This is a genomic window from Nocardia sp. NBC_01388, from assembly GCF_045040085.1.
In the GTDB taxonomy this organism is placed as follows: Bacteria; Actinomycetota; Actinomycetes; order Mycobacteriales; family Mycobacteriaceae; genus Nocardia.
In genome coordinates this window covers 5066131-5527503 of sequence record NZ_CP109553.1, presented here as the reverse complement: position 1 = coordinate 5527503, position 461373 = coordinate 5066131, and the positions used below count along the sequence as shown (strand labels likewise).

Sequence of the window (461373 nt, the reverse complement as noted above, 5' to 3'; positions counted from 1 at the left end):
GGACGCCGTCCGCGGCCAGATACACCGACTCGCCGTCGCGATAGCGGGAGAAGGTCTTCAGACCGAGCTCCGCCACCAATTCCAGTGCGGCGGTGTGATGCGGGGACAGCCACTGGCCGCCGATCTCGATCATCGCGCCGTCGATATCGCCGGTCCGGGTGCGGCCGCCGACACGCTCGCGCGCCTCGAGCACGGCCACCGACAGCCCGGCCCGGTGCAGTTCCACGGCGGCGGTCAGACCGGACGGTCCGGCGCCGATGACAACAACGTCACGGGTGATGACAGACACGAAAGCTCCTCAGCTATTCCAAGTTGCGGGACTGATCAGCGAACCGGCAGCGGCTCGTTCTGGGTAATGCAGTGGATACCGCCGCCACGGGCGAAGATGGGCCGGGCGTCCACGGTGACGATGGTGCGGCCGGGATAGACCTCGGCCAGTACCGCGGCCGCCTCGGCATCGTTCGGATCGTCGAACCCGCACAGGATCACCGCGTTATCGCACACGTAGTGATTGATATAGCTGTAGTCGACAAATCCCTCCTCGTCTCGCAGGACGCGCGGTGCGGGCAACGGAACGACCTCGAAAGGCCTTCCGGTGGAGGCGGTCTCGGTGGCGAAGAGCTTCATGATCTCGTCGCTGAGCGCGTGATCGGGATGGGCTGGATCGCGCTGATCGTGCACCAGGACCACACCCGGTGACGGCAGCGCGGCGACGATATCGGAGTGCCCGCGGGTGCCGAAGCGCTGCGAATCGCGCCACAGGCCACGCGGCAGCCAGATCGCGGTATCGATGCCGAGGGTGCGCCGGAGTTCGGCCTCCACCTGCTCCCTGGCCAGCCCCGGATTGCGGCAGGGGTCCAACTGCACCGTCTCGGTGACGATGACCGTCCCCGCACCGTCCACCTGGATGCCGCCACCCTCGTTCACGAGCGGTGAATCGATGACCGGCACTTCGGCCGCCGCGGCGACGACCCTGCCGATCTGCCGGTCATTGTCCCAGCGGGCCCAATCCTGTTGGCCCCAGCCATTGAAGACCCAGTCGACGGCCGCGACGGATCCGTCGGCGGCGTGCACGAAGGTCGGGCCGATATCGCGCATCCAGGCATCGTCCAGCGGGGCTTCGACGATATCGATTGCGCCGGAGAGCATTCGGCGGGCAGCCGCGGTATCGGTGGGGTCCACCACCATCGAGACCGGTTCGAACCGGGCGACGGCGTGCGCTACGGCGGTCCATGCCGTGCGGGCCTCATCGACGGCCTCGGGGGTCGCGGTGATTTCCGAACCCACCGGCGGAAAGGCCATCCAGGTGCGGCGGTGCGGCGCGTGCTCGGCGGGCATGCGCCACTGCGTGATCCCGTCCGAGGTCATCACGCCCGCCCGAACGGGTTCGCGTGATCCACCGGCGCGGTCAGGCGGTCGTAGGTGTCGGGGCGGCGGGTATCCAGGAACGGGAACAGGGCCAGCCAGTCCTTGCGCTGATCGAGGTCCAGATCGGCCACCAGCACCGCGGCTTCGTCGCGCGGCGCCTGCACCAGGATGCGGCCGTACGGATCGGAGATGAAAGACGAACCGTAGAAGGTGATTTCGCCCTCGTCGCCGAATCGGTTGGGCACCACCATGAAGGTGCCGGCGGTAATGCCATTGCCCACGATCACGTGCTGCCACAGCGGCTGGGTGTCGAAGGCGGGGAAGCTGGGCTCGGAGCCGATGGCGGTCGGGTAGACGATGAGGTCCGCCCCGGCCAGCGAGTACATGCGCGCGACCTCCGGGAACCACTCGTCCCAGCAGGTCGGCATGCCGATGCGGGCGTCGCCGAGATCCGGATGGCTGTGCGGGCGGTAGGCCTCGTCGGTGGCGGGACCGGCGCGGAAGTAGGTGTCCTCGTAGTACCCGTCGCTGATCGGAATGTGCAGCTTGCGGGTGCGGCCGACCAGTTCTCCGGTGGGGGACACCAGGATCGCGGTGTTGTATCCCAGGCCGTCGCCCTGCTCGGCGCGCTCGTAGAGCGAGGCGTGCACGAAGATGCCGTGTTCGATCGCCGCCTTGGCCGCGAAGGTGAAGGTGGGGCCGCCGGTCAGCTCCTCGGCGTCCGCGCCCGGATTCTCGCCGCCGCGCACGAACGCCGGGTACTTGCTCAAGGTGATCTCGGGCAGGAAGACCACCTTGGCCCCCGCCTCGGCCGCCCGGGCGATGCCCTCGAACAGTTCGGCCTGCAGGGCGGCGGCATCGTCCTGCCAACGGTGCTGGATGAGGGCAACCCGCAGCGGCGAGCGCACCGGCTCGGCGACTCGGGCATACGAGACCGGCGGTTCGAAACAGGTGATGACGTTCACGGCTACTCCGGATCTGATCGTCGAAGTGGTTGGGCGGAAGCGGGTTTCGCTACAGCGTGCTCAGATGCGGTTCAGTGGGCGCGGGCATGGGGTCGCCGGAAATCGCCCGGGGGAGGGTCTGCCCGCGGAAGTACTCCGGCTGCCGCCAGCGCATGATCAGCATCAGCACCGCGCCCAGCGCGAGAATCCCGAAGCCGAGGTAGAACACCAGTCCGATACCGAAAATCGAAGCGCCACTGCCGACTTCTGGCTTGAGGCTCTCGCGCACGGAGATGGTGAAGACCACCAGCAGCATGGTGCCGCCGAGCAGCGGGAACAGCAGCTTGAACATGAAGTCACGCGCCGAGGCGAACCACTGCTTGCGGAAGTACCAGACGCAGGCGAAGGCGGTGATGCCGTAGTACCAGCAGATCATGATGCCCAGGGCGGCAATGGTATCCAGCAGCACATGCTGTGACAGCAGTGCGGTCACCGCGTAGAAACCGCCCGCGACCACCGCGGCGACCGCAGTCCCGAAGCGCGGCACCTGATACGTCGGATGGACGGTGGCGAAGCGGCTCGGCAGTGCCTTGAAGGTGCCCATGGCGAGCATGGCGCGCGCCGCGGGCAGGAAGGTGGCCTGCAGGCTGGCAATGGTGGAGACCAGTACGGCGAGGAACAGCAGCAGCTCGCCCGCACCACCCATCACCGGCTGGGCCAATGCGCCGAAGACATTGCTCGCGGTGCCCGGATTGCTCAGTCCGACACCGGTATCGCCGACACCGGCGTACCACATGAGCGCGACCGCCAGCAGCAGATAGGTGCCCAGCACGGTCAGAATGGACAGCAGCCCGGCCCGGCCCGGCGTGCGTTGGGGATCCTTGCACTCCTCGCCCAGCGTGAGCGCGGTGTCCCAGCCCCAGTACATGAACACCGAGCCGATCAGGCCGATCGCGAAGGCGCCCAGCGTGAGTCCGGTGAGCGGGTTGAACCAGTCCGGGCTGAAGCTCAGCCCGGACGGCGCGTCCCCGGTCACGGCCTTGGCCAGTGCGACACCGGCGAACAGCAGCAGCACCGCGAGCTGGAAACCGACCAGCACGTACTGTGCGCGCTCACTGGAACTGATCCCGCGACTGGCCGCCCAGCCGGCCGCCGCCAGAAATGCCAGCGTGGTCAGGATATTGATCAGCTTGTTGTCACCCAGCGTGGCGATGTACTCCGAATGCGCCACCCGCCCGATGAACAGGTACAGGAACTCCGCACCCACCGCGGCGATATTGGCCAGCACGATCACCACCGCGATCACCGAACCCCACCCGGCCATCCAGCCGATATAGGGACCCAGGGACCGTGCCGACCACGTGAACGAGGCGCCGCAGTCAGGGGTTTCGGCGCTGAACTCGCGATAGGCGTAGGCCGCCAGGAACATCGGAATGAATCCGGCGATCAGCAGCGCGGGCATCTTCAGGCCGACCGCCGCCACGATCAGGCCCATGCTGGCCGTCGTGGTGTAGGCGGGCGCGATGGACGCGATGCTCAGGACGGCGCCGGCGAGAGTGCCGATCTTGTTGGTTGCCAATCCCTTATCGCTGTGCGGCGGGGCCTCGGGGGCGTTCTGCACGAGCATGCAGGCTCCTGGTACTGGGTGGAGAGAACCGATCACCGGACGATCGGGTGGGCACGTTGTCCGGCGCAGGGGCCGGTGTGCCGGACGTCAGTGCGTGAGCGCGACGTACTTGGTGTCGAGGTATTCGCTGATCCCCTCGGACCCGCCCTCGCTGCCCAGACCGGACTGCTTGATGCCGCCGAACGGAGCCGCCGGATCGGAGATGACGCCGCGATTGACGCCGACCATGCCGGCTTCGAGAGCGCCGGACACGCGCAGCACCCGATCCAGATTCCGCGTGTAAAAGTAAGCGGCCAAACCGAATTCGGTGTCATTGGCGGCCGCCACCACCTCGTCCTCGGTATCGAAGCCGTAGACGGCGGCGACCGGGCCGAAGATCTCCTCGCGGTGCATGCGTGCGGTGCGCGGCACCTCGTCGAGGACGGTGGGCTGGAAAAACCAGCCGGGCCCGTCGATCGGCTTACCGCCGGTGCGGACCACGGCTCCGGCCGCGACCGCATCGTCCACGAGTGCGGTGACGGTGGTGCGCTGCCGCTCGTTGATCAGCGGCCCCAGCTCCACACCCGGCTCGTGGCCGGGACCGACGCGCAGTGCGCCGATCTTCTCGGCCAACCGGGCGGCGAATTCGGCGCGGATCGAATTGTGCACGTAGATACGGTTTGCCGCGGTGCACGCCTCACCGCTATTGCGCATCTTCGCCGCCATCGCCCCGGCCAGCGCCTGGTCCAGATCGGCATCCTCGAACACGATGAACGGGGCATTGCCGCCCAGTTCCATCGAGGTGCGGAGCACAGTGTCGGCGGCCTGGCGCAGCAGCAGTTTGCCGACCCGGGTGGAACCGGTGAAGGTCACCTTGCGCAGGCGCGGGTCTTCCAGCAGGGGTGCGGTGACGCCCGCGGCGTCGCTGCTCGGCAGCACCGACAGCACACCGGCCGGAAGTCCGGCCGCGGCGAAGATATCGGCGAGGGCCAGCATGGTGAGCGGAGTGTCCTCGGCGGGCTTCACGATCACCGTGCAACCGGCGGCCAGCGCCGGAGCGATCTTGCGAGAACCCATGGCCAGCGGGAAGTTCCACGGCGTGATCGCCAGACACGGGCCGACCGGCTGCTGAGTCACCAGGATGCGGCCATTGCCCGCGGGCGCCTCGGTGTACCGGCCGCCGATGCGGACGGCCTCCTCGCTGAACCAGCGCAGGAACTCGCCGCCGTAGGCGACCTCGCCGCGTGCCTCCGGGAGGGTCTTGCCCATCTCCGAGGTCATCAGCAGCGCCAGATCCTCGGTGCGATCCATCAGGATCTCCCAGGCGCGGCGCAGGATCATCGAGCGCTCGCGCGGAGCCGTTGCAGCCCAATCGGATTGGACCCGGCAGGCGGAGTCGAGGGCGCGCAGGGCGTCCGCGCGCCCGGCATCGGCGACCTCGGTGAGCAGATGGCCGGTGGCGGGATCGGTGACCGCGAAGGTCGCGCCGCCGGCGGCGGGAACGGCTGCGCCGTCGATCCACAGGCCGGTGGGGATCTTCGCGCGAATACGGTCGAACTCGGACATCGTCTTCCCTCGATCAGGCGGCGAGATCGCTGATGGCGGTACACAACACCGTCAGCGCCTCGTCGAGTAGGTCGTCGCTGATCACCAGCGGCGGCAGCAGGCGGATCACATTGCCGAACGTGCCGCAGGTGAGGGTGATGACACCCTGCTCCAGGCAGCGGGCCGCGACAGCGGCGGTGAAGGCGGCATCGGGTTCGGTGGTGCCGGGGCGGACGAACTCCAGGGCCAGCATGGCGCCCCGGCCGCGCACGTCACCGATGGCCGGAACCCGCTGTGCCAGTTCATCGAAACGCGCCAGCGCCACCTCGCCGATATGGCGGGCGCGGGCGGGCAGATCATGGTCGCGAATGGCCTCGATGGCGGCCAGTGCGGCGGCGCAGGCCACCGGATTGCCGCCGTAGGTGCCGCCCAGACCGCCCGCGTGCACCGCGTCAAGCAGGTCCGCGCGGCCGGTGATGGCCGAGAGCGGCATACCGCCCGCAATGCCCTTGGCCATGGTGATGATGTCGGGGACCACGCCCTCGTGGTCGCAGGCGAACCAGTCGCCGGTGCGGGCGAAGCCGGTCTGCACCTCATCGGCGATGAACACCACGCCATTGGCCCGCGCCCATTCGGCCAGGGCCGGCAGGAATCCCGGTGCGGGAACGATGAATCCGCCCTCGCCCTGGATCGGTTCGATGATCACGGCGGCGACCGAATCCGCGCCGATCTGCTTCTCGATCCGCGAGATCGCCTCGCGGGCCGCCGCTACGCCGTCGAGTGCGCCGTCGCGGAACGGGTAGGACATCGGCATCCGGTAGACCTCGGGGGCGAACGGGCCGAAATGCGCCTTGTACGGCATGGATTTCGCGGTCAGCGCCATGGTCAGGTTGGTGCGGCCGTGGTACGCGTGATCGAAGGCGACAACGGCGGTGCGGCCGGTGGCCAGGCGCGCCACCTTGATCGCGTTCTCCACCGCTTCGGCGCCGGAGTTGAACAGCACGCTGCGCTTCTCGTGATCGCCCGGGGTCAGCTCCGCCAGCTGTTCGGCGACCTGGATGTAGGCCTCGTACGGGGTCACCATAAAGCAGGTGTGTGCGAACTTCTCCACCTGGTCACGCACCGCCGCAACGACTTTCGGATGCGAGGCGCCGACATTGGTGACCGCGATGCCGGCGGCCAGATCGATGAGCGAATTGCCGTCCACATCCACGATGACGCCGCCGTCCGCGTCCGCCGCGTACACGGGCACGGTCGAGCCGACACCGGCGGCGACGGCGGCCTTGCGCCGCAGCGCCAGTTCCTGCGAGCGGGGGCCCGGCAGGGCGGTGTGCAGGTCCCGCCGCTGCGGGAGCCGGTAGCTGATCTCGGTCATGAAAGTCTTTCTGCGGAAGAGGGATTGGGGACGACTCGGAAATCAGTCGTGCGCGCTCATGACATGCTTGATGCGGGTGTAGTCCTCGACGCCGTACGCGGACAGGTCCTTGCCGTAGCCGGAGCGCTTGAATCCGCCGTGCGGCATCTCCGCCACCAGCGGGATATGGCAGTTGACCCACACCGCGCCGAAGTCCAGGGCGGCCGAAAGGCGCTGCACCACACCGTGATCGCGGGTCCATATGCTGGAGGCGAGGCCGTAGACGACATCATTGGCCAGCCGGATCGCCTCGGCCTCGTCGGTGAAGGTCTGCACGGTGATGACCGGGCCGAAGATTTCCTCCTGCACGATCGGATCGTCCTGGCGCACACCGGTGACCACGGTCGGGGCCAGGTAGAAACCGGTATCGCCGATCCGGTTGCCGCCGGTGCGCACGGTGGCGTGCGGGGGGAGCGCGGCGAGTTTTCCGGTGACGGACTCGAAGTGGCGAATATTGTTCAGCGGGCCGTAGGCGGCGCCCGCATCGTCGGGCAGGCCCGGTCGCACCGATTGCGCCTTCTCGGTCAGGGCGTCGACAAAATCGTCGTGCACCGACTCGTGCACCAGCACCCGGGTCGCGGCGGTGCAGTCCTGGCCGCCGTTGAAGAACGCGGCGTCACCGATGCGGTCGGCGGCCAGCGCCAGATCGGCGTCCCCGAACACCACGACCGGGGCATTGCCGCCGAGTTCGAGATGTGCGCGCTTGACCTGCTCGGCTGCCGCGGTCGCCACCGAGATGCCCGCCCGCACCGAACCGGTGATGGCCACCATGTCCAGGTCCGGATGGCTCACCAGCGCAGCGCCACTGGCGGCATTACCGAGCACGACATTGAGTACGCCGTCGGGCAGGATGCCCTTCGACAGCTCGGCCAGCAGCAGCGTGCTGCCCGGTGTGGTGTCACTCGGCTTGAGCACCACGGTGTTTCCGGTGGCCAGCGCCGGGCCGATCTTCCAGATCGCCATCATCAGCGGGTAGTTCCACGGGGTCACCTGACCGATCACACCGACCGGTTCGCGGCGCACGTATGAGGTGAATCCGGTCATGTACTCGCCGGCGGACTTGCCCTCGAGCAGGCGTGCGGCCCCCGCGAAGAAGCGCAGGTGATCGGCCCCGGTGGCCACCTCCTCGGAGGCGACCAGATGTTTGGGCTGGCCGGTATCGCGGCACTGCGCCTCGACCAGAGCGTCGGAATGGGACTCCAGGGCGTCCGCCAGTTTCAGCAGTGCGGCCTGTCGCTGTCCGGGCGTGGCGGAGCGCCAGGCCGGAAAGGCGCGGCGGGCGGCGGTCACGGCGGCATCGATATCGGCGGCATCGGAGATCGGGCTGCGGCCGGTCACCGTCTCGTCGACCGGGCTGATCAATTCGAACGACTCCGACGCGGTGGCGGCGACCGACCGGCCGTCGATGTAGTTGCGAAGCAGCTGCGTCGTCATAGTGTGCGAGTTCTCCCTGGGGTTCCGGTATTGCTCGATCGCAAGCCAGTGTGCTGTGCGACACACCCCCGCGTCACCTGCCGGATCGGAGTGGCGGCAGAATCTAGTTTCGACGTTTTGTCCAGTTTGCTGTAGGAGCGCTGTGAGTACGGGAATTCCGGTCCGGTGGGTGCTGTCCCAGCCCGAGCTGAATCTGGCGCTCAAGGGCGGCAGTGCCGGGCTCGGGCGCAATATCACGATGGCCCTCACCTCCGAGCTCACCGAACCGCAGCAGTGGCTCTCCGGCGGGGAGTTGGTGCTGACCACCGGTATGGGTTTGCCGCTCAGTGGCGCGGACCGGCTGCGCTATCTGACGGAACTCGATGCGGCGGGGGTCGCGGGCGTCGGATTCGGCGTCGGGCTCTCACACGAAACTGTGCCCGCGGATCTGGTCGAGGCGGCTGATGCGCTCGGGCTGCCGCTGTTCGAAGTGCCGCTGCCGACACCGTTCGGGGCGATCACCAAGAAGGTCATGCAGCGGCTGGCCGAGCAGGAGTACGAGAAGGTGTTGCGGGCCTCTCGTGCTCAGCCGCGCATGACCCGGGCGGCCATCCAGGGCATCGGTGCGGTGATCAGAGAGTTGTCCGCAGCTCTGTCGGCCACGGTGGTCGTCACCGGTGCGGATGGTGAGATCTCGGATTCCCACCCCGGTCGGTCCGGGATCGAAGTCGCCGTGCGGATCGGCGAATTCCTCAGTACTCGGGGCGACGGTGCGGGCAGCGGCGTCATCCACACCTCTTCAGGGCAAATCATTGCACTGCAAGCTATTACGGCAGGGCAGACGGTGCACGGGCATCTGGCGGTGGTGACCACAACGCCGCTCAGCTCGGTCGATCAGGTACTGCTCGGACATGCCAGTTCACTGCTCGCCCTGGACTTCGAAAAGCCGGCCCGGCTGCGAATCGCGCAGAACCACTTGAACTCTCAGGCCATCGCCATGCTGCTGGACGAGGCGGGCGATCTCGAAACGCTGTGGCGGCATCTCGCTCCGGCCGCGGATCGCTCCGGGCGGGTCCGTGCCCTGGTGCTGTGGTGCGATTCGCCGGAGGCGGCAGTGCGGGTGACCGAAGCCGTTGACGAGCAGCTGCATCCGCACAACCGGCAACTGTTCGCGCGCATTTCGGGTGATCGGGTCGCGGTGCTGCTGCCCGGTTCCGATACCGAGGAGGCGGCCGAGCAGCTGCTGGCGGCCATGCCCGACGAGGTGCGCGCGGCCATCCGGGCCGGCCTCAGCGCGCCACATCTGTTGCGGCGCTTCGCCACAGCCATCGAACATGCCGAATTGGCGTCCTCCGCCGCCCTGCCCGGTGGCCGCCCGCTGGAACTCGCCTCGCTCGCCGGGCAGACGCTGCTGACTCTTCCGGAGGCCCAGCGCATGCTGGGCGCGATATCGGAGGCCATGCTGGCGCCGCTCGCCGATTACGACGAGCGGCACGGCACCGATCTCATCGCCTCATTGCGCGCCTATCTGGAGGCGCACGGTCAGTGGGAGACCGCGGCCACCGCGCTGGGCGTGCACCGGCACACCCTGCGCAGCCGGGTCGCGAAGATCGAATCGGTGCTCGGGTGTCAGCTGGATGTGGCGCGGGTGCGGGCCGAACTGCTGCTGGCGATCATCGCCCACCGCTGATCCCGGCCGCCGCGGCCAATTCCGCGTTCACCACGCACAATCGGGCGATATCGGCGTTCGCGGAGCGGCGCAGCTGACCCACCAGATCCAGCAGTCGCGCCGCGGCCGCTGTGGCCCGCCAGGCTGTCACGAGATCGTGCGCGGAGTCGCTCGGTGCGGCGTTCGCCAGCACCGTGGCCGCCAAAGCGTGCCAGCGGGACTGCAATTCGTCGGCCAGGGCGGCGGCGGCCAGCGTCTCCCAGTGGTCGCCGGTCGGCGTCGTCGCGAAAGTTGTCGCCAGCCAATCGAGTCCGATGGACCCGCCGAGTTCCCGATACGTCTGTGCGATCAGGGCGACCGGCAGGCCGGTGCGCCGGGCGGTATCGCTCAGCGGCAGTGCCTGTGCCAGCAGTTGCAGGTTCGCGAGATCACGGCCGGGATGGCCGCCGGGGCGGGGGAGCACCGCGATCAGCTCGGCGACCACCGGGGCGTGCAGTTCTATCTCCGCAGACCAGGACACGGCCGTGCGCTTTGCCAGCAGCCAGGCGGTGGACTGCTCGACGGCGTCCTGAATACCGTTGAGCACACTCATCCGCAGCTGCGGGCTCACGCCCGGCAGCGCGAGCGCATCGCGCCACCAGCGGTCGACATCCAGCACGGTATCGACGACCGTGCAGGCCAGCACGATCTGCGGGGTGCCCGCGCCGAACCGCTCGTCCAGGCGGTGGATCATGCCGGGGCCGACCCGATTGATCACCTGATTGGCCGCGGAAACGGCCACGATCTCGCGGGCCACAGGATGCTCGCGCAGCCGCTCACCCAGCAGGGTGCGGAAATCCTCGGGGAAATAGCCCGCCAGCGTTCCAGCGACCACCGGATCCGTGAGCGCATCGGAGGCGAGCAGTTCCTCGCGGACCAGATTCTTGGCCATGGCGAGCAGCACCGCGATCTCCGGGCGGACCAGACCGGCTCCGGCGCGACGGCGGGCGCTGAGTTCGGCCGGGGCGGGCAGGAACTCGGCGGAACGATCCAGATCCGTTGCCTGCTCCAGGTTTTCGATCAAACGGCCGTGCCGGTCGATCAGGAACGGGGCATGGGCCTCGGCCAGGCTGATGGCCAGGGCCTGGCGGTCGCAGTCGGCCAGGACCGCGCGGGCCACCTCGTCCGCATTGGCGGCGAGCAGGCGATCGCGCTCCGGCTCGGTCACCAGGCCATCGGTCACCGCGGACGCCAGTGCGATCTTGAGATTGACCTCGCGATCGGAGGTGGCCACACCTGCGGCATTGTCGATGAAATCGGCGTTCACCTTACCGCCCGCCCGGGCGAATTCGATTCGTGCGCGCTGGGTGAGACCGAGATTGCCGCCCTCGCCGATCACCTTGCAGCGCAGTCGATCCGCGGTCACCCGCACATCGTCATTGGTCGGATCCGCTACCTCGGAGTCGAGTTCGCCGCTCGACCGCACATAGGTGCCGATGCCGCCGTTGAACAGCAGGTCCACCTGCACGCTCAGAATGGCCTGAATGACCTCGTGCGCAGGGAGTTTCGTGGCCTCGACGCCGAGCAGCCGCCGTGTCCGCGGGGACAGTGGAATCGATTTCGCGGAGCGTGGCCAGACGCCGCCGCCCTCGGAGATGACGGCCCGGTCGTAGTCGGCCCAGCTGCTGCGGTCGAGTCCGGCCAGGCGGCCCCGCTCCCGGTGTGAGAGTTCGGGATCGGGATCGGGGTCGAGGAAGATGTGGCGGTGGTCGAAGGCCGCCACCAGCCGGATCCGGTCGGTCTCGAGCATGCCGTTGCCGAAGACATCACCGGACATATCGCCGATACCGGCCACGGTGAACGGCTGGGTGTCCGGGTCCACGCCGAGTTCGGCGAAGTGCTGGCGGATCGAGCACCAGGCGCCGCGGGCGGTAATGCCCAGGGCCTTGTGGTCGTATCCGGTGGAACCGCCGGAGGCGAAGGCGTCGCCGAGCCAGAAGGCGCGGGCCATCGCAATGCTGTTGGCCAGGTCCGAGAAGCGGGCGGTGCCCTTGTCCGCGGCGACCACCAGGTACGGGTCCGGATCGTCGTAGACGACGGTGTGCGCGGGCGGGACGATCGTGCCGTCCACAATATTGTCGGTGACATCGAGCAGGCCGCCGATGAAGGCCGCGTAGGCGTTCGAGACGGCTGCCGGATCGGCGATCGGGCCGCGAACCACGAAGGCGCCCTTGGCTCCCATCGGCACGATCACCGAATTCTTCACCGTCTGGGTCTTCATCAGGCCCAGTACCTCGGTGCGGAAATCGTCGGCGCGATCGGACCAGCGCAGGCCGCCGCGCGCGATGACGCCGCCGCGCACATGGCTGCCCTCCACCTGCCTGGCGTGCACGAAGATCTCGCGATACGGCGTGATCGGGCCCGAGACCGACAGGCGAGACGGGTCGATCTTGAAGGCGGCGACCAGGCGGCTCGGCTGGAACCAATTGGTGCGCAACACGGCTGCGCAGAAGGTGTGCAGGCCGCGCAGCAGCTGATCCTCGGGCAGCGTGGTCGCGGCCTCGAGCCGCCGGCGCGCCTCCGCATCCGCCGCGTCGATATCGCCGCCGCCGGACGGATCGAAGCGGGCGCGGAACAGTTCCACGAACGCGCGTGCGAATTGTGCATGGACGGTGAGGATCTCGGTCATCGTCGGTCCGCCGAGTCGGAGTCCGGCCTGGCGCAGGTACCGGCAGGCCGCCCGGATCAGCAGGGCGTCGCGCCAGGTCAGCCCGGCCGCGCCGATCAAACCGATGAAGCCGTCGATCTCCAGCACCCCGGTGGCCGCGGCGACGAAGGCCTCGGACAGCAGTTCGGCGGTCGGCTCGGTCAGTTCGAAAGCCGTGGGGCGGAAGGTGAATCGGTGCACGGTGTCCGCGCCGTCGCTGTGCACATCGTGTGCGGTGACGTGCAGGCCCAGGGCGGAGAAGATATCGATCAGCTCGGTCAGCGAGGCGGGCGCACCGCGCCACACCAGCCGCGCTCCGGGCCGCCGCGCGTCGATCGAATCGAATTCGAGCCGCGGGGCGGCGTCGATTCGATCCTCGTCCAGCGTGCCGATCGCTGCTCCGCGAAACATCTGCTCAACTCCCTGCGCGTCACCGGATGGGTCGGCAGCCAATCTGCCCTATGGAGACGCAGGACACAGTCGACAGATAGGCGCGCGGGGTCGGGTCCGGCACGCCGACTCGTCCATTGCCGGGTGTCCGGCGCAGGTGGAGTCGGCGAACCTTCCGCTATCAGTCGCGATAGCGGCGATGGTCGACGGCGAATTCGTCGGCGACCGTGGCGGCCAGTTCGACGTACGCCCGCTTGGTTTCCTTCTGCAGGCGGGTCAGGTCGATCTCGGCGCCTTCGCCCAGGTGGGAGTCGTACGGAATGATATGCACTGCGCGGCAACGCGACAGGAAGTAGTCGCGCAGCTGGTTGATGCCGACATTCGGGGCGCCCGGGCGCGGCAGGTTGATCACCACGACGGCATTGCGAACCAGATGGTCGTGGCCGTGCAGTGACAGCCAGTCCAGGGTGGCGGCGGCGCTGCGCGCGCCGTCGATGGCCGAGGACGAGATCAGCACCAGGGAGTGCGCCAGATCCAGCACGCCCGCCATGGCCGAATGCATCAGGCCCGTACCGCAATCGGTGAGGATGATGTTGTAGAAGCGCTGCAGGATGCGCGCCACATTGCGGTACTCGTCCTCGCTGAACGCTTCCGAGGCTGCCGGATCACGTTCGCTCGCAAGCACTTCCAGTCGGCTCGAGGCCTGCGAGGTGTGCCGCCGCACATCCGAGTAGCGCTCGATACTCGGATCCAGCAGCAGATCCCGCACCGTCGACCGCGTCTGCAACGGCACCCGCTGCGACAGCGTGCCGAAGTCCGGATTGGCATCCACCGCAATGACCCGGTCGCCGCGAATGGAGGAGAAGATCGACCCCAGCCCCATGGTCGTCGTCGTCTTCCCGACACCGCCCTTCAGCGACAGCACCGCAATTCGGTAATCCCCGCGCACCGGCTGCCGAATCCGGGCCACCAACTCCTGCAGTCGCCGCTCCTCAGCCGACAACCCCGGATTGATAGCCCCACCCGACACATGATGCACAGCCCGCCGCCATCCCGACCCGGGGGACTTCTTCGCCCGCCGCATCGGCACATCATCGAGCGAGGGCCCCTGCACACCCAGCCCGTACTGCACAGGCCCTGACGGCGGCGTATACGCCGCCGGCTGCCCGGGCGCGTGCGAACCGGGCTGCCCGGAGCCATAGCCACCCGGCTGCCCATACGTCCCCGGTTGCCCGGACCCGTAGGCCCCGGGCTGTCCCTGGCCGTACGGCCCCGGTTGCTCGGGCGCGCCCCAACCAGCCTGCGCCGCTTGGCCTTTGTCTGATTGACCCAGCCCAGCGTCGGCGGGATCAGCCTGTTGCCCATCCTGGCCCGGCCCGCCGAACTCCGGCCGACCCGGCTTGCCCGGTCGACCGTCCGCCGGCGCGTTGTCACCGCCGGGCCGCACCTCGCCGCTCAGCGCGGGAATACCGCCGCCGATGGTCGGTGCACTGTGAATATTGTCGCCCGGCTCCGGCTGCAGCCACGAATTCGGCTGTGGGACAGCCTGCCCCGGAGCATTGGGCGCCCCGTTCGCTTCCGGCGCCGGAGACCCGATGGGCGCCGCGTCGGACTGCGGCCGCATCGAGGCGGCGCCCGGCGAATCAGGTGAAGTGGCCGGAGCCTGCTGTGCCGCCGCACCATTCAGGTTCGAGCCGCCCGGCGCACCGGTGCCCGGTGCGTACCGGCCCTGCGGCGCTTGGCTGGGCGAGACCTGACCGGGAGCCGCCTGCCACGGGTTCTGCTGTGGCGCAACAGGAGCCGCAGACTCCGGCGGGGTCTGGTTCCAAGCGTGCGCCGGAGAGTCGGCGGGTGATTGGGCGGCTGGGCCGTTCGGAGTGGACCCGATCGGCGCACCGGTGACTGGCGCGTACTGATCCTGTGGTGCTCGGCCGGGGTGGACCTGGCCGGGAGCCGCCTGCCATGGGGTCTGTTGTGGCGCAACAGGAGCCGCAGACTCCGGCGGGGTCTGGTTCCAAGCGTGCGCCGGAGAGTCGGCGGGTGATTGGGCGGCTGGGCCGTTCGGAGTGGACCCGATCGGCGCACCGGTGACTGGCGCGTACTGACCCTGCGGTGCTTGGCCGGGGTGGACCTGGCCGGGAGCCGCCTGCCATGGGTTCTGTTGTGGCGCACCGGGGGCCGGCTGCTGCGGCAGGACTTGGTTCCAGACAGGTGCGGACGGGCCGGAGGGCGGTTGCGCGCCGACGGGGTTGCCGTGCTGGCCGGGGCCGTGCGGGGTTGCCGGGCCGTGTGCGGCGGGGGCCTGGGAGGGTGGTGACATCCATTGCCAGCGGTCGCCGGAGCCCTGTGGAGCAGGCTGTGGCGGAACGGAATTGGGGCCGGTGGAGCCGTGTGACTGCGCGCCCCGCGGGCCGTACGGGCCGGGTTGCGCGGGATCTGACGCTGCGAACTGTCCCGGACCGGTTGCGGGGGGCTGCACGGGGTTGGGGGTAGCGGGCTGTCCTGGACCGGAGGCCGGTGCCTCGGCCGTACCGGACACGGGGCGTTGCGCCGTGCCGGGCAGGAAGGACTGTCCTGGTGCGGATGCCGGTGGTTGTGCCGGACCGGAGATAGGTGACTGTCCGGTGGCCGCTGCGGGCTGTTCCGGACGGGGGGTTTTGGCGTGGTGATGGGGAGGGAGCGGTGCGTCCAGTGCCCGGTGGCGTCCGCTGTTGGGCGGCTGTCCCGGGACCGCAGGCGAATCTGCGGGTGCCGGTGAATTCGGCTGGGCGGGTTTGTGATCCGTGGCGGGTGCGCCGGTGTGGGCCTTGTCGGAGGACTTGGCGTCGGCTGTGCCGGGGGCGCTGTCGCTGCGGGGTGTGGGGGGCTTGCCCGGTGTGCGCGAACCGTTTGTTGCTGGGGCGGCGGGGGCGTCGGTGATGGAGCCGACGCTCGGGTCGTGGAGGGAGTTGTGGGTGGCGCCGTGGGGTGGGGTGGAGGCGTGATTGGGTGCGGGTTCGGCGCCGTGTGTGGATTCCGCTGTGCCCGAGTGGGTTCTGCGGTCGGGGGTGGAGCCGGGGGCGGGTGTCAGTGGGACTCGGACGGTCAGGTTCGCGGGGTCGGCGGCGGCGCTCGGGACGTGCGGAACGGGGCCGGTCGGCGGCGCGAGAATGTCGTCAAGGGGGGTACCGGGGAGCGGGAATGCCGGGGGCACACCGGTTCCGGGGAATTGCTGCGTCGGGGGTGCGGCTGAGCCGGGTCCGGCCTGGTCAAGTGCCTGGGGCGGATCGGCCGGGCCGTGCTGCGGTGGCGGCGGGAGGGTGGGGACACCCGGTGGGGGTGTCAGCGGAGCCGACTGCGGTCCCTGGGCGTGCGCGGGCGGCCCGGGGCGGGCGCCCTGTGGCGGCGCATCAGGGATGCGTGGCTTCGGCGGTGCGGACTCGCGCGGTCCGGGTGCGGTCGGCGGTGCCGGCGCATCGATGCGGACGGTGGCGCCCGCTGGCTGCTGACCGGCCAGCGGAATCCGTTGCGGTGCATCGGGGATGGGTGGTCGCGAGGCGTCCGGCCCGGGGCCGGGGGGTGCCGGTGGCAGAGGCGTCGAGGGTCGCGGCGGCACGAATGGCGACGGCTGCTGCGCACTCTGCGGTGCGTCGGTGGCAGGCGGGTTGGCGAAGCGCGACCCGGAAGACGGCTGTGCGCCTTCGGCTCCCGGCGGCGGTGGCAGATCCGGGCGCTGAGTGGGCGGCGGCGGCAGATCGGGGTGCGGGCCCGGCGACGGCTGCTTGGGCGCAGATCCGGTGGTGGGGGCGAGGTTCGGCGCGGGGGCGGCGGCGGGCGCGGCGGACTGCGGTCCCGCCGGTGGGGTCGCGGGCGCGGGGGGAGTGCTGAAGCGTGACCCGGAATCCGTTGCGGGAGAGGGTGGCAGCAGATCCTGGCGGGTCGTGGGCTGGGCGGGCAGCGGTGCAGTCCCCGGCAGCGGTGTGTGGGGTGCGGCGGTGCCGGACAAAGGAGCACCGGACAAAGGTGTGCCGGACTGCGGACTCTGGCCGGGCTGGGGGCTCTGCTGAGGTGCGCCGGACTGCGGGCCCGGGCCGGGCTGGGGGCTCTGCGGACGTGTGCCGGACTGCGAGTCCTGATGGCCGTTGGCCGGCGCGCTGAACTGCGGGGCGGGGGGCTGCGGTGAGCGGCTCGGGAGGGGGGTTCGGGGGGACGCGTCCGGGGTGGGGGGTTCGTCGGGGGTGGCGTCCTTGCGGGCCTTGCGGTTGCCGAAGAGGCGGCGGGACGACTTCTTCTCGGGGATGAGGTCGTCGTGGGGCAGGTTCTCGACGGGCGCTTCGTAACCGGTTTGGGAGACGTCGCTTTCGGACAGCCATGGTGGAAGCATGGGGAGGCCGTCGTTGTTGCGGCTCACATCAACCCCCGTGTCTGGAGCAGTCTTGCGGGACAGGCCGTAGTTTAGCGATCTCCCCCGGTGGCGCGCTCGGGCCTCGTCTGCCTCGCACCCCTGATGCCCCGCGGGAGTGTCCTGTGATTCCCCGCGGGGGTGTTCTGGCCCACGCGGAGCAGGCCCTATTTGGCCGCTCCTGCGTGAACGGGTAGGCTAGGTCGGCGGTGCACCTACCTGCTGGCTGTGGCATGTCTCTACTCAGAAACATCCGTTGCTGCCAGCGAGTATGTCACCAGGTCGGCTGCAGTGCACTACCAACACGGTGCACGAAAAATTACACAGGCCGAAAAGACGTTAAAGACGTGATGAGCTCGAACCAACCAGGTTCAGCCTAAAACGGGATCGCGGAGGATATGGCGAAGAAGGAAGGGGCCATCGAGGTCGAGGGCCGGGTTATCGAACCGCTGCCCAATGCGATGTTCCGGATTGAGCTGGAGAACGGTCACAAGGTTCTCGCGCACATCAGTGGCAAGATGCGGCAGCACTACATCCGCATTCTGCCCGAGGATCGCGTCGTCGTGGAGCTGTCGCCCTACGACTTGACCCGCGGTCGGATCGTCTACCGCTACAAGTGATTTCCCTCGGGGGACGCTAGATTTCCGGGGCCATGTGCTCCGGGTCTTCCCCGGCCATTTCCGGCCGGGGAAAAACTGTGTTCACGGCCAGTGAGCACACGGAACCAGATTGGATCTGACGTGAAGGTCAACCCCAGCGTCAAGCCGATCTGCGAGAAGTGCAAGGTGATCCGCCGTCACGGTCGGGTCATGGTGATCTGCGAGAACCTGCGCCACAAGCAGCGTCAGGGCTGATTCCGGTCTAGGCCGGGTCACCGGACCTCCGCGAGGAGGGCCGGTCGCTCACCGCCAAGCACCGAACGCAGTTCGGATTTGGCAGTCATAAAGAAGTAACTCCCAGCGCCAGTCGCCGTTGTCGAGCCTTTCGGGGCGGACGGCGGCCTTCCCCCGGTACGGAGGCCGGGGCCCCACTACGAGGGGACGGCCAGGGAGCAGACCTCCGCCACCATTAAGGAAACTGCCACATGGCACGTCTGATGGGCGTTGATCTTCCGCGCGAAAAGCGCATGGAGATCGCGCTGACTTACATCTTCGGCATTGGCCGTACCCGTTCCAAGGAGATCTTGGAAGCGACCGGCGTCAGCGTCGATCTGCGCTCGAAGGATCTCACCGATGAGCAGCTCACGGTTCTCCGTGACTACATCGAACGCTCCGCTCTGAAGGTGGAAGGCGACCTGCGCCGCGAGGTTCAGGCCGACATCCGTCGCAAGATCGAGATCGGCTGCTACCAGGGCCTGCGTCACCGTCGTGGCCTGCCCGTTCGTGGCCAGCGGACCAAGACCAATGCCCGCACGCGCAAGGGTCCGAAGAAGACCGTCGCCGGCAAGAAGAAGTAGGGATAGCGCATGCCTCCGAAGACCCGGACTTCAGGTCCGAAGAAGACTCAGAAGTCGCGTCGCCGGGACAAGAAGAACGTCCCGCACGGCCACGCGCACATCAAGAGCACGTTCAACAACACCATCGTGTCGATCACCGACCCGGCCGGCAACGTCATCTCCTGGGCGTCCTCGGGCCACGTCGGTTTCAAGGGCTCGCGTAAGTCGACCCCGTTCGCCGCGCAGCTTGCCGCCGAGAACGCTGCCCGCAAGGCGCAGGAGCACGGCGTCAAGAAGGTCGATGTCTTCGTGAAGGGCCCGGGTTCGGGCCGCGAGACCGCGATCCGTTCCCTCCAGGCCGCCGGCCTCGAGGTCGGCACGATCTCCGATGTCACCCCGCAGCCGCACAACGGCTGCCGTCCGCCCAAGCGGCGTCGCGTCTAAGCGGGAAGGAAAAGGTACAGAACAATGGCTCGTTATACAGGCCCCATCACCCGCAAGTCGCGTCGCCTTCGTGTTGACCTCGTTGGAGGCGACCAGGCGTTCGAGCGTCGTCCTTACCCGCCCGGCCAGCACGGCCGCGCGCGGATCAAGGAATCCGAATACCTCATGCAGCTGCAGGAGAAGCAGAAGGCTCGCTTCTCGTACGGCGTCATGGAGAAGCAGTTCCGCAAGTACTACGAAGAGGCGAACCGCCAGAAGGGCAAGACCGGCGACAACCTGCTGCGTCTGCTCGAGACCCGTCTGGACAACGTCGTGTACCGCGCCGGTCTGGCCCGTACCCGTCGTGCGGCTCGTCAGCTGGTCAGCCACGGCCACTTCATCGTGAACGGCCAGAAGGTCGACGTCCCCAGCTTCCAGGTTTCTCAGTACGACATCATCGATGTCAAGGAGAAGTCGCTGTCGACGCTGCCCTTCCAGGTTGCTCGCGAAACCGTCGGCGATCGCAAGGCTCCGGGTTGGCTGCAGGTCGTTCCCGGCCGTCTTCGCATTCTGGTGCACCAGCTCCCCGAGCGTGCGCAGATCGATGTTCCGCTCCAGGAACAGCTGATCGTCGAGTTCTACTCGAAGTAATGAGGTGCGCGTAAGCGCATCGCTGGTTGCGCCCTGAATTATTCAGGGCGGCAACAGTTTCCAGTCGTGAGCGTCAAATAGCGGACGCTCGAAGGAGGAGAAATCCATGCTGATTTCACAGCGACCGACACTGACCGAAGAGGTTGTGTCCGAGAACCGGTCGCGGTTCACCATCGAACCGCTGGAGCCGGGCTTCGGTTACACCCTCGGCAACTCGCTGCGCCGCACGCTGCTTTCCTCGATCCCGGGTGCTGCTGTCACGAGCATTCGCATCGACGGCGTGCTGCACGAGTTCACCACGGTTCCCGGCGTGAAGGAAGATGTCACCGACATCATCCTGAACCTCAAGGGCCTGGTTGTGTCGTCCGAAGAGGACGAGCCGGTCACCATGTACGTCCGTAAGCAGGGCCCGGGCACCGTCACCGGTGGGGACATCGTTCCTCCGGCCGGCGTGACCGTGCACAACCCGGACATGCAGATCGCGACCCTGAACGATAAGGGCAAGCTGGAGATCGAGCTCGTTGTCGAGCGCGGTCGCGGCTATGTTCCTGCCGTCCAGAACAAGGCGTCGGGTGCGGAAATCGGCCGGATTCCGGTGGATTCGATCTACTCGCCGGTTCTGAAGGTGACCTACAAGGTCGAGGCGACTCGTGTCGAGCAGCGCACCGACTTCGACCGGCTCATCCTGGATGTCGAGACCAAGAACTCGATCTCCGCACGGGATGCGCTGGCGTCGGCGGGTAAGACTCTGGTCGAACTGTTCGGTCTCGCTCGCGAGCTGAACATCGAGGCCGAGGGCATCGAGATCGGCCCGAGCCCGGCCGAGGCGGACCACATCGCCTCGTTCGGCCTGCCGATCGAGGACCTGGACCTGACCGTGCGGTCCTACAACTGCCTCAAGCGCGAGGGTGTTCACACCGTCGGCGAGCTGGTTGCCCGCACCGAGTCCGATCTGCTGGATATCCGTAACTTCGGCCAGAAGTCCATCGACGAGGTCAAGGTCAAGCTGCACTCGCTTGGTCTGTCCCTCAAGGACTCCCCGGCCTCCTTCGATCCGTCCTCCGTCGTCGGTTACGACGCGGCGAGCGGCACCTGGAGCGACAGCGGTTCGTTCAGCGACACCGACAGCGGCGAGCAGGACTACGCCGAGACCGAACAGCTTTAGGCCGTATGGGGCGGGCGCCCCGAACGGTCTTAGACACAGGAGATTCCAATGCCCAAGCCCAAGAAGGGTGCTCGCTTCGGCGGGTCGGCGTCGCACCAGAAGGCGATCTTCGCCAATCTGGCGACGGCGCTCTTCGAGCACGGTCGCATCACGACCACCGAGTCCAAGGCCAAGGCGCTGCGCCCCTACGCCGAGAAGCTTGTCACCAAGGCGAAGGCCGGCACTCTTGCCGACCGTCGCGAGGTGATGAAGGTGATCCGCTCCAAGGACGTCGTGCACGAGCTTTTCGCGAACATCGGACCTGCGTTCGAGGGTCGCGAGGGTGGCTACACCCGGATCATCAAGACCATCCCGCGCAAGGGTGACAATGCTCCGATGGCGATCATCGAGCTGGTCCGCGAGAAGACCGTGACCAACGAGGCCGATCGGGCCCGTCGTGTCGCCGCTTCGCAGCAGGCCGTCGCCGCCGAGGCTCCGGCCGAGGTTGTCGAAGACGCTCCGGCCGAGGTCGTTGCCGACGCTCCGGCCGAGGCTGCTGCCGAGGAGAAGAAGGAAGACTAAGTCTTCCATCGGATTCCATGAGGAAGCCCGCCGTCCCCTCCGGGTCGGCGGGCTTCCCTCATGTTAACCAGGAGATCGCTGTGACCGTGGAGGATCAGACGCCGGAACCGGTTTCGGTTCGGGTACGGCTGGACATCAGCTACGACGGCACCGACTTCACCGGCTGGGCTCGCCAGCCCGGCCTGCGCACCGTACAGGGCGTGCTGGAGGAGGCGCTGAGCAAGGTGCGGCGCGAGCCCGTTCGACTGACCGTGGCCGGGCGCACCGATGCGGGTGTGCACGCGCAGGGCCAGGTCGCGCATTTCGATACACATGGCGAGCTGGACTGTCCGCGGCTGCTGCACCGGCTGGCGCGTTTCTTGCCGAAGGATGTGCGGGTCACCGGGATTCGCCCGGTGCCGCTGGAATTCGACGCGCGGTTCTCGGCCATTCGCCGGCACTACGCCTATCGCCTCACCACCGCCCCGTACGGCGCGGAACCACTGCAGACCCGTCACGTGGTGCCCGCACGCTCCGGCGTCGATCTGGAGGCCATGCGGGCGGCTTCTCGAAAGCTCTTGGGGCTGCACGATTTCGCGGCCTTCTGCCGCCGCCGCGAAGGCGCCACCACCATTCGCGAACTTCAGCGTTTCGACTGGGAGCGGGAGGGTGATCTGCTCACCGCGTATGTCAGCGCGGACGCCTTCTGCTGGTCCATGGTGCGCAGTCTGGTCGGCGCGGTGCTGGCGGTCGGGGAGGGCCGGCGCACGCCGGAGTGGGTCGGCGGGCTGCTGAACGAGCGCGAGCGTGCCAGCGCCGTCGCGGTCGCGCCCGCGCACGGGCTGAGTCTCATCGCCGTGGACTATCCGGCGGATTCGGAACTTGCCGCTCGCAATATGGCGACCCGCGAAATGCGTACGGTGCCCGATCCCACCGGATGCTGCGGCGACTGACGCGAATTCGCTTATCGTGGAGGGTGATTCGTTGACTCGGACACCTTTCCGGTCGCAGTCGTTCTGCGGTCGCAGAAACCGCTCGTCGTGAATCCTCAAGTCCGCCGTGAGGATTCGTGTTGCAGGTTGCGATCACCGAAAGTTGGACGATGTGAAGGGATTTCGACTTCACACACCGCGGATAGTGCGACAATCGGCCAATGACCGGCGGCTCTGAGCCCGCAGTGGTGGAGGTGCAGTCCACACCCGAAGTCTCCGAGCAGGAGACCTTCGAGCAGTGGGAGGCTGCGGTGGCACAGGCCTATGTGCCGCTCGTGGTCACCCCGGTGCGGACGGGGGAGTTCAAGGCCCGCATTGTGCAGTCCCGCTTCGACGATATGGACGTTTCCACCCTGACCGCGAGCGGGCAGCACATCACGCGTATTCCGCGGCTGATCCACGAACCGGACGAACCGATTCTGTTCGCCACCGTGACCACACACGGGCACGGCTGGCTGGAGCAGGACGGCCGGGTCGGGGTGATGGCGGACCTCGGGCTCATGCTCTATGTGAGTTCGCGTCCGTTCACCGCCCATTTCGAGCAGGCCTGGGGTGTGGTCGCGGTGCAGGTGCCGCTGGCGCAGGTGGTGGGCGCCTCCGGGGTGGCCTCGGATCAATTGCCGACGGCGGTGCGCTTTCCGCCGGAGGGCGCGGCCGGCATTGTCGGCCGATTCTTCTGCGGGCTGGCGCAATTGCAGCAGACCTCGCCGGATCAGGCGGCGGTGCTGGCCCGGCACGGCACCGGACTGCTCGCCTCCGTGGTGCAGTTGGCGGCGGGGGACACGCCGCACGATGAGCCGGGGCAGGCGCTGACCAAACAGGCTGCGCTGGCATACATCCAGCGACACTTCGCCGACCCGGGGCTCACGGTGGACCATGTGGCGAATGCCTGTGCGGTATCGCGGCGCACGCTGTACCGGCTGTTCGAGAACGGGGAGGACGGGGTGGCCGCCATGCTGCGGCGCACGCGGATCGAGCGCGCACTCGCGCTGATCCGGACAGATCCGACACGACCGCTGCTCTCGATCTCGCGTGCCGCGGGATTCGTCTCGGAGCGGCAGTTCTATCGCGCCTTCAAGCGTGAGATGGGTATGACACCAGGGGAATTCCGTACCGTGCACGTGTGATGCGCACGCCGCGAAGCACATTGTGCGCGATGGAGTGTCAAACCCACCTGACGTGAATAGTCAGTGATCTGGCACGAGTGGGCAGTCACGTCGTGGCTAACGATGTGAATACTTGGAGGAGCGCACGTCAGCGCTCCACATCTCCGCGCGTGCCTGTCGTCGATGATGCCGACCGGCCGGGTCATGTGATGCGGAGACGCCGCCCGGTCGTCAGTCGAGCCGCCGACGACCGGGTAGGCGGACTGTCCGGAATACCGCCAACTAGTCCGTTTCGCCTGTTTCAAACGGATGCAAATTCGTTTGCTGGGGCCTTCGGGGTGGGATGATGCTGAAGTGGGTAACGCGGCAACCGCCAGCGCCGCCGAAGTCTGCTCCAGTTCGGACACTTCGGCTCGTCAGGCGTTCGAGCAGTGGGAGGCGATCGTCGGCGATGCCGTGCTGCCCTCGACGATCGAGCCGCTGGCCCAGGGACATTGGCACGGCAAGGTCAGTACCACACAGTTCGATCGCTCCAGCTTCACGCTCATGTCCGCCAGCGCGCAGCGCCTCTTCCGCACCAGACGTCAGATCGAGCAGGCCAGCGCTGAATTCCTGCTGGTGAACATTGTGGTGAAGGGCGAGAACCGAACCGAGCAGAACGGCCGGATCGCCGACAGTCCCGCCGGCTCCATCGCATTCTTCGACAGCGCCCGCCCGATCGAGAGCCTGACCACCGAGAATTCGGTGTCCGCCATCGTGCGCGCGCCCATGCACCTGGTGCTCGAGCATGCGGGTCTGGTGCGCGACGAACTCCCGATAGCCACGCCGATGCCGACCACGGGTGCGCTCGGTGTGGTGGCCGGCTTCTTCCGCGGCCTGGCCGAGCTGCCGCCCGATGAGACGAATCAGGCCGCGACGGTACTGGATTCGGAGATCGCGGGCATGCTCTCCTCCGCGGTGCTGCTGGCGACCGGGCGCACCTCGCCCGCCCCCTCGGATTCGCTGTACACGCGTCAGCAGGTGCTGGCGTACCTGCGCCGCCGGTTCACCGATCCGGAGCTCACCGTGGACGAGGTGGCGCATGCCTGCCTGGTCTCGCGCCGCACCCTGTATCGCCTCTGCGAAGGTTTCGGCGGCCCCGCCGCACTGGTTCGCCGCATGCGGGTCGAGCATGCGCGCAGGCTGCTGCGCGCCGATCTCAACCGGCCGCTCGCGGCCGTCGCCGCGGCTTCCGGATTCGCCACGGACCGGCACTTCTATCGTGCGTTCCGGGAGGAAACCGGGCAGACGCCAGGGCAATTCCGCGCCCAATTGGACCCAGGCACACCAGGTCGGTAGCTCGGCACGGGATGTCGCTGCACGCGGCAGTCGTTCGGCGAAGGGTGATGGCACAGATCATCCCCAGCGTGTCGAAGGGAGCCGAGGTGCCGACAAAGGTGCGCGTAGCTGCCGTGCAGGCCGAACCGCGCTGGCTGGACCTGCGCGCGGGGGTTCAGCAGGCCATCGAACTCATCGAGACGGCGGCGGCGGGCGGTGCGCAGCTGGTGGCCTTCCCGGAGACCTTCCTACCCGGCTACCCGTGGTGGTTGTGGCTGGATTCGGTCAGCTGGGGTCAGGGATTCTTCGCCCGATACCGGACCAATTCGATGACGGTGGGGCGCACCGAATTCCGGCGCATCGCCGATGCCGCCCGCCGGAATCGGATACACGTGCTGCTGGGCTTCAGTGAGCGCTGTGGCAGCGCGCTGTACATGTCGCAGTGCCTCATCGACGATCGCGGGGTGCTGGCGGGGGTGCGCCGCAAGCCCGAGCTGACGCCGTTGGAGCACCACATCTTTCGCTCCGGCGAGGTGACCGAGCCGTACGTGTTCCGCACCGATATCGGCCGCATCGGCGTGCAGGGCGGTTCGGAGCAACTGCATCTGCCCGCGCGCCAGGAACTGGAACGCACGGGCGCGCAGGTGCATATCGTCTCGTGGCCGGGTTTCATCATCGCGCGGGATGTGGACTGGGGCGTGCGGGTGAACAATGCGGCCACCCTCTGGTACGCGGTGGTGGGCAATCTCAATGTGATCGCAGCCTGCTCGGTGATGGATGTGGCGGGCAGTGAAAGTCGCCGTGGCGGTGCGGAACCCGCCAAACAGCTGGTGCGGGGCCCCGGTGGGCACTCGCGCATTTACGCGCCCGGGGGAGAGGAGCTGGCGGCTCCGCTGAGTGGGCACGAGGAGGGCATCCTGTACGCGGATCTCGAACTCGAGCTCAGTTGCGAGTCCGCCGCATAGCGGTGTGCCGATGTGGCGCCGTGGGGGTTCGGCAATCCGGGCGATAGTGATTCGCGGCTATTGGCCCGGTGTTCCGGAATCTGACACACTGCCCGGTATTCGGCCGGTCAGCGGCCGCAGATGGTTGTCGAGGGATGGGGAGTGGATAGGTCTGCGGAGGTCAATCGGATCGAGGTGCGATCCGGAGTGGAAGCGTCGGCGGTGGAGGCTTTCGAGCGCTGGGAAGCGCATGTGAGTGCGGCCTATGTGCCACTTGCGGTTTCGCCGACTCCGACCGAACTCTTTCGTGGCCATATCGAGCATGCGCGATATGGCGATCTCGATCTGACGGTGGTCGGATCGACCCCGCAGGTGATACATCGGACGGGTTCGCTGATAGCGCGGACCGAGGACGAGTTCTTGCTCGCGAGTATTCCGCTCGCCGGCACCGCGCGGTTGCATCAGGATGAACGGGTCGCCGAAGTCGGTCCCGGCGGGATCGTGTTCTACGACACTTCCCGGCCCTATCACTGGGAATTCGACCAGGAGTGGGAACAGGTCGTGCTACAGGTTCCGCTGAGCAAGCTCCGCGAGCGATACGGAGTGATCGGTACCGAAGTGCCGACGGCCACCAGCTTTTCCGGCGAAAGTTCGGCCGGAATCGTGGCGCAATTCTTCCGCGGTGTCGCGCGATTGCAGCACACCGATCCGGGCGGCGCGGCGCTGCTCGCCGAGCCCGGTGTGGACCTGCTGGCCGCGGCCGTGGTCGCGGCCTCCGGCGGCGTGGCCAGGGACCAGTCGGCCGATGCCCTGAATCGTCAGCGGGTGCTCGCGTTCATGCGCGACAACTGCGCCGATCCGGATCTCGGAGTTGATCGAATCGCCGAGGGTTGCCGAATGTCGAGGCGTACCTTGTATCGCGTGTTCGGTGAGTTCGAAGGTGGTCCGGGAGCGGTGCTGCGCCGCATGCGAATCGAACGTGCCTGCGAGTTGTTACGCACCGCACCGCAGTTGCCGCTGTCGGCGGTGGCACGGGATTCGGGTTTCCTCACCGAGCGTAGTTTCTACCGATCCTTCCGCACGGAAATGGGGACAACGCCCGGCGCATTCCGTACATTGGTTTGAACTGTTTATTGGAATGAACATCGCAGTGGCATGGAAGGTCGGTAATCCGGCACATGTTGCCATGGTGCCGTTGTTGGCCATTCGAAAGCATGACCTTCCATGAGGGAAGTCGGATGAGGAATACGGTGCGAGTCGCTGCGGTCCAAGCCGAGCCGAAATGGCTGCGGTTGTCCGAAGGTGTCGAGCATGTCGTTGAACTGATCGGCGCAGCCGCTGCGGGTGGAGCACGTTTGGTGGCATTCCCGGAGACCTTCCTCCCGGGCTATCCGTGGTGGCGCTGGGTGGAATCCAATCAGTGGAACGTCGAGTACTCGACTCGCTGCCGCGAAAATTCGATGATTCGCGATGGCGCGGAAATGCGCCGAATCACCGCCGCCGCACGGGACTACGGCATCCAGGTGGTGCTCGGATTCGGGGAACGACAGGATCGCCGAATCTATATGTCACAGGCCGTCATAGATGAAATGGGTCAGCTGATTTCGGTTCGGCGAAAAGCCGGACTCAACAGTGTCGAGCGCAAGGTATTCGCTTCCGGCACACCGAATCTCCCGACCGTGCATCACAGCGTCATCGGCAAGGTGGGTGCGCTGACCGGGCAGGAGAATCAGCGCCCGCTACTCACCCGCGCGCTGCGCGCCGACGAGGAGCAGATCCACGTGGCGGCCTGGCCGGGCGGCCTGAACGGTGAAGCGCCGGGACCGGATTCGAGTGTCACCGTGAGCCGTATGTACGCGCTGGAGGCGGGTGCGTATGTGGTCGCGCCCTGCGTGGTGGTCGCGGATGCGGCCTGGGCGGGTCGGGGCGGGGCCCCGGTCGTCACGCGCAGTGGCCGGGCGCGGATCTACGGGGCCGACGGCACCGATGTCGTCACGCCGCTCGACGAGGGCGCGGAGGGCATTCTGTTCGCCGATCTGGAACTGGACACGAGCCGCGCCGGGGATTCGGATCTCACACTGCAGCACCGGGTTCGGAAGGGCGGCCAGCAGGCTCCCCGGGCCGCGCGCCCCGGTTCGGCGCGGCGCCTGGGTGCTGAACGCTGGGCCGTGCCGCTCATGCTCGGGCAGTATCCGGGCGATACCGCTGCCTGCTGAGGTCAGGAGCGCACGAGACGCGCGATGGCGTCGGTGGCTTCCTTGATCTTGGCCTCGGCCTCGGGGCCGCCCGCGATGGCCGCGTCGACCACGCAGTGGCTGATGTGATCCTCCAGCAGGCCCATGGCGACGGCCTGCAGGGCCTTGGTCATGGCGGAGACCTGGGTCAGGATGTCGATGCAGTACTTTTCCTCTTCGACCATGCGCTGCAGGCCGCGGGACTGGCCCTCGATCCGGCGCAACCGCTTGAGGTAATCGTCCTTGGCGGTGATGTAGCCGTGCGTCGCGTGGTCATGTGCCGACGGCTCGGTGTGGTCGTGTGCCGACGGCTCGGCGGTGGTGGTCTCTTCGTTGGTCACCGACGATTTCCTCACTCCCGGCATCAATACCCCCCTAGGGTACAGGTCCGGGCCTGGTAGCACCACTCATGCGCGCATGCGCAACAATTGCGGCATGAGTTCGGATCCTCGGGCCACGCTGGCCATTATCGGCGGCAGCGGGTTCTACGACTTCTTCGGTGACGATGCGACCACGGTGGAGGTCGACACCCCCTTCGGCGCGCCGAGCGCGCCCATCACCATCGGCGAGGTGGAGGGGCGTTCGGTGGCCTTCCTGCCGCGACACGGGCGCAAGCACGAGTTCTCGCCGCATACGGTGCCCTACCGGGCCAACATGTGGGCGCTGCGCTCGCTCGGCGTGCGCCGCGTCTTCGGGCCCTGTGCGGTCGGCAGCCTGCGCGCCGACTGGGGGCCGGGCACCGTGGCCGTGCCGGATCAGCTGGTCGATCGCACCTCCGGCCGGGATCAGACCTTCTTCGACGCGGGCGGCGTGCACGTCTCCTTCGCCGACCCGTACTGCGCGGAACTGCGCACCGCCGCCATCTCGGCCGCCGGCACCGAACTGCCGCTGAAGGATCACGGGACCATGGTCGTGGTGCAGGGCCCGCGCTTCTCCACGCGCGCCGAGAGCCAGTGGTTCGCCGGGCTGGGCTGGGAGCTGGTCAATATGACCGGGCACCCCGAGGCCGTGCTCGCCCGTGAGCTCGAAATGTGCTACTCCGCAATCGCTCTCGTCACCGATCTGGATGCCGGTGTGGAATCCGGGCACGGGGTCAGCGCCATCGATGTCTTCGCCGAATTCGAGCGAAACCTGGTGCCGTTCAAGGCGCTGGTGCGCCGGGCCGTCGCCGCCGTCGAGGGTGATGACACCTGCGCGGACTGCGGCGTGCACTCCGGCACCGGGGTTCAGCTGCCCTTCGAACTGCCGTAGTTCCGGCCCCTCTGACGTAGGCCCGGTCCGATCTTCCCAGGTCGGACCGGGCCTGCGTATATCTCCCGGTCGCGTATCCGTGCCGGTCGCCTACGCTGGAAGTCATGAGCGAAGGCGGACCGCAGGCCGACCGGATGCGAGTACTGCTGACCGGTGCGGCCGGCTACATCGGCTCCCATGTGCATCGCGCGCTGCTCGCCGCGGGCCATGAGGTCATTGCCGTGGATGCCATGCTCGAAGCCGTGCATGGCCCGAATGTCACTGCGCCCGAGCACGTTTCCCTCGTAGATATTCGCAATCCGGATGCCTTGGAACCGCTGCTGCGCGGTGTGGACGTGGTCTGCCATCTGGCCGCCGCGGTCCCGGTTCCCGAGCTGCCGGCGCTACGGCCCGGCAGCGGCTCGCTCGACCTATCGCCGCGGCTCGACCGCGGCTTCGCTGTGCCCCCGGCCGCGCCGGACGCTGTCGAGAGCGGCGGTCTCCAGCCGGTTCGCCCGCCCGGCGGTGATGGTCTCGGCCCGGACCCGGATCGGCCGGGCGGTGACGATGGTGGGCGTCCAGGATCGGCGGGGCGGCCCGAACCGGATACCGCACACGAGTTCGGCCGCTCGGGCGGTCGCAGCCGTACGGGGGCCGGGCGGCGAGAGGATGTGGGGCACGGGGCCGGACCGTGCGTGCGGGCACCGGTCGGCGAGGCCGGGCACGGTGCGGTGCGGCCCGGACCTTTGGAGATGCAGCAGGCTGCCCTATACGCCACACACAATGACGCGGGCACGGCGATACTGCTGGCGGCCATGGAGCGCGCAGGGGTGCGGCGGCTGGTGCTGGGATCATCGGTGGCCGTGTACGGGGAGGGCCGCTATCGAGCGGGCCGGGCCGGGCCGTTCTTTCCAGGTTTGCGACGACGAGCGGATCTGGATCGCGGGCTGTTCGATCACCGTGCACCGCGCACGGGCGATCTGCTGACCTGGGAGCCGTTGGGTGAGGATGCTCCGCTGCGGCCCCGGAGCGCTTATGCGGCAAGCAAAGTGGCGCAGGAGCACTATGCGCTCGCGTGGGTCGCGAGTACCGGATCGGCGGCGACGGTACTGCGGTACCACCACGTGTACGGGGAGTCGGTAGCGGGGCGGAGTCTGCGATCCGCGGAAACGGCTGTGGCGGCGCGGTTTCGGGCGGATCTGCGGGCCGGGCGGGCGCCGCAGGTGTTCGAGGACGGCGGGCAGGTAAGGGATTTCGTACATGTGCGCGATGTCGCCGCCGCCACCGTGGCCGCTGTCGACCGGCGGCTGGCCGGGTTCGTGCCGCTGAATATCGCGTCGGGGCGGCCGCTCACGCTGTGGGAGGTGGCCGCCACCATGTCGAAGGCGCTGAACGGTCCGTCGCCCATCGTGACCGGGCACTATCGGATCACCGATATCCGGCATCTGGTCGCCGACCCCGAACGCGCCCGCCACGCACTGGATTTCACTGCCAGGACCACCCCTGCCGCCGGCCTTGCCGCCTACGCCGCCAACTCCGCCGACAGCCACTGAAGCCAACACCCCACAGCCGAACCGCGCCTCGCGGTCACCGCTGACGGCGCGACCGCTCCAGCCGAGGCCGGAGACTGCTGCGGGCGCATCGCGCATCCCGGCCCGGTATCGCGCAGCCTGCTTTCGCGTCGCGTAGTGGTTATCTTTCGCGTCGCGTAGTGGTTATACGGACTGTTCGGCGGGGACGCGCGTTGTTTGGTGTGGTGTGGAAGCGCGCTGTGGAGGGAGCGGGGGAGGATGGTGCGGTGAGTACTCCCTTGCGGCTGGAAGTGATCGTGGCGAGTGTGCGGCCGGGGCGGTTCGCGCCGGTGGTCGCGGACTGGTTCGTGCGGGTGGCGCGGGCGGATGAGCGATTCGAGGTGGGGGTCATCGATCTCATCGATACGCCGTTGCCGGTGGATTTGAGCGTGACGGACGAGGTGCGGGCTTATCTCGAAAGGATCGATGCGGCAGACGCATTCGTGGTGGTCACCTCGGAGTACAACCACGGGTATCCGGCGGCGTTGAAGACCGCTCTCGATACGGGCAAGCGTGAATGGCGGGGTAAGCCCATCGGTTTTGTCAGCTACGGCGGTTTGTCGGGCGGGCTGCGCGCGGTGGAGCAATTGCGGCAGGTGGTGGCCGAGGTGCATATGGTGTCGATCCGCGAGACCGTCAGCTTCCATGAGGCCAAGCGGAAATTCGATGCGGAGGGGGAGACGCGGGACGGTGCGGCCATCGATGCGGCGCAGCGCCTGCTGGGTCAACTCGATTGGTGGGGAAGGACTCTGCGCGCGGCCGCCGAACCTTATCCGGGCTGACCCGCCAGGGCGTGCGCCGCGCGGGGCCGGCCGATGTAGGTGGATTCGCGGGGGATGGAGACCAGGTTCAGTTCCACCCGTGTGGTGCCGGTGCGCAGGGTGATGCGATTCCCCATCGCCTCCGGTTGCACGATGGACAGATCGGGCCGCGCGCCCGGCCAGCCCAGCGGATCGCCCGCCAGGTAGAGGGTGGTGACGCCCGCATGCGGCGCGGGCGCGAGCACGCCGTCCACCAGCACGGCGGTGAATCCCGCATCGGATTCATGGGTTTCGGCGGCGAGGGTCAGGCGTTCGGGATTGCCGATGGTGGTGATCAACTGCTCCCAGGCGTCCGGTCGCTGTGTGCGAATCAGGACGCGTTCGCCCACGGCCAGCGCGCGGAACACCAGCTGTTGCGCGAGATACAGTTCGCCGGAGACATACACGCTCGAAATGCCCTGGCCCACAAGACGTACCGCGACGCCACTACCCTCGTCATCGGAGCCGAGCAGTTGTCCGCAACCGGCGGAGGCCAGCTGTACCGCACCGATTGCGGCGACGTCGCGCACCTCGGTGGGGACGGTGTCGCCCAGGCCGGGCACCGCCAGCGGCAGGTGGGCGAGCAGGCTCTCGCGGTGGCGGCCGTTCATGGAGATCATGTGCGGCTGCAATTGCTCCTGCGGCAGTTCCCGTGCGGTGAGCCGCCAGGCCGCGCCGATGCGCACGGTGTCGGCGGTACGGCCGGGCCGCAGTCGCAGCGCCACCGTGGTGCCCCGGGAGGCGGGCACCCACAGCCGGGCCAGCTGTTCGGAGTCCAATCGCGCCGGGTCCACGGCCGCACCGATATTCACACTGTTGCCGAATTCGGTGTAGCGCCAGTGCTGGGTGAGCTCGCGCGGGTCCAGGCCCGCGGTGATCTGCCGGGCGGCCTTCGTGATCTCGGGCGCGGTCAGCGTGCGGGCCGGGCAGTCGGCATCCTCCAGGGTCCGCAGGATGCGCTGGGTGGCGATGGTGACGGCTCGGCAGGCGCCGTCCAGTCCGCCGCCGCGGCGATCGGCGGCATCGGGGCACAGCAGCGGGTCGAAGGCGATGGCCAGCCATACGGTCCGGTGCGCGGTCGCGGGCAGCGGGCCGAGCAGGGATTCGTAGATGGCGCCCGCGGGCGTGCCGGAGCGACTGCGGTGACCGTGCGAGACGATATCGATGCCGGCGAGCTGAATATCGTGCTGGGTAAGGCTTTTCGCGAGCTCGGGCAGCGGCAGCAGATGTGAGGTCTGCACGGTGGTGCGGTCGAGCCGGGTCAGTCCGCCCTTGGGCGGCAGGACCTCGACCACCGCGACGACCCGGCTGCCGTCCCGGAACAGCCCGAGCGAGCGGCCGTCACCGCCGTGGAAGTCGATGAGGTCGGTGCCCGAGTGCGGACGGCGGGCGCGGAAGCGGATTCGGGTGCCCAGCCAATCGCAAACTGTTCGTTTGCCCAGGGGTAACAACAAGACCAGTCCGCACGCTATGGCGACCCCGAAGGCCACCCGGAACGGCACTCCGCACACCGCCGCGACCACCAGCACGACCGCTGCGGTCAACTGGGCGACCAGCAGGTTCGCCAGGGTGATCCGGCCCGGCAGCGGGCGCGAAATGGTGCCGGATGCGGCCATCGTCGTCTCCCGATAATGCGGTTCGGCCCCGCGGCTTCGTGGCCGAGTGCGAATGAAGATCCCGCCGAACTGTACTGTGTGCGGCGAACGCAATGACTGGTCGGGGGAGTTTCAATGCCTTCAAAACCGACGACCCGATGGCAGGTGAGCGGTTATCGCTTCCTGGTTCGTCGCATGGAGCACGCCCTGGTGCGCAGGGACGTGCGGATGCTGCACGACCCCATGCGGTCGCAATCGCGGGCCTTCAGTGTCGGATTGATCCTCGCGTGCGTCGCCCTGGCCGGTTGCGGAGTACTTGCTCTGCTGCGGCCGCAGGACAAGATCGGCTCCAACAAGATCCTCATAGGCAAGGACACAGGGGCCGTCTATGTGGTCCTCGACAATGTGGTGCACCCGGCGCTGAACCTCACCTCGGCGCGCCTGGCGGCGGGGGAGGCCGCCAAACCCGCCACGGTGAAGGAGACCGAACTCGCGAAGAAGCCGCGTGGGCAGCTGATCGGCATTCCCGGCGCGCCCGCCTCACTCGCCTTCGATTCCACGCCGGGCGGTCGCACCTGGACGATCTGCGATGTGCTCGCCAATGACGGCAGTCGCACCCTGACCACGTCGGTGCTGGCCGGTGATCCGGTGCGGGGCAAGGTATCCGGGCTGGACGCGGGTAGTGGCCTGCTCGTGCAGGGGCATGATCACACCTATCTGGTCTACGGCAATCAGCGTGCCCAGGTGGATATGAACGATCGGGCCGTGGTGGACGCCCTCGATATTCGCGGCCTGACGCCGCGGCCGATCAGTCCGGGACTGCTCGACGCCATTCCCGAGGTGCTGCCGATCGTGCCGCCGGTGATCGCGGATGCCGGTGCGGCGCCGAACTATTCGATCGGCGACCACCGCATCGGCGATGTGGTGCAGGTGCGCACCGACAACAAGAACTACGTGGTGCTCGCGGACGGGCTGCAGCCGGTGTCGGCGCTGACCGCCGATATCGTGCGCAATGCCTACCGGTCCACGGCCGCCGACGATCACATCGGCCAGGCCGACCGCACCGGGGCGCCGGTGTCCGCGGCGCTGCCGGTCGCGAACTATCCGGACCAGGCCCCGGCCATTGTGGACGGTAAGGATCAGCCGGTCGACTGCCTGTCCTGGCGGCCGGTCGAATCCGCCGATCAGGCCGATGGCAGCAGGCACGCTGATCTGACGGTGCTCACCGGTCATGCGGTGCCCATACCGGACCGGGCCCGATTGGTGCCGCTGGCCCAGGCCGACGGCAATGGCCCGGCGGTCGACAGCTTCTATATGAAGCCCGGCGCGGGCGCGTATGTGCAGACCACCGGTATCGAACCGGATAGTCAGCGGCGTGACAGCCTGTTCTTCATCTCCGATTACGGCGTGCGGTACGGGATCAAGAATCTGGAATCGGCCAAAGCTCTCGGTATGGACCCGGAATCGGTGCGGCCGGAACCCGCGCCGTGGTCGATCGCCGGTTTGATCGCGTCCGGGCCGACCCTGGGCCGCGAGGCGGCGATGGTGGCGCACGATGGTGTCGACCCCGACCCCAATCCGGCGAAAGAGCCTGTCAAAGCACAGAACTGAGTGGCTCAGGCGTCATCGGAATGCATGCCGAACCTGCGGCGCAGGGGGAATGACGCCAGGAAGCCCAGCACCAGCAGGACACCGACAATGCCCGTGCCGATGAGCGCCACATTGCGAGCGGTGTTGTCCGGTGCGGGTTTCGGGGCGGGAATGGCCAACTGCTGATCCTTGGCAACGCCGGGTTGCTTGGGCGGCAGTTCGGTCGGTATCTCCGCGGTGAGTGCGGCCACGGGATCGACTGCGCCGTAACCGACATAGGGATTCCAGCCTTCGCCGGGGGCGTGTGCCGTGGCTTCGATGCGCTCGATGACCTCGTGGGCGGGCAGATTCGGGAAGCGCGAACGCAGCAGGGCCGCAATACCGGAGACGTAGGGCGCGGCGAAACTTGTTCCGCTGTAGCGATTCACCTGGCCCTGATTGGTGACCTTGGCGGTGGTGAGGCCGGTATTGCGGGGGTCCAGGGAGATGACGTCCTCACCGGGCGCGGCCACACCCACCCAGGGGCCGGGGACCGTGAACTTCGAGGGCTGGCCGAAGGCATCGATGGAGCCGACGGAGAGCACGTAATCGTCCCACCAGGCCGGGGCCACATACGAATTCACGTGCTCCCAGAGATCCTCGTTCGGGTGCAGCGGGTCGAAGCCGGGATTGCTCGCCTTGCAACTGTCGGTATTGCCCGCGGAGGTCACGATGACAACGTCCTTCTCCACGGCCGCGTAGCGCACCGCCGCGCCGAGGGCGCCCATCTCGGTGCTCTCGGGCCTGCTGGTGGGGCAGGCCACCAGGGAGATATTGATGACGCGGGCCCCGGCATCGGCGGCCCGGCGCACGGCCGAGGCCAGTGCGGAGATCTTGCCGTAGCCGTCGGGCATATCGTCGGGGCCTTTGTCGCGGCCCGCACCCTCGGCCTGGTACATGGCGCTGGTCTGGCGAATGGTCATGATCCGGGCGTCCGGGGCCACACCGGAGAAGCCTTGGCCGCCCACCTGACTCGCGGCAATGAGCCCGGCGACAATCGTGCCGTGCGCATCGCAGTCCTCGGTGCCGTCACCGGAATCAGCGACGTAATCGCCGCCGGGAATGAGGCCGGGCAGGCGCGGATGCGGGGAAACCCCGGTATCGATGACCGCGACCAATTGGCCTGTGCCACGGGAGAACTGCCAGGCGTGCTCCAGATCCAGGGCGCGCTGGGTGGGCGGGATGGTCGGCCCGTCGCCGCCGGCCTGGGTGCTGATGCAGGGGGAGTTGGCAGGGTGCTCTGTTTTACCGGGCGGGGCGGCGGGACCACCGGGTGGCAGTAGGCCCGGATCGATGGCTGGGGGCCGATCGGTGTGGGCCGCAACGGGATTCGCCTGCGCCACTTCGGGGTCGATGCCGATGCCGAACGAGAGCGCCGATGCCAGTGCCGCCGTGGCGGCGACCGTTCGCAGTCCGGGGCTGCGCCATGACAGGGCGGAGTCCGTCACCGTTGCGCGGAAGTAGTCGGTACTCATCGCAATATCCGCGCGCTCAGAGTCCGCGCACGAGCGAGTACAGGCCCGTCACCCAGAACACCAGTGGCACAACGGCGGCGACGAACGCGTACTCCAGCAGCTCCACCGCCCGCCGCAGCGGCGGGGTGGCCTGCTGTCGCGGCACGATGATGCCGAGTACCAGCGCTGCCACCAGCAGGATCAGTGCCGCGCCGAAGACGGCGAGGGGCTGGTCCACCAGAAAAGCCGCGCCGCCCAACATGATCAGCAGTATGGCCGCACCGCCGGCGATGAGGATGACGGCCTGTTCCGCGCCCGCGTAGGTGCGGCTGCGGAACATGAGAACCACGGCGCAGACCACGGCGAGCGCCAGGCCCGGCCAGTAGGTGCTGTCCGCATGCGGGTCTGTGGCGGTCAGTGCGCCCGCCCCGGCCACGAGGGTGGTGGCGGCGACCAGTCCGGCCAGATACCTGCGGGCCCGTTCGGATTTGGTGCGCAGGGCGTCCAGGCTGGGCAGGGCGCGGTGATCGTCCGGATCGTCCTCGGTGGGGTCGATCGGCGTTCCGGGCGCGGGCACCGGCGGCAGCGGCAGCCTGGCCAGCAGCATGGAAAGCCTTGGTGCGAGCGATAATCCGGCCAGTCCCAGCGCTGCGGCGCCGGCGCCGATGGCCTTCGACGGGAGATGGGTGAGCAGGCCGACGAGCGCGGCGGGAACCAGATAGACCGCGAGGGTGGTCGCGCCGATGAACAGGCCCAGTCCGACGCCGCTCACCCGCCACGCGAGAATCGCTGTGGCACCGGCCAATACCGCGCCGAGTAGCAGATTCGCCCAGCCGTAGTGATCGGGGACGAAGAGCATGCCCGCGCTGAAGGCCGCCGGCAGGGCGCAGCCGCCCAGCACGAGTGCGCTCGCGGTATCGCGGTACATGCGGCTGAGCACCATGCTCGAGACCACCAGCAGGACGGCTACGAACAGTGCGACCGCGCCGCTCACCCAGCCGGAGACGGCATCGGGTGCGGCCAGCAGGCCGAGGCAGCCGACCAGCATGGTCAGCACCGCCAGTAGTGAGCCGGTCAGCCGGGCGGTGCGGGGTGACCAGCCGCGGAAGTGGTCGGCATCGGCAATGGCGACGTTGTACATGATGTCGTCGAACAGTGGTGTGGGCGCGGTGTGTTCGGCGCTCTCCAGCATGAGCAGTTCACCGTCGCGCACGCCCTGTTCGGCCAGGCTGAGGGAATTGGACAGCGGCGGCTGCCCGATGCGGGCGAGCACCCACTCGTGCGGTTCGAAGTGTTCGCCGTCATTGTCGAAGTCATTGGTGCGGCTGTGCTGGGCGACCATATCGACCACGCTGGGGATGACCAGGGCGACCGGTACATCGATCGGAATGGCCATGTCGACCTGGGTGTGCTTGGCCAGCAGGGTGACGCGCGCGAGATCCGGCGCGCGGACGGTGCCGCGTGCGTCGTCGATATGGTCCATTCGCGCGTTGGTCACGCTGCCCCACCTCGGTGTGCGTCTTTTGTGCCCTCTGAGTGCGCGCGAAACCACCGTCGCAGCGCCGGGATATGCAGAAATGCTGCCCGCACTGTACGCCATAACGATCGCTGGACGTACACTGAGCCCCGCATTCCAGACGTCCGATGGGGGATTCTGCACGCGATGAGCACCGTCCGATTCCAGCGCCGTCCACGCCGGGAGATTCCGCGCTCACCGGGTGGCGAGGTGACGCTACAACCGCCGCCGGAGATTCCGCGCAATATTCCAGCGAACTTGTTTTCCAAGCTCATGCCCTTGGTCATGGGTGTAGGCATGCTGGGCATGGTCGTGCTCATGTTCACCTCGGGCAGCGGTATCGCCACCAATCCCATGAGTCTGATGTTCCCGATGATGATGGTCTTCTCCATGATCGGTATGTACGCAGGTCAGGGAGGAAAGGGACAAAAGGCCGCGGAGGCCAACGAGGACCGCAAGGACTATCTGCGCTATCTCGACCAGGTCCGGCGGGATGTCGAGGAGACGGCGGGGCAGCAGCGCGCGGCGGTCGAGTGGAGTCATCCCGAACCCGGGGTGGTGTGGATGCTCGCGGGCACCACGCGCATGTGGGAGCGACGTCCTGGCGACAGGGATTTCTGCCATGCCCGCATCGGGCTCGGCCCTCAGCGTCTGGCCACCCGGCTGGTGGCCCCGGAGACCGGTCCGGTGGAGGAGCTGGAGCCGATAGCTGCGGTGTCGCTGCGGCGCTTTGTCCGGACCCATTCGACGGTGCCGGATCTGCCGACGGCGCTCGCGGTGAAGGGTTTCGCGAGCGTTCAGCTGACCGGAGACCGGGCGCAGGCCCGCGAGATGACGCGGGCCATGCTACTGCAGCTCGCCATGTTCCAGGGCCCGGATCAGGTACTCGTCGCGGTGGTCTGCGGACCAGATACCGCGCGTGAGTGGGAATGGGCGAAATGGCTGCCGCACACCCAGCATCCGGAGTCGCAGGACGGCGTCGGCAGTGAGCGCATGGTGTACGGATCCATTCGGGAGGCGCATGCGAGCCTGCATTCGCTGCTGCACAGCAGGGTTCGCTATTCGCGCAATCAGCCGCCGAATCCCAGCCTGACGCAGATCGTGCTGGTGGTGGACGGCGGACTGCTCGAGGCCGAGGAAGATCCCCTGCGGGAGAACGGTTTCGAAGGCGTCACCGTGATCGACCTGTGCGGATACGCGCCGCGGCTGGCCGCCTCGCGCGGCATTCAGATGCTGGTGGAGAACGGTGAGTGCGCGGGACGCGGGGCCACCGGCGGCATGGAACGCTTCGCGGTCATCGACCGTATTACCGCTCGCGAGGCCGAGCAGGCGGCGCGCCGACTCGCACCGTATCGGGCCGCCCTGCCGCGCGCGGGTGTCGACGCAGGTGCCGAGGGAGAGGTCATTTCGAGCTGGTCGCAGCTGCTGGGCCTCGGTGATCTCGGCGCGTTCAATCCCGAGAGCGCCTGGCAGCCGCGCTACGGGCGGGAACGGCTGCGGGTGCCGTTCGGTGTCGGTGCGGACGGGCTGCCGGTGGTGCTGGATATCAAGGAAGCCGCCGAGGGCGGCATGGGGCCGCATGGTCTGTGCATCGGCGCGACGGGGTCGGGTAAGTCGGAATTCCTTCGGACGCTGGTGCTTTCGCTCATCGCCACGCACTCACCCGATCAGCTCAATTTTGTGCTCGTCGACTTCAAGGGCGGTGCGACCTTCCTCGGGCTGGAGGGGGTGGCGCATGTCGCGGCCATCATCACCAACCTGGAGGAGGAGGCCGACCTTGTCGACCGTATGCGCGACGCGCTCGCCGGTGAGATGAACCGCCGGCAGGAAGTGCTGCGTGCGGCAGGCAATTTCGCCAATGTCTCCGAATACGAGAAGGCGCGCGCGGCCGGTGCGGATCTCGATCCGATGCCCGCGCTGTTCGTAGTGCTGGACGAATTCTCCGAATTGCTGTCGCAGCACCCGGATTTCGCCGAGTTGTTCACCATGATCGGGCGGCTGGGGCGCTCGCTGCATGTGCATCTGCTGCTGGCTTCGCAGCGGCTGGAGGAGGGGCGGCTCAAGGGGCTGGAGAGTCATCTGTCCTATCGGATCGGCCTGAAGACCTTCTCCGCCAATGAATCCCGTCAGGTCTTGGGTGTGCCCGATGCCTACAATCTGCCGGGCAATCCGGGCGGCGGCTATTTGAAGTCCGACTCCGGCGAGATCGTGCGATTCCAGTCCGCGTATGTTTCCGGGCCCTATGTGGGTGTCGGTTCGCAGCGTGATGTCGCAGTGGACGCGGGGGGCGGCGATATCGATATCACCGCACGCCCGTTCACCGCCATCCACGTGGATTTCCGTCCCGAGGACCATATTCCGCTGCCCGCGCTGGTCGACCTGGTGGAAGCGCACCCGGATGCCGAACAGGTCGCCAACCTGCAGATGCTGGTGTCGCGGGTGCGTGAGCACGGGCGCCCGGCACACGAAATCTGGCTGCCGCCACTGGATGCGGCGCCCACGCTGGATCAACTCGTGCCGCGCTCGGTGCTCACCGGTGATTGGAATCCGGTCGCAGCCCTGCGCGCGCCCATCGGGATTGTCGACCGGCCCTACGATCAGCGTCGTGATCCGCTGGTGGTGGACCTGTCCGGTTCGCGCGGCAATGTGGCGGTGGTCGGCGGCCCGCAGTCGGGTAAGTCGACGGCGCTGCGGTCGCTGGTCATGGGAATGTCCCTGACGCACACCGCCGAACAGGTGCAGTTCTATCTGCTCGACTTCGGTGGCGGCACGTTGGTCGGGTTGGAGGGACTGCCGCATGTCGGCACGGTCGCGAGCCGCATAGAGAGCGATAAGGTGCGGCGCACGGTCGCCGAGATGGTGACCATCGTGCGGCAGCGTGAGGCGCGGTTCCGGCAGCTCGGCATCGAATCCATGGCGGAGTTCCGGCGGCTGCGAGCGCTCGATCCGGCGGCGAGTTCGGCCGCCGCGGGGGCGCACGAGGATCCGTTCGGGGACGCCTTCCTGGTGATCGACGGGTACGGCAGCTTCCGGCAGGAGTTCGAGGCGCTGGAGCAGACCGTGATGAACCTTGCGGTGCAGGGGCTTTCGTACGGGGTGCACGTGGTGATCTCACTGGCGCGCTGGCCGGAGGCGCGGCCCGCGCTCAAGGATCAGATCGGCACGCGCATCGAGCTGCGGCTCGGTGATCCCATGGATTCGGATCTGGGGCGCAAGTTCGCGGCTCTGGTTCCGATGGGCAGGCCCGGTCGCGGTATGACCGCCGATCTGCTGCATATGCTCACGGCGTTGCCGCGTATCGACGGTGATCCGAACCCGCAGACGCTGGGAATCGGTGTGGCGCAGGCTGTTTCGGCTATTTCCGAACGGACGCCCGGCCGTCCCGCGCCGCGTGTGCGCATGCTTCCGGAGCGGCTGCCCAGGGAAGAGTTGCTCGCTTCGGCTGGAAACTGGCCTGCTGCAGTGGATTCTGCGCAGCCGACACTGCGTTTCCCGATCGGGATCACTGAATCCGAGCTGGCCCCTGCGCAATTGGACTTCTCCGTCAGCCCGCACTTCGTGATCATCGGTGATTCGGAGAGTGGTAAGTCCACGCTGCTGCGTTCGATCGTCCAGTCGATCTGCGCGTCCAATACACCGGATCAGGCGCGCATCATCATGGGTGACTATCGGCGCACCATGCTCGGCACCGTGCCGCAGGGCTATCTCGCCGGATATGGCTCCACCGCACCACAATTCACCCAGCAGATGACCGATCTGGCCGCGTACGTCACCCAGCGCATGCCCGGCCCCGATGTGACGCCGCAGCAGCTCAAGGATCGCTCCTGGTGGAAGGGGCCCGAGCTGTACGTGATCGTGGACGACTACGACCTGGTAGCGACCGCCACCGGCAATCCGCTGCACGCCCTGGTGGATCATCTCGCGCACGCCCGGGATCTGGGCTTCCACCTGATCATCGCCCGCCGCTCCGGTGGCGCCGGCCGCGCCCTCTACGAGGCCACCCTCAACCGCATGAAGGAACTCAACTCGGCCGCCCTCATCATGAGCTGCAGCCGCGATGAGGGCATTCTGTTCGGCAACGCCCGCCCCGCCCTCATGCCCCCCGGCCGCGGCACCTACGTCACCCGCGCCGGCGAAGACCTCATCCAACTCGGCTGGCTCCCACCGGCATAACCGGCTGAGGTGCTCGTCAGTCGCATCCCCCGGCGCGCTTTTGGCCGCGATCCCCCGTCATCCCGGCCAAAAATAGGCCGGGATGACGGGGGGCTGCCTGTAAGCGTTGATGGTGCGGGCGACGACGACTCCGCGAACCGGCGCGCCCTGTCCTGTGAAGCCGGCGTGCTCCGGTACATAAGCCAGCGTGCCCCGGCTCGTATTTGCCAGGGCGCGCTATTGGTTGTGCTGCTGGTCAGAACAGGCCCGCGAGGGCGATGTCCTTGGCCTGGAGTTCGGCATTGCCGGTGCGGACCAGGGTGCCTGCGCCACTGAGGGTGGCGTTGAGCTGGGCCACGTGGGTGTTCCAGGTGCGCTGCATATCGGCGAACGCTTCGTTGGCGTCGCCCTTCCAATTGTTGGTGACGAACTCCTCCACGCTGCGGTGGAAGGCTTCGAGCTGATCGCGAATGTGCTCTGCCCGGCGGATGACCGAGTTGGCGCCGTCCGCCACGCCTTCGAAGTGCGCGGAGATGACCTGACCGTTCGCTGCTGCCATGGTGCTGTCCTTTACTGAAGTGTGTGCGTCCGGTTCGGGTTACACGGGCGGCAGGTCGAGGCTGGAGACCTGCGCATTGATCTGGGCCTTGTAGTCCTGGTCGTGCTCTTCGTAGTTGGAGCCGACCCGGATGAGGTTCTCGGTCGTCTGCACCAGCTTGTCGTTGAGCTTGTCGGCCTGGAAGTAGTAGCGCTCCATGAAGGCGTTGAACGCATCGCGTGCGCCGCCCTGCCAGTTCGAGCCGACGGTCATGTTGTCTTCATCGCGCTTCAGATCCGCAATGGCGTGCATGAGCATGTCGTGCGTCTTCTTGAACTCCTGGGCCTTGGCCTGGATGAGCTCATTACTGGCTTCGAATGCACCGGCCACGGTGCCTCCTTTCAATCAGTTCGAACAACGCGGTGTCGAGCACAGCGCGGGCTGACGACCTTTACACAGTGATTAGACGAGGGTCCTGGCCCGGCGGTTCCACCCCTGTGACAGCAATTGGCCAGCACACTACCCAAGGATCGGTCTCGCTGACCAGTGCGTACGGTCACACCGGGGTCACCAGGTGCTGTTTGCCAGCAATCCGTACTGTGCCGCGGCCCGCTGATGGGCGTCGTCCAACTGATCGCTCTCCACCGTCGCAACGTATTGGCGATACGTCACCACACAGCGGAACCGCTTGATCTCGAAGTTGTCCTGAATGGGGTTTTCGCCGCATTTCGAATTCGGCAGCACCGCCGGTGCATCGGCCGCGCCCGGATAGGACTTGTCCAGAATCACCCCTGCCAGCTCTGTCGCGGCGGCGGTATCACGAGTCCGGTACAGCATGCTGCTGCTCGCCATTTCCGAACTCTTCGAGAAACGGTCCACACCGGCGCTTTTCATCAGGCGCGACCAATAGTCTTGATCGCCGACCTGATTCAGGAAACCGCGCAATTCGTAGCGGGCCTGCGTCTGCGGGTCCGGAATGCCGAAAGCGCTGGGCGACAGCGTCTGCCGCAACATATCGTCGGGGTCGTCGGGCAGGCGTAATGCATCCTCTTTGCTGAGGGGCTTCAATCCGTCCAGCAGCGGCAGTTCGGTGTCGTACACCTTCTCGGCGAGGGCGGTCAGTGGATCTGCCTCCGGCGTCTTCTCGCCCACCATGAGGTCGATGACATAATTGCCGTGCGCCAGCGTCGATCCCATCGAAGCCACGCCGGGACGCCAATGTGCGTGCGCGGCAGGATATTTGGCCAATGTGAGCGGCTGATTCACCTCAGCCGCGACTCCGAAGTCGGCGGCGTCCAGTTCGGCGGCCGCCTTGGCCGCGGCGGCCTCGTCCGAAAACTGCACGACGGTGACCACGGTGAACCCCAGATCGCCCGGTATCGGCTCATTCCTGTCGAGTTGCCGGTCCGCATTGCTGGCGCTGACGCCGAACAGCATGCCATTGCTCGCGAGCACCGGCCGGGAAACCGCCGCGAGCATGGTCGCACTGTCGGCGTTGGTGAAGGCCGCCATCCCGGTGCCGTATTTGAGCGTCGGATCGATCTCCGGACCGTTGACCACCTGATCGGCCAGCCGCATGGACGCCAGATTCAGACCGGAGGACATGGAGGGGTAGTAGATGTACCGCTGCTCCAGCGGCGCGGTGGAGTACGGCCCCACATCCAGTGTGCGCACATCGATTTCGTCCGGATGCGCCGTGCCGCCGACGTGTGCTCCGCACCCGGTCAGCGCGAGTGCGGCAAGACCCAGGGCCCCGCCGCGAATTCGTCGTGACAGCATCACAGTCCCCCCGGCTCAGTGTGCATTGACCAGAATGGCGTACTGCGCGGAAATGCGCTGCTGTGCGTCCAGCAGCTGACCCGCCGACACCTCGGCGGCGTATCGGCCGTAGGAGACGAAGCAGTAGTGCGCGTTCGCCGCGAATTCCGGGCCGATGTACTTGCGGCATTTGGCATTCGGCAGATTCTTCGGTGATTCGGCGGGCCGGAACAATCGTGAGGTCTCGCTGTGCGCCGCGACGATCTTGGCCGCGCCCGCGGCGTCGCGGGCGCGGTAGACGTAGTTGCCCTTCCACGCCACCCGGTCCACGCCCGCGTCGTCGAAAAGCTTGACCTCGTCGGGCCCCTGCACGACCTGCAGCCCGCCCTGGCGGTCGTACACACCCGGCATGCCGGCCTGATCGGGATCATCGGCGAAGGTGGGCAGCGCCCGCGCCATGATGCCGTCCGGATCCACCGGCACCTCCATGAGCTGGTCCACCGGCGTGGCCGGGAATGTGGCGAGCGCGGGCGGTATGACATCCAGGCTGCGTTGCACCCGGCCGATCTGCTTGGGCAGATCCCGGGAGCCGATCGCACTCAGGACACTGTCGAAGATATTGGTCAGAATGACGAATCTGCCGGTGGCATACCAGGATCGGACCGGGCCGCCGTCGCTGTTCTCGGCCAGGGCGTAGGCGGCCGGATACTTGTCGATCTGGATCCGCTCGGCGCCTGGGGTGGCGTCGAAATCGGCCTGTCCGAGCGCCTGCGCCGCATCGGCCGCGGATTTGTCGTCGGTGAAGAGCAGGACGATGTTCTCCAGCTCGTACGACAGGCTGACCTTCTCGTCGGATTTGCCACTGCTGACAAATCCGGACAGGAATCCTTTTGCGGCGGCGTTCAATACGGCCGGGTCGGCGGCGACGCGGCTGTGGATCGCCTGCGAACCGAAGTCGACGAAGGTGCGCACGGTGACGCCCATGGCCTGCGCCGGATACTTGACCTCCGGATCGACCTGCACGGGCAGCGGTATGTAGCCGCCCATCCGCATGGCCTCCACCTGCCTGGCCATATCGAACACGGTCGGCTTGCCGTAGTACTTCGGCTGGGTGGTGAGGTTTCCGACGTCCAGGCTCGCCAGGTTCACGACCGGTACGGGGAGGCCGGCCGGTTTGTGCGATCCGGATCCACAGGCCGCCGTCAGTGCGAGCGCCAGCGCTACTGTGGCGCTGAGCGCCGCCCGCCCCAGTTTCCGCATGGTTCCCCTCCGTCGGCCCGCGATCGGGCCACCCTACTTCACCCGGTTGTGCAGCACCGGCACCAGTTTGCTCAGCAGAACCTGTTCCGAGTCCGGGGTCCAATTGCGCATGGCGGCGACGGCGGCGGGGTCGTCGAGCGGCACCACGATGGCCCGTGAGCTGGTAATCTCGCTGGGGAGGCCGAGTAGTCCACCGCCACCGGCCTTTTCGTCACTGCGGACGGCGACGACATAGGAGTTGTCGGTCACCTGCAGCGAACCCCAGCCGTCCGAGGCGCGCGGCGAGGTCTCATCGCCATTGGGCGAGTACGCGACGTTGTAGACGAAGCCGAGGCTCTCCATGAACTTCGCCTGCTGGCTGCCGGTCAGGTAGATCGAATAGTGGCCCAGGGTCGAGTTCTGCTGGTTGACGTCTACCAGCGTGATGACCTTGCCCTGGAAGGCGGGATTGTTACTGCGCGCCTGGGCCAGTGGGGTCAGACCGCTGTTCGCCGAGGTGGGGGCGGCGTTCACCGAATTGACGGCCGGGGGGTTGCCGGTGTGATCACCGCCGCTCAGAGTGACGATGCCGACACCGGCGGCCACCGCCACCACCACCGCTCCGGCGGCCGCGCCGAGGTAGCGGCGTTTGCGGTTCTTCTTGCCCACGGCCACCGCGGTCTTGGAAGTGACTGCGGCGCTGGCATTCTCACCCGGGCGCTGCAGCATGCCGGGCGACGCCACCTGAATGGGATAGGTGGGGGAGGTATGGGTGGAGACCGGGTTGTAGCCGGGCGTCAGCGCATTGGCCGCCGCATCGGTGAATTCCCGGGAGCTGTTGAAACGATCGGCCGGATTCTTGGCCAGGGCGCGCGCGAAGAGATAGTCCAGCGCGACCGGCAGATGCGGGTTGACCGCGGTGGGACGGGGCGGCGGCTCATGTAGGTGACCCATCATGACCATGGCCGGTTGTGTTGCCGGATAAGGGTTCTGGCCGACGAGCAGTTTGTAGAACGAGCAGGCCAGGCTGTAGATATCGGCGCGGTGGTCGAGGGTGTCGCCGGAGAGCTGTTCCGGCGGGGCATAGGCGATGGTCGCCACGAAACTGCCGGTCTGGGTGAGTTCGGTGGTGTCCTCGGTGGATTTGGCCACACCGAAATCGGCCAGCAGGGCGCGCTCGTCCTCGCCGTCCACACTGGAGAGCAGGAAGTTGGCGGGTTTGATATCGCGGTGCAGCAGGCCCTTGCGGTGCGCGTAGTCCAGGCCCTTGCCGACCTGGGTGGTAATGCTCAGAGCGCGCAGCGGAGTCATGGCGGCCGGATCGCGTTTGGCCTCGGCCGAGGCGTCGGTGCCCTCCACATACTGCATGGCGATCCACAGCTGGCCGTTCTCCTCGCCCCGATTGTGCACCGAGACGATATTCGGATGGTCCAGGCCCGCAACCAGATTGGCCTCGCGTTCGAAGCGCGCCCGGAACTCCTGATCGCGGGACAGGTCCGCGGACAGCACCTTCAGCGCATCCATGCGCGGCAGGCTCGGATGCTTGCCGAGATAGACGGTGCCCATACCGCCGGAGCCGAGCACCCGGACGATCCGGTAGCCGCCGACGATGGTGCCGGGACTCATCGCCATGCTGGGACTCCTGATCGACTCGGTGGTATGGGGCGCTGCCAGCCGGAGCTTACCGACTGCACCCGCTCCGGGATGACCCAGCGGAAGCCGGTGCACGTAACCTGGTCTCTGTGTTGAACGTCCCGTGCCGCGTGTATTCCAGGGGCCGGTTCCGTTGATGGATCGGCAGGTCGAGGTTGTCGCGGGCAACCATGTGCTCATGCGGGTCGCGGGGTCGGTACTGCTGGTCGCGCACCGGGAGCGGGAGCGATTGACAGCGGGTTCGCGGGCCGTGGCCGCGGCGAATGCCCTGGCCGATCTGGTGACCGAGGCGACCCGGCAGTCGCCCGGCGGGCCCGGTGGGCTGGTGGCGCGGCAGGCGACGCGCTGGCTCATGAAGGAGGCCGAGCGGATCTCACCTGGACAGCCGGTCGAGTTCGGCATTCTGACCGCGGCCCAGAATGGTGGCCTCGCCATCTTCCTGCACGGTTCGGTGACCGCGGTGCTGGCCGGGCGCGCGGTCGAGTACTACCGCGGCGGTGACGCGGCATTCACCGTGGACCGGATCGCCGAGCAGCCCGGGCGGGCCGCGGCGCTGTTCGTCGAGGATGGCAAGCGGCGGGTGCCGGAGCTACCCGAGCGCGGAATCGGTTCGCTGGTGGCGGGTGTCGCGCAGGCCGTGGGCGCGGTGGTGTGGTTCGAAGGAGAACCGGCGGTGCCGCAGCTGCCGGATCCGCCGCCGACCGCCGCCTACGAGTCGGACTCACAGCCGATTCCGCTGGATCCCAACCTGACTCCGACCCGCACCTCGACCAGCGTTCCCGCTGGGCTGTATCTTCCGCCTGTTCCGAGCGATGAGCGAGAGCTCGAATCACCCCCTGCCACAGCCGGTTACGATCCGCTCGGGCGGGCTGCGGACGACTGCGACCCGCATCGCGCACCCACCGAGATGGGCGGCGTCCGACGGGCTGACCCGAGCGGCGGCCCGGCCGAAACAGGCGGCACCAATCCGGCGCCGAAACCCGATCCGGATCTTCAGCGCCGGCTCGAGGCGACGGCCAAGGCCACCGCGCTCACCGTCAAGGTGCTCGGATTCAAGTGTGCGCGAGCGCATCCCAGCGATCCCCGGTCGGCGTTCTGCAGTGTGTGCGGAATGCCGGTGGATCAGACCCAGCCGGTGGCCGAGGTGATCCGGCCGCCGCTGGGCATGCTGGTGCTCGACGACGGTATGACCTACATGCTGGCCGCCGATGCCGTGGTGGGCCGCGATCCGGAGCAGTCCGAGGCGGCGCGAGCGGGGCTGGCGCCCTTGAAGATCGACGACAATTCCGGTGGCATGTCCCGGGCGCACGCCGAAATCCGGCTGGTGAACTGGGATGTCACGCTGGTCGATCGGGGATCGACCAACGGCACCCGGGCGCGGCTGCCCGGATATCGGGATTGGGTTCGGCTGCAAGCGAATCAGCCGATGACGCTGGTTCCGGGGACCGAGATGATGCTGGGAAATCGGGTGCTGCGGCTGGAGCCGGTCGCGCCGCCGCCGTTCGGGTGAGCTACGAATACCGTGAGGTGCAGGTGTTCTGGTTGCCCAGGACGCCGGCGCGGAAGGCGTCCACTCGGGAGAAGCCGCTCGGCACCGTATTGCCGTCGGTGTCGCTGGCGGCCAGGCCGTCGGTGAGCAGGCCCGATACCGCCTCGTCCAGATCGCCCGAGGACAGCCCGATATCACCGTCGGACTTGGATCGGCCGGGGTCGGCCATCTTTCCGGTGATCACGCCGGAGAGGCAGGCCGCGCGCAGACCGGTCTTCGCACCCTTGAGCGTCTGCCCGGTGCTCTGCTGCACCGCCAGCGCATAGCGGGAGATGAAGACCACGTAGGCGGTGAAGGCGCCGGTCACCTTGACCGGAAGGCCGTCCTGCTCATCGGTATTGACCACGCCCCGATCGTGCAGCGCGGGCAGATCGGTGCCGATGGTGTTGGTGGCGGGGCAGTAGGTGACCGGTTCGGTGTCTTTTCCATTGCGGCAGCTCATCTTCGCGCTGTCGTAGCTGTACTTCGGCTCCTTGGAGATCGGCATGATGGCGGCCATCTCCTTGGTCAGCTGGTCGAGATGGGCCTGGTCCACATCCGTCTCATTGTCCGCGGTGTCACTGCCCAGCGACTGCGGCAGATTGCCGCGCCGGCGCTCGATCTCCTTGGTATCGATGCTTTTACAGCCCTTGGGCCCATCGGTGAAACCGACCTGCACGGCGGTGACACGCTCGAACGCGGAACCGTGCACGCTGCCCGGATCATTCGGATTCTCGTCGCGAATGGCGACGGTGGTGGCCAGGATCGCGTTCAGGCCATCGGAGGTATTGATGGTGAAATGCTTCGCTTTGCCCTCTGCCACATAGCGAATGAACGCGCCGGAGAAACAGTCGGCCTGCTGCTCCTTGACCAGGGTCGGGGTCTTGCGATTGACGATATTGGCCATGGTCTGGATGGCGTGGCCGTACTCGTGCGCCAGCACCGTCACCACCGACATCTTCCCGAAGGTGTCCTGCACGGTCGGCAGCAGCACCGTGCGGTCCCAGCCGATGGAGCCGTCGAGACTGCAGAACGCGGCATTGACGAGCCGGTAGGTGCTCTCCTGACAGAACTGCACGGACTGCGCTCGCGGGGCCTTCGCGCTCCAGGAGATGAACTTGTCGACGGGTGCGAAGGCGCCGTCGAACTCCTTCGGATACTCACCCTGCCAATAGGTCTGAATATCATCGAGGGCGTTGAGGACCAGCTTGTCGATCGGCCCGCCGTCGGAATTCGACGCTGTCAGCGTCGAATCCGGGACGCCCGTGCGCGGTCCGTTCGGACCACTGGTGGTGGGTAGTCCGGCCACTTTGAACGGATCGTCGTAGATCGAGACCGCCCGGCCGCCGATGTTTCGTGTGCACCCGGTCAACAGCACAGCGATCAAGATGAGAACGGCGAATGTCACTGTCGCCCGGCGCCCGCGCATCCCCACATCCACTCCCTCACGGCCGACCGCAAATCCACCCCGGATCGGATATCGCGGCATACCGCGCAGCCCGAGCCTCACGCATATTATCCGCCGGGCCGCCACCGCGCCGTGCGGGTTACCTGCGGTTCCGGGCGGTTGCGGCCGGATCGATGCCTGCCGCCGGGCTCTCGGCGGACGGCCGGATACTCCCCGGGTCCGCGGCGGTGCAGCCGGTAGTATCCGGGCCATGTCTTTACCGGGGGCGCAGCAGATCACCGTGCGTCATGAAGGAACCGATCGGGTCTTCGACGCGAGCCAGCAGATCACCATGGGGCGGGCCCCGGAAGTCATAGTCTTTGTCGACAGCCCGCTGGTTTCCCGTGTGCACGCGACCCTGGCCTGGCGCGGGAACAGCTGGGTGCTCGCTGACAACGGCAGCACCAACGGCGTTTTCGTGGACGCTCGCCGGTTGAGCCAGCCGATCCCGATCGACCGGCCCACCCAGGTTCGGCTCGGCGATGCCATCACCGGTCCACTGCTGCACCTGATTCCGCGGGTGGGGACCCCGCAGGGACCGCCGTCGCAGCCGCCGTCGCAGCCGCAGCCGCAGCAGCGCTGGGTGCCGCCGGTGCAGAATCGGCCGCAGCCGCAGTGGCCGCCTACGCCGCCGCAGCAGCGCCCGCCGGTCTCCGGGCAGCAGCCGCACGTACAGGGTGGGCGTCCGCCTGTCAGCGGGGCCCAGCCGCCGGTGCACGTACCGCCGCGCCCTGCGCAGTCGGGGCCGCAGCATCCGGTGCAGCCGCAGTCGGGGCCGCAGCATCCGGTGCAGCCGCAGTCGGGGCCGCAGCATCCGGTGCAGCCGCAGTCGCGGCAGCAGCCGGTGCAACCATCGGTGCCGCTGCACCCCGAAGCTCCGGACAATCTGAATATGACTGCCAAGGCCAGCATTTCGGCGGCGCCGCCGGTGCGGGCACGCGCGGCCACCGGTCCGGCCGCGCGGGCGGATCGAATTCCGCCGGGCGGCTTGAACATCGGCCGTACCAGTGACAATCAGATCGTCGTCAATGATCCGCTGGCCTCGCGCCGGCATGCCCGGCTGCTGTCCGATCGCGGCAATCTGGCCATCGAGGATCTCGGATCGGCCAATGGCACCTTCGTCAACGGCCGCCGTGAGCAGCGCGCGGTGCTGCGCGACCGCGACATCATCACCGTCGGTAATGTCGACTTCGAGGTTCAGCAGGGCACTCTCGTGCGCCGGGAGCGCCCGCCCGCCGAGCAGGGTCTGCACGTGCACGGGGTCAGTTTCACCGTCGAGGGCAATAAGCAGCTGCTCGTCGATGTGAATATGCAGGCCGGGCGGGGCACGCTGACCGCGCTCATCGGCCCGTCCGGTGCGGGCAAGTCGACCTTGTCCAAACTCATTGCGGGAACGACACAACCGTCCTCGGGTGTGGTCACCTTCGAGGGTCGCGGGCTGCACGCCGAATACGAAGCGCTGCGCTCGCGCATCGGCATGGTGCCGCAGGACGATGTGCTGCACCGGCAGCTCACCGTCAAACAGGCGCTCGGTTTCGCCGCACAGCTGCGACTGCCGCCCGATACCAGCCGGGCCGACCGGCAGCGCGTCATCGACGGTGTGCTGGACGAGCTTTCGCTCACCCAGCATGCCGATACCCGGGTGGACCGGCTCTCCGGTGGTCAGCGCAAGCGCGCCTCGGTGGCCATGGAACTGCTCACCGGTCCCTCGCTGCTGATTCTCGACGAGCCCACCTCCGGTCTGGATCCGGCGCTGGACCGTCAGGTCATGACCATGCTGCGCGAGCTCGCCGACGCCGGCCGCACCGTTATCGTGGTCACGCATTCCGTTGCGTGCCTGGATATGTGCGATCAGGTGCTGCTGCTCGCGCCCGGCGGCAAGACCGCGTTCTGCGGGCATCCGGGCAGTGTGCGCGATTTCCTCGGCACCAGTGACTGGGCGGAGATCTTCTCCCGCGTCGCCAGTGATCCCGATCGCGCCTTCGCGAATTTCCGCTCCAGGCAGGCATTTGCGCCACCACCACCGGCCGTGCAGCAGGGCGGGAAGGCGAAGCCACCGAAATCCAGTGCACTCAAGCAGTTCTCGACACTGTCGCGCCGGCAGTTCCGGCTGGTGCTCGCCGATCGCGGGTATCTCGCCTTCCTGCTGATACTTCCGTTCGTGCTGGGCGGGCTGTCGCTGGTGGTGCCGGGCAAGAACGGCTTCCAGAAGGGCGGGTTCACCCAGATGCCCGACGGCTCCTTCGTCGCCACCGGCGGCAGTGAGGCGCAATCGCTGCTGGTGGTGCTGATTCTCGGCGCCTGCTTCATGGGATCGACACTGACGGTGCGTGATCTGGTGGGCGAGCGTGCCATCTACTACCGCGAGCGCGCGGTCGGATTGCGCTCCGGCTCCTACCTGATGTCCAAGGTCGTGGTGTTCAGCTTCGCCGCGCTGCTGCAGTCCGGCGTGATGATGGGCATCGTGCTCCTGGCCAAAAAGCGGCCGGGACCGGGCGCGGTCCTCTCCGCTGGTAGCGCCGAGTTGTACATCGATATCGCGATGACCGCGGTGACCTGTGTAGTGGTCGGGCTGCTGCTGTCCACACTCGCCAAGTCCAATGAGCAGGTGATGCCGCTGCTGGTGGTCACCATCATGGCGCAGCTGGTCATGGCGGGCGGCATGATCCCGGTGACCAGCCGTGTTGTGCTGGAACAGGTTTCGTGGCTGTTCCCGGCGCGCTGGGGCTATGCGTCGGGCGCGTCCACGGTCAATATTCGCGAGCTCTTCGCCACCGCGCAGCCCGATCGGCTGTGGAAGCACGCGGCGAATATCTGGTATCTGGATATCGGCATGCTGCTGGTGCTCACCGTCATTCTGACGCTGTTCACCTGGTCGCGGCTGCGGCTGAAGAAGTCCGCGGTATGACCCCGGGGGCCCGGTTGGGCAGGGAGTCGCGCGCTTCCCTCGGCGAGCAGGCACACTGATGGCTGTGACAGCTCGAGTTGGGGCAGTGCATCTGGGCTGGGACGTGGTATCGGTGGCCGCCGGTGGCGGTGGCGCGTCGATACGTCCGGTCCAGGTCGAGGGCACATATACACCGCCCGCCTATCTGCTGGCGGATTCATCCGGCCGACTGCATACCGCAGGTGTGGACCGGCGTCCCGACGTCGGCATCGCCATCTCCGATGTGCGCGACATCCTGGGGCATCCGCAGATCGTGGTGGCCGGGGCGACCTGGCCCGCGGACCTGGTGTTCAAGGCACGCATGTTCAATCCGCTGGCGGCGGTGATCACACATCTGGGCGCGCAGCCCGATGTGCTGGCGCTGCCGTTCCCCGATGAGTGGCCCGACCCCAAGGTCGACGAATTCGTGCGCCTGGTCGAGAACCTCGGCGTTGTGGCCGAGGCGCTGCCCGAATCGGTGGCGCTCTCCGGATACATTCGCGCGCTCGGACTGGTGCGCGGCACCGGTCGCGGGCCGGGGGCCGGCGCCACCGGCGTCTACTCCGACGGACGTGAAGTGCTGGTGGTGGCCGTGCACGGCGACGACGATCAGCCCACCGAATCGGTGAGCGTGCCCATCACCGCCGACGCTCTGCATCAGGCGCGGGCCGCCGACAATGTGGTCATCGAGGTGATGGCCGCCGCGCGCGGCGTCGGCGCCGATACCTCCACCGTGCTGCTGGCCGGCAATGTGTGCTTCAACGACGCGCTGCGACTGGCCTTCCAGAACCATCTCGGGCACCGGTTCCACGTGGCGGAGCATCCGATGCACGCGCTGGTGCTCGGCGCCACGCATCTGCTGGTCAATGACAGTGAGCTCACCGCGGAGGCGATGGCGGCTCGCCCGGAAACGCAGGTCCCGCAACAGGGTTCGACCCCGAGCGCGCCGCGGCATGCGGACCACGGTGGCCGGTCCGGGCCCTCGACCGGGGAGTTCCCGCGGCACGGACAGGTCGCGCCGCAGGGCCCGGCGGTGCCGGAGCCGGCAGGCGCGGAGGCCCGGCCGGTGGATCAGGGTCCGCGAAATGTGGCGCCGCCGAGTGAATCCGGTGCACCGCGCACCGAATCTCCGCATGCGGCAGGTCCTGTCACCGGAACACAGCCGGTGGTCGATCCAGCGGGGGAGACCCGGCGGGTGAGTGCCGAGGACCTCGCGCAGGTTCCGACCGCTTCGCGCGGTGGGCTGCCGCCGGGGCTGGCGGGGGTGGGTGGACGTTTCACCCGGCCGCCGGGGACTCCGGCCGATGATCAGATGACGGCTGTCATGGGGCATACGGCGCAGCCCGGCCAGGAGAGCCAGGGTTACGGCCAGGAGTGGCAGGGTTACGGCCAGCCCGGTGCGCAACAGCGTCCGGCCGGTGAGGGCTATGGGCCCGGGCAGACTAATCCCGTTGCGGGACAGCAGAACCCGGGTTCGGATCAGCCCAATTCTCCTGCGGTGCAATATGGTCCGGGTTACGGTCCGACCGGCGCTCCGCAGGGGCAACCCGGTTACGGCCAGCAGGGGCAACCGAACTACGGACAGCAGGGGCAACCCGGCTACGGCCCGCAGGACGGGTCCGCGCAGGGCCGGTTCGGCCAGCCCGGACAGGGTGATTACGGCGCTCCGGGCACGGGATACGGCCCGGGCAACTACGGCGGACCGGGTGCGAACTTTGCGGGTCCTTCCGGAAACGCTCCTGGTCAGGCCGGTGCGATGTACGGTGGGTCGATGCCGCAGAGTGGGTCGCGTCAGCCGAATCCGCAGCCGCCGGAAGAAGGTGCCGGACAGTCTGATTCGAGTTCCGGTGGTGACGGCAAGCGTAAGGGTAAGCTGTGGAACAAGATGAAGGGCAACCTGTTCGGTGCGCCCATCATCATCGGCGCCGCCGCGCTGGGCACCATGGGCATGATGCATTCCGATACCGAATCGGTGCAGCTCGCGGCCGGGCAGTCCGGCATATCCGACATGTTGGATACGCACCTGATCGATCAGGTCTGCGCGCTGACCCCGTGGGCCTCGGGCACCCCGCTGCCGGGCATCTCCAGCATCGACGATCCGCAGCACCTAGGTTGCCTCACGCTCGGCATCGATACGCTGCGCTACACCATTCCGGGACCGGTCCGAGGTGTGGACCCGGGCCCGCCGATGCAGATCTGACCTGGTCGTAGTCCGGTTCCGGCCGGTGGGGCAGCGGCCGGTTTCAGGTCGATAGGGCAGCGCTGGTACTGTGGCTCGTTGGCGTGCGGTACGGCCGGGGTTCATTCCTGGCTGTCGCGCGAGCCCCGGGTCTCCACCAGCCGCCGGGATCACTCGACCACATGCCTGGCTGGCACCACATACGACAGACAGGGAACGACTGTGCCTACGTACAGCCCGAAGGCGGGTGACGTGACCCGCCAGTGGTACGTCATCGACGCCACTGACGTAGTCCTCGGACGTCTCGCCGTTCAGGCAGCGAACCTGCTGCGCGGCAAGACCAAGCCGACCTACGCTCCGCACGTCGATGGTGGCGACTTCGTCATCATCATCAACGCTGACAAGGTTGCCGTTTCCGGCAACAAGCGTGAGAACAAGTTCATCCACACCCACTCCGGGCACCCGGGCGGACTCAAGTCCCGCTCCGTCGGCGAAATCCTGGACACCCGCCCCGACCGTCTGGTCGAGCGCGCGGTCAAGGGCATGATCCCGAAGAACAAGCTCGGTAACAGCATCGGCGGCAAGCTGAAGGTCTACGCAGGCCCGAACCACCCGCATGCTGCCCAGCAGCCCATTCCGTTCGAGATCAAGCAGGTGGCACAGTGACCGCTCCTGAGGAATTCAACGACGACGAGTTCGTCGTGGAAGACACCACCGTCGAGGTCGTCGAGGAGGGTGACGGCTACGAGGCCGAGTTCACCGCCGAGGAAGAGACCTTCGCTCCGGTCCTCATCGACCGCCCGGTGCAGACCGTCGGCCGTCGTAAGGAAGCCGTTGTTCGCGTGCGCCTGGTGCCGGGTTCCGGCAACTTCGTGCTGAACGGCCGCACCATCGAGAACTACTTCCCGAACAAGGTGCACCAGCAGCTGGTGAAGTCCCCGCTGGTGCTCGTCGAGCGCAGCGAGTCCTTCGACATCTTCGCTCGTCTCGTCGGCGGCGGCCCGTCCGGTCAGGCCGGCGCCCTGCGTCTGGCGATCGCGCGTGCGCTGATCATCGTCACCCCGGATGACCGTCCCGCCCTCAAGCGTGCCGGCTTCCTGACCCGTGACGACCGCGCCGTCGAGCGTAAGAAGTACGGTCTGAAGAAGGCCCGCAAGGCGCCGCAGTACTCGAAGCGCTGATTTTCCGCCGTCGGGCTGCACCGTGTTCGAACCTGCTTCGGGCCGAACGCGGTACGGTCTACACGGCAACCTGTACGAGAGCAGGCTCCCTGCAACGGTTTTCGCGAACCGTTCGGGTGCCTGCTCTCGTGCTGTATATCGACCGGTCAGGGGTGAGGTATGGGACGTTTGTTCGGCACCGACGGAGTCCGCGGGCTCGCCAACGACTCGCTGAGTCCGGAACTGGCGCTGCAGGTTTCGGCCGCCGCGGCGCAGGTGCTCAGTCGCGGGAAGAAGCGCGCACTGGCCGTGGTGGGGCGTGACCCGCGTGCCAGTGGTGAAATGCTGGAGGCCGCAGTCACCGCGGGGCTGACTTCCGTTGGCGTGGACGTACTTTCGGTAGGTGTTCTGCCGACACCGGCCGTCGCCTACCTCACCGGCGTGTACGACGCGTGCCTGGGCGTGATGATCTCCGCCTCGCACAATCCCATGCCGGACAACGGCATCAAGATCTTCGCCGCGGGCGGGCACAAGCTCGACGACGCCATCGAGGACCGCATCGAGACGCTCATGGCCGAGGGCAGGTTCAATCGGCCTGTGGGCGCGGGCGTCGGGCGGGTGCTCGGCAAGCCGGGGCAGCTGTTCGGCACCCACGATCAGTACAGCCTCGAAGGCACCCATGAGCGCTATGTGGAGCACCTGGTGGAAGCCACCGGGCGTGACCTGAGCGGGCTCACCGTGGTGGTGGACTGCGCGCACGGCGCGGCCTCCGAGGTCGGCCCGGCCGCCCTCCGTGAGGCGGGCGCGACGGTGGTCGCCATCAATGCCGATCCCGACGGCCTGAACATCAACGAGGGTTGCGGATCGACGCATCTGGGGCCGATCCAGCGCGCGGTGGTCGAACACGGCGGCGATCTGGGCCTGGCGCTGGACGGTGACGCCGACCGCTGCCTGGCCGTGGACGCCACCGGCGCCATCGTCGACGGCGACGCCATCATGGCCGTCATCGCGCTGGCCATGCGGGACTCCGGCGAACTGGCCGAGGACACCCTCGTCGCCACCGTCATGAGCAATCTGGGTCTGCACATCGCCATGCGCGAGGCCGGAATCGCCATGCGCACCACCGCCGTCGGCGATCGCTACGTGCTGGAGGAGCTGCGCCGCAGCGGCCTCACCCTCGGCGGCGAACAATCCGGCCATGTGGTGCTGCCCAAATTCGGCACCACCGGCGACGGCGTCCTCACCGGCCTCAAGCTGATGGCCCGAATGGCCGAAACCGGCCGCACCCTGGCCGATCTCGCGGCCATCGTGCAGACCGTCCCGCAGGTCCTGGTGAACGTCCACGTCTCCGACAAGGCCGCCGTCGCGACCGCCACCGAGGTCGTCGCCGCGGTCACCGAAGCCGAACGCCTCCTCGGCGACACCGGCCGAGTCCTGCTGCGCCCCAGCGGAACCGAACAACTCGTCCGCGTCATGGTGGAAGCCACCGACCCCGGCCTCGCCCAGCGCCTGGCCGACGACCTCGCCAAGCTGGTCGCCGCCGTCTGACCCCGGCTGGCCGCACAGCCTGTCTGCTCGATCGCAACGCCTGCCTGCTCGACCGGCACAGCCCGTCTCGGCTGAGCGAACAGCCCGTGTCTGGATCGCACAGCCCGTCTGGTGGGTCGAACAGCGTATCTCTGGATCGAACAGACCTTGTCGGGGCTGTTCGGTAGAGAGGGAGGCTGTTCCGTCGAACGGCGTGCGGAAAAGAAGCCGTGCTGGGCACGTCGCCTGCCGTACCCGGCTTGGGCTCCCGGCTCAGGGGGAACCTCACGTTCCTGACAGGGGGACTGGCCCTGGTTACCTTGCGAGACAAAACTCGAAAAGACAGAAGGCGCAAGAACAAAGGCTCAGGGGTGCCCTTGAGGGAGGCTTACTCATCGAGAGGGCTCTCACGGTGGCGGTTTGCGGGTCGCCACCGTGAGAGCCCTCTCGATGAAATGGCCTGCGGGTTGGTAGGGCACGACTGGGTGGTCACGCCGAAATTGTCCGGCTCTCTCGGTTGGGTGGCTAGTCCTCTGTGAGTTTGCCGCTCTCCAGGTGCCAGCGGCGGGTGGCACGGACGTTGTCGAGCATGCGGCGGTCATGGGTGACGAGGAGGACTGTGCCGGTGAAGGATTCGACTGCCTCCTCGAGTTGTTCGATGGCGGCCAGGTCCAGGTGGTTGGTGGGCTCGTCGAGGACCAGGAGGTTGACGCCGCGGGCTTGCAGGAGGGCCAGGGCGGCTCGGGTGCGTTCGCCGGGGGAGAGGGTGTCGTTGGGGCGCAGGACGTGTGGGCCGCGGAGGCCGAATTTGGCCAGGAGGGTGCGGACTTCGGCTTCGGGCCAGTCGGGGATTTCGGCGCTGAAAGTATCGGAGAGGGTGGAGGTTCCGCGGAAGAGGCCGCGGGCCTGGTCGACTTCGCCGATCGCCACCGCGGAGCCGAGGGAGGCGGATCCGTTGTCCGGCTTCGTTTTTCCGAGCAGGACCGACAGCAGGGTGGATTTGCCCGCGCCGTTGGCTCCGGTCAGGACGATGCGGTCGCCGTAGTCCACCTGGACGGTGACGGGGCCGAGGGTGAAATCACCGCGTGTGACAGTCGCATTCGAGAGGGTGGCGACGACCGAGCCGCTGCGGGGGGCGGCGGCGATGACCATGCGCAGTTCCCACTCCTTGCGCGGCTCCTCGACCGCGTCCAGGCGCTCGATGCGGCGCATGGTCTGTTTGACCTTCGACGCCTGCTTCTCGGTGGCTTCCGCGCGCGCTTTGCGGCCGAGTTTGTCGGAGTCCTGCTTGCTCTTGCGGCGGGCATTGCGCACACCGTGTTCCATCCAATTGCGCTGCATGCCGGCGCGGGCTTCGAGGCCGGCCTTGGTGTCGGCGTAGTCCTCGAAGGCCTCGCGGACGTGGCGGCGGGCGATCTCGCGTTCCTCGAGATACGACTCGTAGCCACCGTCGTAGATGCCGACCTGCTGCTGTGCCAGATCCAGTTCCACAATGCTGTTCACGGTGCGCGCCAGGAACTCTCGGTCGTGGCTGATCACCATGAGCGGCTCGCGGATGCCGGTGACGAACTGCTCCAGGCGGGCCAGGCCGTCCAGGTCGAGGTCGTTGGTGGGCTCGTCCAGCAGCAGAATGTCGAAGCGGGACAACAGGACCGAGGCCAGACCGGCGCGGGCCGCCTGGCCGCCGGACAGAACAGTCATGGGGGTTTCCAGGCCGTGCGGCAGGCTGGCGGTCAGGCCGAGGTCGGCGGCGGTCTCGTCGGCGCGCTGCTCCAGATCCGCGCCGCCGAGGGCGAGCCAGCGTTCCAGGGCGGGGGAGAACTCGTCGTCGCCGCCTTCGGCCAGTCGTTCGGCGGCCTCGTCCATGATGCGCTGGGCCTCGCCGACGCCGGTGCGGCGGCGCAGGAATTCGAGCACCGTCTCGCCCTCGATGCGCTCCGGTTCCTGGGCCAGGTAGCCGACCGTGGCATCGGGCGGGCTGAGGGTGATCTCGCCCTCGGGGGCGTGCCCGTCGGCGAGCATGCGCAGCAGAGTGGACTTTCCGGCGCCGTTCACCCCCACCAGGCCGATCACATCGCCGGGGGCCAGGATGAGATCGAGGTCTTCGAAGAGGGTGCGTTCGCCGTGTCCGGCAGCGAGTCCGCGCGCATGCAGAGTGGTGCTCACCTGCGCGATTCTGCCCTGTTCAGGGTTGCACCCTGACTCCGCCCTACCGAAGTTCAGGGTGCGAATGGGTCAGGGGACCGATGTGCGGCGGGCCCGCGGTGCGGAGAGTGGAGGTATGACAACACAGACCACCAAGCGCCTGACCCGTTCGAACCATGACAAGTGGATTGCCGGAGTCTGCGGGGGCATTGCCGAATACTTCGGCTGGAACGCCAATATCGTCCGGCTGCTGTTCGTGCTCTCCTGCCTGCTGCCCGGACCGCAGTTCATCCTCTACATCATTCTGTGGATCATCATTCCGAAGCACTGAGTTATCCACAGCTGAGAGTTATCCACATTCGGTATGAAGGGGCTGCGTGCCGTCGGCGCGAGTGACAGGATGGTTATCACGTCACTGCGGAGGAGCGCACATGGTCACATCGGGTGATCTGCCGGGCCTGGATCTGCCGAATCTCGACTCACATTCCGAGCTCGGTGCGCTCGGCGCGATAGAGCTAGCGCACCCGACCCAGGATATCGATGGTGACGGTCTGCCCGACACCGTGACCACCAATACCGACCACGCCATGCACGTGTGGACCGATATGGATCACGACGGGTACGCCGATCATGTGACCGTCGTGGATACCGGCGGTGACTACTCGGCCTGGGAGTTCCATCATCATCCGGACGGCTCCTCCGAGTGGGTGCGCACAGACGAAGGGCGCCTGGGCAGGTAGCCGAACCGGGGGGATTCGAGCGAGGGGGGGATCGATGGGTGGATTCGACGTGCTCGGCGTAGATCTGGACGGGCTGCGCGACACGATCACCACACTGCGGGGGTGCGCCGATACGCTCGAGCAGCAGTCCCGCCGGGTGGGTGCGCATGTGTTCGGCATCGGCAATGACGAAGCCGGGCGCAACTATTCAGCGTCGGGCGCGGCAGTGCAGCACGGATTCGAGCACATTGCGGCGTGCCTGCACCGCTGGTCTACGGTCACGGCCGCGACTGCCGACGTATTCGACGGCGCAGCCGCGGATTACGCGCGCATCGATCATGAGCGCGCGGCCGCGGTATCGGGGGTACATCCATGACCTTCGATATGAGCGGCAAATCGATCGACGACATCCTGGATTACGGCGCGCCCGGGCTGGAGTACTGGGAGCGGTTCCTGCCGCTCTACGACAAGGCGTTCACGGCGCCACATGATGTCGACCTCAGCGCCCTGCAAGCCGCATACGACGAGCAGCGCAGCGCCGATCTCGCGAAACTCGACGGCGCGCGAACGGAATTGGTGCAGGCGCTCGACCAATCCGAAGCGCAGTGGGCTGCCCAGTACGGTGTGGCGCAAAGCCTCCCGTCCTGCTGGAGCAGCGGTGCCGGCGGTGCGGCGCTCGCGATGGTGGTCACCCAATTGCGCCGGGCCCGTGAGGATATCGATGCCGCCCGCACCGCCGCCGCGGTCATCGGTGCTGCCGTCGAGCCGTTGCGGCAGGCCGTGCTCGGCAAAGCCGAGAGCGTGCTGGGGTTGCTCGAGGAAACCACCGACGGCGCAAGGAAACTCGCGATCGCAGGCAAGTCGCCGGACGATATCGAAGCCATGCTCGGCGATCACCCCGACCCCTGGCTCACCACCACATTCAAACCCGATGTGGAACGCAAACTCGCCGCATTCCAGGCTGCCTGTACCGCCACCGACCGCTGCTTCGAAACCCACTACGACACCATTGTCGCGGCCATGAACCAGATCCTGGACCTGCCCTACCCGCAGCCCGCCGCGATCCCCGTCGTCGCGCCCGCTTCGGAACAGTCTCCGGACGCCGCTCGGGGACCGCAGCCGAAACCGGCTCCGGCTGAACGGGGGCAACAGCCGGAAACGGCCCCGGGTGAACAGAGGAGGCAACCTCAGGCAGTGCCGGACGTCGGAGGGGCGCAGCGACCGGAACCGGCTCAACCACATCAGAGCTATCCATCGGTCACCTCAGGCGGCCCCCAGGCCGCCGGCTCCGCCTCGACCGCACCGGCTGCGGTGGAATCGCAATCCGCCCAACCACACTGCCCGCCGGACTCGTCGTCAGCCTCCGTGCCGGACCCATCCCCGGACTCCCGCGCTGCCGGATGTGTACAGCCCCAATCGATGCCGTACACCCCGCCTGAGGAGGCGCAGTCAGTTCCCAACGCTCGGCCGAATGGTTCAGCCCAGCCCGTGCCCTCTGCACCGCCAGACGGTGCCAACCGAGCTGCACCCGGCGCGCACTCTGAGGGTTCCAGTCATCTGCAGTCCCAGCCCAATTCGGATTCCCACGGCCTCACCAGCCTGGCCGACCTCATCCGATCCCTGCTGTCAGTCCTGGACCCCAGCAAGCTCTCCTCCCTGACAGATCTCCTGCACTCCTCCGACCCTTCCGCCCACCCGGATCCCGCTGCTGATCCCGCCCCGGACCCACAGCATCCAGCCGACCATCCGTCCCCAGCCGGTAAAGACGGCGAAGCCCCTGCCGATCGCTGCCCACACCCCGAAGCGAATCACCCTGGGCAGCAACAACATCCGGACCCCAGTCCGGCCACAACCTCCGAAAGCCCAGGCACCGAGCAGAAATCATCACCTGACAGCTGCCTTGCCCCTCCTGCGCAATCGGCTCCGGCCCCCACCTGCGATATCCCGCCGCAATCAGCGGAATGCCCAGCCCCGCAACAAGAAAGCCGAACCACCCCCAAGCCCGACGCACAATCCCCGGACCAGGGCCCACCATCTTGCATCGTCAAAGGCCCGCCCACGACAGAAGGAACCCCGCCATCGCCAGACGACGCGGCGCTCCCCGGCGCCGGTCGAGTTGCACCTGATCAGGTGCAATTAGCCCCTGACCGTGATCCCGCATCAGTCATACCCCCCCACCGGGCATCGCCACCGGACCCCTCCCCATCCTTCGCCGAAATCACTCCCCCCGGCGGAAATTCGCCCCCGTCCCACGCCAACGCCGATCCGACGGTAGAAATCCCAGAAGGCGGCGTCGAAATCCCCGAACTCTCGGATGCCACGCCGTGAAATCGGACGCGCCGCAAGGACGACAAACCGCACAGGTCGACGGCCGCGCAGAATTCCGCGTAGGACGCCGGTTCTTCCGCGTCGGGGCGGCGGCCGTCGAAGGCCCTCGTCATCCCGGCTTGCTTGGCCGGGATCCATACCTGCTGTACTCCAGCGGGTTTCGGCGGATTCCGGCTACGGGGGTGGTGGGTGTAATTACTTGCGGAGGGCTTGGACGAGTTGCAGGAGGGGGAGTTTTTGGGGGTGTTCGGGCTCTTCTTCCACTGCCTCGGGGTCGACTACTTCGGTGTGGGGCAGGAGGGCTTCGGGGTCGGCGAAGAGTTTGTATTTCTTGTCGCCGAGGAGTTCGAAGTTGAGGAAGCCGACGAGGAGGGCGCGGGTGAGGCGTTCGGTTTTGGGTTCGTGCTTGCCGGCGCCGAGGGCCGACAGGGCGCGGCGGCCCTCGACCATGCCGTTGTGCGTGGCCTTTTCGACCGAACGCAGAATCGTCTTGCCGCCCCAGGCGGTGGCGAGCGGGATGGCATTGGAGCTGACCGAGCCGATATCGGAGGCGCCGGCCAGGATCAGTGCGGCGGTGTCGATTCCGGGGGCGAGGGCCTCGGCGGACGGGGCGGTGGGGGACGGGAAGAGCGCGGCGACGGCCGCGACCTCACGCTGCGAGGCGGCGATGACCGCCGCGCCCGCACCCATGCCGTGCCCGGCCAGCGCCAGCCGGTCGGGATGCACGCTGATATCGCCGCCGCCCAGCCGCACCCCGGCACAGATGTCCAGGGTGGTGAGCAGATCGGTCGCGAGGTTCAGATGCGAAGGGATCGGGCCGCGTTCGGTATCGGGCGCGGCGGCAACGTAACCCCAGGAGGCCAGATGCTCGAGCAGTCGCCGATAGTTCGCAGCGCCCGTCAGCCAGCCGTGCCCGAAGGCCACCGCCGGCAGGTTGAGCCCTTTCTCGGGTGTGTACACCACCCCTGGCTGTCCGGCAATGCCGAGGTTGCCGCGCAGCACCGAATGCGGGCCGCGGGCGGTCAAAGTGCTCAGGAGCGATTTCACAGACGCCGACACGACAGTGAACTTATCCGATCGCCGGGCCATTGGGGTGTTTCGGCCGGTCCCGTCCGCACTGGGATTCAGAAGCCGGTACTACCCCAGTAGGCTGGTGGCCCATGTGCGGAATCGTGGGGTACGTGGGGTACCGGGACGCCCTCGGTGTGGTGGTGGACGCGTTGCGCCGCATGGAGTATCGCGGCTACGACTCCGCCGGAGTCGCCATTCTCGACGGCGCGGGCGGGCTCGCCGTCGAACGCAAGGCAGGCCGGCTGGCCAATCTGGAGGCCGAACTCGCCGAAACGGGAGCAGGTCGTTTCGCGGGCACCACCGGCATGGGCCACACCCGCTGGGCCACCCACGGCGCACCCACCGACCGCAATGCGCATCCGCATCGTGACGGCGGCGACCGGGTCGCGGTGGTGCACAACGGCATCATCGAGAACTTCGCGCCGCTGCGCCGCGAACTCGAAGACGCCGGAGTCGAACTCGGCAGCGATACCGATACCGAGGTCACCGTGCACCTGGTGGCTCGCGCCTATGCCACCGGCGCGACGGCTGGGGATTTTGTGGCCTCCGCGCTCTCGGTGGTGCGCCGCCTGGAGGGCGCGTTCACCCTGGTCTTCACACACGCCGACCATCCCGGCACCATCATCGCCGCGCGCCGCTCCACCCCGCTGGTGGTGGGTGTCGGCAAGGGCGAGATGTTCCTCGCCTCCGATGTCACCGCCTTCATCGAGCACACCCGGGAAGCCGTGGAGCTCGGCCAGGATCAGGCCGTTGTCATCACCGCGAACTCGTACGAGGTCACCGATTTCGACGGAAAGCCCGATGCGGTCCGCACCCGCCCGTTCACCATCGATTGGGATCTGGCCGCTGCCGAGAAGGGCGGCCACGACTACTTCATGCTCAAGGAGATCGAGGAGCAGCCCGCCGGTGTCGCCGACACGCTGATCGGTCACTTCCAGGACGGCCGGATCGTGCTGGACGAGCAGCGGCTCACCGATCAGGAACTGCGCGAGTTCGACAAGGTCTTCGTGGTCGCCTGCGGCAGTTCGTATCACGCGGGGCTGCTGGCCAAATATGCCATCGAGCACTGGACCCGGCTGCCCGTCGAGGTGGAGCTGGCCAGCGAATTCCGTTATCGCGACCCGGTTCTGGACCGCTCCACGCTGGTGGTCGCCATCTCGCAGTCCGGCGAGACGGCGGACACGCTGGAGGCGGTCCGGCACGCCAAGAGTCAGAAGGCGCGAGTCCTGGCCATCTGCAATACCAATGGCGCGCAGATTCCTCGCGAATCCGATGCCGTGCTCTACACCCGCACCGGGCCGGAGATCGGCGTGGCGTCCACCAAGGCGTTTCTGGCGCAGATCACCGCGAACTATCTTGTCGGTCTCGCGCTCGCGCAGGCGCGCGGCACCAAGTACCCCGATGAGGTGGCTCGCGAATTCGCCGAGCTGGAGGCCATGCCCAAACTGGTCGCCCGCGTACTGGAGTCGGGTGATCAGGTGCGCGCCCTCGCCCGGGAGTTCGCGCACGTCTCCACGGTGCTGTTCCTCGGCCGGCATGTCGGCTACCCGGTAGCGCTCGAAGGTGCGCTGAAGCTCAAGGAACTGGCCTATATCCACGCTGAGGGCTTCGCCGCCGGTGAGCTCAAGCACGGCCCGATCGCGCTGATCGAGGAGGGCCTGCCGGTCTTCGTGGTGATGCCCTCGCTGAAGAGCCGCCCCATGCTGCACTCCAAGATGCTCAGCAATATTCGCGAGATCCAGGCGCGCGGCGCCCGCACCATCGTCATTGCCGAGGAAGGCGACGACACCGTCCGCCCCTTCGCCGATCACCTGATCGAAATCCCCGCCGCCCCAACCCTTTTCCAGCCGCTCCTGGCCACCGTCCCACTGCAGATCTTCGCCGCCGAGGTCGCACAGGCCCGCGGCTACGATGTGGACAAGCCCCGCAACCTGGCCAAATCCGTCACGGTCGAATAGACACTCGCCCTGAACGCCTGACCGAGTCGGTCGGGAGCTGTCCGCCGCTGTCCTTACGATCGAACGGGCTGTCGCGCCCGAACGGCCGTGCGCCGGCCGAGCAGCTCTCCTGCCCGAACAGCCGCGTGATGGCCGAGCGACTTTCCCAACCGAACAGCTGTGACGAGGGAACAGCGCGTGTCGAGTTCGAACAGCTCTGGGAAGGCTGGTCGATCCTGATACGCGCTGTTCGGTGGTCTTCGGGATGCGGGCGGGGCTATTCGACCGTGACCGAGCCCTTCATGTCTGGGTGCAGGGGGCAGAGGTAGCGGTAGGTGCCGGGGGTGGTGAAGGTGTAGCTCCACTCGCCCTTGTGGATGATCGGGCTGTTGATGCCCAGTGCGACATCGCCGATGCCCTGCACCGCGTGCGGGGCCTTGTCGGAGAACTTCCAGGTCACCATGTCGCCGACCTTGACGGTAATAGTGGCCGGGGAGAACTTCATATCGTTCACGTCGACGGTCACCGCCGCGGGCTGCCTCGGACCCGAGGTGGCGGCGGCCGAGGTGGCGGCGGACGCGGCGGTCGTCGTGGGTGCGGCCGACTTCGACGAATCCGAGCCGCAGCCGCTCACGGCCAGCACCCCCGCCACCACGGTCACGAGGAGCAGGGCGCGGGCGGGCGAGTAGCGGCGGATCGACATGTCCGTCAGCGTAACCGTCACCAGTAGCGGGCCATTCGCAGGCGTCGCCTCTCAGGAAGACGCTGCTCCGACATGCCGGAAGCGCCGGTTTCGAGCCTGCCAGCACACCGGCCCGGATGCGCATCGTCTCCGTACAAGGAGAACGATCGGTCGCGTGTGCGATGCGAGTCCAAAAGTGCGACCCCGCGGTGAACCGGTTGATAAGCGAACAGGTTCCGGAGATCACAAAGGCGCGTCGGCCAGGGTTCCTCGGGGATCGCGCCCTCCACGTACGCACGTCGCGAGTCGCGGCTCATGTCTTTCGTGTGCACCCGTCGAGGGGGCTCGTGCCTCCGCGTACGCACATCGAGGGTTGGGGCTCACGCCTTCCGCGTGCATACGTCGCGGTCCGGCCGGGGGCGTAGTCTGCAGACGTCGTAGGCAGGCGGGGTTCGCCCCGCGGAACCCGCTCTCGCAGGAGGCGAACGATGACGGCAGCTGAGCTTCGCGGATACTTCACGGCCGATGAGGTTCGTGCGGCGGAGGCGGAGCTGTTCACCCGTGTTCCCGCCGGAATGCCTATGCGGCGCGCGGCTTTCGGGCTGGCCGAGGTGGTGCTGCGGGAGCTGCGGGAGCGGACCGGTGCAGTGGCCGGCCGGTCGGTGACGCTGCTGGTCGGCTCCGGCGACAATGGTGGCGACGCGCTGTGGGCGGGATCGTTCCTGCGGCGGCGGGGTGTGGCCGTGCGGGCGGTGCTGCTGTCGCCGGAGCGGGTGCACGCGGAGGGGTTGGCGGCATTGCGCCGGGCCGGTGGCCGGGTGGGCGCCGAGGTGGGTGCGCCGGATCTGGTCATCGATGGCATCGTCGGTATCTCGGGTCGTGGGCCGCTGCGCCCGAAGGCGGCGGAAATTGTTGCCGGGGTGCGTGTTCCGGTGATTTCTGTCGACCTGCCCAGCGGTGTCGATCCGGATACCGGAGTGGTGAGCGGACCGGCGGTTCGAGCGGCCGTGACCGTCGCCTTCGGCGCGTACAAGCCGGTGCATGCCCTGGCCGCGCCGTACTGCGGCCGAATTGAACTGGTGCCCATAGGATTACGCCTACCCGCGCCGAATCTTGCTGCCCTGGAACCGCAATCGATCGGGGCGGGCTGGCCGGTGCCGACATCGACCGATGACAAGTACACCCAGGGCGTCACCGGCGTCTGTGCGGGCAGCTCGACCTATCCGGGTGCGGCGATCCTGTGCACCGGCGGCGCGGTGGCCGCCACCTCCGGCATGGTCCGCTATGCCGGAACCGGCGCCGCTCAGGTTCTCGCGCACTTTCCGGAAGTTGTTGCTGCCCCCTCGATTTCGGAGACCGGACGAGTCCAGTCATGGGTCTTCGGCCCCGGCGCGGGCAACGACTCCGCCGCGCGGGACCGTCTCGCCGAAATCCTCGCCACCGACCTACCCGTGGTGGTCGATGCCGACGGCCTGACCCTGCTCGCGGCCGACCCCGGTTTGCTGAACGGCCGCGCCGCCCCCACCGTCCTCACTCCGCACGCCGGAGAGTTCGCCCGCCTCACCGGCGCGGACCCGGCCCCCGACCGTGTGGCCGCCGTCCGCAAACTAGCCGACTCCTGGCAGGTGACGGTCCTTTTGAAGGGCCGCGCCACCCTGGTGGCCGCCCCCGGTCACCCCGTCTTCGTCAACGAGGCAGGTGGCTCCTGGGCTGCCACCGCCGGCTCCGGCGACATCCTCTCCGGCGTCATCGCCGCCCTCCTCGCCGCCGGTCGCGACGCCACCTGGTCCGCCGCGGCCGCCGCCCGCGTCCACGCCCTCTCCGCCAACCTCGCCGCCCACATCACCACCGCCGAGGGCGCCCCCATCTCCGCCTCCCCCCTTCTCGCCAACCTCCGCAACGCCATCGGTACCCTCCGCGACCTCGCCGCCGCCTGACCACCTCGGTCCCCGATCGCTGCGAGCACGCCCGCTCCGGCCTGCGACAGCCGCCCGCTGCGCATGTGTCTTCCGTCGAGGAGCCCAGCTGTCGCGGGTCCACGCACAGCCGCGCTCGCCGCGGGAGGTTCCCGGCCTGCTCGCATCGACGTGCGGCCGTGCAAATCAGCGCGTCCGCTGCTGATCACCGGTTGTCCTGATAGATCACCGAGGGTGCCGCACGCGATGGCGAACAACCTGCGGCACAGCGTCACTCGCTGATGTTCGTGTTCTGCCGTGTTCCGGCCGCGTGCGCGTCGCAGACCGGTGGCGGGATCGGCGAGGTCAGGCCGGAGGGGTTATGGCTGCGTGGAGGGCGGCGCGGGCGGCGGCGACTATGGGGTGGTGGGCGGCGCCGCGGCGGTAGGCGAGATGGGTGCGGCGGCGGGTGGGGAGTGGTGTGAGGGTTACGCCGGGTGGGACCGATTGGGCGCCCAGGTCGGGGACCAGGGCTACGCCCTGAGCCGCGGCTACCAGGGCCAGGACGGCGCCGAAGTCGTCGGCGTGGTGGCGGATGCGGGGGGTGAATCCGGCTGCGCGGCAGGCTCGGACGGTCATGGCGTGGCAGAGGGTGCCCGGGGTGCCTGCGATCCAGGAGGAATCGCGTTGTGCGGCAAGGGGTTCGGCGACGAGTGCGGCGAGGTGGATGGTTTCCTCGAGGAGGGGTTCGGTGTCGAGGCCCGGTTCCGGGTCCACGGGGACGTAGTCGTACTCCTGGACCAGCGCTATATCGAGGAGATCGGCACGCAGGGCGGCGGGGGCGGCGGCCGGATCCAGTTCGGTGACAAGCAGTTCCAGATGCGGATGCTCGCGGCTGAGGGTGACCAGTGCGGGGGACAGGACGGTGCGGACCGCGGTCGGGAAGGCGCCGATGCGGAGGGTTCCGGTGAGTTCGGTTCGGGCGGTGGCGAGTTCGGCGGTGGCCTGCGCCAGGGTCGCGAGGATGGTTTCGGTGTGCTCGACCAGGCGCAGGGCGGCGGGTGTGAGGGTGACGCTGCGGCCGGTGCGCTCCAGCAGCGGCACCCCGGCCTCGCGTTCGAGCGCGGTCAGCTGCTGGGAGACCGCCGAGGGGGTGTAGGTCAGCGCCTCGGCGACGGCGGTAATGGTGCCGCGGTGGGCGAGTTCCCGGAGCAGGCGCAATCGGCGCAGATCGAGCATAAGGAGATCTTATGCTCGGAGACGGAAACGTGAAATAGACGTGAAGGCGCGTGGCGGCCACGCTGAGGTCATGACATTCACAGGGCTGTTCGTGCCGCTGATCACGCCTTTCACCGCCACCGGCGAGATCGCCGCGGCGGCGCTCGAAGCACTCGCGCACGAGGTGCTCGCCGCCGGTGCGACCGGAATCGTCGCGCTCGGCACCACCGCCGAACCGGCGACCCTCACCCCGGACGAGCGGTTGCGGGTGCTCGATATCTGCGCCGGGGTGTGCGCCGAACACGGCGCGCCCCTGATCGCCGCGGCCGGCTCCAATGCGACCGCCGCCTCGGTGCAGGAGCTCGCAGCCCTCGATCCCCGGGCCGTGGCCGCCCTCACCGTGGTCCCGTACTACACCCGCCCGTCCGAAGACGGTGTTGTCGAACACTTCCGGCACCTGGCCGCCGCCAGCCCCGTTCCCCTGGTGATCTACCACATTCCGTACCGCACGGGCCTCGCGCTCAGTGCCGAAACCCTGTGTCGCCTGGCCGAATTGCCGAATGTCGCAGGATTCAAATACACCACCGGCGGCATAGACGAAGCCACCGTCGGTTTCCTCAGCGCAGCCGCCGGCGACACCGCCGTACTCGCGGGCGACGACCTCTTCGCCGCACCCCTGCTCGCCCTCGGTGCCTCCGGAGCCATCCTGGCCTGCGCGAACGTCGCACCCGCCGAATACGTCGAACTGATCGCAGCCTGGCGGCACGGCCCGATCGACCGGGCCCGCCGCATCGGCAACCGCCTCGCAGCCCTCGCCACCACCCTCTTCACCGAACCCAATCCGACTGTGCTGAAGGGTGTTCTGGCCGCCCAGGGCCGCATCCCCACCGCCGCGGTCCGCCTTCCCCTGCTCCCCGCGAGCGAAGCTTCCGTCGCTGCCGCACTCGCTGCACTGCGGGGCGTTCATGCCGCCAGCTCCTGAAGCGGCCGCGACGCGCGCATCGACGCTCTGTTCGCGACTCAGGCACCGAATGCGTCTCCGCGGGCCGTTCCCGACCGGCTTCCCGTGCGTTGCCGCGTTCAGGGCAACGCGCTGACTCGGGAAGTGCCGGGCGAGAGCCGAATCGGTGGGCTGATCAGGTGACGTAGCCCGGTTCGTCTCTGTGGCGCTCTGCGCGGACATGCGTCGCGGGCAGGTGCAGATAGTGCGATTGCGGCGTGTCGCTGGGCGGGTCGAGGGGTTGCCGCGGCCGGGTGTGACGGGTGCCGCGCGGGCGGAGATGGCAGGATCGGTGCTGTGAACAAGCCCGATCCGCAGGTGGAGACCCTCGTCGATCTGAATGCCATTGCCCACAATGTGCGGATTCTGGCCGCGCATGCCGGTGATGCCGCGGTCATGGTGGTGGTCAAGGCGGACGGGTACAACCACGGGGCCGTCGAGGTCGGGCGGGCCGCTATTGCCGCGGGGGCGCGTGAGCTCGGGGTGACCACGCTCGAAGAGGCGGTGGCATTGCGGGCGGCGGGCATTACCGCGCCGATTCTGTGCTGGCTCAACACCTCCGATGCCGACTTCGCGAGCGGCATCACCGCGGATATCGAGATCGCGGTGTCCTCGGTCGCGCATCTGGAAGCGGTCGCGGCGGCCGCGCGCGGCTTGGGGCGTACCGCGACGGTATCGCTGAAAGTGGATACCGGGCTCAACCGCAATGGCGTATCCGCGACCGAATACCCGCAGGTGCTGGCGCTTTTGCGACAGCTGGTGGACGAGCGGGTGGTGCGTTTCCGGGCCCTCTTCTCCCATCTCGCCCACGCGGATTCACCGCATCACCCGACCATCGACCTCCAGCGCGACCGGTTCCTGGAATGCATCGCCACCGCGAAAGAGCAGGGCCTGCAACCGGAATTGGTGCATCTGGCCAATTCGGCGGCCACCCTGACCCGCCCCGATCTGGCGTTCGACATGGTGCGCCCGGGCATCGCCGTGTACGGGCTCTCCCCGATTCCTGAGATCTCCGACTTCGGCCTGCGGCCGGCCATGACCTTCCGCGCCCGCGTCGCCCTGGTGAAACGCGTCGCCGCAGGTGAAGGCGTGTCCTACGGCCACGAGTGGATTGCCGAGCACGACACCACCGTCGCGCTCATCCCCGCCGGATACGCCGACGGTGTGCCGCGCACCCTCGGCGGCCGCTTCGATGTGTGGCTGGGCGGTGAGCGCCGGCCCAATATCGGCAGGGTCTGCATGGACCAGCTGGTGGTGAACCTCGGCGAGAACACCTCCGGTGTCCGCGAGGGCGATACCGCCATCCTGTTCGGCGGCGAGGGTCTGCCGCACGCCCAGGAGTGGGCGGACACGCTCGGCACCATCCACTACGAAATCGTCTGCGCCCCGCGCGGTCGCGTCATCCGCACCCACATCGGCGGCGAGTGATGAACACCCGCGGCAGTCGCACCCTGCCGACGGTCGAGGACACCGAGGCCCTCGGCCGCGAACTGGCCGAGGAACTGCAACCCGGCGATCTGGTCATCCTCGACGGTCCGCTGGGCGCCGGGAAAACCGCGCTCACCCGTGGCATCGCCGCCGGGCTCGGCGTCATAGGCCGGGTCAGCTCACCGACTTTCATCATTGCCCGCCAGCACCGCGCGAGCGCCGACCCGGGCTCGATCGCCCTGGTGCACGTGGACGCCTACCGCCTCGGCGGCGATCTGGACGAACTCGACGCCCTCGACCTGGACACCGATCTGCACGATGCGGTGGTCGTCGTCGAATGGGGTCTGGGCGTGGCCGAGCACCTCGCCGACCGCCACCTCCGCGTCCAACTCCGCCGCGAACCCGACTCCGATATCCGCACGGCGGAATGGGAATGGCTCTCGGCCACCTGAGCACCCTCGAATGCGAGAAGCATCACGCTGACTCGGCCTGCCGACCGGGGGCCCGCGCCATGCCGTCAGCTGCTCATATCACCGAAAGGTCGCGGCCGTCCCGGTTCTGGACCGAGTGGAGCGGGGGAGCGAAGCGGAGGAGCGGAGGGAGGGAAGAACCGGGACCAAGGGCCGCGACCCCGCCGGAGCGAAGCGGAGGCAGATAGGCACAGTATTGTTGGGGCAATCATGCTTGTACTGGCTGTCGACACCTCGACCCCTGCCGTGACGGCGGGACTGGTGGAACTGGAACCGGCGGACGAGGGATCAACCGCACCTCGCATCACCACGATCACCTCCAAGGTGACCGTGGATTCTCGTGCGCACAATGAGGTGCTGACGCCGCAGATTCTGGCGTGCCTCGCCGAATCCGGTCGCACCCGCGCGGAGATCGACGCGGTGGTCGCGGGGATCGGGCCGGGTCCCTTCACCGGACTGCGGGTCGGGATGGCCACCGCGGCCGCCTTCGCCGATGCGCTGGGCGTGCCTGTGCACGGGGTGTGCAGTCTCGACGCGATTGCCGCCGATACCGAGAGTTACCTGCGCAATCCGGCCGAGCCGGTCGAGCTGCTCGTGGTCACCGATGCGCGACGCCGCGAGGTGTATTGGGCTCGCTACCGCGCCGAAGGCCGTATCGAAGGTCCGGAGGTGAGCAAGCCCGCCGATCTGGAGTCGGGCACCGCCACCGTGATCGCCGGATCTGCCTCGCATGTCGACTACTTCGATCTGCCCGTGCTGCCGGTGGAGACCCCGTCCCCGTACGGGCTGGTGCGCTGCGCCGCGCGCGATCTGCTGGCGGGCGTGACTCCCGAACCCCTGGTCCCGTTGTATCTGCGCCGTCCCGATGCGGTCGAGCGGAGCTATGCGCAGGTGGGCCGATGACCATCCGCATCCAACCGATGCGGCCGGCCGATGCCGTGCGCTGCGCCGAGTTCGAACAGGTCCTGTTCCCGGAGGACGATCCGTGGCACGAGGTTTCGTTCCTGTCGGAACTGGCCGCCTCGCACAATCGCTACATCATCGCCCGCGATCAGGACGATCGCATGATCGGATACGCCGGTATCGCCCTGCTGGGTGACGCCGAACATCCGGAGGCCGAAATCCACACCATCGGTGTGGATCCGGAGCTGCATCGCGGCGGCGTCGGCACCCTGCTGCTGCAGGCGCTGCTGGCCGAGGCCGGGCTGCGCGGCGGACCGGTGTTCCTCGAGGTGCGCACCGACAATGCCGCCGCCATCGCACTGTACGAGAAGCACGGCTTCCACATCATCGGTCTGCGGAAGAACTACTACCAGCCGAGCGGCGCCGACGCGTACACCATGCGCAAGCCCGCCATGGCCGGGTTCGCGCCGGCGGAGTTCCCACAGGGCGCCGGGTTCGCCGAAGACACAGAGGTCTCGTCATGATCGTCATGGGTATCGAAAGCTCCTGCGACGAAACGGGAGTCGGGATCGTCCGATACCTGCCGGACGGCACCTGCGAGCTGCTGGCCGATGAGGTCGCCTCCAGTGTCGATCAGCATGCCCGCTTCGGTGGCGTGGTACCGGAAATCGCTTCGCGCGCACATCTCGAGGCCATCGTCCCGGCCATGCGCCGCGCCCTGGCCGCCGCCGATATCGAGAAGCCGGATGCCCTCGCCGTCACCATCGGACCAGGTCTGGCCGGTGCGCTGCTGGTCGGGGTCGCTGCCGCGAAAGCCTATGCGGCAGCGTGGGATATCCCCTTCTACGCGATCAATCATCTCGGCGGGCACGTTGCCGTCGACACCCTCGAGCACGGCCCGCTGCCACCCGCGGTGGCGCTGCTCGTCTCCGGCGGGCATACGCATCTGCTGCACATCACCGATCTGGCGAAACCGATCATCGAACTCGGCAGCACCGTCGATGATGCGGCGGGTGAGGCCTTCGACAAGGTGGCGCGCCTGCTCGGCCTCGGCTACCCGGGCGGACCGGTACTGGATGCCATTGCCGCGGAAGGCGATCCGCACGCCATCGCCTTCCCACGCGGTATGACCGGCCCGCGCGACGCTCGCTACGACTTCTCCTTCTCGGGGCTGAAGACGTCGGTGGCGCGGTATGTCGAGGCAGCCGAGCGGGACGGTCGTGAACTGCCGATTCCGGATATCGCGGCCTCGTTCCAGGAGGCGGTCGCGGACGTCCTCACCATGAAGGCCGTGCGCGCCGCCCAGGATGTCGGCGTCGACACCATCGTGCTCGGCGGCGGCGCGACCGCGAATTCCCGTATTCGCTCCATGGCCGAAGAGCGCTGCGCCGCAGCGGGTCTCACCCTGCGCGTCCCCAAGCCCCGGCTCTGCACCGATAACGGCGTCATGATCGCCACCTTTGGCGCACACGTAATCGCCGGTGGCGCAAAGCCGTCCGCGCTCACCGTGGCCACGGACCCCGGCCTGGCCGTCTCCACCAGCCAGCTGTAGTCCCGCATCGGGCAGCAGAACGGCGCCGCGTGAGTTCGCGCAGCGCAAGTTCGCGCGTACCTCGCACAGTATCGGCAGTGGATTCGTGCGCGGCATGTGAACCCGTGGGCGGCATGTGAACCCGTGGGCGGCATGTGAACCCGTGGGCGGCATGTGAACCCGTGGGCGGCATGTGAACCCGTGCGCGGCATACGAACCCGTTGCGCAGTATGCGAAGCCGTATGGAACCGGAATGCGCTCGTGCGCGGACAGTGCGTATCCGGGCCAGGAGCATGCCGGGATGACGGGTGTCCGTGCTCGACAATCGGGCCGCTGGTAATGCAGTCCGCGACCGAGGAATCCTCGGTCGCGGTGGTGTCTTCGGTGCTCGGCCGGACTAATCGGTCGGGCTGGCCATGGTGGTGGTGCCGCTTGCGGAGCCGGAATTGCGGCGGGGGAGGCCGGAGGTGGTCGGGCCCACAGTGCGGGGTTCGCTGGTCTCGCTGTGGGGTTCGGTGGTCACCGGGGGCGGGAGGGTGGTGCCGAGTAGCGGGCCCAGGATGCGGGGGAGGTCTGCGGGGAACGGGATCTGGGGTAGGCCCGGATCGGGTCGCAGTGGCGGCTGGGCGATCGTGGTCAGCGGGGTGGTGAGAGTGCCGCTGGGGGCTGACTGTGGGGCCGTGGTCGGGGTGACCGGGGGTGCGGTGGGATGCGACGGATCGTGATTCGGGCTGCTGGTCGTGGTGCCGGCGCCGGACGCGCCGCCGGGCGGCGTGGCGGGGACGACCACCGGCTGCTGCGTACCGGAGATGGGCGGGGAGTAATTGGCGCCGTGCGGTTCCGGCACGAGCTCCTTCACGCCGTAGCCGATGATCAGGCCGACCACCACGATGGCGCCGGCCAGCGTGCCCGCCAGCTTGGTGAAGGTGCCGATCGGCGCATCGGAACCGCGGCTGATCACCGGGAAGGTCGTCGGCGTCGCGGAATCGGCCACCAGGGCAGCGCCTTTGGCGATCACGGCCTCGGGCTCGCGGACCGTCAGCACCGGCACGTCGAGCTGGCGTTCCAGACTCGACACCACGGCGAGGGTATTGGCGCCCCCGCCGATGACCGCGACCGCCTCCGGGAACTTCGGCGCCCGCGCGAAGACGCCACGGGCGAAGAGGGCCAGCTCGCGTAGCAGGTCGGAAACCAGCTCGTCGAAATCGACGCGGGTGAGCTTGAGCGGCTGCCCGGCCACATGATCGATGGTGACCGCCGGCGCGATGGACAGATGCTCCTTGGCCGCGCGGCTGCGATTGAGCAGCATGCCCCGATTCGGGCGGGTGCCGCGGCGGGCCAGGTGGCAGTCCAGCAGATGCTGCAGTATCAGTTCATCGACGGCATTGCCGCTGATGGTGGCGGTGCGCTCGGAGCGCAGCACGGTGTCGTCGGCGTGATCGGCCACGGTGACGGTGGTGCCGGTGGCGCCGATATCGAGGATGGCGACCGTTTGGTAGCGGTCCAGCAGGCCGGTGTGGCGCAGGAAGGCAAGGGCCGCTGTGCTTTCCGGAATGAGCCGCACATCGCGACGTTGCCGACCGATAGCTGAACGGATGATCTGGGCCTGTTCCCGGTCCCGGTAGGCGACTGCGATATCGCCGGGCGGGCCGGGCGCGTGATCATTGTGCGCGGCCGCGAGCGCGGCGGGATGGGTGCCGAAGGCGTGCACGTTCTCGCGTGGAATCTGAGTGGTCATCAACTCGATGGAGGAGGCCACGAGATCGCCGAGGTCGGAGTGGGCCGTATCCGCGGTGACGACCCGGTAGTCGAAGTACTGGGCGCCATTGGGTGCCGTGGCAACCGTCGCCGAGCACACCACCTCACTCCCGGCGGAGATGCCGAGGGATGTTCGCATGTTCACCTCCCTTCGAGCGGATGGTCCCGCGTGTAGACGACCATCTCGAACGGACCTGGGTGCAGCAACAACTATGGAAATGAAGCAACTGGGTGACACTCGGCGAAGCAGTGACGGGCTTGATGCGGCCTTGCCGCGCGGCCGTCGTCAATGTTGTCACAATCCGTTATCCGAACGTTACAGATTTTCGTATTTCTATGGAAGCCCTCAGATTCCCTGGCCGTTCCCGTCGGCGAGTCGTGCTGCTCAAAGGGTTGCGGCCGTCCCGGTTCCGGACTGAGTGGAGCGGGGGAGCGAAGCGGAGGAGCGGAGGGAGGGAAGAACCGGGACCAAGGGCCGCGACCCCGCCGGAGCGAAGCGGAGACAGATGATAGAGCCCGACCTTGAGTGCTGGCACTCCCGTGTATAGAGTGCTAGGTGGCACTGGTTGGTTGCTTCAGATGCCATCTCTGACTACTGGGCAGTGGTCCCGGCTCCCGCGACGACGGGGCTTGTGCGCAGGGTCAGACCATGACCGAACACCGTGAGCCCGGGGAACCGCCCCGGGCGCGAAGACCCCTGAAAAGTGGAGGGCTCAACGTGGCGAGCGTGAACATCAAGCCGCTCGAGGACAAGATCCTCGTCCAGGCCAACGAGGCCGAGACGACGACCGCCTCCGGCCTGGTCATCCCTGACACGGCGAAGGAGAAGCCCCAGGAGGGCACCGTCATCGCCGTCGGCCCCGGCCGCTGGGATGAGAACGGCGCCAAGCGGATTCCGCTGGACGTCAACGAGGGCGATGTCGTCATCTACAGCAAGTACGGCGGCACCGAGATCAAGTACAACGGTGGCGAGTACCTGATTCTGTCGGCGCGCGATCTGCTGGCCGTCGTCACCAAGTAGGGACGCACCAACTCTCCGGGGCCTTGAAGGGGCTTCGCTCCCGAAACCCCGGACTCTCCGCCTCGGCGTCGCCGCTTAACAGCCTCGACCCGGGGCGGAGTGCGTTCGCCCTCCCCAAACTCACTTCAGGAGTAGGTAATACATGCCAAAGCAGATCGAGTTCGACGAGAAGGCTCGTCGCGCACTGGAGCGTGGCGTCGACAAGCTCGCCGACGCCGTCAAGGTCACCCTGGGCCCGCGCGGCCGGCACGTGGTGCTGGCCAAGTCGTTCGGCGGCCCGACCGTCACCAATGACGGTGTGACCATCGCCCGCGAGATCGATCTCGAGGACCCGTTCGAGAACCTCGGCGCACAGCTCGTCAAGAGCGTCGCCACCAAGACCAACGATGTCGCGGGCGACGGCACCACCACCGCCACCGTGCTCGCCCAGGCCCTCATCAAGGGCGGCCTGAAGAACATCGCGGCCGGCGCGAACCCGATGACCCTCGGCAAGGGCATGAACAAGGCCGCCGACGCGATCACGGTCGCGCTGAAGGCCGCTGCCACCCCGGTCGACGGCGAGAAGGCCATCGCTCAGGTCGCCACCGTTTCCTCGCGCGACGAGGAGATCGGCGCGCTGGTCGGCAAGGCGCTCACCACCGTCGGCAAGGACGGCGTGGTGACCATCGAAGAGTCCTCCAGCACCCAGACCGAACTGGTCATCACCGAGGGCGTGCAGTTCGACAAGGGCTACCAGTCCCCGTACTTCGTCACCGATCCGGAGACGCAGCAGGCCGTCCTCGAGGATGCCTGGATCCTGCTGAACCGCGAGAAGGTCAGCTCGCTGCCCGATCTGCTGCCGCTGCTGGAGAAGATCGCGGAGTCCGGCAAGCCGGTCCTGATCATCGCCGAGGACGTCGAGGGCGAGGCGCTGTCCACCCTGGTCGTCAACGCGATTCGCAAGACGCTCAAGGCCGTTGCGGTCAAGGCGCCGTTCTTCGGTGACCGTCGCAAGGCGTTCCTGGACGATCTGGCCATCGTCACCGGCGGCACCGTGGTGAACCCGGACCTGGGCATCACCCTGCGCGAGGCCGGCCTCGAGGTGCTGGGCAAGGCCCGCCGCGTCGTGGTCACCAAGGACGAGACCACCATCGTCGAGGGCGCCGGCACCGCCGATGCCATCCAGGCGCGGGTTTCGCAGCTGCGCAAGGAGATCGAGAACACCGACTCCGACTGGGACCGCGAGAAGCTGGAAGAGCGCCTGGCCAAGCTGGCCGGCGGCGTCGCCGTCATCAAGGTCGGCGCGGCCACCGAGACCGAGCTCAAGGAGCGCAAGTACCGCGTCGAGGATGCGGTCTCCTCCGCCAAGGCCGCGGTCGCCGAGGGCATCGTCCCCGGCGGCGGCACCGCCCTGGTGCAGGCCGCTTCCACCCTTGTCGCCCTGCGCGATTCGCTTACGGGCGATGAGGCGGCCGGCGTCGAGGTCGTGCGGCTCGCGCTGCTGGCTCCGCTGTTCTGGATCGCCGCCAACGCGGGCGTCGACGGCGCGGTTGTCGTCTCCAAGGTCACCGATGGCAAGGATGGCTTCAACGCGGCCACCCTGACCTACGGCGACCTGGTTGCCGACGGCGTCATCGACCCGGTGAAGGTGACCCGCTCCGCGGTCGAGAACGCGATCTCGGTGGCGCGCATGGTGCTCACCACCGAGAGTGCCATCGTGGAGAAGCCGGCCGAGGAGCCGGCTGGTGCCCACCACGGCCACTCGCACTGAAAGTAGCCACCGCGCACAGCGGTTGAGCCACTGAGCAACACGGCCCCCGGACACGAAATGTGTCCGGGGGCCGTGTCGTAGGGGAGACAGCGTGGATAGCGGGGGAATGCGCGGCCACGGCCCGCCGAGGGGACCGGCCGGGAGAAGGTCCAGTGTCGGACCGGGTGGACCGCAACCGACCGGATCGCCCGGGGCGCAGCCGATATCGAGACGGTCAGGTCAGGCCGCAGCGCGCGAGGAGGGCATCTGTTTCATCCTGGCGGAGCTCGCGGACCAGGTCGCAGGAGGCGCGGAGGGCTTCGTGCACAACGGGATACATGTTGGACGGATTCCAGCCGAACTGGATGCCGCGCGGTTCCACGAGCAAGAACGGGGTGCCGTCGAGGGTGGGGAGTTCGCCGACCGCGGCGGATCCGGGCATGAACAGGCCGCCGGGGTAGGTGAAGTTGAAGCGCGCGTGCTCGCTGAGGTGCTGCGCATTGCGCTCTTCGTGGTCGAGTCCGTAATTGCGCGCGTAGCGGACATTGAACTCATCGAGCGGTTCGGCATCGAGATAGCCGGGGCCGCAATGCCGGAGCAAGGCGTCCTGCAGCAGCGCGTAGCAGTGGTAGAGGCGGTCGCGCAGGCCGATCAGGCGGAACCGGTAGGCGCGGTGATTGCGCGGATCGAGGACCAGCAGCTCCAGATCGTCGTGGAGGGTGAAGACCTCGCGCAGGAAGAACGGCACCAGGCCCGCTTCCTCGAGCTCGTCCAGGCGGGCCATCATCTCCGGGCGCAGTCGCCAGCGCTTACGGGTTTCCTTGGACCGGCACAGCATGGTCATGGCCGCGGGGAAGGTCAGGTGGGTGGCGGCCCGGGTCGCCTCGTCGGGATGCTCGGCGAGGGCGTCCAGCTGCCGCACCAGCAATTCCAGCGTCGTATCGATGGGCAGCCCCGGGATCGGCGCCGTTCTCGACCAGCGTGCCGCACAGCAGGCCGAGCACCGCCGTGTGGAACAGATCCCCGCCCGGCATGAGGTTGCGCAGCTCCACGACGGCCGAATTCAGATCGGCAGGTGCCAGCGCGGACAGCAGTTGCGAGACCTCACCGCCCGCCTCCGGTGGCAGGAACAACCCGCGCCCGGAGGTGACGGATTCGATCTCTTCAATGCTGGTAGGTCCCTTGACGAACTCGCCCAATATCTGCAGCGCCATGAATCCCCTTCCGTTCAGGAAACGTATACAACCGCGTCCTGATCCGCTGAGTTACCCCAACGGAGTTGGCCGGCATGCCGAAGCATGCGGGTCTTCCCGTGGCAATACCTCCGCCCGTTCACGTACGGGTCTCACAAGGTTTCCATCGGGCATTTTTACCGTCCCGACGCAACTCGCCGTGGACGCCGACCGATCCACGGTCGAAATCTGTTGACCTGTAAAACAGTTTTCGCTGTCTCCGACGTCGGCTTGGTTTTCACCGCTGCCTGAGACCGAGTCAAAGATACTCGATGAAAGCTGGTGTGGCACTGGATTTCCCGCCCGTCGAACGGACTGGGCGGGTGCCCAAGATTGCGGAGCTGGGTTTGCCTGCTCAGTCGTTGGCTGCGCGGCTGTGCCCATTGCTGGGGTAGAGCACGGTGCGGTTGTGCTGTATCGCGGTTGCTGGCGCCTGGTCTGCTGCTACGGCGGCGAGTACGCGGTCGCGGAGCGCGAGCGGCGGCGGGGTGGCCGCCGCGGTCGCGAACTGGGCGAGAGCATCTCGGGTGTGCTGCACTTCCTGGGTGAAGTCCGCGCGCAGCACCGGGTCGCCGGTATCCAGTAGATCCTGCACTGCGCGCTGATCCTCGTCGCCGATCGATCCCAGCGCGACAGTGTGCGCGAGATCGATCTGGCTTTCGTTCATCTCACGTCACTCCCAAACTTTTCTTGAGTCGTGTCAGTCCATCCCGAATACGGGACTTAACGGTAGGTAACCCTACGCCGAGATAGGTTGCGACCTCGGCATATGTCCGTCCGCCGAAGTAGGCGAGCGATATGGCTTCCCGCTGCGTCTCCGTGAGGGTCGCGAGACCCTGGCGGACCGCCTGCTGCTCCAGCCGTCGTCCCACTTCTTCGGTGACTTCATCGAATTCGTTACCGAGTGTGCTCGTGCCGTAAGCGACTTCGCGCTGTGCGTGGGCTTGCTCGGCGCGCACGCGATCGACCGCGCGGCGATGGGCAAGTGTCATGAGCCAGGTAACGGCGGAGCCCTTGGCCGGATCGAAATTGGCTGCGGTGCGCCAGATCTGGAGGTAGACCTCCTGAGTGGTCTCCTCCGCGTACCCCGGATCGTGTAGCACCCGTAGCACCAGCCCGAACACCCGTGCGCAGGTGCGGTCGTACAGCTCGGCGAATGCCCGCTCGTCCGACTCCCCGCAACGAGAGAGAAGTGCGGCTAGCTCGAGGCTTTCGGCTGCGCGCGCCGTCATCGCAGAGGAGTTGCCCTCTGCGGCCGGCGGCCGCGCTGTCACAACGCTCCGTTCTGTGTCATCGGCCACGAGGGTAGCCTGCCGCTATAACCTCCTCTCGGGTGGGGGTATCGGCAAAACGACTGTCGCGCAGCGGTTTTCCGTTTTGTACCGACTTGCCCAAGCTGTCCTGAAGAGGGACACGCCGTGACACGCCGGAGCTTTCGGGAAACGCCGAAGCCTCGCCAGTTCTGGAACCGATTCCCGCCTGAGCAGTGGCCGGTTGTTTGCTAGGCATTCGGCGCGCCGCGCCGCGCGGATGGGAAATTTCCTGAACTCGCACCACCCGTGGTCAGCGGCAACGTCCTGGTGGCTCGAGCGAAAGGCACCGTGCGCCTCGCCCGTACCGCTGGTCAACAGCAGTCACAGGGGTACGGGAGAAAAACGACTATGCGACCGCCCGGCGGCGGTTACGGCGGGCGTGCATCTCACGCTCGGTCTCGGACATTCCACCCCAGATTCCGTACGGCTCACTCACCTTCAGGGCGTGTGAACGGCACTGCAGCAGGACGGGGCAGGCCCGGCAGACTTCCTTGGCGCGCATCTCGCGCTGGGCCCGAGCCCGGCCGCGTTCGCCGTCCGGATGGAAGAACACCGAAGAGTCCTGTCCCCGGCAGGACCCGCGCATCTGCCAGTCCCAGACATCGGCATTCGGACCAGGGAGGTGGGTCGGCATAGGCATGGTGAACTCCTCTTGGTGCGAGCTCGTCGGCATTGTCGAGCGTGTGCTTGTGGCAACGGTTGGGCGGCATCACCGGTGCCCCGGCGATCGCTCTCCATCGGCGGCCGTAATTTCACACGGCGCCGATGGCGGCGATGTCGTACGTTAGGTCCGACAATGAATTCGAGTCAATAGTGCGTTCCGCTGAGATTCAAATACTGGCGCATTAGAGAATTAACATCGTTGCTGTTTACAAAGTGGGTCCACTGTGGTGATACTGATCGGTTGCCTAGGAGCGTACCCGGCGGGCGATAGCACAGACCTGTGGGCTAATTACCTGGTGAAGGCCACTTTTCGAGTTCGAATGCCAGCAACTCGGGCTATGCGGGAGTGGCGATCAGCGTGATCTCAACCATTGCGCCCGATCGGATGGTGACGGTCGAGATGGCCGATTCGAGGCCGCCAGGTTAATAGCGCGAAACGCCATACGAATTCCTTACGGGCGTGCTGGCCGATAGCGAGCACAGATTTACGGAGTGGAAACATAATCGCAGTAGAGAATGCTGCAATGTTGCTGCGCTTCTGTGATATGGCGGCCGCGGCCGGCCCCGGTGGCACTGGTTACAGTGCGGCAGTGTCTGTGCTCGAAGTGAACTCGCTACTCGCCGCTACCGCTTTCGGCGCCGAACCCGGTCGCGCTGCTGCCGGATTGCCCACACCCGATAATTCTGCGGAGAGCTGGCTGCGCGCGGTCGCTCTCGGCGGTGTCGGGCACTATGCCGCCGCCCGGACCGAACTCCGCCGCGCCCGTGCCGGGACCACCGATCCGGTGCTGCGCTCACTAACCCACAGCCTCGAAGGTTCCCTGCTGCGCCAGCTCGGCTGGCACGCGCACGCCGCCGTGGCCGACGGCCGCGCCGCCCTCGTCCTGTCCGCGAACCCCGCGTCCGGGCTCGGCGTGAGTGGTTCCGACGGTTCCGGGGTCATCCTCAGGTCGGATATTGCTCGCGCCGAAGCGGTTTGCGATGCATTGACGGGCCTGGCCGCGGACGCCCTCGGTACCGCTCGCCCGGCGCTTGCTGCCCGGCTGCTACAGCGTTGCCATGCGGAGTTGGATGCGGTCTCGGACAAGCCTTCGGCCCTGTGGCGTCAGCGCATCCGCCTGCACTGGGTGTCTGCTGAGACGGCGCTGTCCGCTCCCGGCGCCGGCTTGATCGCCGCGCCGGAACCCGATGGCCGGATTCCGCTCGCCGCGGGGGCCGGTGGCGGGACCTCCGATCCGGCCCTCGCGCATGCCGAAACGGCGCTCGAACTGGCCGAGCACTCACCCTCGCAGCGCCATCGCGTGAAGTCCCGGCTACTGGTCGCCGCCGCGGCCGCGGCCTCCGGGGACCTCGGGCGGTCCCGTCACCTCGCCGCCGAAACCGTCAGGGAATGCCGGGAATTCGAACTGCTGCCGCTGCGCTGGGCATGCGCCATGCTGCGCTCGGGGGTGGACCCGGAGGCCGGCGGTGCCGCCGAGGCAGTCGAATGTGCACGTTTGCTGGAGGCTCGCGGGGGGCGATTGCGTTCGGCCACCGACCTTCTCGGCTGTCCCTGAGCACTCCCCGAGATGTCCCTGAGTGGTCCCCGAGACTGACCCCCGTAACGACTGGCCCGAATGCGCCAGCCGCTATTGTTGGGTCCGTTCCGCCCCTCCGCGGAAGCACCGGCCCGCCAGCCGTGGTGCCACTCGTAACGCCAGGAACAGCTCTGACGATGAACAACGCGGGTGAGGAGTTGGACCCAGCTGTCGTCGCTGCCGCCGCGCAGGGCGATCGGTCCGCTCTAGCCCAGGTACTGGAGAGCATCCGCCCACTGGTGGTGCGATATTGCCGCGCGCGCATCGGGTCGGCCGAAAGAGGTCAGCTCTCCGCCGACGACGTCGCGCAGGAGGTTTGTCTGGCCGTCATGACAGCCCTGCCTCGTTATCAGGATCAGGGCCGACCGTTCATGGCTTTCGTGTATGGCATCGCCTCCCACAAAGTCGCCGACGCTCATCGCAATGCCGCCCGTAACAAAGCGGATGCCATGGCCGAAGTACCGGATGTCATATCCACCGACCAGGGGCCGGAACAGCGAGCTCTCGATTCGGAGACCAGTCGGCAGATGAACAGTCTGCTGGCCACGCTTCCGGAGAAACACCGCGAGATCCTGATCCTCCGCCTGGTTATGGGTTTGTCAGCCGAAGAAACCGCAGTTGCCGTGGGCAGTACGGCAGGTGCTATACGAGTCGCCCAGCATCGGGCACTCGCGAAACTCAAGACTCAAGTGGCGAGGGCAGGTGAAATGTATGGCTAGGGATGGCGAGCGCGGTCGGGGCGACTGGAAGCGGCTTGGATCGCAGAACAGCGGTCCCTACGCCGAGGCGTCCGGTGACACCGGACCGGTGGACATTGCGGCAGTGCGCCGTGACGACGCGCTGATCGATGCCATCTCCGGCGACGGGCCCGTGCAAACGGGAACGGGTGAGGAGTATCAGCTCGCGGCGCTACTCGCGAACTGGCGTGCGGAGATTCTGGAAGAGCCGATGCCGGCCGGACCGGATCTGGACACCATTGTCGCGGCGGTCAATCAGGAGATCGGCGCCCGGGACGCGCGGATCGGAGCCCAGTCGGGCGGGCGACTACGGCTCGTACGCCCGCTGCTCGGTGCGGCGGCGGCGCTCGCTCTGATCATCGGCGGCCTGTCCGCCTTCTCCTACAACGCAAATCCCGGTGATCCGCTGTGGCGGGTCAAGGAGGTTGTGTTCAGCGAGCAGGCGCAGTCCACGGTGGTCGCGCGGGCCGATGATGCGCTGACGCAGGCGCAGCAGCTCATCAGCGACGGACATCCGGAGCAGGCGCAGGCCGCGATGGAGAGTGCCTCGGCAAACGCGAGTCAGGTCAACGACGACACCAAGAAGACCGATCTGCAGAATCGCTGGCAGGTATTGCTGACGCAGCTGAAGTCGGCGGCGCCGAGCGTGTACAACTCGCTGGTTCCGACGACGTCGCCGAGTTCTGCGATCACTACGCTCCCGCCGGTGACAGTCGTGCCGAACCCCGCCAACCCGAGCGTCACGGTCAATCCGACGCTGCCGCCCGAGACCCATGGTGGCGGCACGACGGTCGATCCCCGCGCTGCCTCACCCGTCGAACCGGAGCCGTCCACGGCTCCGCACGGCGGCGGCATCACCCCACCGGTCACCGTGCCCACGGTGCCGCCTTCGGTGGACGTGACGGAGCCGCCGGTGACCGTTCCGCCACAGACCTCCCCGGCCAGTGAGCCGGGTGGGCCTGCGGGCGGCGGTACCGCGCCGGCGGGTGGTCAGCAGCCGGTGACACAGCCGCCGGTGGAAAAGCCGTCACCGGCTCCTCCGGTGACTCTCGTCCCGACCGTGCCGTCGGTACCGCTGGGTGGGTTGCCCAAGTGATCAGCGCACAGGCATAGAAAAACAGCCGGCCGAGATGGTCGGCTTCTTCATACCGAAAGCCGGGCCCGCGTTCCGAATGGATGCGGGCCCGGTTTCCGTTGTCTAGACGTCGAACCCGTCGAACCCGTCGCCGTGCAACGCCTCGTTCATCGAGGCGTCAGCATAACCACGGCAGTAATCCCAGGTGACGTACGCCTCGGGGGTCGGGTCGTAGGCAGGTTCATGGGGGCGTACCGTACCGTCCACCAATAGCTGGAGGAGGTTGGCGCGCAACATATCCCAGTCGTGGTAGTGGTCCTGTCGGCAGTCCTCGCAGCTGACCACGAGACCGCGGATTCCGCGGTGGGCCAGCAATGCCTCATATACCGCGAGGTCGGCGAGATCCTCTTCGACCGCTAGGCGCTCGTGAGGATCCAACGGTTCCCCCGGCTCGATGGCATCGAGCGCGGCCGACGGGTCGGAGGGATCTCCGGCGAATGGATCCGGCGGCAAGCCAGGTGGTAGATGGTCACGCACAGTCCCACGGTACGCAGAAAGAGGGTGTCTGCGCCAGCGCTGTTAGGTATTTGCCCTCTGTTATCTGCTGTGCTCAATTGCCCTCCGCTTCGCTCCGAGCGGTTCGCGGCCCTGCTACCCGGTTCTTCCCTCCCTGCGCTCGCCGCTGCGCGGCATTGCTCCGCTCGGTCCAGAACCGGGCGGGCCACGAACTCGGGGCCGATGGCCTTTGCTGTGGATGTTCTGGTGGTGCAGCGCACACGGCTCAGGCGTGGCTGCTGTTCGGAATTGCGGGACAGATACCATGGTTGACCAAAGGCCGGGTAGCAAACGCCGGCTTTGTCATTCATCCAGTCGCTCGCCCGAATTCGGGCCGGGGGACTGTGCCGAGCTCCAGGAGGGGTCGATCCGATGAGCAGTCCCGTTACGGGCGAACGAAACGCCGGCCGCCCTCATACGGGTGGCGATGATCCGAACAAGGTCGCGATGCTCGGCCTCACCTTCGATGATGTGCTGCTGCTTCCGGCCGCGTCCGATCTGATCCCCAGCGCCGTCGATACCTCGAGCCTGCTGACGCGCGAGATCACGCTGCGCACGCCGCTGGTGAGCTCCGCCATGGATACCGTCACCGAGGCTCGGATGGCCATCGCGATGGCGCGGGCGGGCGGTATGGGCGTGCTGCACCGCAATCTGTCGGTGGCCGCGCAGGCCGCCCAGGCGGAGACGGTCAAGCGTTCCGAGGCGGGCATGGTGACCGATCCGGTCACCTGTCGCCCGACCGATACCCTCGCCGAGGTCGACGCCATGTGCGCCCGGTACCGCATCTCCGGTCTGCCGGTCGTGGACGAGCAGGGCCAGCTGGTCGGCATCATCACCAATCGCGATATGCGCTTCGAGGTCGATCAGAACCGCCCGGTCGCCGAGATCATGACGCACGCGCCGCTGATCACCGCGCAGGAGGGCGTCACCGCCCCCGCCGCACTGGGTCTGCTGCGCCGCCACAAGATCGAGAAGCTGCCGATCGTGGACGGCAACGGCAAACTGCGCGGCCTCATCACGGTCAAGGACTTCGTCAAGACCGAGCAGTACCCGAACGCCACCAAGGACCGCGACGGCCGCCTGCTGGTCGGCGCCGCGGTCGGTGTCGGCGAGGATGCGTGGTCGCGGGCCATGACCCTGGCCGATGTCGGCGTCGATGTGCTGATCGTGGATACCGCGCACGGACATCAGGCGGGTGTGCTGCAGATGGTCGCCAAGGTCAAGGCCGAGGTCGGCGACCGGGTGCAGATCATCGGCGGCAATGTCGCGACTCGCGCCGGTGCGCTGGCGCTGGTCGAGGCGGGTGTGGACGCTGTCAAGGTCGGTGTCGGTCCCGGTTCCATCTGCACCACCCGCGTGGTCGCCGGCGTGGGCGCGCCGCAGATCACCGCCATTCTCGAGGCCACCGCGGCCTGCCGGCCGCACGGGGTTCCGGTCATCGCCGACGGCGGTGTGCAGTACTCCGGTGATATCGCCAAGGCCATTGCCGCCGGCGCGTCGACCGTCATGCTGGGTTCGCTGCTGGCGGGTACCGCCGAATCGCCGGGTGAGCTGATTCTGGTGGGCGGCAAGCAGTTCAAGAGCTACCGCGGTATGGGTTCGCTGGGCGCCATGCAGAGTCGGGGCGAGGCCAAGTCGTACTCCAAGGACCGCTACTTCCAGGACGATGTGCTGTCGGAGAAGAAGCTGGTGCCCGAGGGCATCGAGGGCCGGGTGCCGTTCCGCGGTCCGCTGGACCAGGTGATCCACCAGCTGGTGGGTGGTGTGCGTGCCGCGATGGGTTACACCGGCGCGCAGACCATTCCGGATCTGCAGGCGGCGCAGTTCGTTCAGATCACGGCGGCGGGTCTGAAGGAGTCGCACCCGCACGACATCACCATGACCGTCGAGGCCCCCAACTACACCACCCGAGCCTGATTGCCCTTCCCTCCTCCGAATTCTGTTCCCTTACCCTCTGATTCGCGGCCCGTCTCGGTCTGGACTGACGGAGCGGGGGAGCGAAGCGGAGGAGCGGAGGAGGGAAGACCGAGACTCCCAGGGCCGCGAATCCGCCGTAGCGGAGCGGAGGCAATCAAACACAGAGAGGACTGACTCGCATGCGCGATATGGTCGAGATCGGCATGGGCCGGACTGCCCGGCGCACCTACGAACTGGACGATATCGACATCGTGCCGTCCCGGCGGACTCGTTCGTCGAAGCAGGTGTCCGTGGGCTGGCAGCTCGATGCCTACCGGTTCGAGATTCCGTTCCTGGCGCATCCGACCGATGCGCTGGTGTCGCCGCGGTTCGCCATCGAACTGGGCAAGGCCGGCGGGCTGGGTGTCATCAACGGTGAGGGCCTGTGGGCTCGGCATGCCGACGTCGAGGCCAAGATCCAGCAGCTGACCGAGGTCGCCGAGAAGGAGGGCACCGAGGCCGCTGTGGCACTGCTACAGGAGCTGCATGCGGCGCCCATGCGGCCCGAGCTGCTCGCGGCCGCTGTCGCCGAGGTGCGTGCCGCCGGTGTGACCACCGCGGTGCGGGTCAGCCCGCAGAACGCGCGTGCGCTCACCCCGAGCCTGGTGCAGGCCGGGATCGACCTGCTGGTCGTGCACGGCACTATCATCTCCGCCGAGCACGTCGGAGACGGCGAGCCGCTGAACCTCAAGACCTTCATCGCCGAACTGGATGTGCCCGTGGTGGCCGGCGGCGTGAGCGATCACCGCACCGCGCTGCACCTCATGCGCACCGGTGCGGCCGGCGTGATCGTCGGCTACGGCTCGATGCAGGGCGCCACGACCACCAATGAGGTGCTCGGCATCCGCCTGCCCATGGCCACCGCCATCGCCGATGCCGCGGCCGCCCGCCGCGACTACCTGGACGAGACCGGTGGTCGCTACGTGCATGTGATCGCCGACGGCGAGACGCTGTCCTCCGGCCATATCGCCAAGGCCATCGCCTGCGGCGCCGACGCGGTCATGCTGGGCGTGCCGCTGTCGCTGGCACAGGAGGCGCCCGGCGCCGGCTGGTACTGGCCGTCCGCCGCCGCGCACCCGTCGGTCCCGCGCGGCGCGCTGCTGCCGTACGCCATCGACGAGGAGCGCGTCCCGCTCGCGCAGGTGCTGGAGGGCCCGTCCAACGACCCGTTCGGTTCGCTGAATCTGGTCGGCGGCCTGCGTCGCGCAATGGCCAAGACCGGCTACTCGGACCTCAAGGAGTTCCAGAAGGTCGGCCTGAACATCAGGGTCTAAGTGTTGTCTCTACGAGACGAACAACGTGGTTGACAGCGGCCCAAGATCTTCGCCCCCTGTTCATCCGCCTTCGGGCGTGATGGGCAGGGGGCGAAATCTGTAGGGCCGATACCGCTCGTGATGTTCTAAGGGCGACAACTGATCTCGTGAGGTCGGGGTAACTCCCCGGGTACCCCCGAAATAGTTTCCGCTCCCAACCGCACTACGCGTCGGTACCGTCGACGGCACCCAGGTTGTGCGCTGAAGGTTCGGAGAGGCGGGTCAGCATGCGGGGGTTGGTGGTGGAGCTGCGGGGGACGATGTGGTCGTGCAGGAATTCGCGGATGGCGGTGTTGACGGCTGCGGGGTGGGTCATGCTGACGGTTTGGCGGCCGCCTTCGATTTCCAGGTAGCGGGCGTCGGGCAGGCGGTCGGCGAGTTCGCGGGCGTGGGCGCGGGGGACGCCGCTGTGGGTGGGGTGGATAACCAGTGCGGGGCAGGTGATCTGGTGTAGTCGATCCAGGATCGAATCGCGGGTGAGGAGGGCGCCTGCGGCCACCTCGATGGCATCCGGATCGCGGGCCAGCCAGCGTTCCACCCACATGGTGCGGGACCATTCGTCATCGCCGATGAGCCAGTGCGCCAGATGGTCCGCCAGGGCTGGGCGCGGGCCCTCCTCATTCCATTTGTCGAGGAAATTGCGGGCATTGGCGAGTTCGGCGCGGGAGGGTTCGTGCGCCTCGGTGCTCATGAGCACGAGTGCCGCAACACGTTCGGGCGCGAGCAGGGCCGTGCGCAGCGCGATGAACCCGCCCTGCGAGATCCCGCCCAGTACCGCCTGCTGCGCGCCGAGTTGATCCAGCACGGTCAGCGCGTCGCGGGCGCAGGTCCAGTAGGTGAACGGCAGCCCCTCGTCCCGAGTGCGACCGTGCCCGCGGGCATCCCAGGACACCAGCCGGAACTCCGGGGTCAATGCGGCCGTTTGCGAGGCGAACATTGTTCTGTCCATGAGGAATTCGTGCCCCAGCAGCAGTACCGGACCCTCGCCCCCGCTGTCTTCGTAGTGGATCTCTGCATCGATCGCACGGGCGAATGGCACGAGGTAGAGGATAGCCAGCACCGGTGACAATCAGCGCCGCTTTGCGGTCCCGCCTCTCCGCACCTTCAGCGCACAGCTCGGGTGCCGTGGACAAATGGGCACGCGTAGTGGCGATTGGGAGCCGAAACTATTTTGGCGGTACCCGGGGAGTTACCCCGACCGGAACGAAATCAGTTGTCGCCTTCGGCGACGCGAGGACGCCTTGACTGCGGTACCCCTTGCGGGACTGTGAGGCGGGTGTGGTGTGGTGGGGATCGCTCCTTAGACTGATTCGGTGGCAGATACCCAGCGACCAGTCCTTGTTGTCGACTTCGGCGCGCAGTACGCGCAGCTGATCGCGCGCCGGGTGCGCGAGGCCAGTGTGTACTCCGAGGTGGTTCCGCATACGGCCACCGTCGAGGAGATCGCGGAGAAGAACCCTCTCGCCGTGATTCTTTCGGGTGGTCCGTCCAGTGTGTATGCCGAGGGGGCGCCGCAGCTGGATCCGCGGCTGTTCGATCTCGATGTGCCGGTTTTCGGTATCTGCTACGGCTTCCAGGCCATGGCGCAGGCGCTCGGCGGCACCGTTTCGCATACCGGAACCCGTGAATACGGGCGTACCGAGTTGAGTGTGGACGGCGGCGTTCTGCACGGCGGCCTGCCGACCCGGCAGCCGGTGTGGATGAGCCACGGTGACGCGGTCACCGATGCGCCCGCCGGTTTCGAGGTCACCGGTACCTCCGCCGGTGCGCCGGTCGCGGCGTTCGAGAATCTGGAGCGGCGGCTCGCGGGTGTGCAGTACCACCCCGAGGTGCTGCATTCGCCGCACGGCCAGCAGGTGCTGAGCCGGTTCCTGCACGAGATCGCCGGGATTCCGGCGGCGTGGACGGCGTCGAATATCGCCGAGGCGCTGGTTGCTCAGGTGCGCGAGCAGGTCGGTGACGGTCACGCCATCTGCGGTCTGTCCGGCGGTGTGGATTCCGCGGTGGCGGCGGCGCTGGTGCAGCGGGCCATCGGCGACAACCTGACCTGCGTGTTCGTCGATCACGGGCTGCTGCGGGCGGGCGAGCGGGAGCAGGTGCAGCGCGATTTTGTCGCCGCGACCGGCGCCCGGCTGGTGACCGTGGACGCTGTGGACAAGTTCCAGAGTGAGCTGAAGGGCGTCACCGACCCGGAGGAGAAGCGCAAGATCATCGGCCGGGAGTTCATCCGGGCCTTCGAGGACGCGGTCGCCGAGGTTGTCGGCGAGCAGGGTGAGACCAAGGTCGAATACCTGGTCCAGGGCACGCTGTACCCGGACGTCGTCGAATCCGGTGGCGGTACCGGCACCGCGAATATCAAGAGCCACCACAATGTCGGTGGCCTGCCCGACGATCTCGAATTCGATCTGGTCGAACCGCTGCGGTTGCTCTTCAAGGACGAGGTGCGTGCCGTCGGCCGCGAGCTCGGCCTGCCCGAGGAAATCGTTGCGCGCCAGCCGTTCCCGGGTCCAGGCTTGGCCATCCGCATTATCGGTGAGGTCACCTTCGAGCGGCTCGAACTGCTGCGGCAGGCCGACGCCATCGCCCGCGAGGAGCTCACCGCCGCCGGTCTGGACAAGTCGATCTGGCAGTGCCCAGTGGTGCTGCTGGCCGATGTGCGCAGTGTCGGTGTACAGGGCGACGGCCGCACCTACGGTCATCCGATCGTGCTGCGCCCGGTGTCCAGCGAGGACGCCATGACGGCCGACTGGACCCGCCTGCCGTACGAGGTGCTGGAACGCATTTCGACCCGCATCACCAACGAGGTACCGGATGTCAACCGCGTGGTGCTCGATGTGACCAGCAAGCCGCCGGGCACCATCGAATGGGAGTGAGCGGTGCCGCCTCCCCGAACCTTTAACGCATGGCCCGGGTGCCGTTGACGGCCGCGCACGCGTGCCGCCGGTTGGGTGCCGAACCTGTTTCGGGGGTCCCGGGGAGTTACCCGGGCCTCACGAAATCAGTTGTCACCTGGGATGAGCGAAGGCCCCGCCGAATTAGGCGGGGCCTTCGGCCTTCTCGGAGGGCAGTCCGCGAAGGCGTCCGCGCTGCCCCGGCGAGGGTGGGGCAGCGCGGCGCGCTAGTCGCTGTTCTTACGGGGCGACAGAACCAATACGATACCGACAACGATTGCGGCGATCACCACGATCCACCCCAGTGACAGTCCACCTGATACCGGCCAGGAGTGCGGGCCGATGAAGGCCCACACGCTCACACCGAGTCCCAGCAGTCCTGCCAGTAGCAGCGAGAACGACGGACGACGATTCTTCTGCTCAGCCACGATTCACCTCCGCGTTTCCCATCTGCACATCGACGGTCAGATTCAGCACCGGACCCGTTGCGGGCCCTGACATTCCACTTACGCAGTTCGAATCACCCATGCGCACAGTGCAAGTGGTGTCGACACGCAGGTTCTGGGGCAGTACCACCCGGGCGTCACCCATGCGCACCGAGACCTTGACGGCCCGATCCTCGGTGAGCTGCAGTTTGCTCAGGTCGAGCGTCGCCGAGCCCATCGAGACGTGATACGCCGGCAGCAGTTCGGTCTGCGCCACCGCGGCCCATCGGTGATCGCCCACCGAGCCCTTGTCGAATTCGATGGGGCCGATCAGCGAGGACAGAATGACGAAACCGGCAAGGGGCGCAAGCAGGACCATGAGTCCGTAGCCGCGCCGCAGGAAGGCGCCGACGATCAAACCGAGTGCGATCACGGCCAGTGCGGCGGCGCCGATGCGGCTGGGCGTCATCCACTCCACACCCGAGGCGGCCGCTGCTCCGGCGGCGGCCGCGGCCAGGATGGCCAGGCCGATCACCATGAGGGTCAGGCGGGAGCGGGGTTTGCGCGGTGCGGCCTGTGCCGGGAGGGTCTGCTGGACCGAGCCGGGGCCGGGTTCGGGCAGATCCCAGGCCAGTGGGGCGACGCCGAGCGGATCCCAGCCGGGTGGGGTGGGGCCGAAGTCGGGGGAGATGGGGGCGGGGCCGTAGGCGGTGTAGGGGCGCTCGGAGGCGGACGGAATCCGGTGCAGGACAGGCGGTGTGCCGTCGGGCAGCTGATCCTGTGGCGCTTCCGAGGTGTTGCCCGCTCCGGATTCGGTGTCGCCCGCCTCGGATTCGGTCGAGGAGTCGTTCAGGTTCGCGGAATCCTTGTGGAGCACGACCGTCGCCTGGTCGTCGGCCGGTGTCGGAACATCCTGATTCGCAGGGGTGCTCGCCTCGGGCTTGCGCAGCACCACGATCTCCGATTCCGCTGCAGGAGTCGAGACATCCTGCGGCACATCCTGATCGGACTTCAGCACTGCGGTGTCCTGAGTCGGCGACCCGGTCTCCGGTGAAAAGCCGTGCTGGGCAAAGGCTTCCGTGGGAGCGTCCGAAGCCGGTGGCTGGTTCGGATCGGGCTGGTAGCTGTCCGGCAGCTTCGTGTACGGCCCGTAGGTGTCGAATGGTGCTGTGGTGCCCGGGTATCCGGTCCAGAACGGTGAGTTCGCCATGGGGAACTCACCGAGCGTCGCATCGGCGGCAGCCTGCTCCAGATAGTCCTGCGGCGGTGCCGGCTGCCGCTGGTGCAGCAGCCACCAGCCGGCCAGCATGAGCGCGAAGCTGATCACGCCCGACCCGCCCAGTCCGACGCCGACGGGACCGACGGTGGTGACGGCGATACCCAGCGCCACCAGCAGCACAATGGTCTTGGACGAGGTCTGCGAGCTCTGCCCCCGGCCGAAAAGCGATTCGGCCGCGGAGGATTGGTCGCCCGACTGGCTCAGTAGCAGCCAGGCCATCAGATAGAGCACGATCCCCGCCCCGCCGAACAGTGCCGACGTGACGAACGCGACCCGCACCAGCACCGGATCCACGTTGTACCGCCGCCCGAACCCGGCCGCCACCCCCGCGATCGGCCCATTGTTCGGCAGCCGAACCGGCCGGGTCTGCCACATATCGTGAAGTTGATCAGCGAACCCGGCACGCCCGGTGCCCCTGGACCAGTCGCTCGTTCTCGTCATGGGTTCCATAGTCGTTGCGGGGCAGCTCCGGGCGCATCGGGGAACACCCTGAAACACCACCTGAACTTGCCCGCAGGCGCGCTATCGACATGGTCAGCACACGGATCGATGCACCGATCGACCGCACGGTGGCCGGTAGACCGGTCGCGGTAGACAGCGCTGCCGCAGCCGAGGAGTCCGCAGCGTGCCGGTGACGCTTCAGATGCGGGGTGGTCAGCGTGAGATCTCCGCTGTGCCGGTCAATTACATGGTGGCTTGTAGGGCAGCTGAGGTAGATAGCGCCGCCACAGCTCGGGAGTCCACATCGAGCCGGTGACGGTGCAGATGCGATCGATGGCATGCTGCTCGTCCAGATCCCACAGGTGCACCGTGCCGTCTCTGGAGCTCGAGGCCGCGTGCCGGCCGTCGGGTGCGAGTGTGGCATTCCAGGCGTACGCGTCTGATTGCACCAGGGTGCCGATATTCGCGGGGTGGGCCCGGTCGGTGAGATCCCACTCTTGCAGTGTGCCGTCCACTCCGACGGTGACCAGGGTGCGGGAATCCGCGGTGAACCCGACCGGCTGGATGGGCAGAGTGTTCGCGGTGAACGGCGCACCGAGCCGGACCGGTTTCGCCGGATTGCCGATATCCCAGGCCTGGATCAGTTCGTTGCTGGTCGTGATCATGGTCCTGCGGTCGGGCGTGAGGGCACCGGTGTCGACCTCCGAGGCGGGTTGCCGCACCAACTCCGAGATCCGTTGCGGCTGTGCCGGATCGGCGATGTTCCACAACGTCAGTGAGAATTCCTGATGTGCGGCCGTCTCGGTGGTCGAAAGGAAGATCAATGTCCTGCCGTCGGAACCGAACAGGGGCATGCTGTGGCCCTCCGGCATCGGAAATCGATTGCCGATGGCCTTCGGCTGGACCGTATCCGAGAAATCCCAGAGCTGCACCATGTTCCCGCTGGTGGTGGCCATGAGCCGAAGATCAGCGCTGAAGGTCATGCCGGCGGGTGCAGTGGAGGTGAGTGCGGTGGAGGTGGGAATACGCCATTCACCACGTCTGCGGATATGTGCGGCGTCGGACGCGTCGAGCGTCTGCACGGCGCCGTGCAGATAGTCCAGCACCAGGAGCGTATTGCCGTCCGCGGACAGCTTTCCCCATCCGTAGGCGGTGTCGGTGCGATACTCGCCGATTCGCTTGGGCATCTGAGGATTTCGGATATCCCACAGCGCAATGCGGCCGTCGCCGGAGTTGGTGGCCATGCGGGCGCCGTTCGCGGCGAATACGGGCGGCGCGGCCCACCCGGTGCGCCCGGTGAGTACAGCGGGCGGCAGTGACCAGATCTGAATGCTGCCACTGAGACCACCGGCGGCCACCGTACGCCCGTCGGGGGCGAAGTCGAACGTTGTGGGGCCGCCGGAGCAGGGCGTCGTCAGGCTGTCCAGGTGGCACAGGGTGGGATTCATTGTCATGTTGTCGATCGAGCGGATCGGATCGGCCGGATCGGTGACGTTCCAGAGTGTCGGCCCGCGACTGCCGCTTGTCGCCAGCAGTTCGCCGTTCGGCGAGAACTCCATCATGGACAGGCCGAGTCGGTCGGTGGACAGCGTCGACAGCAATCGCGCGTGTTGTGGATCCGCGATATTCCACAGCTGCACATTGGAATTGGTCCCGTTCGTCGCGGTGCCGTCGTAGTCGGCGCCGACCGCCAGCACGGTGCCGTCGGGGCTGAAGGCGAAGGCGATCAGCGGGCCTGTGGTGCTGCCGCTGACGGAAGGGTTCACCGGCGTGGGGTTGGTCGGATCGGCGACATCCCACAGCTCTGCGGTGTTGGACATGGTGCCGTTGTTGATGCGGCCCAGCAATCTGCCGTTCGGGCTGAAGCCGATCGGACCGATCAATCCGGAGGCATGCTCGTCGCGCACCTGCTTGGACGAGGTCAGGATCGGGCCGGCGGGATTGCTCACGTTCCAGAGCGTGAGGTGGGTGAGGGTCAGTGCGGCGAGCGTGTGGCCGTCGGGTGCGAACGCCACCCGGGCATCCTGCGCATCGGACAGGCCGGGCAGGGTGGCCAGACGGCGAGGTGCCGCCGGCACCGAGATATCCCAGAGTGTGACACCGTGATCGGGTGCATCGTGCACATTCGTGGTGGCCATGAGGGCACTCTGTGAGCTCATGGCGACCTCACTGATCCCGTTGATCTGCTGGCTCAATGCTCGGGGATGCCTCATGTCGGTGGTGTCCCACAGTCGCAGACTGCCGTCGTTCTCGGACAGTGACGCGAGCACCTGGCCGCCAGGCTGGTACTCGATCCTCTTGACGGCCTGCGAATGGGCGGCGGTGATCGTGACCAGCGGACTGGCCTCGGTCTGCCACAGTCGGGACCGCACGGCCGAATCACCGGGATGCATGCGCCAGGCGATCAGATTCATTTGGGCTGCCAGCGACGGATCCGTTTGCTGCGCTTGGTCGGCGGCGGTGAGTACGGCGGCGAAGTCCTTGTCGTCGCGCCGCTGGTCGGCGAGGCGGTTCTGGTAGTAGAGGCCGGAGGCGGTGATAAGCAGGACTACCGTGAGGAGCAGCATGTTGATTCGACGGAACCGGGAGCGGCGGCTGATCTTCTTGCGTGCGCTTGTCGCGGCGGTGAGGAATTCGTGGGCCAGGGGACCGACCGGGGGTGGGTCTACGTTGTCGAGGGCGTTGTGCAGGCGGGTGCCTCGGTAGAGGAGGGAGGAATCGCGCTCTTGGGCAGCCCATTCGGCGGCGTCGGTTTCCAGGCGCTGGCGGGTGAGATAGCCGACTCGGTCTTCGTCGATCCAGGCGCGGAGGCGGGGCCAGGCGGTGAGGATGATTTCGTGGGTCAGGGTGACCGCGTCGGAATCCAGGGTGATGAGGCGGGTGCGGGAGAGCAATTCCAGTGCGGCGGTGGCGTCTTCGGGGTCGGAGACGCGGCTTAGGAGGTCCGGGCGCTGGGCGGGGCGGCGGGTGTCGCGGGAGCCCTGGGTCACCGTGACCAGTCCGAGCAGGATCGCCTTGGCGGCCTCGCGCTGGGTGGAAGAGAGTTCGTTCCAGGCGTATTCGGCGGTTTCGGCGACCGAGCCGACCACGCCGCCGGCATTGCGGTAGCCGGTGACGGTGAGGCGGCGGCCTTCCCGGTGCTGCCAGGTCGCGGCCATGACGTGCGAGAGCAGGGGGAGGGCGCCCGGATCGTAGGTGCGGCGGCCGTAATGGTCACCGGCGCCGCACAATTCGGTGATCACCAGTTCTTCGAGGCCGGGTTCCAGCTCCAGGCCGACAGCCCGCGCCGGGCCCGAAATCGCCTGCGCCAGTTCGTCGGGGCGCATCGGGCCGAGCAGATAGCTGCGGTGTTCGAGGGCATCCTGCAGGACCAGGTAGTTCAGGCAGTGTGCGTAGAAGTCGGCCCGCAGCGCGACCACCACGGCGATCGGATCATCGGCGCGCTCGGCGCAGCTGTTCAGCACGGCCAGGAACTCCTCGCGTTCCTGCTCGCTGTCACACGCGGTGAACAGTTCCTCGAATTGGTCGATGACCAGCAGCCGCCGCGGACCGCCGCTGCGCGGAGCCAGCGCCGCGCGGATCACGGCGACCTGGATTGCGGTGGAAGCGGTGCCGGGATCTGCTGGGGCAGAATCTGATTCCGATCCGACCCCGTACCCCGATCCGGTACCGGTCGGCGATTCCGGCGCATCCTGTGGGTTCGAGGCGGCTGCTGATTTCGGTGTGGGTCCGGTACCCGCGCCGGGCGCAGTGTGCGGGTCTGCGGTGGCTTGTGAGACCGGCACCGCGGCGGTGCGGCTGCCGTCCGGTGTGAGCGCGAGGTTCGGATATGTCTCGGAGGACACGTTGCCCGTGACGGTCTCGAAGAGGGTGGCGAGCGGGTGTGCGCCGGGGGTGAGAGCTGTTGTCTCCCAGTCGGCGAGGGTGGGTAGCAGACCTGCGCCGAGCAGGGAGGATTTGCCCGCGCCGGAGGCGCCGATCACGGCGACCATGCCGGTGGAATCGCGGACCAGGGCGGTGAGTTCTGTGGTGGCGCGGGTGCGGCCGAAGAACAGGGTGCGGTTTTCCGGGCGGTAGGAGGTCAGGCCGGGGTAGGGGCAGGCGGCGTGGTTGTCCTCTTCGGGGTTCCATGTGGTGGCGGCGTGCCAGAGGCGTTGCCATTCGCGGGTTTCCGCGAGTTCGCGGGGGAGTGAGTGCCCGGCTTTGCGGGCGAGTTCGACGAGGGTGAGCACCACCGGGAGCAGGGATTCGAAGCGGGCCGGGACATTTCGGCCGGCCTTCCAATCGCTGATGCGCTGGGCGGACGCGCCGCCCGGACGATTGCCCTGGGCGGCGCGCATCCGGGCTTCCGCCGCGGTGGCGACCCGGCGGAGAGTCGGATTGCCCGCCGCTTCATAGAGTTCGGTGAATCGCTGCGCGAAAAGAGCTCGTGGCGAACAGATCTGCTCCTCGGCCTCCCCGGTCACCATGGTGCTTCCCCTATGCGCTTGTCCCCCGCGAGCATCAGGCCAATCTAGCTGCTGCGCGTCACGATTGCCGATGCGGCGGCGCACCGTGGAGTTACGCCGCCGCAGGGCATCGAGCCGGTGGATGCGCCGGATCACAGCACGATCGGGTCGCCGATGACCCAGTCGCCCGCATCCGCCTCGGGTGAGGTGGCCTCGATGATCGTGTATGCCTGCACCGTCAGCGGTCCGCCGCAGCCATTCACGGTGAGCCGGTAGTCGTGGTCGACGATGTAACCGGTGCCGCCCGCGGGCAGCTCCTTCTCGCCGAGCTTGATGTCATTGATCTTGCCGGGCGTGATGGACAGATCCACGCCGATGCTGCCCCCGATGGTGGGGGCGATGCTCACATTCGCGGACGGTGTCACCAGGTCCGTCCCGGCGCTCACCCCCACCGAGGCGTCGGCGGTGATGCCCACATTCGCCGCGATATCGAACTTCACATCCAGATCGACGGCGCAGGCGACGAAGTAGCCGGTGCGGATCTTGCCGGTGCCGCCCTGCACCCGTCCGTAGGAAGTGTTGTCCAGGTACACCTCCCGACTGGTCGGCATCCCGTTCAAGGGCGGCACCACCCGGGCGGCATTGTCGGTGTGCCCGACGGTGATCGACATGCCGTTGGGTGCGGTGGTGGTCTTCTCGTGCGGTGCCAGTGCGTCGGCGTGGCCTGCTCCGGCGCCGAGGGTGAGTCCGGCTGCGGTGACTACAGCGGCGAACGCGGTCTTGATGATCATGATGGTTCCTCCCCGAACCTGTTGCGCCGCTGCGGTAGCGGTCGCGGTGTGGGACTCGCTGGTCCCGAGGAGAAAGTTAGGGAGGACACCCGGTGCGGGCCGAGCGCCTTATGCTCCGGAATGAGGAATAGCTGCTGATGAGAGTGGTCGCGACCGGTTCTCCGGTCCGGTCGGCCCGTTTCGTCCGGCCGCCGCGCCCGGTGTCCGGTCCGGCGCGTCCGGGAGCACCGCCGAAATACTGCCGCCGCGATTTCCGTGCAGCTCAGAACCGGTTTTCTGTCCGGTCCGGACAAACTCTCGGTCTCAGGGCCGGAATGGGGGTGTTTCCCGATGTTGCCTGTCACCGTGGCATGCCAGTATCGGAGGTATGTATCCGTCCGCGCCCCTGTTCGACCCTGCCCGTGGGGCGCTCGATCCCGCGCGCACGGTGGCGGCGCAGCCGCAGCCGCAGCGGCTGATGCGGCGTTCCGGCGGCCGGGTGGTCGGCGGGGTGGCGGGCGGTCTGGCCGACCATCTCGGCATCGATGTCTTCAAGGTGCGCATTGCGTTCGTGCTGCTGTCCGGGCTGCTCGGGGCCGGGGTGGTGGCGTACGGGATGCTGTGGATCTTCACGCCGGGAGGCGGGGACGCGGTGAAGCCGTCGGCGTCGGAGCGGCGGCAGGCCATCGGGCTGGTGCTGCTCGGGCTGGCGCTGTCGGTCGGCATGTCGTGGTTGTTCAACGGGACGGCCGCGCAGGTGGTGGGGCCGATCATCGTGGTCGCCATCGGTGCGGCGCTGGTGTGGCGCGAATTCGATGCGGACGGGCCGAGATCCGCCATCGGCCTGCCGTCGCGGCCGTCGGTGGTCACCTGGGCGCGCATTGTCGCGGGCGCGACGCTGATCGTGGTCGGGCTGGGTGTGGTGGTGCTGGCGCGCATCAATCTGAGTTCGCTGGGTTCGGCCCTGCTGGCGGTGGCGGTCACCCTGGTCGGGGCCGGGCTGCTCACGGTGCCGCTGTGGCTGCGCATGGTGCGGGCGCTGAATGATGAACGCGCGGCGCGTATTCGCAATGACGAGCGTGAGGAGATCGCCTCACATCTGCACGATTCGGTGCTGCAGACGCTCGCCCTGATCCAGCGGCAGGCCGGGGATCAGCACGAGGTGGTGCGGCTGGCGCGCAGTCAGGAGCGTGAGCTACGCAAGTGGCTGTTCGATGACACCGGGCCGGCGCAGTCGAGTCTGGTTGCGGCGCTGCGCACCATCGCCGGTGAGGTGGAGGATCAGCACGGGGTGAAGGTCACGCCGGTGACGGTGGGCGATGTGACCATGGATGTCGACGACAGCGGAATCGGCCTGCCCAAGGAGCATTTCACCGCACTGCTCGGCGCCAGCCGCGAAGCCCTGGTGAATGCCGCCAAACATGCCGAGGTGCCCTCGATCGACCTGTTCGCGGAGGCCGAACCGCATCAGGTGAGCGTCTTCGTGCGGGACCGGGGCAAGGGTTTCGACGTGAACGCGGTCGAATCCGACCGGCAGGGCCTGACCAGATCCATTCGCGCCCGTATCGAACGGCGCGGCGGGCATGTGGAGATCACCTCGACGCCCGGGCGTGGCACCGAGGTGCGAATCACCATGCCCCGCAAGGATGGTGCCGACGAACGTATTGTGGTGCAGCACGACTCTGCCGAATGAGGAGCTTGTGGTGAGTGTCCGGGTGTTTCTGGTCGACGATCATGCCGTGTTCCGGTCCGGGGTGCGGGCCGAGCTGAGTCGTGAATCCGATATGGAGGTGGTCGGTGAGGCCGGCGGGGTGGCCGAGGCCATTGCCGGAATCAAGGCGACCACACCGGATGTGGTGCTGCTCGATGTGCACATGCCCGATGGCGGCGGAGTAGCCGTACTCCAGGGCGTCGAGGCGGGGCCGGTGTGCCTGGCGCTCAGCGTTTCCGATGCGGCCGAGGATGTGATCGCGGTGATTCGCGCGGGGGCGCGCGGCTATGTCACCAAGACGATCTCGGGTCCCGAACTGGCGGACGGCATTCGGCGGGTGGCGGGTGGCGATGCCGTATTCAGCCCGCGCCTGGCCGGTTTCGTGCTGGATTCGTTCACCGGCCGGTCCCAGGTGCCCGAGCCGCCGCTCGATCCCGAACTGGATTCGCTCACCCCGCGTGAGCTGGAGGTGCTGCGCCTGCTGGCGCGCGGCTACACCTACCGGGAGATCGCCGAGAACCTGTTCATCTCGGTGAAAACGGTCGAGACCCACGCCTCCAACGTGCTGCGAAAGACCCAGCAGTCCAACCGCAATGCCCTGACCCGCTGGGCCCATCGCCGCCGCATCGATTGACCCGCCTCCCCGGAACTTGGCGCACGGCTGGGTGCCGTTGACGGTCGTGCACGCGTGCCGGCGGTTCGGTGCCGAATCTATTTTGGACGTACCCGACGAGTTACCCGGGCCTCACGAAATCAGTTGTCGCCTTTGCGAACTACAACACGACCAAGATGACGATGATGATCAGCAGGCCGATGAGCAGGCCGATCGCTACCGCCAGGGGTCCGGCGTTGGGGCCGAGCTTGGAGAGGTCGAAGCCCTTCGACTTCTGCTGCGGGGCAGCGGGTGCGGCGGCGGAGTTGGCGCGCTGCGGGCGGGGGAGCGGGCTGGAGTGCGGGCTGCGCAGTCCGGCAGCGGAATTGCGCGCCGCCCAGGCCGGAATGGTGCCGTCGTCGGTGCGCACCGGCGCGCCGAGAATGTAGGGCGCGGTACCGGGACCGAAAGCCGCGGTGAGGATTTCATTGCGCGCCTCGGCCATGGTGGGGCGCCGCTGCGGCGCCGGTTCCATCATGTGCAGCAGCACCGAGGTGAGCGGTCCGCTGCGCTGCGGCGGAATCACCTGCGCCATGGCGGCGCGTTCCACGATCACCCCGCTGTCGTCGTGGAAGCCGTACGGCGGCTGGCCCTCCATGGCGGTGTACAGCGTTGCGCCGAGCGAGAATACGTCGCTGGCGGTGGTCGGCTGGGCGCCGCGCGCGACCTCCGGCGGCAGGTAGGCGGGGGTGCCGGTGATGACATCGCCGACATCGTCGGCATCGCCCGCGGCGCTGGAGATGCCGAAGTCGCTGAGTTTGACCATGCCGACCTCGTCGCCGCGATCGGCTACCAGAATATTGCCGGGCTTGATGTCACGGTGCACGATGCCCGCGGCGTGCGCGGTGGCCAGTGCGTCGGCGACCTGCGCGCCGATCTGCGCGACCTCGATGGGGGAGAGCGCGTTGGTCAGCGAGATGGCCTTGGCGACGCTGCGCGAGGGCAGGTACTCCATCACCAGCCAGGGCTCGCCGTTCTCGAGCTCCACGTCGTACACGGCGATGGCGTGCTCGTGCGAGAGCTTCGCGGCCACCCGGCCCTCGTGCATGATGCGTCGCCGCACCTCCTGGGCCTCGTGCTCATTGAGCCCGGCGGTGGTGAGCACCTGCTTGATGGCGACATCGCGGTTGAGTAGGCGGTCCTTCGCCAGCCACACCGCACCCATGCCGCCGCCACCGAGCTTCGATTGCAGACGGTAGCGGCCGGCCACCAGGTAATCGGGGCCGACGATGGGACGGGCGCGTTCGGTCACGGGTGCAGGGTAGCGGAAAACCATCCTGACTGGCCTGGTTCGAAACTCGAGGTTTGCGCCACTGCCTCTTGACGCGTGCCGAGGCTCGAGTTCTACTGTGCTTGAATCGAACATATATTCGACTATCGTAAGTAGCTGAGTTGGTGCTGGCTGATCCGTCCCGGACCTGTAGGGGGTTCGGGATGTGGCTTCGGCGCAGTGCGGTGGAGCCCTGCGCTCCTGGGAATTGGGTCCCCATCGATTGGGAGAGGTGGTCGAGAGATGGGTTCGGCGGAGGAGGCCAAGCAGCTGCAGCTGGCCGAATTGCGGCGGCGCATGGCGGCGATTCCGGCGCGCGGCGCCGAGGTGCCGGTACGCCTGCCGGGTGTGCAATCGGGCGCGGTGGCGCGGCAGGTGCAGCCGGTGGCGGCGGGTTCGCGACCGGAGACGGATGTGCCGGCGACGACCGCGGGCACCCGGGTGGTGGGCGCGGAGTTGCGGCGGGAATCGCTGCCGGTGCCGCCCGCGCTCGAAAACCTTTTGCCCGAAGGCGGTTTGGCGAAGGGGTCGGTGGTCTTGTACTCCGGTGCCAATTCCCTGCTCTCCGGTTTGCTGGCCGCGGTCACCGGTTCCGGCGGTCATGCCGCGGTGGTCGGCGTGCCGCGTTTCGGCTTGCTGGCAGCAGCGGAAATGGGTGCGCGACTGGACCGTTTGGCGGTTGTCGTCAATCCCGGTCCGGATCCGCTCGAAGTCGCCTCGGTGTTGCTGGACGGCCTGGATCTGGTGATTTTGGGCTTGAACGGTGCTTCGGTGCCCATGTCCCGCACCCGAGTGCTCACCGCGCGCGCCCGGAGCAAGGGCTCCACGCTGGTGGTCACCGGTGGTTTCTGGGCCGGTCCGGTGCTGCGCATCGACAGTCAGGTGACCGGGTACAGCGGCCTGGGCCGTGGTTGCGGCCGATTGCGCACCGTCCGGCTGAATGTCTCCGTACACGGCCGCTCCGCCCAGCCCCGCCTCGGTCATCTCGCCCTGAGCCCGAGCAATGGCCGGGTCGAATGGGTGGATGCGAATCACGCTGTCTCCGAACCGCTGAGCCCCGCCCGCCATGCCGTCTCCTGACCGCCGGGCCGGGGCGGGAGCTGTCCGCCGGCCGGCGATACCGGGGTCGCCGATTGCAGTCGGCGACGCTGTGCCGAGCAATCGTGACGTGTGGGCGCCCCCGCGCACGATTTCGCATGCTGCGCACGGGATCCGGCGCTATTTCGTGCGCGACGCACCAGGTGGCGCACGGCGTGCCGCCGATCTGTGCGCGGCGGAGACCGGGGTCGTGGTGTGGTGGGCGTGAAGGCGCGGCGGGTGCTGGCGGTGTGGTGCCTGGATTGGCCTGCGGTGGCAGCGGCCGCCGAGGCGGGGGCGCCGGCCACCCGGGCGGTGGCGGTGCTTTCGGCCAATCGGGTGACGGCGTGTTCGGCGGCGGCGCGGGCGGAGGGGATTCGGCGCGGGCTGCGGAAGCGGGAGGCGCAGGGGCGGTGCCCGGATCTGCTGGTGGTACAGGAGGATCCGGATCGGGATGCGCGGCTGTTCGAGCCGGTGGTGGCGGCCGTGGATGCGACCGTACCGGGGGTGGAGGTGCTGCGGCCCGGGCTGCTGGTGCTGTCGGCGCGCGGCGCCGCCCGGTTCTTCGGGTCGGAAGAGGCTGCGGCGGAACAGCTTGTGGACGCGGTGGCGGCGGCCGGGGCGGAATGTCAGATCGGCATTGCCGACGAGCTGTCCACGGCGGTGCTCGCCGCGCGCCGCAACACCATTGTGCCGACCGGTAAGGGTGCGGAATTCCTTGCGCCGCTGCCGGTCTCCGAGTTGTCGGTGGAACCGGCCCTGGCCGCACCGGAACGCGCCGATCTGGTGGATCTGCTGCGCCGCTTGGGATTACGCCGCATCGGTGATTTCGCCGCGCTCACCCCCGCCGAGGTGGCCTCCCGCTTCGGCACGGATGCCATTGCCGCGCATCGCTGCGCCCGTGCCGAACCGGAGCGCCCGCCCTCCGCGCAGACGCCCGCCCCCGACCTCACGGTGGAATACCGCTGCGATCCCCCGATCGAGCGTATCGACGCCGCCGCCTTCGCCGGCCGTCTGCTCGCCACCCGCCTGCACGAGGGCCTCGCCGCCGCCTCGGTGGCCTGCACCCGCCTGATCATCCACGCGGAAACCGAAGCAGGAGAAGAGTTCTCCCGCACCTGGCGCTGCGCCGAACCCCTCACCCCCGACAGCACCGCCGACCGCATCCGCTGGCAACTCGACGGCTGGCTCACCCGCCGCTCCCTCGACCGCGCCCGCGCCGCCCGATATGGAACGACAGGTCGCGGCGCAGTGCCGCGGCCGGAGGGAAACGGCACGACGGCGTACCCGCCCGGCCGCCGCCCTGATTCGGTCGGATTCGAAGCGGACTCGACCGGGCGCGTTGCTGATTCGAGTGAGCGTGGCACGAGTTCTCCCGGGCGAGGTATGGGTTCGAGTGGGCGCGACGCCAGTTCGGGCGGACGTGGCATCGGTTCGAGTGGGCGCGGCGTGGTTTCGCGTGGGCGTGGCTCGGAATCCGCTGGAGTGGAAGAGAACTCGGATGGGTGGGCGGAGGAGGAGGTACCGGGCTCTCCTATTACTCTGCTGCGGCTGGAACCGGTGGAGGTGGTTTCGGCGGGGGCATTGCAGCTCGGGTTGTGGGGTGGGGTCGGGGAGGGGGAGGAGCGGGCGCGGCGGGCGCTGGTTCGGGTGCAGGGGCTGCTGGGCGGGGACGCGGTGCGGTTGGGGGTGCTCAGCGGCGGGCGCGGGCCCGCGGAGCGGATCACCATGGTGACGCTGGGGGAGGAGCCGGTGCCGGCGGCGGATCCGGCGCAGCCGTGGCCGGGGCGCTTGCCGGAGCCCGCGCCCACCGTGGTGTGGGTGAGCCGGCCACAGGTGCGGCTGGAGGCGGCGGACGGATCCCCGGTGTGGGTGACCGACCGCGGTCTGTTCACCGCCGATCCGGCGCAGCTGCACTGGGGCCGCAGGTCCTGGCTGCTGATCGGCTGGGCTGGTCCGTGGCCGCTGGACGACCGCTGGTGGACGCACCGGTTCGAGCACGGCTTCGCGGCCCGCGCCCAGGTTCTGCTCGACAAGGACAAGCGCGCCCTGCTGCTGCTCGGCTACAACCACACCTGGCATGTGGAAGGCCTCTACGAGTGAGATCGGACCGTGCTTCCGCACCGAACAGCCCCTGCCTGAATCGCACAGCCTTTACCGGGCGTGTGCGGCTCGGGCACGGGCTGTGTCGTCGATGGGGACGGCCGGGCGAACGGTAGCGGCGGGCTGGTCACCGGTTATGGCGGTGCGCACAAGCTGCGGCGAGGTGGAAGGCCGGTCCGTAGGCTGGTTGATCGTGGAGACGGTCAGCAAGGTCGCGTTCGATGACGTGTCGATCGCCTATCGGGATTCCGATGCGGCGGGGCACGGGTCGAACGATGCGCCGGTGATGCTGGTGCACGGGATGGGCGGGGACGGGCACACCTGGGATCGGTTCGCGGCGGAGCTGGTGCGGCAGGGGCGGCGGGTGATCATTCCGGATCTGCGGGGGCACGGCCGGAGCGGGCATGCCGATTCGTATCGTTTCCCGGAGTTCGGCGTGGATGTGCTGCGGCTGTGCGATCGGCTGGGCCTGGCGCGGGTCGATCTGGTCGGGCATTCGCTGGGTGGTTACGCGGTGTCGTGGGTCGCCATGGAGCGTCCGGAATTGGTGCGGCGGTTGGTTATTGAAGAGCAACCGTTGCCGCTGCGTTCCGGGGACGAGCAGATGACCCTGACCCGCAGATTGCCGTCGCTGCCGGAGCTGTGGCACGCCACCAGCAGTCTGGTCCGGCATCCGCGCGCGGTGCTGGCTTTCGATCGCGCCATGACCGGCACCGCACTGGAGCAGTTCCGCAAGCCGCTGCCGGAATGGTGGGAGGGCCTGCCTGGGATCACGGCGCCGATGCTTTTCCTGCGCGGCGGCCCGGGCGGCATGGTCGACCCGGCGAAATTGGAATTGCTGCGCGCCGCCGTGCCCGAGTGCACGGTGCGGGTCTTCAGTTCCGGGCACAGCATTCACCGCGATCGCTATCCGGAATTCGCGAGCACCGTCCTGCCCTTCCTGGGGCACTGAGCTGGTGCGTTCCCGAAGCGCCGGACAATTGCGTTTTACGGGGACCGAACACCGAAGGCCCCGGCGGAATCTACAGTTAGACGGTGTCCGCACTCGAGCGTCCCACCTTGTTCTTCGCCGATGAGCAGTCGTTTCGGGAATGGCTGGCGGCCAATCACGCTGCCGTCGACGGTATTTGGATGAAATTCGCCAAAAAGGGGACCGGCTGGGTCTCGCTGGACCATGCTCGCGCGCTCCGGCAGGCCCTGTGTTTCGGCTGGATCGACGGGCAGGCGCGGCCCCTGGACGAGGAGTTCTATCTTGTCGGATTCACCCCGCGCCGCCGCCGCAGTCCGTGGTCACAGCGCAATGTGGGGCTGGTCGCGGAATTGATCGAGCAGGGTCTCATGCATCCGGCGGGGCAGGCGGAGATCGACCGCGCCAAGGAGGACGGCCGCTGGGACAATGCCGCCGGTCGCGATCTGCCGGAGGATTTTCTCGCCGCCCTCGCGCGCAATCCGGAGGCGGCGGCCTTCTTCGAAACGCTGCCCGCGCAATCGCGGATCGTCGTCGGCTATCACCTGGGCAGTGCGGTGCGGCCGGAGACGCGGGCGCGCCGGCTCGAGCAGTTGATTCGCAAACTGGCCGATGGGCAGCCGCTGTGACGGCGTTCGAGGGGCTGGCCTGTTCGGCTGCCGCGCGGGAGATTCCACTACCCGGCAGCGCCACCCGCATCACCGGCTGGCTGTGTATCGAACAGCCCGGCGCGTGGGGTCGCGATGTGATCGGCGATGAGGTGCTCGGCCCCGAGATCACCGCCGTACTGGCGGCGCGCACCAAGGCAGCCCAGGTGCGTCCCATGGTGATCCGCCGCCCTGGCCGCTATGAATTCGACGGTGTGCGTACGGTTCTCATCGCCAGTTCCCGGTCCGAGGGCTCCTGGTGTGAACGCTTGGAGATCACCGACCTCAAAGAATTGCTGGATCTGGACCTGCATCTGCTCAATGGCCCCCCGCCGGGAATCGGTGCGCTGGTGGAGGAACCGCTGATCCTGGTCTGCGCGCACGGTAAGCGCGATCAGTGCTGCGCCCTGCTCGGCCGTCCGATCGCGGCGGGTCTGTCCGATCTGTATCCGGACCGGGTCTGGGAGTGCTCGCATACCGGTGGTCACCGCTTCGCTCCGGCCGTGGTGCTACTGCCGACCGGTCTGACCTACGGTCGTATGGACGGGGATTCGGCCATCGCCATGGTCGAAGCGGCCGACCGCGGCGAGGTATCGCTGACCGGTTTCCGTGGCCGGAGCTGCTACACACCGGCCGAGCAGATCGCGGAAGTGACTGTGCGCCAAGAGATCGGCGACGAAACCTATACCCGCCGCGCCACGGACGGCAATGCGCAGCCCATCGCCGGAGACGCCGACCCGGGTGCGGGCATCGACGACCTCACCGTGGAACTCACCGAAATCGGCAGTGCCACAGTCGAAGATCACGCCACCTTCGCGGGCGCGGCCACAGTGACCCACCGCGACGGCCGCCGCTGGCTGGTCACCACCCGCTCCGTCGCCTACGCCCCGCGCCAAGCCAGCTGTGGCGCCTCGCCGAAACCCGCCACCGCGGTGGTTGCCGACCAGATCCACCCACTGCACTGAGATCCCCGCTATCCCGCGAGCGCCTCCGTAATCTCGCGTGCGGTCATCCCGGCATGAATCTCGCCGCCGTCATCCCGGCATGCTTTTGGCCGGGATCCATTGGAACCGCGTAGATTCCGGCCAAAAGCGCGCCGGAATGGCGAGGGGAGATTCGCGCCGGAATGGCGAGGGGAGGTTCGCGCCGGAATGGTGGGGGAGGTTCGCGCCGGAATGGCGGGGGAGGTTCGCGCCGGAATGGCGGGGGAGGTTCGCGCCGGAATGGCGAGGGAGGTTCGCGCCGGAATTACGGCGGAAGGCTCGCGCCGGAATGGCGAGGGAAGGCTTCGGTAGAGGTTGATGCAGACTGCTCAGTGTGGTCTGGGCTCTGGAACTTCGAAGAGCGCCAGGGTGATTCGGTAGAGCAGGGGAGTGAGGTCCGGGAGGTCGGCGGCCCGGGAGAAGAGCAGGCAGTCGCGGACGCGGTCGTCGATGGCGCCGATGAGCACGTCGAAGACCTCGGTCTCGATGTCCGCCGGGATATCGCCTGCGGCGCGGCCGATGTCGAATGCGGCGCGCATGCGGGCGGCGAAGATCTTCTTCAGGTCGACGCGCTGGCGAGCTACCCGCGGTCCGGCGGCGAAGGCCTCGGTGTGCAGGGCGTGCGCGAATTCGCTGTGCTCGGCGAGGAATCGCAGGTATTCGCCGAGTGTGGTGCGGACCAGACTGCGCCAGTCGGTGCGCGGTGCGGCGGCGATGGCCGCGTCCATGGCGGCGACCACCTGTGCGACCGCCTCGGAGTAGGCCGCCGCGAAGCAGTCTTCGCGGTCTGTGAAGAACTGGTAGAAGGTGCGCCGGGAAATATTGGCGCCGCCCACGATATCGGCCACGGTGGTGGCGGCGTACCCGCGCTCGGACACCGATTCGAGCACGCTCCACATCATGCGGAAGCGCTGTGAATTCTTCACCGTCAGACGGTCGAGGCCGTGGCTGCCACGGGGCAGCCGGGCGCGGCCGACAGCGGGATCGAGACTCATCGGTCCAGGATAACGAGTTGTTTCCGCCGCGCGGGTTATCGCGTGTGACAGGCGCCGAAGCAATGTGGCGGGCAGCATCATTGCACTCGTACGTGTCGCCCGTTACAGTCACGACCCGTTGGGTACGCGAATGTTTCTTTGTCGAGGGGTCGGATGAAACTCGGGAATTCTTGGGGGCGTGCCGTCGGTGCACTAGCCCTGATCACGGCGGCGGTGACGGTCGGCGCGCTGGCGACGCCGGTCGCGGCAAGCACGCCGGACGCCGGCTCGCTCGGTGCGCAGTGGACCGCGGCTCAGGATGATCCGCCACAGTATCCGGGCGTGCACATCGACTGGGACGTGCCGATCACCATGAGTGACGGAACGGTGTTGAAGGCCAATGTCTATCGGCCGATGAACGCCCAGGGCCAGATCGTGGACACCCCGCTTCCGACCATCGTGAATATGACCCCGTACACCAAACTTGTGTCGATGATCGCCGATTCGGCGCTGTCGGTACCGGTGCTGCCGGACATTCTGAGCAATTTCCTGCAGGGCTTCGACCTGTCCGGTGTCGGCCTGGGCGGGCTCACCGACCTCACCAAGGCGCTGCCGGGCGGTGCGGCCCGGCTGTTCACCGCCGACCGCAAACTGATTCAGAGCGGGTACACGCAGGTGGTCGCCGATGTGCGCGGCACCGGTTTCTCCCAGGGCGTGTGGCAGGTCTTCCAGCAGCGCGAACAGCTCGACAGCGCCGAGGTGATCGACTGGGCGAGTAGGCAGTCCTGGTCGGACGGCAAGGTCGGCATGAGCGGCATCTCGTACTCGGCCATCAATCAGCTGCATGCCGCCGAACAGCAGCCGCCCGCGCTGAAGGCCATCTTCCCGGTGGAACCGGGCAGCGATCTGGTGCGTGATGTGCTCGCCACCGGTGGCGCGCTCGGATTCGGCTTCATCCCACCGTGGTTGCTCGGTGTCGACAGCCTCAAGCTCATTCCGGATCTGTCCGCGCTGTTCTCCGGCAACTTCGACTGGAAGTGGCTGGCGGACCGGCTGCAGAGCCCGATGACGTTCTTCGACTACATCATTCAGGCGCTCACCATCCAGAGCGTGCCGGAGATTCCGGACAATCTGAAGAGCCTGCTGGAGACGGACAGTCCGCTGCGCCAAGGCTGGCTCGGTCATCCGGACAAGGTGCGGGTGCCGACCATGGTCTACGGCGGCTGGCATGACATCTTCACCTATTCCGAACCGCGCATCTACAACGCGATTCCGTTGCCGCCCGGGCAGAAACAGCTGATCATGGGCGATACCTACCATGCGGATCCGGGCAGCGGTTTCGGTGCGCCGGGTGCGCCGCCGCGCATGGATGTGCTGCAGCGCGCGTGGTTCGACCACTGGCTCAAGGGAATTGACAACGGTATCGACGGGTACGGCCCGGTGACGCTGTTCCAGCAGGGCGGATCGTGGACCACCGCGGGCGAATTCCCGCGCAGCGAAGCCGATTACCGTCGCATGTACCTGTCCGGAGCGCCCAGCGGCACCGCGGGCGGCAGTCTGTACGACGGCAGTCTGAGCACCGAACCCGGTGGGCCGCAGCGGCTTACCGTCGGCGCCGGGGTCATGAGCCTGTGCTCACGCGATGCCGCGCAGATCACCGCCGGTATCACCGCCGTCCTCGACGCCTGCGCCAAGGATGCCCGGCCGATGGAACTCAACGGCCTGACCTTCACCAGCCCGCCCGTCGCGCAGGCGACCACCCTCTCCGGTCCGGTGAACCTGCATCTCAATACGGTGCTGGACGCGACCGACGGTTACTGGTCGGCAACCATCAATGATGTTGCCCCCGACGGCCGTTCCACGGTTCTCACCTCGGGCCAGCTGACCGCCTCGCTGCGAAAGGTCGACGACGCCAAGGCATCTCGCTCGGCAAACGGCGATTACACCGATCCCTACCCGTACCTGACCCTGGACACCCGTGAGCCGCTGGTTCCCGGTCAGCCCACCCAGCTCGATCTGGGCCTGACCGCCACCGACGCCGTCCTGCAACCGGGCCACCGCCTCCGCGTGGACGTCTTCGCCTTCAATTTCCCCCGCGGCCTTCCGCTCCGGCCGCTGCTCAACGAAAGCCAACTCCTCCCGCAGCACATCGATATCGACCCCAGTGCTCCCAGTTGGATCAACGTACCCATCGGCGGCAACCCGGGCTGGTAGGAAAACTCCGTACGAAAACCCCTCCGCCTCGGGACAGTCGCTGGGTCGGAGGGGTTTTCTTTACAGTTCTCAGCACGAGTAGCAAACTGTTGGTAACTGATGTTCGTATCAGCCCGATACTCCGAGCAACATCTATTCGGGAGGTTCGGAATGCGATCTGTGATGCGACTTGCCGCCGGGGCCGTGATTACCACCGCGGTAGCGGCTGCCACGCTGGTCGGTGGCGGGGTGGCCCAGGCTGACGTCCCGGTCGGGGACGCCAACTGTCATCTGTACAACATCTTCAATACCGGTGGAATGTCGAATTGTGAACTGCCGACCTGGCATCAGGTGAAGCTCACCTGCGTGGCGTGGCCGGTGCCGTTCACCTACTGGAAGTACGGCCCGGTGCAGTACGGGCAGAACCAATCGTGGGCCAGTTGTGATTCGCTGAACGCGCTGGTGGGTCTCGAAGTAATCCAGGCGTGAGCAGCGCTCGGCGTGAGACTGTACACGGCGGGAAACAGCTCGACGGCAACGCTTTCCGGTGCTGATGAGCGTAAAGCGCTGCCGTCGAGGTGATTCGGATCGGTGAGTCGCTACGCGCTCACCAGTGCGTGCCGGGCACCAGCCGCGCGGCCCGGCGCAGTGCGGTGCCGGTGACGCGGATCGCGGGCGGCACCGTTCGCCGGTGACGTTGCGGCACAACAACTTCTACATCGACGGTCTCCGGCTCGGGCACCGTCTCGCCCTTGGCGGCGGGGGAATCGCCGATGGCGCGGTAGTAGCGGTGCAGCACCCGCTCCTTGATGGCCGGTGCGACCAGACTGCCGTACTCCGCGAGCGTGCCCAGCGGCACATCGATGCGGCGCGGCCGCTCGCTGAGGGCCCGCACGATGGTCGCAGCCGCCCATTCCGGAGACTGGGTGGAGGTGCCCTGATCGCCACTGGGCGTGATCATCGGAGTGCGCACCAGCGGCATGTGGATGGTGGTGAAAGTGACGTTGTCGGAGAACATTTCGGCCGCGGTCACCTCGGCGAACTTGTCCAGGGCCGCCTTGCTGGCCAGATAGGCGGCGAAGCGGGGGGTGGCCACCTGCACGCCGGCGCTCGAAATATTCACGATGTGACCGAATTTGCGCTCCCGCATCTGCGGCAGCAGCGCGAGGGTCATGCGGACGGCGCCGAAATAGTTGACCGCCATGGTGCGCTCGAAGTCGTGCATGCGATCGGTGGAGCGGTGCACGGCCCGGCGGATGGACCGCCCGGCATTGTTGACCAGCATGTCGACATGCCCGTGCTCCGCGAGGATGAGCGTGATGGCGGCGTCCACGGAGTCGGCGTCGGTGACATCGCACTGATAGCCGTGCGCCTCGCCCCCGGCGGCCTTGATCTCGTCGACCACGACGGCCAGTTCCTCACCGCGGCGGGCCATCAAAAATACGACCGCGCCCTTTTCGGCGACGGCCAGCGCGGCGGAGCGCCCGATGCCGGAGGAAGCTCCGGTAATGACAACGTGCTTGCCGGTCAGGTCGCGCCGGGCGCGCCGACGGGCCAGGTAACCGTTGTCGTCGGCGGCTGAGCTATCGGTCATCACTGCTCCCTTGCAGATCGAATTGCCTTGAACTTACTCCAAAGTAAGTTCTGGTGCCAGGAGTGGCGCGCGCAGGGGTGGTCATGATGTCCGGCCGGTCGCTGAACCGGTGGGTGAGTTTTACAGACCGTTCGGTTGGGTCTGGCGTAATGTCTCGAATCATCGAATGTATGTTCGATGCTCGGAAGGGTTCGATCGAGGCGGAGGAGGCGGGCGTGGGCTGGCACAATGGTCCGCCGACCTGGTCGGAGCTGGAACGCGTGCTCTCCGGCCGGCCCGGTCCCACTCGGGAGATCGAGGGCGACGGCGGCGACAGCCCGGCCTGGTCCCGCAAGCGCGAAAAATACGAGGCCGGACCGCTGGAACGCGTCGAGCGCTCGGGGACGCCGTACGCGGAACTGCACACCCACTCCGCCTACAGCTTTCTCGACGGCGCCAGCCCGCCCGAGGAACTCGTGGAGGAGGCGGTGCGGCTCGGTCTGGAAGCGCTCGCGCTCACCGATCACGACGGGTTCTACGGGGTGGTGCGCTTCGCCGAGGCCGCCCGCGAATGGGGGATGCCGACCGTCTTCGGGGCCGAACTGTCCCTCGGCACCGCCGCCCGTGCCGGAGCGCATCTGGCGCCGCGCGGCACCCGCGGGCGGGGCGGGCGCTCGGACTCCGAGGGCCGGGCCGACGCCGCTCGCGACGGGCGGCGCGGCCGGGGGCGCGGTGAGAGCGGAGCGGGACAGGGTGAGATCGGCGGGGCGGATTCCGCGCCGCGCACCGGTGCGCCGGATCCGGTCGGGCCGCATTTGCTGATACTGGCGCGCGGGCAGGAGGGGTACCGCCGGTTGTCGCGGGAGATGGCGGCCGCGCATATGGCGGCGGGGGAGAAGGGGGTGCTGCGCTACGACCTGGATCGGCTCACCGAGGCGGCGGGCGGGCACTGGCATGTGCTCACCGGATGTCGCAAAGGGACTGTGCGGCAAGCACTTCAGCAGAGTGATGCTGCCGGGGAAGCCGCGCTGCGTGATCTCGTGGAGCGGTTCGGCCGCGAACACGTGAGTGTGGAGCTCACCCACCACGGTGTTCCCGAGGACGATGAGCGCAATGCCCGGCTCATCGCCCTGGCCGATCGGCTGGGATTGCCTGTATTGGCCACCACCGGAGCACATTTCGCCGCACCGCCGCAGCGACGCCGGGCCATGGCGCTGGCCGCCATTCGGGCGCGGTCGAGTCTGGACGAGATGGCCGGCTGGCTGGCCCCGACCGGCGGCGCGCACCTGCGCTCCGGTGCGGAGATGGCGCGGCTGTTCGCGGACTGTCCGCGCGCCGTCGCGAATGCCGCTGCGCTGGCCCGGGAATGCGCCTTCGATCTGCGCTTGATCGCACCGCAACTGCCGCCCTTCGACGTTCCGGCGGGACATGACGAGAACTCCTGGCTGCGGGAGCTCACCATGGCGGGCGCGGATCGGCGCTACGGTCCGCGCGCGGACAATCCGAAGGCGTACCGGCAGCTCGAACACGAACTGGCGGTGATCGCCGAGCTGAAGTTCCCGGGCTACTTCCTGGTGGTGCACGACATCGTGAGCTTCTGCCACAACAGCGACATTCTTTGCCAGGGCCGGGGTTCGGCGGCGAACTCGGCCGTCTGCTACGCCATCGGCATCACCAATGTGGATCCGGTCGCGAACAAACTGCTGTTCGAGCGGTTCCTGTCACCCGAGCGCGACGGGCCGCCCGATATCGACGTCGATATCGAATCGGATCGGCGTGAGGAGGCGATTCAGCACGTCTACGCCAAGTACGGGCGTGAGTACGCCGCGCAGGTGGCCAATGTGATCACCTATCGCGGCCGCTCGGCGGTGCGTGATGCCGCACGGGCGCTGGGGTTTTCGCCCGGACAGCAGGATGCGTGGAGCAAACAGGTGAGCCGGTGGACGGGCGTCGCCAAGGAGGAGCAGACCGATATTCCGGCGGACGTGCTCGGATTGGCCGGTGAATTGGAAGGATTGCCGAGACATTTGGGCATCCACTCCGGTGGCATGGTGATCTGTGATCGGCCCATCGCCGATGTCTGCCCGACCGAATGGGCGCGCATGGCGGGCCGCAGCGTGCTGCAGTGGGACAAAGATGACTGTGCCGCAGCAGGTTTGGTGAAATTCGATCTACTGGGGCTCGGTATGCTCTCGGCGCTGCACTACATGATCGATCTGGTCGCCGAGCACCGGGGCGAGACCGTCGAACTGCACCGGCTGGATCTCACCGAGGCCGCCGTGTACGACATGCTGTGCCGCGCGGACTCGGTGGGCGTATTCCAGGTGGAATCGCGGGCGCAGATGGCGACACTGCCGCGACTGAAACCGCGTAATTTCTACGATCTGGTGGTGGAGGTGGCGCTCATCCGGCCGGGGCCCATTCAGGGCGGATCGGTGCATCCCTATATCCGCCGCCGCAACGGTCGCGAAGAGGTCACCTATGACCATGCGGCGCTGGAGAATTCGCTGGAGCGCACGCTCGGCATTCCGCTGTTCCAGGAGCAGCTCATGCAGATGGCCGTGGATATCGCCGGATTCACCGCCACCGAAGCCGATCAGCTGCGCCGGGCCATGGGTTCCAAACGCTCGCCGGAGAAGATGGAGCGACTGCGCGAACGCTTCTATCAGGGCATGCGCGAACTGCACGGCATTACCGGCGAGATCGCCGACCGCATCTACGAGAAGGTGTACGCCTTCGCGAATTTCGGTTTCCCGGAGAGTCATTCGCAGAGTTTCGCCTCCCTGGTCTTCTATTCGTCGTGGTTCAAGCTGCACCATCCGGCGGCCTTCTGCGCGGGTCTGCTGCGGGCGCAGCCGATGGGGTTCTACTCCCCGCAATCGCTGGTCGCCGACGCGCGGCGGCACGGGGTGGCGGTGCACGGGCCGGATATCAATCACAGTCTGGCCGAGGCCACGCTGGAGGCGAAGGGTACGCAGATCCGGCTCGGCTTGGCGGCGGTCCGCAGTATCGGCACGGAGTTGGCCGAACAGATTGTTGAGGCCCGCGCGTCCGGGCCCTACACCTCGTTCCTGGATCTCACCGGGCGGGTGGAATTGACTGTGCCGCAGGCGGAATCGCTGGCCACCGCGGGTGCGCTGGGCAGTCTCGGCAGTACCCGGCGGCAGGCGCTGTGGGCGGCCGGGGCCGCGGCGGGTGAACGTCCCGATCGGCTGCCCGGTATCGGCGCGGCCACCGAGGCGCCCGCGCTACCCGGAATGAGCGCGCTGGAATTGGCCGCTGCCGATGTGTGGGCCACCGGTGTTTCGCCCGGCAGTTATCCGACCGAATTCCTGCGGCCTCGCCTCGATGCGCTGGGTGTGGTGCCCGCCGACCAGTTGCTCGGAATCCGGGATGGCACACGAGTTCTGGTCGGCGGCGCGGTCACCCACCGGCAGCGTCCCGCCACCGCGGGCGGTGTCACCTTCCTCAATCTCGAGGACGAGACCGGCATGGTGAATGTGGTCTGCTCGGTCGGTCTCTGGGCGCGTTACCGCAGACTCGTGCAAACCGCGCCTGCCCTGCTCATTCGCGGGCAGGTGCAGAATGCCGAGGGTGCGGTCACCGTGGTCGCCGACCATGTGCAGCGCATGGATCTGCGCATAGAGGGCCGTTCTCGCGACTTCCGCTGACCCTACGACTTCCGCCGCGGGTCAGGGCTACGGCTCGGTCAGAAGTCGCCGCCCCCGCCGGAATCGCCGCCGCCACCGAAGTCGCCGCCGCCGCCCGAGTCGCCGCCACCGAAGTCGCCGCCGCCGCCCGAGTCGCCGCCACCGAAGTCGCCGCCGCCGCCGCCGAAGTCGGAATCGCCTCCGCCGCCGCCCCAATCCTGCTGGGGCTGATTGTCGTAGCCGCCGCCCTGGTCGTAACCGCCCTGGTTGGAGTCGCGGTCGCGCTGCTCGTTCTCGCCGGACTCCTTGCCGAGCTCGTAGCCGAGGAGTCCGCCGCCGACCGCACCGGCCGCCGCACCGAGGCCGCCGGCCATGCCGGGGCTCATACCGGAGCGCTGCGGGCCGTAGCCGCCGCCCGGATAGCCGCCACCCTGCGGATACCCGCCGCCCTGGTAGCCGCCACCGGGGAAACCGCCGCCGCCGCCGCCGAATTGGTTGCCGCCACCGCCGCCGCGGCGCTTACGGATCAGCATGACGACCGCGCCCACCACGAGGGCGATGATCAGCACCGGGCACAGCAGTCCCAGCCAGCCGAAGCCATTGCTCTTCTTGGTGGCCACGGGCACGGGCGCCTGATTGTGCGCGGTGGTCGCCGGTCCGGCCTGTTCGGTGTCCGACTTCAGCACGCTCAGCGCCGCGATGGTCGCACCCGTGTAGTCGCCGGATCCGAAGGCATTCGTGAATGCCGACGTGGCGGAAGAGGTATCGCGAATATGCGAGTCGGTCCCGGTCCGGATGGCCAGATGCTTGGATTTGGTATTGATGGCGATGACCACATCGGCCGGGTTCACCACCTTGGTCTGCGCCTCTTTGTCGAACGCCGTCTTGTCGTCGGAGAACTTCTCGGTGGTGAAGATCTGCACCGGATTCGACAGCGTGTTCGCCGCGGCGGTCACCTTGGTGACGTCGAGCACATGGGAGTCGTCCTTCACCGTGACGGGCCCGGCCGTAGCCGTCCCCATCACCAGCAGCGTCGCCCCCAGGAGCGCTGCCAGCAGAAACATCAACCGTTTGATCATCTCCGACTTTCCTTTCGGACGATCCGTACCGTCACGACATACGCGACACTACTGTCACCCCGAAAGGAGCAGCCAGTGCCGACAGTGGTCCGGGCAACCATCAAACCCAACAGCAGGAAGGGCCCACTCGTCGAAATCCTCGACGACGGCGCCGTCCAGCTGTACGTCCGCGCCCCCGCAACGGAGGGCAAGGCCAATAAAGCAGCCTGCGAACTCCTGGCCGACCACTACGACGTACCCAAATCCGCCGTCCGTATCACCGCCGGCGCCACCTCTCGCTTCAAACGCTTCGAGATCGACGACTGAGCCCCACTCGACTCCGGTCGTCGAGCCACGCCAGAATCCCGGCCACGGCCTCGGGATCCAGGATGGTGTCCGGGCTGCTGTAACTGACGGCCACAGCCTCCGGAGTCAGCTCCGCGCGCGGCCGAAGTTCTTGTTTGAGAACGTGATTCATATTCTCCGGGAAGAGAAAGCTCACATTCGGGTGGCCCTCGGCAGCCCGCTGCAACGGCCCGCCATCGGCGACCCGATCCACCTGAACGTCCTTGTCTCCTATGACGATCAGCACCGGAGCATCCACCTGGCCGAGCAGTTCGGACTCGTCGGCGACCCAGAGTTCGCGGGTGAACGGCAGATTGAACGGTGTCTCCAGACTCGCCACCAATTGCCGGATACCTTCGGGCAGTGCGGGATCCGGCACGGCCGGTGCACCCGCCTGGAATCGGGCGACGGCCGCATCGTAGAGCGCCATCATGGCATCGCCCCCCGGCACGGTCGCGGCCTGCGCGGCCAGTTGCCAGCGCGCCACCGCCCCGACCGCCCGGCCGGGCGGGCTGACGAGCACCAGGCCCCGCAGCGGGATCGCGGGCTTGCCCAGCTGATAGTTGAGTGCGTGCAGGGTGCCTTCACTATTGCCGAGCGCGAAGATCCGATCATCACGGATGAACTCCTGATCGGCGGCGACCCGCACCGCACCCGCGAACTCCTCGGCGAACCCCGCCATGCTCACCTTGCCGAGCAGCGCCGGAAGCTGCTCCTTCCCGTGCACCCCGATCCCGCGCTTGTCGTACCGCACCGAAGCGATTCCGGCCCGCGCCAACCGCTCCGCAATGAGCCGCCCACTCCCATTGCTCCCCGGCAACATCGGTGAATTCCAATCCCGATCGGTAGGTCCACTCCCCGCCGCCAGCACCACCGCCGGAAACGGCCTCTCCCCAACCGGCCGAACGAGCGTCCCGTACACAGTGACCGAATCCACCGCCCACGTGACGTCCGAACTCTCCCCAACCGAACCCGATTCGCTCATCAGCTCGTTCTACACGCCCCCGGAAAACCCCTGCTGACACCGAGCTGTGAACCCGGTGACATCAGAATTCGAGTTCGGTCCAGGGGATGTGGATCGGGAACGGGAAGTCGAACTCGATGCCGTCGGTGTCGGCGGGCGTCCACTCGCCGGTCAGAAGGTAGTTGGCCGTTCGGAGTGGATGGACACCGTCTGGGAGTTGGCCGGGCTCGGCTTGCAGGCCGTAAGCGCGAACGGTCGCGATGGCGCTGACCTCGCTGGCCAGGGAAACCTCCCAGTACCAGGGGATTCCAGCGCTTGCGTAGCGGCCACGCTTCGCTTCCATGTCGGACTGGGTATTGGAGGGCGAGAGGACTTCGCCGACCACGAACGCGTCGGCCGCGCGAACGTCCTGGTAAGGGGACTCGAGGCAACGGTGCACCAGAAAGCCCGGGGTCATGAAGTCGGATTTTCCGTTCGTGCCGAAAAATACGTTGGTCTCGAAATTGGCCCGCCAACAGTGCTTCGGGTCGGTCGACATGTCTTTACGCGCGCAGCGTTCGAGGGCTGCCCACAGGCGTCCGGTGAAGATCTGATGCTCGCCGGGTCCGCGGCGTAGCCGGACAACGCGCCCGTCCCACAGTTCGATCTGCGATGCGATCTCTTCGGGGAGTCGCTCGAGCTCCTCCCACGTCATGTATTCGGGGAGCTCGGGTTGTGTATACGGAAGCGCCACGTCGTCAGGGTAGTTCGGCATATCCGCAGCCTCCCGGGGTTTACGAGGACAAGACGGGTTCGTCCATATTGTCGTGGGCCTCGGTTGTCAGTAGACCGCTGTGGGCGCGGTCTGTCACTACACCGCGCCCGGGAAGCCCTGTTGACGCCAGGCTTCGTAGACGGCTACGGCGGCGGCGTTGGAGAGGTTCATGGAGCGGCGGCCGGGGAGCATGGGGATGCGGAGGTGGTCGGTGATGCGGGGGTGGGTGAGGACCTCTTCGGGGAGGCCGGTGGGTTCGGGGCCGAGGAGCAGGACGTCGCCGTCTCGGTAGGTGATGTCGGTGTAGCGGGTGGTGGCGGCCGCGGTGAAGGCGAATACGCGCTCGGGGTTGATGGAATCCCATGCGGCGGTGAGGTTTTCGTGGACCGTGACGGAGGCCAGGTCGTGGTAGTCCAGGCCGGCGCGGCGCAGCTTCGGTTCGGAGAGGTCGAATCCGAGCGGCTCGATCAGGTGCAGCGCGCAGCCGGTGCCGGCGGCGAGCCGGATGGCATTGCCGGTGTTAGGCGGGATGCGCGGTTCGAAGAAGACCAGATGGAACACGGGGTCCAGCATCGCAGAACATGTGGACCGCACTGCTCGGGACCCGGCTGGATCGGTGCTGCGGCATCGCTGACGATGCGTCCATGCGTGGCCCGGTAGGCGCTACGGCATCGACGGCTTTCTCGGCGGACCTGTGCAGGCGGGTGGGTATGTGGTCGCATGGCTCGGGACGCCCACACGGCAGGGCGGTGGCCGAACCTGTGGGTGCGACCGCAGGTCGGGTTCAACTGGGCACGAAGGCATCGCCGGCGAACCCCGAGAAAGGCGATCCGGACAATTTCGATTGTATGAAATCCTTTATTTCACAATGCATTTCGACCTCAGTATGATGATCGGCGCGTATATAATTCGCATATGCGTTCGAACATTTTCCGCACCTGCGCACTCGGTATCGGCTACCTGGCTGACACCGTCAGTGTGTTGTTGGACGCCTATCCGACTCCCGTGGCAGATGGCGTCGTGATCGGGGGTTGTGCGGATGGCCCCAGGCATGGAACTGGACGACATGACTGAACCTGTTGTGGCGCAACAGTTCTCGTTCACCACCCGCGTGTATACGGCAGTCGATGAGGTGACCGGGGAATCGGTCGGGCTCGACGAGCTCGACACCCGGGTCGGGTGGCTGCTGGACATGGTGGCGTGCGCCGGTGCCGAACTGATGGCCCGGCTGTGGGAGCCGGGCACCTTCGATGTGCTTGTCGCCGGTCGTGACCGCAATGATCGCAAGCTGCCCGCGCAAGTGATGGCCACCCTGCGGACCCTGACTTTCCGCGACACCGCCATCGCCACGCTGTCGGCCCGATTCGACCCGGCCACAGGCCGTGTGACCGCACCCGCCGACTCTGCGGATCATGTGCCGTCAGGCTTCGTGCGCGGAGTGCTGCGTCAACTCACCGCACGCTCCGGCGACAGCGATGATGTGCGGGCAACGCGGTTGCGGATCACCGACGTGCAGGGTCCGCCGCGGGTCGCGGCGATGGCCCGACTGTCCGCAGCCGATCAACAACTCGCCCAACTCACAGTGACCGGTCATGAGTTGGTGTTGGCAGTGAAGCTGCCCACCTGCCCCGCGCCGGCGGGGCGGGCACAATGGCGGCGGGGCAGGCTGACAGCGGCCCTGCCGAGCATTTGCACGGCAGGGCGGTCACCGACTGGCATCTGCCGACCCTGGTCCTCGACCGCAAGGGCTTGCTGTGGCGGTGTGCGGCAACGGAGATGGTGCCCGCCGGTGACCTGGCGACAAGCACCGTCGCGGTCGGGGTCGACTGGTCGCCTTCCACGCTGGGTGCCGCCGCCCTCGTCGCGCGGGACCCGGACGGGTTGTCCTCGGACTTTCGTGGTTGGACCTACGACGACCACGGGCTCAGCCCGACGCCAAGTAAGCCGCGGCATCGCCGGGTCCGCCACAGCGTGGCCACCGTGACTGAATGGATGGGGGTGAATTCAAGACAGCATGTTCCTGCATCACAAGCGTCGGTGTGGGGCACGGTCAAACCCTCAGCGACTCAAGGCGTTGTCGGTAGCCGTGACACACATACATCTTCATCGTCCGCCTTTTCGGAGGCGGACGATGAAGATGTATGTAGACGCTAAGCTCTGCGTCGTGAGTCCAGCCCATGCCGCCCCCGAGCAGCGCAGCAACCGGTTCGCCGCGGCGGTGCGCGACAACCTGCCCATCCTGCTGGTCGCCGCGGTGATGGTGGTGGCCGTGGTGTTCCTGGCCTGGGATCGCTGGCGGCGCGGGACGTTCTTCTTCGGCGGTGCGACGCTGCTGGCGGCGGCGCTGCGACTGCTGCTGCCGACCGAGCGGGTGGGCCTGCTGGCGGTGCGGAGCAAGCCGTTCGACGTGGGCTGGACGGCGGTGCTCGGCAGCGTGATCATCGTGCTCGCCGCGACCATCAACAGCCTGGGCGTCACGTAAGCCTGGGCGTCACCCAGCCGCGCGAAACCGTCAGCCGTGCGAAACCGGCAGCCGTGCGAAACCGGCACCGCGCCGCGCGGATCTACGGCAAATTCCCCGGAAGCCGGGCCTCCGGGGAATTCTCTAGTGGGTGTTGTCGACTGTGCTCAGACGTTGGTGAGGCGGCGACCCAGCTCACGGCGCAGGATTTCCTGATCCGGTAGCCGGTGGAGCACACGCAGCACGGCGGGGCGAAGCTCGTGCTGCTCCTCATCGGAGAGCAACGCGACGAGATCGCGAAGATCCATGTCATCGAAGGCTGCTGTCATGTCACCACCATACGACCACCGCCGAGTTTCGGCACGGATTCCGGTCTCCGGTTACCTGGTGTCACGCGAACGAAACCGACAGTGCGTCAAGATAATTCGTACGAAACAGGCGCGACTCATGGCATTGTCTGCGGTCATTGCACCGCAGGCATTACATACCGGTCGGTCGCACGCGATAGTACCGATCACGCACGCGCGGCGCGGGCCAGCTCCATCGTCTCGAGCATCAGCTTGCTGACCGCCTCGGTCTCGGTGAGGAAGCCGTCGTGGCCGTCGCGGGAGTGCACGATCTCCAGCCCCTTACAGCCCGGCAGCAGATCGGCCAGCTCCTGCTGATTGCGCAGCGGATACAGGCGATCGGAATCCACACCACCGACCACACACGGTACTGGCGTGCCCGACAGCGCCGCCTCGATGCCACCACGCCCACGGCCCACGTCGTACCGATTCAGCGCCTCGGTGAGCAGCACGTAGGTGGCCGGATCGAAACGCGAGATGAGCTTGTCGGCCTGGTACTCCAGATAGCTCTGCACCGCGTAACGCCCACCCTCCCAGGGGTTCTCGTCGCCCTGGGCGAAATTCTCGAAGCGGTGATCGAGCTCGGCCTCGGCGCGATAGGTGAGATGCGCCATGCGCCGGGCCAGGCCCATACCGGTCATCGGGGCGCGCCCGGTACCGTAGTAGTTACCGCCCTGCCAGTCCGGATCGGCCTTGATGACGGCGATCTGGGTGGTCTGCTGGCCGAGCTGATCGGCGGTGGCCCGCGCACTGGCCGCGAGCACCAGCGCCGCGCCGACCCGTTCGGGATATCCGATCATCCACTCCAGCACCCGCATGCCGCCCATGGAACCGCCCACGACGGCGGCCAGGCGCTCGACCCCGAGCACATCGAAGAACTGGGCCTCCGCGGTCACCTGATCGCGCACGGTGATCTCGGGAAACCTTCCACCCCAAGGCTTTCCGTCCGGCGCCGGCGACGCCGGACCGGTGCTGCCCTTACAGCCGCCGAGCACATTGGTGGCGATGACACACCACTCGCGGGTGTCGATGGCCTTACCGGGACCGATGGTCCCGTCCCACCAGCCGGCCTGATCGTGATGCACATCGGCCGGCCCGATCACATGCGAATCACCGGTCAGCGCATGTTCGATCAGCACCAGATTGTCGGCATTCGCCGATAGTTCGCCCCAGCGTTGCACGGCCAGCGTCACGTCGGGAAGGACGGCGCCGCTCTCCAGCGCCACCTCCCCGATCGTAATGCTGCCGAGCGTGCCGTCCGGCGGCGGAAGCAGGACTTCCGCCGTCGAACGGGCAGTGCTCGATTCGATATTCGCGGTCAACTTGCGGCCGCCGTCAATCCGGCGCGCAGGTCCGCCAGGATGTCGTCGATGCCCTCGATACCCACGGCCAAACGGACCAGACCAGGGGTGACGCCGGAGGCGAGCTGCTCCTCGGGTGTCAGCTGGGAGTGGGTGGTGGACGCCGGGTGGATGACGAGGGAACGCACATCCCCGATGTTAGCGACATGGCTGTGCAGCACCAGGGTGTCCACGAACTTCTTGCCCGCATCCACGCCGCCGGCCAGTTCGAACGAGACGATGGCGCCGGCACCCTTGGGAGCCAGTTGTTTGCCCCGCTCGAACCACGGCGAGCTGGGCAGCCCCGCGTAGTAGACCTTCTCGACGCCCGGCTGCTGTGTCAGGAACTCCGCCACGGCCTCCGCGTTGGACACGTGCCGCTCCAGCCGCAGACTCAGTGTTTCGATGCCCTGGCTGATCAGGAAGGCGTTGAACGGCGAAGCCGCGGCGCCCAGATCGCGCAGCAGCTGCACCCGTGCCTTGAGTGCGTACGCCGGTGCGCCGAGATCGGCGAAGACGGCGCCGTGGTAGCTGGGATCGGGGGTGGTGAAGCCCGGGAAGCGCGGCTCACCGTCGGCATCGCGCACGGTCCAGTCGAAGGTGCCGCCGTCGACGATCACGCCCGCGACCGCGGCGCCGTGCCCGCCCAGGTACTTGGTGGCCGAGTGCACCACGATGTCCGCGCCGTGCTTCAGCGGCTGGAGCAGGTACGGCGTGGCGACGGTGTTGTCCACGATCAGCGGGATGCCCGCCGCGTGCGCGACACCGGCGATGCCCGGGATATCGAAGATCGAGCTGCTCGGATTGGCGATGGTCTCGCCGTAGAACGCCTTGGTGTTCGGCCGTACGGCCGCTTCCCACTGCGCCAGATCATCGGGATCCTCGACGAAGCCGACCTCGATGCCCAGCTTGGGCAGCGAGTAGTGGAAGAGGTTGTAGGTACCGCCGTACAGGTGCGGGCTGGACACGATGTGATCGCCCGCCGAGGCGAGGTTCAGGATCGCGTAGGTCTCCGCGGCCTGTCCGGAGGCCAGCAGCAGTGCGGCCACACCGCCCTCGAGCGCGGCGATGCGCTGCTCCACCACGTCCTGGGTGGGATTCATGATGCGGGTGTAGATATTGCCCGGCTCGGCGAGACCGAACAGCGCGGCGGCGTGATCGGTATCGCGGAAGGCGTACGAGGTGGTCTGGTAGATCGGCAGGGCGCGCGCGCCGGTGGTGGCGTCGGGGGCCTGTCCGGCGTGGATCTGCTTGGTCTCGAAGGACCAGTTGGCCGGGCCGATGTCGCTGGTTGCCGAAGAGGCAGCGGGCGCGGTCGAGTCACTCATGTCGTGCTCCAGAGAAAAGGTCGCCGAATGGCGGAGGTGGACGTTATCGGAAGGCGAATAAGCTTCGACAACAACACATCTCGGGTCCTCCTACAGTGCGCTTGCGCTCGGCCTTCGAGCGCCTGGTCCTCACCCGGAGCACCCCGCCGCTGCTGGAGGGTTGCCGATCAGCGAGCCGGGGCTTAACGCTGATGCTCTTGACCTGATGCGAAATTCTAACGGGGACCGGTGGCGGCCGTCGCGACGGGGAGGGCGCAACTGCGCGTGTACTCCTCATAGGCGGCGACCACATTGTCGATGAGCTCGCGTGCCGTGCTCGCACTGGAGCAATCGGGGAACTCGGAGGAGGCGTCGAATTCGCACTCCATGCCGATGCGCACGATGGCGTGCCAGGTGGCCGAGATCATCCGCACCGGCATGGCATTCGGATCGGTCCGCAGGCGTTCGGCGAGCACCGTCGTCATGGACAGGGTCTTGGTATCGGCCGCGGACAGGCTTTCGGCGCGGACTGTCGCATTGCTCTGCGTGATGCGCTGCATCTGCTGAAACCAGTGGAACGGCAGCGGATTGTCGCCCTCGATGACCTGCTCGACCACGGCCATGAACGCGTCGAGCAGGGCCTGCAGTTCATTGCCGGTGATGGGCTGCGCGCGCAGCTGGTCGGCGAGCGCCCGGCCCATGTCCTCGATCGGGGCGATGACGATCGCCTCTTTGCTGTCGAAGTACCGGTTGATGGTGCGCGGTGAGACATCGGCCGCATCGGCGATCTGCTCGACGGTGGTGGCGTCGAAACCCTGCGCGTCGCACAGCTGCAGCGCCACATCGATGATGCGCGTCCGGGTCTGCTGCTTCTTGCGCTCGCGCAGACCCGGCCGGTGACGCTCCAGACTCGCCCGCTCGGGGCTGTGGAGTGTCAGTGAACCGGCATGCGTCGACGACTCGGACATGTCGTCATTGTATAGCCGTCCGGCGATATTGTGACGAGAACCGCCAACTGTCTGATTGCGACACTTTTCTCTTGACGCCAATTGTCTGGAGGTGCCACGATGGACCAGGCTGTTCGAACCACTCCTGAGGAGACGGCATGACCACTGGGATGGCGACTCTCGCGCCCGATGAAAAATCAAGTCAGACAAGCGCTTCCAAGCGCTGGCTGGCGCTGGGCGTGATTGCCATGGCCCAGCTGATGGTGGTGCTCGACGCCACCATCGTCACTATTTCCCTGCCCTTCGCCCAGCAGGACCTGGGCATCAGCGACGGCAACCGGCAGTGGATCCTCACCGCCTACACGCTGATCTTCGGTGGCCTGCTGCTGCTCGGCGGCCGGCTCGCCGACTACCTCGGCCGTCGCCGCATCTTCCTGATCGGCCTGATCGGTTTCGCCGGCGCCTCGGCGCTGGCCGGACTGGCGCAGAACACCGCGGAACTGTTCGCCGGTCGCGGCCTGCAGGGCGCGTTCGGCGCACTGCTGGCGCCGGCGGCGCTGTCGCTGGTGTCGATCACCTTCACCGAGCCCAAGGAGCGGGCCCGCGCGTTCGGCGTCTTCGCCGGCGTCTCGGCGGGCGGCGCGGCCATCGGCCTGATCGTCGGCGGTCTGCTCACCGAGTACGCCAGCTGGCGCTGGTGCCTGCTGGTGAACACGCCCATCGCACTGCTGGCCTTCGCCGGCGCCATGGCCTTCGTCATCAAGGACATTCCCGCGCCGCGCACCGGCGGGTACGACCTGCCCGGCGCGGTCACCGCGACGCTCGGTTTGATCTCGGTCGTCTACGGCTTCAGCCGCGCGGCATCGGACGGCTGGACCGCGAGCACCACCCTCGGCTTCCTCGTCGCGGGTGTGGCACTGCTCGTCGCCTTCGTGGTTATCGAACGTCGAACAGCGAATCCGCTGCTGCCACTGCGTATTCCGGGTGAGATCAACCGAGGCGGCTCATTCCTGGTCGCGCTCATCACCCCGATCGCCATGTTCGCCATGTTCCTGAACCTGAGCTTCTACCTGCAGCTCACCCTCGGGTACTCGGCGCTCAAGGCGGGTGTGTCGTTCCTGCCGTTCCCGGTGGGCATCGTCATCTCGGCCGGTATCGCCAGCGCGCTGCTGCCGAAGATCGGGCCGCGCCCGGTCATGCTGACCGGTGCGGTGCTCGGTACGGGCGGTCTGCTGTACCTGGCGCAGCTGTCCTTCGGTGACAGCTACGCCACCAGCGTGCTGCCGGCCATCCTGCTCATCGCGCTCGGTATGGGCGGATTGTTCGTGGCCATGCAGACCACCGCGCTGCATCAGGTGGACGAGAAGGATTCCGGTGTGGCCAGTGCGCTGCTGAACGCGGCGCAGCAGGTCGGCGGTTCCATCGGCACCGCGCTGCTGATGACGCTCTCGGTGCAGGCGGCCGAGCGGTATGCCAAGAATCACCCGACCATCGACAATGTGGTGGCCCGGGCGGCGATCCACAGTTATGACGTGGCGTTCTACGCGGGCGCCGGTTTCTTCCTGCTGACCATTCCGATCATCGCGTTCATGATCCGGGACAAGCCGGAAACGCTGCTGGAGGGCTCCGAGCACGTGCACGTCGGAGTCTGAGCTACTACCGCTTTCGCGGGCCGCGTCCTCTCCGGAGGCGCGGCCCGCGTCGCGTCGGGGGCAACCCGTGTCGCGCCGGGAAAGCCCCGTGGTGACGGTGCACACTACTCACCGGTAACCGAGGGCGGGGTCCCGCACAGCGGGGGCTGCCCGTGCGGTGCGGTTCATAGCAGCAGTACGCTCGTCTTGTTTGGCGCCACAAACTGTACGGACCTGGTACCAGAGGTCCCGCAGAAAACGCCGGGCATATACGTTGTTTGTTGAACAGCCGGGGTCCCCGCTCACAAGCGTGCTCACCCGGCCGTGCAATGGGAGCACCACCTTCCTAGGAGGACACGAAGTCCATGTCCAAGATCAAGGTTGAAGGGACTGTCGTCGAACTCGATGGCGACGAGATGACCCGGATCATCTGGCAGTTCATCAAGGACAAGCTGATAATTCCGTACCTCGATGTGAACCTCGAGTACTACGACCTCGGCATCGAGTACCGCGACAAGACCGATGATCAGGTCACCGTCGACGCCGCCAACGCCATCAAGAAGCACGGCGTAGGCGTGAAATGCGCGACGATCACCCCGGATGAAGCCCGCGTCGAGGAATTCGACCTCAAGAAGATGTGGCGGTCGCCGAACGGCACCATCCGCAATATTCTGGGCGGCACCATCTTCCGTGCGCCGATCATCATCTCGAATGTTCCGCGTCTGGTTCCGGGTTGGACCAAGCCGATCATCATCGGCCGTCACGCCTTCGGTGACCAGTACCGCGCCACCGATTTCAAGGTGCATCAGGCCGGCACCGTCACCCTGACCTTCACGCCGGAGGACGGCTCCGAGCCGATCCAGCACGAGGTCGTCCGCATGCCGGAAGACGGCGGCGTGATCATGGGTATGTACAACTTCCAGGACTCGATCCGGGACTTCGCGCGTGCCTCGCTGAATTACGGTCTGCAGCAGAACTACCCGGTGTACCTCTCCACGAAGAACACCATTCTGAAGGCCTACGACGGCATGTTCAAGGACACCTTCGAAGAGGTCTACCAGACCGAGTTCAAGAAGGAATTCGACGCCGCCGGCCTGACCTACGAGCACCGGCTCATCGACGATATGGTCGCCTCCGCGCTCAAGTGGGAGGGCGGTTACGTCTGGGCCTGCAAGAACTACGACGGCGATGTGCAGTCCGACACCGTGGCGCAGGGCTTCGGCTCGCTGGGCCTGATGACCTCGGTGCTGCTCACCCCGGACGGCCGCACCTGTGAGGCGGAGGCCGCGCACGGCACCGTCACCCGGCACTTCCGCCAGCACCAGCAGGGCAAGCCCACCTCCACGAACCCGATCGCCTCGATCTTCGCGTGGACCCGTGGCCTGGCGCATCGCGGCAAGCTGGACAACACCCCCGAGGTCATCGCCTTCGCGCAGACCCTCGAGGATGTCGTCATCAAGACCGTCGAAGACGGCCAGATGACCAAGGATCTGGCGCTGCTCGTCGGCGGCGACCAGGGTTACCTGACCACCGAGGAGTTCCTCGGTGTGCTCGATGCCAACCTGGCGCGCACCCTGCGCTGAGTATCCGGCTCTCGGGGCGCTCAGGGGTCTCACCCCTGAAACCCCAGGGGCACAGGGCGTTTCCGACGCCCGAAGCGGCGTGCTGAAGGTCTGCGCCCAGCGCGCCGCGGCGACCGATGGCGGCCGGGACCGAACGTCCCGGCCGGGACCATCCCTCGTCATGAACATTCCGGGCACCTGTCCCGCCACTTCGGCGGAGCGGGTGCCCGAACTGTTTTTCGCGCCCGGGCCGCTTTCGGCACTCGGGCTGTTTTCGTACTCGGGCTGCTTTCGTACTCGGGAAAAGTGCCGCGGGTTCCCATCCGTCCTGTTCGTGAGTGAGATCACCGGTGCGGAGGGTATCGGGCGGGTTCGCTCGGATGTTGCGATTGGTCGTGGCCAATTCTGTCTCCGAATCTGTTGATTCCGTGTCCGAGAGCACGGCCACGTCCGGGTACGTCGAACCGGCGGCCGGGCGCGGGTGGCATGTGCCCGCCATGCTCGCGCTGGCGATGGGTGGATTCGGTATCGGCACAACCGAATTCGTGACCATGGGATTGCTGCCGGAGATCGCGCGCGGCATGAATGTTTCCGAACCTGTTGCGGGGCATGCTGTTTCGGCGTACGCACTGGGCGTAGTCGTCGGCGCTCCGGTGATCGCGGCGCTCTGCGCGCGGATGTCGCGCAAGAAGCTGCTGATCGCATTGATGATGGCCTTCACGCTCGGCAATGCGGCGTCGGTGTTCGCGCCCTCGTACACGACGCTGGTGATCGCGCGATTCGTGACGGGTCTGCCGCACGGCGCCTATTTCGGCGTGGCCTCGCTGGCCGCCGCGTCGCTGGCTCCGGTGGGGCAGCGTGCCAAGGCGGTTGCCGCGGTTATGCTGGGATTGAGCGCCGCCAATGTTGTCGGCGTTCCCGCCGCCACCTGGCTGGGTCAGCATCTCGGCTGGCGGGACGCCTATGTGGTGGTCGCCGTGATCGGCGCGGCCACGGTCGCCGCGCTCTTCCGCTTCGTGCCGGAGCTCACCGGCATTCGCCTCACCGATCCCCGTACCGAACTGGGCGCGCTGCGTCGTTCCCAGGTGCTGCTGACGCTGCTGGTCGGCGCGGTCGGCTTCGGCGGCATGTTCGCGGTCTACACCTACATCACCACGACCCTCACCGATGTGGCGGGCATGTCGGTCGGCCTGGTGCCGATTGTGCTGATGCTGTTCGGATTCGGAATGGTGGCGGGCAATATCATCGGCGGCGTACTGGCCGATCGCGGTGTGGATCGCGCGATATTCGCGGCATTGATTTCGATGGTGGTGATCCTGGCCGTCTTTATCGCGGCGGCGCACAATCCGTATACCGCGGCGGCGGGCGCATTCTTCGTCGGAGCGTCCGGTGCGGCATTGGCACCCGGCCTGCAAACTCGGCTGATGGATGTGGCGCATGACGCGCAAACTCTGGCGGCCGCACTGAATCACGCGGCGCTCAATATCGCGAATGCCGCGGGCGCCTGGCTGGGTGGTCTGGTGATCGCCGCGGGGCTCGGTTATACGGCTCCGGCCGTGGTGGGCACGGGTTTGGCGGTGCTGGGCACGTTGCTGTTCGCGGGTACGGTGCTCATCGCCCGCGCATCGCGTCAGGCGTAGCGGAAACGGCGTACGGCGCGAGACTCGCAGGTCCGGCTCCGAGCGGTCACCCCCCGGCTGGATCGCTGGTCCGGCCCGCAATCGGGCCACATTACATACACAAGTGTATGTAAGTGTACGATGCGTGGATGACCCGTACCACGACGTCTAAGCCGCCTCGGCGCACCCAGGAGCAGCGTAGCAGCGAGATGCGGGTGCGACTGCTGGACGCGACCATCGAATGCCTGGTGGAGTACGGGTACGCGGGCACGACCACGCCCCGGGTGGCCGAGCGCGCGGGAGTGACCCGGGGTGCGCAGGTACACCATTTCGGCTCCAAGACCGATCTGGTGGTCGCGGCCATCAGCCATCTCGCGCAGCGCCGCACCGAGGCCGCCATGCAGGAGATCGGCCGTATCAAGGCCGGTCCGGATCCCATCGAGACGGTGCTGGAATTCCTGTGGGAGCTGCATCAGGGGCCGCTGTTCATCGCGGCGATCGAACTGTGGGTCGCGGGCCGCACCGATCCCGTGCTGGCCGCCGAAATGGGCAAGGTCGAGCCGTTTGTCAACAATGCGGTGCTGATGGCGCTGAGCCGCTACGTCCCGGATGAGGTGCACCGCAAGGATGCCCGCGATTTCGTCTTCACCGCCATGGACGCGCTGCGCGGGATTCTCGTCTCGAGCTTCATCGATCCGGATCCCGAACGTGCACACCGGCGTTGGCTGCGCGCCTCGGTGCAGCTGCGTGCGGCAGCGCAGGTTTCGCTGCCGCGCATGCGGCTCGCCGACTGAGCGTAACCTCGTCATCCCGGCGCGTTGTCGGCCGGGATGACGAGGATGTTCGGTCCGGGGTGGGCGGCTCAGTTCTGTTGGGGCAGTAGGTGAACGCCGGTCTTGTCGGTCGAGAGCGCCAGTGAGCTGATGTACTGGATCTCGCCCTCCGGACCCGGCACCGCCGAGGCGATCATGTCCGGCCGCTCGAATTCCATGCCGGTGACCGCGCAGGCCAGCAGTTCGCCGGACGGGTTGCCGTGCTCGTCGAACAGCGGCAGCTCGATGCCGTCATCTGTGCGGCGCAGGTAGTACTTGCCCTTGGTGACGATGGCGGTAAGCGGCGTCGCGATGAAGGCCACGACGATCGCGACGATGGGGGAGTACGGCTTCAGCAGCTCACCGAACAGGCCGAAGAAGGTCATGATCGACAGCAGCGTCGCCGAGCCGAAGCCGACCAGGCCGACCGGATTGAAATCGTAGAGCATGCCGCGGCGGAACTCCGGCACCTTCGGCGAGAGCTTCAGCACGTACTTGTTGATCGCGATATCGGTTGCGACGGTGACGATCCAGGCGATGCCGCAGTTGGCGTAGAAGCCGAGAATATTGTTCAGGAAGTCGAACATATTGGCTTCCATCAGGATCAGCGCGATCACCAGGTTCACCACCAGGAAGACCAGCCGGCCCGGATAGGTCTTGGTGACCCGGGTGTAGGAGTTGGTCCAGGCCAGCGAGCCGGAGTAAGCATTGGTGACATTGATCTTGATCTGGCTGATGACCACCAGCACCACCGCGAGGGTCATGGCCAGCCAGCCCGGGACCATGTTCTTGTAGATCTCCAGGAACTGGTGCACCGGCTGGTTCGCAATGCCCTGTGCGGCAGGCAGAGTCGCGATCAGGTAGACCGCCAGGAACAGTCCGACAACCTGCTTCAGTGCGCCGAAGAGCACCCAGCCCGGACCCGCGAGCAGCATCCAGCCCCACCATTTGCGCGCGTTCTCGGGCGTGCGCGGCGGCATGAAGCGCAGGTAATCGATCTGTTCGGCGATCTGCGCGATGAGCGAGAGGCAGACGCCCGCGGCCAGCAGCGTGCCGGAAAGGCTGACGCCGGAACCGTTCTCGCCGCCGTAGGCGAAGAACGCGGAGACCGAGTCGGGGTGGCGCACCAGCAGGAAGCCGAAAGGCAGCACCATCAGCAGCAGCCACAGCGGAGTGGTCCAGACCTGCAGTTTGGCCAGGGTGTTCATGCCGTAGATGACCAGCGGGAAGATGATCAGCGTGGAGGTCAGGTAGCCGATCCACACCGGGATGCCCAGGCCCAGCTCCAGGCCCTGGGCCATGATCGACCCCTCCAGCGCGAAGAAGATGAAGGTGAACGAGGCGAACACGATATTGGTGACGATCGACCCGTAGTAGCCGAAGCCGCTGCCGCGGGTGATGAGGTCGAGGTCGATGTTGTAGCGGGCCGCGTAGTAGGCGAGCGGGAAGCCGGTCAGCATCACCACGAGGGCGAAGATGCCGATGCCCAGCAGCGCGTTTCCGGTGCCGTTGGCAATGCCGATATTCGCGCCGATGGCGAAGTCGGCGAGGTAGGCGATGCCGCCGAGGGCCGAGATGCCGACCACCGCCGGGCTCCACTTTCGGTAACTGCGCGGGGCGAATCGCAGCGTGTAGTCCTCCAGCGTTTCCTTGGCGGCGGCTATTCCGTCTGCGTTCGCCGATCGGGCATCGACATCGACCACGAGGTTCTCCTGTCCCAGCGCACCGCGTTCACGGCGACGGTTCGAAACTCCCGCAGGGATGTGCCCGGGCAATTGCCGATCGATTACGTCGCCGTTACGGCACCCTCACCTGTGGCGTATGTCACCTGATTGAGCTATCGATCGGCATCCGGTGGTGCGGATCCCGGCCGCGGGCGTGCCGGGATGGCGGGCGGGCAGGTGCGGGCTGCGCCGGAGATCGCATACAACTTTGGCTGTATGTACCAATGCAAGCGGCTGCTTCTGGAAGTTTGACGGACTTTGCGCTGGTAGAAGCCCGGCCTCTTGTCGTCTTACATACATCTCTGTATGTTTGTGCACAGTTCGGCCCGTCGGGTCGACACCAGCCGCGCGTCCTGGCATGGAGCGCGGCCTGATGTGAGGGAGTTCGATGACGAACAAGGTCTACGTCGTCGGCGTCGGCATGACGAAGTTCGAGAAGCCGGGCCGCCGCAAGAACGAGGACGGCAGCGGCTGGGACTACCCGGATATGGCGCGCGAATCGGGCACCAAGGCCCTCGCCGACGCGGGGATCGACTACCGCGAGGTCGAGCAGGCCTACGTCGGCTACGTCTACGGTGAATCCACCTCCGGCCAGCGCGCGGTGTACGAGCTGGGCATGACCGGCATCCCGGTCGTCAATGTCAACAACAACTGCTCCACCGGCTCCACCGCGCTCTACCTTGCGGCACAGGCGATTCGGGGCGGACTGGCGGAATGCACGCTGGCGCTGGGCTTCGAGAAGATGCAGCCGGGCTCGCTGGGCTCCAGCTACGACGACCGCGAACAGCCGATGGCCAAGCATGTGATGGCGCTCGCGGAGATCTCCGAGGTGCTGTTCCCGGTGGCGCCCTGGATGTTCGGCGCGGCGGGCCGCGAGCACATGGTGAAGTACGGCACCACCATCGAGCACTTCGCCAAGATCGGCTACAAGAATCACAAGCATTCGGTGAACAACCCGTATGCGCAGTTCCAGGAGGAGTATTCGCTCGAGGACATCCTGGCCTCGCGAATGATCTACGACCCGCTCACCAAGCTGCAGTGCTCGCCGACCTCCGACGGTTCGGGCGCGGCCATTCTGGCCGGCGAGGCGTTCGTGGACCGGCACAATCTGGCGGCGCAGGCGGTGGAGATCGTCGGGCAGGCCATGACCACCGACTTCCAGTCCAGCTTCGACGGCACCGCCAAGAACCTCATCGGCTACGACATGAATGTGCAAGCGGCCGAGAAGGTTTACGCGCAGGCCGGACTCGGCCCGGAGGACTTCCAGGTCATCGAGCTGCACGACTGCTTCTCCGCCAATGAGCTGCTGACCTACGAGGCGCTCGGCCTGTGCAAGGAGGGCGAGGCCGGCCGGCTCATCGATGACGGCCTGACCACCTACGGCGGCAAGTGGGTGGTGAACCCCTCCGGCGGCCTCATCTCCAAGGGACATCCCCTGGGCGCAACGGGTTTGGCGCAGTGCAGTGAGCTCACCTGGCAGCTGCGCGGCACCGCAGACAAGCGGCAGGTCGACAACGTCACCGCCGCGCTGCAGCACAATATCGGGCTCGGCGGCGCGGCCGTCGTGACCGCCTACCAGCGCGCTGACCGCTGAAAACCAGCGCTGAAATCTCTTACACCACACTCACACTCGACGAGGAGCAGTAGTCATGGGACATATCGAAGCCAGTAAGGACCTCAGCGCCACCCCCGAGGCCCTGTGGGCTGTCGTCTCCGATCCGCAGACCTGGGACAAGTGGTTCTCCATCCACGAGCGCTGGCTGGAGGAGCCGCCGGCCGCGCTGGCGCCGGGTTCCAAGCTGGTCGCCAAGATCCTCATGCTGGGCATGGCCAACAAGATCGAGTGGGTCGTCGAGAGTGTCGACACCCCGAATCGCCTGGTGCTCAGCGGTACCGGCATGGCGGGCGTGAAGGTGCAGTTCGCCTTCGATATCCAGCCCGAGGGCGCCGGCAGCAAGTTCTCCGTCTCCGGTGACTTCGAGGGCGCGCTCATCAAGGGCGCGCTCGGCAAGGCCGTGGAGAAGGACGGCCTGAACCAGCTCGACAAGACGCTCACGGCTCTCGACGCGCTGGCGACGGCGGCCTGAGATGGCCGGTACCACAGTTGAATTCGATCCCAGCGGGCTGAACGTCTGGTCCGATGAGGAGCCCTTCGAGGTCACCGGCGAGCGCATCGCGGAATACGCCGCCGCCACCAATGATCCCATCGAGTCGCACCTGAAAGGTGTTGTCGCCCCGCCGATCTTCGGCATCGTCCCGGTCTTCGAGGCCATGATGATGCCGGTGCTCGAAGTGGTGCCGATGGATATCTTCGGCCGGGTGGTGCACGGGGAGCAGGACTTCCACTTCCATCGCCCGATCCGCCCCGGTGACAAGCTGTCCTCCCGCGCCAAGGCCATCGGTTACGAAGGCAAGGACAACGGCTCCACCATCACCATCCTCATCGAATGCCGGGCGCAGGACGGGGAACTCGTCAACGAGCAGTACCTGACGGCGTTCTTCCGGGGCGTGAACGCGGGCCCGAAGGTCGGTGACGGTGCGCCGTCGCACCGCTTCGATCCGGCGCTGGCCGGGCAGTCGCCGCTTGCGGTGGTGCCCGCGCACGTGGATCTCGACCAGACCTTCCGCTATGCGCCCGCCTCCGGCGATCCGGTGCCGCTGCATCTGGACGAGCAGGTCGCCAAGGATGCCGGTCTGCCCGGCATCATCGCGCACGGGCTGTGCACCATGGCCATGTCCTCGTGGGCGGTGCTCGGCGAGGTGGCCGATTCGGATGTGGCGCGGCTGCGGCGTTTTGCCGTGCGCTTCTCCAAGATGGTCTTCCCCGGTGACGATCTGCGGACCCGCATCTGGCGGACCTCGAGTGAGCGCGGCGAGGCCACGTACGCCTTCGAGACCGCTCGCGGCACGGATCTGGTGCTGACCGACGGCCTGGCCGTCATCGCCGACTGAATTCTTTTCCGACTCTGTAGAGGGAGCAAATTATGGGTGCACTGGAGGGACGGGTCGCCGTCATCACCGGCGCGGGCCGCGGCATCGGGCGCGAGCACGCGCTGCTGTTCGCGCGGGAGGGCGCGGCGGTGGTCGTGAACGACCTGGGCGGCAGCAATGCCGGTGAGGGCGCCGACGCCGGCCCCGCGCACGAGGTGGTGAACGAGATCATCGCCGCAGGGGGGCGGGCGATCGCGAACACCGACAGCGTGTCGGACTGGCAGGGCGCGAAAAACCTTGTCGATCAGGCGGTCTCGGAATTCGGCCGGCTCGACGTGGTGGTCAACAACGCCGGCATCCTGCGCGATGCCTTCGTGGCCGGTATGGACGAGTCGCAGTGGGATTCGGTGATCGCCGTGCACCTCAAGGGGCATGCGGCGGTGCTGCACCATGCCGCCGCCTATTGGAAGGATCAGTCCAAGGCCGGCAATCAGCCCACCGCCGCGGTGATCAATACCGCGTCGGCCTCGGGGACCACGGTGCCCAATGCCGGGCAGGCCAATTACGGTGCGGCCAAGGCCGGTATCGCGGCGCTCACGCTGGTCGCGGCCGATGAGCTGGCCCGCTACGGGGTGCGCGTCAATGCCATCGCGCCGATCGCCCGCACGCGGCTGACCCTGGCCACGCCAGGCATGGGCGCCATGATGGCTGCCGAGGCGGAGGCGGTGGAGGAGGGCGGTTTCGACGCCTTCAGCCCGGCCAATATCTCCCCGCTGGTGGCGTATCTGGCCACCGAGAAGTGCCCGATCAACGGCAAGGTCTTCGCGGTGCAGGGCGGTGCCATCTCCGAGCTCGCGGGCTGGCACGACGTGAAAACCATTGAGACCGAAGGCCCCTGGCTGATCGACGATATCGCCGGCCAGCTGCCCTGATCCACGGCGTCTTCGTCACTACATATCTGGAGAACAACGATGTTCGAGTGGTCCGAGACCGATGAGATGATTCGCGACGCGGTGCGCAGCTTCATCGACAAGGAGATCCGTCCGAATCTGGACGCGCTGGACAGCGGCGAGATGCTGCCGTATCCAATTGTCCGGAACCTGTTCGCCCAGTTCGGAATCGACGCCCTGGGTGGTGAGGCCATCGGCAAGATGCTGGCCCGGCAGCGCAAGAGGGAAGCGGCGCTGGCGGCCGGGGAACCGTTGCCGGAGAAGAAGGAACGCACCTCCGGCGACGGCGGCCCGTTCTCCGGGCAGGAATCGATGATGGCGGTGCTCATCAGCGAACTGTCCGGGGTGTGCATGGGCCTGGTCACCGCCATGGGCGTGAGCATCGGTCTCGGGGCCACCACGATCATGGCGCGCGGCACGCTCGCGCAGAAGGAACGCTGGCTGCCCGATATCGTGACCATGAAAAAGGTTGCGGCCTGGGCGATTACGGAACCGGACTCGGGCTCGGACGCGTTCGGCGGGATGAAGACGTATGTGCGCCGCGACGGTGACGACTACCTGCTCAACGGGCAGAAGACGTTCATCACCAACGGCCCCTACGCCGATACCGTGGTCGTCTACGCCAAGCTGGACGAGGGCGACGGCGTCGACAAGCGGGACCGCAAGGTGCTGACCTTCGTGCTGGACAAGGGCATGGAGGGCTTCACCCAGGGCAAGCCGTTCAAGAAGATGGGCCTGCACGCCTCGCCCACCGGGGAACTGTTCTTCGACAATGTGCGGCTGTCTCGGGACCGGCTGCTCGGCGAGACCGAACAGCACGAGGGTGGTGACGGAAGGGAAAGCGCCCGTTCGAGTTTCACCGCCGAACGCATCGGTGTCGCGTTCATGGCGCTGGGCATCGTGAACGAATGTCATCGGGTCTGTCTGGACTACGCCAAGAATCGCAAGCTGTGGGGTCAGGAGATCGGCCGGTTCCAGCTGGTGCAGTTGAAGCTGGCCAAGATGGAGATCGCCCGGATGAATATCGAGAACATGGTGTTCAACGTGCTCGAGCGTGGTCGCGCGGGTAAGTCGCCGTCGCTGGCCGAGGCGTCCGCCATGAAGCTCTACTGCTCGGAGACCGCCACCGATGTCGCCATGGAGGCGGTGCAGCTGTTCGGCGGCAACGGGTACATGTCCGAGTACCACGTCGAACAGCTGGCCCGGGACGCCAAGTCGCTGATGATCTATGCCGGCAGCAATGAGATTCAGGTGACGCACGTCGCCAAGGGCCTGCTCGCGCAGTAGGACCGCCGCCGTCCGGAGCTGCTCGCCGTGGCTCCGGACGGCCGGAATATGTTGTCATACAACTACATGGGGAGTCAGGCCATGATGCCCTCCGATCACAGCGTGGTGACGGAATCGACCCGGGTCTATGCCGGAGTGCGGACCAGGGAGCTGTCCGTCGACGGCGCGGGGCCGACAGTCCTACTGCTGCACGGCTATTGCGACAGCGCCGACACCTGGCGGGGAGTGCTGACGCGGCTGGCGGCGGCCGGACGGCGCGCGATCGCCGTGGATCTACCCGGCTTCGGCCTGGCCGATTCGCGGAGTACCGGACCGCTCACCCCGCAGTTCGACGCCTTCGCCGAGGCGCTCGTCGACGCGCAGGGTCCCGTTGTCCTGGTGGGTAATTCGCTCGGCGCGGCGACCGCACTGCATGCGGCCTCGCGTGACCGCACCGGCCGGATCCGCGCCCTGGTCACCCTGGACGAGCCGCTGCTGGCACACCATCTGGTGGCAAGGCTGGTGCGCCGCAGCGAGTTCCGGCGGTTCTTCGACGTCGCCGGTGCGCTGCCGGTGCCCGATCGGATGGTGCGGCGAGCGGTCGCCCTCGGGGTGTCCCGATTCGTGTACGGCCGCGGCCACCGCGCCGATCCCGCATTCATCGCGACGGCCCTGCGGTCGGTCCCGAATATGGCGGCCGCCGCCGCGCGAGGGCGCGATGCCGTTCGCTATGCGCGCGAACATGTTTCCGGGCACGGTAACCTCACCGTCTCGTGCCCGGTGCTCGTGGTGCATGGCGGAAAGGACCGCATCATCCCGGTGGCGGCGGGCCGGGATCTGCACGCCCAGCTTCCAGGCAGCGCCTTCGTGGTGCTGCCGACCGCCGGACACTGCCCGCAACTCGACGAGCCCGACAATGTGACTCAGTTGCTGCTCGGGGTTCTCGAGCGTGCGGGCAATCATGAGCAGGCGGGATAAGTCCGGTGTGCCAGTAGTTTTCGCGCCCGCCGAGTAGCTGCTACGGCTTGCGTGCCATGGCGCAGGCGATCAGCTGTTCCCACACCGACAGTTCCTGGGCGGGTCCGCCGATGCGCCGTACCCCTGCTGCCTCGGAGGAAGTCTCGTCGGGGGCGGGATGCCACAGCGCACACGGCACCAGCCGGGGCTCGAGTACTTCGAGATCGCCGAAGAGATCCAGGATTTCGTCCTCGCTGCGCCAGCGGCCACGCCCGAAGGTGGTCTGCAGTTTCTGCTCCGCGGCCTGCGTCTCCTCATTGTGCCCGGACCGGAAATGCGAGATGTAGACCAGACTTCCGGGCTGTATGCGCTCGGACCAGTAGCGCACCACCTCGCCCGGCTTCTCGTCGTCATTGAGGTGGTGCAGGGTCGCGCTGAAGATGATGCCCACCGGCTGGTCGAAGTCGAGGAGCCGGACGACCTCCGGATCGTTCCGAATGTCTTCCGCGTCACGCAGATCCGCCTGGATCACCGTGGTGGTCTCGTGATCGGCCAGCAGTGCCCGCCCGTGCGCCAGCACGATCGGATCATTGTCGACGTACACCACCCGGGCGTCGGGAATCAGCTGCTGCGCGATCTGGTGCACATTGTCGGCAGTCGGCAGGCCGCTGCCCATGTCCAGAAACTGCTTGATGCCGAGCCGCGTCATCTCGCCCACCGCACGCACCAGCGCCTGACGATTGGCGAAGGCGATCGCCACCGAACCGGGCAGGTCGTTCTTGAAGTAGTCGCCGACCTCCCGATCGACGGCATAGTTGTCCTTCCCGCCGAGCAGATAGTCGTAGACCCGCGCGATGCTCGGTTTGGATTGGTCCACCGGCGTGTGGTCGGTCATCTGTGGACATTCCCCCCAATGCTTCAGACAGCGCGCAGACGGGTGCGGCTGGCGTAGACGTGCTCCGCGATGAGCGTGGCGATGCGGTCGGGCGCCTCCAGCATGGGGACGTGACCCACATCGTGTACCAGAATACGGTCTGCGGAATCCGGGAGCTCCTGAAGGAAGCGCTTGGCATACGCGCGGTAGGGAATCACCCGGTCGTTTTCGCACATGAGCAGGCGCACAGGTGTTTTCAGATCCGACAGATCCTCCAGATCGGGGGCGCGCAGCACGCCGGCGATGAGCGGCAGCATGGCCCGGCAGTGCAGCGACGAGGTGATGGCGGCCTCGATGGCGCGGCGCGGGGCGGCCGCGGTGTTCTTGCTCAGGATCATGGCCACCGCCTGCCGCACCGGCGCGCTGAAGGCCAGCAGATCGGGCAGATATTTGCCGACCTCCACCAGCGGCACCAGCGACAGGAACTTCAATCCCACCCGAACCTGCAGGGCGGAAGGGGTTTGCCAGCCGCCTGCCGGGGCGATCGCGGTGAGCGTGCGGGCCCGGCCGCGCCGCGCCAGCTCGAAGCCCACCCAGCCGCCGAGCGAATTTCCCGCGATATGACAGGTACGCCAGCCCAATTCGTCCAACTGGTCTTCGACCCGGTCGGCAAGGGCACTGACATCCAGGTACCAGCCGTCGAGTTCGGGGCCGCCCCAGTGCCCGGTGAAGGCGGGAGCGAACACCTCGCAATGGGACGACATCCGTTGCGCCACCTGCTCCCAGCAGTGTGGCGACATCATGAACCCGTGCAACAGGAGCAGGGGATCACCGGAGCCGGTGTGAAGGGCACGCACGGGCGCGAGCGGGACGGTGGGCTTGTCGGTGCCTGACGTCATCGTCATCACCCCTTCCCGGACCTCGATGTCCGTGGAGAGTAGGTATAGCGGCATTGTACGGTCGTGGGGTGCCCAAAATCCTCAGCACGGTAAACGTCAATGGAGTGCGCGCCGCGGCCCCCAAGGGACTGCTCGCCTGGCTAGCGGTCACCGAGGCCGACATCATCTGCCTGCAGGAGACGCGGGCGACCGATGAGCAAACGCGTAGCGCACTGGCGCCCGCGCTCGAAGCCGGATGGTTCCTGACCCACGCCGAACCCGGCATCAAGGGCCGCGCCGGGGTGGCGATCCTGTCCCGCCGAGCACCCGATGCCGTGCGCGTCGGAGTCGGTCTCGACCAGGACGGAACCTGGTGTGCCGTCGAAGAATTCGCCGAGCTGGGGCGCTATGTGGAAGCCGACTTCGACGAGCTCACCGTGGCCAGTGTGTACGTGCACACCGGTGAGGCGGACACCCCGATGCAGGACGAGAAGTACCGCTTCCTCGATGCCATCGGCGCGCGCATGACCAGCATCGGCCGCGACTTCGTCATCAGCGGCGACTGGAATGTCGCGCACACCGAACTCGACATCAAGAACTGGAAGGGCAACGTCAAGAACTCCGGCTTCCTGCCGCAGGAGCGCGCCTGGGTGTCGTCCATGCTGGCCGCCGGATACGTGGACGTGGTGCGCCTGCTGCACCCGGACGTGCCCGGCCCCTACAGCTGGCACTCCTACCGCGGCCGCGCCTTCGACAATGATGCCGGCTGGCGCATCGACTACCAGCTGGCCTCCGGCGATATCGCCACCCGGGCCAAGCAGGCCGTGGTGGAGAAGGCCGCCACCTACGCCGAACGCTGGTCCGACCACGCTCCGGTCACGGTGCAGTACCGGTGAAGATCTCCTCGCGGGCGCGCGCCTGGCTGCTGCTGGGCGGCGCGCTGATCATGGTGCTGGTCGCGGTGCTCGTCTCGCGCGGCGGCGATCACGCCGCCACGACGAGCGGCGCCAAGGTGACCACCACGGTCTCCGGAAAGACCACGACCGCAGCCAAACCCGGGCCGCGCGCCACCGCGCCCGGCGCCGTGGATGAGCCGACGCACGCGGCCGGTGTGCCCGATCGCGCCTACCAGACGCTGATCGAGATCGACGCGGGCCGCTGGCCCGGCTCCGCCAATTCCCCCGGGACACATGGCGGGGACACCTGGATGAACCGGGGCGGCAGTCTGCCCGCACAGGATTCGAGCGGTAAGAAGATCTCCTATCAGGAGTGGGACGTCAATCCGAAGAAGCCGGGCCAGGGCCGCGACGCCCAGCGCATCATCACCGGCAGCGACGGTTCCGCCTATTACACCGGTGACCACTACAACACCTTTGTGAGGATGCGCTGATGTCCGAGCTGACGCTCTCGCAGTTCCTCTCCGCCCCAGGGAAATCCGTTGCTTCCGGTACCCCTGGTGACTCGGGCCGAGCGGCGCAACCCGCCACCCTCGGCGTGCTTCCGGTCGGGGCGGCCGAATTCTCCGGTGTGCGTGCGCAAATGCCCGAGGACTATTTGTCGCGGGAGCTGCGGGGGCGCAAGATGCGCACGGTGGCAGAGGTTTTCGACGAGTTCGCGGCGGCGTTTCAGTTTCCGTACTACTTCGGGCAGAACAAGGATGCCTTCGACGAATGTCTGCGGGATCTGGACGAATTCATCGGCCCGGCCCGGGGGTACGTGGTGGTGGTGCGTAATGCCGCGCTGCTGCTCACCGAGCAGCCCGGGGAACGGCACTGGTTCGCCGCGGCGATGACCGACAGTGCGGGGCACTGGGCCGAGCGGGAGGTGGCATTCCGGGTGGTGCTGCAGGACGCCGCACCCGCCGGTATCGAGGCGGCGGCGCTGCGGCTGGGATAGCCGATCGGCAGGGGCGGGACAGCCGGACAGCCGAGCCGGATTCATCGGACTTTCCCGCTCCGTTCACCTTCCCGCGTATCTGCGTGTGGCAGGCGCTGCAATGGTCACGCTATTGCGATCGCGGCCTGACGCGATCGAATGATCCGGGAGGTCCCATGCAAGCCCCGTCTCGCCGTCGCCTGGGCAGGCGAAGTCGCACCGCTGCCGCGTTCACCGCGCTGGTAGCGCTGAGCGCGACCGCGTGCTCCGGTTCCCCGGGGCAGTCGGCAGCCGATACCGCGACGCCGATCAAGCACGTCGTGGTGATCTTCCAGGAGAACGTCTCCTTCGATCACTACTTCGGCACCTACCCGAAGGCCGCGAACACCGACGGCACCCCGTTCACCGCGCTGCCGAATACGCCCTCGGTGGACGGGTTCACCCCCGACCTGCTGACCAAGAACCCCAACAAGTTCCAGCCGCAGCGACTCGGCGGCCCGAACCAGCAGGTCACCTGCGATCAGGACCACGAGTACAAGGACGAGCAGTCCGCCTTCGACGACGGCAAGATGGACAAGTTCGTCGAGCACACCGAAATGGCCACCTGCAAGCCGCCGACCTTCGGCGCGCCGGGCATGGTGATGGACTACTACGACGGCAATTCCGTGACGGCGCTGTGGAATTACGCGCAGCACTACGCCATGAGCGACAACTCCTACGGCACCACCTTCGGGCCGTCGGCGATCGGCGCGCTGAACCTGGTGTCCGGCCAGACCCACGGCGTGACAAAGGAATTCATGCCCGGCGGCAAGCCGTTCCCGGCCATCGACGTGCTGGAGCAGGCGGGCAACGGCCAGGGCACCATCACCGACGACGCGCAGCCCTTCGGCGACGACTGCTCCAGTCGCGACCAGGTGCAGATGACCGGCACCAATATCGGTGACCTGCTGAACAAGAAGAACATCAGCTGGGGCTTCTTCGAGGGCGGCTTCAAGCCCACCGCGACCACCGGCGGTAAGGCCGTCTGCGGCGCGAACCACACGGTCGGCCCGATGCTCGGCGGCACCGGCAAGACCGGTGACCGGGCGTTCGACACCAAGGACGACTACATCCCGCACCACGAGCCGTTCCAGTACTACCCCTCGACCGCGAACCCGCACCACCTGCCGCCCACCTCGGTGGACAAGATCGGCCAGACCGATCAGGCCAACCACCAGTACGACCTGTCCGACTTCTGGTCGGCCGCGGACGCCGGGCACCTGCCCGCCGTCAGCTACCTGAAGGCCGCCGGCTACCAGGACGGCCACGCCGCCTACTCCGATCCGCTGGACGAGCAGCAGTTCCTGGTCGAGTCCATCAACCACCTGCAGAAGCTGCCGGACTGGAAGGACACCGCGGTCGTCATCGCCTACGACGACTCCGACGGCTGGTACGACCACAAGTCCGCTCCCGCGGGCCTGTCCTCCAGCTCGCCGTACGACGCCCTGAACGGCCCGAGCACCTGCGGCGACGTGAACGGTAAGCACGCCACGTACCAGGGTCGCTGCGGTTACGGCCCACGCCTGCCGCTGCTGGTGATCTCGCCCTACGCCAAGTCCAATTTCGTCGACCACTCGGTCACCGACCAGAGCTCGATCCTGCGATTCATCGAGGACAACTGGAAGACCGGTCGCATCGGCGACGACTCCTACGACGACCGCGCCGGCGTCCTCGACCCGATGTTCGACTTCAACTCTCCCGCCCAGCCCGCCCTGGTCCTCGACCCGAAGACCGGTGCCAGGAACTAGCCGAATCCTGTTGAGCGCCCGGCCTTTTGATCCGAAGAGGCCGGGCGTTTTCGGTGTTCTACGGGTTGGTCAGGGCCGCAATCGGGTGGCCATGTCTTCACCGAGAAGCACGAAGATGTCGGTGGTGTGGTCAATGAGGTCGTCCCGGGTCATGGGGAGATCGCCTTGGAGCCACGCGGTGAGGGTTTGGACGAGGCCGCCGACCAGATATGTTGCGCGGAAGCTGATTACGGGGTCGGGTTCGGCGTCGGTCAGGCCGTAGAAGTCGATGCCTTCTGCGGCAACGATATTGGCGAAGGCGCGGATGGTGTGCACGGTGCGGGTGCGCAGTTCGGGGGTCGCGGAGCTGACGGCGAGGGCTACGCGGGCCTTGCGGGGGTCGTCGGTGAGCACGTGGATGCCCGCGGCTATCGCGGCGTGCGCTTTGCCCCGAGTGCTGTCGGGCGCGGTGTGCAGAGCGTGCAGCAGGGCGGCGGCCAACTCCTCGGCGATGGTGTCGAACAACGCGGACAGCACGGCGTCGCGGCTGTCGAAGTTCTCGTAGTAGTAGCGCTCGTTGAGGCCCGCGCCGGAGCAGAGCGCGGCGACGGTCAGTTTGTCCACGCCCTGGGCGCCGAGGATATCGAGGGCCGCGTCGAGCAGGGCGGTGCGGCGTTGTGTGCGGCGTTCGGCCGCCGAGATACCGCCGTAGGTCCGTTGCCCGGTCACGGGTCGATTCTGGCACGGCGACGATTCTGGTAGTAGGTCTTGCCAGAAATGACTATCTGGGGGACCCTGTTTCCAGATGCGGTGTGCCGCGTCACACCCTTGCTTCAGGAGGCAACGATGCCTGCACAGACCGGTTACTTCTCCGACGATTCGATGATCCGGCGCGTCATGCGCAAGCGGGCGGTGGGACTCACCTACGGGCAGCGCGCCCTGGTGATCGGGGCCGTGCACCCGCTGCTCTATGTCGGGACCGCCGAGAACACCCAGCATCGGACCACGCCGTATACGCGACTCGCGCTCACCGGCAAGCTCTTCGAAGCGGTCTCCCTGGGCACCCGCGAAGAAGCCGATCGGGCACGCTCTTTCACCCGCAAACGCCACAGCACGGTGGAGGGCGCGCTGCCCGAGCATGCGGGACAGCACAATCCGGCGGGCACCCGCTACTCCGCGCACGATCCGCACCTCATGTTCATGACCATGGCCTTCACCCTCGATTCCGCCGAGGTCATGCACGATCTGCTGGTCCGCAAGCTCACCCCGGGCGAGCGCGAAGGTCTCTTCCAGGACTACTGCCGCTGGGGCGAACTGTTCGGCATGCCGCGCGAGGCCGCGCCGGCCACCTATGCGCAGTTCCGCCGCGACTACGACGGCTACCTGGCCTCCGACGAGGTGTTCCTCACCGACGAGGCCAAAATCGTCGGCGCATACCTCATGGGCCAGCGCGTCGCCTATCCGATGCCGATGCCGATTCAGCAGGCGCTGGGCGGCTTCTCACTTCTGGTCCAGGGCAGCCTCCCGCCGCGCATTCGCGAAATGTACGGCGTGAGCTGGGGAATGCGTGAGGAGATCGCCTGCCGCGGCCTGGCCCGGGCGGTCCGCACCGCGCACATTTCCCCGCCGCTCGCCCCCAAGCTGCTGCGCGGCTCGCTGACCGGCCCGAGCTATCCGCTCTACCGCCTCGCGACACGCCGCGAGCAGCGCCTGATCAGCGCCGGTCGGCCCAGCATGCCGGGGGTCGATCCGCGCAACTGGGTGGCCAGACATTCGGCCTGAGCCGCATGCGAAGATCAGGGCATGTCGAGTCCTGAGCCCTCCGCCGAACGCAAGCAGCGGGTCCTGTCCGGTATCCAGCCGACCAGCGATTCGTTCCACTTCGGGAACTACCTTGGCGCCGTGCAGTATTGGGTGCGGCTGCAGGACGAATTCGACGCCTTCTACTTCATCCCGGACCTGCACGCCATCACCGTGCCGCAGGATCCCAAGGAACTACGCAAGCGCACCAAGGTCTCCGCGGCGCAGCTGCTGGCGCTGGGCGTCGACCCCGAGAAGTCGACGCTGTTCGTGCAGAGCCAGGTGCCCGAGCACGCCGAACTGACCTGGGTGCTGAACTGTCTCACCGGCTTCGGCGAGGCCAGCCGCATGACCCAGTTCAAGGACAAGTCGGTCAAGCAGGGTGCGGAGAACGCGACCGTCGGCCTGTTCACCTATCCGGTGCTCATGGCCGCCGACATCCTGCTCTACCGCCCGCAGCTGGTGCCGGTCGGCGAGGATCAGCGCCAGCACCTGGAGCTGACCCGAAATCTGGCGCAGCGCTTCAACACTCGGTACAAGAAGACCTTCGTGGTGCCGGAGGCGCATATCGTCACCGGCACCGCCAAGATCTACGACCTGCAGGATCCCACCTCCAAGATGAGCAAATCGGCCTCCTCGGACGCCGGTCTGCTCAATCTGCTCGACGATCCCAAGGTCTCGGCCAAGAAGATCCGCTCCGCGGTCACCGATACCGGGCGCGAGATCCGTTACGACCCGGAGACCAAGGCGGGCGTGAGCAATCTGCTGGTCATTCTGAGCTCGCTCACCGACACCCCGATCGTCACGCTGGAACAGGACTTCGAGGGCAAGGGCTACGGCGATCTCAAATCCGCCGCCGCCGACGCCCTGGTCGAATTCGTCACCCCGCTGCGCGCGAAGGTCGACGAGTACATGTCCGACCAGACCGAACTCGACCGCATCCTGCGCTCCGGCGCGGATCAGGCCCGCGAGGTCGCGAGCAAGACCCTGGCCCAGGTGTACGACCGCGTCGGGTTCCTCGCCCGCTGACAGCCCGCGAACCCGGCTGTGGCGAAGGTCGCGATTCGGCCGACGCGCACCGAATTTACGGTGCGCGCATCGATCCGGATGCGAGAGTAGAGGTCTGATCAGGGCGTACCGAGCGTTGCGGAGGTAAGCGGTGTTCGGCAAGGTCAAGGCTCGGATCGAGCGGGAGATCGAGAAGCGGCACTGGCTCGATCATGTGGTGCGCGCCGCGGGACGGTATCAGCGCCAGCGCGGCGACTACTACGCCGCGGGCATTACGTATTTCACTGTGCTGTCACTGTTTCCGCTGCTGATGGTGGGATTCGCGGTCGCCGGATTCGTGCTGTCCCGAAATCCGCACCTGCTCACCGAGATTCAGAACAAGATTGTCGAGAACATTCCGGGCTCGGCCGGGCAGCAGCTCAATGACCTGATCAAAGAGGCGGTCCGCTCGCGCGCCGGGGTCGGCGTCATCGGTCTGGCCACCGGCGCCTACGCGGGGCTCGGCTGGATCGCGAACCTGCGCGCGGCGCTCACCGAACAGTGGGAACAGCCGAGCAAACCCGGAAACTGGGCGCGGACCAAGCTCTCGGACCTGGGGGCGATGATCGGATTGTTCCTGGCCATCGGGATATCCGTCGGCCTGTCGGTACTCGCCTCCAGCGGCCTCATCTCGGCGCTGCTGCGGCGCTGGCACATTCACGAATCCACCGCCATCACACTGCTGCTCACGCTGCTGTCGCTGCTGCTGGCCGTGCTCGCGAACTGGGCCGTCTTCGTCTGGATCATCGCCCGCATGCCCCGGCATCCGGTGACGCTGCGCAGTGCGGCCCGGGCGGCGCTGATCGCGGCGGTGATCTTCGAGGCCTTCAAACAGCTCGCCTCGATCATTCTGAAATCGGTCGTGAACGGCCCGGCCGGGGTGGCGTTCGGGCCGATCCTCGGACTGATGGTCTTCAGCTACTTCACCGCCCGCATCATTCTCTTCGCCACCGCCTGGGCGGCCACGGCCACCGAAAACGATGTGCCGGCGGATATTCCACCGCCCGCCCCGGCCGTCATCGAACCCCGTGGTGTGGGTCCGGGACTTCCGGCCGGAGCGGGTGCGGCGCTGTTCGGTGCGGGAGCGGTTGCCGGAGCACTGCTTTCGGCGCGCCGCCGGCGCTGAACCGCGGTCAGCGCCGGCGGCGGCTCATCCGGCGCGCGCCCGCCAGCAGTACCAGCACCAGAATCACGCCACCCACGATGAGCGTGGTGCGCAGATTGTTGTTGCTCGAACCGGAATCGCCGGAATCCGCGGCGGGTTCCGCCACCGGCGGACGTGCCACCACCACAGTCGAATCCGGCGCCTTCGCGCCCGCGTCGGGCAGGCTGCCGACATTCGATCCGGCGGGCAGCGCGAACGCGTAGTCGAGCAGCTTGGCCGCCTGCTCGTACGGCCGGAACGGCAGCACATCGGCCTTCATCAGCGTGACCTCGAGCCGATGGCCGTTGCGCTGCGCGCCCGCGACGAAGGTCTGCCGCGCATCGTCGGTGTACCCCGTCTTACCGCCCAGCGCGCCGTCGTATTCGTAGAGCAGGTGGTTGTCGTTCGCGATCGGAAAACCCGGATGATCCTTGTCCTCAGGGTTTTTCGGATCCGCCGGGAACCCCGGGAAGTCGAACTGCTCGGTGTGGATGAGCTCGGCGAACAGCGGAATCGTCATGGCATCGCGGAAGATCGTCGCCAGATCGTAGGCGGAGGTGCTCATCCCCGGACCGTCCAGGCCGGACGGGGTCGCGGCGCGAGTATCCAGGGCGTGCAGGCGTTTCGCCATATCGTCCATCTTGCCCACGGTGGCCTCGTCCCCGCCGAGCTGAGCCGAGATGGCATGCGCCGCATCATTGCCCGACGCCATGATGAGCGCGTGGAACAGCTGTGCGTTGGTGTACTGCCCACCCGGCCCGATACCCACCCGGGTGCCGTCCGCATTGGCATCGTCCTGGGTGCCGATCACCGTCTTGTTCATATCCAGCACCCGCAGCGCCACATCCGCCAGCAGCACCTTGATGGTGGACGCGGGCCGATAGCGACCGTGCGGATCCTTGGCCGCGAGCACCTTCCCGGTATCGAGATCCGACACCACCCACCCCGTCGCGGAGATTCCCTCCGGCAATTGCGGTGCGCCCGAGGGCAGGATCACACCGCATCCGCCGAGCTGATCGCCGCCGACCGGCGGGCTCGGAATCGGCAACGGCTGCGGTGCGGAATCACCCGGCTCGGGCACCTCGGAGGCGTCGATCGGCGGCGGGGGAGCGGTCTTGTTCGGACAGCCGTCGGTATTCGGGGTGGTGAACGGCGTCGTGGTCGTACTGCTCGGCGGTGCTGCCGTCGCTGCGCCGGGTAGTGGCGCATACGCCACCCCGGCCACCGCGGTGAGTCCGGCCGCGAGGGCGGCGGCGGTGATCAGCGAGAGGCGATGCCGGCGGCCGGGGGGACTGGGGTCTTGGCGCGAAAGCCTGCGAATGCTCATCGCTCACGAGCTTAAAGGCGCAACCTGTGGGTGGCCGGGGAGGTCGAGGCGCGTCCCCGCAATGCGACTGCGGGGACGCTGAAAAGTACTGGCCGCCGGTTATTCCGCGGTCTTGGCGACCGGGCAGCCGTGGGCGAGCGGGCCGAGCAGCTTGTTGTTGTCGTAGAAGTGCTCCAGCTCGAGGATGCGCAGATCCTCGCTGACCTTGGCAATGGTGATGCCGGTCATCTCGATGAGCTCACCGGTCGGCTGGTGACCCTGGTACTCACCGGTGTAGCGACCCCAGTGCCGCCACTTGAAGGTGACGGTCGGCGGGCCGGCCAGCACCTCCAGCACCTCCCAGAAGAAGCCGCCGGGGAACGCGGTGTGGAAGATGTGGTGCGAGGACTCGAAGGTCTCGCCGCCCGGGTAGTAGGGGTTGTCGCCGATCAGGATGTTGTAGGAGCCGATCCGCGCGAACTCCTCGGAGTCCTGCCATTCGCCGCCGTTGACCCGGCCGCGGTAGTGCTCGGCCACCAGCGAGACCCAGGTGGCCGGATCCTTCTTGTGCGAGACCTCCATCTCGAAGACCTTCACCAGCTCTTCGACAATGAATTCCAGCGAATCCGGCGCATGGTCGGTGGTGCGCTCGACCGGCATGACGGTGTGGCTGAGGTGGTAGTCGGGGGCTTCCTCGCGCCAGTCTTCCGGTGCGGCAGCGGCGATTACGGCTTCACGTCCTTGCAGGTGCAAAGGCGTTACGGATTCTGTTGCTTGATCGGTCATTTGGTGCCTTACATCTCCAGAGCCATTGCGGGATCTGTTAATTCGTAACTGACCGGATGAAGTTAGCAGCGTTCCGGGTGGCTGTCGCGACGAGGGCTGGACACTAGTCCAGCTGTGTGCGGCGGATACATGACACAACAAGTTTTGACACCGTCTAGCAAATGAGAGACTCTGTCATTATCAAGTTTGAATCAACTGATTGGAACTGTCATGAATGAGCCAGGAGTGCGCCGCTGGCTGGCCCTGGGTGCCTTGGCACTCGCCATGCTGACCATCGGGCTCGACGTCACCGTGCTGACCGTCGCGCTGCCGACCCTCGCCGTCGACCTGCACGCCGACACCAGCGCGCTGCAGTGGTTCAGCAGCGCCTACACGCTCGCCCTCGCCGCGGTCATGCTCCCCGCGGGCGCCCTCGGTGACCGATACGGCCGGAAGAAGATCCTGCTCGGGGCCCTGCTGCTGTTCGGCGCGGCCTCCCTCGCCTGCGCCTTCGCGGTCTCCTCCGGGCAGCTCATCGCCGCCCGCGTGGTCCTCGGCGTCGCCGCCGCGGCCATGATGCCGCTGTCCATGTCGGTGCTGCCGGGCCTGTTCCCCGATCCCGCGGAACGGCAACGCGCACTGACCATCTGGATCACCTCCACCGCCATCGGCCTGCCACTGGGACCGATCGTGGGCGGCTGGCTGCTGCAGAACTTCTGGTGGGGCTCGGTATTCCTGCTGAACGTGCCGCTGGTCGTCATCGGCGCGACCGCGGTGGCGCTGCTGGTCCCGGAATCGCGCAGCGGCAGCGTCTTCCGCATCGACCTGCCGGGCATCGCGCTCTCCGCGACCGGAATGCTCGGCCTCACCTACGGTTTCATCCGGCTCGGGCAGGAAGGCTGGGGCAACGGCCTCGGCTGGGCGGTCGTCGCGGCCGGGGTGGCGCTGCTCGCCGGCTTCATCCTGTGGCAGCGGCGCGCCGAGCATCCGCTGGTGGATCTCGGACTCTTCACCGCACCCGGATTCCGCTGGGGCACCGTCTATATGGTCATTATCAACTTCGCCATGTTCGGCCTGTTCTTCACCATGCCGCAGTACTTCCAATCGGTGCTCGGCACCGACACCCTGGGCAGCGGACTGCGCCTGCTACCGCTCATCGGCGGACTGTTGGTGGGTACCCGGGTGGTGGACAAGCTGCTGCCCAGGGCCGGGATGCGGGTGGTGCTCACCGCCGGATTCGCCTTCCTCACCGCCGGACTCGGCATGGCCGCGCTCATCACCGTGGATCGGCCCTACGGCTTCGCGGCCGCGGCCCTGGTGCTGGTCGGCATCGGCATGGGCTTCGTCATGCCCGCCTCCATGGGCCTGGCCATGAGCGATCTCAGCCCCGACCGCGCGGGCTCCGGTTCGGCGCTGCTGCAGGCGCTGCGGCAGGCGGCCGGCACCATCGGCGTCGCGGTACTGGGCACCGTGCTGGCCACCCAATACCGTTCCAGCCTCGGCGATCTCGATCACGAACCGCTCTCCGACGGTGTCAATGCCGGGGTGGGTGCGGCCCGCGCACTCGGTGATCCGGCCGTGCTCGCGCACGTGCGATCCGCGTTCGTCGACGGTATGAGCGTCATGATGTGGGTCTGCGCGGGGGTGGCGCTGGCGGCCACCGCACTGGCCCTGCTGCTCACCCGGAATCGGCCGGCCGCGCCGGAGCTCGCGCCCGATGCTGCACAATCGGTTCATGTCGGCTGAGCCCAAGCACACCACGATCCCGGCCGGGGCCAAGAGCGCCCCGGCCGGGATCGGCCTGCGGGAACGCAAGAAGGAACGCACCCGGCGCACCATTCGCACCGAGGCGTTCCGGCTCTTCCGCGAGCACGGCTACAACGAGACCACCGTCGAGCAGATCGCCGAGGCGGCCGATATCTCGCCGAGCACCTTCTTCCGGTACTTCCCATCCAAGGAACAGGTGGTGCTCGCCGACGACGTGGACCCGATCATGATTCGGGCCATCGAACGGCAGCCGTTGGATATGCCGATCCTGGCCGCCCTCCGCCAGGCCGTCATCGACTCCTTCGACGAAATGGATCCGGAGCTGTTCGCCTTCGAACAGGAGCGCGTCGATATGGTCTATTCGATTCCCGAGCTGCGCGGTGCCATGGCCCGGGAATTCGAGCGCAATATCGTCCTCATGGCCGGTGTGATCGCGCCTCGGTTGGGCCGCAGCACCGACGATTTCGAGATCCGCGCGCTGGTCGGTGCGATGACCGGTGCCATGTTCGGGATTGTCGGTTCGTCCGGACGGGTGCCCTTCGACAGGGATCTGATCGTGCGGGTCATCGACTTCCTCGCCGCCGGAATGCCGCTCTAGACAGGCTGTTCCAGCAGTCCCGCGACGACCTCGTCGTCCACCGTGGCGAAGAAACCGCCGACCACATCCTCGATTTCGGCAATGGAGTCGGCGCAGTACAGCACCGGCTGATAGTGCGTGATGTCGTAGACGGCGGTGCCCATCTCCTGAATGTGCAACGGCCGCAACCGCGCATCGCGGAACTCCTCGATCTCGCCGAACGAGGAGAGCAAACCGGCTCCGTAGCAACGGACTTCGCCGTGCTCGCGCACCACGCCGAACTCCAGTGAGAACCAGAAGACATCGGCCAGGAACTTCAAGGCCCGCTCGGAGGTGAGCCGGGCCACGGCCGCACCCACCGTCTCGTACAGCGCGGCGAAGCGCGGACTCGCCAATTGATTGGCGTGGCCGAGGATTTCGTGGACGGTATCCGGCTCCGGTGTATACAGCGGGGCCGAATGATGGCGAATGTACTGGGTGGAGTGGAAGATCCGATCCGCGAAAGAGCCGAAGAACTCGCGCAGCGGTACCAGGCCGGCGGCGGGGGCGTAGCGGAAACCGGTGAGCGGTAACAGATGCGCCGTCACCTCGTCCAGCTGCGGAATGTGATCGGTGGGCAGTGCGAGCCGCCGCGCCGCCTCGATCACCTCGGTGCAGGCGTAGCGCTCACGCTTACGCGCCAATTCGGCGGAGACGATCCGCCAGACTTCCTGTTCCTCGGCGGTGTACTCGATCTGCGGCACCGGCGCGCCCGGCCGGTAGTCCAGGGCCAGCGCGGCGATCGCATTGCGGCGGATGCGGTACAGCGGATCGTGCACGCCGGGATGCTCATCGCTCAAATGCACCGTCACATCGCCGTCGGCCCCCTTGGTGACCGGCGAATACAGCTGCGCCTCGGTGAACATGCCTTGATGCAATCACCGCCGTGTGATTCAGACAACAAACACCCGCTCAGCTGAGCAGATTGCGTAGCTGAACAGGTGACATATGACGAGCGACGGCCCTTTTTGCCAGTCCCACTGCGCATTCGATGCAGTAGAGCGGGGCGTACTCGAGAGGTCCGGTGCTGCGCGGACTCGGCGCTGCGCGGGGCCGGGCGATAGCTACGGCGAAGGCCGCCCGCATTGCAGTGCGGGCGGCCTTCCGGGAGCGCTACCGGATTGCAGTCCGGGTCCCGATCAACGCGGGGCGTTGGCCGGATCGAGCAGTGTAGGAGTGCGGCCCTCGCGGTGCGCCTGGCGGGCGTCCTCGAGGAACTCGCGTGTGAACAGTGCCGACAGTACGGCGATACCGCCGCGGTGGATGCGGAATTCGCTACGGTCGGCGGCGCCGACGAGGCGGATGACCCGGCCTGCGGCGTCCTTCGGGCAGGCGAAATCCTTGACCCGGCCGCGACCGGTCCACTCCAGATCGGACTGGACGATGACCGCGTCCTCGGGGACCAGCAGTTTGACCATGGCGTGGTCGAGGCCGGCGTGCACCACGATCTCGTCGTCGCCCTCGATCAGCGGCGAGCGCAGGTCGATGACGACGCTGCCGTAACGGGCCTTGACCTCGAAGTGATTGGCGGCGGTCCAGTGACGCCGGCCGCGCCGCCTTCACCACCTGGCTGACCGAGATGATCGCGCAACCGCGCAATGAATTCCCCGAATTCCCCGCGGCGCTGTCGTTCCTGATGCTTCTCGGCCCGGACCAGGCAAAGGCGGAACTCGAGCGCCGCATTGTCGCGACGCGCGCCCGCATCGCCGAAATAGACTCCGACGCCGCGCAGTCCGCGCCACTCGGCCTACCCCGGATCGTCACCCTGGAAGACGAATACCAGCGCGCCGTCGCCGAAGCCGAGCTCCGCTGGCTCGAGGCCGTCGTCGCGGACCTCGCAGCGGGCACCCTGACCTGGTCGTGGGAATCGCTTGTCTCGCACGCGGATCAGTCGATCCGCAGCTGAATCATCCTGTAGCACAACAAAAAAGGCCGCCCGCATCGAAAGATGCGGGCGGCCTCGGCTTACGGGGTGAGCGCCGCTCCCGGGGTTTCAGGGGGGGTACCCCTGAGAGTCCCGAGAGTTGTTCTGCGCCTGCCGAGTGCTGCGTCTAGCGGGTGAAGAGCAGTGCGCGCTTCACTTCCTGGATCGCCTTGGTGACCTCGATGCCACGGGGGCACGCGTCGGTGCAGTTGAAGGTGGTGCGGCAGCGCCACACACCCTCGACATCGTTGAGGATGTCCAGGCGCTCGCGGGCGCCCTCGTCACGGCTGTCGAAGATGAAGCGGTGCGCGTTCACGATCGCGGCCGGGCCGAAGTAGCTGCCGTCGCTCCAGTACACGGGGCAGGAGGTGGTGCAGCAGGCGCACAGGATGCACTTGGTGGTGTCATCGAAGCGGGCCCGGTCGTGCTGGGACTGGATGCGCTCCATGGTCGGCTGGTTACCCGTGGTGATCAGGTACGGCTTCACCGCCTTGAAGGCGTCGAAGAACGGTTCCATATCGACCACGAGGTCCTTCTCCACGGGCAGGCCGCGGATCGGCTCGACGGTCATGGTGAGGTCCTTGCCGTTCTTCGGCAGCAGGTCCTTCATGAGCACCTTGCACGCCAGCCGGTTCACACCGTTGATGCGCATGGCGTCCGAACCGCAGACACCGTGGGCACACGAGCGCCGGAAGGTGAGCGTGCCGTCCAGGTAGGACTTGATGTAGAGCAGCACATTCAGGAACCGGTCGGTCGGGAGCACGGGGACCTTGAACTCGTCCCAGTGGTTGCCCAGGTCGTTCTCGGGATTGAAGCGCGCGATCTTGACCGTGATCAGGACCGAGCCGGGCGGCACCGGCGCAGGCTTCTGCGGGGCCGCCTTGTCGAGTGTCGCAGTCATCAGTACTTACGCTCCATCGGCTCGTAGCGGGTCTGCACCACCGGCTTGTAATCCAGGCGGATATCGGAGATCAACTCCGGACCCGTCTTGTAGGCCATGGTGTGGCGCATGTAGTTGGTGTCGTCGCGGTTCGGGTAGTCCTCGCGAGCGTGTCCTCCGCGCGATTCCTTGCGATTGAGCGCACCCACCACGGTGACCTCGGCCAGCTCCAGCAGGAAGCCCAGCTCGAGAGCCTCGAGCAGATCGCTGTTGTAGCGCTTGCCCTTGTCCTGCACGGTGATCCGGGTGTACCGGTCCTTGAACTCGTGGATGTCGTTGAGGACCTGCTTGAGGGTGTCCTCGGTGCGGAACACGCCAGCATTGGCATCCATGGTGGCCTGCAGCTCGCCGCGGATATCGGCCACGCGTTCGTTGCCGTGGTCGGACAGGATCAGCGCCAGCCAGTCCTGCACCATCTGCGCCGGGTTCTCCGGCAGCTCGGTGAACTCGCTGCGCTGGGCGTACTCGGCGGCGGCAATGCCGGCGCGGCGGCCGAACACATTGATGTCCAGCAGCGAGTTGGTGCCCAGGCGGTTGGAACCGTGCACCGAAACGCACGCGCACTCGCCGGCGGCGTACAGGCCGGGGACCACATCGGTGTTGTTGGCCAGCACCTCACCGCGAATGCGGGTCGGGATGCCGCCCATGACGTAGTGGCAGGTCGGCATGACCGGCACCAGCTCGGTCACCGGGTCCACGCCCAGGTAGGTGCGGGCGAACTCGGTGATGTCGGGGAGCTTCTCCTCGAGCACATCCGCGCCGAGGTGGGTCACGTCGATGTAGACGTAATCCTTGTTCGGACCGGCGCCGCGGCCCTCGGCCACCTCGAGCACCATCGAGCGGGCGACGATGTCACGCGGCGCGAGGTCCTTGATGGTGGGGGCGTAGCGCTCCATGAATCGTTCACCCGACGCATTGCGCAGAATGCCGCCCTCGCCGCGGACCGCCTCGGAGATGAGGATGCCCAGACCCGCGAGGCCGGTCGGATGGAACTGGTGGAACTCCATGTCCTCCAGCGGAAGTCCCTTGCGGAACACGATCGCCATGCCGTCACCGGTGAGGGTGTGCGCATTGGAGGTGGTCTTGTACATCCGGCCCGAGCCGCCGGTCGCGAAGATGATCGACTTCGCGTGGAAGATGTGCAGATCGCCGGTGGCCAGCTCGTAGGCGACCACACCGGTCGCGACGGTGCCGGTCATCACCAGGTCGAGCACGTAGAACTCGTTGTAGAACTCCACGTCGTGCTTGACGCAGTTCTGGTACAGCGTCTGCAGGATCATGTGGCCGGTGCGGTCGGCGGCGTAGCACGCGCGACGCACCGGAGCCTTGCCGTGGTCACGGGTGTGACCGCCGAAGCGCCGCTGATCGATCTTGCCCTCGGGCGTGCGGTTGAACGGCAGGCCCATCTTCTCCAGATCGAGCACCGCGTCGATGGCCTCCTTGGCCATGATCTCCGCGGCGTCCTGGTCGACCAGGTAGTCACCACCCTTGACGGTGTCGAAGGTGTGCCACTCCCAGTTGTCCTCTTCCACGTTCGCGAGCGCGGCGCACATGCCGCCCTGCGCCGCACCGGTGTGGCTGCGGGTCGGGTAGAGCTTGGTCAGGACAGCGGTGCGGACGCGGGGTCCGGACTCGATCGCCGCGCGCATGCCTGCGCCACCGGCGCCGACGATGACGACGTCGTACCGGTGCTCCTGAATCGGTCGGGATTCACTCATCGGAGTTGGCCTGTTCCTAACTGATGTTGGGGTCGAAGGTGAAGATCACGTAGGTGCCGGTGACCATGACGAGAATCATGGACACGACCAGCGCGGCCTTCAGCCAGAAGCGGGTGGAGTCCTTGCGCGCGTAATCGTCGATCACGGTGCGCAGGCCGTTGCCGCCGTGCAACTGTGCGAGCCACAGCATGGTCAGATCCCAGATCTGCCAGAACGGCGAGGCCCAGCGGCCGGCGACGAACGCGAAGTTCAGCCGGTGCACGCCGCCGTCGAGCATCAGCATGATCGTCATATGGCCGATGACCAGGACGACGAGCAGCAGGCCGGAGGCACGCATGAACAGCCACGCGTACTTCTCGAAGTTGTTGCCACCCTGGCGCCGCGGGGCGCGGGGCGCGTCCAGGCTGGCGGGGCGGTCGTAGGACTTACCGAGAACAGGTGCGGTCATCTCGAGGCTCAATTCGTCAGCAGGTAGAAGAGCTGGCGGCCGATCCCGGCGCCCGCGACAAGGATCCAGATCGTGAGCACGATCCAGAGCATCTGGCGCTGGTAGCGGGGCCCCTTCGACCAGAAGTCGACCAGGATGACGCGGATGCCGTTGAACGCGTGGAACAGCACGCAGACAACGAGACCCATCTCCATGAGGGCGACAATCGGATTCTTGTACGTCTCGATCGCCTTGTCGTACGTGTCCGGGCTGACGCGCACGAGCGCGGTGTCCAGGACATGGACGAACAGGAAGAAGAAGATCGTCACACCGGTGATGCGGTGGAGCGCCCAGGACCACATACCGGGGTCGCCTCGGTACAGGGTCCGCTTCGGCTTGGCCGGAGCTTCTAGCGTGGTCATAGAGTGCGGTGCCTCCAACGTCGTTGATGGACCCGGTCAGATCCGGCGCGGAGCCATTGGACTGTCGATAACACCAGCTCACAGCCGGAATCGTCGTCCGGTGGCAGTGCTGCAGGCCCGCAGTCGGGAACCTGAACCGATCTGTCGTGAACTCTAATCCCAGCCCCGTATCGGAACTAATTCGGCGTGCCGCTCGTTGGCCGGAAATATCCTGAGTTAGGTTTGCCTTTCCTGATCTCCGGGGTGGTGTCCGAGGGCTTCCGCGTGGCTATTTGCATGGGCATGGAAGGATGGTCCGATATGTCTGATATTGACTGGAATCTCTTGCGAGGCAGCGCATTTGAAGTCATGCGAAATGCCTATGCGCCCTACTCCCGTTTCCCCGTCGGTGCCGCTGCTCTCACCGCGGACGGGCGAATTGTGAGCGGCTGCAATGTGGAAAATATCTCATACGGTTTGGGCCTCTGCGCCGAATGTGTACTGGTCGGTAACTTGATTTCGTCCGGTGGCGGGCGGCTGCGCGCGGTCTCCGTCTGCGATTCCCGGGGCGAAATCCTGATGCCGTGCGGTCGCTGCAGGCAACTGCTCTTCGAACACGGGGGAGCGGACGCGCTCATCGACCACCGCGGCGCACCGGTCCCGCTGATCACCCTGCTCCCGGACGCCTTCGGTCCCGACGATCTGGAAGCCGGACAGCAGTAGCCCGCGGGAAATGTGGATCCCGGCCGAACGCGCGCCGGGATGACGAGGCCGAGTCAGCGTGCCAGGGTTGCGGGCATGAGTGTGCACTCGGCTGTTGACGTAATCCGGGCGAAGCGCGACGGCGGAGAGCTCAGCGACGCGCAGATCGATTGGGTGGTGGACGCGTTCACCCGGGGTGAAGTCGCGGACGAGCAGATGTCGGCCCTGGCCATGGCGATTGTCTGGCGCGGTATGACACGCCGCGAGACCGCCCGCTGGACCGCCGCCATGATCGACTCCGGCAAGCGCCTGGACTTCGGCGATCTGGCGCGGCCCACCGTGGACAAGCACTCCACCGGCGGCGTCGGCGACAAGATCACCTTGCCGCTGTCACCGCTGGTCGCGGCGTGCGGTGCGGCCGTCCCGCAGCTGTCCGGGCGCGGATTGGGCCATACCGGCGGCACATTGGACAAGCTCGAGGCGATTCCCGGCTGGCAGGCCGATCTTTCGGTGGACCGGATGCGGGAGCTGCTCGCGGATCCGGCCGTCGGCGCGGTGGTCTGCGCCGCCGGAGCCGATCTCGCCCCGGCCGACAAACGGCTCTACGCGCTGCGTGATGTGACCGGGACCGTCGAATCCATCCCCCTGATCGCAAGTTCCATCATGAGCAAGAAGATCGCCGAGGGCACCGGTGCGCTGGTCCTGGACGTGAAGGTCGGCCGGGGGGCATTCCTGAAGGAACTCGGCCAGGCCCGCGAATTGGCCACGGCGATGGTCGAACTCGGCACCGACGCGGGCGTGCGGACCGTGGCGCTGCTCACCGCCATGGACACCCCGCTCGGCCGGACCGCGGGCAATGCCCTCGAGGTCGCCGAATCGCTGGAGGTGCTCGCCGGTGGGGGACCGGCCGACGTCGTCGAGCTCACCCTCACCCTGGCCCGGGAAATGCTGGCCCAGGCCGGAATCGACGTCGACCCCGCCGCGGCCCTGGCCGACGGCCGCGCCATGGACCACTGGCGCGCGATGATCAGCGCCCAGGGCGGCGACCCCGGCGCACAGCTGCCCAGGGCGCGGCACACCGAAGTGGTTGCGGCCCCGGCCTCCGGGACGCTCGCCCGCCTCGACGCACTCGATATCGGCATTGCCGCGTGGCGCCTGGGCGCGGGCCGCGCGCGGCAGGGCGACAGCGTCCAATTCGGCGCGGGCATCGAAATGCATGCCAAGCCCGGCGATACCGTCACGGCGGGCAGGCCGCTGCTCACCCTGCACACCGATACGCCGGAGGCCTTCCCCGCGGCATTGGATGCGCTGCGCGACGCCTTCACCATCGGTGCGCCGCCCGCGCCGACTCCATTGATCCTGGGCCGCATCACGGCCTGACTGATCCTGGGTCCGGATCACGGCCTTGACCCTGCGTGCGGGCTGAGAATCGAGGAGGGTGGGGGCGCGGGGATCGGCCTAGCCTGGAAATCGTGAAGCACAGAAACTCATTGCGATTACGCGCATCGGCCGCGGCCTGTCTGAGCGCCCTCGCCCTCGGTGGATTTCTCCCGGCCGTCGCCTCCGCGCACTACGACACCTCCCCGCCGCCGCCGACCTCCAAGGGCGCGCCGCACCCGTATTACGCGAATTGCGATCAGGTGCGGGCGGAGGGCAAGGCGCCGCTGCTGGCCGGACAGCCGGGATACACCGGACTGCTGGACCCGAAGGGCACCGGTGTGGCTTGCGGCTACTAGCTCACCGTGCCCGATAGCTGCTGTGTCCATCGGGCGCTGTACCCAGTGGGTGAAGATCGGGCGAAGTCCAGCAACGTGAGGGCAACGACACGCCTACCAGTAGGTGACACAGGTCAACTGTCATGCCGCAGAACGGGAATGCGGCTACCGTTTCTACATGACTGGACCGACGCCCCTCACTCTCGCTTCGATCCGCCAGGCGCCGAAGGCGGTCCTGCACGATCATCTGGACGGCGGGCTGCGACCGGCCACCGTGCTGGAGCTGGCTCGCGACTGCGGATACGACCAGTTACCGGCTGGTGACGCGGAATCCCTGGGAAATTGGTTCCGGGACGCGGCGGACAGCGGATCGCTGGAACGTTATCTGGAAACCTTCGCGCACACGGTCGCCGTCATGCAGACGCCCGAGGGCCTGCTGCGAGTGGCGCGCGAATGCGCCGAAGACCTGGCCGCGGACGGAGTCGTCTACGCGGAGGTGCGCTTCGCCCCGGAGCAGCATCTGGAAAACGGGCTCACCCTGGACGAGGTTGTCGAATACACCCTCGCGGGATTCCGTGAGGGCGAGGCCATCGCCGCCGCGGCCGGTACGCCGATTCGGGTGGTCTGCCTGCTCACCGCCATGCGGCATGCGGCGCGCTCCCGCGAAATCGCCGAACTGACAATCAGATTCCGGGATCTGGGCGTCGGCGGCTTCGATATCGCGGGCGCGGAGGCCGGCTACCCTCCCACCCGGCACCTGGACGCGTTCGAGTACATGCGAGCCAATAACGCGCACTTCACGATTCACGCGGGCGAGGCGTTCGGGCTGCCGTCCATCCATGAGGCCCTTGCCTTCTGCGGCTGCGATCGGCTCGGTCACGGCGTGCGCATCACCGATGACATCACCGAGGGGCCGGACGGCCCCGTGCTCGGCCGGGTCGCGAATTACGTGCGGGACTTGCGAATTCCGCTGGAGCTGTGCCCGTCCTCGAATGTGCAGACCGGCGCGGTGCCCTCGCTGGACAAGCATCCCTTCGACGTGCTGGCGCGACTGCGCTTCCGAGTCACCGTCAATACCGACAACCGATTGATGAGCGATACCAGCATGAGCAATGAAATGCTCAAGCTCGCAGACACTTTCGGCTACGGCTGGAGCGACCTGGAGCGCTTCACCATCAATGCCATGAAGTCGGCGTTCATCCCGTTCCCCGAACGCCTGCGCATCATCGACGAAGTCATCAAACCGGGATACGCGGTCATGCTCGGCTGATTCCGGCTCAGAAGATGCTTACGCAACAACTGATTTCGTGAGCTTCGGGGTAACTCCGGGGGTACGTCCAAAACCGAGCCCCCTGCTCGACCGCCGGTCCGCAACGGCGGTCGAGTGGCTCTCATCCATAGCTTCGGGGTAACTCCGGGGGTACGTCCAAAACCGAGCCCCCTGCTCGACCGCCGGTCCGCAACGGCGGTCGAGTGGCTCTCATCCATCGGCGGAAGGTGCGGGGAGGCGGATGAGCGCCCTACTCCTTGCTGAGGCGAGCCTCGAACGCATCCTCCAGAACTCGCCAGGACGCCGCCTCCGCCGCGAACGGCGGGTTCGGGGCCATCCGGCCCGGGTCCGGGTTGAGCAGGTAGGAAACGTACCAGCCGAGCGGCGAGGAGACGGCGAGCGCCTTCTCGACGCTGTCCTCCTCGGCGTAATCGGCAGCGTCGGTGAACAATTCGACCGCGAGGTCGAGCTGATCGGTATCGACGGACTTCGGGCCCTGTGCCAGATCGTCGGCCAGGCCGGGCAGCACGTAGATGTTCTCCTCGTCCACCTCGACCTCCAGCGCACCGTCCACCGCGGAGGTCTGGATCTCGCTGTAGGTGCTCACCCGCACCAGATCGTGCTCGTGATCGTCGGCGAGGTAGCGGGCCAGGGCGCGCTCGGACGGGAACACCGAGATGGCGCCGTCCTTGCCGAGGAAGATCGGCTCGTCATCGACGTAGCAGCGCAGCGTGAACCAGGTGCCCTCACTGGTGATGATCTTGACCGGGTCGATGCCGACCTCGTGCCAGAACGAGAGCTCCTCGTCCTCTTCGTCCTCGTCCTCCGCGTCGAGGTCGACGGTCTCGATATCCTCGTCGGTGTCCACCACATCCTCGGCGTCCACGATGTTCTCTTCCGCCGCAAGCAGTTCCGCCTCGGCGACGGCGACCGCATCGGCATCCACGTCCGGGATCTCCACCACCGAGTCGATGGCGTCCAGCACACCGTCCCAGTCCTTGTTGATGGCCGCGCCGATCTGCTCCCACAGCTCCTGGCCCTCGCTACCGGCGAAGGCGCTGACGCCGCCCGGCAGTGCGCCCAGCACCGGATGCGATCCGAAGAACTTGGTCACGGCGTCGAGCTCGCACACATCGCCGATATTGCGGACCATCTCGAGAGTCTCCTCGAGTTCGGAGATGATCTCCGGATCCGGTTCGTCGGCCGCGAGCTCCGGCACGCCGACGAGATCGAAGACGAACTGCTCCTCCGGCTCCAGTTCGGCCGCCGACAAACCGGCGATGATCTTCCACGCGGGATGATCCACCAGATCGTTTTCGGCATCGGTCCGGATGAACGCGGCCAGCTCCGCTACGGAGTCGAAACCGTAGAGGTCTTCCTCGTGGCCGAGGAATGCCTGCCACTCATCGTCGCCATCTCGCCAGCGGGGCGCCCACAGGGTGACGAGATCGCCTTTGGTCAGTCCGAGCGCGATCGGGACGATGTCTCCAGAAGCCATGACCGGAAGCCTATCTAGTGGTCGCGTCAGGCACTATCCGGGCCGCCCCCAACATTTCCCGGCGCGATGGACTCGTGCAATCGGGCGAGTGCTTCGGCCCGTTGCGCACTGGCCTGTGCGGCCGCTTGCTGGCATGCCCACAGCACCAATTGCGATACCTCCGCCGGTGGCCGGGCGGTCACCGATTCGGCCAGCCAGAGCCCTGTCAGAGCGCCGTCGCCGTCCACTTCCGCGGTCACCGAACGGTCGTCGCTGGTGAATTGCCCGCGCACCCGGCCGAGCTCGTAGAGCGTGGCCTCCAGCGCTTCGAGCCGGTCGGCGACTGCGCTCACCAGTGCGTTCATCTGCTCGCTCATGCCTTCCCCAGCCAGCTCGCCGGACCGGTGTCGGCATCGTCGAGCCGGTCGAGTTCATCGACGGCGGCCTGCCGGGTGGGGAGGCCGAGCCGGTCGAGCAGTTCCGCGGGCATGCCGGTCGCGGCCAGCAGTTCGCGGCGGCGGGATTTGGCGACCAGGGCCGAGCGCTTGCTCAGCCGCAGGATTTCGTCGGCGAGAGCCTGTGCGCCGTAACGGTATTCACCGCGCTCGAAACGGATCTGCACCGGTATGCCCTGATCGGTGGCATGCACGGTGAGGGTGCCGGCGCGATTGCTGCTCGCCGCCACGGTGACCGGGGGGATCTCCGTGGCATCAGGACTCTGCGGCTGGGTCATACCTGCCTCCTCCGGGGCGGTTGCGGCTCAGGCCGTGGGCCTGTAGAAGCCGAGGAACCGTTCTCCCATGTTCTCCGTCCGAATCGGACCCGTCTGGACGGGATCGCCCGCCTCCACCAATTGACCGTTGCCGATCACCATTGCCACATGCCCGTCCCATACCGCGAGATCGCCAGGCATCAAGTCCCCTGGACCGACCTGCGGATGCCCGTACCCCTGCTCCTGCGCCAAACGCGGCAGCGAAACCCCCGCCTGCGCGTACGCCCACTGCGTCAAACCACTGCAATCGAGACCGACACCCGGTGTGGTGCCGCCCCAGACGTACGGCGTGCCGACAGCGCTGAGGGCATTGCGCACCGCATCGGCGGCCTGCTGGTTCGGGGCTTCCACGGTACTGCCGTCGGGCAGCGTGAGCTTCACCCCGGTCCCGGCGGGCCGGGTACCCGGCGTGGTCCGGTGGGTTCTGGCGGTGCTGTGCGGCGATGAATCACCGACCGACGCCGCGACCGTGGACAGTCCGCTGCCGGCCAGCGCGGCCCCGGACTCCAGCACGTTCCCGCCCGAGGCGGCATAGCCCGAACCGGTCTGCTGCGCTCCGCCGGATCCGGGATCGACAGCCGTCGCGATCGTCGCGGGAGGCTCGCCGCGCGTGGCCGCCGCGGGTCCGGCGGGCGGTGTCGCCGCGGCCGCGGCAGGCGGCGGAACCGGTGGCGGCGCGACCAATTCGCGCATGGCCGCGGTCTCGGATTCGAGCTCCGCCCGCACCCGCTCGACCACGTGCAGCGCTCGCCCCAGATGATCCAGAGCAGACCTGACAACGAGTGCCGCGGACGGCCCAGCCCCCGCCGCCCCCAGGCCCTCGGCCGAATCCAGAAACGACCGCAGCACCTTCGCCAGTTCCCGCTGCCCGGCCGCTATCGCCCCGCCCGCCCGATCCAGCACCTCCGCCATCGACTCCCCGTGATCGGAGACCGTGGCCGCACTCGTCTGCACCCGCAGCGCCTTGTCCATGGCCGCATCCCCACCCCGCCCGCGCCAGGAGTCGTACATCCCATCGACCCCCGAACGCCCGGCGGAGCGCACCCCGTCCACAACCCCCGAAGTCTCCCGAAGCGCCTCGACCGCACCCCCGGCCTCCCCACTGCCAAAACTGGCCAGCAGCTCCACAATCGGCCGCGCCAGCTCCGCCACATCCACCTCGCCGCTCATGCGTCCACCACCGGAAGCGCGGCACGGATCTGCCATGACGGTTTCCCGCCTGAGGTGCGCCGGCGACGGGCCCGCGCATCGAATGCCACGCGGTCGCGACTCACTTCCGCCCGGATCGGCCCGCGCCGGGTGCGGCCTGCCGGCAAGCCATGGTGGTGCGGGATACCGCGCGCCACTTCGAATGCCGCCGTCATGCGCTGAGCTCCGGGGCGTTGGCGTACCGGGTATCGGTGCCGACGTAGGTAGTTGCGGCGGCGGTGGTTGCGGTGCCGAGGGTGGTCAGGACGGCGGCGAGGGAGCCCAGGGTGGTGAGGTGGCCGGTGTGGGCGGCACGGTAGGCGGTGAGGAAATCGCTGCCGATGAGACCGAAGGCGGGGGTGAGTAGGAGGGGGTCGGCGGCGGTGGCACGCACCGTGGCCGCGGTGAGGGCGGCGGCCATGGTGGCGGCCGTGCTCGCGTAGGTGGTGAGGTCTTCGGGATCGATCGAGATCCGGTGCATGGATGCCCCCGTCGTGCCGGTCGCTGGCTGATTACGTCCTGCATGAGATTGGACGCACGCGGCGCGGCGGCAGTTCCGGGCCGAGGGGAATCTGCCGGGCTCGAACCGCGAATCAGCCCTACTGACCTATCGTTTTCCTATGCGCACTGACATCGTGGACCACCCGCTCGCCGCGGCATTGCTCACCACCATGCGCGATGCGCGCACCACCAACCCCACCTTCCGGGCCGCGCTGCGCGATCTGACCGGACTGCTCGTCTACGAGGCCATGCGCGAGGCACCCGTCACCAGGTTCCCCATCGCCACCCCGGTCGCGGCCGCCGAGGGCACCTGCCTCGCCGCCCCGCCGCTGCTGGTCCCGGTCCTGCGCGCCGGCCTGGGCATGGTGGAGACCGCGGAGAACCTGATCCCCGACGCCCGCATCGGATTTGTCGGTGTGGCCCGCGACGAGACCACGCACCAGCCGACCCCGTACATGGAGTCGCTGCCCGAGGATCTCGCGGACACCCCCGTCATCGTCCTGGACCCCATGCTCGCCACCGGCGGCTCGATGGTTTTCACCCTGGATCTGCTGGCCACCCGCAATGCCCGCGACATCACCGTCATCTGCGTGGTCGCCGCCCCCGAAGGCATTGCCGCCCTGGAGAAGTCGGGGCATCCGGTGCGCCTGGTCACCGCATCGATCGACCGGGGACTCAATTCCGACGCGTATATCGTCCCGGGTCTGGGCGATGCGGGAGACCGCCAATTCGGTCCCCGCTGAACGCGATCGGCCTAGAAGCCGAATGAACCCGTGCCGGTCTGCGGACCGCCCCGGCCGCCGTCGATGGCCCAGGTGCCGCAGTGCAGGGTTGCGAAAGTGGTGTCCTGGCTGGTGATTCGCACCGTCTTGGTGCCATTGCCGCCGTCACCGCGCTCGATGATGTCGGCGTCGGCGCCCAATCGCACCCACTGGCAGTCCGGTGCGGGGTTGTGCGTCGTGTAGTAGCCCGCCGAGATATCGGTGTTCACTGTGTAGGGGCCGTCGTGATCCATGACGGACCCCGCCGCTGAAGCGGTGCCGGCGGTGAGCGTCACTGCCGCCGCGGCGATGCCGAATCCGGTGAGCCACAGGGAATTACGCATATGCGGTCAATCCTTTCGTTCAGAGCTTTTCGCAGAAGGCCCGGATCTCGGAGAGCTGTTGCACCGCGGCGGCTTTCACGGCGCCCAGATCGGCAGCGGTGGCGACCGGCCGGACGACCTCCACGTAGCACTTGAGTTTCGGCTCGGTGCCGGACGGCCGGATGACTACCCGTAGCGAGTCGCCCTCGAAAACCAGTGCGTCGGTGCGCATCTGCCCGCGCAGCTGCGACATATCGGTGCAGGTCACCGCTTCTCCGGCAATCTCGGCCGGCGGGTTCGCGCGCAGCCGGTCCACCACGGCGGCCGCCTCCGCCGCATCGGCGAGCCGCAGCGACACCTGATCGCCCGCGTGCACGCCGAATTCGACCGCGTAACCGTCGAGTACCTCATCGACGGTGCGACCGGCCGCCTTCAGCTGGGCGATGAGATCGGCGGCCAGCACGGCCGCCGAGATCCCGTCCTTGTCCCGCACGGTGACCGGATCCACGCAGTGCCCGATGGCCTCCTCGTACGCGTACACGAGCCCGTCACCAGCGCGCGCCAGCCATTTGAAACCGGTGAGGGTCTCCGCGTATCGCGCGCCCCGGGCCGCCGCCACCTTGCTCAACAACCGGGACGACACGATCGTGGTGGCCACCAGCGACTCCGGCGCGGCAGTCCGCAGCACGAAATCGCCCAGCAGCACCCCGGTTTCATCACCGCGCAGCATGCGCCACCCGCTCGCCCCGCGCACCCCCACCGCACACCGATCCGCATCCGGATCCAGCGCAATGGCGATATCGGCATCGAGCCGCTGGGCCAGCGACAGCAGCAGATCCGAAGCCCCCGGCTCCTCCGGATTCGGGAACGCCACCGTCGGAAAATCCGGATTCGGCGTGAACTGCTCCGCCACCACCAGCACCTCGCCGAACCCGGCCGCCCGCAACGCCGCAACAGCCGGCTCGCCACCCACCCCGTGCATGGCGGTCAGCACCACCCGAATATCAGCCCGCTGCACCGGAACTCGCCCACCCGCCGCGGCTTCGCCGGGTTGCGCCGCATCGCTCAGCGCAGTGGACGAGACCGGCGCTTCGCTCGGCTGGGAGCTCGGCTCGGCGGCAGCGGACAGATGTGGTGCGTTGTCTGGCCGGGAGCTCGGCCCGCCGATGAGGTTCGGCAGGGTGGCGACTCGGGCCAGGTAGCGGCGGAGGATTTCCTCGCCCATGTCCTGGACGGTGGCGTCGGCGGGGAGGTCGAGGATGGCTGGATCCGGTGCGGTGGCGGTGGGATCGGAGCCGGGGATGCGGCCCTGGACCGCGTCGATGTACTTCTCGATTTCGGCGTCGGCGGGCGGCAGCAGTTGGGAGCCGCCGTCGAGGTAGAGCTTGTAGCCGTTATCGGTGGCGGGGTTGTGTGAGGCGGTGATCTGCACACCCGCGACCGCGCCCAGTGCGCGCACCGCGTGGGCGACGACGGGCGTGGGCAGCGGCCGGTGCAGTTCCAGCACCGAGAAGCCCGCTGCGGCAAACACTTCCGCGGTGGCTCGGGCGAATTCGGCGGAGCCGTGCCGGGCGTCGCGCCCGACGATGACCAATCCGCCACCGAGACAGCGATTCCGGAGCCAGTCGGCAATGCCCGCACTGGCCCTCGTGACGGTGTCCACGTTCATGCCGTCCGGACCGTCCTGCAGCGGCCCGCGTAATCCGGCCGTCCCGAAGCGCAGCATGCCATCTCCTCAAAGCGTGTCGGCCACGGCGATCCGGCCTCGTACTATGGGCCTCTCGTCGTCACCGCAGCGTAGGCCGTGCGGCGGATCGTGCAGAGGCGTTCGAGAACTCCGTGCAGAAGCGTTCGAGAACTCCGTTCAGAAGCGTTCGGGGAACTCCGTTCAGAGGCGTTCGAGAACTCCGCGCAGGAGTTTGCCCAATCGCGGTGCGGCGGCGTGCCCTTCGGCCAGCACCTCGGCGTGCGAGAGGTGTGCGCCGGTGACGCCGGCGGCCAGGTTGGTGACCAGCGAGATGCCCAGCACCCGCGCTCCGGCGGCGCGGCAGGCAATGGCCTCCAGCACCGTGGACATGCCCACCAGATCCGCGCCGATGGTGCGCAGCATGCGGATCTCGGCGGGTGTCTCGTACTGCGGTCCGGTCAGGCCCGCGTACACGCCCTCGGTCAGGCTGGGGTCGATATCGCGTGCCAGCGCCCGCAATTCGGGATCCCAGGCGTCGACCAGATCGACGAAGTCGGCGCCCGTGATGGGCGTCTGCCCGGTGAGATTGAGGTGATCGCTGATCAGCACGGGCTCGCCGACGGAGAGCCCGTCCCGAATCCCGCCCGCGGCATTGGTGAGCAGCACGGTCTGCGCGCCCGCGGCAATCGCGGTGCGCACATTGTGCACAACCTGCGAGGGCGCGTAACCCTCGTACAGGTGCTGGCGTCCCATGAGCAGCAGCACCGGCGCGTCATTGACGAGCACGGAGTGGATGGTGCCCTGATGTCCCTGGGCGGTGGGCGATCCGAAGCCCGGCACCTCGCCCATGGGGACGGAGGTGGCGGGCTCACCGATTTCGGCGGCGGCTTCCTGCCATCCGGATCCGAGCACCACCGCGACCCGGTGACTCTGCACTCCCGTACGTTCGGCTATCGCCTCCGCGGCGGCCTGTTCGGCTAGCATGTCGCCCACCCTAGTCGCAGGCGATCATCGGTGCGATGGCACAGCCTGGACCTGCCGGTTTCGCACCTTTTCCAGCTTTCGCAAAACTCGCGAAACAATGGCTACCCGCGAGTAGGTGTGCGTTCGCGCCCCCGCTAATCTGCACTCATGCCGTATTTGAAGCGTGATGGGGATGTGTTCGTCCTGTACCTCGGTGCCGAGGGCCAGAACATCGACAGCGAGAACCGCTTCCATCCCGATCTGATCACCGAGCTCCACGCGCTGCTCGACGAGGTCGAGGCCTCCGAGGGCCCGGCCGCGCTGGTCGTCACGGCCAACGGCAAGTTCTTCAGCAACGGTCTCGACACCGATTGGCTGTTCGGCAATTTCGACAAGAACTGCTGGTACCTCGACCGCGTGCACTCGCTGTACACCCGCCTGCTCGGCTTCCCGCTGCCGACGGTCGCCGCGGTGAACGGGCACGCCTTCGGTGCGGGCGCCATGCTGGCCACCTCCTGCGATTTCCGCATCATGCGCGCCGACCGCGGCTACTGGTGCCTGCCCGAGGTGCACCTGGGCATGCCGTTCACGGTCGCCATGAATGCGCTGGTCACCGGTCGCCTCACCAATCAGGTGGCGGTCGAGGCCATGACCACCGGTCGCCGCTACGGCGCCGACGACGCCCTCGCCGCCCGCATCGTGGACGGTAAGGCCGACGCGGAGTCGCTACTCGCCACCGCGGTCGCGCAGGCCGACGCGCTCAAGGGCAACCGCAAGCCGAACCTCCCGGTCATCAAGCGCGCCCTGCACCAGCACATCCTGGCGGGCCTCGCGGTCGAGACCACCCCGGAGAACCTGGCTTTCAACCCAGCCTGAGAACTGGCCAACAAAGCCTGGGGCCTGAGAACCGGCAAACGAAGCCGGCGGCCTGAGAACCGGCAAACGAAGCCGGCGGGTTGTCCTCGAACGTGACAACTGATCTCGTTCGGTCGGGGTAACTCGTCGGGTACGTCCAAAATCGGTGTCGCCCCTGACCGCCGGCGCGCGTGCCCAACGGTGAACGGCTCCCAAGCCGTGCGCTGAAGTTTCGGGGAGGCGGGACAGTTTCGGGGAGGCGGGACAGTTTCGGGGAGGCGGGACAGTTTCGGGGAGGCGGAACAGTGCGTCAAAGTTACCGGGAGGCGGGACAGTGTAAGACTGTGCCTTATGCCACCATCGCGCAGCGGCGATGACCGGAAATCTTGCACACCCAGTGAACGGCACTCAGCGTCTGTGTCGTCGCTGAATGCCGCCTCGTCCAATCTTGCTGTCGCGCCTGTGAATACGGCTGCGGCCAGCGCCTCCGATGCTGCTGTCGCTGACGCCCGCGAGCAGTTGATCGCACTCTCGCACTCGATCCATGCCGAGCCGGAACTCGCCTTCGAGGAATTCCGCAGCGTAGCCAAGACCATCGAGCCCCTGCGCGAACGCGGTTTCCGCATCGAAACCGGCGTGGCCGATCTGAAGACCGCCTTCTCCGCCGAATTCGGCACCGGCGACCTGGTGGTCGCGATCTGCGCCGAATACGACGCACTGCCAGAAATCGGACATGCCTGCGGGCACAACATCATTGCCGCCTCCGCGGTCGGCGCGGCGCTCGGCCTGGCCGCGGTCGCCGATGCCTGCGGTATCACCGTGAAGCTGCTCGGCACGCCCGCCGAGGAGAGCGGCGGCGGCAAGGTGCTCATGCTCGAGCGCGGCGTTTTCGACGATGTGGCCATGGCGCTCATGGTGCATCCGGGTCCGGAGGATATCGCCGGTGCGCATTCGCTCGCGCTGGCCGATCTGTCGGTGACCTATCGCGGCCGCGAATCGCATGCCAGCGCCGCACCGCAGCACGGCCGAAATGCCGGGGACGCGGTCACTATCGCGCAGGTTGCCCTCGGTTTGCTCCGTCAACATCTCAACCCCGGACAGCAGCTGCACGGTATAGTCGCCTCCGGTGGCGTAGCCCCCAATATCGTGCCCGGCCATGCGGAACTGCTGTATTACCTACGGGCAGTCGACTCCGCGAGCCTCGATGATCTGATGCAACGCGCATCGGCCTGTTTCGAGGCAGGCGCCCTCGCGACCGGATGTACCCATGACATCCGCAAGCTCGCGCCGACATATACCGAGCTCACGCCCGACAGCGCACTACTGTGTGCCTATCGCGAGCAGATCCGCGATCTCGGACGCGAGCCCATTGCCCCGGAACTCGAGGCCGCGCGGCCGCTTGGTAGTACGGATATGGGCAATGTCACCAATGTGATTCCCGGCATTCACCCGGTCATCGGCATCGACGCCGGGGGAGCGGTCACCCACCAGCCGGCGTTCGCGGCAGCCGCGGTGAACGCCTCCGCTGATCGAGCTGTCATCGACGGGGCAACGGCTCTGGCCCGCACCGCGATACAGATCGCAGGGGACGAATTTCATAGGGACAGGTTGTCGGAACGAGTCATGCAACGGCAGTTTCTTCGACAGGAGGACATTCGGTGAGCACAACCGGCCGGTCCACGGTGCGAGCATCGGGCCCCGAGGCGGCAGCTTGCGTAACCACGCAGGTCCACGCGAGTACCGTGGTGGATTCGGCGCGAGCCACGCTGGACACCGCCAGGGCTACGGGACCGTTAGCGGCCTGTAAGCCGCAAGGGGTTGCGAGCGTCGTGACGGGCAGCGCGGTGGGGGTCGATATGGGCTTTGAAATGGGCACGGTGAGTGTTGATATGGCTGGAATTCCTGATAGTGCGGTCAGTGGCCGAGATGTCGTGGACGCGTGGCTCGCCGAGCACGCGGACGACCTGATTTCCTGGCGGCGGCACATCCACGCCAATCCGGAGCTGTCGCGCGCCGAGTACGGGACCACCGAATTCATTGAGTCCTGGCTGGTCAAGGCCGGTCTGGAGCCGCGCAAGCTACCCAACGGCACCGGCCTGATCTGCGATATCGGCCCGGACACCCCACGGATCGGCCTGCGCGCCGATATGGACGCGCTGCCGCTGCAGGAGTACACCGGTCTGCCGTTCGCCTCGAATGTGCCGGGCGTCTCGCATGCCTGCGGGCACGATGCGCACACCACGATCCTGCTGGGTACCGCCTTGGCGCTGGCCGAGGTTCCGAACCTTCCGGTCGGTGTGCGGCTGGTGTTCCAGCCCGCCGAGGAGGTCATGCCCGGCGGCGCGATCGATATGGTCGCCGCGGGCGCCATGGAAGACGTCTCGCGCATGTTCGCGGTGCACTGCGACCCGCGGCTCGAGGTCGGCCGGGTCGGTATCCGGGTCGGGGCCATCACCTCGGCCGCGGACACCATCGAACTTGTGCTGGATTCGCCGGGCGGCCACACCTCGCGCCCGCATCTCACCAGTGATCTGGTCTACGCCATCGGCACCGTCATCACCGGTCTGCCGGGTCTGCTGAGCCGTCGCATCGATCCGCGCACCAGCACCGTCATGGTGTGGGGTGCGGTGTCGGCGGGCAAGGCGCCCAACGCGATTCCACAGACCGGCATGCTCACCGGCACCGTCCGCACCGGCGATCACGCCACCTGGTCGTTGCTCGAGCCCATGGTGCGCGAGATCGTCGAGGGCCTGCTTTCCCCCACCGGCGTGCGCTGGCAGCTCAACTACAAGCGCGGCGTGCCACCGGTCGTGAACGACGAACTGGCCGTGCGCATGTTCGAGGCGGCCATCCGCGAGGTCGGCCCCGATGCCCTCGCCGATACCCAGCAGTCCGGCGGCGGCGAGGACTTCTCCTGGTACCTGGAGGAGGTGCCGGGGGCCATGGCCCGCCTGGGTGTGTGGTCCGGTCAGGGCGAGCAGCTCGACCTGCACCAGCCCACCTTCGATATCGATGAGCGCGCGCTCGCCGTGGGCGTCCGCGTCATGACGAATATCGTGCTGAACGGGTACTGAGTTCGCGCAAAGCGAAGAGGCGAAAAAACTTCGGGCCGCACCTGTCAGGTGCGGCCCGAAGTAGTTCGAAGAGGAGAAAGAGGAATTAGGGCCCGAAGGTGCCCGGGCCGACGTTCTTGCTGTTACGGGTGCGCAGGGCGTGCACGTATTCGCCGGGGGCACCGGCTTTTTCGGCGCCTTCGGCGATCACTCCCAGATAGCGGGCCGAGGGTAGGCCGCCCTCGTAGGCGTCCAGGACGTACAACCAGGCGAGCACCGGCTGCGTGGCGTTGCCCTGACTGGGCGTGACGCGGAGCCGGATCTTCTTGTGGATGCCGAAGTCCGAGCCCTCCCAGCGGTCCAGGCTCGCCTCGTCCTCACCCGGGACGTCGTACAGGACGACGAAAACCCGTGATCCGGGCTCCTCGACCACGGTCGCGAGCGGTCCCTCCCAGCCGATGTCGTCCCCGGCGAAGGTCAGGCGCCAACCCTCCAGCCAGCCGGTTCCGGACACAGGGGAGTGCGGACAGCGCTTGAGCATCTGCTCGGGATCCATGTTGGACCCGTAGGCGGCGTAAATCGGCACTGTGAGAGCGTATCGAACAATCCCCGGCTACCTCCCCCGATCCCGATCCTCAGCGGTTCGCGAGTGGCCCGGCCGGTCGCTCCGGACCAGCTCCGACCACATTCCGGACGGTCGCCAAGTGTGACGAAACTGTCTCCAGATGCGGTTCCAGCTGCACGGACCTGAGCCGATAACGTTGTGGTGCGGCATCGGAGATCCCGATTGCCCAGCCAGAAGCGAGGGAACAATGACCCGCATTGCGATCATCGGCGGCGGCCCCGCCGGTTACGAAGCGGCATTGGTCGCCGCGCAGCACGGGGCGCCGGTCACGCTGATCGACAGTGACGGCATCGGCGGAGCCTGTGTGCTCTGGGACTGTGTGCCTTCGAAGACCTTCATCGCCTCCACCGGCGTGCGCACCGATCTGCGCCGCGCCCGCGACCTCGGCATCACCGTGCATCCCTCGCAGGCGCAGGTGCGTCTGGCAGAGGTGAATTCGCGGGTGAAGGCACTCGCGCAGGCGCAGTCCTCCGATATCAAGGTGAAGCTGCAGACCGCCGGCGTGACCGTGCTGGCCGGGCACGGCGAGCTCATGGACCAGGCGCCCGGGCTGGCGACCCACCTGGTGAAGGCGACCCTCGACGATGGCCGCCAGCACCTGCTCGAGGCCGAGGTGGTGCTGATTGCCACCGGCGCCAGTCCGCGCGTCCTGGCGGGCGCTGAGCCGGACGGCGAGCGCATCCTGAACTGGCGCCAGCTCTACGACCTCAAGGAACTGCCCGAAACGCTCGTGGTGGTCGGTTCCGGTGTCACCGGCGCCGAATTCGTGTCCGCCTATACCGAAATGGGCGTGAAGGTGAAGCTGGTCTCCAGCCGCGACCGCGTGCTGCCCGGTGAGGACGCCGATGCCGCGCTGGTGCTGGAGGACGCGCTCGCCGAACGCGGTGTGGAACTGGTCAAGCACGCGCGCGCCGATGCGGTCGAGCGCACCGCCGACGGCATTGTGGTGAAACTGTCCGACGGCCGCACGGTGACCGGCTCGCATGCGCTCATGACGGTCGGCTCGGTGCCCAATACCCAGAATCTCGGCCTGGCTCGCCTGGGCATCGAACTGGACAAGGGCGGATACCTGCGCGTGGACCGGGTTTCGCGCACCACCGCCACCGGTGTGTATGCCGCCGGCGACTGCACCGGACTGCTGCCGCTGGCCTCTGTGGCCGCCATGCAGGGCCGAATCGCCATGTACCACGCACTCGGTGAGGGTGTGCAGCCGATTCGCCTGAAAACCGTTGCCTCCGCGGTGTTCACGCGTCCGGAGATCGCCACGGTCGGTGTGAGCCAGACCGCCATCGACAATGGCGAGGTCCCGGCGCGCACGGTCATGTTGCCGCTCAACACCAATCCGCGCGCCAAGATGTCGGGGCTGCGCCGCGGTTTCGTGAAGATCTTCTGCCGTCCCGCCACCGGTGTGGTGATCGGCGGAGTCGTGGTGGCGCCCATCGCTTCCGAGCTCATCCTGCCAATCGCCCTTGCGGTGCAGAACAATCTGACCGTCAACGATCTCGCGCAGACCTTCTCGGTCTATCCTTCGCTGACCGGTTCCGTCACCGAGGCCGCGCGTCAGCTCATGCGGCACGACGATCTCGACTGACGGATGAACTTCCGGTGCTGGGAGGGCTTCGTCTTGCCCCGCTTACGCCGGTGTGATTCACTTCGCGACGGGAAGCGATCGGCAGGGCGATCGCGAGAATGTCGGTGGGTCAACCCTTTCCGGGTCAGCCGGTGTACAGCTCGTACTCGCCCGCACGTCCGTTCGTGGTGATGAGGGACGAAGGAATAGGGCGAAAATTGAAGCACCGCAAGCCGAATCGGATCAAGGCCAGCACCTCCCTGTCACTGGTCGGCGCGGCCGCCGTGGTCAGTCTGCTGGGTACTCCCGCGAATGCGGCCCCCGCGGACCCGGGCGCGGTCCCGGCGGCCCCCGGACAGCAGCCGGGCGGCACGGACGGTCAGCCGGGCGCCACCGATGGTGGTCAGTCGCCGACGACCGACGCGCCGATCCCGCCCGACCCCAAGATCGGTTCGGTGCCGGCGCCCAAGCCGGATACCACAAAACCGGATGTCACCCAGCCGCAGCAGAGCCAGCCGGGTGTCACCACCCCCGGTTCGCCCAAGCCGGACACCACCGCGCCCGCGGGCAATGCCCCCTCGGACGGCAACGCCCCCAGGCCCGATACCCAGCCGGCCGGTGTCGCGCCGCAGCAGGGGCCGAAGGTGACGCAGCCGGGTGTGACCGTGCCGCGCGTCGCTCCGCTGCCGGTGCCGGGCCAGACGGTGCCCGCCATTCCGGTGCAGGTGCCGGATAAGCCGAACCAGCAGACGATTCCGGCGCAGGTGAACCCGAACCAGCCTGCCAAGCCGGGTAACACCCAGCCGGATACCGTCGCCCCGGATCAGTCGGACACCACCTCGGTGGACACGCTGACCGGTCAGCCGACCGTGCAGAAGCCGCAGTGGCAGTCCCCGGCCGTCGACACCGCACCGGCCGCGCCTGTGGTCGCGATGACCGGACCGCACACCGAGATCGGCGCCAATGTCGACGGTGGCGTCGCGCTGCCCGGCTGGGCCGCCAATACCCACCACTTCAGCAATCTGGACGGTTACGTCGGCACCATCGGCTACACCACGCCGGGCGGTACCGGTGAGGCCGGTGTGTCGATGGACTACACCACGGTCAACCAGATCAAGGTGACGGCCTTCGCCAGCGCGGGCGCCGGTGATGACCGCAAGCTCGAATTCGTGCTCGACAGCACCGGCGCCAATGCCGCCAAGGCGGACGCCGAGAACTTCGTGCGCCTGCTCCCCGGCGGCGGCACCATCCTGGACGCGCTCGGCCAGATTGGTAAGCTCCCGGAGGGTGATATCCCCGGCCAGACCACCGACGTCGGCGGTGTGACCACGCAGTTGGGCGGTTCGGTCCAGTACTGAGAAATACCGGCCGAATTTATTGCCGGCGAAGAGTTGAAATTCGGTGCCGGCAGGAGTTGAGTCGTCGCGTGGGGCGGTCGTAAACGACCGCCCCACGCGTGTGTGGCGAAAGGACGGGTGATGGATTCCGGCAAGGACGAGTCGGCGGACCGCCCGGAGGCCACTCCCGGCGCGGAACCGGCGCAACCGGGAGCGCACGAGCAGCACGCGGGAGCGCACGAGCAGCACGGCGGTGCTCCGCAGTCGCCGGGCGCGAGCGATCCGCACGTCGATGCCGCGGGATCGAATACCGCGCCGCAGGAGGGGTTCTCGGGTCAGCCGGACGCGGCGGAATCGCCGTTCGGGCCGGGACCCGGGAGTATCGGGTCCGACTTCGGGCCGCCGCTCTCGGAATTCGGTCCGTCGCTCAATGATTTCGGCCCGCCGGTCTCGGTATTCGGCCCGACGACCGATACCTACGGGGTGCTGGGCAACGACTTCGGTTCGCCGCTCAATGATTTCGGGGCGGCCGCACCGGGTTTCGGTCCGGCGCCGGGCGAGTTCGGTCCCGCCGCGGATGCCGGTGCGACCGGCTGGGCGCCGCCGGTGGTGCCGCCCAGCCCCGAGTTGGCGTGGCGGCCGGTCGACGGCGAGTATCCGGCGCCGGATTCCTCGGTGCCGCGGTCGCAGTACGCGACCGGCGATGATGCGTTGTACGACAATGGATTCGGTGATCAGGGCGATGTCGAGGAGACCGTCCGTCACAGTGTCGAACCGGCCCCGCCCGCCAAGAAACCGTCGGCGGGCTGGGCGCGGGGCGGCGGCATCAGCACCGCCGCATTCGCCGGGCGGGAATCGGCGTGGCTGCGTTCGGCCGACGCCGGCATGCCGGCGGCGGAACCGGAATCGGCTGCGCCGCAGCAGGAATCGCTGTCGTGGGCGGACGATCCCATCGGCCGGATGCTGATGCCCAAGAAGACCGAGCCGAAATCGGAGTCGCTGTCCTGGTCCGACGATGAGATCGCGCGGCGGTTGGCTCCGAAATCCGCTGCACCGCAGGATAAGCCGAAGGCCTCACGGAAGCCGATCCTGATCGGCGCGGGTGTCGTGGTGGTACTGGCCGCGGTCGCCGGGGTGGTGGTCGCGCTCACCGGCGGCAGTGACAAATCCGATTCGGCGTCCGCCGCCTCCAGCTCCGACGGCCTGGTGACGACCGCCGCTCCCACCACGGTGGCCGCGCTGAGCTGCCCGACCAAGCGGGACGGACCGCTGACCATCGGCAATGGCGCGGGCGGCACCGAGACCGGCGCGGATGCCATCCTCGGGTTCCAGCACGCCTTCTACGCCGACCGCAATGGCGTGAAGGCCCGCTCCTTCGTCGCCCCCGATGCGGCGAATGTGTCCCAGGCCGACACCATCCAGCAGGCGATCAACGATGTGATCCCGATCGGCACCAGCTACTGCCTGCGCATCACCGACGCGGGCCCCGACGCCTACGACGCCGACCTCACCGAACACCGCCCCGACGGCACCACCACCGTCTACCGCCAGCACATCCTCACCGTGAACAAGGACGGCAAACACCTGATCTTCGCCATCGACGAGCGCTGACAACCGCCCCGGACGGTGTTGTCGGTCTCATTGGGGCGAATTCGTCCCATGATCTGAGACCCGGTTTCACCTCGTGGTTTGGCTGTGACACAGTGGAATTTCGCATACCCCGGCGTTCCCTCGGAGGTTTCCCATGTCCGCGATAACTCCACCGCTGTCTCGCCGGCTCGACAGCCTGCAGAGTTCGGCGATTCGCGACCTGCTCAAACTCACCGCGCGCGCCGACATCATCAGCCTGGCCGGTGGTCTGCCGGACGCCGAGCTCATGCCACGGGATCGCATTGCCGCGGCGGCAGAGGCGGCGCTGGCCGATCGGCCGGTGCTGCAGTACACCGAATCGCCGGGCTGGGGACCGCTGCGCGAGGTGCTCGCCGCGCGGGAGTCGGCGCGGCTGGGCCGCCCGGTGCCGGTGGAGGAGGTCTTCGTCACGCACGGCTCGCAGCAGGCGCTGTCGCTGCTGGCCGAGGTGCTGCTCGATCCGGGCGCGCTGGTCGTGGTGGAGGATCCGGCGTATGTCGGTGCGCTGCAGGTGTTCCGGGCCGCCGGAGCCCGTATCGTCGCGGTTCCGCTGGACGGCGAGGGCATGCGCGTGGATGTGCTGCGGGAGCTGCTGGCCGCGGGGGAGCGCCCGGCCTTCGTGCACACCGTCAGCAATTTCCACAATCCGGGCGGCGTCACCATGAGTGCGCAGCGCCGCATGGAACTGGCGGAACTCGCTACGGCACAGGGCTTCTGGGTCATCGAGGACGATCCGTACGGCGAACTCTGGTTCGACAAACCCGCGCCCGCGCCGGTGGCGACCTACTCGCCCAATGTGATTCGCCTGTCCAGCGCCTCCAAGATCCTCGCCCCCAGCCTGCGGGTGGGCTGGATGGTCGCCTCGACCCAGGTGTGCCGCGCGGTGGAATTGCTCAAGCAGGGCGCCGACCTCTGCGGCTCCGCCCTCACCCAGCAGATCGCCGCCGACCTGCTGTCGGACACCGATTGGCTTGCCGCCCACGTCGATTCGGTCCGCACGACCTACGGCGAACGCGCCCGCGCCCTGGTCGGCGCCGTCCGCACCCGCTTCGGCGACCGCATCGCCACCACCGACGCCACCGGCGGCATGTTCGTCTGGGCCGACTTCACCGACGGCACCGACACCCAAGCCCTGCTCCCGCACGCCCTGGAAGCCGGCGTCGCCTACGTCCCCGGCTCCGCCTTCGCCGTCACCACCGACTACGCCCACTCCATGCGCCTGTGCTTCACCACCTCGGACACCACCGTTCTGGAGGAAGCCGTATCCCGCCTGGCCAAGGCCCACGCAGCCGCCCCAGCCCGGGTCTAGTCGCTCATCTGCCGCTGCTGCCAGGCCGCATCGGCACCGTCATGTGGTCAATCCTGGTTCGCGCATGTGGCCGAGCGTGATCGCCGGCATCCCGCCCACCCCGTCATCCCGGCATGCTTTTGGCCGGGATCCACACTCGCAATGGTGTGGCAGTCGCGGTGGATCCCGGCCAAAAACGCGCCGGGATGACGAGGGAGGGATCCGTTCCGCTGGGCATCCGTTCTGGGCATCACCCGGGTCCTGTCCCGGGCATCAAGATCATCAGGAACTGGTGGCGGCATTGTGCGAGTGGCCGCCGCCCTCAGTTCCTGGTCGGTGGCTCAGGCCCAGTTGTAGGTGCGCTCGACGGCTTTGTTCCACTCGTGGAGCAGGTGGTCGCGGTCTTCGCCGGACATCGTCGAGTTCCAGCGCTTGTCCTCGGCCCAGTTGTCGCGGATATCGTCGGGGGAGGCCCAGTAGCCGACGGCCAGGCCGGCCGCGTAGGCCGCGCCGAGGGCGGTGGTTTCGGTGACGACCGGGCGCACCACGGGGGCATCGAGAATGTCGGACTGGAACTGCATGAGCAGTTCGTTGATCACCATGCCGCCGTCGACCTTGAGCGTCACCTTTTCGACGTCGAGGTGCTGTGCGGCCGCATCCGCGCGCATCGCGTCGATGACCTCGCGGGTCTGGAATGCGGTGGCCTCCAACACCGCTCGCGCGATATGCCCGCGATTCACGAAGCGGGTCAGGCCCGCGAATACGCCGCGGGCGTCGGGCCGCCAGCGCGGGGCGAACAGGCCCGAGAAGGCCGGGACGATGTAGCAGCCGCCATTGTCCTCGACGGTGCGGGCGAGCGGCTCGATCTCCTCGGCGGAGCCGATCATTCCCAGGTTGTCGCGCAGCCACTGCACCAGTGATCCGGTGACCGCGATGGACCCTTCGAGCGCGTACACGGCCGGTTGCTCGCCGAGGCGATAACACACGGTGGTCAGCAGCCCGTGCTCGCTGAATACCGGTGTGGTGCCGGTGTTCATGAGCATGAAATTGCCGGTGCCGTAGGTGTTTTTGGTATCACCGGGGGACAGGCAGGCCTGCCCGAAGGTGGCCGCCTGCTGATCGCCGAGAATGCCCGCGATCGGCACGCCCGCCAGTGCGGTGGTGGTGATATCGCCGTACACCTCGGACGAGCTGCGGATCGTCGGCAGCATGGCCACGGGCACGCCGAAATCGGCGCAGATCTGCGGATCCCATTGCAGTGAGCGCAGATCCATCAGCATGGTGCGCGAGGCATTGGTGACATCGGTGAGGTGCTGACCGGTGAGATTCCACAGCACCCAGCTGTCGATGGTGCCGAAGCACAGCTCCCCGTCCTCGGCGCGCTGCCGTGCCCCCGGTACGCGATCGAGGATCCAGCGCAGTTTGGGCCCGGCGAAATAGGTGGACAGCGGCAGCCCGGTGCGGTCGGCGTAGCGGTTCGGGCCGTCGGATCCGGCCAGCTCGACGGTGAGATCGGCGGTGCGGGTGTCCTGCCAGACGATGGCATGGTGAATCGGCTTGCCGCTGGCGCGTTCCCACACCACGGTGGTCTCGCGCTGGTTGGTGACGCCGACCGCGGCGATATCGCCCGCCCCGATGCCGAGCTTGTCCAGCACCTCGGCGATCACGAGTTCGGTATTGCGCCAGATGGTTTCGGCATCGTGCTCGACCCACCCCGGCTGCGGGAAGATCTGCTCGTGCTCACGTTGCGCGACCCCGGCGATGAGGCCGTGGTGATCGAAGACGATGCACCGGCTGGAGGTCGTACCGGAATCGATGGCAGCCACATATCGACGCATTCGAGCAGGCTACTCGCCGCGAATGCGCCCATGCCGCCATGACGCGCGCTGCCACGGACGGGGTCGCACGGTGAGCCATTAGTGTGGACTACGGTTGCTCCCGAGTAGCTGAGCTTCGACCAGAGCGTCATCGATACGAGCGCCGCATCGTCGATACCGCGGCGGGCCGGAGGAGTCGAGCATGACGAAGAACCCGCGATCGCAGTTTCTGGGCCCCGAGCAGCGCGAGGAGGCCTGGGCCCGGCTGGGCAAGGACACCTTCGACGTGGTGGTGATCGGCGGTGGTGTGGTCGGCGCCGGCATTGCGCTCGATGCCGCCACCCGCGGCCTGGAGGTCGCGCTGGTCGAGGCCCGCGATCTGGCCGCCGGCACTTCCAGCCGCTCGTCGAAGATGTTCCACGGCGGCCTGCGCTATTTGGAGATGATGGAGTTCGGGCTGGTGCGCGAGGCGCTGCACGAGCGCGAACTGTCGCTGTCCAAGCTGGCGCCGCACCTGGTGAAGCCGCTCAAGTTCCTGTACCCGCTCACCCATTACGGCTGGGAGCGGCCGTACGTGGCCGCCGGCCTGACCCTGTACGACACCATGGGCGGCTCGAAATCCGTTCCGGGACAGCATCATCTGACCAAGGCCGGAGCGCTGCGCCTGGCTCCCGGACTCAAGGGCACGGCGCTGACCGGCGGACTCACCTACTACGACACGGTGGTCGACGATGCCCGGCACACCATGACGCTGGCCCGCACCGCCGCCCACTACGGTGCGGTCATTCGCACGTCCACGCAGGTGGTCGGCTTCCTGCGGGAGGCGGATCGGGTGGTGGGTGTGAAGGTGCACGACAGTGAGGACGGCCGCCGCACCGAGGTCCGCGCCAGCGTTGTCATCAATGCGACCGGTGTGTGGACCGATGAACTCCAGTCGCTGGCACATCAGCGCGGTCGATTCCATGTGCGTGCGTCCAAGGGCGTGCACATTGTGGTCCCGCGTGACCGCATCGCCAGCGACACCTCGATCATTCTGCGCACCCCGACCTCGGTGCTGTTCGTCATTATGTGGGGCACCGATCACTGGCTGATCGGCACCACCGACACCGACTGGAATCTGGATCTCGCGCATCCGGCCGCCACCAAGAACGACATCGACTACCTGCTCGAACACGTCAATTCGGTACTGGTCACGCCGCTGACGCACGCCGATATCACCGGCGTCTACGCGGGCCTGCGGCCGCTGCTGGCGGGGGAGAGCGATCAGACCTCCAAGCTCTCGCGTGAGCATGCCGTCGCCCGTATCGCACCGGGCCTGGTCGCCATCGCGGGCGGTAAGTACACCACCTACCGCGTCATGGCCTACGACGCCGTTGATGAAGCGGCACAGGACATTCCGCGCCAGGTGCCGCCCACCATCACCGACAAGGTGCCGCTGCTGGGCGCGGACGGCTATCACGCACTGCTGAATCAGACCCCGCACCTGGCCGAGAAGTACGGCGTCCACCCGTACCGAATCCAGCACCTGCTCAATAGGTACGGCTCGCTCATCGACGAGGTGCTCGGCCTCGCCGACGGCAAACCCGATCTGCTGCAACCGATCGAAGCGTCCCCCGGCTACCTGCAGGTCGAGGTGGTCTACGCGGCCGCCGCGGAAGCCGCACTGCACCTGGAGGACATCCTCGCCCGCCGCACCCGCATCTCCATCGAATACGCGCACCGCGGCGTCGACTGCGCCGACCAGGTAGCCCGCCTGGTGGCCCCGGTCCTCGGCTGGGACGAGGCCGAAACCGCCCGCGAGATAGCCACGTACGTGGCCCGCGTCACCGCCGAAATCGAATCCCAGACCCAGCCCGACGACGCCTCGGCCGACGCCCTCCGCATCGCCGCCCCCGAACCGCGCCCCCAGATCCTGGAGCCGGTCCCGGTCGAAAACTAGCGCTCACCAATACAACTGCGCGCCCTGCGATGAACTCGCCGGGCGCGCAGTTGTATTCAAGCCGAGTCCTACCGCACGCAGCGGCGCTGGCTGCGGTTCCGCTAGCGGACCACCCTGTAGTTGTAGGCCATGGTGCCGAGCGGGGCCATCAGGCGAACCCACAGGGGGAGCAGCATTTCCGTGGCGCGGGCGTTGGTGATATCGCCGAGGTCGATGATGTCCCGCCAGCCGAATTCGCGGAGTAGTTGCAGGACAGCGGATTTGGCCTCATCGCTATTCCCGGAGACGAACATGGTGTGCTCGCCGTCCGCCAGCTTGCCCGGATAGGCCATGACGTCGGCATTGACGGTATTGAGGGTCTTCACCACGTGGGTGTCCGGGAAGGCGCGCTGGATCTGCTCACCGAGCGAATCGGTATTGCAGACCGCCAGGGTGGGCGGAAAGCCGTTGGAGAAGTCGAGAGGATTGGCGATATCGATGAGCACCTTGCCCGCCAGATTCTCCGCGCCCGCCCCCTGCAGCGCACTCACGCTGACCTGACCGCCGGTCGCATTGATGACCAGCTCCGCATGCGCGGCGGCTTCGGCCGAGGTGCGCAGCGGCGCGGGGAACGGCTCCTCCGCCTTCGCCTCGGTGGCGGCCACATCGCGGGTGCCGATGACCACATCGTGTCCCAACTCCACCAGCCGCGCCGCGAGGGTGCGTCCCACCGATCCAGTGCCGACGATTCCGATTTTCATGCGGACAGGATAGGGCCGAATTCCGCCGCCCAGTAACCGGTTCCGCTACCGACGAACGGTGGAATACCGGGGTGATGGGTCGCCGCAATGGTCGGGGTGGTCGTCGCGCTGCATGTGATCGGCTGGGTCACCCCGGTGGCCATTGTCGCGCCGCAGCATTTCCGCCTCGGCGACAAAACCCTCGGCATCGGTGTCGGGCTGACCGCGTACACCCTCGGCATGCCTTCGACGCCGATCACATCTCCGCGATCGACAACACCACCCGCAAACTCATGTACCCCGTCGGCATCCTTTCGGCCTCGGCCTCGGCTTCGACACCGCCACCGAGGTGGCCCTGCTCGTCCTGGCCGGCACCAGCGCCGCCGCCGGACTGCCCTGGTACGCGATCCTCTGTCTGCCGGTCCTTTTCGCCGCCGGCATGAGCCTGCTCGACACCATCGACGGGTCCTTCATGAACTTCGCCTACGGCTGGGCCTTCTCCAAACCGGTCCGCAAGGTCTACTACAACATCACCATCACCGGTCTGTCCGTCGCCGTGGCCCTCATCATCGGCACCGTCGAACTACTCGGCCTCCTCGCCGGCCAACTCGGCTGGACCGGCGGCATCTGGGACTGGATCGGCGGCCTGAACCTCAATATCCTCGGCTTCGTCATAGTCGGCCTGTTCGTGCTCACCTGGATTGCCGCACTGCTCATCTGGCGTTTCGGCCGCATCGAGGAGAAATGGACCGTCGCCCTGGCGGATCGGCCGAACGGCACCTGAACTCGGGCGGTTGGTGACGGTTGCCGCGCGGACAGGCCCCGGCGCTCTGTCGCGCCGGGGCCTGTGGGTTCTCACCTTGCTTCTTCGCCCCCTCCGGCGGCGGTCCGGCCCGGGGGGAGTGCCGGATTCTCGTCTGCGCCGGAGGGGACGGTCGAACCTCATGTTCCAGGCAGTTCCCCTGCCCAGCCACTATCTCTCACTTTCAACGACAGTGAATCTATGCCATTCCCGGGGGTATGTCTACATCCACCACGATAGTTTTTTTCTGCTGACAAAACGGCTCAGTCCTGTGGTTGTCGGTGTCGGCCGACCTGCGCATGGCCGCTGACCGAAGCCGGTCAGCGAAAAAACTGTTCCGGGTGGCAAAAAATCTGCACTCATGGGTGTAGACAACCGGCACGAGCTGTTATACAGTCTCTCTTGTTCGACAAACAGCAAGTCAAGGGCCCGGGAAAGATGAATCGCCCGGAGAAGTTGGTTTGTGCCGTCCCCTGCCGGTGGGTGAAGTATTCGATCTTGGATGGGCCGCAGGAGGGGACGAAGAACGCCGCGAAGAGCGCCGGGAGTCCCGTGTGGACTTTCGAAGCGGGACCGTGCCGGATATTTGGGCGCGGGGGTGCGCAATCTGCGAACCGGGAGGTGGTCCACGAGCACATACGTACGCAATACGCGTCCCTGTCAACACGTTCGGACGCGGTGTCAATCACCGGCCTCACCGGTCGGTAACCGAAATTGAGTTCAACCCCTTCGTAACGCCTGAAGTCATGAAATCCCGGGCGCGCCAAGGGGACAGGGCCGCGATCGTGGTCTAGGCGCCGCTCGGTGCGGGCTGGCAGCGCGGGCAGAAGTAGATGCCGCGGTCGGCACGGGGCAGGGCGGGGTCGTCGGCCAGCAGGTGGACGACCATATTCGTGCCGCAGCGGCGGCACGGGCGGCGCTGCCGGCCGTAAGCGAGTGCGCGCCACGGTGGTTGGTGTGCGGCCTGGGTGAGGACTCGATGCGCTTCGTCGATCAGACCGGGAAGGTCCGCGATATCGCCGACCGGTGTCGCCGGGTGGATGCGGCGCAGGAAGCAGATTTCGCTGCGGTAGATATTGCCGATCCCCGCGAGATTTCGCTGATCCAGCAGGGCCAGGCCGATGGGCTGCTCCGGTTTCCCGGACAGTCGGCGCGCCGCTTCGGCCGCATCCCAGTTCGGGCCCAGCAGGTCCGGGCCGAGATGGTCGACGGCGGTGTGTTCGTCGGCGCGGCGCAGCACCTCCACCAGGCCGAGTGCGAAACCCACGGCCTCCGAGTCCGCGGTAGCGAGGATCAGGCGGGCGGTGAAACCCGGTTTGGTCCAGCGCTGTCCGGCTGTGTAGACCCGCCATACGCCCTCCATCTTCAGATGGGTGTGAATGCTCAGGTCGGGAGTGCGCACGAACAGGTGCTTGCCGTAGGTACCCACACTCTCCACCTGCTCGCCGCGCAGGTCGAGGGTGGCGTACTTCGGCACACGGAAGTCGCTGTGGGTCAGTGTCTTTCCCTCCAGGGCACGTCGTAGCCGCGCTGCCGCCAGGAAGACGGTGTCGCCCTCAGGCATGGCGGAGCCGCCGGTTCACGGGCGGCTCCGTAGCCGGAAACCCTTGGGGGTGGCGGCGAAACCGGCCTGAGTGAGGAAGCCGGCGAAGGTATTGCCGTGCACGGACTCGCCGTTCACCCGGTCGATGACCAGCGAATCGACGCGCCGATCGTGCACGAGCCCGGCCAGAGCCGTGGCCGCTGCCGTCCGGGCCGCCGGATCCTCGGTGAAGGTGAGCAGCGTTTTGCCGCCGCGCTCCAGGTACAGCGCGAGCTCACCGTCCACCAGCACCACCAGCGCCCCCGCCTTGCGCCCCGGTCGATGCCCCGCACCCTCGACGGCCGACTTCGGCCAAGGTAGCGCCGCCCCATACGAATTCGCCGGATCGCAGGCCGCCAGCACCAGTGACTTTCCGGCGCTGTCGGCGGAGTAGCTCCCGCTCCGGCCCGAGTAGCCCCCGCCCGCATCGGCGCCGCGCGGCCGATCGTTCTCGAAGGACCGCAGCCGATCCACCACATCGGTAGTCGAAAACTGTGCCCCACCCAGCGAATCCACGAAATACCCGCGCCGGCACCGCCCCCGGTCCTCGAACTCGGTGAGCACCCGATACATCAGCGCGAACCCGCCCCGCACCCCCTCACTCTGCACCGACCCCTTGGTCAGCACCCCGTACCGCTCCAGCAGCACATCCGCCGTGGCATGCGCCCGCACCGTATTGTCGGCCACCCGCTCCGGCAGCAGCGCCCACCGCCCCGCCACACTGGGCGGACTCGTCCGCACCGGAATCCCCGTGCGCGGCAAGTACATCCGCCCCCGCGGCGACCGCCTGGGCGTCCGATGAGCCGTCGTAGTCCGCGCCGTCCCCGCCAAAAGCGCCCGCACCGGCGCGAACGTGTCCCCGCCGACATACCCCGCCCACGCCAACTCCCACAGCGCGGTGACCACCGCCCCCTCGTCCTCCACCCCACTGGCATCAACCAGCTGCCGGAAGAAATACGCTCCGCCGGAACTCGGAATCACCTGACCCTCGGTGGTCACAGTGGAGCCCAGGGCCATCAGGAGGCTGATATGGGTTTCGGTGAGGTCGAGGTCGTCGGGCGGGGTGAGGGTGACGGCGGCCTGGTCGGCGGGGTGCAAGGCGATCCAGCCGTCTTTGGCGGTGATGGAGCCGTGGCCGGACCAGAGCACCTCGCCGGTGGCCATGAGTTCGTCGAGCATGGCGGGGGAGTAGTCGTGCACGCGGGCGGGGAGGATGAGCGATTCCCAGGCGGAGGCCGGGATCGGCACGCCCGCAAGCTGTTCCACCACGGCGGCGACGCCGTCCACCCCGCGCAGTTCGCCGGTGCCGATGTGCTGCCAGGCCGGGAGGAAACGGGCCAGGGCGGCGGTGGCGACCGGTTCCACCTCTTTGCGGGCCGCGGCCAGGGAACGGCGGCGCAGGCGGCGCAGCACTTCGCTGTCGCACCATTCGGCGCCCGCGGAACCGGGTGTGAATTCGCCTTCCACCACACGTTTTTCGAGGGCCAATCGATGCAGACCGGTGGCGACCACCGCCGTGCCCAGTCCGAACCGGTGCGCGGCCGCTGTCAGCGTGAACGGTCCGTGCGTACGGGCAAACCGGCCGATCAGATCGCCGAGCGGATCGGCGACCGGCTCGATGAAGGCGGCCGGAACACCGATGGGGAGAGGTACACCCAGCGCATCCCGCAGCCGGGCCGCATCCTCGACCGCCACCCACCATCGCGACCCGGCGAAGGAAACCTCCAGGGCCCGATGGGCTTTCACCAGTTCCGCGAACCACGGTCGCGGATCATCGGTGCAACGCTCGGTGGCCTCCTCGGCAGTGAGCGGCCCCAACAGCCGCAACAGATCGGCCAGCCCCTCCATATCCCGCGCATGCCGCTCCGGTGTCAGCCGCTGCAATTCCCGCTCGGTCTGCTCCAGGACCGCGCCGTCCAGCAGTTCGCGCAGCTCGACGCGCCCGAGCAGCTCCGCCAGCAGACTGGAGTCCAGCGACAGCGCCGCCGCCCGCCGCTCCGCGAGCGGACTGTCGCCCTCGTACATGAACTGCCCGATGTAATCGAACAGCAGCGAATTCGCGAACGGCGACGGCGTGGCCGTCTCGACCTCCACCAGTCGCACCTGCCGCCGTGCCACCCGGCTCAGCAGATCGCGCAGCGAGGGCAGGTCGTACACATCCTGCAGGCACTCCCGCACCGTCTCCAGCAGGATCGGGAACTCCGGGAATTTCCTTGCCACATCCAGCAATTGCGCGGCCCGCTGCCGCTGCTGCCACAGCGGCGCGCGCTTGCCCGGATCGCGGCGCGGCAGCAGCAGCGCCCGCGCCGCACACTCCCGGAACCGCGAGGCGAACAGCGCCGACCCACCCACCTGCTCGGTCACCACATCATCGATCTCATCCGGCTCGAATACGAACAACTCCGCCCCCGGCGGATCGTCCGTGGTGTCCGGCAATCGCACCACAATCCCGTCATCCGAAGCCGTAGGCGCCGCATCCACCCCGAACCGCTCCCGCAGCCGCGCCCCCACCGCCAGCGCCCACGGCGCATGCACCGGCAACCCGTACGGCGAATGCAACACCACCCGCCAATCCCCGAGCTCATCCCGAAACCGCTCCACCAGCAGCGTCCGATCCGTAGGCAATTGCCCCGTGGCCGCCCGCTGCTCCTGCAGCAGCGCAACCAGATTCGCCGTCGCATTGGAATCCAGCCCCGCCGCGGCAGTGACCCGCTTCAACTCGGTCTCCGGCCGAGCCTCCTTCGCGCGACCTGCGGACTTGCTGCTGCCCTGCCCATTTCGCTTGCTTCGGGAGCCCTTGGTTTCAGCGTCGCGCGAGAGTTCCCGCAGTGCCGTGCCGAATTGAACAGGATCGGCGGTACCGACCGGCCCGGTGGTCGAGCGCACTGCTTCCGTGCCGTGCTGCTCCACCGCCTTACCCGCCGTGCGGACGAATTCGCCCAGGGCCGCGCCCAATTCGGCGGGGCGGCCGAGGGAGTCGCCGTGCCAGAAGGGGAGACGGCCGGGGAGGCCGAAGGCGGGGGTGACCAGGACTCGGTCGAAGGTGATCTCCTCTATGCGCCAGCTGGTGGCGCCGAGGGCGAAGACGTCGCCGACGCGGGATTCGTAGACCATCTCCTCGTCGAGTTCGCCTACCCGGGAGGCTTTTTCGCCGACCATGAAGACGGGGAAGAGGCCGCGGTCGGGGATGGCGCCGCCGGAGGTCACGGCCAGGCGCTGGGCGCCGGGGCGGCCGGTGAGCGTGCCCGCGTCGCGGTCCCAGACGATGCGGGGGCGCAGTTCCGCGAATTCGTCGGAGGGGTAGCGGCCGGACAGTAGATCCAGCACGGAGTCGTAGGCCGAACGGGGGAGCGCGCCATAGCTTCCCGTGCTGCGCACGGTGTCGAACCAGATCTCGGCGTCGATGGCCTCCAGCGCGCACGCCGCGACAGTTTGCTGGGCGAGGATATCGAGCGGATGCAGCGGAATCTGCAATTCCTCGATCTGCCCGGCGGTCATCCGCTGTGAAGCCACCGCGCAGTGGATGACATCGGTGCGATGCTTCGGGAAGATCACCCCGCGCGAGATCTCACCGACCTGATGCCCGGCTCGGCCCACCCGCTGCAGGCCGCTGGCAACCGAGGGCGGCGCCTCCACCTGGACCACCAATTCGACCGCGCCCATATCGATTCCGAGCTCCAGGCTGCTGGTCGCGACCACACAGCGCAGCCGCCCGCTCTTGAGATCATCCTCGATGAGCGCCCGCTGCTCCTTGCTCACCGAACCGTGATGCGCGCGCGCCAGCAGCGGCGCCGCGCCGTGAATCACCTCGGTGGACGCACCCAATTGCGCGGGCGGCGCGTGCTCGGTGTCCACGTCCGCGCCGATGCGTCCCGCGTACTCCTCGTTCAAGCGCGCGGTCAGCCGCTCCGCCAGCCGTCGCGAATTCGCGAAGACGATGGAGGACCGATACTCGAGCACCAGATCGACGATGGCCTCGTCCACATGCGGCCAGATGGACCCCGGCTGATCCGAATCCGCACCGCCCGCATCGGGTTCGGTCATATCCGCGACCGGCACCCGCACCGACAGATCGAAGGTCTTGGGCGCGGGCGGATTCACGATGGTGATGGGTGCGCTACCGACCAGGAACCGCCCCACCTCCGCCGGCGGCCGCACCGTCGCCGACAGCCCGATCCGCTGCGCGGGACGTTCGAAACCAGGCGAGGCGGAGCGCAGCGCGTCCAGCCGGGCCAGCGAAAGCGCCAGGTGCGCACCGCGTTTGGACCCGGCAATGGCGTGCACCTCGTCCACGATCACGGTGTGCACCTCGCTCAGCGTCTCCCGCGCCGCCGAGGTGAGCATGAGGAACAGCGATTCCGGCGTGGTGATCAGAATGTCCGGCGGCGTGCGCAGCAACCCGCGCCGAGCGGCCGGACTGGTATCACCGGACCGCACCCCCACACTGATCTCCGGCGCCGGCAATCCCAGCCGCTTGGCCGTCTGCGTGATCCCCACCAGCGGCGCCCGCAGATTCCGCTCCACATCCACGGCCAGCGCCTTCAGCGGCGAGATGTACAGCACCGAGGTCTTGCGCTTCTCGCCCTTCGCCTTCGCCGGCGCGGGCTCGCGGGTGGCCAGCCGGTCGATGGCCCACAGGAATGCCGACAGCGTCTTGCCGGACCCGGTGGGCGCGACGACCAGGGTGTGCTCGCCCGCCGCAATGGCCTGCCAGGCCCCCAGCTGGGCGGCCGTCGGCGCCGGGAAGGCGCCGTCGAACCACTGCCGGGTGGCGGGAGAGAACCGATCCATCGCCCCAGTCTGCACCCGCCCACCGACAGTCTGAGTGGCACCTTCAGAGATCGAAGGGCTCGGTCTGTATCCACCCCAGGTTCGCGGCCCGTCTCGTTCTGGACTGACGGAGCGGAGGAGCGAAGCGGAGGAGCGGAGGAGGGAAGAACGAGATATCCGGGGCCGCGAACAGCCGTAGCGAAGCGGAGGCAAATTAAACACAGTACGGGTGCTTTCGCCGCGCGTAAGGTTCGAACGGTGCAGAAGGTGCTCCGACTCGATCTGGTCAGTCACGGGATGACCGAGGCGATGCGCAAAGCACGATTTCCGGTCGACGAACCGCTCACCGAAGCCGGTCGCCGCGCGGTCGCCGCCTGTGGCCGCATGCAAGCCGCGCGGGTGCTCACCGCCCCCGAGCGCCGGGCCATCGAGACGGCCACCGTCATGGGTCTGACGGGCGACGAAGATTCGCGACTACGCGATCTGGATGCCGGCGCCTGGCGCGGCGGCGAACTCATGTCGGTCCCCAAGGAGGACCTCTACCTCTGGCTCACCGATCCGGGCTATCGCGGCCACGGCGGCGAATCGGTGGCGGATGTGGTCGAGCGGACCGGTGAGTGGATGGCCGATATCGCCGTCGAGGGTGAGCCCACCATTGCCATCACCCACCCCGCGATCATTCGCGCCGCCCTGCTGGTCACCCTCGACGCGCCCGCGAAATCGTTCTGGCGCATAGACGTTCCCCCGGTCAGCGTGACCCGGCTGCACTATCGCGGCGAATGGACCCTGCACTTCCGGCCGTGATCAGGCGGTGAGCGAGCTGCGCACCATGGCCCGCACCGCATCGGTGATCAGTCGCGCGGACAGAGTCGGATCGATGGCCCGCTGAATGCCCAGACCCAGACCGAGGCTCAGGACGATGGTGGCCGCGTCGTCGGCGGGCATCGGCAGCGGCAGCCCCGTGGAATCCGCCAGCACCTGCAGTTGCGCCGCGACGGTGCCGCGCACCAACCCCAGGCTGGAGACGAGAGCGGCCTGCAGCGCCGGATCATCGCGCGCCACGATGGCGAATTCGAATTCGAGCATGGTCCACCCGACATCGCCGAGGGTGCGCTCGGCCCAGCCCTGAAAGCGTTCCAGCCGCGCTTCGAGGCTGTCCTCGCCCTCGATGAGTTCGGTGACCTCACCGAACTTGGTCTCGTGGATGAGTTCCAGTACTTCCAGGCACAGCGCCGATTTGGTCTTGAAGTTCGAGTACACCGCGCCCTTGGAGTACCCGGCCTCCTCGGCGACCCGTTCCAGGCTGGTCTTGGCGTACCCCTCGGTGAGGAACAGATCGCGTGCTGTCACCAGCAGGTCCGTGCGGGTGCGGGCCTGGCTTTCGGACCGGGTCAGTCGTGCCATGGCAGTGATTCTATGTTCCGGCAGATTCGGGATACCACCGGTATTTGAAATCTGTTAGTGTTCGAAACCATGAGTAACAGGAACGGGTCACATCGACGTGGCCTGGCCATCGGTTGCGGCGGCACCCTGGGGGCGGCGTGGATCGTGGCGGCGCTGGCCGCCGCCCGCGATGTGCTGAACTGGGATCCGCGCGACGCCGACGTCATGATCGGCACCTCCGCTGGCGCCGAAATGCTGACCATGCTCGGCAGCGGCATCAGCGTCGACGACCTGGTCGCCATGCAGGACGGCACCTCTGCCAACCCGATCCTGACCGCGCATATGCGCTGCGAGCCCGGGCGATTCCCGCCGCTGCCGCATGCGCGCCTCGGTGCGCCCGCCCGCGCGTTGCGCGAACTGCTCGCCCGGCCCAGCGGCCACGCGCTGCTGACCGCGGGCAGCGGCCTGCTCCCGCAGGGCAGCGGTGACGCCGCCTGGTTGCAGCGCCTCGCGGACCGGCTCAATCCGGACCGCCGCTGGGTGCCGCATCCCGCCACCTGGCTGGTGTCCGTGGATGCCGCCACCGGCGAGCGCGTGGCCTTCGGCTCACCCTCCGCGCCGGACGCGAGTCTCGGTGCGGCACTGCGGGCTTCGTGGGGCGTGCCCGGCTGGTTCCCCGCGGTGCCCATCGACGGCCGCGAATTCATCGACGGCGGCGCGGCCTCCACCGCCTCGGTGGACCTGCTCCTGCCGGCCCAGCTCGACGAGGTGGTGGTGCTCGCGCCCATGGCCTCCACCGGACGACTGCCCGCCACCAGCGCGGGTCATTTCCTGGAACGCCAGATGCGAAATCGCATGAGCGAGAAGCTCGATGCCGAGATCGCCCTGCTGCGCGCCGGTGGCACCAAGGTGCTGCGCCTGGACGCCACCGCCGAGGACCTCGCGGTCATGGGCCCCAATTTCATGGACGGCCGCCGCCGCCTCGCCACGTTCGAGCACAGCCTGGTCAGCACCCGCAAGGCCATGGAACAAGGAGTCTTCGCGTGAGTGGTCAAGCCCGGAAGCGGCAGCGAAGCGTCACCATGCAGGGCTCCACTCACGCGAAAAAGGACACAGTATGAGCATCCTCGGAAAGAACTACCCCGCAATCGATCTCAACGGTGCACGGGTGCTGATCACCGGCGCGGGCCGCGGCATCGGCCAGTGCACCGCCGAGCTGTTCATCAGCAAGGGCGCCGAGGTGGCCATCGCGGATGTGGACACCACCGCCGCCCAGGCCACCGCGGCCGCCCTGGGCGCGAAGGCGTTCGCGCTGGATGTGCGCAATCGTGAGCAGTGGGACAAGGTGGTCGCCGACTTCGGCCGCATCGACATCCTGGTCAACAATGCCGGTGTGATGCCCGCCGGCGCCTTCCTCGACGAGCCGGATGCCGTGGGCCACACCACCATCGACGTCAATGTGTGGGGCCTCATTCACGGTATGCGCGCGGTCGCGCCCGCCATGGTCGAGCGTGGTCGGGGTCATATCGTGAATGTCGCCTCGCTCGCGGGCAAGATCCCGATCCCGGGCCTGGCCGTCTACAACGCCAGCAAGTTCGCGGCCGTAGGTCTCTCCGCCGCAACCCGTTTGGAGTTCGCGCCGTACGGCGTCAGCGTCAGCACCATCATGCCGTCGGCCGTGCGCACCCGCCTGTCCTCCGGCCTGGCCCTCGGCGCGGGCATGCCCACCGTCGAGCCCGAGGATGTGGCCGCCGCCGTCGTCCAGACCGTCCGCACCCGCAAGGCCGAGGTCGCCGTGCCGAACTACCTCGGCCCCATCGACGCGCTCTTCGCCGCGACACCGGAGCCCGCCATCCGACTGGTCCGCCGCCTCATCAATGGCGACCGCGCCCTGCACCCCTCCGACGAGAGCACCCGCGCGAAGTACGAGGCCCAGATCCGCGCCATCGCCACCGACGACCGCGACTGACCCGAAACGCCAACGGCCCGAACCGCATGGGGGGTTCGGGCCGTTGCCCGTGCCAGGCCGCCGTAGTCGAACGGAATGCTCAGACGGTTCACACGTCGCTCAGACGGTTCACACGTCTCCGGTCGGGTCGCCGCATTCGAACCGAATGTACGGACGGGTCTGCCGTCTCCCGCCGGGTCGAACCTCTGCGCCAGGGGTGCGCAACCCGGGCTGGTACGCCGCCTACTCGAACCGAATGCCCTGTGCCAGCGGAAGTTCGGTGGAGTAGTTGACAGTATTGGTGGCGCGCCGCATATAGGACTTCCAGGAGTCCGAGCCGGACTCCCGGCCGCCGCCGGTCTGCTTCTCACCGCCGAAAGCGCCGCCGATCTCCGCGCCCGAGGTGCCGATATTGACATTGGCGATGCCGCAGTCGGACCCGTCCGGGGCCAGGAAACGCTCGGCCTCCCGCTGGTTCTGCGTGAAGATCGCCGACGAAAGCCCCTGCGGGACACCATTGTGCAGGTCGATGGCGGCATCCAGATCGCGGTAGGTGAGGACGTAGAGGATCGGCGCGAAGGTCTCCTCGCGAACCACCTCGGTCTGCGCGGGCATGCGAACGAGGGCCGGGCGGACGTAGTACGCGTCGTCCCCGAAACCCTCGACTCGTTCACCGCCGCAGATCAATTCGCCGCCGTCCTCCTGTGCGCGCCGCAGCGCCTCCTGCATGCCCGCATACGCCCGGCTATCGATCAGCGGCCCGACCAGCACGCCGTCCTCGAGCGGATTGCCCACGTGCAGTTGGCGATACGCGGAGGCGATGCGATCCAGCAGCGGCCCGGCCACATCCACGTGCACGATCAGCCGCCGCAGTGTCGTGCACCGCTGCCCCGCGGTACCCGCAGCCGAGAACACGATGCCCCGCGCGGCCAGATCCAGATCCGCCGAAGGCGTCACCACCGCACCGTTATTGCCGCCCAGCTCCAGCAGACAGCGGCCGAAGCGGGCGGCCACGCGCGGGGCCACGGTCCGGCCCATCCGCACCGATCCGGTCGCACTGACCAGCGCCACGCGCGGATCGTCGACCAGCTGCTCGCCGACCTCGGCCGCACCCTGAACGAGCTGGTGCACTTCGGGATTCGCGCGCACATCCGCCGCCGCCCGCCGCAGCAGCGTATGGCACGCCAGCGCCGTCAGCGGTGTGGTCTCCGACGGTTTCCACACCACGGTGTCCCCGCACACCAGCGCCAGCGCGGTATTCCACGCCCACACCGCGACCGGGAAATTGAAGGCCGAGATCACGCCCACCACACCCAGCGGATGCCAGGTCTCCATGAGCCGGTGCCCGGGCCGCTCCGACGGCATGGTGTTCCCGTACAGCTGCCGCGACAAGCCGATGGCGAACTCGCAGATATCGATCATTTCCTGGACTTCGCCGCGGGCCTCCGCGCCGATCTTCCCGGCTTCGAGCGTGACCAGTTCGCCCAGCTCAGCCTGGTGGTCGGTGAGCAATTGCGCCAGCCGCCGGACCACGGCCGCGCGCTGCGGCGCGGGTACGGTGCGCCAGCCCTCGAAGGCGGCGGCGGCCCGGCTGATGGCGCCGTCCACCTCGTCTGCGGTACTCGGCCGCAGGCTGGTCAGCTCGCCGCCGGTGATCGGCGTACGAGCCGAGAGCGCGCCCGGTTCGGGTGATTCCACGCCGAGGCCGCGTAGTAGCGCCTCCGTGCGGGTGCGCAGTTCACGTGTGCTGTCTGCGGTCAGTGCGGGGGTCATCGACTACTCCCTGGTCGATAGCGGCATGCGCCGGGTGATGGGTTCCGGCCACGAGTTCGGTTCGCTGCGTTAGCCTTCGCTGATGGCGGATACACCGGCGAAACCACAACTCGACGACATAGATCGTCTGCTGATTCGCGAGCTGATTGCCGATGGCCGCGCCACATTGTCGAATCTGGCCGAGAAGGCCAATCTGTCGGTGTCCGCGGTGCAGTCGCGGGTCCGGCGGCTGGAGGCGCGAGGCGTGATCCGTGGCTACACAGCCAATGTCGATCCGGAAGCCCTGGGGCAGATGCTCTCGGCATTCGTAGCCATCACTCCTCTCGACCCGTCGCAGCCCGATGACGCGCCCGCGCTGCTGCAGCACATCCCAGGCATCGAAGCCTGCCACTCGGTGGCCGGTGACGAGAGCTACATGCTGCTGGTGCGTGTCGCCTCCCCCCGGCATCTGGAGCAGCTGCTGCAGGAGATTCGCGCGACGGCCAACGTTCGGACTCGAAGCACCATCATTCTGCAGACATTCTATGACAAGTAGGCGCCTCTCGTAATTACATCGAAATTTACGGACAAAACCGTAAAGATTCCCTTACCCTGGGGGAGTGACCCTCGAATTCGATCGGCTCGGGGCGGTTGCCGAAACGCTGAAAACTCGACGTGAGTTGGTCACCCCCGCCCGGGTGCATGAAATCCTGTCCGCGAGCATCCTCGCCGACGGCTTCGATCTAGTCCTCGACCTGCAAAAATCCTGCGGCCGAAGACTTGTCGACGCCCGCGACGGCACGGCATACCTGGATATGTTCGGCTTCTTCGCCTCCTCGGCGCTGGGCATGAACCATCCGGTGCTGGCCAATGACCGCCACTTCCTCGCGAACCTCACCGCCGCGGCCCTCAACAAGCCCAGCAACTCCGACGTCTACACCGTCGAAATGGCGCGCTTCGTGGACGCTTTCGCGCGTGTCCTCGGCGATCCGCGGCTACCGCACCTGTTCTTCATCGACGGCGGCGCCCCGGCGGTCGAGAACGCCCTCAAGGCCGCCTTCGACTGGAAGTCCCGGCACAATGAAATGCACGGGCGCGCACCGGAACTCGGCACCAAGGTGCTGCATCTGACCGGAGCGTTCCACGGCCGCACCGGGTACACGCTGTCGCTGACCAATACCGATCCGGTCAAGACCGACAGGTTCCCGAAGTTCGGCTGGCCGCGCATCGACACCCCGTACGTGGGCGACGATCATCCGGATATCGAGGCCGCCGAGCGGCACGCGCTCGACCAGGCCACCCTAGCCTTCGCTGAAAACCCTTACGACATAGCGTGTTTCATTGCCGAGCCCATTCAGGGTGAGGGCGGCGACCGGCATCTGCGCCCGCAGTTCCTGCGGGCGATGCAGCAGCTCTGCCACGACAACGACGCCCTGTTCATTCTCGACGAGGTGCAGACCGGCGTCGGCATGACCGGCAGCGTGTGGGCCTATCAGCAGCTGGGCCTGGAGCCCGACATCGTGGCCTTCGGCAAGAAGACCCAGGTGTGCGGGATCATGGCCGGCGGGCGCATCGACGAGGTACCCGACAATGTCTTCCGCGTCAGCTCGCGGCTCAACTCCACCTGGGGCGGCAATCTCACCGATATGGTGCGCTCCCGCCGCATTCTCGAGGTGATCGAGCACGAGGGCCTCGTGGCGCGCGCCGCGCAGCTCGGGACGCACCTGCTGGGGCGGCTCACCGAATTGGCGGATGCCCGCATCGAAGTCACCGAGCCACGCGGACGCGGTCTCATGTGCGCCATCACACTCGAAACGGCGCAATTGCGCGACTCGGTGGTGACCGCACTGCGCGAGGAGGAGCACGTACTGATCCTCGGCACGGGCGAGCGGGGTATTCGTTTCCGGCCACCGCTCACCGTCACGGTTCCGGAGCTGGACGAGGCCGTCGACGCACTGGACCGCGTATTGCCTTGAGCCGCACGGTATTGCCGCGAGCCACACGGCAACCTACTCGAACCGCCCGGAACATTCCGGGCGGTTCGAGTCCGTCCGGCACCGGTGTGAACGGCGAAATTTTTCGCGGCCGCCAAACCGCTGCGGCCCTCGTAATCGGGTATCTACCTGCGGATATTAACTGGCGAGTAGTCAATAACCGTACTCGCGAGTAGCCCTGCCGGGATTACCAGAGGGCACTGGCACTGGTTACACTCCGGGCATGACGAGTGTCCAGCAGCAGCCTTCGCCGGGGTCGGCGGGCGCCCCCGATATCCACACCACCGCCGGGAAGCTCGCTGACCTGCGTAACAGGCTGGAAGAGGCCAAGCACCCGATGGGTGAGGCCGCGGTCGACAAGGTCCACGCCAAGGGCAAGATGACCGCGCGCGAGCGCATCCTCGCCCTGCTGGACGAGGGCTCGTTCGTGGAACTCGATGCGCTCGCCCGGCACCGCAGCGTGAATTTCGGCCTGGAGAACCAGCGTCCGCTCGGCGACGGCGTGGTGACCGGTTACGGCACCATCGACGGCCGCGACATCTGCATCTTCTCCCAGGACGTCACCGTCTTCGGCGGCTCGCTCGGCGAGGTCTACGGCGAGAAGATCGTCAAGGTCATGGATCTGGCGCTGAAGACCGGCCGCCCGCTGGTCGGCATCAACGAGGGCGCCGGCGCACGCATCCAGGAAGGCGTTGTCTCCCTGGGCCTTTACGGCGAGATCTTCCACCGCAATATCCAGGCCTCCGGCGTGATCCCGCAGATCTCGCTCATCATGGGCCCGGCCGCGGGTGGGCACGTGTACTCCCCGGCGCTGACCGACTTCGTCGTCATGGTCGACCAGACCAGCCAGATGTTCGTCACCGGTCCCGACGTGATCAAGACCGTCACCGGTGAGGAAGTCACCATGGAGGAGCTGGGCGGCGCCCACACCCACATGGTGAAGTCCGGTGTCGCGCACTACGTCGCCTCCGGCGAGCAGGACGCCCTGGATTACGTCAAGGATCTGCTCAACTACCTGCCGAGCAACAACCGCGCCGAGGCCCCGCGCTTCCCGGCCACCGATCCGATCGTCGGCGCCATCGAGGACTCGCTCACCGCCGAGGACCTCGAGCTCGACAGCATCGTCCCGGATTCGCCGAACCAGCCGTACGACATGCACGAGGTCATCAAGCGCCTGGTGGATGACGACGAGTTCCTGGAGGTGCAGGCCGAGCGCGCGATGAACATCATCATCGGCTTCGCCCGCATCGACGGCCGCAGCGTCGGCTTCGTGGCCAACCAGCCCTCGCAGTTCGCGGGCTGCCTGGACATCGACGCCTCGGAGAAGGCCGCGCGCTTCGTGCGCACCTGCGACGCGTTCAATATCCCGATCATCACGCTGGTCGACGTCCCGGGCTTCCTGCCCGGGACCGGCCAGGAGTTCAACGGCATCATCCGCCGTGGCGCCAAGCTGCTCTATGCCTACGGTGAGGCCACTGTGGGTAAGATCACAATCATCACCCGCAAGGCATACGGCGGCGCCTACGACGTCATGGGTTCCAAGCACATGGGCGCCGATGTGAACCTGGCGTGGCCGACCGCTCAGATCGCCGTCATGGGCGCCTCGGGCGCGGTCGGATTCGTCTACCGCAAGCAGCTCAAGGACGCGGCAGCCGAAGGCGCCGATGTCGACGCGCTGCGCCTCGAGCTGCAGAACGAGTACGAGGACACGCTGGTCAACCCGTACGTGGCCGCTGAGCGCGGTTATGTCGACGCGGTCATCCCGCCCTCGCACACCCGCGGCCAGATCGTTTCGGCGCTGCGTCTGCTGGAACGCAAGATGGTGACCATGCCGCCGAAGAAGCACGGCAACATTCCGCTCTGATTCGACGATAAGCGCGGTGTGAGGCGCACACTGAGGCTAGGGTCCGGCATGCTTCGTGCCGGTTTCCCGTACCGCGCAGGAACGCCTCATCCGAGTAAAGATGGTAGAGACCGGCCCTCGACGTAGAGGGTCGAAACTATTACCGTTTGCGGACTTGAACCACTTTCCGTGAACAGCCGCCCTACCCGGGCGGCAATTGGACAGGAGGACTGGCGCTGTGACGACCATGGCTGACGAAGAAGTACTGAGCGCCGCCGAACTGGATCTGGCCGTCGATGGATTGACGGAAGCGGTCGAAACGGCTGTAGCCGAGACTGAACCGTCGAACATCGGCCCGGTCATCCAGGTTCTGAAGGGCAATCCGAGCGATGTCGAACTGGCCGCCCTGGTGGCTGTCTTCGCCGCCGCCTCGAGCGTCTCCGGTGGATCCGCCGACAACGGTCCCGCCGATATGTGGGGTAACCCCACACTGCTGCACCGCGGCTCGTCGCCGTTCTCGCCGTACGCATTTCCCGCGCTGTCGCACCGCGACTGACTTCGCGGGACAGTCAGGGCCAGGGGGCGCCCGCGCCGCCTCCCCGCCGCTGACGTGCGTTCCCTGTAGTACCTTCGCGCAGTGCCCGTGCCTCCGATACGTCGAAATGAGACAGCGCCTGTGACGACTTTCGTATTGGCGTCCCAATCTCCGGCCCGGCTCGGGGTACTCCGCAATGCGGGTGTCGAACCGGTGGTCCGGGTGTCGAATGTGGACGAGGACGCCGTTGCCGCGGCTCTGCCCGCGGGCACCGCCCCCGATCGAGTGGTGATCGAGCTGGCTCGCGCCAAGGCGCGCGATGTCGCTCCCACGCTGGCCGGTGAATTCCCCGATTCCGTTGTGGTGGGCTGTGACTCGATGCTGCTCGTCGATGGTGTGCTGCAGGGCAAACCACTCACCGCCGAGGTCGCGCGGGCGCGCTGGTCCGAAATGGCCGGGCGCAGCGCCGATCTGCTGACCGGGCACTGCGTACTGCGGCTGCGCGACGGTGAGATCGTCGCCGAGGCCGCCGATTGCAGTTCCACCACAGTGCATTTCGCCAAACCCGATGCCGATGAGCTGGATGCCTACATCGCCACGGGTGAACCGCTGCAGGTGGCCGGGGCCTTCACGCTGGACGGCCGCGGCGCCTGGTTCGTCGATCGCATCGAGGGTGATCCCTCCAGCGTGATCGGTATCGGTCTACCGCTGGTTCGTCGACTGCTTGCCGAGGTGGGCGTCGGGGCTACGCAATTGTGGAGCGACGCGGCTCGTTGAGGTCGCGAGCCGTGGTTCCTCGGCATCGCCGTTCACGCCGGGCACGCCCTCGGCCGTCCGGGCCGTCAGCAGTTCCAGTCGCGCCACGCACAATTCGGGCTCCACGAACGGATGCAGGCGGACGGAAACGGTATCCCGGGCGCCGTTGTGGTCCAGCACTTCTCGCATGAGTCCCAGATGGACGCCGCACACCACTTCGGAATGGGTGCGCGCGAGTTCGCGCAGCGGGCACGCGGTGAGCCGGATCAGCGACTGTTCATCGGTTTCGCCGGCGTGATCGCGTTCGGGCGCGAATCCGAGTTCGGACGCGACCGTAATGGTGAGATCGCGGGCATCGTCGAGCGTTTCGACCGGCTGGTCCACCGCTTCGAGTTTCGAACCCCAGACGCGTCCGGCCGAAATGGCGGCGTCGGACCGGCGGCGCGGATCGCTGCCGAGCTGGTCAGCGAGCACCTGTGCCAATTCCTGATAACCGACGGATCGCTGCACGGCGGTATAGCCGATGCGCGGCCGGCCGCGACCCCGCGGGGGCTGCTGAAATTGCCGGACCAGCGATTCGCGGGTGAGCACATCCAAATGGAAACGCACCGTAGTCACATGCTGACCGGTGACACGGGCCAGTTCCTGCGCATCGAGAGGCTCGCTTGCGCCACGTAGGATCGCGAGCAGTCGTCGTCGCGGCCAAGAATCGGACATAGCTCACCCCTCCTCTCGGGAGACTTTATCGGATGAAGCTGCGCTTAATTCGCTCAATCACCCGATTCGTGATCTGAAACGAGTTTCGTTGCCGCTACTTGCCTACGATCGGTGCTGAGATTCGAATCGCCGACACCCAACCCACCACGCGTGAAGGACCACACTGTGCCCGTTGCCCCGGATCCGCATCCCTCGTTCGGTTCCTTCGCACATCCTCACCGACTAGTAACCACAGAATGGCTGTCGGCAAACATCGGCGCGCCGGGACTCAAGATCATCGAGTCCAACGAAGACATATTGCTATACGACATCGGGCATGTCCCGGGCGCCATCAAGATCGATTGGCGAACCGAGCTGATGGATCCGAGCAAACGCGATGTCGTCGACGGTGAAACCTTCGCCGCGCTGATGCGTGCCAAAGGTATCGGACGCGACGACACCGTGGTGATCTACGGCGATCGGGCCAATGGCACCGCGGCCGCCGCCCTGTGGGTGTTCGACCTCTTCGGGCACGAAGACGTGCGCCTGCTGGACGGTGGCCGGGATGCCTGGATCTCCGAGGCCCGCGACACCACCTTCGAGGTGCCGTATCCGGTTCCGGGCGAATACCCGGTCGTCGAGCGCGACGACAAGACCGCGCGTGCGTTCCGCGTGGATGTGGTGGCGCAGCTGGGCGGCCCGCTGATCGACGCCCGCGAATTCGGCGAGTACACCGGCGAACTGGTGGTGCTGGACCGTCCGGAGGAGCAGGCCCTGCGCGCCGGCCACATTCCGACGGCCGTCAGCATTCCGTGGAGCGCCTCGGTCGGTGCGGATTCTCGATTCCGCCCCCGCGCGGAGCTGGATGTCATCTACGGTGGGGTGTCCGACGGGGTGCCGCCGCTGGTGTACTCCCGTATCGGTCGCTGGGCCGCACTCACCTGGTTCGTCCTGACCTACCTCGTCGGTGTGCAGGGCGTCCGCAACTACGACGGCTCTTGGACCGAATGGGCAAATGCCGTTGGCGCACCCATAGTGGTCGGAGCCGACCCCGGCGAGTAATTTCGGGCCTACCGATCGGTAGCCCTATCCCGGTTCGGGAGTTGTTGGCACACTGCCTACACTGCCCAAGACGAAGTTATCTCCAGCACAGGAGGCTCAGTGCCCAACCATGCCAACGCGCAGATCACGAAGGTCCTCGTAGCCAACCGAGGCGAGATCGCCGTGCGCGTGATCCGGGCTGCCAAGGACGCCGGTATCACCAGCGTCGCGGTGTATGCGGAACCGGACGCCGATGCGCCGTTCGTGAAACTCGCCGACGAGGCTTTCGCGCTCGGTGGCCAGACTTCCGCCGAGTCGTACCTGGTGTTCGCCAAGATTCTCGACGCTGCCGCCAAGGCCGGCGCCGATGCCATCCACCCCGGTTACGGGTTCCTTTCGGAGAACGCCGAATTCGCGCAGGCCGTGATCGATGCCGGTCTGATCTGGATCGGCCCCTCGCCGCAGTCCATTCGCGATCTGGGTGACAAGGTCACCGCGCGCCACATCGCGCAGCGCGCCAACGCTCCGATGGCCGCGGGCACCAAGGATCCGGTGAAGAACGCCGACGAGGTCGTCGCGTTCGCCAAGGAGTACGGCGTTCCGGTGGCCATCAAGGCCGCCTTCGGTGGTGGTGGTCGCGGCATGAAGGTCGCGCAGACCATCGAGGAGATCCCGGAGCTGTTCGAGTCCGCCACCCGTGAGGCCATTGCCGCCTTCGGCCGCGGTGAATGCTTCGTGGAGCAGTACCTGGACAAGGCCCGCCACGTCGAGGCGCAGGTGCTCGCCGACAAGCACGGCAACGTGATCGTCGTCGGTACCCGTGACTGCTCGCTGCAGCGTCGTTTCCAGAAGCTGGTCGAGGAGGCCCCCGCGCCGTTCCTCTCCGACGAGGTGCGCGGCAAGATCCACGCTTCGGCCAAGGCCATCTGCAAGGAGGCCGAGTACTACGGCGCCGGCACGGTGGAGTACCTGGTGCAGGGTGAGACGGTGTCCTTCCTCGAGGTGAACACCCGCCTGCAGGTCGAGCACCCGGTGACGGAGGAAACGGCTGGCATCGATCTTGTGCGCCAGCAGTTCCGCATCGCCGAGGGCCATGAGCTTTCGATCAAGGAAGACCCGACGCCGCGCGGCCACTCGTTCGAGTTCCGCATCAACGGTGAGGACGCGGGCCGCGGTTTCATGCCCGCCCCCGGCCCGGTCGTCGTCTACAAGGAGCCCGCGGGCCCCGGTGTGCGCGTCGATTCCGGTGTGGTCGAGGGCAGTGTCATCGGCGGCCAGTTCGACTCCATGCTGGCCAAGCTGATCGTCACCGGTGAGAACCGGGAGCAGGCGCTGCAGCGTGCCGCTCGCGCCCTGGCCGAGTACCAGATCGAGGGCCTGGCAACGGTTCTGCCGTTCCACCGCCACATTGTCGAGAACCCCGCGTTCATCGGCGACGGCACCAAGTTCGACGTCTACACCAAGTGGATCGAGAACGACTGGGAGAACCCCATCGAGCCGTACACCGGTGGTGTGCCGATCGATGAGGACGAAGAGGGCCCCCGGCAGAAGGTGGTCGTCGAGGTCGGCGGCCGCCGCCTCGAGGTCTCCCTGCCCGGCCAGTTCTCGGTCGGTGCTGCCGCCGCCCCCGCCGGCAACGGTGCGGGCGTCATCCGCAAGAAGCCGAAGCCGCGCAAGCGTGGTGGCGCGGCCGGCGCCGGTGCGTCCGGTGACTCGGTGACCGCGCCCATGCAGGGCACCGTCGTCAAGGTCGCCGTCGAAGAGGGCCAGAGTGTCGAGATCGGCGACCTGGTCGTCGTGCTCGAGGCCATGAAGATGGAAAATCCCGTCACCGCGCACAAGGCCGGTGTCATCACCGGTCTGGCGGTGGAGGCGGGCGCCGCCATCACCCAGGGCACCGTCCTGGCCGAGATCAAGTGATCTCCCGCCGGATCTGACCGCCCGGCAACAGCTTTCCCGTTTGGGCCGCTCACAATGTGAGCGGCCCAAACGCTTTCAAGGGTCTGGGCCTGAGTAACTCCGGTGACTCGAGGGCGTGGCCCGAGCTCCCGTGTCCGGGGCCCGAGGGTGTGGTCCTAGCGGCTATCGCTCGAGGGTGCGCTGAATCCGGTTCTCCGAGGGGGTTCGGGGGCTTGCCCCAAGTTCTCTCTCCCGGGGTTCGGGGGCGGAGCCCCCGAGAACCCTGCTGCCCCACGCTGCGTGGGGCGCGAACCCCTTGCGGCGGGCGCGGGGCTCGACCGTGCGCGATAAGGTCGGTATATGGCTGAACCACCGGACATTCGCATCGGCACCGCGGAGCGGGAAGAGGCCATGAAGCGGCTATCGGACAATTTCGCGGCGGGGCGGCTCAGCGTGGCCGAATTCGATGAGCGCAGTGGGGTTGTGGCGGCGGCGATGACGCGCGGCGATCTCGAGACGGTGTTCACGGATCTGCCCGCGGTGGAAAGCGATAGTGCCTCGCCCGCGAAGCGTGAGCCCCGCTTCGGGTCGAACTGGCCGGAGCGGATCATGCCGATCGTTCCGATCATCGCGGTGATTCTTTTCTTCGTCACCAGCCAGTGGTGGGTGTTCCTGCTGATTCCGGTCGCCGGTGCGCTGCTGTTCGGTGAGGGCAATCGGGAGCGGAAGAACCGGCAGCGGGAATCGCGACGGGACCACCGGGATCGGCGGCGTGGGCGCTGATGGAACCCATGGAGATCAATGCGGGCAATTGGTACCTGCGCGCCATGCGCGCGGACGAGCGGATCGACGATCGGCCCGCCCTGGCGGACGGCGGCATCACCGATCCGGACTATGTGGCGCGCCGGACCGCGGAATGGGCCGACGAGACCCACTTCTCGTGGGCGGTATGCGTTCCGACCACCGCCGAGATGGTCGCCGAGATCGGCGTGACTCCCGGCACCGACGGCACCGCCGAGGTGACCGGCTGGGTCCGCGACGGCTATCAGACGGCACTCGACGACGGCTTGGAAGCGGTACACCGCTTCACTTCCGGATTCCTCGGATTGCAGCCCCGCGCGACCGCCTGAGCGAAAATCATTGGTGCCGAACCGCATTGCCGAGGACTCTGGAGTCGCATCCGAAACGGGCGACAGGGGAGGCGGCTATGTGGAGTTGGAGCAGTCATCAGGCGGATCGAGCGGCGGTATCTGCGATCACGAGTTGGAGGATCGCCGAGCCGCGGCCGACGATCACCGACCCGGACCATGTCACGGGTACCGGCAGCGGCCGGGGTGTGCATCCGAGTGGCGGCGGCGCGTTCGGTGGTGACGGCGGGCGCGCCGGGGCGGACTTCGGTGGCGATATGTCCGGTGCCGCGCGTGGAGTAGCCTGCGGGCATGGACAGGCCAGCCTTGGATATCGCCCGGTTGCGCAGCGCTCTCGCCGAGTCGCCCGAGCGGGCGTTCTTCACCGAGATCGATCTGGTGGAGTCGACCGGTTCGACGAATGCGGATCTGGTTGCCCGTGCGGCCGATTCGCATACCGATCACCTGGTATTGCTCGCCGAGGCGCAGGAGCGGGGGCGCGGGCGGCACGAGCGGACCTGGGTGAGCCCGCCGCGCGCGCAGATCGCCATGTCGCTGCTGGTGCGGGCGCGCGGTATCGATCCGGCGGTGCTGGGGTGGCTGCCGCTGCTGACCGGGGTGGCGGTGGTCGACGCGGTGTGCGCGGCGACCGGGGTGAAGGCAATCCTGAAGTGGCCCAATGACATTCTGGTCGACGGGCGCAAGCTGGCGGGCATTCTCGCCGAGATCGCGGCCGCGGGCAGTGATCCCGCGGTGGTGGTCGGCATCGGCCTGAACGTGAGTCTCACCGAGGCGGAACTGCCTGTCCCGCATGCCACTTCGCTGGTGCTGTCGGGAAATCCGGACCCGGATCGCACCGCGCTGGCGGCCGCCATTCTGCGCGAGTTCGCCCGCCGCTTCACCGCCTGGGAAGCCACCGGCTGGGATATCGCCGATCTGTCGGCGGACTACCGCGACCGCTGCTCCACCATCGGCGCACAGGTCCGCGCCGAACTTCCCGGCGGTGAGGTGCTCACCGGAATCGCCACGGGCGTAGACGAACACGGCCGCCTGCTGATCGGCGACCGCGCCGTCGCCGCCGGCGATGTCACCCACCTGCGCGCCGAATACTGACAACCCGGCCTCCCTGTCGTCCCGGCATGCCTTTGGCCGGGATCCACTGCAACCCAATGGGCTCCGTGTGGATCCCGGCCAAAGGCGCGCCGGGATGACGAGCGGCGCGCCGGAATGATGTGCGGGACTCTTCGAATCGGTCTCAGACGCTCAGCAACTCCGCGCGTGCGGCCTCGCGGGCGAGTAGCCGGTCGCGCTGCTCCTCGAACTTCAGCACATCGCCTTCGAGCTTCTCGACATAGGCGGCGAGGATGTCGCGATTCGCTTCGCCCTGTGCGGTGAAGTCGTTGCGCTCGAAGATGTTCCAGTTCTTGAGCACCGGCTTGATCACCTCTTCGAGGTGCTGGCGCAGATCGTAGATGCCGTGCTTGGCCATCATGGCGCCGTTGCGCCGGAAGTTCGGCATGCCGTAGCCGGGCATGACGAAGTTGGTGAGCACCTTGGTGATCGCCGCCATGGCCTGATCGGGGACCAGGTCCAGCCCCGCGCCGCAGAGGGTGCGGTAGAAGATCATGTGCAGGTTCTCGTCGGTGGCGATGCGCTGCAGCATGCGGTCGGCCAGCGGGTCGTCGCAGACCCGGCCGGTATTGCGGTGCGAGACGCGGGTGGCGAGCTCCTGGAAGGTCACGTACGCCACGTTCTCCAGGAAGCCGCCCCAATCGTCGGGGGACTGCGCGCCATTGGTCATGTGGATCATGCGCGCCTCTTCGAGCGCGACCGGATCGACGCCGCGGGTCACCACGAGGTAATCCCGAATGACGATGCCGTGCCGGTTCTCCTCGGCGGTCCAGCGGCCGACCCAGGTGCCCCAGGCGCCGTCCTGGGAGAAGTTCTCGGCGATCTCCCGGTGGTAGGACGGAAGATTGTCCTCGGTGAGCAGATTGGTCACCATGGCGATCTTGGCGACCTCGGTCAGCGTGGACTGGGACGGATCCCAGTCCTCACCGCCCATGGCGGCGAAATTGCGGCCCTGGTCCCACGGCACGTAGTCGTGCGGGTTCCAGTCCTTCGCAATGGCCAGGTGGCGGTTCAGATTCTGTTCGGCCACGGGTTCGAGTTCTCGCAAGATCTGATATTGGGTCAACTCTCGGGTCACACACGCCTCCTGTGTCATGCGCCGGGGATCGAGAAGATACGGCGGGGCCGGAATGGTGTTGCGCGGGACAGCTCGACGAAAGGCAGATCTGTGGTCGCCGATGCTACGCGGATGCCGCGCACGATTGTGCGCCAGAGAGCTGCTCGGCGTGAGGCATTCTGACATCTCCGCGCGGTACGGTGCTCATATGGGTTACCCGGAGGAGGCTCTTGCGCCGGAGGAGCAGCTGGTGCTGCATCGCCATCCGCATTGGAAGATGTTGTTCTGGCCCGCTGTAACTTTCATCCTTATCACCGCATTGGCCGGGTTCGGTGCGGGCGTCGCCTCGCGCAATGCCGAGGGCACACTGCGGTCGAGTCTGCTGATCGCCATTCTCGTGGTGTGGCTGGCGATCGTGTTGTGGCGCAGCGTCACCCCGCTGCTGCGATGGAAGTCGACGCATTTCATCATTACCGACCGGCGGGTTCTGATTCGGCAGGGCGTACTCACGCACACCGGTATCGACATTCCGATGAATCGCATCTCGAATGTGCAGTTCCGGCATCGGTTGTTCGATCGAATGCTGGGGACGGGCACGCTGATCATCGGGTCGGCGTCCGAGGATCCGCTGGAGTACGACGACATTCCGCATGTGCAGCAGGTGCACGCGCTGCTCTATCACCAGGTCTTCGATGTGGTGCAAAACGAGCAGCGCGGTGGTGGCTATCACGGTTCGCCGCCCGCCTACCCGTAGGCTTGCCCCGTGACCGCTGTTCTTCTGGCCGAAGACGACGAGGCCATTGCCGCGCCGCTCTCGCGTGCGCTGGGGCGTGAAGGCTATTCGGTGACCGTCGAGAGTTACGGTCCCGCCGTACTGGAGCGAGCCCTGGAGGGCGGCCATGACCTGCTGATTCTCGATCTCGGCCTACCCGGTATGGACGGTCTCGAGGTGTGCCGTCAGGTGCGGGCGCGCGGGGCCGATCTGGCCGTGCTGATGCTCACCGCGCGCACCGACGAGGTGGATTTCGTGGTGGGCCTGGACGCCGGCGCCGACGACTATGTCGGCAAGCCGTTCCGCCTCGCCGAGCTGCTGGCCCGGGTGCGAGCGCTGTTGCGGCGCAGCGGAATCGGCGACGAGACGGTGGAGGTCGGCGGTATCCGGCTGGAGCCTGCCGCGCGCCGGGTGCTGGTGAACGGCCTCGAGGTGAATCTGGCCAACAAGGAGTACGAGCTGCTCAAGGTGCTCATCGACCGTGCGGGTCAGGTGGTTTCGCGCGAGACCATACTGCGCGAGGTGTGGGGTGACGCCGATCTGCGCGGTTCGAAGACCCTGGATATGCATATGTCCTGGTTGCGCCGCAAGATCGGTGACGAGGGGCCGGTGGCGGAACGCCGGATCGTGACGGTGCGCGGCGTAGGCTTCCGCTTCAACACCGACTAGCGGCCTGTGCTCTCTGAGAACGACCCCGCGCCGTGGCGCGCCCGTATCGCAAGCCGAGCGAAGCGAGGCATATCTACGATGAGACGCCGGATCCTGCTGTCGATGGTGGCCGCGCTCACCCTCACCACGCTGATCCTCGGTGTGCCGCTGTCCTTCACGGCATGGCAGTGGGTCGAGGACATCACCCGCAACGAGTTGCGCAATCGGCTCGATCGGATCGCGGTGGAGGTGGTGGCGCAGGAGAAGGACGACGGTCTGGTGCACGGCGAACTCGACCTGCGCTCGGTGCGTCCGCTGATTCCGGAGGACGGGCAGCTGACCATCGTCTATCCGACGCCGCAGGACAATGCCTCCCGCGTCGATGTCGGCGCCACCGAGGTATCGGATCCGCTCGCCGAATCCCTCGCCATGGGCACCTCCGGTTCGCTGCGGCTGGAAACGCCTGCCGCGCCGATGCATTCGATGCAGCGGCAGGCGCTGGGCGCGGTGGCGGCGCTGGTGCTCATCTCGCTGGGCGCGGGTATCGCGGTCGCGGTGGTGACCGCGCGCCGGGTGGCCGATCCGCTGCGTGATGTGGCGGCGCGGGCGGCCCGGCTGGCCATGGGTGATTTCCGCGCCGATTCGCGCAGGCACGGGATCACCGAACTGGATCGCGTATCGGATGTACTGGATTCGGCGACAGTCGAAATCGCGGGCCGCCTGCAGCGTGAGCACGCACTGGTCGCGGATGTCTCGCATCAGCTGCGCAGCCGGCTGACCGCGGTGCGCCTGCGCCTGGACGAACTGTCCACGCACAGTGATCCGGCGGTGGTGCACGAGGCGGAAGAGGCCATGGCACAGGTGGATCGGCTCACCGGCGCCATCGACGAACTCGTGCGGGCTTCTCGCGACGAGGGTGCGGCCGATCGTGATCCGGTGCCGGTGGTGGCGGAACTGCGTGGCGTGGTGGCGGAATGGCGCCACCCCTTCGCCGAGGCGGGCCGCAAACTGGTGCTGCTGGGCGATCCGACCCTGCGCGCTCCCGTGACCGGCTCCCGATTGCGCGAGGCGCTCGCGGTGCTGGTCGACAATGCCCTCATGCACGGCGGCGGCACCTGCACGGTATCGGTGCGCACTGTCACCGGCGGCATCGCCGATCGCGAACCGCTCGTCTGCGTGGAGGTCGCCGACGAAGGTGACGGCGTCCGTGACGAACTCGCCCCCCACATCTTCGACCGCGGTTTCTCCGCCGCCGGATCCACCGGTGTGGGCCTGGCCCTGGCCCGCGCCCTCATCGAAGCCGACGGCGGCCGCATGGAACTCCAACGCCGCCGCCCAGCCCTGTTCGCCGTCTTCCTCGGCTCCACCGGCGGCTCCGCGGCCAGCGCCGCCCGCGCCGCCACCGGCCCCATCACCGAACCCCGCTGATCTCCGGGATAGTTTTTCTATCGGTTCTCTAACCATTCGTTGGCGAGAGCTGAGAAGTCGCTGCATACCTTCGGATTCGTCCCGACAACGAAGGAGAAACTATGCAGAAGTCCACAGTGCGGCGCGGAGGAGCGATTGCCGGTGGGTTCGCGGGAGTCGCTTTGATTGCCGCGTTGATAGTGCCCGCGGCGGCGAATGCGGCTGAGCCGGACGCGAATTCAGGTGTCGCGCAGGTGACTCAGCCGGGTGCGCCCATTCAGCTGGCGCCCGGGCAGGGTCAGTACCTGCCTGCTGATCCATCGCAGACCATTACCGTGACCACGGACCGGGACGGTCAGGTCACGGTGCTGCCGGGCCAGCTGCCGCCCGGCGCGGTCCTCGCCACCCCGATGCCCGGTGACCAGCCCCACGTGACCGTGGTTCCGCGCGACGGCATTCCGGCGCTGCCGACCGCGCCGGCGCTGACCGCACCGTCCACCGGCAGCGCGGGCTGAGTCATCTCACCGGGTCATCCCACCGGTCGGGCTGAGCTATCGCGCGGCGAGCTGAATCCCGGAGATCGCGAGCTGAGTTACCGGCAGCGCCGGATGTATCATCCGCGCGGGCGGGTTGGTCGGTCATGCGGGCGGAATCACCGGCCGCACGGGCCGATCGGTTCGCTGACAGTTCGCTCACGGGTCGCGTCCGTATCGTCGGTGCCGTGAACAGTCCGCTGATCCTGGTTGTGGATGATGATGCGCGTGTGCTGGCGTCGGTGGCGCGGGGGCTGCGACTGTCCGGGTTCGAGGTCGAGACCGCGACGGACGGAGCCACCGCGCTGCAGCGCATTACCGCGAGCGCGCCGCAGGCCATGGTGCTGGATCTGAATATGCCGCAATTGGACGGGGTGCAGGTGGTGACGGCCCTGCGCTCGTTCGGCAATGACATTCCGATCTGTGTGCTGAGCGCCCGCGCGGAGGTGACCGATCGGATCGGCGCGCTCGAGGCCGGAGCCGACGACTATCTGACCAAGCCTTTCGATCTGGGTGAGTTGGTGGCGCGTCTGCGGGCCATGCTGCGCCGGGCGCCCGCGCCCACCCACACCTCCGATCGAATTGTGGTGGGCCCGCTCACCATTCACCCCAGTGCCCGCCGCGCCTATGCCAACGACGTCCTGCTCGATCTCACCAAACGCGAATTCGACCTGCTGGCTGCGCTTTCCGCCGCGCCCGGCCAGGTCTTCAGCCGCCCCCAGCTCCTGGATCGGGTGTGGGGCTACGACTTCGAAACCCAGACGAAAGTGGTCGACGTGTTCGTCTCCTACCTGCGCCGCAAGATCGAGGCCACCGGCTGCCCCCGATTGGTCCACACCGTGCGCGGCGTCGGTTTCGTGCTGCGGACGGACGCATGAATCCCGGGTGCGCACGGCTTGCTCACCACGAGGAGTCCATATCGGGAGCACCGGAATGAGGCGGCAGCTGTCGTTGCGCACGCGCGTCGCGCTGGCGAGCGCGGCTACCGCGGCGGTTGTGGTGGCCGTGATGAGCATTGTGCTGTTCGCGGTCGCGAGCAGTGATGCGCGGTCACAGGTCGGCTCGGTGGTGGATGCCATTGCCATCAACCCGGCGCAGACCATTGTCACCACCGGAGGGCAGGATGGTCCTGGTGCCGGAACGGCAGCCTCGGCCTTGCCGACCGCGCCTGGACAGTGGCAGGAGAGCCGACAGCGTCCGTTGCGGTCCGCGCCGGGTCCGGTAACGACTGCGCCGGGTCCGGTAACGACTGCGCCGGGTCCGGTAACGACTGCGCCGGGTCCGGTAACGACTGCGCCGGGACCGGCAGCGTCGGCACCGAGCCCGGAGGTGACCGCGCCGGGACCGGTGGTACTCGCACCGGGTTCGGAGTACGCGCGCACGCTGCCTGTGGACGGGCAGACCGTGGTGCTGGCTGTACCCCGCACGGTGGCAACGGATTCGGCGGCCAAACAGCGCACCCGGATCATCGGCATCGGCCTGGCCGGGACCGCACTGGCTGCCCTGCTCGGCTGGTTCTTCGCCTCCCGCGCCGTAGCCCCGCTGCGCCGCCTGACCGCCGAGACGGCCGGGCTCGGCGACCGGCTCACGCTGGATTCGCCGCAGCATCCGGTCGCAAGCGAGACAACGGAATTGGCCGAAGCCATGAATGTCATGCTCGGCCGGATCTCCGCCGAACGCCGCCACACCAGCGAAGCCCTGGTCACCGCAAGGGATTTCGCCGCCACCGCCGCACACGAATTGCGCACACCGCTGACAGCCATGCGCACCGATCTGCAGGTGCTGCGGTCCATGCCGCTGTCGGAGGCCGAGCGCACGGAGATCCTGGACGAGGTGCTGGCCGGGCAGCAAGCGGTCGAGTCAGCGCTGTATGCCCTGGAGCGCCTGGCCGTAGGCGATCTGACCACCGAATCCGATTGGGAGGATGTCGATCTGGGCCAGCTCGTCGACCAGGTCGTGGAGGACGCCCGCCGCTCGAACCCCGGGGTGACCATCACCGCCGACGGCGTAGAGCCCATCCGCCTGCGCGGACTGGCCGCCGGCCTGCGCTCGGTGATCGAGAACGCCGTCACCAACGCCATTCGCCACGGCAACGCCACCCGAATCGAAATCGCCGCCCGCCCAAGCGATGACACCATCTACCTCACCATCGACGACAACGGCTCCGGCATCCCCGAACCCGACCGCACCCGAGTCTTCGACCGCTTCCACCGCGCCAGCCCCACCCCCGGCAGCGGCTTGGGCCTAGCCCTCGTCGCCCAACAGGCCCGCCTCCACGGCGGCACAGCCACAATCACCGACAGCCCGCTCGGCGGCGCGAGCCTCACTGTCACGCTGGCACTCCAGCCCCCGAATCCCAATACGCCGGGTGCCCGGGGAGCAGGGCGAGAAATGACAAAGACAAAAGATGCCCGGACGAGAAAAACGAAAACGAGAAACGACATAACGGGAAGCGGCGAAAGGTAAAAGTCAGATATTCTGAATAGCCTTATATCACAACGGAATTCGTCTTTCCGGGTCTGTTTTCCGGGAGTAGAATAGAGGCATGGAATCAGGGGGAGAATCCGCAATCGCGACCGGTGCAGCCGCACTGGCCGCTGCGGTCGAATCCCTCACTGCTCTGCCTTTGATTCCGTTGCCGGACACCGAGATCGTGGCGTTGATGCAGCAGATCGAGACCTGCACTCGCCGGTTGGCGTCGGTGCAACGGGATCTGATCGTGCAAGCCTGCGCGCGGTCGTTGCCCGCTCTCAACGGTTCGGGTAGTCCGGCTCTGTATTTGCAATCGGTGCTGCATATTTCGCACGGGGATGCGATCAACCGGTGGCGTGCCGCTGAGGATCTCGCGGTGTGGCACCGGGTCGGTGACGAGCCCGACCCGGCCCCGGTGCTGCCGAACGCCGCCCAAGCCCTCGACGAGGGGGCGATCTCCCTCGATCACGTGCGGGTGATCCGGCAGGTGATGAATCGGTTGCCGGGCAAGGTCGCGCCCGAGGCCCGCGCGTATGCCGAGAAGCAACTCGCCTTCCAGGCGCGTGCTCTGGATCCGACGCATCTGCCGAGGATCGGGGACATGATCCTGGGCTACCTCGACCCGGACGGCAAGCTCACCGAGGACGCGGACCGGCAGAACCAGCGCAGTGCGGTTCTGAGCCCGCAACGCTACGACCTCATGTCCACCCTCACCGTCGAACTCACCCCCGACGCCCGCTCGGCATTCGATGCGGTCATGGCCAAGCTGGCCCGTCCGGGGATGTGCAACCCGGCGGACAAGGAAAGCCCGTGGGCCGAGGATGAGGACCACCCGGTGCCCCGGGATGTGCTGGAGGCGTGCGCGGCCCGGGACGAGCGCAGCAAGGCCCAACGCCAGCATGATGCGTTGCTGGCGGTGTTGCACCCGGACTTCAACCCCGCCGAACTCGGCTCCCATCGTGGGCTGCCCGTCTCCACGATCATGACGATGAGCATCGAGGATGTCGAACGCGCTGCGGGGGTGGCCACCACCGCCACCGGTGGGCAGGTCCCGGTCGAGAACGCCCTCCGGTTGATGGCCCGCCACTGCAAGACGTTCGTGCTCGTGAAGGACAAGAACGGGATGCCGTTGCATATCGGGGAAATCCGGTTGGCGAATCCGGCGCAACGGTTGGCGTTGATCGCGACCGAGCGTGGGTGCACTCGCCCGGGGTGCTCGGCTCCGGCGAGTATGGCCGCAGCCCATCATGTGACCGAGTTCAGCAAGGGCGGCCCCACCGATATCGAGAACCTGACCTTGGCGTGTGATCACTGCCACGCCCTGGTCAAGGACGGGCCACGCGGCTGGAAAACGATCAAACTCGGTGCGGATTCGGACTTTCCGGGCCGGACGGCGTGGATCGCCCCGGCCCATGTGGACCCGACCCGGACGCCACGGGTCAATCACCTGCACCATCCCGAGGAGTTCTTGACCGAGCCTCCGCCGTCGATGGGCCCTCGCAACTACTGCAATCCGGTGCGCCCGCAACCGGTTCGGGACCGCTCGGTCCGCCGGACGTCAACGCCTCCGACGCGACAATAGGTTCCCCCGCCCCTGGTGTCACCGGCAGGTTGTTCCTGTCGGTGCTAGCGGTCGTTGCCGGACAGGGGTTTTCGGGTTCGTGTTCTTCGATCCCTATATTCCAGGCGTTCTTGGTATTTCGCTCTTTGTCTTTCGGCTCTTGTCTTTTCGTGTTGTGTCTGTGAAACCGGACCACAGCCGGTCGACCCCGCTGGTACCGCAGGTATCTCCTCGGCCCGGAAGGTCAACCGGGTACCCCACCCCGGCGTCACCAGCACGGCCATCTCGGGCCCTGCCCGCACCCGGAAACCCACCACCGCTCCTGGATGCAAGCAACCCAGGTGCACCGACGGCTTCTATACCGAAACCGCCGGTGCACCTGGGTTGCCTGCCTCCCGGACAGGGTTGGTCTGCAAGAGGGTGCGGGCAAAGCCCGAGATGGCCGTGCTGGGCACGTGGGGAGCGGTACCCGGTTGACCTTCCGCAGTTGGGACGAGTACCTGCGGTACCAGCCGGGTCGACCGGCTGTGGTCCCGTTCTCGAGAACAAGAACAAGAACAAGAACAAGAACGACCAGGGGCTAGCTGTGGCCGAGTTGTTCTTCGTTGATGAGGTCTTCGAACTCTTCGGTGAGTTCCTTCATTTCATCCGGGAAGACCCAGCGGCGCATGGCGTAGAAGCGGAATGCCATCTGCAGGAGGTTGCCGATGATGAAGGCGCTGAAGAAGTCTGCGACGTTCTCTACGGTGAAACTCACATTCGGCTGGCGCAGGTCGAAGACGTAGCTGGAGATATAGAGCGGGAGGCTGGCCAGTAGTACGCCGATACCGCTCACTGCGAAGAAGAGCAGTGCCTCGTGATGCTTCTCGCGGCCGCCGCGCTTGTCGAAGGTCCATTCGCGATTGAGGATGTAGGACACGATGACGGCGATGGTGCCGGAAAGGATGCGGGCGATCGTCGGCTTGGTGTCCAGTACGGTCCACTTCAGCAGGTAGAAAATGCCGATGTCGATTACGAAGGTCGTCGCACCGACAATGGCGAACTTGAGCAGTTCGGAATGCCGGTCTGCGAGGTCCCGCAACGGTGTGGGCAGGACGTTTATGACCTTGTCGACAAATGACACCAGACGAGTCTACGTCGCTCATCGATGCTGAGACCAACCCGCGGGGGGTGGGGGGTGGGTGCCATGACAACATTTACGAACGTGAGCGCACGTTCCTTCGATACCTCCGCGATGCCCACCGTCACCATGATCGGTGGTGGTCAGCTCGCGCGCATGACCCATCAGGCGGCCATTGCGCTGGGCCAGCGGTTGCGGGTGCTGGCCGAGCGGCCCGACGATCCGGCCGCGCAGGTGACGCCGGACGTGGTCTTCGGCAGTCATAACGATCTGGCGGCACTGCGCAAGGCGGCCGTCGGCTCGTATGCGCTGACCTTCGATCACGAGGGTGTGCCGACCGAGCACCTCGAGGCGCTCGTCGCGGAGGGCGTGAATGTGCAACCGCCGCCGAGCGCGCTCATCTTCGCTCAGGACAAGCTGATCATGCGCCGCAAGCTGGCCGAGCTGGGTGTGCCGAGTCCGGCGTTCGCCGAGGTCTCCTCGGTCGCCGATGCGGTGGCTTTCGCCGACGAGCACGGCTGGCCGTTCGTGCTGAAGGCCGTGCGCGGCGGGTATGACGGCCGCGGCGTGTGGATGCCCGCGGATGCCGCCGAGACCGAGCGCATTGTCACCGATCAGCTGGCGCACGGTGTTTCGCTGCTCGCGGAGACCAAGGTGGATTTGAAGCGCGAGCTGTCGGCCATGGTGGCCCGGTCCCCGTTCGGTCAGGCCGCCGCCTGGCCGGTGGTGGAGACCGTGCAGCGCAATGGTCAGTGCGCGGTGGTCATCGCCCCCGCCCCCGGCCTGTCCGAGCGCAAGGCGACCGAGGCCGAGGCCCTGGCGCTGCGCCTGGCGGCCGAACTCGGCGTCACCGGAGCCATGGCCGTCGAACTCTTCGAAACCCACTCCGGTGAGCTGCTGGTGAACGAATTGGCCATGCGCCCGCACAATTCCGGCCACTGGGGAATGGACGGCGCCTGCACCGGCCAGTTCGAGCAGCATCTGCGCGCGGTTCTGGACTATCCGCTCGGTTCGACCGCCGCACTGGCCCCGGTCACCGTGATGTCGAACATTCTCGGTGCGGCCGAGGCTCCCGAGATGTCCATGGACGAGCGCCTGCACCACCTGGCGGCCCGCCTCCCGGAGGCGAAGGTCCATCTGTACGGCAAGGGCGAGCGCCCCGATCGCAAGATCGGCCACATCAATATTCTCGGCGACGACCTCGACAGCACTCGCGAGAAGGCGGAGCGCGCGGCGTACTGGATGTCGCACGCGATTTGGACCGACGGATGGGATCCGCATCATGACTGACACCGCGCAGGTAGGCCTGATCATGGGCAGCGACTCCGACTGGCCCACCATGGTGGCAGCGGCAGAAGCCTTGGCCGAGTTCGGAATTCGCTTCGAGGTCGGTGTCGTCTCGGCGCACCGCACCCCCCAGCGCATGCTCGACTACGCCAAAGAGGCCGCGGGCCGCGGCATTCAGGTCATCATCGCCGGCGCGGGCGGCGCGGCCCACCTCCCCGGCATGGTCGCCTCCGCCACCCCGCTCCCGGTCATCGGCGTCCCTGTCCCGCTCAAGCACCTCGACGGCATGGACTCCCTGCTGTCCATCGTCCAGATGCCCGGCGGCGTCCCGGTGGCCACCGTCTCCATCGGCGGCGCCCGCAACGCGGGCCTGCTCGCCGTCCGCATCCTCGGCGCCACCGATCCCGAATTGCGTTCCCGCATGGCGCAATTCCAGGCCGACCTGGAGAAGATGGTCATCGAGAAGGACGCCGCCCTCCGCGCCCAGCTACTGGGTTAGCCCGCGAAGCCGGGCCGGCGCGCCCCGCGCCCGTACGGTGAGGCCGGCATGGCCTCGAGCTGTGCGGGCCTGACCGCGCTCCGGGTGTCACTGTTCTCGGCCGTATAGGTCATGGTCGAGAGCAGAGCGTTCGCGTCTTGATTCCAGGCTCCCGGCCGCAGGGCTTAGGGGTGGTCGCTCTTCTTGGAGTAGGGGCGTGCCGACATCCTGCGACCGGGGGCGACGGCGTGCCGGGTGGCGCTGGTGCCGGGCGGCGCGCCGGGCTCGCTACCGTTGACCGATGCCCACCGACCCGCCCGCCCGCGCCCGCATCGACGCGGATTCGACTGCCCGTCGTCTGACCGTGGTGGATCAGGCCCTGCGGTTGTTCGCCGAGAAGGGTTATGAGGCAACAACTGTCGATGAGATCGCCGAGGCGGCGGGGATTTCGCGGCGGACGTTCTTCCGGCAGTTCCGGTCCAAGGAGGATGTGGTCTTCGCCGATCACGAGTCGCAGTTGGCGCAGGCGCGGGCGTTTCTCGAGGCCGCGCAGGGTGATCCGTGGGACGCGGTGATCGAGGCCGTCATTGCGGTGTTCGAGCGGTTCACGCAGTGGCGGGAGCTGGCGGCGCGGCGGTACGGCGTGGTGCGGCAGGTGCCGACGCTGCGCGAGCGGGAGATCGTCACGGTGTTCCGCTACGAGCGGCTGTTCACCGACTATCTGCGCACCCGGCTGGGGGGCGAATCAGATCTGCTGCTGGTGCAATTCACGGCGGCGGTCACGGCAACCCACAACTATCTGCTGCGCCGCATGGTGCGCGGTGAGTCGCAGGCGAGTCCCGCGGATCTGCGCGCGGCACTGGCGACGATTCCGCACGGCGGTTCCGCACCCGGCCCGGCGACATCCGAGATGGTGGTGGCCGTTTTCCCGAGGGATATGCCGTCGCGGCAGGTCGCTGATCTTCTGGCGCGTCGTCTCGATACGCTGTGAGTTGTCCGCAGTGGCGTAAATGACACTGCGTGCCACACATTGGTAGGGCAGTACGCGCACGTGGTCGCGATATTGCGGCGTATACTCGGCTTTGATTGGCACTGAGTGCCGAGATGCTGGAGAGACTGGGCAACCAGCGGCGATCCGACCCCGAACGACCAGGAGACGAACCCCATGGCGGGCAACCCCGATTTCGATCTGTTCAAGCTCGAGGATTTCCATGATGAGCTGCGCGAGGCCATTCGCGGACTGTCCGAGAAGGAGATCGCCCCGTACGCGAAGGACGTCGACGGCAACTCCCGCTTCCCGCAGGAGGCGCTGACCGCCCTCAATGCCGCCGGCTTCAATGCCGTGCACGTGCCGGAGGCCTACGGCGGCCAGGGCGCCGACTCGGTCGCCACCTGCATCGTGATCGAAGAGGTCGCCCGCGTCTGCGGTTCCTCCTCGCTCATCCCCGCGGTCAACAAGCTCGGCACCATGGGCCTGATCCTGCAGGGCTCCGAGGAGCTCAAGCAGAAGGTGCTGGCGGATATCGTCGCCGGCGGTATGGCCTCCTACGCGCTGTCCGAGCGGGAAGCCGGTTCCGATGCCGCGAGCATGCGTACCCGGGCCCGCCAGGACGGCGACGACTGGATCATCAACGGCTCCAAGTGCTGGATCACCAATGGCGGCAAGTCCGATTGGTACACGGTCATGGCCGTGACCGACGCCGACAAGGGCGCCAACGGCATCTCCGCGTTCATGGTCCACAAGGACGATGAGGGCTTCGTGGTCGGCCCGCTGGAGCACAAGCTGGGCATCAAGGGTTCCCCGACCGCCGAGCTGTACTTCGAGAACTGCAAGGTTCCGGGCGACCGCATCATCGGCGAGCCGGGCACCGGTTTCAAGACCGCCCTGCAGACCCTGGACCACACCCGCCCGACCATCGGCGCGCAGGCCGTCGGCCTGGCGCAGGGCGCCCTGGACGCGGCCATCGCGTACACCAAGGACCGCAAGCAGTTCGGCAAGGCCATCGCCGACTTCCAGAACACCCAGTTCATGCTGGCCGATATGGCCATGAAGGTCGAAGCGGCCCGCCTGATGGTCTACACCTCCGCGGCCCGCGCCGAGCGTGGCGAGAAGAACCTCGGTTTCATCTCCGCCGCCGCCAAGTGCTTCGCCTCGGATGTGGCCATGGAGGTCACCACCAATGCCGTCCAGCTCTTCGGTGGCGCGGGCTACACCACCGACTTCCCGGTGGAGCGCATGATGCGCGACGCCAAGATCACCCAGATCTACGAGGGCACCAACCAGATCCAGCGCCTCGTCATGTCGCGGCAGATCCTGCGTTGATTCGCTCTGGTCACGGATCGGCGTAGCTGATCTCGTAAATCCCCGGAGGCGGTTCCGAGTTCATCTCGGGACCGCCTTCGGCGTGTTATGAATCGGTGCAGTTCAGGCGGGTTCGAGGGGGAGGGTTGCGGCTCGGTTGCGATAGCTCATTGTTCGCTTAAGTAACGCTCACGGATCCCACAGCGACATCCCCTGTGACACATGGCCCGTCGGGGGGCCTGTACTTCCGCTTGTTCTTGTTCGAATGGGGATATGGGCCATGGATTTTCGTGAATTCTTCGTGCGGCAACGCGCGTTCTTCGGTAAGCACAAGATCGCCTCGGCCGCGGCCGTGCCGGCTGTCCTGGGTATAGCGACTGTGGTCGCCGTCTCATTCGCATTGCCGTCCACCAACACTCGCAATGCCGATCCGCGGCTCACCTCATCGGTCACGGAATGCCATGACATGGTGACGATTTCGGTCGCGGGCCGCAACGATTCGCCCAATGAGGCGACCACCAAGATGCTGGTGGACGCGAACGGCAATGCTCTGCCCGCCGCACTGTCCGGCGACTACAGCAGCGAGTGGCTCGATCCGGTGGTCAACGCGCCCAATGCCGATCCCAACTCGAACAATGCCGCGGTCTACATCGCGTATCCGGCCAACCTGAACAACGAGGCGGATGCGGTCAACACCGGCGTCGCCAATACCGAACAGGTCATGCGGGAGATCTCGGCCGCGTGCCCGAACACCAAGTTCTCGATCGTCGGGTACAGCGAGGGATCCGTCGTGGTCCGTCAGGTCGCCCAGCAGGTCGGGCATCAGACCGCCGATCAGAACGGCAAGTACGGCATCGTCGATCCGAACAATGTGCTGGGCGTCGTCATTCTCGCCGATGCGGGCCGCTCGGCGGGCGAGGGCCCGTTCATCGGCGCGACGGACCCGAACCACCCGGACGGCTACGACGCGAACTTCGGCGGCAAGACCGCGGGCGGTCAGGGCGCACTGCCGGACACCGCCGGTGACTTCGGATCGCTGAACGGCAAGATCGCCTCCTTCTGCTCCGACGGCGACGACACTTGCTCTGCGCCACAGAACATTTCGCTGCTGCAGCTGGCCATCAACGTCGGCAGGCACATCAATGTGGATGATCTGCAGAACAACGGCCTGACCCCGGCGACCGGGCAGGATGTCGCGGTCAATCTCGCCGGAATCGCCCTCGCCGCATTCCAGGACATCGCGTCCACGCCGCACTGGCTGCAGAGCAACGAGACCTTCCTGCAGGTGCTGTTGAAGGTGTCGGCTCCGGGCTACAAGCCGGGCACCCAGACGGCGGCTCCGGTCGCGGCCGGCTCGATCGCGACCAATCAGATGTCGGACCTGGCGTACCTGCCGCAGAAGGTGTTCAACGAGATCGTCGGCCTGATCGTGACGAATACGAACACCATCCCGGTCATCCTGAGCGATCCGTACAACCAGACGCTCGGCCCGGACCGCACCGGCCACCACTTCGACTACTGGCACGACGCGGACCCGGCCAACGGTAAGCCGCTGACCTCCGCCGAATACGCGGCCGCCTGGCTCACCCATCTGGCGCAGCAGGCGCAGAACGGTCAGAAGGTCGATACCACCGCCAAGCCGGAACCGGCCGATCTCGCCGCCGCGTACAAGGCCGCGCAGCCGTCGACCACCACCACCGCACCGACCACCACGACCGATCCGTCGAAGTCCACGACCTCGAAGGTGAGCACAACGGTCACGACCACACCGAGCGGTGAGACGAAGGCCGTGGCGTCGACGTCCGTCGCGCCGACGACAACGGCGCCGACCACAACGGTCGCGCCGACCACCACCGCGCCGACCACCACCGCGCCGACCACCACGACCGATGCCATGGTTCCGGCGGCGGTGCAGCCGACCACCACGGCGCCGACCACCACCGCACCCACCACTACGACAACGGATTCCGCCGCGCCGACCACCACGCCACACGCGAACTGAGGCACCGCGGGACCCGGCGCGCGGTGCTCCCACGCCGAATCCTGTTCAGTAGCTAGCTAATTGCTCCGGCAGCCGTACGTCGCCCTTGGTGCGACGGTACGGTTCGCCGGAGCTCTGTTTTTCGTGTTCCTCAGGTAAAGGCCGAGTTTCGGGATTGTTGGGTCGGCTGCGGTAGGAGCACTATGGAGCAATGGCCGGAGTCGAAATCAACGACACCTTCGTCCGGCGCACGCTGGCCAATGGGCGAGTCGAAGAGGTCGCGTGGACGGAACTGGCGGAGGTGCGCCTCATTACGACGGCGGACGGACCGTTCGCCGAAGACGTCTTCTTCGTGCTGATCGGCGCCACCGGAAAGGGCTGTGTGGTGCCGCATTCGGCGGCCGACACCGCGTTCCTGGCTCGCCTGCAAGCGCTACCGGGCTTCGACAACGACAAGGTGGTCGAGGCGATGCTTAGCACCGCCGACCGGCAGTTCCTGGTGTGGCGGCGGGCGCAGTCGCCCGACGGCCGGCGCGGCTACCGCGCCAATTAGCAGGGGTTGATCAGCCGACGAGGTCGGCGTACTCCGGGTGCTCGCCGATGTACTTCTCGACGTACCAGCAGGTGGGGATGATCGAGAAGCCTTCCGCGCGTGCATTGTTCAGCGCGTACTCGACCACCTGCGCGGCCACGCCGCGGCCCCGGAACTCGGGAAAGGTGAGGGTGTGCTGGATATCGCGGACCTTCTTCTCGCCTTCGGTGCGCTCCGCGTAGTCGGCGTAGCCCGCGAGCGTCTCGTCGAGATAGATCTCGTAGCGGGTGGCGTCGACATTGTGCTCCAGCCTGGTACTCATGGTCTGTGTGAACTCCCTTGTGCGGTGGATTGTTCCGATGCGGCCCGTCAGAGGACCGCGCCGGGATTCAGTATTCCGTGCGGATCCAGGGCATCTTTGATCCGGCGGGTGAGCGCCATCACATCGGGCCCGACCTGATCGGGCAGCCAGGCCTTCTTCAACCGGCCGACGCCGTGCTCACCGGTGATGGTGCCGCCCAGGCCGATCGCGAGCTGCATGATCTCGCCGAAGGCCAGGTGGGCGCGCTCGGACTCGTCCGGGTCGTTCGGATCGTGCACGATCAGCGGGTGGGTATTGCCGTCGCCCGCATGCGCGATGACCGAGATGACCACAGTGCGCTGCCGCGCGATCTCGGCGATGCCGTCGATCAGATCACCGAGCCGGGGCAGCGGTACGCCGACATCCTCGAGCAGTAGCGGCCCTTTGCGTTCCATGGCCGGAATGGCGAATCGGCGTGCGGCACAGAAGGCTTCACCCTCCTCGGGATCGTCGGTACGGAAAGCCTCTGTGGCCCCGGCCTTTTCGCAAGCCGCCAGCATGATGTCGGCCTCGTATCCGGCATGCTCGCCGGGTGCGTCGGAGCGCGCCACCAGCAGTCCGGCCGCCGCCCGATCCAGCCCCATGCGCAGCTCGTCCTCGACGGCATTGATGGCGATCGAGTCCATGAACTCCAGCATGGACGGCCGCAGCGTGCCGGTGATGGCGAGAATCGCCGCGGTGGCCGCGCTCAGCGTGGGGAAGGTGGCGACCACGGTGGACTGCGGCGGCTGCGCCGGCAGCAGCCGCAGCGTGAGTTCGGTGATGATGCCGAGCGTGCCCTCGCTGCCCACAAAGAGCTTGGTGAGCGAGAGCCCCGCCGAATCCTTGAGCCGCGGCCCGCCGAGGCGCACCACGGTCCCGTCGGCGAGCACCACCTCCATGCCGAGCACGTAATCGGTGGTGACGCCGTATTTCACGCAGCACAGCCCGCCCGCATTGGTGGCCGCATTGCCGCCGATGGAGCAGATCTCGAAGGACGACGGATCCGGCGGATACCACAGGCCGTATTCGGCGACGGTCCGCTTGACCTCGGCATTCAGCAGTCCCGGCTGCACCACGGCGGTCCGGGTGACCTGGTCCACGGTGATGTCCCGCATGCGCTCGGTGCTCAGCAGCAGCGCACCGTTCTGCGCGGTGGCCCCGCCGGACAGTCCGGTTCCGGCGCCGCGCGGCACCACCGGAATCCGGTGTTCGGCGGCCCATTTCAGCACTGCCGCCACCTGATCGGTGCGGGTCGGCCGGATGAGTGCCAGGGCGGTGCCGGCGTCCGGATCGAAGGCCCGGTCCTGCCGGTAGCCATCGAGTATGTCCGGATCGATCACCAGCATGCCGTCGGGCAGCAGGGCGCGGAGTGAGCCGAGATCGGGAGAACTGTGCGGGTCCACAGTTGTGAAACTACGGGATTTACGCGTGCTGGTGTGTACCCGATTCGTTGCAACCCTTCGCATTGTTAACCGATTGTTCTCCGTGTCGCCGGCCCCGGGTGATTGCCGCATCCTCATATGTGGGACAGCATCCGAACCCATGCTGTCCGAACGCCTGAATCCCGCCGGTGACGTTCCCGATACCGGCATTCCCGAGCGGCTCGCCGCCACCATGACCATGACCGAGCAGTACGAGTGGCACCGCTCGTACCTGCGCCGCCATCCGGTCTCGCGCCGGAATTTCTTTCGAGGCTCGGCGGCCGTGGCGGCGGTGGCGGCGGTCGGCGTCTCGCCGTTCGGCGCGCGCGCCTACGCGGATGAGGCCGCACTGGGCGTGGGCGGGCAGCATGTCGGCTTCGGCACGGATGCGTCCGGGCAACTGCGCTTTTCGGCGCAGCTGTCCCGGAATCCCGGTGGCGCCAAGGTCTTTCTCGAGCACGGGCCGACACCGGTGCTCGGTGGCAGCGTCGAGGCCGAGGTCCGCAATCTGGTGACCCAGATCCCCAGCTCCGACGGGGGAGTGCTGGCCGCGGAACAGTTCTACGTGCACGCGCCGGTCGACGGACTGCCGGGCCGGATGCCGCACTTCTACCGCTGGCGCACCTCCGACGGCTTCGTGAGTGATGTCCGCTCGGTGGCCACCGCCATGCCGACGGCGCGCGCGGCCGTGGTGCCGTTCCGGTTCACCATGATGGGTGATCAGGGCACCGACGATGTCCCGGCCCAGCCCGGTGGCCTGAAGCCCGGCGACTACGACGATCTGTACTACGCCGCCGACAATGATCCGGCGGTGCCGCATACGAAGAACGTGCTGAACCAGATCGTCGCAGCGCGCCCGGATTTCCATGTGCTGGCCGGTGATATCGCCTATGCCGATCCGTCGGGCGCGGGCAAGAAGCCGCAGTACGTCGGCTCGGGCGGCAAGGTCTCGGACGGTTTCGACAAGTTCAACCCGTACGTGTGGGACGTCTACTTCGGCGCCATCGAGGCCAGCGCCTCGACCACCCCGTGGATGTTCGCCACCGGCAACCACGATATGGAGGCCGCCTACGGCACCCATGGTTACGGCGGACACCTTGCGCGCCTTGATTTTCCGGGCAACGGCCCCGCCGGCTGCCCCTCGGTGTACTCCTTCGCCTACGGCAATGTCGCGGTGCTGTCCCTGGACGCCAATGACATCTCCTACGAGATCGGCGCGAACACCGGCTACTCCGGCGGCGCCCAGAACAGCTGGGTGGAAACAACTCTCGCCGCCTACCGCGCGAACCCGGACATCGATTTCATCGTCTGCTTCTTCCACCACTGCGCCTACTCCACCACCGACTCGCACGCCAGCGACGGCGGCGTGCGCGACGCCTGGTGCGCACTCTTCGACCGCTACCAGGTGGATCTGGTCCTGCAGGGCCACAATCACGTCTTCGAGCGCACCGATCCGATTCGCGGTGGCGCACAGTCGAAACCGGCCGGCGACAATTCGATCGTCTACCCCGAGACCGACGGCACCGTCTACTACACCGTCGGCGGCGGCGGCCGCCCCCGCTACCGCTTCCAGCCCGGCTCGCAGGAAAGCTACCGCGGCCACGAAGTCGCCGATACCGACGTCCCGAACAGCTACGTCTGGACACCGGGCGGAACCAAGAACCCGGAGGACGCCCCCTGGTCCCGCGTCCGATTCCGCAACTACTCCTTCATCCGGGTCGACGTACGCCCCGGCTTCTTCTCCAGCGAAATGGATGTGACCGCCGTCGACGAGTACGGCCGCGAATTCGACAAGGTCACCTACCGCCGCCAGGTCCGCGGCTGATTCTCGGCACCGAAAAGCGCGGCATCCCAGTAGATGCCGCGCTACCGCTCGAAGACCGAGGCGATGTGACGAGGCGCGGCATCCGAAATTGGATGGCGCGCCCCATCTGTTCCGAGGGTCAGCGAGTGGTGGCCCGGGGGAGGGTGAGGGCTGCGGCGAAGACGACCGCCACGATTCCCAGGGCGGCCAGGCCCGCGATTTCCATGGCGTGTACGAAATCGCCTACACCGTGGGCACTTCGGAGTGCGGTGAAGAAGATCGTACCCAGAACTGTTGCACCGACGGCGTTTCCGAACTGCTGGGCGGTGGTGAGGACGCCCGCTGCCATACCGGCCTGGTGTGCGGGGATGCCAGAGGAGAGCACCGCGCCGATGGCCGAGGGGATGGTCATACCGTTGCCGGTGCCGACCAGGATCATGCCGGGGATGAGGACCGCGGCGCTGATGGACGAGCCGTACCAGGTCAGTACGCCGACGGTGATGAGCAGTCCGGTGAGGCTGATGCTGGTGCCCAGCACCATGACTCGATTGCCGATACGCTCGGCGACCTTGCGGGAGAGCAGTGAGCTGGTGGCGAAGGCTACGCCCAGCGGTGCGAAGGTGAGTCCGGCTGCCAGCGGGGACATGCCGAGCCCGTTCTGTAGCAGGAGGGTCAGGCAGAGCATGAATCCGGCGAAGAAGGCCAGGTAGCCGCCGGAGATCACCATGCCTGCGGCGAACACCCGCTCGCGCACCAGTTCCGTGTCGAGCACGGGCTGTCCGCCGCGGTGTGCCAGCCGATCCTCGTAGCGCAGCGTGAGCAGCAGTACCGGCAGCGCGGCGGCCATGGACACCCAGGTCCACACCGGCCAGCCCTCGGGACGGCCCAGGGTCACCGGAATCAGCACCAGTGCCAATGCGGCAGAGATGCCCAGCGCGCCAACCGGATCCAGGCGCGGCCGGTGGGTCTGCTCATGCTGCGGCAACCAGCGCGCGGCCAGGAAGGCGGCGATCAGTCCGATCGGCACATTGATGAAGAAGATTGTCCGCCAACCCCATCCGAACAGATCGAGGTCGAGCAGCACGCCGCCGAGCACCTGCCCGGAGACCGCGCCGAGTCCGATGGTGGCGCCGAAGGCGGACATGGCCTTGGCCCGTTCGGCCGGCGGGAACATGGTGTTGATGAGTGCCAGCATCTGCGGCACCATGGCCGCCGCGGTGGCGCCCTGCAGCACCCGGAACCCGACCAGGGCCCAGGCGTTCCAGGCCAGTCCGCACAGCAGTGAGGCCAGGGTGAAGGCGATCATGCCGATGACGAACATGCGCCGGTGCCCGAACAGATCGCCGAGGCGTCCGCCGGTGATCAGGCCGCTGGCGTAGGCGAATCCGTAACCGCCGATGACCAGTTCGAGGGCGGCCTCACCGGCATGCAGGTCGTGCTGCAGTGAGGAGGCCGCGACATTGATGACGAAGTAGTCGAACATCGCCATGAACATGGCGGTGAGGACGACGGGCAGCACCCGCCAGCGGGCAGCGAATACGCCCGGTGCGGTCACTACTGGTGCGGAACCCGCTGTAGCGGAGCGGTTCTCGAGAATGGTCACGTCGGTTCTCCCGAACGGTGGAGCAGGGACTGTGGGGACGTGCGGCGCGCCATTGCGCCTGAGCGGGTCCGAGGGCGGGGCCCTCGAAACTTCCCGTGTTCTCAGGGGTTCGGGGGCGGTGGCCCCCGAAGGACTTCACCCTCGCGAGGGGCATAACCAACTGGTTAGTTGAAAGTATTCCACCGTCTTCGGCCTGTCAACTACCTAGTTGGTTATGCTGGCTGGCATGGCAGTCAGGGATCCTGAGGCGACCAAGGCGCGGATCTTCGCCGCCGCCACCGCCGAATTCGCCGCGCACGGCATCGCCGGCGCCCGGGTGGACCGCATCGCGCGCAATGCCCAGGCCAACAAACAGCTCATCTACGCCTACTTCGGCGATAAGGAGGCGCTGTTCCGGCAGGTCCTGGACAAGACCATGCTCACCGTCGCCGAATCGGTCACCACCGATATCGAAGACCTGGAGACCTGGATCGATCAGCACATCGACTACCACCGCGACCACCCCGAGCTGCTACGCCTGCTCATGTGGGAGGCGCTGGAACTCGGCGCCGAGAACGCGCAGGCGGGTGAGCTGCGCTGCGGCCGCTACCTGGAGAAGCGCACCAAGGTGCAGGTCGCGCAGGACAAGGGTCTGATGCGCTCCGATATGCCGTCCGGCAATATCCTCATGTTGCTGATGAGCATGATCAACTACCCGCTCGCGGTCCCGCAGGTCGCCGAGTTCACCCTCGGCCCCGACTCCGATCCGGACAGCGCCCGCGCCTGGACCAAAGACGCCATCCGCCGCATCGTAGCGCCGCCGGAACCGACCACCTGAAGCCACAGCTCCGAAAAGCCACGGCCCGTGCACCTTTCGATGCACGGGCCGTAGCCGTTCGGAGGATCTCGCTCCGCGATCTCGGCATGCTCTCGGCCGGGACCACCCGACTCGGATGGTCTTGACTGTTCCGCCGTCGATGACGAAGTCCGCGCCGACGATATTGCCGGCGAGCTCGGAGGCCAGGAACGTCACCGGTGCGGCCACTTCCTCGGACTCGGTGATGCGGCCCGAGGCCATGCCGAACTGGGCCGGTATGGCCTCCAGGAATTCCTCGTGCGCCATGCCGTTGGCTGCCGCGAGCTTGGCCCCGAGGCTGTCCGGGCCCCGCCAGATGCCGGTGCCGACTGGGCCCGTCAATAACTCACCGAAGAGTAACGGCCCGTGCCGTTTCGGGCACGGGCCGCTACATTGCCGGTGCGGCGAAGCCGCGCGGAACTAGAGCGCCTTCAACTCCTCGGTGACCGCACTGACGGACTTCTTGGCATCGCCGAACAGCATGGAGGTGGTGTCGGCGTAGAACAGCGGGTTGTCGATACCGGCGAAGCCGGAGTTCATCGAGCGCTTGAGCACGATGACCGACTTGGCCTGATCCACGTTCAGCACCGGCATGCCGTAGATCGGCGAGGAGGCGTCCTCGCGCGCGGCCGGGTTGGTGACGTCATTGGCGCCGATGACGAGGGCGACATCGGTGCGGCTGAATTCACCGTTGATATCGTCCATTTCCTTCATGGCGTCATAGGAGACCTCGGCCTCGGCCAGCAGCACGTTCATATGGCCCGGCATACGACCGGCAACCGGGTGAATGGCGTACTTGACCTCGACGCCCTTGGCCTCGAGCAGCGCCGCCATTTCCTTGACCGCGTGCTGCGCCTGAGCGACGGCCATGCCGTAGCCGGGCACCACGATGACCTGGTTGGCATACGCCATCTGAATGGCCGCATCCGCCGCCGAGGTGGCCTTGGCCTGCTTCTGCTCGCCGTCGCCGGAAGCGCTGGGAGCCGTTCCGCCACCACCGAATCCGCCGGCCACAATGGCCGGGATGGACCGGTTCATGGCCTTGGCCATGAGGTTGGTGAGAATGGTGCCGGACGCGCCGACGATCATGCCCGCCACGATCATGGCGGTGTTGTTCAGCGCGAGACCCGCTGCGGCAGCTGACAATCCGGTGAGGGCGTTGAGCAGCGAGATGACGACGGGCATATCCGCGCCGCCGATGGGCAGCACCGTCATCAGGCCCAGAATGCCCGCGAGCACCAGCAGCCCGATCATCCACCACTGCGACACACCGGTTTTGGTGGCGCCGAGGCCGATGACCACCGCGGCCGCGATGGCGCCCGCGAACAGCAGCAGGTTCAGCGGCTGCTGCAGCTTGCCGACGCTGATCGGCTTGCCCGAGAGCAGTTCCTGCAGCTTGGCGAACGCGATGCACGAGCCCCAGAAGGAGATCGAGCCGATGATGGCCGCGAACAGCGAGGCGATCGCGATGTGCGCGGTCGGCTGCTCCCCGGACGGGAAGTTCGAGAAGCCCTTGGTATCAAGGAATTCCGCCCAGGCGATGAGTGCCACGGTGCCACCGCCGACGCCGTTGAACGCAGCGACGAGCTGCGGCATGGCGGTCATCTTGGTGAAGCGGGCCGGGGGCACGCCCAGGCCGATGCCGACGACCAGACCGGCGACGATGATGATCCAGCTATTGGTGTGGCGGATGGAGATCAGGGTCGCGACGACCGCGATGAACATGCCGACCGCGGCGATCTGATTGCCGCGCACCGCGGTCTTCGGCCCCGTCAGGCCCATCAGGCCGTAGATGAAGAGCGCGAAGGCGACGATGTAGAGAATATTGACCAGATTGTCCATGGCTCAGCGGTCCGCCTTTTCGGTGTTACCAGGGCGCTCCGCGCCCGAAGCAGCGGGCTTCTTGGCCTTGAACATCCCGAGCATCCGGTCGGTGACCACAAAACCGCCGATGACGTTCAGCGTGCCGAAGACGACCGCGACGAACAGGATGATCTGCATGAGCACCGACGGGTGCTCGATCTTGCCGAACACCACCAGCGCACCGAGCACGACGATGCCGTGAATGGCGTTGGTGCCGGACATGAGTGGGGTGTGCAAGGTGTTGGGCACCTTGGAGATGACCGCGAAGCCGACGAACCCGGACAGCACCAGGATCGCGATATTCGCGAGAAGTTCGGTGTACATCAGGCCTCCACGCTGGGTTTAATTTGGTCGCTGCGCTCGCGTGTCACGCAGGAATCGGCGAGCACCTGATCGCTGAAATCGGGTGCCAGCGCACCGTCTTTCAACATCAGTTCCAGCAGCGCCGAGATGTTCTTGGAGTACAGCTCGGAGGCGTGCTCGGGCATGGTGGCCGGGAGATTGAGCGGCGAGGCGATCGTGACCCCGTGCCGCACAACGGTTTTACCCGGCTCGGTCAACTCGCAGTTACCACCGGTCTCGCCGGCCATGTCCACGATCACGCTGCCGGGCTTCATGCCCGCTACCGCCTCGGCATTCACCAGGCGCGGCGCGGGGCGACCCGGCACGAGCGCGGTAGTGATGACCACGTCGAAACCCTTGATGGCATCTTCCAAAGCCTGCTGCTGCTTGGCCTTCTCGTCATCGGTGAGTTCACGGGCGTACCCGCCCTCACCGGCGGCGTCGATGCCGAGGTCGAGCCACTGCGCACCGACGGAGCGCACCTGGTCGGCAACCTCCGGGCGCACGTCGTAACCGGTGGTCCGGCCGCCGAGGCGCTTGGCCGTGGCCAGTGCCTGCAGGCCCGCGACACCGACGCCTAGCACCAGGACGGTCGCGGGCTTCACGGTGCCGGCGGCGGTGGTGAGCATGGGGAAGAATCTGGTGGATTCGGAGGCCGCGAGCAGCACGGCCTTGTAGCCGGCGACATTGGCCTGTGAGGAGAGGGCATCCAAGACCTGCGCCCGCGAGATGCGCGGAATCGCTTCCACCGCAAAGGCTTGGACGCCGGCCTCCTTCAGCGCGCCGATCTTGGTATCGGCATTGCGCGGTGCGAGGAAGCCGATCAGGGTCTGCCCGCTCGAAAGCTTGGCGATCTCGGCGTCATTGGGCGGCGCCACCTTGACGACGACGTCCGTGTCCCAGGGGTCACCGATGGTCGCGCCGGCTGCGGTGTAGGCCTCGTCGGGAATGAGTGCGCCCAGCCCGGCTCCGGCCTCGACGATCACCTCCACACCCTGCTTGAGCAGGGACGGAATGATCTTCGGCACCAATGCGACACGTCGTTCGTCGGGGTTCGTCTCCCGAACCACGCCGACACGTGCACCGCGGGGCGCAGCCGTCTGTGCGCTCTGCGTTGTGTCCACTTGTCAAACTTCCTTCTCGTGGTGAGCCCAGGCCACCTGAGTACTTCATGATGGGCCGTGTCACCGGTCCAACGGTGGGCCGAACTTACTTTTGGGTAAGTTCGTGAGAATTCTCGCAACTGTACCCGGTCGCCGGTGAGCGTAGCGGAGATGGGCGTCACACGGGGTGGCGACAAAATCGGACAACTCAATGTTGAGAGGGGTGTCGCGGGTCACCTTTACGCCGTAATGTCTGCAAGGTGAGCGGCTGCATCTTCTGCCGGATCGTTGGGGGCGACGCACCCGCGACCAAGATCTTCGAGGACGACATCCTGATGGCGTTCCTCGATATAAGGCCCATCACCCGTGGGCACACGCTGGTGATTCCGAAATCGCACGCGACCGATCTGGACGAGCTGGACCATGCGCTCGGCGCACAGCTCTTCACCTTCGGCCACCGCCTGGCAAAGGCCATGCGCCGCAGCGATCTCGGTGCGGACGGCGCCAACCTGCTGCTCAATGACGGCAAGGCCGCATTTCAGACCGTGCATCACGTTCACCTGCATGTGGTCCCGCGTTGGAAGGGCGACACCCTAACTTTCGCGAAAGGTTTCGTCCTGCGGCGGCCGCACCACCCGGAACGCACCGCCGCTGCCATCCGGGCCGGCCTGGCCCGGCTCGCCGACGAGGAAAAGGAAACCACCGCATGACCGACACGGTGCCGGATCGGACCGTCATCACGGCGACCCTGTCCGACCAGTGGGACGCCCTCACCCGTCTAGTGGACGGACTGGACGAGGAGGGCTGGCGCACCCCGTCGGCACTGCCGGGCTGGACCGTCTTCGATGTGCTCGCGCACGTGATCGGCACCGAATCACTGCTGGCCGGGGAGCCGGTGCCGGATGTCGAGGTGGCGGGGGAGCATATTCACAATGAGATCGGGGCGCTCAACGAGAAGTGGATCGTGTCGCTGCGGCCGCTGCCCGGCGCGCAGTTGCTCGCGCACTTCCACGAGGTGACCACGCGGCGGCTGAAGCAGCTCGCCGAACTCACTCCCGAGCAGTGGGCCGAGAATGTGCCGTCCCCGGTCGGCATGACGCCCTACGGCCGGTTCATGCGGATTCGCCTGTTCGACTGCTGGATGCACGGGCTCGATATCGCCGACGGTCTCGGCGTGCGGATCGACGAGGGTGGTCTGCGGGCCGAAACCGCCTTCGCCGAACTGGTTTTCGGCATCGGCCGAGCGGTGGTCAAGGGCGGTGGGGCGCAGGACGGCGCGCGCATCACCTTCGAGATCACCGGACCGGTGGTGCGGACCCTGCACATCGCCGTAATCGGCAGCCGAGCCAATCCGGTCGAAAACCTGGACGGCCCTGCCGATGTCGTGCTCACCCTGAGTTCCGGCCTGTTCGCGCGACTGCGCGGCGGCCGCACCACAGCCGATGCGCACCTCGGGGAATTCACCCTCGCCGGTGATATCGAACTGGGCAATCGCCTGGTTCGCGGCCTCGCCTTCACCATCTGAGACCCCGTGCGACTGTTCCTGTCCAGCTATCGATTCGGCGCGCACACCGACCGGCTGCTCGGCCTGGTGGGCGAGCCGGGGCGGGTCGCGGTCATCGCCAATGCCTGCGATGCCTGGCCGTCGGCCTGGCAGAGCGCGGTCACCAGCGATCTTTTCCCGCTGCGCCGCTTGGGTTTCCAGCCGGAGGTGGTCGATCTGCGGGATTACATCGGCCGGACCGCCGAACTGGAGCAGACCCTGGCGGAGTATCCGATGGTGTGGGTGCGCGGCGGCAATACCTTCGTACTGCGCGCCCAATTCGCGCGCAGCGGAGCGGATGTCGTACTGACCCGGCTGCTCGCGGCAGACGCGCTGGTCTATGCCGGATACAGCGCGGGCGCCTGTGTCATGACCCCTGACCTGCACGGTTTGGAATCGACCGATGATCCGGCCGAGGTGCGCACCGCCTGCGGCGTCGAACCGCGCTGGGACGGACTGGGTTTGGTGAATCGCCGCATCGTCCCGCATCTGGATTCGCCCACCGATCCGGAGGGGCATTCCCGGAAGCTGGTGCGCGACTACCTCGCCGTGGGTGTTCCGCACTGGGCGCTGACCGATGATCACGTGGTGGTCGTCGACGGTGACCGCACCGAGGTGCTGACCTAGAAAGAGCCGGTCGATGGGTATCGACCGGCTCTTTTCGAATTCGATTGTGCGCGAATTCGATGGTGCTGCGCGGTTACTCGCCCCCGTGCCGCAGACCGTGCAGCACCGCGACGATCGCGGCCAGCAGGGCGGCGATGCCGAGGAGGGTGAAGCTGAGCACGTAGGCGTGCAGGGTCGGCACATGCGTGTGCGCGATGACCTGCGAGGTGAGGATCGACCCGGTGACCGCACCGGCGATACTGCCGCCGGCGGTGCGCACCAGCGAGTTGATCCCGGACGCGATACCGCTCTCGCTCATCGGCACATGCATGACGGCCAGGGTGCCCAGCGCGGCGTAGCCGATACCGAATCCGGTGCCCTGCAGCACATTCGTGACCACCATCTGCCAGCCGTGCTCGTGGAACCCGGCGGTCCACAGCATGGAGGCGGCGGCGAAGGCCGAGCCGATGGCGAGGGTGTAGGCCGCGCCGATGCGGGCGGCGATCTTGCCGGTGCGGAAGGAGAACACCGTCATCAGCAGTGCGCTGGGAATGCCGTAGAGGCCGACGGCCATCACCGAACCGGACAGGCCGTAGCCGACCTTGTCGGCCGGGGTCTGCACGAAATTGGAGACCAGCGTGAAGGATCCGAACAGCGCGGCGCCCAGCAGCAGCGAAATCAGGTTGGCGGTCAGCGATTTCGGGCCGACCAGCAGCGGCAGTCGCACCAGCGGCTGCTTCACCTTCAGCTCCACGAACACCCACACCACGGTGAGCGCGATCGCCGCACCGAACAGGCCGAGCACGCTGCCGGAGTTCCAGCCCCAGGCCGGGCCCTCGCTGATGGCCAGCAGCAGGGTGATCAGCAGCCCGCCCAGCAGTGCGGCGCCCACGTAGTCGGGGGAGCCGCCGTGCCGGACGCCGGTGTCCTTGGCGGTGAACTGGATCAGGACGGCGGCGAGCACACCGAGTCCCGCGGTGACCCAGAAGACCGGGTGCGGGTTGGTGGTGTGGTCGGCGATGACACCGGTCATGAGCATGCCGACGGTGCCACCGACGCCCATGGTGCCGGAGACGACGCCGATGGCGGTGACCATCTTCTCCGGCGGAAAGGTATCGCGCAGAATGCCGATGGCTAGCGGGATCATGGCCGAGGCGGTGCCCTGCAGCGCGCGGCCGATGATGTAGACGCCCAGCGAGGTCGCGAAGGCGCAGATCACCGAGCCGAGAATGAGCAGCCCCATGGCGATCAGCACCATGCGCTTCTTGCCGTACATATCGCCGAAGCGGGAGAGCAACGGGGTGGCGACCGCGCCGCTGAGCAGGGCGGCGGTGAACAGCCACTGGATGCCGGCGGCATTGGTGCCCAGCTGCACCATCATGTGCGGCAGCAGCGGGATGACCACGGTCTGCTGCAGCGATACGACCAGACCGGCGGCGCTGAGCGCCAGCAGGGTGAGGGCCAGATGTGTCTTCGAGTGGCCGTCGGTGGGGGTTCCGGCGACCGGACCGGCAGCGGTCGTAGTCATGTTCGGCAATCCTTCAGATTACTTACCAAAATTAAGTAAATGTGTCTCGTAAGATAACCACATGCCGCCGCCGGAATCCACCTCCGTTCCCCGAGTCGACTCGGCCCACATAGTCGAACTCGAAGGCGCGCTCGCCCGCGTCGCCTACCTGCTCACCCGGGTCCGCCGCCACGATCGCGCCATGATCAAGTGCGGTGTTTCCATGGATCGCGCCAGCGTGCCGCTACTGCGCGTGCTCTGCGACGACGGGGAGCCCATGCGCCTCGGGGAGCTCGCCATCCGCCTCGATGTGGAAGCGCCACATGTGAGCCGGCAGATTCAGCGCCTCGAAAAAGCCGGGTACATCGAGCGTGTCGCCGACCCGGGCGACGGCCGCGCCCAGCTCGTTCGCCCGACCGCCACCGGCCGGCAGGCCGTGGATGTCATTCGCGAGGTGCAGCGGGACTGGATGCAGGAGGCCCTGGCCGACTGGAGCACCGAGGATCTGAAGGCCCTGGCCGTGCTCAACCACCGCATGGTCGACGACTTCCTGGACCACGCCGAGACCATCGGCGACTTCGGTGCGTCCGCCCGCGAGCGCCGCCTAGCGCGTGGCGACGACGCGAGCGCCCCGGGCGCATAACAGCAGCGCGACCAGCGGCACCACCATCGCGGTGGTGAGCGGCACCAGCTTGGTCAGCCACCCGATGATCGCCGGCCCGGCCAGCAGCCCCACATATCCGAGACCGAACACCCGCGACATATCCGTCGCGGCATTCGCCGACCCCAAATTGCCTGCGGCCGTGAACACCTGCGGCACCGCCCCGGAGAGCCCGATCCCGCACAGCGCCCACCCCACCAGCGTCAGCGGCAGCCACCCCGACACCGCGATCACTCCGAACCCGGCCGCTCCCAGCACCGTGCCCCACCGCACCACCGCCAACCGCCCGAACCGCCCGCTCACCCGATCCGCCACCAACCGCCCCGCCGTCATGGTCGTGGAAAACGCCCCATAGGCCAGCGCCGCGGTCCCCACCTGCACCCCCAGCCGATCCCGCATCTGCAACGCACTCCAATCCGCCGCCACCCCCTCCGCCATCAACACCGCGAACGCAATAGCCCCCAGCACCAACACCTTCCTTGTGGTGCCTATGGCAGCACGCCGCTCGGCCGCAAACTCTTCGGTGCTGTCGTGCAACGCTTCTCGGTCCGGTGCAGCGGGGGCTTCTGATTCGCTGCCTGCATCTGCCGCCCCGAGATTGTCGTGCTCATCGATCCGCTGTTGCCCGCTCTCGGCTGGTGCGTCCTGAGCGCCGGTTGTCGTTTGCGCGCTGAATCTCTGCTGCGGAGTGCGACTCTCGGCGGTCTGTGGGGCTTGATCCTGGGACGTGCGGGTTCTCGTGCTGGGCTGGTGGGGAAGCAGGCGGGGGGTGCAAATTGCCACGAGGGTGAGGCCGAGGGCGGCGGAGAGCAGGAGGGTGGTGTGAATGCTCCAGTGGGCGCGCTGGGCGGCCGCGCCGGCGAGGGAGCCGAGCAAGCCGCCGAGGGAGAAGCAGGCGTGGAAGGCCGACATGATGGGGCGGGGGTAGGCGCGCTCGATGTGGACGGCCTGGGCGTTCATGGAGACGTCGAGCATGCCGTTGCCGAAGCCGAAGGCGGCCAGGGCGATTGCCAGTGTCGCGGGCGTGGTGGCCAGGCCGGGGCCGATGAGCGCCACGGACAGGATGGTCGCGGCGGTGGCGGTCAGGGTACGACTGCCGAGGCGGTCGGCGAGCGGCCCGGCGGCCTGCATACCGGCAATGGCGCAGCCCGCCATGAGCAGGATGAGCATGCCCAGGGCGCTGTGCGACACCCCGGCCCGCTGCGTGACGGCCGGAATGTGCACGATCCACAGGGCCGAGAGCATCCCGTTCAGTCCGAACACCGCGAACAGTGCGGTACGGGCGATTCGGATCGGAGGAGCGGGCGTCGCAGCGACCATCGGTACGACGCTACCGGCCGAGCCGGCAGCTCCCCTGCACCCACAGCCCTCGCGGCCCCGTCGACGCTTCCGGCTGTGATCCGAAACTTCTGTACTGCAAGCTGTTTCGTACTCCAGTGTAGGCCCGGGCACCGACAGATCACGCCTGCGCTGTGACCGACCAGACACCGGAAGAGGCCACGTCGCGGGCATATTCGGCGAAGTCCCGCGCCGGGCGGCCCAGCGCGCGGAACACCCCGTCGGAGAGCTGCGAATTGCGCCCGTCCAGCACCGTGCCGAACAGATAGTCCAGCAGGCTCACCTCATCGGCGGCCACACCGTAGGAGGTCAGGGCCGCAATGAAATCCGTGCGTGACAGCGGTACGAACGCGATCTCGCGGTCGATCGCCCGCCCGATCTCGGCCGCCGCCTCCGCGAAGGTCAGCGCCCGCGGCCCGGTGAGTTCGTACACCTGTCCGGTATGCCCGTCGCTGGTCAGCGCCGCCACCGCCACATCCGCGATGTCCTCGGCGTCCACGAACGGTTCGGGGACATCCCCGGAGGGCAGCGCCACCTCGCCGGCCAGGATGCCATCCGCGAACGCGCCCTCGCTGAAGATCTGCGCGAAGAAGGCGCACCGCACCACGGTCCACTCCAGGCCCGAATCCCGCACGATCGCTTCGCATTCCAGCGCCTCGGGCTCACCGCGCCCGGACAGCAGCACCAGCCGCCGCACCCCGGCCTCGGCCGCGAGAGCGCCGAAGGCCTTGATATCGGCATCGGCCCCGGGGACGGCCAGATCCGGCTGATAGGAGAGATAGACGGCGTCGATTCCGGCCAGCGCCGGTCCCCAGGTCGCGCGGTCGGTCCAGTCGAAGGGGATTGCCGCCGTGCGCGAACCGGATCGCACCGGGACGCCGAGGGCGGTCAAACGAGCCGCCACCCGGCTGCCGGTTTTACCGGTGGCGCCGAGGACGAGGACGGTGTTTTCGCTGTTCGCGTGCTCTGTGTTCGTCATGAGACAAGTACACCGAGAAACCCTGAGCGTAAACATGGTTGAGAAGCGCGCGGGCATTTGCCATCGTCTACATATGGATGCTCTGGCCAGCCTGCTCGAAGGACCACGCGCGCGGGCGGCGTTCGTCATCCGTTCCTCATTCGATCCGCCCTGGTCGCTGCGCATCCGGGACGAGGCGCCGCTGACTCTGGTGGCCGTGGTCCGCGGCGACGGCTGGATCGTGCCGGATCCGAAGGGCGGCAAGCCGATTCCGCCTCGACAACTACACGCGGGCGATATCGCCCTCTTCCGCGGCCCCGATCACTACACCCTCGCCGACGATCCGGGCACCGCCCCGCAGGCCATCGTCCATCCCGGTCAGACCACCACCACTCCCGACGGCGAAGTGCTCTGCGAAGCCTTGAGTCTGGGTATTCGCAACTGGGGCACCAGCGCCGACGCGCGGACGGTGCTGATCACCGGCAGTTACGAACAGGAGTCCGCCGCCAGCGGCCGCCTGCTACGGGCCCTCCCGCCCATTGCTGTGCTCAGCCGCGGTGAAATCGATTCGCGTGTCCTGGATCTGCTCGTCGACGAGTCGGCCAAGGAGCTGCCCGCCCAGAGCGCCATGCTCGATCGCCTCCTGGATCTGCTGCTGATCGCCACCCTGCGTGCCTGGTTCGCCCGCGCCGATGCTCCCGCCTGGTACCACGCCTACAGCGATCCGCTGGTCGGCAAGGCCCTGCGCCTGATACAGCACAATCCCGCGCACCCCTGGACCGTCGCCTCGCTGGCCGCCGAGGTGGGCGTCTCCCGCGCCGCCCTGGCCCGCCGCTTCACCGAACTCGTCGGCGAACCCCCGATGTCCTTCCTGACCGATTGGCGCCTGGCCCTGGCCGCCGATCTGCTGCACGAATCCGATGCCACCCTGGAGTCCATCGCGCACCGCGTCGGCTACGGCAGCGCCTTCGCCCTCAGCACCGCTTTCAAACGCCATCACGGCATCAGCCCCCGCGACCACCGCAATACCTCCGACCAGCGCACGGCTTAGTCCCGATACGAGCCTGAGGGCAGCAGACTAAAGTTCACGCGCGAGACCATCCACCCAAAGTTCGCGGCCCGTCTCGTTCTGGAGCGGGGGAGCGAAGCGGAGGAGCGGAGGGAGGGAAGAACGAGACTTCGGGGCCGCGAACCGCCCGGAGCGAAGCGGAGGGCAAAATATGACACAGCAGCAGGATTACCCGGTGCTCTGGCCGGTGCCGACGCGCTGGGCGGACAACGACCACTACGGTCACGTGAACAACGTGACGTATTACAGCTATTTCGATACCGCCGTGAACGCGTGGCTCATCCACGCGACCGGCACCGATATCCGCGACCTACCCGCCATCGGCGTGGTGGCCAAGACATCCTGCACCTTCATCGGCTCGATCAGCTTCCCCGACCAGTTGCTGGTCGGCATCCGCATCGCCCGCCTCGGCAATTCCAGCATCAGCTACGACCTCGCCATCTTCCGTGACGCCGGCGACTCCCTCCAGCTCGCCGCCACCGGCACCTTCGTCCACGTCTACGTCGACGACGAATCCCGCACGCCGGTCCCCATCCCCGACGCAATCCGCGCAGCCGCAGAACTTCTCGTAGGAGCGTCCGCCGCCGAACCCCGCTGAACTCCCACCGGCCGAACAGCCCGTGCCGCTGCCGCACAGCCCCTATACAGGCTGTTCGCCAGCGGCGCGGGCTGTTTCGTCGGCGCTATCCCCGTCCGACGGCTGCGAGCCGGTCCGGCAGCGTTGTATTCGCCGAACAGCCCGCGTCGCCGTCGCGCAGCCCCGATAGAGGCTGTTCGGCAGGGGCACAGGCTGTTTCGTCGGTCAGACGCGACCGAGGAGCGTGAGGGGGTCTTCCAGGAGGGCGGCGATGCTGGCGAGGAAGCGGGAGCCCTGCTCGCCGTCGATGAGGCGGTGGTCGAAGCTGAGGCCGAGGGTGGTGACCCAGCGGACGGCCAGTTCGTCGCGGTGCACCCAGGGGCGTTTGCGGATGGAGCCGAGGCAGAGGATTGCCGCTTCGCCCGGGTTCACCAGTGGGACACCGGTATCCACGCCGAAGACGCCGACATTGGTGAGGGTGAAGGTGCCGCCGGTGAGTTCGGCGGGAGTGGCGCCGCCACTGCGCGCGAGCTGCGCGATATCGCTGATCTCCTGGGACAGGTCGCGCAGGCTGTGCGAGTGCGCGTCCTTCAGATTGGGCACCATCAGCCCGCGTTCGGTGGCGACCGCGATGCCGAGATTCACATAGTGCTTGGTGACGATCTCCTGATTCGCCTCGTCCCAGGAGGCGTTCAGGTCCGGGAATTCGCTCAGCGCAACCAGTGTCGCCTTGGCGACCAGCGCCAGCGGCGTCAGCGTCAGCCCCGCGAAGGTGGGTGTCGCGCGCAGATGATCCAGCAGTTCCATGGAACCGGTGAAATCAGTGGTCACGAAGGTGCTGGCCTGCGGAATATGCTGGGCGCTGGCCACCATGGCCGCGGCCGTGCGCTTGCGGATTCCGGCGATGGGCGTACGGGTTTCGCGCTCGGCGGGCACCGGGCGGGCCGTGCTCGTGGCCGAGCCCACGGGCGTCACCGGCGGCGCGGTGTGGATCGGAATGACATCGGCCGCACGGGCATCCGGCCGCGCGCCGTGCAGATCGTTCAGCGTGACAGCCCCCTCCGGACCGCTCCCGGCGACGGCCGTCAGATCGACGCCGATCTCCCGAGCCAGCTTGCGCGCCCCGGGGGTGGCGGCGGGCCGTCCCATCGAGTCACCCACCGGTGCACCGCTTCTCGTCCCCGAGGCCGGTGCGGCGGCCGCCCGGGCACGCCGCGATACCGGCTCGCTATCGGGTCCGTAGCCCACCAGCACCGCCTGCCGTTCGGTCGGCGCCTCCACGGCGGTACCGATGCGAATGAGCGGTGCGCCCACCAGCACGGTGTCGCCCGCCTGCGCGAGCAGCTCCACCACGGTCCCCGCGAATGGGCTCGGTAGTGCCACCTGAGCTTTCGCGGTCTCGACCTCGGCGATGACCTGGTTCAATTCCACCGTATCGCCGACCTGCACCTGCCACGACACCAATTCGGCGTCGGCCAATCCCTCACCGAGGTCGGGCAATCGAAATTCCATGACGTGCTGCTGCTGTTCCACCGAGCTTCCTCCGAAGGCAATTGACCGTTAGGCGGCGAGCGTGCGATCGACCGCGGCGAGAATGCGGTCGGGGTCGGGCAGGTGGTGCCGTTCGAGTTTAGCCGGGGGATAGGGGATGTCGAAGCCGCCGACGCGCAGGACCGGCGCTTCCAATTGGTAGAAGCAGCGTTCGGTGATGCGGGCCGCGATCTCCGCGCCGAGTCCGCCGAATACCGGCGCCTCGTGCACAATAATCAACCGACCGGTCTTCATTACCGAAGTTTCGATGGTGTCGAAATCGATCGGCGAAAGGCTGCGCAGATCGATCACCTCCAGCGAATGTCCTTCGCTCGCCGCGATATCGGCGGCTGTCAAAGCGGTGGCGACGGTCCCGCCGTAGGCGACCACGGTGGCATCATCGCCGCTGGTGCAGACCCGGGCCTGGTCCAGCGCCGGCCCCCCGTCCCGGTCGAGCTGCTCGAAATCGACATCCGCTTTGTCCCAGTACCGCCGCTTGGGCTCGAAGAAGATCACCGGATCATCCAGCGCGACCGCCTGCCGGATCATGAGATACGCATCCGCCGGATTGCTCGGCGATACCACGCGCAGCCCCGCCGTATGCGCGAAATACGCTTCCGGCGATTCGGAGTGATGTTCCACCGATCCGATGCCGCCGCCGAACGGAATGCGAATGGTGATGGGCGCGACCACTTTTCCCTTGGTGCGATAGTGAATCTTCGCCACCTGGCAGACAATCTGGTCGAACGCCGGATACACGAATCCGTCGAACTGGATTTCGCACACCGGCCGCAGTCCGCGCAGTGCCATTCCGAAAGCCGTTCCGATGATTCCGGATTCGGCCAGCGGGGTGTCCATGACCCGCCGGTTGCCGAAATCCTTCTGCAGCGTATCGGTGACCCGGAAGACGCCGCCGAGCCGGCCGATGTCCTCGCCCATCAGAATGACTTTGGGATCGTCCTCCAGGGCGCGCCGCATACCGAAATTGATCGCGCCCGCGAATGTCGTCTTCATGGCCGGACTCCCTCCAGATAGGCGGCGTACTCGCGGCGCTCCTGCTCGACGAGACGGTGCGGGGTGGCGTACACGTGCTCGAACAGTTCCATGGGCTCCGGATCGGGCATGCTCAGCGTGGCGCTGCGCAGCCGGGCGGCGATCTCGTCGCCGCGCTGTTTCACCTGCTGTTCGAAAGCGCTGTCCCACAGCCTCTCCCGCTCCAGCAGCCGGCGCAGCCGATCGATCGGATCCCGCCGCTGCCACAGCTCCAGTTCGGCGGCATCGCGATAGCGGGTGGGATCGTCGGCGGTGGTGTGCGGGCCCATTCGATAGGTGATGGCCTCGATGAACGACGGCCCGCCGCCGGTACGGGCGCGAATGAGCGCCTGCCGGGTCACGGCCAGGACCGCGAGTGCGTCATTGCCGTCCACCTGCACGGCGGGAATGCCGTAGCCGATGGCCCGGCGCGCGATCGGCGTGGCACTCTGCACCCGCGTGGGCGCGCTGATCGCCCAGCCGTTGTTCTGGCAGAAGAACACCACCGGCGCACCCCAGGAGGAGGCGAAGCCGAGCGCCTCGGAGATATCGCCCTGACTGGTGGCGCCGTCGCCGAAGTAGGCGATGGTGGCGATCTCCGCGCCCTCGAGATGGGCGGCGTAGGCGTATCCGGTGGCGTGCAGTCCCTGTGCGCCGACCACGATCGCCGGATTGGTCATCCGGTAAGCGTCCGCGTCCCAGCAGGAATGGGCGACGCCGCGCCAGAGCCGGGTCATATCCTCCGGGGGCACGCCGCGGCAGTAGGCGACGGCGGCCTCGCGGTAGGAGCAGAACACGTAATCGTCGGAGTGCAGGGCGTGGGCCGAGCCGACCTGCGCCGCCTCCTGGCCGAGCAGCGGTGGCCACAATCCCAACTGGCCCTGCCGCTGCAGTGCGGTGGCCTCGGTGTCTATCCGGCGGGCCACGACCATATCGGTGTACATGGCGCGCAGTTCGTCGCGGCCGGCATCGGCCACCAGCGGGGCGTGCACACGATCGAATACGCGATGGCCGTCGGGCTGGACCAGCTGCACCGGGTAGGTGTTCTTTTCGGGCATTTGTATCGCCTCCTCGAACCACCGGGTACACCGTTATCACCGTGGGATTGTGTCCCGTGCGCAACGATGTGTGTCCTGTATCACCAAGCATCCTCTGTTAAGCGATCTGCGCAAGTATCAAGGTCGAAACTGTGCAGAATGCTCGGTCAGTGGCCCGCTCGGCGTGTCATACTGCGTTTCATGTCCAGTAATGAACCCGCCTCCGGGGCGATGGACGCCACCGATGCCCGGCTATTGCTGGAGTTGGTGGCCAACCCCCGGGCGACCGGGGTGGAACTGGCCGCGCGACTCGGCCTCTCCCGCAATACCGTGCAGGCCAGGTTGGCCAGATGGGAGGCGAACGCGGTACTGGCCAGCTTCGAGCGGCGGGTGGAACCGCGGGCTCTCGGTTATCCGCTGGCAGCTTTTGTCGCGGTGGTCGTCGATCAGCACAAATTGGACGCGGTGGTGGCCGAATTGGCGCGGATTCCGGAGGTCACGGAGGTCTGCGGTATGACCGGTCCCACCGATCTGACCGCCCGCGTCGTGGCTCAGGACGCGGATGATCTCTACCGGATCGCCGGGCACATCCTCAAGATCCCGGGTGTGGAACGCACCAATATGGCGCTGATCATGCGCTCGCTGGTCGGTCCGCGCACCACTCCGCTGCTCGATCGGCTCGCCGGTGGGAACGGGAATCCGGGGACGAACTCGGACCGGTAGCGCGAAATTCAGTCCAGTTTCGGCAGATTGGCTGGTGACCGCGGGGCCAGTGGACCGGGACCATGACCCGATGAGCACTACTACCGCCGACACTCCGGCCGCCCGGACCGCGCCCGCGGTGGGGATCGGGCAGCCGATCGGGGCCGGTATCGTCACCGCGCTGGTCGGCTTCACCAGTTCCTTCGCGGTGGTGCTGGGCGGACTGACCGCCATGGGAGCGACTGCGGCACAGGCGGCTTCGGGACTGCTCGCCGTCTGCGTGACCCAGGGTGTGGGCATGCTGATCCTGAGCCGGTACTACCGGATGCCGATCACACTGGCCTGGTCCACGCCGGGTGCGGCGCTGCTGGCCAGCACCGGGGCGGTCGCGGGCGGCTGGCCGGCGGCGGTCGGGGCATTCGTGGTGGCGGGCCTGCTGATCGTGCTGACCGGGTTCTGGCAGCGACTGGGTTCGCTGATCGCGGCGATTCCGGTCGAGATCGCGCAGGCCATGCTGGCCGGTGTGCTGCTGCCGCTGTGCCTGGCGCCCATGCACGCGCTGACCGTCAGCCCGGCCGTGGTGGTCCCGGTGATCGTCACCTGGCTGGTGCTGCAGCGGTTCGCGGCGCGCTGGGCGGTGCTCGCGGCGTTCGCGGTGGCGGCGATCGGCGCGGGCATCGATATCGCGGTGACCCACCGCCACCTGAATGTCGCCGCCATGGCGCCGCGCATCGAATGGACTGTGCCGCACTGGAGTTGGCAGGCGCTGGTCGGGGTGGCGGTGCCGCTGTACATCGTCACCATGGCGGCGCAGAACATTCCGGGCACGGCGGTCATGAGCTCGCTCGGATACCGGGTGCCCTGGCGCGCGGCCATGGCGGTCACCGGGCTCGGAACCATCCTCGGTGCACCGGCGGGCGGGCATGCCATCAATCTCGCCGCCATCAGCGCGGCTCTCTCGGCCGCCCCGTCCGCACACCCGGATCCCAAGCGCCGCTGGATTGCCGCCGCCACCGCGGGCGGCATGTACCTACTGCTGGCCTTGGCCTCCGGAGCTCTGGTGACGCTGGTGGCGACCGCGCCCAAGGGCGTGCTGGAAACCGTTGCTGGCCTTGCCCTCATAGCCACCCTGGCCGGAGCCCTCACCTCCGCCCTGACCCGGCCCGAGCACCGCTCCGCGGCCGCGCTCACCTTCCTGGTCGCCGCCTCCGGCGTCACCCTGCTGGGCATCGGCGCCGCATTCTGGGCCCTCGTGGCCGGGCTGGTGGTCCGCTGGCTGCTGCGCCCCCGCCCCGAACAGCCGCACCTGGCGAGTCCCGCCGAGCCCGGCGCGGTGAATTCGGGCCGGTAAGGCGCGGCGAATTCCATACAGCCGCAAGGGCGCCGGATCCCGGGCAGCCGGGCAGCCGGGCACCCGGGCAGCCGGGCACGGCGGATTCGGGGCTGTCGCGCGGGATGGATTCGGGACTGCCGTGTGCGGATTCGGGGCTGTCGCGCGGGATGGATTCGGGACTGCCGTGTGCGGATTCGGGGCTGTCGCGCGGGATGGATTCGGGACTGCCGTGTGCGGATTCGGGGCTGTCGCGCGGGATGGATTCGGGACTGCCGTGTGCGGATTCGGGGCTGTCGCGCGGGATGGATTCGGTCCGGTCGGCAGCGGTGGATGCGGTGGCCGAGGCGGCGCACCCGACTATGGGAGCGCGGCTGCGGTGCGGGAGGGTGCTGCGTAGGGTGGGGGAGTCTGTTCCGGCGTGGGGGTTCTGCGAAGAGGAGTTGGCTTGAGCGCGGTGCTGATTTCGGCCGAGGAGTTGCGGGAGTTGCTCGCCACCGGGGATTCCCGGGTCCGGGTACTGGATGTGCGGTGGGCGCTCGGCGATCCCGATGGGCCGCAGCACTATTTGGATGGCCACGTTCCCGGTGCGGTCTTCGTCGATCTCGAGACCGAGCTGGCCGATCCGCCCTCGCCCGCCAAGGGCCGTCATCCGCTGCCCGAGCTCGCGCACCTGCAGAAATGCGCGCGCAGCTGGGGTCTGCGCACCGGTGACACGGTCGTCGCCTACGACGCGACCGGCGGTATGGCCGCGGCGCGGGTGTGGTGGCTGCTGCGCTGGGCCGGGGTGCCGCAGGTGCGCATTCTCGACGGTGGGCTCCCGGCCTGGGAACGCGCCGGCGGCAAGGTGATCGCGGGCGAAGAGTCCGATCCCGAAGCCGGTGACGTGGTCCTGACCCCCGGCGGCATGCCGGTGATCGATGCCGACGCGGCCGCCAGTTGGAACGGTGTACTCCTCGATGCCCGCGCGGGCGAGCGCTATCGCGGCGAGGTCGAGCCCATCGATCCGCGCGCGGGCCACATCCCGGGCGCGATCAGTGCGCCGACCGCGGAAAACCTCACCGCCACAGGAACTTTCAAGCCCATCGACGAATTGCGCTCGCGCTTCACCGGATTGGGCGAAGGCCCGGTCGCCGTCTACTGCGGCTCCGGTGTGACGGCCGCCCACCAGGTCGCCGCGCTCGCGGTGGCTGGTATCGACGCCGCCCTCTACCCCGGCTCCTGGTCGCAGTGGTCCAACGACCCGAAGCGCCCGGTCGCCACCGGTGCCGATCCGGCCTGATCGCTCGCTGCTGTGGATCCCGGCCGAAAGCATGCCGGGATGACGCGGGGCAGCGGCCAGGCTGGATAGCGAGGGGCGGCTACCGGGCAGATGGGTAGATCCGCGCTATGGGCAGGTTCGGGAGATGCGTTGCAGGGCGGTGCGATCGGCGGCGGTCAGCGGTAGGTCGTAGTGGGTGGCGACGGTGAGGTATTTGCCGGCGTAGAAGCAGCGGTTGGCGCGGGCGGGCGGTAGCCAGTCGCCGGGGGTTTGATCGCTTTTGGCCTGGTTGGCCTTTCCGTCTACGGCGAGCAGGTTGTAGTCGAGGTCGTTGGCGAAGCGCATGCGGCGGTCCAGGGGCCAGCTAGAGGCGCCCAGATCCCAGGCGGCGGCCAGTGGGAAGACGTGGTCGATCTGCACGGCGCGGGCGTCGGCCTTGTCGAAGGTGATGCGCTGGCCCGTATAGGGATCGTCGAGGGTGCCGCCGACCACCACGCAATTGCGGGTGCCGGGCCGGAAGGCGGTCGCCGAAAGTTGACGGGCCAGTACATTATTGCGGGTATCGCAGCCGTCGTGCCCGCCCGGACCGTCGTGATCGTCACTCCAGGCCGGCCCGAATACGCAGCCCTGCCCCGATTTACAGCCGCGCTCGTAGCCGCCGGGCCGGGTCCGCTTGGGCACCATGCGCGCAATGGCCAGCAATTCCTCCAGATGCGCCCGGCTGGGACTGCCCGGCGCGGGCGGAACCCGGCCCGGCAGTACCGAACACCCGGAGGCGCCGAGCGCCAGGAGTACGGCACCAGCCACCGCGAGCACCGCGCACCACACCGATCGACCTCGCCGCCGAGCGGGAAGTCGATTCGGTACCGCGGGAATTCGGTGCTGTCGCACCGTCCTAGATCTACCCGATCGAGCCGGCTGCGGCCCGCATCGGCGACACTTCGCACCCGCCGCGCCGTCGAATAATCGCGGGCGAGCGGGTGCGAAGGGAATTGGCTAGGACCAGGCGTGCGCGAGGAGATCGTCCGCCGAAGCCTCGGTGAGCTGTGGTGGGAAGCGCATGGCCGCGATGGATTGTGGTCGCGCGCCGTCATGGCCGATGAGCCAGGAGCCGCCGCGATCCTCGCATTCGGCGATCTTGGCGAAGGTGGTGAGCAGGAAGGTGATGGCCTCGCGTGGTTCCATGGTGCGCGCCAGTCGCTGGGATTCTCCGGTGCGGGACAGATCGAGCCACACCCCCGACTGCCCGTCCAGGCGCATCCCCACGATTTTCGTCGTGTCCACGAATGTGAATCTTCGTCGTTCCCACGGCGTCGTCGGCGTGAAGGACTGCTCTAACACTTGGAGCAGGATCGTCATCTTCACTGCCTCCCTCGGTATCGATATTGCCACGGCTCCGGATTGAGTCGCGGTGGATTTTTCAGGGTGCGCCCCGCACGGCTGCCAAAATGCACAGCCAAGCCCGCCGTATGCGGTGACCAGGGGTTATCTCAGTATGTGCCGGATTCGGGCAGAAATAAAGACCCGGTATGTGTCGTGATTTGCCTGGTTGCGAAGGGTGAGTCGCGAAGGCTCACCGCTGCGGTGAATCGAACTCGGCCGGAGTGGCCGATCGGACTGTCGGACCGGACTGATTGGATAGGCGGATGCTGCACGGACTGTGGTCGCCGGGATCAGGATTGGTGCTGTGGCACGACCCTGCCGGTGCCGCGGCCGATACCGATGCCCTGCCGGACCCGCTGGGGTCGATCGTGCGGGCGGCGAAGTTCCGGCACAAGGCGAAGGTGCTGGTCGCGGGGGCGTACGGGCCCGAGGAGATCCAGGTCCGGGTGCACGCGCTGGCCCCGGAGGCGGCCGCGTCGGTACTGCTGCAGGAGCTTCCGGCGCAGGCCGTGGCGGGGGATCTGCGCTATCTCGCGCATGTGGTGCGGGGTGTGGAGCGCTGGGTGCGGGCGGGACGGATAGTCCCGGAGGTGCGCCGTGACGACGGCGAATGGTGGGTGCGGTGGCGGCTGGTCGGCGGGCAGCGGCAGCGCGCGTGGCTGGCCGAACTCGCCGTGGCCATGCCCGCCGCGCTGCAGGTCGCGGGCCGCCCGGCGGAATTGCTCGACAACCTCACGGCCGAACTCACCGACCCCATCGCCCGGCTGCGCATCATGCCGAAACTGCCCGCACTGCTGAGCACGGTCGCGCAGGTGCCGATCGGCTACTCGTCGCGCGAGGGCACCGGCGTGGCCGACGACGGCATGCTCGATTTCGGTGCACCGGAGACCGAGTTGGACCGCGCTCGATCGCGCTCGTTGCCGACCGATGCCGCCACTTCCGATGAGCCGCAGTCGCGTTCGCATCCGCTGCTGGTCGCGCTGCTGGACGCGGAGCCGCTGGATGCGGGTTCGCATCGGGTGTCGGCGGTGCTGGAGGATTGGCGTACGAGCCTGACGGCCGATGAGCCGGAACTGGTGCTGCGGCTGCTGGAACCGGACTCCGAGGACGCGGTCGAGGCGGGTGCGCTGTGGCGGCTCGAGGTGTGCCTGCGCGTCGAAGGTGAAGCGCCGCAACCGGTATTGCTGCCCGGTGATCCGCATATGGTGCGCCTCGCGGCGGAGAAGCTGGCCGCCGCCAAGCTGGCGTATCCGCGGCTGCGGGATCTGCCGGGTGATGCCCGCAGTATGGATCTGTACCTGCCCACCGAAGTGGTCATGGATCTGGTCGCACACGGCGCCGCCGTCTTGCGGTCCGCCGGTGTGCGACTGCTGCTGCCGCGCGCCTGGCGCATTGCCGCACCGAGCCTGCGCTTGAAGGTGCAGAGCCCGGCTGCCACCGAAACCGCCGTCGGGCTGGACGGTTTGGTGTCCTTCCGCTGGGAGTTGGCGCTCGGCGAAACGACGCTGACGCCCGCCGAGATGACGCGCCTGGTGCGATCGAAATCGGATCTGGTGCAGTTGCGTGGCGAATGGGTGCAGGCCGATCACCGCACCCTTGCCGTAGCCGCCGACTACGTCTCGGGCCGCACCGACGGCACCGAGACGAGTGTCGGCGCACTGTTCGCGGAACTCGCCGCACACCCCGCCATCGGCGTCCCCCTCGAGCAGATCACCGCAACCGGCTGGGCCGCAGAACTTTTCGACGGTGAACACACCACCGCCCTCGTCTCCGAGCCGATCGGCCTGAAGGCCAAGCTCCGCCCCTACCAGCTCCGTGGCCTGGCCTGGCTCGCCACCATGAGCCGCCTCGGCTGCGGCGCCATCCTCGCCGACGATATGGGCCTCGGCAAAACGGTCCAGGTTCTCGCGCTACTCGTACACGAGCGCGAAACCTTCGCTGCCACAGCATCATCCGGACGATTCGATACGGTTGAATCTGCTGCGTCCGCTGCGGAGTCGACCGCCTCGGCCGGCGCCGGCCGAGGCGCATCGGGTGCTTCAGCCGGGGCTGGCGTGGACTCGGCGTCCGAGGGCGACTCCGGCGGCTCGGACCCGGGGCGCGCCGGTGCACGGGTGGGGGTCGGGCCGACGCTATTGGTCTGCCCCATGTCGGTGGTGGGTAACTGGCAGCGGGAGACGGAGCGGTTCGCGCCGGATCTGCGGGTGCTGGTGCATCATGGGCCGGGGCGGCGGTCGGGGGCGGAATTCGATGCGGCGGTGGGGGATTCGGATCTGGTGGTGACCACCTATGCGCTGCTGGCCCGGGATGTGGAGGAGCTGAAGCGGCAGCGGTGGCAGCGGGTGGCGCTGGACGAGGCCCAGCACATCAAGAACGCGGGGACGCGGCAGGCGCGGGCGGCGCGGCTGGTGCCGGCGCGACATCGGCTGGCGCTCACCGGAACTCCGGTGGAGAACCGGCTCGAAGAATTGCGCTCGATCATGGATTTCGTCAATCCCAAGCTGCTGGGCAAGGCCTCGGAATTCCATGCGCGGTTCGCGGTGCCGATCGAGCGGGAGCGCGATGAGAATGCCGTCACCCGGCTGCGCGCCATCACCTCGCCTTTCGTGCTGCGCCGGGTCAAGACCGATCCGGCGGTGATCTCCGATCTGCCGGACAAGATCGAGATCACCATGCGCGCCAACCTGACCGTGGAGCAGGCCGCGCTGTATCAGGCGGTGCTCGATGATATGTCCGCCAAGCTCGAATCCGCGGAGGGTATGGAGCGTAAGGGCGCGGTGCTCGCGGCGCTGACCAGGCTCAAACAGGTATGCAATCACCCCGCGCACTATCTGAAGGACGGTTCGGCGGTGCTGAAGCGCGGCCACCACCGTTCGGGGAAATTGGCGCTGGTGGAGGACATTCTGGAGTCGGTGATCGCCGATGGCGAGCGGGCGCTGCTGTTCACCCAGTTCGCCGAATTCGGTGATCTGGTGTCCCCGTACCTGTCCGAGCGTTTCGGCACGGAGGTGCCGTTTCTGCACGGCGGGGTGAGCAAGCAGCGGCGCGATGCCATGGTCACCGGATTCCAGGAGGACGAGAACGGCCCGCCGCTCATGCTGCTGTCGCTCAAGGCCGGTGGCACCGGACTCAATCTCACCGCCGCCAATCATGTGGTGCACCTGGACCGCTGGTGGAATCCCGCGGTGGAGAACCAGGCCACCGACCGCGCCTTCCGCATCGGCCAGCGCCGCGACGTCCAGGTGCGAAAGCTGGTGTGCGTGGACACCATCGAGGAGCGGGTGGACGACATGCTGAACGGCAAACGCCAACTCGCCGATCTGACCGTCGGCGCGGGGGAGAAGTGGATCACCGAACTGGGTGACGACGAACTGCGCGAACTGTTCGCCCTGGGCGCGGAGGCCGTCGGCGAATGAACACGTACATCGACTTCAGTGAGTTCGGCGAGCGCCGCCCGGTCCAGGGTGGCGTATCCGCGCGCAGTCGCAGCGGTGCGGCCTTCGCCAAGACCTGGTGGGGCCGTTCGTTTCTGAAGGCCGTCGAACAGGTCGCCGATGCCGGGCGCCTCACCCGGGGGCGCTCCTATGCCCGTACCGGCCAGGTGATCAGCTACCGCATGGAGCCGGGCACGGTCGCCGCCGAGGTGCAGGGCAGTCAGCCCCGCCCCTTCATCTCGGTGCTCGCCCTGCGCCAATTGCGCGATGACCGCCTCGATGAACTGGTGGACCTGGTCCGAGCCACCCCCGGCATGCTCGGCGAGATCGCCGCGGGCGCGCTGCCGCACACTCTCGGCCCGCTGCTGCTCCCGAACACTGCCTCCGAACTCGACTTCTCCTGCACCTGCCCCGATCCCGGCTGGCCGTGCAAGCATGTGGCCGCCGTCTGCTACATCATCGCCGAACGCCTCGACGAGCATCCCCGAGATCTACTCACCCTGCGCGGCATCGAGCTGGACGCGCTCATCGGCAGTGTCCAGAACGAAAGCGCCCCAGCGGATTCCGGCGACCTCTACGGCGAGGACACGGCCCTGCCGAAGCTCCCCAAGCCCGAATTCCGACCGGCTCCAGAAGATCTCGACGCAGTACTCCTCCGAAAAGCGCTCCGCATGACCGCCGAAGACGAGCGCACCGCCGAAATTGGCCTCCGCCAACTCCGCTCGCTTTACAGCGTCCTCGACACGGACTGACCGCCCGAGCCCCTGACCGTTCGGCAACGGCAAGCCCGTCATCCTGGCGCGCTTTCGGCCGGGATCCACCGCAGCCGGTAGTCGCGCCCTTGTGTGGATCCCGGCCGAAAGCATGTCGGACGACGAGGGTCAACCGGATGACGAAGGTATGGCGGGACGGTTGGGAGTGTGGCGGAATGGCGGGTTGGGCGTCGTTGACTCGTTGACATTCGGCCCCGTCGCGCGCCTAATTGGTGGCAGGTGCGGCCAGTTGTGGCAGATGCCCGCAATCGACCGCTCGGGTGGCAGCGATCCGGGAGTTCTCATGCGTCTCAACCCCTTCGGCGGTTCCCGCCGCACCCAGCAGGCGGATGCCGTGGTGACCGGTGCGGGCAGTGGCATCGGCCGCGCCTTCGCGGTCGAACTCGGCCGGCGCGGCGGGCGGGTGATCTGCTCCGATATCGATGCCGAGCGGGCCCGGGAGACCGTCGAATTGGTCAGCGCCGCAGGTGGGAAAGCTTTTGATGCCAGCTGCGATGTGAGCCGGATCGAGCAGGTCGAGGCCCTCGCGAACACCGCCGAGCAGTGGTTCGGCAAGCCCGCCGACATTGTGGTGAACAATGCCGGAATCGGCCGCGGCGGCGAGGTCGTCGGCGATGCCCCGCTGCGCGAATGGCATCAGGTCCTCGATATCAATCTGTGGGGCGTCATCCACGGCTGCCACGTCTTCGCACCGCGCCTGCGCGCGGCCGGGCACGGCAATATCGTGAATGTCGCCTCCGCCGCGGCCTTCGGCGTCGCACCCCGCATGGCCGCCTACAACGTGAGCAAGGCGGGCGTTCTCGCTCTGTCGGAGACCCTGGCCGCCGAACTGTCCGGCACCGGGGTCGGCGTCACCGTGCTCTGCCCCACCGCCGTGAAAACCAACATCCTCGAGGGTGTTTCGGTCGGCAGTGAATCGATGGACGAATGGGGCGACCGGCTACTGCGCTGGACCGGCCGCGAACCCGCCTCGATCGCCCGCACCACCCTCGATGCCGTGGACCACGGCCAGCTGTATGTGGTCCCGCAGTTCGAGGCCAAATTGATCTGGCAGTCCAAACGACTGCTGCCCCAGCAGTACACCCGCGCCGCCGGATTACTGGAGCGGCTGGTGCGGTGAGCACGAAGGAGCTGAACAGTGGCGTTCGCGTATTCCGACATGCTCACGGTCAGCAAAAACAGGCAGTGGGCCCTGGTCGATATCGACTGGGACGCACCGGGAGCAGCAAGGCCATCGATCGATTCCCGATGCGCGTGCTGGGCCGGCCGCCGTCGTGGTCGGAGGCCCCGACCTTCGATCCGGTGGCGAAATGAACTCACCGATCCGGCGTGCGGGCCGATCCGGCTCGCACGGTGAAGAGGCCGCCGCCGGAGTCCGGCTGCACAACCACTACTACCGGGCGCTGCGGCAGCCGAACTGCCTGCTCATCACCTGGCCGGCGCCGCTCGGCATTCGCACCGTGGACGGTGCCGAACATCGGGTGGACTGCATCATCTACGCGGAGGACATGCCTTGAACAGCACTGTGGTGGACCACGAAATCATTATTGTCGGCGCCGGATTCTCCGGTATCGGCACCGCGATCGCCCTGCGCAAGGCGGGATTCGATGATTTCCTGATCGTGGACGACGCCGACGGGGTGGGCGGCACCTGGCACTGGAACACCTATCCCGGTATCGGCGTGGACATTCCGTCGTTCAGCTACCAGTTTTCGTTCGAGCAGCAGCACAATTGGTCGCGGGTGTACGCGCCGGGCCGGGAGCTGAAGGCCTATGCCGAGCACTGTGTGAGCAAGTACGGCCTGCGCCCGCGTATTCGCTTCAGCACCACCATCACTCGCGCGGATTTCGACGACACCGTGCATGTGTGGCGACTGCGGACGGCCGACGGTGATCAGCTCACCTCCCGGTTCGTCATCGGCGCGACCGGAGTGCTGACTCGGCCGAAGACGGCGGAAATCCCTGGCGTGGAACGGTTCACCGGCATCACCATGCATACGGCACGCTGGGATCACGATCAGGATCTGCGCGGGAAGCGAGTGGCCATCATCGGCACCGGTGCGTCCGCGGTGCAGGTGATTCCGGAGATCGCGCCGGCGGTGGCCGATCTTGTTGTCTTCCAGCGCACTCCGATCTGGTGCCTGCCGCGGCCGGATGCCGCGCTGCCCCCGGCGGTGCGGCAGCTGCTGCGCCTGCCCGGCGGGCAGCTGCTGACGCGCTGGCTCAGCCAGGCTTTTGTGGAGGTCACCTTTCCGCTGGCCGCGCACTATTACAAGGTGCTGCCGATGGCGAAGCTCGGGGAGCGTTCCGGCCTGGCACATTTGAAGCAGCAGGTGAAGGATCCGGTGGTGCGCGAGAAGCTCACGCCCAAGTACGCGGTCGGCTGTAAGCGTCCCTCCTTCTCCAATGACTATCTGAAGACGTTCAATCGGGAGAACGTGCACCTGGATACCGACCCGATCACCGAGATCACCGCAACGGGCGTGCGCACCGGCAATACGCACCACGAGGTCGATGTCCTGATCATGGCCACCGGCTTCAAAGTCATGGAATCGGGCAATATGCCGACCTTCGATCTGCACGGCAGTGACGGCGTCCGCCTGGAGGATTGGTGGGATACACGCAGGCTGCAGGCATATGAAGGCGTGAGCGTGCCCGGCTTCCCCAACTTCTTCACCATTATCGGCCCGTACGGCTACAACGGTTCGTCGTACTTCGCTCTCATCGAAATGCAGACCAAGCACATCCTGCGCCTGCTGGAGCAGGCGCGCCGCCGGCATTCGACCCGAGTGGAAGTCACCCAGGAAGCCAATGACGACTACTTCGAGGAAATGCTGGATCGCCGTGGTTCACAGGTCTTCTGGCAGGACAGCTGCGCGCTGGCCAACAGTTACTACTTCGACAAGAACGGCGATGTGCCGTTGCGCCCCATGACCACTCCCGAAGGCTTCTGGCGCGCAGGCCATTTCGACCTCGACCACTACCGTTTCGAGACGCTCGGCAAGCAGCCCGCCACACCGGTGGCGGCGGGCGATCGAGTGCGCAATCGCTCCTGAGCGTCAGAAATTGTCGACGTGATAGATCCGCTGGGCGTTGACGCGGAAGACCTGTTCCAGGGCCTTCTCGTCAGCGCCGTGGTCGGTGAGCGCGGTGGCGACCGCCTCGGCCGCATTGCCGATGCTCGTAATCGGTTTGTCCACGGGGAAATTGGAGCCCCAGAGGAGGCGGTCCGCGCCGAAGACGTCGAGCGCGTGCTGTAGCAGCGGTGAAATGCGTTCCAGCAGAACGGGGACCGGAGTCGGTTCGCCGCGCGGCGGAACGGGATGGCCCAGAATGGGCATCATCAGCCCGCTGACCTTGGCCACCACATTGGCATGGGTGGCGAGCGCGGCGAGGTCGTCGCGCCACTGGACGAACAGCTCCCGCCGCTGCCCCGGATTGTGACCGGTGCTCTTGCCCACCGGACCGAAAATGCCTGCGGGCGTGCCGAGATGGTTCAGCACGATGGTCGCGTCCGGATATCGCCGCGCCAGTGCGGTGACCTCGGGCAGCTGCTGCGAATACACCCAGGCCTCGAACGAGAGCCCGCGTTCCGCGAGTGCGCCGAAGCCGTCCAGGAATTGCGGTGAGGTGAGTGCGCCCGGCGCTCTGTTGTGCGCCCGCACACCCGAATCGGGATGCGATTCGACGCGGGTGCGAATGCCCCGGAACAGCGGAGATGCCAACTGGTGCGCATCGAGCAGTTCGGCGAATCCGGGCGCTGCCGGATCGCCCGCGCCGATGATCGCGCCCAGGGCGGGCGTATCCACCCCGAACGGCAGGCTGGCCACCCACCGTGTCTCCTCGGCCGCCGCCAGCGGACCGCTGCCGGACCACTCCACCTCGATGTGCACAATCGCCTCGACCGGCACCTCATCGGCATCGGTCCGATAGTCGGCGGGCAGATACGGGTGCACGAACGGTTCCGGGTCACCGACGAACTCGCGATCCCGGCGCGGCGCCAGCCGCTTGGCCCAATCGATGGGAACCGGGACCCGCTGGAAGAGCTTCGCCAGCCCGCTGAACTCACGCGGTGTGGTGAGCGGATCCCACTGATGGATATGGGCATCGACGACTGTCATTCCCGCAAGGTCCATCTTGTCCCTTCCGTCCGGCTCGGCCTGATGCGGATTGTTCCACGCATGAGGCCGCGCCGAGCCGGATTCGGGCCTGGCGGTCGAGACCGGCCGTGCCCCGCGCCGTCAGCCGAGTTCGTACTCGAACTCGATGTGGTGGGTGCCGTCGGCGTCGACGCTGATGCCGCCGGTGCCGGTGATCCCGGCCAGCTCCGCGGTCCCGCTGCCCGGCACGATGAGGAAGAATTCCGCGCTGCGGTCGGTGCCGCTGGTGCTGGCCGAATGGACGAAGTTGAACGCGCCGGAGCGGCCGTTCAGCGTGCCCTCGAAGGACTCCATCGCCAGATATGTTCCGGCGCCGGCGGTCTGGTCGAAGGCGGCGGTGAACAGCGTGGCGGACCGCCCCCTGACCTCCCCCTCGAACTGCTTCTCCATCAGCGAGATGCCGACGGGGAGGGCGGTGCTGATCGCCGGGTCCGGGACCACCTCGGTGGGCGTGAACGACTTGACCTGAAAAGTTCCTTTTGCCTGCACAGATCGGACTTTATCGGCCGGGTCCGACCCGTTCTTGGACAAACGCGTCAGACATTGCGGCGGTATTGCCCGCCGACGGTGAAGAAGGTGTCGGTGACCTGTTGCAGTGTGCAGACCCGCGCCGCGTCCATGAGCGCCTCGAAGACATTCGCATCACTGCTCGCCGCCTCCGCGAGCCGGGCCAGCGCGGCGGGGGCCGCGTCGCGATGGCGCTGCGTGAAGTCGCGCACCCGCTGCAATTGCGACTGCTTCTCGTCCTCGGTACCGCGCGCCAATTCGAGCACCCGGTGCTCCTCGGCATGCGGATTGCGGAAGGTGTTCACCCCCACGATCGGCAGGCTCCCATCATGCTTGCGCTGTTCGTACAGCATGGATTCGTCCTGGATGCGCCCGCGCTGATACCCGGTCTCCATGGCCCCGAGTACCCCGCCGCGTTCGCTGATGCGGTCGAATTCGCGCAGCACCGCCTCCTCCACCAGATCGGTGAGTTCATCGATGATGAAGCTGCCCTGCAGCGGATTCTCGTTCATGGCCAGCCCCCACTCGCGATTGATGATGAGCTGAATCGCCAAGGCGCGCCGCACCGATTCCTCGGTGGGAGTGGTGACGGCCTCGTCGTAGGCATTGGTGTGCAGGCTGTTGCAATTGTCGTAGACGGCGATGAGCGCCTGCAGTGTGGTGCGAATGTCGTTGAAGTTCATCTCCTGTGCGTGCAGCGACCGCCCGGAGGTCTGAATGTGGTACTTGAGCTTCTGCGACCGATCGTCGGCGCCGTACTTGTCGCGCATGGCGATCGCCCAGATGCGCCGCGCCACCCGGCCGATCACCGAGTATTCGGCGTCCATGCCATTGGAGAAGAAGAAGGACAGATTCGGCGCGAAATCATCGATGTGCATACCGCGCGCCAGATACGACTCCACATAGGTGAAGCCGTTCGACAGCGTGAATGCCAGCTGACTGATCGGGTTCGCACCCGCCTCGGCAATGTGATAGCCGGAGATCGAGACCGAGTAGAAGTTGCGAACGCTGTTGCGCACGAACCACTCCTGGATATCGGCCATCATGCGCAGGCTGAATTCGGTGGAGAAGATACAGGTGTTCTGCCCCTGATCCTCCTTGAGGATGTCGGCCTGCACCGTCCCGCGCACGGTGGCCAGGGTCTCGGCACGCAGTGCGGCCGCCTCCTCGGTGGTGGCGTCGCGGCCCCGCGCCGCCGAGAACTGCTCCAGCGCTTGGTCGATCGCGGCATTGAGGTAGAACGCCAGAATTGTCGGCGCCGGACCGTTGATGGTCATGGAGACCGAGGTGCTCGGCGCATCCAGATCGAATCCGTCGTAGAGCGCCTTCATATCGTCCAGGGTGGCGATGGAGACGCCCGAGGTGCCGATCTTGCCGTAGATATCGGGCCGCTCGGCCGGATCGTGCCCGTACAGCGTCACCGAATCGAAGGCGGTGGAAAGTCGTTTGGCCTCAGCGTGTTCCGAGAGCACCCGGAAGCGCTTATTGGTACGGAAGGCATCGCCCTCACCCGCGAACATGCGCGCCGGATCCTCATTGTCCCGCTTGAACGGGAACACCCCCGCCGTGAACGGGAACCGGCCCGGCAGATTCTCCGACCGCAGGAACCGCAGCAGCTCACCGTGATCGGTGTAGCGGGGGAGCGCCACCCGCGGAATCGAACTGCCGGACAGCGTCTCCCGGCGCAGGCTGGTGCGCAGCTCCCGATCGCGCACCCGGACCACCTGCTCATCACCCCGATACGATTCGGCGACGGCGGGCCACTGCGCCAGCAGCGCGGCATTGCCCGGAGCCAGGTCCGCGCGGGCCTGCTCCAGGAGTTCGGCCACAGCGGAATACGCGGTCCGGGGTGTGCTGGCGGCGGCACCTTCGGGATCCGAAGATGCCGCCGCCGACCCGGTGCCGCCGCCCGGCAGTTCGGCGAGCACCTGCTCCACACGCTGTACCCGCTGCGCCGCCGCGATCTGCCGATCGGTCTCGGCGTGGTACTCCCGCACCGTTTCGGCGATCTCGGCCAGATACCGCACCCGCGCCGGCGGAATGAGCTGCGCGAAACGGGTGGAGGACCGGGTGTCCACCCGGGGCAGCACCCCGGGCGCCAGCGGCAACCCCTGCGCGGCGAGCAAACCGCTCAGATGCTGATACAGCGCTGTCACTCCATCATCATTGAAAGTGGCTGCGCTGGTGCCGAATACCGGCATATCCTCCGGCAGCGCGTGGAATGCCTCGCGATTGCGCACCAGTTGCCGCGACACATCCCGCAGTGCGTCCTCGGCCCCGCGCCGCTCGAACTTGTTGATGGCCACCACATCCGCGTAATCGAGCATGTCGATCTTTTCCAGCTGTGAGGCCGCGCCGAATTCCGGCGTCATCACATACAGCGAGACGTCCACATGCTCGGCGACCTCCGCATCGCCCTGCCCGATGCCCGGCGTCTCCAGGATGACCAGGTCGTATCCCGCTGCCTTGCAGGCGATCACCATGGCATCGATATTCAGCGGCAGCTCCCGCTCGCCGCGGGTGGCCAGCGACCGGAAGAACACCCGCTCCCCGTCCAGGGCGTTCATGCGAATGCGGTCGCCCAGCAGCGCACCGCCGCCGCGCCGCCGGGTCGGATCGATCGCGAGCACCGCTACGCGCAGCTTGTCCTGCTGATCGGTGCGCAGGCGGCGCACGAGTTCATCTGTGAGCGAAGATTTTCCGGATCCGCCGGTGCCGGTGATGCCCAGTACGGGCACCTGCCGCACGCCCGCCGCCGCGGTGAGCTCGGCCAGATCCGCCGCGGGCAGCGCATCCTGCTGCAGGCAGGTGAGCGTTCGGGCCAGCGCCGCCCGATCCCCGCTCAGCACCGCATCCAAGGGTGCCGGTGCGCGCGCCAGATCCTCATCGCAATCGCTGATCAGCCGATTGATCATGCCCGGCAGGCCGAGCCGCTGCCCGTCCTCCGGCGAGAAGATGGTCACCCCGGCCGCGGCCAGCCGCTGGATCTCCTCGTCGACGATGACCCCGCCGCCCCCGCCGAAGATGCGCACATGCCCGGCCCCGGCCTCCTTCAGCGCCGCCGCCAGATATTCGAAGTACTCGATATGCCCGCCCTGATACGAGCTGACGGCGACACCCTGCACATCCTCGCTGACCGCGGCGTCCACCACCTCGCTCACGGCCCGGTTGTGCCCGAGGTGAATGACCTCGGCCCCCTGGGCCTGGAGAATCCGCCGCATGATGTTGATGGCCGCGTCGTGGCCGTCGAACAGCGCCGCTGAGGTCACAAAGCGCACCGGGTTCACCGGAACGTGCAGATCGGCCATGGGTTCCTCCACCTGTGCGGCCGTACCGTTGATACCCCAATAGTAGGACGTCAAATCAAATATGACGTGAGATCTGCCACAGCAACATCTCTGGAAATACTAGGATGTCCAACTATATGGTGGCCTAGTACCGCGTGGTCTACACGCGGAGTCGGCATCGAGCACCTGTGATGCGACGGGCGACATCGAGACAGGACTGGCATGGTTCGCGAACTGACCCACTTCATCGGCGGACAGCATGTCCCCGGAACGTCCGGCAATTTCCGCGACGTCTTCAACCCGAGCACCGGACAGGTGCAGGCGCGGGTGCCGCTGGCCAGTAAGGCCGAGGTCGAGGCGGTCATCGCCAATGCCGCCGAAGCCCAGCTGGTCTGGGCCGCCTACAACCCGCAGAAGCGGGCGCGGGTGCTCATGAAGTTCCTGACGCTGGTGCAGGAGGAGATGGATTCGCTCGCCGCACTGCTGTCCTCCGAGCACGGCAAGACCATTCCGGACGCCAAGGGCGATATCCAGCGCGGGCTCGAGGTCATCGAATTCGCCGTCGGCATTCCACATCTGCTCAAGGGCGAATACACCGAGAGCGCCGGCACCGGCATCGACGTGTATTCCATGCGGCAACCGCTCGGCGTCGTCGCGGGCATTACGCCTTTCAACTTCCCGGCCATGATTCCGCTGTGGAAGGCCGGTCCCGCGCTGGCGTGCGGAAATGCCTTCGTACTCAAGCCCTCCGAGCGCGATCCGTCGGTACCGCTGCGGCTGGCCGAGCTCTTCCTCGAAGCCGGGCTGCCCGCGGGTGTGTTCAACGTCGTCAACGGTGACAAGGTCGCCGTCGATACGCTGCTGCACGACGAGCGCATCAAGGCCGTCGGCTTCGTCGGCTCGACCCCGATCGCGCAGTACATCTACGAGACCGCGACCGCCAATGGCAAACGCGCACAGTGCTTCGGCGGCGCCAAGAACCACGCCATCGTCATGCCGGACGCCGACCTCGACGATGTGGCCGACCAGCTCATCGGCGCCGGGTACGGCTCGGCCGGTGAACGCTGCATGGCCATCTCGGTCGCCGTACCGGTCGGCGAGGAGACCGCGGATCGGCTGCGCGACAAGCTGATCGAGCGGGTTGCCAAGCTCAATGTCGGCCTCTCCGACGATCCGGGCGCGGACTTCGGCCCACTGGTCGGCCGCGACGGCGTGGATCGTGTCAACGACTATGTGCAGATCGGTGTCGACGAGGGCGCGGAGCTGGTGATCGACGGCCGCGGACTGGTCGTCGAGGGCGGTGAGGACGGATTCTTCGCCGGCGCAACGCTGTTCGACCGCGCGACCCCGGATATGCGCATCTACAAGGAAGAGATCTTCGGTCCGGTGCTCACCATCGTGCGCGCCAAGGATTACGAGGAGGCGCTGCGCCTGCCGAACGAGCACGAATACGGCAATGGCGTCAGCATTTTCACCCGCGACGGTGATACCGCCCGTGACTTCGCGGCGCGGGTGCAGGTCGGCATGGTCGGCATCAATGTGCCCATTCCGGTGCCGATCGCGTACCACACCTTCGGCGGCTGGAAGCGTTCCGGCTTCGGCGATCTCAATCAGCACGGCCCGGATTCGATCCGCTTCTACACCAAGACAAAGACAGTCACCCAGCGCTGGCCGGCAGGAGGCAAGGAGACCGTGTCCTCGGGCCGCTCCGCGGCCAATGCCTTCGTGATTCCGACCATGGACTGATCATGTTCGTACTCGACGAAGACGAAAGGGCGATCACCGCGACCGCCCGCTCCTTTGCCGACGAGCTGCTCGCGCCGAACGCGCTGGAATGGGATGAGCACAAACACTTCCCGATAGACGTCCTGCGCAAGGCCGGACAGCTCGGGCTGGGCGGCATCTACGTTCGTGAGGACGTGGGCGGCTCGCAATTGCGGCGGCTGGATGCCGTGCGCATCTTCGAGCAGCTCGCCACCGGCTGCCCGACCATCGCCGCGTATATCTCGATCCACAATATGGCGTCGTGGATGATCGACAGTTACGGCGATGAGGCGCAGCGCAATCGGTGGCTGCCCGGGCTGACCTCCATGGATTTGCTCGCCAGCTACGCACTCACCGAACCGGGCGTCGGCTCGGATGCGGCGGCCTTGAGCACCAAGGCCGTTCGCGACGGCGACGACTACTTGCTCACCGGCGTCAAGCAATTCATCTCCGGTGCGGGCAGCTCCGATGTGTACGTGATCATGGCGCGCACCGGAGACACCGGGGCACGCGGGATTTCGGCCTTCATCGTGCCCGCCGATACACCGGGACTCTCGTTCGGCGCGAACGAGCGGAAGATGGGCTGGAACGCACAGCCCACCCGGCAGGTCATTCTCGACAATGCCCGGGTGCCCGCCTCGAATCTGCTCGGGGCCGAGGGCAATGGCTTCCGCATCGCCATGAACGGTCTCAATGGCGGTCGACTGAATATCGCGGCCTGCTCGCTGGGCGGCGGGCAGTCGGCGCTGGACAAGACCGTCGCCTATATGGCGCAGCGCAAGGCCTTCGGGGCCCGGCTGCTCGACAACACCGCGCTGCAATTCGAACTCGCGGATATGCGCACCTCACTGGAGGCCGCCCGCACCCTGCTGTGGCGTGCGGCCGCCGCCCTGGACGCCGATGCCGAGGACAAGGTCGAGCTCTGCGCCATGGCCAAGCGGTTCGCCACCGACGCCGGATTCGATGTGGCCAACAAGGCCCTGCAACTGCACGGTGGCTACGGTTACCTGGCCGAATACGGGATCGAGAAGATCGTCCGCGATCTGCGGGTGCATCAGATTCTGGAAGGCACGAACGAGATCATGCGGGTCGTCGTCGCCCGCTCTGTGGTAGGAGCAGCATGAGTGAGCGCAGCGAACGAATCGATACAGAGAATACGGCCGAGGTCCTGATCGAGAAGCGGGACGGGCTCGGGCTCGTCACGCTGAATCGGCCGCGGGCGATCAATGCGCTGAATCATCGGATGGCGCTGGCCATTCTGGACGCACTGCGCGCCTGGGCCGGCGACGACGAGGTGCGCACCGTGGTGCTCACCGGCGCGGGGGAGCGCGGGCTGTGCGCGGGCGGCGATATCGTCGCCATTCACAATGACGCGAAGAACGCAGTGGCGCAGGGGGATACGCCCTACACCGCTGCGGACTCGCCGAGCGGGCGCTTCTGGCGGGACGAGTACATCCTCAATGCCCTCATCGGCGGCTACCCCAAACCCTATGTGGCCGTGATGGACGGCATTGTCATGGGCGGCGGCGTCGGCCTGTCCGGGCATGCGAGCCACCGCATCGTCACCGAGCGCTCCAAGGTCGGCATGCCGGAGACCGGTATCGGCTTCATCCCCGATGTGGGCGGTACCTACCTGCTCGCGCACGCGCCCGGCGAGATCGGCACCCATATCGCGCTGACCACCGCGCGAATGACCGCCGGTGATGCCATCGCCGCCGGATTCGCCGACTACTTCGTGCCGTCCGAGCACATTCCGGCGCTGCTGGAGGCGCTGCGCACCGCCGATGCGGCTCTTGCCATCGCCGAGTTCGCCCAGCCCGCACCCGTGTCCGAGTTTGTGGCACAGCGGGATTGGATCGATTTCTGCTATGCCGCGGATACGGTGGAGGAGATCGTGTCGCGACTGGAGTCCGACGGCCGGCCCGAGGCGACGGCTGCCGCCGCGGAGGTGCTGTCGAAATCCCCGGTGGCACTGCAGGTCACCCTGCGGTCGCTGCGCGGTGCGCGCAAGGCTTCGAGCCTCGAAGAGGTGCTGAACCAGGAGTACCGGGTGTCGACCGCCTCGCTCAACACCCACGACCTGGTGGAGGGCATTCGCGCCCAGGTCATCGACAAGGACCGCAATCCGCAGTGGTCGCCCGCCACCCTGGCGGACGTCACCGCCGCCCAGGTGGACGCCTACTTCGGCGCACTGGGTGATCGCGAATTGGGTTTGGCCGCACCGAAGGACGAGCAGTGAGCACTTCAGCAAGCGTGAACAAGAAGGTCGGATTCCTGGGTCTGGGGCATATGGGCGGACCCATGGCCGCCAATCTGGTCAAGGCCGGATACGAGGTCCTCGCCTTCGATCCCGTGCCCGCCGCGCAGGAGCAGGCGCGGGCGGACGGCGCCACCGTGGTCACGACACCCGTTGCGGCCGTTGCGGAATCGGAGATCGTCCTGACCATGCTGCCCAACGGCCGCATTGTGCTGGACCTCTACAGCGAGGTGCTGGCCGCCGCCAAGCCGGGCACCCTCTTCATCGACTGCTCCACCATCGACGTCGACGATGCCAGGTCCGCCGCGGAACTCGCTGTGGCAGCGGGACATCGGGCCCTGGACGCCCCGGTCTCCGGTGGCGTGGGCGGCGCCGTCGCGGGCACCCTCACCTTCATGGTGGGCGGCGCGGACGACGACTTCGCGGCTGCCCTGCCGATCCTGGAGGTCATGGGCGGCAAGGTGGTGCACTGCGGCGGTGCCGGTGTAGGTCAGGCCGCCAAGGTCTGCAACAACATGATCCTGGGCATCTCCATGATCGGGCTGTCGGAAGCCATTGTGCTGGGCGAGAAGCTGGGGCTGACGCACGAGAAGTTCTTCGATGTGGTCTCCACGGCGTCGGGTCAGAGCTGGGCGCTCACCTCGTACTGCCCGGTCCCCGGACCGGTGCCGACCAGCCCGGCCAATAACGACTACAAGCCGGGCTTCGCGACGGCGCTCATGAACAAAGATCTCGGCCTGGCTGCGAACGCGCTCGAGAGCAATGGCGTAGACGGACAGATCGGTTTGCTGGCAGCCGACATCTACAGCCGCTTCAACCAGGACGAAGCGGGCAAGGATTTCTCGGCTATCGTCACGGACATCCGTAAGCGATCTGGAGGAGAACAAGAATGACTGCATCGCGCAGCGATTCAGTGGGGGGTGGTGGCCCGGCGACGGGCGGGCCCGACTTCGAGACCATTCTGCTGGAGCGCAAGGGCAGGGTCGCCCTCATCACGCTGAACCGGCCGAAGGCCCTCAATGCGCTGAACTCGCAGGTTCTCATCGATATCACGGCCGCTCTCGACGAGCTCGAGAACGATCCCGAGATCGGCGCGGTCGTGCTGACCGGCTCCGAGCGGGCCTTCGCGGCCGGTGCGGATATCAAGGAGATGCAGAGCAAGTCCTATATGGACATGTTCCTGGCCGACCACTTCGCCGGCTGGGACCGTCTGGTCGCCTTCCGCAAGCCGATCATCGCCGCGGTCGCCGGTTACGCCCTCGGCGGCGGCTGCGAACTGGCCATGATGTGCGACCTCCTGATCGCCGCGGACACCGCCACATTCGGCCAGCCCGAAATCAAGCTCGGTGTCATCCCCGGCATGGGCGGCTCGCAGCGCCTGACCCGCGCGGTCGGCAAGGCCAAGGCCATGGATCTCATTCTCACCGGCCGCAATATGGATGCCGAGGAGGCCGAGCGCGCGGGCCTGGTCTCGCGCATCGTCCCGGCCGCCGATCTGGTGGCCACCGCGCTCGAGGTCGCCGAAACCATCGGCGGCATGTCGCTCCCGTCGGTCATGATCGCGAAGGAAGCGGTGGACCGCGCCTTCGAAACCACCCTCACCGAGGGCCTGCGCTTCGAACGCCGAGTCTTCCACTCGCTCTTCGCCACCGACGATCAGAAGGAAGGCATGGCCGCCTTCGTCGAGAAGCGCCCCGCCGACTTCACCAACAAGTAGGCGAAACCGGTTCTGCCGCACAAGTTCTCCCATCCCAATCGGGATGGGAGAACTTTTTTGCGCTGCCCGCCCCGTCATTCCGGCATGCTCTTGGCCGGAATTTGCCGGGCAGCACTGCATCCCGGCCACAAGCATGCCGGAATGACGAGGGCTGAGACATCAGGACGAGGGCTGAGGTTTCAGTTGGATAGGCCCCTCGACGGATCAGCTGTGTTTCGGCGGGCCGACGACTTCGACGGTCGGCGGTTTGCCGTCCGTGTGGTCGCCGTCGTGGTTGAAAGCCAGTGCGCCCGCGATGGTTCCGCCGAGGGTGACGGTGACCGCGATGGCGGCGACGAGTTTGCGGCGGGACGGGGTGTCCGACGCGCCGGCGCGCAGGGCCGGGACCGGATTGAACCGGACACCCCGGACTCTCCGGGCGGAGGGGCGCTCGGCGGCGAGCAGTACCGCGCCGCGGGTGGAGACGAATTCCGGTTCGGGATCGTAGATCAGCGGGAGGTCGAGCTGCTGTTCCAGCTCGTCCCGAATGCTCTTGTTGCGGGTGCAGCCGCCCAGCAGCGCCATGGCCGTCGGATGCACCCCGGTCTCCTCGATCATCTGCCGGACGAACGAGACCGAATGGTGAATGCCCGCGGCCACCAGATCGGCGAAATCGCTGCGGGTGATGACGGCGCGGTGCCCGGAGATCGGATCGCAGACGGCGATCACCCGGTCGGTGGCCAGGGCTTCCTTGTGGCGGCGGCTGGTGGCCAGATCCACGGTCACGCCGCCGCGCACCAGCAGCCAGCGCAGCAGGGCATCGTGCCCGTCGCCGCCGAGCACGGTACTGCGCTTACTGGCCAGAATGGCATCGGTGCGGCAGTCGATCTGCGTCAGGGTGAGACCGGAGGCGCCCAGGTCGTACAGCAGCACCGAACCCTCGGCCGGTAGTCGGCCGGTGAAACGCAGATAGCGCAGCTGCGCGACCTGCTCGTCGATCACGGTGAGGCGATTGCGGCCGGCCGTGGTGCGCACCGCCTCGGCATGGGCGCTGCAGCGGCAGGTGACGGCGATACCGGTAATGAATTCATCACGGCGGCCGGCGGATTTGCGCATCAGGCGGATGGCCTCGAAAACACCCTCCTCCATACCGCCGCCGCTGCGGCGCGGCACTTTGCACCGGTCGATCGGGGGTAGGTGGGGCTGGTCGGAATGGGTGAGCATGGCGCGCGCACCCGCCGCGCCCGCTGACACCCCGAGGACCAGCACCATGGCCTCAATGGTGAACCTATTCGCGCCCGAAACCAAGACTATGACGCAGGAAATTGGCTGCTCGGATGCTGGATGGTTACTGTCCGGACCAGCGGGTGGGTGAGCCGCCGCTGTCGAAGTCACCGGCGGTCTGCCGGAATTCCGCCAGTAATTGCAGCAGTAAGTGGAGTCTCTCCGGTGCCAGGCCGGTATCCGCGAACACCTGCCGGTTCAGCTGGATGGTGGCCGCGGCCACCGATTCCCTTCCGGCGTCGGTTATTTCGATGAGAGTTGCTCGCCGGTCACTCGGATGTGGCACCCGCTTAACCAGCTCGGCCGCCTCCAGCCGGTCCACGGTATTGGTGACGCTGGTCGGATGCACCTGCAACCGGGCGCTGGCCATCGCCATCGGCAGGGCGCCCGTTTTGCTGAAACTCAGCAGCATCAGCAGTTCGTATCGGGAAAAGGTGAGGCCGGAGGGTTTCAGCGCCTCGTCGACCCGCGCCATGACGATCTGCTGCGCCCGCACCAGCGAGGTGACCGCCGCCATCCCGTCGGCGACCTCGCCCCAGCCGTGCTCGGTCCACTGGCGATGCGCCTCCTCGATCGGATCGAGCGGCAGGGGACGTGGCCGAGACATGCCACCGATCATCGCACGCCCCCGACCCGACTTCCGCCGCGCCGAGCCCTTTTTCGGTGTCGTACTCTTGCCGCTATTAGGAGGCAGTACGTGACCAACCCGCTCGGCCCGAAATTCGACCAGGCCCCACCCTCGATACAGGGCCCGTACAGCGTGCCCTTCCCGGAACGTCTACCGCGCAAGCGCAATCGGATGCCGCTGTTCGCCGGCCTGATCGGCCTGGTGCTCACCGTCGGCACCGCGGCCGTGCTGTGGCCGTGGAGCGCCGAGGGCGATTCCGCCGCGGCCACCGCCGCGGAATTCACCCCGACCGCGCACGACCACGACCCGTCCACCCGGATCGCGGGCGTCGTGCACAAGGACTTCCCCGCCGGCGTGCACGTGCTGGCCACCCAGCGCGTCGCCTATACCCAGTCACCGCCCTTCGGCGGCCCGCACGACGCGTCGTGGGCGCCCTGCACCGGCGTGGTCTACAAACAGGCGATTCGCTCCGAGAATGCCGTGCACTCGCTGGAGCACGGGGCGGTATGGATCACCTACAACCCCAGCAGCCTGGACGCCGACAGCCAGGCCGTATTGCGCAATGAAGTGGTGGGCAAGCCCTACATGCTCATTTCGCCGTATCCCGGCCTGGATACCCCGGTGTCCCTGCAATCGTGGGGCCACCAGCTGAAACTGAGCGATCCGCGCGATCCCCGGATCACCCAGTTCATCGTCGCGCTGCGCCAGAACCAGTACACCTACCCGGAGGTCGGTGCGAGCTGCGACAACCCGACCATCGACCCCAACAGCCCGCCGGCCTTCGACGCCGGCGCGCCGGGGCCCGATGCCGTCCCCGAAACGCAGACGCTCACAACGGCTCCCACCGTCGCGCCGGAACCGCCGCCCCCAGCGCCGGAACCCCCGCCCGCACCGCTGGATCCGCCGCCGCCCCCGCCGGACGCACCACCGCCCCCGGACCCGGCCGCCGTCCCCTGATAGAAATCAGGCTGATTCGAACCCTGGTCACCCCTGCCCGGCTCCGGCACCATAGATCTCGATGCGGGTGTGACCGAGGGGCTAGGTAGCGGTTTGCAAAGCCGTATACGCGGGTTCGACTCCCGCCGCTCGCTCCATCAGGCTGGGCCTTCGCGAACTTCGCGGGGGCCCAGCCGCTTTCATGCGGTCAGACCCGAGAAGTCGCGCAGCACCACGTGATTGCGATCCGCGGTCGCGCCGAGGGTGTATTCGGGGAGCAAGCCGAAGTATTCGCCGCGAGAGCGGGCGCTCCAGCGCCGGGCGCCCGGGGTGCGGGTCTTGTAGAAATTCAGCATGTAGCCGCCCTCGTAGACGCGCAGCAGGGCGTAGCCGCCGGGATATTCCTTGGCCGCGGCCACTTCCAGGAATTCGACGGGGAGGGCGACATCGGGGCGGGTGCGGCGATTGCGGTGGGTATGGCCGCAATGGTGCAGGAAGACACCGGGTGCGGAGCCGTACAGGGACTGCAACTCCGCGGCGTCGGCGGCATTCAGGATGAAACCGGGGCCCGCGATATTGGACCAGCCGGATTCGGCGGTGACCGGATGGTGGCTGAACACCAGGGTCGGGCGATCCGGGTCGGCACGCAGTAACTCGCGCAACTGATCGAACTGCGGGCGGTCGATGCTGCCGCCGGCGGCGTCGAGTTCGGTGGTGTCGAGGGCGAGCAGGCGCAGCTCGCCCACCTCGTACTCCGCCAATTGCTGCCGGGGAGTGAAGGATTCACCCCAGCAGTCGTAGTGGTCGAGCAACGGCGTGCAGCCGGTGTACTCGCCGCCCAGATGCGGGCGGTCGTGATTGCCGCGGCAGGCGAACCAATCCCGGCCCGGCGCGCCCCAGGCGGACAGGCGCGAGTGGACGCCGCCGACCTGGGCGGGCGTGGCCTCGGCGGTCAGATCACCGGCGAGGATCAGATGGTCGACGCCACGGTCGGGCCGGTGCAGATCGTCCAGTACCGCCGTCAGCATGACCTCGGGATACGGTGCCAGACCGGGATCTTGGCGCACACCGGGCGGCAGCCCCGCGGTGATGAGACCGCTGACCTCTTCACCGTAGTGAATGTCGTTGGACAGGGCGATGGTTCGCAGCAGGCGGCCGGGCGGCGGGATCAGCGTGCCGAATTCGCCCGTCGCCTCCGGCGTATTCGGTAGTCGCGTAGCCACATTCAGCGCCGGGGCGGCCGCGACGCCGAGCGAGCGGGCCTCGAAGCGGTAGCGCCGCCCGGGTTCCAGGCCGGTGACCTCCGCGTAGTGATAAGCGGTCGGCTCCGGCTCGGCCCAGACCTGGCGCAGACCCGATCTGTCCGCGGGGCCCAGCCACAGCTCGCCGTCGGTCTCGACGGGCACCGGCGTGCCACCGGCATCCGGGCCCAGGGTCGTCCAGGTGAGCACCGCCGAACTCTCGGTGACGGTCACGACCTCGAGATCGGTCGGCAGCACGGAACCAGGTTGCGCGCGAACCGAACTCGGCCGCGCCAGCGGTAGCAGCGCGGCTGCCGCGAAGGCTCCCAGCACCCGTCGCCGGGTGGGTCCGCAGCAGCTCATCGCCGCACTACCTGCCGTCGGTCGAGCAGACCTTCCATGTGCCGTCTTCCTTACGGAGGTGTTCGGTGGCGGTGGTCGTCTTGTCCTCGGCGCCGGGCATGGTCATGGCCCCGGCCAGATTCGCGGTGGCACGGTCGCCGGTGACGGCGATGTGGTCCACGCTCACGATCCGAATACTGATCTTGCCTTCGTCGGAGGCGCTCTTCTGCGCGGCCGGGAGCGCGTCGTACTGCGCCCGGTCCGCGGCGCAGGCCTTGGTCACCGCGACGGACGGCCCCTTGTCCGAGAGCGTGCCGTAGAAATCCCGCACGGTCGACTCGATGCGCTGGTCATCGGAGGGAGTTGTCTTGCCGGTCAAGGAGACTGCGGCGGCGATGCCACCGCCGACCAGGACGACGACCGCCACGATCAGCCCGATGATCAGAGGTGTGCGGCCATGTCGTTTACCAGGGGATGTGTGTTCGCCAGAGGATTGCTGAACGTCCGGTGCGGGATTGTACGGTTGTCCGCCGGGCGGGAGGGTCATCGAGATCCTGTCGATCGGTTCACCACTGAATGTCCGCAGACTACGGCAAAACGGTTGCGATTCGACGGGGTGCCGGATCTGTCCGCCCCTGGAGCCGGTAGGTTGGTTAGCCAAACCTCATAGATGAGGATTGGCAGGTCGAAAGGACAGTCATGGCAGCGGCTCGATGGAAACTGATATCCGGCGCGATCGCGGCAATCACCCTGCTCGCGGCAACCGGATGCTCGTCCTCCTCCGAGGACGACAACAACATTCTCATCTACAACGCCCAGCATGAGGACCTGACCAAAGAGTGGACGGACGCGTTCACCAAGGAGACCGGGATCAAGGTGACGGTCCGGCAGGGCGGCGACACCGACCTCGGCAATCAGATCATCGCCGAGGGCAAGAACTCGCCCGCCGATGTCTTCCTCACCGAGAACTCGCCCGCCATGGCGCTGGTCGAGAACGCCGGCCTGTTCGCCGACGTCAATAAGGACACCCTCGCGCTGGTGCCCGAGCAGTTCCGCCCCTCCACCGGCAAGTGGGTCGGAATCGCCGCCCGCTCAACCGTTTTCGTCTACAACACGGGCAAGCTGCCCGCCGATCAGCTGCCGCACTCGCTGCTGGACCTGCAGCAGCCGCAGTGGAAGGGCCGCTGGAGCGCGGGCGCGTCCGGCGCCGACTTCCAGGCCATCGTGGCCGCCCTGCTGGCGCAGAAGGGTGAGGACGTCACCAAGGCCTGGCTCGAGGGCATGAAGAACAATGCGATCATCTCGCAGAACAACACCGCGGTCATGAAGGGCGCGAACACCGGCCAGTTCGACGGCGGCGTGATCTACCACTACTACTGGTTCCGCGATCAGGCCCTCACCAAGGAGAACAGCAACAACACCAAACTGCTGTTCTTCAAGAACCAGGACCCTGGCGCCTTCGTCTCCACTTCCGGTGGCGGCGTGCTGAAGTCCAGTAGGAAGCAGGAGAACGCGCAGAAGTTCCTGGCCTTCATCGCCTCGCGGAAGGGTCAGGAGGTGCTGCGCGACGGTGACTCCATGGAGTACCCGGTCGCCGCGAACGTCGCCGCCAATCCCGCACTGCCGCCGCTGGCTTCGCTGGACGCGCCCAAGATCGACCCGAGCAAGCTGGACGCCAAGAAGGTCACGCAGCTCATGACCGAGGCGGGCCTGCTCTGATCGTGACCGTCCGGACCGCTGTCGCAGCCCGGGCCGATCGGTCCGGGCTCCTCATCACGATCGTCGCGCTGCTGCTGGTCGCCGCGACCTTCGTGCCGCTGGGCTACATCGTGTCCACCCTGCTCGCCAATGGAATCCACGACACCGCGCAGCTGATCTTCCGGCCCCGGGTCGGCGAATTGCTGCGCAATACCGTGGATCTGGTGGTGCTCACCGTTCCCATCTGCCTGGTGCTCGGCATCGGACTGGCCTGGATCGTGGAGCGCACCGATGTTCCGGGCACGGGCTGGTGGGGGCCGGTCTTCGTGGCGCCCCTGGCCGTGCCCGCCTTCGTCAACAGTTACGGGTGGGTGAGCGCCATTCCGTCCCTGCACGGACTGTGGGCGGGCGTGCTCATCGCCACCGTGTCGTACTTCCCGCTGGTGTACCTGCCCGCCGCCGCCACGCTGCGCCGCCTGGATCCCGCGGTGGAGGAATCCGCGCGGGCGCTGGGCTCCGGGCCGCTGACGGTCTTCGTGCGAATTGTGCTGCCGCAGTTGCGATTGGCCATTCTCGGCGGCGGACTGCTCATCGCACTGCATCTGCTCGCCGAGTACGGCGCGTTCGCCATGGTGCGGTTCGACACCTTCACCACCGCCATTTTCGAGCAGTACCAGTCGAGCTTCGCCGGAGCCGCGGGCAATGCCCTGGCCGGTGTGCTCGTGGCGCTGTGCCTGGTGTTGCTGGCGGGGGAGGCGGCCGCGCGCGGCAATGCCCGGTACGCACGCATCGGCAGCGGTGTACCCCGGGCCGCGACCCGGGTTCGGCTGGGCGTCAACAAGATTCCGGTCTTCCTGCTGCTCGCCGCGGCGCTGGCGGGCACGCTCGGCGTACCGCTGTGGTGCATCGTGCGCTGGCTGCGCATCGGTGGTTCGAAGGTGTGGGATATGGCCGATATCGGCCAATCCCTCGGGCAGACCATCGGATTGGCCGCCGTGGCCGCCGTCATCACCACGGTGTGCGCCTTCCCGGTGGCCTGGATCGCGGTGCGCTCCACCTCGCGATTCGCACGAATCATCGAGGGCGCCAACTACATCACCAGTTCGCTGCCCGGCATCGTCATCGCGCTGGCGCTGGTGACCGTGAGCATTCGCTGGCTGCCCGCGCTCTATCAGACGGCCGCCACCGTGCTCGCCGCCTACACGCTCATGTTCCTGCCGCGCGCCCTGGTCGGTGTGCGGGCCGGGCTGGCGCAGGTGCCCGTCGGTCTGGAGGAGATGTCGCAGGCGCTCGGAAAGTCCGGTCCCGCCACCTTCTTCCGCATCACGCTGCGGCTGACCGCGCCCGCCGCGGCCTCGGCGGCGGCCATGGTGTTCGTGGCGGTGGCCACCGAACTGACCGCCACCCTGCTGCTGGCGCCCAACGGCACCCGCACCCTGGCCATGCGCTTCTGGTCGCTGTCCGGCGAACTGGACTACGCGGCGGCCGCGCCCTACGCCCTGATCATGATCATCGCCTCGGTGCCGGTCACGTATCTGCTGTTCACTCAATCCAGGAAGGCGGCCGGAGTATGAGTCGTCTTGTCGTCGACAATGTTTCGAAGACCTTCGGGTCGACCCGGGTGCTGGACGGCATCCGGCTGGAGGTGCCCGACGGCAGCTCCACGGCCGTGGTCGGCTCCTCCGGCTGCGGTAAGACCACGCTGCTGCGGGTCATCGCCGGCTTCGAGAACCCGAACGCCGGATCGGTCACCGTCGGATCGGAAGTGGTTACCCGAGAGGGATTCTCGCTGCCCGCGCACCGCCGCAAGATCGGCTATGTGGCGCAGGACGGCGCGCTGTTCCCGCATCTCACCGTCGGGCAGAACATCGCCTACGGCCTCAACGGCGGGATGGCCGGACGCCGCCGGCGCCAGGAGCAGGTGCGCGAACTGCTCGAGATGGTCTCGCTGGACCCCTCCTACGCCACGCGCCGCCCGCACCAGCTCTCCGGCGGTCAGCAGCAGCGTGTCGCGCTGGCCCGCGCCATGGCCCGCAAACCCGATCTCATGCTGCTGGACGAGCCGTTCAGCGCCCTCGATACCGGATTGCGCGCGGCCACCCGCCAGGCCGTCGCCGATGCGCTGCGCGGCGCGGGGATGACCAGCATTCTGGTGACCCACGATCAGGAGGAGGCGCTGTCCTTCGCCGATCAGGTGGCCGTCATGTGCACCGGTCGCTTCACCCAGGTCGGCACACCCGAACAGGTGTACGCCGCGCCCGCCGATCTCTTCACCGCCGGATTCCTCGGCGATACCGTGCTGCTCGACGCCACCCTGCGCGGCGCCTTCGCCGAGACCGCGCTGGGCCGCATTCCGGTGCAGGCCGATGCCCCCGCCGGGGCCGCGACGGTCATGATGCGACCGGAACAGCTTGTCGCACAGGCGGTCTCGCAGGTCGACCCCGGCTGCGCGACCGTGCGCGGCGTCGAATTCCGGGGTGCGGACGTCATGCTCACCCTGGACCTGGACGGGCGCACCGAACCCATCCAGGTGCGCCGCGTCAGCGTCGCCGCACCGGCGGTCGGCGATCGGGTGGATCTCGAAGTGCTGGGCGCGGCAGTGGCATTCACCGATGCGCAGTGCGCGACGGCCGCCGACCTCACCAGCGGCACCGCCCGCGCGCTACCCGCACGGGATGCGCTGTCGGCCGTGTGACGACCGCTCGGGTGGCAAGAATGTGACAGCGCCCGAGTGTGCTGACTCCGATACCGGGTACGAGCACCTATATTGGCCCGGAGGCGAATTCGCCTTCGCTCGACCCGAAGGAGTCCCGTGCGTCGCTTGCTGTTCGTCACGTCCGTCCTGGCCGCCGCCCTCGCCGTCTCTCCGTTCGCGGCCGCACAGCCGCCCGCCGGCGACTCCGCGGTGAAGGTGCAGGCCGTCTACGGCCCGGAACAGTTCGCCCTCGCCGGCGTCAAGACCGATATCGCCCCCTGCGCGGGCGGCACGGCCCTGCCGAGCGTTACCACCGGCAATGACGGCACCGTCACCGCCGCCGTCCCGAGCGGCTGCTACCAGATTCAGGTCGCCACCCCCACCGGCTGCGCACTCGACGGCGACCCCGCCCAGCAGGTGAACACCGTCCCCGGCCCGGCCCCGCTCGCCACCTTCCGCTTCCGCTGCGCCTGACGATCGGCGCTGCGGCCTGACTCCGGCTCGGTCCGCCTGACAATCGCCCCCGGCCTGCTTTGCCTGGACGGTTTCTGCTGCGCCCGACGATCGGCCCCGGCGGGACACCTCGTTCCGGCTCGCCTGGCGGGCAAGGCCGCACCTGACGCTCGACTCGAACCTCACCTGCACCGCCCGCCTCACCAGTGGAAATCGCTGGTCGGGCAGGGTGGCGTAAATCACCGACCCTGACCGGTATGCCTACTTGCTGTTAACCTCGGAAAGAGTTAGCTGCTCGTACTGCTGTAACGCGTGAGCGTCGCATCACCGGTGAAAGGGTGAGACGAGATGGGCGCGAGATTCGCGTTGGTGCCTCCGATAGGCGTGGGCTCGATGCCTGATGTCAGGTGGTTCGACCGGGTAATCCTGCCCACATCCGCCTTTCTGGGCGCGGTAGTCGCCGGATTGTTGCTGATGGCTCCCCTCGATCTCGGCTGGTCGAACGAAGGACCACTCGAACTCGATCTGCTGGTGCTGAATATGCCGCGCGCCGCGGCGGCCGGCGCCATGTTCGCGGTGATCGCGGCCGCGCTGGCGGTGGCGCTGGGCCGCCGCACCGCCTGGATCGTCTCCTTCGGCAGTGCCGCCGTACTGGTGGCGGATCATCTCTGGAATCTGAACAATGCGCTGACCGGAACACTGATCACGGTCAATTACATCGACTCGATCTTCGGCGGCATTCTGCTCGGTGCGCTCGCGGTCGCCGTCTTCGGTAAACCGCTCGCGACGGCCGCCTATCTCATCGGCGCGCTCTCCAGCATCATGATCGGCGATCTCACCTCGCTGCCCGGACAGGGCGAGCAGAGCCGCACCCTCATCGAATGGGCCTCCACCGGTACGCCGCCGATCTGGCTCATCCTGGCCACCGCCGTGGCACTGGGCGCGGCGGTCATCACGCAGCGCGCCGAACCGGTGCCCGACGATGCCGAGGACGAGAGTGCCGATCTGCCGATCGGCCCGATCCTGGCGGCGCTGCTGCTGGTGATGGCCACTGCGGTCTCCACCGAATGGTTCGTCCGGCATGCCGGGACGCCGTGGCAATCGGCGATCGCGGTAGCGATCACCGTCGGCGCGGCCGTGATCGCGGCGCTGCTGCTGCCGGGCCGGGACGGGGCGGTGGTGCTGCTGGTGGTCGCGGTGACCAATGCGGGCAGTGCGATCATCGCCGTTCCCCGGCCGGACTGGAGTGCGCCCCTACCGTTCCTCGCGGTCGCGGTCGGCTACCTCGCGGGACGGCACTGGTCCGTCCCGTGGGCCGGATTCGCCGGTACCGCAGCACTTTCGGTGTTCGCGGTGATCACCGGGAGCGAAGGTCGCGCCGGCTGGCTCATTCCGATAGTCGGCATCGTCGGTCTCGGATTGCTCATGGGCTACTGCTTTGCGGTTGCGAGCCCGCAGGGTGCGCCGAGCACAGTGGTTGCGCTGGCGGTACTGGTGGTTCCGTGCCTGGTAGTCGCTTTGCGCGGCAGCAGTTTCGGCCGGGTGGCCTATTCACCGCGCTGGTACCGAGACCCGACCAGCGTGACCTCGTCCGGTCCCGGCTGGGCGGCGCTCGCGGTCACCCTGTGCTGCGCGACGGGAGTGCTACTGCTGTACCGGATGCGGCCCGCCGCCGACTCGGCTCACCTGCCGAATCGCGAATTGACCCAGCTGAGCGCATCCGCATAGGACGCGGCCAGCACGCCACGGTGATCGACGCCCGGATAGGTGCGGTACTCCACCGGCTGATTCGCGGCCCGCTGCTGCACCACCATGGCATCGGTGGCCAGCGGCGGCACGGTGGTATCGGCACGGCCCTGCAGCACCAGTAGCGGTGGCCCGAAAGACAGTGTGCTGGGGTCATTTTCATTGAGCACCCGGGTGAGCGCGGAAATATCGCCGGTGGGGGAGAAGACCTCGTCCGGCTTCAGGTCGCCCCACTGACCCGGCTCCCGCAATTGGCCGATGCAGCCGACATCGGCCAGCGTCAGCAGGGAAGCCGTTGCGGGCGTGAGGAATCGGGCCGGATCCACATCCGCGACCGTCTGCGCGCCGCGAATGAGCAAGGGCAGGAACGAGGTCGCGCCGCCGGTGATCGGCGCCAGCGCCTTCGCCGCACCGATCGTCGTCGCCTGCTGGGAGGCCTGCAATCCCATGCCCTGATGCGAGGCCGGCGCCAGCGCCACCGCGCCGAGCAATTGCAGTTCGGGCGCCCACTGCTGCGCCTGCGCATCGGCGAAGATGGCGGCCTGGCCGCCCTGGGAATGCCCCACGGCCACCCAGCGGGTACCGATTTCCGGCTCGATTTGCCTTGCCGCCCTTGCCATATCGGTGACCGCGCGCTGTTCGGCAGCGCCGATCAGATAACCGTGCGGGCCGGGCGTGCCCAGGCCCTGATAGTCGGTCTGCGCCACCGCGTATCCGGCCGCTATCCACTGCGCCTGCACGTCCCGGACCAGGGAGGTGTAATCGTGCGCGGGAAAGTCGGCCGAGGTGTCGCGGGAGGGGGCGCAGCCGTCGGCCACACCGGTGGTGCCGTGCGCCCACGAGATGAGCGGCCAGCCGCCGGGCGGCGGCGTGCCCTCCGGGACGGCCACCGTGCCGGAGACCGCGACCGGAGCGCCCTGCATATCGATGGACCGGTACAGGACCAGGTAGTTTCGCGCACCCGCCAGACCGGGATCACCGATGAGGGGCCGCAGCTGGATCACCGATCCGTGCGGGCCGGGGACCCGATTCTCGGGCGGGGTGTAGAAGGACCTCTCGGTGTCGGCGACCGGGCTGACCGGTGTGGCATGACCCGTGCTCACCGGGTTGGCGTGACTCGGCGCGACGGCCACGACCGTGCTCGCAAGACTCGCGAAGGCGGCGGCGATCAGTCCGGGCCGCCGCCCCGGTAGTCGTGCACGCGTCGCCTCGATGTCCGACATGCCCAAAACATACCGTTCCGTAGCCACATCGACCGGGAAGGCAACGCCCACTGTCCAGAACCAGCCCTGTCGAGGGTCAGCTCTCGCGGCCGTCGTACTCCGCACGCGCAGCGATGATTTCGCCGATGTTCTGGTACGACCAGGCCCGCAGGCCCGCGATTGCGGTGGCCAGACTGCGGCCCAGCGGGGTCAGCGTGTACTCGACGGTGACGGGAACCGTCGGGAACACGCGGCGCTCGACCACACCGTCGCGCTCCAGCGCCCGCAGCGTCTGGGTGAGCATTTTCTGTGTGATGCCCTGAATCCGCCTGCGCAACTCCGAGAACCGCTGGGTACCCGGCTCCAGCGCGAGCAGCACCAGCCCCGTCCAGCGCTCACCGACGCGATCGAACACCTGACGGGTGGGGCAGTTGATATTGAAGACATCCCATTCGGGCATGCCTTCTACCTCGATGGTTTCCACCAGGTACCTATACCACCATTTACTGCCTTCTTCCGAACGGATACCAGGCTTCCTAATGTCGGTGACAGCACACAGGAGGAAGACATGAAGGCACTCACCGCCACCGCGGACGACCGGCTGATCACCCTCGCCGAAATCACCGATCCCGCACCCGCCGCAGGCGAAGCCGTTATCGAGGTCGAGGCGTTCTCGGTCAATCGGGGCGACTACTTCGCCCTCGCCGGCGTATACGGGACAGAGGTCGTCCCCGGACACGTACCCGGCCAGGATGTGGCGGGCCGGATCATCACGGCCGCCGCCGACGGCACCGGCCCGGCGGTCGGCACCCGCGTTGTCGCCCACGCGGCGGGCGGTGGCTGGGCCGAGCAGGTCGCCGTCGCCACCGATGCCATAACCGCACTGCCGCAGCAGCTTCCGGCCACCATCGCCGCCACGCTCCCGCTGGCGGGACTCACCGCCCTGCGACTGCTGCGCCGCGCGGGTGCTGTGGCGGGGAAGCGGCTGCTGGTCACCGGCGCCTCGGGCGGGGTCGGGCACCTCGTGGTGGAACTCGCCATCGCCGCCGGAGCCATCGTGACCGCGGTGGCGGCCACCCGTGAGCGCGGGCAGCGCCTGGCCGACTACGGCGCCGAGGTGCTCACCGATATCGACGCTGCCACAGACCGATTCGACATCGTCCTGGAATCGGTCGGCGGTGACACCTTCGCCGCGGCACTGCGCCACCTGGCCCCCGGCGGCACCGTGGTCTGGTTCGGCCAGGCGAGCCGGCAACCCGTCCAGCTCGACTTCTTCGACCTCTTCGGTGCGACACCCTTCACGCTGCACCACTTTCCGCACTGGGTCGCCGATACCACCGATGCCGAGGACCTCGCCGAATTGGTCCGGCTGGCCGCCGCGGGCATCATTCACCCCGAGGTGGGCCGCATCGCGGACTGGACCGAAACCGCCACGGTCCTCACCGATCTGGTGCACCGCCGCATTCGCGGCAATGCCGTCCTCACCCTCGCCTGATCAGACCTGATAGGGAATTCACCATGAGCACCGAAGTCACCCGCACCGTCATCACCGACTACATCGAGGCCCTGGCCACCGGCCAGGCCGCCGACCGCCGCGCCGAATTCTTCACCGAGGACGCCACCTGGACCCTGCACGGCGATCTCCCGGTCTCCCGCACCTGGAAGGGCCGCGACGAAATCTTCACCGGCTTCCTCACCCAGATGCTCGCCCGCTTCGACCTCACCGCACCGGTCAGCCAAGACGTGCACACCGTCGTCGCGGACGGCGACAATGCGGTAGCGGAATGGACCACGCACGCCACCACCATCGACGGCGCGCCGTTCACCAACCACGTGACCATCGTCTTCCGAATCACCAACGGCCGCATAGCCGAAGCCCGCGAATACTTCGACACCGCCTACGTGGGCCGCCTGCTCTTCGGCCGCGAGTGATACGCGCGGTGATACGAAAAGAGAAGGCCCCGACCATATTTCATGGTCGGGGCCTTGTCGCTGTGCCCTCGGCAGGAATCGAACCTGCGGCCTTCTGCTCCGGAGGCAGACGCTCTATCCCCTGAGCTACGAGGGCGGGGGTGGACCCGCTCGGACTTCTCGACTTTCCGAGTGGGCTGGGAAAGCGTATCGCATCGGGTCCGCTCCGCCAAAAACTGAGGTGTACCGGGTGTTTTGCCCGGTACGGGCCCGTCAGTTCAGGGGAAGCTGGGCCGCGCCCCGGTCTTTGAGCATCTGCGCCATGAGCTGCGCTTCGCTCGTCTGGGTCTTGACCATGCTGTCCGCGAGGGAGCGGACGGCATCGGTATCGGCGTGCTGTGCGGCGTACTGGATCATCGGCATGCCGCCCTGATGGTGGCGGAGCATCAGCTGCAGGAACAGGGTGTCGAGTGCGGGGCCGGTGGCGGTGCGGAGTGTCGAGAGTTCCTGCTCCGTCGCCATACCGGGCATGGTCTGCACCGGACCGCTGTGCTGCGTGGTGGCGCCGTGCTGCATACCTGACATACCGGTCATATCCGACATGTCGGACATCCAGCCCATGTACCCGTCGGGGCCCACGAACGGCTTGCCCCACAGCTGTAGCCAGCCCTGCATGCGACCCGCCTGATTCGCCTGCGTGGTGAGAATGTCGTAGGCGAGCCGGCGCACTTCGGTATCACTCGCACCGGCCAGTGCGATGCCGGACATCTGCACCGCCTGCGCGTGATGCACCGACATGTCCTGGCTGAAGCCGACATCCACCGTGCCGGGCGTCTCCTGCGTCTGCCGCAGCGGATTGCCGACCAGAATTCCGGCCGCGAAACCGAGCAGCAGCACACCGATCACACCGAGCACCAGCAGTGCGGGACGCTGACTGCGCCGCGTCTGCTGCCCCGGCTCGGCCGGTTCGGTGTCGTCGCTGAAATCCTTCGCCTCGTCGGGGAGCAAGGGCGGCGGCATTACTGCGTCGGAGCCGGCTGATCCGGCACCGTCGGGGCATCGGTCGGCGCCGGAATGCTCGGCACGCCACCCGGCAGGCCGGACTGACCACCGGGGAGACCGGACAGGCCGCCCGGCAGACCCGGAATGCCGCCGCTGGGCATGGTCGGCGCGCCGCCGGCGCCGGAGAGCTCGCTCGAATCCTGCTGCAGGCCCTTACCGTCCATCGGCACCGCGTCCGGACCCACCGGAGACGGATCGAACGGCGGCGGATTGTCGGTGCTGAAGGTCGGGTTCGCGCAGTCCGCGCCGACCTCCGGGTAGGTGTTCTGGTTCAGGCGCAGCGCGGTGATGAATTCGTTCACGCGCTTGTCGTCGGCCGAGTTCAGCTTCAGCTGATGGCCCCACGACTGCAGCGAAATCGGCGAATCCAGACCGGGATACGGCGACATCAGCGAGTACGGCTTGCCCTGCACCTTCGACTTCAGCAGATCGATGCCGGCCTTGTCGACCTTGTCCGGGTTGTACGCGATCCAGATCGCGCCGTGCTCGAGCGAATGCACGGCATTCTCGGTGCGAATCGCCTTGGAGTACACGATGCCCGTGCACGCCGCCCACGAACCGTCGTGCGGCCCGCCGAAGGGCGGTGCCTGGTCGTACGCCACGCGCTGCGTCGCGGCCACGTGCAGACCCGCCGGGTAGTCCTTCTTGACCACGCCCGAGATCTGATCCGACGGATCCTTCTTCTGGGCGCTCGGCGTGTACTTGTCCGCCTCCTGCTTGTCCTGGATCTTCGGGACCAGGAATGCGGCGATCCCGCCGATCAGCGCGAGCACACACACCACCGCGGCGATCGTCATCCAGGGAATCTGGCGCTTGGTGGGAAGTCTGCCCCCGGTGCCGCCTCTGCGGAAGCCACCGGAAGATTTGCCTGCGGCCTTGATGGCCTTGGCCGACTTGGCACTCGTCCTACTCGGCATAGCTCGTTGTGCTCTCTTCGACGTATCGGACAATCAAACGATGCGGCCGCATCGTTTGCTGGGCGCCTGCCCGGTAGGTGCCCGCTCGCGGCGTTCACCTGCTCAGACCATAGGATAGTTACTCGTGACTCCAGCTGACCTTGCAGATCTCCTTCGCGCAACCGCTGCGAAGGTACTTGTCGAACGCGGATCCGACCCTGCGGTCCTGCCCGACGAGGTCAAGGTGGAGCGTCCCCGTAACCCCGAGCACGGTGACTATGCCACGAATGTGGCCATGCAGGTAGGTAAGCGGGCTGGAATGAACCCGCGCGATTTCGCGAATCTGCTCGCCGTGGCGCTGGGTCAGGCCGAGGGCATCGACGTCGCCGAAGTCGCGGGCCCGGGTTTCCTGAACATCCGCCTGGCCAAGGCCGCGCAGGGCGCGATCATCGAGAACATCCTGGCCGCGGGGGAGAAGTACGGCACCGCGGACGTGCTGCACGGTCAGAAGATCAACCTGGAGTTCGTCTCCGCGAACCCGACCGGGCCGATCCACCTGGGCGGCACTCGCTGGGCCGCCGTCGGCGACGCGCTCGGCCGGATTCTGTCCACGCAGGGCGCGGCCGTCACCCGCGAGTACTACTTCAACGATCACGGCGCGCAGATCGACCGCTTCGCCAGGTCGCTGGTCGCCGCGGCCACCGGGCAGCCGACGCCGGAGGACGGCTACGCGGGCGCGTACATCAATGAGATCGCCGACACGATCGTCGCCGCGAACCCGGACGCGCTGAGCCTGCCCGCGTCCGAGCAGCACGAACTGTTCCGCCGCGAAGGCGTCGAGCTCATGTTCGCGCAGATCAAGCAGAACCTGCACGAGTTCGGCGTCGACTTCGACGTGTACTTCAACGAGAGCTCGCTGTTCGCCTCCGGTGCGGTCGAGAAGGCCATCGAGGAGCTCAAGGACTCGGGCAAGCTGTACGAGAAGGACGGCGCCTGGTGGATCGCCAGCACCGAGTACGGCGATGACAAGGACCGCGTCGTCATCAAGAGCGACGGCAATTCGGCGTATATCGGCGGCGATATCGCCTACTTCCACAACAAGCGCGCGCGTGGCTTCGACCTGTGCATCTACATGCTGGGCGCGGATCACCACGGCTACATCGGCCGGCTCAAGGCCGCCGCGGCCGCCTTCGGCGACGATCCGAACACCGTCGAGGTGCTCATCGGCCAGATGGTGAACCTCGTCAAAGACGGTGCCGCCGTGAAGATGTCGAAGCGCGCGGGCACCGTGATCACCCTCGACGATCTGGTCGAGGCCATCGGCGTGGACGCCGCGCGGTACTCGCTGGTGCGGTCCTCGGTGAACTCCAGCATCGATATCGATCTGGGGCTGTGGACCAAGCAGGACACCGAAAACCCGATCTACTACGTGCAATACGCGCACGCGCGCACCTGCAACATCATGAAGAACGCGGAGGCGTTCGATTTCGCTTCGGTACCGGTGGATTTGAGTCTGCTGACCGCCGACCGCGAGGGTGCGCTCATCCGCACGCTCGGTGAATACCCGCGCGTGGTGGCCACCGCCGCGGAAATGCGTGAGCCGCACCGCGTAGTCCGCTACCTGGAAGAGCTGGCCGGGGTGTACCACCCCTTCCAGTCCGATAGGGAAATGCGGGTACTCCCCATGGGAGACGAACCCGTGACCCCCCGAAACGCCGCTCGTCTCGAGCTGGTCGAAGCCACCCGTCAGGTTCTCGCCAACGGCCTCGCGCTGCTAGGCGTCTCTGCTCCGGAGCGTATGTAAATGAGTGCACATCCCGCTGGTCCCCGTCACGCGGACATCCCGCCCACGCAGAATCTGCCTGAGCGCCCGGAGAATTCGCAGCAGATGATCGATCTGCCCGCGAATGTGTGGCCGCGCAACGCCTCTCGCGATGCCGACGGCGTCGTACACCTCGCGGGCGTGCCGGTGCACGAGCTGGCCGCCGAGTTCGGCACCCCGCTGTTCGTCATCGACGAGGACGACTTCCGTTCGCGCTGCCGCGATATGGTCCGCGCGTTCGGCGAGGGCTCGCGAGTTCACTACGCCTCCAAGGCTTTCCTGTCCGGCGAGATCGCCCGCTGGATCCGCGACGAGGGCCTGCACCTGGATGTCTGCTCCGGCGGTGAGCTCGCGGTGGCGCTGCACGCCGGGTTCCCGGCCGAGCGAATCGCGCTGCACGGCAACAATAAATCCGTGCCCGAGCTGGAAATGGCCGTCGCGGCCGGGGTCGGCCACGTGGTGCTCGACTCGCTCATCGAGATCGAACGCCTGGAAGCCATCGCCAAGACCGCGGGTCAGGTCGTCGACGTGCTGGTCCGGGTCACGGTCGGCGTGGAAGCGCACACCCACGAGTACATCTCGACCGCGCACGAGGATCAGAAGTTCGGCTTCTCCATCGCCAGCGGCGATGCCATGCAGGCCATTGCGCGGGTCTTCGAATCCGACAATCTCAAGATGGTCGGGCTGCATTCGCACATCGGGTCGCAGATCTTCGAGATCGACGGCTTCGAAATCTCCACCCGCCGCATGCTCGGCCTGCTGCGCGAAGCCGTGGACAAGTTCGGCGTCGAGCGCGCCGCGCAGATCAATGTGCTGGATCTCGGTGGCGGCCTGGGTATTTCGTACCTGCCGCACGAGGATCCGCCGTCGCTGGACGAATTCGCGTCCAGCCTGCGCCGCATCGTCGCCGAAGAGGCGGCCCGCGCGGGCCTGCCGGTGCCGACCATCGCGGTCGAGCCGGGCCGCGCCATCGCCGGACCGGGCACGGTCACCCTGTACGAGGTCGGCACCACCAAGGATGTGGTGCTCGATGCGGGCGCTCGTCGTCGCTATGTCAGCGTCGACGGCGGGATGAGCGACAATATCCGGCCCGCGCTGTACCAGGCCGAATACGACTGCCGGCTGGTGTCGCGTTCCAGCGATGCCGCGCCCGTCGTCGCTCGGGTGGTCGGAAAGCATTGCGAGAGTGGGGATATCGTCATTCGCGATACCTGGCTCCCGGCCGATGTCGGCCCGGGTGACCTGGTGGCGGTGGCGGCAACCGGCGCGTACTGCTACTCGATGTCGAGCCGTTACAACCTGCTCACCCGGCCCGCCGTGGTCGCGGTGCGAGACGGCAAGGCGCGCTTGATTCTTCGCCGCGAAACGGTGGAGGACCTACTCAGCTTGGAGGTGAATGCATGACCACCACGGCGAGCCGTGAAAGCGGCACAGCAGCTAGTACCAAGAACGGCGTGTGGGGATCGGATCACCCGATCGGAATCGCGGTGCTGGGCATGGGCACGGTCGGCACCGAGGTGGTCCGCATCATTCGCGAGAACGCCGACGACCTCTGCAACCGCGTCGGCGCCCCCGTGGTGCTGCGCGGTGTCGCGGTCCGCGATCTCACCAAGGACCGCGGTCTGGCGCCCGAGCTGCTCACCACCGATGCCGAAAGCCTCGTCCTGCGTGACGATGTGGACATCGTGGTCGAGGTCATGGGTGGCATTGATCCGGCCCGGAAGCTGATCAAGACCGCACTGGACGCCGGCAAGTCCGTGGTCAGCGCCAATAAGGCGCTGCTCGCCGATCACACCGGCGAATTGGCCGGCGCCGCCGAATCGCACCGTGCCGACCTGTACTTCGAGGCCGCGGTCGCCGGTGCGATCCCGGTGCTGCGCCCGCTCATCCAGTCGCTGTCCGGTGACCGGGTGAACCGGGTGGTCGGCATTGTCAACGGCACCACCAATTTCATCCTCTCGGCCATGTCCGAGACCGGCGCCGATTACGACGATGTGCTCGCCGAGGCCACCCGCCTGGGCTATGCCGAGGCCGACCCGACCGCCGACGTGGAGGGCTTCGACGCCGCCGCCAAGGCCGCGATCCTCGCCTCGGTCGCCTTCCATACCCGCGTGACCTCGGCCGATGTCTATCGTGAGGGTATTTCCAAGATCACCTCCGAGGATCTGGAGACCGCCGCCGCCGTCGGCTGCACCGTGAAACTGCTCGCCATGGCCGAGCGCGTCCGCGGCGAGGACGGCAAGGAGAGCGTCTCCGTGCGCGTCTACCCGGCCCTCATTCCGCGCAAGCACCCGCTCGCCTCGGTCAGCGGCGCGTTCAATGCCGTTGTCGTGGAAGCGGAGAACGCCGGCCGCCTGATGTTCTACGGGCAGGGCGCCGGCGGCGCGCCGACGGCATCGGCGGTCATGGGCGATGTGGTCATGGCGGCACGCAACAAGTTCTACGGTGGCCGTGCCCCGGGTGAGTCGGTTTATGCTGAGCTGCCGATCGCCGCGGTCGGTGATACCCCCACCCGCTACCACGTGAACATGCAGGTCGCAGACCGTGCAGGTGTACTGGAAACGGTCGCGGGCGAATTCGCCAAGCACGGGGTCAGCATCTCGACGGTCCGCCAGGAAGGCCATGACACGGGTGCACGCCTCGTTGTGGTGACCCACCACGCGCTGGAATCGGCCCTGGCCGATACCGTGGCCGCGTTGGCCGAACTGGACTCCGTCACATCCGTGACCAGTGTTCTGAGATTGGAAGGCACCGAGGAATGAGTACGACAGCGCATGCGGGCGCGGCGGGCCGCGAGTCAGGCACTGCCACCGCCACCCCGTGGCCGGGCCTGATCGCCGCGTATCGGGATCGGCTGCCGCTCGGCGCCGACTGGGAACCCGTCACGCTGTTCGAGGGCGGCACCCCGCTGGTGCCCGCCACGCACCTGTCGGAATTGACCGGGTGCGAGGTGTACCTCAAGGTCGAGGGCGCCAACCCGACCGGTTCCTTCAAGGACCGCGGTATGACCATGGCCATGACCGAGGCCAAGGCCAGCGGTAAGAAGGCCGTGCTCTGCGCCTCCACCGGCAATACCTCGGCCTCGGCCGCCGCCTACGCCACTCGCGCGGGCCTGTCCTGCGCGGTGCTGATCCCGCAGGGCAAGATCTCCATGGGCAAGCTGGCCCAGGCGGTCATGCTGGGCGCCAAGATCATTCAGGTCGAAGGCAATTTCGACGACTGCCTGGAACTGGCGCGCAAGGTCACCGCGGAATTCCCCGAGGTCGGCCTGGTGAACTCGGTCAATCCCTTCCGCATCGAGGGCCAGAAGACCGCCGCCTTCGAAATCGTGGACGTGCTCGGCAAGGCCCCGGATGTGCACGTGCTTCCGGTCGGCAATGCCGGAAACATCACCGCGTACTGGAAGGGCTACAGCGAGTACTTCGCCGACGGCATCATCGGCGCGCGCCCGCGCATGCTCGGTGTGCAGGCGGCCGGAGCGGCTCCGCTGGTGCACGGCGCGCCGGTGAAGGATCCCGAAACCATCGCCACCGCAATCCGAATCGGCGCGCCCGCGTCCTGGAATCAGGCGATGGCGGCCAAGGAGGAGTCCGGCGGCGCGTTCCGGGCGGCCACCGACGAGAAGATTCTCGAGGCGTACCGCCTGGTCGCGGCCACCGAGGGCGTGTTCGTCGAACCCGCCTCCGCGGCTTCCGTCGCCGGTCTGCTGGCCGCCCGCGCGGAGGGCTGGCTGGACGCCGGCCTGACCGTGGTCTGCACCGTGACCGGCAACGGCCTCAAGGATCCGGACAACGCGCTCGCGGGCATGCCCGATATCAAGCCCATCCAGGTCGACCCGATCGCCGTGGCGCACGCACTCGAGCTGGCCTGAGTTGAATTCGCGCGACGCCCAGCAGGTCATCAGCCGGACCCTGCCCGCGGGACTCACCGTCACCGTGCGGGTTCCGGCTTCCAGTGCGAATCTGGGACCGGGTTTCGACTCTCTCGGAATCGCTTTGGGGCTCTACGACGAGATCACGGTGTCCACCACGGACTCCGGCCTCACCATCCGGGTGGAGGGTGAGGGCGCCGACGACGTGCCCTGGGGCCCTTCACATCTGGTGGTCCGGGCCATCGAACGTGGTCTGCAGGCCGCGGGCGTCTGGGCGGACGGCCTGGACGTGGTGTGCCGCAACGTGATTCCCCATTCGCGAGGTATGGGCTCTTCGGCCTCGGCGGTGGTCGGCGGTCTCGCCGCCGGCCGCGGCCTGGCCGCGAAATTCGATGCGGGACTGGCCTACGGCGATGACGTCATGGTGCAGCTCTCCTCGGAATTCGAAGGTCATCCCGACAATGCCTCCGCCAGTGTGCTGGGCGGAATCGTGGTGTCCTGGACCGAAACCGACCATCCGGCCGTCGTGAACGGCGCGACCGACCACAACCCGCGCGTGTACCGCGCGGTGCGTGTCGTGCCGCATCCGTCGCTGCGCCCGGTGGTGCTGATTCCCGAAGAGCACTCCTCCACCGCGCATACCCGCGGACTGCTGCCCGCGACGGTGCCGCACGTGGACGCCGCGTTCAATGCGAGCCGGGCCGCACTGGCCGTCATCGCCCTGACGCAGCGCCCTGACCTGCTGCTCCCCGCCACCGCGGACCGGCTACACCAGGGTTATCGGGCCTCGGCGCTACCGCTCACCACCAAGTGGATCGACCGGCTGCGCGAAGCCGGAATCGCCGCCACCGTGTCCGGCGCCGGACCCACCGTATTGGCCCTCGGGACCAGCGAATTCCCCGCGGAACTGCACGAACTCGCGCTCGCCGACGGTCTGCGCGTGCTGGAGCCGGGCATCGCCGAAGGCGTATCGGTCGATTGACAGCGCGCCTGCCTTGCCGATGTAAAGGGTGGGAGCTATCCTGAGCGAGTCCGTACATCGTGCGCGTCAGACGCCGGTGCTTCATCAGGGCAAATCGCTCCAGAGGCTCCTTGCTCAGGCTCGAGGCTTGAGGCTCGAAACTTGGGGGTAGCCAGTTCACTGGAATGATCTCTCCCACCTTTTCACTCGGTGGCGAAGCCCACGCGCTGGTACACCCATCGCCCCGGCGCGCCGCGCGGTACGGCATCCGAGTCCGGCATACGACCGGACTGCAGGAGGAACCCTCGAACAGGCACACGGCAGTCGAGGGAAGGAAAGGATTTCCGTGACAGATACGGACCTGCTCGCGACACCCGGGGTGGAAAGTGATTCAACCTCCTCGGATCGCGAAAGTGACTCCGGACAGATTTCGAAGATGAGCGAACACACTGACGTCGCACGATCGGGGCTGACTGGAATGTTGTTGCCGCAATTGCGTGCGCTTGCGGGAGAACTCGGTATTCGAGGGACTTCCGGGATGCGTAAGGGTGATCTCATCGCCGCCATCAAGGAGAATCAATCCGGCGGCGCCAAGGCTGTCGCAGTGGTCGGCAAGGCCACCACCGCGCGAAATGCCAAGGGCAAGGGCGAAACCGGCGGGGAGTCCGAGACGGCTGCTGCCGCTCCGGCGAAGGCCGAGAATTCTTCCGCGAAGGCCGATAACGCCTCCGCGAAGGTGGAGAAGGCTGAGAGCTCTGCCACCAAGGCCGAGGATGTCCGGGTGAAGGCCGAGGTTCCGGCGTACAACGCCGCGCCCACCCGGGAGGACTCCGCCGAAAAGTCCGCTGAGCCGCGTGAGGCCAAGCGGGACGAGAACGACGGCGCTCGCGCCGAGGGCGGCGACGACAGCCGGGACGGTGGCCAGCGCGGCCGCGGTCGCCAGCGTCGGGGCCGCGAGCAGCGGGTCGCCAACGGCAGCAATGCCAATGCGAACACCAATGCCACTGCCGAGACCACTTCCACTCCCGCGGAGACCTCCGCCGGCGAGTCGAAGCCGGAGCAGGAGGGTGGTGAGCGTCGCCGTGAGCGCAATAACAATCAGCAGTCGGGCGGCCAGAACCAGCAGAACAACCAGAACGGCACCGCTCGCGGCGGCAATAACAACGACCGCGACCGTAACCGCGCCGCCGCTGCCGATGACGACGAGGAAGGCGGCCGCGGCCGCCGGGGTCGTCGCTTCCGGGAGCGGCGTCGTGGGCGTGACCGCGATGGCGTGCCGGGCGCGGGTGAAGCCATCAGCAGCCGGGAGACCCGGGAACTGGAGATCCGCGAGGACGATGTCCTGCAGCCGGTCGCCGGAATCCTCGACGTGCTCGACAACTACGCCTTCGTTCGCACCTCCGGCTATCTGGCCGGCCCGAACGATGTGTACGTGTCGATGAACCTGGTCCGCAAGAACGGCCTGCGCCGCGGTGACGCCATCACCGGCGCGGTGCGTGCTCCGCGCGACGGTGACCAGAGCAATCAGCGGCAGAAGTTCGATCCGCTGGTGCGCCTGGACACGATCAACGGTTCGGATATCGAATCCGCGAAGCGCCGTCCGGAATTCCAGAAGCTCACCCCGCTGTACCCGAATCAGCGACTGCGCCTGGAAACTCAGCCCAATAAGCTGACCACGCGCATCATCGACCTGATCATGCCGATCGGTAAGGGTCAGCGTGCGCTGATCGTGTCCCCGCCCAAGGCGGGTAAGACCACGATCATGCAGGACATCGCCAATGCGATCGCCGTCAACAACCCCGAGTGCTACCTCATGGTTGTGCTGGTGGACGAGCGTCCCGAGGAAGTGACCGATATGCAGCGCTCCGTGCGCGGCGAGGTCATCGCCTCCACGTTCGACCGCCCGCCGGGCGATCACACCTCCGTCGCCGAGCTCGCCATCGAGCGTGCCAAGCGACTGGTGGAGATGGGCCAGGACGTCGTCGTGCTGCTCGACTCGATCACTCGACTGGGCCGTGCGTACAACAACTCGTCCCCGGCGTCGGGCCGAATCCTTTCCGGTGGTGTGGATTCCACCGCGCTGTATCCGCCCAAGCGGTTCCTCGGCGCGGCCCGCAATATCGAGAACGGTGGCTCGCTCACCATTATCGCCACCGCGATGGTCGAGACCGGTTCCACCGGTGACACGGTGATCTTCGAAGAGTTCAAGGGCACGGGTAATGCCGAGCTCAAGCTTGACCGCAAGATCGCCGAGCGCCGTGTGTTCCCCGCGGTCGACGTCAACCCGTCCGGCACCCGCCGCGACGATCTGCTGATGTCACCCGACGAAGCCGGTGTGCTGCACAAGCTTCGGCGTGTGCTGTCGGGTCTGGACTCGCATCAGGCCATCGACCTGCTCGTCGATCGACTCAAGAAGACGAAGAGTAATGCCGAATTCCTGATGACGGTCTCCAAGACCGCCCCGAACGCCATCGACGAATAAGTCTCTGGCACAGGAGTATCGACAACAGCCCCGCTTCGGCGGGGCTGTTGTCGTATCCGCACCGGGCGCGGGGAGTAGAAGAACAATCCGATCAGGGCCGCGCCGATGATCATGAAAGCCAGAATGGTTGCTGTCACAGCGCCGGCCGGGATATCGGAGATATTGACCGCGGTGTAGGTCAGCGTGCCATCGCCCGCGGGTGGGGTGGTGGCCGATGTCTGGCCCCCCACCGCGGCGGCGGATTCCCCCGGAACCGTGTACCAGCCCGCGACAACGATCAAGGCCAGCAGTCCCAGCACCGCCCCCGCGGTGGCTTCTTTCCTGTTCACAGCTGTCCTTCCCGTAGGCGCGGGTTCTCACCTCGCACTACTCTATGAACAACGGTGTTCGCATTCCCGAGTAGCGAACTACTCGTCTTCAGCCTGGCTCGAGGACTGTGAACGTGCGTGCCCATAATTTCTTGGGGGTAACTCCGGGGCGCCCAACTAACCGTAAGCCCGCTTCGCTGTGTCCCAGCTGGGAGTTCGGATGCGGATCCCTGAGAGCGAGCCGTGAACGATTTGCCCGGATGGGGCCTGGGAATAAGCGCTGCTCCCTGGACGTCTATAGTGGTCAGTCGGCAACCATGCCTAGTCGGTTCCGGTTCACGTCTTCATGAAGGCGACCCGGGGCTATTCGAAAGGACACCATGAAGGCAGGAATTCACCCCACGTACGTCGATACGACGGTCGTGTGCGGCTGCGGCAACACCTTCCAGACCAAGAGCACCAAGGAATCGGGCCAGATCACGGTCGAGGTCTGCTCCCAGTGCCACCCGTTCTACACGGGCAAGCAGAAGATTCTGGACACCGGTGGCCGCGTGGCTCGCTTCGAGGCGCGCTACGGCAAGCGTGCGTCGAAGGCCCCCGAGGCCAGCGAAGCCAACTAGCTACCCTGTCGACGCCCGTCCTGCATTCAGCAGGCCGGGCGTCGCTGCATTTTCTGCCTCCGCTTCGCTCCGGCGGTTCGCGGCCCTGGAAGTCTCGTTCTTCCCTCCCTCCGCTCCTCCGCTTCGCTCCCCGCTCCACTCAGTCCAGAACGAGACGGGCCGCGAACATGACGGCGGGTTGACCTGGAAACTAGTTGTGAGCAAGCCCTACCCGAGGAGCAACCGCGATGGCTGACAAAACAGCACCCAACGCGATCGACGACATTCTGGCCGAATACAGCGGTCTCGAACTGCAGCTGTCCGATCCCGCGCTGCACAATGACCCGGGCGCGGCCCGGCGGGTGGGCAAGCGCTTCGCCGAACTCGCCCCGATCATGTCGGCGCACAAGAAGCTGACCTCCACCCGGGATGATCTCGCTGCCGCCGAGGAGTTCGCTGCCGACGATTCATCGTTCGCGGCCGAGGTGCCCGGACTGCGCGCGCAGGTGGAGGAGCTGGAGAAGACGCTCACCGATCTGCTCGCCCCCCGCGATCCGCACGACGCCGATGATGTTGTGCTGGAAGTGAAGTCGGGTGAGGGCGGCGAGGAGTCGGCGCTGTTCGCCTCCGATCTGGCCCGCATGTACATCCGCTATGCGGAGCGGCACGGGTGGAAGGTCGAGGTGCTCGACGCCAATATCACCGATATGGGCGGCTACAAGGAAGCCACCATTTCGATCAAGGCCAAGGAGCCGTCCCTGGACGGTGTGTGGTCGAAGCTGAAGTTCGAGGGCGGTGTGCACCGCGTACAGCGCGTGCCCGTCACCGAATCGCAGGGACGCATTCACACCTCGGCGGCCGGCGTGCTCGTGTACCCGGAGCCGGACGAGGTCGAGGAGGTGCAGATCGACGACAAGGATCTGCGCATCGACGTCTACCGCTCCTCCGGTAAGGGCGGTCAGGGCGTCAACACCACCGACTCCGCGGTCCGCATCACCCACCTGCCCACCGGCATCGTGGTGACCTGTCAGAACGAGCGCTCGCAGCTGCAGAACAAGATGCGCGCCATGCTGGTGCTCAGTGCCCGGCTGCAGGCGCTCGCCGAGGAGCAGGCCGATCAGGAGGCCGCCGCTGGCCGCGCCACCCAGATCCGCACGGTCGACCGCTCCGAGCGCATCCGCACCTATAACTTCCCGGAGAACCGCATCGCCGATCACCGCATCGGTTTCAAGGCGCACAATCTGGATTCGGTACTCGACGGCAACCTCGACGACCTCTTCACCGCCCTCGGTGAAGCCGACCGCGCCGCCCGCCTCGCCGCGGAGTAAGGCTGTACCGCCTCCCCGGAACTTTGGCGCGCGGCTGGGAGCCGTGGACCTCGAGCACGCGTGGTGCGGTCTGATACCGCACCTATTTCGGGGGTACCCGGGGAGTTACCCATATCCTCACGAAATCAGTTGTCCCGTCCCGAATCAGGGTTGCTCGGGCCCCGGATCTGGGAAACTTCGGGGTACGCCCAGAGCACTCGTGCGGCACCCGATCGAGGTCCGCAACGAAAGAATTGAGGCACCCAAGTGGTCGGCAGAAGTCCAGGGGCGGCGGTGCCGAGCCGCGCGCCGTTGCGTCCAGTGATTCTCGAGGCCGTCGGGATCCTGCGAGAGGCCGGGGTGCACAGCCCCGGGGCAGATGCGGAATATCTTGCGGCACATGTCCTCGGCGTCGATCGTATGCGCCTGGCCCTGGTCCCGATGGTGACCGCCGACCAGCTCGAGGAGTTCCGTAAGCTGGTCGCACGTCGCGCGGAACGTGTTCCGCTGCAACATCTCACGGGCACCGCGGCCATGGGTGAGATCGATTTGGCCGTGGGCCCCGGTGTTTTCATTCCGCGCCCGGAAACCGAACTGATCTTCGCCTGGGCCCTGGGCCAACTCGAAGCCCTCGGCCACGAGCATCAGCCCGTCGTGGTGGATCTGTGCACCGGTTCCGGCGCCCTGGCCCTGGCCATTGCACACGCCCGTCCCGACGCCAAGGTGTACGCGGTGGAGCTGGATCCCGAGGCGCTGGCCTGGGCCCGCCGCAATGCCCTGCAATTGGCGGACGAGGGCGACACCCCCATCGACCTGCATCCCGGCGATGTCACAGATCCCGCGCTCCTGGAAGAACTCGACGGCCGCGTGGACGTAGTCGTCTCCAATCCGCCCTACATCCCGGAGTCCGCGCAGCTGGATCCCGAAGTGGCAGACCACGACCCGCACCGCGCCCTCTTCGGCGGCCCCGACGGCCTGGACGTCATCCGCCCGATGATCCCCACTATCGCCCGCCTGCTCCGCCCCGGCGGCACGGTCGCCATCGAACACGACGACACCAACGGCCCCGGCGTGGCAGCACTCCTAGCCGCGCAAGGCGCCTTCACCGCAATGGTCGAACACCCCGACCTGGCAGGCAAACCCCGATTCGTAGTCGCCCGCCGCACCCCCTGATCCCCGCGGCCCGCACAATTCTGCGCATCTACTCGTAGGCGAAATCGCGCCCGCCGAACCGATTCGCGCGCGTCGACATCCCATCCCGCGCGCAGGTCGCAGAACCCCCGCGCAGCCTTGTGCGAGATGCGCACGGAATGGACGGCGAATTCGTGCCCAGCGCACCGATCGCTGCGTGACAGCCGATCTGCGCTGCGCGCCGGGAGGTAAGCCCAGCGGGTGGAGCTCTTCGGGTGTCTCGCTCCTGGCTTTTATCCAGGCGTCACTGTCATTTTGTGCTTGTTCCTCGGGTTTAGGCCGCCGCGGCGATGGGCTGCCCGAGGTTCCGTGCCAAGATGTTGCGCGTGAGTACCGTCTATGACTGTGCCGATTCCGATTCTCGCGCCGCCGGAGTGATCGCGGCGCGGAGCGCGCTGAAATCGGGGCGGCTGGCTGTGATTCCGACCGATACCGTGTACGGCCTGGCCGCTGACGCGTTCGACAGCCAGGCTGTGAGCGCGCTGCTGGCAGCCAAGCGGCGCGGGCGGGATATGCCGGTGCCGGTTCTGGTGGGTTCGTGGACCACCATCGACGGATTGGTGTTCTCGGTCCGCCCGCAGGCGCGCGACCTGATCCGCGCGTTCTGGCCCGGCGGGCTGAGTCTTGTTGTGCAGCAGGCGCCTTCGCTGGCGTGGGACCTGGGTGACGCCCGCGGGACGGTCATGCTGCGGATGCCGCTGCACCCCGTCGCGCTGGAGTTGTTGCGCGAGGTCGGCCCGCTGGCGGTCTCCAGCGCCAATGTGTCCGGGCAGCCGGCGGCCACCACCGCCGCGGAGGCGCGCGCGCAGCTGGGCGATCTGGTCGGCGTGTATCTCGACGGGGGACCGGCCGAGCACGGCCTCGCCTCCACCATCGTCGATCTGACCTCCGATGCCCCGCGCATTCTGCGCGAGGGCGCCGTACCCACGGAAAAGCTCGCGGAGGTCCTCGGTATGTCGCCGGAGGAACTGCTGTCCCAGAGCACGCGGTGACGGCCCGATAGATGCTGTTGAGTCAGGGCGTATTCAGCCAGGGCGCGGTCGTCCCGCTGCGGGAGCTGCTGCTGGTGCTGTTCGTCGCATCGGTGGTCACCTACCTGTGCACCGGTGGAATCCGGGTGGCGGCCATCGCCTTCGGTGCGGTGGCGGTACCGCGTGAGCGCGATGTGCATGTGAAGCCGATTCCGCGCATGGGCGGTGTGGGCATCTATCTGGGTCTGCTGATCGCCGTCCTGTTCGCGCATCAGCTCCCCGCACTGCGCCGCGGATTCGACTATCCCAAGGACATTCCGGCGGTGCTGGCCGCGGGCACGCTCATCGTGCTGGTCGGCATCATCGATGACCGGTGGGGTTTGGACTGGCTGACCAAACTCGTCGGCCAGGTGACGGCCGCGGGTGTGATGGCGGTGATGGGCCTGAGCTGGGTCGCCATCTACAACCCCTTCACCAATGAGACGGTGGTGCTGGATCCGCTGCAGGGCGGTCTGGTGACCGTGGGCATCACCGTCGTCATGATCAATGCGATGAATTTCGTGGACGGCCTGGACGGTTTGGCCGCGGGGCTGGGTTTCATCGCCTCGATCGCGGTATTCGTGTTCACCGCGGGCCTGCTCTACGAAGTGGGCGGCGCGACCGACACCTATCCGCCCGCACTGCTGGCCGCGGCGCTCGCGGGCGGCTGTCTCGGATTTCTGCCGCACAATTTCCAGCCGGCGCGAATTTTCATGGGCGACTCCGGTTCCATGATGATCGGATTGATGCTGGCCGCGATCTCCACCGGCGCTTCCGGCCGAATTCCGCTGCAGGGTTACGGCCCGCGCGACATCGTGGGTCTGCTGTCACCGCTGTTGCTGGTGGGCGCCGTGATGTTCATTCCGGTACTTGATCTTGTTCTTGCCATCGTGCGCCGCGTGCGCGCCGGTGTGAGTTTCTCCACTCCCGACAAAATGCATCTGCATCACCGGTTGTTGCAGATCGGCCATTCGCACCGCCGCGTCGTACTGCTCATCTACTTGTGGGTGAGCGTGCTGGCATTCGGCGCCGTCGGCACGTCACTGATGGATCGCACCGTCGTGGTGCTGTTGTTCGCCGCGGGCCTGGTTTTCGCCCTGATCGTCACCGCGGTGCCGTCCTGGCGGGAGCTGACCGACCGGGCCGCGCGCAAACCGCCGCGGGGCCCCGATGTCGCGGCCCGGTAGAGTCCACTGACGTGAGCACGCCTGCTACCCCCGATCATGACGCCCCGCTGCGGGCGGCTCTGCGCTACGGCCTGATGGGTTTGGCTGTGCTGGTGGTGGTTTCGGCCATCCTGTCCTCGGTCATCGCCGGAATGCCCGGTCTGTGGGGCGCCCTGCTGGGCGCGGCCCTCGGCGGCGGCTTCATTCTGACCACCGCCGCCTCGGTGCTCTTCAGCGCGCGGCTCGAGTCCGGTGTGCAGGGCATCGTGCTGCTCGGCAGCTGGGTCGGCAAGCTGCTGCTGGCGGTCGTGGTGATCGCCGTGCTCAAGAAATTCGACTTCTACAGCTCCGGCGCCCTCTTCTTCACGGTCGTGGGTGCCCTGCTCATCGTGCTGGGTGCGGAGACGTACGGCCTTCTGCGGCAACGGGTTCCGACCGTCGAGGTGGAACGCGAGCTGTAGCTCGCGACACCGTTCACGAACTGTTTGGGCCACCCCCTACACGTTGTCGTAGATAACTTGATAAACTCTTTACTTGTAGCCGACCGAAGCACAAGGGGGGGTCACCTGAGACCCGCCTGAGAGCAGGTTATGCTTACTGCCGTACCAGACCCTTAGGGTTTTGGTTCTGCACCGTCGACGATGTCGCCGACGCGCGTACAGACGCCCGGGCGAAAGCCCCTCAGCTGCTGACGAACTTCGAGCCGACCTGAGTCGACCACCAGATCGTCAATGTCCGATCGAACCGCAGGGAAAGAATTCCCTGCGGCCCGACCACGGGAGAGAACGCTGAGCGTCACCATTTTGGCGGGCGAGTTCCACGCGCCGTCGCTTAACGACTTCTTCCCTCCAGCAGTGCTGTTCGAGGGGACGCCTTTCGAGCTCGACCGTTTGATGCTCATTCGCATCGTGATGGCGGCCGTTCTCTTGATCGTGATGCTTGCGGCATTCCGCCGGCCGAAGCTGGTTCCGCGCGGTCTGCAGAATGTCGCGGAAACCGGTCTGGTGTTCGTCAAGGAACAGATCTGTGACGAGGTTCTCGGCAAGGAAACCGGTAAGAAGTTCCTGCCGCTCATCGCGTCGATCTTCTTCGCCGTGCTGTTCCTGAACTTCTCCAGCATCATTCCGGGGTTGAACATCTCGTCGAACGCGCGCATCGGTATGCCGCTGGTGCTGGCCGTCGTCGCCTACCTGACGTTCAACTACGTCGGTATCAAGAAGTACGGCTTCCTGAAATACATGCGCTCGAGCATCGTGGTGCCGAATGTGCCTCCGGCACTGCATCTGCTGCTGATTCCGATCGAGTTCATCTCGACCTTCGTGCTCCGCCCCTTCACCATGACCGTCCGACTCATGGCGAACATGCTGGCCGGCCACATCATGCTGGTGCTGTTCTTCAGCGCCACTCAGTTCTTCCTGTTCGATGCCGTCCCCTGGATGAAGGTGTTCTCGCCGTTCTCGCTGCTCGCGGGTTTGGGCTTCACACTCTTCGAACTCCTGGTGATCTTCCTGCAGGCGTACGTGTTCGCGCTGCTGACCGCTGTCTACATCGGTCTCGCGCAGCACGCCGACTCACACTGACCGACCGGTACAACACCAAAACCTGCCTTACACGCCGCCCGGCGGGTGGGCGACAGAAAGGGAATGAGACACACATGAGCACCTTCGCGACCCTGGCTGCAGACGCTGCTCCTACGGTTAAGGGCTACGGCGCCATCGGCTACGGCCTGGCCGCGATCGGCCCCGGCATCGGTGTAGGCATCGTGGTCGGTAAGGCCATCGAGGGCATCGCCCGTCAGCCCGAGCTGCAGGGCACCATCCGGACCACCATGTTCCTGGGTATCGCGTTCACCGAGGCCCTGGCACTGATCGGTCTCGTCGCCGGCTTCATTTTCTGATTCCGGCATAAGACTAGGAATCAACGATGAACAGCATGTATTTGCTCGCGGCCGAGGAGGACATCAATCCTCTCGTCCCGAAGACGTATGACATTTTCTGGTCTGCTGTCGTCTTCATCGTTATCGCTTTCGTCTTCGCCAAGTACGTGATTCCGCGCCTGACCAAGGTGCTGGACGAGCGTTCGGAGAAGATCGAGGGCGGTATCGCCAAGGCGGAGGCCGTGCAGGCCGAGGCCCAGGCCACCCTGCAGCAGTACCAGGAGCAGCTGGCCGAGGCTCGCCTCGAGGCTGCGCGCATCCGTGAGGAGGCCCGCACACAGGGCCAGACCATCCTCGCGCAGCTGCGTTCGGACGCACAGGCCGAGGCCGACCGCATTGTCGCCGCGGGTCACCATCAGCTGGAGGCACAGCGCCAGCAGATCGTGACCGAGCTGCGGTCCGAGCTCGGCCGTACCGCTGTCGATCTGGCCGAGAAGATCATCGGTCAGTCGGTGGCCGACGAGGCCAAGCAGTCGGCGTCGATCGATCGGTTCCTCTCGGAGCTGGATTCGACCGCCGGCATCGGGGTCGGAAGGTAACGAACCGAAAGTGGGAAGCATGTACGCAGCGAGCCGCGAGGCGAGTTCCCGTGCGCGGGAAGCTCTTCGGTCCGCTCTGACCGGAAGCGACACAGTCGCGGCCACGACGGGCTCCGAACTGTTCGCCGTTGTCGCCGTCCTCGACGACCAGCGCTCGCTGCGTGTGGCGCTCGCGGATAAGTCGGTGTCCAGCTCTGCCCGCGCCGAGCTGGCCGAACGCCTCTTCAGCGGCAAGATCAGTGCGGCCACGCAGGCGGTGCTGATCACCGCGGTGGCCCAGGACTGGTCCCGTGCCCGCGATCTGGTCAACAGCCTGGTGCTGCTCGGCCGCGAAGCGCTGCTGCGCGCCGCGGAGGATCGCGGCCGCCTCGGCGCCGTCGAGGACGAGCTGTTCCGGCTGGGCCGGATCGTCGACGACAACCCCGATCTCGAGCAGGCACTGACCGATCACGGGCAGCCGGTCGCGGCCAAGCGTGAACTGGTGCAGCGCCTGCTCACGGGCAAGGTCGAGGACATCACCCTGGAGCTGGTCCAGCAGGCCGTCGCGCGCAGCAAGAAGGGCGATATCGGCGAGGCTTTCGACCATCTGTCCGACCTGGCCGCATCGCTCCGGGACGAGATCGTGGCGCATGTTCGCTCCGCGTCGGCCCTGACGACGCAGCAGCGTGAGCAGCTCGCCGCTTCGCTGCAGCGAATCTACGACAAGCCCGTCACGGTGCACGTGCAGGAAGACCCGAGCCTGCTGGCCGGTGTCGTCGTGCACGTGGGCGACGACGTGATCGACGGCAGCGCTATCGGCCGACTGCAGCGCTTGCGCCAGTCCCTGGCCTAACCCGGCGAGCCGGGCAGTGCGCAGAGCGCGCCATCAACACACCGACATTCGAGACCACAGCGAGAGCAGGAAGAACATGGCGGAGCTGACGATCTCCCCCGATGAGATCCGTAGCGCGATCGAGAGCTACACCCAGAGCTACACCCCGGAGACCTCCATCGAGGAAGTGGGTGTGGTCACCGACACCGGCGACGGTATCGCCCACATCAGCGGCCTCCCGTCCGCGATGTCCAATGAGCTGCTGGAATTCCCCGGCGGCAAGCTGGGCGTCGCGTTGAACCTGGAGGACACCGCGATCGGTGCCGTCATCCTGGGTGAGTTCGACACCATCGAGGAAGGCCAGCAGGTCCGCCGTACCGGCGACGTGCTCTCGGTCCCCGTGGGCGACAAGTTCCTCGGTCGCGTCATCAACCCGCTGGGCGCCCCCATCGACGGCCTCGGCGATATCGAAGCCGAAGAGCGTCGCGTGCTCGAGCTGCAGGCCGCCACCGTGCTGGAGCGCCAGCCCGTCGGCGAGCCGCTGGCCACCGGCATCACCGCGATCGACGCGCTGACCGCCATCGGCCGCGGCCAGCGTCAGCTCGTGATCGGCGACCGCAAGACCGGTAAGACCGCGGTCTGCATCGACGCCATCATCAACCAGAAGGCCAACTGGGCCACTGGCGATCCGACCAAGCAGGTGCGTTGCATCTACGTCGCGATCGGCCAGAAGGGTTCCACCATCGCGGGCGTCAAGGCTGCCCTCGAGGCGCACGGCGCGATGGAGTACACCACCATCGTCGCGGCCCCCGCGTCGGACTCCGCCGGCTTCAAATGGCTTGCGCCGTATACCGGTTCGGCCCTCGGCCAGCACTGGATGTACCAGGGCAAGCATGTTCTGATCGTGTTCGACGACCTGTCCAAGCAGGCCGAGGCCTACCGCGCCATCTCGCTGCTGCTGCGCCGCCCGCCGGGCCGCGAGGCGTACCCGGGTGACGTCTTCTACCTGCACTCGCGTCTGCTGGAGCGTTGCGCCAAGCTGTCCGACGAGCTGGGCGCCGGTTCCATGACCGCGCTCCCGATCATCGAGACCAAGGCCAACGATGTGTCGGCGTTCATTCCGACCAACGTCATCTCCATCACCGATGGTCAGGTCTTCCTCGAGTCGGATCTGTTCAACAAGGGTGTGCGACCGGCCATCAACGTCGGTATCTCCGTCTCCCGTGTCGGTGGCGCCGCGCAGACCAAGGCCATGAAGCAGGTCGCCGGTTCGCTGCGTCTGGAGCTGGCCTCCTACCGTGAGCTGGAGGCGTTCTCCGCCTTCGCCTCCGATCTGGATGCGGCCTCGCTGGCGCAGCTGGAGCGCGGTGGCCGCTGGGTCGAGCTGCTCAAGCAGGACCAGTACGCCCCGGTTGCCGTCGAGGACCAGATCGTTTCGCTGTTCCTGGTCGACGCCGGCTACTACGACTCGGTTCCGGTCGGCGATATCCGCCGCTTCAACGGCGAGCTGCTCGAGTACCTGCACGGCTCCGTGCAGTCTTCCTTCGACGCCCTCCAGGGTGGCGCGAAGAAGATCGAGGGCGAGGCCGCGGACGCGATCAAGGCCGCGACCGACAAGTTCAAGCAGGGCTACCTGGCTTCGGACGGCAGCCGCGTCGTGAACGAGGCCGAGGCCGGCAAGCTCGATCACGAAGAGGTCGAGTCGCTGTCCGTCACTCGTAAGCACGTCGAGAAGTAATCGGGCGAGCCAATGCGACTGTCTGACTTTCGCGGCGTGCACTCAGGGCACGGAGGCGGCAGCCTGCGTAACCACGTAGTGCCCGTGCACGCCGCTAATCGGGAAGAGAATGAAGGGAGTGTGAACCGCTAATGCCAAGCGTGCGCGAATTGCGCTCCCGCATTCGAAGTGTGAGTTCGATCAAGAAGATCACCAAGGCGCAGGAACTGATCGCGACCTCGCGAATCAGCAAGGCGCAGGCCCGGGTCGCGGCTGCCAAGCCGTACGCGGAGGAGATCACCAAGGTGCTCGCCGAATTGGCAAGCGCCAGTGGCAATCTCACGCATCCGCTGCTCACCGAGCGGCAGAACGCACGTCGTGCCGCGGTACTGGTCATCACCAGTGACCGCGGTATGTGCGGTGGTTACAACTCCAATGTGCTCAAGCGCACCGAAGAGTTGCTGACCCTGCTGCGCTCCGAGGGCAAAGAGCCCGTTCTGTACGTGATGGGCGCGAAGGGGCTGACCTTCTACACCTTCCGTCGCCGCGAGGTGAACGGTTCGTGGACCGGGTTCTCCCAGTCGCCCAATTACGTGGACGCGTCGTCCGCGTGCAACCACCTGGTCGAGGCGTTCATGGCGGGCGCCGACGGCGAGGTGCCGGCCCCCAACGGGGCGGGCACCATGGCCGGCGTCGACGAACTGCACATCGTCTACACGCGTTTCGTGTCGATGCTGTCGCAGGTCCCGGAGGTGCGCCGGTTGGCGCCCATCCAGGTGAGCTTCGTGGACGAGAACTACGAGCTGGGCGAAGACAGCTTCACGGATGGCAATTCGGATCCGGTCGCACAGTACGAGTTCGAGCCGGATGCAGATGTCCTGCTGGGCGCGCTGCTGCCGAAGTACATCAACACCCGGATTTATTCGTCGCTGCTCGATGCAGCGGCATCGGAGTCGGCTGCGCGCCGCACCGCGATGAAGGCGGCCACCGATAACGCGACGGACTTGGTGAATTCACTGACCCGTACCGCGAACTCGTTGCGCCAGGCCGGAATCACGCAGGAAATCACGGAAATCGTCGGCGGCGCAAACGCGCTCGCGGCGAACTCGGACCGCGACTAGAGCCGTAGGAAGAGAAGCAATGACCGCAGCTGTCACCAATGAAACACGGGTCGGCGCCGGCACTGGCCGCGTCTCCCGCGTGATCGGCCCCGTCGTGGACGTCGAGTTCCCGCGCGGGTCCATCCCCGAGCTTTACAACGCGCTGAACGTGGAGATCACCCTCCCGTCCGTCGCGAAGACCCTGACCCTCGAGGTCGCGCAGCACCTGGGCGACGGCATCGTGCGCACCATTTCGATGCAGCCGACCGACGGCCTGGTCCGTGGCGTCACCGTCACCGATACGGGCAAGCCGATCTCGGTTCCCGTCGGTGATGTCGTCAAGGGCCACGTGTTCAACGCTCTCGGCGATTGCCTGGACACCCCGGGCCTCGGCCGCGACGGCGAGCAGTGGGGCATCCACCGCCAGCCGCCCGCCTTCGACCAGCTCGAGGGTAAGACCGAGATCCTGGAAACGGGCGTCAAGGTCATCGACCTGCTCACCCCGTACGTCAAGGGTGGAAAGATCGGCCTGTTCGGTGGCGCCGGCGTCGGCAAGACCGTGCTTATCCAGGAGATGATCACCCGTATCGCGCGCGAGTTCTCAGGCACCTCGGTGTTCGCGGGCGTCGGTGAGCGTACCCGTGAGGGCACCGACCTTCACCTGGAAATGGAAGAGATGGGCGTCCTTCAGGACACCGCCCTCGTCTTCGGCCAGATGGATGAGCCGCCCGGCACGCGTATGCGCGTCGCCCTGTCGGCCCTGACCATGGCGGAGTACTTCCGCGATGTGCAGAACCAGGACGTGTTGCTCTTCATCGACAACATCTTCCGGTTCACCCAGGCCGGTTCCGAGGTCTCGACCCTGTTGGGCCGCATGCCTTCTGCCGTCGGTTACCAGCCGACCCTGGCGGACGAGATGGGTCAGCTCCAGGAGCGGATCACCTCGACCCGTGGCCGTTCGATCACCTCGATGCAGGCGATCTACGTCCCCGCCGACGACTACACCGACCCGGCGCCGGCGACCACCTTCGCCCACCTGGATGCGACGACCGAGCTTTCGCGCCCGATCTCGCAGAAGGGCATCTACCCGGCCGTCGACCCGCTGACCTCGACCTCTCGTATTCTCGAGGCGTCGATCGTCGGCGATCGGCACTTCTTCGTGGCCAACGAGGTCAAGCGGATCCTGCAGAAGTACAAGGAACTGCAGGACATCATCGCCATCCTCGGTATGGACGAGCTCTCCGAAGGCGACAAGGTCCTCGTGGGCCGTGCCCGTCGTCTGGAGAAGTTCCTGGGCCAGAACTTCATCGTCGCCGAGAAGTTCACCGGCCAGGAAGGTTCGGTCGTTCCGCTGGAGCAGACCATCGACGACTTCGACCGCGTCTGCAAGGGCGAGTTCGATCACCTGCCCGAGCAGGCGTTCAACTCTTGCGGTGGCCTGGACGACGTCGAGGCCGCTGCGAAGAAGATCGCCGGGAAGTAGTCACCCATGGCAACTGTGTCCGATTCAAACACGATGTCAGTTGATCTGGTCGCTGTCGAGCGATCGCTGTGGTCGGGGCGGGCGAGTTTCGTCTCCGCGCAGACCACGGAGGGTGAGATCGGCATCCTGGCCGGCCACGAACCGCTGCTCGGCCAGCTGGTCGAGGGCGGCACGGTGACCATCGTGTCCGACAACGACGAGCGCATTGTCGCGGCCGTGCACGGCGGATTCTTCTCGGTCACCGCCACTTCGGTGCGCGTGCTCGCCGAATCCGCCGAGTTCGCAGGCGATATCGACGAGGCGGCCGCCAAGGCCGTGCTCGCCGATGTCGATGCGGACCCGGCCGCGCGGGCCATCGCCGAGGGTCAGGTTCGTGCACTGCAAAAGGCTGCCGAGGCCTGAGTTTTCATTCGGCAAATGAGCGGCGGCTCTGGGAAATATCCCAGGGCCGCCGCTCTTTTCGTTTATACTCACACCGGCTGCGGATGTGATCTGAACCATTCCGCAATGTCTCGGCTATTTCAGCACTTTCAGCTTTACCTCAATGAGTTGGCGCAGCGCGGTCTCGCCCGGGTATGAGCGGGTGTGGCCTCGCCACGATGAGCGAGGGGTGAATGAACGGGCTTCGGATAAGCAGATGGATGGTCGCCGCGGTGGCAGTCGTGGTGGGCCTCGGATTCTTTTCACCGGGTGCGGCAATGGCCGACACCATCGTCCCGCTGCCGGACGGGCATATCGAGGGGCCGGGGGTGAAGATCACGAGTGTCGGTGAGCGAGCGATCATTTCGCCATCGCTGGCCTCGAACGGTGCGGGCCGCTCGGCCTGGCTCAGCGGCACTGTGACCGCCGAGGTGGTGACGCCGGACGGAGTCGTCGGCCCGAACAACGGCCCGCAGAACTTTCCCGGTTCGAACGACTCGAGTACGCACAACACGTCCAATCTCACGGTGGGGTACGTCGTGGGATGTCAGGTGTCGCTCGGCGCGTTGAGCGCCAACTCGTCGTTCACGATCAGTGCGACACCGAGTTTGTCCGGCGGATTCAGTTTTCCGCTGTCGCCCGGTCAGGTGAAGTGGGTGCTGATCAACTACCTCGAGTTGATCAAGAGCGACACCTATCAGATGCAGTACCAGGACATTCCGATGGATATCCAGGGCTGCGGCGGATATGCGCAGGCCCGCCAGTTCTCGGTGGTCGAGATCATCGGTGCGGACTACGCCAAGGTCACGCTCTACGGCCAGCCGTTCAGTCTCGGCTGACGTCTCGACAGGACTTTTGCAGGACTCCGACGCGAAGGGATCGCATGTTCGGCACGAATGGGAAGTTGCGGGGCGGAAGGCTTTTCGGGGCGGCGCTGGCGGCGCTGGCGATATCCGGTATCCACGCACCGGCGACGGCGTCGGCGGACACGTTCATTCCGCTGCCCGGCGGCGTGATCTCACGGACACTGCCGGACGGGACCGTCGTCACGATCCGCATCGACGGGGAATCGGCGAAGATCAACCCGTCGATGGGGGACACACCGCTGCACCGCAATGTGTGGGTGACCGGGCGGGGGAGCGTGGACCTCGACGGCCCGAGCGCCGCGACCGCGACGATCAAGATTTCGCCCGGCTATGTCGTGGGCTGTCAGGTGGACATCTCCTCGTTCGCCGAGAGCGGTAACGCGAGTGAGTCTGCGACGGTGGGCAATTCGGGTATTACTCCGCAAGCGCCCGCGGAGGGGCTCGGCGGCGGCATCACGCTGGCGCCCGGTCAAGCGGTCGCGCAGTTGATGCTGGACCTGGAGAAGCCCGACGACTACGGCCAGGAATCGCATAAGCGCTACAACAAGACCCTCGGCCCGCATGCCAGCGTCACCTGGATCGACGAGACCTTCGCGATCAACGGTTGCGGCGGGTACGCACAGGCTCGCTCCTTCGTCCTCGCCGAAATCGACACCACGACCTTCATCAGCAACCTGGCCCTCTGGGGTGACCCCTTCACCATGGGCTGAACAGGGCATACGTCACATTAGGTGGATGGCCGGACCCCGCGTTCTCGCGGTCGCTAGTATCGACCGAACACGGGGTCCGGCCGCTGGCCGATTCGTGAAAGACACCCGAGGCTGATGTGAAGGGATGGAGCAGCATTGCGAACCGGAATGGTGGTGCTGATCATTCTGGTGCTGTTGCTTGTCGGTTTGGCTCTGGCCTCGACATATCGCCTCGTCATGCTGCGCCGCGGTGGTACCGCGGCACTGTTGCGCACGCTGCCGGTGCGCGGGCACGGCGCGGGCTGGCGGCACGGCCTGATCCGCTACGGCGAGGACAACCTCGTCTTCTACAAACTCTCCAGCCTCAAGCTGGGTCCGGACTGCACGATCAGCCGTCTCGGCATAGAGGTGGCCAGCGGTCGCCGTGCGCCCGAGGGCGATGAGTTCGACATCATGAACGACGAGGCCATCATCAATGTCTCCGACGGCGAGGGCAGCTATGAGCTGGCGCTCGACCGCGGCGCCCTGGCCGCCTTCCTCTCCTGGGTGGAATCGCGCCCGTCGGAGCGCATCCGCCGCCGGCGGTGATTTTGCTCGCGCGACTACTGATTTCGTACGGTCGGGGTAACTCGTCGGGTTCGGGCGAACCCAGCCACCGTGCGGCTGTTAGTCCGCAGCGGTACTAGCGTGGCGCCTGAGCGGACGGCAAAAGGTGCGGAGAGGCGGAACAGTGAGCGTTCATTTGACGAGGATTTATACCCGCACCGGCGATGACGGGACTACGGGGCTCAGCGATTTTTCGCGGGTGTCGAAGACCGATCCGCGACTGATCGCGTACGCCGACTGTGACGAGGCCAATGCGGCGCTCGGTGTCGCGATCGCGCTCGGTGCGCCCGATGAGCGCATCCTGCGCGTGCTGCGCGCCATCCAGAACGACCTCTTCGACGCGGGCGCGGATCTGTCGACCCCCGTTGTCGCGGAACCGAAGTACGCGCCGCTGCGGATCACGCAGTCGTATATCGATCGCCTGGAGAAGTGGTGCGATGAGTTCAATGAGCCTCTGGCGCCGTTGAATTCGTTCATTCTGCCGGGCGGCACACCGCTCGCCGCGCTCTTGCACACGGCGCGCACCGTGGCGCGACGCGCCGAGCGTTCGGCGTGGGCCGCCGTCGACGCGCATCCCGAGGACACCAGCGCGCTGCCGGCGAAATACCTGAACCGACTCTCCGACCTGCTGTTCATCCTCGGCCGGGTCGCCAACCCCGACGGCGACATCCTTTGGCGCCCGGGCGGAGAGGCCACGAGCGAGGGTGCGGACCACTAGGCTGACCCCCGTGAGTGAACGGTTTCTGGTGACCGGGGGCAGCAGGCTCGTCGGTGAGGTCGCGGTAGGCGGCGCGAAGAACAGCGTCCTCAAGCTGATGGCCGCCGCGCTGCTGGCCGAGGGTACGACCACCATCACCAACTGCCCGGACATCCTGGATGTGCCGTTGATGGCGGAGGTGCTGCGGGGTCTCGGCTGCGATGTCACGGTGGACACCGGGACGGTGACGATCGTGACGCCGGCGGAACCCAAGTACCACGCGGACTTTCCGGCGGTCACCCAGTTCCGCGCCTCGGTGTGCGTGCTCGGTCCGCTGATGGCGCGCTGCAAGCGCGCGGTGGTGGCGCTGCCCGGCGGCGATGCCATTGGTTCGCGGCCGCTCGATATGCATCAGCAGGGACTACGGCTGCTCGGCGCGACCAGCGAGATCGAGCACGGCTGCCTGGTGGCCCGCGCCGATCAGCTGCAGGGCGCGCGGATTCGGCTGGACTTCCCGTCGGTGGGCGCGACCGAGAACATCCTGATGGCTGCCGTGCTCGCCGAGGGTGAGACGGTCATCGACAATGCCGCGCGGGAACCGGAGATCGTCGATCTCTGCACCATGCTGGCGCGCATGGGCGCGATCATCTCCGGTGCGGGCACCTCGGTGCTGACCATCGACGGCGTGGACAAGCTCTCGCCCACCACGCATCGCGTGATCGGTGATCGCATCGTCGCCGCCACCTGGGGTATCGCCGCCGCCATGACCCAGGGTGATGTGCGGGTCACGGGTATCAACCCCAAACACCTTTCGCTGGTGCTGGACAAGCTGCGCTCCGCCGGCGCGCGAATCTCGTTCGAACCGGACGGTTTCCGCGTCGTGCAGTCGGAGAGACCGCGTGCGGTGAACTTCTCGACGCTGCCGTTCCCGGGTTTCCCGACCGACCTGCAGCCCATGGCCATCGGCCTGGCCGCGATCGCGGACGGCACCTCGATGATCACCGAGAACATCTTCGAAGCGCGCTTCCGCTTTGTGGAAGAGATGATCCGCCTGGGTTCCGATGCCCGCACCGACGGGCATCACGCTGTGGTGCGCGGCATTCCGCGACTGTCGAGTGCGCCGGTCTGGTCCTCGGACATCCGCGCCGGCGCCGGTCTGGTGCTCGCGGGTCTGGTCGCGGACGGGGTGACGGAAGTACACGATGTCTTCCACATCGACCGGGGTTACCCGGAATTCGTGGAAAACCTGCGCTCGCTCGGAGCCGAGATCGAGCGCGTCGGCTCCGATTGACGGTTCACGATGATGGTTGACGGGGGTGAGTCCGCAGCCAACACAGGGTGAACTCGAGCCGGCATTCACGAAAAACGCTCCTGAACAGGCGATTTGACATGCGAATGACCAACACGTAACTTTATTCGAGTCAGAGCGACACGGACACCGACCCGGGCCGAAAGGTCAGGGACACGAGGTTGGACGGTGAGCGCCTGATGCTCACACGGTTCTCCTGATCAGCGGATTTGGTTCTGCTGTGATGGGCGGGCTAAGCTTTGAAAGCAGCCACAGAGATCAATCGGGACAAAGAGCCCGAGAGATTCTGCGTGCGTGTGTTCTTTGAGAACTCAATAGTGTGTCGATGAATGTCAGTGCCAATTATTTAATTGGTTCCGGCTTCTCATACCCCCCGGTTGAGAGGTCGGACATTTAGTCAGCAAATACTTTTTGCTGGCGTTTTGTTTTGCCATGGTTTTCGGACTCTGGTTAATTCTTCTGATTGACCCTTCGGGGTTGGTTGAGAGTCTTCAACGGAGAGTTTGATCCTGGCTCAGGACGAACGCTAGCGGCGTGCTTAACACATGCAAGTCGAGCGGTAAGGCCCTTCGGGGTACACGAGCGGCGAACGGGTGAGTAACACGTGGGTGATCTGCCTCGCACTCTGGGATAAGCCTGGGAAACTGGGTCTAATACCGGATATGACTTTCGGATGCATGTTCGAGGGTGGAAAGATTTATCGGTGCGAGATGGGCCCGCGGCCTATCAGCTTGTTGGTGGGGTAACGGCCCACCAAGGCGACGACGGGTAGCCGACCTGAGAGGGTGACCGGCCACACTGGGACTGAGACACGGCCCAGACTCCTACGGGAGGCAGCAGTGGGGAATATTGCACAATGGGCGAAAGCCTGATGCAGCGACGCCGCGTGGGGGATGACGGCCTTCGGGTTGTAAACCCCTTTTGACAGGGACGAAGCGCAAGTGACGGTACCTGTAGAAGAAGCACCGGCCAACTACGTGCCAGCAGCCGCGGTAATACGTAGGGTGCGAGCGTTGTCCGGAATTACTGGGCGTAAAGAGCTTGTAGGCGGTCTGTCACGTCTTCTGTGAAAACTTGGGGCTCAACCTTAAGCTTGCAGGGGATACGGGCAGACTAGAGTACTTCAGGGGAGACTGGAATTCCTGGTGTAGCGGTGAAATGCGCAGATATCAGGAGGAACACCGGTGGCGAAGGCGGGTCTCTGGGAAGTAACTGACGCTGAGAAGCGAAAGCATGGGTAGCAAACAGGATTAGATACCCTGGTAGTCCATGCCGTAAACGGTGGGTACTAGGTGTGGGTTTCCTTCCACGGGATCCGTGCCGTAGCTAACGCATTAAGTACCCCGCCTGGGGAGTACGGCCGCAAGGCTAAAACTCAAAGGAATTGACGGGGGCCCGCACAAGCGGCGGAGCATGTGGATTAATTCGATGCAACGCGAAGAACCTTACCTGGGTTTGACATACACCGGAAAGCTGTAGAGATATGGCCCCCCTTGTGGTCGGTGTACAGGTGGTGCATGGCTGTCGTCAGCTCGTGTCGTGAGATGTTGGGTTAAGTCCCGCAACGAGCGCAACCCTTATCTTATGTTGCCAGCGCGTAATGGCGGGGACTCGTGAGAGACTGCCGGGGTCAACTCGGAGGAAGGTGGGGACGACGTCAAGTCATCATGCCCCTTATGTCCAGGGCTTCACACATGCTACAATGGCCGGTACAGAGGGCTGCGATACCGCGAGGTGGAGCGAATCCCTTAAAGCCGGTCTCAGTTCGGATCGGGGTCTGCAACTCGACCCCGTGAAGTTGGAGTCGCTAGTAATCGCAGATCAGCAACGCTGCGGTGAATACGTTCCCGGGCCTTGTACACACCGCCCGTCACGTCATGAAAGTCGGTAACACCCGAAGCCGGTGGCCTAACCCTTGTGGAGGGAGCCGTCGAAGGTGGGATTGGCGATTGGGACGAAGTCGTAACAAGGTAGCCGTACCGGAAGGTGCGGCTGGATCACCTCCTTTCTAAGGAGCACATCTCCACGGTCGGTCCGAATAGTCGGATTCGATAGTGGCAGAGACCGTTTCGGACTCACATGTAGTCCGGCGGACGCTCATGGGTGGAACACTGACTTCCTCTTCTCTACAGTGCTGGCCCTCAGTGGCTGGTCAGAGAAGATATATCGGCACACTGTTGGGTCCTGAAAGAATAGACGCGAGTCTTTCTTTCCAGGCAAGATAACGATCCGCTCGGATCTCCTCGATATCTCAGGGTTTTTACTCTGCTGATCCAGGGACCGGTTCCGATGCGGGTGTGTTGTTTGAGAACTGCACAGTGGACGCGAGCATCTTTGTTAGTAAGTGTGTAAGAGCGTACGGTGGATGCCTTGGCACCAGGAGCCGATGAAGGACGTAGGAGGCTGCGATAAGCCTCGGGGAGCTGTCAACCGAGCTGAGATCCGAGGATGTCCGAATGGGGAAACCCAGCACGAGTGATGTCGTGTTACCCGCGCCTGAATATATAGGGCGTGTGGAGGGAACGTGGGGAAGTGAAACATCTCAGTACCCACAGGAAGAGAAAACAACAGTGATTCCGTGAGTAGTGGCGAGCGAAAGCGGAAGAGGCTAAACCAGGAGCGTGTGATAGCCGGCAGGCGTTGCGTTCTTGGGGTTGTGGGATCTCTCTTCTCAGGTCTGCCGATCTGAGCACAAGTCAGAAACCGTTGTGTTAGCTGAATTGGTCTGGGACGGCCAACCATAGACGGTGAGAGTCCGGTAAGCGAAAACTCAACGGCTTGTGTGAGAGACACCCGAGTAGCAGCGGGCCCGTGAAATCTGCTGTGAATCTGTCGGGACCACCCGATAAGCCTGAATACTACCTGGTGACCGATAGCGGACTAGTACCGTGAGGGAAAGGTGAAAAGTACCCCGGGAGGGGAGTGAAATAGTACCTGAAACCGTGCGCTTACAATCCGTCAGAGCCTTCGCACTTCGGTGTTGTGGGGTGATGGCGTGCCTTTTGAAGAATGAGCCTGCGAGTCATCGGTGTGTGGCGAGGTTAACCCGTGTGGGGTAGCCGTAGCGAAAGCGAGTCCGAATAGGGCGCCCTGTAGTCGCACACTATGGACCCGAAGCGGAGTGATCTACCCATGGCCAGGGTGAAGCGACGGTAAGACGTCGTGGAGGCCCGAACCCACTTAGGTTGAAAACTGAGGGGATGAGTTGTGGGTAGGGGTGAAAGGCCAATCAAACTCCGTGATAGCTGGTTCTCCCCGAAATGCATTTAGGTGCAGCGTCACGTGTTTCACACCGGAGGTAGAGCTACTGGATGGCCTAGGGGGCCCACAAGCTTACCGAAGTCAGCCAAACTCCGAATGCCGGTGTGTGAGAGCGTGGCAGTGAGACTGCGGGGGATAAGCTTCGTAGTCGAGAGGGAAACAGCCCAGATCGCCGGCTAAGGCCCCTAAGCGTGTACTAAGTGGAAAAGGATGTGGGGTCGCGAAGACAACCAGGAGGTTGGCTTAGAAGCAGCCACCCTTGAAAGAGTGCGTAATAGCTCACTGGTCAAGTGATCCTGCGCCGACAATGTAGCGGGGCTCAAGTACACCGCCGAAGCCGCGGCATTCACACATTATCCCGCCTTCGGGCCAGGAGTGTGGATGGGTAGGGGAGCGTCCTGTAGCCAGGGAAGCGGCGGAGTGATCCAGTCGTGGAGGCTATGGGAGTGAGAATGCAGGCATGAGTAGCGAAAGACGAGTGAGAAACTCGTCCGCCGAATGACCAAGGGTTCCTGGGCCAGGTTAATCCGCCCAGGGTGAGTCGGGACCTAAGGCGAGGCCGACAGGCGTAGTCGATGGACAACGGGTTGATATTCCCGTACCCGTGTATCCGCGCCCAATGGCGAATCTAGTGTGCTAACTGTCCAAAAGTTTCCTTATCGAGCCTTCGGGCGAGAGGGGGAACGGCTGCACAGGACCCTGCTGGTAGTAGTCAAGCGATGGGGTGACGCAGGAAGGTAGCTGGGCCCGGTAATGGTTGTCCGGGTGTAAGCCTGTAGGGCGTTGTGTAGGCAAATCCGCACAACATGTAGCCTGAGAGGTGATGCGTAGCCGATTGAGGCGAATTCAGTGATCCTATGCTGCCGAGAAAAGCCTCTAGCGAGCTGGTACATGGCCCGTACCCCAAACCGACACAGGTGGTCAGGTAGAGAATACTAAGGCGATCGAGATAACTGTGGTTAAGGAACTCGGCAAAATACCTCCGTAACTTCGGGAGAAGGAGGGCCTTGTCTGGTGAACGGACTTGCTCCGGGAGCTGGGTGAGGTCGCAGAGACCAGTGAGAAGCGACTGTTTACTAAAAACACAGGTCCGTGCGAAGTCGTAAGACGATGTATACGGACTGACGCCTGCCCGGTGCCGGAAGGTTAAGAGGACCGGTTAGCCCTTTGGGGCGAAGCTGAGAATTTAAGCCCCGGTAAACGGCGGTGGTAACTATAACCATCCTAAGGTAGCGAAATTCCTTGTCGGGTAAGTTCCGACCTGCACGAATGGCGTAACGACTTCTCAGCTGTCTCAACCACAGACTCGGCGAAATTGCATTACGAGTAAAGATGCTCGTTACGCGCGGCAGGACGAAAAGACCCCGGGACCTTCACTATAGCTTGGTATTGGTGTTCGGTACGGTTTGTGTAGGATAGGTGGGAGACTGTGAAGCGGGCACGCCAGTGTTCGTGGAGTCATCGTTGAAATACCACTCTGATCGTATTGGACTTCTAACCTCGGACCATGATCTGGTTCAGGGACAGTGCCTGGTGGGTAGTTTAACTGGGGCGGTTGCCTCCCAAAATGTAACGGAGGCGCCCAAAGGTTCCCTCAGCCTGGTTGGCAATCAGGTGTCGAGTGCAAGTGCACAAGGGAGCTTGACTGTGAGACCGACAGGTCGAGCAGGGACGAAAGTCGGGACTAGTGATCCGGCACCGGCAAGTGGAAGCGGTGTCGCTCAACGGATAAAAGGTACCCCGGGGATAACAGGCTGATCTTCCCCAAGAGTCCATATCGACGGGATGGTTTGGCACCTCGATGTCGGCTCGTCGCATCCTGGGGCTGGAGTAGGTCCCAAGGGTTGGGCTGTTCGCCCATTAAAGCGGCACGCGAGCTGGGTTTAGAACGTCGTGAGACAGTTCGGTCTCTATCCGCCGCGCGCGTCAGAAACTTGAGGAAGGCTGTCCCTAGTACGAGAGGACCGGGACGGACGAACCTCTGGTGTGCCAGTTGTCCTGCCAAGGGCACGGCTGGTTTGCTACGTTCGGAAGGGATAACCGCTGAAAGCATCTAAGCGGGAAGCCTGTTCCAAGATGAGGTTTCTCACCCCTTTAAGGGGTTAAGGCCCCCAACAGACCATTGGGTTGATAGGCAGGAACTGGAAGCCCGGTAACGGGTGCAGGTGACCTGTACTAATAGGCCGAGGACTTACCAACAAAGAAGCTACGCGTCCACTGTGCGGTATCTGAAACAACACACAATTCTGTGTGACGGTGTTTCAGGGGGTCGAATCCCTGAACCCCCGGAGGCGGATATCCGAGGTTTTTGCCTCGATCACTCTTATGGGTGTTCGAGGGCAAGGCCCTCGAATCCTCTTCTGGCACATGGAATGTGACAGTTTCATAGAGTTACGGCGGCTATAGCGGTGGGGAAACGCCCGGTCCCATTCCGAACCCGGAAGCTAAGGCCACCTGCGCCGATGGTACTGCACTCGACAGGGTGTGGGAGAGTAGGACACCGCCGGAACATCATTCGAGAAGACCCCCAGCCACTGGCTGGGGGTCTTTTTCGTTGCACCCCTGCAGCATTCGCTGCGGGGGTTTTGTCGTATCCGCCTGTTTGGGCTGCCTGTTTCGGGGCATTCGGCGTTTATCCGGTCCCGTTCACAGAATCTTCTCGAGCAACTGCTAGGCAGCGCAGAGTGGTTCCGTGGATCATGGAGTGGAGTCGTAAGGAAGGTAGACGCATGGTGGTGATGTCCGCTCCGGACGCTGAGCTGTCGCTCGATTCGGTCGAGCTGCCGCGTTCGCGCTGGCGTCGCCTGTTCCTGCCGGTGACTTACAGTTATGCGGCCGTACTGGTTTCGGTGACGATCATGCTCTCCGTACTCAGTGAGGCGACGCAGAACCGGGTTGTGCTGCATGCCAGTACGAATCTGCACAATCTGTGGCGCGGCCGGTTCGGGACGCTGCTGTCCAGTGCGCTGGTGATCGGCGACGGCTGGAATGCCGCGGTGGTCATCATCCCGCTACTGGTCTGTCTGCTCGTGCTCGCCGAGAAGCGTTTCGGCGCGGTCCGGCTGCTGTGGATCTTCTTCGCCGGCCATATCGGTGCGACGCTGCTGGTGGCCGCCGGGCTGTGGGTGGCGGTCTCGGCGAACTGGCTGCCCTTCGATATCACGCAGGTCGCTGATGTCGGTGTCAGTTACGGCGCCATCGCCTTGATCGGATCCTTCATCGCCGTGGTGCCGGCGCGCTGGGTGCCCACGTGGGCGATCGTCTGGCTGATGGTCGCGGTGACCGGCGTCATCATGGGCCGGACTTTCACGAATGTCGGCCACCTGGTGGCGGTGTCGATCGGTCTGGCGGCCGGATACTGGTTGGTGCGTTCGGGCCGATCCGAGCTGCGCCGCCTGCACGGGTGGGAGGCGGGTTTGCTCGTCGCTGCCTCGGTGCTCGGCTATGTCGTGCTTGTCGGTTGATCTCTACTGTTCGCTGCAGCTCACAGCGATTTAACGAAACCAGAACACAGCGCTGGGACCATTAGCCCCGAAGATGGAAGCCGCGGAGCGTAAGCCGTGGTTTCGCAATGAGGGAGATGCTCATGGTCGAGATTTTTATGGCCGGACGGGCATCGGCCGGGTTCACCCCGGTGATCAGTGTTCTGCGTCGGCGCCGCTGGCTGCCGGTGACTGTTGGATATGTCTTTCTGCTTGTTGTCATCACCATGGTGCTGGCCGCGGACAACGAGTCCGATGCGGAGCGGGTGATCGCACAGTCCAGTACCAATCTGCACAATCTGCTGAACGGCCATGTGGGAACGCTGTTCTCCAGCGCCTTCGTCATAGGCGATACGGATTCGGCGTTGACGAGCGTCCCGCTGTTCGCCTGCCTGCTGGCACTGGTGGAATTGCGCCTGGGCGCACTGCATACCGTGCGCATCTTCCTGACCGGCCATATCGGCGCGACTTTGGTGGTGGCCGTTGGTCTTTGGGTCACGGTGGCACAGCACTGGCTGCCGGCGAGCGTCGATTTCGCGGAGGATGTCGGCATCAGCTACGGCGCCATGGCGCTGTTCGGCTCGCTGGTCGCGCTTGTCCCGGAGAAGTTCCAGGTCGTGTGGGCCACGGTGTGGCTGGCGATCGCGGTGGAAGGAGTGGTCGGTGGCGAGACCTTCACGAATGTGGGCCATCTGGTGTCGTACTGCATCGGTCTGGCGATCGGTGTGGTGATGATCAATCGCGGTGTGTCGATGCGGCACCGGCCGACGGCGCTGGACCTGGTCCTGCTGTCCTGCGCGGGTTTGCTTGCGGGCACCTTCATGTCGGCGTGACCCGGGCCGTCCCCTAGAGTGCTTGGGTGCGCCTTGTGATTGCTCGATGCCAGGTCGATTACGTTGGCCGTCTGACCGCCCACCTCCCCATGGCTCGCCGCCTGCTCCTGATGAAGGCGGACGGCTCGGTGCTCGTGCACTCCGACGGCGGTTCCTACAAACCGCTGAACTGGATGAGCCCGCCCTGCTGGATGGCGGAGCGCGTCTCGGAAACGGATGCGGCGCAGCAGCTTTGGGTGGTGACCAATAAGGCCGGCGAAGAGCTGCGCATCACCGTCGAGGATATCGAGCTCGATTCCAAGCATGACCTCGGCGTGGATCCGGGCCTCATCAAAGACGGCGTCGAAGCGCATCTGCAGGAGTTGCTGGCCGAGCACATCCACACCCTCGGCGCCGGATACTCGCTCATCCGCCGCGAGTACATGACCGCGATCGGCCCGGTGGACATCCTCTGCCGCGATGCCGACGGTTCGACGGTCGCGGTGGAGATCAAGCGCCGCGGTGATATCGACGGCGTCGAGCAGTTGACCCGGTATCTGGAACTGCTGAACCGCGATCCGCTGCTCGCCCCGGTCGCCGGCGTCTTCGCGGCCCAGCAGATCAAGCCGCAGGCCAAGACACTCGCCAACGACCGTGGGATCCGGTGTCTGACACTGGACTACAACGCGCTACGCGGCACCGAGAGCGACGAATTCCGGCTGTTCTAGGGTTGAAGCATGCCCCGCCGGAAACCCCGCCCCAAGGATTCCCAGGCGCGGTCCCACGGGGACCGGCGTCCGCTGGGTGATGTCTTCGGCCGCACCGAGGACGGTCCCGCCGGCGACGAAACCTATGTGGTCCGCACCATCCCCGGCAATCGGGCCACCAAGACCTACCGCTGCCCGGGCTGCGACCACGAAATCCCGCCCGGCGTAGCCCATATCGTCGCGTGGCCCGCCTACGGCGGCGAGGACGACCGCCGGCACTGGCACACCGGCTGCTGGAAGGGCCGCCACACCCGGGGCATCACCCGCCGCTGGTCCTGACGGCCGGAGAGCGGTCCGGACCCGGATTCGGTACGTGGACAACGTTTCCGGCGGTGTGCGGGCCGATGAGGGCATTAGGAAGGCCGCCCCCAGTCGGGAGCGGCCTTCGGGTTTACGGGTGTCGCCCGGTATGGGTATTAGCCGGAGATGTCGGCGTTCTCGCGCTCTTCGTCGACGACGTCGTCTTCACGGGAGTCGGAGATGGCCTTGCGGCTGCCCTTGTTCAGCGAGCGCTGCTCGGGGGCGCCGTCGAGGAGTTCGCTTTCGCGGTTGACGGCGGCGAGCATGGCCGGGACGGAGTCGAGCTGGCCGCGAATACCGAGCAGCTGCGCGAGGACACGACCACGCAGGACGCGCATCTCCTCGGCAAGTTCCTTGGCGTGCGCGATCTTCCGATCGGCGGTGTTGGTCGCCGAGGAGATGAGGCGGTTGGCCTCGTCCGTGGCGTCCTTGATGCGCTGGGCGGCCTCGGCGCGCGAGGTGGCCTCCAGCTCCTCCATGGCGCGGGTGAGCTTGGTGCGGCGCTCGGCCATGGTGACCTCGAAGTCCTGCTGCGCGGCCTTGCGCTTGGCCTCGGACTCCTTGGTGAGGCGATCGGCTTCGGCGTTGGCGGCCTCGACGATCTTGTTGGCTTCGGAGCGGGCGTTGGCGAGGGTCTGCTCGAACTCGATCTCGAGCGCCTCGCGCTTCTCCTTGGTCTCGGAGAGGAGCGATTCGTACTTACCGCGCATCTCGGTCGCCTGCTGCTCGGCGATGGAGATCATCTCGGCGGCCTCGGCCTGGGCCTGCGCGCGCACCTCGGAGGCCTCGTCGGAAGCCAGGCGCAGCATGCGAGAGATACGGTCCGACATGCCTTCCGCGGTGGTCGGCGGCACCGAGAGGCGGTCGACCTCCTTACGGAGCTCGTCGATCTCGTCGCGGGCGTCCTCCAGCTGGGCCGCCAGGTTGCGGGCCTGAGCGGCGGCGGCATCGCGGTCGGTTGCGGTGACCCTTAGCTCGGCGTCGAAACGGTCGAAGTAGTTACGCACCTCGTCACGGTCATAGCCCTTCCGCACGACGGTAAAGGGCAGTGCAACGAAGCGATTACGATCGGGCTCAGTGGACGACATGGCACACAAACTACAGCCTGTCGACCACTGATGGTGACCCGACCGCGAATGTTGTTACAGCGTCTTTAGGGTCGCTGATCTCGGTACTAGTGGGTAGTTTTCGCTGCCGGTTCGACGAGTTCGACCAGCACACCGCCAGCATCCTTCGGGTGGATGAAGTTGATGCGGGAATCGGCTGTGCCAGGGCGCGGAGTCTCGTACAGCAAACGCAAGCCCCGTGAACGCAGATACGTGGAGACAGCCTCGATATCGGTGACTCGGTAGGCGAGCTGCTGCAGGCCAGGACCGTTTCGGTCGATGAACTTGGCGATGGTGGAGTCCTCGTTGAGCGGTGCCAGCAACTGCAGGGCAACGGATCCTGCCGGTGCGGCCGCGTAGGACAGCATCGCCTCGTGCACACCCTGGGCGGCATTGATCTCGCGATGTGTCTCCACCATCCCGAGATTGTCCCGATACCAGGCGACAGCCGTATCGAGATCCGGCACCGCGATGCCGACGTGATCGACGGCGGTGACGTATTCGGCGGGGAGGAATTCGGTGTTCTCGGTGCTACTCACACCTCGAACGGTAGCGCGCACCTGGGGAAGGCCGCCCGGGTCGGTCGGGTTACCTTTGAGTAGGGCTCCGATGGTTGGCGGAGCCACGACATCCGACGTAAGCGAGGCACATCGTGACCACCACCGTCATCGTCTCCGGCGCGCGCACCCCGATGGGGAAGCTGCTCGGTTCGCTGAAGGACTTCAGCGGCTCCGATCTCGGCGGTATCGCCATCAAGGCCGCCCTGGAGAAGGGTGGGGTCGCCCCTGAGCAGGTCGATTACGTGATCATGGGCCAGGTGCTGACCGCGGGCGCCGGTCAGATCCCGGCCCGGCAGGCCGCCGCGGCCGCCGGAATTCCGATGAATGTCCCGGCGCTGACCGTCAACAAGGTGTGCCTGTCCGGCATCAACGCGATCGCCTTGGCGGATCAGCTGATTCGCGCCGGCGAGTACGAGATCGTGGTGGCCGGCGGCCAGGAATCCATGACCCGCGCGCCGCACATGCTGGAGAAGAGCCGCGAGGGCTTCAAATACGGCGACGTCACCCTGCGCGACCATATGGCCTACGACGGCCTGCACGACGTTTTCACCGATCAGGCCATGGGCCTGCTCACCGAGCAGCAGAACGACACCGAAACCGTCACCCGGGCAGAGCAGGACGCCTTCGCGGCCGCTTCGCATCAGCGTGCCGCCGCCGCGTGGAAGAACGGCCTCTTCGACGACGAGGTGGTGCCGGTCGCCATCCCGCAGCGCAAGGGCGATCCGATCCGGTTCGCCACCGATGAGGGCATTCGCGCCGACACCACCGTGGAATCGCTGAGCACACTGCGCCCCGCCTTCCGCAAGGACGGCACCATCACCGCCGGTTCCGCCTCGCCCATCTCCGACGGTGCGGCCGCGGTGGTCGTGATGAGCAAGGAGAAGGCCGAGTCGCTGGGTCTGTCCTGGATCGCCGAGATCGGCGCCGCCGGTGTGGTCGCCGGCCCGGACTCCACCCTGCAGGACCAGCCCGCCAACGCCATCGCGAAGGCCTGTGCGCGCGAAGGCATTTCGCCGACCGACCTGGACCTCGTCGAAATCAACGAGGCCTTCGCCGCCGTCGGTGTCGCCTCCACCCGCAAGCTCGGCCTGGACCCGGAGAAGGTCAATGTCAATGGCGGCGCCATCGCCATCGGCCACCCCCTCGGCATGTCCGGCGCCCGCATCGTCCTGCACCTGGCCCTGGAACTGAAGCGCCGCGGCGGCGGCATCGGCGCGGCCGCCCTCTGCGGCGGCGGCGGCCAGGGCGACGCCCTGATCATCCGCGTCCCGTAGGCATCCGCCGCCGATCGCGCAGGAGTGTGTGGGGCTTCGCTTCCCCACGCACACCTCGTCGGGAGGTGTCGCCGCACCGCGTCTGTCGCCGGGGCTTCCCCCGCACCCCTTTCGCGGGATCCCTCCGCACCCCTGTGAAATCGGGGGTTTGCGGGGGATGCCCCCGCAAACACCTCCTCGCGCCCGAAGGGCGCATGTGACCAGCTCCACGACGCAGCGTCGTAGTCATCCTGCACAATGGGTGCCGTGGATATCTTCGATCTGAGCACCCTCGCGAAGCGGGTTCGATTCCTCGGCATTCTGGAAGCCTTCACCTGGGTCCTGCTGCTGACCGGTTCGGTCCTGAAGCGCCTGCCGGAGCCGATCACCTGGCCCGTGATGGTTTTCGGCATGCTGCACGGCATCGTGTTCATCCTGTACGCCATTCACTGCCTGCTCGCCTCGCGTGAGTTCGAGTGGGCGGGCAAGACGACCGGTCTGGCACTGCTGTCCGCGGTGGTTCCGTTCTCCAGCTACTTCTTCGAGCGGTGGGCCATCCGCACCGGTCAACTCGGCGAATTGAGTGAGGCTGCGGCACCCGCCGCGGCCCGTTCGTGACAGACTGGATGTCGTGACTCGACCCGCACGACGCCCCTCTGCCGCCGCTGCCGCAATGTCCGGCGCGGTGGACCTGTCCAGCCTGAAGCAGCCGCCGGTGACCGACGCGCCCGCAGGCGGCCATGCTGTCTCCGAGGCCGATTTCGAGGCCAAAGTGCTGCGCCGCTCCACCGAGGTACCGGTGGTGGTGGCGCTGTATTCGCAGCGCAGCCCGGGCAGTATCGAATTGGTGAGCCTGCTGGAGCAGTTGGTCGGCGAGTCCGACGACTGGGAGCTGGCCACCATCGAGGCCGAGGCGAATATGCGTATCGCGCAGGCCTTCGGCGTGCAGGGCATTCCGACGGTGATCGCGGTCGCGGCCGGTCAGCCGCTCGCCGATTTCACCGGCAATCAGCCCGAGGCGCAGGTCAGGCAGTGGCTGGCGGCGGTCCTGGACGCGGTGCGCGGGAAGCTTCCGGGTGTCGGTGAGGGCGAAGGCGAGCCCGAGGTGCCTGAGGATCCGCGTTTCGTGGCGGCCGAAGAGGCGTTGGAGCGCGGCGATTTCGACACCGCCGAGGCCGCGTACAAGGCGATTCTGAATGCCGAGCCGGCCAATGGCGAGGCCAAGGCCGCGCTGCGCCAGGTCCAGTTCATCTCCCGGGTCCAGAATCTCGATCCGGCGGGCATTGCCAAGGCGGACGCCGATCCGAGCGATCTGGACGCCGCCCTCGCGGCCGCCGATCTGGAAATGTTCAATCAGGAGCCGCAGGCCGCGTTCGACCGCCTCATCGGCCAGGTCAAGCGCACCGCGGGCGATGACCGCACCCGGGTCCGCACCCATCTGCTGGAGCTTTTCGAACTCTTCGATCCGGCCGAGCCGATCGTGATGGCCGCGCGCCGCAAGCTGGCCGCCGCTCTGTACTGACCGCACATATCCACCGGCAACTGCGCCCCTTCCGCCCAAGGCGGAAGGGGCGCAGTCGTTTTCGAATAGCGCAGGCTCCCCGCAGTCGGAGTGCGGGGAACCGGTGCGCTACTTCGCGGGGGCGGTGGCGCCCGCGCTACCGCTGGTCAGCAGCTTGACCAGATCGGTGAGGGCCGAGGACGAGCCGGTGCCGGTGCCGGACGGATCCGGCTCGCCGACCGCGACGACGGGCTGCGCGGAGACGTGGTCGTCAGCGGTGGCCAGACCCGCTCCGGCGCCGATGACACCGGCGACGGCGGCGCTGACGAACAGGGCGATACCGAGCTTCTTCATGCAGATCCATTCCTATTCACAGAGATATGTATGCGATGCGGCCGCCCCTCGAGTCGACTACAGCGCAACAACTTTCGGCAGACGGAAGTGTTCGGGGCCGAGGCATTGGGGGCCCGAATATCTGTAACGAACGCACCTGGCGGAACCGATATAAAATTAGTAAGCTTGTGCGTATGATCTCACCAACATACACCGAACTTCTCGCAGCGGGACCCGAACTCGTGTCCCTCGACGCACGCGCGGTGCGCACCAGCATCGACGTGGTGTCCCGGCTGACGGCCGCGGACCTGGACGCCCCGACCCCCTGCGCCGGCTGGGCGCTGCGGGACCTGCTGGAGCACATGATCGTTCAGCATTACGGCTTCGCTGCCGCAGCGCGCGGCGAGGACGATATCGCGCTGTGGAAGCCGCAGCCCCTGGGTGATGATCCGATCGCCGAGTATCGTGCCGCGGGGGAGCAGGTGCTGGACGCTTTCGCCGCCGACGGGGTGCTGGAGCAGGGCTTTCCGCTCCCGGAGGTGCGGGACGGCACTGTACTGCCAGCGCCGCTGTCGATCAGCTTCCACTTCGTCGACTACGTCGTGCACTCCTGGGATGTCGCCCGTGCGCTGGATGTGCCGGTCGAGTTCGACGAGGACGTGCTGGCGGCGGCTCTCGTAGTGGCGCAAGGGGTTCCGGACGGGGATATCCGACTCGCGCCGAATTCGCCGTTCGCCCCGATCGTGCCGTTCGAGGGCTCAGGGCTCGATCAGGTGCTCGCGCTCCTGGGCCGCTCGCCGCACTGGCCGAACTGATTCGGCGGGCTTGTCCGCGGGGACCAGCCACAGCGCGCTGCTCGAGGGCAGCGTGACCAGCGCGGAGGCCGGGCGGCCGTGCCACGGTTCGGCGGTCGCGGCGACCGCGCCCAGATTGCCTATTCCATTGCCTCCGTAGGCGATTGCATCGGTATTGAGCACCTCCAGCCACTGTCCGGCGGCCGGCAGCCCGACGCGGTAGTCGCGGTGTTCGGCGCCGGAGAAGTTGTAGACGCAGGCCAGCATCGCGCCGTCCGCGCCGTAGCGCAGGAAAGACAGCACATTATTGTCCCGGTCGTCGGCGTCGAGCCAGGAGTAGCCGCCGGGCGAGGTGTCCTGGCTCCACAGTGCCGGCGTCGCGCGATAGAGCGTGTTGAGATCGCGGACCAGTGTGTGAATGCCTTGGTGCAGTGGGTTTTCCAGCTCGTGCCAGTCCAGCCCGCGATCGTGGTTCCATTCGCGGAACTGCCCGAATTCCTGTCCCATGAACAGCAGCTGCTTGCCCGGATGCGCCCACATATAGGACAGCAGCGCCCGCACCCCGCTGGCCTTGGTGAAGTCGTCGCCCGGCATGCGCGTCCACAGCGTGCCCTTGCCGTGCACGACCTCGTCATGGCTGATGGGCAGCACATAGTTCTCGCTCCAGGCGTAGGTGAGCGAGAAGGTGATCTCATTGTGGTGCCAGGTGCGGTGCACCGGATCGTGCTGCAGATAGCCGAGGGTGTCGTGCATCCACCCCATATTCCATTTCATGGTGAAGCCGAGTCCGCCGACCTCGGTGGGGCGGGTGACGCCCGGCCAGGTGGTGGACTCCTCGGCAATGGTGACCACGCCCGGATGATGTTTGTGCACAGTGGCATTCATTTCCTGCAGGAATGCCACCGCCTCCAGATTCTCGCGGCCGCCGTGGATATTCGGCTCCCAGTCGGGGCGCGAATAGTCGAGGTAGAGCATGGAGGCCACGGCGTCGACCCGCAGCCCGTCGATATGGAATTCCTCGATCCAGTACCGGGCATTGGCGACCAGGAAGTTCCGGACCTCGTGCCGTCCGAAGTCGAAAACGTAGGTGCCCCAGTCGAGTTGCTCGCCGCGGCGCGGGTCGGCGTGCTCGTAGAGGGCGGTGCCGTCGAAACGCGCGAGCGCCCATTCGTCCCGCGGGAAGTGCGCGGGCACCCAGTCGAGCAGGACGCCGATGCCCTTGCGGTGCAGATGATCGGTGAACCAGCGGAAGTCGTCGGGAGTGCCGAACCGCGCGGTGGGCGCGTAATACGAGGTGACCTGATACCCCCAGGACCCGCCGAAGGGGTGTTCGGCGATCGGCAGCAGCTCGATATGCGTGAACCCCTGGGCCGCAACATATTCGGCGAGCTGCTGCGCCAGTTCGCGATAGCCGAGTCCGGGCCGCCAGGAACCCAGGTGCACCTCGTAGATGCTCATGGGCTTGCGGGTCGGATCATCGGTGTCGCGGGCGCGCAGCCACTGCTCGTCGCCCCACCCGTAGTGGCTCTCGGTCACGACAGATGCGGTGGCAGGCGGTAATTCGGTCGCGAAGGCGAAGGGATCGGCGTGATCCACGGTGCGCCCGTCCGCTCCGTGCACCCGGTACTTGTACTTGCTCCCCGCGCCGATGCCCGGCAGGAACACCTCCCACACCCCGGACCCGCCGAGCCGGCGCATGGGCGCGGTATTGCCGCTCCACCCGTCGAAATCGCCGATGACGGCCACGCCCCGGGCATTCGGCGCCCACACCGCGAACGAGGTGCCGGTCACCTCCCCGTCGAGGGTCGGATAGCGCCGTGGATGCGCACCGAGGACGTCCCACAGTCGCTCGTGGCGGCCCTCCCCGAGCAGGTGCAGATCGAGCTCCCCGAGCGTGGGCAGGAATCGGTAGCCGTCGGCATCGATGACGGTGCGCCCGCCCGGATACGAGGTGACGATCCGGTAGTCCCAGAGCTCGTGCAGCGGCGCCACGCCTTCGAAAACCCCGTGTCCGATATGTTCCAGGGGCTGATCGAGCTCGCCGATGCGCGCGAGCACCGTTTCGGCATGCGGGCGCAGCACCCGGAGGATGGTGCCGTCCGGATGCGGGTGCGCACCGAGCACGGTGTGCGGATCGGGGTGCGTGCCCGCGGCGAGCAGCAGCAGATCGCGCCGGTGCATCAGAAGGATCTTCGATAGGAGAGTTCGGCGCGCGCGGCGGCGGGCACCGGCGGCAGCGCGAGTATGTGTGCGACCGCGCGCGCGGGGTCCAGTCGCACGTAATTGCTCTGACCCCAGTGGTATTCCTCGCCGCTGATCTCGTCGAACACCACCGGCTGCTCATGCCATTCACGGCCGATGGCGGGCAGATCCAGCGAGACGTGACCCTGTTCGGGGCCGAAGGGGTTGAGGTTCACCACGATCAGCACCGCATCACCGGTGGTGGGGTCGAATTTCGAGAATGCCAGCAGTGATTCGCTGTCGGTGTGGTGGAAGTGGATGCAGCGCAGCTGCTGCAGCGCCGGATGCGCGCGCCGGATCTCGTTGAGCCGGGTGATCAACGGCTCCAGCGATTCTCCGCGCGCGGCGGCCGCGGTGAAGTGCCGCGGGCGCAGCTCGTACTTCTCGGAGTTCAGGTACTCCTCGCTGCCGGGCTGCACGGCCTGATGTTCGTAGAGCTCGAATCCGGAGTACACGCCCCAGGTCGGGCCGAGCGTCGCCGCCAGTACGGCGCGAATGGCGAACATGCCGGGCCCGCCGTGCTGCAGGCTCTCGTGCAGGATGTCCGGCGTATTCACGAACAAATTGGGCCGGGCCTCATCGGCCTTGGCCGCCAATTCCAGGCCGAACTCGGCGATCTCGTGCTTGTGCGTGCGCCAGGTGAAGTAGGTGTACGACTGCGTGAAGCCACGGCGGGCCAGGCCGTACAGCCGTGCGGGCCGGGTGAACGCCTCGGACAGGAAGATGATGTCCGGATGCTTCCGGTGCACCTGCGCGATCAGCCACTCCCAGAAGTCGGCGGGCTTGGTATGCGGGTTGTCGACACGGAATAGGGTGACGCCCAACCCGATCCAGTGCCGCACGACTCGCAGCACCTCGGCGTACAGCCCGTCCGGATCATTGTCGAAGTTGACCGGATAGATGTCCTGGTACTTCTTGGGCGGGTTCTCGGCGAAGGCGATGGTGCCGTCCGGCAGCGTGGTGAACCATTCCGGATGTGCGGCCACCCAGGGGTGGTCGGGCGCGCACTGCAGCGCCAGATCGATCGCCACCTCCAGGTCCAATTCCCGTGCGGCCCCGACGAATTCGGTGAAGTCCGCCGTTGTGCCGAGCGCCGGATGAATGGCATCGTGCCCGCCGTCGACGGAACCGATGGCCCACGGCGAGCCCACATCCTCGGGGCCGGCGGTCAGAGAGTTGTTGGGCCCCTTGCGATTCACCCTGCCGATCGGATGGATCGGCGGCAGGTACACCACATCGAATCCCATGGCGGCAATGCGCGGCAGATCCTCGGCGGCGGTGGCGAAGGTGCCGTGCACGGGCTTGCCCTCGGCATCCCAGCCGCCGGTCGAACGCGGAAAGAATTCGTACCAGGCGCCGTACAGCGACCGTTGCCGATCCACCTGCACGGCGTACTGCGGCCCCTGCGTAATCAGTTCGCGCAGTGGGGTTTCGCGCAGGATCTCGCTCACCTCGCCGCTGAAGGCGGGCGCGACCCGGGTCGGCAATTGCGCGTCACTGCGCAGTGCGGCGGCCGCGGCGCGCAGGGTCTCCCACTGCTTGCGGGGGACCTGCTGCGCGGCCCGATCCAGCAGTCGCGCACCGATTTCCAGATCATTGGCCAGATCGATCGCGCTCTGCCCGACCGCGAGTTTCGCCTCCACCGCGGCCCGCCAGCTCGCCAGCGGATCACTCCAGCCCTCGATGCGGTAGGTCCACCGTCCGGGCTTGCCCGGGGTGAAGGTGGCATTGAACACATCGGGCTGATATTCGGGCGCCATGCGAATGCGCTGAGGCCGGCTCGATCCCGGCGCCCGCACCACGAGCGTGGCCGCGACGGCGTCATGCCCTTCGCGCCACACCACCGCCCGGACCGGGAACACCTCACCGACGACGGCCTTGGCCGGCCGGCCGCCGGGTATCGCGGGGGCGGTGTCATCGATGGCGATGCGGCCGGTCACCCGGTCGAACTTACCGGGTGCGGCCCCGCCTCGACGTCGCGACCTGCTACTGCTGGCCCGGCTTCAGCATGAGGAACAGGCCGTGCGCCTCGGCGCAGAGCCGATCACCGTCGTGCAGGGTGGCGCGGACGAAGACCTTGCGGCCCTCCACGCGCTCCACCCAGCCGTGCCACTGCAGCTCGGTGTTCAGCGGCGTGATGGACCGGTAGTCGACATGCAGGAAGGCGGTACGGGTGACCGCGCGCGTGTTCACGGCCGCGGTCATACCCAGCAGATCGTCGAAGCCAAGCGCCACATGCCCGCCGTGGGCCGCGCCATTGCCACCGAGATGGAAGGTGCGGAAGGTGATTCGCGCGTGCACGCCGTCGCGGCTGACCTCGTCCACCAGATACGGGGGCAGCGTGATGTTGCCGCGCGAGGGCAGGTCGGTGCGGTGCCAGCTGGGCGCCGACCACTCATCACCCATGACCGCGTCGAGCCGCTGATTGAGGTCCTTCAGCTCCGCGATGGCCGCGAGCGCGATCTCATCGGTCGGATCGGCCAGCCGCACCCGGTCCATCAGCCCGCGCACCTGCTCGATGAACTCGCCGTAGTGCGGCCCACCCTTGGTGTTGTCGCGGCCAAGTTCCGCGATCGGCCGGAACCCACCCTCGTGATGCTCCTGGGAGGGAAGTGCCTCGACCTGCTGCTCGCTCATACAAGCACGTTAACGGTTGCCGCCCGGATGCTCCGGCCGGGGCTGGATCTTCTGCCTCCGCTTCGCTGCGGCGGGGGCGCGGCCCCTGGTCCCGGTTCTTCCCTCCCTCCGCGCCCCTCCGCTTCGCTCCTCCGCGCTCCGCTCAGTCCAGAACCGGGACGGCCGCGCCCCTGGGGCGGATGCCCCGGGGGGTGTGACACGCCGTGCGCGGGTCATGAGGCGTGCATCTGCCTCCGGGGACACCCGCCCTCCGGACACCCGCCCTCCGGACACCCGCCCAAAGTTCGCGGCCCGTCTCGTTCTGGACTGAGTGGAGCGGGGGAGCGAAGCGGAGGAGCGGAGGGAGGGAAGAACGAGACATCAGGGGCCGCGAACCGCCCGGAGCGAAGCGGAGGGCAAAATAAACCCAGTGAAGGCATTGCGTCGTTTCACCGTCCGCGCTCATCTGCCCGAGCGGTTGTCGGCTCTGACCGAGCTGGCGACAAATTTGCGCTGGTCCTGGGATGCGGCGACCCAGGATGTGTTCGCGGAGCTGGACCATGCGCTGTGGGTCGAGGTCGGGCGGGATCCGGTGCGGATGCTGGGGGAGGTGCCGGCCGAGCGGCTGGACGAGCTGGCGGGGGATGAGGCGTACACCCGGCGGGTTGATGCCGCCGCGGCTGATCTGCGTGACTATCTGGCCCGCCCGCGCTGGTTCCAGCGGCAGGAGCAGGGGCCGAAGGGGATCGCGTACTTCTCCATGGAGTTCGGCGTCACCGAGGTGCTGCCGAATTATTCTGGCGGGCTCGGGATTCTGGCGGGTGATCATCTCAAGGCGGCCTCCGATCTCGGGCTGCCGCTCATCGGTGTCGGATTGCTGTATCGCTCCGGCTATTTCCGGCAGTCGCTGACCGCCGACGGCTGGCAGGCCGAGCACTATCCGGCACTCGATCCGCAGGGACTGCCGTTGCGGCTGCTCACCGACGGCGGGGTGCCGGTGCTGCTGCACGTGGCCATGCCCGAGGGGCGGGTGCTGCGGGCACGGGTCTGGATCGCGCAGGTGGGCCGGATTCCGCTGCTGCTCTTGGATTCCGATATCGCCGAGAACGATCCGGAGCTGCGCGCGGTCACCGACCGGCTGTACGGCGGGGACCAGGACCACCGCATCAAACAGGAGATTCTCGCCGGTATCGGCGGTGTGCGGGCGGTGCGCGCCTATACCCGCGCACACGGCCTCCCCGATCCTGACGTGTTCCATATGAACGAGGGTCACGCGGGCTTCCTCGGTGTCGAGCGGATCCGCGAATTCATGGCCGCCGGAATGGATTTCGATGCCGCACTGACCGCGGTGCGCGCGGGGACCGTCTTCACCACGCACACCCCGGTCCCGGCGGGCATCGACCGCTTCGCGAGCGCCCTGGTTCGCCGCTACTTCGGCGGTGCCCACGGTGAACGGGAATCCCCTGTGCTGCCGGGTGTTTCGGTGGATCGCATTCTCGCCATGGGCCGCGAGGCCGACCCCTCGGTGTTCAATATGGCGCACCTGGGCCTGCGACTCGCCCAGCGCGCCAACGGCGTATCGAAACTGCACGGTGAGGTCAGCCGCGCCATGTTCGCGCCGCTGTGGCCCGGCTTCGACACCTCGGAGGTGCCGATCGGCTCGGTGACCAACGGTGTGCACGCCCCCACCTGGGCCGCGCGCGAATGGATCGACAAGGGCCGCGAGCTCATCGGCGACGAGCTGGTGGAGGAGGCGCGCGGCTGGGAGCGGCTCAGCGATGTGGATCTGCGCGAACTGTGGTCCACCCGAAACGATCTGCGCGGCATCCTGGTCGACGAGGTGCGCCGCCGGGTGCACGCCTCCTGGCTGGAGCGCGGTGCGGCCCCGGCCGAACTCGGCTGGATAGACCAGGTTTTCGATCCGAAGGTGCTGACGGTCGGCTTCGCGCGCCGCGTGCCCACCTACAAGCGGCTCACCCTCATGCTGCGCGATCCGGAAAGACTGCGTGCGCTGCTGCTGGATCCGGAGCGCCCGGTGCAGCTGGTGGTCGCGGGGAAATCCCATCCGGCCGACGACGGCGGCAAGGCGCTCATCCAGCAGGTGGTGCGCTTCGCCGACGATCCGGAGGTGCGCCATCGCATCGTCTTCCTGCCCAACTACGACATGTCCATGGCCCGCTGCCTCTACTGGGGTTGCGATGTGTGGCTGAACAATCCACTGCGGCCGCTCGAGGCCTGCGGTACGTCCGGTATGAAGTCGGCCCTCAACGGCGGCCTCAATCTCTCCATCCGCGACGGCTGGTGGGATGAGATGTACGACGGTGAGAACGGCTGGGCCATTCCCACCGCCGACGGCGTGCGAGACGATCACCGCCGCGACGATCTGGAAGCCTCGGCACTGTACGAACTGCTGGAACGTGCTGTGCTGCCGCGCTTCTACGACCGCGATCACGATGATCTGCCCGTGCGCTGGATGGAGATGGTCCGCCACACCCTGCAGACCCTCGGCCCCCGGGTGCTGGCCTCCCGCATGGTCCGCGACTACGCCGTCGGCTACTACGCGCCCGCCGCCGCGGCGTACGCGGCGGTGGCGCAGGACGATTTCAAGGGCGCCCGGGAGCTCGCCGAATATCGCCGACGCGTCGAATCCGCCTGGCCGGCAGTCAGAGTCGTGCAGGTGGACAGCTCGGGTCTGCCGGATATCCCGGTCATCGGCGCGAATCTCGCGCTGCGCGCCCGCATCGATCTGGGCGGGCTGACCCCGTCGGACGTCACCGTTCAGGCGGTCCTGGGACGCGTCTCACCGACCGACGACCTGACCGATATCCACAACATTCCCATGACCTACGCCGGAACGGATTCCGGCACAGAACTTTTCACCGTCGAGGCCCCCGTTCCGCTCTCCGGCGCGGTCGGCTACACCATCCGCATCCTGCCCAGTCATCCGCTGCTGGCCTCGGAGGCGGAGTTCGGGCTGGTGGCCACGCCCAGTCCCTAGGTCGCCTGTCCCAGTGTGCGTTTCAGGATCTTGCCGGTGGCATTGCGGGGCAGTGCGTCCAGGAAGGTCACATCGCGGGGCACCGAGAACCGGCTCACCCGGTGCCGGATGTAGTTGCGGATCATCTCCGAGTCCAGTCCGGATCCGGGCCGTTTGACCACGAAAGCCGCCAGGCGCTGGCCGAATTCGCGATCGGGCACGCCGACCACGGCGACCTCGCTCACCTGCGGCAGATGTGAGAGCGCCTCTTCGACCGAACGCGGGAAGACGTTCTCGCCGCCGGAGATGATCATCTCGTCGTCCCGGCCCGCCAGGAACAGCTTCCCGGAGGCGTCGAGGTAGCCGATATCCCCGGTGTCGAGCATGCCGTTGGACTCCTCCGGCGGGGTGGCATCGGTGTATCCGTCGAACAGCATGTGATTGCCGACGAAGACCCGCCCGGTGGCCCCGACCGGCAGAATGCGCCGATCCTGGCCCAGCACAGCGATTTTGGTGCCCAGCGGCGGACGGCCCGCGGTGGTGGGCGAGAGGCGCAGATCCGCCGGATCGGCAATGCTGGCCCAGGACACCTCGGTGGATCCGTACACGTTGTAGAGGATGTCGCCGAAGGTGTCCAGGAACTGCAGTACGGTCGCCCCGGCCAGCGGCGCACCGCAACTGGCGACGATTTTCAGGCTGGACAGGTCGTAGCGCGCCCGCACGTGCTCGGGCAGATCGAGAATGCGGTTCACCATCACGGGCACCACGATCAGCGCGGTCACCCTGTGCTCGGCGATCCGCCGCAGACAGTCCTCGGCGTCGAATCGATCATTGAGCACGATGGTCGCGCGAATCGCGGTGGAGATCTGCAGCGCCGCCAGCCCCCAGGTGTGGAACAGCGGCGAGGGGATCATCAGGGTCTCGTTGACGCCGAACGGGATTCGCGACAGCAGCGCCGCCACCGTCCCGAAACCCTTGGGATGCGGGCGCCGCGCACCCTTGGGCGTGCCGCTGGTCCCGGAGGTGAGCACGATCAGATGTCCCGGCCGCGCCGGTTTCTTCGCGGCGATCTCACGCATGGCGATGAGATCCTCGATCGTGGTGCGCCCGGGTTCCGGCGGCCGCTCGCCGGTGCTGAAACGCGGCAGATCGGCCGGCAGATACCGCACCAGATCCTCGAATTCGCTGTCCACGAACAGCGCCGACAGTCCGTGCCGCTGCACGATCTCCTCGATCTGCCGTGCGGGCAGACCGGTATTGAGCAGCACCGCGTCCGTGCCCGCCTTACCGGCCGCCACCATGCATTCGACCATGCCGGTGTGATTGCGGCAGAGCAGTCCGATCGAGGCCCGGTTGCCGAACCCGAGCATGGTCATGGCCCCGGCCAATGCGTTACTGCGCGAGTGCAATTGGTCGAAGGTGGTGCAGTAGCGGTCGTCGATGACGGCCGCCCGCTGCGGTGAGTGCGCGGCCGCGGCCGCATAACCGCCGGCCAGGCTGAACCCCCATTTGGCGAGGCTGCCAAGCTGTTTCAGACCTACATCGGGGCGATAGGTGCGTACCACGCCGGAGGCGACCATCTGCCGGGCGACGCTCGCCTGCAGCTTCATGGGTGAGTCTTCGCCATTGATGATCGTCGCGGTCGGCGCGCCCGTCACCAGATCGGCGACCCGTTTGAGCCCCGCCTGCGTCCAGGCCGCGGCCGCCGAGTTGGGCAGCTGCGCCACCAGCGGATGTACCAGTGCGGCTTTGAAATACGTGACCGAGATCCGCGTGTTCGGGCCGACCTCGCGCAGGCGCACCGCGGCGAAGCTGCCGGAGTCCGGGCAGTGCAGTTCGAGGTTCTCGTATTCGCGGCCGATGCGCACCTGCACCAGCAGGGTGCGGATTTCGATTCCGGCGCCGCCCACCCGCAGCGTCAGGGTGGGGTTCCGGTCGGCGGCATCACGTTGTTCGCACGCGCCGATACCGCGGAAGAGCCGGGGGTAGGACTGTGGCTCGACGAGCACATCCCAGATCGCTTTGCGACTGATCGCGAACTCCGCGATCACATCGATGACATCGGTAACCACACGTTTGCAATTCTCATCTGCCGGTACTTGCCGTCCGCCCCCGGATGACGTATTTGTAACGTCTGAGACAGTAAACCCGCAAGGTTTTCGAAATACCGGTGGGTAATAAGTTTATTTGCCCAGCAATTGCGCTGGAAGTGCTGGAAAAACAAGCATGAGGCAGGTGCGATTGCTCACGATTCGCCGGGCCGAGTAAAGTTCCGGCGAACAGGACAAGTACGGTCCTCGGGGCACCCTTCTGACCTCCTGGCCGACTGGAGACATCACACCCATGAGCACCGTCCTCACGCGCACCAAGGGGCGCGTCGACGAGTACTTCGGCATCAGCGATCACGGGTCGACCGTCAAGCGCGAGCTCATGGCCGGAACGATCACGTTCCTCGCCATGTCCTATGTGCTGGCCGTCAATCCGGCGATCCTGGGCGACCACGGCGTGCTGGGCGCCAAGGGCATGCCGACGCAGGCGGTATTCACAGCGACCGCCGTCGCGGCGGTGGTCGGCACGCTGGTGATGGGCATCTGGGCCAAGTATCCGGTGGCGCTCGCGCCCGGTATGGGGCTCAATGCCTTCTTCGCGTACACGGTCATCCTCAATATGGGAATCCCGTGGCAGGAAGCGCTTTCGGGCACCTTGCTCTCCGGCATCATCTTCTTCGTTCTGGCCATCACCAAGGTGCGCGAGAAGATCATCGACGCCATCCCCATGCAGATGAAACTGGCGGTCGGCGCCGGCATCGGCATGTTCGTGGCATTCCTCGGGCTGAAGAACGCGGGCATCGTGGTCGCCAGTGACGCGACCCTGGTGCACCTGGGCAACTTCCACAAGGGCACCACGCTGCTGGCGTTGTTCGGCCTGCTGGTGACGGTCGTGTTCCTGGTGCTGGGCTGGCACGGTGCGGTGCTGTACGGCATCCTCTCGACCACGATCCTGGGCATTGTCACCGGACTGGTAGAGCTGCCGAATTCGGTGGCCGAGCTGCCGCACGGGCTCGACAAGACCTTCGGCCAGGCCGTCATTCACCTGCCCGACGCGTTCACCGGGCAGATGATCATCGTGGTGCTCACCATGCTTTTCGTCGACTTCTTCGATGCCTCGGGCACTTTGATCGGCGTCGCGAATCAGGCGGGGCTGCTCACCAAGGAGGGCAAGCTCGAGCGCGCCGGACAGGCCCTTGCGGCCGATTCGGTCGGCACCGCGGCGGGCGCGATCATCGGCACCTCCACCACCACCGCGTACGTCGAATCCACGGCCGGTGTCTCGGCGGGCGGGCGCACCGGTCTGACCGCGGTCTCCACGGCCGGCTGGTTCCTGCTGGCCATGTTCTTCTTCCCGCTCTTCGCGGTGGTCGCGGATGTGCCCGCGGTAACCGCCCCGGCGCTCATCGTGGTCGGCGTGCTCATGTCCCGCGCCCTCGGCGATATCGACTGGAGCCGTTTGGAATACGCGGTCCCGGCCTTCATCACCGTGATCATGATGCCGCTGACCTACTCCATCGCGAACGGCATCGCCATGGGTCTGCTCTTCTATCCGATCGTCATGGTCGCCAAGCGCCGCGGGCGCGAAGTGCATCCGGTGATGTGGGTGCTGATGGTCGTGTTCGCCTCCTACTTCTGGTTCCTCGCGAAGTAGTCCAGGTCACACGTTTCCTTCCCGGCAGCGGAATAGCCTGCCGCACGGCTCGGTTGAGTCCCACTGTGCAGCTATGCGGACCACGGTCCGTTTGTAGACGACCGCAGGTAGACCGATGAGGAATGGGAAAGCAATGACGACTGTCGACGAAAACGCCGCCGGTACACGCACTTCCGGTGTGGCCACACGGAAGGGCCTGGACGCCAGTGCCTCCGATATCGGCCTGCTGGTGGCGCGGGTGGGCTTCGGTGCGCTGCTCGTGGTGCACGGTACCCAGAAACTGTTCGGCTGGTTCAGCGGCTACGGCCTGGACGCGACCGCCGGAGCCTTCGAGGGAATGGGCTACGACCCGGGCAAATTCTTCGCCACGCTCGCGGGCCTGAGCGAGGTGACCGGCGGCGCGCTGCTGGCACTCGGCCTGCTGACGCCGCTGGCGGCCGCAATTGTGCTGGGCACCATGCTGAATGCGATCAATGCGACGTGGCACGGCGGGTTCGCGGCCTACGAGTCGGCGCTGCTCTACGCGGTCGCGGCGGTGGCACTGGCCTTCGCCGGGCCGGGGCGGTTCGCGCTGGATGCCGGGCGGCCTTGGGCGCGTAAGGGATTCACCTGGGCCGCGGGTGCGGTGCTGCTGGGTGTGGTGGCCGCGCTCATCACGCTGATCGCGAAGTAAATCCCGAAGTACGCACTGTAATAAGAAGTCTATGGTCCCCGCGCCGCGTGCAGGGCTTGGCGCGGGGACACCGATACTTCCGATGTGGGAATTGGGGGTACACCGGGGTATCGCAGGCCAATTTACTTCTATTCGGAAGTACACACCACTCGTGTGATCGTTTTCACACGGGTGTTTTGTTTAGCTCAGGAGATTTGGTAAGGCGCTCCAAAGCCTTTGTCACCACTTGCGGATCGGACGTTTCCCAATACGGCGGCAACGACGCTCGAAGATATCCGCCATAGCGGGCGGTCGCGAGACGTGAATCCAGAATAGCGATGACGCCGCGATCGTCCACACTGCGCAGCAGGCGGCCGGTGCCCTGCGCCAGTAACAATGCCGCATGATTGGCCGCGATCGACAGAAAACCGTTGCCGCCCCGCGATTCCACCGCGCGCTGCCGCGCCACCAGCAGCGGATCGTCCGGGCGCGGGAACGGAATCCGGTCCAGGATAACCAGGCTCAGCGACGGGCCCGGCACGTCCACGCCCTGCCACAGCGAAAGCGTGCCGAAGAGTGAGGTTTCCGGGTCCTCGGCGAACTTCTTGACCAGTGCGCCGGTGGCATCGTCGCCCTGGCACAGCACCGGGGTATCGAGTCGCTCGCGCAGAATCTCGGTGGCGGCCTTGGCCGCTCGCATGGAGGAGAACAGGCCGAGGGTGCGGCCGCCGGCCGCGGTGATGAGGCGCTCGATCTCGTCCAGGTACGCGGTCGGCAGGCCGTCGCGGCCCGGTGCGGGAAGATGCTTGGCCACGTACAGGATTCCGGATTTGGCATGGTCGAAGGGGGAGCCCACGTCGACCGAATTCCAGTGCAGCGCAGCGGCATCGGACGGGGCCTCGACGCCGCTGGCCAGCGCCGGATCCACCTTGGCGGCGGACTTGGGCGGTAAGCCCCAGGTGACGGCCAGATTGTCGAAGGAGCCGCCGATCTGCAGTGTGGCCGAGGTCAGAACGACTGTGGCGGTACCGAACAGGCGGCTGCGCAGCAGGCCGCCCACCGAGAGCGGGGCCATGTGCAGGGTGCGGCGCGGGACGCCGCGCACCTCATCGCTGGCCAGCCAGATGACATCGCGATGCGCGGACGGGTCCGGCTCCTCGTAGGTGGTGAGCACGCGCACCGCCGCGTCGTGGATTTCCTCGATGGCGGCGAGGGCTTGATTGCGGGCGGCCGCGGATTCGGGATCGGCCTGTGGATTGGTGGAACCCGTAGGCGCGAGCGCGGTGCGGGCATTCCAGGCGGCATCGCGAATGAGCGCCAGCACCGAGGCCGCGCCGTCGGGCATGCGGTCCCAGCGTCCGGGGTTGAGCTCGTCCAGGAGGGTGTGCCAGGCCTCGGCCGCACCCTCGAGGCGATCCACCTCCTGCTCGTCGATGAGTTTGTTGCAGCGTTTGGCGGCCGCGCTGATCGATCCGGTGGACAACTCCGCCGTGGCCACCCCGGTGACCCGGTCGACCAGTTCGTGCGCCTCGTCGATCACCACCACATCGTGTTCGGGCAGTACCTGGATGCCGCTGATGGCATCGATGGCCAGCAGTGCGTGATTGGTGACGATCACATCGGCCGCACCCGATTCCGCGCGCGCCTTCTCGGCAAAGCAGTCCTGCCCGAACTGGCACCGCGACTTACCCAGGCACTCACGCGAGCTCACGCTCACCTGCCGCCAGGCCCGATCACTCACGCCCGGCGTGAGCTCGTCCCGATCCCCGGTCTCGGTATCGGACACCCACTCGTGCAGCCGCTGCACCTCGCGGCCCAGTCGCGAGATGGCGAACGCGTCGAACAGCTCCGCCTCACCGGGCTCGTCCGGAATCGCACTATTGATCTTGTTCAAGCACAGATAGTTATTGCGCCCCTTGAGAATCGCGAACTGCGCCACCCGCCCCAGCTGCTCCGCCAGCGCCCCACTCAACCGCGGCAGATCCCGATCCACCAGCTGCCGCTGCAGAGCGATCGTCGCCGTCGACACCACAACGGTCCGTCCCGTCCGCACCGCATGCCGCAAACTCGGCACCAGATACGCCAGCGATTTCCCCGTCCCGGTCCCCGCCTGCACCGCCAGATGCTCCCCGGTATCAATGGCATGCGCCACCGCCGCGGCCATAGTCTGCTGCCCCTTGCGCTCCTTACCCCCCAGCGCCTGGACAGCGGTGGCCAATAGCTTCGGGACGGGAGGGAGTTCGGGCACGACGGCCAGGTTACTGCTCCCGGCCGACAAGCTGTATTTTTTGCCTCCGCTTCGCTGCGGCGGGTTCGCGGCCCTGTTACCCCGTTCTTCCCTCCTTCCGCTCCTCCGCTGCGCTCAGTCCAGAACGGGGCGGGTCGCGAACTCAGGGCGGGTGTGTCAGTTTTCGACTGTCCCCGCGAGCTCGACGCCCGAGGCGCGGAGTTTGTCGAGGGCGGTTTGCAGGGTGGCGGGGGAGACGGGGGCGGTGAGGCCGAGGAGGACTCGGGTGGTGAAGCCCTCGGCGCGGGCATCGAGGGCGGTGGCGCGGACGCAGTGGTCGGTGGCTATGCCGCAGACGTCGACGGCGTCGATGGAACGGTCGCGGAGCCAGTCCGCGAGGGAGGTCGAGCCGTCGGAGGCGGTGCCCTCGAAGCCGGAGTAGGCGGCGGTGTACGCGCCCTTGGAGAAGATCTCCTCGATGGGAGCGGTGTCGAGCGCCGGGTGGAAATCCGCGCCGGGCGTGCCGACCCGGCAGTGCGGCGGCCAGGAGTCGACGTAATCGGGCTGTTCGGAGAAGTGCGCGCCCGGATCGATGTGGAAGTCCCGGGTGGCCACCACCGCGGTGTAATCGGACACGCCGAGGTATTCGGTAATCCGCTCGGCGACCGCTGCCCCGCCGGCGACGGCCAGCGACCCGCCCTCGCAGAAATCGTTCTGTACATCCACGACGATCAGTGCTCGGCTCATAGCGACCTCCCGGGGGAACGGTTCCTTACCTCGTGCATTGTGCCGCGCCCCGGGACCGCGCGGCTATGTGAGGGGACCGGGCGGCTATGTGAGAAACGTCGTCGGAATCGCCGGTTCCCCGGCCGAGAGCTTCAGGCCCTCCCACGGCAGGCTGATCAGTCCCCGCGCCACCAGTCCGCGGCTGTCCTGCAAGCTCGGCAGGTCCGGGACCACCTCGCCCTTGCGGACCAGGGGCGTCTGCAGATCGCGGACCTCGTAGCCATTGGGTTCGGGCCGCTGCCCGGAATCCGGGTACACGATTTCCTCGACCAGCGTCCCGGTGCGCCGCACCAGCCGCACCGCCCGCTTGGTACCGCCGCGAGATTCCTTGTGCGAGCTGCGTTTCGCCACCGGAACACCGTCGACCTCGACCAGTTTGTAGACCATGCCCGCGGTGGGCGCACCGGATCCGGTGACCAGCGCGGTCCCGACGCCGTACACGTCCACCGGTTCGGCGCGCAGCGCGGCGATGGCGTATTCGTCCAGATCCCCGGACACCACGATCTTGGTGCGCACCGCGCCGAGCGCGTCCAACTGCTCGCGCACCTGGCGCGCCATCACGCCCAGATCGCCGGAATCGATTCGGACGCCGCCCAATTCGGGTCCCGCGACCTCGATGGCGGTGTTCACGCCGCGCGCGATATCGAAGGTGTCGACCAGCAGCGTGGTGCCGATACCCAGCGTCGCGATCTGGCTGCGGAAGGCCGCGGCCTCGTGCTCACCGTCGGATCCGCTGTGCAGCAAGGTGAATGCGTGCGCACTGGTGCCCGACCCCGGGACGCCGAAGCTGCGCACCGCCTCCAGATTGGAGGTGGCATCCAGCCCGGCCAGGTACGCCGCCCGCGAGGCGGCCGGGGCGGCCAGCTCATGCGTTCGGCGCGAACCCATTTCGATCATGCGGCGGCCACCGGCGGCGCTCACCATGCGGGCGGCGGCCGCGGCGATGGCGCTGTCGTGGTTGTAGATCGATAGGGCCAGCGTCTCCAGCAGCACACATTCGGCGAAGGTGCCGCGCACAGTGAGAATGGGGGAGCCCGGAAAGTAGAGCTCGCCCTCGCGGTAGCCGTCGATATCGCCGCTGAAGCGGTAGTCGCGCAGCCAGTCCACCGCGGCCGGGTCCAGGAATTTCGCCACGATCGCGAGTTCCGGCTCGCCGAAACGGAATTCGGCCAGCGCCGCCAGCAGGCGCCCGGTGCCCGCGACCACCCCGTACCGGCGGCCGTGCGGCAGCCGCCGCGCGAATACCTCGAAGGTGGAGCGCCGGTGCGCGGAGCCGTCGGCCAGTGCCGCGGCGAGCATGGTCAGCTCGTACTGGTCGGTCAGCAACGCGGTGCTGGTACTGCCGTCGGCGATCGTCACGACCACCACTGTAGGCACAGGCCGACCGGTCATCCCGTTGCCGCCCGTTCTCCGACACGTCGGCCGAGCTGACGTCTGCGCTGGGCGTGTCGTGTGGGCTGTTGTTTCTCTGCACTCGAGTCGTACCCTGGACGTTATGGGTCTGTGCACAGAAGACGCTGTCCGGATTGCCGCCGGTCCGGCAGGCGCGAACAGGACAGTGTCGGCGGCACCGGTGCCTGTGGCGGCGCCGCACGTGATTGCCGGAGCCTCGCAGGCGATGCCAGAGGCCGTCGAATACACCGAAATTCTGGAAGCCGAGGATCGGCCGTGGGTCACCGTCGTGTGGGACGATCCGGTCAACCTCATGCACTACGTGGCGTACATCTTCCAGAAGCTGTTCGGCTACAGCAAAGGCAAGGCAAACGAGCTCATGCTCCAGGTCCACAATGAGGGCAAGGCCGCCGTCTCCTCGGGCTCGCGCGACAAGATGGAGCACGACGTGCAGCGTCTGCACGCCGCCGGACTATGGGCGACCATGCAGCGTGACCAGTGACCCGGGCAGCTACGGTAGCCCGGTGCGGAAGTGGAGCAGGAAGAACTCCCTGAGCGGGTTGAAACTCCGGTCGGAAATGGACGCCCACGAGGCGGAGGTACTGCGCTCGCTGGTGGGCGCGGTGACCGGGCTGCTGACCGACCGAGCCCGTTCGGCCCCCGAGGATGAACTGGCCGCCCTCACCGGGTTACAGCTGGGCAACACCACCCCGCCGGACGATCCCCGATTGGCCCGGCTGCTGCCCGACTTCCATCGCAGTGAACCGGGTTCGCCCGATGCCGAGCGCGCCGGTCTCAATTCCGCGCTGCGCAGCCTGCACGAACCGGGCATCATCGAAACCAAGGTCGCCGCCGGGCTGGTCATCCTGGAGACCCTCCCGCCGCAGGGCGGCAAGATCATCCTCACCCCCGAGCAGGCCGACTGCTGGCTCAATGCGCTCAATGACGTCCGCCTCGCGCTGGGCACCGCGCTCGATATCGACGCCGACACGCCCGAACATCTGGACCAGGACGATCCGCGCGCCCCCAGCCTCGACGTCTACCACTGGCTGACCTGGATGCAGGACTCGCTGCTGCAAGCGCTCATGCCCTAGCCGTCCGGCTCGGGACACCGTCGGCTCGGAGGTGAAGTCCGTGAACAGTGCTGCGGGACCACAGAATTCGATCACCGATGTGCCGGGCGTGCTGGTCGGACACCAGCACTCGATCGACCCGGACGCGACCCTCGGATCCGGCGCGGCCACCGGCTGCACCGTGCTGCGCGTGCCGGGCGGGGCCACCGCCTCGGTGGATGTGCGCGGCGGCGGACCGGGCACCCGGGAAACCGATCTGCTCGACCCCGGTAATACCGTGCGCCAGGTGAATGCCGTGCTGCTCACCGGCGGCAGCGCCTACGGCCTGGCCGCGGCCGACGGCGTCATGCGCTGGCTGGAGGAGCACGGCGAAGGCATTCCGATGGATCCCGCCGACCCCTCGCGTGTGGTGCCCATCGTGCCGGGCGCGGTGATCTTCGATCTTCCGGTGGGGGACTGGCATATTCGGCCCGGCGCCGATTTCGGATTCCTGGCGGCGGACTCCGCGCAGACGGAATTCGCGCGCGGCTCGGTCGGTGCGGGCGCCGGTGCGCGGGCCGGATCCCTCAAGGGCGGGGTGGGTACCGCGAGTGTGCGCTTCACCGACGGACCGGCCGCCGGCATCACGGTTGGCGCGCTGATCGTCGCCAATCCGGTCGGCTCGGTTTTCGATCCGCGCACCGGATTGCCCTGGGGCACAGGCACGGACGGCCCCGAGCACTTCGGCCTGCGCCCCGTCGCCGCCGACCGCCTGGCCGCCGCGAACGCGCTCCCGGTGAAGGGCACCGTGCTCAATACCACCATCGGCGTGGTCGCCACCGATGCGGCGCTGGACCCCTCGGCCTGCCGCCGAATGGCCACCACCGCCCACGACGGCCTGGCCCGCGCCATTCGTCCCGCGCATTCGCCGCTCGACGGTGACACGCTCTTCGCGATGGCCACCGGCACCGCCGCACCCGGCCCCGGCTTCCCGCTGCCGCCGGCCTTTCCCGCCGACCTGCTCATCCTCGATCAGCTCTGTACCGCTGCCGCCGTCTGTGTGGAGCGCGCCATAGTCGACGCCATCCTCTCCGCGACCTCGGTCGCCGGAATTCCTTCCTACACAGACCTCTTCGGCGCGTAGGGCCGGGCACCGCAGTGCGGCCGGCGACCTCAGCTGCGGTAGGCGGGGTTCCGCTAGCCGATCCTGTCGGGGGCATCCCACGCGGGAGAGCGGCCGGAGCTTCGGGGGGTGTGACCCGAGCCGCCGGGAATAGCCGAATATTCTGACTGGTTGACGACAGCGATTCGCCTGCCCGCGGGCGGGCGTCCGTCGGGTGGTGAGCGGAAGGATTCGACAGTGCTGGTGATCAGGGCCGAGCTCGTGGAGGCAATGGTCGCGCACGCGCGCGCCGATCACCCCGACGAGGCGTGCGGCGTCATCGCCGGTCCCGAAGGCTCCGACCGCCCCGAGCGCTTCGTGCCCATGGTCAATGCCGAGCGCTCGCCCACCTTCTACCGCTTCGATTCCGGTGAACAGCTGAAAGTCTGGCGCGCCATGGGCGATGCCGACGAGGAAGCCGTGGTCATCTATCACTCGCACACCGCGACCGAGGCGTACCCGAGCCGCACCGATATCTCCTACGCGTCCGAGCCGAACGCCCACTACGTGCTGATCTCCACTCGCGATCCCGAGCAGCACGAGCTGCGCAGCTACCGCATCCTCGACGGCGTCGTCACCGAGGAGCCGGTCGAGATCACCACCGCCTGAACACTTTCCGCCGGATACAGCAAGGAGCCCACAATGCCGGTCACCGTCTCCATCCCGACCATCATGCGCACTCTCACCGGAGGTGAGAAGCGGGTGCAGGCCGAAGGCGCGACCCTCGCCGCCCTCATCGACAACCTCGACGCGAACCACACCGGCCTCAAGGACCGACTCCTCAAGGACGGCAAGCTCAACCGCTACGTGAACATCTACGTCGACGACGAGGATGTGCGTTTCTCCGGTGGCTTGGAGGCCGAGGTCCCCGAGGGCGGCACCGTCACCATCCTGCCGGCGGTCGCCGGCGGCGCGCGCTAACCGTGGCCCGCTACGAGTCGCTGATCGCGACGCTCGGCAATACCCCGCTGGTCGGGCTGCGCAACCTGTCCCCGCAATGGGACGGCGACAACCATGTGCGGTTGTGGGCCAAACTCGAGGACCGCAATCCCACCGGGTCGATCAAGGACCGCCCGGCCCTGCGGATGATCGAGCAGGCCGAGGCCGACGGGCTGCTGACCCCGGGCTGCACGATCTTGGAGCCGACCAGCGGCAATACCGGAATCTCCCTGGCCATGGCCGCCAAGCTCAAGGGCTATCACCTGGTCTGCGTCATGCCGGAGAACACCTCGATCGAGCGCCGCCAGCTGCTGACCATGTTCGGAGCCCGCATCATCGACTCGCCCGCCGCCGGCGGCTCCAATCAGGCTGTCGCGCTGGCCAAGCAGATCGCCGCGGAAAATCCGGACTGGGTGATGCTCTACCAGTACGGCAATCCGGCCAACGCGCTCGCCCACTACGAGACCACCGGCCCGGAAATCCTCGCCGACCTGCCCGAGATCACGCACTTCGTCGCGGGCCTGGGCACCACCGGCACCCTGATGGGCACCGGCCGCTTCCTGCGCGAAAAGGTCCCCGGCATCGATATCGTCGCCGCCGAACCCCGCTACGGCGAACTGGTCTACGGCCTGCGCAATATCGACGAGGGCTTCATTCCCGAGCTCTACGACGAATCCGTCCTGACCTCCCGCTTCTCGGTGGGCCCCTACGACGCCGTCCGCCGCACCCGCGAATTGGTCCTGGAAGAAGGCATTTTCGCCGGCATCTCCACCGGCGCCATCCTGCACGCGGCCCTGGGCGTAGCGAAAAAGGTCCAGAAGGCAGGCACATCCGCCGACATCGCCTTCATAGTCGCCGACGGCGGCTGGAAATACCTCTCCACCGGCGCCTACGACGGCACCCTCGAAGAAGCCGAAGACCGCCTCGACGGCCAACTCTGGGCCTGACCCCCTGCCGCACCCGACCCGGGCTCCCCACCCATGGCGTACCCCTCCGCCCCCGACGTCGCGCCTGCCCCTGCTCACGATGCAGTCATCGAGAGGGCTCTCATAGTGGGCGTGTACGGCGTGTCGCCACCGTGAGAGCCCTCTCGGTGAAGTGCTCTGCCGGTCGGTGGGCGGGAGCGGCTGTCGGGTCGGGGCGGGGGGCTGGTGTCGCCGGTACGCTCGAGGCAGAGGTTGGTCTAGGAGGTACTGGCGATGACCGGTGGTGTCGGAGCGTCGTTCGATCCGGAGCGGATCGGTCGGATGCAGAAGCAGTTGACCGATCCGGGGTCGGAGCCGCGTTCGGCCGGTGGGTTGAAGCTGCTGTGGCAGCGGGCTATTGCGATCACGCTCGGATTCACCGCACTGCTGTACGGAATCGAAGGCGTGGACGCCGCCACGGGGCAGGAATTCGATCAGGCCGGCGTCAAGCCGCGCACGGCGGACGGGCTCGAGGGCATTGTCTTCGGCCCTGTGCTGCATGCCAATTGGGAACATCTGATCGGCAATACCGTCCCGGTGCTGGTGCTGGGTCTGCTGACCCTGCTCACCGGTATCGGCCGGGGGCTGGCCGCGACCGCCATCGTCTGGGTGATCGGCGAAGGCGGCACCTGGTTGATCGGGCCGTCGAACACGGTCCACATCGGCGCCTCGGTCCTGGTATTCGGCTGGCTCACATATTTGATTTCGCGCGGCGTCTTCGCGCGCAATGTGGTGCAGATCGCCATCGGCCTGGTAGTGGGGTTGCTGTACGGCTCGATTCTGTGGGGTGTGCTGCCCGGAGACCCCGGAATCTCTTGGCAAGGACATCTTTTCGGGGCGGTGGGTGGACTGGTTGCCGGATGGGTACTCTCATCGGATGAACGTCGTCATCGTCGCGGGGCTAACGCCGGCCGTATCGCGTCGTCGGGGTGACGGTGGACCCGGCCGGCGATTTGGGGGATCCCTCCTTGAGTGAGACAGCAGCGTGGCAGCATGGGGGAATGCGCCTCACCGTGATCGGGTGCTCGGGCAGCGTGTCCGGCCCGGATTCCCCGGCATCGGGATACTTGCTCACCGGCCCGGATATGACTCCCACCGTGATCGATTTCGGCCCGGGTGTATTGGGTGCGCTGCAGCGTTACCTCGATCCCGGTGAAGTCGACATCTTCCTGACCCATCTGCATGCCGACCATTGCCTGGATTTGCCGGGCCTGCTGGTGTGGCGGCGCTACCACCCGAACCCGCCGACGGGGAAGGCCATCGTCTACGGCCCTTCCGACACGTCGCTGCGTATCGGCAATGCGTCCGCGGAGATCGGCGGCGATACCGACGATTGGTCCGATGTCATCGATATGCGGCAGTGGACGGTCGATGCGCCGATTCCTTTCGGAAACGGCCATACGATCGAGGCCCGCCGCATGTTCCATCCGCCGGAGTCCTACGGTCTGCGCATCAAAACCGCTCCCGACCGCACCTTCGTCTATACCGGCGATACGGCACTGTGCCCGGAGGTCGTAGAGCTGGCGCGCGGCGCGGATGTGCTGCTCGCCGAGGCCTCCTGGACCCACGACCCGGCGAATCGTCCCCCCGGCATTCACCTTTCGGGCCATGAGGCGGGCATTGTCGCCGCCGAGGCCGGTGTCGGTGAACTGCTGCTCACCCATATTCCGCCGTGGACCTCCCGTGAGGACGTCATCGCCGAGGCGAAGGCGGTCTTCAGCGGCCCGGTACACGCGGTTTCTCCCGGCGAAGTCTTCGAGATCTGACCGTCTAGGCTGTGGCTCGTGTCTACACGAGCCGATGGCAGGGCGGATGACGAACTCCGCGAGGTAAAGATCACCCGGGGCTTCACCTCGCATCCGGCGGGTTCGGTGCTGGTGGAATTCGGTGGAACGCGGGTCATGTGCACCGCGAGCGTCACCGATGGGGTGCCGCCGTGGCGTCGCGATTCCGGATTGGGCTGGCTCACGGCCGAATACGCCATGCTGCCCGCCGCCACCCACACCCGTTCCGGCCGCGAGTCGGTCAAGGGCCGGGTCGGCGGTCGCACCCAGGAGATCTCCCGGCTCATCGGCCGTTCGCTGCGCGCCTGCATCGATCTGGCCGCCATCGGTGAGAACACCATCGCCCTCGACTGCGACGTGCTGCAGGCCGACGGCGGCACCCGCACCGCCGCCATCACCGGCGCGTACGTGGCGCTCTCGGACGCCGTCACCTACCTGGCCGCCGCCGGCAAGCTGAACGATCCGCAGCCCATCTCCTGCGGTATCGCCGCCGTGAGCGTCGGCGTGGTCGACGGCCGGGTGCGCCTGGACCTTCCGTACGAGGAGGATTCGCGCGCCGAGGTCGATATGAATGTGGTGGCCACCGATACCGGCACCCTGGTCGAGATCCAGGGCACCGGCGAAGGCGCCACCTTCCCGCGCTCCACCCTCGACAAGCTGCTCGATTCCGCGCTCGCCGGGTGTGAGCAGCTGTTCGTGGTGCAGAAGGAAGCGCTCGCGCTGCCGTATCCGGGCGTGCTCCCCGCGCCGTCCGAGGCGAAGAAGAAGTCCTGATGTCGCGCCGGGTGCTGGTCGCCAGCCGTAATGCCAAGAAGCTGAACGAATTGCGCCGCATTCTCGACGAGGCTGGTATCGCTGGCATCGAAATCGTCGGCCTGAACGATGTGCCGCCGTACGACGAGGCTCCCGAAACCGGTGCGACCTTCGAGGAGAACGCGCTCGCCAAGGCGCGGGACGGCTTCGCCGCCACCGGAATGCCCTGTGTCGCAGATGATTCCGGTATCGCGGTGGATGCGCTCAACGGTATGCCCGGGGTACTGTCGGCCCGCTGGTCCGGCACGCACGGCAATGACGAGGCCAACAACACGCTGCTGCTGGCCCAGCTCGGCGATGTCCCCGACGAGCGGCGCGGCGGCGGCTTCGTCTCCGCCTGTGCGCTCGTCGCCGACGGTGTGGAAGAGGTCGTGCGCGGCGAATGGCCCGGCGTCATCGCCCGAAAGCCGGTGGGCGACGGCGGTTTCGGTTATGACCCGCTGTTCGTTCCCGAGGGCGGCACGGTCTCCGCGGCCCAGCTCACCCCGGCCGAGAAGGACGCCGCCTCGCACCGCGGCCGCGCCCTGCGGCAGCTGCTTCCGGCGCTGCAGGCCCTGGCGGACAACTGATTTCAGCAGAAAAAGCGCTCCCCTCCGCGGAGGGGAGCGCTTTTGCGTTGCGGTGATTCAGCGCATCGCGGGTGCTTCAGAGCCCGAAGGCGGCCTTCACTTCCTTGGTCCGCATGTGCTCGAACACGAAGGACAGGAACGGAATCGTGCCGGCCAGGCAGGTCAGTGCCGTGGTGACCGGCTTCCAGCGCGCCTTGATGCCCAGGTCGATGGTGAAGACCAGGTACAGCATGTAGAAGATGCCGTGGATCTGACCGACATAGAACAGCCAGTGCGGTGCGGTGTGGCTGTCGGCCAGGATCAGGTACTTGTAGATGACCTCACCGGTCAGTACCAGCAGCCAGATGCCGGTGATCCAGGCCAGCGTGCGGTAGCGCAGGAGCGCGCCGCGGATCTTCTCGGGCGCGGCTGCGCCGAGCGGGCGGGGCGCGAGGGTGGTTTCACCGGTCGCGACGGGGGCCTCGGAGTTGTCGCGCGCGGTCACCCGGCGCTCCTTTCAGGATGGTTGCGCAGCCCGGCGTCCGTGATCTGCTGATCGAGGTCGCCGGCATGCAGTTCGGCCAGGTATTTGTTGTATTCGGCGACCTGGGGATCGTCATTGGTCGCCGACTTCGGTCGCTCCGGCAGCAATCCGGCCGGAATCTCGCGCGCCACAACCGGTTTCGGCCTTCTGGCGCGTGGAGTGACGACGGGTTCCGCAGCGCTCGCAGCGGAATCGCCGACGGCCGGTGCGGAATCGGCCGCAGCCTCCGGCGCACTGTCCTCCCGGGCCTCCTGCTCGAGTCGCACGAACCGGAAGTACGCCCACACCACGAACCCAGCGAAAAGCGGCCACTGCAGCGCATAGCCCAGGTTCTGCCCCGTGCCACTACCGGATTCGAAGCGCCCCCACTGCCACCACCCCAGACCCAGGCAGGCCACGAACGCCACGATCACGAAGATGATCAGAGCCGGGCGGCGGTGAGGAGCGGACACGACAACCAAGGTACCCGCCTACTACGTCTTGCGTAGTAGGCGGGCTGTTCCGCCTCCCCGAACCTTTAGCGCGCAGCTCGGGGGCCGTTGGCGATCGTGCACGCGTGGTGCGGTTGGGAGCCGGGACTATTTTGGGGGTACCCCAGGAGTTACCCGGCCCGCACGAAATACGTCGTCACGTTCGAGGGCGTCGATCAACCGAGCCCTAGAACTTGTAGGTGACTCCAGTTAGGCGCTCGGACTCTTCCCACTCCCCGAACCTTCAGCGCACAGCTCGGGAGCCGTTGGCGATCGTGCACGCGTGGTGCGGTTGGGAGCCGGGACTATTTTGGGGGTACCCCAGGAGTTACCCGGCCCGCACGAAATACGTCGTCACGTTCGAGGGCGTCGATCAACCGAGCCCTGGAACTTGTAGGTGACTCCAGTTAGGCGCTCGGACTCTTCCCGCTCCCCGAACCTTTAGCGCGCAGCTCGGGAGCCGTTGGCGATCGTGCACGCGTGGTGCGGTTGGGAGCCGGGACTATTTTGGGGGTACCCCAGGAGTTACCCGGCCCGCACGAAATACGTCGTCACGTTCGAGGGCGTCGATCAACCGAGCCCTAGAACTTGTAGGTGACTCCAGTTAGGCGCTCGGACTCTTCCCACAGTCGGCGCCAGAGGTCCTGGTTCTGGGACAGCTTGCTGGAGGGGGCCGCCTCGACCGGGCCCTTGGTGCCGCCCAGGCGGGCGGGGCCCCAGTAGACGGTGGGGTCGGCGTCGGGGACGGTCGCCGCGAAAAGTGAGGAGTACGCCGCGTGCTCGGGGGATTGGCCGATGAGCCGGACGAAGGGCTTGGAGATCTTGTCCAGTGGGGTTTCGGTGCGGGCGAACAGATCGGTGGCCGAGACGCCCGGGTGCACGGTGTAGGACCGCTTGGGCGAATCGGCCGCGGTCAGTCGCCGCTGCAGTTCCCGCCCGAACATCAGATTCGACAGCTTGGACTGCGCGTAGGCGAGATTGCGCTGATAGCGCCGGTGCTCGTAATTGAGGTCGTCGACCCACAGCTTCGGGGTCTGCCGGTGCGCGATGGAGGCGATGGAGACGACCCGGTCGTGAATCTTGTCCAGCAGCAGCCCGGTCAGCGCGTAGTGGCCGAGATGGTTGACGCCCCACTGGGTTTCGAACCCGTCCTCGGTGCGCGAGAACGGCACGTTCATCAGGCCGGCATTATTGATGAGCACATCGAATTCGCCTGTGCTGTCGGCGAATTCGCGAATGGAGGCGAGGCTGGCGAGATCCAGCGCCGCGACCTTCACATCACCCTCGATGCGGTCGGCCACCTGCTGCGCCTTGGCGGCATTGCGGCAGGCCATGATGACGGTCGCGCCCTTGCTCGCGAGCACCCTGGTGGTCTGCTCGCCGATCCCGCCATTGGCGCCGGTGATGACGAAGGTGCGCCCGGACTGATCCGAGATTTCGCTGGGCTTCCATGCCATGGCTGTTGACCTCACGGGTTCGGCGTTCGGCGTGCGCCGGCGCACGCGTCGATGAAATTCCCCTGACCTTACTCCAGAGTAAGTTCAGGCGGTAGACCGACTCGACCCGCCACGCCCTGGTTCCGGCTCAGCAGTACCCGGCTCAGCCCAGCATCCCCTCGAGCGCCAGCGAGCGCGCCGGTTGCCGCAGCTTCTGCATGGCCTTGGCCTCGATCTGCCGAATCCGCTCCCGGGACACCCCGAAGATCCGGCCGACCTCCTCCAGCGTCCGTGGTTCGCAACCGTCCAGACCGTAGCGCAGCGCGATCACCTGCGCCTCCCGCTCGGGCAGCCCGGACAGCGCCACCCCCAGCTGCCCGCGCAGCGCGCCGTCGGTGACGGTCACCGACGGGTCCGGGCCATTGTCGGCAATGAGCGCGCCGAGCTCGGCATTGTCGCTGTCGCCGATCGGGGTGTGCAGCGAAATCGGTTCGCGCGCATGGCTGAGCACCTCCCGGACCTGCAGCACGGACATATCGAGTTCCTCGGCCAGTTCCTCGGTGCTGATATCCCGGCCCATTCGCTGTGACAGCGTCCGCTCGGTGCGGATGACCCGGTTCATCACATCGGCCACATGCGCCGGCAGGCGGATGGTGCGGCCCTGATCGGTCAGTGCCCGCCCGATGGATTGCCGGATCCACCAGGTGGCATAGGTCGAAAGTTTCAGTCCGCGGCGATGATCGAACTTGTCCACCGCGCGCATCAGCCCCAGCGTGCCCTCCTGCACCAGATCCAGCAGTGACATGCCGGTCGGGGTGGGGTAGCGCTTGGCGATGGAGACGACCAGGCGCAGATTGGCGCGCACCATGTGGTCCTTGGCCCGCAGTCCGTCCGCCACCGTCCGCTGCAGCGCACGCCGCTGCGCGGCGGTGAATTCGATTGCCGCGCCGTCCGACTCGTCGAGGCGCTGCCGGGCGGCCACTCCGGCCGCAATGCGCTCGCCGAGCTCGAACTCATGCGTGCCGGTCAGCAGGGGGGTACCGCCGATTTGGCGCAGGTAGTCCTTGATGGCGTCGTCGCTGACGGTGAGCGTCATGGAGGTTGCTCCCTTCCGGCGGGTGGTGCTGGCTGCCATGGCGATGCGGGTCATTGCGGGGAGTCCCCTTCATTTGTACTCGCCGGTCTCGACGGCGGGGACAAATATATGAACGACCTAAAAATATGTCAACAATGAATTTGTGACGGAATCAGCTATGCTCATGGGCATGAGCGCGCAGACCACCGAAGCCGGTAATCGTCCGCTGGGTCTTCGGGAGCGGAAGAAGTTGCAGACCAGGCAGAACATCTCCAATACCGCCACCCTGCTGTTCCTCGAGCACGGCTTCGACACGGTGACCATCGCCGATATCGCCGCAGCCGCCGATGTCGCCAAAATGACCGTGACCAATTACTTCCCGCGCAAGGAAGACCTGGTCCTGGACGTGCACGATGAGTTCGTGGCGAGTCTCGCGCGCACGGTCCGGGATCGGCGGCCGGGCGAATCGGCGCTGGCCGCACTGCGCCGGGACTATCTCGCCGCCGTGGCCGCACAGGCCGCGCTGATCGGGTTCTCCGGGCCGGATTTCGCGCGGCTCATCACCGGCAGCCCGGCCCTGGTCGCGCGCCTGCGCGAATTCCACGAGGAACGCGAGCGGCTGCTCGCTCTGGCGCTGGCCGAGGAAACCGGGGCTGCGGCAGGCGATTTCACCCCGAATATCGCCGCGGCCCTGCTCGGCGGCGTACACCGCGCCCTCTTCGAGGAGACCGTCCGCCGCACCGTGGACGGCGAAGCCAACGATGTCATCGCGGCCGCCCTGACCGGCTGTATCGGCGGCGCTTTCGACACGCTCGAGCCGTCCCTCGGCGGTTATGCGGTCCGAGCAAACTGATCGCCCTGTTTTCCGTGTCGTTGCTGTGTACTCGCTGGTGAGCGCCACATACTGAGCCGATGACCGGTGCCAGCGCGGCCGTTGCCCCCTCCGTGCCCCAGCCTTTGAGCCGGGCCCGAATCAACATCATCTTCGCGACCGTGGTGCTCGGGATGCTCATGGCGGCACTCGATTCCACCATTGTCGCCACGGCGCTGCCGACCATCGTCGCCGACCTCGGCGGCGCGGGGCATATGGCGTGGGTGGTCACCGCCTATCTGGTGGCCGAGGCGATCGCCACCGCGCTGGCCGGAAAATTCGGTGACCTCTTCGGCCGCAAACTGGTCTTCCAGCTCAGCGGCTTCATCTTCATTCTCGGCTCGGTCATCGCCGGCATGGCACACGGTATGGACCTGCTGATCGCGGCCCGGGCGGTGCAGGGCCTGGGCGCGGGCGGGCTCATGGTCACCTCGATGGCCCTGATCGCCGATGTGATTCCGCTGCGCGAGCGCGGCCAGTACCAGGGTGCGCTGGGCGCGGTCTTCGGTGTGACCACGGTGATCGGCCCGACGCTGGGCGGCCTGTTCACCGACCACCTGAGCTGGCGCTGGTGCTTCTATGTGAACGTGCCCATCGCGATCATCATGATTGTTGTTGCGGCACGGACGATTCCGGTCGTGCGCAATGCGGTGAAGCCGATCGTCGACTACCTCGGCATCGCCCTCATCTCGATCGGCGTCACCTGCCTGATCCTCGGATTGGAGTGGGGCGGACAGGAATACGCCTGGGGCTCGGCCACCATCCTCGGCCTGTTCGCGGCCTCGGCGATCGCGCTCGCGGCCTTCGTCGCGGTGGAACTAAGGGCCGAAGAGCCCATGCTGCCGATGCGGCTGTTCCGCAGCAATGTCTTCACCGTCTGCTCGATCCTGAGCTTCATCGTCGGCTTCGCCATGCTCGGTGCGATGACGTATCTGCCCGCCTTCCTGCAGTACGTGAAGGGCGTGTCGGCGACCGCCTCCGGACTGCAGACGCTGCCGCTGGTGGTCGGGTTGTTCACCACCTCGATCATCTCCGGCACCATTGTCGGCCGGACCGGGCGCTACAAGCTCTTTCCCATCGCGGGCACGGCGATCATGGCGCTCGGCCTGTTCCTCATGTCCACCATGAACGCGAGCACGAGTTTCTGGTTGCAGTCGCTGTACATGCTGGTGCTGGGTCTGGGCATCGGCCTGGCCATGCAGGTGCTGACCATCGCGGTGCAGAACAGCGTGCCCTACTCGGATCTGGGCACCGCCACCTCCGGGGTGACCTTCTTCCGCACCATCGGCAGTGCGTTCGGCACCACCATCTTCGGCACGCTGTACGCGAACAAGATCGGCCCGAATCTCGCTGCCGCGCTGATGGAGGCGAAGGTGCCGCCGGAGGTCGCCCAGAATCCGCAGGCGCTGCGCGACCTGCCGCGGCCGCAGGCCCTGCCGATCATCGACGCGTACGCCACCTCCATCGACTATGTCTTCCGCTGGGTGGTGCCGGTCGCACTGCTGGGCTTCGCGATCGCGTGGTTTCTGAAGGAGGTGCCGCTGCGCGACAGTTCCCGCGGCGTCGCTTCCGATGTGGGCGAGGGCTTCTCGGTCCCGGATTCGGGAGATCGCGTGGTGCAGCTGGAGCGGGCCATCGCCCCGGTGCTGCGGAAGCTGCGCGACAATGCGGTGCCGGATTCGGGAATCCTTGCGGCAGCGGGCAGTTCGCTGACCCGCGACGAGGCGTGGGCACTCGGTCAGGTGCGCATGTACCAGCGCCTGCGTGGTTCGGCGACTGTCGGTGTCATCGCTCGAACCCATTGGGTGCCGGAGGAAATCATCGAACCGACCTACGCCAAGGCGCAGCAGGACGGACTGCTGCAGCGTGACGGTGACGTGCTGACCCTGACCGATCGCGGCGTGCAGGAGATCGACCGGGTGCAGATCGCCTGGAAGCGCTGGATCGAAAGTCAGTTGGACGACTGGGATCTCAGCGATCCTAAGGACCGCGTCCTGATGGATCAGGCCATCGACAATATTGCCACCAAACTGCTCGACGAGGCAGACCGCCCGGAGACCGCGACTCGCTGAGTCACCGGACGACCGGTGCCCCGCTGCGGACAACCGCAGCGGGGCACTGTGTTTCAGGGCCTCAGGCGTTGACGCGGACCGGCTGCACCGGCGCCTCCCAATCGATCCGGAAGCGCTGCTCATGGCCCATCGTCTTCTCCGGGTTCATGCGCTTGAGCGCCATCGGCATGACCACACCCATGACGGCGCGGGTGACCGGACCCGCCGCCTTGGTGTGGTTCATTCGCTTCACCCGATTGGCGACGCCCTCCACCCGCGGCCGCCGCAGCGCCTCGTAGGTGGCGAAAGCCGCTGTCGGATCATCGATATCGCGCAGGCAGCGGGCCAGCTCGATCGCGCTCTCGATGGCCATGGAACCACCCTGCCCGGAGGTATTGCTCGGTGCGTGCACGGCATCACCGGTGAGCACCATGCGCCCGCGGTACCAGTGCGGTACCGGCGGCATGATCTGCAGCGCACCGACCACGACCAGATCCTCCGGCTTGGTATTGCGGGCCAGTTCGGCGCCGGGGATGTCATCGGCGTAGACCTCGCGCAGGATGCGCAGCCATTCCTCATTGGACACGGTGCGGGCCTCGCTCAGCGAAAGGTACTGCTCGTGCGGCAGATTCGCGCCCCAAGCGATGCGGCCGTCGGGCATGGTCCAATAGAGGTAGTAGGCCCGCTTGCCGAAGGCGAAGATCATATTCCCCGGCGCGAGGTCGAGCGAGCCCCCCTCGAGGTACGCACCGAAGCCCAGCATTCGAAGGTACTGCGCGTCCGGCGCATTCGGGTCGATGAGCGTGCGCACGGTGGAGCGGATGCCGTCCGCGCCGATCAGCACATCGCCCGTGGCGCTGGTGCCGTCGGCGAAGTGCGCGGTAATGCCATCGGCATGCTCCTCGACATCGATCAGGCGCTTGCTGTACTCGAACTGCACGCCCGCGGCGACCGCGACGTCATGCAGTGCGATGTGCAGATCGGGCCGGTCGACCAGTTGCAGCGGCTCCACCCCGGACAGGCCGGGCAGCCGCAGATGCTTGTTGTTGACGGCCATCGATTGCGCGGTGATCGGTGCGGCGACGGCGCGGATCGCATCCCCGGCGCCGATGACGTCCAGGGCGGCCATCCCATTGGGGGCCAGTGCGAGGTTGGAACCGACGCCATAGGCGGGACCGGGGTAGGCCTCGAAGACGCGGGCCTGGATGCCCGCCTTGTGCAGTGCGGTCGCGGTGACGGGTCCGGAGATGCCGCCGCCGATGACGAGGGCGGTACGGACAGCCGAGCTTGTTTCAGACATGGGTTGTCTCCCTTGAGACTTCGAAAGAGCAGGGTGAGATAACCCCGAATCGGAGCGCGTGCGGAGAACCCAGTTATCCTGTAGTTGCCAAACTCGGTACGAGTTCGCCTGCACGGGCGCGGATCGGGAAGGTATTCCCGGGTCTCGGCGGTGGTGTTGCAGCACCTTCGCCGGGGCCCGGTTCTTGTGTCGTCCGGTATTCAGTCCGGTGGCGGCTGCGCGCCGGGCATTCCCCCCTTCACCTGTTCGACCGCTTCCGCGGGTGTGAGCCCGTCGCGATGGTACGACCGCCACAGTTCGACCTCGGGGAAGCTGCCGTCGACGAGCGAATCGCGCAGGGCTCGCGCCCAGGCGGTCTCGGCCTCCAGCATCGTCAGCTCATAGTCCTCTTCGACCAGGAAAAGGTGCGGCACCGCACCTTTCAGAGCGGCCAGCTGCGTGCGGCCGGCGGTGGAGCGAGCCTCCAGCTTGGCGATTCGCGCGGTGAGCAGTTCGATCACATCATCGGGCGGGAGCACCGAGACTACGGACAGCCCGGCCATGAACGGCCGCTGCTCGGGTTCCGGATCGGAGATGAGTTCCCTTGTCCAGTCGGCCAATTCGGCACGACCGGCATCGGTGATCCGGTAGATGGTGCGTTCGGGGCGGGCGCCGTCGCGTTCACTGCCGGTGATCTCGAGGAAACCGTGTTTGGTGAGGTTGTCCACCACGGTGTACAGCGAGCCCCACTTGACGCCCATATCGTGGTCCTTGCCGAACTCCCGCAACTTTCCGGCGATCTCATAGCGATGCATCGGCTGGATGGCGAGCACCGACAGCACCGCCAGTGCCATCAGATTCCCTACCTTGCGCTTGCGAGCCATTCTGCCCACCTCCTCTGTACTCGTCTACGAATATACGTCCACGAGTATTCGTCTACAAGTACTCGGCGCAAAGAAAAACGCACCCCTTGCCGCGGGTACGGCGAGGGGTGCGCGTGGGAAGCGGGCGTCAGGTGATCGCGAAGCGGGACCGCAGATAGTCGGAGGTGGGCTGATCGGCCGGGAGGAAAGCCTCCAGATGCAGCTCGGCCAGGGTGATGTCGGTGGCCGTGGCGAACGAGGTGATGGTGGTGATCAGCCCCAGCTCACCGGCCTCGTTGCGCAATCGCAGCGGTACCGCGAAACCCAGGTGGTTCGGGCCGGGATCGACCGGCGGCAGATAGCTCTCCAGTTCGGCGATGAGCGCGCCGAGATCCGGATCCGGACTGCGGGCCGCGCGATTACGCAGGCTGTCGGTGACATGACGACCCCATTCGGGCAGATTCACCACCCGCCGGGCCAGGCCGTCGGGATGCAGGGCCAGCCGCAGCACATTGAGGGGCGGTTGCAGCAGCTCCGGCGCCGCCCCCTCGGCGAGCACCTCGAAGGCCGCATTGGCCGCCACCAGAATGCCGAACGGGCGGGTCACCACGGCCGGATAGGGGAGATGGCCGTGCAGGATGGTGTCCAGCGCATGCCGCACCGCGCCGAGTTCCGGTGCGTCCAAAGCGGATTCGGGGAAGGCAGGCGCGTATCCGGCGGCCAGCAGCAGACCGTTGCGCTCGCGCAGCGACAGTCCCAGCGACTCCGCCAGCCGGACCACCATGGTCCGTCCCGGATGTGAGCGCCCCTGCTCCAGGAAGCTCAGATAGCGCTGACTGGTCTCCGCGCTGATGGCGAGATCCAGCTGGCTGATCCGCCGCCGGGTGCGCCAGTGCCGCAACTGCTGTGCGAACGGGGTCGCCGTCGTCGCCACCGCCATGATCGTCATTCCTCTACTGTGTGCGCCCCGGTGCCGGCGGGCGATTCCCTGCAGGGAATGACAAGCGCGGCCGCATGATCATTCCCTGCGGGGAATCGCGCCGCTCGCCACCGCCGAACAGACTCTGTGCCATGAGCAATCGAGTCGACAACAGCAGCCTGGCCACGCTGACCGAGCAGTACGTCGCCGTCTGGAACGAGGCCGATCAGCAGGCTCGCGTCAAACGTATCGCGGAGCTGTGGACCACCGAGGGCACCCACGTGCTGGTCGATCCGCCGCAGGTCATTCGCGAAACCGCTGCCGCCCTGAACTTCCCGACCCCGTACATGTCGGTGCGCGGCCACCGTGAACTGGATGCGCGGATCACCCGGGCCTACGAAATGTTCGTCGGCTCCGGCGAATTCGTCTTCCGGAGCCGTGGCGCGGCGCAGCGGCTCACGGAGGGTGTGGTCGGAATCGGCTGGGACATGGTCGCCGCCGACGGTTCGGTGGGTGGCGCGGGCTACGACGTGCTCGCGCTGGACGAGAACGGCCGGATCCACGCCGATCACCAGTACATCGGCCCCGCATAACAGACAACTTCGAGACGACTGCCACGGCTATTTTCAGGAGCACACCATGAATGCCATTGCCTACCACCTCGATCCGCGGCACGGGCTCGACGGGCTCACCACGCGCGCACAGTCGATCCCCGCGGCCGGACCGCATCAGGTGGTGGTGCGGGTGCGGGCCACCTCGCTCAATCGCCGCGACACCATGCTGATGGACGGTACCTACCCGGTGTCCTTCACGCCCGATACGGTGCCGCTGGTGGACGGCGTCGGTGAGGTGATCGCGCTGGGCGACGGCGTGACTCGCGCCGCGCTCGGCGATCGGGTCATGGGCACCTACTTCGTCGCCTGGACCGGCGGCCGGCAGACCCAGGCGCTGACCTCTCAGCAGTACGGCGCCAACCACAATGGCTGGCTCGCCAACTATGTGGTGCTGGAGGAGGATTCGGTCATGCAGGTGCCCGAGCACCTGACCGGCGAGGAGGCCGCGGCGCTCACCTGCGCCGGGCTGGTCGCCTGGGCGGCGCTCAGCAAGCCGATTCCGGCCGGACCGGGGGAGACCGTACTGACCGTGGGCACCGGTCCCGTGGGGCTCTTCGCGGTGCAGCACGCCAAAATGCTGGGCGCGCGGGTAATTTCGATCACCTCCTCGCCGGACAAGGCGGAGCGGTTGCGCAAGCTCGGCGCCGATGAGGTCATCGACCGCAGGGTGACTCCGGACTGGGAGCACGCGGTGAACGACCTCACCGGCGGTGACGGTGTGGAGCATGTGGTCGACGCGGTCGGCAAGCTCACGCTGCCCAAATCCCTTGCGGCAGCGGGCTACAACGCGATGGTTACGCTCATCGGCGCGTACCCGGCCCCGGCGGGACAGCCGCAGGGGGATCCGCTGGGCGGCAAGTACCTGACCTTGCGCCGCATCGCGGTCGGCAGCCGCGCCGATTTCGAGGGGATGAACCGCGCCATTGCCGAGCACCGCATGCGTCCGGTCATCGACCGGGTCTTCCCGTTCGAGCAGGCGGTCGAGGCCTACCGGTACTTCAACGAGGGCGACCCTTTCGGCAAGGTGGTTATCACGATCGCTTAATGTCGGAAAGATGCGGATATTTCTGGCGGGCGCCAGCGGCGTCCTCGGCTCTCGGCTGGTCCCGCTGCTCATTGCGGCGGGACACGATGTGGCGGGTATGACCCGCTCTCCGGAGAAGGCGCGGCGGCTGGCCGCCGCCGGCGCGGAACCGGTGGTATGCGATGTCTTCGATGCGGCGGCCCTGACCACCGCCGTCACCGAATACGGCCCCGAGTTGGTTATGCACCAGCTCACCGATCTGCCCGACGATCCGGCCCGACTGGCCGAGGGCCGCGCGGCCAATGCCCGCATTCGCAGGGAGGGCACCGCGAATCTGCTGGCCGCCGCCGAGGCGGCGGGGGTCTCCCGGATCATCGCCCAGAGCGTGGCCTGGGAGATGACCGGCGAAGGTCAGGTCTCCAAGGAATTCCTGGAGAAGTCGGTACGCGAGGCCGGCGGTGTGGTGCTGCGCTACGGCCAGTTCTACGGCCCCGGCACGTACTACCCGGACGCTCCGCCCGAGCCGCCCCGCATCCACCTCGACGAGGCCGCCGCCCGCACCGCCCGCGCCCTCGATCTGGCTCCCGGACTGTACGAACTCACCGATGCCGAGGGTCCGGAGTTCCTGCCGATCGTCTAGCCCGGTTCCGCCGCAACTGCTGCGGCACGGACGAATTCGCGAATGCGGACGCTGTTGTCGGCGGTCCGCCAGTGCAGTGCCCACCGCACCGGCGGGGCGTCACGCAGCGGCAGATACGCCACATCGGGGCGCGGGTGATAGCGCCGGGCATGCGCGCCGATCGGCAGTACGCCCTGACCCGCGCCGACGAGCGTGAGTTGTTCGGTGGCGGTGGCCGGGCCCTGTAGCACCGTGGTGTGCTCCAGGTCTGCGAATGTGACCGAACGGCGTTGCGCCAAAGAATGATTCGCGGGCACCGCGACTATCTGGGCTTCCGAGACCAGTACCGGTCCGGCGGTGATATCCGGTTCGGCCGACGTGACCATATCCAGTGCGATATCGATATCGCCCGCCCGCAGCCACGGAATCACCTGCGCGGGTTGGGCTTCCCGAATCCGCACGGCGCAATCGGGTAGTTGCTCCTGGAACAGTTCCTTTGCGCGGCTGAGCAATTGGCTCGTCGCGGCGTCCACGAAAGCGACCTCCAGCGTCCCACCGCGACCTCGCCCGGTATCGATGGTGTGCTGCACCGCCGCACCGATGCGATCCCAGGCCGGGCGCAGTTCCGCGTACAGCTCGCGGCCCGCCGGTGTGGCCGTCGCCCGCCTGCTGCTGCGATCGAAGAGTGGAACACCCAGCCGCCGTTCGAGTTTCGCGACGGTCTGGCTGACCCGGGCGGTCGAGATGCGCAGCCTTTCGGCCGTCCGGCCGAAGTGCAATTCCTCCACAAGGGTGAGGAAGACCTCGATTTCGTACCGCTCCAGCATGTGCCGCCTCCGCCTGGATCGTTAAGTAGTGCTTGACGATCGTTGCATATATCGATATTGATGCCGCCGGTGCGCGGGCGGAGGGTGAAGTGGTCCGCACAACCTCAGGAGTCACCGTGTTCGTCACCGAGCCCCACGCCCTGTCCGCCCCAGTTGCCGATACCGGCGCGATGGTGCGGGAGCTGCGCGATCGCGCAGAGATCAGCGATGCCCTGTACCGCTTCGCACTGGGACAGGACCTGCGGGACAAAGAGCTGTTCGCCTCGTCCTTCACCGCCGACGCCGAACTCGATTTCCAGCCGACCGCCGCGAAGTGGGGTGGTGTCGCCCCGCTCATGACCGGCCGCGACTTCATTGTCGACACCATCCTCGGCGGCTTCGCCGGGCGCGTCGACACCACGCATCAGGTGACCAATACCCGCATCGCGATCCAGGGCGATACCGCGCGACTCACCGCACTCGTGGAGGCGCAGCACCTGCTCACCGCCGATCACGGCACCTTCGCCCTGCTGAAGAATCGATACGACGTCGAACTGGTGCGCGAGGGCGGCCGGTGGCTCATGAGCCGGGTGCGCATCGAGAATGCGTGGTTCACCGGCGATCCAACAGCGATCTTTTAGCTATCGAAAGAAATAGATACTGAGCTGCAATATTACGGTGTCATGTAGCCAGTTAATGTTCCTAGCAAATCTGTGTAGCGTCCTGGAAGACGAGCTTTTCGGATCAGCAGGTCACCTGCTCGGTAATCGAAGGAGCTTCCGTGGCGCTCGGCGCCGTGCGTGAGAGACCCGCAGCGACAGACAACGACGGCACACCCGGAGTGGTGGAGACCGGCGAGATGTCCGCGCGCACACTGTTATTGATGCTGGTGCTGTCGCTCGGCATGGTATTCCTCCTGGTCGGCGGCAGTCTGCGCGCCGGGCTCGGCGGTAGCGGCGACGGTGCCGATACCCCGGCCACCCCCGGCTCCAGCTCGAAACAGCACCCGGCGAGCGCGGGGCCGCCGCCCCCGGCTGCCCCGGCCCCCGCCCCGGGGCCACCGCCCGCCGCCGCGCCGCCGCCACCCGCTCCGGAGCCGCAGGCGCCCGCGCCCGCCCCGCAGCAGCAGGCGCCGCAGGCTCCCGTCGCGCCGCCGGTCCAGATCGCCCCCGAGCCCGATCCGCCCGAGCCTGCCGCGCCGCCCCCGCCGCCGCCCCCGCCGATCATTCCGGACATTCTGGCGCCGATTCTGCCCTTCCTGCTGCCACCGCCCCCGCCACCCCCGCCGCCGGCCCCGTAGCGGAGGCCACGGCCAGAATCCGAAGGAAGGACAGCCATGCTCGGTAGCGCATACGAACCACAGGAGGCGCACGAAGGCGATATCAACCCGCGCGCACTCGCGGTGGTCGCGGTCGTATCGGGACTCATGGCACTGGCCATCGGGGCCGGCATGCTGCTCACCGGCTCCGGCGACAGCACGACGGCGGAGGTGCAGCCGGTGCACCGCGCGCCCGTGCAGCACCATCCCCCGAAGCCTCACCTGCCCTCCGCGCCGCCCGCCTCCGCGCCGCCCGCCTCCGCGCCGCCCGCCGTCGCGCCGCCCGCCGCCGCGATCCCGCCCGCCGCCGCAGCGCCGCCTGCCGCCCCAGCAGAGGCCGTGCTCCCGCCGGGAGCCCCGCATCCGGTCCAAGCCCCCGTCCTCGTGGCCCCAGAACTGTTCTCGCCGTACATGACTCGCGTCCCACCCCCACCCGCACCGCCCGTGGCCGCCGCCGCACCCGCAGCGGTCCCGCCACCAGCGCCGGCCCCTCCGCCACCGCCCGCACCCTGAGTGACGCCTGCACTCTGACCGCCGCCTGCGGCTGGGCGGGAGCCTGCGGGCAGACCGGAGCCTGCGGGCAGACCGGAGCCTGCGGGCAGACCGGAGCCTGCGGGCAGACCGGAGCCTGCGGGCAGACCCGAGCCTGCGGGCAGACCCGAGCCCGCGGGCAGAGCCTGCGCGTAGACCGGAGCCTGCGCGTAGACCGGAGCCTGCGCGTAGACCGGAGCCTGCGCGTAGACCGGAGCCTGCGGGCAGACCGGAGCCTGCGGGCAGACCCGAGCCCGCGGGCAGAGCCTGCGCGTAGACCGGAGCCTGCGCGTAGACCGGAGCCTGCGGGCGGACCGGAGCCTGCGCGTAGACCGGAGCCTGTGTCTTGACCGCCGCCTTGCGTCGTGACCGGAGCCCGCGCCTTGACCGGAGCCCGCGCCGTGACCGCGCGGGCTACAGCCCCGAAACGCCTGCGATCTGGCCGATTCCATACGTGACCGCCATGGCCAGCGCGCCACCGATCACCACTCGCAGCACCGCGCGCGCCGCATTGCCGCCGCCGAGTCGCGCGCTCACCGAGCCGGTGAGGGCCAGCGCGACCAGCACGGCCGCGAAGGTGACCGGGATCCGCCAGGAGGTCGGCGGTAGCAGAATCGCGAGCAGCGGCAGTAGCGCACCGACCGTGAAGGATACGGCGGAGGACAGCGCCGCATGCCAGGGATTGGTGAGTTCGCCCGGGTCCAAGCCCAATTCGACCTCGGCATGCGCCTGGAACGCATCATGCGCGGTGAGCTCCTCCGCCACCTTGCGCGCGGTCTCCGCGGACAGGCCCTTGCCCTCATAGATCTGCGTGAGTTCGGCGAGCTCGTACTCCGGCTCCTCGGCCAGCTCCCGCCGCTCCTTGGCCAGCAGCGCCCTCTCGGAATCGCGCTGCGTACTCACCGACACGTATTCACCGACGGCCATGGAGATCGCCCCCGCGGTCAGCCCGGCAATACCGGCCGTGAGAATCGCGGACGATTCGGTCGTCGCCGCCGCGACACCCACCACCAGCCCGGCAGTCGACACGATCCCGTCATTGGCCCCCAGCACCCCGGCCCGCAACCAGTTCAGCCGCGACGCGAGCCCCTCGGCATGCGGTTCGTGCGGATGCGATGCCCCGCTCTCGGGCGCGCCGACATTCGTATCGTCCACGCAGGCAGCCTATGTCAGCGTGTGGCGGCATTGTGGCAGCTGACGATCGGGCGGCGGGGCGGTGGCAGTAGCCCGCGGAGTGCGGCCGGGTTGTTGCGCGGCGGGGGATCGGCGAAGCCGCGGGCGATGAGAGTGATGCGTAGCGCGCGAAGTTTGTCGACTACCTCACGCGTCCAGAGTCCGCATTTCAGCAGGCAGCTGCGCGGGTGGGGCGGAGCGGGCGGTGCGGCACCGCCTCGCCCGGCGAGGTATGGCTCTCGTTTTGCGGCGTATGCGAACAATTTGCTGCAACGATGAGGGTCATGGTCCGTCTTGTCGCTCGCTACTGGTCCGTCGTCATACCGCTCGTCGCTGCCCTGGTCCTGGCTGTTTCCTGGGGTCGCGATCTGGGTCCGATAGTGGTGACGCTGGTATCGGTGGCGCTGGTCGGAGCGGTGCTGTCGGCGGTGCAGCATGCGGAGGTGGTGGCGCATCGGGTCGGCGAGCCTTTCGGATCGCTCATACTCGCGGTCGCGGTGACCATTATCGAGGTCGGCCTGATCGTCACGCTCATGATCTCTAGCGGTGACAAGGCGGCCTCGCTCGCGCGGGACACCGTCTTCGCGGCGGTCATGATCACCTGCAATGGCATTCTCGGTCTTTCGCTGCTGGTAGCCGCGGCGCGCCGGCGGCTCGCGGTCTTCAATGCCGAGGGCACCGGCGGCGCGCTGGCCACGGTCGCGACACTGGCCACGCTGAGTCTGGTGCTGCCGACCTTCACCACCAGTGAACCGGGCCCGGTCTTCTCGGGCGCGCAATTGATTTTCGCGGCGACCGCCTCGCTGGTGCTCTACGGCGTCTTCGTCATGGTGCAGACGGTCCGGCACCCGGGTGACTTCCTCCCCGTGGAGGGCGGCGGCGAGTCGGCCGAGGACGAGCACGATGAGCTGCCCACCAAACGTCAGGCCCTGATCAGTCTCGGTCTGCTACTGGTGGCGCTCATCGGTGTGGTCGGCCTGGCCAAGCTGGTCTCACCGTCCATCGAATCCGGTATCGCCGCAGCCGGATTGCCCGCCTCGGCGGTGGGTGTGGTGATCGCCCTGCTGGTGCTGCTGCCGGAAACCATTGCGGCCGTGCGGGCGGCGCGGCGTGAGCGGGTGCAGATCAGCCTGAATCTGGCGCTGGGTTCGGCCATGGCGAGCATCGGCCTGACGATTCCGGCCATCGCACTGGCCTCGATCTGGATCGAGGGCCCGCTCATGCTCGGGCTCGGGGCGACGCAGATGGTCCTGCTGGCGCTGACGGTGGTGGTCGGCGCCCTCACGGTGGTGCCCGGGCGCGCGACTCTGCTCCAGGGCTGTGTGCACCTGGTGTTGTTCTCGGCCTTCGTCTTTCTGGCGGTCAGTCCCTAGCCGGTCACGCGGTCCAGCGGTAGATCTGCCCATCGCGGAGTTCGTAGCTGCCGGCGGGTTTGACGCCGTTGTGCCCGGAGAGCAGGGCCATGACCCGGGTGCGTCCACGCGTGGTGACGCCGTCCTCGGTCCAATGCACGTAGGGATGTACCAGCTTGGCGAACGCAGTCCAGTCGTCGGCCTCGACGGCACGCAGGACTGCCGACACTGTGTTGTCCACGGGCACAGTGAACACTCCGGCCGACCGCAACACATCAGTACGGCGTAAAACCGCGCATCTCGGACCTTCAAAAACCGGACATTTCGTGTAGCTGCTAGTTCACTCGATTCGCGTTTCGGTATGGCTGGACCTCGCGCAGGCCATGCGCCAGAGGTCCACCCGTGGCGTGTCGCACATCATATCGATAGCCGATCCGCTCTGATAACACGTTCTAGAACCGCAGGTCACATGCCAAATCATCCCGCTGAGCAGGATGAGAACCGCATGTACCGATGAGTAACTCAGCGGCCTGGATCACACCTCGAACCGATTTGGTGTAACCCGGGGTAACCATTAGCTTTGAGGGCAGGCAGTGTTGCCGATCACGGAGAAGAAGATTTGAACCTCGTCACCCGGCGTCGGCTTCGGCGTCTCGTAGAAGTTGTCCCGCAATGACCCGGACCATCCCGCGTACCTCTGCTGTCCGCACCAATGTCCGCATCGTTCGCGACAATTTCTCCGGCACCGCGGTGGCCTCGCTGCGCACCTTCGGCCGCGCGGCCGGCATCGCCCAGGAATCCGTGGCCGGCATCTTCACCGGCATCGCCCGCGGCACCTTCCAGTGGAAGGAAGCCATCCTGCAGGCGTGGCGGCTGATCACGGTCACCGCGATTCCCGCGATCCTGATGGCCATTCCGTTCGGTGTCATCGTCTCGGTGCAGGTCGGCAATCTCATTCACACGCTCGGCGCGGATTCGCTGCTCGGAGCGACCGGCGGTCTCGGTGTCATCAAACAGGGCGCGCCCCTGGCCACCGGCTTCCTGCTGGGCGGCGCGGGCGCGGCGGCGCTGGCCGCCGATCTCGGCGCACGCACCATCCGCGAGGAGATCGACGCGCTGAACACCATGGGCATCAGCCCGATTCACCGCCTGGTGATCCCGCGCATGGTGGCCATGCTGGTGGTGGCCCCGCTGCTGAACGTGCTCATCATCTTCGTGGGCGTGCTCGCGGGCTATATGGTCGCCATCGGCGGTCAGGGCGTCACGCCGGGCAGCTACTGGGCCACCTTCGGTTCCTTCACCACCACCGCCGATGTGTGGGTGTCGCTGCTCAAGGCCGTCATCTTCGGTTTCATCGTGGTGGTCATCGCCTGCCAGCGGGGTCTGGAGGCCAAGGGCGGCCCGCGCGGTGTGGCCGATGCCGTGAACGCCGCGGTGGTGCTGTCGGTGGTCTCGATCGTGATCGTGAACCTGATCGCCACCCAGATCACCGCCATGTTCCTGCCGACGAGGCTCGCCTGATGTCCGCGACGTACGTCCCGAAGGGGCTGGGCTGGGCCGCGCGCTTCTATCACCGCCGCGGCCTGCTGCTGCGCCGCGTCGAGGGCCTGGGCTTCGTGCTCGCCTTCGTCTGGCAGGTGCTCTCGTCGATTCCTTTGACGCTCAAGCGCTATCGCGATGAGACCATGCGCGCCATCACCGATATGACCTGGGGTCGCGGCTCCATCATCGTGGGCGGCGGGACCGTGCCGATGATGATCGTGCTCGGTCTGGTCATGGGCGCGTCCGTGGCCGTGGAGTCCTTCGAGACCCTGGACATGCTGGGCATGGGCCCGGTCACCGGTCTGGTCTCGGCGTACGCCACCACCCGTGAACTCGCGCCGATCGCCGCGGCCATCGGTTTCGCGGCGCAGGCGGGCTGCCGCATGACCGCCGAAATCGGTTCCATGCGCATCTCCGAGGAGATCGACGCGATCGAATCCCTCGGCCTGCGTTCGGTTCCCTTCGTGGTGACCACCCGCGTGCTGGCCGGCGTGGTCGCGATCGTGCCGACCTTCCTGATCGCGCTGATCATGTCGTATATGTCCTGCCGCGGACTGATCACGCTGGTGCACGGTTCGTCAGCGGGTGTGTACGACCACTACTTCTTCCAATTCGTCTCCGGCTTCGATGTGATCGCGGCGGTGATCAAGGTGGCCATCTTCGCGGTGGTCGTCATCCTGATTCACTGCTACTACGGCTTTTTCGCGACCGGCGGTCCCGAGGGTGTGGGTATCGCCTCGGGCAAGGCCGTGCGGGCCAGTTCGGTGGCGATCATCGCCCTGGACATGGTGCTGTCGCTCGGGCTGTGGGGCTTCAATTCGGCGATTACGTTCACGGGGTAGGGGATGCCGAACTACGGAATGCCGGGTGTCGCCGTTGACCGGAAGCGGTCCATGGCGGTGGGTGCGATCGCGCTGGCGCTGATCATTGCGGTGGCGGTCGGCTGGACGCTGTACTCGTCCGCGAAAACCGAAGACGGACTGCCGATTTCGCTGCGCACCGAGCAGATCGGCGACGGTGTGCTGGTCGGCACCGATGTGCGGGTGAACGGTGTTGTGGTCGGCAAGGTCACCGACATCACGCCGGATCAGCACGGTACGCAGCGCATCGGCCTGCGGCTGGATGATTCCCGGCTGTTCGGGATCGACGACAGCGTGCTGGTGGATTACGCGCCCGCGAACCTGTTCGGTATCAGCGAGATCGACCTGCGGAGCGGGCCCGGCGGTGCGCCGCTGCGCGCGGGCGCGGTCATCGATCTGACCGGACCCAAGGCCTCGGCGGTCTACGACGCCACCATGGGCTCGATTCTGCGCAGTGCCTCGCAGGTCGGCGGTTCGGTGCTGACACCGCAGATGGCCTCGGTCATCGCGCAGGCCGCGGCCGATACCGAGGCGTTCACACCGCTGGCGCAGGCGCTCATCACGGCCACGCGCACGGTCGCGGACAACCAGAAGATGCCGCTCTCGGAGCTGATGGGTCAGCTCGGCCCGGCCTTCGACGGCGGCGGTAAGTTCGCCGGCGCGACGGTGCAGGTCATCGACATGATCCGCAGTATTCAACGGCTGCAGGGCAATCGGGCCGACTACGACTCGAATCTGGCCCTGATCACCGGGAAACTGCTTCCGCAACTGGCGAATACGCTGGGGACGGCCGGAACTCAGCTCTCCGGCCTCACCGACATGCTGGCTCCACTGCTGAAGATGCTGGCGCAGATGGTGCCGCAGCCGCAGCAGTCCGCGGCCGAATTGCGCACGCTCATCGAACGTTTGCGCAGTGCCATGCCGGACAACGGGCAGGGCCCGGTCCTCAATGCCGAGATCGATCTGCGCGGTGTGCCCGCCATTGCGGTGCCGCTGCTGGGAGGTGCGCGATGACCGTCAAGGGCGCAGCCTGGCGGCTGGCACTGTTCACCTCGGTGATCGCGGTGGTGCTGGTACTGGTGATCTCCGCGATCGAGCGGCCGGTCTCCGGCAGTACCGAAACCCACGACGCCATGTTCACCGACGCCAACGGCCTCAAGGTCGGTGACGATCTGCGCATGTACGGCGTGCAGGTCGGCAAGATCAAGAAGATCTCCCTGGACGGCGCGCAGGCGCGAGTGCAGTTGTCGGTCAAGACCGATGCGCCGATCTACGACAACAGCAAGCTGGCCATTCGGTACCAGAACCTCACGGGGCAGCGGTATATCGACTTGCAGCAGCAGCCGCAGCCCGGTCAGCGCATCGCCTCGGGTGCGCGCATCGGCACCGATCACACGGTGCCCTCGTTCGATGTGACCAGCCTGTTCAATGGCCTGAAGCCGGTGCTGGCCACCGTTTCTCCGGAGGCCATCAATCAATTCAGCGCCAGCATGGTCGCTTTGATCGAGGGGGATGGCAGCGGTGTCGGCCCGGCCATGGACGCCATCGGGAAACTCGCGTCCTATGTGGACAATCGGCAGCAGGTGATCGGCACGCTCATCCGCAATATGTCGGATCTGGATGATCGGCTGAGCGGCCGCGTGCACTATCTGGTGCCGCTGCTGGCCCGGCTCAGCGATATTTTCGAAGCGCTGCAGTCGAATATCGGTGGCCTGGCGCAATTCGCCATGACCGCGCCGTCGGTGCTCGGGCCCATCGACAGCCTGATGCGCACGCTGGGCATCAATAGCGGAAGCGATGTGGATGCGCTGATCCGCAAGATCTTCCCGGATGCCAAGGAGGCGGTGGACGTCTTCGGCCGCCTGCCCGCCGTACTCGCTGCCGCCGATGCCGCGCTGCCCGCCGATGCGAGCGGCTGGAAGCCGGTGTGCAGCAAGGGCACTGCGGATGTCCCGCCCGTGGTGCAGATGCTGATCTCGGGACAGCAGGTGTCGATATGCAAGGGATAAAGCTGCCCCGCTTCTTGAATAGACTCCGTTTGGTTCGCGACGATCGAGTCGTCGACGACGGCACGCGGAAGAAGCGCGAACTGCGCCTCGGCCTCATCGGCGCACTGCTGGTCGCCCTGGGCCTGCTGGCCGCCGGGGTGCTGTTCGTGGTGCCGTTCGGCAAGCACACCTACACCGCGGAACTGTCCGAGGCGCAATCGGTGAAAACCGGTGACGACGTGCGCATTGCGGGCATCTCCGTGGGCGAGGTGAAATCCCTGGAACTGAAGCCGGACCGCGTGGTCATGCGCTTCACGGTGAATTCCGATGTGTTCCTGGGTGATCAGACCTCCCTCGACATTCGCATGCTGACCATTGTCGGCGGCCACTATGTCGCGGTGTTCCCGGCGGGCGATAAAGCGCTGGGCGACAAGGCGATTCCGGCCGATCGAGTGCGCCTGCCCTACAGTCTGGTCGAGACGTTCCAGGATGCGGCCGCGCCGCTGTCGAAGATCGACGGCAGCACGCTGAACCGCAATCTGGCCGCACTGGGCAATTCCCTCGACGGCGCACCGGACAGCCTGCGCACCACCCTGCAGACCGTGAACACCTATGTGGACGCCCTGGATCGGCAGCGCACCCAGGTCTCCAATGCCGTTGCGGTGGCGGACGAGTACGTGACCATGTACGACGGCGCGAAAACCGATCTTGGCCGGCTGATGGACAATGCCAACCTGCTGGTGACGGTGCTCGAGGACAAGCACACCGAAATGGCGCAGGCCATTCGGCTGCTCAGCGATGTGGTCGGCCGGCTGGGCGGTGCGCAGCCGCAGTGGGATGCCTCGCTCAAGCCCAAGCTGCTTGACGCCATTACCCAGTTGGAGCAGCTCGGAACGAAATTCACGCCGACCCTGGACGCCGCGCACGGTCTGCAGCAGAAGCTGTCGTCCCTGGTGATCCCGGACGGCGGCGTGAGCATCGACCAGTCCCAGCAGACGGTGCCGGTCTGCGTGCCGCTGCCCGGAAAGGACTGCTGATGTTCAGGCGCATGCTCGGCTCGCAGGCGTTCATGTCGGTCGCCGGTGCGGTGGTGGTCGTGGCGCTGGCGGTGGTCGGTTACTTCCTCTACTTCGATCCGATGAAGAAGACCGAATCCTATTGCGCGGTCATGCCGGATTCGGTCGGCCTGTACGTCGGCAACAAGGTGACCATGCGGGGTATCCCGGTGGGTACGGTGACCTCCGTCGATTCCGACGGCGCCAAGGTGAAGGTCGGCTTCTCCGTCGATGCGAAGTATCCGGTGTACGCCGATGCCGCCGCCACCACGGTCGCCGATTCGATTGTGGCGGACCGGAATCTGGCGGTGCTGTCGGACGGTAAGCATCCGGCGCATTGGGATTCGTCGCAGTGCATCACCAAAACCCTGACCCCCAAGAGCATTACCGAGACCCTGACCGCGCTCGCGGACCTGTCCTCGCAGCTGCAGCAGGCGCAGGCTCCGGATGCCCTGGCGCACGGTCTGTCCGCGCTGGATTCCGCGACCACCGGTGCGGGCCCGCAGATCAATGAGATCGTGAAGAAGCTCGGCACGGCGCTGGCCGCGCCCGATGCCGATATCGGCCATCTCGCGGGCATTTTCGATGCCTTCGCCTCGGTGGGCGAGAAGGTGGAACAGCATTGGGGCGATCTGCGCTCCATGCTGCTGCGCCTGGGTCCCGCCCTGGAGAACGGCAGCAATGAATTGCTGGGCCCCGGTGCGGAATTGATCGATCGCCTCGGCCAGGCGCTGCCCATGCTCAATGATCTGGTCACCATTGCGGGCGATCCGATCATGAAGGCATTGGACGACACCCTGCCGCTGGTGCGGCTGCTGCGCGCGAATGTCGGCTCGCTGTCGGAGATCATGCTCAAGCTCCCGGTCCTGACCGATGCCGCGCAGTCCGTCATGGGCTCCGGCATCACCTACGGCTCCCCGCGTGCCGCGGTTCCCATGCCCCAGGCCGATCAGGTGTGTGCCGCGCTGAATGCCACCGCACCGGGCAAATGCACCACCTCCGCCGACGGCATGATCAACGTCCCACTCGTTCCCCTGGTGCTCGGAATGGCAGGTGCGCGATGAGAATCGGACATTGGGAAATCACGCTCGACACGGCCGGTCGCCGCGCCGCGCCGCGCACCGTAACGGTTTGCCGTCGGGTAGCGACACACCTCCCGCAAGCAGGGGATGCGCTCGCCGTAGACGCTGCCGGGCATGCGGAGCCTGCGATGAGGGCAGATTCCGCACGGCGGGCGCACTCCCCGGGGCGTGCAGGCTCCGCGCCGTGGGCAGACGGCCGGAGCCGCACGACCGGCACAACAACCCGCGCTTCGAACACGAATGCCCTCCGTCATCCCGGCATGCTTTTGGCCGGGATCCACACCCGCCGGAGGCATTCCGGCCGGACCCTCGGCCAGACGGTCGGCGCTGTACTGCTCGCGGCAGGTTTGCTCGCCGGGGTCGGCGGCTGCGCGTTCGATCCGTCCTCGGTGCCGATTCCCGGGACCACGGTGTCGGGCGCGACCTATCGTATTCACATCGAATTCGGCAATGTGCTGAACCTGCCCGCGCGCGCCAAGGTCATTGCCAATGGTGCGCAGGTGGGCTCGGTTGCCGGTGTGCGCGTGGTGGATTCGCTGCATGCCCCCGCCGGTCACGGCGGCTACGTGGTGGTCGACGCCGATATCTCGACCAAGGTGCAGCTGCCCGCCACCACCATTGCCGAACTGCGCCAGAACACCGTGCTCGGCGATATCCACCTGGCGCTGACCACTCCGGCGGACGGCTTCGGAACGCTGCTGCGCGACGGCGGCACCATTCCGCAGGAGCGCACCCATCCGCCGGTGCAGCTGGAGGACACCATGGCCGCGCTGGCCGCCTTCACCCAGGGTGGGGCGGTGAATCAATTGCAGGACATCATCAATCGCTTCAATGCGGTGCTGCCCGCCGATCCGAACGAGACCCGGCGGATCGCGCAGAATGCCGAGGGCAATGCCGTCGATCTGGCCGCCAATCTGGACCAGGTGGATTCGCTGCTCAACGGTCTGGGCACCAATGCGCAGGTGCTGCACGATCGCGCGGATTTCCTGGATCACCAGCTCAGTCAGGAGTCGGTGGACGCCATGACCGGCATAACCAACTCCATTCGCGGTGTGACCCAGATCTTCGCGGCGCTCGGTCAGCTGGGTCCCTCGCTGACGTGGCTGACCCCGGTGGTCACCTCGGCCGATGCGGCGGCGAAAGCCTTTGTCCCGCTGGCTTTGTCGAGTAAGCCGCTGGATCTGTCGGTGCCCTCGAATCTGTCGATGCTGGTCGACCTGCTGCGGGACAAGCTGATTCCGTTCGTGGAGCACGGTCCGAAGGTGAATATCACCGGCGTCACGGCGGATTCGGTCTCCCGTGACGATCAGGTGAGCGGGATTCTGTCGACCCTGCGCATGATCGGAGCGGTGCGATGAAGACCGGATCAATGATCTCGCTCGGCGGTATCGCCGCCGTCACGCTGGTGAGCGCGAGCTATCTGACCTTCGGTGTGGTGCGGGCCGATCCGTTCGCCGAGTACACCCACGCCTCCATGGTGCTGGCCAATTCCGGTGGGCTGAGCGTCGGTTCGCCGATCCTGCTGACCGGTATGAAGATCGGCAAGATCACCTCGGTGGAGAGCACCGTCGGCGGTGTCGAGGTGGGCTTCCGAATCGACGCCGACCGCAAGGTTTCCACCGACAGTGTGATCAGCATCGAGCAGCTCTCGGCGCTCGGCGAACCGTATGTGGAGATCCGGCCCAAGACCGGCGCCGCCCCCTACCTGAAGGAGGGGCAGCGGCTCGATACGTCCACGGTCAAGTCGCCGCTCTCCATTCCGGCGGTGTCGCGCCTGGTCAATCAGGTCATGAACCAGCTCGACCCGACTGTCGCGGCCTCGCTGGCCGGCACCCTGGGTACCGCGTTCCACGACACCGATTCGGCCATGCCGTCGCTGACCCGTGCGGGTGATCTGCTGGCGGCGGCAATCTCCAGCCGCGAGCCCAAGATTGCTCAGCTACTGAACAGTTTCCAAGTCGCGGCCTCGAATATGGACGGCATCGGCGCGGCCACCGCTGCCGCTGCCCCGGCATTCTTGCAGTTCGAGCAGTCGCTGAGCGACCTGGTCGAGGCGGTCGGTAGACTCGTCGACAGAGCCCCCGGACCGCAGGCATATGTCAGCGGCAATGGTCTGGCACCCTTCCTGGCGAAGCTGACCGACTGGTTACAGCAGGCCGGACCCGAACTGAAAACCCTCGCGCCCCAGCTGCAGCCGCTCGCGGATGCCGCACGCACCACCGGGCCGCACATAGATATCAGCAGCCTGATCTCGCAGGCCCTCGCCAGCACCGGCGACGGCGCCGTGCGCGTACAGGTCAACGTCAAGTAATACGAAGAAGGAGAAGCGGATGTCCGAGGACACCCAGCCGAAGCGGGCAGTCGACGCGGAGGACTCCGCCGTCTCCGCGCCCGAGACGACCACCGCCCCTGCCGTCGCGGCCCCCGAAGCCGCGGCTACCGGGACGACGACGCCCGAGACCGAGCCCACCGGAACGTCCCCCACCGGGACCGCAGTTCCCGTGGCAGCGACTCCCGCGGCCGAGACCACGAAGGCCGCCGCCCCCGCCGCCCCGGCGAAGACGGTGTCGCTCAAGCTCTCCACCCTCGGCCTGGCCGCAGCGGCCGTCGTACTCATCGGCGCACTCATCACGGTGAGCACCCTCTGGCTCTCGGCTCGCGGCGACCTGAGCGACCGCGATGCCGAGGCCGCCGCCGAGCAGCACGCCGAGCAGGTCGCCACCGACTACTCCGTCGGCGCCTCCAATATCAACTTCAGCGACCTGAATTCCTGGACCGGCCGCCTCAAGGCCAATACCACTCCGGCCCTGGGCAATAAGTTCGACGCCACCGCCCCGAAGCTGCAGGAGATCCTGGTCCCCCTGAAGTGGACCTCGAGCGCGACCCCGGTCGCCGCGAAGGTCGTCGGCCGCGACAACGGCCTCTACCAGGTGGACGTCTTCCTGAACGTCACCTCGACCAACGCGCAGAACCCCGACGGCGCCCAGACCACGGTCACCTACAACGTGACGGTCGACCCCAACAACGGCTGGAAGGTCTCCGACGTCGGCGGCACCGCCCTCGCCCTCCCCAAGCAGTAGCGCCAGCACCCCGCCCGGAAAGCCACAGCACCCTGGCCTCGGGCGGCATCGCCGGCACCCCGGCCTCGGCGGCAGCGCCGGCACTTGGCGTCGGCGCTGGCACCCTGGCCTCGGCGGCAGCGCTGGCACCCTGGACAAAGAGCACCCCGATTCGATGACCGTGCGGCGCGCCGTCGGGCACATGTTCAATCGACCGCGGTCATGAGAATGCCTTCGGCTTCGTACATTTCGCGAGCGCTGGTGCGTGTCAACATATTCAGCGCGGCCTTCGCCATCTCGTCCACGGCGTGGCCCGGGTGTACGACCCGATCGTCCGCGGTGAAAGCGGCCTCGGCGGCAGCGCCCTTGTCGTCCCGGCGTGCTTTTGGCCGGGATCTCGCACAGCGCAGTGGATTCCGGCCAAACGCACGCCGGAATGACGGGGGATTCCGGCTTTCCAGTCCTCAGCGGCGGAGCAGGTCTGCGAGGCGCACGGCCAGCGCCACGATGGTCAGCGTCGGGTTGGCGTGACCGTTGGTGGGGAAGACCGAGCTGCCCGCGATGTAGAGGTTGCCGATCCCGTGTACCCGGCAGTCGGCATCCACCACGCCGGTGCGGGGGTCGGCGGACATGCGGGTTGCTCCGCTCGGGTGCGCCCAGTCGGTGAGTTGTGCTGGGAGACAGCTGTTCTCCTGTGTCCACTCGGCGAGCGCCGGTGGTGCGAAGCCGAGGCGGGTGAACTCCGCGGCGACCAGTGCGGCCGCCCGGCGGACGGTGCTGTCCTCCTGGTCGTGCACCTTCCAGTCGATCCGCGGCAGCGGCGTTCCGAGCCGATCCACCTTGTCGCCGAGCGTGATTCGGCTGTCGGGGTGTGGCGCCTGCTCCACCATGCAGCGCAGCTCCACGTGTTCGAGCTTGTGCGGTAATCCGGTGTGGTCGATGAGGCGGCGTTTCGCGCCGGAGAGCATGAGCCCGGGATTGCTCGCGACCGTGCGGGCATCGTGCAGATTCACCTGCCCGCGTAGCAGTTTCTTCACCGATTCCCAGGGATCGTCCTCGGCGGGCACCTCCTGAATCCACAGGCCGCAGTTGAGAAGTCCCTCCGCGGACTGGATATCGGGGGACAGTGCCATGCCGTGCAGGAAGGTGTGTTTCCCGGTCCGCGTTCTGACGACGTATTTGCCGAAGCGGTCGCGCGCCGCCGCCGAGGTGTGCGGATCGAGCGCGCCGATCACGCCGCAGCGGTGATCGAGCAGATACCGGCCGACCGCATCGTGCCGATTGCCGAGGCCGCCCGGCACCGTTCGATCGGAGGCGAGCAGTAGTCGCGCATTCTCGATTCCGCCGGTGGCCAGCACAATGCGTGCGGCATGCACGGTGCGCGTTTTCCCGTCCGCGTCGGCGAGCCGTAAAGCCAGCACCTGGGTGCCCCCGGGATCGGTATCGATATGCGTGACGGTCGCGCGCACCACGATACGCACATTCGTGGCCGCGATTCTCGGCAGCTGCGCGCCGAATCGCATGCTGTCGAAGGGATCTCCCGGATCCCGGCTGATCTGCCAGAAGTAGGGCCATAGTCGCCTGCGGTCCAGATCCTGTGGTGGGGGAGTGCGATCGGCGAGTTCCCAGAATCGATCGCCGGTGAAACCGGTCCCGTATCCGAGCCCGAGGTGCGCGGCCGCGCGGTCGAGATATGGTGCCAGTTCGGTGAATTCGAACGGCCAGCCGGAGTGCGCCACCCACGGCCGCGCCGCGAAATCCAGTGCGTCCAGCGGCGCGCACCGTCCGCTCCAGGTGTGCGAACTGCCGCCGAGAACTCGATTGCGCGCGTTGCGATATGGCTCGGCCCGTACCGCACCGATATTCTCCAGATCATCGAGTTCATCGGTTTCCGGCGCGGTTTCCGGTCCGCCGCTCTCCACCAGCAGCACCCGTAGCGCGCTGCCCGCCAGCTCGGCCGCTATTGTCGCCCCCGCCGGTCCCGATCCGATGACGGCGATATCCGCCGCGAGATCGGTGTCCCGCACGGCCCGTAGATCGTCGATACGCACCGGAATTCCTCCCGCACCCGCATCCACCCCCGGCGACAGACGCGTTCTCCCATAGCCGCGCTCATCGTAACCGTTCAATTGCCGGTACGCGGAGCAACTTTCACTCAGCAACCGCGCTGTAGAAATGCCCGCACATATCCTGCGGACTGCCGCACATACATCCACGCCCAGAAGGTCACGCCCGAATCGCTGGGGCTCGCCACCATGGTTATTTCTCCGGAAAAGCAGCGCTCCACGATGTACCGCGCCCGCGATACATGCGGCGTGTAGGTCACCACGATGATGTGCTTCCAGCCCCGCGCCTGCGCTCGCCGCCGAATCTCTCTGGCCTCACCCTGCGTGGTCCACGGATCGGGCACAAAACACGACACGGTGAAGGTGTAATGACCATTGCAGTAGCGATCCATCTGACGGTCGTTCACCCCGGTTGACCGCGATATCAGCAATTCCGGCGCGAGTCCCTGCTTCGCCAGTGCCACGCCCATATCGAAGCGGGCATAGGCCGTTCCGCCCAGCACAACGATCGCGTCGGCCGGGCGCAATGGATCTACCTGCGGATGTATATAGACCGGCACTCCGGCGAACCCGATTCCGACCAGCAGTGCCAGCGCCGTGAGCACTGCGGCGGCGAGTCGTCGGTAGCTGGGCACGCATTCGACGATACGCGTTGCGCCAGAGTGTATTTCGAGGTCGCGTGTCCAGCTCGCCGGGGTGTCGAGCAACATACCGGACGGTGGATTGCGATCCAGGTCACTTTCGTGCGATAGTTCACGAATCTTGTGAGACGAAGCGGTCTCACATTGACCGGAGGGCAGTCGTGTGATCCAGGGGAAGACGGCGCGGCGCATTGTCGTAGCAAAGGCGGGAATTGCCGTGGCACTGGCGGGAATTCTCACCTCGGTGGTGGTGGCGACCGGCTCGGCCGGCGCGGATCCGGTGGCGGTATCACCCGCCGCCCCGATTCCGCTTCCGCCCGAACTGGATCCGGGCTTCTACCATCCGGCCCCGGACCTGGTGGCGGGCAAGGCCCCGGGCGAGATCATCGCGGCCCGGCAGATCAATGCCTCGAATTTCGGTGTGATTCCGCTCAATGTGGACGCCTGGCAGCTCTCCTACCGCTCGAACGACAGCCGCGACCAGCCCATCGCGGCGGTCGCGACCGTGCTGAAGCCGCGCGGCGCGGCCCCGGACAAACTGGTGTCGATGCAGATCGCCGAGGATTCGCTCGCCGGATACTGCGCACCGTCCTACTCCCTGCAGCAGTGGTCGCTCGGCGCGGTCGGCGGTCAGATCGTGGTGCCCGCCGAATTCGTCATCTCGCAGGGCGCGCTGCAGCAGGGCTGGGGTGTGGTGATTCCGGATCATCAGGGCCCCGGCGAGGCCTACGCGGCCGGACCGCTGGCCGGTCGCATCACCCTGGACGGCATTCGCGCGGCCCGCAATTTCGAGCCCATGCAGCTGGCCCCGGATGTCCGCGTCGGCATGTACGGCTACTCGGGCGGCGCCATCGCGACCGGTCACGCGGCCGAGCTGAAGCGGACCTACGCCCCCGAACTGAATATCGTCGGCGCGGCCGAGGGCGGTGTGCCCGCCGATCTGGGCATGACGCTGAATGTGGCCAACGGCCAGGCCACCTCGGGCCTGATCTTCGCCGCCGTCCTCGGATTGACCCGCGAGTACCCCGATTTCGCCGATTTCGTGAACGGCCATCTCGATCCGCTGGGCCAGACCCTGGCCGCGGTGAAGAACAACCTCTGCGTGCAGTACACCTCGGCACTGCTGCCGTTCCTGAATCTGAAGGGCATGCTGCACACCGCCGGTGACCCCATGCGGGAACCGGCGGTGGCCGATGTGCTGGACAAGACCCGCATGGGCAAGTCGGTGCCCGCCATGCCCATGTACATCTGGCAGGCCAATCCGGACGAGATCATTCCGGTCGCTCAGGTCAATACGCTGGTGGACACCTACTGCCAGGATCCGTCGGCCTCGGTGCAGTACACCCGCGAGCATTTCGGCGAGCATGTCGCGACCGAGATCTCCGGCGGCGGTCTGGCCATGCTGTGGCTGAAAGACCGGCTGGACGGTATCGCGGCGCCCGCGGGTTGCTCCATCTCCGATGCCGGCTGGCTGGCACTGGACCCGAGCGGCCAGGCCATGCTGGCCTCCACCTTCGGCGAGACCTTCGCATCATTCTTCGGAAAACCGGTGGGCGCCAAGTAGTTCGGTTGACCCCCTCGCCGGGGCCGATCCGGCAGAATACAGCCATGGAACTCGGCCTGCACTACTGGAACTTCACCACGCCCGCCGCGCCGGAGCTGATCGCGCCGACGCTCACGCGGACCGCGCGGCTCGCCGAACAGGCGGGCTTCGCGGAGTTCACGGTCATGGATCACTACTTCCAGATGGAGGCCCGCGCCGGCGCGGACGAGCCGATGCTCGAGGGCTATACGACGCTGGGCTATCTGGCGGCGGTGACCGAGCGAATGCGCCTGGGGCTCTTGGTCACCGGTGTCATGTACCGGCATCCGGGACTGCTGGCCAAGATCGTCACCACCCTGGATGTGCTCTCCGGTGGCCGGGCCCAGCTGGGCATCGGCGCCTCCTGGTACGAGCGCGAGCAGCGGGGCCTGGGTGTTCCGGTGGTACCGGTGGCCGAGCGCTTCGAGCGGCTCGAGGAGACCCTGCAGATCTGCCTGCAGATGTGGGGTCCCGATAACGGCCCGTACAAGGGTGAGCACTATCGGCTGGCCGAAACGCTGTGTGTGCCCGCACCGTTGAGCGGGCCCCGGCCGCCGATCCTCATCGGTGGCGGCGGCGAGCGCAAGACGCTGCTGCTGGTCGCACGCTACGCCGACGCGTGCAATCTGTTCGCCGTGAGTGTCGAGGATGTGGCCCGCAAGCTCGATATTCTGCGCGCACACTGTGAGGCCGAAGGCCGTGACTACGACGCCATCCGGAAGACCGCCTGCTATGTCGCTCCCGTAGTGGAGGCGCCGGATCAGTTCGTCCGCGATCTCGAGCAGTACTCCGCGCTGGGCATCACGCTGATCAACCTCATGCCCGACGGCGACCCGGTCGCCTACACCGAAAAGGTCGCCGAACAGCTGGTCTCCCGGGTGCGGGACCTGTAGTCGGATCCGTTCCCGAGACGGCAAACCGGGGCGGCCGGTATCATCGCGCGCGCTGCTCATCATTTGGAGGATACGTGCCCGCAACTCCCACTGCCGCCGAACTACTGGCGACCGTCGAAGCCTCTCCGCAGGCGGTAGGGGCGCACGATCGCGCTGCCTGGGTCGGCCTGTTCGCCGACGACGGCAGTGTGGAGGATCCGGTCGGTTCGCGGCCGCATATCGGCAAGGCCGCGATCGAACGGTTCTACGACACCTTCATCGGCCCCAACGGCATTGCCTTCGATATCGCCAATGACGTGGTGTGCGGTATGACGGTCTTCCGGGATCTGACCATTGCCACCACCATGTCGACGGGCGTCACCCTGCACGTGCCCATGCATCTGCGCTACGACCTGGCCGATATCGACGGCGTGCTGAAAATCCGTGCGCTGCGGGCGCATTGGGAACTGCCCGGCATGATCGGCCAGCTCCTGGGTTCGGGCGTGCAGGGTCTGCTGGCCGGCGCGAAGCTGGGCCCGCAGCTGATCGCCAATCAGGGCATCGGCGGTGCGCTCGCCTTCATGAAGGGCATGCGCAGTGTCGGCGCGCCGGGTAAGCAGGCGGCGGGTCTGCTGCTGGATGCGGTCGGCCGCGGTGAGGCCGCCGGCGCCCAGCGGGTGCTGGCCCCGGTGCCCCGCCTGGCCTGGGCGGGCGATGATCGAATGTCGCTGGCGGACTTCACGGTTCGCGCGAAGGGGTTGCGCTGGAGCAAGGCCATCGCGGCGGGGCGCACGGTGACCGTCTCGGTGGAGACCCGCGACGGCCTCGGCATAGCGGAACTCGATTTCACCGATCGAGGCGCACGCATCGAAGCCGTGCGGGTCTGCGTGCCTGCTCGCTGAATCACACTGCGGCAGCGCATGATTCGGCTGGCACGGCGCCCGGTTCGGCTGGCACGGCGCCCGGTTCGGCTGGCACGGTGCCACGGTCGGCTGGCGCCGTGCCACGGTCGGCTGGCGCCGTGCCGAATCAGGTTGCCGCGGTGCTAGTCCAGCAGTCCGGCGATCTCGGCCACCGGGCTGTTGCGGCTGAAATTACTGCCACCGGCGGCGCCGACGACTTTGCCGTGCACGGCGATCATCCACTGTCCGCACACGCATCGTAGGTACTGCACCGACCGGTGGGAGGACACGGGGGCGGGGGAGGGCCAAGCGCAGGAGGGGCATTCGGCTATCACCACCTCATCCTGCGCGGATGTGCTGCGGCGTGCTCGGACCGACACGCGTAAACCCGCAAACTAATTGCGACAATTGCCTGGTTCACTTTGCGTGATTCGCCAATGGATACAGGCGAACTCGCCTCGGCCGGTGTCGGGAGATCACCTCAGTTCGGCGTGGACCGCGCGCGGCGGACGGCCGTCGGTGTTGTGCCCCACCAGCGCTGACAGCATCGCGTGAAAGTGGACTGTTCGGACAATCCGACCAGTGACGCCACCTGGCTCATCGGCATATCCGTGGTGGTGAGATAGCGCCTCGCCTCGCCTCGCCGCACCTCGTCCAGCAGCGTCGCGAATGTGGTCCCCTCGGCCGTCAGCCGCCGCTGCAGGGTGCGCGGATGAACGGTGAGCAGCCGTGCGACAGCGCCGATTTCGGGCGCCGCGGTGCCCAGCAGTTTCTGCAGCGTGATGCGCACCTGCGGGGTGATCGCCATGGACGCGTCCCCGGACTGCTGTGCGAGGAAGGCCATGGCGAGCCGATGCAGGTTCTCGTCACCCCCGGAGAGCGGGCGGCCCGCCAGGCTGCTCGGCACCCGCAGCAGTGCGGCCGGTCGCTCGATTCGCACTGGGGCGCCGAAGAATTCCTCGTAGACGTGAATGGGCGCCGCCGGCCGATAGGGCAGCTCCACCGACCGCAATCCGTACCGGTCCTCGACCAGTCGCTGAATAGTGCGGTGTACGAACGCCAATCCCACATCGGTGCCCTGCACCGGCGTCGGCAGTCCGGCCATGGTCACGCCGTACCGCAGTGCGATGACGCTGCGATCCCCGTACGGGTCCGGCTCCATGGTCAGGCTCAGCGATCGCGCGTGCACGAACAGGTACCGCGAGGTGCACTCCAGGACATCGGCGAGCGTGGGCGAGTTCCGGATGGCCAGGGTGAGCGGTCCGAGCATGTCCAGGTCCTGCCGCCGCGACATGCGCAGTCCGAGATCGGGGCAGTTCAGCTGCTGCGCCGCGAGCTCCATGGCCGCGGCCACCGCATGGTCCGGAATGAGCAGATCGTCGGTGTCCAGCGCCTCGACGGGCAGTCCGCAGGCGGTGGCGAACTCCTCGGCATTGCCGCCGAGCTCACCCACCGTCAGGCGGAATCCGCGCAGTCCCGCGGACCTGATGACCGACATGTCGTCCAGAATCAAATACTTGTCGCGCAAAGTCAAGAAAGGGCCGCCCCGCGCACACAGACTGGAGATCATGAGCGACGCGACTTCCGTCACAGCCGAGCACCTCGACGTAGTCATCGTCGGCGCCGGACTCTCCGGCATCGGCGCGGCCTACCGATTGCAGGCCGAACATCCCGGCCGCAGCTACGCCATTCTCGAATCGCGCGCGGCGCTCGGCGGTACCTGGGACCTGTTCCGCTATCCGGGCGTGCGCTCGGACTCGGACATGTTCACCCTCGGCTACCCGTTCAAGCCGTGGCGGGACGCCAAGTCCATTGCCGACGGGCCGTCCATCCTGCGCTATATCGAGGACACGGCGAAAGAGAACGGCATCGACCGCCACATTCGCTTCGACACCAAAGTCACTGCGGCACAATGGGACAGCGCCGCCTCGCACTGGACCCTGACGCTGGCGGTCCGCACCGCCGACGGGCTCGAGGAGCGCACGCTCACCTGTGGATTCCTGTACTCGTGTGCCGGTTACTACAACTACGAGCACGGCCACGAACCCGTCTTCCCCGGTATCGAGGACTTCGCCGGACAGGTCGTGCATCCCCAATTCTGGCCGGAGAACCTGGATTACGCCGGGAAGAAGGTGGTGGTCATCGGCAGCGGCGCTACCGCCGTCACGCTGGTGCCCGCCATGGCCGGGGAGGCCGCGCAGGTGACCATGCTGCAGCGCAGCCCCACCTGGATCTCCGCCGTGCCCGGCCGGGACAAGATCGCGGACCGGCTGCGCGAACTGCTGCCGCCGGAGCTGGCGCACCGCGTCATCCGCAGCAAGAATATTCTGTTCAATCTCGGCTTCTACCAGTACTGCCGGCGCCGCCCCGAATCCGCGCGCAAGATGCTGACCGGGCTCACTACGCGAATCCTGAAGGACGAGAGCCTGGTTGCCGAGCACTTCACGCCGACCTACAACCCGTGGGATCAGCGGCTGTGCGCGGTGCCGGACGCCGACTTCTTCAAGGCCATGCGCAAGGGCAAGGCCGAGGTGGTCACCGATCATATCGATACCTTTGTGCCGGAAGGCATTCGGCTGAAGTCGGGCCGGGTGCTGGAGGCCGATATCGTCATCACGGCCACCGGACTGCAGCTGCTGGCCTTCGGCGGCATCGGTCTCACCGTGGACGGCGCGCCCGTCGATCTGTCCGAGCAGTTCGTCTGGCAGGGCACCATGATGACCGGCGTCCCCAACTTCGCGGTGTGCATCGGCTACACCAATGCGTCCTGGACGCTGCGCGCCGATCTCACCTCGCGGCTGGTCTGCAAAGTTCTGGCATACATGGATCGCGAAGGCTATTCGGCCGTGGTGCCGCAGCCCGAGCGCGTACTCGGCGAGCGCCCGCTGCTGGATCTGGCGTCCGGATACGTGCAGCGCTCGATCGCCGAATTCCCCCGTCAGGGCGACCGGCATCCGTGGCAGGTGCGGCAGAACTACCTGCTGGACTCGGCCACCACCATGCGCACCGATCTGCGCAAGACCCTGCGGCCCGTGGTCGCGGACAAGACTCCCGCGCGGGTGTGAACCGCGACCGAGGGCGGCAAATCCCTCGGCTCGGTGCGCGGGTGGGGTGAGGTCCGGGCGCCGGTGCGCGGGGTGGATAGCATCGGGGCCATGAGCTCCAAGCGTGCGGTGGCGGCAGCAGCGGCGGTGGCGGCAGCAGCGGCGGTGGCGGTACTCGGACCGGTGGCCTGGCTGGTCCCGGTGACCGCGTCCGCGGCGCCGCCCGCAGCGGTCGATCTCTGGACGGTCCCGACCGCGCCCGCCGACACCGCGACGCTGATCGTCGCCTACAGCTTCGGCAATCGCCTTCCGGCGGGCGCGGATTCGACACGCACCATCGGTGACCCCGGACCGGTCAACGAGGCGCTGGCCGCCGCCGTGGTGGCCGCGCGCGGCGATCGCGGCATTCCGGTCTACGCGCAGACCGAGATCGCCGAAGTGCTGAAGTCTCGCTACGGCATGACCGATGTGGTCGCCATCGATCCGGACCGGGCCGCCGACGGAACGCTCGTGTACCTCTCCACCGACGGGGTGGCCGCCAAGGTCGCGCAGCTGCGCGGTACGGCCGTAGCGACCGATACAGCGGCCGTGGTGGCCTTCCGGGATCATCTGTGGCGCGCCACCCGCACTACGGCCGAGCGGGGTTTCGACGCCTTCGCGCCGGCCGGGGTCGCCATGCCGGATCAGTACGATCCGCAGTCCGGTCAGCTCTGGACCACCAGCCCGATCCTGTATCTGCCCACCGATTTCGCGGGCCGGCTGGCGCTGCTGAAATAAGCGCGGACACCCGACACTCCGGGACCGGGTGCGCGAGCTTCGTTTTCGGGTTCACCGCAGCTCACACCCCTGCCAAGCTGGTACTGCTGCCCGATCGGCAGCGTGCCGCGGCGAGGGGAGCGCAGATGGTTTTCGAGGGTGGATTCGTGCGGCCCGCACCGCAGTTGGAGCCGTCCCCGCTGCGCCCACCGCTGCCGCCGTCTCCGCTGCGCCAACAGCCCTGTCGCAATCGCGCCTTCCGGAATGCGACTTCGCGGCGGTCCGGAACCGTTGCCCTACAACGGGTATTGCGAGCTTCGCACGCTGCGAAATCCGACGTCTGTGACGAATCCGACGTGGTAGCCCGGCAATTCGCGGCTGCGGCGCTGCGGGTGGCGCTGGAGGTGCTCGACGGCCGTCGTTCTCCGCTACAACTGCGCCCGCTCGCCGAGTCCGGAGTTATCGCCGCATTGCGCACGGTGGCCGATCGTGGTCAGGTCCCGGGGCGCGGTCTCGGGGCCGCGACACTCACCAGGGTCGATGTGATCATGGCCGGGTCGCGGGCGGCGGAAGTCTGTGCGGGATACGACCGTGGAACTCGGCATTTCGCGCTCGCCGCCCGCATTGTCCGCGGTCGTTCCGGGTGGCGCTTGACCGCATTCCGGGTGTTCTGAAGACCTTCCGGTCACCGCGGTAATAGCAGAATAGTCTGAGCTCACGGAATTCGATTCGCGCCTGGTTTGAAACCTCCCTCCCGCGGCATTAGCATTTCGGCGAATAGCGGCACCTCTACGTGGAAGGGCAGTCCATGGCGAAGAAAGTCACCGTAACTCTGGTTGACGACTACGACGGCGAATCGAAGGCCGACGAGACAGTCTTTTTCTCGATCGACGGTTCGGATTACGAGATCGATCTGTCGATCAAGAACGCCGGCAAGCTGCGGGAGTCTCTCGAGCCGTGGGCCGAGAAGGCCCGCAAGGTGGGTCGGTCCAAGCAGCGCAAGGTGGGGGCTGTCACCGGCCGCACCCGCCCCGCGGTGGATCGTGAAGAGAGCACCGCGATCCGGGAATGGGCACGGGCCCAAGGGCACCAGGTCTCCTCGCGCGGCCGTATCCCGGCCGAGATCGTCGAGGCGTACCAGCGGGCGAAGTAAATACGGGCGATGAGTCCCGCCCGTAGGGAAATTCGGGAGGAGCCGGTGACCATGGTCACCGGCTCCTCCCTTTTTGTCCGTTCTTATGCCACTCGAAGTAGCGAATCTCCAGTTACTGGCAGTTCGGTGCGGATTCGTTCCAGCAGTAACCGCGCGAGTTCGCGATGTCCGGCCGCCGTATCCGTATCGCCGAGAGCCTCGGCCAGCTCGGCCAGTACGGCATCCATCGGCCCGAAAGCGGTCGTGCCCGATTCCATGCCGATGATCGTGCCGGTGTGCGGCGACAGATATTCATACAGTGCGCGAACGTCCGCGGTCTCGCCGAGCGCTATGGCGCTGCGCGCCCGCTGCGCCGACATGAGCACCGGATACATCTCCTCCCGCACCCGGTCCGTCGCCTCGTAGACGGTACGGGCGATCGCCGGTTTCCCGGCGTGCACGAGCGCGAGGGCGTATGCCTGCCCGAACAGGCTCGGCAGCTCCGTGTATGCCTCCGCGAGACGATCGGCCAGTCCCGACAGATCACCGCGGACCCAGCCGATCGCCATGGCGCAGAACAGTTCCACCTCGGCCACGTTCGTCGTCCCGGACCGCGCTATCCGCCGCCCGAATTCCGCGTACAGCAGCTCCGACCGATCGATATCGCCGCGTAGCAGCTCCATGGTCGCCGCGAAGCAGCTCACCATGTCCAGCAGCGGCTGCAACTGGCCTTCGTCCGCGTACTCGACCGCGCTCGCCGCCTGCCAGGCCGCTTCGCGCAGCTCCGCATGTGCCACCGCCGCGCGATATCGCAGATGGTGTGCGAGCGCCTGGTATTCCGCGAGCCCCGCTTCCGTGGCCACCAGCTCCAGCTCGGCGGCCAGCTCGTCGAACCGGGGACCGTATTCGAACTCCAGATGGGTCGCCGCATTGATTGCCGCACAAAGCAATTCGGGATCGCCCAGGGTCCGCGCCAGCCGCACCGCCTGGCCTGCCAGCCGTTGCCCGCCCGGGTACTCGTCCAGCCCCGCCTCGAAAGTCGCCGCGATCAGGAGCCGTATCAGAGCCTGCGGCGAGCGCTGCTCGCCCGGCCGGTCGATCGCGGGCGCGGTGGTGTCCGAAAGCTCCAGTGGCCCTGCTGATTCCGCTGCCACCCCCGAGCGGTCGATGATCCCGTATGTATCGCTGGGCGGCCAGGACGCCTCGCCGATCGTCAGGGTGTGCCGGTCCGGGGTTTCCGGTAGCGCGATGGACGTGCGCGCCCGGGCGCCGTCGGCCCCGCTGCCGAGTGCTGTGCCGGGGGTGTGCTCGGTGGCGACGCGGAGGCGATACGGCGCCAGTGCGCGGGAAAGCGCCTGGCGAATACGGTGATCGGGGGTACCCAGTTCCCGTACCGCCCAGATCGCCGGTGCGCGCCAGCAGGTGAGGGCACGCACGCGCAGGTGATCGCCGCCCAGTTCCTCGGCCAGAGCCAGAGCCCGGCCGCGCTCGGTGCGCGCCGCGCGGTGCTGATTGTCGTAGGCGAGCGCGGTGACCAGGGCGCACCGCGTATCCAGCAGTGCGGTCCGATTCGCGCGGTCCGCGTGATCGGCGGCATCACCGGCCAGTTCGTGCAATTCGACGGCGGCGCGCAGCAGGCGGACGGTTTCGCTGCGCATGCGGCGGGCCATCCGGCGCTGGGCGGCCGCGTGCACCAGTGCGATGGCGGTCCTGGCGGTTTCGGCGCTCGCCCCCAGAATGGCGTGCCGGGCCAGCACCTCCGGATCACGGGCCAGGGCCGGGTACGCGGCGGCGTGTGCCTCCAGCAGTTCCAGTGCGGCCCAGTGCATTCGACCGCGCCGCAGCGCTGGAATGCCGAGGTACACCGCATCGCGGATGAGCGCGTGTTCGAAGGTGATACTGCCGGTGCGCCCGGTGCCGACCAGTCCGGCCGCCTCGGCGGCGGCGATCAGGTCGATGAGCCGGTCCTCGGGCAACCCCGCCGCCAGGCTCAGAATGCCGAGCTCGCTGCCCGCGCCCCAGATCGAAATATGCTGCAGCACTTCGGTGACACCGGCGGGCAGCTGTGCGACGCGATTGTCGATCAGGTCCCGGATGGACTCCGGCACCTGCTCCAGGCTGCCGTGCGCGGCCAGCAGTTTGGCCAGTTCCCGGACGAAGAGCGGATTCCCACCGGTGCGGGCGTGCAGTTGGGAGAGCAGCTCGTCACTCAGCGGGGCGAGTCCGGCGGCCCGCGCCGTCCGCCGTGTTCCGGCCAGATCCAGGCCGTTCAATTCCAAGGCCGCGGCGGAGTACTGGGCGAGCGCGGCCGCCGTATTGTGCACCACCGCACCGGCTTCCGACCGTCGCATGGTGACCAGCACCAGGACGGGTTCCTCGCGTAACCAGTTCACCACCTGCCGCAGCACCTGCAGCGTCGCGGTATCGGCGCGGTGCACATCCTCCAGCAGCAGCGCCACCGGTCCGGAAGTGGCCGCGTTCCTACACGATCGGGCGAGTTTGCGGGAGAGCGTGAAGGCGTCGTCGGCGCCGGTATCGGGCCCCGGTGCGGCCGCGAGCGGCGCCGCGGTGGCGGCCTCGAGTCCGCTGTGGATCTCCGACCAGGCCCAGGCCGGGGGCGCGCCGTCGATCTCCGGGCAGCCGCCGGTCGCTACCGTCCATCCGGTGTTCGTCAGTGCGGCCAGCGCGGTTTCGGCCAGCGTGGTCTTGCCGATGCCCGCCTCACCGGACACCCAGGCGAGCCGCAGGCTGCCGCCGCGCGTCGCCGCGGCCAGGGTGAGCAGTTCCGAGAGTTCGGCGGCGTAGCCGGTGGCGGCCGGGGTTTCGGCCGCGGCGGTGTTGCCGCCACTGTGCAGCAGCACCGGCCGATCATCGGCTTCGGTAGCCGGGACCAGCGGCGCCAGATCCGCGGCGTGGGTGAGGATCGCGGTCTCGAGGTGGCGCAGGGCCGGTCCCGGATCGACGCCGAATTCCTCGCCCAGGAATTCGCGTGAGCGCCGAATCGTATTGAGCGCCTCCAATTGCTGGCCGAGCTGATATTGCGCGATGGCCAGCAGCCGGACGAGCTCTTCCCGTCCGGGGTGCGCGCTGAACAGTCCGCGCAGCCCGATCACGACCTCGCCCCAGCGGCCCAGTTCGAGCTTGGTCTGGGCATCGAGTTCGATGGCGGTCAGGTGGAGATCGCTGAGTCGCCGCGCTTCCGGTGCGGCCCATTCGATGTCGGCGAACGCCTCCAGCGCCGGCCCGCGCCATTGTGCGAGCGCCGACTCCAGCATGGTGTTGCGCTGGATGGCAGTCGGCCGGGTTTCGGGATTGCTGATCAGTTCCTGGTAGCTGCGCAGTTGTTCTTCGAAGTGCCATGCATCGACGGCATTTTCGGCGATTCGCAGCGCATAACCGGACGATTCGGACACGATATGCCGGGCGGGCGCGCGCCGCGGCCGATCCGGTTCGAACAACCGCCGCAGATTGTGGATATGCACCTGTAGCACCGAGGCGGCTTTGGCGGGTGGTTGTCCGGCCCACAGGTCTTCGATCAGGCGTTCCGTGCTCACGGCCTGGCCGTGCGCGACGATCAGGCGGCCCAGGACCGCGCGCTGCATAGGAGTTCCCAGTGCGACTTCCCGGCCGTCGGCGGACAGGAGCAGGGGGCCGAGCACTCTGATCTCCGGCCCCGCCATCCCGACCCCTTCTCATCGCAAAAGCAAACTGGACGTTTGCCATAGGAAGAGCACTATCCCGCAAAAAGTCGAAGATGCCAAAAGTTTGCACGATAGTTGTCGAATGGTTACGGATGCGGTGGTAAAGCGGCCCGGTCGCGTGCTAGGGCAAATTGTTTGAATTGCTAACAATATCCCGGTGTGACCCATCCCGTAAGAAGTGAATCGGAAGAGCTCTGGCGGATGCTTTCAGATGGAAACAAGCATGAGGAAGGGTGGTTTACATGCTGCACCGATGCGATGTCCCGAATGGGTTAGGCAACAGCGGAATCGAACCCGAGAACGCTGGACTGTATATCGATCGCGATGGCGATATCTGGGAGAAGCAGGACAACGGCTGGCGACTGCTGCTGCAGCGCGGCGTGGCGGTCGATCCCATGTCCCTCTGGGATTGGACCGAAGGGCACGTCCGCGACTACGCGCCGTTCGCGCCCGTTGCCGGAGTGAACTGACCCTGAACGTCCCGAGTGAACCGACTCTAAAGGTAGAGCTGCGCAACCAATCCGGCCAGCGCGCCGCCGACCAGTGGTCCCAGCACCGGAACCCAGGCGTAGGCCCAGTCGGCGTTCTTGTGCTGTGATCCGTGGTGTGCGGGCAGCTGTTCGGGGATGCGCTCCGCGGATCCGCCACCGAGATCGACCGGAATGCGTTCGGGCAGCACGTTCGCGGCCCGGCCGGTGGGTAGCAGCGCATAGGCGATGCGGGGTCCCAGGTCGCGTGCCGGGTTGATGGCGTACCCGGTCGGCCCGCCCAGTGAGGCGCCGATGCCGACGACCAGCAGCGCCGCGGCCAGCGGTCCCAATCCGCTCGGGGTGTGCCCGAAGGCCAGAATCACGAAGACCAGCGCGAACGTGGCGATCACCTCGGTGAGGAAATTCCACCGGTAGGAGCGGATCGCGGGCCCGGTGGCGAAGACCGCCAGCTTCTTGGCCTCATCGGTCTCCTCGTCGAAGTGCCGCTTGTAGGCCGCGAAGGCAGCGCATGCACCGAGGAAGGCGCCGAGCAGCTGTCCGGTGAGATAGGCGACGGTATTGGTGAAGTTCACCGGCACTCCGGGCGCGTACTCGTCGGCACCGGAGAACAGATTGCCGATGGTGACAGCCGGATTGAGATGCCCGCCGGTCTTGTAGGCGACGTAGACGCCGGCGAAAACGCCGAGCCCCCAGCCGAAGCTGATGAGCAGCCAGCCGCCGTCGAACCCCTTCGACTTTGCCAGCAATACATTGGCAACGACACCGGCGCCGAGCAGTATGAGCACACCGGTGCCCAGTGCCTCGCTGATGAAAATCGTGCTGAAGCCCATTGATGCGCCTCCCGGTCGGCGTCGCGAAAGTGCGGACGAAGGTGGGTCGAAGCTGAATCGGACCTTACGGTCTTTCGCTCAGCAAATCTTTAGACACACGCTACGGCGACCGGGACGCCCCGCACAAGCCGCTCATTCGCGGCCGAATCCGGCGGCGGGCACGCGGCAGCGCCACGCCGGAAATGCTTCCGGCGCGGCGCTATTCGGGACTGGAATCGGGTCCGGGACGAGTCAGCTGACCGCGAGCAGGCGGGCCGCATTGGCCGCCTCGTCATCATCGGCCGCATTGGCCGCCAGTTCGGCGTGCACGCGGTCGAAGTACTGGTTGATCTCGGCATTGGTCCGCTCGGCATCCCAGCCCAGATGCGGGGCGATGAGCCGCGCGATCTCGGGAGCCGCCCGCAAGCCGCGGTCCGGCACCTCGATGGAGATGCGGGTGCGGCGGGTCAGGACGTCGTCGAGGTGCAGCGCGCCCTCGTGGGTGACGGCGTACACGGCCTCGGCGGCAATGTAGTCCTCGGCGCCCGAAATCGGCTGGCGCAGTGCGGGAACCGCGGCGATCAGATCGAAAAGGCTCTCGGTGAGCGAACCGTACCGGCCGAGCAGGTGCTCGACGGTTTCGATCGGCAGCTCGGCGCGCAGTGCGACCGCTCGCACATCGTCGAGCATGTCCTGGTAGCCGACCGCGCCCAGCAGCGGCAGGCTCTCGGTCACCGACGACGGTGCGTCACTGCCCAGTCGCGCGGCGGCGGCATCGACCACATCGGCGGCCATCACCCGGTAGGTGGTGTACTTGCCGCCCGCGATGACGAACAGGCCGGGCGCAGGCTCGGCGACCGCGTGCTCGCGCGAGAGCTTCGAGGTCTCCTTCGAGGCGCCGGTCATGAGCGGCCGCAGTCCGGCGTAGGTGCCGACGATATCGGCACGCGTAATCGGTTCGCGCAGCAGCGAATTGATGTGGTCGAGAATGTACTGCACATCCGCGGCGCTGGCGGTCGGGTGGTTCTTGTCCAGCGACCACTCGGTATCGGTGGTGCCGATGATCCAGTGCTCGGCCCACGGAATCACGAACAGCACGGACTTCTCGGTGCGCATGATCAGTCCGGTGTTCATATTCAGCCGCTCGCGCGGCACCATGATGTGCACGCCCTTGGACATGCGCACGTGGAACGGGAATTCCACACCGGTCATCTTGATCATGTCATCGGTCCACACGCCGGTGGCGCTGATCACGGTGCGGGCCCGAATGGTGTGCTCCAGACCGGTTTCCAGGTCCAGAACCCGCGCGCCGACCACCTGCTCGCCGTCGCGCAGCAGCCCGGTCACCTTGGTCCGGGTGAGCACCGTCGCGCCGTGCTGGGCGGCGGTGCGGGCCAGCATCATGGTGTGGCGGGCGTCGTCGACCTGTGCGTCGTAGTAGCGGATGGCGCCGGTCATGGCGTCTTCCTTCAGCGCCGGAGCCAATTCCAGTGCGCTGGTACGGGTCAGGTGCCGGTGCATGGGCACCGCGCGGGCACCGCCGAGGGTGTCGTAGAGCGCCACGCCCGCGCCGATGTACGCGCGCTCCCAGACGCGATGCTGCAACGGGAACAGGAAGGACACCGGATGCACCAGGTGCGGGGCGATCTTGTTCAGTAGCAGCCCGCGTTCCTTCAAAGCCTCACGGACCAGGGCGAAGTCGAGCTGCTCCAGGTAGCGCAGGCCACCGTGGATGAGTTTGGAGGAACGGCTGGAGGTACCGGCCGCGAAGTCGCGGGCCTCGACCAGGGTGACGGACAGGCCGCGCGCGGCGGCATCGAGGGCGGCGCCGGCGCCGGTCACGCCGCCACCGATGACCAGGACGTCGATCTCGGTGTCGCCGAGTGCATCGATCGCCCGGGTGCGGTAGGCAGGATCCAATTGTGCGGACACGAAATGCTCCTTGTTATCGGTGCTCACTTCAAATGGCTCTCTTGAGTCATGGGGCGCGTCAGTCCTCGTCGTCATCGTCGATATCGACCCAGTCGAGGGTGCGCGAGACAGCCTTCAGCCAGCGGGCGTAGCCGCGTTGCCGCTGCTTTTCGCTCCAGGTGGGCTGCCAGTTCTTGTCCTCGTGCCAGTTGGCGACGAGTTCGTCTGTGTTGTTCCAGAATCCGGTGGCCAGACCGGCGGCATAGGCCGCGCCGAGTGCGGTGGTCTCCGGGACCATCGGCCGTGACACCGGGACGCCGAGGAAATCGGCCTGGATCTGCATGGCCAGTTCATTGGCGGTGACACCGCCGTCCACCCGCAGGGTCTCCAGCTTCACCCCGGAGTCCTGCTGCATGGCCTCGACCACATCGCGGGTCTGGTAGCAGATGGATTCCAGTGTGGCCCTGGCCAAGTGGGCATTATTGCTGTAGCGGGACAGGCCGAGCACGGCGCCGCGCGCATCGGGTCGCCAGTACGGCGCGAAGAGTCCCGAGAAGGCGGGCACGAAGTACACGCCCCCGGTATCGCTGACCTGACTGGCCAGCCGCTCGATTTGCGAAGCGCCGGAAATGATTCCGAGCTGATCGCGCAGCCACTGCACGGCCGATCCGGTGACGGCGATCGAACCCTCGAGCGCGTACACCGGCTTCTCGTCGCCGAACTGGTAGGCGACGGTGGTCAAGAGCCCGTGCTTGGAGTGCACAATCTCCGTACCGGTATTGAGCATCAGGAAATTCCCTGTGCCATAAGTGTTTTTGGCCTCACCCGGCCGGAAGCATACCTGCCCGACGGTGGCGGCCTGCTGATCGCCGAGCACACCGGTTATGCGCACGGAGCCCTTGAACGGGCCGTCCGGATTGGTGGTGCCGAACCCGTCCGGATTGGACGACGGCGCGATGGCGGGCAGCATGGCCCGCGGAATTCCGAAGACCGACAGCAATTCCTCGTCCCAGTCCAGGGTTTCGAGATCCATGAGCATGGTCCGCGAGGCATTGGTCGGATCGGTGATGTGCACGCCGTCGCGCGCGCCGCCGGTGAGATTCCAGATCAACCAGGAGTCCGGGGTGCCGAAGAGCGCATCGCCGTTCTCGGCGTCTTCCCTTACGCCGGGGACGTTTTCGAGAATCCACTTCAGCTTGCCGCCGGAGAAGTACGGTGCGGGCGGCAGTCCGGCCTTGCGCCGGATCAGCTCGCCGTGCCCGGCCTTGTTCAGGTCCGAGATGATGCGATCGGTACGGGTGTCCTGCCAGACGATGGCGTTGTAATAGGGGCGTCCGGTGCGCCGGTTCCACACGATGGTGGTCTCGCGCTGATTGGTGACGCCGACGGCGGTGAGATCACCCGCCGTGAGTTTGGCGCCCGCCAGCGCGCTCTTGATCACGGTCCGGGTGCGTTCCCAGATCTCGTCCGGATTGTGTTCCACCCAGCCGGCCTGCGGCATGATCTGCTCATGTTCGAGCTGATGGCGGGCAACCACATTGCCGTCGTGATCGAACACCATGAATCGCGTGGAGGTCGTGCCTTGGTCGATGGCTCCGACGTACTGCGTCATCGCGGTCCTTTCCGGATACTCGTCTTTGAGTCCGTTTGCGCTGGTGAGCACGGTCGCCGCCGGGCCCGACGTCAACGCTACGAACTGCGGGCGTTCCTTGACAGGTCAGCCGTTCGACAATGCCGAACGGTTTGCTGATAGGTTACGGACATGCCGGGTCCGATTCAGTCGATCGAGCGTGCGGCGGCCATGTTGCGCCTGCTCGCGCGCGGCTCCGGGCGGATGGGCGTGGGGGAGATCGCGGCGGCGCTGGGCCTGGCCAAACCGACCGCGCACGGCATTCTCAAGACCCTGCAGGGTGTGGGTTTCATCGATCAGGACCCGATCACCGGCAAGTACCAGTTGGGTTCGGCGCTGGGGTCATTGGGCGCGGGTTATATCGACACCAATGAACTGCGCTCCCGGGCCATCAACCGGGCCGACGCCCTCGCCGCGCGCAGCGGGGAATCGGTGCGCATCGCCGCACCGGTGCACGGCGCGGTGACGGTGATCCATCACGTCTTCCGGCCGGACAACACCGCACAGGCGCTGGACGTGGGAGAAGTATTGCCGCCGTACGCGACCGCGCTCGGCAAGGTGCTGCTCGCCTATGACGCCGAACTCGCGGCGACCGTCAAAGATGGCGACCTGCCCGCTCTCACGCACCGCACCATTGTCGACAAGGCCGCGCTCGGCCGGGCGCTGACCGAGGTCCGCCGCACCGGCTGGGCCGGTGAGATAGGGGAGTACCGCTCGGGCGAGGCCGGTATCGCCGCGCCGATTCGGGCCCGCGGCGGCCTGGTGGTGGGCGCGCTCGGCATTACCGGTCCGATCGAGCACCTCTGTGACGGCCAACTCCGCCTGCGCCCGGCGCTGGTCGGCCAGGTGCGCGATGCTGCACAGGCAGTGTCACGGGATCTCGGTGTGGCGCAATGACATCTCGGTGCTGCGCAATGAGATCTCGGTGCTGCGCAATGAGATCTCGGTGCTGCGCAATGACATTTCGGTGCCGCGCAATGACTCAGGACGGGAGCGGACGCGGATGACGCAACGGTATGTGCTTGCGATCGATCAGGGCACCACCTCCACCCGCTGCATCCTGTTCGATCAGCGCGCCCGCCTGGTCGGCGTCGCGCAGCGCGAACACCGTCAGCACTATCCGCACCCCGGCTGGGTGGAGCAGGACGCGCTGGAGATCTGGCGCACCGTGGAGAAGATCGTCCCTGCGGCACTGCGTGATTCGGCCATCACCGTCGATCAGGTGGCGGCGGTCGGCATTGCCAATCAGCGCGAGACCACCGTGGTGTGGGACCGCCGCACCGGCACCCCCATCGGCCGCGCCATCGTCTGGCAGGACGTGCGCACCGAGGAATTGGTCGAGCGGCTGCGGGAATCCCCGGGGGCGCAACGCATTCGGGAACTCTGCGGGCTCCCGCTGGCCACCTACTTCGCCGCGCCCCGGCTGCGCTGGCTGCTCGATTCCGTCCCCGGCCTGCGCGAGCGCGCCGAACGCGGCGACGTCCTGTTCGGCACCATGGAGACCTGGCTCATCTGGAATCTCACCGGCGGTGCGGATCACGGTGAGCACGTCACCGATGTGACCAATGCCGGTCGCACCCTGCTGATGAACCTCACCACCCTGGCCTGGGACGATGAACTGCTGCGCTTCTTCGGTATTCCGAACGCCATGCTCCCGCGCATCGAACCCTCGACCGGTGAATTCGGCGTCGCCCGCCGGGTGGTCCCCGGCGTGCGCATTGCCGCCGCTCTCGGCGACCAGCACGCCGCGTTGTTCGGCCAGACCTGCTTCGCGCCGGGTGAGACCGAATGTACCTATGGCACAGGCGGTTTCCTGCTGATGAACACCGGCCGGGAATTGATCCGCTCCCAGCACGGCCTGCTGACCACCATCGGCTACCAGGTGGGCCTCGATCCGGTCTACGCCCTCGAAGGGCCGATTGCCGTGACCGGCTCACTGGTGCAGTGGCTGCGCGACAATATCGGCCTGATCGCCAGTGCTCCGGAGATCGAAACCCTCGCGGGCACAGTCGAAGACAACGGCGGCTGCTACCTCGTCCCCGCCTTCTCCGGCCTGTACGCGCCACACTGGCGCAGTGATGCCCGGGGCCTGCTCATCGGCCTCACGTCATATATCACCAAGGGCCACATAGCCCGAGCCGTGCTGGAGGCCACCGCCTGGCAGACCCGCGATGTGCTCGAGGCCATGAACGCCGATGCCGGACTGCGCGCGGACGCCCTGCGCGTCGCCGGCGGTATGACCTCCGACAATCTGCTCATGCAGATCGTCGCCGATGTGCTCGATATTCCGGTCATGCGGCCGATCGTCGCCGAAACCGTCTCGCTCGGCGCGGCCTACGCCGCAGGCCTGGCGGTCGGATATTGGCCGGATCTCGAAGGCCTGCGCCATAACTGGCGGGTGGCGGCCCAGTGGGTGCCGCGCATGGATCCCACCCTGCGGGACGAGGAGTACGACAACTGGAAGCGTGCGGTGGAGCTTACCTTCGGTTGGCTGCGGCCAAAGCGGCCCTTGACCTAACGTGTGAGATATGCGGTTGTACGTGGGATGCGCAATGTGGACTCACCCGGAGTGGCAGGAGCGCCCATTGCCCCCGGCAAAACGCCTGCGCACCTACTCCTCCTGGTGCAATGCGGTGGAGGGCAATACGACCTTCTACGCCACACCGCAGCGCCGCACCGTGGAATCCTGGGCCCGCCAAACCGATCCGGACTTCCGCTTCGTAATGAAGTTGCCCCGCACCGTCACTCACGAGCGCCGTCTTGCCGGCATCGACAATGAGATGAACGCCTTCCTCGATGCCGTCGAACCGCTCGGCCGCCGCCTGCACGCCCTGTGGATTCAGCTCCCCGGCTCTTTCGCCGACCTCACCGCACTCGCGAATCTGCTGGAGGCACTGCCGCCGCACTATCGGGCGGCAGTCGAGGTGCGGCACCCGGCATTCTTCGAAAACCCCCGAGCCATAGCCCAACTGGAGGCCGTCCTGGAGAACGCGGGCGCCGAATGGATCCCCTTCGACACCACCGTCCTGTTCTCCGCTCCGGCCGCCAGCGCCGCCGAACACGAAGCCCGATCCAAGAAGCCCCGCCTCCCGCGTCGTCTCCGCGCCCTCACCGAATACCCGATCGTCCGCTACCACGGTCCCGACGACACCGGCCGCACCGTCGCGGGCTGGGCGCCCTGGGTGGAGCAGACCGTCGAATGGCTCCGAGAAGGCCGCTCTCCCACCGTCTTCATCCACACCCCCGACAATGCGGCAGCCCGCACCCTGGCCCGCCGCTTCCACGCCGAAGTCCGCACCCGGCTGCCCGAACTGGAGCCCCTCCCGGACCCCGTCCCCACCGACCCGATGACTTTGTTCTGACGAGTCGGCTGCGTCAGAGCGCGATCTGAACCAGAGTCGTGATCTCGGCCGCGCTCCGAAGGTCCTCGGCCTTCGGCCGCCCCCCGGCGTCCCGGCCCACGCCGTAGTACTTGGAGTCCGAGGGAGTGGCTTCCAGGAACGAGGTCAGGCTCGCCGTCACGATCGCGAGATCCTTTACCACCGTGGCTGTTCCGGACAACGTCTTACCGCCGATCAGCAGCTCCACCGGAGCCCCGCCCCGGAGATTGATCCACCACTTGCTGTCGGTATAGCAGCTGACGAGATCTCCCTCGCGGACGTATCTGACCACCGCGGTGTATTGCTTGCCGGTCTTGCGCCCGGTGAAGTTCAGCAGCATGGTGTTACGGCTCATCACCCGATGCAGAGGCGATCGCAATATGCGCTTGACCACCCAGTTCACGTAGCCCGGAACGGTAGGCGGTGTCGATGTCGTGGTCATTGGATCCCCCTGGATCGTGTGGCGGCACAGCCTTCGCGGCTACTGCACGATTCGAAGCTACCGAAATACGGGCGCGGGCGAATCCGGGAGAACCCTGAAACAGGAGCGCACCGCACCGGATCCAATTCCGCTGCGGTGCAGTCCTTCATACGCCTCAGCCGATCAGTGCACCGGCACGCTCGGCGCGTACCGCATCGCGGGCGAGCGATCGGTCGCGCTGTTCCTCGAACTTGCGCACGTCCTCGTGCAACGTGTCGACAAATGCTCCGAGCTCATTGCGCAGCTGATCGCCGCGCGGGCCGAAGTCATTGCGTTCGAAGATATTCCACTTCTTGAGCACGGGCAGCACCACTTCCTCCAAATGCTGCCGGAGATCGTAGATGCCGTGTTTGGCCATGAGCACGCCATTGCGCCGGAAGTTGGGCATCCCCGCCCCGGGCATCTGGAATTCCCGGATGATGTGCGTGATGGCTTCCATCGCCTGGTCCGGGGACAGGTCCAGCGCCGCCGCGCACATATTGCGATAGAAGATCATGTGCAGGTTCTCGTCCGCGGCGATGCGCTGCAACATCCTGTCCGCTATGGGGTCATTGCACACTTTGCCAGTATTGCGATGCGAAACGCGCGTCGCTAATTCCTGAAATGTGACATATGCGACAGAGAACATAAATCCGGCGGCAGAGGGGATCGCATTGGTGCCGATGCGCTTACGCGCGAGTTGAGTCGCGTTGTAGCCATTGGTCATATGGATCATGCGGGCCTGTTCCAAAGCCTCCGGATCGACGCCGCGGGTCACCACGAGGTAGTCCCGGAGCACGATGCCGTGCCGGTTCTCCTCGGCTGTCCAGCGACCCACCCAGGTGCCCCACGGACCGTCCTGGGAGAAGTTGTCGGAGATCTCCCGATGGTAGCTGGGGAGGTTGTCCTCGGTCAGCAGATTGGTGATCATTGCGGCCTTGGCGACCTCGCTGAGCTGGGACTGAGCGGGATCCCAGTCCGCACCGCCCATTGCTGCGAAGTTGCGACCCGCATCCCACGGCACGTAGTCGTGCGGATGCCAGGTTTTGGCCATGGATAGATGCCTATTAACATTCGCTTCGGCAATCGGCTCCAGCTCGATGAGCAACTCGAGCTGCGTCAGATTCCTGGCCACGATCGTGTGCCTCCCTCAAAATGGCTCGGCGCTGCGGAATGATGCAGTGGAAAGCGCTTGAGATCCGGCGATAGCCGCCGCGGGGAAGGAGCCGCCGGGAAGAGATCCGGGGCTGCCCGCGTGTCGCGCAACGAGACTGGTCGGCTTCGCCTCGGCTAATCTAGCCCAGTTCGCCGGATATTGGCTTGATCCCCGCCGAAGTGTTCGCCGGCGGGGTGCGTTCTCTAGTTGCATACCAGTCCTTGACAGCCCATGCGGATCGAATCTGGTTCGCCGGAGCATTGCTACGGAGAGTGAACGATCATGCAGACGAGCCACGCCTCCCCGGCCCAGCGCCGGAAGTTCCCGAATGTCGTTGTCACCGCACTGGCGGCGACCACCTCCATCGCAGGTGATGTCGATTCGACCTGGAAGGGACTACTCAACGGCGAGAGCGGAATCGACGTCCTAGAGGACAGTTTCCTCGACGATTTCGGTCTGCCGGTGCGTATCGGCGGGCATCTGAAGGTCTGCCCCACTTCCGTTCTCGAGCGTGAAGAGATTCGGCGGACATCGTACGTCGAGCAGATGGCGCTGGTGCTCGGGCGCGAGGTGTGGCGCAATGCCGGCAGTCCGGAGGTGGACGGCGATCGCCTCGGCGTCGCCATCGGCACCGGTCTGGGCGGCGCGGAAATGCTGATCATCGCGCGCGACAAACTCTCCAGTGGCGGCTACCGCAAGGTGTCTCCGCTGACCGTGCAGACCATCATGCCGAACGGGCCGGCGGCGGTCGTCGGAGTGGAGATGGGCGCGAGGGCCGGTGTGACAACGCCTGTTTCAGCTTGTTCGTCCGGTTCCGAGGCGATTGCCAATGCCTGGCAGCGGATCGTCATGGGCGATGCCGACATGATGATCACCGGCGGCGTGGAGGGTTCCATTCAGGCCCTGCCCATTGCCGGCTTCTCCATGATGCGTGCCATGAGCACGCGCAATCACGATCCCAAGGCGGCCTCCCGTCCGTTCGACAAGGACCGGGACGGTTTCGTTTTCGGTGAGGCGGGCGCGCTCATGGTCATCGAGACCGAGGAGCACGCGCTGGCGCGCGGCGCCACCATCCACGCCCGAATCATGGGCGCGGGCATCACATCCGACGGTTTCCACCTCGTCGCCCCCGATCCGGAGGGCACCGGCGCCGCCCGCGCGATGACGCGCGCGATGGAACATGCCGGAATCTCGAAATCCGATGTCTCCCATATCAATGCGCATGCCACCGCCACGCCGATCGGCGATGCGGCGGAGGCGAACGCGATCTATCAGGCCGTCGGAAACCATGCGGCGGTCTACGCTCCCAAGTCCGCACTGGGGCATTCCATCGGTGCGGTCGGCGCGCTCGAATCGGTACTCACCGTGATGAGCGTGCGTGACGGAATCATCCCGCCCACTCTTAATTTGGACAATCTGGACCCTACGATCGACCTCGATGTGGTGTGCGGGCAGGCGCGTAGCGGTAGCTACGAGTACGCGCTGAACAACTCGTTCGGGTTCGGTGGGCACAACGTTGCCTTGGCCTTTGGCCGGTACTGAGTGACGAGGATCATGTCACCTGCTAGTCTTCCCCAGCCCCAGCTACTTCTCGGGCTTCGGAGTCGATTCTTGTTCGGTGTCACTGCACAGTCATGGCTGTGAGTTGAAAAAGGATAGGGAATGATCGGCGAGACCTTTGATGACTATCTGGACGAGCACGGCAATATCAAGATCCCCAGCAACCAGACCATGATCGACCTGGTCGACAAACACTCTGCGGCGCAGGGGGATGAGCTCGCCTACCGTTATGTCGACTATTCGCGGGAACGCGATGGTGAGTACTTCGAGCTGACCTGGAACGAGTTCGGGGTCCGGCTGCGTGCGGTGGCCGCGAGGCTGCAGCAGGTCACGCAGCCTGGCGATCGCGTGGCTATCCTTGCGCCGCAAGGGCTCGACTACATCGTCGCCATGTACGCGGCGGTCTACGCAGGCGCGATCGCGGTCCCGCTCTTCGATCCGGACGAGCAGGGTCACTCCGACCGATTGCACGCGGTGCTCGACGATTGCAAACCCGCAGCCATCCTCACGGTCGGCCCGTCCGCACCCGGAGTGCGGGAGATCTTCCGGGGTCTGCCCGCGCCGAAGCGGCCGCGAATCATTGCGGTGGAAGCGATTCCGGACTCGGTGGGCGACACCTGGGTGCGCCCGGACATCAATATCGACAGCGTGGCCTATCTGCAGTACACCTCGGGTTCGACGCGTACGCCCGCGGGCGTGGAGATCACCCACCGGGCGGTCGGCACCAACCTGCTGCAGGTGATCAATACGATCGGTATCACCGAAAAAGCGCGTGGCGTCACCTGGCTACCGCTGTTCCACGATATGGGTCTGCTGACGGTCATCCTGCCGACCATCGGCGGCAAGTTCATCACCATCATGTCGCCCAGCGCCTTCGTGCGCCGGCCCTACCGCTGGATCAAGGAGCTGGCCGCACAGGCGGACGGCGCCGAGATCTTCGCTGCCGCACCGAATTTCGCTTTCGAGCATGCGGCGGCCCGCGGCCTCCCCAAGGCGGGGGAGGAGCTCGACCTGTCCAATGTGATCGGCCTGATCAACGGCAGTGAGCCGGTGTCGGTGACGTCGATGAAGAAGTTCAACGACGCCTTCGAGCCCTACGGTCTGCCGAAGACGGCGATCAAGCCCTGCTACGGCATGGCGGAGGCGACGCTGTTCGTCTCGGCCACCCGGCGCGAGGACGCGGCCCGCGTGGTCTATGTCGACCGCAATGAACTCAATGCCGGTCGCATGACCGAGGTGAACCCGGATGCGGATAATGCTGTGTCCCAGGTGTCCTGCGGTTATGTGGCGCTCTCGCAGTGGGCGGTGATCGTCGATCCGGAGACCAATGCCGAGAAGCCCGACGGGCAGGTCGGCGAGATCTGGCTGCACGGCAAGAATATGGGCATCGGTTACTGGGGCCGCCCCGAGGAATCCGAGGCGACCTTCCGCAATCGGCTTGTCACCCGGCAGTCGCCGGGCAGCCATGCCGAGGGCGCGGCGGACGACGCGGATTGGATGCGCACCGGAGACTTCGGCGCGTACCTGGGCGGCGAGCTCTACATCACCGGCCGCGTCAAGGATTTGGTGATCGTGGACGGGCGCAATCACTATCCGCAGGATCTGGAGTTCTCCGCACAGGAGTCCAGCACCGCGCTGCGCCCGGGTTTTGTTGCGGCCTTCTCGGTTTCGGCGAATCAGCTGCCCGTCGATGTGATCAGCCAGAACGGTTCGGCGCTCGCGCCGGATCCCGGCAATACCGCGGAGCAATTGGTGATAGTGGCCGAACGCGGCACGGGCGCAGCGAAACTCGATCCGGTGCCGATCGCCGAATCGGTGCGCGTCGCCATTGCCAAGCGGCACGGCGTGACGGTTCGCGACCTGCTGCTGGTTCCCGCGGGTTCGATTCCGCGGACCTCCAGCGGGAAGATCGCCCGCCGCGCCTGTAAGACGGCATATGTGGAGGGCACGCTGCGCGGTGGTTACCGGCAGCAGGCGTTCCCGGATGTAGCTGAATAAAGTACTTCTGATCTACGGCCCGCGTGCGTGCACGCGGGCCGATTTCTTTTCCGATTCCTTTGCGAGGTGCATCAAGGGGGCCTGACAGCCGGGTGCATAATCGGTGGAGAGTCAGACCGGTCCGTACACTTTCTCGCCGTGTGGACTTCTGCCCGATTCGGGTTATTTCTTGTGACAACCACGGCCGTGCTGACACTGTCCGGAACGCCGGTATCCGGGGCGGCGGACGTGCCGTCGGCCTTCTGTGGAACCGACCTGTCCGCCGATGAGCTGGCGACCATCGCCGAGCTCTCCGATACCTCCGATCTGACCGGTGATGCCCTGCAGCGGTTGGATACCGCGGTGGCTCGCAATCACCGGATCACCGAAATCCTGGTGGCGCACCGGGATCGCCGGGCGCTGTTCGGCATCGGGCTGGACGGGGTCGAACAGGCGGCGGTCATGCCGCTGCAGCACGATCCGGCGGCCTTCCAGAACACCGATTACGCCCATGCCATCAGCCTCGAGCTACTGAGCCGCTATCTGAACAATCTGCATGCCGAATTCACCGGAGGCACAGTCGAACCGCACTGGGCGCGGTACTTCGCCCAGGCGGCGCAGTGTGAGCTGTCGGGCGCGCGGGTGGCCATGACGGGCTACGACGCGCACCTCGTGGTCGATCTCGCGTATTCGATCGCCGCGGTCGGCTCGAAGCCGGAGAACGCTGCCGACTACTTCAAGATCGTGGCGTCCATCGCGGGCGCCGGTGATGTCATCATCGACCGCACCAAGCAGGTGTACAACGCCGATCTCGGCCCGCTGTGGCGGTTCTACTTCTTCGGTGAGGGCCTGGACCTGCTGGTAGGCAAGGGTGTGGCGACCAAGCCGCTGCTGGTGGCCGCCGACCTCGGGGCGAATGTGGTCATCTTCGGAAACGGCCTGGCACTGGAGGATCCGGCGCTGCACGATGCGACGGCGGTGGAGGTCCGCGCGCTGTCGGATGCCGCCGATGCGGCCTTCCAGGTGCTCGCCGACGTGCACGCCCTCTGAACCGATACCCGGAGCTAGCCGGCGGCCGTATCGGTCCGCCGCCGGCGCCCCGAGGCTTTCGCCCAGTACATGGAGTAGTCCGCCGCCTGCAGCAGGTCGTCGGCGGTGGTGTGCGCCGCGTACTCCTCGGCAATGCCCACGCTGGCGGTCACCGTCAGCCGATGCCCCTGCACTTCGAAGGGCAGCGCGAAGGCGTGCCGCACACAGCGCGCTACCTCGTCCACCTCGGCGGTGGAATTCGGTACCAGAATGACGAATTCGTCGCCGCCCATGCGGGCCACCAGCTGCCCGAAGCCGGAGGCGCAGTCATCGAGCCGGGCGGCCGCCTGCACCAGCAGTTCATCGCCGACCGCATGGCCGAAGGTGTCGTTCACGGCCTTGAAATGGTCGAGATCGACGTAGCAGAGCCCCACCCGGCTGTCCGGATCGGTGAAGGCGGCGGTGAGCGCGTCGAAGAAGCGGGAGCGATTGGCCAGCCCGGTCAGCTGATCGTGATGGGCCCGATAGTGCAGGCGCTCGCGCAGGGCTCGCCGCTCGGAGATGTCCTCCACCAGAATGAGCGTGTACCGGGGCACGCCGCGCTCGTCCCGAATGAGCGAGACATTGATATTCGTCCACACCGTGCGCCCGTCCCGATGCGGATAGGCCTTCTCCATCTGCGCATTGTCGACATCGCCGCGCAGCACCGAGGCGTACAGCGGCCACATGCCCGGATCATCCTCGGGATGGCCGAGTTCGGTCACCTCGAGGGCGCTCATCTCCTCCGGCGTATAGCCGAGCATGGTGGCGAAGGCATTGTTGACCTCGATGATCCGCCCGGTCATATCGGAGAGTCCGGTGCCGATCCCGGCCTGCGCGAAGACCGCCCGGAAGCGCGCCTCGCTGGCGCGCAACTGCTCCTGCACCCGAATCCGGGCCGTGATCTCCGCGACGCGCACACTCTCCTGTTCGGTGAGCAGCCAGCTCCGGAAGGCGCGCACATAGCCGGTGGTGAAGGCCCCCAGCAACTCTGCGGCACGCGCGCCGGAAATGTCCTGCTCCCGAGCGAAGTACGCGTTGAGGACCGAGACGCTGCGGCCGAGCACCTCATCGCCGACGAAGTGCGCCCGCGCCAGTTGTGCCCCGAGTTCGGCAACCTGTTCGGCGGATTCTCCGGAGCGGGCGGCGGCCTGCAGGCGCGCGGCCAGTCCGGCGATCAGATCGAAGGCCTCGTCCCGGCTCATGGGCACGACGTGATCGCGGGCTCCGCTGTCGAGCGCGGCTACCCACTGGTCGACCAAGTCGGCGTGCGGGCCACCCTGCTCCGGCCCACCCCCGGAATCCGACGCCATGAGGGTCGATGGTAGACCCGCCGGTCGGTGCCCGCGAACCCCGCCCCAGCTGGCCATAGTGGGATACCATTGCGGCGCTTGAGGATTGGCAGTGTGGGTTCGAGAGGGGTAGTGGGATCGAATGACCAGACCGAGTTGGGCTCCCGAGGGTATCGATCTGGATCGCCCGAGCGCCTCCCGCGTGTACGACTATTTCGTCGGCGGCATGCACAATTTCGAGATCGATCGTGAACTCGCGCAGATGATCGAGAAGTTCACCCCCAATGTCGCGGAGACCATGCGCGCGAACCGGGATCTGCTGCGCCGCGCGGTGCGCTTCCTGACCGATGCGGGCATCGACCAGTTCCTCGATCTGGGCTCGGGCATCCCCACCGTCGGCAATGTGCACGAGGTCGCGCAGGCCCGAAACCCCGAAGCGCGAGTCGTTTACGTCGATATCGACCCGGTGGCCGTGGCGCACAGCCAGGCGATCCTGGAGGGCAATCCGCTCGCGGCCGTCATCCACGGTGATGTGGCACAACCGGATTCGATCCTGGCCGCGCCGGAAGTGACCAAGCTGCTGGACTTCGATCGACCGATCGCCGTATTGCTGCTCGGTGTACTGCATTTCGTGCCGGACGAAAGTGCGCCCGCCGCGGCCGTCGCACGCCTGCTCGAGGTTTGCGCGCCCGGCAGCTACGTCGCCATCACGCACGCCACCTCCGACGGTCAGCCGGCGGAAGTGCTGGAGGCGCAGAAGCTTTCGGGCCGCACCTCCACCGAGATCGTGCTGCGCGGCAAGGACGAGATCGCGACCTACTTCTACGACTGGACGCTGCTCGAGCCGGGCCTGGTGCACCTGCCGCTGTGGCGCCCGGAGGATCCCGCCGATGTCGGCGAGCATCCGGAGAGCTCCGGCGCGTACGGCGGGCTCGCCCGCAAGGACTGAACTCGCCGGACACGGCCGTTGGACTGGTAAATGATTCACCTGCGGTGTGCACGGCGGGTGGAGCCGCCGCCGCTACGCCCGGCTTGAATCCTTCTCGCGCACATGCGCTGCGAGCGCGGGCAGTACCTCGCCCAGTTGGTCGCGTACCTCCGCATCCTCGACCAGCCCGTCCGGCCCGAGTTGCTCCCGCAGCACGGTGATTCGGCCGCAGGCGGATTCGACGATATCGGCGCTCACGTATCCGAGGACCGTGCGCAGTGTCTCGACGGCCGCATCGCCGCGTCCGGGGAAGGCGACATTGATCCATGCGACCGGTTTGTCCACCAGATCGCCGGTGCCGACGGTCCATTCCAGGAGGTTCTTGAGGCTGCCCGGGATCATGCCCGCGTATTCGGGGGCGCTGATGAGGACGGCGTCGGCCGCGCCGATTCGCTTGCGCAGTGCTTCGACGGCGGCGGGTGCGGCCTCGTCTCCCGGAATGAACGCGGGCAGGCCGACCAGCCCGTCGTACAGCGTCGCTTCGATATCGGCCGGGGCGAGCGCTGCCACGGTGCGGAGTGCGGCGGTATTGGTGGAACTGTCCCGGGTGCTGCCCGAGATCAGCAGAATGCGCAGCGGAGTGGTCACGTAGCGGCCAACAGGCGCGGGCGGCTCGGTATTTCGCACACCGTTATTCAGCTCGCCGTTCGGTCTCGGCCGCAGTGAGCTGTCCCACCGAGTGGGAGCGGTTGCATCACGGCCTGTCACTTTCTCTCATTTTCGGTATCGTGGCGGGAATGGCGCGCTGTCCGGGACAGTTGTTAACAAGTGGATTCGATTGCGCGACAACTGCATAGAGAGTGTTTGGCGCGAGAAGGGCAGACAAAGATGACTGCATTCACCAACCGCTTCGACGAGGCGGCGGTCGGTAGCGGCAGGTCCACGGCGACAACAGCCGGACCTGTCCCGGGTCGGCTGCTGTCGGCGGAGCCCATGACCGCGCATCTGCTGCCCGGCCTGCGACTTCCCGCCCGCGCGTGGCGCATCAGATATACCTCTGCCGATGCTTCCGGTGCGCCGATACAGGTCACCGGCACCGTGCTGGTGCCGCGCGAGCCGTGGCGCGGCGAAGGTTCGCGGCCGCTGATCGGTTACGCCGTGGGCACCCAGGGGCTGGCCGATAAGGTCGCCGCCGCCTCCTGGCAGCTGCGCGTCGGCCTCGAATACGAATCGGTCTTCATCACCGCCGCCCTGCGCCGCGGCTGGGCTCTCGCCATCACCGACTATCCGGGATTGGGCAATCCCGGCACGCACCCGTACGTCATGGGCCGCGCACTGGGACCGTCGGTGCTCGACAGCATGCGCGCCGCGCGCCGCCTGACCGCCGCGGGACTGGACCCGAACGGCCCGCTCGGCATCTACGGCTATTCCGAAGGCGGTTGCGCCGCAGGCTGGGCGCTGCAATTGCAGCCCGGCTACGCACCCGATCTGCCGCTGGCCGGCGGCGTGGTCGGCTCGGCCCCCGCCGATCTGGAAGACATGATCGCCTTCCTCGACGGCAGTCCCTACGCATTCCTGCTGTTCTACGGCGTGCTCGGTCTGGATGCCGCCTACCCGGAACTCGATGTGCTGCAGTACCTCAAGCCGCAGGGCCGCGCGCTGGCGGCGATCTTCCGCCGGACGCACGCGATTCCCGCCGCGCTGGTGGGCATCGGCCTGGGCGCCTTCGTGCCCAAGCGGGTCTCCACCTACTGCCACCGCATGCCGTTCGAGGTGCCGGAAGTCCGAGTGCGCCTGCGCGAGAACAAGCTCGGTTCACTCGCCCCCGCCGCCCCGGTGCTGGTCGCGGGCGGTACCGCCGAGCAGATCATTCCGTATCCGCAGGCCGTGCGGCTCGCGCAGGACTGGAAGGCCCTCGGCGTGGACGTCACCATGCTGTCCATGCCGCGCCGCGAACACATCACCGGCGCACTGTCTTTCGCGGGCCCGGCCATGCGCTTTCTGGCCGAGCGTTTCGAGGACGTCCAGTCGATGCAGATGCAGCGCGGAGCCTGATCAGACTCCGACGTTCCCATGCGGGACGCGAGAGGTGAACAACACCAAACCCAGCGAGACCACCGCTACTGTCACCAGCCCGATCACGGCGACCACCAGCGGTCGCCAGCCGGTGCGGGCCGGCTCGCGGATATTGGTGTTCAGCCCCACGCCTGCGAAGGTGAGCAGGAACGCCCAGCGTGACAGGTTGCCCAGATTTGTGACCTGCGCTTTGTTCGGCCAGTGCGCGGTCGCGAGCGCCGAGACCACCGAGACGTCACAGTTCGCGGTGCCGATCGCCAGCAGCGATCCGAGCTTGCCCGAGAGTCCGAGCAGCCGGGCCACGCTCAGAATGACGGCCCCGGACACCGTCATATCGACCAGGATCTGAATGATGCTGGTACCACCCAGCTTTGCCGCATCCCCGAGCACGAAGTGCGATCCGTTGGGCGGGGCGTCGAATACGGCGAGCACTGTCGCCGTACCCGCCACGATCACGGACCGCCAGTCGGCACCGAGCCGGCCGAGGGCATCGGGCCATGATTTGGTATTCGTCACCACTGCCTTCAAACAGAAATACACCGCGGTACCGCCTCATCAGTGCCACAGATTTGCACTATGAGGGCGGTCACAGCTGTGAGCCAGGTTTGACATCGCTGTGATTCCCGATGCGGGTATTCCGGTGCCGACCGGCTATGGCCGAAACTGTCGATTTCATGGCCGTCGTTCGTTGTCGGAGGTGTTACCGCAGGTCGTAGCGTTTGCCGCATGTGTTTCGACTACGACGTCATTGTCATCGGCTCGGGCTTCGGCGGGAGTGTGAGCGCCCTGCGGCTGACCGAAAAGGGATACCGGGTGGGCGTGCTGGAGGCAGGACGCCGCTTCGCCGATGACGAGTTCGCCAAGACCTCCTGGCGGGCCCGGCAGTTCCTGTGGGCTCCGGCCCTGGGCTGCTTCGGAATTCAGCGCCTGACGCTGTTGAAGGACACCTTCGTCATGAGCGGCGCCGGGGTGGGCGGCGGATCGCTGGTGTACGCCAACACCCTGTACGAGCCGCCGGAGAAGTTCTACGGTGACCGCCAGTGGGGGCACATCACCGACTGGAAGGCCGAACTCGCTCCGCACTACGACCAGGCCAAACGCATGCTGGGCGTGACGGTCAACCCGGCCACCACGCCCACCGACCGCGTACTGCTCGAGGTCGCCGAGGAGCTGGGCATTGCCGGCACCTATCAGCGCACGCCCGTCGGCGTCTTCTTCGGTGGACCCGGGCGCCGCCCGGGTGAGGACGTCCCCGATCCGTTCTTCGGCGGTGCCGGGCCCGCCCGTCGCACCTGCACCCACTGCGGTGAATGTATGACCGGCTGCCGCCACAATGCCAAGAACACCTTGGTCAAGAACTATCTGTATCTCGCCGAAAAGGCCGGTGCCGCAGTACATCCGCTGACCACCGTCACCGATGTCCGCCCGCTGTCCGGCGGCGGCTACACCGTCGAAACGGTCCGCACCGGCCGCTGGATTCGCAAGCAGCGCCGCGAATTCACCGCCGAGCAGGTGATTTTCGCGGCTGCCTCGCTCGGCACCCAGCGGCTGCTGCACCGCCTCCGCGACGGCGGTTCGCTGCCGAATGTCTCCGAGCGCCTCGGCTACCTCTCCCGCACCAATTCCGAAGAGCTGCTGTCGATCCGCAGTCGCGAGAAGGGCAGCGACTTCACCAGGGGTGTGGCGATCACGTCCTCGATCCACCCCGATCCCGATACCCATATCGAGCCGGTCCGCTACGGCAAGGGCAGCAATGTCCTCGCGCTCATGACCACGGCCATGGTCAGCGGCGAACCGCCGCGCGGCCGGGCCTGGTTGCGCGAGCTGGTGCGCAATCGCCGGGATCTGCTGAAGATGCACAATCCGCGGCGCTGGTCCGAGGAGATGATCGGCCTGCTGGTCATGCAATCGGTCGACAACTCGATCACGACCGTCACCAAGAAGGGCCTGTTCGGCCGCCGCATGACCACCAAACAGGGTGAGGGCGAACCGAATCCGACCTGGATTCCGTCCGGCCACGAGGTCGGCCGCCGCGTCGCCGCCAAGATCAACGGCTTCCCCACCGGGTCGGCCAGCAGCAGTATCTTCAACATTCCCATGACCGGCCACTTCCTGGGCGGCTGTGCCATCGGCGATTCACCCGAGACCGGTGTGGTCGATGCCTACCACCGGCTCTACGGGTATCCGGGGCTGCACGTCATCGACGGCTCCACCGTTTCCGCGAATCTCGGCGTGAACCCCTCGCTCACCATCACCGCCCAGGCCGAACGGGCAGTCTCGCTCTGGCCGAACAAGGGTGATGCCGATCAGCGCCCCGATCCGAGCGCCGCGTATCGACGTCTCGCCCCGATCCCGCCCCGAAACCCGGTCGTGCCCGCCAGTGCCCCTGCGGCCCTGCGACTTTCGCTGACCGTTATCGAATCTCAGAAAAACTGTTGACGCGACACCCACCCCTACTGCTAGTCTCTCCAAGTCCGTGACACACGCAAGGAGGTGAGACCCATGAACGCAGTAGTGATGGGGTGCTCCCTCTTCCGTTCACGGACGGTCGGCTGACATTGGTGTAGCCGGGAGCGCCAGTAGGCAATCCCGAAAGGCAATACCATGAACCTCAACAGCATTCACTTCACCGCGCAGACGTCCTCCGATGGCGTTCTGGAGCGATCCTTCACACTCGGTGACATCACCGGTGTGCTCTTTTCCCCCGAATCCGGTCCCGCCGAGGGTGCGCCGCTGCTTCTGAGCGGGCACAGCGGCGGCATGCACAAGCGGGCGCCGGGCCTGGTGGCCAGTGCCAAGCACAAGGTGACCAATTCCGGCTACACCGTCGTCGCCATCGACGCACCGGGGCACGGCGACCGTCCGCGAAATGCGCGAGACCAGGAGTGGGTCGATGCACTCCACGAGGCCAGGCGGACCGGTGAGTCGATGGATCAGATCATCACCGACTACAACATCTCCCTCGCCGAGCGGGCGGTGCCGGAGTGGCAGGCGACCATCGATGCTCTGCAAGCCCTGCCCGAAATCGGTCCCGACGTGGCGATCGGTTACGGCGGAACCACATTGGGCGTCGCGATCGGATTGCCGCTGACCCTGGCCGAGCCGCGGATCAAGGCGGCGGCGTTCGGTCCGGTCTTCGCCTATGAGGCGCTGATCGAGGCTGCCCGGCAACTCACCATCCCGGTCGAGTTCACGATCGCATGGGACGACTCGGAAATCGGCCGGCAGCCCGGCCTGGCACTGTTCGACGCCTGTGCTTCCGAGGAGAAGGCGCTGCACGTCTATCCGGGCAGGCATCAGCGGATGGCCCCGTACATGGCCGCCAACCACGATCGGTTCTTCAGCACCTATCTGGACTGGGCCGGCGTACCGGCGATCTGAGCCCGAAGGTTTCGGCGTCCGGTTTCGAACCGGGCGCCGAAATCTCTGAAAGCGACTGTCGAGCAGTCGATTCGAATATCAGAGCTGCTGGAGCCGGACCTTGGCGTCGGCGTACTCGGTGACCAGGCGGTCCACCAGCCCGGCGGTCGTGGTCACCGCGGCGGTGGTGGCGATGCCCTGGCCGGAGCCCCAGATGTCGCGCCACGGCTTGGCTTCGGTGGTCTGCGAGTCGTCGGTGCCGAAGTTCATGGCGGACGGGTCGCGGTCGCCGAGGTTGTCCGGGTCGAGGCCGACCGCGGTGATGCTGGGGCGCAGGTAGTTTCCGTGCACGCCGGTGAAGCGGCTGGAGTAGACGATATCGGCGGCGGTGGAGTCCACGATCATCTGCTTGTAATCCGTTGCGGCATTGGCCTCTTCGGTGGCGATGAAGGCCGAGCCGATATAGGCCAGGTCCGCGCCGGCGGCCTGGGCGGCGAGCACCGAGCGGCCGTGGCCGATGGCGCCCGAGAGCAGCAGCGGACCGTCGAACCAGGCGCGGATCTCCTGAATCAGGGCGAAGGGGGATTGGGCTCCGGCATGGCCGCCCGCACCGGCGGCCACCGCGATGAGCCCGTCCGCGCCGCGCTCGACGGCCTTGTGCGCGAACACATTATTGATGACATCGTGCAGCACGATGCCGCCGTAGGAGTGCACCGCCGCATTGACATCGGCGCGTGCGCCGAGCGAGGTGATGACGATCGGCACCTGGAATTCGACGATCGTGGCCAGATCCTCCTCGAGCCGGTCATTGCTCTTGTGCACGATCAGGTTCACCGCAAACGGCGCCGAGGGCTGCTCCGGATTCTCGGCATCGTGCTTGGCGAGCTCCTCGTTGATGCGCACCAGCCATTCGCGGAACTGCGACTGCGGCCGCGCGTTCAGCGAGGGGAACGAGCCGACGACTCCGGCCCGAGACTGCGCGATGACCAGCTCCGGGCCGGAGACGAGGAACATCGGTGAGGCGACCGCCGGCAGGCGTAGTCGTTCGGACAAGATGGGCGGCAGGCTCATGGTGCGCGGTTCCTTCGGTGAGTCGTGAACGTAGCGAAGCTTATGCCGCCCGGGGATTCGCAGCGTCAGGCCGCATGGCCGATGTAGTTCACGGAACCGCCGATCGCCCCGTCATCCTCGGGTCCGATCAGGGTCGCTATGAAGGCATGCTGGGCGCGAAGACCGGCACGGGCCTGCCGGTTGCGCCAGCCCGGGACGAGGATGCCCACGCCGGAACGGACCACATTGACCGGGAACTTGGCCACCGGATACCAGGGCGGCATATAGCTGGGCAGTCCGAGTTGGCGCATCCGGCCGCGGCCCAGAAAGGCCGTGCTGATCGAGAGGTGCTGGGCCCAGGCAATCCGGCGGCGCAGCGATGTGAGATTCGAGTAATACCAGGTCAAGGGGTCTTCAGCCATGGGCCGTGCCAGCTGCATACTGGTCTCGTCCGGAGCGGTGAGGACGGTCAGATAGTGGAAGAGCTGCTTGGTGGCGTCCACGAATCCTGTTGGCAGGTAGCGTTCCTCGATGCCCATGACCCAGCCGACATAGCGGGTGAGGTGCACGATGGCGTCCAGTTCCCTCGGGGTGAAGACATTGCCCATCATCATGCCGGTGAGCGCGGGCGCGTAGAGCGCACCCAGCATGGTGACCGCCATATCCGTCTGATTGACCGGCACTCCCCAATCCTCGGCGCTCCACTCCGGCAGATTCGCGACATGCCGGCGCACGAACGTATGGATCAGCCGCACATGCAGGGTGGAGCGGAAACCTTTGCCGCCGGGCCGCATTCCGCCGTCCGAGATGACGTCGAGCGCCCACTTCATGGTTTCGGCGAAGCGCCGGCCGCCGCCGGTCGCGCCGCTCTTACCGGTATTGGTCAGCAGCAGGGTGCGATTGATGCCGGAGGCCACGAACCCGCCGAGGAACGGAACGTCGCGCGCCACGTAGATGCCATCGATCCCGGCGGCCTGAAAGATGCGTTCCCCGAGCTCGATTCGCTTCCAGTCCACCCACGCGGGCGGGTTCTCCACCTGGGTGAAGAAGGCCCGCAAGGGTTCCGGCGCATCCGGAACGCTGTCGATGCCGTGTTCCAGCGCTTGATCGAACAGTGGCCGCACCTTTCCCATCCCCGCGGCATACATCCACTCCACCAGTTCGTCCATGGGCCGATCCCCGATGGTCAGGGCCTCCCCGATGGCCGCCCATTCCGCATCGTCGGGCGGCTTCATTCGCATCACTCTGGCTATCGGTCCGAGCACCGGTACCTCGGCCGGGGCGTCGGGATGCCGAGTCGGAATGGTCGACGGTCGAGTGCGCGTCATCGGGCAGCTCCTTCGTAGTTCTGGTGAAAGTCCTCACCAGATATCTGGCAACAGTCTTCACCAGATTTTTGCTCGTGACAAGATTTAGGAGAAAATCTCTCATGCACTCCCTCTGTGTCAGTTTTGTATGGATGCCCGGTAGCAAACGCGCCGGTGAAGGCCGTCGGCAGAAATGTGGTGATAGTCTTCACCAAACTGGGCCGGCAATGACGAGGTAGCGACGTGGAGACATCCCGAGGCCGGTACGCCGGACTCAGCGCCGAGGAGCGGCAGCGGCAGCGCCGCCGCAAGCTGGTCGAGGCCGCCGCGGAGGTCATCGGCGAGCAGGGTCTGGCCGGGCTCAAGGTGCGCGCGCTGAGCGCCCGCGCGGGGCTGAACGACCGCTACTTCTACGAGAGCTATGCCGATACCGATCAATTGCTCTTCGAAATCCTCGACGAACAACTCGCGCAGGTGATGGCCGAACTGGTGGCGCTGCTGGCCACCACGCCGTCCGATACCCGGGTACGGCTGCGTGCGGTGGTCGAGGCCGGCGTGACCTCGGTCGCCGATAATCCGCTGCGCCGCCGGCTGTTCATCGAGCTCCAGTCGCTCGACGAATTACGCCGCCGCAGAGGCGAATTCGTCAGTCTGGTCGCCGGCATCATGCTCGATCAGGCGCGCGAACTGCTCGGAGAATCGGCCGCCGAGGGCATTCACGCCGAACTCGCCGCCCGCACTGTCTCACACGGTGGCGTGGAACTGCTCACCGAATGGCTGCGCGGCGACCTCGATATCGAGCGCGGCGTGCTCATCGACTTCCTGGTCGCCATGATCCTGACCTCTTCCGAGATCACCACCACCGTGCGCCGCGAGATGGCCGGTTCCGGTGACGGCTCCCTGAACTGACCCTGGACGAATCGGGCCCGGCGTCTCAGGATGAGACCGGAGTGTCGCCGAGTCCGAGGAGTTGATGTGGCCGACCGGCAGGTGGATTGGCTGGCGGGCGGGGTGCGCCGATCGATCGCGAGCGAGCGGATCGTGGGTACCGCGGCGGAGTTGTTCCTGGCGCGCGGGTTCGACCAGGTCGGGATGGATGATGTGGCGGCGGCGGCCGGTTGCTCGCGGGCCACGCTCTACCGGCATTTCCGGGGTAAGCCCGCGCTCATCGATGCCGTCCTGGCGCGCTCCGCGGTCGCCGTCGCGCAGCGGGTCTCGGCGGCCGTATCGCGCTACGACGGCTCGCGGCGCATTGTCGAGGCCACGCTCGCCTCGGTCACCGCCGTGCGATCGGACCCCGCCCTCGCGCGCTGGTTCGCCGACCGGTCCGGCGGCAGCAATGAAGTCTTCGCCTCCTCGGCGGAATTGGGCCGGATCGCGACCATGCTGACCGGCATCACGCCCGATGATGAAGCGGCGCAATGGATTGTGCGGGTGGTGCTGTCACTGCTGTGCTGGCCGCTGCCCGATGCCGCGAGCGAGCGGCGCATGGTGGAGCGGTTCGTGAGCTAGCCGTGCGGTTGATCCGACAGCTCCGCGAGTCCGGGCAGCGCGGTCAGCGGCTCGTCGGGATCGAGGACCAGCCCGCGTGATTCGGCGGTGGAAGACAGTGCGCCCCAGGCGAACGCGGTCAATTGTTCGGCCAGTTCCTTACCGCTGATCACCGGTTCGTTGAGCCAGCGCAGGACGCCGAGTCCGATCGCGCCCAGCAGCGCGTCCACCGCGAACTGGGTGTGCTCGCCGTCCGCGCCGCGCAGCCGCAGGATGCCGGAGAAGAAGTCGGCGACCGAATCCGACAGCGGGCGGCCGTCCTCGAGCAGCTGGGTCGCGCCGTAGGCGGCGACCACGTGGGAGCTCACAATGAAGCGAAAGAGGTTGGGGCGCTCGGAGACCAGGTCGATATAGGCGGCCAGCGCGGTGCCGATGGCCTCCCGCGCCGAGGCGGCCGGATCGAAGAGCGGCGTCACGCGTTCGACGATGAGCTGCTGCACGCGGCCGCTGACCGCGGCCAGCAGTTCGACCTTGTCGCCGAAGAAGCGGTACAGCTTGGGGCGCGGTATCCCCGCGGTTTTCACAACGTCGTCGATGGACAGATCGGGCCCGTGCGCATCGATGGCGCGAATGGTGGCCTCGATGAGCTCGGCGCGCACCAGAGCGCGATGCGAATGCCAGCGGTCGTGCCTGGCATCACCCTTCAGGTTCGCGGGCGGGTGGGAGGCCATGTCGCAGATTGTAATTCGATCCGTTACGGCGCACCCCTTGCGTAGCTGTCTGGGACAATCCTACACTGGCCTGACATCGAACACGTAGTACTAGGTACTCAGTGTTGCACCAAGGACGGTCAAAGATGACAAGTGCGCCTCCCGCAACCACCTACCCGAAGGCTCGGCGGATCAGTTTCCGTTTCGAGCAACACAATTCGAACGATAAGTACTTCGTCGACGGCGATATGGTCTTCAGCCACTTCGTCGCCGGACTCTCCGGCGGATTCCCGCCGGGCGAGGAATCCTTCATCCGCTCGGTCCGCCGCGTGGCCGAACTCGTCACCGATCCGGTATTGAAGAAGCGTGTCGCCGGCTTCATCGGCCAGGAGGCCATGCACGGCCAGGAGCATCGCGAACTCAACGGCAAACTCGTGGATATGGGCTATCCCATCGAGTGGATCGACACCGATCAGGCCAAGGAGCGCATGCTCCGGCTCGAGGAGCGATTCGCGCCCCTGGTTCATCTGGCCGCGACCGCGGCCGCCGAGCACTACACCGCCGTACTCGCGCAGCGGGTGCTCTCCAGTGACGAAATCCAGAACATTCCGGCCTCACCCGAGTTCTGGCATCTGCTGAATTGGCATGCGCTGGAAGAACTCGAGCACAAGTCGGTGGCCTTCGACGTCTTCCGGGCGGTCGGCGGCTCCGAGCGCACCCGCATCGGCGTCATGGCCGGCCTGTTCGCCTTCACCATGCCTTTCACCTTCGGTTCCCTGGCGATTTCGCTGGCCCGGGATCCCGTGGCGCGGCGGCAGCCCGTGCGCGTCGCGCAGGAGGCGTACGCCCTGTTCCGCGGACCCATCTTCCGCGGGCTCATGGCGGAGCTGGCCCAGTATCTGCGCCCCGGTTTCCATCCCGACGACATCGACACCCGCGCACTGCTCGAGCAGTGGCAGCAAAGGCTTTTCGGCGAAGACGGCGTGCTGGTCGATCACCTGAAGTAATCACAACTCCATCGAGAAAGGACCGACCAATGACGATCGGTCAGGACACCAAGTCCCTCACCCCCTATCCCAAGGTCCGGCGCATGCGATTCCGGTTCGGCCAGCCCGAACCGATGACGCACCAGTTCGTCCGGGACGACATTCCGCTGACCCACCTCATCGCCGTGCTCTCGGGCGCGTTCCCGCCGGGCGAGGAATCCTTCATCCGCTCGGTGCGCAAGTTCTCCGGTGGGATCACCGATCCCGTGCTCAAGAAGCGGGTGGCCGGCTTCATCGGCCAGGAGGCGGTGCACGGTCAGCAGCATCGCGTATTGAACGATCAGCTGATCGAGATGGGTTTCCCCATCGTGCGGATCTTCACCTTCGAACCCGGCGCGCTGCGGGAGCGGGCGCTGGTCAGGATCGAGAATCTGGTGCCGCGGCACGCGCACCTGGCCTTCACCGCGCTGGCCGAGCACTACACCGCGACGCTCGCGGCGCGGGTGCTCGGCGAGGAGGCCATCCAGACGATTCCGGGCGATCCCGAGGTCTGGAACCTGTTGAACTGGCACGCGTTCGAGGAACTCGAGCACAAATCCGTGGCCTTCGACGTGTATCGCGCCACCGGTGGTTCGGAGGCCCTGCGCATCGGATTGATGGCGGGCAGTTACGCACTCACCATTCCGGTGGTCGGGCTGGGCGTCGCCGTATCGATCCTCAGTGATCCACGCAGCTGGCGGCCGATCAAGGTGGCACGGCAATCGGTTCGGCTGGTCCGGGGACCGATCGTCAAGGGGCTCTTGAAGGAAATGCGCCCGTACATGCGGCCGGGCTTCCACCCCGACGATATCGACACCACGGAACTGCTGGAGCGCTGGCGAGCCGAACTGTTCGGCGCCCAGGGCGAACTTGTCGATCGCATCGGCTGAGCCGGGCAGACGGACACGAGGAAAAAGTATGAGCGGCATCGACTTCGGCACGGGTGCGCCGGACGCTGCTCGTCCCGACTACGAGGTCATCGTGGTCGGGGCGGGGTTCGGCGGTATCGGCACCGGTATCGCCCTGCAGCGCAAGGGCATTCACGATTTCATCATTGTGGACAAGTGGGACCGGGTGGGCGGCACCTGGCATGCCAATACCTATCCCGGTGTGGCGGTGGACATCCCCTCGTTCATCTACAGCTTCTCCTATGAGCAGCGCGGAGACTGGTCGCGAATATTCGCGCCCGGCACCGAACTTCGCGACTATGCCGAGGACATGGTCGACAAGTACGGACTGCGCGGCAAACTGCGGTTGAACACCACCATCGTGGCGGCCGATTTCGACGATGACAGCAGCCTGTGGCGTTTGACCACCGACGGCGGGCAGCAGCTCACCGCCCGGTACGCGGTACTCGCCATCGGCGGACTGGAACGGCCGAAGATGCCGGATATCGAGGGGGTCAACGATTTCGGCGGCACCCTCGTGCACACCGCCATGTGGGACCACGATGTGGACCTGCGCGGTAAGCGGGTCGCCGTGATCGGCACCGGGGCAACGGCATTGCAGTTGATCCCGGCGATCGTGGAGGAGACCGCACATCTCACCGTCTTCCAGCGCACGCCGATCTGGGTGTTTCCGAAGAACGATTCGGAGGTCGGTCTGCTCGGCCGGCAGATACTGGGGCGCAAGCGAATTCGGTCCGCACTGCGGGCCGTCGGCAATGTGGGCACCGAACTGGCCATGAGCGGCATGGTGGCCGGTCCGGCCTGGCTCACCGATACCAGCCGCCGGCTGGCGGAAGTGCCTGTCCGCCAGTGGATGCGGCGGCAGGTCGACGATCCGGTGCTCCGGGAGAAGCTCATGCCGAAGTACGGGCTCGGCTGCAAGCGGCCCTCCATGTCCAATGACTATCTGAAGACGTTCAATCGCACGGACGTCAGCCTGGTCACCGATTCCATCGCGCGCATCACCGAAAACGGTGTGGTCACCGTGGACGGAACCGAGCACGAGATCGATGTGCTCATCTGCGCGACCGGATTCAAACTCTGGGAAAAGGGTTCGGTACCGCCGTTTCCCATGCGCGGGCGGCGGGGCATCGACCTGGAGACCTTCTGGGACGAGCATCGCTACCAGTCCTATCAGGGCGTGTCGGTGCCGGGATTCCCCAATGCCTTCACCATTACCGGTCCGTACGGATTTGTGCTCGGCTCCTACATCTGGATGATCGAGGCCACTGCCGCACATCTGAGCCGGGCCATTGCCGAGTCGAAACGGCGCGGCGCCACCGAGATCGAGATCCGGCAGGAGGTGCACGACGAGTACTTCGCGAAATGCCTGCGCCGGCAGGAGAAGAACTTCCTGTTCACCCCGGCCTGTGCGGGTTCCAACACCTACTACATCGACGATCACGGCGATTCCCCGTTCCGCCCGTCCACACATGGCGAGATGTACTGGCAGAACCGGCATTTCGATCTCGATGTCTATCGCTACACCGTGGGCGCACCCGTCCGCGCGGCGAGTGTCGTGCTGTCCGAGGAGGCGCTGTGAAGATCAACGATATCGATCCCCGGCTGGTGGTGGTCACCGGTGCGGGCAGCGGCATCGGCCGCGCGGTCGCCCAGCGGTTCGCACGTGGGGGAGCGCAGGTCGTCGTCTCCGATATCGACAAGGATGCGGCGCTGGCCACGGTCGCGCTCATCCAGGCGCGCGGGCAGCGGGCCGTGGCCATGCAGCTGGACGTCACCGATTCGTCGGCATGGGGCGCCTTCGCCCGGGATGTGCACGCCGACCACGGGGTACCGGACGTGCTGGTCAATAATGCCGGAATCCTGGTCAGCGGAGCGTTTTTGGATCTGGAGCCGAAGGATTGGGACAAGCAGCTCGGCGTCAATCTGCTGGGTGTCGTCTACGGCTGCCGGGCCTTCGGACGGCTGATGATCGACGAGGGCAAGCGCGGGCACATTGTCAATATCGCGTCGGCGGCCGCCTTCACACCGACGCCGGTGATGTCGGCCTATTCGGTGTCCAAGGCCGGGGTGAAGATGCTCACCGAATGCCTGCGGCTCGAACTCGCACCGAAAGGCGTTGGGGTGAGCGCGATCTGCCCCGGCGTGATCAATACCAATATCGGCGACCACGCCACCACCGTCGGCGTCGATCCGGTGCTGGTCGAACGCGGTAAGGAGATAGCCAGGCAGGTGCAGGACATCGCGGCCCGGCTGCCGTTCTCACCGCTGAGCCCGGATCTGGTGGCGCGGGCGGTGGTGCGCGCGGTGAACTACGACCTGGCCGTGGTGCCGGTCCGCGCCGAGGCGTGGCTCGGATACTTCATGCTGCGCATCGCTCCGGGTGTGAATCGCCGTATCACCCAGCCGATTTCGATGGAGCGCATCGAATCGGCCGGGGCCTGGCTGCTGCAACAGTTCGGCATCGACGCTCCCCGGGAGGTTGCCGCCGACAGTAGAAAGGGCGCGACGGTATGAACGCACGCGCACACCAGATCAAGGTGCGCGAAGTCATCAGCGAGACCGCCGACGCGGTCTCGCTGGTCTTCGATATCCCCGAAGATCTCGGCCGCCGATTCGCCTACTCGCCAGGGCAATTCCTGACGCTGCGTGTGCCGAGCGAGCACACCGGTTCGGTGGCCCGCTGCTATTCGCTCTCCAGCAGTCCGCACTGCGACGACCGCCCGGCCGTGACCGTCAAACGCACGGCCGGGGGATACGCCTCGAACTGGCTGTGCGACAACATCGCCGCCGGATCCGTGCTCACCGTGCTGGAGCCGGCGGGGAATTTCGTGCCGCGCGGCTGGAATCGGGATCTGCTGCTGTGTGCGGCGGGCAGCGGAATCACCCCGATCATGTCGATTCTCAAATCGGCGCTCACTCTCGGCCGGTCGAAAGTGGTGGTGCTGTACGCGAATCGTGATCGGCAGTCGATCATCTTCGCGCGGCAGCTGCAACAGCTCGTGCAGCGGTATCCGCGGCGGCTCATCGTGCAGCACTGGCTGGAATCGGAGCGCGGGCTGCCGGAGGCCCGCGCGATCGCCGGGTGGGCGCGGCCATACCGCAATTACGAGGTGTACCTGTGCGGCCCAGCCGGATTCGCCCTGGCGATCAGGCAGGGCCTGGCACAATTGAGGATCCCCGAGCGCGCGATCCGCCAGGAGGAGTACCGCTCGCTGACGGAGAACCCGTTCGAGCAGCCGATACCCGTGGTCGCGGCCGCGTCCGCGGCGACCGCCGTATCCGCCCGCCTGCCGGGCGATACCCCGACGGTTCAGGTCGACATCGATGGCGATACCCATGCGCTGCCCTGGCCGCGTGGGAAGAAGCTGCTCGATGTGCTTCTCGACCACGGCATCGACGCGCCCTACGTATGCCGCGAATCCGCCTGCGGCACCTGCGTATGCCGCGTGGCGCGGGGCCGCACGCGCATGCTGATGAACGAGGCCCTCATCGACGAGGAACTCGCCATGGGCCTGACGCTGGCCTGCCAGACCCTGCCCGAATCCGACGATCTGCACATCACCTTCGATCAGTGACCACCGCTCCGGCTCGACAATGAGGTTGCCCGCATGCTTACTCTGCCCGAAGGGATTCGCGGCTCCGCCGACTCCCGCTTCGCCGCCCCCGTGCGGACGTTCTCCCGCCTGTTCGCCCGTTATCTGCGCACCGGCGGGGCACTCGCGGTCTATCTGCACGGTGAACCCGTGGTTGGTATCTGGACCGGGACCGCCGATGCGGCCGGCGAAATCCCCTGGGACGCAGACACCGCCGCCCTGAGCTTCTCCACCACCAAGGGCATCACCTCGATGGTGGTGCACCGGCTGGCCGACCGCGGGCTGCTCGACTACGACACCCCCGTCGCCGAGTACTGGCCCGAATTCGCCGACGGTGGCAAGAACTCCATCACCGTGCGCGACCTGCTCGCACACCGCGCCGGGCTCTCGGACCTGCGCCGGGTGCTGGACCAGCCCGGCGATGTGCTCGACCACGTGCTCATGGAGCACCGCATGGCCGCCGCGACTCCCGACTGGACGCGCGGATTACCGGTCTATCACGCAGTCACTTTCGGCTGGCTGCTCGGCGGACTGTGCCGCGCGGTCACCGGCCAGGGTATGGCTGACCTGTTCCGCACCGAACTGGCTGATCCGCTGGGCCTGACCGGTCTGCACCTCGGCCATCCCGCCGACGGCACCACGGTCGCCGAGCTGGTCGGCCCGAGCCTCGCGGCCACCGGCACCCGGCTGGGCAAGCCGCTCACCGCGGCCGCCGCCCGCATCCCCGTCCTCGGCAAAGCCATCAGCTCCATGCACTTCCCCGGCGGCGAAGAAGCCCTCCGCGGCCCGGTCCCACCGCTGCTGAGCACCGAAAACGGTGCAGCCACAGGCGTCTTCACCGCCGACGCGATAGCCCGCGTCTACGCGGTCATCGCAGGCGACGGCGCCTTCGAGGGCGTCCAACTCCTCACCCCCGAAACCGCCCGCGCCCTCGACCGCTCCACCCGCATCAGCCCCGACCCCCGCCGCGCCTTCTGGCACCTCGGCTACCACCCCCTGCCGACTCTCGGCGCCCCACGTGGTTTCGGTCACCTCGGCCTCGGCGGCTCCGGTGGCTGGGCCGACCCCGCCTCCGGCCTCGCCGTCGGCTTCGTCCACAACCGCCTGGACCTGTCCCTGCTTCCCCTGGACATGTCCCTCCTGTCAGTCCTGCTCCCCACCATCACCCGCTCCGCCGCAACCCCCGCCCGCCCCGTCCGCACGGCCCGAGCCGCCTGACCCCTCCGCATCGTCCCGTCATCCCGGCATGTTTTGGCCGGGATCCACCGAGATTGGTTGAGTACCAACAGGTGTGGATCCCGGCCAAAAACGCGCCGGGATGACGGGTGCACGTTCCGCGTCGGTCGGGTGTGCGTTCCGCGTCAGTCGGACTGAATGCTTACTCGGACCGGGAGAGTTCCGCGCGGGCCGCTGTCACCATCGCCGTGATCGCCGCCGGCAGTGTCTGTTCCGGGTCCGGGGCGAACCGGGGGGAGTGGTTGGAGGGGAAGCGGGGCGGGATGGTGTGCTCGGTGAGCATGATGTGCTGGTCTTCTTCGGTGAAGCGGACCCAGTCGATGCCGCCGATGTGCCAGAAGACCGAGGGGACCCCGGCGGCGGTGCCGAAGACGCCGAAATCCTCACTGCCGGTGAGGGGATTGTCGAGCGGCATATAGGGGACGCCCGCGGCGGCGAGGGTGGCCATCACCCGCTCGGTATCGCCGGGGGTGTTGACGGTGACCGGGAAGTGGTCGTAGGGCACGAACTCCGGCGGCTTCGGTGCGCCCGCCCCGGTCGCCTCGGACTCGGCCAGGCGCTGCAGATCGTCGAGTATGCGCTGCCGTGCCGTATCGCTGAAAGTGCGCAGCGTCAAAAGCAATTCGGCGGTTTCGGAGATGATATTCGGCCGGGTGCCCGCGTGCAGCGCGCCCGCGGTGAGCACCGCGGAGGCGGGCACGGCGGACTGCCGGGCGGTCAGCGTCTGCATGCGCACCACCAGTGAGGCCGCCATGAGCAGCGGATCCACCGCCAGATGTGGCTGTGAGCCGTGGCCGCCGCGACCGGTGAAGGTCACCCGAATCGAATCGGAGGCCGCCATCAGCGGTCCGCTGCGGCTGATGACCAGTCCGGCGGGCAGCGGCGCGACATGCTGACCCAGCACGATGGCCGGCTTCGGAAAACGCTGCACCACACCGTCGTCGACCATGCGCTGGGCGCCGGCGCCGGTCTCCTCGGCGGGCTGGAAGATCGCGACCACCGTCCCGGTCGGCCGCGGCCCCGTCGCAAGCTCCGCACACGCACCCAGTAGCGCCGCGACGTGCACATCGTGCCCGCAGGCATGCATGACACCGGACACGGTGGACGCGTACGCCAGCCCGGTGTCCTCCTGCACCGGCAGTGCGTCCATATCGGCGCGCAACCAGATCACCGGTCCGGGACCGCCCTGCAGCACACCGACCACGCCGGTGCCGCCGACCCTCTCGGTCACTTCCCAGCCGGGCAGCGCGCGCAATTCCTCGGCCACCAGCCGGGCGGTGCCGTGCTCTTCGCCGGACAGTTCCGGGTGCGCGTGCAACTGGCGGTACACCTGCAGCCAGTGCTCGCCGGTCGCGGGCTCGTGCAGTTCGGGAGTGGTCGTCACGAGTGAATCTCCTTCGGGGGGATGGTCACCGGCGTGCGGGCCGCGATCTTGGCCCAGAACGCGTCGGCGGTTTGCGGGACCAGGGCCGCGGCAATGATCGCCAGCAGCGGCCCGATGGCCATGGTTTCGAAAGCTGTTGTGTAGGAGTAGCGATCGGTCATGAAGCCGAACAGCGAGGGGCTGATGATGCCCGCGACCTGACCGCCGAAGATGATCACCCCGGACGCCACGCCCATATACGCGCTGGGCAGCGCCCGCAGCGGCACCGAGAAGGCGGGCATATAGGCCAGCCCGGCCACCAGGCTCATCACCGTCGCCACCATCACGAACAGCGGGAACGACTCCAGCCGGGGCAGCACGAAAAGCATGATCGCGGTGGCCGCCATGGAGGGGATGACAATCCGCCGCGGGCGGCCGCCCATCCGATCCGACAGTCGCGCCCCGAGCACCACCCCGGCCGCCGCGGCCAGTGTCGACGGCACCGCCGCCACCGCGACCATCGTGATCGACAGCCCGCGCTCCTCCTGCAGGAAGGTCGGCGTCCAGGCGGTGACGCCCCACACCAGCACGTCGTAACCGAAGAAGATGGCGGCGAAGCCCAGCAGCGCCGGCGAGAACAGCACCGCCCGCCGGCCCGCGGCGGCGCTCGCCTTGTCCGCGGGAATATCGTCCTGCGGCAAGGGCTGCGGCATCCAGCGCCGCCAGGCCAGGATGACCAGGACGCCGAGCACCGAGATCAGCCCGAACATCACCCGCCAGCCGACGGTCGGCAGCATGATGCCCGCGAGCACCGACGCCAGCAGAATGCCGACCGCATTGGAGGCATTGGTCCACCCGGTCGCGGTGGTGCGCTGCTCCGGTGTGGTGCGTTCGGCCAGCGCCTTGAGCGCGGCGGCCGGGAACACGCCCTGCACCACCCCGAACAGGAATCGCATGCACAGCAGTGCCGCGAAAGACCATGCGATGGCGGTCAACCCGGTGAAGACGGACCACGCGACAAGTCCGATGGTGCCGACCTTCAGCGCACCGTAGCGGTCCGCGAGCAGTCCGCCCGGCACCTGCACCGCCGCGTACGCGACGAAGAACACCGATACCAGCAGTCCCAGCCGAGTGTGATCGAGATCGAGGTCGCGGCCGATCGACGGCAACGCGAAATTGATCACGGTCCGATCGATGTAGTCGACGACCCATGCCGCGAACAGCAGCATGACGGTCAGCCGGGTGGTACGTGGCATCGTTGCCCCTTCATGAGACGGAGCCCTGACGCGGCCTCTATGCGCGAATGCCACAATGACCTCCATGGCCGAGGATATGGCTGAAACGCCGGATATCGCCATGCGAGATGGGCTCACGCCGGAATCCGGCGCTGACGTGAGCTTCGGTGAGACCGATCTGGATCTGGTGAACGCGCTGCAGATCAATCCGCGCGCGTCCTGGACCCGTATCGGCGCCTCGCTCGAACTGGACGCCACCACCGTCGCCCGGCGCTGGCAGCGGCTCGCCGACGCCGGTCTGGCCTGGTTGACCGCGTACGGCATGGAGTTCGCCCTTGTCGGATATATCCGGCTGCGCTGCCGGCCCGAGGCGCTCGCCGCGCTCTCCGAGCAGGTGTGCGCCTGTCCGTATATCTTCTCGGTGGAGCGCACCAGTGGCCGCTATCAGCTGCAGATCTCGGTGGCCGTCGAAGACCTTGCCGCCCTTGACGATTTCGCGGTCCGCTGGCTGGGTGAGCTGCGCGGCGTGGCCGAAGTGTGCACCTCGGTGGGCCTGCACATCTATGTGGAGGGCGGGCAGTGGCGGCCGCAGGCGCTCGATCCGGTGCAGCGCACCCTGCTCACCGACGGACCACAGCCGCGGCGCGGTTCGCCGTTCCTGCCCCCGCGCACTCGCGCGGGGGACCGGGATCTGGTGCTGGCACTGTCGGCCGACGGTCGCCGCAGCGCCGCCGATCTCGCACAGGACACCGGTCTCAGTGAGACGACGGTGCGCCGCCGCCTCGTGGAGATGACCAAGTCGGGCCGCCTGCTGATTCGCTGCGACTTCGCCCAGCAGTTCGCCGGATGGTCCGTGAACACCAACTTCTGGGCCCGGTTGCCCGCCGGCGAACTGCCTACGCTCGGCGCCGAGCTCGCCCAATGGCCCGAGATCCGGCTGTGTGCGGCCACCACCGATGCCGGCAATGTGCACATCATTGCCTGGCTGCGCACGCAGCACGAATGCATCCTCCTGGAAAACCGTCTGGCGCAAAGCTTTCCGAATCTGCACATTACCGAGCGGCAGATCACGCTGCGCGCCCTCAAACGTATGGGCAGGCTGCTGAGCCCGGCGGGCCGCGCCGTCGGACATGTGCCCTTCGCAGTCTGGCCGTCTCCGGTGGCGGGCCGGGCAACATAGGGGCACACGCGAACGAACGTCTGTGGGTCGCTCGCCGATGTGCAAGTGCCCAGCCGCCGCGCGGGCCTGCTGGATTTCTGCACACAGATGCGCCGTGCCGCGCGCTCTAGGCTTCTTCCGTCGGATAAATCGACCCGCGGATTGAACCCGGCCGCCGCCCACATCGTTGAACCTCATGAGTGATCGCGAACCGGTTGCGGCAGCGAGGCCGATTCGGGTGGGCAGCACCTCCGAATCAGGGCCCTGCCGGGCTTCGCTCAATGGGGGCTTTCGCACGCCTGAAGTGGTTGTGTACCAGCGCTTTTCAGGCAATCTGTGACCTGCAACACATTGCGAGGTATGACTGATCGTGGATACATTGTGGACGATGTATCGGGGGCAATGTAATTCGAAACGGGGAATTGTGTCCGAACGTGGAGCAGTCGAGACCGTTGCCGACGTCATCGTGGCGAGGCTGGGCGAATACACCGAGCACCTCTTCGGAGTGGGCGGAGCCAATATCGAGGACATCTACGATGCGGTGCAGCGCCGCCCGGAGCTCATGACGGGGATCGTCGCCAAACATGAGTTCGGGGCCGCCACCATGGCCGACGGTTATGCCCGCGCCACCAACCGGCTCGGCGTCGTGGCCGCCACCTCCGGTGGGGGTGCCATGAATTTGCTTGCGGCACTTGCCGAATCCTACGACTCGCGGGTGCCGGTGCTGGCCCTGGTCGGCCAGGCGCCGACCGGATTGGAGGGCAGGGGCGCCTTCCAGGACACCAGCGGCGGCGCGGGGCGGCTCGATGCCGAGCGGATCTTCGGCGCGGTCAGTCGCAGTTGCGTGAAAGTGACTCGGCCGCAGGATATTCACGCCGAGCTGGATCGGGCGATCGAGGCGGCATTCGCCGGTGGGCCGGCGGTTCTGCTGCTACCCAAGGATATTCAGGCAGCGCCGGTACCGGGCCGGATGCACCGGGCGGGGGTATCGGAGCCCGCGCCGGTGGACGCACCGCTCGACGCCGACGCGGTGCTGCCGGCGGGCGGGCGGGGGCCCGCGGTCATCATCGCCGGGCCGGAGATCGCCCGCGCGAATGCCCGGGCCGAGCTCGCCGCGCTGGCGGAGGCCCTGGATGCCTCGGTGCTGGTCACTCCGGATGCCAAGGACGCCTTCCCGAATCGGCATCCGCGCTTCGCCGGTGTCACCGGCGTCATGGGGCATCCGCACGCGCCGGCCCTGGTCGCGGGTGCGGGACTGTGCGTGCTGGCCGGTGCGGCGCTGCCGATCACCGCGCGCGCCGGCTTGGATGCGGCGCTGGCCGCCTGCCCGCGGGTGCTGCATCTGGGTGCCGACGAACCCTTCGTGCCCGCCCATGTCCGGGTCCGGGGATCGCTGCGGCATCGCCTGCTGGAGCTTGCGGTGCACACCTCACACCGGGGATCCGCTGCGGCGCAGGTGAATACGGGTGAGCTCCCGGAGTTGAAACCGCCACCGGCGATCGGGCCGGGCGTGCGCTACCGCGCGGCGGTGACCGCGCTCGCCGCGCACCTGGATTCCGGCACCGATGTGGTTGCCGACGCGGGCAATACCGGTGCGGCGGTCGTACACCATCTGCCCGTGCCCGAGGGCGGCCGATTCCTCATCGCGCTCGGCATGGGCGGTATGGGCTACGCCTTCGGCGCGGGTATCGGCAGCGCTCTCGGCCGTGGCCGCCGGACCTTCGTCATCGCCGGTGACGGTGCGTATTTCATGCACGGCAACGAGGTGCACACCGCCGTCGAATATCAGGCCCCGGTCACGTTCGTCATTTTCAACAACAATGCGCACGCCATGTGCGTCACGCGCGAACAGGTCTACTACTCGGGCGATTACAGCTTCAATCGCTTCCGGCCCGCGGATATCGGCGCGGGTGTGGCCGCCATGTACCCCCAGCTGCCCGCCTGGATCGCCACCACGCTCGACGAATTCGAGACCGCCCTGGACAAGGCCCACGACGAAGTGGGACCCGTATTCATCGAAATCCTCTGCGACCCAGACGAACTACCGCCGTTCGCACCCTTCCTGAAGGAGTCCTCCGCATGACCGATACCGTCAAGGCCGAACCCGTCGAAGTGCCGCACCTCGAGATCCCGGGCGTCTACCGCATCGAGACCATGACCCTCAAGGAGGGCATGCCGATGGTGCTGGATATGACCCGCGCGGTGTATCCGCACGATGAGATCTTCGGCGACTACTGCACGGTCAACGAGTACATCGACGCCCCGCCGGACGAGGTCTTCGACTACCTCTCCGATACCCGCAGTCTGTGCGAATGGACCTACAGCATGCGGGGTTTCGAGCGCACCGATCAGCCGGATCTGTGGGTTTCCGATGACCGCATCGGCTCGAACACCCGCATCTACACTCGCACCGAATCCAGCCGTGAGACCCGCACCGTCGACTACCACTGCGCCTGGGACCAGGGCGAACACCTGTGGATGATCTACCTGATGCGAGTGGTGGACGCGCAGAAGTTGTTCAACAAGCCGGGTTCGGTGGTGCTGTGGACGAATTGCCACCACCCCTTCTACGACGAGAACGCGTATCCGGAGACCGCGCCGGCCGATCGCCCGGTGTGGGTCGGCGATTTCTGGCACCTCTTCGCCGCCGGTCACCTGCTGGAACTGCGCAACCTCAAGGCCATCTGCGAGCACCGCCATGCCAACGGCCAGCCGATCAAGCCCGAATGGATGAACTGAGTATGAGCACCGAAACCGTCAGCCTCATCGATGTAGCCGGGTATCTACCCGAAACTGTCGTTCCCGCAGACTATTTCGCGCAGTACGCGGACGCGGAGGATATCACCGCGAACATCATGTTCAAGGCGCCGAAGTTCCGGCACCATGTCGCGCCGGGTGAGTCGCCCGCCGATATGGCCGAGCGCGCGGTGGCGCCGCTGCTGGCCCGTCAGGGGCGAGACATCTTGCGCGACATCGACATTCTGATCGTGCACACCCAGCTGCCGGAGACGGCCATCGTCGGCAACGGCGGTGAGGTGGCCGCGCGCCTGGGCATCAATCCCGAATGGCTGATCGATCTGCACAATGGCGGCTGCGCGGCCTTCGTGCACGCCATGAAGCTGGCCCGGCAGATCATGGTGAGCACCGATGCCAAGGCGGCGCTCATCGTCAATGTGCAGAATGCGGCCGGTCAGATCTTCACCCAGGAGCAGGTGCGCGGTAAGCCGCAGGCCGCCATCCCCGGTGACGGCGCGGGTGCGGGACTGCTGGTGAAGAACGGTGATTCGCCGATTCTCGATATCGAGACCCGGCATCTGCCGCAGTTCGCGGGGCAGATGACCGTGCTCGCCGATCCGCCCCGCAAGTACTGGGAGGCCGGGCCGGGGCAGATGCATGTGGGATTCACCGAATCCAAGATCGCGAAGGTGCTGGGCCGGGGTAACAAGATCGTGCCCGAGGTGGCGCAGGCCGTGTGCAAGCGAATCGGTGTCCCCTCCAGTGAGCTGGATCTGTTGATCACCAATCAGCCCAACCGCGCCTTCCTGCGCAACTGGCGTGATGCGCTGCAGCTGCCGCAGGAACGGCATCCCGATACCTTCGACGAGTGCGGAAACCTTTTCGGCGCGGGCATTCCCGTCACCTTCGACCGTGCGGTCGATGAGGGGCGCGTCTCCGCCGGATCGCTGGTGATGCTGGCCGGATTCGCGCATGCGGGCGATTTCGCGGCGGCTGCCGCGGTGCGCTGGGGCGGACGCTGAGAGACGACGATGGCTCCCCTCGCCTGGATCGGGCATCAGTTACAGCTCAATGAAAACCCCTATGGCCCACCACCTTCCGTACGCGAGGCCCTATCGGCCGCACTCTCCTCCGCGAACCGGTATCCGGAATTCCTGCCGCAGCGACTGCCCCGGCTCATTGCCGAACGGCTCGGCGTCGCACCCGACCGCATAGTGGTGGGCGCGGGGGCGACCGGCGTGATCATGCATATCGTGCAGGAGTTCGGTTCCGGCGGTTCGAGTGTTGTCATGGCCGTGCCGACCTTCGACGGATATCCGATCCTGACGTCTATGGCCGGTGGCCGGCCGGTGACGGTACCGCTCATGCTGGACGGGCGGCAGGATCTGGACGCCATCGCCGAGGCGGTGGACGAGCAGACCCGGCTGGTAGTGCTGTGCAGTCCGCACAATCCGACCGGAACACTCATCACGCCACCGGAATTCGAGAAGTTCCTGCTTCGAATTCCGGCCGCGGTCACCGTCGTGCTGGACGAGGCGTATGTGGATTTTGTCGCACCGGGTGAGCGCATCGACGTGCTGACGCTGCTCGACGAGAATCCGAATCTGCTTGTCCTGCGTACCTTTTCGAAGGCGTACGGGCTCGCGGCACTGCGGGTCGGCTACGCCGTCGGCGCTCCGGCGCTGATCGAGCGGGTGTCCCGCTGGCAGCTGCCCTTCGGCATGAACGCACTCGCCGAGGTGGCGGTGCGGGCCTGCTATGCGGCGGAACCGGAGATCGCGGAACGGGTGACGGTCATCGGCGAGCACCGGCGCCGGCTCACCGCCGGGCTGCGCGATCTCGGCCTGTGCGTACCCGACAGCTATGCCAACTTCTCCTATCTGACCCTGCCCGGCCCGGATATCGATCGGGTCGGAACCGCCTTGGCGGGGGCGAACATCCACGTCAAGCACTATCCGACCGGTTTGCGCATCACCGTAGGCGACCGGGTGGCCACCGACGCGGTTCTCCATACCGTGCGCAGTACAGTGCAGTAATGTCAGAAAATCCGTCTTCTGAACCCGCCGGGCATCGGGTCGGAGCGGACGAGGAGATCGACTACGCACTGTTGTCGCTGAGTGCGCAGCTGTGCTTTGCGCTGTACTCCACGTCGCGGTCCATGACCGCTGCCTACCGTCCCTTCCTGGACGATATGAAACTCACCTATCCGCAGTACCTGGTGCTGCTGACGCTGTGGGAACGTCCGGGCATCACCATGAAGGAGCTGGGCGAGCAGATCCACCTCGACTACGGCACCCTCTCGCCGCTGGTACAGCGGTTGCAGGCCGGTGGACTGGTCGAGAGCGTACGCAGTGTCGCGGACGGGCGGGCGGTGGTGCTGCACGCCACCCCCGCCAGTCAGCAATTGCAGGGTCCCGCACAGCGCATGATTCACGCGGTGCTGGACTCCGTCGGCATCCCCCTCGAAGATATCGAGGCGCTCCGGGACCAGGTCAACGCCCTGGGACTGCGGCTCGACGCCATGGTCACCGCGGCCCGCGCCCGCTGAGCCTGCCCGGCCCGTCCTTTGGTCCGGGGCACACTCTGGTGAGGTCCGCGGTGTTCGCGCGCACATTGTGATCCACGGCGCACCGCACCAGCATTGTGAATTGGTCCTGGTTCGGGGGCCGTGCGAGAGTGTGCCCGCGTGCCGGACGATGCGGTCCGGGCAGGTCGGAGGAGAGGGGTCGTGGGACAGATGGGATCAACCTCGGTTGCACAGCGTGAATTCGAGGCGCCGGCGTCGTACGCCATCGCCGAGGGTGCGGCGCTGACCGATGTCGTCGACGGCCTCGCCGCGCATTCGCCGGATTTCGTGGCCTTCCAGCGGCCCGCCGCCGACGGGTGGAGCGAGGTGACGGCCGCGCAGTTCGCCGCCGAGGTGCGTGCGGTGGCCAAGGGGCTCATCGCCTCCGGTGTGCAGGCCGGGGATCGGGTTGCCATCATGGCCTCGACCCGGTACGAGTGGACGCTCATCGACTACGCCATCTGGACCGCCGGGGCGTGCACGGTCGCCATCTACGACTCCTCGTCGACCGATCAGGCGCGCTGGATCGTCGAGGATTCGGGTACGAAGCTGCTGATCGTGGAGAACGAGCGGCATGCGGTCACCGTCGCCGATATCGCGACGCCCGAGCTGCTCGAAACGCTGCGCATCGATGCGGGTGCGGTGGACGAACTCGTCGAACGTGGTGCCGCCGTTGACGACAGCGTGCTCGCCGAGCGCCGGGCCCGGGTGGGTTCCGCCTCCGCGGCGACGCTCATCTACACCTCGGGCACCACCGGACGTCCCAAGGGCGTGGTGCTCACGCACGCGAACCTGCTGGCCGAGTCGATCTCCGGCAAGATCGCGCTGCAGCACCTGCTCGCCGAGGGCAAGACGACGCTCATGTTCCTGCCGCTCGCGCACGTCTTCGCGCGGGCCATCGCGGTGGGCTCCCTCGCTGCCAAGGTGACCGTCGCGCACACGTCCGACTGGTCGACCCTGACGACCCAATTCGCTTCGTACAAGCCGGATTTCATCCTGGCCGTGCCCCGCGTCTTCGAGAAGGTCTACAACGGCGCCAAACAGCAGGCGCATGACGGCGGTAAGGGGCGCATCTTCGACCTGGCCGCGGATACCGCCATCGCCTGGAGCGAGGCGCAGGAGTGCGGCGGCGCGAGCCCGGTGCTGCGCCTGAAGCACGCCCTCTTCGACAAGCTCGTCTACTCGAAACTTCGGGCCGCCCTCGGCGGTCGCTGCACCGGCGCGGTCTCCGGCGGCGGTCCGCTCGGCGCGCGCCTCGGCCACTTCTTCCGTGGCATCGGCGTCCCCGTGTACGAGGGCTACGGCCTCACCGAGACCAGTGCGGCCATCACCGTGAATACGGTGTCGCACATGCGAGTCGGCACCGTCGGCCGCCCGATCGAAGGCAATGCGGTGAGCATTGCCGACGACGGCGAAGTCCTGCTGAAGGGTTCCGTGGTCTTCGACGGCTACTGGCACAATGACGCCGCCACCGCCGAATCCATTACCGAAGGCTGGTTCCACACCGGCGATCTCGGCGCTCTCGACGCCGACGGCTACCTCTCCATCACCGGCCGCAAAAAGGAAATCATCGTCACCGCCGCAGGCAAGAACGTCTCCCCAGCCCCCATGGAAGACACCCTCCGCGCCCACCCCCTCATCGGCCAGTGCATGATCGTCGGCGACAACAAGCCCTTCATCGGCGTCCTCATCACCCTCGACCGCGACGCCCTCCCCGGCTGGCGCGACCGCAACAACATCCCCGCCGACGTCACCATCGAAGCCCTCACCGCCAACCCAACCCTGGTAGCGGAAGTCGAAGCCGCAGTAGCTGATTCCAACACCAAAGTCTCAAAAGCCGAGTCCATCAAAAAGATCCGCATCCTCGCCGCAGACTGGACCCAGGAATCCGGCGAACTGACCCCCAAACTTTCCCTCAAACGCGCCGTCGTCCTGGAGAAATACGCCCCCGAGGTAGCGGCCATCTACTCCTGACAGCAGCATCCCCGCCCGGAAGTCCGGACGGGGATGGCAAACATCAAAGGAAAGCTCCCCGCCAGCAGTATCTTCCATCAGTTGAGCCGCAAGGCCATTGCCTTCCGGATCAATTCCCGTGCCGCCTCGTCGGTGACGGACTGGCCTGCCAAGGTGTCGAATGCCCGGCCGTAGAGCACGATCTCTCGAGGCTGCGTCACCGTCAACTCGGCAGTGTGCCCCTCGATCTTCACCATGCGGTTGTCGAACATCATGAAGCTTTCGACGACCACGATCGCTTCGGCGGTGAGAGGGATGATCCCTAGCGTCACGCGAGGCATTCCGATTATGGCCAGCAGCCGGTCCAGCTGCCCCCGCATCACTCCGTCATTGCCAACCGTCGTGTACAGCGATTTCTCACTGATGATGAAGTGGAAGCGGCGACCGCGGCGGTAGAGGACCTGCTGCCGCTCCATCCGCTTGGACACGCCGGCATCCAAATCGTCTGGCAGATGGTAGAACTCGATGACCCGTCGTAGCTTCGCCTCGGCATATTCCGCGGTCTGCAGTAGGCCGGGAATGATCTGCGGCTCGTAGTTGCGGATCAAGGTCGCGGCGGATTCGAGCTTCATTACCTGCTGCTGTCCGCGCTTGACGCCACTGCTGAGCAGGCGCCGCCACTCCGTATACGCGGCATCGATGTTGTGGAGGGTTGCGAGCAGATCGGGCAATTGGTCGTTGGCGTCGCAATGCGCGCAGTACGCGCGCATATCGAGGGTCGATGGCGCGGCCTTGCCGTGTTCGATCCGCGACACTTTCGATTCGTGCCAACCTTCGCGTAAGGCCAGCTCTCGGGCGGTGATTCCGGCATCGCGTCGGATTTCCCGAAGTCGTTGCCCGAGGGCTTCGCGTGCCTCCTGTACAGAGTTGGTCACTAGCGGCTGTTCACCGGCGATTGCTCGATGTACTCGGCAAACGGTATTGCCATTGGCAAGAGCTGTTCCTTTATGCTCCGGCAATAGGCGGCCACCGCGGGATCGGTAGTGACTGCCGCGCCCGCCGGTCTGCCGGCAGAGTCGACCAGGTTGAAGGCGACTCGTTCGTCATCGAATAGCCACCAGTCGTCGGCGGGGAGATCCTTCGGATCGACCAGCTGTCTCGGCAGATATCGAATGTCCTCACCTGCGGCTACGTTCTCGCCCGTCACCGACAACAGCCATCGCTGATAATCGCTGTGCGGGACCGTGATCACCCGGACCCGGCTCACCTTCACGCCGCGGCCGGTGATCTCCTCGATCAGGTTCGTCCAGTCACTCTTGTCGTAGTCGCCGGGCGGGTCGCCCTGCAGGAAACGTCGCAGCGGTTCCGACTCGCTCGGAACGGCATAGGCGTCCCGCAACTCCATGTGGAAGGCCGATTCGCGGGACAGCTGGAAGAGTTCGCCCCAGCAATCATTGTGCCGAAATTCCACCGTAGTACGTCCTTTCGGCACGAGGCACCTCGACGGCCGTCTCATTGTCTTCGAGGGACATCTGTTCGAGGGTTGTGTGATCGGTGATCGGTCGTCCGGTCAGGGTGAAGGTACCCCTACCCGTGTCTGTCATGGCAGATCCGATGAACGACTGCGGTTCTGCGAATCCAGGGAGTAGATGTGGGATTTCAATCGTGTCGGGTTGACCTGTCTGCCAGCCCTGTACGACAAAACTGTTCACGTCGGTGGCGTACAGAGTGGGACATCCGGTCTTGTCCGAGCCACCCTTACCGAGGAATCGTAAGCGCATTGCTCTAGCTCCTGTCTGGCTACTTGCGTGTACTTGCACCTCCGAATCCATTGTCCCGTGGATGGTTCAGGTTTGATAGCAGGTAGGCCAAGTCGCGCAAGTAGTTGCAAGTTCGTGGACGGCGAGCAATCTCGATTCGTACCGTCGAGGACAAGGCACTCGGCAGCTCGAGACAGGGGTGAGCGATGCGCATGCGGCCTACAGCGTTGGGCAACCTTCGGATGGATGTGTCAGGAGTGAGCCAACTTTGGGACGAGTGTCAGATCCGAAGGCTTGCGGTTCGTCTGGGTTACGACTTCTCGGGAATGGTTCTCTTCGACTCGAAGTCGGGCCGGCCGCCGCTCGCCAGGCTGAGAGCGCAGGTCACTCGGCTCGGGGCTGAGGCTGTGATTGTCCCTGGCGCTGGACATTTCGAAGGCGGGCGGGTGCCGGAGGCGCTTGTCAAGCAGGTCGACGTGATTACGGTTTTCCCGGAGGAGACGTACGCGCGGTGGCTGGTTCCGCCGATTCAGGTGGGTGGAGTGTGGCGGCTCAGCGGCCGAGGGGAGCCTTTCGGGGGGTCACCTTGCGGTAGGTGATGCGCCAGCCTTCGGGCTGGTGGGTCACCGTGTCGTGGTAGACGACGCTGCCGGCGGTGCCGTCGGCTTGGATGCCGATTCCCTTGGACTGCACCAGGATTTGGTTGTCGGACTCGGTGATGATGATGTTGGTGACATGGTGGGCCACTGGGTTGGCGTCGCCGGCGGTGAGGGCTGCGGCGCGGATGGCTTCGATGCCGTGGAGGGAGCCGTAGCCGAAATCGGAGACGTCGTAGGTGATGTCGGGGGTGAAGAGTTCGGTCATGCGGTCCAGTTCGCCGGCGTCCATGAGGTGGCCGTGCAGGGAGATGAGATCGGTGATTTCGCGGCGGTCTTGTTCTGAGAGGGGCATGGGGCCGGATAGTAGGGGCGGCCGCTCGGGAATGCTCGCGAATAAAATCCCGGACGGTGGAGGCTAGCGCTGGCCGTGGTTCAGGGCCAGGAGGGCGGCGGCCAGCTGGGCGCCGGTGTCCAGGGTGGCGGCGAAGATGTCCTGGGGGACTGGTTTGCCGTTGCACCAGAGGATATTGCAGTTGCCGGAGGCGTAGGGGCCGGTGCCGAGCAGGATTTGGGCCACCTGGGCGGGGTCGGTCCAGAAGGCGAGGTCGTCGAGACTGCCGATCACCGGGCCGAAATTGTCGTTGTAGTGGTAGGGCTCGTCATAAGGCTCGGCGGGGACGTCGGAGACGGATGCGGTGACGCGGCGGAGGAATTCCTTGTTATCGGGATTGGACTCGGCGGCGAGGGAGGTCTGCACATTGTTCGGGTCGATGCCCGCGGGGACGCCCAGGCGGACGATGACCATGTCGCGGCTGGGGATGATGGCGACGAACTGGCCCAGTGCGCCCACGAAGGAGTACAGGTCGCGCGGGGCGCCGGGGAACATGGCGTGATCGAAGACCTTGGCGGTGGGCACGGTGGCGGTCTTGTAGGAGTCACCGGCATTGAGCCAGAACAGGAATCCGTAGCCGCCATTGGCCGCGGTCGGTTGCTGCGCCTGGCGAATGTAGTCGGGGTCGATCAGTTGCCGGTCACCCCAGCGGCCGTTGTCGAGCATGAGCTGGCCGAGCCGCGCGATATCGTCCGCGCGCATAGCCATTCCGCCATTGACCGCCGTATTGCCGCTGCGATCGCGGAGCCAGATCCAATTGGCCCGATCGATGCCCAAGGGGGACATCAGTTCTCGTTGCACGAAGTCCTGGAAGTCCATGCCGGTGGTGATTTCCACGATCTTGGGCAGCAGCACCAGCACCGCCTGGCTGTACTGAAAGGTGGTGCCGGGTGCGAAAGCGAAAGGCGCTTCCAGGTTTTGGAGCACTTCATCGGTGGCGATGCCGGCGATATCGGCAGCCCAGCTGAACCGCAATCCCGTTGTCTGATTGAGGACCTGGCGCACAGTCAGTGCCGCGTGCGCGGGATCGGCCTGCGGAAAGAACTTTCCGAGCGGATCGTCGAGGCTGAAGTACCCCATGGTGATGGCCCGCCCGATGGCCACCGAGGCGACCCCCTTGGAGGCGCTCGCCAGCGGCAGCGGCAGATTGCCGGTGCCGGTGCGATCGCCCACCAGGCAGCCGTGCCGATACACCTGAATTGCGTAGGCGCCCTTGCTGGAGCCGAAGTCGATGGCATCGGACAGCGCGGCGGGATCGATACCCGCCGCCGCCGGATCACTGCGCCCGAAGGCATCCGCACCCGCGGGATCGGCGCAGCTGTTCGCGGCCGGATCGGCCGCGGCGATGGGGGAGACGAGCGTGCATGCGGCAATGGTGAGGGCTGCGCCGACACCGCCCATCCAGCGTCGGCGATTGCTCATAGCGGGTCCTTATCGAAAGACGTTATTCGAGAGGGTGATTCAGTGGAGGGCATTGGCGAGTGCATTGCGTTCGACACTGAAATATGTTGTGTCACTGCGCAGTGCCCAATCCGGGCCGACGAAGAAGTGCTTCGCGGTCTCGTCGCCGAAGGCGATATACCGCAGCCAAGCCACGGCGGTCCCGGCGGATCGATAGTTCTCGATCCCGTCGACCGGCGAGAAATGGCTGACGCCACGGGCATTGGCAATCCACGCCGGCGCGTTGAATGTCACGTTGTACTGCCACCACCGCACCCAGGCGAAGTCCGGCACCACGAAATCGTTGTATCCGGTGAGGTACAGCGTCGGCGCATCGAACAGCGCACCGACCGCCACCGGCCCGGGCTCGATGGCCAGCACGCCCGCCACCCGCAGCGCCGGATCGATGGCCGAGGCCACCGGCGGTAGCAGCGTGGCAATCTGCTGCGCCGCACCTCCTCCCGCGGAGTGACCGGCAAAGATCGTGCGCGACAAGTCGATTCGGCGAAACAGCGGAGAATTCGGATCACGGTCGGCCCCGATGGCCACGGCCAATCCGGCGGCGGGCACATAGGCCAGCGAGTTGAACCACTCGTAGGGCACCGTCACCACGAAGCCGTTGCTCACCCACTGCCGCACCAGCCGGTCGTACATCCCCGGATTGGCGTCGATCCCGCCCGTGAACACGATGAGCGGCGCACTGCCCAGATCGGCGATGTCGGCCGGATAGTAGGTGTTCACGCCGGCGGGCGATTCGAGTCCGTTCGGAAACGCCTGCGTACAGGTCATATCGTCGGTATTGCCGAACAGGTGCACGGCAATGTGCTGAAACATGCCGACCAGGGAGTCCTGGCACGGATTCGTCCGCACCGTTGTCGCCACCGGATGCGTCCCCGTACCGCCGTACAGGCTCTGCGCTGTTGCCGCGGGCGGAGGCGCGGCGTCATCGGCCGCTGCCGTCGCTCCCCATGAGCCGGCGCATACGGTCGCCGCGGCCAGCACTGTCGCCACGGCGCGCCGCGGTGCCAAAACCCTCATCGTCGAGGTCCTTCCGTCCCTGCTCCAGCCGACTGTTGTGAAACCAGCTGGTCTCAGAGAAGATTAACGGAGAGTGGCACCCGACACAATGACCACCGGCTGTGAACCGGCACACCGCTCGGAAAATGGCGGCAGTGGTCAATCGTGGGACGGCGTGTGCCGGATCGCGGCCGGCTTTGCGGGGTCGCGGCGGGATTGTGCTTCCGTTCATCGAATTCCGCACGCTGGAAACGGCGAAAGTGAATGACGGACCAATTTCGCAGTTCAGTGGCGTGGAGCACAGTGAAAGGCTCGAGAACAGTTCGTTAACCAAATGTTAGCGCGTCTGTGTGTTGCGGTGATCGAATTTCGGTGATGTTCTTGGTTCGCGCCCGTTTCAGAGGCGCCATTCTCGGCAGTGTCGCCGCCGCACTTTCCACTCTGTTTGCCAGCCAAGTCGCCATTCTTCGGCGCACAGCTCCAACTGGTGAAGGTTCGAAAGGATTTCAGGCCAAATGAAAGCACCCTTCGTCATTCGTGCCGCTGCCGTATTCACCGGCGCCGCACTGACATTCATCGCGCCTGCCCTGGCTACCGCCGCGCCGGCGGGAGGCGATGTCTCGCCTCCCGCCGACGCGGGCAGCTCGAGCGCCGCACAATCGGTCCTGCCGCAGCTCGGCACGGGCAGTGCCGCCGCAGGTACCGGCAGTTCCACCGCATCCGGCGTGCTCGGAGCCCTGGGCACCGGCAGCGGTGCGGCCGGATCATTCGCGGGACTCTTTCCCGGGCCCGGTTCGGTCCTCGGTCTGCTCGGTACCGGCAGTGGTGCCGCGAGCGGATCCGCACAGGCGGGCGGAACGCTCGCACAGGCACTCGGTTCCGGAAGTGCCGCGGCCGGCGCGGGCTCCTCCGGTCACTAATTGCTTCCCATTCGCCGCAGCGTGATTTAAAGGGCGATATTTACGAAATCTCTACGCCCCGGCCGCTTGGCATGAAATTCGATGAGGGACGTCGATATGGAATACACACACCTGTCCGAATTTGCTTTGCGCCCCGGCGCATTGACCCTTTGGCACCCCGAGCTCGCCCCCGGCCATACCTGGACGCCGGATGAAAGGCCGCTCACCAGCGTGCATGTCCGGCACTGCCAGGAGACCGATGCCGGCGACACCCGGCCCGGCCGTGGCCGCTGGATCGGCACCATCTTCGAAATGGACGCACCGTTCCACGCCGAACAGTGGCGGGAGACCGTGCGACTGTGGCACGCCCGCCACGAGGGCTTGCGCACCACGCTCGAGACCCGCGCCGATCCCGAACCGCAGCGGCTGGTCTGCGCCGTGGCGGCCGTCACCATCGCCGATCTGCCGGTGCCCGGCATCACCGCTCCCGAGGTGATCAGCGAATACCTCTGCGATGCACTGGAATCGCGACTCTCCCCGCTGGTTTGGCCGCACTGCCTGCTCGCCACCGTCGAGCACGCCGAAACCGCCGACTTCACCGTGCTGGTCGCCGCCGACCATTCGGTCATGGACGCGTATTCGCAGGCCATCGTCATTCTGGAGCTGCGCACGCTCTATCGGTCGGTGACGCGCGGCGAACCGGCGCGGGAATCGGTCACCTTCGGCAGTGCCGCGGATTTCGCGGCTCTGGAACGCACTACCGCCGCCGCGCTCACCACCCAGTGCGAGTCCGTCCGGCTGTGGCAGCGGTTCCTGGACGGGTCGGGCGGCATGCTGCCCCGGTTCGAACCCGCCATCGCACCCGGATGCACCACGGACTCTGCGCTGCCGCAGACCAGCATCTCGCGAAAACTGCTGTCGCTCGATGAACTCGAACACATCGAGATGGCGGTCGCGGCGCGCGGACACCGGCTGTCGGTCGCCGTCTTCACCGCACTGGCCATCGCCTACCGCCGCACCTTCGGCTACATCTCCATGCGGGCGATCATGCCGATCGCCACCCGGCCGGATCTGCAATGGCTCGAATCCATGGGCTGGTTCGTGAATGTCGTCCCCCTCGACCTCACACTCGCGCCGGATCTGGATCTCGACAGTGCCCTGGAGACGACCCGCACCGAACTGCGCCGGACCAAGGTCGCCAACGACGCCACCTGGACTCGCGCTCTGGAACTGCTGAACTGCACCGATCATCCGCGGTTCGGCATCTCGTTCCTGGATATCCGCGTCCTGCCCGATTACGAACTCGTCGAATCCCTGCGCGGCCACACCCTACGGGCCGAGTCCTACTCAGGTGACGAGGTCTTCTTCTGGGTGGTTCGCGCCGCCGACGGACTGCGCCTGTCCACCCGCTTCCCCGCGGCCTTCCCCACCGCGGAGATGGATCGTTTCCTCGGTGAATTCACCCGCGCCATCAGAGAGTTCGCGATCCCTGCTGTACCGGATGTCAGCAGGGCGCCCTCCTCTCATGTCGTGAACGGCCGTACGCCGGTGGTGGGCAATGCTCCGGTGCCGCAACTCGTTTCGGCTCCGGCGCAGGGCTGAACCATGAGGGTGCTACTCGCATTCGCCGGCAGCCGGGGTGACGCACAACCGGGCGTACTGCTCGGCCGGGAGTTGGCGAGCCGAGGGCACCGGGTGACGGTGGCGGTATCGCCGAATCTGGTCGAGTTCGCCGCGGCGCACGGGGTTTCGGCCGTGCCGTTCGGTCTCGACAGCGCGGAGCTGCTGCGCGCGCAGCACACAGATCACCGTTTCACCGCGTGGAACCCGCTCGAGCGGGTACGTGCCCTACTGGATCTGCAACGGCGCGGATTCGCCGAGGCCGCACGGGATCTGCTGGAAATCTCCAGTGAGACAGACCTGCTCGTCACCGGCATGGCCTGTGAGGAAGTCGCCGCCGAGGTCGCGAGGCAACGGAGCCTGCCCTCGGCGGCGATGCACTTCTTCCCGATCCTGCCCAATCGTGCCGTCCCGGTGGTGCCTGCCGCATGGGGCCGCCGGGTCCCCGGCGCGCTCAACCTCCTGGGCTGGCAGGCGCTGACCAGAACCCGCGCCTGGGCCCTCGCCCCGGAGATCGCGGCCCTGCGCCGAGCCGCTGAGCTCGTGGTCGGCCAGAGCGCCGCTGCCGGTCCGAAACCAGTGGTGAGCACCGCTATTCAGGCGTACGACATCGAGCTCTTTCCTGAACTCGCCCCTGCGCTCGGCGACGCCCCGGTAACCGGTTTCCCCGTGGTTCCGGGCATCGGCGGCGAGGAGTCCGATCCCAGCTTTGCTCCGGCCGGTGGATCGAGCGGAGCGGATGGTGCCGGCCGCGCAAGAGTGGGCCGCGACCTGGCGGAGTGGCTGCTGACGGGCGAACCGCCGGTGTACGCCGGATTCGGCTCGATGCCCATGACCGATCCGCTCGAGGTGGAGCGGATGGTCCGGGAGGTATGCCGCCGCCAGGGCAGGCGACTGCTGCTGGCGGGCAGCATGTTCCGCGCGGACATCAGCCCCGATGTGGCGGTCGTCGCCCAGCTCGACCACCGGGCGGTGCTGCCGCTGTGCGCGGTGGCGATTCATCACGGAGGCGCCGGAACCACGGCGGCGGCACTGCGCGCCGGTGTGCCCTCGGTGATCTGCTCGGTCCAGGCCGATCAGCCGTTCTGGGGCCGGCAACTCGAGTCGCTGGGCCTCGGCGCCACCCTGCCCTTCGCGCACTTGACCGCGGATCGGCTGGAGCAGCTGCTGATTCGAGCCACCGACCCGACCGTCGTGCTGCGGGCTTCGGCCTACGGTATGCGGTTTCGTGACGACGGCGTGGCCCGGGCCGCGACCGTTGTCGAATCCCTTGCGCCACCGGATCGTCCGGCACCGCTGCCGTCGATTCCGGTGACCACTCTCGAAATCGGAGGTGATCGATGAGCGTCGAGAATGCCATCGAAACCCAGGCGCTGGGCAAGACTTTCGGCTTGCTCACCGCCGTGGACGCGGTGGACCTGCGGGTCGCCGCCGGCTCGGTATTCGCACTGCTCGGCCCCAATGGCGCGGGCAAGACGACCGTGGTGCGCATGCTCGCCACGCTGCTGCGGCCGGACAGCGGCAGTGCGCAGGTGTTCGGGCACGATGTGGTGCGGGAGGCGACGGCCGTGCGCTCCATGATCGGGCTCACCGGCCAGTACGCCGCGGTGGACGAGAACCTCACGGCGCTGGAAAACCTGCGGCTGTTCGGGCAATTGCTCGGATTGACCCGCCGGGCCGCCGCCCGCCGCGCGGACGAACTGCTCGAGGAATTCGAACTGACCGCTGCCGCCCGGCGGCGCGTGGCCACCTTCTCCGGCGGTATGCGCCGCCGGCTGGATCTGGCGGCCACGCTGATCACGCTGCCGCCCTTGATCTTCCTGGACGAGCCGACCACCGGACTCGATCCGCACACCCGCGAACGCATGTGGACGGTGGTGCGCGCACTGGTGGATCGCGGCGCGACCATCCTGCTGACCACCCAGTACCTGGAGGAGGCCGACGCGCTCGCCGACCGCATCGCCGTCATCGATCACGGCACCGTGGTCGCGGAAGGCACTGCGAGCGAACTCAAGTCGTCGCTCGGGGAGGAGATGCTGCGCATCGACCTCGTCGAGGCGGCGCAGCGCCCGCTGGCCGATGCGGCCGTCGAACGCATTACCGGAGTCACTCCGCTGCACGGGGATACACCCGCCACGCTCACGGTTCCGCTGCGCGACATCGACAGTGCCGCCGATGTGCTCACCGCCTGCCGCACCAGCGGTATCCGCCTGCGCGGCTTCGCCGTGGACCGCCCGGATCTGAATTCGGTCTTCCTCGCCCTCACCCAGCATTCGACAGACAGGAGGGCACTCTCATGACCGTCCTCACCGAGGCTCCGGCGCCCGCCGTTCCCGCGCCGCGCATCGAGCGGGTCCCCACCGTGGTGCACATCGGAATCGGTGCGGCTCTGCGGCAATCGCTGACCATGGCCAAGCGCGGCATGCTGACCTTCCGGCACAGCCCGCAATTGCTCTATGACGCAGTGCTGTTGCCGATCATCGGCCCGCTATTGTTCGGCAGTGTCTTCGGCACCGCCATCGCCGGCAGTATGCACGCGTACCTGCCCACGCTGATTCCGGGCGTGCTGGTGCAGATCGTACTGACGTCCTCGGTGGCCACCGGCGTGCAGCTGTCGGAGGACATTCGCTCCGGCGTCTTCGACCGCTTCGTCTCCATGCCGATCGCGCGATCAGCCCCGGTCACCGGCGCTCTGGTCGCGGGCGCGACAAGATACGTGATCGCCGCGCTGATGGTGCTGATCGTCGGATTCGGCATGGGCTACCGGCCGGACCACCCCGGCGGCCTGATCGCGGGCGCGCTGCTGGTGGTGCTCGCGACCACGGCCATGAGCTGGATTTTCGCCTTCATCGGCGTGACCGTGGCCCGCCCGGCCGCGGTCCAGGGCATGTCCATGCTGGTGCTGACCTTCCTCAGCTTCGCCTCCAATGCCCTGGTGCCGGTGCAGGCCATGCCCGTCTGGCTGCGGCACGTCTCCGATTACAACCCCGTCTCGCATCTGGTGGCGGCCGTGCGCACTCTCGCCGATACCGGCCATGCCGGATCCGACCTCGTCTGGTCGGCGCTGGCCGCACTGCTCGTCGCGATCGTCTTCGCCCCCTTGACCGTTCGTACCCTGCGTAATCGCTGAAACGGAGGAACCATCATGGTCGCTCCCACCGCCCCCGCCCGCCCGCGCACCGCCGCGCCCGATGCGGCTGCTCCGGTTCGCATGAACCGCCTCACCGCCGACGACGACCTGTTCCTGAAACTGCACGACCTGTATGGGAACGCACTGGTCAACCAGCTGGCCTGGCGATTCGACCAACCCGTGCATCCCGCTGTGCTGCAACGGTTCCACGCGCATCTGGCACACGGCTTCCTGGCCCGCCGGGTCCGGACGACGGCGGTGCCGTTCGCCCGCCCCTGGTGGGTGCCCGCCGCCGAATCCATCCCACTGGCGCGACAGACCGAGCCGGTCGCCGAAAACGGTGTGCTGGATTGGTTTTTCGCGCAGAGCCAGGTGGATTTCGATCCGCGCACCGGCCGGGTCTGGCGGCTCTCGGCCGCGCCGACCAGTACCGGCGGGATGCTGCTGTCCCTGGTCACCTCCCATGTCGGCGCGGACGGCGGTGCGGTGCTGTACGCGGTCGGCGATGCCATGCACCGCCTCGATATCGGCGCTCCGCTCGATACCGAGACGAGCTCGGGCGGGCTGGTGGGCGGTACGCCTCCGGGCCTGTACCGCAGGCATATCGGCGACGCGCTCGGCCAATTGCGGGCTGCGGCACAGGGAGTGCGCGCGGCGGTGGCCACCCGCGCGGTAAAGGAACCCGCGCGCAATCCGCGCCCCGCCGAACCGGCGCTCCCGCTGCCGGGTCGGCACTCCGCCGCCGATCTGGTTGTCGAAGTCGGCCTGCCCGAATGGCATTCGGTCGCGGTCATGCACGACGGCACCGCGAACGGCCTGATGATCGGCGTCGCCGTCGGAATGCTCGGCCGCTCCGGCCGCATTACCGACGGCTCGACCATCCGCGTCGACATCCCGCACTCCATGCGCGTGCCCGGCGACCCGCGCGGCAATGCCACCACCGGTCTGCCCATCGCCGTGCTCTACCGCGCCGGTGAGCTCACCGATCTCGCCGAGGTGCGTGTGGCCGTGAAACGGGCCGCCCGCGCCTACGCCGATCCGGCGACCACGCCCGCGCTGCAACACCTGCAGCCGGTGCAGATGATGCTGCCGCGATTTGTGCTCGACCGCTTCTCCCGCACCGCCAAGGCCCCCGAATGCCTGTGCACCAACCTCGGCGAAACCGGTCGCGCGGTGGCCACCCTCGGTGATGTGCGCGCCCGCTCGGTGCTCATGCGACCGGTGGTCTGCACCAATGACACCGAGCTGTTCCGCCGCGTGGAGGTCGGTCTCAACCTGTCCTGGTCCAGCGACGGCGACACCGTCACGCTGGCCATCACCGGTGCGGACCCGGACCGCTTCCCGACCAGGGAGTCCCTGCGCGAGTGCGTGGCGGCGGAATTCAGGGCTTGGGGGCTGCACCCGACGTTCTGGTCGTAGCCGCAATCCTGAATATATGTGTGTAGGTACATATCGACTGTTAAGTCTCTTCGGGTAGCATCGCCGGGAACCTCAGTCGAATATGTGCCTACACACATCCCTGCCCAGGAGGAACATCTCGTGCGCACCATCGCGGGCATCAGCGCCGTACTGGCGATCGCCGGCTTCACCCAGGCGGGTACGGCCGCCGCGGCGCCGCAGCCCGCCACACCGCTGGACACTCTCACCGCCTGCGCGGCCCACGTCGATGCGCCGGTGCTGCTGATCCACGGCACCAATGCCTCGGTGGAGAAGAGTCTCGGCCCCGTGCGGCAGGCGCTGCTCGATGACGGCCGCTGCGTCTACGGCCTCGAATACGACTCCCAGCAACCGATTTCGGTGTCGGCCGATTACTTCGCCGCGGCGGTGGATCGCATCACCGAGCTGAACGGCGCGAGTTCCGTCGATGTCGTCGGTAAATCGCAGGGCGCCTTGATCGCCCGGGCGACCAGCCTGGAATTCGCTGCCCGCCCGGTGAATCCGGTCCGCGCGGTGGTCGCCGTCAGCGGCCCGCAATACGGTGTCGGCAAGACCGTGGCCGGGGTCGATATCGCGCCGCTGGTCGCCCCCGTCATACCGCCGAACACCTCGGCGCTGACCGATATGCTCGCCGGTTCCGCGTATCTGACCAGGCTCACCAGCGGTCCGATGGTTGCGCCCGGCGTGCGCTACACCATGATCGCCAGCCGGGACGACGAGCTGGTGACGCCCTACACCTCGGCCTTCATCGATGCGCCCGGTGTCACCAATATCGTGCTCCAGGACGGCTGCCCCGATGATCACGCGGGGCATATCGCCGAGTCCACCGATCCCCGATCCGTCGATCTGGTGCTCAATGCCCTCGATCCGGTGCGGCATCCCGCTCTGCGCTGCACCCCGAACGCGGATCGGAAGTAGCCCATGCGCGAGAACATCAGCCGTCGGGCCTTCACCCTGGGCGCGCTGGGCGGGGCCGCGCTGTACACCGTGGCTCGCAACGCGCCCGCCGGATCGGCAGCGACGCCATACCGGTTGACCTCCGATACCGCTGCGCGCACGGTCGATCGAGACTTCTTCGGCGTCAACGGCGCTCGCATCATTTCAGCCGAGAATGCCCGGCAGTGGCACGATCCCGCCTTCCTGGACGCGCTCGCCGCGGTCGGGCCGGGCCTGGTGCGTGTGCAGGGTGGCACCACCTCGCAGTGGATCGACTGGCGCACCGGACTTTTCCAGCAGCAGGCGGGCCACGATTTTGCGAGCAATGACGGCCGCCCGCCGCTGCTGCTCACCGATTGGGCGGAGATCCTCCGGCGCACCGGCGCCACACCGATTTTCGACCTGAACGTGCTGAACTCCACCATCGACGACCAGCTCGCCATGCTGCGGGAGGCGCAGCGCCTCGGCCTGCCGGTGCGCTATGTCGAACTCGGCAATGAGCTCTGGGTTCCGCTGCCGGAGTATGTCGCGGCCTTCCCGACCGGTGCGGACTACGCCCGGATCATGAACGACTGGATCGTGGCCGTTCGCGGGGAGTTCCCGCAGGCGCGGATCGCGGTGGCGGTGGTCGACGACTCCTCCCCGATCGCTCTTGCCAGTACGCGGTTGAAGTCGTGGAATCAGCTGCTGTATAAGACGATTCGCGGCGCGGACGCCGTGGTGTTCCATCCGTACTGGATCGTCGATCCGGTCGCGGCCGATATCGGCTCCACGGCCGCCGGTGGCGTGGTGGCGTGGACACAACTCACGGAGCGGGCGCTGCCGCAGGTGCCGCCCGGAATGGAGATCTGGTACACCGAGTACAACCAGATGGGCCGCGAAGCCTCACCGCCGCTGGACCGCCTGCCGAAGGTGCAGCAGACCTGGGCGGTGGGTCTGAGCGTGGCCTCGTTCACGCTGCGTGCGCTCGCGGATCCCCGAACCCGCATGGCCGTCCTGCACTGCGCGCTCAATGGCGCACCGGCCGCTGACACCGGCGGCGGCGGAACCACCAATCAGGCTCTGCACGCGCTGATTTCGGATGGCTCGAACGGCTCCGAGCGGTACGGCCGCACCGCGCTGAACTTCGCGCTGACGCCGATCTACCACTGCATGGCGGACGGCACCCAGGTCCGCGCACTGCATCTCGATCCCGGCATCGAGGCGCCGGCCGCCCTGCTCATGCCGGTGTACGCCGGTGCGGCGAAGGCATTCACGGGTGTCGAACTGTCCACGGCAGGACGAACCACCGGCATTCTGATCAATGCCTCGGATCGGTCTCTGCGAATCACGCTGCCGCCCAGCTTGATCGGTGCGCAAGACGTCTTCGTCTATTCGGCGGCCCCGACCGCGGCCCCCGCCTTCGTCCCGGGCGACACCGTATCCGAGTCCCGGGCAACGGCTTCCGCCGACATCGAGCTGCCCCCGTACTCGCTGGCGGTGCTCCGTACGAGGTGAATCGGCCTTCGGGCGTGCGTCAGTCCTCGGGGCGATTCTCGAAATCGGCGAGGGTGACCTGGAGCCAGCCGATATAGGAGGCGGTGGAGGCGCGCCCCTGCTCGTGCGCCGCCCGCAGGACCTCGGCGGCCCAGCCCCCGTCGATCTCGCTGATGGGTGCGAGCGCACCCTTCAGCTCATCGACGCGGGTCGGGGTGCGCACCTGGGCCAGCCGATAGTCGAGCTCGGTGCGCAGCACCTCGATCGCGGTGCCGCGCCCGAGCATTCCGGCGAACATGAACCGCAGCATGAAGTCGGGGTCCATCGGCCGCGGCGCCGGTTCGTACGGGCTCTGCGCCCAGTCCAGGTAGGCCCGCCGACCGGCGTCGGTCAGCCGATACACCTTGGCATCGGGCTTTCCCGCCCGCGCGTCCACCTCGAATTCGACCAGTCCGCGATCGACGAGTTTGCCCAGCGTGCGATACACCTGCGGCAGTGAGACCCGATAGCCGATGAAGCGCCCCGGCCCGTCCATCCACTTGCCCAGGTCGTAGCCCGAGAGCGGGCGCAGGCTCAGCATGCCCAGGATGAGGATGTCCAGCATGAACTCAGCCTATGTGCTCGCGCAGCTATCGCCGTGCTGCCCGCTGCATTGCAGGGGATTATCGAAGCGGCTCCCGCTGTTGACGGCCTGCCAATTTAGATGTAACCATGGGGAACAGTTAGTTGAGTCACTCCTGAGAGGCCCTGACAATGGCGTCAGCACCCGTAAAAGCCGACCCCACGGTCGAACTCGCACAGCAGTATGCCGAGAAGGTGCTGCTGCTGTCGCAGGGCTCGGTCGACAAGCACTTCGATCCTTTCACCGATATCGATTGGGACAGCCCGGATTTCGCGGTGAACCCGCGTGACCGGCGCTGGATTCTGCCCGAAGCCGGGGATATGTTCGCCCGGCATCCCTGGTATCAGGCCCTCTCCGATGCTCGCAAGATCGAGATCGGGCTGTGGCGTCAGGCCAATATCGCCAAGGTGGGCCTGCAATTCGAGACGCTGCTCATCGGCGGCATGGTGCAGCACACCTTCAAGCTGGCCAATGGTGATCCCGAATTCCGCTACTGCACCCACGAGGTCATCGAGGAGTGCAACCACACCCTGATGTTCCAGGAGATGGTGAACCGCATCGGGATCGACGTGCCCGGCATGGGTCCGATCCTCAAGCGACTCACCTACGTGGTGCCGCCGCTGGCGTCGATCTTCCCGAATCTGTTCTTCATGGCCGTGCTGTCGGGTGAGGAGCCGATCGACCACATCCAGAAGTCCATCCTGCGCGCGGGTGAGCAGGTGCACCCGATCATGCGCGGTGTCATGGCGATTCATATCGCCGAGGAGGCGCGGCATATCTCCTTCGCGCACGAATTCCTCGAACACCATGTGCCGCAGACGAATCCGCTGGAGAAGCTGGTGCTCTCGGTGGCCTTCCCGATCGTCATGTGGATCGGCGGCCGGGCGATCATCATTCCGCCGCGCGCGTTCTTCCGGGAGTTCGGCATTCCGGCGCAGGTGCGCAAGGAGGTGTTCTTCGGATCGCCCGACTCCAAGGAGACCTTCGCGGGCTACTTCGGGGATGTGCGGGCGCTGGCCAAGCGCATCGGCCTGATGAACCCGGTGTCCAAGACGGTCTGGAAGGTGCTCGGCATCGGCGGCTCGACCACGCGTTATCGCTCCGAGCCCGCTCGGGCCGGGCATACGCGCGCGGCCTGAGTGCCCGGAAAACGGCCGCCGACCCCGCTGCGGCCGGCGGGCGTTCGAGCAGAGTAGACGTAACTCGCGATAACACGTAAACTCGTGGCACCCGGACGACGGAGCCCGGGGCGAGAACAGACGAAACGGGTACCTCAATGACGCGGCATGTCGACGTACTGATTATCGGCGCTGGCCTGTCCGGAATCGGCATGGCCTGCCATCTGACCAGGGAGAACACGGGTCGCAGCTACCTGATTCTTGAGCGCCGCACCGCGATCGGCGGTACCTGGGATCTGTTCAAGTACCCGGGCATTCGCTCCGACTCCGATATGTACACCTTCGGGTACGGCTTCCGGCCCTGGATCGGCACCAAGGTGCTCGCCGACGGTCCGCATATCCGCCAGTACGTCGAGGACACCGCCGCCGAATACGGCGTCACCGACCACATTCGCTTCGGCCGCAAGATGACCACCGCGAGCTGGAACAGCGAAGCCGGCGTCTGGACCGTCGAGGCGCTCGACGAGGGCACCGGCCAGACCGAGACCTACACCGCCAATTTCCTGGTCGGCTGTACCGGTTACTACGACTACGACAAGGGCTACCGGCCCGAGTTCCCCGGCGAGGAGAAGTTCGCCGGGCAGATCGTGCATCCGCAGCACTGGCCCGAGGATCTCGACTACGCGGGCAAGCGCGTGGTGGTCATCGGCAGCGGCGCGACCGCCATCACGCTGATTCCCGCCATGAGCGACAAGGCCGCGCACGTCACCATGCTGCAGCGTTCGCCCACCTATATCGCCGCGCTGCCCGCCAACGACCCGGTCGCCGTGGGCCTGAAGTTCGCGAAAGTGCCTGCCGCCATTGCCTACAAGGCCGGGCGGGCCCGCAATATCGCACTGCAGCGGGCCAGCTACCAGCTCTCGCGCACCAATCCGGCGGCCTCGCGCAAGCTCATGCTCGCCATGGTGCGCGCGCAGATCGGCTCCGGAATCGATATGCGGCACTTCACCCCGTCCTACAACCCGTGGGATCAGCGGCTGTGCGTGGTGCCCAACGGCGATCTGTTCAAGGTGCTGCGCAGCGGCAAGGCCTCCATTGCCACCGATCACATCGACACCTTCACCGAGACCGGCATTCGCCTGAAATCCGGTGAGGAGCTGCCCGCCGACATCATCGTGAGCGCGACCGGCCTCCAGGTGCAGATGCTGGGCGGCGCCACCCTCGAAGTGGACGGCGAGAGCCTGCGGACGCGAGATCTGGTGGCGTACAAGGGCGCACTGCTCAGCAATGTCCCCAACCTCATGGTCATCCTCGGCTACACCAATGCCTCCTGGACCCTGAAGGCCGACCTGGCCGCCGAGTACTTCTGCCGCCTGCTCAACCATATGAAGGCCCAGGGCTACACCGAGGTGGTGGCGATCCCCGAGGAGGGCGACCGCTCCGAGGCCTCGCTCATGGGCGGCGCGCTGACCTCGGGCTACATCCAGCGCGGCGACGGTGTCATGCCCCGTCAGGGCACCCGCGGCCCATGGCTGGTCATCAACAATTACTTCCGCGATCGCACCATGCTGCGCAAGGGCGCCATCGAGGACGGCGTCCTGCGCTTTCGCCGCGGCGCCCGCAAGGCCGTAGGCGTACCGGCCGAATCCCGTTCCGCCTGAGCGGACTTCGAATACCGCACCAGCCGCCGGTAGGGCCGATCAGGCCCTACCGGCGGCTGTCTGCTGTCGGCAGTGGCACCGGCGCGAGTGGCAGTGACCGGGTCCGGCCGCGGGTGTCTCTGTGGTGACACCGTGGTGCGGCGCCGGGATGCAGACGTTCTGCTGACTGCGCAGCAGGTCGCGCTGTGCCATCCGAATTGCCAGCTGCAGCACGACCTCCCGGAGTGTGACGCCCAGTTCGGCCGCTCGGAAGGCGGCCAGTTCGAATGCCAGCCCCCCGTCGTCGAGTTCCGGATCGCTCAGGATCTCGTCGAGCACCATGCCGCTGACGGCCTGCTCCAGGGTGAGGCTGCGGTCCGGCAGCCAGCTCAGGATCCACTCATCTGCGGAAGCTGTTGACCGGAGCGCAATTTCGGGAGTCACATCACTGGTGATCAACCATGTGGTGAATGCGAGGGCCATGGGTGCGAACACCTCCTCGAGGGGGAGCTGCAGTCACTCGGTTGCGACTGCCGGCGGTGCGGTCGGAGCTCTGTTCGAAAGTGACTGTGCCCCAATGCTAGGCGATGACACGTTTGAGTAGAAGCGAGTTTTCATGCTGGACAGAGATATTTCAAATCGTAATTTGCTTCGAAAGTGTCATAGATATCTGTCAATATCGAGAATGTGCTCACAAATACGCGTGATCGCCTGGATTGGGCGTGGTTCTGTGCGGAATCACGGCACAGATGACTGCCGTTCAGCGTTGAAGTAGGCGCTGCCGGAGTCGCTTTCGATCTTTGCAAGACTGCAAATCGAAAACTCTCGCGACTTGCGTGGCACACATGACACATCGTGCTTAGGATGGGTGCCGCATGGCACGTGTGGGCTCAGCAGCAAGGCAACACGATGGGAGACACCGCATGTCTCGCTCCGCCGCGGACGGCGAGCAGATCGGCAAGCAGGTCCGGCGACTCCGCAAGGAACGCGATCTCACGCAATTGCAGCTCGCCGAACAGGTGGGCTGCTCGCGCAGCCTGGTACAGCAGATCGAAAACGGCACTCGCATACCGCCTCTCGCGCTACGCGAGCGGTTGAGCTCGGTGCTGGGTGAGCGGCTGCCCACCACCGGCAACGAGACCGAGGCCGACGTCGCCAACAGCGATCTCCGCATGCGGTTCAATATTCTGCTCGGCAAGGACCCCGCGGCGGTCGAGCGGGTGCTGGCGATCGCGCAGAGCCTCGTCGACGCCTCCGGCGCGCGGGACGAGGTCGCACCGCTGCGCGATATCGCCGAACGGCAACTCGAACGCGCCGAAGAAGTTTTGACCCAGATACCTTCGGGCAGTGCCACGGTGTGGGAGTGGAACACCATCAATGACTGGCTCACCGTGCTGGGCCGCGCATCCCGGGCGATCTGTGCCATTCACACCGCGGACCTGGGCACCATCGGCGGCGATCTGGGCGACGAATACCACAGCGCCATCCTGCGATTGGCCGCCGGCGGAATCGTGGTGCGCCGGCTCTACGTCCTCGACGAGATCGCCGATGTGGTGGCCTATGAAGATAAAATCTGGCAGCAGGTCAAGGCCGGGGTGGAGACCGTCCTGGTCAACCGGCTGCACGCCAGTAATGCGCAGAGCATGCTCATCGTGGACGAGAGCTATGTGACCACAGGCGAATACGACTACGCCCGGCGCGAGCGCGTCGCGACCCGCTTCTCCGCGCTCAAGCATGATGTGCGGTTCGCGCAGAGCCGGTTCGACAAGCTCTACGCCCTCACCGGCGGCGGTATGGCCCTCGTGGTGAACGAGGTCATGGCGCAGCCGGCGCTGGCGCGGTTCCAGCGACTCGGGGAAGAGGACTGTCGCAACCTGTTCCGCGCGGCGCTGGCGCAGGCGTGGAACGACGGCATGGTCGATTCGGCCGAAAGCGCCCCCCGGTGACCGACACCGCAGCCGTACTGTGCCCGGATCCGGTGCACATGACGAACCGCTCGGATGAGCGCAAGAAGTTCGCACGGGCCTATCTCGGTGCGGAGCCCTGGTTTCCGGGCACCGGCGGCCGGACCTATCGCGGTGTCATCGACGCCTATCACGGTGAGACCGGATTGCAGATGGACGAGGATTCGGTCGCGGCCTTGAACACCGCCTGGCTCGAGGTCATGACCCGCACTCAGCCGGACGAGTATCGGGACGGGGTGCTCTACGACAAGCGACAGCCGCTGATTCTCCGGAAACTGGCGGCGGAGCAGCTTTTTCAGCGTCTGTCGGTATCGGCTCCGGGCGTGCGCGGTGTTCAGGTCGATCCGGGCGAGGTCATCGTATGCCCGTACTCCAGCACCGTCCTGCTGGAGGAGGCGATCGCGACCATCGCGCGCCCCGGTGGTGTGCTGGTGTGCCCGGAGGGCTACTACAAGAGCGCCAGCGTGCACGTCGCCAAGTACGGCCTGCGCATGGTGTCGAGCCCGGCGACCGCGGATGATTCCTTCAAGGTGGACCCGGCCGCGCTCGAACGCTGCTTGGAAGAGCATGCGCGCCAGGGGAATCTGTGTGGCGTCATGCTCACGCTGCCCGGCAATCCGGTGGTCGCGGAGTACACCGTCGAGGAACTGACCGAGATCGGCCGGGTCCTGGTCGCCGCCGAGGTGCCGATCATCTGCGATATGTCCTTCGATCTGCTGGTGGATGGCCATCTGCCGATCGCCGCCCTGTCCGTGCCCACTCCGGACGGCCCGGTGCGACTCTACGACCGGGTGCTCAGCATTACCGGTAATTCCAAGGCCTACAACGCCTTCGGGCCGTGCAAGCTCGGCGCGGCCTGCACCGGGAACACCGTGTGGCTGGACGAGATCCGGGACCGGTTGCGGGTGTCGTTCCAGCGGGAGACCACCCATCTGGCCCGGGCCACCATCGAGCACACCACCGGCGAGCTGCTGGCGCACAACCGCACCCTGCTGCGTGGTCGGGTCGATGCGGCCTGTGCGCTACTGAGCGCGGTCAATGCCCGGTTCGGCGCCGAACTGCTACGGCCGCTGGGCAGTCGGCAGGGCATGTTCCTCACCGTCGAATTCGAGCCGGGCCTGATGGCTGCCGCGGGGGTGCACACCAGTTCGGAGCTGGAGGACCTGCTGCTCACCGTGGCCGGAATCGACTGCGTCGCTTTGGATCGCACCGGTTCCCGGCGGCTGGGAGTGCGGCTCAATGCGGCGGCGCCGCGCTACGGGGCCGGTCAAGAGGAGGACGCTCCCCAGCTGCTGGCCGAGCTCTTCGACCGGATGGAATACCTGCTCGGACGGCTGCGCGCCGGCATGTCCTACGGAGATGCGCTGCTGGAGCGCCGAATTCCCGCCATCCCCGTCGCATCATGATCGTCGGAGTGCCACGGGAGACGGCCGCGCACGAACTGCGCGTCGCACTCACACCCGACGATGTGGCGGAATTGTCGCGCCGGGAAGTGCACGTGCTGGTGGAACAGGGCGCGGGCTGGGCGGCCGACTTCACCGATGCGGCCTATCGTGATGCCGGAGCCTCGATTGTGCCGGGGCCGGAACAGGTTTTCGCGGCCGACATCATTGCGTGGGTGAAACCCCCTGTGTACAACCTGGATTCGATGCCCCTGCGCCGGGGTCAGTCGCTGATGGGCTTCCAGGATCCGATTCATCGGCAGGCGCGGATCGCCGCGCTGGATGATCGCGGCGTGAGATCGATTGCGTTCGAGCACATTCCGTCCGGTTCTGGGTCGGCGCAGCTCGATCCGCTGTCGGCCATGAGTCGAATCGCCGGTGACGTCGCCTATCGCACGGGCCGAGCGCTCTTGCCCGAGCGGGTGCGGCAGCGCCGAGTCAGGGCCTTGATCGTCGGTTGCGGCCGAGCCGGGCTCGCGGCGATCGCCGCGGCGGTAGCCCAGGGCGACCTGCCGCCGACCGCGATCGGCAGCCGGGCCGACCAGGAGAACACGGTGCTCGAATCCGGTGCGGGCACCTTCCTGCTGCGGCCCGATCCGGCCGCGATCGCCGCGTGCATCTCCGGAGCCGATCCGGAGCTGATCATCTGCGCCGCCGGGCATCGCGGCAATTCCGCGCCCCTCCTGATCGATCAGGCCGCCCTCGATGCGCTGACCGCGGGTGCGGTCGTTGTCGACCTCACCGCCAAGGCCGGTGGCAATTGCATTGCGACCGAGGCGAATACCACGGTGCGGCTGGGCAGAAACGTGCAAGTCATGCACCGTTCCAACTTCCCGGCCGAACGCCCGCACACCGCCAGTCGCGCGTACGGCGCTGCCACCGCGGCCGCCATCCTGGGTTTGACGACCCACTCCGGATAGTCCGATTGCGCCACCGATGGTCTCAGGCCGGTTGGAAGCCCGCGCCCACACCGTTGTTCGTGTCGACGGCGGCGCGGATGGCATCCCATGACACCGCGATAACGGGGGAGTGCACGGGATTCGCGGACGAGGTACAGCTCAGGCGGAGCGCTCGGGTATCGCTGATGAGGACACTGGAGACCAGGCCCACCAGGCGATCGTCCACGGTCAGCGGGCCGCCGGAGTCACCGTAGCTGGAGCAGGCCTGATCGATGAATCCTCCTGGGCCGGAGGACCATACGACTCCGCACGCCCGGCCGCTGGTGCGGCCGTTCTGGCACACCACATCCCAGGCGGAAGGAACGCCGCCCACTCCCGCGATGGTGGTGCCACCGACGGTGCTCATCGGTGCGACAGCATTGGGGTCGAATTCGATTACGGCGTAATCGAGTTGCGGATCGGAGCTGGCGACCCGGCCGACCACGCCCGCATCGGGGAACTGTTCTCCCGACACCGCGGTACCGGCATCACCGCAGTGTCCGGCGGTGAACCCGACCAGCCGCCCGGCCCCGTCGTACCCGATCGTGGTCAAACTGCACTTGGTGGACCGGCCCAGTACGATTCCGGACCCGCCGCCCAGTGCTGCCTGCGTATCGCCGGGATCGGCCTGTGCTTCGGCCGCCGGGACCGCGGACAGCCCCATCGTGGCGACCACCGCGGCAGGCACTACCCACCTGCGAAACTCGAGCATCTGGAACCATCCGTCCGTCTCGACATACCCTGCCTTCGGAGTAGTAGCCCCCAGTTTGCCATTCAAACAGCGAACGATGCTGTTCCGCCGGTCACCCTGCGGTCAGCGGAGCCAGAGCGCCCGCTGAGCTGCGAACGGGTCGGTGTGAACGCGGGGCGAATCCGACCAGATCATGGTTTCGCGCTTGTCGAGGGTATAGCGCGGCCAGCCGACGCCGGGATCGGAGTTGGTGGCGAAGGAAACCCAGCTCTTGTGCACGGCATCGGCGAGGGCCTGGGGCGGATTGTCGCCGGCCACGGCGGTGACGCCCTGGGCGCGCAGGCAGTCGAAGGCGAAGGGCACATCCAGGCAGTGGAAGGACATGCCCTTGTACTCCGGAGCCGTTGATTCCCAGGTGAATTCGTAGAGCCAGGTGGGCTGGTTGCGGGTGGCGCGGTCCTCGGCGACACGGTAGGCGGGTGCACGCAGCATCAGATCGCTCTGCGCCTGGCCGAGGAGCTGGGGTGCGGCGTCACCGGGGTAGGCGGTGCGGAAACCGTCGATATCGGTGGCGGGCAGGCCCATGGCGGCGAAGGCGGCGGGCAGAGCGGCATCGGTGATCGGCTGATCGCGGGTCATACCGTTGAACTCGTCGCGGGTGAAGCCGAGCAGCAGCGGAACATTGGTTGCGCCACCGGATTTCAGCAGCTCCGTCGAGGACAGCGGGATGAGGGCGCCGTCCACGAAAGGCGCCAGGCCGAGCGCGGGCACGGTCTCACTGCCGGGGCCGACAGCGCGCAGTTTGTCCTCGAGATCCTGGATCTGACTGCCGGTGAGATCGTGCAGCGCGGCGGCGGTCGCCGGGAGGCCGGTCCGCTTGGTGAACAGGTCCGCCACGGCCAATCCGTCCGCCCGGGCATTGGGCTGCGAGAGTGCGCCCGATTCCGAAATGCCCGCGTGGAAAAGGCCTTTCGCGGAGGGTGCGGCCATGAGCGCCCACACCGCGCCGCCGCCGGCGGACTGACCCGCGACGGTTACCCGGCCCGGATCGCCACCGAAGGCCGCGATATTGTCCCGCACCCAGGTCAGCGCCGCGATCCAGTCGAGGACCGCGCGATTATCGGGTGCGCCCTCCAGATGCAGGAAGCCCTCGATGCCGAGCCGGTATCCGACGGACACCACGACCACGCCGTCGCGATTGAAGGCCGCGCCGTCGTACCAGGGGCTGGCCGCACTGCCGGCGACGAAGCCGCCACCGTGAATCCACACCAGCACAGGCAGTGTGGCGTCCTTGCCGGGGCTCGGGGTGAAGACATTGAGGTTGAGCACACCGTCACCCGGAATGGAGGGCTCGGGGATGGCGGTCACCTCGGTGAGGGATTTGCGCTGTGCGGTGGGTCCGTACTTGGTGCAATCGAGGACCTCGCGCCACGGGGTGGGCGGTACCGGGGCGGCGAATCGCAGATCGCCCACGGGCGGCTGGGCGTACGGGATGCCGAGGTACGCGGTGCCGGTATCGCGGTGCACGCCGCTGACCGGGCCGTAGGTGGTGGTAACGGTGCCGGAGTCGCCCTTGCTGCCGGATTTCGTGGTCGAACACG

General features: G+C 66.9%; 401 protein-coding genes, 2 tRNA genes, 3 rRNA genes, 5 pseudogenes and 1 riboswitch (2 of these 412 cut by a window edge). Of the genes and pseudogenes, 262 read left to right on the top strand and 149 right to left on the bottom strand.

The features are described from left to right. The 7 genes from OG716_RS26985 to OG716_RS26955 form a co-directional block, all read right to left on the bottom strand. Positions 1–289, bottom strand: partial view of a flavin monoamine oxidase family protein gene (locus OG716_RS26985; protein WP_405133460.1) — the start only. 1067 nt of this gene lie to the left of the window's left edge; the window shows 289 of its 1356 coding nt (coding positions 1–289); the start codon lies at positions 287–289; its stop codon lies off the left edge, out of view. Between the two features lie 35 nt (positions 290–324). Next, positions 325–1368, bottom strand: coding sequence for an agmatine/peptidylarginine deiminase (locus tag OG716_RS26980; RefSeq protein ID WP_405133459.1), 1044 nt, complete (start codon positions 1366–1368; stop codon positions 325–327). Continuing rightward, a complete protein-coding gene (locus OG716_RS26975) occupies positions 1368–2333 on the bottom strand; it encodes a nitrilase-related carbon-nitrogen hydrolase (protein ID WP_405133458.1) in 966 nt (321 codons plus the stop codon). The genes OG716_RS26980 and OG716_RS26975 overlap by 1 nt, the downstream gene beginning before the upstream one ends. A gap of 49 nt (positions 2334–2382) precedes the next feature. Next, on the bottom strand, positions 2383–3939 hold the full coding sequence (locus OG716_RS26970) for an APC family permease (RefSeq protein ID WP_405133457.1): 1557 nt from the start codon (positions 3937–3939) through the stop codon (positions 2383–2385). 87 nt (positions 3940–4026) lie between these two features. Continuing rightward, entirely contained in the window at positions 4027–5484 is a 1458-nt protein-coding gene (locus OG716_RS26965; RefSeq protein WP_405133456.1) for an NAD-dependent succinate-semialdehyde dehydrogenase, read from the bottom strand. 13 nt (positions 5485–5497) lie between these two features. Next, complete coding sequence (gabT, locus tag OG716_RS26960; protein ID WP_405133455.1) at positions 5498–6838, bottom strand: 4-aminobutyrate--2-oxoglutarate transaminase; 1341 nt, start codon at positions 6836–6838, stop codon at positions 5498–5500. Positions 6839–6880: 42 nt separating this feature from the next. Then, positions 6881–8311 (bottom strand): gamma-aminobutyraldehyde dehydrogenase, encoded by a 1431-nt coding sequence (locus OG716_RS26955; protein ID WP_405133454.1) that lies wholly within the window; start codon positions 8309–8311, stop codon positions 6881–6883. A gap of 142 nt (positions 8312–8453) precedes the next feature. Here OG716_RS26955 and OG716_RS26950 point away from each other — a divergent pair, with 142 nt between their 5' ends. Further along, positions 8454–9980 (top strand): PucR family transcriptional regulator, encoded by a 1527-nt coding sequence (locus tag OG716_RS26950; RefSeq protein ID WP_405133453.1) that lies wholly within the window; start codon positions 8454–8456, stop codon positions 9978–9980. Here the strand turns inward: OG716_RS26950 and OG716_RS26945 are convergent. Further along, positions 9964–13056 (bottom strand): NAD-glutamate dehydrogenase domain-containing protein, encoded by a 3093-nt coding sequence (locus tag OG716_RS26945; protein ID WP_405133452.1) that lies wholly within the window; start codon positions 13054–13056, stop codon positions 9964–9966. The genes OG716_RS26950 and OG716_RS26945 overlap by 17 nt on opposite strands. A gap of 160 nt (positions 13057–13216) precedes the next feature. After that, a pseudogene (locus OG716_RS26940) lies at positions 13217–14329 on the bottom strand (AAA family ATPase); the annotation flags it as partial. 3485 nt (positions 14330–17814) lie between these two features. On the opposite strand from OG716_RS26940, the gene infA reads away from it, so the two are divergent. The 13 genes from infA (at position 17815) to OG716_RS26875 (ending at position 28205) form a co-directional block, all read left to right on the top strand. Continuing rightward, positions 17815–18036: a translation initiation factor IF-1 gene (gene infA, locus OG716_RS26935; protein WP_040804562.1), complete on the top strand. Its 222-nt coding sequence runs from the start codon at positions 17815–17817 to the stop codon at positions 18034–18036. A 120-nt stretch (positions 18037–18156) separates the two neighbouring features. Continuing rightward, complete coding sequence (rpmJ, locus tag OG716_RS26930; protein ID WP_067561702.1) at positions 18157–18270, top strand: 50S ribosomal protein L36; 114 nt, start codon at positions 18157–18159, stop codon at positions 18268–18270. A 230-nt stretch (positions 18271–18500) separates the two neighbouring features. Then, a complete protein-coding gene (gene rpsM, locus OG716_RS26925; RefSeq protein WP_327143782.1) occupies positions 18501–18872 on the top strand; it encodes a 30S ribosomal protein S13 in 372 nt (123 codons plus the stop codon). Between the two features lie 9 nt (positions 18873–18881). Continuing rightward, entirely contained in the window at positions 18882–19295 is a 414-nt protein-coding gene (gene rpsK, locus OG716_RS26920; protein WP_327143783.1) for a 30S ribosomal protein S11, read from the top strand. Between the two features lie 24 nt (positions 19296–19319). Beyond that, positions 19320–19925: a 30S ribosomal protein S4 gene (gene rpsD, locus OG716_RS26915; RefSeq protein WP_327143784.1), complete on the top strand. Its 606-nt coding sequence runs from the start codon at positions 19320–19322 to the stop codon at positions 19923–19925. A 106-nt stretch (positions 19926–20031) separates the two neighbouring features. Continuing rightward, positions 20032–21090: a DNA-directed RNA polymerase subunit alpha gene (locus OG716_RS26910; RefSeq protein ID WP_297621177.1), complete on the top strand. Its 1059-nt coding sequence runs from the start codon at positions 20032–20034 to the stop codon at positions 21088–21090. 48 nt (positions 21091–21138) lie between these two features. Next, a complete protein-coding gene (gene rplQ, locus OG716_RS26905) occupies positions 21139–21651 on the top strand; it encodes a 50S ribosomal protein L17 (protein WP_355124550.1) in 513 nt (170 codons plus the stop codon). 80 nt (positions 21652–21731) lie between these two features. Further along, positions 21732–22583: a tRNA pseudouridine(38-40) synthase TruA gene (truA, locus tag OG716_RS26900; protein WP_405133451.1), complete on the top strand. Its 852-nt coding sequence runs from the start codon at positions 21732–21734 to the stop codon at positions 22581–22583. A 200-nt stretch (positions 22584–22783) separates the two neighbouring features. Further along, positions 22784–23749: a helix-turn-helix domain-containing protein gene (locus tag OG716_RS26895; protein WP_405133450.1), complete on the top strand. Its 966-nt coding sequence runs from the start codon at positions 22784–22786 to the stop codon at positions 23747–23749. 333 nt (positions 23750–24082) lie between these two features. Continuing rightward, complete coding sequence (locus OG716_RS26890) at positions 24083–25066, top strand: AraC family transcriptional regulator (protein ID WP_327143788.1); 984 nt, start codon at positions 24083–24085, stop codon at positions 25064–25066. 68 nt (positions 25067–25134) lie between these two features. After that, positions 25135–26010, top strand: a complete 876-nt coding sequence (locus OG716_RS26885; protein WP_355124557.1) for a nitrilase-related carbon-nitrogen hydrolase — start codon at positions 25135–25137, stop codon at positions 26008–26010. A 141-nt stretch (positions 26011–26151) separates the two neighbouring features. Then, a complete protein-coding gene (locus OG716_RS26880) occupies positions 26152–27114 on the top strand; it encodes a helix-turn-helix domain-containing protein (RefSeq protein ID WP_405133449.1) in 963 nt (320 codons plus the stop codon). A gap of 113 nt (positions 27115–27227) precedes the next feature. Beyond that, positions 27228–28205: a nitrilase-related carbon-nitrogen hydrolase gene (locus OG716_RS26875; protein WP_405133448.1), complete on the top strand. Its 978-nt coding sequence runs from the start codon at positions 27228–27230 to the stop codon at positions 28203–28205. A 2-nt stretch (positions 28206–28207) separates the two neighbouring features. Here the strand turns inward: OG716_RS26875 and OG716_RS26870 are convergent, their stop codons facing one another. Next, positions 28208–28564: a metal-sensitive transcriptional regulator gene (locus OG716_RS26870; RefSeq protein ID WP_405133447.1), complete on the bottom strand. Its 357-nt coding sequence runs from the start codon at positions 28562–28564 to the stop codon at positions 28208–28210. Between the two features lie 94 nt (positions 28565–28658). Between OG716_RS26870 and OG716_RS26865 the strand changes: the two genes are divergently transcribed. The 4 genes and pseudogenes from OG716_RS26865 (at position 28659) to OG716_RS26850 (ending at position 31806) form a co-directional block, all read left to right on the top strand. Then, complete coding sequence (locus OG716_RS26865; RefSeq protein ID WP_405133446.1) at positions 28659–29474, top strand: S-methyl-5'-thioadenosine phosphorylase; 816 nt, start codon at positions 28659–28661, stop codon at positions 29472–29474. Positions 29475–29608: 134 nt separating this feature from the next. Next, a pseudogene (locus OG716_RS26860) lies at positions 29609–29836 on the top strand (NAD-dependent epimerase/dehydratase family protein); the annotation flags it as partial. Between the two features lie 369 nt (positions 29837–30205). After that, on the top strand, positions 30206–31006 hold the full coding sequence (locus OG716_RS26855) for an NAD-dependent epimerase/dehydratase family protein (protein WP_405139933.1): 801 nt from the start codon (positions 30206–30208) through the stop codon (positions 31004–31006). A 245-nt stretch (positions 31007–31251) separates the two neighbouring features. After that, positions 31252–31806, top strand: coding sequence for an NADPH-dependent FMN reductase (locus tag OG716_RS26850; RefSeq protein ID WP_405133445.1), 555 nt, complete (start codon positions 31252–31254; stop codon positions 31804–31806). Here OG716_RS26850 and eccE read toward each other — a convergent pair. After that, the gene (gene eccE, locus OG716_RS26845; protein WP_405133444.1) at positions 31794–33440 is read right to left on the bottom strand and encodes a type VII secretion protein EccE; all 1647 of its coding nucleotides are present in this window, start codon (positions 33438–33440) and stop codon (positions 31794–31796) included. The two genes, OG716_RS26850 and eccE, sit on opposite strands and share 13 nt — an antisense overlap. A 114-nt stretch (positions 33441–33554) precedes the next feature. On the opposite strand from eccE, the gene eccB reads away from it, so the two are divergent. Continuing rightward, positions 33555–35030, top strand: a complete 1476-nt coding sequence (eccB, locus tag OG716_RS26840) for a type VII secretion protein EccB (RefSeq protein ID WP_405133443.1) — start codon at positions 33555–33557, stop codon at positions 35028–35030. A gap of 5 nt (positions 35031–35035) precedes the next feature. Here eccB and mycP read toward each other — a convergent pair whose 3' ends face one another. Both mycP and eccD read right to left on the bottom strand, forming a co-directional pair. Next, positions 35036–36523 (bottom strand): type VII secretion-associated serine protease mycosin, encoded by a 1488-nt coding sequence (mycP, locus tag OG716_RS26835; RefSeq protein ID WP_405133442.1) that lies wholly within the window; start codon positions 36521–36523, stop codon positions 35036–35038. Positions 36524–36539: 16 nt separating this feature from the next. Further along, positions 36540–38000, bottom strand: coding sequence for a type VII secretion integral membrane protein EccD (gene eccD / locus OG716_RS26830; protein WP_405133441.1), 1461 nt, complete (start codon positions 37998–38000; stop codon positions 36540–36542). A 165-nt stretch (positions 38001–38165) separates the two neighbouring features. Between eccD and eccCa the strand changes: the two genes are divergently transcribed. After that, positions 38166–42191, top strand: a complete 4026-nt coding sequence (gene eccCa / locus OG716_RS26825) for a type VII secretion protein EccCa (protein ID WP_405133440.1) — start codon at positions 38166–38168, stop codon at positions 42189–42191. 235 nt (positions 42192–42426) lie between these two features. Here the strand turns inward: eccCa and OG716_RS26820 are convergent, their stop codons facing one another. From OG716_RS26820 to OG716_RS26800, 5 genes are all read right to left on the bottom strand, one after another. Next, positions 42427–42729 (bottom strand): WXG100 family type VII secretion target, encoded by a 303-nt coding sequence (locus OG716_RS26820; protein WP_327143799.1) that lies wholly within the window; start codon positions 42727–42729, stop codon positions 42427–42429. A gap of 39 nt (positions 42730–42768) precedes the next feature. After that, positions 42769–43098 (bottom strand): WXG100 family type VII secretion target, encoded by a 330-nt coding sequence (locus OG716_RS26815; protein ID WP_327143800.1) that lies wholly within the window; start codon positions 43096–43098, stop codon positions 42769–42771. Positions 43099–43275: 177 nt separating this feature from the next. Next, positions 43276–44487 carry a hypothetical protein gene (locus tag OG716_RS26810; protein WP_405133439.1) on the bottom strand — a complete coding sequence of 404 codons (1212 nt, stop codon included), beginning with the start codon at positions 44485–44487 and terminating at the stop codon, positions 43276–43278. 15 nt (positions 44488–44502) lie between these two features. Beyond that, the gene (locus OG716_RS26805) at positions 44503–45726 is read right to left on the bottom strand and encodes a hypothetical protein (RefSeq protein WP_405133438.1); all 1224 of its coding nucleotides are present in this window, start codon (positions 45724–45726) and stop codon (positions 44503–44505) included. 33 nt (positions 45727–45759) lie between these two features. Further along, positions 45760–47337: a serine/threonine-protein kinase gene (locus tag OG716_RS26800; RefSeq protein ID WP_405133437.1), complete on the bottom strand. Its 1578-nt coding sequence runs from the start codon at positions 47335–47337 to the stop codon at positions 45760–45762. Between the two features lie 157 nt (positions 47338–47494). Here OG716_RS26800 and OG716_RS26795 point away from each other — a divergent pair, with 157 nt between their 5' ends. Continuing rightward, a complete protein-coding gene (locus tag OG716_RS26795; RefSeq protein WP_405133436.1) occupies positions 47495–48868 on the top strand; it encodes an FHA domain-containing protein in 1374 nt (457 codons plus the stop codon). Position 48869: 1 nt separating this feature from the next. On the opposite strand, the gene OG716_RS26790 is transcribed toward OG716_RS26795, so the two are convergent. Further along, positions 48870–50315: a metallopeptidase gene (locus OG716_RS26790; RefSeq protein WP_405139931.1), complete on the bottom strand. Its 1446-nt coding sequence runs from the start codon at positions 50313–50315 to the stop codon at positions 48870–48872. Positions 50316–50544: 229 nt separating this feature from the next. Between OG716_RS26790 and OG716_RS26785 the strand changes: the two genes are divergently transcribed. From OG716_RS26785 to glmM, 5 genes are all read left to right on the top strand, one after another. Then, positions 50545–53241 carry an FHA domain-containing protein gene (locus OG716_RS26785; protein WP_405133435.1) on the top strand — a complete coding sequence of 899 codons (2697 nt, stop codon included), beginning with the start codon at positions 50545–50547 and terminating at the stop codon, positions 53239–53241. Positions 53242–53305: 64 nt separating this feature from the next. After that, positions 53306–55459, top strand: coding sequence for a hypothetical protein (locus OG716_RS26780; RefSeq protein ID WP_405133434.1), 2154 nt, complete (start codon positions 53306–53308; stop codon positions 55457–55459). A 201-nt stretch (positions 55460–55660) separates the two neighbouring features. Next, positions 55661–56104 (top strand): 50S ribosomal protein L13, encoded by a 444-nt coding sequence (gene rplM / locus OG716_RS26775; RefSeq protein WP_297621223.1) that lies wholly within the window; start codon positions 55661–55663, stop codon positions 56102–56104. Further along, positions 56101–56619: a 30S ribosomal protein S9 gene (gene rpsI, locus OG716_RS26770; protein WP_327143807.1), complete on the top strand. Its 519-nt coding sequence runs from the start codon at positions 56101–56103 to the stop codon at positions 56617–56619. The genes rplM and rpsI overlap by 4 nt, the downstream gene beginning before the upstream one ends. Positions 56620–56778: 159 nt before the next feature. Further along, complete coding sequence (gene glmM, locus OG716_RS26765) at positions 56779–58146, top strand: phosphoglucosamine mutase (RefSeq protein WP_405133433.1); 1368 nt, start codon at positions 56779–56781, stop codon at positions 58144–58146. Positions 58147–58650: 504 nt separating this feature from the next. On the opposite strand, the gene OG716_RS26760 is transcribed toward glmM, so the two are convergent. Beyond that, a complete protein-coding gene (locus OG716_RS26760) occupies positions 58651–60291 on the bottom strand; it encodes an ABC-F family ATP-binding cassette domain-containing protein (protein ID WP_405133432.1) in 1641 nt (546 codons plus the stop codon). A 115-nt stretch (positions 60292–60406) separates the two neighbouring features. Here OG716_RS26760 and OG716_RS26755 point away from each other — a divergent pair, with 115 nt between their 5' ends. From OG716_RS26755 to OG716_RS26745, 3 genes are all read left to right on the top strand, one after another. Then, the gene (locus tag OG716_RS26755; RefSeq protein ID WP_355124593.1) at positions 60407–60601 is read left to right on the top strand and encodes a PspC domain-containing protein; all 195 of its coding nucleotides are present in this window, start codon (positions 60407–60409) and stop codon (positions 60599–60601) included. A gap of 100 nt (positions 60602–60701) precedes the next feature. Continuing rightward, the gene (locus OG716_RS26750; protein ID WP_355124595.1) at positions 60702–61010 is read left to right on the top strand and encodes a DUF6802 family protein; all 309 of its coding nucleotides are present in this window, start codon (positions 60702–60704) and stop codon (positions 61008–61010) included. Positions 61011–61044: 34 nt separating this feature from the next. Further along, a complete protein-coding gene (locus OG716_RS26745) occupies positions 61045–61365 on the top strand; it encodes a hypothetical protein (RefSeq protein WP_355124597.1) in 321 nt (106 codons plus the stop codon). Here the strand turns inward: OG716_RS26745 and OG716_RS26740 are convergent. Together OG716_RS26740 and OG716_RS26735 are read right to left on the bottom strand one after the other, a co-directional pair. Beyond that, positions 61326–61988, bottom strand: a complete 663-nt coding sequence (locus OG716_RS26740; protein ID WP_405133431.1) for a hypothetical protein — start codon at positions 61986–61988, stop codon at positions 61326–61328. The genes OG716_RS26745 and OG716_RS26740 overlap by 40 nt on opposite strands. A gap of 1524 nt (positions 61989–63512) precedes the next feature. Further along, entirely contained in the window at positions 63513–64406 is an 894-nt protein-coding gene (locus OG716_RS26735; protein WP_405133430.1) for a dienelactone hydrolase family protein, read from the bottom strand. A gap of 71 nt (positions 64407–64477) precedes the next feature. Here OG716_RS26735 and glmS point away from each other — a divergent pair, with 71 nt between their 5' ends. Continuing rightward, positions 64478–66346 carry a glutamine--fructose-6-phosphate transaminase (isomerizing) gene (gene glmS, locus OG716_RS26730; protein ID WP_355124603.1) on the top strand — a complete coding sequence of 623 codons (1869 nt, stop codon included), beginning with the start codon at positions 64478–64480 and terminating at the stop codon, positions 66344–66346. A 256-nt stretch (positions 66347–66602) separates the two neighbouring features. Here the strand turns inward: glmS and OG716_RS26725 are convergent, their stop codons facing one another. Further along, positions 66603–67028 carry a cupredoxin family copper-binding protein gene (locus OG716_RS26725; RefSeq protein ID WP_405133429.1) on the bottom strand — a complete coding sequence of 142 codons (426 nt, stop codon included), beginning with the start codon at positions 67026–67028 and terminating at the stop codon, positions 66603–66605. Between the two features lie 467 nt (positions 67029–67495). On the opposite strand from OG716_RS26725, the gene OG716_RS26720 reads away from it, so the two are divergent. Continuing rightward, positions 67496–68944, top strand: coding sequence for an NAD(P)H-hydrate dehydratase (locus OG716_RS26720; protein WP_405133428.1), 1449 nt, complete (start codon positions 67496–67498; stop codon positions 68942–68944). 324 nt (positions 68945–69268) lie between these two features. Here OG716_RS26720 and OG716_RS26715 read toward each other — a convergent pair whose 3' ends face one another. Beyond that, positions 69269–70141, bottom strand: coding sequence for a LysR substrate-binding domain-containing protein (locus OG716_RS26715; RefSeq protein ID WP_405133427.1), 873 nt, complete (start codon positions 70139–70141; stop codon positions 69269–69271). 70 nt (positions 70142–70211) lie between these two features. Between OG716_RS26715 and dapA the strand changes: the two genes are divergently transcribed. The 6 genes from dapA to tsaD all read left to right on the top strand — a co-directional run bounded on the left by dapA (position 70212) and on the right by tsaD (position 75473). Further along, positions 70212–71102, top strand: coding sequence for a 4-hydroxy-tetrahydrodipicolinate synthase (dapA, locus tag OG716_RS26710; protein WP_405133426.1), 891 nt, complete (start codon positions 70212–70214; stop codon positions 71100–71102). Positions 71103–71417: 315 nt separating this feature from the next. Further along, positions 71418–72548 carry an alanine racemase gene (gene alr / locus OG716_RS26705; protein ID WP_405133425.1) on the top strand — a complete coding sequence of 377 codons (1131 nt, stop codon included), beginning with the start codon at positions 71418–71420 and terminating at the stop codon, positions 72546–72548. Continuing rightward, complete coding sequence (gene tsaE, locus OG716_RS26700) at positions 72548–73000, top strand: tRNA (adenosine(37)-N6)-threonylcarbamoyltransferase complex ATPase subunit type 1 TsaE (protein WP_405139929.1); 453 nt, start codon at positions 72548–72550, stop codon at positions 72998–73000. Before alr ends, tsaE begins: the two co-directional genes overlap by 1 nt. A gap of 228 nt (positions 73001–73228) precedes the next feature. Further along, positions 73229–73921, top strand: coding sequence for a tRNA (adenosine(37)-N6)-threonylcarbamoyltransferase complex dimerization subunit type 1 TsaB (gene tsaB, locus OG716_RS26695; protein ID WP_355124615.1), 693 nt, complete (start codon positions 73229–73231; stop codon positions 73919–73921). Next, a complete protein-coding gene (rimI, locus tag OG716_RS26690; RefSeq protein WP_297621253.1) occupies positions 73918–74445 on the top strand; it encodes a ribosomal protein S18-alanine N-acetyltransferase in 528 nt (175 codons plus the stop codon). Before tsaB ends, rimI begins: the two co-directional genes overlap by 4 nt. Next, a complete protein-coding gene (gene tsaD, locus OG716_RS26685) occupies positions 74442–75473 on the top strand; it encodes a tRNA (adenosine(37)-N6)-threonylcarbamoyltransferase complex transferase subunit TsaD (RefSeq protein WP_405133424.1) in 1032 nt (343 codons plus the stop codon). Before rimI ends, tsaD begins: the two co-directional genes overlap by 4 nt. 376 nt (positions 75474–75849) lie before the next feature. On the opposite strand, the gene OG716_RS26680 is transcribed toward tsaD, so the two are convergent. Further along, positions 75850–77349 (bottom strand): Hsp70 family protein, encoded by a 1500-nt coding sequence (locus tag OG716_RS26680; RefSeq protein WP_405133423.1) that lies wholly within the window; start codon positions 77347–77349, stop codon positions 75850–75852. Between the two features lie 579 nt (positions 77350–77928). Here OG716_RS26680 and groES point away from each other — a divergent pair. Both groES and groL read left to right on the top strand, forming a co-directional pair. Next, positions 77929–78231, top strand: coding sequence for a co-chaperone GroES (gene groES / locus OG716_RS26675; protein ID WP_327143826.1), 303 nt, complete (start codon positions 77929–77931; stop codon positions 78229–78231). Between the two features lie 142 nt (positions 78232–78373). Then, complete coding sequence (gene groL, locus OG716_RS26670; RefSeq protein ID WP_405133422.1) at positions 78374–79981, top strand: chaperonin GroEL; 1608 nt, start codon at positions 78374–78376, stop codon at positions 79979–79981. A 214-nt stretch (positions 79982–80195) separates the two neighbouring features. On the opposite strand, the gene OG716_RS26665 is transcribed toward groL, so the two are convergent. From OG716_RS26665 to OG716_RS26650, 4 genes are all read right to left on the bottom strand, one after another. Next, complete coding sequence (locus OG716_RS26665; RefSeq protein ID WP_405133421.1) at positions 80196–80882, bottom strand: hypothetical protein; 687 nt, start codon at positions 80880–80882, stop codon at positions 80196–80198. Between the two features lie 665 nt (positions 80883–81547). Further along, complete coding sequence (locus OG716_RS26660; RefSeq protein WP_405133420.1) at positions 81548–81859, bottom strand: RskA family anti-sigma factor; 312 nt, start codon at positions 81857–81859, stop codon at positions 81548–81550. Position 81860: 1 nt separating this feature from the next. Beyond that, complete coding sequence (locus OG716_RS26655) at positions 81861–82424, bottom strand: sigma-70 family RNA polymerase sigma factor (protein WP_327146400.1); 564 nt, start codon at positions 82422–82424, stop codon at positions 81861–81863. 427 nt (positions 82425–82851) lie between these two features. Continuing rightward, positions 82852–83145, bottom strand: coding sequence for a WhiB family transcriptional regulator (locus tag OG716_RS26650; protein ID WP_153805677.1), 294 nt, complete (start codon positions 83143–83145; stop codon positions 82852–82854). A 613-nt stretch (positions 83146–83758) separates the two neighbouring features. On the opposite strand from OG716_RS26650, the gene OG716_RS26645 reads away from it, so the two are divergent. The 3 genes from OG716_RS26645 to OG716_RS26635 all read left to right on the top strand — a co-directional run bounded on the left by OG716_RS26645 (position 83759) and on the right by OG716_RS26635 (position 86578). Next, a complete protein-coding gene (locus OG716_RS26645) occupies positions 83759–84724 on the top strand; it encodes a hypothetical protein (protein ID WP_405133419.1) in 966 nt (321 codons plus the stop codon). 158 nt (positions 84725–84882) lie between these two features. Further along, positions 84883–85464, top strand: coding sequence for a sigma-70 family RNA polymerase sigma factor (locus OG716_RS26640; protein WP_297622143.1), 582 nt, complete (start codon positions 84883–84885; stop codon positions 85462–85464). Then, positions 85457–86578, top strand: coding sequence for an anti-sigma-D factor RsdA (locus OG716_RS26635; protein WP_405133418.1), 1122 nt, complete (start codon positions 85457–85459; stop codon positions 86576–86578). The genes OG716_RS26640 and OG716_RS26635 overlap by 8 nt, the downstream gene beginning before the upstream one ends. 102 nt (positions 86579–86680) lie before the next feature. Here the strand turns inward: OG716_RS26635 and OG716_RS26630 are convergent, their stop codons facing one another. Beyond that, positions 86681–87094 carry a DUF5319 domain-containing protein gene (locus tag OG716_RS26630; protein WP_029923780.1) on the bottom strand — a complete coding sequence of 138 codons (414 nt, stop codon included), beginning with the start codon at positions 87092–87094 and terminating at the stop codon, positions 86681–86683. 390 nt (positions 87095–87484) lie between these two features. Here OG716_RS26630 and guaB point away from each other — a divergent pair, with 390 nt between their 5' ends. Both guaB and OG716_RS26620 read left to right on the top strand, forming a co-directional pair. After that, entirely contained in the window at positions 87485–89029 is a 1545-nt protein-coding gene (gene guaB, locus OG716_RS26625) for an IMP dehydrogenase (RefSeq protein WP_327143833.1), read from the top strand. 179 nt (positions 89030–89208) lie between these two features. Beyond that, the gene (locus OG716_RS26620) at positions 89209–90342 is read left to right on the top strand and encodes a GuaB3 family IMP dehydrogenase-related protein (RefSeq protein ID WP_405133417.1); all 1134 of its coding nucleotides are present in this window, start codon (positions 89209–89211) and stop codon (positions 90340–90342) included. Positions 90343–90544: 202 nt separating this feature from the next. Here the strand turns inward: OG716_RS26620 and OG716_RS26615 are convergent, their stop codons facing one another. Next, positions 90545–91420, bottom strand: a complete 876-nt coding sequence (locus tag OG716_RS26615; RefSeq protein ID WP_405133416.1) for an alpha/beta fold hydrolase — start codon at positions 91418–91420, stop codon at positions 90545–90547. A gap of 274 nt (positions 91421–91694) precedes the next feature. Between OG716_RS26615 and guaA the strand changes: the two genes are divergently transcribed. Beyond that, on the top strand, positions 91695–93254 hold the full coding sequence (gene guaA, locus OG716_RS26610) for a glutamine-hydrolyzing GMP synthase (RefSeq protein ID WP_405133414.1): 1560 nt from the start codon (positions 91695–91697) through the stop codon (positions 93252–93254). 245 nt (positions 93255–93499) lie between these two features. On the opposite strand, the gene OG716_RS26605 is transcribed toward guaA, so the two are convergent. The 4 genes from OG716_RS26605 to OG716_RS26590 form a co-directional block, all read right to left on the bottom strand. Beyond that, on the bottom strand, positions 93500–93700 hold the full coding sequence (locus OG716_RS26605; RefSeq protein ID WP_297622160.1) for a hypothetical protein: 201 nt from the start codon (positions 93698–93700) through the stop codon (positions 93500–93502). Beyond that, complete coding sequence (locus OG716_RS26600; protein WP_405133413.1) at positions 93693–95417, bottom strand: PspC domain-containing protein; 1725 nt, start codon at positions 95415–95417, stop codon at positions 93693–93695. Before OG716_RS26600 ends, OG716_RS26605 begins: the two co-directional genes overlap by 8 nt. Positions 95418–95656: 239 nt before the next feature. Then, the gene (locus OG716_RS26595) at positions 95657–99886 is read right to left on the bottom strand and encodes a hypothetical protein (RefSeq protein WP_405133412.1); all 4230 of its coding nucleotides are present in this window, start codon (positions 99884–99886) and stop codon (positions 95657–95659) included. Positions 99887–100017: 131 nt separating this feature from the next. After that, a complete protein-coding gene (locus tag OG716_RS26590; protein WP_405133411.1) occupies positions 100018–100656 on the bottom strand; it encodes an MspA family porin in 639 nt (212 codons plus the stop codon). A 457-nt stretch (positions 100657–101113) separates the two neighbouring features. Between OG716_RS26590 and OG716_RS26585 the strand changes: the two genes are divergently transcribed. Both OG716_RS26585 and OG716_RS26580 read left to right on the top strand, forming a co-directional pair. Further along, entirely contained in the window at positions 101114–102328 is a 1215-nt protein-coding gene (locus tag OG716_RS26585) for a PspC domain-containing protein (RefSeq protein ID WP_327146401.1), read from the top strand. Between the two features lie 10 nt (positions 102329–102338). Next, complete coding sequence (locus OG716_RS26580) at positions 102339–102980, top strand: response regulator (RefSeq protein WP_405133410.1); 642 nt, start codon at positions 102339–102341, stop codon at positions 102978–102980. 139 nt (positions 102981–103119) lie between these two features. On the opposite strand, the gene OG716_RS26575 is transcribed toward OG716_RS26580, so the two are convergent. After that, positions 103120–104250 carry a serine/threonine-protein kinase gene (locus OG716_RS26575; RefSeq protein WP_405133409.1) on the bottom strand — a complete coding sequence of 377 codons (1131 nt, stop codon included), beginning with the start codon at positions 104248–104250 and terminating at the stop codon, positions 103120–103122. 261 nt (positions 104251–104511) lie between these two features. Between OG716_RS26575 and OG716_RS26570 the strand changes: the two genes are divergently transcribed. From OG716_RS26570 to OG716_RS26545, 6 genes are all read left to right on the top strand, one after another. Continuing rightward, entirely contained in the window at positions 104512–105348 is an 837-nt protein-coding gene (locus tag OG716_RS26570) for a hypothetical protein (protein ID WP_405133408.1), read from the top strand. Between the two features lie 70 nt (positions 105349–105418). Next, the gene (locus tag OG716_RS26565; protein ID WP_405133407.1) at positions 105419–105574 is read left to right on the top strand and encodes a hypothetical protein; all 156 of its coding nucleotides are present in this window, start codon (positions 105419–105421) and stop codon (positions 105572–105574) included. After that, positions 105571–107448 (top strand): DNA polymerase Y family protein, encoded by a 1878-nt coding sequence (locus OG716_RS26560; RefSeq protein ID WP_405133406.1) that lies wholly within the window; start codon positions 105571–105573, stop codon positions 107446–107448. The genes OG716_RS26565 and OG716_RS26560 overlap by 4 nt, the downstream gene beginning before the upstream one ends. A 193-nt stretch (positions 107449–107641) precedes the next feature. Then, positions 107642–108400: an alpha/beta fold hydrolase gene (locus tag OG716_RS26555; protein WP_405133405.1), complete on the top strand. Its 759-nt coding sequence runs from the start codon at positions 107642–107644 to the stop codon at positions 108398–108400. Between the two features lie 83 nt (positions 108401–108483). Then, on the top strand, positions 108484–109044 hold the full coding sequence (locus tag OG716_RS26550; RefSeq protein ID WP_355124651.1) for a YdeI/OmpD-associated family protein: 561 nt from the start codon (positions 108484–108486) through the stop codon (positions 109042–109044). Beyond that, on the top strand, positions 109041–110027 hold the full coding sequence (locus OG716_RS26545; RefSeq protein ID WP_405133404.1) for a sucrase ferredoxin: 987 nt from the start codon (positions 109041–109043) through the stop codon (positions 110025–110027). Before OG716_RS26550 ends, OG716_RS26545 begins: the two co-directional genes overlap by 4 nt. Before the next feature lie 347 nt (positions 110028–110374). Here the strand turns inward: OG716_RS26545 and OG716_RS26540 are convergent, their stop codons facing one another. Then, positions 110375–111040 carry a TetR/AcrR family transcriptional regulator gene (locus OG716_RS26540; protein WP_405133403.1) on the bottom strand — a complete coding sequence of 222 codons (666 nt, stop codon included), beginning with the start codon at positions 111038–111040 and terminating at the stop codon, positions 110375–110377. 153 nt (positions 111041–111193) lie between these two features. On the opposite strand from OG716_RS26540, the gene OG716_RS26535 reads away from it, so the two are divergent. Both OG716_RS26535 and OG716_RS26530 read left to right on the top strand, forming a co-directional pair. Further along, a complete protein-coding gene (locus OG716_RS26535) occupies positions 111194–113233 on the top strand; it encodes a CocE/NonD family hydrolase (RefSeq protein ID WP_405133402.1) in 2040 nt (679 codons plus the stop codon). Between the two features lie 150 nt (positions 113234–113383). After that, positions 113384–113701 carry a hypothetical protein gene (locus OG716_RS26530; protein ID WP_355124659.1) on the top strand — a complete coding sequence of 106 codons (318 nt, stop codon included), beginning with the start codon at positions 113384–113386 and terminating at the stop codon, positions 113699–113701. Between the two features lie 118 nt (positions 113702–113819). Here the strand turns inward: OG716_RS26530 and OG716_RS26525 are convergent, their stop codons facing one another. Next, positions 113820–114806 (bottom strand): SDR family NAD(P)-dependent oxidoreductase, encoded by a 987-nt coding sequence (locus OG716_RS26525; RefSeq protein ID WP_405133401.1) that lies wholly within the window; start codon positions 114804–114806, stop codon positions 113820–113822. Positions 114807–115021: 215 nt separating this feature from the next. Here OG716_RS26525 and OG716_RS26520 point away from each other — a divergent pair, with 215 nt between their 5' ends. Next, the gene (locus OG716_RS26520; protein ID WP_405139926.1) at positions 115022–118456 is read left to right on the top strand and encodes an error-prone DNA polymerase; all 3435 of its coding nucleotides are present in this window, start codon (positions 115022–115024) and stop codon (positions 118454–118456) included. Between the two features lie 38 nt (positions 118457–118494). Here the strand turns inward: OG716_RS26520 and OG716_RS26515 are convergent, their stop codons facing one another. Beyond that, positions 118495–119514: a hypothetical protein gene (locus OG716_RS26515; protein ID WP_405133400.1), complete on the bottom strand. Its 1020-nt coding sequence runs from the start codon at positions 119512–119514 to the stop codon at positions 118495–118497. Positions 119515–119589: 75 nt separating this feature from the next. Here OG716_RS26515 and OG716_RS26510 point away from each other — a divergent pair, with 75 nt between their 5' ends. Continuing rightward, a complete protein-coding gene (locus OG716_RS26510) occupies positions 119590–119820 on the top strand; it encodes a DUF167 domain-containing protein (RefSeq protein ID WP_405133399.1) in 231 nt (76 codons plus the stop codon). Here OG716_RS26510 and OG716_RS26505 read toward each other — a convergent pair. From OG716_RS26505 to OG716_RS26495, 3 genes are all read right to left on the bottom strand, one after another. Further along, the gene (locus tag OG716_RS26505) at positions 119795–120661 is read right to left on the bottom strand and encodes an alpha/beta hydrolase (protein ID WP_405133398.1); all 867 of its coding nucleotides are present in this window, start codon (positions 120659–120661) and stop codon (positions 119795–119797) included. The genes OG716_RS26510 and OG716_RS26505 overlap by 26 nt on opposite strands. 223 nt (positions 120662–120884) lie before the next feature. Then, positions 120885–121496 (bottom strand): Uma2 family endonuclease, encoded by a 612-nt coding sequence (locus OG716_RS26500; RefSeq protein WP_405139924.1) that lies wholly within the window; start codon positions 121494–121496, stop codon positions 120885–120887. Positions 121497–121652: 156 nt separating this feature from the next. Then, positions 121653–122129, bottom strand: a complete 477-nt coding sequence (locus OG716_RS26495) for a tRNA (cytidine(34)-2'-O)-methyltransferase (RefSeq protein ID WP_405133397.1) — start codon at positions 122127–122129, stop codon at positions 121653–121655. A 493-nt stretch (positions 122130–122622) separates the two neighbouring features. Between OG716_RS26495 and OG716_RS26490 the strand changes: the two are divergent. Continuing rightward, positions 122623–123482 (top strand): annotated as a pseudogene (locus tag OG716_RS26490) (transposase); the annotation flags it as partial. 238 nt (positions 123483–123720) lie between these two features. Further along, positions 123721–124038, top strand: a complete 318-nt coding sequence (locus tag OG716_RS26485) for a DUF3017 domain-containing protein (protein ID WP_405133396.1) — start codon at positions 123721–123723, stop codon at positions 124036–124038. A 146-nt stretch (positions 124039–124184) separates the two neighbouring features. Here OG716_RS26485 and OG716_RS26480 read toward each other — a convergent pair whose 3' ends face one another. The 4 genes from OG716_RS26480 to OG716_RS26465 all read right to left on the bottom strand — a co-directional run bounded on the left by OG716_RS26480 (position 124185) and on the right by OG716_RS26465 (position 127979). Beyond that, positions 124185–124346 carry a hypothetical protein gene (locus tag OG716_RS26480; protein WP_297622201.1) on the bottom strand — a complete coding sequence of 54 codons (162 nt, stop codon included), beginning with the start codon at positions 124344–124346 and terminating at the stop codon, positions 124185–124187. Positions 124347–124531: 185 nt separating this feature from the next. Then, positions 124532–125686, bottom strand: coding sequence for a homoserine O-acetyltransferase (locus OG716_RS26475; RefSeq protein WP_405133395.1), 1155 nt, complete (start codon positions 125684–125686; stop codon positions 124532–124534). Further along, entirely contained in the window at positions 125683–127032 is a 1350-nt protein-coding gene (locus tag OG716_RS26470) for a bifunctional o-acetylhomoserine/o-acetylserine sulfhydrylase (RefSeq protein ID WP_405133394.1), read from the bottom strand. The genes OG716_RS26475 and OG716_RS26470 overlap by 4 nt, the downstream gene beginning before the upstream one ends. A 92-nt stretch (positions 127033–127124) precedes the next feature. Continuing rightward, positions 127125–127235, bottom strand: a riboswitch (SAM riboswitch). Positions 127236–127247: 12 nt separating this feature from the next. Continuing rightward, positions 127248–127979 (bottom strand): TetR/AcrR family transcriptional regulator, encoded by a 732-nt coding sequence (locus tag OG716_RS26465; RefSeq protein ID WP_405133393.1) that lies wholly within the window; start codon positions 127977–127979, stop codon positions 127248–127250. Positions 127980–128116: 137 nt separating this feature from the next. Between OG716_RS26465 and OG716_RS26460 the strand changes: the two genes are divergently transcribed. The 4 genes from OG716_RS26460 to OG716_RS26445 all read left to right on the top strand — a co-directional run bounded on the left by OG716_RS26460 (position 128117) and on the right by OG716_RS26445 (position 133564). Next, positions 128117–129610, top strand: coding sequence for an MFS transporter (locus tag OG716_RS26460; RefSeq protein ID WP_405133392.1), 1494 nt, complete (start codon positions 128117–128119; stop codon positions 129608–129610). 344 nt (positions 129611–129954) lie between these two features. Continuing rightward, entirely contained in the window at positions 129955–131172 is a 1218-nt protein-coding gene (locus tag OG716_RS26455; RefSeq protein WP_327143858.1) for an NADP-dependent isocitrate dehydrogenase, read from the top strand. A gap of 407 nt (positions 131173–131579) precedes the next feature. Beyond that, complete coding sequence (locus OG716_RS26450) at positions 131580–132791, top strand: MFS transporter (protein WP_405133391.1); 1212 nt, start codon at positions 131580–131582, stop codon at positions 132789–132791. 128 nt (positions 132792–132919) lie between these two features. Further along, the gene (locus OG716_RS26445; RefSeq protein WP_405133390.1) at positions 132920–133564 is read left to right on the top strand and encodes a TetR/AcrR family transcriptional regulator; all 645 of its coding nucleotides are present in this window, start codon (positions 132920–132922) and stop codon (positions 133562–133564) included. Positions 133565–133632: 68 nt separating this feature from the next. Here OG716_RS26445 and OG716_RS26440 read toward each other — a convergent pair whose 3' ends face one another. Continuing rightward, positions 133633–135285 (bottom strand): purine-cytosine permease family protein, encoded by a 1653-nt coding sequence (locus OG716_RS26440; RefSeq protein ID WP_405133389.1) that lies wholly within the window; start codon positions 135283–135285, stop codon positions 133633–133635. Between the two features lie 409 nt (positions 135286–135694). Here OG716_RS26440 and OG716_RS26435 point away from each other — a divergent pair, with 409 nt between their 5' ends. The 6 genes from OG716_RS26435 (at position 135695) to OG716_RS26410 (ending at position 141431) form a co-directional block, all read left to right on the top strand. Further along, positions 135695–136900: a lipid-transfer protein gene (locus OG716_RS26435; RefSeq protein WP_405133388.1), complete on the top strand. Its 1206-nt coding sequence runs from the start codon at positions 135695–135697 to the stop codon at positions 136898–136900. Positions 136901–136955: 55 nt separating this feature from the next. After that, entirely contained in the window at positions 136956–137393 is a 438-nt protein-coding gene (locus tag OG716_RS26430; RefSeq protein ID WP_327143864.1) for an SRPBCC family protein, read from the top strand. 1 nt (position 137394) lies between these two features. Further along, a complete protein-coding gene (locus OG716_RS26425; RefSeq protein WP_405133387.1) occupies positions 137395–138258 on the top strand; it encodes a MaoC/PaaZ C-terminal domain-containing protein in 864 nt (287 codons plus the stop codon). Positions 138259–138290: 32 nt separating this feature from the next. Continuing rightward, on the top strand, positions 138291–139169 hold the full coding sequence (locus tag OG716_RS26420; protein WP_405133386.1) for an SDR family oxidoreductase: 879 nt from the start codon (positions 138291–138293) through the stop codon (positions 139167–139169). Between the two features lie 39 nt (positions 139170–139208). Beyond that, positions 139209–140474 (top strand): acyl-CoA dehydrogenase family protein, encoded by a 1266-nt coding sequence (locus OG716_RS26415; protein ID WP_405133385.1) that lies wholly within the window; start codon positions 139209–139211, stop codon positions 140472–140474. A gap of 81 nt (positions 140475–140555) precedes the next feature. Beyond that, positions 140556–141431, top strand: coding sequence for an alpha/beta fold hydrolase (locus OG716_RS26410; protein WP_405133384.1), 876 nt, complete (start codon positions 140556–140558; stop codon positions 141429–141431). Between the two features lie 40 nt (positions 141432–141471). On the opposite strand, the gene OG716_RS26405 is transcribed toward OG716_RS26410, so the two are convergent. Together OG716_RS26405 and OG716_RS26400 are read right to left on the bottom strand one after the other, a co-directional pair. Then, complete coding sequence (locus tag OG716_RS26405; protein ID WP_405133383.1) at positions 141472–142305, bottom strand: SAM-dependent methyltransferase; 834 nt, start codon at positions 142303–142305, stop codon at positions 141472–141474. A 23-nt stretch (positions 142306–142328) separates the two neighbouring features. After that, positions 142329–143183, bottom strand: coding sequence for an alpha/beta hydrolase (locus tag OG716_RS26400; protein ID WP_355124702.1), 855 nt, complete (start codon positions 143181–143183; stop codon positions 142329–142331). 68 nt (positions 143184–143251) lie between these two features. On the opposite strand from OG716_RS26400, the gene OG716_RS26395 reads away from it, so the two are divergent. From OG716_RS26395 to OG716_RS26380, 4 genes are all read left to right on the top strand, one after another. After that, positions 143252–144058 carry an exodeoxyribonuclease III gene (locus OG716_RS26395; protein ID WP_355124704.1) on the top strand — a complete coding sequence of 269 codons (807 nt, stop codon included), beginning with the start codon at positions 143252–143254 and terminating at the stop codon, positions 144056–144058. Then, positions 144055–144552, top strand: coding sequence for a ribonuclease domain-containing protein (locus OG716_RS26390; protein ID WP_355124706.1), 498 nt, complete (start codon positions 144055–144057; stop codon positions 144550–144552). The genes OG716_RS26395 and OG716_RS26390 overlap by 4 nt, the downstream gene beginning before the upstream one ends. Next, complete coding sequence (locus OG716_RS26385) at positions 144552–145058, top strand: barstar family protein (RefSeq protein ID WP_405133382.1); 507 nt, start codon at positions 144552–144554, stop codon at positions 145056–145058. The genes OG716_RS26390 and OG716_RS26385 overlap by 1 nt, the downstream gene beginning before the upstream one ends. Positions 145059–145213: 155 nt before the next feature. After that, positions 145214–146824 carry a phospholipase C gene (locus OG716_RS26380; RefSeq protein WP_405133381.1) on the top strand — a complete coding sequence of 537 codons (1611 nt, stop codon included), beginning with the start codon at positions 145214–145216 and terminating at the stop codon, positions 146822–146824. 69 nt (positions 146825–146893) lie between these two features. On the opposite strand, the gene OG716_RS26375 is transcribed toward OG716_RS26380, so the two are convergent. Continuing rightward, positions 146894–147532: a TetR/AcrR family transcriptional regulator gene (locus OG716_RS26375; protein WP_355124712.1), complete on the bottom strand. Its 639-nt coding sequence runs from the start codon at positions 147530–147532 to the stop codon at positions 146894–146896. A gap of 117 nt (positions 147533–147649) precedes the next feature. On the opposite strand from OG716_RS26375, the gene OG716_RS26370 reads away from it, so the two are divergent. The 3 genes from OG716_RS26370 (at position 147650) to yhjD (ending at position 150776) form a co-directional block, all read left to right on the top strand. Continuing rightward, the gene (locus OG716_RS26370; RefSeq protein ID WP_405133380.1) at positions 147650–148585 is read left to right on the top strand and encodes an oxygenase MpaB family protein; all 936 of its coding nucleotides are present in this window, start codon (positions 147650–147652) and stop codon (positions 148583–148585) included. Between the two features lie 21 nt (positions 148586–148606). Beyond that, positions 148607–149632, top strand: coding sequence for a tryptophan--tRNA ligase (trpS, locus tag OG716_RS26365; RefSeq protein WP_405133379.1), 1026 nt, complete (start codon positions 148607–148609; stop codon positions 149630–149632). A gap of 130 nt (positions 149633–149762) precedes the next feature. Further along, positions 149763–150776 (top strand): inner membrane protein YhjD, encoded by a 1014-nt coding sequence (gene yhjD, locus OG716_RS26360; protein WP_405133378.1) that lies wholly within the window; start codon positions 149763–149765, stop codon positions 150774–150776. 7 nt (positions 150777–150783) lie between these two features. Here the strand turns inward: yhjD and OG716_RS26355 are convergent, their stop codons facing one another. Next, the gene (locus OG716_RS26355) at positions 150784–152121 is read right to left on the bottom strand and encodes a D-alanyl-D-alanine carboxypeptidase family protein (RefSeq protein ID WP_405133377.1); all 1338 of its coding nucleotides are present in this window, start codon (positions 152119–152121) and stop codon (positions 150784–150786) included. Positions 152122–152220: 99 nt separating this feature from the next. Then, complete coding sequence (locus OG716_RS26350; protein ID WP_355124721.1) at positions 152221–152886, bottom strand: ester cyclase; 666 nt, start codon at positions 152884–152886, stop codon at positions 152221–152223. Positions 152887–153096: 210 nt separating this feature from the next. Here OG716_RS26350 and OG716_RS26345 point away from each other — a divergent pair, with 210 nt between their 5' ends. Then, positions 153097–154611 carry an MFS transporter gene (locus tag OG716_RS26345; protein WP_355124723.1) on the top strand — a complete coding sequence of 505 codons (1515 nt, stop codon included), beginning with the start codon at positions 153097–153099 and terminating at the stop codon, positions 154609–154611. After that, a complete protein-coding gene (locus tag OG716_RS26340; RefSeq protein ID WP_405133376.1) occupies positions 154601–155230 on the top strand; it encodes a TetR family transcriptional regulator in 630 nt (209 codons plus the stop codon). The genes OG716_RS26345 and OG716_RS26340 overlap by 11 nt, the downstream gene beginning before the upstream one ends. On the opposite strand, the gene OG716_RS26335 is transcribed toward OG716_RS26340, so the two are convergent. Then, positions 155227–156114, bottom strand: coding sequence for a phenylalanine 4-monooxygenase (locus OG716_RS26335; RefSeq protein ID WP_405133375.1), 888 nt, complete (start codon positions 156112–156114; stop codon positions 155227–155229). The two genes, OG716_RS26340 and OG716_RS26335, sit on opposite strands and share 4 nt — an antisense overlap. Positions 156115–156387: 273 nt before the next feature. After that, positions 156388–156693, bottom strand: a complete 306-nt coding sequence (locus OG716_RS26330; RefSeq protein ID WP_405133374.1) for a hypothetical protein — start codon at positions 156691–156693, stop codon at positions 156388–156390. Between the two features lie 134 nt (positions 156694–156827). Here OG716_RS26330 and OG716_RS26325 point away from each other — a divergent pair, with 134 nt between their 5' ends. Beyond that, entirely contained in the window at positions 156828–157154 is a 327-nt protein-coding gene (locus OG716_RS26325) for a hypothetical protein (RefSeq protein WP_405133373.1), read from the top strand. Positions 157155–157299: 145 nt separating this feature from the next. Here OG716_RS26325 and OG716_RS26320 read toward each other — a convergent pair whose 3' ends face one another. The 4 genes from OG716_RS26320 to sdhC are packed head-to-tail and all read right to left on the bottom strand — an operon-like array spanning position 157300 to position 160679. Beyond that, on the bottom strand, positions 157300–158073 hold the full coding sequence (locus OG716_RS26320) for a succinate dehydrogenase iron-sulfur subunit (protein ID WP_327143886.1): 774 nt from the start codon (positions 158071–158073) through the stop codon (positions 157300–157302). Continuing rightward, positions 158073–159830: a succinate dehydrogenase flavoprotein subunit gene (gene sdhA, locus OG716_RS26315; RefSeq protein WP_355124735.1), complete on the bottom strand. Its 1758-nt coding sequence runs from the start codon at positions 159828–159830 to the stop codon at positions 158073–158075. The genes OG716_RS26320 and sdhA overlap by 1 nt, the downstream gene beginning before the upstream one ends. Positions 159831–159846: 16 nt before the next feature. Further along, entirely contained in the window at positions 159847–160278 is a 432-nt protein-coding gene (locus OG716_RS26310; RefSeq protein WP_297614633.1) for a succinate dehydrogenase hydrophobic membrane anchor subunit, read from the bottom strand. Positions 160279–160286: 8 nt separating this feature from the next. Then, positions 160287–160679, bottom strand: a complete 393-nt coding sequence (gene sdhC / locus OG716_RS26305) for a succinate dehydrogenase, cytochrome b556 subunit (RefSeq protein WP_327143888.1) — start codon at positions 160677–160679, stop codon at positions 160287–160289. Positions 160680–160979: 300 nt separating this feature from the next. Between sdhC and OG716_RS26300 the strand changes: the two genes are divergently transcribed. The 4 genes from OG716_RS26300 to OG716_RS26285 all read left to right on the top strand — a co-directional run bounded on the left by OG716_RS26300 (position 160980) and on the right by OG716_RS26285 (position 164345). After that, entirely contained in the window at positions 160980–161381 is a 402-nt protein-coding gene (locus OG716_RS26300; protein ID WP_405139922.1) for a cytidine deaminase, read from the top strand. Positions 161382–161456: 75 nt separating this feature from the next. Continuing rightward, the gene (locus OG716_RS26295) at positions 161457–162740 is read left to right on the top strand and encodes a thymidine phosphorylase (RefSeq protein ID WP_405133372.1); all 1284 of its coding nucleotides are present in this window, start codon (positions 161457–161459) and stop codon (positions 162738–162740) included. A gap of 92 nt (positions 162741–162832) precedes the next feature. Continuing rightward, the gene (locus OG716_RS26290; protein WP_355124737.1) at positions 162833–163096 is read left to right on the top strand and encodes an excalibur calcium-binding domain-containing protein; all 264 of its coding nucleotides are present in this window, start codon (positions 162833–162835) and stop codon (positions 163094–163096) included. 157 nt (positions 163097–163253) lie between these two features. Further along, on the top strand, positions 163254–164345 hold the full coding sequence (locus OG716_RS26285; RefSeq protein WP_405133371.1) for an adenosine deaminase: 1092 nt from the start codon (positions 163254–163256) through the stop codon (positions 164343–164345). Between the two features lie 250 nt (positions 164346–164595). Here the strand turns inward: OG716_RS26285 and OG716_RS26280 are convergent, their stop codons facing one another. The 5 genes from OG716_RS26280 to OG716_RS26260 all read right to left on the bottom strand — a co-directional run bounded on the left by OG716_RS26280 (position 164596) and on the right by OG716_RS26260 (position 168263). Continuing rightward, a complete protein-coding gene (locus OG716_RS26280) occupies positions 164596–165843 on the bottom strand; it encodes a primosomal protein (protein WP_405133370.1) in 1248 nt (415 codons plus the stop codon). A 26-nt stretch (positions 165844–165869) separates the two neighbouring features. Further along, complete coding sequence (locus OG716_RS26275; protein ID WP_405133369.1) at positions 165870–166199, bottom strand: YbaB/EbfC family nucleoid-associated protein; 330 nt, start codon at positions 166197–166199, stop codon at positions 165870–165872. Next, a complete protein-coding gene (locus OG716_RS26270; RefSeq protein ID WP_405133368.1) occupies positions 166196–166555 on the bottom strand; it encodes a hypothetical protein in 360 nt (119 codons plus the stop codon). The genes OG716_RS26275 and OG716_RS26270 overlap by 4 nt, the downstream gene beginning before the upstream one ends. Before the next feature lie 27 nt (positions 166556–166582). After that, on the bottom strand, positions 166583–167764 hold the full coding sequence (locus tag OG716_RS26265; RefSeq protein ID WP_405133367.1) for a C40 family peptidase: 1182 nt from the start codon (positions 167762–167764) through the stop codon (positions 166583–166585). Between the two features lie 190 nt (positions 167765–167954). Further along, on the bottom strand, positions 167955–168263 hold the full coding sequence (locus OG716_RS26260) for a type VII secretion target (RefSeq protein WP_405133366.1): 309 nt from the start codon (positions 168261–168263) through the stop codon (positions 167955–167957). A 139-nt stretch (positions 168264–168402) separates the two neighbouring features. Here OG716_RS26260 and upp point away from each other — a divergent pair, with 139 nt between their 5' ends. Continuing rightward, positions 168403–169026 carry a uracil phosphoribosyltransferase gene (upp, locus tag OG716_RS26255; protein ID WP_405133365.1) on the top strand — a complete coding sequence of 208 codons (624 nt, stop codon included), beginning with the start codon at positions 168403–168405 and terminating at the stop codon, positions 169024–169026. An 11-nt stretch (positions 169027–169037) separates the two neighbouring features. Here the strand turns inward: upp and OG716_RS26250 are convergent, their stop codons facing one another. The 3 genes from OG716_RS26250 to OG716_RS26240 form a co-directional block, all read right to left on the bottom strand. Continuing rightward, complete coding sequence (locus OG716_RS26250; protein WP_355124753.1) at positions 169038–169388, bottom strand: hypothetical protein; 351 nt, start codon at positions 169386–169388, stop codon at positions 169038–169040. A 19-nt stretch (positions 169389–169407) separates the two neighbouring features. Continuing rightward, positions 169408–171093 carry a phospho-sugar mutase gene (locus OG716_RS26245; protein WP_405133364.1) on the bottom strand — a complete coding sequence of 562 codons (1686 nt, stop codon included), beginning with the start codon at positions 171091–171093 and terminating at the stop codon, positions 169408–169410. Positions 171094–171255: 162 nt separating this feature from the next. Beyond that, entirely contained in the window at positions 171256–172038 is a 783-nt protein-coding gene (locus OG716_RS26240) for a purine-nucleoside phosphorylase (RefSeq protein ID WP_405133363.1), read from the bottom strand. A gap of 147 nt (positions 172039–172185) precedes the next feature. Between OG716_RS26240 and OG716_RS26235 the strand changes: the two genes are divergently transcribed. The 3 genes from OG716_RS26235 to OG716_RS26225 all read left to right on the top strand — a co-directional run bounded on the left by OG716_RS26235 (position 172186) and on the right by OG716_RS26225 (position 175946). Next, on the top strand, positions 172186–172893 hold the full coding sequence (locus OG716_RS26235) for an enoyl-CoA hydratase/isomerase family protein (RefSeq protein ID WP_405133362.1): 708 nt from the start codon (positions 172186–172188) through the stop codon (positions 172891–172893). A 330-nt stretch (positions 172894–173223) separates the two neighbouring features. Beyond that, positions 173224–174534 carry a M20 family metallopeptidase gene (locus OG716_RS26230; protein ID WP_405133361.1) on the top strand — a complete coding sequence of 437 codons (1311 nt, stop codon included), beginning with the start codon at positions 173224–173226 and terminating at the stop codon, positions 174532–174534. A gap of 227 nt (positions 174535–174761) precedes the next feature. Continuing rightward, a complete protein-coding gene (locus OG716_RS26225) occupies positions 174762–175946 on the top strand; it encodes a M20 family metallopeptidase (protein WP_405133360.1) in 1185 nt (394 codons plus the stop codon). 85 nt (positions 175947–176031) lie between these two features. On the opposite strand, the gene OG716_RS26220 is transcribed toward OG716_RS26225, so the two are convergent. Beyond that, entirely contained in the window at positions 176032–176511 is a 480-nt protein-coding gene (locus tag OG716_RS26220) for a gamma-glutamylcyclotransferase (protein ID WP_297614602.1), read from the bottom strand. Between the two features lie 226 nt (positions 176512–176737). Between OG716_RS26220 and OG716_RS26215 the strand changes: the two genes are divergently transcribed. The 4 genes from OG716_RS26215 (at position 176738) to OG716_RS26200 (ending at position 182395) form a co-directional block, all read left to right on the top strand. Continuing rightward, positions 176738–178141, top strand: coding sequence for an NAD(P)H-quinone dehydrogenase (locus tag OG716_RS26215; RefSeq protein ID WP_327143903.1), 1404 nt, complete (start codon positions 176738–176740; stop codon positions 178139–178141). A 197-nt stretch (positions 178142–178338) separates the two neighbouring features. After that, positions 178339–179478, top strand: a complete 1140-nt coding sequence (locus OG716_RS26210) for a hypothetical protein (protein ID WP_405133359.1) — start codon at positions 178339–178341, stop codon at positions 179476–179478. A 120-nt stretch (positions 179479–179598) separates the two neighbouring features. Further along, positions 179599–181068: a hypothetical protein gene (locus tag OG716_RS26205; protein WP_405133358.1), complete on the top strand. Its 1470-nt coding sequence runs from the start codon at positions 179599–179601 to the stop codon at positions 181066–181068. 133 nt (positions 181069–181201) lie between these two features. After that, the gene (locus tag OG716_RS26200) at positions 181202–182395 is read left to right on the top strand and encodes a PLP-dependent aminotransferase family protein (RefSeq protein ID WP_405133357.1); all 1194 of its coding nucleotides are present in this window, start codon (positions 181202–181204) and stop codon (positions 182393–182395) included. Between the two features lie 320 nt (positions 182396–182715). Here the strand turns inward: OG716_RS26200 and glpK (OG716_RS26195) are convergent, their stop codons facing one another. Next, positions 182716–184212: a glycerol kinase GlpK gene (glpK, locus tag OG716_RS26195; protein ID WP_405133356.1), complete on the bottom strand. Its 1497-nt coding sequence runs from the start codon at positions 184210–184212 to the stop codon at positions 182716–182718. 181 nt (positions 184213–184393) lie between these two features. Between glpK (OG716_RS26195) and glpD (OG716_RS26190) the strand changes: the two genes are divergently transcribed. Beyond that, positions 184394–186130 carry a glycerol-3-phosphate dehydrogenase gene (glpD, locus tag OG716_RS26190; RefSeq protein ID WP_405133355.1) on the top strand — a complete coding sequence of 579 codons (1737 nt, stop codon included), beginning with the start codon at positions 184394–184396 and terminating at the stop codon, positions 186128–186130. A 101-nt stretch (positions 186131–186231) separates the two neighbouring features. On the opposite strand, the gene OG716_RS26185 is transcribed toward glpD (OG716_RS26190), so the two are convergent. Further along, positions 186232–186870, bottom strand: coding sequence for an NADPH-dependent F420 reductase (locus OG716_RS26185; RefSeq protein ID WP_405133354.1), 639 nt, complete (start codon positions 186868–186870; stop codon positions 186232–186234). Between the two features lie 87 nt (positions 186871–186957). Between OG716_RS26185 and OG716_RS26180 the strand changes: the two are divergent. Beyond that, a pseudogene (locus OG716_RS26180) lies at positions 186958–187633 on the top strand (HoxN/HupN/NixA family nickel/cobalt transporter). 808 nt (positions 187634–188441) lie between these two features. Here OG716_RS26180 and OG716_RS26175 read toward each other — a convergent pair. Both OG716_RS26175 and OG716_RS26170 read right to left on the bottom strand, forming a co-directional pair. After that, on the bottom strand, positions 188442–189215 hold the full coding sequence (locus tag OG716_RS26175) for a DNA-formamidopyrimidine glycosylase family protein (protein ID WP_405133353.1): 774 nt from the start codon (positions 189213–189215) through the stop codon (positions 188442–188444). A gap of 15 nt (positions 189216–189230) precedes the next feature. Beyond that, the gene (locus tag OG716_RS26170; protein ID WP_405133352.1) at positions 189231–194024 is read right to left on the bottom strand and encodes an ATP-dependent helicase; all 4794 of its coding nucleotides are present in this window, start codon (positions 194022–194024) and stop codon (positions 189231–189233) included. A 237-nt stretch (positions 194025–194261) separates the two neighbouring features. Between OG716_RS26170 and OG716_RS26165 the strand changes: the two genes are divergently transcribed. Next, positions 194262–194807, top strand: coding sequence for a histidine phosphatase family protein (locus OG716_RS26165; RefSeq protein WP_355124783.1), 546 nt, complete (start codon positions 194262–194264; stop codon positions 194805–194807). Here the strand turns inward: OG716_RS26165 and OG716_RS26160 are convergent, their stop codons facing one another. Continuing rightward, positions 194808–195407 carry a TetR/AcrR family transcriptional regulator gene (locus OG716_RS26160; RefSeq protein WP_405133351.1) on the bottom strand — a complete coding sequence of 200 codons (600 nt, stop codon included), beginning with the start codon at positions 195405–195407 and terminating at the stop codon, positions 194808–194810. Positions 195408–195476: 69 nt separating this feature from the next. Between OG716_RS26160 and OG716_RS26155 the strand changes: the two genes are divergently transcribed. Both OG716_RS26155 and OG716_RS26150 read left to right on the top strand, forming a co-directional pair. Continuing rightward, on the top strand, positions 195477–196433 hold the full coding sequence (locus tag OG716_RS26155) for a patatin-like phospholipase family protein (RefSeq protein ID WP_405133350.1): 957 nt from the start codon (positions 195477–195479) through the stop codon (positions 196431–196433). 70 nt (positions 196434–196503) lie between these two features. Further along, positions 196504–197355: an SDR family oxidoreductase gene (locus OG716_RS26150; RefSeq protein WP_405133349.1), complete on the top strand. Its 852-nt coding sequence runs from the start codon at positions 196504–196506 to the stop codon at positions 197353–197355. Between the two features lie 222 nt (positions 197356–197577). Here the strand turns inward: OG716_RS26150 and OG716_RS26145 are convergent, their stop codons facing one another. Then, positions 197578–199107, bottom strand: a complete 1530-nt coding sequence (locus tag OG716_RS26145) for an aldehyde dehydrogenase family protein (protein ID WP_405133348.1) — start codon at positions 199105–199107, stop codon at positions 197578–197580. Between the two features lie 82 nt (positions 199108–199189). On the opposite strand from OG716_RS26145, the gene OG716_RS26140 reads away from it, so the two are divergent. The 5 genes from OG716_RS26140 to OG716_RS26120 all read left to right on the top strand — a co-directional run bounded on the left by OG716_RS26140 (position 199190) and on the right by OG716_RS26120 (position 204235). Next, positions 199190–199642 carry an Lrp/AsnC family transcriptional regulator gene (locus OG716_RS26140; protein WP_067562135.1) on the top strand — a complete coding sequence of 151 codons (453 nt, stop codon included), beginning with the start codon at positions 199190–199192 and terminating at the stop codon, positions 199640–199642. 106 nt (positions 199643–199748) lie between these two features. Then, positions 199749–201062, top strand: coding sequence for an L-lysine 6-transaminase (gene lat / locus OG716_RS26135; protein WP_405139920.1), 1314 nt, complete (start codon positions 199749–199751; stop codon positions 201060–201062). A gap of 241 nt (positions 201063–201303) precedes the next feature. Beyond that, a complete protein-coding gene (locus OG716_RS26130; RefSeq protein ID WP_327143920.1) occupies positions 201304–202944 on the top strand; it encodes an acyl-CoA carboxylase subunit beta in 1641 nt (546 codons plus the stop codon). A 226-nt stretch (positions 202945–203170) separates the two neighbouring features. Beyond that, positions 203171–203479: an acyl-CoA carboxylase subunit epsilon gene (locus tag OG716_RS26125; protein ID WP_355124881.1), complete on the top strand. Its 309-nt coding sequence runs from the start codon at positions 203171–203173 to the stop codon at positions 203477–203479. A 120-nt stretch (positions 203480–203599) separates the two neighbouring features. Beyond that, positions 203600–204235: a Maf family protein gene (locus tag OG716_RS26120; RefSeq protein WP_355124794.1), complete on the top strand. Its 636-nt coding sequence runs from the start codon at positions 203600–203602 to the stop codon at positions 204233–204235. Here OG716_RS26120 and OG716_RS26115 read toward each other — a convergent pair. Continuing rightward, positions 204161–204931, bottom strand: a complete 771-nt coding sequence (locus OG716_RS26115; protein ID WP_327143922.1) for a transcriptional regulator — start codon at positions 204929–204931, stop codon at positions 204161–204163. The genes OG716_RS26120 and OG716_RS26115 overlap by 75 nt on opposite strands. A gap of 165 nt (positions 204932–205096) precedes the next feature. Here OG716_RS26115 and OG716_RS26110 point away from each other — a divergent pair, with 165 nt between their 5' ends. The 5 genes from OG716_RS26110 to OG716_RS26090 all read left to right on the top strand — a co-directional run bounded on the left by OG716_RS26110 (position 205097) and on the right by OG716_RS26090 (position 210090). Next, complete coding sequence (locus tag OG716_RS26110; protein WP_405133347.1) at positions 205097–205972, top strand: sulfurtransferase; 876 nt, start codon at positions 205097–205099, stop codon at positions 205970–205972. A gap of 99 nt (positions 205973–206071) precedes the next feature. Further along, on the top strand, positions 206072–207871 hold the full coding sequence (locus OG716_RS26105; RefSeq protein ID WP_405133346.1) for a biotin carboxylase N-terminal domain-containing protein: 1800 nt from the start codon (positions 206072–206074) through the stop codon (positions 207869–207871). Between the two features lie 339 nt (positions 207872–208210). After that, complete coding sequence (locus OG716_RS26100) at positions 208211–208633, top strand: DUF1707 domain-containing protein (protein WP_405133345.1); 423 nt, start codon at positions 208211–208213, stop codon at positions 208631–208633. Further along, on the top strand, positions 208633–208980 hold the full coding sequence (locus OG716_RS26095) for a hypothetical protein (protein WP_405133344.1): 348 nt from the start codon (positions 208633–208635) through the stop codon (positions 208978–208980). Before OG716_RS26100 ends, OG716_RS26095 begins: the two co-directional genes overlap by 1 nt. A gap of 309 nt (positions 208981–209289) precedes the next feature. Beyond that, complete coding sequence (locus OG716_RS26090; protein WP_405133343.1) at positions 209290–210090, top strand: biotin--[acetyl-CoA-carboxylase] ligase; 801 nt, start codon at positions 209290–209292, stop codon at positions 210088–210090. Positions 210091–210232: 142 nt separating this feature from the next. Here the strand turns inward: OG716_RS26090 and OG716_RS26085 are convergent, their stop codons facing one another. Beyond that, positions 210233–211186: an acyl-ACP desaturase gene (locus OG716_RS26085; protein WP_355124808.1), complete on the bottom strand. Its 954-nt coding sequence runs from the start codon at positions 211184–211186 to the stop codon at positions 210233–210235. A gap of 187 nt (positions 211187–211373) precedes the next feature. Here OG716_RS26085 and OG716_RS26080 point away from each other — a divergent pair, with 187 nt between their 5' ends. From OG716_RS26080 to OG716_RS26050, 7 genes are all read left to right on the top strand, one after another. Further along, complete coding sequence (locus OG716_RS26080) at positions 211374–211919, top strand: PH domain-containing protein (protein WP_405133342.1); 546 nt, start codon at positions 211374–211376, stop codon at positions 211917–211919. Positions 211920–211928: 9 nt separating this feature from the next. Next, positions 211929–212606 carry a response regulator transcription factor gene (locus tag OG716_RS26075; RefSeq protein WP_297614539.1) on the top strand — a complete coding sequence of 226 codons (678 nt, stop codon included), beginning with the start codon at positions 211929–211931 and terminating at the stop codon, positions 212604–212606. Between the two features lie 78 nt (positions 212607–212684). After that, entirely contained in the window at positions 212685–214013 is a 1329-nt protein-coding gene (locus OG716_RS26070) for a sensor histidine kinase (protein ID WP_405133341.1), read from the top strand. Between the two features lie 101 nt (positions 214014–214114). Next, positions 214115–214507, top strand: coding sequence for a hypothetical protein (locus tag OG716_RS26065; protein ID WP_405133340.1), 393 nt, complete (start codon positions 214115–214117; stop codon positions 214505–214507). A gap of 194 nt (positions 214508–214701) precedes the next feature. Next, entirely contained in the window at positions 214702–215403 is a 702-nt protein-coding gene (locus tag OG716_RS26060; RefSeq protein WP_405139918.1) for a response regulator transcription factor, read from the top strand. Between the two features lie 55 nt (positions 215404–215458). Next, entirely contained in the window at positions 215459–216991 is a 1533-nt protein-coding gene (locus OG716_RS26055) for an ATP-binding protein (protein ID WP_405133339.1), read from the top strand. Between the two features lie 79 nt (positions 216992–217070). Next, positions 217071–218579 carry a DUF222 domain-containing protein gene (locus tag OG716_RS26050; RefSeq protein WP_405133338.1) on the top strand — a complete coding sequence of 503 codons (1509 nt, stop codon included), beginning with the start codon at positions 217071–217073 and terminating at the stop codon, positions 218577–218579. Between the two features lie 559 nt (positions 218580–219138). On the opposite strand, the gene OG716_RS26045 is transcribed toward OG716_RS26050, so the two are convergent. Then, positions 219139–219681, bottom strand: coding sequence for a GtrA family protein (locus OG716_RS26045; protein WP_327143934.1), 543 nt, complete (start codon positions 219679–219681; stop codon positions 219139–219141). An 81-nt stretch (positions 219682–219762) separates the two neighbouring features. Here OG716_RS26045 and OG716_RS26040 point away from each other — a divergent pair, with 81 nt between their 5' ends. The 6 genes from OG716_RS26040 to OG716_RS26015 all read left to right on the top strand — a co-directional run bounded on the left by OG716_RS26040 (position 219763) and on the right by OG716_RS26015 (position 226279). Further along, the gene (locus tag OG716_RS26040; protein ID WP_405133337.1) at positions 219763–220968 is read left to right on the top strand and encodes a 5-(carboxyamino)imidazole ribonucleotide synthase; all 1206 of its coding nucleotides are present in this window, start codon (positions 219763–219765) and stop codon (positions 220966–220968) included. Then, entirely contained in the window at positions 220961–221464 is a 504-nt protein-coding gene (gene purE / locus OG716_RS26035; protein WP_327143935.1) for a 5-(carboxyamino)imidazole ribonucleotide mutase, read from the top strand. The genes OG716_RS26040 and purE overlap by 8 nt, the downstream gene beginning before the upstream one ends. A 280-nt stretch (positions 221465–221744) precedes the next feature. Continuing rightward, positions 221745–222434, top strand: a complete 690-nt coding sequence (locus OG716_RS26030; RefSeq protein WP_405133336.1) for a TetR family transcriptional regulator — start codon at positions 221745–221747, stop codon at positions 222432–222434. Positions 222435–222608: 174 nt separating this feature from the next. Further along, positions 222609–223766: an acyl-CoA dehydrogenase gene (locus OG716_RS26025; protein ID WP_355131099.1), complete on the top strand. Its 1158-nt coding sequence runs from the start codon at positions 222609–222611 to the stop codon at positions 223764–223766. A gap of 259 nt (positions 223767–224025) precedes the next feature. Continuing rightward, positions 224026–225747 carry a cutinase family protein gene (locus tag OG716_RS26020; RefSeq protein ID WP_405133335.1) on the top strand — a complete coding sequence of 574 codons (1722 nt, stop codon included), beginning with the start codon at positions 224026–224028 and terminating at the stop codon, positions 225745–225747. Positions 225748–225937: 190 nt separating this feature from the next. Further along, on the top strand, positions 225938–226279 hold the full coding sequence (locus OG716_RS26015) for a hypothetical protein (RefSeq protein WP_405133334.1): 342 nt from the start codon (positions 225938–225940) through the stop codon (positions 226277–226279). 10 nt (positions 226280–226289) lie between these two features. On the opposite strand, the gene OG716_RS26010 is transcribed toward OG716_RS26015, so the two are convergent. Both OG716_RS26010 and OG716_RS26005 read right to left on the bottom strand, forming a co-directional pair. Then, on the bottom strand, positions 226290–226580 hold the full coding sequence (locus OG716_RS26010; protein ID WP_405133333.1) for a GNAT family N-acetyltransferase: 291 nt from the start codon (positions 226578–226580) through the stop codon (positions 226290–226292). A gap of 47 nt (positions 226581–226627) precedes the next feature. Then, positions 226628–227947: an FAD-binding oxidoreductase gene (locus OG716_RS26005; RefSeq protein WP_405139916.1), complete on the bottom strand. Its 1320-nt coding sequence runs from the start codon at positions 227945–227947 to the stop codon at positions 226628–226630. 196 nt (positions 227948–228143) lie between these two features. Here OG716_RS26005 and OG716_RS26000 point away from each other — a divergent pair, with 196 nt between their 5' ends. Continuing rightward, the gene (locus OG716_RS26000) at positions 228144–229847 is read left to right on the top strand and encodes a metallophosphoesterase (protein WP_405133332.1); all 1704 of its coding nucleotides are present in this window, start codon (positions 228144–228146) and stop codon (positions 229845–229847) included. 118 nt (positions 229848–229965) lie between these two features. Here OG716_RS26000 and OG716_RS25995 read toward each other — a convergent pair whose 3' ends face one another. Continuing rightward, positions 229966–231429, bottom strand: coding sequence for an MFS transporter (locus OG716_RS25995; RefSeq protein WP_405133331.1), 1464 nt, complete (start codon positions 231427–231429; stop codon positions 229966–229968). 226 nt (positions 231430–231655) lie between these two features. Between OG716_RS25995 and OG716_RS25990 the strand changes: the two genes are divergently transcribed. Then, positions 231656–232246, top strand: a complete 591-nt coding sequence (locus OG716_RS25990) for a TetR family transcriptional regulator (RefSeq protein ID WP_405133330.1) — start codon at positions 231656–231658, stop codon at positions 232244–232246. A gap of 438 nt (positions 232247–232684) precedes the next feature. On the opposite strand, the gene OG716_RS25985 is transcribed toward OG716_RS25990, so the two are convergent. From OG716_RS25985 to OG716_RS25975, 3 genes are read right to left on the bottom strand one after another with little or no spacing between them, the layout of a single operon-like run. Then, on the bottom strand, positions 232685–234106 hold the full coding sequence (locus tag OG716_RS25985) for an NAD(P)(+) transhydrogenase (Re/Si-specific) subunit beta (RefSeq protein ID WP_405133329.1): 1422 nt from the start codon (positions 234104–234106) through the stop codon (positions 232685–232687). 3 nt (positions 234107–234109) lie between these two features. Then, positions 234110–234451, bottom strand: coding sequence for an NAD(P) transhydrogenase subunit alpha (locus OG716_RS25980; protein WP_327143951.1), 342 nt, complete (start codon positions 234449–234451; stop codon positions 234110–234112). Continuing rightward, entirely contained in the window at positions 234451–235593 is a 1143-nt protein-coding gene (locus tag OG716_RS25975) for a Re/Si-specific NAD(P)(+) transhydrogenase subunit alpha (RefSeq protein WP_405133328.1), read from the bottom strand. Before OG716_RS25975 ends, OG716_RS25980 begins: the two co-directional genes overlap by 1 nt. A 239-nt stretch (positions 235594–235832) precedes the next feature. Between OG716_RS25975 and OG716_RS25970 the strand changes: the two genes are divergently transcribed. From OG716_RS25970 to OG716_RS25960, 3 genes are read left to right on the top strand one after another with little or no spacing between them, the layout of a single operon-like run. After that, on the top strand, positions 235833–236282 hold the full coding sequence (locus OG716_RS25970; RefSeq protein WP_405133327.1) for an HIT family protein: 450 nt from the start codon (positions 235833–235835) through the stop codon (positions 236280–236282). Further along, positions 236279–237097, top strand: coding sequence for a maleylpyruvate isomerase N-terminal domain-containing protein (locus OG716_RS25965; protein WP_405133326.1), 819 nt, complete (start codon positions 236279–236281; stop codon positions 237095–237097). The genes OG716_RS25970 and OG716_RS25965 overlap by 4 nt, the downstream gene beginning before the upstream one ends. Before the next feature lie 6 nt (positions 237098–237103). Beyond that, positions 237104–237742 carry a Type 1 glutamine amidotransferase-like domain-containing protein gene (locus tag OG716_RS25960; protein ID WP_405133325.1) on the top strand — a complete coding sequence of 213 codons (639 nt, stop codon included), beginning with the start codon at positions 237104–237106 and terminating at the stop codon, positions 237740–237742. A gap of 73 nt (positions 237743–237815) precedes the next feature. Here the strand turns inward: OG716_RS25960 and OG716_RS25955 are convergent, their stop codons facing one another. After that, positions 237816–239249 carry an MFS transporter gene (locus OG716_RS25955; RefSeq protein WP_405133324.1) on the bottom strand — a complete coding sequence of 478 codons (1434 nt, stop codon included), beginning with the start codon at positions 239247–239249 and terminating at the stop codon, positions 237816–237818. Positions 239250–239310: 61 nt separating this feature from the next. On the opposite strand from OG716_RS25955, the gene OG716_RS25950 reads away from it, so the two are divergent. After that, positions 239311–239871 (top strand): MarR family transcriptional regulator, encoded by a 561-nt coding sequence (locus tag OG716_RS25950; protein WP_355131128.1) that lies wholly within the window; start codon positions 239311–239313, stop codon positions 239869–239871. Here OG716_RS25950 and OG716_RS25945 read toward each other — a convergent pair. Next, positions 239833–241209, bottom strand: a complete 1377-nt coding sequence (locus OG716_RS25945; protein ID WP_405133323.1) for an MFS transporter — start codon at positions 241207–241209, stop codon at positions 239833–239835. The genes OG716_RS25950 and OG716_RS25945 overlap by 39 nt on opposite strands. Positions 241210–241348: 139 nt before the next feature. Continuing rightward, complete coding sequence (locus OG716_RS25940) at positions 241349–242206, bottom strand: NAD(P)H-binding protein (protein WP_405133322.1); 858 nt, start codon at positions 242204–242206, stop codon at positions 241349–241351. 73 nt (positions 242207–242279) lie between these two features. Here OG716_RS25940 and OG716_RS25935 point away from each other — a divergent pair, with 73 nt between their 5' ends. Further along, positions 242280–243236 (top strand): cupin domain-containing protein, encoded by a 957-nt coding sequence (locus OG716_RS25935; RefSeq protein ID WP_405133321.1) that lies wholly within the window; start codon positions 242280–242282, stop codon positions 243234–243236. A gap of 169 nt (positions 243237–243405) precedes the next feature. After that, positions 243406–243852, top strand: a complete 447-nt coding sequence (locus OG716_RS25930; protein ID WP_405133320.1) for an acyl-CoA thioesterase — start codon at positions 243406–243408, stop codon at positions 243850–243852. A gap of 204 nt (positions 243853–244056) precedes the next feature. On the opposite strand, the gene OG716_RS25925 is transcribed toward OG716_RS25930, so the two are convergent. Genes OG716_RS25925 through pdhA form a run of 3 tightly spaced genes read right to left on the bottom strand, consistent with a single transcriptional unit; the run spans position 244057 to position 247451 of the window. Next, positions 244057–245343, bottom strand: a complete 1287-nt coding sequence (locus OG716_RS25925; RefSeq protein WP_405139914.1) for a dihydrolipoamide acetyltransferase family protein — start codon at positions 245341–245343, stop codon at positions 244057–244059. Between the two features lie 48 nt (positions 245344–245391). Continuing rightward, on the bottom strand, positions 245392–246375 hold the full coding sequence (locus OG716_RS25920; protein ID WP_405133319.1) for an alpha-ketoacid dehydrogenase subunit beta: 984 nt from the start codon (positions 246373–246375) through the stop codon (positions 245392–245394). Then, positions 246372–247451 carry a pyruvate dehydrogenase (acetyl-transferring) E1 component subunit alpha gene (gene pdhA / locus OG716_RS25915; RefSeq protein ID WP_405133318.1) on the bottom strand — a complete coding sequence of 360 codons (1080 nt, stop codon included), beginning with the start codon at positions 247449–247451 and terminating at the stop codon, positions 246372–246374. The genes OG716_RS25920 and pdhA overlap by 4 nt, the downstream gene beginning before the upstream one ends. A gap of 180 nt (positions 247452–247631) precedes the next feature. On the opposite strand from pdhA, the gene OG716_RS25910 reads away from it, so the two are divergent. From OG716_RS25910 to OG716_RS25900, 3 genes are all read left to right on the top strand, one after another. Continuing rightward, entirely contained in the window at positions 247632–248153 is a 522-nt protein-coding gene (locus tag OG716_RS25910; RefSeq protein ID WP_405133317.1) for an Lrp/AsnC family transcriptional regulator, read from the top strand. 70 nt (positions 248154–248223) lie between these two features. Further along, entirely contained in the window at positions 248224–249483 is a 1260-nt protein-coding gene (locus OG716_RS25905; RefSeq protein ID WP_405133316.1) for a benzoate/H(+) symporter BenE family transporter, read from the top strand. A gap of 427 nt (positions 249484–249910) precedes the next feature. Continuing rightward, a complete protein-coding gene (locus OG716_RS25900; RefSeq protein WP_405133315.1) occupies positions 249911–250744 on the top strand; it encodes a sulfurtransferase in 834 nt (277 codons plus the stop codon). A 105-nt stretch (positions 250745–250849) separates the two neighbouring features. Here the strand turns inward: OG716_RS25900 and OG716_RS25895 are convergent, their stop codons facing one another. Together OG716_RS25895 and OG716_RS25890 are read right to left on the bottom strand one after the other, a co-directional pair. Continuing rightward, entirely contained in the window at positions 250850–251530 is a 681-nt protein-coding gene (locus tag OG716_RS25895; RefSeq protein WP_405133314.1) for an HNH endonuclease family protein, read from the bottom strand. Positions 251531–251719: 189 nt separating this feature from the next. Continuing rightward, positions 251720–252082 carry a hypothetical protein gene (locus tag OG716_RS25890; protein WP_405133313.1) on the bottom strand — a complete coding sequence of 121 codons (363 nt, stop codon included), beginning with the start codon at positions 252080–252082 and terminating at the stop codon, positions 251720–251722. Between the two features lie 287 nt (positions 252083–252369). Between OG716_RS25890 and OG716_RS25885 the strand changes: the two genes are divergently transcribed. The 5 genes from OG716_RS25885 (at position 252370) to OG716_RS25865 (ending at position 259368) form a co-directional block, all read left to right on the top strand. After that, on the top strand, positions 252370–255522 hold the full coding sequence (locus OG716_RS25885) for a DEAD/DEAH box helicase (protein ID WP_405133312.1): 3153 nt from the start codon (positions 252370–252372) through the stop codon (positions 255520–255522). Further along, positions 255519–256292: an SWIM zinc finger family protein gene (locus OG716_RS25880; protein ID WP_405133311.1), complete on the top strand. Its 774-nt coding sequence runs from the start codon at positions 255519–255521 to the stop codon at positions 256290–256292. The genes OG716_RS25885 and OG716_RS25880 overlap by 4 nt, the downstream gene beginning before the upstream one ends. Before the next feature lie 304 nt (positions 256293–256596). Further along, positions 256597–257433 carry an SDR family NAD(P)-dependent oxidoreductase gene (locus tag OG716_RS25875; protein WP_405139912.1) on the top strand — a complete coding sequence of 279 codons (837 nt, stop codon included), beginning with the start codon at positions 256597–256599 and terminating at the stop codon, positions 257431–257433. Between the two features lie 190 nt (positions 257434–257623). Beyond that, positions 257624–257830 carry a hypothetical protein gene (locus OG716_RS25870; protein ID WP_405133310.1) on the top strand — a complete coding sequence of 69 codons (207 nt, stop codon included), beginning with the start codon at positions 257624–257626 and terminating at the stop codon, positions 257828–257830. Between the two features lie 8 nt (positions 257831–257838). Continuing rightward, entirely contained in the window at positions 257839–259368 is a 1530-nt protein-coding gene (locus tag OG716_RS25865) for a flavin-containing monooxygenase (RefSeq protein ID WP_405139910.1), read from the top strand. 3 nt (positions 259369–259371) lie between these two features. Here the strand turns inward: OG716_RS25865 and OG716_RS25860 are convergent, their stop codons facing one another. From OG716_RS25860 to icmF, 3 genes are all read right to left on the bottom strand, one after another. Next, the gene (locus OG716_RS25860) at positions 259372–260433 is read right to left on the bottom strand and encodes an amidohydrolase family protein (protein ID WP_405133309.1); all 1062 of its coding nucleotides are present in this window, start codon (positions 260431–260433) and stop codon (positions 259372–259374) included. 120 nt (positions 260434–260553) lie between these two features. Then, entirely contained in the window at positions 260554–260961 is a 408-nt protein-coding gene (locus OG716_RS25855) for a DUF3224 domain-containing protein (protein ID WP_405133308.1), read from the bottom strand. Between the two features lie 47 nt (positions 260962–261008). After that, positions 261009–264287 carry a fused isobutyryl-CoA mutase/GTPase IcmF gene (icmF, locus tag OG716_RS25850; protein ID WP_405139908.1) on the bottom strand — a complete coding sequence of 1093 codons (3279 nt, stop codon included), beginning with the start codon at positions 264285–264287 and terminating at the stop codon, positions 261009–261011. Between the two features lie 201 nt (positions 264288–264488). Here icmF and OG716_RS25845 point away from each other — a divergent pair, with 201 nt between their 5' ends. From OG716_RS25845 to OG716_RS25825, 5 genes are read left to right on the top strand one after another with little or no spacing between them, the layout of a single operon-like run. Further along, positions 264489–266012, top strand: coding sequence for a CoA-acylating methylmalonate-semialdehyde dehydrogenase (locus OG716_RS25845; RefSeq protein ID WP_405133307.1), 1524 nt, complete (start codon positions 264489–264491; stop codon positions 266010–266012). 2 nt (positions 266013–266014) lie between these two features. Next, complete coding sequence (locus OG716_RS25840; protein WP_405133306.1) at positions 266015–267154, top strand: acyl-CoA dehydrogenase family protein; 1140 nt, start codon at positions 266015–266017, stop codon at positions 267152–267154. Continuing rightward, the gene (locus OG716_RS25835) at positions 267151–268269 is read left to right on the top strand and encodes an enoyl-CoA hydratase/isomerase family protein (RefSeq protein WP_405133305.1); all 1119 of its coding nucleotides are present in this window, start codon (positions 267151–267153) and stop codon (positions 268267–268269) included. The genes OG716_RS25840 and OG716_RS25835 overlap by 4 nt, the downstream gene beginning before the upstream one ends. A gap of 14 nt (positions 268270–268283) precedes the next feature. Then, positions 268284–269180 (top strand): 3-hydroxyisobutyrate dehydrogenase, encoded by an 897-nt coding sequence (gene mmsB, locus OG716_RS25830; protein ID WP_405139906.1) that lies wholly within the window; start codon positions 268284–268286, stop codon positions 269178–269180. Further along, positions 269177–270004, top strand: coding sequence for an enoyl-CoA hydratase (locus OG716_RS25825; RefSeq protein ID WP_405133304.1), 828 nt, complete (start codon positions 269177–269179; stop codon positions 270002–270004). The genes mmsB and OG716_RS25825 overlap by 4 nt, the downstream gene beginning before the upstream one ends. A gap of 204 nt (positions 270005–270208) precedes the next feature. On the opposite strand, the gene OG716_RS25820 is transcribed toward OG716_RS25825, so the two are convergent. Further along, positions 270209–271255, bottom strand: a complete 1047-nt coding sequence (locus OG716_RS25820) for a hypothetical protein (RefSeq protein ID WP_405133303.1) — start codon at positions 271253–271255, stop codon at positions 270209–270211. 76 nt (positions 271256–271331) lie between these two features. Next, on the bottom strand, positions 271332–271874 hold the full coding sequence (locus tag OG716_RS25815; protein ID WP_405133302.1) for a MarR family winged helix-turn-helix transcriptional regulator: 543 nt from the start codon (positions 271872–271874) through the stop codon (positions 271332–271334). 90 nt (positions 271875–271964) lie between these two features. On the opposite strand from OG716_RS25815, the gene OG716_RS25810 reads away from it, so the two are divergent. Together OG716_RS25810 and OG716_RS25805 are read left to right on the top strand one after the other, a co-directional pair. Next, positions 271965–272852, top strand: a complete 888-nt coding sequence (locus OG716_RS25810) for a DUF3105 domain-containing protein (protein ID WP_405133301.1) — start codon at positions 271965–271967, stop codon at positions 272850–272852. Positions 272853–272915: 63 nt separating this feature from the next. Continuing rightward, positions 272916–272989 (top strand) — tRNA-Cys (locus tag OG716_RS25805). A gap of 42 nt (positions 272990–273031) precedes the next feature. Here OG716_RS25805 and OG716_RS25800 read toward each other — a convergent pair. Next, the gene (locus tag OG716_RS25800; protein ID WP_405133300.1) at positions 273032–274435 is read right to left on the bottom strand and encodes a metallophosphoesterase; all 1404 of its coding nucleotides are present in this window, start codon (positions 274433–274435) and stop codon (positions 273032–273034) included. Positions 274436–274442: 7 nt separating this feature from the next. Then, on the bottom strand, positions 274443–274841 hold the full coding sequence (locus tag OG716_RS25795) for a hypothetical protein (RefSeq protein ID WP_405133299.1): 399 nt from the start codon (positions 274839–274841) through the stop codon (positions 274443–274445). Between the two features lie 272 nt (positions 274842–275113). On the opposite strand from OG716_RS25795, the gene OG716_RS25790 reads away from it, so the two are divergent. From OG716_RS25790 to OG716_RS25770, 5 genes are all read left to right on the top strand, one after another. Next, positions 275114–276133: an iron ABC transporter substrate-binding protein gene (locus OG716_RS25790; protein WP_405133298.1), complete on the top strand. Its 1020-nt coding sequence runs from the start codon at positions 275114–275116 to the stop codon at positions 276131–276133. Beyond that, entirely contained in the window at positions 276130–277686 is a 1557-nt protein-coding gene (locus tag OG716_RS25785) for an ABC transporter permease (RefSeq protein ID WP_405139904.1), read from the top strand. The genes OG716_RS25790 and OG716_RS25785 overlap by 4 nt, the downstream gene beginning before the upstream one ends. After that, the gene (locus OG716_RS25780) at positions 277683–278807 is read left to right on the top strand and encodes an ABC transporter ATP-binding protein (protein WP_405133297.1); all 1125 of its coding nucleotides are present in this window, start codon (positions 277683–277685) and stop codon (positions 278805–278807) included. Before OG716_RS25785 ends, OG716_RS25780 begins: the two co-directional genes overlap by 4 nt. A 117-nt stretch (positions 278808–278924) precedes the next feature. Continuing rightward, a complete protein-coding gene (locus OG716_RS25775) occupies positions 278925–279281 on the top strand; it encodes a hypothetical protein (RefSeq protein ID WP_405133296.1) in 357 nt (118 codons plus the stop codon). Between the two features lie 372 nt (positions 279282–279653). Beyond that, a complete protein-coding gene (locus tag OG716_RS25770) occupies positions 279654–280988 on the top strand; it encodes a hypothetical protein (protein WP_405133295.1) in 1335 nt (444 codons plus the stop codon). On the opposite strand, the gene OG716_RS25765 is transcribed toward OG716_RS25770, so the two are convergent. Together OG716_RS25765 and OG716_RS25760 are read right to left on the bottom strand one after the other, a co-directional pair. Then, positions 280943–282229, bottom strand: a complete 1287-nt coding sequence (locus tag OG716_RS25765) for an alpha/beta hydrolase family protein (protein WP_405133294.1) — start codon at positions 282227–282229, stop codon at positions 280943–280945. The genes OG716_RS25770 and OG716_RS25765 overlap by 46 nt on opposite strands. Before the next feature lie 76 nt (positions 282230–282305). Next, the gene (locus OG716_RS25760) at positions 282306–282692 is read right to left on the bottom strand and encodes a winged helix-turn-helix transcriptional regulator (RefSeq protein ID WP_405133293.1); all 387 of its coding nucleotides are present in this window, start codon (positions 282690–282692) and stop codon (positions 282306–282308) included. An 84-nt stretch (positions 282693–282776) separates the two neighbouring features. On the opposite strand from OG716_RS25760, the gene OG716_RS25755 reads away from it, so the two are divergent. Continuing rightward, positions 282777–283703: a zinc-binding dehydrogenase gene (locus OG716_RS25755; RefSeq protein ID WP_405133292.1), complete on the top strand. Its 927-nt coding sequence runs from the start codon at positions 282777–282779 to the stop codon at positions 283701–283703. Positions 283704–283726: 23 nt separating this feature from the next. Then, a complete protein-coding gene (locus tag OG716_RS25750) occupies positions 283727–284140 on the top strand; it encodes a nuclear transport factor 2 family protein (protein ID WP_405133291.1) in 414 nt (137 codons plus the stop codon). Positions 284141–284203: 63 nt separating this feature from the next. Here OG716_RS25750 and OG716_RS25745 read toward each other — a convergent pair. The 3 genes from OG716_RS25745 to OG716_RS25735 form a co-directional block, all read right to left on the bottom strand. After that, positions 284204–284276, bottom strand: a tRNA-Arg gene (locus OG716_RS25745). A gap of 116 nt (positions 284277–284392) precedes the next feature. Next, complete coding sequence (locus OG716_RS25740) at positions 284393–285139, bottom strand: DUF305 domain-containing protein (protein ID WP_405133290.1); 747 nt, start codon at positions 285137–285139, stop codon at positions 284393–284395. After that, the gene (locus OG716_RS25735; protein WP_405133289.1) at positions 285139–286098 is read right to left on the bottom strand and encodes a DUF3105 domain-containing protein; all 960 of its coding nucleotides are present in this window, start codon (positions 286096–286098) and stop codon (positions 285139–285141) included. The genes OG716_RS25740 and OG716_RS25735 overlap by 1 nt, the downstream gene beginning before the upstream one ends. Before the next feature lie 124 nt (positions 286099–286222). Here OG716_RS25735 and argS point away from each other — a divergent pair, with 124 nt between their 5' ends. The 6 genes from argS to rho all read left to right on the top strand — a co-directional run bounded on the left by argS (position 286223) and on the right by rho (position 295213). After that, the gene (gene argS / locus OG716_RS25730) at positions 286223–287881 is read left to right on the top strand and encodes an arginine--tRNA ligase (protein WP_405133288.1); all 1659 of its coding nucleotides are present in this window, start codon (positions 286223–286225) and stop codon (positions 287879–287881) included. Next, entirely contained in the window at positions 287882–289303 is a 1422-nt protein-coding gene (gene lysA, locus OG716_RS25725) for a diaminopimelate decarboxylase (protein WP_355131195.1), read from the top strand. It begins immediately after the preceding gene. Further along, entirely contained in the window at positions 289300–290661 is a 1362-nt protein-coding gene (locus OG716_RS25720) for a homoserine dehydrogenase (protein ID WP_405133287.1), read from the top strand. The genes lysA and OG716_RS25720 overlap by 4 nt, the downstream gene beginning before the upstream one ends. Beyond that, on the top strand, positions 290658–291770 hold the full coding sequence (gene thrC, locus OG716_RS25715; RefSeq protein ID WP_405133286.1) for a threonine synthase: 1113 nt from the start codon (positions 290658–290660) through the stop codon (positions 291768–291770). Before OG716_RS25720 ends, thrC begins: the two co-directional genes overlap by 4 nt. A 28-nt stretch (positions 291771–291798) precedes the next feature. Continuing rightward, positions 291799–292752 carry a homoserine kinase gene (gene thrB / locus OG716_RS25710; protein WP_327146415.1) on the top strand — a complete coding sequence of 318 codons (954 nt, stop codon included), beginning with the start codon at positions 291799–291801 and terminating at the stop codon, positions 292750–292752. A 325-nt stretch (positions 292753–293077) separates the two neighbouring features. Beyond that, positions 293078–295213: a transcription termination factor Rho gene (rho, locus tag OG716_RS25705; protein ID WP_355131201.1), complete on the top strand. Its 2136-nt coding sequence runs from the start codon at positions 293078–293080 to the stop codon at positions 295211–295213. Here the strand turns inward: rho and OG716_RS25700 are convergent. Then, a complete protein-coding gene (locus OG716_RS25700) occupies positions 295111–295542 on the bottom strand; it encodes a hypothetical protein (RefSeq protein WP_405133285.1) in 432 nt (143 codons plus the stop codon). The genes rho and OG716_RS25700 overlap by 103 nt on opposite strands. Positions 295543–295901: 359 nt before the next feature. Between OG716_RS25700 and rpmE the strand changes: the two genes are divergently transcribed. The 26 genes from rpmE (at position 295902) to OG716_RS25570 (ending at position 321568) form a co-directional block, all read left to right on the top strand. Then, positions 295902–296141, top strand: coding sequence for a 50S ribosomal protein L31 (gene rpmE, locus OG716_RS25695; protein ID WP_297618589.1), 240 nt, complete (start codon positions 295902–295904; stop codon positions 296139–296141). Positions 296142–296368: 227 nt separating this feature from the next. After that, the gene (gene prfA, locus OG716_RS25690) at positions 296369–297448 is read left to right on the top strand and encodes a peptide chain release factor 1 (protein ID WP_327144003.1); all 1080 of its coding nucleotides are present in this window, start codon (positions 296369–296371) and stop codon (positions 297446–297448) included. Between the two features lie 273 nt (positions 297449–297721). Then, on the top strand, positions 297722–298600 hold the full coding sequence (prmC, locus tag OG716_RS25685) for a peptide chain release factor N(5)-glutamine methyltransferase (RefSeq protein WP_405133284.1): 879 nt from the start codon (positions 297722–297724) through the stop codon (positions 298598–298600). Between the two features lie 344 nt (positions 298601–298944). Continuing rightward, positions 298945–299610 carry an L-threonylcarbamoyladenylate synthase gene (locus OG716_RS25680; protein WP_405133283.1) on the top strand — a complete coding sequence of 222 codons (666 nt, stop codon included), beginning with the start codon at positions 298945–298947 and terminating at the stop codon, positions 299608–299610. 11 nt (positions 299611–299621) lie between these two features. After that, positions 299622–300815 (top strand): glycosyltransferase family 4 protein, encoded by a 1194-nt coding sequence (locus OG716_RS25675; protein WP_297618577.1) that lies wholly within the window; start codon positions 299622–299624, stop codon positions 300813–300815. An 11-nt stretch (positions 300816–300826) separates the two neighbouring features. After that, on the top strand, positions 300827–301255 hold the full coding sequence (locus tag OG716_RS25670; protein WP_405133282.1) for a hypothetical protein: 429 nt from the start codon (positions 300827–300829) through the stop codon (positions 301253–301255). 270 nt (positions 301256–301525) lie between these two features. Next, positions 301526–302374, top strand: coding sequence for a F0F1 ATP synthase subunit A (gene atpB, locus OG716_RS25665; RefSeq protein ID WP_405133281.1), 849 nt, complete (start codon positions 301526–301528; stop codon positions 302372–302374). A gap of 74 nt (positions 302375–302448) precedes the next feature. Beyond that, positions 302449–302691, top strand: a complete 243-nt coding sequence (locus OG716_RS25660; protein ID WP_297618568.1) for an ATP synthase F0 subunit C — start codon at positions 302449–302451, stop codon at positions 302689–302691. Between the two features lie 26 nt (positions 302692–302717). Then, a complete protein-coding gene (locus OG716_RS25655; protein ID WP_355131211.1) occupies positions 302718–303269 on the top strand; it encodes a F0F1 ATP synthase subunit B in 552 nt (183 codons plus the stop codon). 19 nt (positions 303270–303288) lie between these two features. Continuing rightward, the gene (locus OG716_RS25650) at positions 303289–304101 is read left to right on the top strand and encodes a F0F1 ATP synthase subunit delta (RefSeq protein WP_405133280.1); all 813 of its coding nucleotides are present in this window, start codon (positions 303289–303291) and stop codon (positions 304099–304101) included. Positions 304102–304177: 76 nt separating this feature from the next. After that, positions 304178–305818, top strand: coding sequence for a F0F1 ATP synthase subunit alpha (atpA, locus tag OG716_RS25645; protein ID WP_405133279.1), 1641 nt, complete (start codon positions 304178–304180; stop codon positions 305816–305818). Positions 305819–305949: 131 nt separating this feature from the next. Then, positions 305950–306918 (top strand): F0F1 ATP synthase subunit gamma, encoded by a 969-nt coding sequence (locus OG716_RS25640; protein ID WP_405133278.1) that lies wholly within the window; start codon positions 305950–305952, stop codon positions 306916–306918. Positions 306919–306937: 19 nt separating this feature from the next. Further along, positions 306938–308380 (top strand): F0F1 ATP synthase subunit beta, encoded by a 1443-nt coding sequence (gene atpD / locus OG716_RS25635; protein WP_327144012.1) that lies wholly within the window; start codon positions 306938–306940, stop codon positions 308378–308380. A 33-nt stretch (positions 308381–308413) separates the two neighbouring features. Beyond that, on the top strand, positions 308414–308782 hold the full coding sequence (locus tag OG716_RS25630; RefSeq protein WP_405133277.1) for a F0F1 ATP synthase subunit epsilon: 369 nt from the start codon (positions 308414–308416) through the stop codon (positions 308780–308782). A gap of 251 nt (positions 308783–309033) precedes the next feature. Next, positions 309034–309639: an MspA family porin gene (locus OG716_RS25625; protein WP_405133276.1), complete on the top strand. Its 606-nt coding sequence runs from the start codon at positions 309034–309036 to the stop codon at positions 309637–309639. A 44-nt stretch (positions 309640–309683) separates the two neighbouring features. Continuing rightward, complete coding sequence (locus OG716_RS25620) at positions 309684–310376, top strand: MspA family porin (RefSeq protein WP_405133275.1); 693 nt, start codon at positions 309684–309686, stop codon at positions 310374–310376. A 135-nt stretch (positions 310377–310511) separates the two neighbouring features. Beyond that, positions 310512–310943, top strand: a complete 432-nt coding sequence (locus OG716_RS25615; protein WP_297618543.1) for a DUF2550 domain-containing protein — start codon at positions 310512–310514, stop codon at positions 310941–310943. Between the two features lie 142 nt (positions 310944–311085). Next, positions 311086–311679, top strand: coding sequence for a cob(I)yrinic acid a,c-diamide adenosyltransferase (locus tag OG716_RS25610; protein WP_405133274.1), 594 nt, complete (start codon positions 311086–311088; stop codon positions 311677–311679). Between the two features lie 10 nt (positions 311680–311689). Then, positions 311690–312949 (top strand): UDP-N-acetylglucosamine 1-carboxyvinyltransferase, encoded by a 1260-nt coding sequence (gene murA, locus OG716_RS25605; protein WP_327144018.1) that lies wholly within the window; start codon positions 311690–311692, stop codon positions 312947–312949. A 509-nt stretch (positions 312950–313458) separates the two neighbouring features. Next, positions 313459–314975, top strand: a 16S ribosomal RNA gene (locus OG716_RS25600). A 330-nt stretch (positions 314976–315305) separates the two neighbouring features. After that, positions 315306–318427 (top strand): 23S ribosomal RNA (locus tag OG716_RS25595). A 193-nt stretch (positions 318428–318620) separates the two neighbouring features. After that, positions 318621–318737: ribosomal RNA gene (gene rrf / locus OG716_RS25590) — 5S ribosomal RNA — on the top strand. Together the 16S, 23S and 5S rRNA genes form the textbook arrangement of a ribosomal RNA operon. A gap of 220 nt (positions 318738–318957) precedes the next feature. Further along, a complete protein-coding gene (locus OG716_RS25585) occupies positions 318958–319692 on the top strand; it encodes a rhomboid-like protein (RefSeq protein WP_405133273.1) in 735 nt (244 codons plus the stop codon). A gap of 122 nt (positions 319693–319814) precedes the next feature. Continuing rightward, complete coding sequence (locus tag OG716_RS25580) at positions 319815–320543, top strand: rhomboid-like protein (protein ID WP_405133272.1); 729 nt, start codon at positions 319815–319817, stop codon at positions 320541–320543. Between the two features lie 26 nt (positions 320544–320569). Further along, positions 320570–321250, top strand: a complete 681-nt coding sequence (nucS, locus tag OG716_RS25575) for an endonuclease NucS (protein ID WP_405133271.1) — start codon at positions 320570–320572, stop codon at positions 321248–321250. A gap of 9 nt (positions 321251–321259) precedes the next feature. Further along, positions 321260–321568: an ATP/GTP-binding protein gene (locus OG716_RS25570; protein WP_355131394.1), complete on the top strand. Its 309-nt coding sequence runs from the start codon at positions 321260–321262 to the stop codon at positions 321566–321568. 137 nt (positions 321569–321705) lie between these two features. On the opposite strand, the gene OG716_RS25565 is transcribed toward OG716_RS25570, so the two are convergent. Then, positions 321706–322677 (bottom strand): hypothetical protein, encoded by a 972-nt coding sequence (locus tag OG716_RS25565; RefSeq protein WP_355131396.1) that lies wholly within the window; start codon positions 322675–322677, stop codon positions 321706–321708. A gap of 86 nt (positions 322678–322763) precedes the next feature. Next, positions 322764–323234: a methylmalonyl-CoA epimerase gene (gene mce / locus OG716_RS25560; RefSeq protein WP_405133270.1), complete on the bottom strand. Its 471-nt coding sequence runs from the start codon at positions 323232–323234 to the stop codon at positions 322764–322766. A 113-nt stretch (positions 323235–323347) separates the two neighbouring features. Between mce and OG716_RS25555 the strand changes: the two genes are divergently transcribed. The 3 genes from OG716_RS25555 (at position 323348) to OG716_RS25545 (ending at position 326030) form a co-directional block, all read left to right on the top strand. Further along, complete coding sequence (locus OG716_RS25555) at positions 323348–324529, top strand: acetyl-CoA C-acetyltransferase (RefSeq protein WP_405133269.1); 1182 nt, start codon at positions 323348–323350, stop codon at positions 324527–324529. 237 nt (positions 324530–324766) lie between these two features. Beyond that, positions 324767–325126 (top strand): DUF3817 domain-containing protein, encoded by a 360-nt coding sequence (locus OG716_RS25550; protein ID WP_327144026.1) that lies wholly within the window; start codon positions 324767–324769, stop codon positions 325124–325126. Between the two features lie 55 nt (positions 325127–325181). Beyond that, a complete protein-coding gene (locus tag OG716_RS25545; protein WP_405139902.1) occupies positions 325182–326030 on the top strand; it encodes a tetratricopeptide repeat protein in 849 nt (282 codons plus the stop codon). A 108-nt stretch (positions 326031–326138) separates the two neighbouring features. Here OG716_RS25545 and OG716_RS25540 read toward each other — a convergent pair whose 3' ends face one another. Next, a complete protein-coding gene (locus OG716_RS25540) occupies positions 326139–326363 on the bottom strand; it encodes a hypothetical protein (protein ID WP_405133268.1) in 225 nt (74 codons plus the stop codon). A 173-nt stretch (positions 326364–326536) separates the two neighbouring features. On the opposite strand from OG716_RS25540, the gene OG716_RS25535 reads away from it, so the two are divergent. Then, positions 326537–327157: a TIGR03086 family metal-binding protein gene (locus OG716_RS25535; RefSeq protein WP_405133267.1), complete on the top strand. Its 621-nt coding sequence runs from the start codon at positions 326537–326539 to the stop codon at positions 327155–327157. On the opposite strand, the gene glgB is transcribed toward OG716_RS25535, so the two are convergent. Genes glgB through OG716_RS25520 form a run of 3 tightly spaced genes read right to left on the bottom strand, consistent with a single transcriptional unit; the run spans position 327101 to position 332014 of the window. Beyond that, positions 327101–329317, bottom strand: a complete 2217-nt coding sequence (glgB, locus tag OG716_RS25530) for a 1,4-alpha-glucan branching protein GlgB (protein WP_405133266.1) — start codon at positions 329315–329317, stop codon at positions 327101–327103. The two genes, OG716_RS25535 and glgB, sit on opposite strands and share 57 nt — an antisense overlap. Continuing rightward, positions 329317–331317: an alpha-1,4-glucan--maltose-1-phosphate maltosyltransferase gene (locus tag OG716_RS25525; RefSeq protein WP_405133265.1), complete on the bottom strand. Its 2001-nt coding sequence runs from the start codon at positions 331315–331317 to the stop codon at positions 329317–329319. The genes glgB and OG716_RS25525 overlap by 1 nt, the downstream gene beginning before the upstream one ends. Before the next feature lie 46 nt (positions 331318–331363). After that, a complete protein-coding gene (locus tag OG716_RS25520) occupies positions 331364–332014 on the bottom strand; it encodes a PaaI family thioesterase (RefSeq protein WP_405133264.1) in 651 nt (216 codons plus the stop codon). A gap of 409 nt (positions 332015–332423) precedes the next feature. Between OG716_RS25520 and glgP the strand changes: the two genes are divergently transcribed. Further along, positions 332424–334991 carry an alpha-glucan family phosphorylase gene (gene glgP, locus OG716_RS25515; RefSeq protein WP_405133263.1) on the top strand — a complete coding sequence of 856 codons (2568 nt, stop codon included), beginning with the start codon at positions 332424–332426 and terminating at the stop codon, positions 334989–334991. Here the strand turns inward: glgP and OG716_RS25510 are convergent. After that, entirely contained in the window at positions 334988–337042 is a 2055-nt protein-coding gene (locus OG716_RS25510) for an AMP-binding protein (RefSeq protein ID WP_405133262.1), read from the bottom strand. The genes glgP and OG716_RS25510 overlap by 4 nt on opposite strands. A 271-nt stretch (positions 337043–337313) precedes the next feature. Here OG716_RS25510 and OG716_RS25505 point away from each other — a divergent pair, with 271 nt between their 5' ends. Together OG716_RS25505 and OG716_RS25500 are read left to right on the top strand one after the other, a co-directional pair. Further along, positions 337314–338672, top strand: a complete 1359-nt coding sequence (locus OG716_RS25505; protein WP_405133261.1) for an NCS2 family permease — start codon at positions 337314–337316, stop codon at positions 338670–338672. A gap of 133 nt (positions 338673–338805) precedes the next feature. After that, positions 338806–339345 (top strand): DoxX family protein, encoded by a 540-nt coding sequence (locus OG716_RS25500; RefSeq protein ID WP_405133260.1) that lies wholly within the window; start codon positions 338806–338808, stop codon positions 339343–339345. Positions 339346–339508: 163 nt separating this feature from the next. Here OG716_RS25500 and OG716_RS25495 read toward each other — a convergent pair whose 3' ends face one another. From OG716_RS25495 to OG716_RS25485, 3 genes are all read right to left on the bottom strand, one after another. Then, entirely contained in the window at positions 339509–341572 is a 2064-nt protein-coding gene (locus tag OG716_RS25495; RefSeq protein ID WP_405133259.1) for an ATP-dependent DNA helicase, read from the bottom strand. A 156-nt stretch (positions 341573–341728) separates the two neighbouring features. Then, positions 341729–342298 carry a nicotinamidase gene (locus tag OG716_RS25490; protein WP_405133258.1) on the bottom strand — a complete coding sequence of 190 codons (570 nt, stop codon included), beginning with the start codon at positions 342296–342298 and terminating at the stop codon, positions 341729–341731. Between the two features lie 84 nt (positions 342299–342382). Continuing rightward, a complete protein-coding gene (locus tag OG716_RS25485; protein WP_405133257.1) occupies positions 342383–343729 on the bottom strand; it encodes a nicotinate phosphoribosyltransferase in 1347 nt (448 codons plus the stop codon). A gap of 226 nt (positions 343730–343955) precedes the next feature. Here OG716_RS25485 and clpS point away from each other — a divergent pair, with 226 nt between their 5' ends. From clpS to OG716_RS25435, 10 genes are all read left to right on the top strand, one after another. Then, entirely contained in the window at positions 343956–344231 is a 276-nt protein-coding gene (gene clpS / locus OG716_RS25480; RefSeq protein WP_297623599.1) for an ATP-dependent Clp protease adapter ClpS, read from the top strand. Between the two features lie 22 nt (positions 344232–344253). Continuing rightward, the gene (locus OG716_RS25475) at positions 344254–344823 is read left to right on the top strand and encodes a DUF2017 domain-containing protein (RefSeq protein WP_405133256.1); all 570 of its coding nucleotides are present in this window, start codon (positions 344254–344256) and stop codon (positions 344821–344823) included. A 40-nt stretch (positions 344824–344863) separates the two neighbouring features. Continuing rightward, positions 344864–345925: a P1 family peptidase gene (locus OG716_RS25470; protein ID WP_405133255.1), complete on the top strand. Its 1062-nt coding sequence runs from the start codon at positions 344864–344866 to the stop codon at positions 345923–345925. Between the two features lie 216 nt (positions 345926–346141). After that, positions 346142–346552, top strand: coding sequence for a Mov34/MPN/PAD-1 family protein (locus OG716_RS25465; protein ID WP_405139900.1), 411 nt, complete (start codon positions 346142–346144; stop codon positions 346550–346552). Between the two features lie 33 nt (positions 346553–346585). Next, positions 346586–346864 carry a MoaD/ThiS family protein gene (locus OG716_RS25460; RefSeq protein ID WP_405133254.1) on the top strand — a complete coding sequence of 93 codons (279 nt, stop codon included), beginning with the start codon at positions 346586–346588 and terminating at the stop codon, positions 346862–346864. Positions 346865–346866: 2 nt separating this feature from the next. Then, a complete protein-coding gene (locus OG716_RS25455) occupies positions 346867–347829 on the top strand; it encodes a cysteine synthase (RefSeq protein ID WP_355131430.1) in 963 nt (320 codons plus the stop codon). A 252-nt stretch (positions 347830–348081) separates the two neighbouring features. Continuing rightward, on the top strand, positions 348082–348780 hold the full coding sequence (locus OG716_RS25450) for a rhomboid family intramembrane serine protease (RefSeq protein WP_405133253.1): 699 nt from the start codon (positions 348082–348084) through the stop codon (positions 348778–348780). A gap of 68 nt (positions 348781–348848) precedes the next feature. Further along, entirely contained in the window at positions 348849–349613 is a 765-nt protein-coding gene (locus OG716_RS25445; protein WP_355131471.1) for a cyclic nucleotide-degrading phosphodiesterase, read from the top strand. A gap of 18 nt (positions 349614–349631) precedes the next feature. Beyond that, the gene (gene rph, locus OG716_RS25440; RefSeq protein WP_405133252.1) at positions 349632–350405 is read left to right on the top strand and encodes a ribonuclease PH; all 774 of its coding nucleotides are present in this window, start codon (positions 349632–349634) and stop codon (positions 350403–350405) included. Continuing rightward, positions 350405–351013, top strand: a complete 609-nt coding sequence (locus OG716_RS25435) for a non-canonical purine NTP pyrophosphatase (RefSeq protein ID WP_405133251.1) — start codon at positions 350405–350407, stop codon at positions 351011–351013. Before rph ends, OG716_RS25435 begins: the two co-directional genes overlap by 1 nt. Before the next feature lie 76 nt (positions 351014–351089). Here the strand turns inward: OG716_RS25435 and OG716_RS25430 are convergent, their stop codons facing one another. From OG716_RS25430 to OG716_RS25415, 4 genes are all read right to left on the bottom strand, one after another. Then, entirely contained in the window at positions 351090–351497 is a 408-nt protein-coding gene (locus tag OG716_RS25430) for a DUF3817 domain-containing protein (protein WP_297623555.1), read from the bottom strand. Then, complete coding sequence (locus tag OG716_RS25425; protein WP_405133250.1) at positions 351494–351997, bottom strand: transcriptional regulator; 504 nt, start codon at positions 351995–351997, stop codon at positions 351494–351496. Before OG716_RS25425 ends, OG716_RS25430 begins: the two co-directional genes overlap by 4 nt. Positions 351998–352587: 590 nt before the next feature. Beyond that, the gene (locus OG716_RS25420; RefSeq protein ID WP_405133249.1) at positions 352588–353463 is read right to left on the bottom strand and encodes an oxidoreductase; all 876 of its coding nucleotides are present in this window, start codon (positions 353461–353463) and stop codon (positions 352588–352590) included. A 142-nt stretch (positions 353464–353605) separates the two neighbouring features. Further along, positions 353606–354592, bottom strand: a complete 987-nt coding sequence (locus OG716_RS25415; RefSeq protein ID WP_405133248.1) for an RNA polymerase sigma factor RpoD/SigA — start codon at positions 354590–354592, stop codon at positions 353606–353608. An 88-nt stretch (positions 354593–354680) separates the two neighbouring features. Between OG716_RS25415 and OG716_RS25410 the strand changes: the two genes are divergently transcribed. Together OG716_RS25410 and OG716_RS25405 are read left to right on the top strand one after the other, a co-directional pair. Then, complete coding sequence (locus OG716_RS25410) at positions 354681–355370, top strand: TetR/AcrR family transcriptional regulator (RefSeq protein WP_405133247.1); 690 nt, start codon at positions 354681–354683, stop codon at positions 355368–355370. Positions 355371–355429: 59 nt separating this feature from the next. Continuing rightward, positions 355430–357460: an MDR family MFS transporter gene (locus OG716_RS25405; protein WP_405133246.1), complete on the top strand. Its 2031-nt coding sequence runs from the start codon at positions 355430–355432 to the stop codon at positions 357458–357460. Between the two features lie 61 nt (positions 357461–357521). On the opposite strand, the gene OG716_RS25400 is transcribed toward OG716_RS25405, so the two are convergent. The 3 genes from OG716_RS25400 to OG716_RS25390 form a co-directional block, all read right to left on the bottom strand. After that, complete coding sequence (locus OG716_RS25400) at positions 357522–358739, bottom strand: FAD-dependent monooxygenase (RefSeq protein WP_405133245.1); 1218 nt, start codon at positions 358737–358739, stop codon at positions 357522–357524. 200 nt (positions 358740–358939) lie between these two features. Then, a complete protein-coding gene (locus tag OG716_RS25395) occupies positions 358940–359602 on the bottom strand; it encodes a PadR family transcriptional regulator (protein ID WP_405133244.1) in 663 nt (220 codons plus the stop codon). A gap of 127 nt (positions 359603–359729) precedes the next feature. Then, a complete protein-coding gene (locus OG716_RS25390; RefSeq protein WP_405133243.1) occupies positions 359730–360530 on the bottom strand; it encodes a helix-turn-helix domain-containing protein in 801 nt (266 codons plus the stop codon). Between the two features lie 122 nt (positions 360531–360652). Here OG716_RS25390 and OG716_RS25385 point away from each other — a divergent pair, with 122 nt between their 5' ends. From OG716_RS25385 to OG716_RS25375, 3 genes are read left to right on the top strand one after another with little or no spacing between them, the layout of a single operon-like run. Further along, positions 360653–361093, top strand: coding sequence for a hypothetical protein (locus OG716_RS25385; RefSeq protein ID WP_405133242.1), 441 nt, complete (start codon positions 360653–360655; stop codon positions 361091–361093). A gap of 46 nt (positions 361094–361139) precedes the next feature. Next, complete coding sequence (locus OG716_RS25380) at positions 361140–362159, top strand: NAD(P)-dependent alcohol dehydrogenase (protein WP_405133241.1); 1020 nt, start codon at positions 361140–361142, stop codon at positions 362157–362159. Positions 362160–362169: 10 nt separating this feature from the next. Next, a complete protein-coding gene (locus OG716_RS25375; RefSeq protein WP_405133240.1) occupies positions 362170–362778 on the top strand; it encodes an NAD(P)H-binding protein in 609 nt (202 codons plus the stop codon). Here OG716_RS25375 and OG716_RS25370 read toward each other — a convergent pair. Beyond that, complete coding sequence (locus OG716_RS25370; RefSeq protein WP_405133239.1) at positions 362775–363584, bottom strand: LysR family transcriptional regulator; 810 nt, start codon at positions 363582–363584, stop codon at positions 362775–362777. The two genes, OG716_RS25375 and OG716_RS25370, sit on opposite strands and share 4 nt — an antisense overlap. Positions 363585–363616: 32 nt before the next feature. Here OG716_RS25370 and OG716_RS25365 point away from each other — a divergent pair, with 32 nt between their 5' ends. The 3 genes from OG716_RS25365 to OG716_RS25355 all read left to right on the top strand — a co-directional run bounded on the left by OG716_RS25365 (position 363617) and on the right by OG716_RS25355 (position 365394). Then, on the top strand, positions 363617–364204 hold the full coding sequence (locus OG716_RS25365) for a nuclear transport factor 2 family protein (RefSeq protein ID WP_405133238.1): 588 nt from the start codon (positions 363617–363619) through the stop codon (positions 364202–364204). A 140-nt stretch (positions 364205–364344) separates the two neighbouring features. Further along, entirely contained in the window at positions 364345–364863 is a 519-nt protein-coding gene (locus OG716_RS25360; protein ID WP_405133237.1) for a hypothetical protein, read from the top strand. Positions 364864–364899: 36 nt separating this feature from the next. Next, positions 364900–365394, top strand: coding sequence for a hypothetical protein (locus tag OG716_RS25355; protein WP_405133236.1), 495 nt, complete (start codon positions 364900–364902; stop codon positions 365392–365394). 432 nt (positions 365395–365826) lie between these two features. On the opposite strand, the gene OG716_RS25350 is transcribed toward OG716_RS25355, so the two are convergent. Continuing rightward, the gene (locus OG716_RS25350; RefSeq protein ID WP_405133235.1) at positions 365827–366567 is read right to left on the bottom strand and encodes a VIT family protein; all 741 of its coding nucleotides are present in this window, start codon (positions 366565–366567) and stop codon (positions 365827–365829) included. A gap of 302 nt (positions 366568–366869) precedes the next feature. On the opposite strand from OG716_RS25350, the gene OG716_RS25345 reads away from it, so the two are divergent. Then, positions 366870–367958 (top strand): ionic transporter y4hA, encoded by a 1089-nt coding sequence (locus OG716_RS25345; RefSeq protein WP_355122647.1) that lies wholly within the window; start codon positions 366870–366872, stop codon positions 367956–367958. Between the two features lie 4 nt (positions 367959–367962). Here OG716_RS25345 and OG716_RS25340 read toward each other — a convergent pair whose 3' ends face one another. Then, entirely contained in the window at positions 367963–368178 is a 216-nt protein-coding gene (locus tag OG716_RS25340) for a nuclear transport factor 2 family protein (RefSeq protein ID WP_355122649.1), read from the bottom strand. A gap of 431 nt (positions 368179–368609) precedes the next feature. Between OG716_RS25340 and OG716_RS25335 the strand changes: the two genes are divergently transcribed. The 9 genes from OG716_RS25335 to OG716_RS25295 all read left to right on the top strand — a co-directional run bounded on the left by OG716_RS25335 (position 368610) and on the right by OG716_RS25295 (position 377544). Then, positions 368610–369458, top strand: coding sequence for an ABC transporter permease (locus OG716_RS25335; protein ID WP_355122651.1), 849 nt, complete (start codon positions 368610–368612; stop codon positions 369456–369458). Further along, positions 369458–370321 (top strand): ABC transporter permease, encoded by an 864-nt coding sequence (locus OG716_RS25330; RefSeq protein ID WP_405133234.1) that lies wholly within the window; start codon positions 369458–369460, stop codon positions 370319–370321. The genes OG716_RS25335 and OG716_RS25330 overlap by 1 nt, the downstream gene beginning before the upstream one ends. Positions 370322–370324: 3 nt before the next feature. Then, positions 370325–371353 carry an MlaD family protein gene (locus OG716_RS25325; protein ID WP_405133233.1) on the top strand — a complete coding sequence of 343 codons (1029 nt, stop codon included), beginning with the start codon at positions 370325–370327 and terminating at the stop codon, positions 371351–371353. Further along, complete coding sequence (locus OG716_RS25320; RefSeq protein ID WP_355122655.1) at positions 371350–372348, top strand: MlaD family protein; 999 nt, start codon at positions 371350–371352, stop codon at positions 372346–372348. Before OG716_RS25325 ends, OG716_RS25320 begins: the two co-directional genes overlap by 4 nt. A 29-nt stretch (positions 372349–372377) precedes the next feature. After that, positions 372378–373364 carry an MlaD family protein gene (locus OG716_RS25315; protein ID WP_327144066.1) on the top strand — a complete coding sequence of 329 codons (987 nt, stop codon included), beginning with the start codon at positions 372378–372380 and terminating at the stop codon, positions 373362–373364. Further along, positions 373364–374446 (top strand): MlaD family protein, encoded by a 1083-nt coding sequence (locus OG716_RS25310; RefSeq protein WP_405133232.1) that lies wholly within the window; start codon positions 373364–373366, stop codon positions 374444–374446. Before OG716_RS25315 ends, OG716_RS25310 begins: the two co-directional genes overlap by 1 nt. A gap of 278 nt (positions 374447–374724) precedes the next feature. After that, positions 374725–375822 (top strand): MlaD family protein, encoded by a 1098-nt coding sequence (locus OG716_RS25305; protein ID WP_405133231.1) that lies wholly within the window; start codon positions 374725–374727, stop codon positions 375820–375822. Continuing rightward, positions 375819–376775 (top strand): MlaD family protein, encoded by a 957-nt coding sequence (locus OG716_RS25300; RefSeq protein ID WP_405133230.1) that lies wholly within the window; start codon positions 375819–375821, stop codon positions 376773–376775. The genes OG716_RS25305 and OG716_RS25300 overlap by 4 nt, the downstream gene beginning before the upstream one ends. A 19-nt stretch (positions 376776–376794) precedes the next feature. Then, positions 376795–377544: a hypothetical protein gene (locus tag OG716_RS25295; protein ID WP_405133229.1), complete on the top strand. Its 750-nt coding sequence runs from the start codon at positions 376795–376797 to the stop codon at positions 377542–377544. A gap of 443 nt (positions 377545–377987) precedes the next feature. Here the strand turns inward: OG716_RS25295 and OG716_RS25290 are convergent, their stop codons facing one another. Then, complete coding sequence (locus tag OG716_RS25290) at positions 377988–379574, bottom strand: GMC oxidoreductase (RefSeq protein ID WP_405133228.1); 1587 nt, start codon at positions 379572–379574, stop codon at positions 377988–377990. A 104-nt stretch (positions 379575–379678) separates the two neighbouring features. After that, a complete protein-coding gene (locus OG716_RS25285) occupies positions 379679–380224 on the bottom strand; it encodes a YdcF family protein (RefSeq protein WP_405133227.1) in 546 nt (181 codons plus the stop codon). Positions 380225–380396: 172 nt separating this feature from the next. On the opposite strand from OG716_RS25285, the gene OG716_RS25280 reads away from it, so the two are divergent. From OG716_RS25280 to OG716_RS25270, 3 genes are all read left to right on the top strand, one after another. Beyond that, complete coding sequence (locus tag OG716_RS25280) at positions 380397–381794, top strand: lipase family protein (protein ID WP_405139897.1); 1398 nt, start codon at positions 380397–380399, stop codon at positions 381792–381794. Positions 381795–381838: 44 nt separating this feature from the next. Further along, a complete protein-coding gene (locus tag OG716_RS25275) occupies positions 381839–382705 on the top strand; it encodes an LLM class F420-dependent oxidoreductase (RefSeq protein WP_405133226.1) in 867 nt (288 codons plus the stop codon). 74 nt (positions 382706–382779) lie between these two features. Further along, positions 382780–383586, top strand: a complete 807-nt coding sequence (locus OG716_RS25270; protein WP_405133225.1) for a nuclear transport factor 2 family protein — start codon at positions 382780–382782, stop codon at positions 383584–383586. Positions 383587–384067: 481 nt separating this feature from the next. Here the strand turns inward: OG716_RS25270 and OG716_RS25265 are convergent, their stop codons facing one another. Continuing rightward, the gene (locus OG716_RS25265; RefSeq protein ID WP_405133224.1) at positions 384068–385177 is read right to left on the bottom strand and encodes an AraC family transcriptional regulator; all 1110 of its coding nucleotides are present in this window, start codon (positions 385175–385177) and stop codon (positions 384068–384070) included. Here OG716_RS25265 and OG716_RS25260 point away from each other — a divergent pair. From OG716_RS25260 to OG716_RS25245, 4 genes are all read left to right on the top strand, one after another. Next, positions 385155–386651, top strand: coding sequence for a flavin-containing monooxygenase (locus OG716_RS25260; RefSeq protein WP_405133223.1), 1497 nt, complete (start codon positions 385155–385157; stop codon positions 386649–386651). The two genes, OG716_RS25265 and OG716_RS25260, sit on opposite strands and share 23 nt — an antisense overlap. Positions 386652–386741: 90 nt before the next feature. Continuing rightward, on the top strand, positions 386742–387407 hold the full coding sequence (locus OG716_RS25255; RefSeq protein ID WP_405133222.1) for a hypothetical protein: 666 nt from the start codon (positions 386742–386744) through the stop codon (positions 387405–387407). A gap of 125 nt (positions 387408–387532) precedes the next feature. Further along, a complete protein-coding gene (locus tag OG716_RS25250; RefSeq protein WP_405133221.1) occupies positions 387533–388060 on the top strand; it encodes an Rv3235 family protein in 528 nt (175 codons plus the stop codon). A 134-nt stretch (positions 388061–388194) separates the two neighbouring features. Further along, positions 388195–388539, top strand: coding sequence for an Lsr2 family protein (locus OG716_RS25245; protein WP_297614709.1), 345 nt, complete (start codon positions 388195–388197; stop codon positions 388537–388539). Positions 388540–388622: 83 nt separating this feature from the next. On the opposite strand, the gene OG716_RS25240 is transcribed toward OG716_RS25245, so the two are convergent. Further along, entirely contained in the window at positions 388623–392198 is a 3576-nt protein-coding gene (locus OG716_RS25240; protein WP_405133220.1) for a BTAD domain-containing putative transcriptional regulator, read from the bottom strand. Positions 392199–392461: 263 nt separating this feature from the next. Between OG716_RS25240 and OG716_RS25235 the strand changes: the two genes are divergently transcribed. Beyond that, positions 392462–392689 carry a hypothetical protein gene (locus tag OG716_RS25235; protein WP_355122685.1) on the top strand — a complete coding sequence of 76 codons (228 nt, stop codon included), beginning with the start codon at positions 392462–392464 and terminating at the stop codon, positions 392687–392689. 26 nt (positions 392690–392715) lie between these two features. Here OG716_RS25235 and OG716_RS25230 read toward each other — a convergent pair whose 3' ends face one another. The 3 genes from OG716_RS25230 to glpK (OG716_RS25220) all read right to left on the bottom strand — a co-directional run bounded on the left by OG716_RS25230 (position 392716) and on the right by glpK (OG716_RS25220) (position 397042). Beyond that, entirely contained in the window at positions 392716–393540 is an 825-nt protein-coding gene (locus OG716_RS25230; protein ID WP_405133219.1) for an MIP/aquaporin family protein, read from the bottom strand. A gap of 231 nt (positions 393541–393771) precedes the next feature. Beyond that, positions 393772–395451, bottom strand: a complete 1680-nt coding sequence (glpD, locus tag OG716_RS25225) for a glycerol-3-phosphate dehydrogenase (RefSeq protein ID WP_405133218.1) — start codon at positions 395449–395451, stop codon at positions 393772–393774. Positions 395452–395509: 58 nt separating this feature from the next. Continuing rightward, complete coding sequence (gene glpK / locus OG716_RS25220; RefSeq protein WP_405133217.1) at positions 395510–397042, bottom strand: glycerol kinase GlpK; 1533 nt, start codon at positions 397040–397042, stop codon at positions 395510–395512. 150 nt (positions 397043–397192) lie between these two features. Here glpK (OG716_RS25220) and OG716_RS25215 point away from each other — a divergent pair, with 150 nt between their 5' ends. The 3 genes from OG716_RS25215 (at position 397193) to OG716_RS25205 (ending at position 400422) form a co-directional block, all read left to right on the top strand. Next, on the top strand, positions 397193–397957 hold the full coding sequence (locus tag OG716_RS25215; RefSeq protein ID WP_405133216.1) for an IclR family transcriptional regulator: 765 nt from the start codon (positions 397193–397195) through the stop codon (positions 397955–397957). 106 nt (positions 397958–398063) lie between these two features. Next, positions 398064–399578, top strand: a complete 1515-nt coding sequence (gene glpK, locus OG716_RS25210) for a glycerol kinase GlpK (RefSeq protein WP_405139895.1) — start codon at positions 398064–398066, stop codon at positions 399576–399578. A gap of 10 nt (positions 399579–399588) precedes the next feature. Next, positions 399589–400422: a DUF72 domain-containing protein gene (locus OG716_RS25205; RefSeq protein ID WP_405133215.1), complete on the top strand. Its 834-nt coding sequence runs from the start codon at positions 399589–399591 to the stop codon at positions 400420–400422. 13 nt (positions 400423–400435) lie between these two features. On the opposite strand, the gene OG716_RS25200 is transcribed toward OG716_RS25205, so the two are convergent. Then, entirely contained in the window at positions 400436–400882 is a 447-nt protein-coding gene (locus tag OG716_RS25200; RefSeq protein WP_405133214.1) for a nitroreductase/quinone reductase family protein, read from the bottom strand. A gap of 154 nt (positions 400883–401036) precedes the next feature. Beyond that, on the bottom strand, positions 401037–402035 hold the full coding sequence (locus tag OG716_RS25195) for an acyl-ACP desaturase (protein WP_405133213.1): 999 nt from the start codon (positions 402033–402035) through the stop codon (positions 401037–401039). Positions 402036–402338: 303 nt separating this feature from the next. Between OG716_RS25195 and OG716_RS25190 the strand changes: the two genes are divergently transcribed. The 3 genes from OG716_RS25190 (at position 402339) to OG716_RS25180 (ending at position 406643) form a co-directional block, all read left to right on the top strand. Then, positions 402339–403598, top strand: coding sequence for a KasA/KasB family beta-ketoacyl-ACP synthase (locus tag OG716_RS25190; protein WP_405133212.1), 1260 nt, complete (start codon positions 402339–402341; stop codon positions 403596–403598). Positions 403599–403721: 123 nt separating this feature from the next. After that, entirely contained in the window at positions 403722–405614 is a 1893-nt protein-coding gene (gene fadD32, locus OG716_RS25185; RefSeq protein ID WP_405139893.1) for a long-chain-fatty-acid--AMP ligase FadD32, read from the top strand. Positions 405615–405785: 171 nt separating this feature from the next. After that, positions 405786–406643 carry a DUF5995 family protein gene (locus OG716_RS25180; RefSeq protein WP_405133211.1) on the top strand — a complete coding sequence of 286 codons (858 nt, stop codon included), beginning with the start codon at positions 405786–405788 and terminating at the stop codon, positions 406641–406643. A 14-nt stretch (positions 406644–406657) separates the two neighbouring features. Here OG716_RS25180 and OG716_RS25175 read toward each other — a convergent pair whose 3' ends face one another. Then, positions 406658–407974 carry a diguanylate cyclase domain-containing protein gene (locus tag OG716_RS25175; RefSeq protein ID WP_405133210.1) on the bottom strand — a complete coding sequence of 439 codons (1317 nt, stop codon included), beginning with the start codon at positions 407972–407974 and terminating at the stop codon, positions 406658–406660. 121 nt (positions 407975–408095) lie between these two features. Between OG716_RS25175 and OG716_RS25170 the strand changes: the two genes are divergently transcribed. Continuing rightward, positions 408096–408902, top strand: a complete 807-nt coding sequence (locus OG716_RS25170; RefSeq protein WP_405133209.1) for an SAM-dependent methyltransferase — start codon at positions 408096–408098, stop codon at positions 408900–408902. Positions 408903–408974: 72 nt separating this feature from the next. Here OG716_RS25170 and OG716_RS25165 read toward each other — a convergent pair whose 3' ends face one another. Further along, positions 408975–409568: an NADPH-dependent FMN reductase gene (locus OG716_RS25165; RefSeq protein WP_405133208.1), complete on the bottom strand. Its 594-nt coding sequence runs from the start codon at positions 409566–409568 to the stop codon at positions 408975–408977. Positions 409569–409769: 201 nt separating this feature from the next. On the opposite strand from OG716_RS25165, the gene OG716_RS25160 reads away from it, so the two are divergent. Then, the gene (locus OG716_RS25160; protein WP_405133207.1) at positions 409770–410936 is read left to right on the top strand and encodes a lipase family protein; all 1167 of its coding nucleotides are present in this window, start codon (positions 409770–409772) and stop codon (positions 410934–410936) included. On the opposite strand, the pseudogene OG716_RS25155 reads toward OG716_RS25160, so the two are convergent. Then, positions 410937–411359, bottom strand: a pseudogene (locus tag OG716_RS25155) (putative sulfate exporter family transporter); the annotation flags it as partial. Between the two features lie 324 nt (positions 411360–411683). Here OG716_RS25155 and OG716_RS25150 point away from each other — a divergent pair. Next, complete coding sequence (locus OG716_RS25150; protein ID WP_405133206.1) at positions 411684–413396, top strand: GMC oxidoreductase; 1713 nt, start codon at positions 411684–411686, stop codon at positions 413394–413396. A gap of 180 nt (positions 413397–413576) precedes the next feature. After that, positions 413577–414338: an alpha/beta fold hydrolase gene (locus OG716_RS25145; RefSeq protein ID WP_405139891.1), complete on the top strand. Its 762-nt coding sequence runs from the start codon at positions 413577–413579 to the stop codon at positions 414336–414338. A gap of 78 nt (positions 414339–414416) precedes the next feature. Here OG716_RS25145 and OG716_RS25140 read toward each other — a convergent pair whose 3' ends face one another. Together OG716_RS25140 and OG716_RS25135 are read right to left on the bottom strand one after the other, a co-directional pair. Next, on the bottom strand, positions 414417–415388 hold the full coding sequence (locus OG716_RS25140) for an NAD(P)H-dependent flavin oxidoreductase (protein ID WP_405133205.1): 972 nt from the start codon (positions 415386–415388) through the stop codon (positions 414417–414419). A 65-nt stretch (positions 415389–415453) separates the two neighbouring features. Continuing rightward, on the bottom strand, positions 415454–416695 hold the full coding sequence (locus tag OG716_RS25135; RefSeq protein WP_405133204.1) for an oxygenase MpaB family protein: 1242 nt from the start codon (positions 416693–416695) through the stop codon (positions 415454–415456). 222 nt (positions 416696–416917) lie between these two features. Between OG716_RS25135 and OG716_RS25130 the strand changes: the two genes are divergently transcribed. Both OG716_RS25130 and OG716_RS25125 read left to right on the top strand, forming a co-directional pair. Beyond that, entirely contained in the window at positions 416918–417583 is a 666-nt protein-coding gene (locus tag OG716_RS25130) for a TetR/AcrR family transcriptional regulator (protein ID WP_405133203.1), read from the top strand. A 66-nt stretch (positions 417584–417649) separates the two neighbouring features. Continuing rightward, on the top strand, positions 417650–418186 hold the full coding sequence (locus tag OG716_RS25125; RefSeq protein ID WP_405133202.1) for a TetR/AcrR family transcriptional regulator: 537 nt from the start codon (positions 417650–417652) through the stop codon (positions 418184–418186). Here OG716_RS25125 and OG716_RS25120 read toward each other — a convergent pair. Beyond that, positions 418183–418896 (bottom strand): TetR/AcrR family transcriptional regulator, encoded by a 714-nt coding sequence (locus OG716_RS25120; RefSeq protein WP_355122722.1) that lies wholly within the window; start codon positions 418894–418896, stop codon positions 418183–418185. The two genes, OG716_RS25125 and OG716_RS25120, sit on opposite strands and share 4 nt — an antisense overlap. A gap of 125 nt (positions 418897–419021) precedes the next feature. Between OG716_RS25120 and OG716_RS25115 the strand changes: the two genes are divergently transcribed. The 6 genes from OG716_RS25115 to OG716_RS25090 are packed head-to-tail and all read left to right on the top strand — an operon-like array spanning position 419022 to position 425622. Continuing rightward, positions 419022–419882, top strand: a complete 861-nt coding sequence (locus tag OG716_RS25115) for a metal-dependent hydrolase (protein ID WP_355122723.1) — start codon at positions 419022–419024, stop codon at positions 419880–419882. Positions 419883–419911: 29 nt separating this feature from the next. Beyond that, positions 419912–420790, top strand: a complete 879-nt coding sequence (locus OG716_RS25110; protein ID WP_405133201.1) for a metal-dependent hydrolase — start codon at positions 419912–419914, stop codon at positions 420788–420790. 28 nt (positions 420791–420818) lie between these two features. Further along, positions 420819–422390: a flavin-containing monooxygenase gene (locus tag OG716_RS25105; RefSeq protein WP_405133200.1), complete on the top strand. Its 1572-nt coding sequence runs from the start codon at positions 420819–420821 to the stop codon at positions 422388–422390. Beyond that, positions 422387–423325, top strand: a complete 939-nt coding sequence (locus tag OG716_RS25100) for an SDR family NAD(P)-dependent oxidoreductase (RefSeq protein ID WP_405133199.1) — start codon at positions 422387–422389, stop codon at positions 423323–423325. The genes OG716_RS25105 and OG716_RS25100 overlap by 4 nt, the downstream gene beginning before the upstream one ends. Next, complete coding sequence (locus OG716_RS25095; protein WP_405133198.1) at positions 423322–424386, top strand: 2Fe-2S iron-sulfur cluster-binding protein; 1065 nt, start codon at positions 423322–423324, stop codon at positions 424384–424386. The genes OG716_RS25100 and OG716_RS25095 overlap by 4 nt, the downstream gene beginning before the upstream one ends. A 33-nt stretch (positions 424387–424419) precedes the next feature. Beyond that, positions 424420–425622, top strand: coding sequence for a serine hydrolase domain-containing protein (locus OG716_RS25090; protein WP_405133197.1), 1203 nt, complete (start codon positions 424420–424422; stop codon positions 425620–425622). A 160-nt stretch (positions 425623–425782) separates the two neighbouring features. Here the strand turns inward: OG716_RS25090 and OG716_RS25085 are convergent, their stop codons facing one another. Further along, a complete protein-coding gene (locus OG716_RS25085) occupies positions 425783–427024 on the bottom strand; it encodes an amidohydrolase (protein ID WP_405133196.1) in 1242 nt (413 codons plus the stop codon). After that, positions 427021–428259 carry an MFS transporter gene (locus OG716_RS25080; protein ID WP_405133195.1) on the bottom strand — a complete coding sequence of 413 codons (1239 nt, stop codon included), beginning with the start codon at positions 428257–428259 and terminating at the stop codon, positions 427021–427023. Before OG716_RS25080 ends, OG716_RS25085 begins: the two co-directional genes overlap by 4 nt. A 64-nt stretch (positions 428260–428323) precedes the next feature. Between OG716_RS25080 and OG716_RS25075 the strand changes: the two genes are divergently transcribed. The 7 genes from OG716_RS25075 to OG716_RS25045 all read left to right on the top strand — a co-directional run bounded on the left by OG716_RS25075 (position 428324) and on the right by OG716_RS25045 (position 436673). Beyond that, positions 428324–429418, top strand: a complete 1095-nt coding sequence (locus OG716_RS25075) for an Lrp/AsnC family transcriptional regulator (protein WP_405133194.1) — start codon at positions 428324–428326, stop codon at positions 429416–429418. Between the two features lie 403 nt (positions 429419–429821). Beyond that, on the top strand, positions 429822–431480 hold the full coding sequence (locus OG716_RS25070) for a thiamine pyrophosphate-binding protein (protein ID WP_405133193.1): 1659 nt from the start codon (positions 429822–429824) through the stop codon (positions 431478–431480). Further along, positions 431477–432136, top strand: coding sequence for an SRPBCC family protein (locus tag OG716_RS25065; protein WP_405133192.1), 660 nt, complete (start codon positions 431477–431479; stop codon positions 432134–432136). Before OG716_RS25070 ends, OG716_RS25065 begins: the two co-directional genes overlap by 4 nt. A 2-nt stretch (positions 432137–432138) precedes the next feature. Continuing rightward, positions 432139–433155, top strand: coding sequence for a 3-oxoacyl-ACP synthase III family protein (locus OG716_RS25060; protein WP_405133191.1), 1017 nt, complete (start codon positions 432139–432141; stop codon positions 433153–433155). A gap of 9 nt (positions 433156–433164) precedes the next feature. After that, the gene (locus OG716_RS25055; protein WP_405133190.1) at positions 433165–434169 is read left to right on the top strand and encodes a pyridoxal phosphate-dependent aminotransferase; all 1005 of its coding nucleotides are present in this window, start codon (positions 433165–433167) and stop codon (positions 434167–434169) included. Continuing rightward, positions 434169–434681: a MarR family transcriptional regulator gene (locus OG716_RS25050; protein ID WP_327144118.1), complete on the top strand. Its 513-nt coding sequence runs from the start codon at positions 434169–434171 to the stop codon at positions 434679–434681. The genes OG716_RS25055 and OG716_RS25050 overlap by 1 nt, the downstream gene beginning before the upstream one ends. 189 nt (positions 434682–434870) lie before the next feature. Further along, positions 434871–436673 carry an AMP-dependent synthetase/ligase gene (locus tag OG716_RS25045; RefSeq protein ID WP_405139889.1) on the top strand — a complete coding sequence of 601 codons (1803 nt, stop codon included), beginning with the start codon at positions 434871–434873 and terminating at the stop codon, positions 436671–436673. Between the two features lie 77 nt (positions 436674–436750). On the opposite strand, the gene OG716_RS25040 is transcribed toward OG716_RS25045, so the two are convergent. The 5 genes from OG716_RS25040 to OG716_RS25020 all read right to left on the bottom strand — a co-directional run bounded on the left by OG716_RS25040 (position 436751) and on the right by OG716_RS25020 (position 441880). Further along, a complete protein-coding gene (locus OG716_RS25040; RefSeq protein WP_405139887.1) occupies positions 436751–437587 on the bottom strand; it encodes a helix-turn-helix domain-containing protein in 837 nt (278 codons plus the stop codon). Beyond that, on the bottom strand, positions 437587–438168 hold the full coding sequence (locus tag OG716_RS25035) for a DUF6879 family protein (RefSeq protein WP_405133189.1): 582 nt from the start codon (positions 438166–438168) through the stop codon (positions 437587–437589). Before OG716_RS25035 ends, OG716_RS25040 begins: the two co-directional genes overlap by 1 nt. Positions 438169–438964: 796 nt before the next feature. Further along, positions 438965–439363 (bottom strand): nuclear transport factor 2 family protein, encoded by a 399-nt coding sequence (locus OG716_RS25030; RefSeq protein WP_405133188.1) that lies wholly within the window; start codon positions 439361–439363, stop codon positions 438965–438967. Positions 439364–439426: 63 nt separating this feature from the next. Then, entirely contained in the window at positions 439427–440824 is a 1398-nt protein-coding gene (locus OG716_RS25025; RefSeq protein ID WP_405133187.1) for a serine hydrolase domain-containing protein, read from the bottom strand. 39 nt (positions 440825–440863) lie between these two features. Continuing rightward, complete coding sequence (locus OG716_RS25020; RefSeq protein ID WP_405133186.1) at positions 440864–441880, bottom strand: alpha/beta hydrolase; 1017 nt, start codon at positions 441878–441880, stop codon at positions 440864–440866. Between the two features lie 494 nt (positions 441881–442374). On the opposite strand from OG716_RS25020, the gene OG716_RS25015 reads away from it, so the two are divergent. The 8 genes from OG716_RS25015 to OG716_RS24980 all read left to right on the top strand — a co-directional run bounded on the left by OG716_RS25015 (position 442375) and on the right by OG716_RS24980 (position 451378). Continuing rightward, positions 442375–442779, top strand: a complete 405-nt coding sequence (locus OG716_RS25015; protein WP_355122755.1) for a hypothetical protein — start codon at positions 442375–442377, stop codon at positions 442777–442779. A 96-nt stretch (positions 442780–442875) separates the two neighbouring features. Further along, complete coding sequence (locus OG716_RS25010) at positions 442876–444360, top strand: condensation domain-containing protein (protein ID WP_405133185.1); 1485 nt, start codon at positions 442876–442878, stop codon at positions 444358–444360. 3 nt (positions 444361–444363) lie between these two features. After that, on the top strand, positions 444364–445722 hold the full coding sequence (locus OG716_RS25005) for a glycosyltransferase (protein ID WP_405133184.1): 1359 nt from the start codon (positions 444364–444366) through the stop codon (positions 445720–445722). After that, complete coding sequence (locus OG716_RS25000; RefSeq protein WP_405133183.1) at positions 445719–446678, top strand: ATP-binding cassette domain-containing protein; 960 nt, start codon at positions 445719–445721, stop codon at positions 446676–446678. Before OG716_RS25005 ends, OG716_RS25000 begins: the two co-directional genes overlap by 4 nt. Further along, entirely contained in the window at positions 446675–447508 is an 834-nt protein-coding gene (locus OG716_RS24995) for an ABC transporter permease (protein ID WP_405133182.1), read from the top strand. The genes OG716_RS25000 and OG716_RS24995 overlap by 4 nt, the downstream gene beginning before the upstream one ends. A gap of 15 nt (positions 447509–447523) precedes the next feature. Continuing rightward, positions 447524–448927: a hypothetical protein gene (locus tag OG716_RS24990; RefSeq protein WP_405133181.1), complete on the top strand. Its 1404-nt coding sequence runs from the start codon at positions 447524–447526 to the stop codon at positions 448925–448927. Positions 448928–449047: 120 nt separating this feature from the next. Then, a complete protein-coding gene (locus OG716_RS24985; RefSeq protein ID WP_405133180.1) occupies positions 449048–449863 on the top strand; it encodes an esterase/lipase family protein in 816 nt (271 codons plus the stop codon). Positions 449864–449866: 3 nt separating this feature from the next. Beyond that, the gene (locus OG716_RS24980) at positions 449867–451378 is read left to right on the top strand and encodes a hypothetical protein (protein ID WP_405133179.1); all 1512 of its coding nucleotides are present in this window, start codon (positions 449867–449869) and stop codon (positions 451376–451378) included. Between the two features lie 19 nt (positions 451379–451397). Here OG716_RS24980 and OG716_RS24975 read toward each other — a convergent pair whose 3' ends face one another. Beyond that, a complete protein-coding gene (locus OG716_RS24975) occupies positions 451398–451961 on the bottom strand; it encodes a PadR family transcriptional regulator (RefSeq protein WP_405133178.1) in 564 nt (187 codons plus the stop codon). A gap of 149 nt (positions 451962–452110) precedes the next feature. On the opposite strand from OG716_RS24975, the gene OG716_RS24970 reads away from it, so the two are divergent. After that, a complete protein-coding gene (locus OG716_RS24970) occupies positions 452111–453118 on the top strand; it encodes a diiron oxygenase (protein WP_405133177.1) in 1008 nt (335 codons plus the stop codon). Between the two features lie 137 nt (positions 453119–453255). After that, complete coding sequence (locus OG716_RS24965; protein WP_405133176.1) at positions 453256–454758, top strand: flavin-containing monooxygenase; 1503 nt, start codon at positions 453256–453258, stop codon at positions 454756–454758. A gap of 39 nt (positions 454759–454797) precedes the next feature. Here the strand turns inward: OG716_RS24965 and OG716_RS24960 are convergent, their stop codons facing one another. Continuing rightward, complete coding sequence (locus OG716_RS24960) at positions 454798–455220, bottom strand: hypothetical protein (RefSeq protein WP_405133175.1); 423 nt, start codon at positions 455218–455220, stop codon at positions 454798–454800. Between the two features lie 440 nt (positions 455221–455660). Between OG716_RS24960 and OG716_RS24955 the strand changes: the two genes are divergently transcribed. Genes OG716_RS24955 through OG716_RS24945 form a run of 3 tightly spaced genes read left to right on the top strand, consistent with a single transcriptional unit; the run spans position 455661 to position 459063 of the window. Continuing rightward, the gene (locus tag OG716_RS24955) at positions 455661–456683 is read left to right on the top strand and encodes a helix-turn-helix transcriptional regulator (protein WP_405133174.1); all 1023 of its coding nucleotides are present in this window, start codon (positions 455661–455663) and stop codon (positions 456681–456683) included. After that, a complete protein-coding gene (locus OG716_RS24950; RefSeq protein ID WP_405133173.1) occupies positions 456680–458107 on the top strand; it encodes a pyridoxal phosphate-dependent aminotransferase in 1428 nt (475 codons plus the stop codon). The genes OG716_RS24955 and OG716_RS24950 overlap by 4 nt, the downstream gene beginning before the upstream one ends. Before the next feature lie 8 nt (positions 458108–458115). After that, positions 458116–459063: a hypothetical protein gene (locus OG716_RS24945; protein ID WP_405133172.1), complete on the top strand. Its 948-nt coding sequence runs from the start codon at positions 458116–458118 to the stop codon at positions 459061–459063. Positions 459064–459085: 22 nt separating this feature from the next. Here the strand turns inward: OG716_RS24945 and OG716_RS24940 are convergent, their stop codons facing one another. After that, positions 459086–459769 (bottom strand): hypothetical protein, encoded by a 684-nt coding sequence (locus OG716_RS24940; RefSeq protein WP_405133171.1) that lies wholly within the window; start codon positions 459767–459769, stop codon positions 459086–459088. Between the two features lie 126 nt (positions 459770–459895). Then, positions 459896–461373 carry the 3' portion of a carboxylesterase/lipase family protein gene (locus tag OG716_RS24935; RefSeq protein ID WP_405133170.1) on the bottom strand. Its footprint extends 67 nt past the window's final position, so the window shows 1478 of its 1545 coding nt (coding positions 68–1545); the start codon falls outside the window, past its right edge — the gene reads right to left on this strand; its stop codon occupies positions 459896–459898.

Bases quoted from the DNA above. Each gene is read 5' to 3' on its own strand.
- OG716_RS26980 (WP_405133459.1), bottom strand. From the start codon at position 1,368: ATGACCTCGGACGGGATCACGCAGTGGCGCATGCCCGCCGAGCACGCG.
- OG716_RS26970 (WP_405133457.1), bottom strand. From the start codon at position 3,939: ATGCTCGTGCAGAACGCCCCCGAGGCCCCGCCGCACAGCGATAAGGGA.
- OG716_RS26965 (WP_405133456.1), bottom strand. From the start codon at position 5,484: ATGTCCGAGTTCGACCGTATTCGCGCGAAGATCCCCACCGGCCTGTGG.
- gabT (WP_405133455.1), bottom strand. From the start codon at position 6,838: ATGACCGAGATCAGCTACCGGCTCCCGCAGCGGCGGGACCTGCACACC.
- OG716_RS26955 (WP_405133454.1), bottom strand. From the start codon at position 8,311: ATGACGACGCAGCTGCTTCGCAACTACATCGACGGCCGGTCGGTCGCC.
- OG716_RS26945 (WP_405133452.1), bottom strand. From the start codon at position 13,056: ATGTTTCGCGGAGCAGCGATCGGCACGCTGGACGAGGATCGAATCGAC.
- infA (WP_040804562.1), top strand. From the start codon at position 17,815: ATGGCGAAGAAGGAAGGGGCCATCGAGGTCGAGGGCCGGGTTATCGAA.
- rpsM (WP_327143782.1), top strand. From the start codon at position 18,501: ATGGCACGTCTGATGGGCGTTGATCTTCCGCGCGAAAAGCGCATGGAG.
- rpsK (WP_327143783.1), top strand. From the start codon at position 18,882: ATGCCTCCGAAGACCCGGACTTCAGGTCCGAAGAAGACTCAGAAGTCG.
- rpsD (WP_327143784.1), top strand. From the start codon at position 19,320: ATGGCTCGTTATACAGGCCCCATCACCCGCAAGTCGCGTCGCCTTCGT.
- OG716_RS26910 (WP_297621177.1), top strand. From the start codon at position 20,032: ATGCTGATTTCACAGCGACCGACACTGACCGAAGAGGTTGTGTCCGAG.
- rplQ (WP_355124550.1), top strand. From the start codon at position 21,139: ATGCCCAAGCCCAAGAAGGGTGCTCGCTTCGGCGGGTCGGCGTCGCAC.
- OG716_RS26895 (WP_405133450.1), top strand. From the start codon at position 22,784: ATGACCGGCGGCTCTGAGCCCGCAGTGGTGGAGGTGCAGTCCACACCC.
- OG716_RS26875 (WP_405133448.1), top strand. From the start codon at position 27,228: ATGAGGAATACGGTGCGAGTCGCTGCGGTCCAAGCCGAGCCGAAATGG.
- OG716_RS26865 (WP_405133446.1), top strand. From the start codon at position 28,659: ATGAGTTCGGATCCTCGGGCCACGCTGGCCATTATCGGCGGCAGCGGG.
- OG716_RS26855 (WP_405139933.1), top strand. From the start codon at position 30,206: ATGCAGCAGGCTGCCCTATACGCCACACACAATGACGCGGGCACGGCG.
- eccE (WP_405133444.1), bottom strand. From the start codon at position 33,440: ATGGCCGCATCCGGCACCATTTCGCGCCCGCTGCCGGGCCGGATCACC.
- eccB (WP_405133443.1), top strand. From the start codon at position 33,555: ATGCCTTCAAAACCGACGACCCGATGGCAGGTGAGCGGTTATCGCTTC.
- mycP (WP_405133442.1), bottom strand. From the start codon at position 36,523: ATGAGTACCGACTACTTCCGCGCAACGGTGACGGACTCCGCCCTGTCA.
- eccCa (WP_405133440.1), top strand. From the start codon at position 38,166: ATGAGCACCGTCCGATTCCAGCGCCGTCCACGCCGGGAGATTCCGCGC.
- OG716_RS26820 (WP_327143799.1), bottom strand. From the start codon at position 42,729: ATGGCAGCAGCGAACGGTCAGGTCATCTCCGCGCACTTCGAAGGCGTG.
- OG716_RS26810 (WP_405133439.1), bottom strand. From the start codon at position 44,487: ATGCTGTCACGACGAATTCGCGGCGGGGCCCTGGGTCTTGCCGCACTC.
- OG716_RS26805 (WP_405133438.1), bottom strand. From the start codon at position 45,726: ATGCGGAAACTGGGGCGGGCGGCGCTCAGCGCCACAGTAGCGCTGGCG.
- OG716_RS26800 (WP_405133437.1), bottom strand. From the start codon at position 47,337: ATGGCGATGAGTCCCGGCACCATCGTCGGCGGCTACCGGATCGTCCGG.
- OG716_RS26795 (WP_405133436.1), top strand. From the start codon at position 47,495: ATGGATCGGCAGGTCGAGGTTGTCGCGGGCAACCATGTGCTCATGCGG.
- OG716_RS26790 (WP_405139931.1), bottom strand. From the start codon at position 50,315: ATGCGCGGGCGCCGGGCGACAGTGACATTCGCCGTTCTCATCTTGATC.
- OG716_RS26785 (WP_405133435.1), top strand. From the start codon at position 50,545: ATGTCTTTACCGGGGGCGCAGCAGATCACCGTGCGTCATGAAGGAACC.
- glmM (WP_405133433.1), top strand. From the start codon at position 56,779: ATGGGACGTTTGTTCGGCACCGACGGAGTCCGCGGGCTCGCCAACGAC.
- OG716_RS26755 (WP_355124593.1), top strand. From the start codon at position 60,407: ATGACAACACAGACCACCAAGCGCCTGACCCGTTCGAACCATGACAAG.
- OG716_RS26750 (WP_355124595.1), top strand. From the start codon at position 60,702: ATGGTCACATCGGGTGATCTGCCGGGCCTGGATCTGCCGAATCTCGAC.
- OG716_RS26745 (WP_355124597.1), top strand. From the start codon at position 61,045: ATGGGTGGATTCGACGTGCTCGGCGTAGATCTGGACGGGCTGCGCGAC.
- OG716_RS26735 (WP_405133430.1), bottom strand. From the start codon at position 64,406: ATGGCCCGGCGATCGGATAAGTTCACTGTCGTGTCGGCGTCTGTGAAA.
- glmS (WP_355124603.1), top strand. From the start codon at position 64,478: ATGTGCGGAATCGTGGGGTACGTGGGGTACCGGGACGCCCTCGGTGTG.
- OG716_RS26725 (WP_405133429.1), bottom strand. From the start codon at position 67,028: ATGTCGATCCGCCGCTACTCGCCCGCCCGCGCCCTGCTCCTCGTGACC.
- OG716_RS26720 (WP_405133428.1), top strand. From the start codon at position 67,496: ATGACGGCAGCTGAGCTTCGCGGATACTTCACGGCCGATGAGGTTCGT.
- OG716_RS26715 (WP_405133427.1), bottom strand. From the start codon at position 70,141: ATGCTCGATCTGCGCCGATTGCGCCTGCTCCGGGAACTCGCCCACCGC.
- dapA (WP_405133426.1), top strand. From the start codon at position 70,212: ATGACATTCACAGGGCTGTTCGTGCCGCTGATCACGCCTTTCACCGCC.
- tsaE (WP_405139929.1), top strand. From the start codon at position 72,548: ATGAACACCCGCGGCAGTCGCACCCTGCCGACGGTCGAGGACACCGAG.
- tsaB (WP_355124615.1), top strand. From the start codon at position 73,229: ATGCTTGTACTGGCTGTCGACACCTCGACCCCTGCCGTGACGGCGGGA.
- rimI (WP_297621253.1), top strand. From the start codon at position 73,918: ATGACCATCCGCATCCAACCGATGCGGCCGGCCGATGCCGTGCGCTGC.
- tsaD (WP_405133424.1), top strand. From the start codon at position 74,442: ATGATCGTCATGGGTATCGAAAGCTCCTGCGACGAAACGGGAGTCGGG.
- OG716_RS26680 (WP_405133423.1), bottom strand. From the start codon at position 77,349: ATGCGAACATCCCTCGGCATCTCCGCCGGGAGTGAGGTGGTGTGCTCG.
- groL (WP_405133422.1), top strand. From the start codon at position 78,374: ATGCCAAAGCAGATCGAGTTCGACGAGAAGGCTCGTCGCGCACTGGAG.
- OG716_RS26660 (WP_405133420.1), bottom strand. From the start codon at position 81,859: ATGAACGAAAGCCAGATCGATCTCGCGCACACTGTCGCGCTGGGATCG.
- OG716_RS26655 (WP_327146400.1), bottom strand. From the start codon at position 82,424: ATGACGGCGCGCGCAGCCGAAAGCCTCGAGCTAGCCGCACTTCTCTCT.
- OG716_RS26650 (WP_153805677.1), bottom strand. From the start codon at position 83,145: ATGCCTATGCCGACCCACCTCCCTGGTCCGAATGCCGATGTCTGGGAC.
- OG716_RS26640 (WP_297622143.1), top strand. From the start codon at position 84,883: ATGAACAACGCGGGTGAGGAGTTGGACCCAGCTGTCGTCGCTGCCGCC.
- OG716_RS26635 (WP_405133418.1), top strand. From the start codon at position 85,457: ATGGCTAGGGATGGCGAGCGCGGTCGGGGCGACTGGAAGCGGCTTGGA.
- guaB (WP_327143833.1), top strand. From the start codon at position 87,485: ATGAGCAGTCCCGTTACGGGCGAACGAAACGCCGGCCGCCCTCATACG.
- OG716_RS26620 (WP_405133417.1), top strand. From the start codon at position 89,209: ATGCGCGATATGGTCGAGATCGGCATGGGCCGGACTGCCCGGCGCACC.
- OG716_RS26600 (WP_405133413.1), bottom strand. From the start codon at position 95,417: ATGACGAGAACGAGCGACTGGTCCAGGGGCACCGGGCGTGCCGGGTTC.
- OG716_RS26595 (WP_405133412.1), bottom strand. From the start codon at position 99,886: ATGGTGACCGGGGAGGCCGAGGAGCAGATCTGTTCGCCACGAGCTCTT.
- OG716_RS26590 (WP_405133411.1), bottom strand. From the start codon at position 100,656: ATGATCATCAAGACCGCGTTCGCCGCTGTAGTCACCGCAGCCGGACTC.
- OG716_RS26585 (WP_327146401.1), top strand. From the start codon at position 101,114: ATGCGGCGTTCCGGCGGCCGGGTGGTCGGCGGGGTGGCGGGCGGTCTG.
- OG716_RS26570 (WP_405133408.1), top strand. From the start codon at position 104,512: ATGGGTTCGGCGGAGGAGGCCAAGCAGCTGCAGCTGGCCGAATTGCGG.
- OG716_RS26540 (WP_405133403.1), bottom strand. From the start codon at position 111,040: ATGAGTCTCGATCCCGCTGTCGGCCGCGCCCGGCTGCCCCGTGGCAGC.
- OG716_RS26535 (WP_405133402.1), top strand. From the start codon at position 111,194: ATGAAACTCGGGAATTCTTGGGGGCGTGCCGTCGGTGCACTAGCCCTG.
- OG716_RS26530 (WP_355124659.1), top strand. From the start codon at position 113,384: ATGCGATCTGTGATGCGACTTGCCGCCGGGGCCGTGATTACCACCGCG.
- OG716_RS26525 (WP_405133401.1), bottom strand. From the start codon at position 114,806: ATGACCGATAGCTCAGCCGCCGACGACAACGGTTACCTGGCCCGTCGG.
- OG716_RS26515 (WP_405133400.1), bottom strand. From the start codon at position 119,514: ATGATCAAACGGTTGATGTTTCTGCTGGCAGCGCTCCTGGGGGCGACG.
- OG716_RS26505 (WP_405133398.1), bottom strand. From the start codon at position 120,661: ATGTTGCCGGGGAGCAATGGGAGTGGGCGGCTCATTGCGGAGCGGTTG.
- OG716_RS26500 (WP_405139924.1), bottom strand. From the start codon at position 121,496: ATGACGTGGGAGGAGCTCGAGCGACTCCCCGAAGAGATCGCATCGCAG.
- OG716_RS26495 (WP_405133397.1), bottom strand. From the start codon at position 122,129: ATGCTGGACCCCGTGTTCCATCTGGTCTTCTTCGAACCGCGCATCCCG.
- OG716_RS26480 (WP_297622201.1), bottom strand. From the start codon at position 124,346: ATGACAGCAGCCTTCGATGACATGGATCTTCGCGATCTCGTCGCGTTG.
- OG716_RS26470 (WP_405133394.1), bottom strand. From the start codon at position 127,032: ATGAGTGACTCGACCGCGCCCGCTGCCTCTTCGGCAACCAGCGACATC.
- OG716_RS26465 (WP_405133393.1), bottom strand. From the start codon at position 127,979: ATGTCCGAGTCGTCGACGCATGCCGGTTCACTGACACTCCACAGCCCC.
- OG716_RS26460 (WP_405133392.1), top strand. From the start codon at position 128,117: ATGACCACTGGGATGGCGACTCTCGCGCCCGATGAAAAATCAAGTCAG.
- OG716_RS26455 (WP_327143858.1), top strand. From the start codon at position 129,955: ATGTCCAAGATCAAGGTTGAAGGGACTGTCGTCGAACTCGATGGCGAC.
- OG716_RS26445 (WP_405133390.1), top strand. From the start codon at position 132,920: ATGACCCGTACCACGACGTCTAAGCCGCCTCGGCGCACCCAGGAGCAG.
- OG716_RS26435 (WP_405133388.1), top strand. From the start codon at position 135,695: ATGACGAACAAGGTCTACGTCGTCGGCGTCGGCATGACGAAGTTCGAG.
- OG716_RS26430 (WP_327143864.1), top strand. From the start codon at position 136,956: ATGGGACATATCGAAGCCAGTAAGGACCTCAGCGCCACCCCCGAGGCC.
- OG716_RS26425 (WP_405133387.1), top strand. From the start codon at position 137,395: ATGGCCGGTACCACAGTTGAATTCGATCCCAGCGGGCTGAACGTCTGG.
- OG716_RS26420 (WP_405133386.1), top strand. From the start codon at position 138,291: ATGGGTGCACTGGAGGGACGGGTCGCCGTCATCACCGGCGCGGGCCGC.
- OG716_RS26415 (WP_405133385.1), top strand. From the start codon at position 139,209: ATGTTCGAGTGGTCCGAGACCGATGAGATGATTCGCGACGCGGTGCGC.
- OG716_RS26410 (WP_405133384.1), top strand. From the start codon at position 140,556: ATGATGCCCTCCGATCACAGCGTGGTGACGGAATCGACCCGGGTCTAT.
- OG716_RS26405 (WP_405133383.1), bottom strand. From the start codon at position 142,305: ATGACCGACCACACGCCGGTGGACCAATCCAAACCGAGCATCGCGCGG.
- OG716_RS26400 (WP_355124702.1), bottom strand. From the start codon at position 143,183: ATGACGTCAGGCACCGACAAGCCCACCGTCCCGCTCGCGCCCGTGCGT.
- OG716_RS26385 (WP_405133382.1), top strand. From the start codon at position 144,552: ATGTCCGAGCTGACGCTCTCGCAGTTCCTCTCCGCCCCAGGGAAATCC.
- OG716_RS26380 (WP_405133381.1), top strand. From the start codon at position 145,214: ATGCAAGCCCCGTCTCGCCGTCGCCTGGGCAGGCGAAGTCGCACCGCT.
- OG716_RS26370 (WP_405133380.1), top strand. From the start codon at position 147,650: ATGCCTGCACAGACCGGTTACTTCTCCGACGATTCGATGATCCGGCGC.
- trpS (WP_405133379.1), top strand. From the start codon at position 148,607: ATGTCGAGTCCTGAGCCCTCCGCCGAACGCAAGCAGCGGGTCCTGTCC.
- OG716_RS26355 (WP_405133377.1), bottom strand. From the start codon at position 152,121: ATGAGCATTCGCAGGCTTTCGCGCCAAGACCCCAGTCCCCCCGGCCGC.
- OG716_RS26350 (WP_355124721.1), bottom strand. From the start codon at position 152,886: ATGACCGATCAAGCAACAGAATCCGTAACGCCTTTGCACCTGCAAGGA.
- OG716_RS26345 (WP_355124723.1), top strand. From the start codon at position 153,097: ATGAATGAGCCAGGAGTGCGCCGCTGGCTGGCCCTGGGTGCCTTGGCA.
- OG716_RS26340 (WP_405133376.1), top strand. From the start codon at position 154,601: ATGTCGGCTGAGCCCAAGCACACCACGATCCCGGCCGGGGCCAAGAGC.
- OG716_RS26335 (WP_405133375.1), bottom strand. From the start codon at position 156,114: ATGTTCACCGAGGCGCAGCTGTATTCGCCGGTCACCAAGGGGGCCGAC.
- OG716_RS26325 (WP_405133373.1), top strand. From the start codon at position 156,828: ATGATCGCGCAACCGCGCAATGAATTCCCCGAATTCCCCGCGGCGCTG.
- OG716_RS26320 (WP_327143886.1), bottom strand. From the start codon at position 158,073: ATGACTGCGACACTCGACAAGGCGGCCCCGCAGAAGCCTGCGCCGGTG.
- sdhA (WP_355124735.1), bottom strand. From the start codon at position 159,830: ATGAGTGAATCCCGACCGATTCAGGAGCACCGGTACGACGTCGTCATC.
- OG716_RS26310 (WP_297614633.1), bottom strand. From the start codon at position 160,278: ATGACCGCACCTGTTCTCGGTAAGTCCTACGACCGCCCCGCCAGCCTG.
- sdhC (WP_327143888.1), bottom strand. From the start codon at position 160,679: ATGACCACGCTAGAAGCTCCGGCCAAGCCGAAGCGGACCCTGTACCGA.
- OG716_RS26300 (WP_405139922.1), top strand. From the start codon at position 160,980: ATGTCTGATATTGACTGGAATCTCTTGCGAGGCAGCGCATTTGAAGTC.
- OG716_RS26295 (WP_405133372.1), top strand. From the start codon at position 161,457: ATGAGTGTGCACTCGGCTGTTGACGTAATCCGGGCGAAGCGCGACGGC.
- OG716_RS26285 (WP_405133371.1), top strand. From the start codon at position 163,254: ATGACTGGACCGACGCCCCTCACTCTCGCTTCGATCCGCCAGGCGCCG.
- OG716_RS26280 (WP_405133370.1), bottom strand. From the start codon at position 165,843: ATGGCTTCTGGAGACATCGTCCCGATCGCGCTCGGACTGACCAAAGGC.
- OG716_RS26275 (WP_405133369.1), bottom strand. From the start codon at position 166,199: ATGAGCGAGCAGATGAACGCACTGGTGAGCGCAGTCGCCGACCGGCTC.
- OG716_RS26270 (WP_405133368.1), bottom strand. From the start codon at position 166,555: ATGACCCAGCCGCAGAGTCCTGATGCCACGGAGATCCCCCCGGTCACC.
- OG716_RS26265 (WP_405133367.1), bottom strand. From the start codon at position 167,764: ATGAGCGGCGAGGTGGATGTGGCGGAGCTGGCGCGGCCGATTGTGGAG.
- OG716_RS26260 (WP_405133366.1), bottom strand. From the start codon at position 168,263: ATGCACCGGATCTCGATCGATCCCGAAGACCTCACCACCTACGCGAGC.
- upp (WP_405133365.1), top strand. From the start codon at position 168,403: ATGCGCACTGACATCGTGGACCACCCGCTCGCCGCGGCATTGCTCACC.
- OG716_RS26250 (WP_355124753.1), bottom strand. From the start codon at position 169,388: ATGCGTAATTCCCTGTGGCTCACCGGATTCGGCATCGCCGCGGCGGCA.
- OG716_RS26245 (WP_405133364.1), bottom strand. From the start codon at position 171,093: ATGCTGCGCTTCGGGACGGCCGGATTACGCGGGCCGCTGCAGGACGGT.
- OG716_RS26240 (WP_405133363.1), bottom strand. From the start codon at position 172,038: ATGCTAGCCGAACAGGCCGCCGCGGAGGCGATAGCCGAACGTACGGGA.
- OG716_RS26235 (WP_405133362.1), top strand. From the start codon at position 172,186: ATGCCGTATTTGAAGCGTGATGGGGATGTGTTCGTCCTGTACCTCGGT.
- OG716_RS26230 (WP_405133361.1), top strand. From the start codon at position 173,224: ATGCCACCATCGCGCAGCGGCGATGACCGGAAATCTTGCACACCCAGT.
- OG716_RS26225 (WP_405133360.1), top strand. From the start codon at position 174,762: ATGGCTGGAATTCCTGATAGTGCGGTCAGTGGCCGAGATGTCGTGGAC.
- OG716_RS26215 (WP_327143903.1), top strand. From the start codon at position 176,738: ATGACCCGCATTGCGATCATCGGCGGCGGCCCCGCCGGTTACGAAGCG.
- OG716_RS26205 (WP_405133358.1), top strand. From the start codon at position 179,599: ATGGATTCCGGCAAGGACGAGTCGGCGGACCGCCCGGAGGCCACTCCC.
- OG716_RS26200 (WP_405133357.1), top strand. From the start codon at position 181,202: ATGTCCGCGATAACTCCACCGCTGTCTCGCCGGCTCGACAGCCTGCAG.
- glpK (WP_405133356.1), bottom strand. From the start codon at position 184,212: ATGCGTCGATATGTGGCTGCCATCGATTCCGGTACGACCTCCAGCCGG.
- glpD (WP_405133355.1), top strand. From the start codon at position 184,394: ATGACGAAGAACCCGCGATCGCAGTTTCTGGGCCCCGAGCAGCGCGAG.
- OG716_RS26185 (WP_405133354.1), bottom strand. From the start codon at position 186,870: ATGAAAATCGGAATCGTCGGCACTGGATCGGTGGGACGCACCCTCGCG.
- OG716_RS26175 (WP_405133353.1), bottom strand. From the start codon at position 189,215: ATGCCTGAGGGCGACACCGTCTTCCTGGCGGCAGCGCGGCTACGACGT.
- OG716_RS26170 (WP_405133352.1), bottom strand. From the start codon at position 194,024: ATGGATCGGTTCTCTCCCGCCACCCGGCAGTGGTTCGACGGCGCCTTC.
- OG716_RS26160 (WP_405133351.1), bottom strand. From the start codon at position 195,407: ATGGCACGACTGACCCGGTCCGAAAGCCAGGCCCGCACCCGCACGGAC.
- OG716_RS26155 (WP_405133350.1), top strand. From the start codon at position 195,477: ATGAGTAACAGGAACGGGTCACATCGACGTGGCCTGGCCATCGGTTGC.
- OG716_RS26150 (WP_405133349.1), top strand. From the start codon at position 196,504: ATGAGCATCCTCGGAAAGAACTACCCCGCAATCGATCTCAACGGTGCA.
- OG716_RS26145 (WP_405133348.1), bottom strand. From the start codon at position 199,107: ATGACCCCCGCACTGACCGCAGACAGCACACGTGAACTGCGCACCCGC.
- OG716_RS26140 (WP_067562135.1), top strand. From the start codon at position 199,190: ATGGCGGATACACCGGCGAAACCACAACTCGACGACATAGATCGTCTG.
- OG716_RS26130 (WP_327143920.1), top strand. From the start codon at position 201,304: ATGACGAGTGTCCAGCAGCAGCCTTCGCCGGGGTCGGCGGGCGCCCCC.
- OG716_RS26125 (WP_355124881.1), top strand. From the start codon at position 203,171: ATGGCTGACGAAGAAGTACTGAGCGCCGCCGAACTGGATCTGGCCGTC.
- OG716_RS26115 (WP_327143922.1), bottom strand. From the start codon at position 204,931: ATGTCCGATTCTTGGCCGCGACGACGACTGCTCGCGATCCTACGTGGC.
- OG716_RS26100 (WP_405133345.1), top strand. From the start codon at position 208,211: ATGGCTGAACCACCGGACATTCGCATCGGCACCGCGGAGCGGGAAGAG.
- OG716_RS26095 (WP_405133344.1), top strand. From the start codon at position 208,633: ATGGAACCCATGGAGATCAATGCGGGCAATTGGTACCTGCGCGCCATG.
- OG716_RS26090 (WP_405133343.1), top strand. From the start codon at position 209,290: ATGGACAGGCCAGCCTTGGATATCGCCCGGTTGCGCAGCGCTCTCGCC.
- OG716_RS26080 (WP_405133342.1), top strand. From the start codon at position 211,374: ATGGGTTACCCGGAGGAGGCTCTTGCGCCGGAGGAGCAGCTGGTGCTG.
- OG716_RS26070 (WP_405133341.1), top strand. From the start codon at position 212,685: ATGAGACGCCGGATCCTGCTGTCGATGGTGGCCGCGCTCACCCTCACC.
- OG716_RS26065 (WP_405133340.1), top strand. From the start codon at position 214,115: ATGCAGAAGTCCACAGTGCGGCGCGGAGGAGCGATTGCCGGTGGGTTC.
- OG716_RS26055 (WP_405133339.1), top strand. From the start codon at position 215,459: ATGAGGCGGCAGCTGTCGTTGCGCACGCGCGTCGCGCTGGCGAGCGCG.
- OG716_RS26050 (WP_405133338.1), top strand. From the start codon at position 217,071: ATGGAATCAGGGGGAGAATCCGCAATCGCGACCGGTGCAGCCGCACTG.
- purE (WP_327143935.1), top strand. From the start codon at position 220,961: ATGACTGACACCGCGCAGGTAGGCCTGATCATGGGCAGCGACTCCGAC.
- OG716_RS26030 (WP_405133336.1), top strand. From the start codon at position 221,745: ATGCCCACCGACCCGCCCGCCCGCGCCCGCATCGACGCGGATTCGACT.
- OG716_RS26025 (WP_355131099.1), top strand. From the start codon at position 222,609: ATGGCGGGCAACCCCGATTTCGATCTGTTCAAGCTCGAGGATTTCCAT.
- OG716_RS26020 (WP_405133335.1), top strand. From the start codon at position 224,026: ATGGATTTTCGTGAATTCTTCGTGCGGCAACGCGCGTTCTTCGGTAAG.
- OG716_RS26015 (WP_405133334.1), top strand. From the start codon at position 225,938: ATGGCCGGAGTCGAAATCAACGACACCTTCGTCCGGCGCACGCTGGCC.
- OG716_RS26010 (WP_405133333.1), bottom strand. From the start codon at position 226,580: ATGAGTACCAGGCTGGAGCACAATGTCGACGCCACCCGCTACGAGATC.
- OG716_RS26005 (WP_405139916.1), bottom strand. From the start codon at position 227,947: ATGCTGGTGATCGATCCGGACATACTCGATGGCTACCGGCAGGACCGG.
- OG716_RS26000 (WP_405133332.1), top strand. From the start codon at position 228,144: ATGCTGTCCGAACGCCTGAATCCCGCCGGTGACGTTCCCGATACCGGC.
- OG716_RS25990 (WP_405133330.1), top strand. From the start codon at position 231,656: ATGGCAGTCAGGGATCCTGAGGCGACCAAGGCGCGGATCTTCGCCGCC.
- OG716_RS25985 (WP_405133329.1), bottom strand. From the start codon at position 234,106: ATGGACAATCTGGTCAATATTCTCTACATCGTCGCCTTCGCGCTCTTC.
- OG716_RS25980 (WP_327143951.1), bottom strand. From the start codon at position 234,451: ATGTACACCGAACTTCTCGCGAATATCGCGATCCTGGTGCTGTCCGGG.
- OG716_RS25965 (WP_405133326.1), top strand. From the start codon at position 236,279: ATGACCGACACGGTGCCGGATCGGACCGTCATCACGGCGACCCTGTCC.
- OG716_RS25955 (WP_405133324.1), bottom strand. From the start codon at position 239,249: ATGACTACGACCGCTGCCGGTCCGGTCGCCGGAACCCCCACCGACGGC.
- OG716_RS25950 (WP_355131128.1), top strand. From the start codon at position 239,311: ATGCCGCCGCCGGAATCCACCTCCGTTCCCCGAGTCGACTCGGCCCAC.
- OG716_RS25945 (WP_405133323.1), bottom strand. From the start codon at position 241,209: ATGGTCGCTGCGACGCCCGCTCCTCCGATCCGAATCGCCCGTACCGCA.
- OG716_RS25940 (WP_405133322.1), bottom strand. From the start codon at position 242,206: ATGACGAACACAGAGCACGCGAACAGCGAAAACACCGTCCTCGTCCTC.
- OG716_RS25935 (WP_405133321.1), top strand. From the start codon at position 242,280: ATGGATGCTCTGGCCAGCCTGCTCGAAGGACCACGCGCGCGGGCGGCG.
- OG716_RS25930 (WP_405133320.1), top strand. From the start codon at position 243,406: ATGACACAGCAGCAGGATTACCCGGTGCTCTGGCCGGTGCCGACGCGC.
- OG716_RS25925 (WP_405139914.1), bottom strand. From the start codon at position 245,343: ATGGAATTTCGATTGCCCGACCTCGGTGAGGGATTGGCCGACGCCGAA.
- OG716_RS25920 (WP_405133319.1), bottom strand. From the start codon at position 246,375: ATGAAGACGACATTCGCGGGCGCGATCAATTTCGGTATGCGGCGCGCC.
- pdhA (WP_405133318.1), bottom strand. From the start codon at position 247,451: ATGCCCGAAAAGAACACCTACCCGGTGCAGCTGGTCCAGCCCGACGGC.
- OG716_RS25910 (WP_405133317.1), top strand. From the start codon at position 247,632: ATGTCCAGTAATGAACCCGCCTCCGGGGCGATGGACGCCACCGATGCC.
- OG716_RS25905 (WP_405133316.1), top strand. From the start codon at position 248,224: ATGAGCACTACTACCGCCGACACTCCGGCCGCCCGGACCGCGCCCGCG.
- OG716_RS25890 (WP_405133313.1), bottom strand. From the start codon at position 252,082: ATGACGATCCTGCTCCAAGTGTTAGAGCAGTCCTTCACGCCGACGACG.
- OG716_RS25885 (WP_405133312.1), top strand. From the start codon at position 252,370: ATGCTGCACGGACTGTGGTCGCCGGGATCAGGATTGGTGCTGTGGCAC.
- OG716_RS25880 (WP_405133311.1), top strand. From the start codon at position 255,519: ATGAACACGTACATCGACTTCAGTGAGTTCGGCGAGCGCCGCCCGGTC.
- OG716_RS25875 (WP_405139912.1), top strand. From the start codon at position 256,597: ATGCGTCTCAACCCCTTCGGCGGTTCCCGCCGCACCCAGCAGGCGGAT.
- OG716_RS25870 (WP_405133310.1), top strand. From the start codon at position 257,624: ATGAACTCACCGATCCGGCGTGCGGGCCGATCCGGCTCGCACGGTGAA.
- OG716_RS25860 (WP_405133309.1), bottom strand. From the start codon at position 260,433: ATGACAGTCGTCGATGCCCATATCCATCAGTGGGATCCGCTCACCACA.
- icmF (WP_405139908.1), bottom strand. From the start codon at position 264,287: ATGGCCGATCTGCACGTTCCGGTGAACCCGGTGCGCTTTGTGACCTCA.
- OG716_RS25845 (WP_405133307.1), top strand. From the start codon at position 264,489: ATGGTTCGCGAACTGACCCACTTCATCGGCGGACAGCATGTCCCCGGA.
- OG716_RS25840 (WP_405133306.1), top strand. From the start codon at position 266,015: ATGTTCGTACTCGACGAAGACGAAAGGGCGATCACCGCGACCGCCCGC.
- OG716_RS25835 (WP_405133305.1), top strand. From the start codon at position 267,151: ATGAGTGAGCGCAGCGAACGAATCGATACAGAGAATACGGCCGAGGTC.
- OG716_RS25825 (WP_405133304.1), top strand. From the start codon at position 269,177: ATGACTGCATCGCGCAGCGATTCAGTGGGGGGTGGTGGCCCGGCGACG.
- OG716_RS25820 (WP_405133303.1), bottom strand. From the start codon at position 271,255: ATGGTGCTGGTCCTCGGGGTGTCAGCGGGCGCGGCGGGTGCGCGCGCC.
- OG716_RS25815 (WP_405133302.1), bottom strand. From the start codon at position 271,874: ATGTCTCGGCCACGTCCCCTGCCGCTCGATCCGATCGAGGAGGCGCAT.
- OG716_RS25800 (WP_405133300.1), bottom strand. From the start codon at position 274,435: ATGAGCTGCTGCGGACCCACCCGGCGACGGGTGCTGGGAGCCTTCGCG.
- OG716_RS25790 (WP_405133298.1), top strand. From the start codon at position 275,114: ATGGCAGCGGCTCGATGGAAACTGATATCCGGCGCGATCGCGGCAATC.
- OG716_RS25780 (WP_405133297.1), top strand. From the start codon at position 277,683: ATGAGTCGTCTTGTCGTCGACAATGTTTCGAAGACCTTCGGGTCGACC.
- OG716_RS25770 (WP_405133295.1), top strand. From the start codon at position 279,654: ATGCCTGATGTCAGGTGGTTCGACCGGGTAATCCTGCCCACATCCGCC.
- OG716_RS25765 (WP_405133294.1), bottom strand. From the start codon at position 282,229: ATGTCGGACATCGAGGCGACGCGTGCACGACTACCGGGGCGGCGGCCC.
- OG716_RS25755 (WP_405133292.1), top strand. From the start codon at position 282,777: ATGAAGGCACTCACCGCCACCGCGGACGACCGGCTGATCACCCTCGCC.
- OG716_RS25750 (WP_405133291.1), top strand. From the start codon at position 283,727: ATGAGCACCGAAGTCACCCGCACCGTCATCACCGACTACATCGAGGCC.
- OG716_RS25740 (WP_405133290.1), bottom strand. From the start codon at position 285,139: ATGCCGCCGCCCTTGCTCCCCGACGAGGCGAAGGATTTCAGCGACGAC.
- OG716_RS25735 (WP_405133289.1), bottom strand. From the start codon at position 286,098: ATGCCGAGTAGGACGAGTGCCAAGTCGGCCAAGGCCATCAAGGCCGCA.
- lysA (WP_355131195.1), top strand. From the start codon at position 287,882: ATGAGTGCACATCCCGCTGGTCCCCGTCACGCGGACATCCCGCCCACG.
- OG716_RS25720 (WP_405133287.1), top strand. From the start codon at position 289,300: ATGACCACCACGGCGAGCCGTGAAAGCGGCACAGCAGCTAGTACCAAG.
- thrC (WP_405133286.1), top strand. From the start codon at position 290,658: ATGAGTACGACAGCGCATGCGGGCGCGGCGGGCCGCGAGTCAGGCACT.
- rpmE (WP_297618589.1), top strand. From the start codon at position 295,902: ATGAAGGCAGGAATTCACCCCACGTACGTCGATACGACGGTCGTGTGC.
- prfA (WP_327144003.1), top strand. From the start codon at position 296,369: ATGGCTGACAAAACAGCACCCAACGCGATCGACGACATTCTGGCCGAA.
- OG716_RS25675 (WP_297618577.1), top strand. From the start codon at position 299,622: ATGCTGTTGAGTCAGGGCGTATTCAGCCAGGGCGCGGTCGTCCCGCTG.
- atpB (WP_405133281.1), top strand. From the start codon at position 301,526: ATGTCCGATCGAACCGCAGGGAAAGAATTCCCTGCGGCCCGACCACGG.
- OG716_RS25660 (WP_297618568.1), top strand. From the start codon at position 302,449: ATGAGCACCTTCGCGACCCTGGCTGCAGACGCTGCTCCTACGGTTAAG.
- OG716_RS25655 (WP_355131211.1), top strand. From the start codon at position 302,718: ATGAACAGCATGTATTTGCTCGCGGCCGAGGAGGACATCAATCCTCTC.
- OG716_RS25650 (WP_405133280.1), top strand. From the start codon at position 303,289: ATGTACGCAGCGAGCCGCGAGGCGAGTTCCCGTGCGCGGGAAGCTCTT.
- atpA (WP_405133279.1), top strand. From the start codon at position 304,178: ATGGCGGAGCTGACGATCTCCCCCGATGAGATCCGTAGCGCGATCGAG.
- OG716_RS25640 (WP_405133278.1), top strand. From the start codon at position 305,950: ATGCCAAGCGTGCGCGAATTGCGCTCCCGCATTCGAAGTGTGAGTTCG.
- atpD (WP_327144012.1), top strand. From the start codon at position 306,938: ATGACCGCAGCTGTCACCAATGAAACACGGGTCGGCGCCGGCACTGGC.
- OG716_RS25630 (WP_405133277.1), top strand. From the start codon at position 308,414: ATGTCAGTTGATCTGGTCGCTGTCGAGCGATCGCTGTGGTCGGGGCGG.
- OG716_RS25620 (WP_405133275.1), top strand. From the start codon at position 309,684: ATGTTCGGCACGAATGGGAAGTTGCGGGGCGGAAGGCTTTTCGGGGCG.
- OG716_RS25585 (WP_405133273.1), top strand. From the start codon at position 318,958: ATGGTGGTGATGTCCGCTCCGGACGCTGAGCTGTCGCTCGATTCGGTC.
- OG716_RS25580 (WP_405133272.1), top strand. From the start codon at position 319,815: ATGGTCGAGATTTTTATGGCCGGACGGGCATCGGCCGGGTTCACCCCG.
- OG716_RS25570 (WP_355131394.1), top strand. From the start codon at position 321,260: ATGCCCCGCCGGAAACCCCGCCCCAAGGATTCCCAGGCGCGGTCCCAC.
- OG716_RS25565 (WP_355131396.1), bottom strand. From the start codon at position 322,677: ATGTCGTCCACTGAGCCCGATCGTAATCGCTTCGTTGCACTGCCCTTT.
- OG716_RS25550 (WP_327144026.1), top strand. From the start codon at position 324,767: ATGGGTGCCGTGGATATCTTCGATCTGAGCACCCTCGCGAAGCGGGTT.
- OG716_RS25545 (WP_405139902.1), top strand. From the start codon at position 325,182: ATGTCCGGCGCGGTGGACCTGTCCAGCCTGAAGCAGCCGCCGGTGACC.
- OG716_RS25540 (WP_405133268.1), bottom strand. From the start codon at position 326,363: ATGAAGAAGCTCGGTATCGCCCTGTTCGTCAGCGCCGCCGTCGCCGGT.
- OG716_RS25535 (WP_405133267.1), top strand. From the start codon at position 326,537: ATGATCTCACCAACATACACCGAACTTCTCGCAGCGGGACCCGAACTC.
- glgB (WP_405133266.1), bottom strand. From the start codon at position 329,317: ATGCACCGGCGCGATCTGCTGCTGCTCGCCGCGGGCACGCACCCCGAT.
- OG716_RS25520 (WP_405133264.1), bottom strand. From the start codon at position 332,014: ATGAGCGAGCAGCAGGTCGAGGCACTTCCCTCCCAGGAGCATCACGAG.
- OG716_RS25505 (WP_405133261.1), top strand. From the start codon at position 337,314: ATGAGCACCGTCCTCACGCGCACCAAGGGGCGCGTCGACGAGTACTTC.
- OG716_RS25500 (WP_405133260.1), top strand. From the start codon at position 338,806: ATGACGACTGTCGACGAAAACGCCGCCGGTACACGCACTTCCGGTGTG.
- OG716_RS25490 (WP_405133258.1), bottom strand. From the start codon at position 342,298: ATGAGCCGAGCACTGATCGTCGTGGATGTACAGAACGATTTCTGCGAG.
- OG716_RS25485 (WP_405133257.1), bottom strand. From the start codon at position 343,729: ATGACCGGTCGGCCTGTGCCTACAGTGGTGGTCGTGACGATCGCCGAC.
- clpS (WP_297623599.1), top strand. From the start codon at position 343,956: ATGCCAGAGGCCGTCGAATACACCGAAATTCTGGAAGCCGAGGATCGG.
- OG716_RS25460 (WP_405133254.1), top strand. From the start codon at position 346,586: ATGCCGGTCACCGTCTCCATCCCGACCATCATGCGCACTCTCACCGGA.
- OG716_RS25450 (WP_405133253.1), top strand. From the start codon at position 348,082: ATGACCGGTGGTGTCGGAGCGTCGTTCGATCCGGAGCGGATCGGTCGG.
- OG716_RS25445 (WP_355131471.1), top strand. From the start codon at position 348,849: ATGCGCCTCACCGTGATCGGGTGCTCGGGCAGCGTGTCCGGCCCGGAT.
- OG716_RS25435 (WP_405133251.1), top strand. From the start codon at position 350,405: ATGTCGCGCCGGGTGCTGGTCGCCAGCCGTAATGCCAAGAAGCTGAAC.
- OG716_RS25420 (WP_405133249.1), bottom strand. From the start codon at position 353,463: ATGGCATGGAAGCCCAGCGAAATCTCGGATCAGTCCGGGCGCACCTTC.
- OG716_RS25415 (WP_405133248.1), bottom strand. From the start codon at position 354,592: ATGACCCGCATCGCCATGGCAGCCAGCACCACCCGCCGGAAGGGAGCA.
- OG716_RS25405 (WP_405133246.1), top strand. From the start codon at position 355,430: ATGACCGGTGCCAGCGCGGCCGTTGCCCCCTCCGTGCCCCAGCCTTTG.
- OG716_RS25400 (WP_405133245.1), bottom strand. From the start codon at position 358,739: ATGTCTGAAACAAGCTCGGCTGTCCGTACCGCCCTCGTCATCGGCGGC.
- OG716_RS25395 (WP_405133244.1), bottom strand. From the start codon at position 359,602: ATGGCTCGCAAGCGCAAGGTAGGGAATCTGATGGCACTGGCGGTGCTG.
- OG716_RS25390 (WP_405133243.1), bottom strand. From the start codon at position 360,530: ATGACGATCATGGCGGTGGCGACGACGGCGACCCCGTTCGCACAGCAG.
- OG716_RS25385 (WP_405133242.1), top strand. From the start codon at position 360,653: ATGAGCAATCGAGTCGACAACAGCAGCCTGGCCACGCTGACCGAGCAG.
- OG716_RS25380 (WP_405133241.1), top strand. From the start codon at position 361,140: ATGAATGCCATTGCCTACCACCTCGATCCGCGGCACGGGCTCGACGGG.
- OG716_RS25375 (WP_405133240.1), top strand. From the start codon at position 362,170: ATGCGGATATTTCTGGCGGGCGCCAGCGGCGTCCTCGGCTCTCGGCTG.
- OG716_RS25370 (WP_405133239.1), bottom strand. From the start codon at position 363,584: ATGCTGGAGCGGTACGAAATCGAGGTCTTCCTCACCCTTGTGGAGGAA.
- OG716_RS25355 (WP_405133236.1), top strand. From the start codon at position 364,900: ATGCTCGGTAGCGCATACGAACCACAGGAGGCGCACGAAGGCGATATC.
- OG716_RS25345 (WP_355122647.1), top strand. From the start codon at position 366,870: ATGGTCCGTCTTGTCGCTCGCTACTGGTCCGTCGTCATACCGCTCGTC.
- OG716_RS25335 (WP_355122651.1), top strand. From the start codon at position 368,610: ATGACCCGGACCATCCCGCGTACCTCTGCTGTCCGCACCAATGTCCGC.
- OG716_RS25330 (WP_405133234.1), top strand. From the start codon at position 369,458: ATGTCCGCGACGTACGTCCCGAAGGGGCTGGGCTGGGCCGCGCGCTTC.
- OG716_RS25325 (WP_405133233.1), top strand. From the start codon at position 370,325: ATGCCGAACTACGGAATGCCGGGTGTCGCCGTTGACCGGAAGCGGTCC.
- OG716_RS25320 (WP_355122655.1), top strand. From the start codon at position 371,350: ATGACCGTCAAGGGCGCAGCCTGGCGGCTGGCACTGTTCACCTCGGTG.
- OG716_RS25310 (WP_405133232.1), top strand. From the start codon at position 373,364: ATGTTCAGGCGCATGCTCGGCTCGCAGGCGTTCATGTCGGTCGCCGGT.
- OG716_RS25305 (WP_405133231.1), top strand. From the start codon at position 374,725: ATGCTTTTGGCCGGGATCCACACCCGCCGGAGGCATTCCGGCCGGACC.
- OG716_RS25300 (WP_405133230.1), top strand. From the start codon at position 375,819: ATGAAGACCGGATCAATGATCTCGCTCGGCGGTATCGCCGCCGTCACG.
- OG716_RS25295 (WP_405133229.1), top strand. From the start codon at position 376,795: ATGTCCGAGGACACCCAGCCGAAGCGGGCAGTCGACGCGGAGGACTCC.
- OG716_RS25275 (WP_405133226.1), top strand. From the start codon at position 381,839: ATGGAACTCGGCCTGCACTACTGGAACTTCACCACGCCCGCCGCGCCG.
- OG716_RS25260 (WP_405133223.1), top strand. From the start codon at position 385,155: ATGAGCGACGCGACTTCCGTCACAGCCGAGCACCTCGACGTAGTCATC.
- OG716_RS25255 (WP_405133222.1), top strand. From the start codon at position 386,742: ATGAGCTCCAAGCGTGCGGTGGCGGCAGCAGCGGCGGTGGCGGCAGCA.
- OG716_RS25250 (WP_405133221.1), top strand. From the start codon at position 387,533: ATGGTTTTCGAGGGTGGATTCGTGCGGCCCGCACCGCAGTTGGAGCCG.
- OG716_RS25245 (WP_297614709.1), top strand. From the start codon at position 388,195: ATGGCGAAGAAAGTCACCGTAACTCTGGTTGACGACTACGACGGCGAA.
- OG716_RS25240 (WP_405133220.1), bottom strand. From the start codon at position 392,198: ATGGCGGGGCCGGAGATCAGAGTGCTCGGCCCCCTGCTCCTGTCCGCC.
- OG716_RS25235 (WP_355122685.1), top strand. From the start codon at position 392,462: ATGCTGCACCGATGCGATGTCCCGAATGGGTTAGGCAACAGCGGAATC.
- OG716_RS25230 (WP_405133219.1), bottom strand. From the start codon at position 393,540: ATGGGCTTCAGCACGATTTTCATCAGCGAGGCACTGGGCACCGGTGTG.
- glpK (WP_405133217.1), bottom strand. From the start codon at position 397,042: ATGACGCAGTACGTCGGAGCCATCGACCAAGGCACGACCTCCACGCGA.
- OG716_RS25215 (WP_405133216.1), top strand. From the start codon at position 397,193: ATGCCGGGTCCGATTCAGTCGATCGAGCGTGCGGCGGCCATGTTGCGC.
- glpK (WP_405139895.1), top strand. From the start codon at position 398,064: ATGACGCAACGGTATGTGCTTGCGATCGATCAGGGCACCACCTCCACC.
- OG716_RS25205 (WP_405133215.1), top strand. From the start codon at position 399,589: ATGCGGTTGTACGTGGGATGCGCAATGTGGACTCACCCGGAGTGGCAG.
- OG716_RS25200 (WP_405133214.1), bottom strand. From the start codon at position 400,882: ATGACCACGACATCGACACCGCCTACCGTTCCGGGCTACGTGAACTGG.
- OG716_RS25190 (WP_405133212.1), top strand. From the start codon at position 402,339: ATGCAGACGAGCCACGCCTCCCCGGCCCAGCGCCGGAAGTTCCCGAAT.
- OG716_RS25175 (WP_405133210.1), bottom strand. From the start codon at position 407,974: ATGGCGTCGGATTCCGGGGGTGGGCCGGAGCAGGGTGGCCCGCACGCC.
- OG716_RS25170 (WP_405133209.1), top strand. From the start codon at position 408,096: ATGACCAGACCGAGTTGGGCTCCCGAGGGTATCGATCTGGATCGCCCG.
- OG716_RS25160 (WP_405133207.1), top strand. From the start codon at position 409,770: ATGACTGCATTCACCAACCGCTTCGACGAGGCGGCGGTCGGTAGCGGC.
- OG716_RS25150 (WP_405133206.1), top strand. From the start codon at position 411,684: ATGTGTTTCGACTACGACGTCATTGTCATCGGCTCGGGCTTCGGCGGG.
- OG716_RS25140 (WP_405133205.1), bottom strand. From the start codon at position 415,388: ATGAGCCTGCCGCCCATCTTGTCCGAACGACTACGCCTGCCGGCGGTC.
- OG716_RS25135 (WP_405133204.1), bottom strand. From the start codon at position 416,695: ATGACGCGCACTCGACCGTCGACCATTCCGACTCGGCATCCCGACGCC.
- OG716_RS25120 (WP_355122722.1), bottom strand. From the start codon at position 418,896: ATGGCCTCCCACCCGCCCGCGAACCTGAAGGGTGATGCCAGGCACGAC.
- OG716_RS25115 (WP_355122723.1), top strand. From the start codon at position 419,022: ATGACAAGTGCGCCTCCCGCAACCACCTACCCGAAGGCTCGGCGGATC.
- OG716_RS25110 (WP_405133201.1), top strand. From the start codon at position 419,912: ATGACGATCGGTCAGGACACCAAGTCCCTCACCCCCTATCCCAAGGTC.
- OG716_RS25105 (WP_405133200.1), top strand. From the start codon at position 420,819: ATGAGCGGCATCGACTTCGGCACGGGTGCGCCGGACGCTGCTCGTCCC.
- OG716_RS25095 (WP_405133198.1), top strand. From the start codon at position 423,322: ATGAACGCACGCGCACACCAGATCAAGGTGCGCGAAGTCATCAGCGAG.
- OG716_RS25090 (WP_405133197.1), top strand. From the start codon at position 424,420: ATGCTTACTCTGCCCGAAGGGATTCGCGGCTCCGCCGACTCCCGCTTC.
- OG716_RS25080 (WP_405133195.1), bottom strand. From the start codon at position 428,259: ATGCCACGTACCACCCGGCTGACCGTCATGCTGCTGTTCGCGGCATGG.
- OG716_RS25075 (WP_405133194.1), top strand. From the start codon at position 428,324: ATGGCCGAGGATATGGCTGAAACGCCGGATATCGCCATGCGAGATGGG.
- OG716_RS25065 (WP_405133192.1), top strand. From the start codon at position 431,477: ATGACCGATACCGTCAAGGCCGAACCCGTCGAAGTGCCGCACCTCGAG.
- OG716_RS25060 (WP_405133191.1), top strand. From the start codon at position 432,139: ATGAGCACCGAAACCGTCAGCCTCATCGATGTAGCCGGGTATCTACCC.
- OG716_RS25055 (WP_405133190.1), top strand. From the start codon at position 433,165: ATGGCTCCCCTCGCCTGGATCGGGCATCAGTTACAGCTCAATGAAAAC.
- OG716_RS25050 (WP_327144118.1), top strand. From the start codon at position 434,169: ATGTCAGAAAATCCGTCTTCTGAACCCGCCGGGCATCGGGTCGGAGCG.
- OG716_RS25045 (WP_405139889.1), top strand. From the start codon at position 434,871: ATGGGATCAACCTCGGTTGCACAGCGTGAATTCGAGGCGCCGGCGTCG.
- OG716_RS25035 (WP_405133189.1), bottom strand. From the start codon at position 438,168: ATGAGACGGCCGTCGAGGTGCCTCGTGCCGAAAGGACGTACTACGGTG.
- OG716_RS25030 (WP_405133188.1), bottom strand. From the start codon at position 439,363: ATGCCCCTCTCAGAACAAGACCGCCGCGAAATCACCGATCTCATCTCC.
- OG716_RS25025 (WP_405133187.1), bottom strand. From the start codon at position 440,824: ATGAGCAATCGCCGACGCTGGATGGGCGGTGTCGGCGCAGCCCTCACC.
- OG716_RS25020 (WP_405133186.1), bottom strand. From the start codon at position 441,880: ATGAGGGTTTTGGCACCGCGGCGCGCCGTGGCGACAGTGCTGGCCGCG.
- OG716_RS25015 (WP_355122755.1), top strand. From the start codon at position 442,375: ATGAAAGCACCCTTCGTCATTCGTGCCGCTGCCGTATTCACCGGCGCC.
- OG716_RS25010 (WP_405133185.1), top strand. From the start codon at position 442,876: ATGGAATACACACACCTGTCCGAATTTGCTTTGCGCCCCGGCGCATTG.
- OG716_RS25005 (WP_405133184.1), top strand. From the start codon at position 444,364: ATGAGGGTGCTACTCGCATTCGCCGGCAGCCGGGGTGACGCACAACCG.
- OG716_RS25000 (WP_405133183.1), top strand. From the start codon at position 445,719: ATGAGCGTCGAGAATGCCATCGAAACCCAGGCGCTGGGCAAGACTTTC.
- OG716_RS24995 (WP_405133182.1), top strand. From the start codon at position 446,675: ATGACCGTCCTCACCGAGGCTCCGGCGCCCGCCGTTCCCGCGCCGCGC.
- OG716_RS24990 (WP_405133181.1), top strand. From the start codon at position 447,524: ATGGTCGCTCCCACCGCCCCCGCCCGCCCGCGCACCGCCGCGCCCGAT.
- OG716_RS24980 (WP_405133179.1), top strand. From the start codon at position 449,867: ATGCGCGAGAACATCAGCCGTCGGGCCTTCACCCTGGGCGCGCTGGGC.
- OG716_RS24975 (WP_405133178.1), bottom strand. From the start codon at position 451,961: ATGCTGGACATCCTCATCCTGGGCATGCTGAGCCTGCGCCCGCTCTCG.
- OG716_RS24970 (WP_405133177.1), top strand. From the start codon at position 452,111: ATGGCGTCAGCACCCGTAAAAGCCGACCCCACGGTCGAACTCGCACAG.
- OG716_RS24965 (WP_405133176.1), top strand. From the start codon at position 453,256: ATGACGCGGCATGTCGACGTACTGATTATCGGCGCTGGCCTGTCCGGA.
- OG716_RS24960 (WP_405133175.1), bottom strand. From the start codon at position 455,220: ATGGCCCTCGCATTCACCACATGGTTGATCACCAGTGATGTGACTCCC.
- OG716_RS24955 (WP_405133174.1), top strand. From the start codon at position 455,661: ATGTCTCGCTCCGCCGCGGACGGCGAGCAGATCGGCAAGCAGGTCCGG.